The following is a 452,988-nucleotide window of genomic DNA, read 5'->3' as shown; positions in this document are numbered from 1 at the left end:
GAAAGTTCGATGGTGACGCCGGCGACCTATGCAGGTGCGGTGCTGCCGCGCGGGGTGACGACGGTCGTCTGGGACCCGCATGAATTCGGCAATGTACACGGGACCGAGGGTGTCGCGTGGGCGCTCGAAGCGGTGAAGCCGCTGCCGCTGCGTGCCGTCGTTCTGGCGCCGTCCTGCGTGCCGTCGGCGCCCGGCCTCGAAATGGCCGGGGCCGATTTCGATGCGGCGACGATCGAGGAAATGCTGTTCTGGCCGAAGATCGGCGGGCTTGCCGAGGTCATGAACATGCGCGGCGTCATCGACCGCGATCCGCGCATGAGCGGCATCGTGCAGGCGGCGCTGGTATCTGAAAAGCTGGTCTGCGGCCACGCCCGCGGCCTGGCTGGGCCGGACCTTGCGGCCTTCATGGCGTCGGGCATCACCTCCGACCACGAGCTTGTCTCCGCTGCCGACCTGATGGCCAAGCTGCGTGCCGGCCTGACCATCGAGATGCGCGGTTCGCACGATCACCTGCTGCCGGAATTCGTCGAGGCGCTCAACGCGCTTGGCCGTCTGCCGCAGACGGTGACGCTCTGCACCGACGACGTCTTTCCGGACGACCTCGTTCAGGGCGGCGGCCTCGACGACGTGGTGCGCCGGCTGGTGCGTTACGGCATGAAACCGGAATGGGCGCTGCAGGCGGCCACGCTCAATGCTTCCGTCCGCATCGGCCGTGCCGATCTCGGCCTGATCGCCGCCGGTCGGCGAGGCGATATCGTCCTATTTGAGGACCTCGCGGATTTCCGTGCCCGCCACGTCTTTGCCAGCGGCACGCTGATTGCGCGTGACGGCGTCATGACGGTCGAACTCCATGCGACCGACCCCTGCGTTCTGCAGGATTCGGTGAAGCTCAAGCCGCTTCAGACGCAAGATTTCAAATTGCCCGCAACGGGCCGCAAAGTCAGGCTCGCGACGATCGATCGTCCGCGCTTCACGAACTGGGGGCAGACGGATGCGGATGTCGTCGATGGTTACGTGGTACCCCCGGAGGGCACGACGTTGATCGCCGTGACCCACCGCCACGGCCGGGCCGACAGCCGCACCCGTCTTGGGTTCTTGACCGGCTGGGGCACTTGGAAGGGCGCATTCGCCACCACGCTTGCCCATGACAGCCATAACCTCACCGTCTTCGGGTCTGACCCGGCCGACATGGCTGCGGCCGCCAATGCGGTGATCGAAGCCGGTGGCGGCATGGCGGTGGCAACCGGCGGCAAGGTCGAAGTCCTGTTGCCGCTGCCGCTTTCGGGCCTCGTCTCGGAGGCGCCGATGGTGGAGGTGGCCGAAGGTTTCCGGAAAATCCGCGCTGCCATGGATCGCCTCGTCGACTGGCAGCCGCCCTATCTCGTGTTCAAGGCCTGTTTTGGCGCGACGCTTGCCTGCAATCCCGGCCCGCACCAGACGGATCGTGGCATTGCCGACGTTGCCACTGGCACGCTATTGGAATCGCCGATCCTCGAAATTCTCGAATAGGAAAAGCGAATGCAGCCGCATGATTTCTGGCAGGACGTCCATCCGGCAGGTTCGTTCGATCGGGCAGGGCCGTTTTCCAGCTTCTTCCCGGCAACACTTGATGACGGCAGCCAGATCAGGCTGCCGATCCGGCCGCTTGCAGACGGGGAGCACGCGCTCGCCTCCCTGATCATCAACCAGGCGAGTTTCGATGTGCAGGACGCGCTTGCCGCTGACCTTGCGCCGAAGATCGCCGCCTTTCGTCCGGAAGTCATCGTCGGCCTGCCGACTTTGGGCCTGACGCTTGCGGCTGCCGTCGCCCGCGCGCTCGGTCACCTGCGCTACGTGCCGCTCGGGACCTCGCGAAAGTTCTGGTACGACGAAAACCTGTCGGTGCCGCTTTCCTCGATCACCACACCGGAACAGCAGAAGCGCCTCTATGTCGATCCACGCATGCTGCCGCTGATAAAGGACAAGCGCGTGGCGCTTATCGACGACGTGATTTCCAGCGGCACCTCGATCGTCTCCGGCCTGACGCTGATGGCTTCGCTTAACATCGAGCCGGTGGTCGTCGGTGCGGCCATGCTGCAATCGGAGCGCTGGCACGACAAGCTCGATGCGTTCGGCGTAGAATGGCGGCCGCGTGTGACAAGCGGTTTCAGGACCCCGATGCTGAAGAAGGCGGGCGAGGGGAGCTGGATGGCCTGACGCGTTTTCCGGCTTGCGAAAGAGGAGCGGCTGGCTAGGATCGGCGCATTGCTCACCTTGGAACTTTCACAAGAAAATCGGGAATAGACTTCATGGAACTGGTGTTCGACGGCCATAACGACGTGCTCCTGCGGCTCTGGCGGAACATGAAGGCGGGTGGCGACCCGATTGCCGAGTTTGTAAACGGCACGCCGAACGGCCATATCGATGGACCGCGCGCCAAGGCCGGCGGTCTCGCCGGCGGCCTCTGTGCCATCTATATCCCGTCCGGCGAACTGGTTCTGAAGGAACCCGATCAGAACGGTCACTACGTCACGCCGCTGTCCGTCCCGCTCGATCATCTTCCGTCGCTGACGACCGCGCTCGAAATGGCGTCGATTGCGCTTCGCCTCGACCGCGCCGGCGCCTGGCAGCTCTGCCGTTCGACCTCCGACATCCGCAAGGCGATGGACGCCGGCCGTTTCGCCGCCGTCATGCATATGGAAGGTTGCGAGGCGATCGATGCGGATCTCGACAATCTCGAAGTCTTCTACGCGGCCGGCCTGCGTTCGCTTGGGCCCGTCTGGAGCCGCCACAACATCTTCGGCCACGGCGTGCCCTTCGCCTATCCGATGTCGCCCGACACCGGACCGGGCCTGACGGATCACGGCTTCGAACTGGTCAAGGCCTGCAACACGCTCGGCATCCTGATCGATCTCGCCCACATCACCGAGAAGGGCTTCTGGGATGTCGCAAAGACGTCCGACCAGCCGCTGATCGCCAGCCATTCGAACGCGCATGCGCTGACGCCGGTCGCCCGCAACCTCACCGACCGCCAGCTCGACGCGGTCAAGGAGAGCGGCGGTCTCGTCGGCCTCAACTATGCGGTGACCATGCTGCGCCCCGACGGACGCGACAATGTCGCCACGCCGCTTTCGGACATGGTGCGCCATATCGACCACTTGGTGCAGCGCATGGGCATCGATCACGTGGCGCTCGGATCGGACTTCGACGGCGCCTCGATTCCCGAAGAAATACATGATGCTGCAGGAAATCAAAATCTGGTTGCGGCGCTCAAGGGAGCGGGCTACGCTGACGCAGAGCTGAAAAAGCTATGCCGGGAAAACTGGCTCAGAGTTTTGGGGAAGGCCTGGCACGAATAAGGCTGGTTTTCCCCAGAGGTCAAATAACCAAAAGGGGAAAAACGACTATGATTCACGCACTTCAGGGACGAGTCCGTCTGCTGTCCGCGAGCGCGGCGCTGTCGCTCATGCTGCTTGCCGCGCCGCAGGCCTTCGCGGTGACGCCGAAGGACACGCTCGTCATCGGGCTTGCCTTCGACGACATCATCACGCTCGACCCGGGCCAGGCTTTCGAATTCTCGGCCGGCGAGATCAACGGCAACAGCTATGACCGCCTGGTGCGCCTGGACATCGCCGACACGTCCAAAGTCAAGCCGGACCTTGCCGAGAGCTGGACTGTCTCCGATGACGGCATGACCTACACGTTCAAGATCAAGCAGGGCCTGAAGTTCGCCTCCGGCAACCCGATCACCGCGGAAGACGTCGCCTATTCGTTCGAGCGCTCGGTCAAGATCGACGGCCCGCCGGCCTTCATCCTCAACCAGTTCGGCCTGAAGAAGGACAATATCGCGAGCAAGGCCGTCGCCAAGGACGCCAATACTTTCGTGCTGACCGTCGATCAGTCCTACGCCCCGTCCTTCGTGCTGAACTGCCTGACGGCTACGGTCGCTGCCGTCGTCGACAAGAAGGTCGTTTCGCAGCACGTCACCAATGACGACTACGGCAATGCCTGGCTGAAGACAAATTTCGCCGGTTCCGGCCCGTACAAGATCCGCGAATGGCGCGCCAACGAAGTGGTCGTGCTGGAGCGCAACGACAATTACTGGGGCGAGAAGCCGCCGCTCAACCGCGTTATTTACCGCCATATGAAGGAAAGCGCGGCACAGCGCCTGGCGCTGGATAACAACGATATCGACGTCGCGCGCAACCTCGAGCCGAACGATATCGACGCGGTTTCCAAGAAGGGCACGGCGGTCACCAGCACGCCGAAGGGTTCGGTCTTCTATTTCAGCCTGAACCAGAAGAACCCCAACCTGAAGAAGCCGGAAGTCGTCGAGGCGATGAAATACCTCGTCGACTATGACGCGATCGGCTCGACCCTGATCAAGGGCGTCGGCCAGATCCACCAGACCTTCCTGCCGAAAGGTATTCTCGGTTCGCTCGACGACAAACCCTACAAACTCGACGTCGCCAAAGCAAAGGACCTGCTTGCCAAGGCCGGCCTCAAGGACGGCTTCTCGGTGACCATGGACGTGCGCAACAACGAGCCGACCACCGGCATCGCGCAGTCGATCCAGCAGACCTTCGCCCAGGCCGGCATCAAGATGGAAATCATTCCTGGCGACGGCAAGCAGACGCTGACCAAATACCGCGCCCGCACCCACGACATCTATATCGGCTACTGGGGCGTCGACTACTGGGATCCGAACTCCAACGCGGAAACCTTCACGTCGAACCCGAACAATGCCGACGACGGCACCACGAAGACGCTCGCCTGGCGCAATGCCTGGGATGTCCCGGAGCTGACAAAGGAAACCAAGACCGGTTTCCTGGAACGGGATTCGGCCAAACGCGCAGCAATCTACGAGGATTTGCAGAAAAAGGTGCTGCAGAGCGGACCGTTCGTGCTGGTCTTCCAGCAGACGGAAGTCGCAGGCGTGGCCAAGGGCGTGAAGAGCTACAAGCTCGGCCCGACCTTCGATACGAACTACGTGTTCAACGTCTCCAAGGAATAGGGGTCCGGTTGCAGGCCCTGAGTCCGAAAGGCAAATTCCTTGACCTTACCTGAAACCTCCGTGGCGACACGGCGCAATCGGCGCCGTGCATCGTCCTTCGCGACCTCCGTCCTGCGTTTCGTGGTGACGGTGGTCACGACCATATTCGGCCTGCTGGTCGTCACTTTCTTCATCGGCCGGGTCATCCCCATCGACCCGGTGCTGGCGATCGTCGGTGACCGGGCGCCGGCGCACCTCTATGAGCGAACCCGGATCGAGCTCGGCCTGAACCTGCCGATCTACCAGCAGTTCTTTATCTATGCGAAACAGGCGCTTTCCGGCAATTTCGGCACGTCGGTGCTGACCAGCAATCCCGTTCTGGAGGATATCCGGCGCGTCTTTCCGGCAACCATGGAGCTCGCCACGATCGGCACGTTGATCGGCTCGATCGTCGGTGTCCCGCTCGGGGTGCTGGCGGCGGTCCGGCGCGGCAGCATTGCCGACCAGATCGTCCGCGTCATAGGCCTGATCGGCTATTCGGTGCCGATCTTCTGGCTCGGGCTGCTGGCGCTGGTGCTGTTTTACGCGCAGCTCCGATGGGTCGCCTTCCCGGGTCGCGTTGACATCGTCTACGAATACAGCTTCTCGCCGCAGACCGGCTTCTATCTTCTGGATGCCGCCATGCAGGGCCAGTGGGAGGTGATGTGGGACCTGTTCCGGCACATCGCGCTGCCGGGCGGATTGCTCGGTTATTTCTCGCTCGCCTATATCAGCCGCATGACCCGCTCTTTCATGCTGAACGAACTCAGCCAGGAATATGTGGTGGCGGCGCGGGCGAAGGGTCTGTCAGAAACCCGGATCATCTGGTTCCACGCGCTGCGCAACGCCGCGGTGCCGCTGGTGACGGTGATTGCGCTGTCCTACGCAAACCTGCTCGAAGGTTCGGTGCTGACCGAGACCATCTTCTCATGGCCGGGGCTCGGCCTCTACATCACCAACTCGCTGCAGAATGCCGACATGAATGCGGTGCTCGGCGGCACGCTGGTGATCGGGGCGGTCTTCGTCGGCATCAACATCTTCTCCGATCTTCTCTATCGGACTTTGGACCCGAGGACGCGTAGCCGATGAGTGCCGCCGAAACCTCTCTCAAACCCTATAGCCGCGAATGGCTGCTCTCCGACCGGCCGACATCGCGCAAGCAGGCGCGTTTCGGCCGGGCGTATATCGTCTGGCGCCGGTTTGCCGAAAACCGGCTGGCGCTGGTCGGGCTGGCCATCATCCTGGTGCTTATATTTGTTGCCGCACTGGCGGGCGTTCTGGCCCCGCACAATCCCGTTGTCGGCGACCTGCGCAATTCCCGCCTCTTGCCGCTCGGTTCGCCGGGTTATCTGCTTGGCACCGACGATCAGGGCCGCGATATCCTCTCGCGCCTCATCTACGGGTCGCGGCTGACGCTGCTGGTCGTCGTGCTGGTGGCGATCATCGCAGCCCCGATCGGGCTGATCGTCGGCACGGTCTCCGGTTATGCCGGCGGCTGGGTCGATGCAGTGCTGATGCGGATCACCGACATTTTCCTCGCCTTCCCGAAACTCGTGCTGGCGCTGGCGCTGGTCGCAGCCCTCGGTCCCGGCATCGAGAACGCCATCCTCGCCATCGCCGTCACCTCCTGGCCGCCCTATGCCCGTATCGCACGGGCCGAAACGATGACCTTCCGCAACTCGGAATTCATCTCGGCGGTGAAGCTGATGGGCGCTTCGCCCTTCCGCATCGTGCTGCGCCACGTCATGCCGCTCTGCGTCTCGTCGCTGATCGTGCGCGTCACGCTCGACATGGCCGGCATCATCCTTACCGCCGCGGGCCTCGGCTTCCTCGGTCTCGGCGCCCAGCCGCCGCTTCCCGAATGGGGCGCGATGATCGCCTCGGGCCGCCGCTTCATCCTCGATCAATGGTGGGTCGCCGCCATGCCGGGGTTTGCGATCCTGATCGTCAGCCTCGGCTTCAACCTGCTCGGCGACGGCCTGCGCGATGCGCTCGATCCGAAGGAGGCAGGCCAATGACGGTGCCAGTCAAGCCACTCCTGACGGTCGAGGATTTGCGTGTCACCTTCCCGACCCGCACCGGCGACGTGCAGGCGGTGCGCGGCGTGTCCTTTGCGCTCGGCCGCGAACGGCTCGGCATCGTCGGCGAATCCGGCTCCGGCAAGTCGCAGACCGGGCGCGCGATCATGGGTCTGACCCCCGGTCACGCCAGGATCAGCGCACGAAAGCTGGCTCTCGGCGACCGGGATCTCCTGACCATGCCGGCCCGCGAGCGGCGACATCTGCGCGGCAAGCAGGTGGCGATGATCCTGCAGGACCCCAAATATTCGCTGAACCCGGTGATGACGATCGGCCGGCAGATCGTCGAGACATTGAGGACGCACGAGAACATCTCGACCTCGAAGGCCAAGGCGCGGGCGCTCGCCATGCTGGAGGCGGTGCAGATCAGCGATCCTGAACGGGTCTTCTCGCTCTATCCGCACGAGGTTTCCGGCGGCATGGGCCAGCGGGCGATGATCGCCATGATGCTGGTCTGCGGCCCGGAACTGCTGATCGCCGACGAGCCGACTTCGGCGCTCGACGTCACCGTGCAGCTCGAAGTGCTGGATATCCTCGACAAGCTGGTGGCGGACCGGGGCATGGGGCTGATCTTCATCTCCCACGATCTCAGGCTCGTCTCTTCCTTCTGCGACCGCGTCATCGTCATGTATGCCGGCCGGATCGTCGAGGAACTGCCGGCCGCCAATCTTGCCGACGCGCAGCATCCCTATACGCGCGGGCTGCTCAACTGCCTGCCGACCATCGGTTCCGACCGGCATCCGCTGCCCGTCCTCGACCGCAAGCCGGAGTGGACGCTATGACATCGGCTCTCTCCATCCGCGACATGGTCGTCACATACGATGAGTTTGCGGCACTCGATCATGTCAACTTCGATATAGGCACGGGCGAATCCTTCGGCATCGTCGGGGAATCCGGTTCCGGCAAATCGACCCTTTTGCGTGCCGTCTCGGGTCTTGCGTCGTTCGACCAGGGCACGCTCAGCGTCAACGGCCGCCCCTATTCCGGCCGCAAGCGTGACAAGGAGTTCTACCGCACCGTCCAGATGGTGTTCCAAGACCCCTATGGTTCGCTGCACCCGCGCCAGACGGTCGACCGGCTGCTGCTGGAACCGCTCGTCATCCACGGTTTCACCGATATCGAGACGCGCATCAACCGGGCGCTGGACGAGGTGGGTCTCGGGTCTGGCTTCCGCTTCCGTTATTCGCATCAGCTTTCCGGCGGCCAGCGGCAGCGCATCGCGATCGCCCGGGCGCTGATCTTGGAGCCGAAAATCCTCCTGCTCGACGAGCCGACCTCGGCTCTCGATGCGTCGATCCAGGCGGAAATCCTCAATCTGCTCGAACAGGCGCGCCGCGACCGCAACCTCACGTTCGTGATGGTAAGCCACGATCTCGGGGTCATCAGCCATATGTGCGAGCGGCTGGCTGTGATGAAAAACGGCAAGGTGGTCGAGACGGTGCCGCGGAAAGCGCTGGAAAACCGCGAGTTTTCAGCTGATTATACCCGCCAACTGCTCGTCGCCAGCGAAGGCTTCCGCCGCGGCTGACGGGCGCCGTCTATTTTTGCGCATGTCGCGTCCCGGATCTGCTTCCATTTTCGGGCGACATGCTTTGCGCAGGATCGCTTTCGCATGCAGCTTCGGGCCCTCATGTATTTCGACGAACTGGTCCGCACCAATTCGATGCGGGCGGCGGCCGAGAACTTGAATGTGGCGGCCACCGCCGTCTCCCGCCAGATCGAGAACCTCGAACACTATTTCGGAACGCCGCTCGTCGAGCGCAGCAATCGTGGCATCAAGCTGACTGCCGCCGGCGAACTGTTGGCGGCGCGGGCAGGGCGGACGTTGCGCGAGCTCGAACATGTCCACCAGCTGATCGACGATCTCCAGGGCCTGCAGCGTGGCAAGGTGGTGATCTATGCCAACGGCGCGACGGTCGCCAACCTGATCGCGCCGGTGCTTGCGGAATTCAGCCTGCGTTATCCGAAGCTGCGGTTCGAGGTGGCGATCACCAGCGCGCGCGAGGCGGTCGAGGCGCTCGCCGGCGCCGAGGCCGATCTGGTGGTGACGCTGTTTGCACCAAAGATATCCGGGGTGAAGGTGCGGCTGCGCTCCGAGATCACCTATGACGTCATCATGGCCGCCGACCATCCGTCCGCCGGTGCCAGGGAACTGACATTGCGCGATCTCGTCCACATGCCGCTTGCTCTTCCCGACAAGAATTTCGGCGCGCGTCAGGCCTTCGAGGAACTGTTCGCCAAGGACGGGCTGGAGCTCGATCCGGTCTTCGTCACCGGTTCCCTGGAAATGCTGAAGGAACTGGTTCTGCGCCGCGCAGCGGTTACGCTGTTGCCGGCGCTCGCGGTGCAGCGCGAAATCGACGCCGGCCAGCTTGCGGCGGTGCCGATCGCCGCCGGCAAGGAGGTGCGCACGCCGATCGATCTCTGCGTCGCGCCGGACCGCCAGCTCTCGTTCGCGGCGGGTAAGCTCGTCGATTTCATCGAGCGCTTCATGCGCGGCGCCGATGCGCGCAAATCGGCCCCTAAAAGAGCAAGCGCCTAATTGCGTCCTGTGTAGCGTTTTTGGCTACACGGAGAACACAAAATTCTGCATTGTGTGTGCACCTGCGAAATGACACACTTTTGGCAATCGACGATCCCGCAGGTGCCGATCAGGCGGGTCTCGTTCCAAAAAAGGGGATGACGGATGGGCAGGATGACGTTTCTGGGCTCTGCTACTACATTGAAGAGTGCAGCTTTTGGCCTTGCGATCAGCGCGGGCCTGCTTTTGGGCCAGACAAGTGCCGAGGCGGCGGCGAAGACCGCGATCACAGTCGGCATGGCGATCGAGCCGGCCGGGCTCGACCCGACGGTCGCCGCACCTGTCGCGATCGGCCAGGTGACCTGGCAGAACATCTTCGAAGGGCTGACGACCATCGACAAGGACGGCAAGATCAAGCCGCAGCTTGCCGAAAGCTGGCAGATCTCGCCGGATGGCCTGACCTACACGTTCAAGCTCCGCCAGGGCGTCAAGTTCCATAACGGCGTCGCCTTCGACAGTTCGGTTGCCAAGTTCTCGATCGATCGCGCCCGCGGTGCGGACTCGATCAACCCGCAGAAGCGGTATTTCGCCTCGATCGACACGGTCGAGACGCCGGATGCTTCAACGCTGGTCCTGAAGCTCAAGCAGCCGGCCGGCAGCCTGCTTTATTGGCTCGGCTGGCCGTCTTCCAGCATCGTCGAGCCGAAGTCGGCCGCCGACAACAAGACCACCCCGATCGGCACCGGCCCGTTCAAGTTTGTCAGCTGGTCGAAGGGTTCCAAGGTCGATCTCGCCAGGAATGCCGACTACTGGAACAAGGCCGTCTCGCTGAAGCTCGATACCGCGGCCTTCCGTTTCATCAGCGATCCGCAGGCCCAGGCCGCGGCGCTGAAGGCCGGCGACGTCGATGCCTTCCCGGAATTCGGTGCGCCCGAACTGATCAAGTCCTTCGAGGGCGACAAGCGGCTGACGACCGTCATCGGCAATACCGAGCTCAAGGTCGTCGCGGGCATGAACAACACCCGCAAGCCGTTCAGCGACAAGAAGGTGCGTCAGGCGCTGATGATGGCGGTCGACCGCGCTACCGTCGTCGAAGGCGCCTGGTCCGGTTTCGGCACGCCGATCGGCAGCCACTACACGCCGAACGACCGCGGCTACAAGGACCTGACCGGCGTCTATCCCTATGATGCCGCCAAGGCGAAGGCGCTGCTGGCCGAGGCCGGCTTCCCGAACGGCTTCACCTTCACCATCAAGGCGCCGCAGATGGCCTATGCGCAGCGCACCTCGCAGGTGCTGCAGGCGATGTTTGCGGAAATCGGCGTGACGATGAACATCGAGACCACCGAATTCCCGGCGAAATGGGTGGCCGACGTGTTGAAGGCCGCCGATTACGACATGACCATCGTCGCCCATGCGGAGCCGATGGACATCGACATCTATTCCCGCGATCCCTACTACTTCAACTACAAGAACCCTGCCTTCAACGACGTGCTGAAAAAGGTCGAGATGACCTCCGATGCCGCCGGACAGGAAAAGCTCTACGGCGAGGCACAGACCATCCTCGCCAACGACGTGCCGGCGCTCTTCCTGTTCGTCATGCCGAAGCTCGGCGTCTGGGACGGCAAGGTGAAGGGTCTGTGGGAAAACGAACCGATCCCTTCGAACGTCCTGACGGATGTTCATTGGGTAGAGTGAAGTTTCACGCGATGAATTGGAGTGGCGCGCTTGCGGCAGACCGATCTCCCCCCTTGAGGGGGAGATGCCCGGCAGGGCAAAGGGGGGTAACCTCCTGGCATATTCTTGAGCCATTGGGTTTGCCGCACCGTCGCTACCCCCCTCCGTCACCTTTGGTGACATCTCGCCCTCAAGGGGGGAGATCAGCGGGAGCCTGCGGCACCGGCATGGAGCCTCACTCATGATCTCCATCCTCATTCGCCGAACCTTGAGCCTTGCCGTGACGCTGCTCATCGTCTCGCTGCTGATCTTCACCGTCATGGACCTGCTGCCCGGCGATCCGGCGGCGATCATGCTCGGCACCTCGGCGAGCCCGGAAACGCTTGCCGCACTCCAGAAACAATTGGGTCTCGACCAGCCGCTCCCCGTGCGTTACCTCGCCTGGCTCGCCGGGGTCTTCCGGGTCGATCTCGGGCAGTCCTATACCTATGGCGTGCCGGTCGCGGGGCTGATTGGCGAGCGGCTCATCGTCACCTTGCCGCTGGCGTTGATTGCGATCTTTCTGTCGGTGGCGATTGCCATTCCTCTCGGCGTTCAGGCGGCGCGCAAGCACAACGGGCTCTTCGATTTCGTCGCCGGCCTGTTCTCCTATATCAGCATTGCGGTGCCGGCCTTCTGGGTCGGGCTGCTGCTGATCATCCTGTTTTCCACCATGCTTGGCTGGATGCCGGCGGGCGGATTTCCCGGCTGGGACGCAGGGTTTCTTGCCGGCCTCAAGGCGCTCCTCCTGCCGGCCGTGGCGCTCGCCCTGCCGCAGGCCGGCGTGCTGACGCGGGTGGCGCGGGCTGCGGTGCTGGAGGTGATGAATGAGGACTTTGTGCGCACCGCCCGCGCCAAGGGCCTGAGCGAGGGCGTCGCCATCTGGCGGCATGCGGTGCCGAATGCGCTGGTGCCGGTGTTCACCATGCTCGGCCTGCAATTCACCTTCCTGATCGCCGGTGCGGTGCTGGTCGAGAACGTCTTCAACCTGCCGGGCCTCGGGCGGCTTGCCTATCAGGCACTCTCCCAGCGCGACATCATCGTCATGCAGGATGTCGTGCTGTTCTTCTCTGCCCTGGTGATCCTGATGAATTTCCTGGTGGATCTTGCCTATCTGGTGGTCGATCCGCGTCTGAGGGCCGGCGCCCAATGATCAAGGTCCTTCGCCGCCCCGTCTTTCTCATCGGGCTCGTCATCACGCTCGCGTTGTTTGCCGTGGCGCTGCTGTCGCTCGTCTGGACGCCGTTTCTGCCCACCAAGATGAACATCGTCCACAAACTCAAGGCCCCGCTCGATTTCGGCCTTCTCGGCACCGACCAGTTCGGCCGCGACGTTGCCTCGATGCTGATGGTTGGCGCCTGGAACTCGCTGTCGACCTCCATCCTTGCCGTACTTCTTGGCGCAAGCGTCGGCACCGCGGTCGGCGTCGTCGTCGCCATGCGGCGAGGCTGGCTGGAACTCGTCGTCATGCGCGGCTGCGACATCGTCTTCGCCGTTCCCCCAATCCTCTCGGCGATGATGCTCGGCGCCTTCATCGGATCGGGCCGGTTCACGGCGATCTTCGCCATCGGCGTGTTCATGGTGCCGGTTTTTGCGCGGCTCGCGCTCGGCGCTGCCCTGCAGGTATGGACGCGGGATTATGTTACCGCCGCCGTCAGCATGGGCCGGCCGAAAAGCAAAATCACACTCGTGCATGTGCTGCCGAACATCGCCAACCAGATCATCGTGCAGGTGACGATCCAGCTCGGCCTCGCGATCCTCACCGAGGCAGGCCTCTCGTTCCTCGGCCTCGGCATGCCGCCGCCAACGCCCACCTGGGGGCGGATGCTGGCCGATGCGCAGACTTTTCTCGGCCAGGCGCCCTGGCTGGCGCTGATGCCGGGGCTGGCGATCGCGCTCGCCGTGCTTGGCCTCAACATGCTCGGCGACGGCCTGCGAGACCTTCTCGATCCCCGCGACAATTCCTGATTTCGAAACGAAGATATTGCCATGAATGACCTCTTGAAATTGACGATCCGCAAGCTGCTCGACCTTTATTCGGCCAGGAAGCTCTCGCCCTCGGAATACTGGCTGGCGGTCGAGGATCGCGTCGCCGCCTTCGAGCCGCATGTGCAGGCGCTCTATCTCTACGATCCCGAGAGCGCCCGGGCGCAGGCCGCAGCCTCCACCGATCGCTGGATGAAGGGCGCGACGTTTGGGCCGCTCGACGGCATTCCGGTGACGCTGAAGGAGTTGATCGCCACCAAGGGGCAGCCGGTGCCGCTCGGCACGGCGGCCGTCGAACTGGTGCCTGCCGCCGAAGACGCACCGATCGCCGCGCGCTGCCGCGAAGATGGCGCAGTGATCTTTGCCAAGACCACGTGCCCGGATTACGGCATGCTCTCGTCTGGCCTGTCGAGCTTCCATCACCTCAGCCGCAATCCTTGGGATCTGACCCAGAACCCCGGCGGATCGAGCGCCGGCGCGGCGGCCGCCGGCGCCGCCGGTTTTGGCCCGTTGCATATCGGCACGGATATCGGCGGCTCTGTGCGCCTGCCGGCAGGCTGGACGGGGCTGTTCGGTTTTAAGCCGAGCCAGGGCCGTATCCCGGTCGATCCCTATTATGTCGGCCGTTGCGCGGGGCCGATGACCCGCACGGTCGAAGATGCGGCCTTTTCCATGGCGACGCTGTCGCGTCCGGACTGGCGTGACGGCACCTCGCTGCCGCCCAACGATTTCGACTGGCTTAATTTCGATATCGACGTGAAGGGGATGAAGATCGGCCTGATGCTCGATGCCGGCATCGGCCTTGCAGTCGAGGACGACGTCCGCGATGCGGTCGTGGCCGCCGCCAAGCGCTTTGAGGAGGCTGGGGCGATCATCATTCCCGTCGAACCGGTCATGAACCGCATCATGCTCGACGGGCTCGACAGTTTCTGGCGCTCGCGGTTCTGGGGCGATATCGAGAAAATGCCGGAAGAGCGCCGGGCGCTGATCCTGCCCTATATCTACCAATGGGCGGAAGGCGGCACTTACATTTCCGGTATCGAAGCGGTGCGCGGCTTTAACCAGACGATCGAGATGCGCAAGGCCTGTGGACGGCTGTTCACGACCGTCGACGCGGTGATCTCGCCGACCAATCCGATCGTCTCCTATCCGGCGGAGTGGGCCTCGCCCACCAATGATCCGGCTTTGCCCTTCGAACATATCGGTTTCACCGTGCCGTGGAACATGTCGGAACAACCGGCCTCGTCGATCAATTGCGGCTTTTCGAAAACCGGCATGCCGATAGGCCTGCAGATCGTCGGCCCGCGCTATGACGACCTGCTGGTGCTGAAACTCTCCAGGGCCTTCGAGCAATGGACCGGGGGCATTTCGGCCTGGCCGGAGCCGCCGGCCGCCTGACTCCTCCGAACCTTTCCGGCTATTTCCGCCTGGGTGCAACCGCGCTGGGGAACAATCGCGCTGTTGCTGCGTTCACCGGCGGCGACAGGAAGCGTGAAGCGGGTAACGTGCGTCGCTCGCTCGGGAGACCGATCCCGTTCCACGTTTCTGAAGCCGTTTGATTCCGCGCAAAGCCTTCCGCGGCTCGCGTCCTCTAAGGTTCGCAAAACAGGAGATCGATATGCCCGCAGCCAACCCAACGACCGACTTCACCCGCAATGGCACCGGCCAGAACTCGGCAGCCAGCAAGGATGTCGAAGCCCAGATCCAGCAGCTTCGGGACGATATCGCAGCGCTCGCCCGCAGCGTTGCCGCCGTCGGCAACGACAAAGCCAGCGAATACAAGGGCAAGGCCCGCCGGGTCGCCAACGACGCTGCAGATGCTTCGATGCAGATGGTGGAAGCCGCCCGCGACCAGGCCCTGTCGATGGAAAAGGATCTGGAACGCCAGATCCGCACCAACCCTATCCAGGCCGTCGCCATCGCCGCCGGGGTCGGATTCCTCTTCGCGCTGCTGACGCGTCGCTGATGATGACAGGCCTTGGCCCCCTTTTGGCTTCGCTCGCCGCGATGGACATCGCGGCGTTGACGCGCAAGCTCAAAAGAAACGCGATCTTCTATGCTTTCGTGTTGCTTTTCCTGCTGACGGCCTATGGGCTGGCGGTGGCGGCGCTTGCCGTCTATCTCGCCGGCATCTGGGGACCGCCGATCGCGCTGCTTGCAGTCGCCGGCGGTGCGCTCTTGCTGGCATTGATCCTGTATCTCTGCGTGGTCATCGCCAACGGCGCCGAACAGCGCCGCAAGCGGGAAGCCGCGGCCTCCAACAGTTCCAAGGCGTTGATGATGACGGCGGCTCTGACGGCATTGCCGCTGCTGGTCAAATCACGTCCGCTGCTGCTCGTCGCGGTGGTCGGCGGTCTTGGCTTCCTCGCGGCGAAGTCCATGAGCACTTCGAACCGCCGATATTCCGAGCCGGCCGAATAAGCGGATTTTTCGGCCGCCCGACCTATCAACGGCCGCCTGCCTCGCGCGGGCGGCCGTATTCCGCGTTGTGCTGGGGCCTGCTCTCGACGAAAGCGGGCTTCGCGAACAATAGCAGGCGGTTTGCGACCGCCCTGTGTCTTTTGTAAATGACCGGGCGTTCTTTCGATGGTCTAGCCGAATTTCGTTGTCGAATCTCGGGCGGACTTAATTGTTGCGAATCCTCGTTGTCGATCGGGAATTCTTGGTGGCCATGGAAGTGGAGACCGTGCTCACCGAGGCGCTTGCCTGCGAGGTCAAGGTCGCCACGCCACACACCTATATCGTGGAACTGGAAAGCGGTTGGTTTGACGTTATCGTCATCGATTCAGGGCTGATTGGTGGAGAGGCTGGGCTTCGGCTGAGAGCTTCAGGCCCGGGTCTGGTGTTCACCACGCTCAACGTCGAGGACATGGATGGTCTGAAGGGCTGGGACGGAATAACCGTCGTCGCCAAACCGTTCAACGACCACCACCTCGTTGAAGCCGTCAAGAACGCCGCCCAGTTGTGAGCGGCGTTTCCTCAGATTTTTCAGGATCAGCTGCCAAAAGCACGTGAGGTGATCGCGGCATCGCCTGCATCGGGGCCGTAGTCGCCCTCGCCGGAAACGCCCAGCAGCTCCTGCAGGCGGGCGCGGGCGCGGCTGACGCGGCTCTTGATGGTGCCAACGGCGCAGCCGCAGATCGCTGCCGCCTCCTCATAGGCGAAACCGGCAGCACCCACGAGGATGATCGCTTCGCGCTGATCGTCGGGCAGCTTGTCGAGCGCCTTGCGGAAATCCTGCAGGTCGAGCCTGCCGTACTGTTCCGGATGGACCGAGAAACGCTCGCTGAACAGGCCGTCGCTATCCTGCACCTCGCGTCCGCGCTTGCGCATCTGGCTGTAGAATTCGTTGCGCAGGATGGTGAACAGCCATGCCCGCATGTTGGTGCCGGCGGTGAAGCTGGTCTGGTTGGCCCAGGCTTTCATGATTGTATCCTGCACAAGGTCGTCCGCCTTGTCGTGCCGGCCTGTCAGGGATACCGCGAAGGCACGCAGATTGGGCAGCGACGCGAGAAGGTCGCGCTTGAAGCCGCGATCGTCGATCTCGTCTTCCTTACTCATTTTGCGTTCACCGGTTTGGCGTTCTTCTCAGCCTGTTCCAGGCGCTCGAGAAGATCGAGAAAACGATCCGGAATCCCTTCTTCCTGTACCGCGTCGTAGAAGTCCCGTAACTTGCGGGATATGGATGCATTCGGCGGCACCGCTCCGGGTCGGACTTCTTGGGATTGGATTGCTGTCATCTCTTCTTTTTTTCTGTTGTCGTCACTCATCACGCGGGCAGCCTGTTGCGATATCGTCGGGCAAAGGAATTCCTGGCGGCAAAAAAAGTTCCACTCTTGCGGAACTTTTTTTCAAGGCCCACGTTCATAACAGGTCAATTGCCCACCGGGCACCGAGGGAGATTTTGTATGTCACTCACCACACGCGTTGCGTCTCACCTTCCATATCTGCGTCGGTATGCTCGCGCCGTCACCGGATCACAGACCTCGGGAGACGCCTATGTTGCCGCGGTCCTGGAAGCTTTGATCGCAGACGTTTCGATATTCCCCGAAACGTCCAAGGACCGTGTTTCGCTCTATAAACTCTTTGTTACAATTTTTGGTTCCACGAACATCGAGATTCGCCCGATCGAATCGCCGTTTGCCTGGGAGCAGCGCGCGGCGGCCAATCTCTCGATGCTTCCCTCCCAGTCGCGGCATGCATTCCTGCTTGTCTCGGTGGAGGGTTTCAGCATCGATGAAGCCGCGGAAGTCCTGGATGTCAGCGCCGCTGAAGTGAACCGTCTGCTCGACGATGCGACGCGGGAAATCTCGCGGCAGGTCGCGACCGACATCATGATTATCGAGGATGAGCCGCTGATCGCGCTCGACATCGAACAGATGGTGCAGGATCTCGGCCACCGCGTCACCGGCATCGCCCGCACCCATAAGGAAGCGGTGTCGCTCTTCCAGTCCTCGCACCCGAAAATGGTGCTCGCCGATATCCAGCTCGCCGACGGCAGCTCCGGTATCGACGCGGTCAACGAAATTTTGAAGTCTTCGAGCGTGCCGGTGATCTTCATTACCGCCTTCCCGGAGCGGCTTCTGACCGGCGAACGCCCGGAACCGGCCTTCCTCGTTACCAAGCCGTTCAACCCGGACATGGTGAAGGCGTTGATCAGCCAGGCGCTGTTCTTCAACGAAGCCGTAAAGGCCGCCGCTTGATCCCATGGGCGGCGGGCGAGCGGAGCAGGCCGGAACAAAATGCAACGGGTAGCGTTCTGGCGCATCCGAAGAGGAAAGCCCATGTTGTATTATGCTCTTGTCTGCCTGCTCGTCGCGATCTTCACCGGTGCGCTCGGCTTCAGTGGCATTGCAGGAACGGCAACCGGCCTCGCGCAGCTCCTGTTTTTCCTGTTTCTCGCACTGTTGCTGATATCGCTGGTGGTCGGGTTGTTCCGGCGTGTTTGACGTCCTATAAAAGTCGGATAATCATACTCATAAATCCAGGTGTTTCTGCGCGCAGCAGGTGCCCGGTTTCCCCAGCAAGCCCGCAGACGGAGTGAGTAACTTGGTGAATCCCCTGACATGGCAGCAGGCTGGTCAGAGTGATGACAAGTTACGCGAATTTTTCATGCCGGCGCTGGTGGATCTCGGCGCCAGCATCATGATCCAGGACGCAGGCCGCAATTATCTCTTCGTCACTCATCTTCCGGAGGTCTGGGCGGTCGAGCATGTCAGGACACCCACCGATGTCAGCCTGTTCGGCGACGAGGTCGGGGCAAAGCTCGCGACCCTCAAAGACGGCATGACGGAAGCGGGTCGCAAAGGCCATATCGAGATTACCATCGGCACCGAGCAGATCTACGAGTTCCGCGTCCAGACGGTGGAATTTTCCAATGGCGGCCTGCATTTCGTCACCACCATCATCGACCGTTCCGAGGAACGTCATCGCGAGCGGCTGCTGCGTGCGCTGCTGCGCGAGGTCAGCCACCGTTCCAAGAACCTACTCGCCATCATCCAGAGTATTGCGCTGCAGACGGCCCGTTATTCAGGCTCGCTGGAACTGTTTTTGCACAAGTTCCGGGGGCGGCTTTATTCACTCTCGCAGAGCCAGGACCTGATCACCGATTCCAGCTGGCGCGGCGCCTATTTTTTCGAACTGGTGCAGCAGCAGACGGAAAAGTACCTGCCCGAGAACAAGCATCTCGTGCGCGTCCACGGGGACAACATCCTTCTGACGCCGAACGCCTCGCTGCATATCGGGCTGGCGCTGCACGAGCTGATCGTCAACGCGGTCAGCCACGGTTCGCTTTTGCGCAGCGGCCGGGTGATCAACGTCACCTGCACCCGCATGCACCTCAACGGCCATGACTCGCTCGAGATGATCTGGGACGAAGTGCTGGATGCCAGCCGGAGCTCCGAAGATACCGAGGACTCGCTGAAGGCGCATTTCGGCAGCACCGTGCTGGAACGCGTCGTGCCCGCCTCGGTCAACGGCAAGGCGCAATATGTCATCTCCAGCGACCGCATCAGCTATCGGCTGGTATTCCCGCTGGAGAGCGGCGGGGATTGAAGGATAGTCGTTGGTGAGTAGCTTTCCAGCTCATTGATGGCCCCCGCGACGTGAGCCTTTGCGAAAAGCTCGCTCGCAGCGCCATTACTCACCATACCCCACAAAACTGAGCTGGCCCGGTTCCGGTTGACGGAGCCGAGCCAGTTCGTCTCTTCGAGGGGGATTGAAGAGTATGTCCGAAGGCTTTGTAGGGCGGGGGACGGGGGGGTCGCCTTCGAACACTCACATAACGGGCGCCTCGGGAATAGGTTCCAGCAGTTCCAAACTTTTTTGAATTTTTTTCAGCGGTCTTTTTTTTGGGCTGGTGAGTGAAGAATGGCGGCTTTGCAGCCGCCATTCCGATCGGGCCCGTGTGGCGGGCTCAGTGTTTCAGCGCTCTCGGATCGAGCGCGTCGCGGATCGCATCGCCCATGTAGTTGACGCTGAGTACAGTCAGCGAGATCGCCAGGCCCGGCCAGAGCACGCGCGAGGGTGTCAACTGCAGGAAGTTGGCGCCGTCGAACAACAGCCGTCCCCAGGTCGGGAAATCCGAAGGAAAGCCGAGGCCCAGGAAGCTCAACGCCGATTCCGTGATGATCGCCGAAGCGATGCCCAATGTCGCCGAAACCATGATCGAGCTCAGCACGTTTGGCAGGATGTGCCTGAGGATGATGCGATACTCCCGCATGCCGCTCGCCTTCGCCGCCAGGATGAATTCCTGGCTTTTGACGGCCAGCACATCGCCGCGCACGATACGGGCGGTGTGCATCCAGCTGGTGATTCCGATCACGAAGACGATCAGGATGAAGATGCCGGTCTCCGGTCCGAATGCCGCCCGCAAGGTATCGCGAAACAGCATCAGGATGACGAGCAGCAGCGGCAGGAGCGGCAGGGCCAGGAACAGGTCGGTGACGCGCATCAGCGGACCGTCGAGCCTGCGGATATAGCCGGAGACTACCCCCACCAGGGTTCCGAGGAAAAGCGCCAGCAGCATCGCCGTAATACCGACCGCAAGCGAGATGCGGCCGCCGGCGAGCACCTGGGCAAGCATGTCCTTGCCGAGGTTATCGGTGCCGAACGGATGTGCCCAGGAGGGCCATTGGTTCTTGTCGCGGATATTGATGGCGTTCGGGGCCACCCGGTGGATATACGGGCCTACGAACACCGCCAGCACGATGAACGTGAACACGATCAATCCGACTACTCCGCCCTTGTGGGAACGGAACTGACGCCAGATATCCGCGAGCGCCGACCTGGTGGGAGTTGCCGCCTTGGCGGGCGGGGCGGTTGTAAGCGTCGCATCAGTCATAACGGATCCTCGGGTCAAGAATGCCGTAAAGCACGTCGGCGATGAGGTTGAAGAGCACGATCAGCACCGCGAAGATGAAGGTCAGGGTCTGGACGAGTGGGATATCGGCGCCCTGAACCGCGATGATCAGCAATTGGCCAAGCCCGTTCACGCGAAAGATCTGCTCGGTGATGATGGCGCCCGAAAAGATCGTCGGCACGCCGAGCGCGATCACGGTGACGACCGGGATCAGGCTGTTGCGCAGCACATGGATGAGCAGAACCGACTTTTCCTTGACGCCCTTGGCACGCGCGGTGCGTACATAGTCCTGGTGCAGGTTGTCGAGCATCGAGGCCCGCACGAAACGGGTGATCTGCGAGGCGTTGAAAAGCGACAGAACGGTGACCGGCAAGGCCATCTGCTTGATCTGCTGCAGGAAGCTCGAGAAGTCGTTGACGACCAGGTTGGTGTCATAGACCGACGGGAACCATTGCAGCCAGGAGGAGAAGATGACGACCAGCAGCACGCCGGTGAAGAAGGTCGGCACCGAGTATCCGACCATCGACAGGAACGTGCCGATCTGGTCGAAGATCGAGTACTGCTTGTAGGCGGAGATGACGCCGATCGGAACGGCGATCATCACCCCGAACACGTAGGCGAGACCAACGACCCATAGCGTCTGGGGCAGGCGCTGGACGATCAGGTCGACCACCGGGCTGCGGGTCGCCCAGGACAGCACCCGCATGCGGGTGCCATCGCCGAATTGCCAGCCGGTCAGGCGTTCGAGGATGTTGAGAGGTTCGTTGATGAAGAATTGCTGCAGCCAGTAGAGGTAGCGGAAGAAGAATGGCTGATCGAGGCCGAGCGATGCGCGGATCTGTTCGCGGACCTCCGGCGGGATCGTCAACGGCAGGTCGCCGGTCGGATCGTTGGGGGCAAGATCGAGTAGCGCGAAAATGACGAAGCTGATGATCAGCAGCGTCGGGATTGCGAAGAGCAATCGTCGCAAGGTGTAGGTGAACATCAATAAGTCTCCAGACTAGCGCGGAGAAGAAAATGCGGGCACCGGGCCTGCCGCAAGGGCAGGCCCGGTGATCGGCATCACTTCGTGCGCGACCAGTCGGCGACGTTCCACAGCTCGCTATCCCAGGCGTTCATCTTCACGCCGGCGAGCTTGAGAGAATGCGAGGAGACGCTACCGCGGTGGACGAGCGGGATATGCGCGCCTTCCTCGGTCAGCATGTCGTTGAGCTGCTTGGCAAGTGTTGCGCGCTTGTCGAGCTCGGCGGTCTTCGAAAGTTCGCCGAGCAGCTTGTCATAGGCCGGGTTGCAGTAACGCGGGATGTTCTGGCCCTGCCAGCCGTTCGCCGGGCCGGGAACCTTGTCGCACAGCCACTCTGCGAGATACTTTTCCGGATCGGTGCCGTCGAAGTTGTTGGTGTACATTTCGACGTCGGCATAGAACTTCTGGAAGGTGTCGGGGCTTGCCGGATCGCCGCCGAAGAAGACCGAGGCGCTGGCGTTGCGCAGTTCGGCACCGACGCCAATCTGCGACCACATGTCCTTCACCAGTTCCTGGGTCGCCTGGCGAACCGAGTTGGTGGAGGTCGAGTAGAGGTAGGAGAGCTTCACGCCGTTCTTGGCGCGGATGCCATCCGGGCCTTTCTTCCAGCCGGCGTCGTCAAGCAGCTTGTTGGCGGCCGCAAGATCCTGCTTCAGGCACCAGCTGTCGTTCTTGGTGGAAGCGACGGCGGCTGGCGCGGGCACGATGTTACAAGTCGCCTTGCCGGCTGCGCCGTATCCTGCCTCGACGATGATGTCGCGGTCGATGGCGAGCGAAAGCGCGCGGCGGACTGCCGGATCGGACAGCGAAGGATGCGGGCCGGCGTCCTTGGTGGAGCGTTTTGCGCCAAGCGACGGATCGGCATTGTAGTGGTTGAGGTTGATACGTTCGACCTGGGTGCCGAATGCCGTTTCCAGCTTGCCCTTGCCGGCGGCGACCATCTTGGCGAGGATTTCCGGCTCTACCTGCATGTTCCAGGCATAATCGTATTCGCCGGTTTCGAGCACGGCGCGGGCCGCCGACGCAGCGTCGCCGCCGCCCTTGAGGGTCACGGTTGCGAAGGCAGGCTTTGCCGCATCGCGATAATTGGTGTTGGCGGTCAGCGTGATGACGTCGTTCGGCTTGAATTCCTTGACGACGAACGGACCGGTGCCGATCGGGCCGAAGTTGGCCGAGGTGCAGCCCGGAGCCTTGGCGCCGACGCAGTTTTCGAACTGCTTCTTCTGGATGACCGGCGACTGGGCGCCGACGAAAGCGCTGTAGGGATAGGGCTTCGGTTCGGTAAAGGTGATCTTGATCGTCTGCGGATCCGGAGCCTCGACGCTTTTGACGCCCTCGTACTGGGCGGCCTGGGCGCAACCGCCGTCCGGCGCGATGCAGTATTTCCAGGTGAAGATGACGTCGTCAGCCGTAAAAGGCGTGCCGTCCGACCATTTGACGCCCGGCTTGATCTTCCAGGTCATGCTGAGCAGGTCCTTGGCGACGCCGCCGTTCTCGACGGTCGGAATCTCGGTGACCAGCATCGGCACGAGACCACCCTTCTCGTCGTAGCGGGCGAGCGGCTCGATGACCATCGAGGACGCGTAGACTTCCTTGGTGCCGCCGGAGAGGTAGGGGTTCATCGTCGAAACGGCCTGCCAGAACAGGATCTTCAGATCTCCGTCCGTGCCCCGTTCGGCATGCGCGGCGGCGCCGGCGAAGGTGAGGGCGGCGACTGTGCCGGCCAAAAGAAGTTTGAGGTTTTTCATGCTGCTATTCCCCTTGTCGTTCTCTTATGAGTTGTGGTTGGGCCTGCCGGTCGAGCCGGCTTTTTGTGCCTCGGGACTGCGAAGTCGCCTTCCTCAACTTATTGACTTCGCAGCGTATTTCCTGTCGGTTCCTCCTCCGAAACTACCTTAAGAACAAGTTACATCCTGCCGCTTTTGGCGAGCATGATCAAATTTTGAGCCATCTAAGCATAGGCCTATTTTCCGTTCAAGCCGGAAAATTGAAGCTTGCAAAATCGTGTCTTCGCGTCGCAATATCCGCCCGACATCCACCCTTGGCAGAGTGGAAATATGAAAAAAACAACGGGGTTATCACTATGCCGGTCATCAATCGCGTCGCCGAAATGCAGGATCAGGTCGCTGAATGGCGGCGCCATCTGCACGAGAATCCTGAGCTGCTCTACGACGTCCACGAGACCTCGAAATTCGTCGCCGAAAAACTGCGGGCCTTCGGCTGCGACGTCGTCGAGACCGGCATCGGCAGAACCGGCGTCGTCGCAATCATCAAGGGCAGCCAGGGCGATGGTCCGGTCATTGGTTTCCGCGCCGATATGGACGCGCTGCCGATCCTCGAGACCTCCGGCAAACCCTGGGCGTCCAAGACGCCCGGCAAGGCGCATTCCTGCGGTCATGACGGCCACACCGCCATGCTGCTGGGTGCTGCGCAATACCTTGCCGAGACTCGCAATTTCAAAGGTTCGGTCGCGCTGATCTTCCAGCCGGCGGAGGAGGGCGGCGCGGGCGCGCTGGCGATGATCAACGACGGCATGATGGAGAAGTTCGGCATCAAGGAAGTCTACGGCATGCATAACGAGCCGCGGCTTCCGGTCGGCAGTTTCTCCACCCGCAAGGGCGGCATCATGGCGGCGGCCGACACGTTCGAAATCACCATCCACGGCCGCGGCAGCCATGCCGCGCAGCCGCACAATTCGATCGATCCGATCCTGGTGTCCTCACATATCGTGCTGGCGCTGCAGTCCATCGTTTCGCGCGAGACCGACCCCCTGAAGTCGCTGGTCGTCACTGTCGCCTCGATCCACGGCGGCGAGGCGAGCAACGTTATTCCGGCCTATGTCAAGATGACCGGCACGGTGCGCACCCTGCTGCCGGAAACTCGCGATTTTGCGGAGAAGCGTCTGAGCGAAGTGGCTCAATCAACCGCGATCGCCCATGGCGCGACGGCTGATGTCATGTATCGCCGCGGTTATCCGGTCACCTTCAACCACGACAACGAGACGGATTTTGCCATCGAGATCGCGGCCAAGGTCGCCGGTCCCAAGTCGGTGCAGACCGGCATGGCGCCGCATATGGGCGCGGAGGATTTTTCCTACATGCTGGAGAAGCGCCCCGGCGCCTTCATCTTCATCGGCAACGGCGATACCGCCAACCTCCACAACGCTGCCTACGACTTCAACGACGAGGCAATTCCCTTTGGCGTCAGCTATTGGGTCACGCTCGCCGAAACCGCGCTCGCCGCCTGATCCGAAGGAGATTTCCATGCTGCTTTCCGGCACTTCCATGGAGCAGGGCGGTGGTTCGGTAACCCCGGTCCTGTCTGTCCGCAATCTTTCCACCTCGTTCCGGGTGAACGACGAATGGCGCACCGTGGTGCGCAACATCTCGTTCGACGTGGCGCCGCGCGAGACGGTGGCGATCGTCGGCGAATCGGGCTCGGGCAAGAGCGTCACTTCGCTGTCGATCATGCGGCTGCTGCCGAAGAATTCGAGCAGGATCGAAGGCCAGGTCTTCCTCAACGGCCGCGAATTGCTGTCGCTGCAGGAAGAGCAGATGCGCCGCGTGCGCGGCAAAGACATCTCGATGATCTTCCAGGAGCCGATGACCTCGCTCAACCCAATTTTTCCAATTGGCAAGCAGATCGCCGAGGCGCTGACGGTCCATACCGACATCAGCAATGCCGATGCGAAGAAGGAAGTCATCCGCCTGCTCGAAAAGGTGCGTATCCCCAACGCCTCGTCGCGTTTCGACGAATATCCGCACCAGTTTTCCGGCGGCATGCGCCAGCGCGTTATGATCGCCATGGCACTGGCGGCGAGACCTAAGTTGCTGATCGCCGACGAGCCGACCACCGCGCTCGACGTCACCATTCAGGGCCAGATCCTCGACCTCATCAAGGTGCTGCAGGAAGAGGAGGGCATGTCGGTCCTCTTCATCACCCACGACATGGGCGTGGTGGCCGAAGTCGCCGACCGCACCATCGTCATGTATCGCGGCGATGCGGTGGAGACGGGCGAGACCGGCGACATCTTTCACCGCGGCCAGCATCCCTATACCCGTGCACTTCTCTCCGCCGTGCCGCGTCTCGGCTCGATGGGCGAGCGCAAGCTTCCGCTCCGCTTCCCGATCGTCGATATCAAGACCGGCGAGCAGATGCCGCTTGCCGACGTCACCGACACGGTCGGCAAGGGCAAGACGCCGATCCTCGACGTCAAGGACCTGACCACCCGGTTCGACATCCATTCCGGCCTGTTTGGTCGCAAGTCCGGGGCGGTCCATGCGGTCGAAAAGGTCTCCTTCGATCTGTTCCCGGGCGAGACCCTGTCGCTCGTCGGCGAATCGGGCTGCGGCAAGTCGACCACCGGCCGATCGGTCACCCGCCTGATCACGCCGACCAGCGGCGAGGTCACTCTCGATGGTTATGAGGTCATGAAGCTCGACCAGCCGACGCTGCGCCAGATGCGCCGGTCGATCCAGATGGTCTTCCAGGATCCGTTCGCCTCATTGAACCCGCGCATGAGCGTCGGTTCGGCTGTCATGGAGCCCTATGTCGAGCACAGCCTCGGCACCAAGCAACAGGCCCGCGACAAGGCAGCGAGCCTGATGGAGAAGGTCGGCCTTTCCGCCGACATGATGAAGCGTTTCCCGCACGAGTTTTCCGGCGGCCAGCGCCAGCGCATCGCGATCGCCCGCGCCTTGATGCTCGACCCGAAGATCATCGTCGCGGACGAGGCGGTTTCAGCTCTCGACGTGTCGATCAAGGCGCAGGTCTGCAACCTGCTCCTCGACCTGCAGCAGAGCCTCAATCTCGCCTTCCTGTTCATCAGCCACGACATGGCCGTCGTCGAGCGTGTCAGCCATCGGGTCGCTGTGATGTATCTCGGCGAGATCGTCGAAATCGGCCCGCGGGCGGCAGTGTTCGAGAACCCGCAGCATCCTTATACGAAGAAGCTGATGTCGGCCGTGCCGGTCCCGGATCCGTCCCGCCGGCGGATCAAGCGCAACATGTCGACCGACGAGATCAAGAGCCCGATCCGCCCGGTCAACTACGTGCCGCCAAAGCGGGAGTATCGGGAGGTTTCCGCGGGGCATGTGGTGCAGGTGGCGTAGCACATCGAGGCGGTTGAGAGCTTGTGCTCGTGACATCAAACCCCGCACGATCCGGATCGTGCGGGTTACCGACCAGGGGTGCCGGCTGTTCCATCGCCGTCGTCATCCGTATCTTCAGCGGCCATCGTTTTTTCCAGCCGGACAACGGCATCCACGAATGATGGAAATGCTTCCCGAATTCGATCCAGGTTCTCGATCACCTTGTCGGCTTTCAGGTCGAACCCGTATCGGTGCCGACGAGATGGCGGAAGGCTTTCACTTCCGTCAGAGATTCGTATAGCTCCGTGTCGATAGCGGACGGCCGTATGCCGTCGATTTCGGCCGACATCTGGAACGTCCTGATGCATTGTCGGTCCGCTGGGAACGAGAGCGTCCACGTCCCGTGCCAGGCTCAGAAGACTGTCCTCAATGCCGTTATAGACGTTATGGATACCCAATGAGATGGCTGACAGTGCGCCCCATTCTCTATCGGAAACCTCCTGGGAATGTCGCGCGAAAAAGATTTCGAGCTGTTCCAGCTCCCGTTCCGCGCGCGCGATCTTTGGTGACAAGCGTGAAAAAGCCGGAAGGCTAAACGCAGCCATCTAGAAGCTCCTGTACCCTGCCGGCGGTCATATCGGCCTCGAAGATCAGATCGTAGGGAATATCTGTCCCTCGCATGTGACCAGCGACGAGTCGTTCGATAAAAAGTCTGCGCGCAGGGTCGACCGGGCCGCTCACCAGGAGGTCGACATCAGAATGTAAATGAAAACTGCGCTTCGCCAAGGAGCCGATGATGCGCATCTCGACACCGTGCTTGCGGGCATCTTCAAGTATGCGTTCAGCACGAGCCGACGCGGTTTTATGTCGCGTTTCCGCTCGACGTTCGATCAGCGCTTCCATCCGGTTCATGCACGAGTTCCCGGCTATTACCATTCTTCTTCAGCCTATATCATTTCTCAGCGGGCTCAAAGGCAGCGCAACGGTCACCCGTGGGTAGACGCGGCGACGATGCAGGCGCAATGCGGCCGCTATGGATTTTGATGATGCAACAATTCCTCTCCTAATACCTACCATGTGGTTCTTCCGGCCGTTTGACAGACCATCCGAAACCATGGCAGCAACAGGTGGAGGAGAATTTCTGCCATGGCAAAACGGTCTGATACGCAAGGGCGGCTCGACGATGCGGCGCGGGCCGGCTGGCTCTATTACGTCGCGGGGCGGACCCAGGACGAGATCGCCGCGGCCATGAGCATTTCGCGGCAATCGGCGCAGCGGCTAGTGTCGCTCGCGGTTGCCGAACGGCTGATCAAGGTGCGCCTCGACCATCCGATCGCCGCCTGCCTGGAACTCGCCGAGGCGTTGCGCAAGAAATACGATCTCAAACATGTCGAAGTGGTGCCGAGCGATCCGGCAGGGAGTTCCAGCACAGTCGGGATTGCCGAAGCCGGGGCGGCCGAAATCGAGCGCTGGCTGAAGCGGCCGGACCCGATCGTCATCGCGGTCGGCACGGGCCGCACGCTGAAAGCCGCCGTCGATCAGCTGCCGCCGATGGAATGTCCGCAGCACCGGATCGTGTCGCTGACCGGCAATATCGGGCCGGACGGATCGGCCGCCTTCTATAACGTCATCTTCTCGATGGCGGACGCAATCAAGGCGCGGCATTTTCCTATGCCGCTGCCGGTTCTCTGTTCCTCGGCCGAAGAGCGCGAAACCCTGCACGACCAGGCGCTAGTGCGCTCGACGCTCGAGCTCGGCGCGCAGGCGGATGTTACCTTCGTCGGCATCGGCGAACTCGGGCCGGATGGCCCGCTCTGCGTCGACGGCTTCCTGGCCAAGGAGGAAATGCAGAAACTCGTCCGGGAAGGCGCTGCCGGCGAGATCTGCGGCTGGGTGTATGACAACCAGGGCAAGCTTCTCGCCAATTCCATCAACGACCGCGTCGCCAGTGTACCGATCCCTTCGCGGGAGACCTCCTCCGTCATCGGACTGGCGCTGGGGCGCAAGAAATTCCAGGCGATTTCCGCCGCGCTCAAGGGCAATATCATCAACGGTGTGATCACCGATGAAGCGACTGCAGAGCAATTGCTCGGTCGCTGAGCAAAAATTATCCATAACCAGATCAACGACATGACCTTTGTCTGCTGCGCTGCAGCGACGAATGGCGATTGACTTTTTACGCCGTTTAACGAGTAATTGCCCATGAGCAAAGCGAATGCTCGTTACTCATCTTCTGGGAGGAAGATATGACATTGAAGACGATTTTGCTGGGCGCCTGCTCGGCGCTGGCGCTTGCCGGCCTTTTCTCCACCGCGGCTTCGGCTGAAACCCTCACCATCGCGACTGTCAACAACGGCGACATGGTCCGCATGCAGGGCCTGACCTCCGAGTTCACCAAGGCGAACCCGGATATCCAGATCAACTGGGTCACGCTTGAAGAAAACGTGCTGCGCGAGCGCGTCACCACCGACATCGCCACCAAGGGCGGTCAATACGACATCCTGACGATCGGCAATTACGAAGTTCCGATCTGGGCCAAGCAGGGCTGGCTGCTCGAGCTGAACAAGCTTGGCGACAAGTACGACACCAACGACATCCTGCCGGCGATCAAGGGCGGTCTGACGGTCAACGGCAAGCTTTATGCTGCGCCGTTCTACGGCGAGTCGGCGATGATCATGTATCGCAAGGACCTGTTCGAGAAGGCCGGCCTCAAGATGCCGGAAAACCCGACCTGGGAATTCATCGGCGATGCGGCTCGCAAGATCACCGACCGCAAGACCGACGTGAACGGCATCTGCCTGCGCGGCAAGGCCGGCTGGGGCGAGAACATGGCGTTCATCACGGCGCTTACCAATTCGTTTGGCGGCCGCTGGTTCGACGAAAAGTGGGCCCCGCAGTTCGACCAGCCGGAATGGAAGGCTGCGCTGCAGTTCTATGTGGACCTGATGAAGGATGCCGGCCCGTCGGGCGCTTCCTCGAACGGCTTCAACGAAAACCTGACGCTGTTCCAGCAGGGCAAATGCGGCATGTGGATGGATGCCACCGTGGCTGCCTCCTTCGTCTCCAACCCGAAGGATTCCAAGGTTGCCGACAAGGTGGGTTACGCCCTCTTCCCGGTGAAGGGAGAGATGAAGAACCACGGCAACTGGCTGTGGTCTTGGAACCTTGCTGTTCCGAACTCCTCGAAAAAGGCTGACTCGGCGCAGAAGTTCATCTCCTGGGCAACCAGCAAGGAATATACCCAGCTCGTCGCCTCCAAGGAGGGCTGGGCCAACGTTCCTCCGGGCACCCGCACCTCGCTCTATAACAACGAGGACTACAAGAAGGCTGCTGCCTTCGCGGTTCCGACGCTTGCCGCGATGAACGCCGCCGACATCACCAAGCCGACCGTCAAGCCGGTGCCCTATACCGGCGGCCAGTTCGTGGCGATCCCTGAATTCCAGGCGATCGGAACGAATATCGGCCAGCTGTTCTCGGCGGTCGTCGCCGGCCAGTCCACGGTCGCCGATGCGCTTGCCCAGGCCCAGACGGCTACGGCGCGCGAAATGAAGCGCGCCGGTTATCCGAAGTAACCTCCAGAGCCACGGCTGTCCGGCATCCTGCGCCGGGCAGCCGGATCTTGGCCGAGATCACCCGCCTTGAAGATGTGGGCGGGTCGGTGATCAGGCAAGGCAATCCGGTAACAACCAGATAACAACAAGAACCTGCATCCTGCGTCCGTCTCCTTCCCCAAAGAAAAAGGCGCGGGATAACTGGAACGACTACGTTCCACGGGAGGGCGTCTGATATGGCAACGCAAAATACCAAGACGTTGGCGCGCCTGATGATGGCGCCCTCCGTTCTGCTTCTTCTCATCTGGATGATCGTGCCACTGGCGATGACGCTGTGGTTCTCGTTCCAGAACTACAATCTGCTCGATCCGTCCAATGTCAGCTTCACGGGTCTCTTCAACTACCAGTTCTTCTATACTGACCCCGCCTTCTTCCAGTCGATCTGGAACACGCTGGTCATCGTCGGCGGCGTGCTCTTGATCACCGTCATCGGCGGGATCGCCATCGCGCTCCTCCTCGACCAGCCCATCTTCGGGCAAGGCATCGTCCGCATCCTGATCATCTCGCCTTTCTTCGTCATGCCGCCGGTTGCGGCGCTGGTGTGGAAGAACATGATCATGAACCCGAGCTACGGGGTATTTGCCGACATCTCGAAATTCTTCGGGCTACGGCCGATCGACTGGTTCGCGCAATATCCGCTGTTTTCGATCGTCATCATCGTTGCCTGGCAGTGGCTGCCGTTCGCAACACTCATCCTGCTGACCGCGCTGCAGTCGCTCGACGGGGAACAGAAGGAAGCGGCCGAGATGGACGGCGCCAACTTCCTCAACCGCTTCATCTACCTGGTGGTGCCGCATCTCGCGCGGTCGATCACGGTCGTCATCCTCATCCAGACGATCTTCCTGCTCGGCGTCTATGCGGAAATCCTGGTCACCACCAATGGCGGCCCCGGTTACGCCTCCACCAACCTCGCCTTCCTGATCTACCGCACGGCGCTCCTCGGCTATGACGTCGGCGGCGCCTCGGCAGGCGGCATTATCGCAGTCGTGCTCGCCAATATCGTCGCCTTCTTCCTGATGCGCGCCGTCGGCAAGAACCTGGACCGGTAGGAGAAGATCATGGCACGCAACGTTACGACAAGACACAAGATCACCGCCACGGTCGCCGCTTGGATCGTCGCGCTGATTATCTTCTTCCCGATCCTCTATACGATCATCACCAGCATCAAGACGGAGCCGGAAGCGATCGCGGGTTTCAGCCTGTGGCCGTCCGGCACGTTCGAGAACTACATTACCGTCCAGACCCAGCGCGATTACCTGAAGCCGTTCATGAATTCGGTGATCCTGTCGGTCGGCTCCACCATCCTGGCGCTGATCATCGCGATCCCGTCCGCCTGGGCGATGGCGTTCTCGCCGACCAAGCGGACCAAGGACATCCTGATGTGGATGCTTTCCACCAAGATGATGCCGGCGGTCGCGGTTCTGGTGCCGATCTATCTTCTGTTCCGCGATTTCGGCCTGCTCGACAGCCGCATCGGTCTGACGGTGATGCTGACGCTGATCAACCTGCCGATCGTGGTGTGGATGCTTTATACCTACTTCCGCGAAATCCCCGGCGAGATCCTGGAAGCGTCGCGGATGGACGGAGCGGGGCTCTGGCAGGAGATCGTCTACGTGCTGACGCCGATGGCGGTGCCGGGCATTGCCTCGACGCTGCTCCTCAACATCATCCTTGCCTGGAACGAGTCGTTCTGGACGATCCGGCTGTCGACCACCAATGCGGCGCCGCTGACGGCCTTCATCGCCTCGTTCTCCAGCCCGCAAGGCCTGTTCTGGGCAAAACTCTCGGCCGCCTCGACCATGGCAATCGCGCCGATCCTCATCCTCGGATGGTTCTCACAGAAACAACTCGTTCGCGGCCTCACGTTTGGCGCGGTTAAGTAAGGAAAACGGACATGGGCAGCATCACGCTCCAAAAAGTGTCGAAAGTGTTCGGCGAGGCCAAGGTCATTCCGTCGATCGACCTCGAAATCAATGACGGCGAATTCGTCGTTTTCGTCGGTCCCTCGGGTTGCGGCAAGTCCACCCTGCTGCGCCTGATCGCCGGCCTGGAAGACGTGTCCGGCGGCCAAATCCTGATCGACGGCAAGGACGTCACCCAGGCAGCCCCCGCCGAGCGCGGCCTTGCCATGGTGTTCCAGTCCTACGCGCTCTATCCGCATATGAGCGTGCGCAACAACATCGCCTTTCCGCTGAAGATGGCGAAGATGGAGAAATCCGCGATCGACAAGAAGGTGACGGATGCGGCCCGCGTCCTCAACCTCACCGACTATCTGGAACGGCGCCCCTCGCAGCTTTCCGGTGGCCAGCGCCAGCGCGTCGCGATCGGCCGGGCGATCGTGCGCGAACCCTCGGCCTTCCTGTTCGACGAGCCGCTTTCCAACCTCGACGCCGCACTGCGCGGCACGATGCGTCTGGAGATCAGCGACCTGCACCACCAGCTCAAGACGACGATGGTCTATGTCACCCACGACCAGGTCGAAGCAATGACCATGGCCGACAAGATCGTGGTGCTGAACCGCGGCAATATCGAGCAGGTCGGTTCGCCGCTCGAACTCTACAAGAGCCCGCGCAACCTGTTCGTTGCCGGCTTCATCGGTTCGCCGCACATGAATTTCGTCGACGGCGCCTATGCGCAGTCGAAGAATGCCAAGACCGCCGGCATCCGGCCGGAACACTTGAACCTTTCGAAGGACAACGGCATCTGGCGCGGCACCGTGAAGGTCGCCGAACATCTCGGCGCCGACACGTTCCTGCATCTCGATGTCGACGGCATCGGCCAGATCACTGCGCGCTGCGACGGGGAGTTCGGCGCCTATCACGGTGACACGGTCTACATGACGCCCGATGAGGCCAAGCTCCATCGGTTCGACGACAAGGGCCTCGCCCTGAAGGCCTGACGGGCCATATCGGAGTAAAGACAATGACTGTGAAGCTTTCGCTGGCGAGCTTGAGTGACGCTGCGGCCACCGCCGCCGTGCCGGCCTATGATCCGAAGAGCCTGACTGCCGGCATCTTGCATTTCGGCGTCGGCAATTTCCATCGCGCCCACCAGGCAATCTATCTCGACGACCTGTTCAATACTGGCAAGGCGCATGACTGGGCGATCGTCGGCGCCGGCGTGATGCCATCTGATGGCGCCATGCGTGACAAGCTGAAGGCCCAGGATTTTCTGACCACCGTCGTCGAGCAGGATAATAACAGGACCGCCGCCCGCGTGACCGCGCCGATGATCGACATCATCGCTCCTGGCGACGTCGCGACCGTAATCGAGACATTGGCAGACCCGAAGATCCGTATCGTTTCGATGACGATCACCGAAGGCGGCTATTTCATCGACGCTTCCGGCCGATTCAGCCCCGCCCACCCGGCGATTGCCGAGGACGGTCGGAACCCGCAGAACCCGAAGACCGTTTTCGGCCTGATCCTCGCCGGCCTCAAGGAGCGCAAGGCGCGGGGGATCGCCCCGTTCACCATCATGTCCTGCGACAACATTCCCGGAAACGGCGAGGTGACGGAGAACGCCGTCATCGGGCTCGCCAAGCTTTCCGACCCTGACTTCGCCCGCTGGATCCACGAGAACGTCGCGTTCCCGAGCTCGATGGTCGACCGCATCACGCCGGCGACGGGTAGCCGCGAGATCGATATCCTCAAAAACGATTTCGGCATTGACGACAACTGGCCGGTGTTCTGCGAAGAATTCAAGCAGTGGGTGATGGAGGACAAGTTCCCCGCCGGCCGGCCTCGGCTGGAAGAGGTCGGCGTCCAGTTTGTGCCCGACGTGGCGCCCTATGAGCTGATGAAGCTGCGCATCCTCAACGGCGGCCATGCGGCGATCGCCTATCCGGCCGCCCTTCTCGACATCCATTTCGTGCACGAGGCGATGGAGCATAAGCTGATCCGCGGCTTCCTCGAAAAATTGGAGAAGGACGAGATCATTCCGGTCATCCCGCCGGTGCCGAATACCAACCTCATCGACTACTACAAGCTGATCGAGCGACGCTTCTCAAACCCCAAGATCGGCGACACGATCCCTCGGTTGGCGCAGGACGGTTCCAACCGCCAGCCGAAATTCATCCTGCCCTCGACCGCCGACCGGCTCGCCAAGGGACAGGACATCATCGGCCTGTCGCTGGTCTCGGCGCTGTGGTGCCGCTATTTCGCCGGCACCTCCGACAGCGGCAAGGAGATCGTCTTCAACGACGCCAGCGCCGACCGCCTGAACGCCGCCGCGCTGAAAGCTAAGGATAACCCGGACGCCTTCCTTGCGCTCGGCGATATTTTTGGTGACGTTGCGAAATCCGAGCTGTTCCGCACCCGCTTTGCGCATTCGCTGAAGACGCTCTGGGAGCAGGGGACGGCAAAGACGCTCGAGCTTTATCTCGGCGGCAAACTGGTCAAATAGCGGGGAATGGATGTGCAACAGGCGGCGGGACCACTGGTGATCTTTGATTGCGACGGGGTTCTCGTCGATAGCGAACCCGTCTCCGTGCGCGTGCTTGTCGATGCGTTGCGCCGCAAGGGCGTCGAGATGGATGCGGCGGAGGCCTATCGTCGCTTCCTCGGCCGCAGCCTCGGCACCGTCACCAAGACGATGCGCGAGGAATTCGGCATCGAGGCCGACGATACGTTTCTCGAAGACATGCGCCGCGATCTCTATGCCCGGTTCCGCGCCGAATTGCAGCCGATGCCTGGCATAACCGAAGCGTTGGATGCCTTGAGTTTTCGCCGTTGCGTCGCCTCGTCCAGCCAACCGGAGCGCATCCGCCTGTCGTTGACGCTGACCGGCCTGATCGACAAGCTGGAGCCGAACATCTTTTCCGCCGCCATGGTCAAGCGTGGCAAGCCGGCGCCGGATCTCTTCCTGCATGCGGCAAGCGAAATGGGCGCCGATCCCAAAGACTGTATCGTCATCGAGGACAGCCCCGCCGGCATCGAGGCGGGCCACAGCGCCGGCATGTCGGTCTTCGCCTTCGTCGGCGGTTCGCATGCCTCGGTTCCCGGTTACCGGGAGCGGATCGATATGCTTTCGCCGGAAGTCGTGTTTGACGCGATGCCGGATTTGATCCACCTTGTCCAAAAACATATGGAGGGTCGCAACGGCTCCGTTTCTTCGACCACGCTTTAGCGCGATCCTTGAAACTGCCGGGCGACAGGGACAGGAAACAAATCCGGATGCGTGATCACCTCGTTGCGGTCGATATCGGCACCGGCAGCGCCCGCGCCGGCGTCTTTGATCGCGGCGGGCGGCTGCTTGCCAAGGCGAAACATCCGATCGCGATGTTCCGTCCCAAACAAAATCACGCCGAGCATGATTCCGAGGACATCTGGGCCGCCACCTGCCGCGCGGTAAGGGAGGCGATGGCGGAGACCGGGATCGCCGCGGACCGTATCGCCGCGATCGGTTTCGATGCCACCTGTTCGCTCGTCGCCCGCGACCGCGAGGGCAGGCCACTTACGGTTTCCACGACCGGCAAGGTCAACCAGGACACCATCGTCTGGCTCGACCATCGGGCGATCAAACAAGCCGAGCAGCTTTCCGCCACCGGCCATAAGGTGCTGGAATTTTCCGGTGGCTCGCTGTCGCCGGAGATGGAAATGCCGAAGCTGATGTGGCTGAAGCAGCATTTGCCGGAAAGCTGGGCGAAGGCGGGTTATTTCTTCGATCTTGCCGATTTCCTCACCTGGAAGGCTACCGGCTCGCTCGCCCGTTCCCGCTGCACGCTGACCGCCAAATGGAACTATCTCGCCCACGAAAATCCCGGCTGGAGCGCCGATTATCTGGCGCTCGCCGGCCTCGAAGACCTGCTCGAAAAGGGCGGACTGCCGGACGAGACGATCGGCGTTGGGACAAGTTTGGGAAGCCTCAGCCGCAGGGCAGCCGAAGAGCTTTGCCTCGATAGCCAGGTGCAGGTGGCTCCTGGCATGATCGACGCCTATGCGGGCGCCTTTGGCGTCCTCGGCGGGGTTTCCGGCGGCGTGTCCGAAGGCTCGAAGCTCGAAACCAGCGTGGCGTTGATCGGCGGCACGTCGAGCTGCATCGTCGCCTTCACCAGGGATTCCAAACCTGGCCGCAGCCTCTGGGGACCCTATTACGAGGCGATCCTGCCGGGCCATTGGCTGGTCGAAGGCGGCCAGTCGGCGGCGGGCGCGTTGCTCGACCATATCGTGCTGATGCACGCGGCCGGCGGCGAACCGACGGCGGAGCTGCATGGCCGCATCATCGCCCGCGTCGGCGAGCTGCGCACCGAGACCGAGGGCGATATCGCCCCGAACCTCCACGTCCTGCCGGATTTCCACGGCAACCGCTCGCCGCTTGCCGACCCGCACGCGACCGGCGTCATCAGCGGGCTGACGCTGGACACCTCCTTCGACGGCCTCTGCCGGCTCTACTGGCGCACCTGCGTCTCGATTGCCCTTGGCATCAGGCACATTCTTGATGCGCTTTCGGGCTACGGCTACCGCTTCGAAACCCTCCATGTCACCGGCGGCCACGTCAACAACCCGCTGCTGGTGGAACTCTACGCCGACGTCACCGGCCGCAAGGTGGTGATCCCGGAAAACCGCGACGCGGTGCTGCTCGGCACGGCGATGGCTGCCGCTGTTGCCGGCGGGATGTTTGGTTCGCTGTTCGAAGCGGGCCAGGCAATGGATGCCGGCGGGACGGAGTGGCTGCCGGACCCGACACGGGCCGAGCAATACGGTCTGGATTACCGGCGGTTCCTGGCGATGGTCCGGCATCGGGATGAGTTGCGGGGAATGGCGTAGGGGGCCAACGCGGCGTTGCACCACCCGGCGCTTCCACGGCCGTTCCAGCGTATTTGGGGTTATCGCAACCGCGGTGAAGCACCCTGCAGTCTAGTAGTTCTCCAGCAAATGCGGCGCGTCCGGGGATCCGAAACGGGGCTGTACGCCGAGCAATGGCGCTGATCGACCGATAATCTCCTTGATCATAGGCGCGGCGGTGGATGCTGCCGTCCGTCCGCCGTGTTCGCCTGTCAGCGGCGCATCGATTATCGAAAGCACGATGTATTTCGGCTTGTCCATCGGGAAGGCTGCGACGAAGGCATTGAAATTGATGTCCTTGGCATAACGTCCGTTGATCACCTTGTCGGCCGTGCCTGTCTTGCCGCCGACCTGGAAACCTTCGACCTGCGCGCCGCGCCCCGAGCCCTTCACGCCGTTCCAGGTGAACAGGTAACGCATGTCGATGCTCGTGCCCTGCTTTATCACCGGGCGGGAAACCAGCTTGGTCTCTTCCCGTGAACGGGGAAGAAAGGTCGGAGGAACGAGGCTTCCGCCGTTGATCAGAGCGGCGGCGGCAACCGCGGTCTGCAGCGGAGTGGTTGCCACGCCATGGCCAAACGAGATGGTGACCGAGTTGATCTTCTTCCATGTCTTCGGTTGGGTTGGCGTCGCCACGCCCGGCATCTCGGTTTCCATCCTGGAAAGAAGCCCGAGCTTCGTGAGGAATTGCCGATGACCCTCGATGCCGACCTTGTCCGCGACCGCCGCAGTGCCGATGTTCGATGAATACTGGAAGACTTCGGAGATCGTCAGTGGCCGGTTCTTTCCGCGGAAGTCCTTGATCGTGAAGCCGCCCATGCGGATCGGCCGGGATGCATCGACGACGGAGTTCAGGGTGATCTTGCCCTCGTCCAGCCCCATCGCCAGGGTGAAGCTCTTGAATGTCGAGCCCATCTCGAACGTGGCATTGCTTATCCGGTTGAACCAGCCCTTTTCATAGTCCTTATCGACACTACCGTCAGGCAGCATCCGGGACGGTTCGTTCGGATCGTAGTCGGGCACGGATGCCATCGCCAGAACCTCGCCGGTATTGACATCGAGGACCACGGCGCCTGCGGCTTCGGCCTTGTAGGCAGTCATCGCGTTCGCGACGACCTGGCGGACGATATTCTGGACGCGGAGATCGATGGACAGCCTGACGGGTTCGAGCGGGACCCCGCCGGTCAGCCCGGCCAGGCGAAGATCGCCAAGACCCTGCTGATCCAGGTGCCTCTCCATTCCGGCGAGGCCCTGGTTGTCGACATTCACATGGCCGACGATGTGAGAGGCGGTCGCACCGCCTGGATAGAACCTGCGTTTTTCCGGTCTGAAGCCGATGCCGGGAATTCCGAGCGCCAGGATATCCGCTTGCTGTTTCGGGGTGAGTTGCCGCTTCAGCCACTGGAATGCGGTCCGCGATCTCAGCCTTTTGTGGGTTTCGCTCCAGTCGAGGTTGGGGATGACGAAGGCAAGTTTCTCGACGACTTCGTCCGCATCGACGATCCTGCGCGGGTCGGCATAGAGCGAGATCATGTTGAGGTCGGTGGCCAGCAGTGCTCCGTTGCGGTCGACGATGTCCGGCCTGGACGCGATGGTGTTGCTGGAAATCGCTCCCGTCGCGGCCGGTTCGGCAAGACCGTATTGGACAAGGCGCGCGCCGACGATGAAATAGACCGCAAGAAAGCTGGCGATCAGGATCCCGAGCCTTTGCCTTGCCTCTTTTTTCCGGCGTGCGCTTGCGCCCATGAAGGTCGCGTTTCTCGCACCGACCTTGCTCCCAACGATGAAATGTGCGCGGCTTCTGAGCCGGACGATAAAAGAGATCATTCCGAACAAATCCAAAAAACATATCAGCCGAGGCAAAAATTGAGCGGTTCGTCAGCCGCCGGATTGCAGCCTGCACGCGGTTGAACCGGAAGCCAACAGGAGAGTTTCTGGCGGAGTGCACATGTTTAAAGTTGTATTAATATACAGTTAAAGTTGTATTCGACTGCGCGCGGAAGATTAACCGACGCCGGTCGCGGCACCGTCCTATCCCCAATGCCGGTGCCGGCCCCTGTCGAGCAAGACGGTCTGGATTACCGGCGGTGCCTGGCGATGGTCCGGCATCGGGATGAGTTGCGGGGGATGGCGTAGCTGGATGCCAGGCGGGCACGGTATTTCGGAGGCGGCTCTCTGCGCTGGAGCCACGCTCCGGAGCCTCCTCGCAAACGCTAATGCAGATGCCTCAACTTGTCGGGGTTGCGCACGATATAGATGGCCGTGATCTTCGCGTCCTCGATATCGAGCGCGGTCGTCTGCAGCTCACCGTCGGCCTCCATTGTGACAAAGCCCGGTAATCCGTTGACGAACCCGGCTCGAACGAGTGTGGAGCCGTTCTTCTGAAACTGATCCGCGAGACTGGCGTGCACTTTCATCACTGCCTCGAAGCCGAGAACTGGCTCCGTGGCCGCAGAGCGCTTGCCGCCACCGTCGGCATGAACGCTGACGTCTGCCGCCAACATGGCACCCAGCGCCGTCATGTCACCGCTGCGCGAGGCGGCGAAGAAGGCCTCGGCAAGCTCGACACCCCGTTTTTTGTCGACCTGGAAACGAGTTCTCGCCCCGCGAACATGGGTGCGCGCGCGGGCAGCAAGCTGGCGGCAGGCGGCCATGTCGCGCTCGATGGTGGTTGCGACCTCCTCGAATCCCAGCCCGAAGACGTCGTGCAGCAGGAAGGCCGCGCGTTCGAGCGGTGAAAGGCGTTCAAGTGCCAGCATCAGCGGCAAGGTAACATCCTCCTCCTTCTCCTCTTCCACGACGGGATCGGGAAGCCAGGGGCCGATATAGGTCTCGCGCTGTCGCCGCGCCGATTTCAGCTGATCGAGACAGAGCCGCGTCACGCTGCGGCGCAGGAACGCCTCCGGTTCGCGTATCTCTTGGCGATCGGCCTTCATCCAGCGGATGAAGGCCTCCTGCACCATGTCCTCGGCGTCGGACACCGATCCGAGCATGCGGTAGGCGACGCGCAGGAGCTTCGGACGCAGCGGGTCAAAACTGGCTGCCGCGTCCGAATGGTCGAGACCCTCCATCAGGCGGCTGCCTGGACGGTCTTGGCGCCTGCCGCATCGTTCCACAGGCCAAAGCCAACCGCCAGCCGGTTCCAGCCGTTGATGACATTGATCATCAAAGTCAGTTTCACCTGTTCCTCCTCGGTAAACTCGGCCTTCAAGGCCGCGTAGCCGCTTTCGGATGAATGACCTTCAGGCAGCCGGGTCAGGGCTTCGGTCCAACCTAGCGCAGCGCGCTCGCGATCGGAATAGCATGGAGCTTCACGCCAGGCGGACAGCAGGTAGATACGCTGCTCGCTCTCGCCCCGCGCCCGCGCTTCGGTCGTGTGCATATTGATGCAGTTGGCGCAGCCGTTGATCTGCGAGGAGCGGATTTTTACGAGTTCGATGAGGCTGGGCTCGAGGCTCGCATCAACATCGGTCGAGACGCCCATCCAGGCCTTCATCAGCAAGGGAGCGGCGGCGAAGGGGTTAAGTTTGGCACTCATGGTTCGTTTTCCTTATGTTGGTTACGACACCATGACGAGACAGAATCTGCCCATGTGACATGCCCGCAAGATTTTTTCTGTCGGGATACGTGAGCAACGAGCCGGCTGCGGTCGCCTCTCCTACATCCGTCATCTCACTCCGCCTTGCTCCGAGCCCCCCTCAAACCTACATGTCTCCCGCCAACTTGGAGACGCCGATGATTTTCGACGCCGCACGCCTTTCGCTCACCAACCTCTTCGCACCCGAGACCCGTTCCGTGTTCTGGAAGACATTGGGGTTCACCGCCCTCGTGCTGATCGGTCTCTGGTTCGCCCTGCGCGAAGTCTTCATTCTTTATGCCTGGCCATGGTTTGCAGCATTCTTCCCCGATCTGCCGGATTGGGCGGGTTGGCTCACCCTGTTTGCGGCGATCGCTGCCAGCATCGGGCTGGCGCTGGCGCTCGCTCTGCTGATCGCGCCGATCACGGCGCTGATCGCCGGGCTGTTCCTTGATGACGTCGCCGAAGTCGTCGAGAAGCGCGATTATCCGATCGACACGCCAGGCAAGGCGATGCCGCTTGCCCAGGCGATCATCGGCTCGATCCAGTTTTTGGGCGTCGTCATTGTCGGCAATATCGTGGCGCTTTTCCTGCTGTTCATCCCCGGCATCAACCTGATCGCCTTCTTCATGGTGAACGGCTACCTGCTCGGCCGGGAATTTTTCGAGTTCGCGGCGATGCGGTTCAGAACCCCTGCGGAAGCACGCGCCTTCCGCTCGAAACATTCCTCCACCGTGTTCCTGGCCGGCCTTCTGATCGCGTGTTTCCTGGCGGTCCCGATCGTCAACCTGCTGACGCCGCTGTTCGCTGCCGGCCTGATGGTGCATCTCCACAAGGCGGTCTCGAAGCGCGATCCCGGGTTCAAGCTTTAGGTGGGCAGGGCAGAAGCGTCGTATAGGACGGCGAATTCTGCGCTCGGAGCGATCGGGGTGATGATGTCGATCAGCACGCCGTTCGGGTCGGCGGTGATGAAATGCCGCTGGCCGAAGTCCTCGTCACGGATGTCGCGGCGGATCGGCAGACCGGTCGCCGTCAAGCGCGCGTAGACGGAATCGACGTCCTCCACCTCGAAGTTCAGCAGCAGCCCAGAAGCCTTTCCGCGCCCGCTTTCCGGGATCGTCTCGTGGCTGCCGTCGAGGATGGCGAGTGTCACGTGCTCGCTCTCCTTGGATTGCAGGTGCACGTACCAGTCGGCGGAAAACAGCGCCTCGAAGCCGAAATACTCCCTGTAGAAGGCCGCTGTGCCGGCCACGTCGTCGGTCATGATGACGGGGTAATAGCTGGTCGCTTTCATGGCTTTCGGGTCTCCGGTTTTCTTGATACATTCTGCCTGTATGTTTTTATAAATACATTCTGCCTGTATGTAAATCGGGGACGGAAAAATGGCACGCAGCAATCGCGAACGCACGGATGGGACGCGGACGGCCCTGCTGGACGCCGCGCGGGCGCTCTTCGTCGAGAAGGGCTATGCGGAAACCGCAACGCCCGAGATCGTCGCTGCGGCCAGGGTAACGCGCGGTGCGCTCTACCATCATTTCACCGACAAACGGGCTTTGTTCTGGGCGGTGATCGAGCGCGAGGCGAATGACGTCGCGGCGGATATCGAGGCGCGTTCAGCGGAGGCCTTCTCGGCACGGGAAGCCCTCCTGCAGGGTGCTTCCGCCTATTTCGACGCGATGGCGGTGGCGGGGAGAACGCGGCTTCTGTTGCGGGAGGCGCCGGCCCAGATGGCGATCGATTCCGGGGAGGGCGACGACCCGGCCGAGTCCAGCCTCAAGGCGGGGCTTTCCCATCTGCTTGCCGGCTCCAGAGCGCTGCCGCTTGTCGATCCACTGACGGTGCTGATCTCGGCGGCCTTCGAGCGGGCGGCGATCGCCATCGATTGTGGCGGCAATCGCGCGGACTTCGAGGCCGCGATCGCGGCCTTAATTGACGGCCTCGCCGATTAGCTGCTGCGGCAGTTCCACAAGCGGCGCCGGCACGTCGACGGTCTTTTCCGGCGAGCGACAGAGATCGGCGATCACGCAACGTTCGCATTCCGGTTTTCGCGCCTTGCAGCAATACCGGCCGTGCAGGATCAGCCAGTGGTGGGCGTGGAAGAGATACTGGTCGGGGATCACCTTCAAGAGGTTCTCCTCGACCTCGTCGGGCGTCTTGCCCGGCGCCATCAAGAGCCGGTTGGCAATGCGGAAGACATGCGTGTCGACCGCCAGCGTCGGCACCCCGAAGGCCATCGACATCACCACGTTGGCCGTCTTGCGGCCGACGCCCGGCAGGCGGATCAGCTCTTCGCGCGTCCTCGGCACTTCGGAATCGAACTCGTCGATCAGCATGCGACAGAGCGCGATGACGTTCTTCGCCTTGTTGCGATAGAGCCCGATGGTCTTGATATATTGGGTGACGCCTTCTTCGCCGAGGGCCAGCATCTTTTCGGGCGTATCTGCGACCTTGAACAGCGCCCGCGTCGCCTTGTTGACGCCCACATCGGTCGCCTGGGCGGACAGTGCCACCGCCACCACCAGCGTGAACGGGTTCACATGCTCCAGCTCACCCTTCGGCTCTGGCCGCTGCACCGAAAAGCGGCGAAAAATCTCCTCCATCTCCGCTTTCGAATAGGGGGATTTGAAGCGCTTGGGTTTGGTCGCCGCCTTGCGCTCGGGCGCGTGATTTGACTTTTGCGGGGTGCTGGTTTTGGATCTGATCTTTGGAGTCGCCATATGCCTGTATAGGCATCCCGCAGGAGGGAAATCAACGTGGACGTTTCCGAGGATCAGCCTGTTTTTGCAGCCGAACTGACGCCCTACCGTTCGCTCGGCAAAACGGGTTTTCGCGTCGTTCTGGTGTTGACGGGCGGCATCTGCGTTTTTTATGGCGGCTTTTTTCTGATTACCGGCGCTTATCCGATCGGCTTCTTCTTCGGGTTGGATTTCCTCGGCCTCTATATAGCGCTGAGGATGAGCTACCGCTCGGGCCGGGCGCGCGAGGAAGTGAGGGTCTCGCGCAGCAACCTGTCGATCCGAAAATTCTCGCCGGCGGGGCGTGTGGTGGAACATCGCTTCAATCCGTTCTGGGCGCGCTTCAACGTCCGCCGCCACGAGGAGTTCGGCATCACGTCCATGTCTGTGACGGGCGAGGGACGCGGCACCGATATCGGCTCCTTCCTCAATCCGGATGACCGGGAAAGTTTCGCCAAGGCCTTCAAGGGTGCTCTCGCCACGGTCAAACAACGGATCTGAGTGGCGAGAAAACCGGCGATAGGGCAAGAAACGGGTGGTTTCGGCGAGGCTGAAGGCGCATTTAGACAGCATATCAGTTGCACAGCGATTTTTTGCGCGCCCACAGCTTCGGCTTCATCGGCGTGCGGCGCTGTAAAGGAGACAAGCCATGAATGCTCTCGCCAAGATCGATTCGTCGCCCATCGACGTGACGCCCGATGGTTCCGATTACGAAACCGTCCGCCGCGTCATCGAGATGATCACGCTCGACTACCGCGATCAGCCGTCGCTCGAGGCGATCGCCTCCGAGCTTGGTCAATCGCCGACGCAGTTGCAGAAAGTGTTCACCCGCTGGGCCGGGCTGTCGCCGAAGGCCTTCCTTCAGGCCGTCACCCTCGACCATGCCAAGCGGCTGCTCGGCAAGGAAGAACTGCCGCTGCTCGAAGCCTCCTACGAGCTCGGGCTTTCAGGCCCGGGAAGACTGCACGATCTGTTCGTCACCCACGAGGCGATGTCGCCCGGCGAATGGAAAGCGCGCGGCGGCGGCCTGACAATCCGCTACGGCTTCCATTCGTCGCCCTTCGGCCAGGCGTTGGTGATGGCGACCGACCGCGGACTTTCGGGGCTCGCCTTCGCCGATCTCGGCTGCGAACAGGCGGCGCTCGACGACATGATGCGCCGCTGGCCGAATGCCGAATATGTTCCCGACCAGGAGATGACGGCGCCTTATGTCGGCCGCGTCTTCGACCGTGCGAACTGGTCCTGCGATCAGCCGCTGAAGGTCGTGCTGATCGGCACCGATTTCCAGGTCCGCGTCTGGCAGAGCCTGTTGAAGATCCCGTTCGGCAAGGCCGTCACCTATTCCGACGTCGCCAACGACATCGGCCAGCCGACCGCCAGCCGCGCGGTGGGTGCGGCCGTCGGGGCGAACCCGATTTCGTTCGTGGTTCCCTGCCACCGGGCGCTCGGTAAGAGCGGGGCGCTCACCGGCTATCACTGGGGGCTGACGCGCAAGCGGGCGATCCTGGGCTGGGAAGCGGGGAATGCGTGAGGGGCCGAACGTTTGAGCTCAGCGTTCAGGTTCCATTGCCGGGCCGCGAGCCGGCTGATACCAAGTCGCCTGCAAAAGTCATGGACGGCCTCTGAGGATTGCGGGATTGCCCATTGGGGCATATAAGTGATGCCTGAAATGTAATCGTCGAAGGACGCGGTCAGGTGCATGAGCGCAGATACCAGAGATCGAAAAGCTTTCTAGGCGCCAAGATCGTCTTTAATGGCGATCATTCGGCCTTCGACTGCATCGTCAAGGAAATCTCGGCCGGCGGTGCGTTGATCAAGATCGAGAACGCGTTGTCCGTGCCGGAAAGCTTCGGTCTCGCCTTGTCAGATGGTCGACGTTTTGAATGCGAAGTCCGCTGGCGGCGGATCAATTCCATCGGAGTGGAGTTCCTGACCGCTGCCTGATTGCCGGTTCGTTCAAGCACAGCCGGTGGTCAGGCCACCCCTTGTGCTCTCTAGCATTACAGTTGCATTTTGCTTTTCAGGTTGCTGCCAGCCTTGCCGGATCGCCAGTCCAGCTCTTGGGCAAGTACAGGGCTCGATCGATAAAGGCATGACCGCGAACGGACACATAGGCGGCGAACACACCGATCTGGCAGTTCGTTATCTTGCCCGCCGAACCTGTGTATTGACGTGCAACGCCGCACGATGTCTTGCCCTGCTTGAGGAAGCCTGTCTCATCGATGACCAGGACCGCATCATCGGTGGCGAGGTTTTCTACAACATATTCTCGCACGATGTCGCGAAGTGCGTCCGCGTCCCAACGCCCGCGACCCAGAATGGCCTGTTGCCGCCACGGGCCGGGATCACCGGCCGCCTCAGCGCGCATCCAACCTGTCTTACGCCGCTCGTCACCCAGCAAGCCATCCAGGAAAAGGTTCGCAGATGCTGCAACGCGCTCCTGGGTAAATAGCTTCCGAATACGTGACTTCACGTCGCGCAGCGATGATGCCCAAAGTTCAAGCGTCGTCTCGATTGATGCGCCTGTCATCCACGACCTCCGAATCATGGAGACCTACAGATTCAGACTACAGATAAATATGCAACTGTAATGCTAGGAAGGTTCGTTCAACCTCAACAACTCCTTCGCCGCCGTCTCATCCGTAATCAGCGTATTGCACCCGACCCTGCGGATCGTCGCGCGGATCGCCACCGCCCGATGTGCGCCGCCGGAGGAGAGCACGATGTGTTTGGCCTGTCTCAACGTATCCAGATCCACCGACATCACCCGCTCGTTCAGCTTGTGATCCACCGAGCGGCCTTCCTCATCGAGAAAATTGAACATCGTGTCGCAGACGCAGCCCGCCGCGATCAGTCGGTCGAGCTCGGCCTTGGAGATAAAGCCTTCCGAGAGCGAGGTCGAATGCGGCCCGATATCGCCGCAGCTCACCACCGCGAGGTCGAGGTTCTCGGCAAGATCGTAGATCGTGTTGAGCCCGCATTGCTCGATCAGCGCCCGCTTGGTCTTGACCGAGTCGACCAGAAGCGGCGCCAGGAACATATAGCATTCGGCGCCCAGCTGGCCGGCGAAACGCCAGGTGTAGTCGATCGGATTGGTCTGGTGGACCGCGACGATGCCGCCGAGCAGCGATACGACCTTACACTTCTCCCGCCGCGGCGGCCGAAAGCTGCCGAGCGAGGCAGTCATGGTGCGGCCCCAGCCGACGCCGATCGTCATGTCGTCCTGCACCACTTCGGAAAGGAATTGCCCGAGCGCCAGCCCGACCGAGCTTGCAAGGGCCGCGGCGCTGTTGTCGCGCGGCGCCGGCACGACCACGGCCTCGTCCAGCCCGTAGGCCTTTTCCAGCCGGATCGCCAGTTCGACGCAGGTGTCGACGCCTTCGCTAATCCAGATCTGGACCTCGGAGCGCTTCATCGCCTCGTCGAGCAGGCGGATCACCGTCGAGCGGCTCAAGCCCAGCCGTTCGGCGACATCTTTTTGCGTCAATCCCTGATTATAATAAAGCCATGCCGCCCGCAGCCTCATGGAGGCTGCTTCGGAATAGGCGGTATGCGTCTCGCGTCTGAGCCTAGCCAACGGGCCTCCCGGGACAATGATGGACAAGCCTTATGATATTTGTTCCAACTGACACATATGTCAATTCCGAAGAACAAATGTCTTGACTTTTTGATCGCCGGCAGGGGATAATTCTTGCCAACGCGCCGGAGGAGCCAAATCGCGCAACAGGCGTTTAGTTCTCCATATATCGAGGAATATTCGGATGACGTCTAAACTAGAGCAGCTTCGTTCCATGACCACGGTCGTTGCCGATACCGGCGACATCGAGGCGGTCGCCCGCCTGAAGCCCGTGGATTGCACCACCAACCCGACCATCGTCCTGAAGGCGCTCGGCACGCCTGTCTTCGCCGACAAGGTACAGGAGGCGATTGCCTGGGGCCGGAAGCAGTCCGGCAATCCGGATGCCGTGGTTTCTGCCGTGGCCGACCGCTTGGCGATCACCGTCGGCGCCTCGCTCTCCGAACTGGTGCCTGGCCGCGTCTCGACCGAAGTCGATGCCGACCTTTCCTTCGACACGGAAGCGTCGATCGCTAAGGCGCGCCAGATCATCGCCGCCTACAAGGAGCGCGGCATCGAGCGTGACCGCATCCTGATCAAGCTCGCCTCCACCTGGGAAGGCATCCGCGCCGCCGAAGTGCTGCAGACGGAAGGTATCGACTGCAACCTGACGCTTCTCTTCAGTCAGGCCCAGGCGATCGCCTGCGCCGAAGCGAAAGTGTTCCTGATCTCGCCCTTCGTCGGCCGCATTCTCGACTGGCACAAGAAGTCGACCGGCCAGGACTACACGGCCGAGACCGATCCGGGCGTCGTGTCCGTCCGCGCCATCTACAATTACTACAAGGCGAACGGCATCAAGACGATCGTCATGGGCGCCTCGTTCCGCAATGCCGGCGAAATCGAAGCGCTGGCAGGCTGCGACCGCCTGACGATCAGCCCGGCCTTGCTCGACGAACTCGACAAGGATACGGGCAAGCTGGAGCGCAAGCTCTCCCCGGAAACCTTCAAGGCCGAGCCTCTCCAGTCGCTCGACGAGAAGGCCTTCCGCTGGATGATGAACGAGGACGCCATGGCGACAGAAAAGCTGTCGGAAGGCATCCGCGCCTTCGCCAAGGACCTTGGCGCCCTGCGCCAGATGGTCAAGAAGGAACTGACCCTCGCCGCCGCCTGATACCAGTTTCCACCGCCGGCATGAAAAAAGGCCCGTCTCGCGACGGGCCTTTTTGATTTTCCGGATCTCGGGGTAGTGGTTTTTCAACCAGATATCCGTCGGCTCTTCAGTCTGTCGCGACTGGTTTGAAAGGTTTTCCCGTCAAACAGGCCGTAGGATTGCCAGCCGTTTTGCGTTCGCTTCCCGTACCAGATGCGCACGTCGACCATATCTCTCCCCAGTTCCCTGGTTACAGATATCGTGAAGACGCCACCCATTCCGGAATCAATATCGTAAACCTCTATGCCATCGCCGGGCATAGGTGTGGTGGTTCGCATGTCATGCTCCAATTGCTCGATAAGATCGGGCTTGGCGCACAAGCGAACGTTGAACTCCGCTTATGCGCTAGAGTTCGAACTGCCTCATGACTATTCCTCCTGAAACGGGAGCCATTGTCGTTCAATGACGGGGAAATTCATGCCCGGATTTTCTTCAGGCCGCAAGCGCGTGCCATCGCCGTCGACCGGTATCAGATCGGCTTTCTGCTAATGAACAGGCCGGTTTCCTTCTCCACTTCGAGCACGCCGTGGCCGCGCTCGAATGCGGCGGCGATTGCTTGCCGGAACGCGTCCAATTGAGCCTCGTCCGCGCTGTCGCCGGGCGGGTAGGAAGTCAGCGCCAGAAACACGTCCTCCGGCTCCGTGATCCGCATTCTTGCGGGGTGCTGCGCAAAGGCGACATCGCGGAACCTCGCACGCATCAACTCCTCGGCCTTGTCGTATCCGAAGACGGCCGCGCTCGGATCGAACGGCTCGCTGCCGAACACGGTGGTGAGTTCGTAGATCCCGCGCATGTTGCCCATGCCATTGGTGGTGACGGCGAGAAAACCTCCCGGCTTCAGCACCCGGAACATTTCCGCGATGCCGGCCGCCGGATCGGGCAGGTGGTAGAGCATGTGCATGGCTACCACCAAGTCAAAGCTATTGTCCTCGAAGGGCAGGGCGGAAGCTTCCGCCTGACGGCCCGTGACCGATCCGAAAGGTAGGGGTGTACAGCGCGCAAGGGCCTCTTCCACCATCCCGGAAGACTGATCGGCGAGCGTCAGGTCGAGATTTTCGGGCATATCCTTGATGACGGAGGCCCAGAACCAGGCTGGGCCGCAGCCGATATCGAGGACCCGGTCACCCGGTTTCAAGGGCAGTTGCCGCGCAACCCAGGGAAACCAGCCGGTTTCGGCAATCGTATATTCCCTGTTAAGGCGTCCGCGAGCCACAAGCTTGCTGCTATCGGCATATTGTACGGCGTTGCCCGAGGTGATCGACGACATGGTACCTCCTGCGGCGATGGCAGCTCGCTTGGCGTACGGAATATCATATCCGGCGAGTTTGCGGTTTTGCAACGGCAGGTAATCTCCGGCGGCCAGTGACGGCCGCCGGAGAGGTGTGGCGTCATCAGGCCGGCTGCGGCACCAGCTTGGCAGTGCCCGGCTTGCGCAGCAGCAGGACGGAAACCGCTGCGATCATGCACATCACGCCGGCGATCTGCAGGGCTGGCATATAGGTGTTGAAGTCGCTCTTCAGGAAGCCCGCACCGAAGGCGGCGGTGGCCGCACCGAGCTGATGGCCGGCAAACACCCAGCCGAAGATCAGACCGGCCCGTTCGCGGCCGAATTCGGCGGCGGCAAGCTTCACGGTCGGCGGCACGGTCGCCACCCAGTCGAGACCGTAGAAGATCGCGAAGACTGACAGTTCGTAGAACGAGAAGCCCGAGAACGATAGATATACCAGCGACAGGCCGCGCAGGCTGTAGAACCAGAACAGCAGCCAGCGATTGTCGTAACGGTCCGACAGCCAGCCGGCGAAGATGGTGCCGAAGAAGTCGAAGATGCCGATCACCGCAAGCGTGCTGGCGGCGGTGACCGCAGCCATGCCGAAATCGCCGCAGATCGAGATCCAGTGGGTCTGGATAAGCCCGTTTGTCGAGAGGCCGCAGACGAAGAACGTACCGAACAGAACCCAAAAGGTGCCGCTGGTCGAGGCATGGCGGAGCGCGCCGATCGGCGAATAGAGCGTCGCCAGGAATTTGTGGTCCTGCTTCGGCGCCGGCGTCACCGCGGTCTCGCCATAGGCCGGCAGGCCGACATCAGACGGATAGTCGCGCATCAAGAGCAAGACCAGCAGCATTGCGGCGGAGATGACGACGACCGTAAAGGTGAGTGCGGTGCGCCAGCCGTAGGCTTCCGTCATGGCGGCGAGCAGCGGCAGGAAGACGAGCTGGCCCGTGGCGTTGCTGGCGGTCATAAGGCCGACGACGAGGCCACGGCTCTTGGAAAACCAGCGGGTCGCGACGGTTGCGCCGAGGACCAGCGCCGTCATGCCGGTGCCGACGCCGATCACCACGCCCCAGAGCGCCACGAGCTGCCAGACCTGCGTCATGAACAACGACAGGACAATGCCGCTCATGATCAGAGCCAGGGCAAAAGTGACGACCTGGCGGATGCCGAAATGGTTCATGAAGGCGGCGGCGAACGGTCCAAGCAGGCCGAAAAGCACCAGCCGGACGGCCATTGCCGAGGAGATGTCGGCGATATCCCAGCCGAACTCCTGATGCAGCGGCTGGATCATCACGCCGGCCGAGCCCATGGCGCCGGCGGTCGCGAGCATCGTCAGGAATGTGGTGATGGCGACCACCCATCCATAGTGCAGGTTTCTGGCCGCCATCCATTGGGCGGCGCGATTGGAAATCATGGTTCTGTCCCTTTCGTGGTCAATGCCGCACCGGCAGCGTGTGATTTTCGGGTATATGCCCGCTTTTGAATAAAAATCAGAGAGCTGCCAGCAGCTCCTGCAATTGTCTGGTTTTCTCGGCCCCGAGCCGGGCTTCGATATCGTCCTGGACGCTGTCCCAGAGGGGGGCGCCCTTTTTCAGGATCGCTGCACCTTTGGGGGCAACCGTCAGCATCGCCTCACGCTGGTCTTCGCCGTGGCCGATCGCCACCAGGTCCATGCGCTCCAGCACCTTGGCATTGCGGCCGACCGTCGAGCGGTCCAGTTCCACCTGGACGGCGAGATCGGTCAGCGAGATCGGCGCCAGCCGGTTGATGTTGCGCAGCAGGCTGAACTGCCCGATGTTGACGCCAAGCGGCGCCAGGGCCTCGTCGTAATAGGACGAGACCTTTCGCGAGGCTTTGCGCAGCAGGATGCAGTGGCAGGTGTCGTTTGGCATGGAGCGGGTATATACCCGCGGTTCGATTTACGCAAGAGGGGTACATCAAAAGCCGGACCGTTCCGGAATGGAGCAGGCCGGCTGCAAGAAAGACCTCCGAGGCGTGAAAAAGAATCCCCCGCTTAAAGCTTCCTCAACAAGAATAGGCGACTATCCCGGCACTATTCCATCCTGTTGTTTTGCGTAGATATGGAGTTGACCATGCCGGAGTTCGGCAAGTGAAGGGTCTGAATTTCCGGTTTTCCAAGAAGCTCGTCTTCATCCTCATGGGCAGTATCGTCGTTCTCGGCGGTGGCAGCGGTGCGGCCGCCGTGCTCATCGGCACGGACAAGATCCTCGGCCCCTCCTATCTGGAGATCAACGGGCTCGAATGTACCGCGCTGGAAACGGTCAAGATCAAGCGGGACCAGCGTTACTGGATCCGAAAATACGTGGTGAGTGACGGGACCGGCGACGGTCTGGCGCGCATCCGCACGGCCTTGCGTGTCGCCAAGGCGGTGCAAGAAAAAGAAAAGGCCGATCTTGTCCAGGTAGCGATGATCGACAAGGCCGGCCCCCGTGATCGCGCTCAGATGCGCGGCCGCGCGATCGGCGCTCAGGTCGTCTATATCCCCGATCCCAACAAGGCGCCCGAAGGCGCCGACGTGCGGCCCTATTCAGCCTACTACCTCGACGGCGCGGCCAATTCGAACGGCGAATATTACGGCATGCGCATCGACCTGCCGCTCGAGGATGTCGAGACGCTCACCGCACGGCTGACCGATCACGCCGATTGCGTCGAACCTGTCGTCGCGGCGCCGGAAGGCGAACACGGCGCTTCCGCCAGCCATGGCGAAAAGCCGAAGAGCCACGGAGCAATGAGCGAAAAGCCCGCTTCCGGTCATGGCGAGCCTGCAGCCGATGCCCACGGTGCTCCGGCGGACGCCCATGGCGCTCCAGCCGAAGGCCATGGCGACGAAGTCGCCGCCAAGGAAAGCGGCGGTTTCTTCAGCTCCATCACCGGCATGATCTTCGGCTCGAAGGCGGAGGCGCCGGCAGCAGCCGTACACGCGCCCGAAGGTGACGCCCACGCCGCTGAAACCCATGCGGCTGCTCCGGCAGCCGCCACGCATCCGGCACCGGCAGCACAGAACAAGGCCGCCGCTGCGCAGGACCATCAGAAGCCTGCCGCCCCGACCCAGGTCGCATCCGCCGAACCGAAAAAGGAAGAGGGCGGTTTCCTCGCTTCCCTGACCGGCATGTTCTTCGGCAGCGGCGAGCACGAGACGCCGAAGGCATCCCCAGTTGCGGCCAAGGCATCGGAGCCTGCGCCCGAGCCTCGCACGTCTGCGGAAGGCGGCAAGCGCTGGTCCAAACAGACCGATGCCGATACCGTCTATTCCGACACCAAGTCGCCGGAAGCGGCGCATGCCGAAGCGGCTCCGGCCAAGACAAACGGCAGCACCGAAGCCGACGCCGCTGGTGCCGAATGGCTGGCCAAGTTGCGCGGCCAACCGGCTCCGGCCGCGTCCGCAAAACCCGCCCAGGCGGTTTCGGCTTCGGATGCGAAGGCTCCGGCTGCCAAGGTCGTGCATTGAGTGGCAGAAGCGCAGGCCGGCACAGCCGACCTTGCGCCGTCTGCAAATGGCGCTAGAATTCTCCCGTCGAAAAGGACCTGAAACGGCAGAGGTAAGCCCGTTTCCTTCCCAACAGGAAGCTCCGTACCGTCATCCGACGGACCCGCGGCAAGCAACCGGCGCAAAGTGCCGGCGGCTTGGCGCGTCTTTTCTTGAAGCGTTCCTGCCCGCCATGCACTTGCGTCTTCTCAAACGAAGGAGACTGCAATGCCCATTATTCGTGCCCATACCGGCATCATCACCCAGATCAACGTCTTTACCGTCCCCGAGGGCGGGCAGGACGCGTTGATTGCTTATCTTGGTGAAGCAGCAAGGGTCGCAAGCGAGGTGCCGGGATGGCTTTCCGCCAGCCTGCACAAGAGCCTCGACGGGACAAGGGTCGTCAATTACGCCCAGAGTGCAGACGGGGCGGCTGCAAGAAGGGTCTTCGACCGCCTGGCTGGCGCTGGCATGATCGATGGCAACAAGGCCTATGGCGAGGCAACCCCCGGACTTTATGAGGTCGTGTTCACACTGGAACGGTGAGCGGGGGCAAACTCTCCTTCGCCATCCCCGGGCTTGATCCGAGGATGACGACCGTGGTGGCCTTGGTGGCGAAGGTGGATTGCGATCAATCCGCCTTGGCGCGCCGTGCCGGGAACAGGATCACGTCGCGGATCGACGGTGAATCCGTCAGCAGCATGACCAGCCGGTCGACGCCGATGCCCAAGCCGCCAGCCGGGGGCATGCCCTGGTCAATGGCGTCGAGGAATTCGTCGTCGAGCTGCTTGTCCTTCTCGCCGCGGGCATGGGCCTGTTCGAGCTGTTCGACCATGCGCTTGCGCTGCTCTTCCGGGTCGTTGAGCTCGGAGAACGCGTTGCCCAGTTCCCAGGCGTTGCAATAGGTTTCAAAGCGCTCGACGAGGCGCGGTTCGCCCGGCACTTCCTTGGCGAAGGGAGAGATGTCCTTCGGGAAATGCGTCACGTGGCTCGGCTGGATCAGCGTGCCCTCGACCTTTTCCTCGAAGATGAAGGCGAGGCATTCGCCCCAGGTCCAGTCCTTTTCGACCGCAAAGCCGGCGGCCTTGGCGGCGGTGCGGGCTTCCTCGTCGGTCTTCATGGCGAGGAAGTCGATGCCGGTCGCTTCCTTGACCGCATCGGGCATCGGCACGCGCTTGAACGGGCCCTTGAAGGACAGTTCCTTGTCACCGAACTTCACTTCGGTCGTACCGTGGATGGTCATGGCTAATGTCGAGAACATGCGTTCGACGAGGTCCATGATGTCCTCGTAGTCTGCATAGGCCCAGTAGCACTCCATCATCGTGAATTCGGGATTGTGGCGGGTCGAGACGCCTTCGTTGCGGAAGTTTCGGTTGATCTCGAACACCTTGTCGGTGAGGCCCGAGACCAACGTGCGCTTCAGAAACAGTTCCGGCGCGATGCGCAGGTACATGTCGAGCTTTAGCGTGTTGTGATGCGTCTTGAACGGTTCGGCTGTCGCGCCGCCATAGACCGAATGCAGCATCGGCGTCTCGACTTCCATGAAGCCGTCGTTTTCCATGAAGCGACGGATGCCGGAGACTATGCGGCTGCGCTGCTGGAAGCGGAGCTTCGACTCTTCGTTGGTCATGATGTCGAGATGGCGCTTGCGGTAGCGCAGCTCGACATCCGAGAGGCCATGCCACTTCTCCGGCATGGGGAGCAGCGACTTGGTGAGCATGGTGATGTTCTGGGCGTTGATGGTCAGCTCGCCGCGCTTGGTGCGGCGCACGACGCCTGTGACGCCGACGATGTCGCCAATATCAACCATCGGCAACAGGTCGCGGGCTTCCTGCGGCGTGGTGTCCTTGTGGGAGAAGATCTGCACCTTACCCGATGCGTCATGGATATCCATGAACATGCCGGAATTGCGCGAGGAATAGACCCGGCCGGCGACGGTGACGATGTCCTGCGTCTCGACGTCCGCTTCCAGGTTCTTGTATTTCTCGGCCAGCTCCGCATTGGTCATCGTTCGGTGGAAATGCGCCGGGTAGACGTCGCCGATCTTTTCACGCAGCAATGCGAGTTTCTGGGCGCGCACCTGGGTGGCGTCGGAGGAGAGGGCGGTTTCGGTCGTGTTCTCGGGCATGGTTTTTCGCCTTCTTCGGGCTGTCTTCGTTGCGGTTACCCCCCTCTGCCCTGCCGGGCATCTCCCCCTCAAGGGGGGAGATCTGACGGAGCTTGCTCATCGCCCTCTCTCTGTCATCGCATGCTCAGCATTCGACGCTGGTTAGGGCGGAGGTGGCGCCTCTGGTTGATCTCCCCCCTTGAGGGGGAGATGCCCAGCAGGGCAGAGGGGGGTATGCTGTACATCCACCTTCAATATGAAGGCATGCGGTTTCTTACTTTCCGTCGCCCACCATCGAGGCCACCACGGTTGCTGCAATCTTCAGCCTCTGGCGCACCACGGACCGACCGAGCAGCGCCATCGAGTCAAATAGCGGCAGCGAGCGCGACGAACCCGACATGGCGACGAACAGCGGCGGAGTGACGACACGCAGCTTCTTGGCGAGTTTGTCGGCCACGGCGCGCAGTTCGGCGTCGATCGTCTCGACATTCCATTCCAGGATCTTTTCCAGATCCGTCTGAACGGTGGTGAGGATTTCAAGCGTCTCGGCCGGGCTGGTCTTCAGGCCCGCAAACGAGGCAGGCGTCAGGCCGACATCGGAGGACAGCAGGAAACCGGCAAGGTTCGGCAGTTCGCCGAGCTTGGAAATGCGGCTCTGCGAATGTTTCAGGCCTTCCGTCAGGCGGCTGTTTTCCATGGCCCATTCCAGAACGCGGGCGACGAATTCGTCCGGAGACAGTTTTTCGCGCAGCCAGCGGCCGTTCAGCCAGTCGAGCTTCTGGATGTCGAAGATCGCGCCAGCCTTGGACAGGTTGTCCGGATCGAACTTTTCGATCAGTTCGTCCATGGTCAGCATCTCTTCGCCTTCGGCGATCTGGATGAAGAACAGGCCCAGAAAGTTCATCAGCGCTTCCGGCAGGTAGCCGAGCGCGGAATAATAGGAGATCGAGGTCGGGTTCTTGCGCTTCGACAGCTTCGACTTGTCGGCGTTCCTCATCAGGGAAAGGTGCATGAATACCGGCTGTTCCCACTCGAAATAGCGGTAAAGCAGGATGTGCTTCGGCACCGAAGCCAGCCATTCCTCGCCCCGCGCCACATGGGTGATCTTCATCAGATGGTCGTCGATGACGTTCGCCATATGATAGGTCGGCATGCCGTCGCCCTTGATCAGCACCTGCATGTCGACCGAATCCCACGGGATCGAGACGTCGCCGTAGACGCCGTCATGGAAGTCGCAGGAGCCTTCGGTCGGGATCTTCATGCGGATGACCGAGCCTTCGCCGGCCGCCATCTTGGAGGTCACTTCCTCGGCCGTCAGGGTCAGGCAGAGGCCATCATATTTCGGCGGCTTGCCGGCGGCGCGCTGGCCTTCGCGCATCTGCTCGAGCCGCTCGGGCGTGCAGAAGCAGCGGAAGGCATGGCCCTTGTCGAGCAGCTGCTGGGCGTAGGGCTGGTACATGTCCTTGCGGTCGGACTGGCGATAAGGGCCATAGGGTCCGCCGACGTCCGGGCCTTCCGCCCAGGTCAGGCCCGTCCAGCGCAGCGCGTCCAGCACCTTCTGCTCGAATTCTTGCGTCGAGCGCGTCGCATCGGTATCCTCGATGCGCAGGATGAATTCGCCGCCATGTTTTTTGGCGAAGAGATAGTTGAACAGCGCGATATAGGCGGTGCCGACATGCGGCTCGCCGGTCGGCGACGGGGCAATGCGGACGCGGGGCTTCGTGGCGATCATGAAGAATGCTCTATCTGTGGCGGCCGGAAAGGCGCCAAGCCTGTTTTTGAAATGCGGATTGGCGCAGGCTTAGGCCATATTCAGCCGTAAGCGTCAAGGTTTTTGGCCTTGAACCCTACCTCACTGGCCAAACATAGAGCAGTGCCGGCACGCTGACGAGGATGATCAGGAAAGAAAGCGGCAGGCCGAGGTGGGGATAGTCGGAGAACTTGTAGCCGACCGGGGTGAGGAAATCGCAGCCGGCGCCGATCGCCACCGCCATCAGGAACGCTTCCGGCCGAAAACCGAGATTGGTGGCGAAGCTCGCCGCGATCGGACCCATCAATGCGGAGACGAATTCAAAGTTCCGGCGCGCCTGATCGTCATGACGCCCGTCCACTGGACAACCAGTGCCGCTTCGATAGGGTGTCGCGGCAAAACGACCAGATTGTTTTGAATGGAGATTTGTCGATGACTGATGTTTTGAACGTGCCGGTGAAGCTGGCCGACGGGCGGGAAACAACGCTTTCGGAATACAAGGGCAAGGTGATGCTGGTCGTCAACGTCGCGTCGAAATGCGGCTTGACCAAGCAGTATGAAGGCCTCGAAAAGCTTTATGAGGACAAGCGCGCCGATGGTTTCGTCATCGCCGCCTTTCCCGCCAACAACTTCAAGGGTCAGGAGCCCGGCACGGACGCCGAGATCGTCGAATTCTGCCAGCTCACCTATGACGTGAAATTTCCGATCTTCTCGAAGGTCTCCGTCAAGGGCGAGGACAAGCACCCGCTCTACCAGGGCCTCACCGGCTCCGGCGTTCCGACCACCGGCGACGGCCCGATGAAGGAAAAGTTGCGCGGCTTCGGCATGGAAGTCGAAGACGGCGAAATTGTCTGGAATTTCGAGAAATTCCTGATCGGCCGCGACGGCGAGATCAAGGCCCGCTTCGCGCCTGACGTCGATGCTCAGGACAGCCGGCTCGTCGATGCGGTCGAAAGGGAACTGGCGAAGAACTGAGGCCTGCGGTTCTTCCTCATGCAGACCTCACTTGATGGATCATCTCAGATGGGCTATATAGCATAAATGATATGGGCGGTTGAGACCCATCAAGCCGTCGATGAGGAAATTGAGGCGTTGCCTGCCGGTCTTCAGGCGCGTCTCCTCCGTCTTTTGGAAGCTATCGAGAATGTTGGCTTGGACAATTTGCGGGCGCCGCATGTCAAACATCTTGAAGGCAAGCTTTGGGAGCTTCGCGCCAAAGCGTCCGAAGGTGTCGCCCGAGGCATCTACGTTACGATGACCGGGCGCAAAGTCATGGTCCTGCATGTCTTCGTAAAGAAGTCGCAGAAAACCCCGCCAAGAGCGCTCGAAATAGCAAGGCAGCGAATGAAAGAGGTGAAGCCATGACCAAGATCGCAGACCTCAAGAAGAAGCTGATGAGCAATCCCGAATTCCGTGAGGAATACGAGAAGGCGGATGCCGAGTTCCAGCTTATCGAAGAGCTGGTGCGTGCCCGGACCAAGGCCAACCTATCTCAGGTCGAGCTGGCCAAAAGAATCGGCACGACACAGTCCGCCATTGCCAGGCTGGAAGGCGGCGGGGTTTCGCCCTCGCTGTCGACGCTTCGGCGTTATGCAGAGGCCACCGGATCAAAACTGGAGATCAATCTGGTTTCGCCTTAGTTATCTCGCTGGAACACCGATTAGAAACAGGGGCAAACCCACGCCGCTAAACCGTGTGACGATCTATGCGAAGGATGTCGAAGCGATGGTGCGTTTTTACGAGACGCATTTCGAGTTCGAAGTCTTGCGACTGCCCGGTGATCGCATCGTCGAACTGGTCAGCAAGGATGGCGGCGCCAACCTGATGTTTCACCCGGCCGCCAAATCGCAGAAGATCGGCCAGGTGATCGTCAAACTGGTGTTCGACGCGGAGGATGTCGAAGCGTTCTGCCGCCGCGCCGCGGAACGAGGGCTGCAATTCGGCCTGATCCACAAGGCCGATGGCTACGAGTTTGCGAATGCCAAAGACCCGGGCCAGAACTCGATCGCGGTTTCCAGTCGAGCCTTCCGCAGAACGGGCGGATAGCCGCCGGTCATTTCACCGGATGACGGACGCGACGCTCGGCGACCGTTCAGTGATGATCTGCCGAACTGTGCGGAATACTCTCATAAATCGGGTCGCTTGCGTTTGCAGCGATGCCAATCGGCCTATCGTATTCGGGATAACCCCTGGGATGGCCTTTTTTCGACAGGCCAACTTTGGCCCTTGCAAGCGTCATCCAAAACTCCGCGACCAACAAGGTGAGCCCGATCACCAGCCCGAAGATAATGGATAATCCCGCGCTCATTGCCGCCTCCATCGATTGCCGGCACTATTGAGCTGGCAATCCTGGATGTCAACGAGCGCCGCCGGCGCTTATGTGCCGATCAATGCAGCGTCGTTCCGCCGCCCGCCTTCTTCTTGCGGGCGTTCTTGGCGAACATGTTGAGCGCTTCCACCGCCGCCGAGAAGGCCATGGCGGCGTAGATGTAGCCCTTGGGCACATGCACGCCAAAACCTTCGACGATCAGGGTGCCGCCGATCATCAGCAGGAAGGCGAGCGCCAGCATGACAATGGTCGGGTTCTTCTCGATGAAATTGGCAAGCGGTGTGGCGGCGATCAGCATCACGGTGACGGCGGCGACGACGGCGACGACCATGATCGGCAGGTGAGGGGTCATGCCGACGGCGGTGATGATGCTGTCGATCGAGAAGACGAGATCGAGCAGCAGGATCTGGCCGATTGCAGACGCGAAGCTCATCTTGAGTACTTCCTTGCCGGCGCCGACCAGGTCTTCCTTGTGGTCGTCGACATCGACGGAATGGTGGATTTCCTTGGTCGCCTTCCAGACAAGGAAAAGGCCGCCGGCGATCAGGATCAGGTCCTTCCAAGAGAAACCGTGGCCGAAGGCCTCGAAGATCGGGTTGGTAAGCTGGACGATCCAGGCGACGGTGCCGAGCAGGGCGAGACGCATGACGAGCGCCAGGCCGATGCCGATCTTGCGCGCGTGTTCGCGGCTTTCGGGAGGGAGCTTGTTGGTGAGGATCGAGATGAAGATCAGGTTGTCGATGCCGAGCACGACTTCCATGACGACGAGAGTGACGAGCGCCACCCAGGCGGCCGGATCCTGAACCAGCGCGACGATATCCTGCATCAACATTCCCTTCTTTCAATCGCAAGGCGTAATTGCCGTCCCGATTTAAGGACTGGAGACGCAAAGACAAGAGGAGGTTGCGTTACAACCTCCTGAAATCAGGCATGTTCTTTGGTTTTTGTGGTCACGGAAGCGTTATGCAGGCCGTAGGCTGCCATGAACACCCGGATCGCGCCGGTAACGACGTGGTCGATCTCGCCGAACGGCGGTGCGTCGTCGAGATCGCCGAAAAGCCGGAGCTTGAAGAAGGTGCCGCTTACCATGTCGATGAATTGACGGGCTGCGAGATCCGTATCCTCTACCTTGAGATTGCCGAGCGCGACGTGACGTCTGATGAAATCGTCAAGGACGGTGCGGACGTTCTGGGACGGCGAATTGAAGAAATGCCGACAGACACTCGGCATCCGATCGACGACGCCGATCACGATGCGCATCGCCTCGATCACCTGCGATGCGGTGATATGTGTCGCAAAACCCATGCCGAAACGGTAGAGGCCATCCTCGACCTCCTCGCTGCCGGCGAGGATATCGCGCATGCGCAGCGTGATCCGTTCGCGCTCACGGGCGATAATCGCGCCGAACAGGTCTTCCTTGTTCTGGAAGTAGACGTAGATCGTCCCTTTGGAAACGCCTGCCTCGCGGGTGATGTCGTTCATGCTTGCCGCGTCGAAGCCGAGCTTCATAAAGACGCTCTTTGCCCCGTCGATAATCTGTTCCCGTTTCGCCGGGTCCTCGCCCGCTGCGAAACGTCCGGCGGGAACCGGATCGGATCTTTCCAGTTTCCTAGTCTGCCTGGCCATTTCGATGCCCTTTTTTAACCTTTTCGAACCGAGCGGTTCGATTGCTCTTGATATGTGTCATCGAAGGGTCTAAGTCAAGGTCGCTGAACCGATCGGTTCGATGAAATAAGACGCTCCCAAGACGGTATATGAACATGACGGCCTCTCACAATACCGGCGCATTGCGCGCCGTGACGACGGAAAATGCCGACCTTTCCGAGGCTGAAGCCCGCAAGACTTCGCCTGCGGCGGAACAGCCTGCTGCTGCCGAGGCGATTGCGGCCCCGGCTGCTGCCAAGGCGCCTGAGAAGAAGAAGCGCCGCGGCCTCCTGCTGCCGATCATCGCGCTTGCCCTCCTTGGTGGCGCCGGCTGGTACGGTTACAACTGGTGGATCGACGGCCGGTTCCTGGTTTCGACAGACGATGCGTATGTCGAAGGCGATATCGCAGTCATCTCGCCGAAGGTTTCCGGTTACGTCGCCAAGGTGAACGTCGTCGAGAACCAGGCCGTCAAAGCCGGCGATTCGCTCGTCACGCTGGACGACGGCGACTACCAGCTCGCACTTCGCAAGGCGCAGGCCGCCATCGAATCGGCCAATCTCGCAGTGTTGCGGATCGATGCGCAGATCGTCGGCGGCGAAGCGGCGCTGAAGCAGTCCCAGGCCCAGCAAGGCGCGCTCGAAGCCGCTGTTCGCGGCGCCGAGATCATCCAGAAGCGCGCGACGAGCCTGCAGGCAAGTGCCGTCGGCACTGCCGCCGCGCTCGACAGTGCCCAGATCGCGCTCGAACAGGCCCGCGCCAATCTCGTTGCCGGCCAGGCGGCGGTTTCCTCGGCCCAGGCCAATATCGGCCTTCTGCATGCGCAGCGCGACGAAGCGGTCAACACGATCCGCACCCAGGAGCTCGCACGCGACCAGGCTCAGCGTGATTTGAACTTCACGGTCCTGAAGGCGCCTTATGACGGCGTCATCGGCAACCTCTCCGTCCAGACGGGCGATCTCGTTTCGACAGGCAAGCGGCTGGCGTCGCTGGTGCCGCTGACCGAGCTCTATATCGAGGCGAATTTCAAGGAAACCCAGCTGGGCCACCTGCAGCCGGGCTCCAAGGTCCGCGTGCATGTAGACGCTTATGACGATCACAACATCACCGGTACGGTGGTGTCGATCGCGCCGGCTTCCGGTGCCGTCTTCTCGATGCTGCCGCCGGAAAATGCGACCGGCAACTTCACCAAGGTCGTGCAGCGTGTTCCGGTGCGTATCTCGATCCCCAAGGAAGACCTGGAGCGCCAGCATCTTCGCGCCGGCCTGAGTGTCGTCGTCGACGTCGACACCCGCACTGCGCCCGGCAACGGCGCCGTCGCCGCCAAGTAAAGAGAACCAAGGAGAGCGGCCATGGCAGGAGCAACGGCCACGGCGGGCGCATCCCCTATGGCGATGCCCGCCGACCAGCCGATGGACAGACGCAAGCTCATCGCCTTCTTCGCGATGGTCTTCGGCATGTTCATGTCGATCCTCGACATCCAGATCGTCTCGGCCTCGCTCGCGGAAATCCAGGCCGGCCTGTCCGCCGGCTCGGATGAAGTCGCCTGGGTGCAGACCTCCTACCTGATCGCCGAGGTGATCATGATCCCGCTGTCGGGGACGCTGGCGCGCATCATGTCGACGCGCATCCTGTTCTCGATGTGCGCAGCGGGTTTTACGCTGTCCAGTATCCTTTGCGCCACCGCGACGAATATCGACCAGATGATCGTCTACCGCGCCATCCAGGGCTTCATCGGCGGCGGCATGATCCCCTCCGTCTTCGCAGCGGCCTTTACCATCTTCCCGCCGTCGAAGCGCAGCATCGTGTCGCCGATCATCGGGCTTGTCGCGACGCTCGCACCAACCATCGGCCCGACGGTCGGCGGTTACCTTTCCAATTCCTTCTCCTGGCACTGGCTGTTCCTGGTCAACGTCATCCCCGGCATCATCGTGACCGCCGTCACCTTCACGCTGATCGACTTCGACAAGCCGCAGCCTCAACTGATGAAGAAGTTCGACTGGTGGGGGCTCGCTTCCATGGCTGTCTTCCTCGGCGCGCTGGAATACGTGCTGGAAGAGGGCAATAACAAGGACTGGTTCAGCGACGAGAAGATCGTCGTCGGTGCGGTCCTGGTCGCCGTCGGCGCGGTGGTGTTTTTCTGGCGAGCCTTCAAGGTCGAGTTCCCGATTGTCGATCTCCGAGCGTTCAGCAACGCCAATTTCGCATTCGGATCGCTGTTCTCCTTCATCATGGGCGTCGGGCTCTACGGGCTCACCTATCTCTATCCGCTCTATCTCGGCCGCATCCGTCATTACGATTCGCTGATGATCGGCGAGACTATGTTCGTCTCGGGGATCGCCATGTTCGTCTCCGCGCCGCTCGTCGGGCGGCTATCGAGCAGCGTGGACCTGCGCATCCTGATGGCGGTCGGTTTCGGCGCCTTCGCGATGGGCACGTACTTGATGACCGGCATCACCGCCGACTGGGATTTCTACGAGCTGCTTCTGCCGCAGATCCTGCGCGGGTTCGGGATGATGATGTGCATGGTGCCGATCAGCAATATCGCACTCGGAACGCTCGCGCCGCAGCGCATCCAGGGCGCGTCCGGCCTCTTCAACCTGACGCGTAACCTCGGCGGCGCGGTCGGCCTGGCGATTATCAATACGGCTCTGACCCAGCGCTCCGACGAGCATTATGCCCGGCTTTCGGAGCATGTGAACTACGGCAATCCGGCTGCGATGAGCTGGCTCGAGAGCGTTGGCGCCAATTACAATTCCTTGGGCCTCGACGGCAGCGCTGTCGCGCTTCAGAAGATTTCGGGCATCATTACCCAGCAGGCCTGGCTGCTTTCCTTCATGGATGTCTTCTACATCCTGACTGGACTGTTCGGCAGCCTGGTCTTCTTCGTTTTCCTGATCGCCAAGCCGGCCCGCCCCGCGGGTGCCGGTGGCGGCGGGCATTGATTCCAGCATTCCACCGCCGGGAAGGGGGCCGCCACGCAAGTGACGGCCTTTTTCTTTGCTGTTCGGCTTTGTTGAAACACGTACCTCAAATTTTGATTTACGTACCTCAGAATTTCCGCTAACACGGTTGGCGGAGGAATTCATGAAGCCCACAGTTCACGACATCGCAAATATTGCGGGCGTCAGCCTTGCGACAGTCGATCGGGTTCTCAACGGTCGGCCGGGTGTGCGCTTAGTCACCCGCGGCAAGGTGGAGGAGGCAATCGCCTCGCTCGGCTATGTGCGCGACCTCGCCGCCGCCAACCTTGCCAAAAGCCGGACCTATTCCTTCGTCTTCATCCTGCCGGCCAACGACAATTCCTTCATGATCGGCCTCACCGAGGAAGTGCGCGGCGCGGTTGCCCGTTCCAGTTTCGAGCGCACCGATATCCGCATCGTCGATGTGCCGCCCTTTGATCCGGACGCGCTGGTCGCAGCCCTCGAAGCCGCGCTTGCCGAAAAACCGGCGGGCGTCGCCTTCGTCGCGATCGACGCCCCGGAAGTCCGCGCGGCCGCCGAGCGCCTGCGGCAGGCCGGCATCCCGATGGTGACCTTGGTCTCCGACCTGCCGGATTCCTCCCGCGATCATTACGCGGGCATCGACAATATTGCCGCCGGCCGCACTGCGGGGAGCCTGATGGGGCGTTTCCTCAGTGGCCCTTTCCTCGGCGAACGGGGGGCGACTGTCGCGGTGCTCGCCGGCTCCATGCTGGTGCGCGACCATCGCGAGCGGCTGGAAGGTTTTTCGACCGTCATCGCCCAAGCCTATCCGAACGTTCATATCCTTCCCGTCCTCGAGGGCCGCGACGATCCGGTGCTCGCCGAGACGATGATCGCGGACGCGCTGCGTCGCAATGCGGACATCGCCGGCATCTATAGTCTCGGCGCCGGCAACCGCGGCCTCATCCGTGCGCTGCAGAAAGCGCGTGGCCCCCGCCGGCCGCTCGTCATTGCCCACGAACTGACCGCCTCGACCCGCGTGGCACTTGCCGACGGTATCATCGACGCGGTGCTGAACCAGGATGCGGGCCACGAAGTCCGCAGCGCCATCCGCGTGCTGAAGGCCAAGGCCGACGGACTGCCGGTGCTCGCCGCCCAGGAGCGCATCCGTATCGACATATTCTTGAAAGACAATCTGCCCTGAAGGGTGGAGCATTAGGAGAAACACCATGTATCTCGGTCTCGATCTCGGTACGTCCGGCGTGAAGGCGATGCTGATCGACGGCGATCAGAGGATCATCGGTTCGGCGAGCGGTTCGCTCGACGTCTCGCGTCCGCATTCCGGCTGGTCGGAGCAGGATCCGGCCCACTGGATCCGCGCCACCGAAGAGGCTGTCGCCGGCCTCAAGGCAAAATTCCCGAAGGAGCTCGCTGCGGTGAAGGGCATCGGGCTTTCCGGCCAGATGCACGGCGCGACGCTGTTGGACAGCAACGACAAGGTGCTGCGGCCTTGCATCCTCTGGAACGACACCCGCTCGCATCAGGAAGCCGCAGCCCTCGATGCCAACCCGATCTTCCGCAAGCTCACCGGCAATATCGTCTTCCCGGGCTTCACCGCCCCGAAGCTCGTCTGGGTCGCCAATAACGAGCCGGAGATCTTTGCGAAGGTCGCCAAGGTGCTGTTGCCGAAGGATTATCTGCGCCTCTGGCTGACCGGCGAGCACATTTCCGAAATGTCCGATTCCGCCGGCACGTCCTGGCTCGATACCGGCGCCCGCAAATGGTCGTCCGAACTGCTTGCCGCGACGGGCCTTGACGAAAAACAGATGCCGTCGCTGGTCGAGGGAACTGAGCAGGCCGGCAAGCTGCGCGGCGAGCTCTCCTACAAATGGGGCATGGCCGAAGGCGTCGTGATCGCCGGCGGGGCAGGGGACAATGCGGCGTCGGCCTGCGGCATGGGCACGGTGGCGGAAGGCCAAGCCTTCGTGTCGCTCGGCACGTCCGGCGTGTTGTTTGCCGCCAACGCCTCCTACCTGCCGAAGCCGGAAAGTGCCGTGCATGCCTTCTGCCACGCGCTGCCGAAAACCTGGCACCAGATGGGTGTCATCCTGTCGGCGACCGATGCGCTCAACTGGTATTCGCTCGTTACCGGCAAGACTGCCGCAGAACTCACCCAGGAACTCGGCGATACGTTGAAGGCTCCCTCCAGCGTCACCTTCCTGCCCTATCTCTCCGGCGAGCGCACACCGCATAACGATGCGGCCATCCGCGGCGCCTTCATCGGCCTCGAACACGAAAGCAGCCGGTCGGTGCTGACCCAGGCGGTGCTGGAAGGGGTGACCTTTGCGATCAGGGATAATCTCGAAGCCCTGAAATCCGCCGGCACCTCGATTTCCCGCGTTACCGCCATCGGCGGCGGTTCGCGCTCGCGCTACTGGCTACAGTCTATCGCCACGTCTCTTGGCGTGCCGGTGGATATTCCGGCGGACGGCGATTTCGGCGCGGCCTTCGGCGCCGCGCGCCTGGGCCTCATCGCCGCCACCGGTGCCGACCCGCTTTCCGTCTGCTCAGCACCGAAGACGGACGAGACCATCGAGCCGGTCGCGGCTCTCCTGGAGGCATACGACACCGCATATGCCCGCTACCGGGCGCTCTATCCGGCGATCAGGTCGCTGGCGCATTGAATATGAGGTTTGCCCCTCACCCTAACCCTCTCCCCGCTTGCGGGGAGAGGGGACATGCCTCGCTCGACGTTCGAGGGGACGGATAGCTCACCGCGAGTCCCCTTCACCCCGTTTACGGGGAGAAGGTGCCGGCAGGCGGATGAGGGGCGCTTAAGAAGATCGAACACATCACAATGAGGAAATGACTATGAGCACAGGCTTTTTCGGAGACATCCAGAAAATCAAATACGAAGGCCCGGACAGCACCAATCCGCTGGCCTTCCGCCACTACAATCCGGACGAGATCGTCGCAGGCAAGCGCATGGAGGATCACCTCCGGTTTGCCGTCGCCTACTGGCACTCGTTCACCTGGCCGGGCGGCGACCCCTTTGGCGGCCAGACTTTCCAGCGCCCGTGGTTCTCGGACACGATGGAAGCGGCGAAGATGAAGGCCGACGTGGCGTTCGAATTCTTCTCGCTGCTCGGTTCGCCCTTCTACTGCTTCCACGATGCCGACGTGCGTCCGGAAGGCAATAATTTCGCCGAGAACACCAAGAATCTCAACGAGATCGTCGACTATTTCGAGAAGAAGCAGGCCGAGACTGGCACCAAGCTCCTCTGGGGCACGGCGAACATGTTCTCGAACCGTCGCTACATGTCGGGCGCCGCCACCAACCCGGACCCGGATGTCTTTGCCTTTGCGGCGGCGACCGTGAAGACCTGCCTCGATGCTACCAAGAAGCTCGGCGGCGCCAACTACGTGCTGTGGGGTGGCCGTGAAGGCTACGAGACGCTGCTCAACACCGATCTGTCGCGCGAACTCGACCAGATGGGCCGTTTCCTCAACCTGGTGGTCGAATACAAGTACAAGATCGGTTTCGAAGGTACGATCCTGATCGAGCCGAAGCCGCAGGAGCCGACCAAGCACCAGTACGACTACGACGTCGCGACCGTCTACGCCTTCCTGCAGAAGCATGGGCTGGACAAGGAAGTGAAGGTCAATATCGAGCAGGGCCACGCGATCCTCGCCGGCCATTCCTTCGAGCACGAACTGGCGATGGCGAACGCGTTCGGCATTTTCGGCTCGATCGACATGAACCGCAACGACTACCAGTCCGGTTGGGATACTGACCAGTTTCCCAACAACGTGCCGGAAATGGCGCTCGCCTATTACCAGGTTCTGGCGGGCGGCGGTTTCGTCAACGGCGGCACCAATTTCGACTCCAAGCTGCGCCGCCAGTCGCTCGATCCGCAGGACCTGCTGATCGGCCATATCGGCGGCATGGATTGCTGCGCCCGCGGCCTCAAGGCGGCGGCAAAGATGATCGATGACGGCGCGCTCAAGAAGCCGCTCGACGAACGCTACGCCAAGTGGGACAGCCCCGAGTACCAGAAGATGCTACGCGGCGAATACAAGCTCGACGACATCGCCTCCTGGGTCGAGAAGCAGGACATCAACCCGGAACCGAAGTCCGGCCGCCAGGAATACCTGGAAAACGTCGTCAATCGTTACGTTTGATGAAGACAGAGGGTGAGGCCGGCGCCTCACCCTCACCAAGCTTGCGCCAAACGAGACGGCCGCAATCGTCAACCGGAAGATGATTTGTACAAAACCTTCCTACACGTTCCCGCTTGGCTTACGGGAAATCTGCTTTACGTACCTCAGAATCTGGGCTAGCGTTCTCATGGGAGGAGCTTGGGTGCAGATTATCATATACAGGCGTGCTGTCGGTAACGCAGCGGTTCGCTGTCGGGCCGTGCGTTGCCCTATGATCATGGGTGGCGCGCGATGAGTCTTGCGGAGGCGAGTCCCGCCGCGCCGCTCCTCGAAGCGACCGGCCTTTCCAAGACATTCGGCATCGTCGAGGTCCTCAAGGACATCAATATCAACGTCCGCGCCGGCGAGGTTCACGCCATCATCGGCGAAAACGGCGCCGGCAAGTCGACGCTGATGAAGATCATCGCCGGCAACCAGCCGCCGACCCGCGGCGAGATGAGAATAGACGGCGAGACCGTCACCTTTTCCGGCCCGGTCGATGCGGAACATCGCGGTATCGTACTGGTGCACCAGGAAATCCTGCTGGCGCCGGACCTGACCGTCGCCCAGAACATCTATCTCGGCCGAGAGCTGCACAAGGGCGTCTTCATCGACGACCGCGCCATGAACGAAGGTGCAGCCAAGGCAGTCCGCGGTCTCGGCAGCGACATCGACCCGAACACCATCGTTAGCCGCCTGTCGATTGCCCAGCGCCAGCTGGTGCAGATCGCCCGCGTGCTGCTTGTGCCGCACCGGATCGTCATCTTTGACGAGCCGACGGCGTCGCTGACGCCGCACGAGACCGATGCGCTGCTGAAGGTCATCCGGCAGATCCGCGCCAAGGGCGTAGGCGTCCTCTACATTTCCCACCGTCTGCCCGAGGTGAAGGAGATTGCCGACCGGGTGACGGTGTTGCGCGACGGAAAGCTCGTCGCCAGCCATGACGTCAGCGAACTGCAGCCCGCCGACATGGCGCGGCTGATGGTCGGTCGCGATGTCGCAAAACTCTATCCGGACCGCCACGCGGTCGAGGCGCACGAGACGGTGCTCGAAGTCGAGCATCTCAACGTTCCCGGTTATGCGCAGGATGCCTCGTTCCAGCTGAAAAAGGGGGAGATCCTCGGCTTTGCCGGCCTCGTCGGCGCCGGCCGCACCGAGCTGATGGAGGGCATGGTCGGCCTTCGCCCCAGCCGCGGTACCGTCCGCCATCTCGGCAAGCCGGTCAATTTCAGGGACGTGCATGCAAGCCTCAAGGCCGGCATCGTCTATCTTTCCGAAGACCGCAAAGGCAAGGGCCTGCTGCTCACCAAGGACCTGATCGTCAACCTGACGCTCGCCTCGCTCGGCAAGTTCATCGGCGCGCTGCAGATCGACCGAAAGCGGGAAAGCGATGCGCTCGACAAGGCGATCCGCGATTTCGACATTCGTACCGGCCGCAAGGACATCCTCGCCGGCCAGCTATCCGGCGGCAACCAGCAAAAGCTGCTGCTCGCCAAGATGATGCTGCTCGATCCGTCGATCGTCATCATCGACGAGCCGACGCGCGGCATCGATATCGGCAACAAGGAACAGATCTACAAGTTCATCGCCAAACTGGCAGAGGAGGGGCGTTCGATCATCGTCGTTTCCTCCGAAATGCCGGAACTGATCGGTATCTGCGACCGCATCCTCGTCATGCGGTCCGGCCGGATCGTCGGCGAGGTGACGGGGGACCATATGAACGAAAACGAAATCGTCGTGCTGGCCACAGGCGTCAATAAAGAGGAGGCCGCGTGATGGCGAATGTCGCGACCGAAACGGCCAAGGCGCCGAAGACCTCCAAGGACTGGGACATGGCGGCGATCGCGCCGTTCATCGCGCTCGCCCTTCTCCTGGTGCTCGGTTACTTCGCCAACCCGAATTTCATGACGTCCGCCAACCTGTTGAACGTCGTGACGCGCAGTTCCTTCATCGCCGTCATCGCGCTCGGCGCGACCTATGTGATCACTTCGGGCGGGCTCGACCTTTCGGTCGGCGCCATGCTCGCCTTCGTTGCCAGCCTGATGATCCTGTTCCTGAACTCGGGAACGATTGCCGATCCGGCGCTGGCGCTGGTTGCCGGCATGGCGCTGGCAATTGCGATCGGCGCCGTCTGCGGGCTCGCCAACGGCCTGATCACCACGATCGGCAGGATCGAACCCTTCATCGCCACTCTCGGCACGATGGGCATCTATCGCGGCCTTACCACCTGGCTCAGCCAGGGGGGCGCGATCACCGTGCGCGACCGCGATATTCTGGCGCTCTACCGGCCGGTCTATTCCGGCTCGTTCGTCGGCGTGCCGGTGCCGATCATTGTCATCTTCGTCACCGCCGCCATCGCCGCCTTCGTGCTCTACCGCACCCGCTACGGCCGGCATGTCACCGCGGTCGGCTCGAATGAGGACGTGGCCCGTTATTCCGGCATTTCGATCAACCGGGTGCGCACCGTCACCTATGTCATCCAGGGTCTCTGCGTCGCAGTCGCCGTGCTGCTCTACGTGCCGCGCCTCGGCTCGACGTCCGCCACGACCGGCAGCTTCTGGGAACTGCAGGCGATTACCGCCGTCGTTGTCGGCGGAACGGCGCTCCGGGGCGGAGTCGGCCGCATCTGGGGTACGATCTGCGGCGCCTTCATTCTGGAGATCGTCGGCAACATCATGCTGTTGTCCAACTTCGTCAGCGAATACCTGATCGGCGCCATCCAGGGAGCGATCATCATCATCGCCATGCTGGTTCAAAGGTCGCTGATGCGGAGGTAGGCCGCTGAAGCGGATTTGGGTCACGACGTAAATTGACCGGGCTGATGGGTCGCGCCCGGTCCTGGAATATTAAAGACCCTGATATTGTGGGAGAGAGAAACAATGCGCAGACAAATTTTGGGACTGGCCGTGGCGTCGCTGGCACTTCTTGCCGGCACCGCCTTCGCACAGGACAAAAAGGTGACGATCGGCGTTTCCATTCCGGCTGCGGACCACGGCTGGACCGCCGGCGTGGTGTTCCATGCCGAACGCGTCGCCAAGCTGCTGATGAAGGAGCATCCGGGCCTCAACGTCATCGTCAAGACCTCACCGGATGCGGCAAGCCAGGCAAACGCCGTGCAGGATCTCGCGGTCCAGGGGCTCGACGCGCTGGTCATCCTGCCGTCCGATCCGGATCCGCTCGTCAACGCCATCCAGCAGGTCAAGGACAAGGGCACGTTCGTGGCGCTGGTTGACCGCGCGCCTTCCGTCAACGACAGCACCATCCGTGACCTTTATGTCGCCGGCAACAATCCGGCACTCGGCCAGGTCGCCGGCGAATATATCAAGAAGACCACGCCGGACGCACAGGTCGTCATCATCCGCGGCCTGCCGATCCCGATCGACCAGCAGCGCCAGGACGGTTTCGACAAGGGCATTGCCGGCTCCAAGGTGAAGATCCTCGATCGCCAGTTCGGCAACTGGAGCCGCGACGACGCGTTCAAGGTGATGCAGGATTTCCTGACCAAGCACCAGAAGATCGATGTCGTATGGTGCCAGGACGACGACATGGCCGTCGGCGTTCTCGAAGCCATCGCCCAGGCCAAGCGCACCGACATCAAGTATGTGGTCGGCGGCGCGGGCTCCAAGGACATGGTGAAGAAGGTCATGGACGGCGACAAGATGATCCCCGTCGACGTTCTCTATCCGCCGGCAATGGTGGCGACCGCCATGGAACTCACAGCCGGCAATTTTTACGACAAGGTCCCGGTCAGCGGCACCTACATCCTCGACGCCACGCTGGTGACGAAGGACAATGCGAAGAACTTCTACTTCCCGGATTCGCCGTTCTGATAATCAACACGGCCGTGCCCGCCTCTATTTTTTTGCGGACACGGCCATAACCTCACCCTCATTCCTGTGCTTGTCACAGGAATCCAGCCACGGCGCGTCTGCGCCGTGAAAAGGCTCTCCCGCGCCCAAGGACTTGGGCGCACTGGATTCTTGTGACAAGCACAGGAATGAGGGAGGAGGAGAAATCCAGGCACGCCATGTTCGAAGAGGAAAAATCATGAAGACGATCAAGGGCCCGGCCATCTTTCTCGGCCAGTTCGCGGGCGATGCGGCACCGTTCAATACGTGGGACGGGATCACCAAATGGGCGGCCGACAAGGGTTATGTTGGCGTACAGGTACCGACCTGGGCCGGCCAGCTCATCGACCTCAAGAAGGCCTCGTCCTCCAAGGATTATTGCGACGAATTTGCCGGCGTGGCGCGGGCGAACGGCGTCGAGGTGACGGAGCTTTCCACTCATCTCCAGGGCCAGCTCGTCGCCGTGCATCCGGCCTATGACGAGGGATTCGACGGATTTGCAGCGCCCGAGGTGCGCGGCAATCCGAAAGCACGCCAGGCCTGGGCCGTCGAGCAGGTCAAGATGGCGCTCACCGCCTCGAAGCATCTCGGCATCAAGGCGCATGCGACCTTTTCCGGCGCGCTTGCCTGGCCCTATATGTATCCGTGGCCGCAGCGCCCGGCCGGCCTGGTCGAAACCGCCTTCGATGAACTCGCCAAGCGCTGGACGCCGATCCTCGACCATGCCGATTCCTGCGGCGTCGACGTCTGTTACGAAATCCATCCCGGCGAAGACCTGCATGACGGCGTCACCTTCGAGATGTTCCTGGAGCGGGTGAAGAACCACTCGCGGGCCAACATGCTCTACGACCCGTCGCATTACGTGCTGCAATGCCTGGACTATCTCGACAACATCGACATCTACAAGGACCGGATCAAGATGTTCCACGTCAAGGACGCGGAATTCAATCCGACCGGCCGTCAGGGCGTCTACGGCGGTTACCAGGGCTGGGTCGGCCGCGCCGGCCGCTTTCGCTCGCTCGGTGACGGCCAGGTCGATTTCGGCTCGGTCTTCTCCAAGATGACCGCCAACGATTTCGACGGCTGGGCCGTGGTCGAGTGGGAATGCGCGCTGAAGAATTCCGAGGACGGAGCCCGCGAAGGCGCAGAATTCGTGAAGGCCCACATTATCCGCGTCACCGAAAAGGCATTTGACGATTTTGCCAGCGGCGGGACGGATGAAGCGGCGAACAGGCGGATGCTGGGGCTTTAGGCCCGGGACGCTCGCGCGGATGCCAGCCCCTCACCCTAACCCTCTCCCCGTTAGCGGGGAGAGGGGACTTGCCATGTGTAACGCTGAAGAGTGGCGGAGAGGTCGCGGCACCTGTCCTTCTCCCCGTTAGCGGGGAGAAGGTGCCGGCAGGCGGATGAGGGGCATTTCCACCACAGGAGACGAACTTGAGATACCTAACAAGTTGGGTTATTGATATATGGTCACCGTCCTGCGGCAGCACGGCCTGCGGTTCGTCATCTACACGGCGGACCATGAGCCCCCTCATGTGCATGTCTATGGCGACGGCGAAGCGCGGATCGATATCGAGACACTGAAGGTCCTGACCCAGGGCGGGATGTCCGACCGAGACGTTCGCCGAGCTGCCGAGGTTGTCGAGGCCAACCGGCAGTTATTCCGGGAGACGTGGAGAAAGTACCATGGTTGAGATCACGGATGCCGAACTCACCCAGGCAAAACGACGGTGGGATACGGAGCGGGCGCAAAGGCCCGTGCCAGTCTCCGTCCGTTTCGACGCGCCTTCAGGCCGCATCGTCGTGGAGTTCGCCAATGGGGCCGCTTTCATGGTCCCTGCTCGTTCGCTCGAAGGCCTCACGGAGGCAGAGGATGAACAGCTGGCCGAAGTCGAGCTGCTCGGGGAAACCGGCCTGCATTGGGAAAGCCTCGATGTGGACTATTCGATTTCTGGTCTCATGAGCGGCGTCTTCGGCAGCCGGACCTTCATGGAAGCACAACGTCGCGGCGGACAGTCCAAGTCGCCGGCAAAGATCGCCGCGAGCCGCGCCAACGGCGCCAAGGGCGGCCGGCCGCGCAAAGTCATCAAGGGCTCCTGATTGCCCGACAGCCCCATCCATATTCAAATTTTCTAGGAGAAACATCATGGCAATCGAAGGCAAGGACGAACAGGCGCGGGAGCCGCGCATCCGGCTCGGCATGGTCGGCGGCGGGGCGGGGGCGTTCATCGGGGCGGTGCACCGGATGGCGGCGAGGCTGGACGACCAGTTCGATCTGGTCGCCGGCGCGTTGTCGTCGACGCCGGAAAAGGCGATTGCCTCGGGCCGCGATCTCGGTCTCGATCCGTCGCGCACCTACGGTTCCTACAAGGAGATGGCGATCCGCGAGGCGCGGTTGAAGGACGGCATCGAGGCGGTGTCGATCGTCACGCCGAACCACGTGCATTACGAGGCGGCCAAGGAATTTTTGAAGCGCGGCATCCACGTCATCTGCGATAAGCCCCTGACGTCCAATCTTGCTGACGCCAAGAAGATGAAGAAGGCGGCCGACGAGAGCGGGGCGCTGTTCATCCTTACACATAATTACACCGGCTATCCGATGGTGCGGCAGGCCCGCGAAATGGTCGCAAACGGCGAACTCGGAAAGATCCGCGTCGTGCAGGTCGAATACCCGCAGGACTGGCTGACCGAGGCGGTGGAACAGACCGGCGCCAAACAGGCCGTCTGGCGTACCGATCCTGCCCAGTCGGGTGCCGGCGGTTCGACCGGCGATATCGGCACGCATGCCTATAACCTCGCCGCCTTCGTCACCGGGCTGACGCTCGAAAGTCTCGCCGCCGATCTCGACAGTTTTGTCGAAGGCCGCCGTCTCGACGACAACGCCCACGTGATGCTGCGCTACGAGGGCGGCGCCAAGGGCATGCTCTGGTGCAGCCAGGTGGCGCCCGGCCATGAGAACGGCCTGAAGATCCGCGTCTACGGCACCAAGGGCGGCATCGAATGGGTGCAGGCGGATCCGAACTATCTGTGGTTCACGCCGTTCGGCGAACCGAAGCGCTTGATCACCCGCAACGGCGCCGGATCCGGTGCCGCGGCAGGACGCGTCAGCCGCATCCCGTCCGGTCATCCGGAAGGTTATCTGGAAGCGTTTGCGACCATCTACACGGAAGCCGCCCGCGCCATCAATGCCGTCAGACAAGGCGTCGCGGTAGACAAGGCGGTAATCTATCCGACCGTCGACGACGGCGTGAAGGGGGTGGCGTTCGTCGAGGCATGCGTGGCGTCGTCGAAGAAGAACGGGGCCTGGGTGAAGCTTTAGGATTTCATAAAAAAAGCTCGTGCCGACTTAGTCGGCACGAGCGCGTCTTTTACCAAGGATCTCGAATAGTGATCCTAGCGAAGCAACCCTATTAGATTTTGGTCTGTGTGCGAAGCATTGTATTCTCCTGATTATCCTGACCAAATCGCTGCTTATAATATAGTGATTGATCGTTAATTTTCCAATTAAAAAATCCGATCGGGCAGTAGTTGAAGTTCGATCGAGTCGCTGATGGCCAGGCCTAATTGGAGAACGACCCGGATGTCTGAGACAATGTCAAACATCACCTCTTCGCGCCCCTGTTGCGAGATGCGGGTAAAGGACTCCTTGTCAACAGCACTCACGTCTATCGCCAAATCAGCAAGTTTTCCATAAAATTCCACGATGTTCTTAATCATGACATCCGGAAGGTCTTGAAGAACTTCCGTCCGAGAATTGTAAATAACTGAAAAATAACTGAACGTAAGGAATGGCCTATTTCGTTTATTTAACGCCATGAATTGGTTTATTTCGAAGCTCGATGGTATTCCATTGGCCGCCCGTTCAAGGCTTCTAACATTAAGCTTTATTTCTTCCGCGAGCGCCTTAATAAAACTCTTTCTTGCTTGCCTCTTTTTCTTTCGTTCAATGTAGGAATTGATGAGCAGTCCTGCAAGAAACAACGCAAGCGTAACGAAAAGACCCAAATCAATTTTTGAAGAAATGCACATCCCGAGAAAAGGGTAACATTCCGGTGGCAAGGGCATCGGGCAATCTCCGTTAGATACTCTACCATAGGTTATCTATTTTGGTTGGTATATATATCTTATGGGATGTGGTCGCCGGTGCTTGGATTTTGGTAAATAACGTCTCAGAGGCATCCGATAGCCGATGAATCAATTCGCTGCCGGAAGTAAGTCGTTCTCGAAAAGAGCAGGACGCGGGCGGAGATCCTGCAACGTTTCAGAATTCTCATCTGTACAACTGCGCCCCGCTTGGATAAACCGCCGCGAAAGGTGGTCCGGCAGACCTCGCGCAACAGATATGGCGGCATCCTCATGACCGATCTCAAGATGAGCAATCCCCAGCCTCGCAATCTTAAAACGCCCGACGCCGAAAAATTCGCGGCCGGGTTTCCCGGCGATTTCCTCTGGGGCGTTGCGACGGCCTCCTACCAGATCGAAGGGTCCACCAAGGCGGATGGCCGAAAGCCCTCGATCTGGGATGCGTTCTCGAAGATGCCGGGCCGGGTCTATCAGGGGCACAACGGCGATGTCGCCTGCGATCATTACAATCGCTGGGAAGAGGATCTCGATCTCATCAAGGAAATGGGCGTCGAAGCCTACCGGTTCTCGATCGCCTGGCCGCGGATCATTCCGGACGGCACCGGGCGGATCAACGAGAAGGGGCTGGATTTCTACGATCGCCTCATCGACGGCTGCAAGGCGCGCGGCATCAAGACCTATGCGACGCTCTATCATTGGGACCTACCGCTTTCGCTGATGGGCGAGGGTGGCTGGGCGGCGCGCTCGACGGCCTATGCCTTCCAGCGTTACGCCAAGGTGGTGATGGCGCGGCTCGGCGACCGGCTGGATGCGGTGGCCACCTTCAACGAGCCTTGGTGCATCGTCTGGCTCAGCCACCTCTACGGCATCCATGCGCCAGGCGAGAAGAACATGCAGGCGGCGCTTGCCGCCATGCACCACGTCAATCTCGCGCACGGCCTCGGCGTCGAGGCGATCCGGCATGTGACGCCGGACGTGCCGGTCGGCACCGTCATCAACGCCGCATCGATCATCGCCGGCTCCGACAGCCCGGCCGATCTCGCAGCTGCCGAGCGCGCCCACCAGTTCCACAACGGCGCCTTCTTCGATCCGATCTTCAAGGGCGAATATCCGCAGCAATTCCTGGAGGCGCTCGGAGACCGCATGCCGGTCGTCGAAGACGGCGATCTGAAGGTCATCAACCAGAAGCTCGACTGGTGGGGTCTCAACTACTACAAGCCGGACCGCGTCCATGACGAGCCCGCGCGCAGCGGCGATTTCCCCTGGACGATAGAGGCCAAGCCCGCCAGCGACGTCAAGACGGATATCGGCTGGGAAGTTTATGCGCCCGGTCTCAAGCAGCTGGTCGAGGATCTCTATCGCCGCTACGACCTGCCGGACTGCTACATCACCGAGAACGGCGCCTGCTACAATATGGAGCCGGTGGACGGCGAGGTGGATGATCAGCCGCGTCTGGACTATTATGTCCAGCACCTCTCGGTGGTCGCCGACCTTATCAAGGACGGTTACCCGATGAAGGGTTATTTCGCCTGGAGCCTGATGGACAATTTCGAATGGGCGGAGGGCTACCGCATGCGGTTCGGTCTCGTGCATGTGAACTACGAAACCCAGGAACGGACGATCAAGAAAAGCGGCAAGTGGTATCGCGAACTCGCTTCGTTATTCCCGAAGGGCAACCATAAACAGGGCTGATTTCGCAAGTGCGAGAATATTTTTTCTGCCTTGCGAGATAATTGAAAAAACATCCCTGTCAAACGCGGGCGCGTCGGGGCATCTATGCGGCATTGAAAAGGCCGCTCCGGCCTTACAAATTGCCCTTTGAGAAAACCGACCAAGATGCTCCGAAAAGTCGCCTGTCATCGAATGTGCCGCTCCGTCCGATAGCTGGACAGCGATGAAATATCCGGTGTTCCGTCGCCGGGATGATCCGACTTAAATCTGAGAGCTGAAATGACATTCCTTCATACTGCGGTCGAAACCGCGCCGTCTCCCTTGGCTGCCGAAAGGCCGATGGTGGCGTTCGAGGCGGTAACCAAGCGGTTCGGCGGTGCTGACGACAAGAGCCAGTTCACCGCGCTCGACGGCATCGATCTTTCGGTCGCGCGTGGCGCGATCACCGGCATCATCGGCCGTTCAGGCGCCGGCAAGTCGACGTTGATCCGCCTCGTCAACGGGTTGGAAAAAGCGACCTCCGGCCGCGTCGTCGTCGACGGTGTCGAAGTGGGCGCCCTGTCGGAAAACGGGTTGCGGGATCTGCGCCGTCAGGTCGGCATGATCTTCCAGCACTTCAACCTTCTTTCCTCACGCACCGCCTTCGAAAACGTCGCCCTGCCGCTCGAGATCGCCGGCCTTTCCGCCAAGGCAATCCGGGACAAAGTGGTGCCGCTGATCGATCTGGTTGGCCTTGGCGACAAGTCGGATCGCTATCCGGCCGAGCTCTCCGGCGGCCAGAAGCAGCGTATCGGCATTGCCCGGGCGCTCGCCACTTCGCCGAAACTGCTGCTCTCCGACGAGGCGACCTCGGCGCTCGATCCGGAAACCACGCAGTCGATCCTGGCGCTCCTGAAGCGCATCAATGCCGAACTTGGCCTCACCGTGCTGCTGATCACCCACGAGATGGAGGTGGTGAAGACCATCGCCTCAGACGTGGCGGTGATCGACCGCGGCAGGATCGTCGAGGCCGGCCGCACCTTCGACGTCTTTACCGGCGCCAAGCATGAGACGACCCGCTCGCTTCTGTCGGCAGCACTCGGCACCAACCTGCCGGAGTGGATCCGCTCGAACCTGAAGCCGCAACCGTCTGTCGGCGACCGGGTGCTGGTGCGGCTGATCTTCTTCGGCTCGACGGCCTTCCAGCCGCTGACCGCCCGGCTGGTCACCGAACTCGGCGCCGACGTCAACATCCTTGCCGGCACGATCGAGGAGATCGCCGGCGAGCCCTATGGCTCGCTGGTCGTCGCCTATCCGGCCGATCCTGCCGTCACGGAGCGCGCCGCGCGCTTCTATGCCGCAACCGGCCTTTCCACGGAGGTGCTCGGTTATGTCGCCTGACATGCTCTTCAACCTGCTCCTGAAAGCGCTCGGCCAGACGCTGCAGATGGTTGCGGTCGCCGGCCTGATCGGCGCACTGATCGGCCTGCCGATCGGCGTGTTCCTGGCGACCAGCGGCAAGGGCGAGCTTTTTCCCGCACCGGTCACCAACCGCATCATCGGCGCGGTCGTCAATGCAGCGCGCTCGACGCCGTTCATCATCCTGGTCGTGGCGATCATCCCGTTCACGCGCTTCATTACCGGCACCTCGATCGGCACCTATGCGGCGATCGTGCCGCTGACTGTGGCGACCATTCCCTTCGTCGCCCGCCTTGCGGAAGCGGCGATCCGCGAGGTCGACAAGGGCCTGATCGAGGCCGCCCGCGCGATGGGCGCGACGCCGCTGCAGATCGTCTTCAAGGTGCTGCTCGCCGAGGCCAAGCCGGGCCTGACGCTGGCCCTGACGCTCACCCTCGTCAGCCTGGTCGGTTATTCGGCCATGGTCGGCGCGGTCGGCGGCGGGGGCTTGGGCGATCTCGGCATCCGCTACGGCTACCAGCGCTTCATGCCGGATGTGATGCTCGCCGTCGTCGTGGTGCTGATCGTGCTCGTCCAGGCGATCCAGAGCACCGGCGATGCGCTCGCCCGCCGCTTCGACAAGCGCAACCGAAAGACCTGATTTTTCCGCAATACCAGCCTCCCAAGACACACATTCAAGAAGACTGGCGTGTATAAAAACGAACCCAAGGAGACACTTATGAAGAAGCTCATCATCGCGGCGGCACTCGCCGCCTTCGCTGCCGGCCCGGCGCTTGCCGAAGACATCAAGATCGGCGTCACCCCCGGCCCGCATGCCCAGATCATGGAAAAGGTGAAGGAAGTCGCGGCCACCAAGGGCCTCAACATCCAGATCCTCGAATTCTCCGACTACGTCGTGCCGAACCAGGCGCTGGCCGATGGCGAACTCAACGCCAATTCCTTCCAGCACCAGCCTTATCTCGACAACCAGGTCAAGGATCGCAAGTTCGACATCGTCAGCGTCGCGCAGACCGTCAACTTCCCGATGGGCGTCTATTCCAAGAAGGTGAAGAGCCTTGCCGACCTGAAGCAGGGCGCCACCGTCGCCATTCCCAACGATCCGACCAATGGCGGCCGTGCGCTGCTCATCCTCGCCGACCAGGGCCTCATCAAGGTCAACGCCGCCAAGGGCCTGAAGATCGGCCCGGCCGACGTCACCGAAAACGTTAAGAAAATCGAGTTTGCCGAGCTTGACGCCGCCCAGCTGCCGCGCTCGCTCGACGATGTCGACGCCTCGGTCATCAACACCAACTACGCATTGGAAGCCGGCCTCAACCCGAAGACCGATCCGATTGCCAAGGAAGGCGAAAAGGCCCCTTACATCAACGTCATCGCCGTCAAGTCCAAGGACAAGGATGCGGCCTGGGTCAAGACGCTCGTGGAAGCCTATCACAGCGCTCCGGTGAAGGACTTCGTCAACACCCAGTTCAAGGGCGCCGTGATCGCGGCCTGGTAATATCGAGTTTTCGAAAATTCTTGAAGGCCGGCGCTCAAGTGCGAGCGCCGGCCTTCCTCTTTTAACCCTATCTGAAGGAATACCCGCGAAAGATGTAGGACTTCATGAGGTCTTCGATGCGGCTTCTTCCGTCTCGCTTCCGCCGCTCCGCAACACTTGGTCGTCGCTACGCCGTGACGTCGATGCTGCTTGTCTTCGCGGTGGTCGTGGTGCTGGTGACGATCTTCATCCTGACAGCTATCGACCGCATCGCCGATTACGCCAATCGTCTCGATGAAGCGCGCTCCCAGGAAACGACATCAGGCGCGATCCAGACGTTCCGGGAGCAGTTGCACGCGACGCTGAACGATTACGCTGCCTGGGACGACGCCGCCCAATCCGTCTATGCGGATGACAAGGCCTGGGTCGCCAGCAACTATGGCGACATGACCGCCAACAGCGATCTCTTCGACATTGCCATCGTCATGGGCATGAACCAGAACGTGCTGATGGCCTATCAGGACGGCGCGCCCGTCAACTGGTCGCCACGTGACTATTTCGACACTTCGCTCTGGACGCTGTTCGACAAGGCGAGTTCCGCCGGCGCCGAAAGCGTGCCGGAGGCAGTCAGTTTCGTCCAGACCAAAAAGGGTGTCGCGGCCGTCGGGGTGGCCCTGATCCGGCAGAAATCGGGACAGCTCGATCAGCCGGTCGCAAACCGCCGCTTCCTGGTCTTCGCCCGGCATCTCGACGAGGCCAAGGTTCGGAAGCTCTCCGAAACCTACGTCCTCGACGGGCTTCGTTTCGCGAGCGCCTCCGATGCCGTTTTGAACATGGTGGAGATCCGCAATATCCACGGCAGGGTGCTGCAGCGGCTCGTCTGGCATCCCCGCAGGCCTGGCGACATGGGTTACGCCCAGGTCCGGCCGCTGGTCTATTGCGCGCTTGCGATGGTCGGCCTGTTTTTCCTCCTCCTCTTCGTCAGCGGCAGCAATACGCTCAATCGGCTGACGGCGGACGAGGCGGCGGCGCGGCATCTGGCCATGAGCGACCGGTTGAGCGGGCTCCTGAACCGCGCCGGCTTCTTTGCCGCGCTCGATGCCTTGGTGGTGCAGAGCCGCCGCAGCAACCATGACGTGGCGCTGCTCTATCTCGATCTCGACGGCTTCAAGGAAGTCAACGACGCCTATGGCCACGGCACCGGCGACAAGCTGATCCGCGGCGTCGCGGCCGGCCTCAAGACGCTGGTCGGCGATACGGCGACCCTTGCCCGCGTCGGTGGCGACGAATTCGCCATCGCGCTGGCCAGCACGGACATCGGAAGGGTAGTGGATACGCTGAGCGACCGCATTCTCGGTTTCTTCGACGAACCCTTCGTGATCGGCGAACGGGTCGCGACGATCGGCACCTGTATCGGCGTCGCCGTTTCGCCACGCGGCAAGGTCTCCGGCGAGGAATTGGTGCGGCGTTCCGACATGGCGATGTATCACGCCAAGGAAACTGGCCGGGGCCGGACCGAATATTATCAGCCGGAAATGGATGCCGAGCGCGAAGAGCGCAACATGCTGGAAATCGATCTCAGGATCGCCATCGAGCGCCGCGAACTGACCATCGTCTATCAGCCTGTGGTGGATGCCAGGACCTGGCGGATCATCGGCATCGAGGCGCTGGCGCGCTGGAACCGCACCGGTTATGGCCCGGTATCGCCCGACATCTTCATCCCGATCGCCGAATCGACCGGGCTCATCGATCAGCTCGGCCTGTTCGTGCTCCACCGCGCCTGCGAGACGCTGACGCTGTGGCCGGAGCTGAAGCTCGCGGTCAACATCTCGCCCGGCCAGTTCCGCGATCCGGCATTTGCCCTGCATGTCGCCTCGGTGTTCCGCAAGACCGCCGCCGATCCCTCACGCATCACGCTCGAAATGACCGAGGGTTATTTCATTCAGAACCCGGAACGCGCCCGGGCCGCTCTTGCCAAGCTGAAGCAGCTCGGGGTGAAGATCGCGCTCGACGATTTCGGCGCCGGCTTTTCGAGCGTCGGTTACCTGCGCCAGTTCGGCTTCGACCGGATGAAGATAGACAAGTCGCTGGTGCACGCGCTGGAAGAGGGCGGCCGCGCCGTCGATCTTCTTCAGGCGACCGTGGCTCTCGCCCGCTCGCTGGAAATCCCGGTCACGGCCGAGGGCGTCGAAACTGAGGCACAGGCGTTGCAACTGCGCCTGACCGGCTGCGACGAGCTGCAGGGCTATCTGTTCGGCAAGCCGATGTCCTCGGAACAGATCGACATCATCTACCGCGGCAACCGCCTGCCGGGCGGGATGAGCGGGGCGGCATAGGCCGGCCCTTCAGTTACCGGGCAGTTCCGTTTGGAGACGCGAAACAGTGCGGCAAAATCTGCGGAACTATGTAGCAAATACTACCAGTCCTTCCGGGAATGAAATTGGCGGTCGCATCTCGATGTCCCCGACCTTGACCTAGTACTACCCGACAACGCCGCCGATCTCGACGATGGCGCGCATGACGTCGCCGCGCAAGCGTCAGCCGCATGGGAAGCCGCCGTCTGCTGGCAGGACGACTACGCGGTCAAGCGACTTGCCGAAGTGCGAGCGGTCTGAGAAGTTTCTGCGGGCCGACGGCCGTATCCATTCAGGACCTCCGGCGGCTGCGTTGCGCCAATGGTTCTCATCCAGTCCGATCAATAACGCTTGATCGGCAGTTGACGCGAGAACCTGAGAGTCAATTTATTTCGCTATCTTCCGAATTGGGAAACAGGGCGATGACCTATCTATTCGTTTTTGTCCTTTTGCTTGGCTGTGGCCTTGCAAGTGCGCTTGGCCCTAAAAGGGATACGCGCGGTGCAAATCTCGAAAGAGCAGTGAGTGACGCGCGCGAAAGCCTCAATCATGTCATCTCTAAACGCGACGCAATGCGAGCGGAACTCAAAGTCCTCGTCCTTCTCGTCTGGTGGGTCGCAATGGTTGCGCTGTTGATATCGCTCTTTGACGGCTTTTGGTGAAGTATTGGGCAGGCGGCGACATTGCCATGGGGGATTTGGTGCCGCTTAAAATGCCGCAGAATCTACGACGAAAGATGGCACATGCCAGCGCAATCTACAGCACGGCCGGGAGGTAATGATAATCAAGAAGCTACCTCATTTCCCGATAGGCAATTTTTGAAGGCGCTCGCTTTCGCTTTACTGTTTCTTCTCGGGCCAACGATTGCAGTTTCAGCGCGAGACGCCAGCCCGGTCTTTTCTCCAGCCGGTCCAGACGCCTCTGCATACGGGGAGACCTTTGGTTATCCGATCGGGCCTCCGCTCAAAAAGCAATCGAATATGGTCGGCAATTATAGCCACGCTGATCAACTCGATCCGACGCACCGCGTAGCCGCCGATAGGCCTTCGCTCCTGCGCCGCGCGCCGCAAGAACTGGCGCTGACTTACGCCTTCCAAGGGCAAGCACACACTCTGCAAGACTATCTCGACCGCAATCCCACGACCAGCCTGCTCATCATTCAGGACGACACAATCCTGTTCGAGCATTATCAATACGCTCGCACAGACCACGACCGCTTCTATTCGCAGTCCATGGCGAAGACGATCACGGGGATGTTGATTGGTATCGCGATCGACGAAGGTGCCATTCATTCCGTCGACGACCTCGCGCAAACCTATGTGCAGGCACTGACGGGCACCGTCTTGGGACAGACGCCGATCCGCGCGTTGCTGCAAATGAGTTCCGGCATCCGGTTCGGCCAGGATTACGGCGGTTCCGATGACGACGCAAAGCTCACCCGGATGCTGTTTACCCCATCCAGCCAGTCGACAATTCAAGCCGTGTCGCAGTTCAACGTCCGTGCCGCCCCACCTGGAACGCTCTGGCACTACGCGAATGTCAATCCGGAGGTGCTGGGCCTCGTCCTGGCCCAGGCCACGCACATGACGCTGGCAGATTATCTTCAGAGCCGCATCTGGCAACCGATGGGGGCGGAGGCTGACGCAAACTGGGTCGTCGATCACAACGGTCAGGAAATCGCCTATTGCTGCTTCAACGCAACGGCAAGGGACTACGCGCGCTTCGGACAGATGCTCGCGCAGGACGGCGCTTGGAATGGCAGGCAGATCGTACCGAGGCAGTGGGTTCTGGACGCCACGCAGCCGGTGATGGCTGGCTCTCCCCTTGCCATCGAGCAAGGCCCGCATCCTTGGGGTTATGGCTACCTAGTCTGGCTGATGCCTGCGCCGCGTCGGACTTTTGTTATGGAGGGTGTCGAAGGGCAGCGCATCTTCATCGATCCGGCTACCCATCTCGTTCTGGTGCATACCGCCGTGCGGCTGAAGCCCACGCACGACACTGGAGACTCCGAACTGGTTGCTCTCTGGCGTGATCTTCTCCGCCAAGCCGAGGCTAAATAAGCAGGAGGGCTCGGGAATGACCTCGACATCGGACGGCGCCATAGCGGAGCGAATAATTTCTCCGCTTATCGAAAACCTGGATCAAATTGCGAGCGCAGAGTCTTCGGACGCAACTCGCAAACCTTCCAACACAGACGCTTCCCGTGACTAGCGATGTCCACCACCGTTCCTACATCCGGCGTCTCACGCTAAGCGCCGTCCGGAGACCGTTCTCAATTTTGCATACGCTACGTATGTCAGTTGACATACGTAGCGTATGTTGAGATATGGGCGCATACGAGGCGTATGTCAGCGCGCCCGTATGACGAAGCCAAAGGCCGGACGTGAACAGCCGAAGCCGTGTGTGCCCATCCCGGTGGCATCACGACGCGGCGGAAACCGGCCTTCCAAAAAGGAATGAAGCAATGAGCACACGCGAGGCAATCTTTCCCGCCGGTCGGCACGCACTCTATGAGCAGCACCGTTATTCGGCGGCCATCCGCTCGGGAGACCTTCTGTTTGTTTCCGGCCAGGTCGGCAGCCGAACGGACGGATCACCGGAGCCTGACTTCGAACGTCAGGTGCAACTGGCGTTCGACAACCTAGAGGCCGTCCTGAAGGCTGCCGGCTGCACGTTTCGGGACGTCGTCGACGTCACGAGCTTCCATACGGATCCCGAGACTCAATTCGAAACCATGATGGCCGTGCGGGAAAAGGTGCTCGGCGAGCCGCCCTATCCGACCTGGACGGCCGTCGGCGTCAACTGGCTTGCCGGTTTCGATTTCGAAATCAAGGTGATCGCCCGAGTGCCGCAGGCGGCCTGAAACAGCGACGATCGGCTCGCGCCAGCCCGTCTGGCGCGAGCGGAACCTCAGCCGCCGATATGCCTCACGCCACGCTTCTTCGCGAGCGCGATCTGGAGCTGGCGCTGGCGGTAGCGATCGCGGTCGTCCTCGGTGCGGGTCGGATAGCAAGTTGAGCAGGAGACGCCTTCCTCGTAATGGGGCGAGCTCACTTCTTCAGCGGTGATCGGGCTGCGGCAGGCGTGGCAGAGCTTGTGGTTGCCCTCCTTGAGGCCGTGCTCCACGGAAACGCGCTCGTCGAAGACGAAGCAGGCGCCTTCCCAGAGACTTTCCTCCGCGGGCACTTCCTCGAGATATTTGAGGATGCCGCCCTTCAAGTGGAAAACCTCGTCGAACCCCTGTTCCTTCATGAAGGCGGTCGCCTTCTCGCAGCGGATGCCGCCGGTGCAGTACATGGCGATCTTCGGCTTGTTGTGGAGGCCGGGATTGTTCTTCACCCAGTCCGGAAACTCGCGAAACGTCTTGGTCTGCGGATCGACGGCGCCCTTGAAGATGCCGATTGCCGTTTCGTAATCGTTGCGGGTGTCGATGACGATCGTTTCCGGATCGGAGATCAGCGCGTTCCAGTCCTTCGGTTCGACATAGGTGCCGACGATGCGCTTGGGGTCGATATCCTCGACGCCCATGGTGACGATTTCCTTCTTCGGCCGTACCTTCATGCGCAGGAAGGGCATCTTCGACGCTCGGCTTTCCTTGTGCTCAAGGCCTGCGAATTCCGGCTGGGCGCGCAGATAGGCGAGAAGCCCTGATATCGCTGCGTCGGAACCGGCAACCGTGCCGTTGATCCCCTCGCGGGCGATCAGCAGCGTGCCCTTGATGCCGTTTTCGTCGCAGAAGGCCTGCAGCGGCTCGCGGAAGCTCTCATAGCGGTCGAAACGCGCAAAATGATAGAGCGCGGCGACGAGCCAGGCGCCCGTCGCTTCCGGTTGAGCCTCCGGGCGGGTTTGAATGGTGTTTTCGGTCATGGCGCTGAAATACAGTTTCCGGACTATCCGCGCAACGCAGTTTCTTTCTCGTGCGGTTCGTGGGCCCTGTGCAGCTTTGCCGCACGGCGCTCCTTGCGCGGCGCGATGGCTGCCTTTTCCCAGAGCAGCGCGATCAACCCGCTTTCCGTCTCGGCGCTGTCGGCGAACACCTCGTGGGCCGCTTCCAGCGCCTCATGCCGCAGCGCCTGCTGGCGGGTGATGATGGCGCCGAGCACCCGGGCCAGCGTGTCGCTGTCGCCGAACAGTTCCGGGCTTTCATTGACGAGCCCGGTCAGCACCGAAAGATCGTGTTCGTGGCCGAGCAGATCGACCAGCGCCTTGGCCTGCTGCTGCTTGGCCAGCATGGCGGAAGGCCAGATCGCCCCGAGCAGCGACAGGTGCATCCAGTAGGTCTGGCCGCATTTGCGCAGCTCGTGATAGGTCTCGGCATCGCCGTGTTCCTCGCAGCCGGCCAATGCGCCGAGCGCCTTCTCGTGCTGGTCCTTCCAGGCTCTGGCGAGCCGCTTGGCGGTCTTGTGCGGATCGTCGTCGAGATCGAGATCGTCGAGGGCTGCGATCGCCGCGCGGCAGGTGTCGACGGCGGCCGCCATCTTGGCCGGCAGGTCGTGTTCCTCCGAGGCGATCCGATCGCGCCGTTCGGTCAGCGCCTTGGAGGCGGTGCTGAGGGCGGAAAATTCTTCGGGAGAGCCGGCATGGCCGGCGAGATAGTCGACCGTCTCGATCAGCGCGGTGGCGTCGCGCACCGCCGACAGCGTTTGCGCCATGTCGCGGATGCGGGTGTTTTCCTGCCGGCGGAATGTTTTTGCGTCCGGCTGTACCAGCCGGTAGAGGGCACGCAACCGCTTGAAGCGTTTCCGCGCGTCGTGCACCGCTTCGTGCGGCCCGTCCGGCTGGTCTTCGAGCAGCCGGATCGCGTGGGAAAGCTGGCTTTCCGCAACCGACCGGAACTCGTCGGTGAAGGATTTAGCGGGCCGCAGACGGTACGCCATGACACAATTCTCCGCTCAAATCTTCGGTCGCCATCACCATGTTTGAATATCGCCGGTCGCCGGTGATCTCCTCGCCGATCCAGTCCGGGATGTCGGGCAGGGCGCCCTCGTCCTCGATCTCGACCTCGGCGACGACCAGACCCTTGTAGGCTCCGTCATAGACATCCACTTCCCAGGTATAGCCCCCGTGCCGGACCTCGTGGCGAGTCTTTTCGAGCACGATGCCGACGGCGGCGTTCGCCATCTCCTCGGCATCGGCTAGCGGGATTTCGTATTCGAATTCATCCCGAGCCAGCAGTTCGCGGCCGATCTTGATGGTCAGCTTGGCGCGCTTGTCGTCCATGATCCGCACCCGCACCGAGCGGTCGTCGCCGGATGCGACATAGGCCTGCAGGAAATCGGAGGATGACGACACCTCCGAGCGCCAGCCGTCGCTCTTCACCAGAAATTTCCGTTCGATTTCCTTGGCCATACTTTGCCCGCCACCCCGGGAACATTTACCAACCGCTACAACCCTAGTGCAAACTCTGCGTCCCGCAAACCTGTTAGACGATGGAGCCTGTTTTTTCTCGACAATGACGGGCTTGAGGGGTATCTCGGCCTTAAAGTTTTCAATCGTTTTCGCGGAGACCTGATCCATGACCGGAAAGACCGAAAAGCTGCTTTCCATCCTGAAACTGCAGCCGGTGGTGCCGGTGCTGATCGTTGATGACACGAAGTCGGCTGTGGGCTTGGCGCGCGCGCTCGTTGCCGGCGGGCTGAGGGCGATCGAGATCACCATGCGCACGCCGGCAGCCCTCGATGCTGTCAGGGCGGTGGCCGACGAAGTCGAAGGCGCCAATGTCGGCGCCGGCACCATCCTCAACGCCCGCGACTACGAAGCGGCCGTCAAGGCGGGCTCGACCTTCATCGTCTCGCCCGGCGTGACCCCCGGTGTACTGTCCGCCGCCAAGGACTCTCCCGTGCCGCTTCTGCCGGGTGCTGCGACCGCCAGCGAAGTGATGACGCTACGCGAGGCCGGCTACGAGGTGCTGAAATTTTTCCCCGCCGAACAGGCCGGTGGCGCCGCCTATCTGAAGGCGCTGTCTTCACCGCTCGCCGGCACGCTGTTCTGCCCGACCGGCGGCATTTCGCTGAAGAACGCCAACGACTATCTATCGCTGCCGAACGTCATCTGCGTCGGCGGCTCCTGGGTCGCGCCCAAAGAGCTGGTCTCGGCTGGCGATTGGGCCGGCATCACCAAGCTCGCTTCGGAAGCGGCCGCGCTGAAGGCGTAGCCGAAACTCGTTTCCGAGCTCTGACATGGGGCCGGGGAGGGCTTGCATGCACAAGGGATCATGTCTGTGCGGTGCGGTCACCTTCGAGATCGAGGGTGACCTGTCCGCGCCGGATGCCTGTCATTGTTCGAAATGCCGAAAGCATTCCGGCCATTTTTTCGCATCCACGGATGTCGCCAGGGAGCGGCTGGCGATCAAGGGTACCGAGAATATCACCTGGTTTCAGTCTTCCGAGAAGGTCCGGCGCGGGTTTTGTGCCACCTGCGGCTCTTCCCTCTTCTGGGATCCGCCGCACAAAGACTGGATCGCCATTGCCATGGGCGCGTTTGACGGCCCGACCGGGACCCGGTTGAACAAGCATATCTTCGTCGCCGACAAAGGCGATTATTACGACATTGCCGACGGGCTGCCTCAGAACCAGCAATGAATTTCTTCGAGACCCTGTTTCTCCCGCGACACCAGGCCGCCGCAACCGGCCTTTGTAATTCGGCGGTCGAATTCCTATCTCTCCCCGGAAACACAACAGGGAGATGTGCGATGTTCGACGCGAAGAAGCTTCTCGACCAATTTCTGGGATCACAGATTCCGGGCATGTCGGGGGGAAGTGTAAAAGACCGGGCAGGGCAGGCGACCCAGCTCGCCAAGAACAATCCGCTCGCCACCGGCGCGATCCTCGCTGCCGTCCTCGGCACCAAGACCGGCCGCAACATCGCCGGCAATGTGGCAGCGGTCGGTGGCATCGCGGCGATCGCCGGCCTCGGTTATCTCGCCTACAAGAACTATCAGTCCGGTAAATCGCCCGAAGCCGTGCCGCAGCCCGCACCGCAGGCCGACAAGCCGCTCCTGACGCCGCCGGCCGATTCTCCCTTCCATCCGCAGTCTCCCGCCCTTACCAATGATTTTGCGCTGACTTTGGTGCGCGCGATGATCGCCGCCGCCAAGGCCGACGGGCATATCGATGCCGGCGAGCGCGCCAACATCATGGACAAGGTGCATGCGGTCGATCTCGGCGCCGAGGCGGAAGCCTTCATCGAGAACGAACTCGCCAATCCGGTCGATATCGACGACCTCGTCGCTGCCGCCCGCACCGAGGAGCAGAAGGTCGAGATCTACGCGGCCTCGCGCCTGACCATCGATCCGGACACCCGCGCCGAACGCGGTTATCTCGACCTGCTGGCCGGCCGCCTCGGATTGAACGATGCGCTGATCGAGCATATCGACGCCACCGTTTCGGCCGCCAAGGTCAAGGCGTAAGGCTGGGCAGCGTCACCCTCTGTCAATTCGCTGTGTTTCCCATCCCGGTCCCGCTCCGGCGGGCTGGGAAAGGCGCAATCGTCAGCGAGATCATGGTCAGTCGGCGAGCTTGACGGCTGTACCGGTCGCCGCAACAAACAGGATGCCGCCGCCCCCTGCCATCGACAATTCGCTGAAATCGATCTTGATTGCGATGATCGCGTCGGCATTCAGGCGGATCGCTTCGCGGCGAAGCTCGATCATGCAGACGGTCCGGGCGTCGCGCACGGCGGATTGCACCGTCTTGCTGCGGCCACCGAAGAAATCGCGAAAATTGTTGGCGATATCCTTGAATATGCTCAGGCCCAGCGCCGTCTCGGCGCCAACGACATCGACGATGCTGTCGATCCGTCGGCCGGGAATGTCGCTTGCGGTGGTGATGATGATCTTGGCAAGAGCCGGATCATTCAGGTCTTCCGGGGAAACGATGCCGTTCTCGATCTTCTTGTATGCCGAAGCCATGCTTTCGGCCTCCGTCTTAGCGCGGCAGTCGCGGCAGATGCCGCCCCTGAGATCCGCGAAGCCGAATTCCCGATTGCATGAGCTGCAGACCGCCATTGGACAACTCCCATGATGATCCTCGAAGGGAAGCAGACAGCGAGGATTGTGTCCATCTCAAAGTGCGGCCGCCCGTCGGCAAGCGACCATATCGGACGTCAAGGATATTCGACGACAGCGTGCCCAGACGGACTATGCTGGCGGCAAATCGAGGCCGTTCGGTAGCGAGATCCAGATGACAGTTTGCGCCTCTGGGGAATGGCGTGACAGATGGCCCTTGCCGTGTGTGTCTTCCACCAACACGAAGCTACCCGCCTGAACGTGGCGTACTTCTCCGTCGCTCGTCTCGTATTCAACCGAACCGTCCAGCCTGACCGTAAGCACAGGCTCTGGGACCGTATGCCAAGCAACCTCTCGCATGCCAGTTGGGATGTGGGTGAAACGGACGCGGGACGCCAGATAACTGGCCGTAACGTCGAACGGTACAGCATCGGGATGCACCGGCCTCTTAGTCGTCGGCAATTCGATTTCGTCGAAATGCGACTCGCCATCCGAGGTGGCATAGATGCGCAGGCATTTCATTGCGGCTGACTCCTTGTGGCTCGCCATGCTGAAATGGAGCATGCCTACCATGAAGAATTGGGGTAATACCACGCATCTGGCGCGAGAGTGCGATATGGGCCGCCAGCCGCCACTGGTGGCATTTGCTACCGAACTCTGGAGATATGCCGCTCCGTTTTCGCTTCTCTATTGCATTGAAACCGACGCCCCAGCCCCACCGGTTGCCTTTCCCCCGTCGCTGGCCTAAGCCACTGGCACGATAGAAGAGGCTGATATGCGCGATCTGAGAAACTACAAAGTTGCCGCCCCCGCTCCGGTCACCCTCAAGGGGCGGTTCGTGACGCTCGAACCCTATGACAGGGACACCCACCTCCAGGCGCTGTGGGACGGGCTCGGCGGCGCAGACGGCATCAATCCGCTTCTCAAATATTTCCCCAACGACGATTTTGCCGATGTGAACGCCTTCGGCGACTGGCTGGAAAACGCACGCGTCCATTCCAGTTTCGTGACGCTCGTCTCGCGCGACAATGCGACGGGGAAAGTGGTCGGCATGGCGAGCTACATGCGACCGGACCCGAAGAACGGCGTCATCGAAGTCGGCTCCGTCGCGCATGGGGCATCCATGAAGCGTTCGCCGCTGTCGACCGACGTGCATTACCTGATGGCGAAGCATGTTTTCGAAGGGCTCGATTACCGTCGCTACGAATGGAAATGCCATAACGACAACGAGCCGAGCAAGACGACCGCCCGCCGGTACGGCTTCACCTTCGAAGGCGTCTTCCGCCAGCATGTCATCTCCAAGGGGGCCAATCGCGACACCGCCTGGTTTTCGATGATCGACGTGGAATGGCCGCTCCTGAAGGCCGCGTTCGAAGCATGGCTTTCGCCCGACAATTTCGGGGCGGACGGCACCCAGAAGCGCCGGCTCGAAGATATCCGCGCCGAGCTTGCCAAGGGAGCAAATGCCAAGGGAGCAAATGCATGACGCCAGAAGCAAAGTCGCAGGCGATCGCCGCGGCGGTGATCCTCGCAGGCATCGGGCTGGTGATCTATTTCCTGCCGACGATCGTCATGTGGATTGCGCAATTTTCTCCGGTGCTCGCCGTCGTCATCGGCTCCATGCTGTTGCTCGGTTTCTTCGCGATCTTCTGGCTGAGGGCGCGCTACCAGCGCAATCGCGGCCGCTAACAGTCTCCGCCGTCGAGCGGGCGCAGTCCTAAGGCGTAGCCGCCTAGCCTGATGGCCGGATTGTGCAGTGTTCCCAACCCTGTAAGCTGCCTTGGTAGCCTGGTTTCCAGGTCCTGGGGGTGCTGCGATGGCGGTGGGCGAAATCAGGTCGATGACGGGTATTCGGGGGGCTGCGGCCGTCTTCGTGATGGTCTACCATTTCGAACTCGACAGGGTTCCGTCGGACGGGGCGTTCTCGACCTTCCTCAATCATGGCTATCTGTCGGTCGATCTGTTTTTCATCCTCAGCGGCTTCGTCATGGCGCATGTCTACGGGCCGTCGTTCCTGTCGGGCGCGTTCCGGTTCGGCGACTTCCTGTGGCACCGCATCGCCCGCGTCTACCCCCTCTATCTCGTCGTGACGCTGGCGTTCATCGCGCTCGCCTTCCTCAAATCTTCCGAACTCGATATCGGGCCGGACGTGTTCATCTCCAATGTCCTGATGCTGCAGTCGCTCGGCAACTGGCCGAGCATCGATCCGCCGGCATGGTCGGTGAGCGCCGAAATGCTGGTCTACCTGCTGTTCCCGGTGATCGGCCTGTTGTGTCTGAAGTCGAGCCGTATGGCAGCGCTGTTGCTCGGCATCGGCGCGATCCTCGCGATCCTGATCCTGACGCTTGCCGCCTCTCTCCATTATATCGGGTCGACGATTTCCAAGGGCCTGCTCGATCTTATCGCCGCACCCTTCACCCTGATCCGCTGCCTTGCGGGCTTCACGCTCGGCCAGCTGGTCTGGCGGCTGCACAACGACCCGGCCGTTGCCGCCTTCGCGGCGCGCACGCCGGTGCAGATCGGTGTCGGGCTTCTGGCCGTGGTCGCGCTCACCCAGCCGGATTGGGATTTTGCGATTTATCTGCTGATCATCTCGCTGCTTTTCTGCCTCAGCACCGATCGCGGGCTGTTTGCGGATTTCTTCGCCTCCCCGCCGATGCATTTCCTCGGCGACATTTCCTTTGCCGTCTATCTCACCCACTACCGGGCGCTCGGCGTCTGGGCCATGGTGGAGGGGAGGCTCGGCAATGCGGGCTTCGTGCTCCGCAACGTGGTTGCGACGGTGGTGACGAGCATGGTGGTGATCGGCGTGTCATGGCTGTTGCATGTGGCAATCGAGCGGCCCTGCCGGCAATTGATGCGCAAGGGCAGCCCGGCCATGGTGCGTAAACGCGCCGCCTGAAAAGGAAAGCGGCGTTACGCCTGCAGCGCGGCGCCGAGCAGCGACAACCCGACCAGCAGCACGAACAGTGCACCGCCGATCTCGATTGCATGGGTGATCCGCCGTCCCGAGCGCGAGCCGGGACCGACGAAGCGGACCGCGAGATCCTTGGCGGTGACGGCAAGTGTCGCGAGAATGGTGACGGTGATCGCCGTGCCGATCGACATGGCGAGGACCGACAGCACGCCGCCGAGATAGAGGCTGTTCAAAAGCGCAAAGCTCATCACCAGGATTGCGCCCGAGCAGGGGCGCAGGCCGACGGCAATGATTGCCGACCACGCCTCGTGCAGGCTGAAATCCTTCGACTTCAGCAGGGCGGGATCGGGCATGTGGCTGACGCCGCAAGTCTCGCAATAATCGCCGGTTCCCTGATAGTCGTGATCGTCGATCTCGACCGCCTGGAAATTGAGCCCGGTCGGGCCGCGCCCGTTACCGGCGGGGACTGCGACCGGCATGCTGACGACGCGCATCCTGAGCGCCCGGATCTTCTTCACCAGCAGCCAGGCGCCGAACAATGCAACCATGGCGAAGCTGGCAATCTCCATTGCCTGAGTTGCCGCCGTCATGGTGATGCCCGAGCCGCGCAGCAGGAGATAGGCCGCGCCAACCAGCAGCACCGCCACCAGGCCCTGCAGCAGCGCGGAGATGAAGGAGATGACGACGCCGCGCCGGAGCTCGATCTCGTTGGCGATCATGTAGGAGGAGATCACCGCCTTGCCGTGGCCCGGGCCGGCGGCATGGAAGACGCCATAGGCGAACGACAGCCCGATCAGGCCGGACAGCGCCCAGGGATCGTCGCGCATCGCCTTCAGCGAACCGGTGAGCGCGCGGTAGAAGGACTGCTGGTAAAAATTGATCCAGGCGAAAAACGGACCGAGCGGCCCGCCGACAGAGAACGAGGGTTCAGCCGAACCGACGCCGAGCGGCGATTGCGCATGCGCCGACCCTGCCGTCAGGATGCCGACCGCCGCAACAGCGAGAAGGGCAGGAACGATGACGGAAGGGGAAAGGGCACCGCGGGTCTTCAGCATGTCAGTTCCAGTCGGGTGGCGAAAAGTTTCGACATGTCGGTGCCGGTCGGATCGTTGAAGAAGGCATCGGTCAGCGACGTGGTATTCTGCGAGATCACTTCGTCGGGGTTGGGGCGCACCACCTTGTGCTGGCAATGGCCAAAACCGTCGCCCTTGGCAATCAGGTCGCCGTCGGTCGGGAAGTCGATCGAGGTGTACATGGAAGGATCGTAAATGCCGAAGGTCAGCCGCCCCTTAAGCGGCACCGGCTTTTCGGGCTTCACCGCAAACAGGACCAGAAGCTGGTTGCCGTCGAGCGAGACGTGGATCACGTCCGGCTTCTGCACCCCGACATTGGCGCCGTTGACCGTGATCGTCGTGAAATAGTGATAGTCGGCCAGCGACTTGCGCATCACCTCGCCGAGCGCCGCGAGTTCCTTGGCGTCGAGCTTCAGGTCGGTATTCTTGTCGAAATCGAGCAGCACGCTCGAGGAGAAGACCTCATCGAAGCGCCAGACATTGTGCAGCTCCGCGACGTTGCCGTCGGTGCCGGCCACCACTTCCAGCCGCGCCTCGGCAAAGATGTGCGGATGAGCGAGTGCGGGGAGCGGAATGCAGGCAGCCGCCAACGCGGCAATGGTCAAGACTCGATATCGCATTCGCCCTGTGGCTCCCGGTTCGTCCGCCCCTTGCAGTGCAGCGCAAATGAGACGGAATTTCGACTCGAACCGGTCACATGTCCAGCCCCGGTCTAGTGCCGGGTGAGATTTTCCAGATGCTCCATGCGTTTGCGGAACTGGCTTTCGAAGTCCCACCCGCGCGCGAACCGAAGCGCGTTTTCGGCCCGCTCCAGAACGGATGCGCGGTCTTTGTCCAGGGCGGCCAACCGATCGGCCATAGCCCTGATGTCGCCGAGCGGGGCGATCCAGCCAGCTTTCGATTCGATCATCAGCGCCGACCACATCTCGTTGTCGTAACCGGCGATCGGAACGCCGCAGCCCATCGTTTCGATATAGGTGCAGGAAGGATCGGACTGTCTGTGGCAACTGAGGAAAATGTCCGCACCCGTTCGCGTCAGCGGTACGAGTTCCTGCTCGAAATCGACCGGATCCTTGAGGAAGACACAGTCCTGAAGCCAATGCTTGTGGATGTCGGCGTTGATCGCGCCGGAAAGGCTTCCCTCGCCGTAGATCGTCAGGGTGAAATCGACACCCCTTTCGTCAAGCAGCCTGGCGATCGGAACGAGGTCCTGCACGCCCTTCATCGGTTCGAGCCGTCCCGAATGAATGAGCCGCAACGGCTCGCCGTTCTGGAGATGCCGTTTTCGCGCGCTCATCTCCTGCGGTGTTGCGAACATTGCCGGCTTCATGCGGTTGTCTAGGTAGAGGAGCTGGCTGCCGCCCATGTCGTGATAGGCCGCGTGGGCCGGGTAACCGTTCGCCTGGATGCCGCGGGCGGCGCGGAAGGCGCGCTTGCGCTTGTATTCCTGCATCACCGTCCAGGCCATGCCGTAGATTTTCCGCGGCAGGCTGCGGGTATCGTCGAGCGAGATGATCTGCAGCCGGGTTTGATGGGTGTATTCGATCGAGTAGACCACTGCGCTCTTCGCTTGCCGGATTACCGCTGGCGGCAACAAGTCCAGATAGGAATCTCCCGATAACAGCGCGAGGTCGAAATCGGCGAGATGGTCTGCCGAGACCCGTTCCTCCGGCTCAAGGATACGCACCCGGAAATCGAGGTCGCCGATGTCGTAACGGCCGCCGAAAGGGATATCGGTCGCGCCGCGGCGGATGAAGCAGGTGACCGGTCCCGACCAGTGCTGCACATGCAGCGCCATGCCGGAAACGAATTTCTTGTCGAGCACCAGCTTGCCGTTCGCGGCCTCGATCACCGGCGCCGACACGAACATCGCCAGGCTTTTCTGCATGGATAACGACCCTTCCGCGATGCCGGGACTTTCGCACGCTGAGCCGCACTATGCGGATCGATGCCAAGCTCAAGCAAGCCGGCCAATAGGTCGACCGGCCGCGGAGATGTTACCTCATTCGCCGTAGGGACCGGCGAGGCGCCGGGCGTCCGGATCGGTCAATGCTGGCGGCGGAACCAGGTGGAGAGGAAGTCGACGAAGCTCCTGACCTTGGCCGGCAGGTAGCGGCGATGCGGATAGACCGCATAGATGCCGCGGTCCTTGGCAATATAATCGTCGAACAGCGTCACCAGTTCGCCCGACTGGATCGAGGCATTGGCGATGAAATCGGGGATGATCGCGACGCCGAGGCCCGCACGGGCGGCGCGCAGCGTCGCTTGCGGGCTGTTGATCTCGACCGGGCCGCTGACCGCGACCGAGATGGTCGAGCCATCCTTGTCGGTGAAGCGCACATTGTTGTGCCAGCGCGAATTGGTGTCGATGATGAAGGGGACGCGGTTCAGATCCTGGGGGTGTTCGAGCGGGCCGTATTTGGCGACGAAATCGGCGGTCGCCACCGTATAGACCCGGAAGTCGGAGAGTTTTCGGGCGATCAGGCCGGAATCCTCGAGCTTGGTAATGCGGATCGCGAGGTCGAAATTTTCCTCGATCAGATCGACGAAGCGGTCCTCGGCGACGATTTCCAGCGACACTTCCGTGTGGCTCTTGGCGAAATCGATCAGCGACTGGCCGACCTCCGCATCGACGAAGGTGCGGGGTACGGAAACGCGCAGGCGCCCCTTGAGGTCGGCATTGTTCTCGCGCACCAGGTCGGCGAGATTGTCGATCTCTTTCAGGATGTCGGCGGCGGTCCGGTAATAGGTGTGGCCGGCCTCGGTCATCGAGAACTGGCGGGTGGTGCGATTGAGCAGCAAGGCACCCAGATCGTCTTCCAGTTCGCGCACATATTTCGACAGCAGCGCCTTCGACCGCCCGGTCCGCCGGGCTGCGGCTGAAAAGCCTTCTGCTTCAACCACATCGATGAAGGCCCGCATGCGGGTGAGAGTGTCCAAATGTCGCCCCTTTTAGTCTGGTCGATCCTAGTTGGGATTTAGCACGGAATTGTGCAATGCGAAATTTTGGTGATGGGCAAAAAAACTCTTGATTATGACCGCGAATATTCTTATCTCCCGGTCAGCCCAAAGTCGCACGTGCCCGTGGGTGTCCGCCGGCCCTCTATTTGGTGAGGTCATCGGTAAGGTACCTGGAACTAACCCCTCCAGTCGCTATTCCGGCCATCCGGGAAATGCGAGGACATCTGAAGCAACGACGGTGCGGGCCTTTTTGTTCTCTCCCTGCTTTCCATCAGCGGGGGTTACTGAAGAGGCACACCATCATTGCCGGAAGTGCGGTAGGGACCTCCCTCCAATCCATGGCAGACAAAGCCGGATCATTGCTCGTGGCAGAGCGTTGATCCACTTATCGCGCGTTTGAGCGTGTTCACGGTACCGGTGTCTCCACCAACCGGGCTGAACGCATTCTCATCCGTCCTTTGTCCTCCGGTTCACAGCCGGAGCTTTGAGATTTGAAGGGACTGACCATGACCACTGCTCGCATCCTTGACTTCATCAAGACCCAGCGTCCCGAAGGACCGTTTCTTGTTGTCGATCTCGACGTCGTGCGCGACAATTTCAACGCCTTCCGTCATGCCCTGCCGGACAGCGCGATCTATTACGCGGTCAAGGCCAACCCGGAACCGGCAATCCTGAAGCTGCTCGCTTCGATGGGTTCGAACTTCGACTGCGCCTCGGTCGCCGAAATCCAGATGGCACTCGATGCCGGCGCGTCCGCCGACCGCATTTCCTTCGGCAACACGATCAAGAAGGAACGCGACATCGCTCGCGCCTTCGCGCTCGGCGTCGGCCTCTATGCCGTCGACAGTCATGAGGAAGTCGAGAAGATTTCCCGTGCCGCTCCCGGCTCGAAGGTGTTCTGCCGCGTGCTGACCGATGGCGAAGGCGCCGAATGGCCGCTTTCCCGCAAGTTCGGTTGCGTGCCGCAGATGGCCGTCGACGTACTCGTCTACGCGCACCAGATGGGCCTTGAGTCCTACGGCGTTTCGTTCCATGTCGGTTCGCAGATGACCAAGGTCGATGCCTGGGATGCGGCTCTTGCCGATGCCAAGCGTGTCTTCGGTTCGCTCGCAAAGCAGGGCATCGTGCTGCAGATGGTCAACATGGGCGGTGGTTTTCCGACCAAGTACCTGCGCGACGTGCCGTCTGCCGAAGCATACGGCAAGGCGATCTTCGCTTCGCTGCGCAAGTATTTCGGCAACAACCTGCCGAAGACGATCATCGAGCCGGGTCGCGGCATGGTCGGCAATGCGGGCGTTATCAAGGCTGAAGTCGTCCTCGTGTCGAAGAAGTCGGACAACGACAATCACCGATGGGTCTTCCTCGACATCGGCAAGTTCGGCGGTCTCGCCGAAACCATGGACGAGGCCATCCGCTACCCGATCCGCACCGAGCGGGACAGCGATGAGATGGAACCCTGCGTTCTCGCCGGCCCGACCTGCGACAGCGCCGACGTGATGTACGAGAAGAACATGTATCCGCTGCCGGTGACACTCACCATTGGCGACGAGGTTCTGATCGAAGGCACTGGCGCCTATACGACGACCTACTCGGCCGTCGCCTTCAACGGTTTCGACCCCCTGAAGGCGTACGTCATCTAAGGCGGTTTTGCCTGCCTAACTGGCGTCATCTAATACCGCCGGCCCCGTAACCAGCCGGGGCGGCAAATTCACAATTCCTCTTCATCGCCGCTGATAACGGTATTGGGTACGGGAGGCCAAGATGGCCGCTGTTCTTGATTCTGTGCGCGCATTCTTTGCGCCCAACTCCACTTTCGCCATCGACGCCGAAACTCCGGCCGACGTGGTCGCCCGCGAAACCCTGCTCGACCGCGCCATGGGCCCGGATCGGCGCAAAAAATCGTCGGAAAAGATCCGCCGCAACCGCGTGCCGGCCGAAGGCCTTGCGATCGTCGCCCGTGACGGCGCCGGTCACGTGATCGGTACCGTGCGGCTTTGGAACATCGAAGCCGGCATTTCGTCCGAAGGCCAGGCGATCGATGCACTGCTGCTCGGCCCGCTCGCGGTCGATTGCGCTTACGAAGGCAAGGGCATAGGTGCTGCACTGATGCGTGCGGCGATCACCGAGGCTCACAAGCGCGGCCACGGCGCGATCCTGCTGGTCGGCGATGCTGCCTATTATGAACGGTTCGGTTTCTTCGCCGACAAAACCCGGCATCTTGTCATGCCCGGCCCCTTCGAGCGTTCGCGTTTCCTGGCGCTCGAACTCAAGGCCGGCTGGCTGGAAGGCGCCGCTGGCATGATCGTCGCCAACGGGCGCAAGCTGGCCTGACAAAGGTCGAGTTTTCGACCAAGGCATTCAGCACTCAAGGCCTCGCGCTCCGACGATCTGCCCAAACCCCGTCTCCCCGGTGGAGCGTTCCCATTGGAGCGCCCGCGGGGAGGCGGGGTTTTTCGTGCGACAAATTCTCCCTTTCAGGCCGCCGCCGTGCATCCGCCGGCCGCGATTGATCCTGATCAATCCGACTCTCGATGCCCGCTCCTAAGCCTCTCGCTGCAAGATCAAAACGCAGCTAAGGAGAGCTTTCATGAACACGAATGGGGTACGGCATCAGAGATGGATCGCAGGCGCGGGTGCGGCTTTTTTCGCATTCGGGGCGGCAGCGGCGGATCTGACGCCGGCACCCGTCGCCCCGGTGGCGCAGGAGGCCGCTACCGGCCAGAGCCCCTGGCAGATCCGCGTGCGCGGCTTGGGCGTCATCACTGAGAACCGCGGCTCGGTCAACGGCGTGCCGGGTTCGGACCTGTCCTTTTCCGATTCGGTCATCCCCGAACTCGATATCAGCTACTTCTTCACCGACAATATCGCCGCCGAACTGGTCCTTGGCACCACCTATGCGAATATCAAGGAAGACGGTGCCGTCGGCGTGCCGGTCGGCCGCGCCTGGCTTCTACCGCCGACGCTGACGCTGCAATACCACTTCACCGATTTCGGCGCCTTCAAGCCCTATGTCGGTGCTGGCGTCAATTATTCGCTCTTCTACAACCAGTCGGAAAAGCCGGGCTTCCACAATCTCGACGTCGAGAACCACGTCGGCGCAGCCCTACAGGTCGGCTTCGACTACATGATCGACCAGCACTGGGGCGTGAACTTCGACGTGAAGAAGATCTTCATGGAGACCGACTGGAAGGCTGATCACGACGTGCTCGGGCCGCTGAGCGGCAAGGCGAAGATCAATCCCTGGCTGATCGGCACAGGCGTTACCTACCGGTTCTAGAAAAACCAACGAGGGCGGTAGGGACGGGGGCCGGCGCCAGAACAGGTGGCGCCGGCCTTTGTTTTATGGCCTCAGCGCATGCAGAGCGGAAGTGTCGCCGTCGACGACGAATACTTCGCCGCCGGTCACTCTCTCGCCCGATCGGAGAACCGGGCGGGAGAGCGAGCACGCGATTTCTCAAGCGTCGTCTTTGGCGCGATAGGAATCCGGGATCACGAAAATCTCGTCGGCGCGGCCGTATCCGCCGTCCTTGACCTCTTCGATCAGCACCATGGTGTGGGGTCGCGCGGCCTCGCTCATGTATTCGACCAGCATCTCGGTCATGCGGTGGACGATTTCCTGCTTCTGGGCCTTGCTGAGCGCGGCTTCGGGCGTCTTGATATTTACGAATGGCATTGGGTTGTCCTTCAGGTTTGGTGTTTCGGGATTTCAGATCATGCCGCCGTTGGCGCGGAGCACCTGGCCGTTGACCCAGCCGCCGTCGGGGCCGGCGAGGAAGGAGACGACGGAGGCGATGTCCTGCGGCTGGCCGAGGCGGCTGAGCGGGATGGTCCTGACGATGTTCTGGACCAGGTCCTCGGACTTGCCGGTCATGAACAGCTCGGTTTCGACGGGGCCCGGAGCGACCGCGTTGACGGCGATCTTCCGCCGGCCGAGTTCCTTGGAGGCGACATGGGTCAGCGCTTCGACGGCGGCCTTGGTGGCGGCGTAACCGCCATAGGCCGGACCGTAGGCGCCGACGACGCTCGACGAGAAGTTGATGATGCGGCCGCCGTCGCGCAGCCGCTTGCCCGCTTCGCGAATGCCGCGGAACGTGCCGGTCAGGTTGATGGCAAGCAGGGTTTCGAAGGCCTCGTCATCCATCTCGGCGAGCGGCGCAAGCCTCATCACGCCGGCATTGTTGACGAGGATGTCGGCACCGCCGAAGTTTTGTTCGGCGGCGTCGAACAAGGCGGCTGCGGCGATCGGGCTGCCGACGTCGGCCTGCACCGCGACCGCCTTGCCGCCGCCCGTTTCGATCTGCGCCACCACCTCGTCGGCGGCCTGCCGGCTGGTCGCATAGTTCACGACGACGGCGATGCCGTCCTCAGCGAGGCGGAGTGCGATGGCTCTGCCGATGCCCTTCGATGCGCCGGTGACGATCGCGACGCGTTGTCCGTTGTTGGTCATGGGATCTCTCCTTGGTTGATGGACAGGAGATATTGCTGACACCGATCAAGAACAATTGCCGATGAATTGACATCAGAATTCGCCTGTGGTGAACAAGGCCATGGATCGCCTCGACCGCATGCAGCTCTTTGTCCGGATTGTCGAGCGGCGCAGCTTTTCGGCTGCCGCCGCCGATCTCGGCCTTGCCCGCTCGACCGTCACCGAAGCCGTCAAGCAGCTCGAGGAGGGGATCGGCACACGGCTCCTGGAGCGGACGACACGCCACGTCACCCCGACCCTCGACGGCCGGGCCTTCTATGAGCGTTGCCTTGCGATCCTCGCAGAGGTGGACGAGGCGGAGAACATATTTCGGGACGCCCAGCCGCGCGGCCTGCTGCGGGTCGATGCACACGGGTTCCTGACCCGCACCTTCCTCTTGCCGCGCCTTCACGAATTTCTTGACCGCTATCCGCTGCTGGACCTGCAGATCGGCCAGGGCGACCGGCTGGTGGATCTCGTTCGCGAGGGCGTGGACTGCGTCATCCGTGCAGGCGAGATCGACGACAGCGGGCTGATCATGCGCAGACTGGGGACGATCACCGAGATCACCTGCGCCAGCCGCACCTATGTCGAGATACACGGCATGCCGAAATCACCGGATGCGCTGGAAGGGCATTTGGCCATCGGCTTCCTGTCGTCGCGCACCGGCCAGATCATGCCGCTCGAATTCATCGTCGGCGACGAGGTGCGCTACGTCACCCTTCCGAGCCGGCTGACGGTCAACAATTCCGACACAATGGCCGATCTCGCCCGCCGCGGTTTTGGCCTCATGCAGGCGCCGCGTTATCGCCTGCAGCGGGATATCGACGAGGGCGTGCTCGTCGAAGTGCTTGCCGATTTCCCACCGCCGCCGACACTACTTTCGGCGCTCTATCCGCAGAACCGCCAGCTCTCGCCGCGGGTGCGCGTCTTCCTCGACTGGATCGTCAAGGTGTTTGCCGAAGCGGGACTTTGAGATCCAGACGCCCCCGGGTCCCTGCGGGGCGTCTTATGGCCGATAGATCGCCTGCAGCCTGGCAAGGTCGGCGATCTTCAGTTCGACGGGATCCATGTCGTCGCGCGAAGGCTTGAACCACGCGGCGGCCTCCTGGATGTGCCGGCCATAGGGTTCCGGATACATGCTCAGCCCCATGACCCACTGGCGGACGATTTCGCGGTCCATGCGGCCCGAGGCGTAGCGGTCGTGCATGGTCTTGGCGGATGTGGTCAGGTCCTCGACATTCTTCATCAATGCACCGCAGGATTGGGTTCGGGTTCGCCGAAGAAGGAGCGGATGCCGTCGCGCTCGACGGTCGCCAGGAACTCGTCGAAGGCTTCGCGGTCGGTCGGAAACGGCTCTTCCCAGGTAGTGACGTCGTCCTCTTCGGTGATGACTTCGAGCGTCCAGTCGCCCTGGGTGCCGGCAGGGCGGTAGATATCGACCAGCACGGTAATGCCGTCGTCGGTGAATTCGCCGGCGAGTTCGGAATGTTCAGTCTTGGGTGCCTTGGCCATGTCGTATCCGATCGTATAAACGGCTGTCCCGGCGCTGCGGGTCCGGTCTCAGGAGGGAGAATCGGGCACGCGGCGGTGAGACCGTCGAGAATGGTCCCATACACTGCTTTCCCTTTCCGCTCCACCGATGGGAGCGTCAAATACTGCTTTCACGCCCCTTCATCTCTGCGTGAATCGAGCCTTTCCGCCATAGTCTCTGCCGGCTTGCCGTCCTAGCTTCGGTGCATGATCACACGCCGCACAACCCTTTTATCCCTGCCGTTCGCCTTGACGGCGGCCCGCGGTCTTGCCCAGGGCTCGCCCCAGGCGCCAGTTCCGCAGCCGCCGGGGACGCTCGATACCGTGCTCGGCGGGGCGGCGGAGCTGGAGCCACTGAAGGTCGTGCTCATCGCCCGCAATGGCGAGATGCTCGCCGAACGGGCATTCAACGGCCATTCGCTGAGCGCTTCGACCAACATCAAATCGGCCTCGAAATCGATCATCTCGGCGCTGACAGGCATCGCCATCGACCGCCGGCTGCTCGAGGGGCCGGACCAGAAGATCGCGCCGATCCTGAAGGCCGACCTGCCGACCAATCCGGATCCGCGCATCCACGCCATCACCATCGGTAATCTGCTTTCGATGCAGGCGGGGCTCGGGCGGCTGTCGGGGCCGAATTACGGCCGCTGGGTTGCGAGCCGCAACTGGGTGCAGTTCGCGCTCGCACAGCCGTTCGACGACGATCCCGGCGGTTCGATGCTCTATTCCACCGCCTCGACGCATCTGCTCTCGGCGATCCTCACCAAAGTCGCCAAGAAATCGACGCTGGCGCTGGCGCGCGAATGGCTGGAGCCGGTCGACGGTTTCCGGATCGGCTCCTGGGAACGAGACCGACAGGGCATCTATTCCGGTGGCAACCAGATGGCAATGACCGCCCGCTCGCTGCTGGCCTTCGGAGAACTCTACCGCAACGGCGGCGAGACGAAAGACGGCCGCCAGGTCGTCTCGAAGGGCTGGATCGACCAGTCCTGGACGCCGCGCACCAACTCGCGCTTTTCCGGCGATGGTTACGGATACGGCTGGTTCCTGCGCAATATCGGCGGAGAGGAGGTCAAGTTCGGCTGGGGTTATGGCGGGCAGATGCTCTATATCGCGCCGTCGCTCGGCCTCACCGTGGTGATGACGTCGGACGAAAGTGGTCCTTCGGCCCGCAGCGGTTATCGCGATGATCTGCACAACCTGCTTACCGAAATCATGGGAGCCATCCGCGTCGTTTGAAGCCAGTTCATATAAACTTGAATGACCAGACACACCGAATCGTAACCGCTCAACGCTAGTATGCCCCGCGTCGCCATTGGGGGTGTTTCATGCTGGATCTGCGGACGATCTATATCGTCTCGGCTATGACCTGCTCGGTCCTGGGCATCGTCCAGATGATCGCCTATTCCAGCGGCCGGTTCGAACGCTGGCTGTTCTGGTGGAGCGCCAGCGGCATCGTCATCGGAGCCGGCCTGTTCAGCGTCGGCTTGCGAAACGTGTTGCCGGATGTCGTCTCGGTTCTGATCGGCAACAACCTGATCCTGATCGGTTATCTGTTGCTGATCGTCTCCGTCCGGCTTTTCGGCGGCCGTCCGGCCCGCTGGGGCCTGAGTTGGCTGATCCTTGCTGTTCTTTCAACGCCGCTGATCCTCTTGTGGCGGGACGACGCCAGTACCGCGCCGCGCATCGCCATCTTCTCGCTCGTCTGTGCCCTCGGCGATCTCCTGGTGATGCTGGAGGGTATTCGCCTCGCACGGCAGGAGAGGCTGCGGTCGGCATGGCTCGTCGTGGCGATCTATATGCCGACTGCCGCCATCTTTGCGGCGCGCGCCGTCCTTGCGGTCACGGGTTGGATCGGTGAAGGCGGCCTGTTTGCCCCCGGCAACGGTGCCGATGCCTGGCTGGGGCTCTGGGCGGCACCCTTCCTGGCATTGCGAAGCATCGTCATCAATCTGATGGCGGCCGAACGGGCGGGAAACAAGCTCACCTACCTGGCGGATCGCGATGCCCTGACCGGCGTGCTCAACCGCGGCGGCCTGATGCGCTCCTATGCCGGTCTCGAGTCAGGGCCGGTCGCCCTGATGTTGATCGACGTCGACCGTTTCAAGCAGCTCAACGACACGCATGGGCACGCGGTCGGCGACGAGGTGTTGCGGCGGTTCGCCTCCTCGGCATCCCCGCACCTGCGCAGCCGCGATCTCTTCGCGCGGCAAGGCGGCGACGAGTTCGTGATCGTCCTGAAAGGATGCCCGGTCGAAAAGGCCGTCGAGACTGCCCAGGAGATTCGTGCCGCCTTTGCCGCTTCCCTCGCGGAAATGGAGGGCCTTGTCGTGCAACCGACACTCAGCATCGGCGTGGCGACCGAAATATGCGGCCCCGGCGATCTCGAGACCCTGCTGCAGCGGGCCGACCAGGCGCTTTATGCCCGCAAGCGCAACGGCCGCGACGGCATCGATACGTTCGAGGAAGACCGCCAGGCGGCGTGAACGCGGGGACGATTTCGCCGTGGCGAACAGAAATTCTCTTTTCGTTTGAAGCACATTCTCGTCGAAATGGTTCCGCGCATCCCCGCGCTGTGTGGGCGCGGTTATATTGGTCGCGTCACAGGGCAGGGGCCGGGTCGCGAACCGGGTCGCATTCCACGGAGAGCATCCGGTGTCCGGTGATGGTCGTAAAGGGAAGGAAGGCGCCGTCAGGGCGCCGACCGCCGCAAGGTTCAAGTTCCGGATCCAGACCATCCGTTACCTGCCTTTCGGAAAACACCGGAGCGATCGGGCAGGCAGCAAAGCCTGACACTCATACCACTTCATACACGCTGCCTGCCCATCCCCGCATGGACCAGGCCGCGGCGGAGGTTTCTCCGCCGCGGTTATTCGTGCTGCGAGATTTCAGGCTGCAATATCGATGACGCCGCAATCGCCGGCATCGGAAGCGAAGGCAACGAGCTTGCCACTGGCGCTCCAGCTCAATCCGGTAATCCCGCCCTTGCCAGGACGGCGTAGAAGCGCTTCCTTTGCGTCGGCAAGCCTGACGCCAAGGATCATGCCGTCGATAAAACCGATGGCGAGCACTTCCTCGGCCGGATGGAAGGCGACCGACGTGACCATGATATTGGCGCGTGTGCCGAGTTCCTGCGGCGCCTTGCCCATCGGGCCGTCCTTTGCCGAAAACGGCCAGACGATAGCAGCCGGGGCGCCCGACGAGGCAAGCCACTTGCCCTTCGGCGACCAGGAGAGCGATTTCACCTTGGCCGGGTAGCCGGTCATCCGCATATGACGGTTTTCGCCCGGCTTGCCGTCGAGCTTCCAGCCGTGCAGCGCGTTTTCCTGCATGGTCGTCACCAGGAAACGCCCGTCCGGCGAGAAGGTGACGGCGTTGTGGGCGCCCTTCCATTCCAGATCGACCGGCGGCGCATTGGTGCCGACCCAGTGCAGCGACACGCCGTTGTAACGGGCGGCGGCGATCCTGAGCCCCTTGCCTGCGAAGGCGAGGCCTTCGACGCTGCGCTCTTCGGTAAATTCCTTCAGCGTGCCGTCATTCAGCTTCACGAAGCTCGACTTGCCATGCGCATAGGCGACCGCATTCTGCGGGCCGCCGGCGATGACGCTGATCCACTTGCGCGGCGCTTCGGCAATCAGGGTCGCCTCGCCATTGCTGCCGATGCGCATCACCTTGCCGTCTTCGCCGCCGGTCAGCAGCGTAGCGCTGAAGGGATCGCGGATGCAGGTCAGCAAGCCCTGATGGGCCTCGGTGACTTTCTCGCCGCCATCCAGGCGGTGGATGGTACCGGCGGCGGTGGCGAAGAATGGGACGTCGCCGAGGAAATGCGCGGCGACGACATGGCCTTCGAGATCAAGCGGTGCAACAGTCGGCATCAGGCAGCAACGGCCTCACAAGCCCGGAAGCTTTTTTCGATCTTGTCGAAATCGAGATCGCGGCCGATGAAGACGAGGCGCGATTCGCGCTTTTCGCCATCCTTCCACGGCCGCTGGTGATCGCCCTCGACGATCATGTGGACACCCTGCACGACATAACGTTCCTCGTCGCCCTTGAAGGCGATGATGCCCTTGAGGCGAAGGATGCTCGGGCCGTCCGTCTGGGTGATCTTCTGGATCCACGGGAAGAACCGCTCCGGGTTCATCTCGCCGCCGCGCAACGAGATCGACTTCACGGTCACGTCATGGATCGGCGACATTTCTCCGTGGTGATGGTGGTGGTGATCATGGCCGTGATGATCGTGATCGTGGTCATGGGCATGATGGTCATGGTCATGATCATGATGATGGTGGTCATGCCCATGGTCATGATCGCAATCGGGGCCGCAGACATGGTCGTCATGGCCTTGATCCAGGAAGTGCGGATCGTTCTCGAGCGCGCGCTCCAGGTTGAAGGCGCCCTGGTCGAGCACGCGGGCGAGATCGACGCCGGAACGGGTGGTCTTGTAGACGCGGGCAGTCGGGTTGATGGCGCGGACGACATCCTCGATGATCGCCAGTTCTTCCGGGGAAACGAGATCGGTCTTGTTGATGACGACGACATCGGCAAAGGCGATCTGGTCTTCGGCTTCGCGACTGTCCTTCAGGCGCAGCGGCAGGTGTTTTGCATCGACGAGTGCCACGACCGCATCGAGCTCGGTCTTGGCACGCACGTCGTCATCCATGAAGAAGGTCTGGGCGACCGGCACCGGATCGGCAAGGCCGGTGGTTTCGACGATGATGCCGTCGAAGCGGCCCGGGCGGCGCATCAGGCCTTCGACGACGCGGATCAGGTCGCCGCGTACGGTGCAGCAGACGCAGCCATTGTTCATTTCGTAGATCTCTTCGTCCGACTCGACGATCAGGTCGTTGTCGATGCCGATCTCGCCGAACTCGTTGACGATGACCGCGTATTTCTTGCCATGGCTTTCGGAGAGAATGCGGTTCAGAAGCGTCGTCTTGCCGGCGCCGAGATAACCGGTGAGCACGGTGACAGGAACGGGCTTGACGGTGGCTGTTTCGGTCATGAAAACCTCGAGGACTTGAGAGCGCCCGATCGGCGCGGAAGCTTTGTTCGTCTCATATAAGGGCAAGCCGGGACGAGTTCAAAGGGTTTGTATGTTATAAGATCACATCGGAATTGCGACCGACGCCGGGTGATCTTGTTGTTCACGCTGACGGCGTCGCGATTGCGGAAACCACGTCCGTTCTGGCGAAGTGCTGTCCGACATAGAGAAGCGGACAGTTGAATTCCTTGGCCGTCGCATAAGCGAAGCAATCGCCGAAATTGAGCGAAGCCTTGTGAAAGCCCTTGCCGAACAGAGCGTAAGCGGCCGCAGCCCGTTCTGCTCTTACAGCATCCAGTCCGATGATGGTGATGGGAAGCCGGTCAATCAGGTTGGTAAGAGCAGCCAGACATTTCTTTCCACGAGCCACAATCAGTGCTTCGGTGAGAGTGGCGGCGTTGAGGAGGACCTTCGATTCCCCCGTGAGCACCTCTTGGCAGTCAAAGGCACCAATTTCATTCTTGACGATGGCGATCAACGCTGACGTGTCGACCACAATCATGCCGGCAGGCCATCGTCACCATAGAGAAAATCCTGGCTTCGCTCCGCGGGTACGTCGTTGCCATCAGGTGCAGGCGCCATTGCTCTGATCTCTTCGATCAGCGCTCTGCGTTGATCGCGGGTCAATTCCGGCTCAATGGGTACAAGCCTTGCAATCTTATGACCTCTTCGCGTGAGAACAACATCTTCTCCAGCCTCCGCGCGATGAAGGAGTTCAGTCAGACTTGCCTTGGCTTCGCTCACTGAAATTTCCATTGTGTACTCCGTTGGTCCAATTAGATGGTCCAAACGTACCCTTGTTATGCCGTCGATTCAACTAGGCTCTAATGTTCCGACATCAAACCGCGCCACATCCTCCAGCAGCTCGATAATCCCCTTCACAGCATGCGCAACCAGCAACTCACCCCGTTCCGCCGTCGCCGCGGCCGCGTTGCCGGCGACGCCCTTGGGGTTGAGGTCGGACATCTTCCAGCCGAAGGCGTGCGGGCCATAGGCGCGCAGATGTCTAAAGTCGCGGGAAAAGTCCGATTGGCGGGACGGGAAGTTCTCCGCCCTCGCCATGTCGACCCTGTCCGGATGGAGCGCCAGCATCACGGACGTCTCGATGTCTCCGCCGTGGATGTCGACTGCCTTGTCCTCCGGGGTTATCCAGCCGGCGGGCTGGCCGAAGCGGGTCCAGCTTGTGGCGACGACCAGCATGCCGAACCGCACCCGGGCCTCGGTCGCGACGACGGTCATGAGCGGCGAATTGCCGCCATGGGCGTTGAGCAGCACCAGCTTGCCGATGCCTTTGGCGTGAAGATCGCCGGCAATGCCGAGCCAGCGGTAAACGGCTTCGTCGAAGGCAAGCGTCTTCGTACCGGTGACATCCATATGCTCTATCGAATAACCAACGGGCTCCACAGGCAGGAACGTCACCGGCAGGCCGGCAGGCAGGGCAGGGATCAGGCGGGCGACGAGGCCTTCGGCGATCAGCGTGTCGGTCTCGAACGGTAGGTGCGGTCCGTGCTGTTCGTGGGCGCCGAGCGGCAGGACGGTGATCCAGTCTCGCCTTTCTGTGGACGCAAGTGTCGTATCATTGTCATGATAGCGTGGCGAAGGGTGCGACATCTGGCGGTGGTTTCCCGGTTTCGATATGGATAGCGCGCCACAGATATAACGGCTACTTCTTTAGGGCAAAACGGGCGGAGCGAATGAGCAAGAAGAAGGGCGATAAAAAAGCCAAGTCCGGCAAGAAGAAGGAACTGGAAGGCCTTTCGGCCACCGACCTTGCTCCGGCGATCACCCAGGCCGCCCGCTCGATGCGCACAGCACTCAGCCGCAGCCTCGGCGAAAGCGGACTTTATGCCGGCCAGGACGGCGTCATCCTGATCCTGGCGGAAGAAGACGGCATGACCCCCGGCCAGCTCGCCATACGGCTCGGCGTCAAGGCCCCGACCATGACCCGCACGATCGGCCGCATGGAGGCTCAAGGCTTCCTGGAACGCCGCGCTGACGGCACCGACGGGCGTCTTACCAAAGTACATCTGACCGAAGCCGGATTGCAGACCGTCGAACAGATCGGCCGTTCGATCTCCGAGTGCGGTTCGATCGCCGCAAAAGGCCTTTCCGACAAGGAGATCCGCACCCTCCTCAAACTCCTGAAAACCATTGAGCAGAATCTCCAGTCCGACCCGGACGACTGACACTGATTTCCTTTTGAAATTTTCGCTGTCATAGGATTGTCGCCCCGAATTAAAACGTTTATTTAAAGTTTAATTCGAGCATCGGATAGCGATGCCGGCCATTGCGGGTGGGGGAAATGGCACAAAAGATCAAGTTGTCGACGATCGGCGAGAGCCTCGGTCTCTCGACCGCCACGATATCGCTTGCTCTACGCGACAGCCCGCTCGTGGCGGCCGATACCCGGGAAAAAATCAAGGAACAGGCAAGAGCCCTCGGTTATATCTACAATCGCCGAGCCGCGAGCCTGCGCACCTCGCGCTCCGGCATTATCGGCGTCGTGGTGCATGACATCATGAACCCGTTCTACGGGGAAATCCTCAAAGCGATCGAAAGCGAGCTCGATCGCAGCCGTCATACCTTCATCCTTTCCAACCATTACGATTCGGTCGAAAAACAGCGCACCTTCATCGAAACGCTGCTGCAGCTCGGCGGTGACGGGGTGATCATGTCGCCGGCGATCGGCACGCCGATCGAGGATATGAGGCTTGCCGAAGAGAACGGCATGCCGGCCATCCTCGTTGCCCGTTCGATGGAAGGCGTCGAACTGCCGACCTATCGCGGCGACGATAGCTACGGCATCTCGCTTGCCACCAACCATCTGATCGGCCTCGGGCATCGGGTGATCGCCATGATCGGCGGCACGGACCAGACGTCGACGGGCCGAGACCGATACCAGGGGTATGTCAACGCGTTGCGCAAGGCGGGCATCGAGGTGGATCCGAACCTGCGCATTCCCGGGCCGCGTTCGAAGCAGGGCGGGTTCGAGGCGGCGGTGCATTTCCTTTCCCTGCCGCAGAAGCCGACCGCTGCGGTCTGCTGGAACGATCTGGTGGCGATCGGCCTGATGAACGGCGTCGCCCGCGCCGGGCTGTTGCCCGGCCACGATATCTCCGTCACCGGCTACGACGATCTGGAAGAGGCGTCGATCGCGACGCCTGCGCTGACGACGGTGTGGAATGGCCAGACGGAAGTCGGCCGGCTTGCGGCGCGCGCGCTGCTCGACCGCCTTGCCGGCAGCCACGAGCCGGACGGCATTCATCTGATCAAGCCGGAAATGCGCATCCGCCAGTCGACCGGAGTGCACCGGCCAAGGGCTTAGGCCGCGACGGGTGCCTCCGTCTCTGGCCACAGAAAGATCGCTACCCGATTGACGAACAGCACCAGGCATGCGGCGAAGATGGTCGCGTAGAGCCGGTCCCACAATGTGGCGGCGGTCAGAACTTGATCGGCTGTGCCCATGGCCATCATCATCAGCGGCGTCATGACGATCGAATAGGCGAGATAGTTCCTGGCCTGCAGGAACGGCCGGCAGCCGCCGAGAACGGCGATGCTCAGCACATCCGCCCAGGCGGGCAGAGCCAGGAATGAAAGCAGGCCTGCGCAGCAGACGCCGAAGATGACGCCAATCACCCTTTGCGTCGTCTTCCGCGGCATGCGCTCCGGCCGACGCTCGACCAGCAGCACAAGCGTCAGCGCCGCCCAGTGAACGTCGTGGGAGGGAAAAAGCGCGTGCGCGAGCAAAACAGCGCCGAGACTGAGGACCAGCCGGATCGGATATTGCCAGCCGGCCCATTCTCCCAGCGAGCGCTTCAGCCGATTGAACTTTTGCCTGGCGGTTGGGAGACGGTTGGCTTCGACCGGCTTTTCTTCAGGCTTGCGGATGCGATCGACGACAGCGGACATGCTTATGTGCAGGATCGCCGCGAAGAGCGCGCCGCTCATGACGACGGCAAAGATCAGCAGCGGATCGGCCCTCGTCGTTGCCACGATGCCGCCCACCATGATGAGATAGAAGACGAACCGCATCGACGCCGCCACCATCGCCCGGTCGAACCCGCCGACGATGCCGGCGATCGCCGCCAGCAAAAGCATCGCCGCCTGGCCTGCCATGCCCAGGCGGCCGGCGAGGCAGGCAAGCCCTGCGGCAATCGCCAGCGTGGCGAAGGCGGCGCCCGCACTGCCGGCTTGCACCCTCAACTTGCCATGCGCTACGGTTCCACTCATCGCCATGCCGCCGACGAGGCCGAGGCCCATGTGATGGCCCTTTGCGACCAGCAGCGCCGGCACGGCCATGGCAAGCGCCGAAACGACGATCTCGATCGCCGTCACTTCTTTTTCCGTCGACCAGCGAAAGGCTTCGGCAACGTGATTGAATGTCTTTTCCATCCGCTATCCCTCGGGCTCGCGATTGAACAGTGGCATAATAATACGCATTGCGTATCGTATGTCCAGTGACGACGCCTCAACGCTGATCGTTCGCAGTGTGCTGCTGCTCGGCCGCCGCCTGCGCGCCGCGCGAGCGGAAGGCGCGGTCAGTCTGTCGACGATCGCCATGCTCGCGACACTTCATCGGTTGGGGCCGATGCCGGCATGGCGCCTTGCGCTGGAGGAGCGGCTGCAACCGCAATCAGTCACCCGTATCGTCGCGGCGATGGAACGCGACGGCCTCATCAGCCGCAGTCGCAACGGGCAGGACCGTCGCGAAATCGAGTTGGCGCTGACGCCTCACGGCCGCAAGGTTCTCTCGGAGGATATCCGCGCCCGCCGCGCCTGGCTGGAAAAAGCAATCGAAGCCTGCCTCAGCCCGGATGAGCGCGAAACGCTGATCGAGGCTTCGCAGATTATGCTGAAGCTTGCTTATGTGAAGGCGGGGGAAGGGCCGGGCGAGGACGAGGAGTAGGTTTCCCGATATCCTGCTTCACGCTGATGCTTGGCCGGCGTCAAGCCGCCACGTTGGTAATCGCCTTGCGGGCCGCATAGGCGCGAACCGCTTCGCCGAACGCGTGAAAAAGCGCCCGCGACGGAGCGTCGGTTTCGGCCCAGTATTCGGGATGCCATTGCACGCCCACGGCAAAATTCTTGGCGTCGATGACCGAGACCGCCTCGACTGTGCCGTCCTCGGCGGTTGCTTCGACCTTAAGACGAGGTGCGGTTTCGGCGATCGCCTGGCGGTGCAGGGAGTTGACCTGGACCTCGCCTGCCAGGCCCAGATAATTGGCGATGCAGGAGCCTTCGGCAACGAACACAGGCTGGCGGATCGCGTACATGTCGTCGCGCTCCTTCACATCGGGTTTGCGGTGGTCCCAGATGCCCGGCTGGTCCTGGATCTCGCTCGCCAGCGTGCCGCCCAATGCCACGTTCAGTTCCTGGATGCCGCGGCAGATGGCGAGCAGCGGAATGCCGCGGTCGATCGCCCGGCGGATCAGCGGCAGGGACGTCGCGTCGCGGGCCGGATCGAAGGGGCCGTCGCCGTCGGTCGCTTGCTTGCCATAGAGCGACGGGTGGACGTTGGTCGCCGATCCGGAAACCAGCACGCCGTCGACGCGGTCGAGGATGGCATCGGTCTCGTTGCCCTCTTCGAAAGCCGGAATGATGAAGGTCATCACGTCCGCCACTTTCAGCGCCGCCTGAACATACTGGTTCGGCGACGCATGCCAGATCGCTCCATCCAGTTGGCGGATGTCGGCGGGCAGGGCGACGATCGGTTTCGGCATCAGGCTCTCCAACGAAGCATGCTGTAGCGTCTCGTCCCGTTGTGCCGCGAGAGGCCGGCTCAAGTCAAGTTCGAGGCGTGTTTCCGGGTCGGGCGTTGCCCAAAGAATAAGCATTGCCCCTTTGAAATAACTTAGGAATCCAGTTTCGGTGGGACGCTACCAAAGTCTAACGACAAAAGACCTTCCCGCATTAAGGAATATTAGCTCCGGCGCTTGCAACCGCTAGACCAAAATGTTTACCTCGCCCACAGGACCGGGGGAGTGGGAATAGATAAGCCCTACGGTTGTCTTACTGGGAGGTATTTCATGGATCGTCGTTCATTCTTCAAAAAGGCTGCCGTGACCGGCGCCGGTGCAGCTGCCGCCACGGTGCTCGCCGCTCCGGCCATCGCGCAGTCGAGCCCAAAAGTCACCTGGCGTCTGACGTCTTCATTCCCGAAGTCGCTGGACACCATCTATGGCGGCGCGGAAGACATCGCCAAGCATGTCGCAGCAGCAACCGATGGCAATTTCACCATTCAGCCGTTTGCCGCCGCCGAAATCGTGCCGGCCATGCAGGCGGCGGATGCCGTCAGCAATTCGACGGTCGAAATGTGCCATACCTGCTCCTATTATTTCGTCGGCAAGGATCCGACATTCGCGATCGGCACCGCCATCCCGTTCGGCCTCAATGCCCGGCTGAACAATGCCTGGTTCTACCAGGGCAACGGCAATACGCTGATGAACGAATTCTATGCAAAGCATAACATCTACGGCATGCCAGCCGGCAATACCGGCGCACAGATGGGCGGCTGGTTCCGCAAGGAAATCAACACGGTCGACGACTTCAAGGGCGTCAAGATGCGCATCGCCGGCATTGCCGGTAAGGTGCTGGAAAAGCTCGGCGCCGTGCCGCAGCAGATCGCCGGCGGCGACATCTATCCGGCGCTGGAAAAGGGCACGATCGACGCGGCCGAATGGGTCGGCCCCTATGACGACTACAAGCTCGGCTTCTACAAGGTTGCCAAGTACTACTACTATCCGGCCTTCTGGGAAGGCGGCCCGACCATCCATGCGTTCGTCAACCTGGAAAAGTGGAATGCGCTCCCGAAGGCCTATCAGGCTGCGCTGACCGATGCCTGCGCCTTCGCCAACACGAACATGATGAGCAAATACGACGTGAAGAACCCCACGGCGATCAAGCAGATCGTTTCGCAGGGCACGACGCTTCGCCCCTTCAGTCAGGAAATCCTCGAAGCCTGCTACAAGGCCACTCTCGAGGTCTACAAGGACATCTCGGCGACCAATGCCGATTTCAAGAAGGTCTACGAAGATCAGGTCGCCTTCAAGAAGGAAGCCTATCTCTGGATGCAGCTGTCGGAATATACCTACGACACCTTCATGATGATCCAGCAGCGAAACGGCAAGCTCTGATCACAGGTCAGGCAATTCTTGATATCGAAGCCCCGGATCGAGAGATCCGGGGCTTTTGTCTGGCGGGTACCCGGGGATCGGTTCAAATGGCAAGGGCGGCCGAAGGGCGGTTCGTGAAGCGGCTGAACGTATCCTGCGATGGGAATGCCAGTATGTTTTCGTAGGTGCGCGGCTCGGGACGGTCGAACCGGTTCAGAACGGGTGCGCCGCCATGGCGGAAGTTCCATTTCAGCTTTTCCAGCGTGGAAGCCGATTCAGGCGCATATTCCAGATCGTAGAACTGGTAATCCGGCAGGCAGGCGGTGAGCTTGCCGAAGTCTTCCGGTGCTGCGAGGTGGCCATGGAACTCGAAGGACACGATCGGCCGGTTGAAGGCAATCGTCGAACGCAGCCCCTTCAGAACCCGCAGCTCGAACCCCTCGACATCTATCTTGATGAAATCGACCCTGGTTATTCCAAGGCGCCGAATGAGCTTGTCCGCTTCGAAAACCGGCAAGCGCAGGATACGGCTATGTCCGGATGGCCGGTCATCCTCCACGAAGCCGCTGGCGCCGAGGTTACCTTCGAGATTTTCGCGGAACATGAGCGTGTCGTCGCAATCGCCGAGAGCCGCCTGGTGCAGTCGAATGTTATCGAGCCGGTTCGAGCGAATGTTCTCGGTCAACCGCCTGAAGGCATCGGGATTGGGTTCGAAGCAATGGATCTCGGCGAAGTCTCGATTGAGGTGAATGGCGTGGTTGCCGATATTCGCGCCGATGTCGAGTGCGACGGCACCGGGCTCGAAGCGGCCCTGCAGGAATTCCAGAAACCGTCCCTCAAACCAGCCTTCGACGAAGATAGCCTCGTCGATACTTTGTGCAGGATCGAGGTTGAAGATGTATCCCCGGTTGGTGCGATGGGTGAATACGTCGCTCTCTCTGGCAAACTGTCTGCGCCGCAACGGCTCGACTATGGTCCGACCGATCGACCTTCGCACAACGTACATCGCATTCGGCAATACGTGGTTCATCTGCATGTCGTGCCCCCGAGCGGGTCAGCCAAACCGGGTTCTGGTCTGGCGACGGCAAACCCGCGCGCGATGCCGCCCGCGCCAAGTTTTATACGCTCAGTAAGCCGGTTAGTACGGCTACCAAAGTGTTAGCGGCAACGGGATTTCGCGTCGAGCCTCCACCGGCATACCGCTTTTTCGGTAGAGGAAGGGCCGAAAGACGCTTTTGACGCGGGCCTCCAAGCTACGACTTCGCTCGCGTTTGCCGCTGTCCTCCAGGGAAACCGGAGGAGCGGCCTGGCCTGTTGGGCAATAATAGAAAAGGAGGACAGGGCGCCAACCCTGTCCTCCTTTTTCGGAAATATACCTAGCGACAACTGGGCGGAAAAAGCCGCCCTTACGGGTTGATCTTCGGGGGCTGGCCGAAGTTCGGCATGCCGGGCAGTCCCTGCTGGCTGGGCTGGGCCGGTGCGCCGTCCATCGGCGGCAAGCCGAAATTCGGCATCTGGTTGCCGCTGCCGTTGCCGAAGCCGGGGATTTCGATCTTGATCGTATTGAGGTCGACGTCCGGCGACTTGTCCAGCCAGTAGGTGACCGACTCGGGCCAGAAGATGATGATACCGACCAGGATGAGCTGCATGCCGAGCCACGGAATGGCGCCGAGGTAGATGTCCTTGGTCTTGACGCTCTTCGGGGCGATTGAGCGGAGATAGAACAGCGCAAAGCCGAAGGGCGGATGCATGAACGAGGTCTGCATGTTGACGCAGAGCAGCACGCCAAACCAGATCAGGTCGATGCCGAGCGCGTTCGCAACCGGCGCCAGCATCGGCAGGACGATGAAGGCGATTTCGAAGAAATCGAGGAAGAAGGCGAGGAAGAAAACGAAGATGTTGACGAAGATCAGGAAGCCGACCGCGCCGCCGGGGACGTGAGACAGCAGGAATTCGATCCACAGCCCGCCGTCCATGCCCTGGAAGACAAGGCTGAAGCAGGTGGCGCCGACCAGGATGAAGACCACCATGGAGGTGATCGTCATGGTCGAATGCATGCCCTGCTTGATCAGGTCCCAGGTGAGGCGGCGATGCATGGCGGCGAGCACCATGGCGCCGACGACGCCGAGAGCGCCGGCTTCGGTCGGGGTGGCCAGGCCCATGAAGATGGTGCCGAGCACGAGGAAGATCAGCACGATCGACGGGATCATGCCCCAGAGGACCTTGAAGACCAGCGCCGCATTGAGTTCGCCGCGAGCTTCCAGCGGCAAAGCGGGCACGTCCTTCGGGCGGAAGATCGACATGGCGAGGATGAACAGCAGGAAGATCACCACCTGCAGGATCGAGGGGCCGATCGCGCCGAGATACATGTCGCCGACCGAACGGCCGAGCTGGTCGGCAAGGACGATCAGCACGAGCGACGGCGGGATGACCTGGGTGATCGTGCCGGATGCGGCGATGACGCCTGTCGCAAGCCGCGGATTGTAGCCGTATTTCAGCATGATCGGCAGCGAGATCACGCCCATGGTGATGACCGAGGCGGCGACCGTGCCGGTGATCGCGCCGAGGATGGCGCCGACCAGGATAACCGCATAGGCGAGGCCGCCGGGAATGGCGCCGAACAGCTTGCCGGTGCCTTCGAGCAGGTCTTCGGCAAGGCCGCAGCGCTCGAGCACCGCTCCCATGAAGGTAAAGAAGGGGATGGCGAGCAGCAGATCGTTGGAGACGATCCCGAAGATGCGGAACGGCAGCGCCTGCATGAAGGCGAATTCGAAATGGCCGGTGGCGATGCCGAGAAGGCCGAAGAACAAGCCGACGGCGGACAGCGAGAAGGCGACAGGGAACCCGTAGAGCATGAAAATGATCATGCCAAGGAACATTGCCGGCGGCATTATACCGTATTCGAACATGAGCGGCTTATTCCCCCGAAATTCTTGTTATTGAAGCGGCTTTTCGTAGGTCGTATCGACCTGGAGGACGCCCTTGAGGCCGGCGATGCGCTTTACCAGTTCGGAAAATCCCTGCAGCGCCAGCAGGCTAAAGCCCGAGACGATGATCAGCTTGACCGGCCAGCGGATGAGGCCTCCGGCATTCGAAGACACCTCGCCCTGCGCCAAGGAAAGCGAGAAGAAGGGCCAGGAGAGCCAGGCGAGGTAAAGACAGGCCGGGATGAGGAAGACGATCAGGCCGATCGCATCGATCCACAGCCGGGCCCGGTCGGAGACGGAGCCGTAAATCAGGTCGACGCGGACGTGCTCGTTCAGCCGCAGCGTGTGGGAAGCGCCGAGCAGCACGATGAAGGCGAAGAGATACCACTGGATTTCAAGCCAGCCGTTGGAGCTGTAGTTGAAGAGGTAGCGGATGATGGCGTTGCCGGCGCTGATGAGCGTGCAGGCGAGGACCATATAGCCCGAAAACTTGCCGAGGATTTCGCTCACGCGATCGATGAGACCGCTGATCTTCAACAGTGCAGCCATGCTTTCCCCAATTCCAACAGGTCTCTCTTACCCCGCCCGTTCTTGGATGGCGATGTAAACGAAGGTCTAAGAAAAGGAAAGTCCCAACAAGTCAGGTTTTCGTCTATAAAAAGCCGGGATCGCAGGGTGTTTGTGCAGGCTCCGGAGGGGTTGTGCCTGTGCCGAAGGCTGCCTCCCGGAAATTTTAACCATCTCGTTGTCAATTTGTTCAGCAAACTCTCAAGAACCCCCCAATGAAAGGGGGTTACGTGGCTCGTGGACAAGCAATTTTTAAAGGGTTTCCCGCAGTGTCGACCGGAAGACAAGGGATGAACCCGATGAAAGAGACAGAAGCGAAGACGCTGTCGACGGATGTGTATCTGTCGTTCGTCACGTCGCTATTTGGAAATCGCGGCACATTGTGGACAGGCGTGGTCGTTCACGTCCTGTGGTGCCTGCTCGTTTTCCATTACAGCGGTGCGCAATTCTATCTCCTGTTCGCCTGCGGTTTCGCGGCCGTCTTTGCCTATCGCATGTACTGGTTCCAGCGGTTCGACAAAGTGGACAAGGCGTCGCTGACCTATGACGGCATCGCCGCTTGGGAGCAGCAATATGTGATCGGCGCGTTCCTGGCTGCCTTTCTGCTCGGCATCGCCAGCGGCTACGCGCTGCTCGTGCTGGAAAACCCGTTCGTCGGCTTCACCTGCATCGCCATGACGCTCGGTTCGATGATGTCGATCGTCGGCCGCAACTACGGCTCGCGCATCGCCGTCGACCTCCAGACGCTCGGCTGCTGCGGCCCGATCCTGATCGCCTGCCTGTTCACCGAGGACCTGCACCTCGCTCTGATGTCGCTGCTGCTCATCCCCTTTGGTCTCACCACGCGGTCGATGGCCAACGGCGTGCGCGAATTCCTTTATGAAAACGTCATCGCCTCACGGAAGATGGCGATCATCGCCGGCCGCTTCGATATCGCCTTGAAGACGATTTCCCACGGCCTGGTGATGCTCGACGGCGAAGGCAAGATCCAGGTGATCAACCGCCGCGCCCGCGATCTGCTCGGTCTCGACAAGAAGAGCGACCTCAAGGACCGCGATTTCGCCGCTGTGCTCTGCGAAGATGCGGAGAATGCGCCGGAAACCATCCTGCGGCAGCTTTCCAAGCTCGCAGACGGCTCGCTCGAACGCGCGCTCTTCAAGTTCAAGGACGACCGCCATCTCGAATTTTCGGTCAGCCCCCGTTCCGACGGTGGCGTTGTGCTGATCTTCGAGGATGTCACCGCCCGTCTCGCCGCCGAGGAGAAGGTGCTGCACATGGTGCGGTTCGACGCCCTGACCGGCCTGCCGAACCGCGGTCATTTCGCGGATCTTGCCACCAAGAAGCTGAAGCGCCGCGGCGAAGCCCTGGCAGCACTCGCCGTGTTCGACGTCGACGGTTTCAAGCATGTCAACGACTTGCGCGGCCATGTGATCGGCGACCGGCTGCTCGCGGCGATCTCGGCAAGGCTTTCGGCAATGAAGACCGACGGCCTGCTGGCAGGCCGCCTGGTCGGCGACGAATTCGTCGTGCTGCTGACCGGCGGCGACGACGATTGCGAGCTGGAGCGCCAGATCCGTCGCATTCACGCCGAGATCCAGGGCGACTACTACGTCGACGGACTTCGTCTTCCCGTTTCGATGAACAGCGGCTGCGTCGTGCTGCCGTCGCAGGACTTCGATATGGAAAACTGGCAGATCAAGGCGGATCTTGCCCTCAACCATGCGAAATCGACCGGCAACGGCACGCTGACGGCGTTCCGTTCGGAGATGGATGCCCAGTATATCGACGAGCAGAAGCTTCGTGTCGACCTCCGCCAGGCGATCGAGAACCGCGGCCTGCATGTCGTCTACCAGCCGATGTACCGTCCCGACGGCTCCGGCATCGAATGCAGCGAGGCGCTGGTGCGTTGGCGCCATCCGGAGCGCGGCATGGTCGGGCCGAATGTCTTCATCCCCATGGCCGAGGATATGGGGCTCGTTTCGCATATCACCCATCTGGTGCTCGACCAGGCCTGCCGCGACTGCGCGACCTGGCCGGAGCCGATGGCTGTCTCCGTCAACCTCTCGATCCAGGACCTGCGCAACGACGATATCGTCGGTTACGTGGCGGACGTGCTGAAGCGTTATTCGGTCGATCCGTCGCGGCTGCATCTCGAAGTGACGGAAAGCTGCTTCATGGACGAGCCGGTGGCGGTCAGCGCTATCCTCAACCAGTTCCGCGTGACCGGCGTGACGATCGCCATCGACGATTTCGGCACCGGCTTCTCGAGCCTCAGCTATCTGGATTCCCTGCCGCTCGACGTGGTCAAGATCGACCGCGCGTTCATCCGCAATATTGTCGAGGACCAGCGCAAGCTGAAGCTCCTGCGCGGCATCGTGCATCTGTCCCGGGAGCTCGGTCTCAAGATCGTCGTCGAAGGCGTGGAGACGAAGGAGCAGCTCGCGCTGGTCAATCGCCATCGGTTCTCCGACCTGGTCCAGGGGTACGTGTTTTCGATGCCGGTGGCTTCCGAAAAGATCATCGAATTGGCTGCCGAGGGTGCTTCCGCGGCCAAGCTCTCGGCCGTTCGGCGCGGTGCCAAAAGCGCACAGGCCTCGCCGCTTCGGGCCGCGGCGCGTTAAACTCCGCTTAAAATCAGGACAGTGTTAACGGTTTTGGGACGTTAGGAAACGTCCGTTAACTGTTTGTTAACCATATCATTTAGAATTTTACTCAATTCGCGCATCATTCATTGCGGGCTATGGGTCTTTTAGGGTTAATCCTTGGTTAAAGCCCATGGAACAAAACCCAATGCCAATAGATAAGTCCTTTTCCGACGGAAACTTTTCAGCCAAGCTTCTCTCCACCCTCGACCATGTCGAATACCGACGGATCGAGAGCAACGAGGATTTCGAGGAAATCGCCCGGCTTCGATACAAGGCCTACAAGACACACAACGTGCTGCCGGTCGCGGCCACCAAGCTCATCGACGAGATCGACTTCGACAAAAATGCGCATGTCTTCGGCGTCTATTACGACGAGGAACTGGTCAGCACGATCCGCCTCCACCACGTTACGCCGGAGCATCGGGTCTGCCAGTCGATCAGCATTTTCCCGGAAGCCGTGAACGGCCTTCTCGATGCCGGCATGACGCTGATCGACTCGGCGCGTTTTGCGATAGCCCCGGAATATGCCAGCGAACTTTCGGCCATGCCCTATCTGACGGTGCGGCTGACGCCGGTCGCGGCGATCTATTTCGATGCGGACCGCGTGCTGCAGCCGATCCGTCCGGCGCATGCGGCATTTTACCGCCGGTTCTTTTATGCCCAGCCGGTCGTGCCGCCGCGGCGGATCCCGCAATACGATTTCGATCTGATGCTGCTCGCTTCGCAGACTCGCGAACTGCGCTCCAAGATGATGAAGCGCTTTCCGGCATTCCAGTCGGAGGCCTATGAGCGCCGTCTGCTGTTTGCACGCTCCTCGAATTTCGACACCGCGCCGCTTACCATCCTGCCGACGGCTCGTATTGCCGGCCGCCCGAATTCCCCCGAAATGTCCTACCTCACCTGAAGGTCGCGCTTCGGCGTACCGGAAGCCATTGTGGCGGCATTGCGCTTTCCTGCCGGTTTGTGTAAGGCCTGAAGAGACGCCGATCCTGCCGAACGACGGCATGATTCCGGATGTCGACACGGGTTTTCCCGCACGCGCCGACGCTTTGATCAAGCGGACCGCGTGCGGCTGATGAAGGAGACGGGACTGATGGACAATCACCATAGCGGGCCGGTGGAAACGGGTGCTCCGATGGACTATTCGGAACACGACAAGACCTACAACGCCTTCCTCGCCGGTGCGAAATGGGGCACGATGCTGATTATCGTCCTGATGATCGCCATGGCTGCCGGTTTCTTCGGCGGTGCGGGCTTCATCGGCAGCCTTCTCGTCTTCATCATTCTCAATATAGCCGGCGTTTTCCTGCTGCGTTGATCCGGTTCGGCCAACCCGGCCACCGGCTTTGAGGCAGGGCGAAGCTTTTCGCCCGCCTTGCGATATCGACTGGGAGGAGACAGTCTTTGCCGAAGATCGTATTTGTATGCCGTGAAGGTTCCGACGAACCGCGCGTTGCCGCTTCGCCCGAGAGCGTCAAGCGGCTCACCGGCCTAGGGCTCACGGTCGTGGTCGAGAGCGGGGCAGGCCTTGCCTCCGGCGTTCCCGACGCAGCTTTCGAAGCCACCGGCGCCCGCATTGCCGGTTCCGGCGAGGTCGGCTCGGCCGATATCATCCTTCGGGTCAACCGGCCTACGGCGACCGAGATGGCAGCCTACAGACCGGGCGCCGTCGTGTTTGCGGTCATGGATCCCTATGGCAATGAGGCCGCTCTTGCGGACATGGCGAAAGCCGGGCTCACCACGTTTGCCATGGAGCTGATGCCGCGCATCACCCGCGCCCAGTCGATGGACGTGCTTTCTTCCCAGGCGAACCTTGCCGGGTATCGCGCTGTTATCGACGCATCCCATGAATACGGTCGCGCCATGCCGATGATGATGACCGCCGCCGGCACCGTTCCGGCCGCAAAAGTGTTCGTCATGGGCGCCGGTGTTGCCGGTCTGCAGGCGATCGCCACGGCCCGTCGTCTCGGCGCCGTGGTTTCGGCGACCGACGTGCGCCCCGCTGCCAAGGAACAGGTCGCCTCGCTGGGGGCCAAGTTCATCGCGGTCGAGGACGAGGAATTCAAGGCGGCCGAAACGGCTGCCGGTTACGCCAAGCCGATGTCGGAAGCCTACCAGGCCAAGCAGGCGGCCCTGGTTGCCGAGCATATCGCCAAGCAGGACATCGTCATCACAACGGCCCTCATTCCCGGCCGTCCGGCGCCAAAACTGGTCTCGCGGGCCATGCTGGCGTCGATGAAGCCGGGTTCGGTGGCGGTGGACCTCGCCGTCGAGCGCGGCGGCAATATCGAGGGTTCGGAAAAGGGCAAGGTCGCTGATGTCGAGGGTGTCGCCGTGATCGGTTACGCGAATGTCGCGGGCCGCATCGCCGCCTCCGCTTCGGCGCTTTATGCCCGCAACCTGTTCGCCTTCATCGAGACCATGGTCGACAAGGGCACCAAGGAGTTTGCGGTCAATCCCGAGGACGAACTCGTCAAGGCGACCATGCTGACCCATGGCGGACAGGTCGTGCATCCGAATTTTGCGACGGCTGCGGCCGCGTTTGTCGTTGACGCTCCTGTTGCTGCGCCAACCGCAACCGTTGCCCCAGTTGCGGCCGAACCGGCCCGCGTTCGCAAAAAGCCTGCCGCCGTTAACGCCGAAACGGGCGGGGACGCCGCAGCCGAGGAGAAGCTTTGATGGCCAGTGAAGCAATGGACAAGGCGCTGGAGCAGCTCGATCAGGCCGTGACCGCCGTGATCAGCGCCGCCGCCCAGGCACCGGAAGCCGCGAGTGCTGCAACCGGTGGGGCGATCGATCCCTTCGTGTTTCGGCTGGCGATCTTCGTGCTGTCGATCTTCGTCGGTTATTACGTCGTCTGGTCGGTGACGCCGGCGCTGCATACGCCGCTGATGGCGGTGACCAACGCGATCTCTTCGGTCATCGTCGTCGGCGCGCTGCTTGCGGTCGGCATATCGGCGAGCGGCTTTGCGACCGGCTTCGGTTTCGTGGCGCTGGTGCTCGTTTCGGTGAACATCTTCGGCGGCTTCCTGGTGACCAGCCGGATGCTTGCCATGTACAAGAAAAAAGATCGCTGAGGGTTCGGATACATGTCGCAGAGCCTCGCAGCCTTCCTCTATCTCGTCTCCGGCGTGCTGTTCATCATGGCGCTCCGGGGTCTTTCCCACCCGACGACCAGCCGCAAGGGCAATGTCTACGGCATGGTCGGCATGGGTATCGCCATTGTCACCACGCTGCTGCTCGCCACGCCCACCTTCGGCGGCTTCATCCTGATCGTGTTGGCGCTCAGCCTCGGCGGTGGGGCAGGGGCTTATATCGCCCGCACCATTCCGATGACGGCGATGCCGCAGCTCGTCGCGGGCTTCCATTCGCTGGTCGGCTTTGCCGCGGTGATGGTGGCGGCGGCAGCACTTTATGCGCCCGATTCCTTCGGCATCGGCGCGATCGGCCATATTCACGGCCAGGCGCTGATCGAACTGGCGCTCGGCGCGGCGATCGGCGCGATCACCTTTACCGGCTCGGTCATCGCCTTCCTGAAGCTCGATGGGCGGATGTCCGGCAAGCCGATCATGCTGCCCTACCGGCACGTCATCAATATCGGCCTGCTGGTGCTGGTCGTCGTCTTCGTCTTCGGCCTGGTGCAGACCGAAAGCCATTTCGACTTCTGGCTGGTCGTGGCGCTGGCATTGGCGCTCGGCGTGCTCCTGATCGTGCCGATCGGCGGCGCGGACATGCCGGTCGTCGTCTCGATGCTGAATTCCTATTCCGGCTGGGCCGCAGCCGGCATCGGGTTCACGCTCGGCAATCTGGCGCTGATCATCACCGGCGCGCTGGTCGGCTCCTCGGGCGCGATCCTTTCCTACATCATGTGCAAGGGGATGAACCGGTCCTTCATCTCGGTCATCCTGGGCGGCTTCGGCGGCGAGACGGCGTCTGCTGCCGGCGACGACGGCGTGCAGCGGACCGTCAAGCAGGGCTCTGCCGACGATGCGGCCTTCCTGATGCAGAACGCTGAAAAGGTGATCATCGTGCCGGGTTACGGCATGGCCGTCGCCCAGGCGCAGCATGCATTGCGCGAGCTCGCCGACACGCTGAAGAGCCACGGCGTCGAGGTCAAATACGCGATCCATCCGGTCGCCGGCCGCATGCCGGGCCATATGAACGTGCTGCTCGCCGAAGCCAATGTCCCCTATGACGAGGTCTTCGAACTGGAAGACATCAACGCGGAGTTCGCGCAAGCCGACGTCGCCTATGTCATCGGCGCCAACGACGTCACCAACCCTGCGGCCCGCGACGACAAGACCTCGCCGATCTACGGCATGCCGATCCTCGACGTCGACAAGGCGAAGACCTGCCTGTTCGTCAAGCGCTCGCTCGGCTCGGGCTATGCCGGCATCGACAACACACTGTTCTACAAGGACGGCACGATGATGCTGCTCGGCGACGCCAAGAAGATGACCGAGGACATCGTCAAGGCGATGAAGCACTAAGGCCAGTTGAACAGCGAACATGGAGCCCGGCATTGCCGGGCTTTTTTGTGAAGACGGATCGTGCGACATTGGAAGTGAGCAGGAGGCTAGGATGGCAAGTATAACGATATCACTTCCGGACGCTGCCAAGGATTGGATCGATGAACAAGTCCGCAGCGGTGGATATGCTAGTGCCGCCGAGTATGTGAACGAATTGGTTACGCAGGAGCGAGTTCGGCAAGGCGAAGAGCTTTCGCTTGAAGAGGTGCGCCACCTGATCAAAGCCTCTAAGGCGAGCGGCATTGGGACGAGGAGTATGGACGAGTTGTTTGCCGAGGCAGAGCGGCTCGTAGAGGCGAAGAAGGCTAGACGTGCCTGAGTATCGGCTTACGTCCAGAGCCGAATCAGAAATTGTCGATATCATTCGCTATGGGATTGAGACATTTGGAGTGTTGCAGGCGCAGCACTACGTTGATGAACTGACGCATTGCTTCGAACTCCTTGTAGAGAATCCGCGCATGGGGAGGGCCGTTCCCGATTTTGGCGAGTCCGTGCGCCGCCACATACATGCGCGTCATATCGTTCTCTATGAAATTAACGCTCCTGGCATCCTGATCCTTGCAGTGGTTCACGTTCGCAGCGTGGTTCGACTCATCAAGTCGTAACAATATTCGGATCTTGCAGACACCCTATGACCATCCCCACCAAGCACCCTTATGATTTCGATCCCACCTATGGCATGGGGCTGAAGGAGCTTCAGGCGGTGGTGCCGCCTCCGGCGCCAGAGGGTTTCGATGGGTTCTGGAAGGACCGCTATCGTCGGGCGATGACCGTTGATCCGGAGCCGGGTCTGCGCAAGAGCGGGCTCGATCATCCGAAATGGCATGTCTTCGACATCGCCTACATGTCGACGGGCCGGTTTCCGATCGGCGGCTGGCTTCTCTTACCGCGGCAGGGGGAGATCAGGCGTGGACTGGTCGTTGGTCATGGATATGGCGGGCGCGACGCGCCGGATCTCGATATTCCGGTCGAGGAGACAGCCGTCCTGTTTCCCTGCTTCCGAGGCATGTCGCGCAGCACCCGCCCGCCGATTTCGCCGGACTCCCACTGGCATGTGCTGCACGATATCGACAAGCCGGACCGGTACATCATCGGAGGCTGCGTCGACGACCTTTGGATCGCGGTGAGTATGCTGATCGCCCTTTACCCCTGGCTTTCCGGCCATGTCGGCTATAGCGGCATCAGCTTCGGCGGCGGCATCGGCGGGCTTGCCATTCCCTTCGACAACCGGATCGATCGAGGGCATCTGTCGCTGCCGACCTTCGGGCATCAGGAATTGCGGCTGAAGCTGAAAAGCATCGGCAGCGCTGCCTCGGTCCAGGCCTATCAGGCGAAATACGGCAATGCGCTGAAGACGCTGCGCCTGCATGATTCGGCGGTGGCGGCGAGCCGCATCACCGTGCCGATGCTGACGAGCGTCGCGCTATTCGATCCCGCGGTTGCGCCGCCCTGCCAGTTCGCCGTCGCCAACGCAGTTCCGAAATCGAAATTTAATGAAATCTTCATCCTGGATGCCGGACATTTCGACTATCCTGGTAGCATGTTGCAAGAGGCGGCGCTTCGCGAGAAGGCCGGACAGTTCTTCAAGGTGTCATGAACCGCGAATATCTGCGCTGGTACAGCCAGCGGCTCCATCGAGACATGGAACTCCTGGTGTTCGGCCATGCCGGCGCCAAGGTGCTGATGTTCCCGACCCGCGAGGGGCGTTTCTGGGAATATGAAGAGCTTGGCATCGTCGGAAGCCTTGCCGACAAGATCCGCGCCGGCCAGTTGCAGCTCTATTGCGTCGACGGATTGGCGACCGAGACCTTCTACGACGCAAGGCAGCATCCGTCGGTGCGCATCCGGAGGCACGCGGCGTTCGAGGATTATATCCTCAACGAGGTTCTGCCGCTGATGGCAGACCGGAACGGACATGACTGCACGATCGTTCAGGGCTGCAGCCTCGGTGCCTTCCAGGCCGCCAGCATCGTCTTTCGCCATCCGCACCTGTTCCGCAAGCTCGTCGCGTTTTCCGGGCGTTACGACCTGACGCTGAAGGTCGAGGCGTTCGACGACCTGATGGACGGTTATTACGACGAGACCGTCTATTTCCACACCCCGTCGCATTTCCTGCCCGGCATCACCAGCGAATGGCAGATCGAAAGGCTGCGGCAGGTGGAGATCGTGCTGACGATCGGCGATGCCGACCCTTTCCTCGACAACAACCAGCATCTCAGCCGGGTTCTGTCCGAGAAGGGCGTCGGGCATCGGATGCATGTCTGGGACGGGCGCGCCCACCGGGCCGGCGCCTGGCGCAAGATGGCAGCGCTCTATATCTGAGGGTAGGGGCGGAAATCAGCTCTGCCGACAGGCGGCGATATCAGGTGTTGGCGCGGGTGCGGGCCGCGCCGTCCTGGGCCGGCTTGTAATTGGGGTCGAGACGCATGGCGTGCGAATAGGACTTGTAGGCGCGTGCCTTGTCGCCGCGGCGCTCATAGACCAGCGCCTGGTTGGCCCAGGATTCAGCGAGCTTGTCGTTGAGCTCGATCGCGCGGTTGAAGTCGGCAAACGCGTTGTCGTCGTCGTTCAAGGCGACATAGGAAATGCCGCGGCCGTTGTAGGGCTCCGGCGAATTCGCCGACAGCGAGATGGCCTTCGAGAAATCGTCGATCGCCTGGGCGTGCTGGCCGCGCAGCTGGTAGATCAGGCCGCGATTGTGCCAGGCCCGGCCATCGGTGGTTTCCAGCTGGATCGCCTTGTTGAAGTCGTTGAAGGCTTCGTTGGTGCGGCCGGCCTGGCGATAGATATTGCCGCGGCCGATATAGGCGACGTCGTAATTCGGGTTGATCTGCAGCGAGCGGTTGTAGTCGTTGGCCGCTTCGACAGGCTTGCCCATGTTGCGGTAGACCAGTGCCCGGTTGGCATAGGCCTGGTAGAACTGCGGATTGAGCTGGATGGCGCGGTTGAAGTCCTCGAGGGCGCGCGAAAACTCGCCGGCGCGTCCGTAGGCCGTACCACGGACGTTATAGCCTTCCGGATCCTGCGGGCTGGAATTGATGACGGAAGAGAGCGAGGAGATGTTCTCTTGGGACCCCTGGGCGCGATCGACGGTGATCATGTCTGTCGAGGTCGTGGTCGAGCAGCCGGCAAGCGCCAGAAGGGCGATCAGCGCAGCAGGCAACGTTGTTTTGCGACGGAAAGGAGAAGCTTGGGTCAAGAGGCCGGAAATTTCGGTTCCACGATCGAGAACGGCATTTTTGGCGGCCATCAGGCGCATTTCCTCATGTCGGTGCAAAGGCATTGGAAGTCTCGGACCAAATCAAAAGAGCGGCGGCGCCCATGTCGCCACCGCCCTGAAAGCACATGAAAACGTCCAAAAAACGGCCGATCAACGAGCCGGGCGCGCAGGAACCGCACGAGCGGGAGCGGCAATCAGGCCTTCGCGCTGCATGCGCTTGCGAGCAAGCTTGCGAACGCGACGGACAGCCTCTGCCTTTTCACGGGCGCGCTTTTCAGACGGCTTCTCGTAATAATCGCGCATCTTCATTTCACGGAAAATGCCTTCGCGCTGCATCTTCTTCTTGAGAGCGCGGAGCGCCTGATCGACGTTGTTGTCGCGGACAAGTACCTGCACGTGAATCCCGTTCCTTTGGTTTGTTGCTCGCCTGGATCGGTACGATTCGAGGCGAAAGAATAACGTCCGCTCGGCCTGGAGCCGTGCGATTGATGACGGCAGATAGCAGAAGAGATGTGCGAAGTCCAGACGCATTAAGGCCGATTTGCGCCAATTCCGCCGCCTTTTAAGGAGTTGCCGTAAAATCTGAATAGCCGGTCGCAATTTACGGTCGGAGTGCCGGTCGATCCTCACGAATTCGCGGACGATCTTGCCGGTGTCGATGGGGAGGGCGAATGCGTCGCAATAGAGCCATTGCGACGCATATTGATTTGCAATGGGTATGGCACTACCCAAATGCCGGCCCTGCGATTAGGGCCGACGATCCGAGGAGTTCGAGGCGAGATGCGCAGATATTCGGTTTTCGCCGTGGCCCGCGAGGCAATGCGTGCCCACAAGGGCTGGGAAGCACAGTGGGCCTCGCCGGAGCCGCGCAGCGCTTATGACGTGATCATCGTCGGCGCCGGCGGGCATGGCCTGGGCGCTGCCTATTATCTGGCCAAGGAACACGGCATCACCAATGTCGCGGTGATCGAAAAGGGCTGGCTCGGCGGTGGCAATACCGGCCGCAACACGACGATCATCCGCTCCAACTATCTCTATGAAGAGAGTATGGACATCTACGAGCATTCGCTGAAGCTCTGGGAGGGGCTGAGCCAGGATCTCAACTACAATGTCATGTATTCGCCGCGCGGCGTAATGATGCTGTCGCACAACACCCACGACATGCAGAGCTTCAAGCGGCATATCAACGCCAACAGGCTCTACGGCATCGACAACGAATGGCTGACGCCGGAACAGGCCAAGGCCTTCGTGCCGGTGCTCGATATTGCCAAGATGGCGCGTTACCCGATCAACGGCGCCGCCCTGCAGCGGCGCGGCGGCACGGCCCGCCACGATGCGGTCGCCTGGGGTTATGCGCGTGCGGCGTCCGACCGCGGCGTGCATATCATCCAGAATTGCGAAGTGACCGGCATCCGTCGCGGCCCGAACGGCGAGGTCCTGGGCGTCGAGACAAGCAAGGGCTTCATCGGGGCGAAGAAGATCGGCGTTTCGGCCGCCGGCCATTCGTCCGTCGTGATGGAGATGGCGGGTGTGCGGGTGCCGCTCCATTCAACTCCGCTGCAGGCGCTGGTCTCCGAGCCGCTGAAGCCGATCTTCCCCTGCGTCGTCATGTCGAACACGGTGCATGCCTATATCTCGCAGTCGGACAAGGGCGAACTCGTCATCGGCGCCGGCACCGACCAGTACAATTCCTATTCCCAGACCGGCGGGCTGCAGATCATCACCCACACGCTCGATGCCATCTGCGAACTCTTCCCGATGTTCCGGCGGGTGAAGATGATGCGCCAATGGGGCGGTATCACCGACAACACGCCGGACCGTTCGCCGATCCAGGGCGTCACCCCGGTGCCGGGCCTGTTCGTCAATTGCGGCTGGGGAACCGGCGGCTTCAAGGCGACGCCGGGTTCGGCCAATCTCTTCGCGCATCTGATCGCCAAGGGCGAGCCGCACCGGCTGGCAGCGGGGCTGAACCTCGACCGGTTCCGCACCGGCCGGCTGATCGACGAGGCGGCCGCCGCCGCCGTGGCGCATTAATACAGGGACATCAAGATGCTGCTGATCCATTGCCCCTATTGCGAAGAAGACCGCTCGGAACTGGAATTCCGCTGGGCCGGCGAGGCGCATATTGCGCGGCCGGAAAATATCTCGGCGATTTCCGACGAGGAGTTCGCGGAATATTTCTTCCTGCGCAACAACGAAAAAGGCCTCACCTATGAACGCTGGCGGCATATCCACGGCTGTGGCCGGTTCTTCAACGCGGCGCGCGACACGGTGAGCGACAGGTTCCTGGTGACCTACAAGGCGGGAATGCCGAAGCAACCGCTCCCGGAAACCGGAGCCTCCGAAAAGACCGTCGAGACCTATGAAGCGACCGAAGGAGACGCCCGATGAGCGCTTCCTCCAATTCCGGCACCTTTCGCATCAAGGGTGCGGGGCGGTTGACGCCCGCCCGCACGGCGCGCTTCACCTTCGACGGCAAGAATTATACCGCGCTGGAAGGCGATACCGTCGCCTCGGCGCTGCTGGCGCATGGCATCCATCTGGTTGGCCGCTCATTCAAATATCATCGGCCGCGCGGAATCTTGTCTGCTGGTCCGGAAGAGCCGAATGCGCTGATCGACGTGTCGCGCGATGCGGCGCGGCGCCAGCCGAACGTGCGGGCGACCGTGCAGGAAGTCTTCGACGGCGCCAAGATAGCCTCGCAGAACCGCTGGCCGTCGCTGAAGTTCGATGTCGGAGCGGTCAACAATCTGTTCTCGCCGTTCTTTGCGGCCGGCTTCTACTACAAGACCTTCATGTGGCCGCGCGAGGCCTGGGTGAAGATCTACGAACCCTTCATCCGCCGTGCGGCCGGTCTCGGCGTTGCGCCGACCGAAGAAGATCCCGATCATTATGCCAACCGCTATGCCCATTGCGACGTGCTGGTTGCCGGTGCCGGTGTTGCCGGCCTGACGGCGGCGCTTTCGGCTGCTGCGACGGGGCAAAGCGTTTTCCTGGTCGACGAACAGCCGGAAGTCGGCGGCGCGCTGCATTACGACGCGGCGACCACGATCAACGGGCAAAACGGTTACGACTGGGCGCAGGCGACGGCGGCAAAGCTGAAGGCCATGCCGAACGTGACGGTGCTGACCCGCACGACGGTGTTCGGTTATTACAATCATGGTTTCCTCGGCCTCGTGGAGCGGGTGACCGACCATGTCGCAAAGCCCGGCAAGGACCTGCCCCGCGAACGGCTGTGGCAGGTGCGGGCGAAAAAGGTGGTGCTGGCGACCGGTTCGATCGAGCGGCACATGGTGTTTGCCAATAACGACCGGCCGGGCATCATGCTGGCGTCTGCGGCACGCACCTTCCTCAACCATCACGGTGTTGCGGTCGGAAGACAGGTCGGCGTCTACACGGCCCATGATTCGGCTTACGAGACGGCCTTCGACTTGAAGCGGGCAGGTGTCTCGATCGCCGCGATCGTCGATTGCCGTGCCGATCCCGGCGAGGCGCTGCTGGCGGAAGCCCGCGGGCTCGGCATCTCCGTGCTGAGCGGCCACTCGGTGACCGATACCGGGGGCCGGCTGAGGATTTCTTCGATGACGGTGGCGCGCAACGGCGGCGGCGAGGCCCGCAAGATTGCTGTCGACGCGCTGATCGTTTCGGCCGGCTGGACGCCTTCGGTGCATCTGTTTTCGCAGTCGCGCGGAAAACTCCGGTTCGACGACGTCAACCAACGTTTCCTGCCGAATATCTATGCGCAGGATTGCGTTTCCGTCGGCTCCTGCAACGGCACGGACGATCTGGCCGAAATGATCGACGAGGCGATTGTTGCGGGTGGCGGTTCGATCGCCGTTGCAGGCGAAAACCGGTTCGAATGGACCGGCGGCATGATCGGTGCGGCGGAAGGTGCGGGGCCGGATACGACGGTAAAAGCCTTCGTGGATTTCCAGCACGACGTGACCGCCAAGGACATCCGCCTTGCGGTGCGCGAGGGGATGCACTCGATCGAGCATATCAAGCGCTTCACCACCAACGGCATGGCGTCGGACCAGGGCAAGCTTTCCAACATGCACGGTCTGGCGATTGCCGCCGAAATGCTCGACCGGCCGATCCCGCAGGTGGGGCTGACGACGTTCCGCGCGCCCTACACGCCGGTGACCTACGGCACGCTGGTGGGGCATTCGCGCGGAGAACTTTTCGATCCGGCGCGCAAGACGCCGATGCATTCGCTCGAAACGGCCGAAGGCGCCGAATTCGAGGATGTCGGCAACTGGAAGCGCGCCTGGTATTACCCGAAGCGCGGCGAGGATATGCTGGCTGCCGTCAACCGCGAATGCCGGACGGTGCGCGAGGTAGCGGGCGTGTTCAACGGTTCGACGCTCGGCAAGATCGAGGTGGTGGGTCCCGATGCGGCGCAGTTCCTCAACCTCCTCTATACGAATGCCTGGGACAGCCTGAAGCCGGGCAAGAGCCGCTACGGGATCATGACCCGTGAGGACGGTTTCGTTTATGACGACGGCGTCGTCGGCCGACTTGCCGAGGACCGGTTCCATGTAACGACCACGACCGGCGGGGCGCCGCGCGTGCTGCACCACATGGAAGACTATCTGCAGACGGAGTTCCCGCATCTCAAGGTCTGGCTGACCTCGACCACCGAGCAATGGGCGGTCATCGCCGTGCAGGGGCCGAAGGCGCGCGAGATCATCCAGCCGTTCGTCGAGGGCGTCGATATTTCCAACGAGGCCTTTCCGCATATGAGCGTGGTGGAATGCAGCGTGATGGGCGTGCCGGCGCGGCTCTTCCGCGTCTCGTTCACCGGCGAACTCGGTTTTGAGCTCAACGTGCCGGCCGACTACGGTCCGGCCGTCTGGAAGGCGATATGGGAGCGGGCGGAGCCGATGGGGGCCTGCCTTTACGGCACCGAGACCATGCACGTACTGCGCGCCGAAAAGGGCTATATCATCGTCGGCCAGGATACCGACGGTACGGTAACCCCGGACGATGCCGGGCTCGGCTGGGCGGTGTCGTCCAAGAAGCCGGATTTCGTCGGCATTCGCGGGCTGAAGCGTCCCGACCTGGTGCGCGAGGGCCGCAAGCAGCTCGTCGGGCTGCTCACCAAGGACCCGGCACTTGTGCTGGAGGAGGGTGGCCAGATCGTCGCCGATCCGAACCAGGCCAAGCCGATGACCATGCTTGGCCATGTGACCTCCGCCTACTGGTCGGAGAATTGCGGCCGCTCGATCGCGCTGGCGCTGGTCGCCGGCGGACGGGCGCGGATCGGAGAGACGCTCTATGTGCCGCTCAAAGACAGGACGATCGAAGTGGAAGTGACCGACATGGTGTTCTTCGACAAGGATGGAGGCCGCATCCATGGCTGATTCTGGGGCTGATTTCCGTTCAGGCACGGCAAGCCGTACGCTGCCGCTTGCCGGTCATCACGGCTCGCACAATGCGACGCTCACGGTGGCGCCGTCCGCCGAGCGCATCTCGCTACGCGTTCGGGCCGAGGAGGTCGCCGCATTGTCCGGGGCGCTCGGCGTCGATCTGCCGGTGAGGCCGAAGACGTCGGCTTCCGCCAATGGTCGCACCGCGCTCTGGCTCGGGCCGGACGAGTGGCTGGTGATTGGAGACGGAGGCAGCGATGTCGGCAACAGCCTGATGCAGGCGGCCAAGAATTCCGGCGTGCTTCATTCGGCAACCGACGTCTCCCATCGCAACACGGCAATCCTCGTCTCCGGACCGGGTGCGGCGGCGGCAATCAATGCCGGTTGCCCGCAGGACCTGTCGCTGAAGGTTTTTCCGGTCGGCGCCTGCTCGCGCACCATTCTGGGCAAGGTGGAGATCGTGCTCCTTAGAACGGCGCAGGATGCCTTCCGGGTGGAGGTCTGGCGGTCGTTTTCGCGCTACGCGTTCGGCCTGCTCTCCGAGGGTGCTCAGGATGCCGCGCTATAAGACAATAGCCTAACTTGACTCGGGCGGCAGGAACCGCACTCTCCGATCAGCAAGGGGAGGATGTCATGGGACAATTTACACTGATGGCGATCGCCGTCATCGCGGCGGTGATCGGCGGGGCGATTGCCGCGAAACTTGCGGGGATCGAGATCTGGAAAGGCGCGCTGATCGGCGCCTGCGCGTCCGTCGCCGGGGTGATCGCCTCCTCCGCACCGGGTATCGACCGGAACCTGTCGATCCCGATGGCCGGCCTGATCGCGGCCGGCATTTCCGGCTCGGCCGTCGGCCTGACACCGACGCGCACCGCCCAGATCGCGATCGGTGCGGCATTGCCGCCGCTCATCGGTTTCGTGCTGATGGAAATGGGGGCTTAGGCGCGAGGCGTCATTCGCCGGGCTGGGCCCACCGTCGTCCGATCCTCTCACAGCGAAAGGTTTAAGCCTGCTTCCCGCTCGATATAGGCGCGCTGCTGATCGGTGATGTAGTCGCGCACGATCGGTGCCGCATCGCGCGAGCGCGACAGCTGCATATGAAAGACCAACTGGCTGCCGGTGCGGAACATCATCTCGGCGCTGATCAGGTAGAATTCCCACATGCGGGCGAAACGCTCGTCGTAAAGAGCAATGACCGCATCACGGTTCTTTTGGAACCGTTCCGACCATTGGGCAAGCGTGGCGGCATAATGCACGCGCAGGAATTCGAGATCGGTCACCCACAGGCTGTTGCGCTCGACCACCTCGAAGACCTCCGACAGGGCCGGCGAGTAGGCGCCCGGGAAAATGTACTTGCGCAGCCAGGGGCTCGCCATGCCGGGCGGGCTCATATGGCCGATCGAGTGCAGCACCACCAGCCCGTCGTCCGGCATCAGGCTATTCAGCTTGGCGAAGAACTCGTCATAATGATGCACGCCGACATGTTCGAACATGCCGACCGAAACGATGCGGTCGAATGTTTCCGTCACGTCGCGATAATCCTTGAGCTCGAAGCGGACACGGTTGTCGAGCCCGGCCGCCTGCGCCCGTGAGGAGGCGAGCGCCTGCTGTTCCTTCGACAAAGTGACACCGAGGACTTCGACATCTTCGAGCCTCGCGAGGTAGAGCGCTAGGTCGCCCCAGCCGCAGCCGATATCAAGTACCTTCATGCCCGGCTTGAGGCCGAGCTTGGCTGCCAGCAGCCGCAGCTTGTTACGCTGTGCCTGTTCCAGCGTCTCGGACGGCTCGCGGAAATAGGCGCAGGAATAGAGCATGTTGGCGTCGAGGAAGAGTTTGTAGAAGTCGTTGCCGAGATCGTAATGGTGCGCGACGTTCTGCTGCGCCTGGCCGCGGCGGTTGGACTGCTGCCGCTTGCGGAAGCGCATTTTGATGCTACGCAGCACTTTCTGGAGCGGATAGGAGCCGAGCGAGAGCCGGTTGACCGAAAACAGCGTCAGGAAATCGCGCAGCGTCGAGCCGTCCTCGAACCGCATCGTGCCGTCCATATAGGCTTCGCCCGCCGCCAGTTCCGGATTGAACACCAAGGTCCGGTAGAGCCGTTTGTCGGTGAGGCGCATGGTTACCGACGGGCCGGGCGTACCGGCGAACACATGGCGGCTGCCCTCCGCATCGATGACCGTCAGGCGGCCGCGGCGGATAAAGGATTTCATCATATGCGACAGCGGAAACATCAGAATCCCCCCGGAACCGAGCATGGCAGCCGGGGAGAGGCTAACATCAAGTGTCGAGATTTGCGATCAACACTTCGCGCGCAGGCTCAAGCCTGCCAGCCCTTCCACTTCACCCAGCGGCCGTGGGGATCGATGCGGCCGAGTTCCCGGGTCTCGCCGGTCGGCCAGATCTGCAGGCTGAGTGCAGCGCCGGCCGGATCGTCGTCCATTTCCATCTGCAGGCGGGCAAGTGGGGCGTCTTCCGTCGCACGGCTGCCGGCCTCGGCGATGATCGCCTCGCCCGCGGCGCGGGCTTGCGGCGGCAGGTATTGCCAGGCGATCGAATGGTAGACGACATGGATTGTGCCGGGCACCAAGGTGTTCAGGCGCTTGTCGCGTAGCCACGCGAGCGCGTCGCCCTTTTCGACCAGGACCTTGTTGGCGCGGGCGATTTCGAGTGCGGCGCGCGTGCGTTCCATGCGGTCCGTCTGGTCGGCCCAGATGTAGGACAGCAGCCGCAGGCTGTCTTCAGGCGAGTTGGGGTCGAGCGGGTTGAGGTCGCAGCCGGCGCGGTCCGCAACGGTGATCTTGACATCAGGCGGGGATGGACCTTGCCAATCGGGCTTGAGCCGGACCGGCGATGACGGATTGCCCCAGAGGAAACCGCCGAGATCGTGATGGTAGCGGTCCCAGTTGAGGTTGAGTCCCATGCTGGCGCCGAATTCCGACAGGATCAGCGGCTTGCCGAACAGTCGGGCAATGGTGAGGAAGCCTGCGAGCAGGCCGCTCGAGCGGCGCACCTCGTTGGTCTGAGGCGCGAAATTCAGCCGGTCGAGAATGAAGGCTTCCTGTGTTTCGAAGGCTGTGGCGATCGCCGTCCAGAGCACGTCGTCGCTCACGTCGTTCGGCGGATAGGCGGCCTTCAGGCGATCGTCCTTGCCGTCGATGACCAGCGCATGCAGCGCGCCGGCGAGGCGGGTGGGCACGAGGTCCCCCCGGGTGGCAGGATCTCCTTCCCAGCTGAGAATTCGCCGGCCCACTTCGGTCGAACGGTCAAGATGTTCCAGCATCAATGTGCCGAGGCGAGCGGTAAAGGGCGACCCCAGGATTCGACCCCCGACGATCTGTTCCCGGAACGCTTGCCTGATTTCGTCTTCGGATGCCATGGCGCTCACACTCCTTCCGGCCGGTCCTTCGGGTCGAACTGGATGATGGTGATCCAGATGGCCGTGAGCGCCGATTTCCTTTCGTTCTCGATCTCGACCGAGACGTCGTATGTGGTCATCAGCATGCCGGCGCCGCGGAAGCGGGTTTCGGCCAGCGTGAAATGGCCGCGGATGCGGCTGCCGCTTTTGACCGGCGACATGAAGCGGATGCGGTCGAACCCGTAATTGATGCCCATCGTCTGTTCGCGGATCCTCGGCACGCAATCGAAGTTCATGGCGGACAGCAGCGACAGCGTCAGGAAGCCGTGGGCGATGGTGCCGCCGAAGGGGCTTTCGGCCGTGGCGCGCTCCGGATCGACATGAATGAATTGATGATCTTGGGTGGCGTTCGCGAAGAGGTCGATCATCGGCTGATCCACCGTGATCCATTCAGATACGCCGACTTCCGTGCCAACCAAACCTTCGACTTCGGTTAGCGAAATTTCACGCATGCGACCTCACTGATTTCTTCTGGACGTTGACAATCCCGGACGAAACGACGCCTCGCACTTCCCCGAAAATGCTCAATAGCTGCCGGACTTTACAGGGTTTGCCCTGGTTGGCGAGCGGTTTTTGCGGCGCGTCATTCCTCGATGCAGAAACGCACGGAACGGGCGGGAAGCACCTGATTCCACAGCTCGCGGGAGGCGAAATGCCTCCATCCCCAGCCGGGAAGCGCGAAGCTGGCCTGCTCGTGGCCGCGGTTGAAGAGGATGGCGATGCGGGTGTCCCTGTCGGTCTGTCGGTCGAGCGTCTTCAGCACCATGCCGAGCACCGGGTTGCCGGGATTTTCCCAGTCGCCGACCTCCATGGGCTTGCCGGAGGTGGACAGCCATTCGACATCGCCGTTGCCGGCGAAGAAGGAGGTTTCCGAAAAGACCGCGAAGCGTTTTCGAAGCGCGGCGAGTATGGCGGTGTGTTCGACGAGCACCTTGTCAATCTTGCTCCAGTCGAACCAGGTGATCACATTGTCCTGGCAATAGGCATTGTTGTTGCCGCGCTGGCTGCGTCCGGCTTCGTCGCCCATGGTGAGCATCACCGTGCCGCGGCTGGCAAACAGGGTGGAGATGAGGGCCGCGGCATCGCGGCGGCGGTTCTCGTTGATCGCCGCATCCTCGGTCTCGCCTTCGACGCCGTTGTTCCAGGAGAAATTCTCGCCGTGGCCGTCGCGGTTCTGTTCGCCGTTCGCCTCGTTGTGTTTGTGCTCGTTGGAGACGAGATCCATCAGCGTGAAGCCGTCATGGGCGGCGAGGAAGTTGACGGTGCGGCTGCGGCCGGACCTTTCGAAAATATCCGATGACCCGGAAAGCCGCGTGGCGAGCGCGCCGGTCGTCCATTGGTCGCCGCGCCAGTAGCGGCGCATGTCGTCGCGGGCGCGGTCGTTCCATTCAAGGAAGGGTTCCGGGAAATTGCCGAGCTGGTAGCCGCCGGGCCCGATATCCCACGGTTCGGCGATCAGGATGCGGTCCTTCAGCGCCTCGTCGGAGATCATCGCCTTCAGGGTCTCGCCCTTGGCGTCGAAGCCGCCTTCCGTGCGGCCGAGGACGGGAGCGAGGTCGAAACGGAAACCGTCTATGCCGGCATGGACGACGAAATGGCGGAGCGTATCGACGATCAGCCGGCGGACATAAGGGTGGTCGCAGGCGACCGTGTTGCCGGTGCCGGTATCGTTGACCAGATGGCCGGGCTCGCCGTGGACATGGCGGTAATAGGAGCGGTTGTCGATGCCGCGCATGGAGAGTGTCGCGCCAAAGCGGTCGCTCTCGCCGGTATGGTTGAAGACGAGATCGAGGATGGTGCCGATGCCGGCCTGGTGCAGCGTCGCGACCGTCTCGCGCAGTTCCCTGATGCCGCCGGGGCAGAGGCGCGGGTCGAGCGCCATGAAGGCAACCGGATTGTAGCCCCAGCCGTTGGTGAGACCGAGCGGGGGAAGGTGGCGTTCATCGATCCAGGCGGTGATTGGCATCAGTTCGATGGCATCGACGCCGATCTTCTTCAGGTGCGCGACGATCGAGGGATGGGCAAGCGCTGCGACCGTGCCGCGCTGTTTTTCCGGGATCGCTGGATGGAGCATGGTGAAGGGTTTGACCGCGACCTCGTAGACGAAGCCGCCGGGCGGCAGGATCGGCCGGCCGATCTTGGCGAGCGGATCGCGGGTGACGATCGCCCTTGGAACCAGATCGGCGGTGTCGACGCCGAACATCGAGAGCCGGGCGTCGTGCCGGAAGGGGCGGTCCAGTTCGCGGGCATAAGGGTCGACGAGCAGTTTCGAGGAGTCGAACCAGGAGCCGTTATCGGGATCGTAGGCACCCCAGGCGCGGTAGCCGTAACGGGCGCCGGCACCGAGTGCCGGCACCGAGATGCGGTGGATGTCGTCCCGGCCGCGCACCAGCCGGTGGCGGGCGGTTTCCTTCTTTCCCTCGGCGTCGAAAAGGCAGAGCTCGATCCGCTCGGCATGGTGCGACCAGACGGCGAAATCCGCGCCGTCTGCCGTTAAAGTCACGCCGCCCTGGATCGCCGTTTTTGCCATAGGGTCAGGTAATCACGGTCGGCTTGTCGCGGCCTGTCCTCTTGCGCAGATCGGAGATCTGGTCGGCAACAGCGATGAGGTCGGCGAGCGCCTCCTGCGTGTCGATCGCGTGACGGGACGCGTCCGGCTCGTAGCGCTCGACATAGACGCGGATCGTGGCGCCCGACGTGCCGGTGCCGGAGAGGCGGAAGACGACGCGGGAGCCGCCTTCGAAGAGGATGCGGATGCCTTGGTTCTTGGAGACGGAACCATCGATCGGATCGTGATAGGCGAAGTCGTCGGCAGTTGCGACCTTCAGCGCGCCGAACGACTGGCCGGGGAGGGTCGCCAGCTTGTCGCGCAGGGCGATGATCAGCAGGTTGGCGGCGTCCGAATCGACCTCTTCGTAGTCGTGGCGGGAATAGTAGTTGCGGCCGTATTCGGCCCAGTGCGACTTGACGATCTCCTCGACGCTTTCGTTGCGGGCGGCCATGATGTTCAGCCAGAAGAGCACTGCCCAGAGGCCGTCCTTTTCGCGCACGTGGTCGGAGCCGGTGCCGAAGCTTTCCTCGCCGCAGACAGTCGCCTTGCCGGCGTCAAGCAGGTTGCCGAAGAATTTCCAGCCGGTCGGGGTTTCGTACATGCCGATCTTCAGCTTTTCGGCGACACGGTCGGCGGCGGCACTGGTCGGCATGGAGCGGGCGATGCCGGCGATGCCGCGGGCGTAACCGGGAGCGACGGTGGCGTTGGCGGCGATGATCGCAAGGCTGTCGGAGGGGGTAACGAACATGCCCTTGCCGACGATCATGTTGCGGTCGCCGTCGCCGTCTGACGCGGCGCCGAAATGCGGTCCGTCGGGGCTCATCACGTCGTCATAGAGTTCCTTGGCGTGGACGAGGTTCGGGTCCGGGTGGTGGCCGCCGAAATCCGGCAGCGGAACCGCGTTGCGCACCGAGCCTTCCGGGGCGCCGAGGCGGGTTTCGAGGATCTGCCGCGCATAGGGGCCGGTGACGGCGCCCATCGAATCGATGACGACATTGACGCCGCTGGCGATCAAGGCGCGGATCGACGGGAAGTCGAACAGCTGCTCCATCAGCTCGACATAGTCGGCGACCGGATCGATCACCTCGACCGTCATGCCGGCGACGTCGAAAGTACCGATCGCATCGAGATCGAGATCGGCGACCTCTGCGATCTTATAGGTATCGATGACCTTGGAGCGGGCGAAGATCGCGTCGGTGATCTTTTCCGGGGCCGGACCGCCATTGCCGATATTGTATTTGATGCCGAAATCCTCGGTCGGGCCGCCGGGATTGTGGCTGGCCGAGAGGATGATGCCGCCGAAGGCCTTGTACTTGCGGATGATGTTGGAGGCGGCAGGTGTCGAGAGAATGCCGCCCTGGCCGACCATGACCTTGCCGAAGCCGGCGGCCGCGGCCATCTTGATCGCCTTCTGGATGACTTCGCGGTTGTAGTAGCGGCCGTCGCCGCCGATCACCAGCGTCTGACCGGCGAAGTCTTCGAGGCTGTCGAAGATCGACTGGATGAAGTTCTCCGCGTAGTTCACTTGCGCGAAGACCGGAACCTTCTTGCGCAGGCCGGACGTGCCCGGCTTCTGATCCTGAAAGGGTGTCGTCGAAACGGTCTTGATCATGGTTATGATCCTTTTTTGGCAATGAGGCTGGTATAGAGGCCGGCATAAAGCCCGGCGCTTCTTTCCCAGGAGACGTCGGATTTCATGCCCTGCTTCTGCATCCCCGTCCAGACCTTCGGCTGGTGGTAGAGGCCAACGGTGCGGCGAAGCGCCCGGCGCAGGTTGTCGGTGGTGACCGGGCTGAAGGAGATGCCCGTCGCGGCCTTGGAGGCGACCGCCGCGTGGCTGGCGTCGATGACGGTGTCGTTCAAACCGCCGGTGCGGGCGACGACCGGAATGCAACCGTAGCGCAGGCCGTAGAGCTGGGTGAGACCGCAGGGCTCGAAGCGCGAGGGGATGACGATCGCGTCGCAACCAGCCTGCATCAGGTGGGAGAGCGGCTCGTCATAGATGGAGAGGACGGAGACCTTGCCGGGATGGCGCTTGGCGGCAGCATGGAAGGCATTTTCGAGCGCCCGGTCGCCGGAGCCGAGCACGGCGAGCCGTCCGCCCATCGCGATGAGGTCATCGAGCGTCTCGGCGAGCAGGTCCATGCCCTTCTGCCAGGTGAGACGTGAGATGACGCAGAAGAGCGGCCCGGCCTCCTGGTCGAGGCCGAAGCGCTCGGCGACCGCCCGCTTGTTCTCGGCGCGGATCTTCAGCGTCGTCGCATTGTAGTGGGCCTTCACGGCGGGATCGGTCGCCGGGTCCCAGATCTCGGCGTCGATGCCGTTGACGATGCCGTGCAGATCGCCCTGGCGGATCGTCAGCAGGCCTTCGAGACCCATGCCGAATTCGGGGGTGAGGATTTCCTCGGCATAGGAAGGGCTGACGGTCGAGATTGCCCAGCTCGTCTGCAGCCCGGCTTTCAGGAAACCGACGCCGCCGAAATATTCGACACCTTCGATGCTAAAGGCGTGCGCCGGCAGATCGAGATAGGGGAAGATGTCGGCGCCGTACTGGCCCTGGAAGGCGATGTTGTGGATGGTGGTGAGCGTCGGCACTTCCGGCTCGTCGGAATAACGCATGTAGGCCGGCACCATCGCCGCCTGCCAGTCGTGGACGTGGACGATATCAGGCCGCCAGCCGCCATCGCCGTCCGCCATGGCGCCTTGGGCGATCATCGCGCCGGCCTTGGAGAGGGCTGCGAAACGACGCCAGTTGTCGAAATGGTCCTTGCCGGTAGCATCGGCATAAGGGCCGCCTGGGCGGTCGAAGAAGACCGGCGAATCGAGGATGAGGAGATCGAGTCCCTGATGCTCGACTTCGAGAAGGTCGGCCCTGGCGCCGAGCAGGTTTTCGAAACCCAGGCGGAGCTTGGCGCCCTTGACGGCCCGCATCACCGCCGGATAACCGGGCATCAGCGTCTTGACCGAAACACCATGCCCTTTCAGGGCAAGCGGCAGCGCGCCGGCCACATCGGCCAGCCCGCCGGTCTTCACGAGCGGATAGACTTCGGACGCGACCGAAAGCACTTGCATAACGCGTTACAGATCCAGTTTGTCGATCATCGACTGGGTGATCAGGCAGATGCCGGTTTCGGTGCGGCGGAAACGTTTCGCATCGAGTTCGGGATCCTCTCCGACCACCAGGCCTTCGGGAATGGTTACACCGTGATCGATGACGACATTGCGAAGCTGCGCGCGCCGTCCGATCCTGACATTCGGCAGCACGACCGCGCCCTCGAGGCGGGAATAGGAATTGGCGCGCACCCCGGTAAACAGCAGGCTGCGATTGAGCGACGAACCGGAAATGATGCAGTCGCCTGACACGACCGATGAGGTTGCCGAGCCGCGGCGGTTTTCGTCGTCATGGACGAATTTCGCCGGCGGGGTGATTTCCGCGTAAGTCCAGATCGGCCAAGATTTGTCATAGATATCAAGCCCGGGAACGATTTCCGTCAGGTCGATATTGGCCTGCCAGTAGGCGTCGACCGTGCCTGCGTCGCGCCAGTAGGGTTCGCGCTCGAAATCGGACCGAACGCAGCTATCGGCGAACCGATGGGCGACCGCTTTGCCGTGCTCGACGATATAGGGAATGATGTCCTTGCCGAAATCGCGGCTGGAGCCGGGGGTTTCCGCGTCGCGTTTCAGCACGTCCATCAGGAATTTTGTGTGGAAGACGTAGATGCCCATCGAGGCGAGCGCGAAATCCGGATTGCCGGGAATGCCGGGCGGATCGGCCGGTTTTTCGACAAAGGCGATGATCTCGTCCTTCTCGTTTACGTGCATGACGCCGAAGCCGGTTGCCTCCATGCGCGGCACTTCGAGGCAGCCGACGGTGACCTGCGCCCCGGAATCCACATGCTGCTGGAGCATGTATTCGTAGTCCATCTTGTAGACGTGGTCGCCGGCGAGAATGACCATGTATTCGGGCGCATAGGCCTCGATGATGTCGATGTTCTGGAAGACGGCGTCGGCGGTGCCTTCGTACCATTGCGTCTCGGAGACGCGCTGGGAGGCGGGCAGGATGTCGAAGCTCTCGTTGCGCTCGGGGCGGAAGAAGTTCCAGCCGCGCTGCATGTGGCGGATCAGCGAATGCGCCTTGTACTGCGTCGCCACCCCGATGCGGCGGATGCCGGAATTCAGAGCGTTGGAGAGCGCGAAATCGATGATGCGCGCCTTGCCGCCGAAATAGACCGCCGGCTTGGCGCGGCGGTCGGTGAGTTCCTTCAATCGGCTGCCGCGACCGCCGGCAAGCACATAGGCCATGGCATCGCGCGACAGAGGCTGAATTCTTTTTTCGTTCATCGTTCCCTCCCAAGGTCCCTTATGCTTGTTCCAGTTCGAGCATGATCGTCGCGAGCGGCGGTAGCGTGACTTCGGCCTGGATGGTTCCTCCCGCGTTCACAGCGTGAACGCGACCGCCATTGCCTTTGCCGCTGCCGCCGTAGATCTCGGCGTCGGTATTCAATATTTCCCGCCATCTGCCTTCGATTGGCAAGGGGATACGGAAATTCTCACGATAGACAGGGGTGAAATTGCTGATTACCGCCACCGGTTTTTCTCCCGGCGACATGCGCAGCCAAGCATAGACGGAATTTTCCGCGTCGTCGGCGATCAGCCACTGAAAACCTTCGCCCTCGCAGTCGCGGGCATGCAGTGCGGGTTTCGAGCGGTAACAGAAATTGAGATCGCGCACCAAGCGGCGCATGCCCTCGTGCGGATGGTACTGAAGCAGGTTCCAGTCGAGCGAGCGGGCTTCGCTCCATTCGCTCCACTGGGCAAATTCCTGGCCCATGAACAGCAGCTTCTTGCCGGGATAACCCCACATGAAACCGTAATAGGCCCGCAGGTTTGCGAATTTCTGCCAGTCGTCGCCGGCCATCTTGGCGATCAGCGAACCTTTGCCATGCACCACTTCGTCGTGGGACAGCGGCAGGACGAAATTCTCCGAATAGGCGTAGAGGAGGCCGAAGGTGAGTTCGTGGTGATGGTGTTTACGGTGGATCGGTTCACGCTGCAGGTAGCTCAGCGTGTCGTGCATGAAACCCATGTTCCACTTGAAGCCGAACCCGAGGCCACCCTCGTGAACGGGCTGCGAGACCTTCGGCCAGGACGTGCTCTCCTCGGCGATCGTCATCACGCCTGGATGGGCGCCATAGGAAAGCGAGTTCATCTTCTGCAGGAAGCGCACCGCTTCGAGGTTCTCGCGCCCGCCATATTCGTTCGGCACCCATTCGCCCTCTTTGCGCGAATAGTCGAGATAGAGCATGGAGGCGACGGCATCGACGCGCAGGCCGTCGAGATGGAATTTTTCCGACCAGTAGAGCGCGTTGTTGACGAGGTAAGAGAGCACTTCGTTGCGGCCGAAATTGTAGATCGCGGTGTTCCAGTCAGGGTGGAAGCCCTGGCGCGGGTCGGCATGCTCGTAAAGTGCGGTACCGTCGAAGAAACGCAGGCCATGGGCATCGGTCGGGAAATGCGCCGGCACCCAATCGAGGATGACGCCGAGACCGACCTTGTGGCAGCCGTTGACGAAGCGGGCAAACCCTTCCGGCTCGCCGAAGCGGGCCGTCGGGGCGAAAAGCCCGGTCGTCTGGTAACCCCAGGACGGGTCGAAAGGATGTTCGGTGATCGGCAGGAATTCGATATGGGTGAAGCCCATGTCGGTGCAATAGGGGATCAGTTCCGAAGCGAGATCGTCCCAGGAGAGGAAGGAGCCGTCCGGCTTTTTGCGCCAGGAGCCGGCATGCACTTCGTAGATGGTGATCGGCTGGCGGCGGTGGTCCGCCTTTTCCCAGAATTCCCGGTGGGCGTCGTCGTCCCATTTCTGGGAGAGTTCCGGTGCGGTGACCGAGGCGGTGTCGGGCCGCAGTTCGGCACGCCGGGCATAGGGATCAGCCTTCAGCGGCAGGAGCTTGCCGTTCTTGCCGACGATCTCGAACTTGTAGGCGGAGCCAGCCCGCACGTCGGGGGCGAAGATTTCCCAGATGCCGGTATCGACGCGCAGCCGCATCACGTGCCGGCGGCCGTCCCAGCCGTTGAAGTCGCCGACGACGGAAACGCGCTTGGCGTTCGGCGCCCAGACGGCGAAATGGAAACCGTCGACGCCCTCGTGTTTCAGGGCATGGGCGCCCATCTTGTCGAACAGGCGCAGATGTGAGCCTTCGCGGACGAAATAGTCGTCCATGGGCCCCAGCACCGGGCCGAACGTGTAGGGGTCCGTCACCGCCCATTCGTCATCGCCACGGCGGGCGCGGTAACGGATCGGCTGGAGGTGGGTGGCGTTGACGACGCCTTCGAAATATCCGGCGTCGTGGCGGCGCTTCAGTTCCCCGAGTTCGGTGCCATTCAGCGAAAGAGCGGTGACCGCTTCCGCTCCGGGCACAAAACAGCGGACCCTAAAACCATCCCCGAGCTTGTGGAGCCCGAGGACGGCAAAGGGATTGGTATGCCTGCCTTCCAAAATCGCCTCGATCTCGGATAACGGAATCTCGCCTGGGGCTCTCCCGTCATCGACGCGCGGCGATTTTTTCATCAGGCTCTCCAGATTTCCGACGCATACTGACGAATAGTTCTGTCCGAGGAGAACCATCCCATCCGGGCGGTATTGCGAATTGTCTTCGAATACCAGGATTTAGGGTCGGACCAGATTTGGTCAACGTTACGCTGGGCTTCCGCGTAGGCGTCGAAATCTGCAGCGACCATGAACCAGTCATGATTGTAGATGCCGTCGATCAAGCCGGTGAAGCGTGAGCGGTCGTCCGGCGAGAAGACACCGGTCGCGATCGCGTTGAGCGCCTGGGCCAGTTCACGCGACTTCTCGATGATGGCGCGGGGCTGGTGGCCTTCTTCGCGGACCTTGGCGACTTCGTCGGCTGTCATGCCGAATATGACGATATTTTCCTCTCCGACATGGTCGCGCATCTCGACATTGGCGCCGTCGAGCGTGCCGATGGTCAGCGCGCCGTTCAACGCGAACTTCATGTTACCAGTGCCGGATGCTTCCATGCCCGCGGTCGAGATCTGTTCGGAAAGATCGGCGGCCGGAACGATGATTTCAGCGAGCGAGACGTTGTAGTTCGGCACGAAAACGACCTTCAGCAGGCCGCGGACGGCCGGGTCGTTGTTGATGGTGCGAGCCACGTCGTTGGCGAGCTTGATGATCAGCTTGGCGTTGTGATAGCTCGGCGCCGCCTTGCCGGCGAACAGTTTTACGCGCGGGACCCAGTCCAGTTCCGGATGCGAGCGGATTTGGTCGTAAAGGGCGACGGCTTCGATGATGTTCAAAAGCTGGCGCTTGTATTCGTGGATGCGCTTGATCTGGATATCGAACATTGCCGACGGATCGATGCGGATGCCCATGCGGCTGCCGACGAGATTGGCAAGCTGCACCTTGTTGGCCCGCTTCACGGCGGCGAACTTCTCCTGGAAGGTCTTGTCGTCGGCATGGGCATTGAGCCCCTGCAAGGCGTCCGTATTGTCGAGGAACTCGTCGCCGATCGCTTCCTGGATCAGCGAGGTGAGGCCCTGGTTGCACTGCATCAGCCAGCGGCGCGGGGTGATGCCGTTGGTCTTGTTGTTGATGCGGGTTGGATACATCGTGTGCAGGTCGGCGAACACCGTGACCTTCATCAGGTCGGTATGCAGGGCCGAGACGCCATTGACCGAATGCGAGCCGACAAAGGCAAGGTTGCCCATGCGGACGCGACGGTCGCCGCTTTCGTCGATCAGCGAGATCGAGCGGATCTGGGTGTCGGAGAAGCTCTTCTGCTTGCGCGCCTCGATCAGGATCAGGGCATTGATCGCATAGACGATCTGCATGTGGCGCGGCAGAAGGCGCTCGAACAGCGGCACCGGCCAGGTTTCCAGCGCTTCCGGCAAGAGCGTGTGGTTGGTGTAGGAGAAGGTCTGGCGGGTGACCGACCAGGCCTGCTCGAAATCCATGCCGTGGATGTCGGTCAGGAGACGCATCAGCTCGGCGATCGACACGGCCGGGTGGGTGTCGTTGAGCTGGATCGCGACCTTCTCATGCAGGTTGGTGAAGTCCGGATATTGCTGCAGGTGGCGGCGCAGGATGTCCTGAAGCGAGGCGGACGAGAAGAAGAATTCCTGGCGCAGGCGCAGTTCCTGGCCGGCCGGGTTGGCGTCGGCCGGGTAGAGGACACGGGTCAGGCTTTCGGCCTTGTTGCTTTCGCGCAGGGCGCCGATGTGGTCGCCGGCGTTGAAGGCGTCTAATAGAATCGGGTCGATCGGCTGGGCCGACCAGAGGCGCAGCGTGTTGACGCGCTTTCCGCGCCAGCCGACTGCCGGCGTGTCATAGGCCATGGCGATGACGCGTTCGGCCGGCTTCCAGACGTAACGCGGCGTCTCGTCGTAACCGCCGACCGTCTCGACGGTGCCGCCGTAACCGATCTCGTAGGAGCTTTCGCGGCGTTCGAATTCCCAGGGGTTGCCGTGGGCAAGCCAGCTTTCCGGAAGCTCGACCTGCCAGCCATCGGCCATCTGCTGGCGGAACAGCCCGTGGACGTAGCGGATGCCGTAGCCATAGGCCGGAATGTCGACGGTCGCCATGCTCTCCATGAAACAGGCAGCGAGCCGGCCGAGGCCGCCGTTGCCGAGTGCTGCATCCGGTTCCAGAACCGCAATCACGTCGATATCCACACCGAGCGAAGACAGTGCGTCGCGGATTTCCTGCATCAGGCCCATGTTGCTGACCGCGTCGCGCATCAGACGGCCGATCAGGAATTCGAGCGACAGATAATAGACGCGCTTGCCGCCGGTTCTATAAACCTTGCGGGTCGATTCCATCCAGGTGTCGATGATGCGGTCGCGCACCACCAGGATGGTGGCGGTCAGCCAGTCGTGGGGCTTCGCCACCTTCGCGTCCTTGCCGATACGGTAGGTCAGGCGCTCGATGATCTCTTCCGCCATGATTTCGGGGCGAGAGCTGCGGGGGGCCGGCTGAGGAATTTCGACCGGAGAAGACGTGTTGTTCATATGTCGCCAACTTTCTGGGGAGCGGGAGGAAGGGCGTCCGATTCAGTCCATCTGGCATGATGTATAGAGACAGTTTATGCACCGTTATGACACTGCGCAATGACCGATTTATCTTTGCGTGTATCGGCTGGACAAGACCAACGAAAAACGCCCCGCCGGTGAAGGCGGGGCGTTTTGCGGCCTTTCTGGAAGGCAGGTTTAGTTGGTCAGGCGGGTGCCCGTCTTGGCGGCCTTGCGGGCGATCTCGCCGAAGCTCTCGACCAGCGTCGTCATGTCGTCCGGTTCGTAATAATATTCGGCCTTGCCGCTCGAGCAGTATTCGAGCAGGCTCTTGCCATTGGCCGGGGCCATGAAGGCGATCGTGTAGATCTTGATGCCGTCGGTCTTGGCCTGATCGCAGATGCCACGCACCTTGGTATCCAGCGTCTTGTTCCAGCTCGAGCTGTTGCCGGTCATTTCTCCATCCGTCATCAAAACGATGAAACGCTCGAAAGAGGTGTTCTTCTTGCTGTCGTGCGCGGTCTTTTCGGCGGCGTTGGCGGCCTTCAGCGCGTTGAAGGCGTTGGTCATCGCGCCACTGGCGTCGGTACCGCCGTCCGGCACGGCCGGCAGCTTGTTGACATAGGTGGACACGGCGGTCGTGCCCCAATCGATTTTCTGTTCGGTCTTGGTCTTGTCGTCGTAGCTGTCGGCGCCGACGCGGATCAGTTCGCTGTTGGGGTCGGCCTTCTTGAGCTCCGCGAACATCACTGCGGCTGCGGTCTTCAGCGACAGCATCTTGGACAGGTAGTTCGGCACGGTCCTGGTGCAGGTCTTCGGTTGCCACCAGTTGACGGTGCAATCATAGGATTCCTGCTTGGTGGGGTTGGTCGGGTCGACCGTCGTCGTATCCCAGGCCATCGAGCCCGATTCGTCGAGCGCCAGATACATGGAGAGCGCATTGCCTTCGCGGCCGCTCGCGGACTTGCTGTCGACGCTGACGCGCATGGCGGTGAAGCCGAGGAACGACGTCAGCCCCGTCAGCGGCACGTCATAGGCCGACTTCATGCTGACTTCGTAACTGGCCGCCGTGTTCGAGGCCGTCGCGATGGTCGCAAGGGCTGTGGTGTCTTTCTCGATCTTAGCGATCTGGGCGTCCTGTTCGGCGGTGGGCAGGCCGGAGTTCCGGATGTCGGCCTTTTTGGGGCCAAGCAGGAAATTCTTGGCGAGGGTCTGAGCCTCCTCAACCGTCATGGTGCCCTTGTCGGCCATGGCCGCCGCCGCCGCGAGCGTGGCGCTGTCGGCGAGCGCCTGCAGCTTGTTCTTTTCTTCCATCACGTGGGTCAAATCGACCGCGACACCGCCTACAGCCAGCAGCACGGGAAGCATGGCTGCCGTTATGATACCGAAATTACCTGCGCGGTCCTTTACCAACCGCCCAAAAAGCGTGTGCCTCATCATAGCCCCCAGATCCGTTCAATTCATTTGAACATCTGTGGGTGTATTCCTGTCGGGTATAGGAAGGCCTAAACCATTCGCTGCAATTTTAGCGAACTACAACAATCAGCGCCAAAACGGGGCGGGATTTCACGATTTCAGTGGAATGACGTCGACGGCCTGTTCGGCTTTCTGATTTCCGTAACCTTTAAGCATGCCGATGACCGGGGCGACGTCGGAATAGTCGCGGCCGTAACCGACGACGATGTGGTCGCTGCCGGCCGGGATGTTGTTGGTCGGATCGAGTTCGATATAACCCATGGTCTCGCCGCACCAGATCCGCACCCAGGCATGCATGGCGTCGGCGCCTTCGAGGCGTTCCTTGCCCGGCGGCGGGATGGTGCGCAGAAAGCCGCTGACATAACCGGCCGGAATGCCGAGGCTGCGGAGCGCGACGATCATGATATGGGTGAAATCCTGGCAGACGCCGCGCTTAAGCCGGAAGGCTTCCTTCGGCGTGGTGTCGACATTGGTCGCCTTGGCGTCGTAGGTGAAGTCCTTGTAGATGCGGGCGCAAACGGCAAGGGCGATCTCGCGCACCGTCTGGCCGGGCCTGACGATCTCGCGGGCATAGGCGGCGATCAGCGGCTCCTCGGCAAGGCGCGGGCTTGCGCCCGTCAGGTGATGGGGCGAGGCGGCATCGACAGACCAGAAATCCGCCAGTTCGTCGGCGAGCGTCGTCAGTTCCGGCGACAGGTCCGCGGTCATCGAGGTGGCTTCCACCATGACGCGGGCCTGCATGCGGATGTCGAGCGTTTCGTGCGGCGCGCGCAGCAGCACGGAGGTCGCCGACTGGCCAAAGAAATCGACGAAGGTGGTGCGCTCCTCGGCATTCGGGCCGACAGTGATCGAGCCGGCGATCAGCCGCTGCCGGTCGGGCAGCGACAATGGCAGCAGGCGGATGACATGGCGGGCGCCGGAGGCCGGCACGTCGTAGGTATAGCCCATGTGGAGCGAGAGGTCGTAGAGCATCAGCTGAAATAAGTCTGGCCGAGAATATCGGACAGCTTCTCCATCTCCTGTTCGAGCTTGCGGTAGGTCTCCTCGCTCATCCCTTCCGGGGTCATCACCGCAAGGCCGGAATGCAGCCGCATCGCCTCGCGGTAAAAGGGCGACATCTGACCGTTGACGAAGGCGTTCGGCAGCTGTTCCACCTCGGTGCGGATCTCGTTCAACTGGAAGAGGATCGAGCGCGGATTGAGCGGGTCGAGCCCCAAGAGGTCGGCGACCGTCAGCCTTGCGGTGGCGACGTTGTAGCGGCGGCGATGGGTCATGACGCTGTCGCCGATCTCAAGCAGCATGTCGAGCGAGCCGTCCGGCGCATCCGGGCCAGACATGTGGCCGAGCAGGCGGGTCATGTGCATGCCACGTTCGAGATGACGGCCGATCGACAGGAAACGCCAGCCGGTGAAACGGTACATGTTTTCATGCACCAGACCGGCAAAGCCCGCGAGCTTGCGCAGCAGGATGGTCATGGCATGCGAGGCGTCGTCGCCCGCATGCACGGTGTCGTGGAAGCGGCGGGCGGTCTTGGCCAAGTCTGTTAGTGCCAGCCAGCCATCCGGCGAGAAGCGGTCGCGGATATTGCTTGCCGAATAGATGGCGCTGTCGATGTTGCGCAAAAGCGTTGCCGGCACCGCCTTCACCATCTCGATGTCGGTGCCCTTGAGGTAACGGGTGACGTCGGCGAGCAGCGGCGCGTTCGGATCGGCGGATTCGGCATAACGCTGGTGCCAGGCGCGCAGGATGCGCAGCGCCCCTTCGGCCCGCTCGATATACCGCCCCAACCAGTAGAGATTGTCGGCGGCGCGGCTCGGCAGGCTGCCGGGCATGTTGCGGGTGAAACTCTCCTCGGGCGGCAGAAGCGTCGCCCTCGCGACCGGCTTGTCGCTGACGATCCAGACGTCGGCCGCAGCCCCGCCGGACTGCATGGCGATCGCCGCCACGTCGTCGCCGGCGCCGATGCGGGCAAAACCGCCCGGCATGATCTGCCAGCCGTGTTCGGTGCGGGCGGCGAAGACGCGCAACGACATCGGCCGCGGGGTGAGCTTGCCGTTGACATAGACGGGCGTCGTCGAAAGCGTCACCACCTCCTGGCCGACCAATTTGGCGCCTTCGGTCGCCAGCCATTCGCCGACCGTTTCCTTGGCGGTCTTGCGCAACGACGAGCCGAGCACCGACTGGCCGTTGTCGTCGAAGAAGGGCAACCGCGAATAGGCGGGACCGATGACCATCCGCTCGATATTCTTGGCGACGTGCTCGCGTTCCTTTTTCTGGCCGCACCACCAGGTGGCGATCGAGGGCATGATCAGGTCCTCGCCGATCAGCCGCCGACAGACGGTCGGTGCGAAGGCCAGCAGCGCGCGGGTTTCGAGGATGCCGGAACCGAGCGCATTGACGAATGTGAGCGCGCCGGCCCGCAGCGCCTGGACCATGCCGGGGGTGCCGATGTGGGAGTGCTGGTTGAGCTCGAGCGGATCAGCGTAAGCCGCATCGAGACGGCGCCAGAGCACGCCGACCGGCTTGAGGCCGGCGACGGTGCGAACCATGACGCGGTCGTTGACGACCGTCAGGTCCTCGCCTTCGAGCAGCATGAAGCCGAGATAGCGGGCAATATAGGCGTGTTCGAAATAGGTCTCGTTGGCGGGACCGGGCGAAAGCACGGCAATGCGGTCGTCCGGGTGCTGCTTGTGAGACTGCAGCGCATCGCGGAAGGCACCGAAAAAGGAGGCCAGCCGATGGACATGGCTCTCGGCATAGATGTCGGAGAAGGCGCGGGTGGTGGCGACGCGGTTTTCCAGCGCGAAGCCGGCACCCGACGGCGCCTGGGTACGGTCGGCAAGCACCCACCAGTTTCCGTCCGGGCCGCGTCCGATCTCGAAGGAGCAGAAATGCAGGTAATGGCCGCCGACCGGCTTGACGCCGACCAGCGGGCGCAGGAATTCAGAATTTCCGGCAATCAGCGCCGGCGGCAGGAAACCTTCCTGCACCAGCTTGTTCTCACCGTAGATATCGGCAATCAGCGCTTCCAGAAGATTGGCGCGCTGCACGAGGCCCTTGCAGACGGTTTCCCATTCCCGGCCGTCGATCAGCACCGGCACATGGCTGATCGGCCAGTTGCGCTCACCGCTCCCCTGAGCGCCGTAGGTGCGGTAGAAAACGCCGGCATCGCGCAGGTAACGGTCGGCGCGGGCGAAACGCTCGCGCAGCTCGCCTTCGGTCATGCGGCCGAGATGGGAGATCAGGTTACGCCAGACCGGCCGGATCTGGCCGTTCGCGTCGAGCATCTCGTCGGCAACGCCCGGCAGCGCCGCATAACCAAGCAGGGGATCGCGAGCGATCCCCTCTTTTGCCTTGCGTTCGGTTGCCGGTGCCTTGGACATCGGGTGTTTCAGACTCCTTGCGGCCGGCGCAGATCGAGCGTCAGCGGAAATTCGGGCGAGGGCATTTCTGCCAGAAGCGTATAACTTCCAGCGGTATGACCCCATGGTTCGAACCGGGCGAGCCGGCGCGCTTCCGCCTCGTTGCCGTTGACCGGGAAGGTGTCATAACTACGCCCGCCCGGATGGGCAACGTGATAGATGCAGCCGCCGATCGAACGGCCGGACCATGTATCATATATGTCGAATGTGAGCGGCGTATTAACCGGCAGGACCGGGTGCAGGCCGGCGGACGGCTGCCAGGCCTTGAAGCGGACGCCGGCAACCGAGACGCCGGACGTCCCGGTGCCCTTGAGCGGTACGGCACGGCCGTTGCAGGCCACGGTATAGCGGGCCGGGTTGGTGGTTTCGAGCCGGACCTGGAGGCGCTCGACCGACGAATCGACATACCGCACGGTGCCGCCGATGGCACCCTGTTCGCCCATCACGTGCCAGGGTTCGAGCGCCTGGCGCAGTTCGAGCTTGGAATCCTCGTATTCGACCTCGCCGAAGAAGGGGAAGCGGAATTCGAGCTGTGCCTCGAACCATTCGGGACGCAGGTCGAAGCCGTTTTCGCGCAGGTCCTGGAGGACGTCCATGAAATCGGCCCAGACATATTGCGGTAGCATGAAACGGTCGGCGAGCGCCGTGCCCCAGCGCACGAACCGGCCCTGCAGCGGGTTCTTCCAGAAGCGAGCGATCAGCGCCCGGACCAGCAATTGCTGGGCAAGCGACATGCGGGCATTCGGCGGCATTTCGAAACCGCGGAACTCGACGAGGCCCAAGCGACCGGTCGGGCCGTCCGGCGAGAACAGTTTGTCGATGCAGATTTCCGAGCGGTGGGTATTGCCGGTGACGTCGGTCAGAAGGTTGCGGAACAGGCGATCGACCAGCCACGGCAGTGGCGGGGCGCCTTGGCCGGGCGCCGGCACCTGGGCAAGCGCGATTTCCAGCTCGTACATCGAATCGTGACGGGCCTCGTCGATGCGCGGCGCCTGGGAGGTCGGGCCGATGAACAGGCCGGAGAACAGGTAGGAGAGCGACGGATGGCGCTGCCAGTGCAGCACCAGGCTCTTCAGCAGGTCGGGGCGGCGCAGGAACGGGCTGTCGTTCGGGTTGGCGCCGCCGACCACGACATGGTTGCCGCCGCCGGTGCCGGTGTGGCGGCCGTCGATCATGAACTTGTCAGCGCCGAGGCGGCTCTGGCGGGCTTCCTCGTAGATCGCGGTGGTGATCGAAACCGTCTCTTCCCAGCTGGCGGCCGGATGGATGTTGACCTCGATGACGCCGGGATCCGGCGCGACGCGGATGACGTTGATGCGCTCGTCATGCGGCGGAGCATAACCTTCGATATGGACGGGAAGGCCGATTGCGGCCGCAGCGTTTTCGGCGGCGGCGATTAGTTCGAGATAGTCCTCGATCTTTTCGACCGGCGGCATGAAGACGCAGAGCCGGCCGTCGCGGGCTTCGACCGAAATCGCGGTACGCACCGCGCCGCCGATTTCGCCGAGGGTTTGTTCGACGCGGCCGGGATTGGCGGCGTCGCCTGCCTTGAACGAGGATTCAGGCATGGCACGGCCGGCCGGGACGATCTCCTCGGGCAGCGGCTGGCGGGGGATCGAGGGGTCGGCCTCGTGGATATAGGGAAACTGCGATGGCGGAACATAGGGCAGGGTGCCGAGCGGCAGGCGATAACCGACCGGGCTGTCGCCTGGCACGAGGAAGATCTTGCCGCGGCGGGTGCGCCACCTCTCGCTGATCCAGCGCTTAGCCGCCGAGCTTCCCGTGGCCTGCGCGTTCCACGCCTGGACGGGCAGGACATAACCGCTGGCACTGGTCAGGCCGCGTTCGAAGACACGGGCGATACGGTTGCGTTCCTCCGGATCCTTGAGCTTGGAATTGGACGGATCGACATTGTCCGGCAGGTTGCCTTCCTTGATGATCCATTCCGCCGGATCTTCATAGGCCGGTACGACCATGTCCGGGGCAATGCCGAGTTCGCTTGCGATGCCGGTCAGGAGCTTGGCGGAATCCTGTTCGCCGATGCCATAGTCGCGGCCTTCCTCGGCGACGAGGTCGGGATTGGTCCAGATCGGTCGGCCGTCCTTGCGCCAGTAGAGCGAAAAGGTCCAGCGTGGCAGGGTTTCGCCCGGATACCATTTGCCCTGGCCGTAATGCATGAAGCCGCCGGGCGCGAAACGCTCGCGCAGCTTGCGGATCAGGATATCGGCCTTTTCGCGTTTGGTGGGGCCGACTGCATCGGTGTTCCATTCGCCGGATTCGAAATCGTCGATCGATACGAAAGTCGGTTCGCCGCCCATCGTCAGGCGCACGTCCTGCGCCTTCAGCACGCGGTCGACCTGTTCGCCGAGGTCGTTCAGCGCATCCCACGACTCATCGGAGAAGGGTTTGGTGATGCGCGGATGTTCGGCGACCCGGTTGACCTTCATATCGAAGGCGAAGGAGGTGTCAGCCTCGCCGAAATAACCGCCGGATATCGGCGCGGCATTGCGGAAATGCGGCGTGGCGGCAAGCGGGATATGGCTTTCGCCGGTCAGAAGTCCCGAGGTCGGATCGAGGCCGACCCAGCCGGCGCCGGGAAGATAGACCTCGCACCAGGCGTGCAGGTCGGTGAAATCGACTTCGGTGCCGGAGGGACCGTCGAGCGCCTTCAGGTCCGGGGTGAGCTGGATGAGGTAGCCCGAGACGAAGCGGGTGGCGAGGCCGAGATGGCGCAGGATCTGGACAAGCAGCCAGCTGGTGTCGCGGCAGGAGCCCATGGCGGAAGTCAGCGTCTGCTCCGGCGTCTGCACGCCCGGCTCCATGCGGATGACATACCCGATCGCCTGCTGCAGGCGGGCGTTGATGCCGACGATCATGTCGACCGTCGGCTGGCCCGGGGACATGTCGAAGGTCTTGAGGTAGTCGACGAGCGCCGGTTCCGGCGGCTCCGGCACCATGTAGATCGACAGGTCCTCGACCAGTTCAGGCGGATAGCTGAACGGCCATTTCATCGCGTCCTCTTCGACGAAGAAGTCGAAGGGATTGTAGACCGTCATGTCGGCGACGAGGTCGACCTCGATCTTGAACTCGGTGACGGGGTCCGGAAAAACGAAGCGGGCGAGGTAATTGCCGTAAGGGTCCTGCTGCAGATTCACGAAGTGATTGGAGGGCGTCACCTTCAGCGAATGGCTGAGCACCTTGGTGCGCGAATGGGCGGCCGGTTTGAGGCGGATGATCTGCGGTCCGAGACGGACGGGCTTGTCGTACATGTAATGGGTAAGGTGGTAGATACTCGCCTTGATCGACATACTTCCCCTTGCCGGCCTTTACGCTGACCGATCGATGATCGTTGCCGGGATTTTGTGCAATGCACGAGAATAAAGCAAGGCGTATTCCAAGCTTATCGCGATGCGGCAATACTGGTGAAATACGTAGGGTTTGCAGTCTTCAATCCAGCGTGCGGCGGAAACGGCGGACCGCGATCAGCATGGCGACGGCCATCAGGCCGGCCAGCGCCAGCGTGTCATAGACCAAGGTCTCGATGCTAGCGCCCTTCAGCATCACCGCCCGGACGATGCGGATATAGTGGGTGAGCGGCAGCGCCTCGCCGATCCACTGTGCCCAATTGGGCATGCCGGCGAAGGGGAACATGAAGCCGGAGAGAAGAATGTTCGGCAGGAAGAACATCATCGCCATCTGCATGGCCTGCAGCTGGTTGGCGGCAATCGTCGAGAAGGTGTAGCCGATCGACAGGTTGGTGATGACGAAGAGGGCGGTCGCCGCGGTCAGCGACAAGGAATCGCCGAGGATCGGCACCTGGAAGACGAGGATGCCGACGCCGATGATCACCAGCGCCTGGATGAGGCCGATCAGCACGTAAGGGGCGATCTTGCCGAGCATGATCTCCAGCGGCTTGATCGGCATCGACAGCAGGTTCTCCATCGTGCCGCGCTCGACCTCGCGGGTAACGGAGAGGGCGGTGAAGATCAGCAGCGTCATGGTGAGGATCGTGCCGAGCAGGCCGGGGACGATGTTCAAGGTCGAGGAACCTGCCGGGTTGTAGCGGCGGTGCTGGACGATCTGGAAGGCGGGTTTCACAGGCTCCGCTAGAGTGATTTGGCGGTCGTTTTCGAGCGCGGTCGAGATGATACCGGAGAGTGCTCCGAGCGCCGAGCTTGCGGCCACCGGGTCGGTGGCGTCGGCGGCGACCAGCAGCGAGGGCGAATCGCCGCGGCGCAGCGAGCGTTCGAAACCTTCGGGGATTTCGACGACGAACAGCACCTTTCCCGATTGCAGCAGCGAATCCATGTCCTCGGCGCGGGTGACAACCGATTTGATCTCGAAGAAGTCGGTGTTCTTCAAGGCGGCGAGGATGGAGCGGCCGACATCGCTGTTTTCGCGCATCAGCACGGAGGTCGGCAGGTTGTGCGGCGTGGTGTTGATGGCAAAACCGAACAGGAAAAGCTGCATGATCGGCAGCATGACCATGGTCGCGAGCGTGATGCGGTCGCGGGTCATCTGGATGAATTCCTTGACCGTCATCGCCCAGAAGCGGCCGAAGGAGCTGCCGCCCGAAGAGCCATTGCCGTTGGTATTGCCGGGCGCCGGGGTCATTTGAAATTGTCCTCCGAGCGGCGCATCAGGTCGATGAAGGCGTCTTCAAGCGTCGGTTCGCCCTTTTCCCATTTGAGGCCGGGCCTGTCGCGATAGGGAGCGATTGCCTGTTCGAGGGTTGCGGCATCGCGGCCGGCGACATGCAGGCTGGTGCCGAAGGGGGCGATCATGTCGACACCGGTTGCCTGTTCGAGTTCCGCTTGCAGACGGTCGGCGCCCGGGCCGGAGACGGTGAAGGTGACGAGGCCGGTGCCGGCGATCACCTCGTCCACCGTGCCTTCGGCGAGCAGTTTTCCGTAGGCGATATAGGCGATCTCATGGCAGCGCTCGGCCTCGTCCATGTAATGGGTCGAGACCAGCACCGAGAGGCCGTTGGCGGCAAGCGCATGGATCTCGTTCCAGAAATCCCGGCGGGCCTTCGGGTCGACGCCGGCGGTCGGTTCGTCGAGGAGAAGAAGTGCCGGTTCAGGCAGTATGCAGGCGCCAAGCGCGAGGCGCTGTTTCCAGCCGCCGGAAAGCTCGCCGGCCAATTGTTTCTCGCGGCCCTTGAGGCCGAGGCGTTCGATTGCAGCGCTCGCCTTGGCGCGCGGATCGGCGAGGCCATAGACGCGAGCGACGAATTCGAGGTTTTCGCGGATCGACAGGTCCTGGTAGAGCGAGAATTTCTGGGTCATGTAACCGACCCGACGGCGGATGCGGTCGCTTTCGGTCAGGATGTCGAAGCCGAGGCAGGTGCCGTCGCCGCTGTCTGGCGTCAGCAGGCCGCAGAGCATGCGTATGGTAGTCGTCTTGCCGGAGCCGTTGGGGCCGAGAAAGCCGTGGATGCGGCCTTTCTTCACCGACATGGAGAGGTCGTCGACCACCTTGCGGCCGCCAAAGCTCTTGGTGAGGTGATGGACGTCGATCACCGTTTCCGGGGCGTCGACTTCGTAGGTTTCGGCGGCGGTCATAGGCGTGGTCCGGGCAGGACGTCGACCGGCTGGCCGGGGCGGAGCACCTTCGGATCGGTCGGGATGGCCTCGATGCGGTAGACGAGTTTTGCACGCTCTTCGAGGCTGTAGATTTCCGGCGGCGTGTATTCCGCGTTCCTGGCGATGAAGCTGACTTTTGCGTCGGACGGCCGGCAGGCGTCGCAGGTGACACGAACCGGCTGACCGAGCGACAGGCGGGCGATCTCGGTTTCCGGCACGAAAAAGCGGATGCGGACGTTTTCGGGCGGCAGGAGTGCGACGATCGGGCGGCCGGCGGGGACGACTTCGCCGTTCCTGTAATAGAGCGTCTCGATGCTGCCGGCAGCGGGTGCCGAAACCGAGCGGCGGGCCAGCGCTGCCTGCGCCGAGGCGAGATCGGCCTTGGCGGCGGCGACCGATTCCTCCGTCTGTCGCAGCGTCTCATCGCGGGCGGGGAGGGCGGCGAGGATGATCTGGCTGCGGACGTTGTCGAGGGCGGCGCGGTTGGCGGCCTCGGTAGCGGTCGCCGTATCGAGATTGGCGCGCGTCGCGGTGCCGCGCTCGACGAGAACCCGGGTGCGGTCGAGATCCTGTTCGGCGAGGTCCAGTCGGGCGGTGGCTTCCCGTTCGGAAGCGCGCAGCACGTCGATCTCTTCCGGGCGCTTCTGGGCGGCATGCGCCAGATCCAGTTCGGCCTGGGAGCGGGCAAGCGCTGCGCGGGCCGCGGCGACGGCGGCTTCTTCGCTTGAGGAGTCGAGCCTGAAGAGCGGCGCGCCGGCCGCGATCGTTGCGCCCTCGGCAATGTTTACCTGGGTGAGCCGGCCGGCACTTTCGGCACCGATGAACAGTGTATCTGCCTCGACCCAGCCCTGGTAGGGGCGCGGCGGCTTATCGGCGAAGAGGAAGGGCAGAGCAGCGAGGGCAGCGCCCGCGAGGATGATGATGGCGAGGACGCGCTTCATTTCGCACCTCCTTCCGGCACGAACAGGGTTTCCAGGAAGGCGTCGAAGAGTTTTTGGGTGTCGAGGTGTTCGTAACCTTCGAACAGCGTCGTCCATACGATCGACAGCAGAGCCGGTGCGATGACGATCTGCGGGAGTTCGGCGATGGCCGGGTTGCGCAACTCGCCGCGCTCGGCCGCCCGCTTCAGGAGGATGCGCAGCACGCCAAGACCCTTGGAAATGATCTCGCGGTGATAAAATTCGGTGACGGCCGGAAACATCGGGCCTTCGGCCAGGATCAGCCGCAAAAGATGGCGGCGCTCGGTCTCCAGCACCTCGCGCTTGAAGAGGGTGTAGAACATCGAGATGGCGAAACGCGGCGGGATGGCTTCGTTGGCCGCCAGCCCGTCGATCTGACCGAGAATCGGCGAGGCGATGCCGGAGACGAGTTCGGTGAACAGCGCCTCCTTGTCCGGGAAATGCAGGTAGACGGTGCCCTTGGCGATGCCGGCGCGGGCCGCGACATCCTCCATGCGGGTGGCGGCAAAACCACGCTCGGAAAAGCAGGCAAAGGCGGCGGCCAAGATATCGGCACGCCGCTGCTGCGGGTCGCGTTTCTCTCTTTTCCTCTCGGGCATCGTCTATATTCTCAATTATGACTGACTGGTCGGTCATTAGCACGGATGAGGATAATTTACAAGCGCTGTAGCGGGAAATGGGGATGTTGGGTAACTCTGGGAGACGTGGTCGGAAACCTTTGGAGGATGTCGTGTCGCTCGGCAGGCTGGTGATCTATGTGAAGGATGTCGAGGCGACGGCGCTCTTTTACGAGACGCATTTCGGCTTCCGGGCGATGCGGCTGCCAGGCGACAGGATCGTCGAACTGGTGGCGCAGGACGGCGGCGTCAATATCATGCTACATCCGGCCGGCCGCGGGCTAAGGAGCGGCCAGGCGATCGTCAAGCTTGTCTTCGACGTCGAAGATGTCGAGGCGTTCTGCCGGCGAAGCGCCGAAAACGGCCTGCATTTCGGCCCCATCCACAAAGCCGACGGCTATGTCTACGCCAACGCTAAGGACCCTTGCCTGAACTCCGTTTCAGTTTCCAGCCGAGCCTTCCGGAAGGCGGGTTAAAGCGGTGCCGCATCAGAGTCTGCGGGACCTGCTCTGCCGATCCCGGTGAAATATCTTTTTGATTAGGGTATTCTCTTCAAGGAAATCTGAGGATTTCTCGTTTAAAACCATCAGTGGGGCGATTGGAAACAGCGTCAGCGGTCGCGCGGGCGACCTTCGCTCCCCATATCTGTAGAGGCCGCCTTGCCGTGGTAAGGGTGCGGCGCCGTTGAGAGTTGATCAGTCGCAAGGAGTTCGGACACGATGACGCAGCCCCCGGAAACGGCACTGCAGAATTTCGAGCTTTCCCTGGGGGGCCAGCTCCGCATGATGGGCAAGGCATTCTGGAATGCGCCGGTGCGCAATCGCGTCCTGGTGCTGATCTCGGCATTGCTCATCATTATCTTTGCGACGACCTATGCGACATACCGGCTGAACGAGTGGAACGGGCCGTTCTATGACGCGCTGGAACGGCGCGACATGCCGGAATTTCTGAACCAGCTCGTCGTGTTTGGCATTATCGCCTTCTCGCTGACGCTCTTGAACGTCGTCCAGCAGTGGCTGAACCAGATCACCGCGATGCGGATGCGCGAGGGATTGGCGCGCGATCTCGCCGATGTCTGGCTGAAGCCCGGCCGGGCGCTCAAGCTCGGCGGGGCAGGCGCGATCGCCAGCAATCCCGACCAGCGGCTGCACGAGGACACGCGCATCCTGGCGGAAAACACCACGGCGCTGGCGATCGGGCTCGTCAACTCGACGATCCTGCTCGCAAGCTTCATCGGCGTGCTCTGGGCGATCTCGTCGGATTTCGCGTTCCATTTCGGCAGCCGCACCATTTCGATCCCCGGTTACATGGTGTGGACCACGATCCTTTATGCGCTCCTGGGCTCGGTGCTCAGCAACGTCGTTGGCAACCTTTTGCCGCGCCTCAACGCCGAGCGTTATGCGCGCGAAGCGGACCTGCGCGCGGCCCTGGTGCGGGCGAACGAGAATCTGAAACCGATCACGCTCGCGCGCGGCGAGGCAAGCGAGCGCGTCCGGGTGGATTTCGCGATCGAGGGCGTGCTGGGCATGCTGCGCAAGCTCGCCTGGGCGCTCGCCAACCTCACCTGGGTCTCGGCGGGGTTCGGCTGGCTGGCGCTGGTGGCGCCGATCATCATCGCGTCGCCGATGTATTTTTCCGGCGAACTTTCCTTCGGTGGGCTGATGATGGCCGTCGGGGCCTTCAACCAGGTCAATCAGGCGCTCCGCTGGTATGTCGTCAATTTCAGCGTCATCGCCGACTGGCGCGCGACGCTGAACCGCGTCTCCTCCTTTCGCCACGCACTGCTGACCATGGATACGCAGGCTGGGGAGGGCGGGGTGATCGCCTATCGCGAGGCGCATCAGGGGGAGGGCATCAGCGTTTGCGGCGTCACGGTCTACGGCGCGCCCGAGCAGGGCGAGGCCGGACATGGGGTGCGGGTGGTCGAGGGCGATTGTGCCATCAAGCCGGGCGAGCGGGTGATGATCAATGGCGATCCTGGCGCCGACCGACACTTGTTTTTCCAGGCGTTGGCCGGCATCTGGCCCTGGGGGCGTGGCGAGATCGCCCTGCCCCCGGCAGGCCGCATGATCCTGATGCCGCAGGACGGATACCTGCCGACGGCGACGCTGCGCGAGGTGATGACCTATCCGGACGGCCTGAGCGACATCGACGACAAGGCGCTGACCGAGGCCCTGGAGAAGGTCGGGCTCGACCGCCTCGTGCACCGGCTGGACGAGGTGGAACGCTGGGACCGGCTGCTCGACAAGGACGAGGAGGCGTCGCTGTCGATCGCCAACGCGGTGCTGCGCAAGCCGGACTGGCTGATCATGGACGACGTGCTGGAAGGCCTGGAGCCGGAAACCCAGGAGCGGCTGTTGGGCGTGCTCAGCCGTCTCGAAGGCCTGACGCTCATCTATATCGGCCGTTCGGAAGAGTTCCGGAAGAAATTCGCGCCGCGCCTCTTCCACCTGTCGCCGCTTCATGCGCATGCAGAGAAGAAGAAGGAAGAGGCATGACATGGGCAGGCATATGACGTCGACCAAAACCGGGCAATGCGTCGTCTGCGGTCGCACCTTTCCGTTGTCGAGACTGCACAAGGCCGGGTATCTGCGGCCGAACCTCGTCACGATGGTCGCCGAGGAGGTTCCAAGCTGCACCGCCGACAGCTATATCTGCGACGAGGATCTTGGCCGCTATCGCCGCCGTTATGTGGAAAAGCTGCTCGACGAGGAGCGCGGCGAGCTTTCCAATCTCGACAAACGTGTACTCGACAGTTTCGAAAAGGGCGCCTCGACGGTGCAGACGAGCGCCGTCAACCTTCTCGAGCGCAATCCCACCTTCGGCGAGCGGGTGGCCGACAAGGTCGCGTCCTTCGGCGGCTCCTGGACGTTCATCCTGAGCTTCCTCGGAGTGCTCTGCGTTTGGATGGCGGCGAATGTCGTCGGCCTGTTTGCTGTTCCGTTCGATCCCTATCCGTTCATCCTGCTCAACCTGGTGCTCTCCTGCCTTGCGGCGCTGCAGGCGCCGGTCATCATGATGAGCCAGCGGCGGCAGGAGGAAAAGGACCGGCTGCGCTCCGAGAACGACTACATGATCAACCTGCGCGCCGAACTGGAAATCCGCCAGCTGCACGAAAAGATCGACCACCAGATGGCGCATCAATGGGAGCGTCTGGCGGAAATGCAGCAGATCCAGATCGAGCTTCTGGAACGGCGCGGCGGCGGGCGGAGCCCGACCTAGGCCGCGAACTCTTAGATGCCGAATGAGATGGGGTGAATGGCGGCCTGTCCGCTTCTGACGATCGGAAGGACAGGCCGCCGTCCAGCGCTACTATTTCAACGGCAGGAACAGTTCCACGACGACATCATGGACCTGCGCGCCCGGGAAGAGGGAGAAGTGCCGCTGGCAATAGATGGGGAAGTCGCGTGCGTCCTCCCCACTGGCTGGAAGCCAATCCCGATAAAGAAAGAGCGCGGCGGGTTCTAAATTGTGGGTATCATGGAAGACGCGCAGGACCGCACAGCGCCCGCCCGGAATCACGCCTGGTTTCATCTGTGCGTCATCGGGCGCAATCGGCAGGTCAGTCCCGACACAAAGGTCCATGCTATAATCCGCCGGGATCGCAGGCGTCCTCTCAGAACGGAAGACGTTGAAGGTCGGGCTCGTCTCAGGCGATAAGCCGGCCGCCTTGCGCCAGGCAATGAAGCGCTCGATGGTATCGCCGAGTGTTGCCCGGTCGCCCCGATGCTCGATGATCGCCACCGGCGTCGGGGGGACATCGCGGATAGTCACGTCGTCGTGGGTATAGGTAATCTGCATGAGCTTGCTCCTCGCATTGTTCAAAGGCCCGAAGGCCGCAAGCCACGGTGCCCAGTCGGGCGACTTCCGGAATGATGAAGGCGATTGGCCAAGCCTTTGCCGAAAGGCGCGGGCAAAGGCGTCGGGTGCATCGTAACCGGCATCCATCGCTACGTCCGTGACACTTGGAGCGTCCTTCGAAGCCAGCCGGTGCGAAGCATGCTTCAAACGCGCAAGCTGGACATAGCGATGCACGGACACCCCGAAGGTGGACGCGAACTGCCGGTGGAAATGGTATTTCGAGAACGCCGCGACGCCGCTCAACACGTCCAGGCCCAGATCATCGTCCAGGTGCTGGTCGATATGGTCCAGCACCCGCTGCATTCGGGCATGGTAGTTTTCAAGTGGCGCCTTCATAGTCTTCCTCCGTGGCGACACCATCTACGCCCTTTCAAATATGACGCGCTCGACCGATCTTGCGGTTTGGCATGGATCAGCAGGTGCCTGCCAGCAACGGCGGAAGGAGAGGTGGCAAACCCTAACGCGAGTTTGGCGGGATCGCCGGTTTTTGAGCGTTTGCTCCACCCATTCTTAAAGGGCTGTGTGCTAAATGGTTTTTGCCGCTGGTTAAAGCATCTGCGGTTCCCATCTTTCTAGGATTCCCAGATGAAAAAAGCTCTTCTCATTGGCATGCTCGTCCTGGCCGCGCCCACGCTGGCCCAGGCGAAAACACTCAAATTCCCGAGCGACGCTCCGATCGCCAGCATCAAGATCCCCGATAGCTGGAACCCGAAGGAAACCGAGACCGGGGTCGATGCCACGTCCAAGGACAACGCCGTCTATCTCTCCGCCGATGTTGCGGAGCTGAAGTCGATGGACAAGACGGTTTCCGACGCCATCGATTTCCTGAAGGAGGTTGGCGTCACCGTCGATCCCAAGACGCTGAAGGAAACTCCGGTCGAGGAGTTCAACGGCATGCAGATGACCACACTCGATTGGGACGGCAAGGACGAGAACGGTCCGGTGAGCGTCGGGCTCGCACTGATCCAGACATCGCCGACCAAGGGCCTCGTCGTCACCTATTGGGGAACCAAGGGCGACGAGGAAAAGCACCAGAAGGAACTGGTCGACATCCTGTTGTCGATCAAGCCGATCGTAAAGTGATACCGAGCGCGGCGGCGGTTGTTTCCGCCGCCGCTTTCGTCTCGTCGGACTGACTGGGTGAAAAGTCAGCCGATGAAATCGTGGATGATGCGGGCGACCTGTTCCGGCATTTCGAGCTGCAGCATGTGGCCGCTTGGCACCTCCATGGATGCCCAGGACGGATCGGCGCCAACCTTGGCGTAGATGCCGGAAAAGATCTTGGACTGATCGATATTGGCCGAGACGTAGAGCCTTTTCGTGATCTTCCGATAGTCACCCGACAGCTTGATCTTCTGGATCATCGTCGCGAACGCCTGCGGCGAGCGGCTGGTCATGTAATGGCGCAGATGTTCCGGCACCCGGGTCGCGTGACGGGCAGGAGGCGGCACCGCGACGCCGCCGAGTTCGCCGGCCATGGCGAGGTTGGCCATCGCCACTTCCGGACCAAGCAGATCGAGCGCCGACTGCCCGTTTTCCGGCAGGAAAGCGTCGAGATAGGTCAGCGTGCGGATGCGGGCCGCGAAACGATCAGCGACGCCTGTTATCACCATGCCGCCATAGGAATGGCCAACGAGATCGAATTCCTCAAGGCCCTCCGCTTCGACAAGGCCGCAGACGTCGCCGATATGGGTGTCGAGATTGATGGCGCCCGAGAAGAGGTGGGCGCGTTCACCGAGCCCGGTGAGGCTCGGCACGAAGACCTGGTGGCCCATGCCCCGCAGAATATCGGCAACCGGTGTCCAGCTCGCGCTCGAACCCCATGCACCCTGCACCAGAACGATTTTGCGGCTGGCCATTCATCCCCTCCCGTCTGAACGATGCCGGTTGTTTCCCATCCGGCTCCGGTGGAGTCAATGCGACAGGCGAGGGGACAGGTTCGGCGGAATATGGTTGTTCAGCCGTTCTTCCAGGTGAGGCGGAAGACGCGGAGCCAGTTGTCGAAGGCGAATTTTCTCAAGGTTGGCTCGTCGAAACCGGCTTTACGCATGGCAGCGAAGAGATGCGGCAGGCCACTTGCATCCCTGATCTCGCGGGGCACGACTGTGCCGTCGAAGTCCGACCCAAGCGCCACGCGGTCCACGCCAACGCGATCGATCAGATATCCGATGTGGGAGACAACGGTGTCGAGAGGGGTGTTTTCGTCCAGATGTGCGTCGGCACGGATATCGTAGACGGCGAGGTTGAAGCCGATGACTCCGTCTGTATCGCGGATGGCGTCAAGCTGCCGGTCGGTGAGATTGCGGGTGGAGGGGCAGAGTGCATGGGCACAGGCATGCGTGGCGACGAGGGGAGCGGTGCTGAAGGCCGCCACATCCCAGAAGCCCCGTTCGTTCAGATGCGCAAGGTCGATCATGATGCCGAGGGCATTGCAGGCTCTCACCAGTTCCCTGCCAATATCCGTCAGGCCCGGGCCGGTGTCGGGAGACCTCGGATAAGCGAAGGGCACGCCGTAGCCGAATATGTTGGGGCGGCTCCAGACCAGGCCGAGGGAGCGGAGACCCGCCGTATGGAGGATATGGAGATAGTCGAGATCGGGACCCATCGCCTCGGCGCCTTCCATATGAAGAACGACCGCGAAGGCGGATTCCGCCCGGGCGGTCTCGATGCTGCCGACATCGGTCGTGAGGCGCATCCGGCCACTTGAGCGCCGGATCAATAGATCGATGGCGGCAAGCTGGGCGTCAATCAGGCGACGGGCATAACCCTCTTCCAGGGCGTCGGCATAACGAACCTCATAACCCTCATTGGTGACCGTCAGATCGTTTTCCGGCTTGCGCTCCGGATAGGCATGCAGCGCAAACAATCCGCCGACGAGGTGTCCTTCGATCGCGCGGGGAAGATCGAGATGGCCTGTCTCCGACCGGATGAGGAAGTCCCGGCCCCCAGGCTTATAGTCCAGCATGAACTGGACTGCATCGTTATGCCCGTCGAAGACTGCGATTTTTTCCATAAGAATTCGTCCGGTTCCGGGACAGATTGCTGGCGAGTCTTAGGACAGTTTTGTTACCGCCACATGCCGCGCATGCGGACGGTGACGTCGATGCGGACCTGGTGGCGGGCCTGGCGTTCGGCGTCGGTCATCTGGGCGACGACCGGCCAGGCGGCGGTTTCGAAGAATTGCAGAAGCGTCGCCGGGATGAAGCGGGTGCGGGCGGCATAGACGTGGCGATCGCCCTGCGACGCCTGGCCGTGCACGAAGAAACGCTGCGGCGTCATCAGATGCAGGTGGTCTTTCGCCCGCGTCATCGCGACATAAAGAAGACGGCGTTCCTCCTCGACCTCGGCGGTCGAGCCGACGCCGAGGTCGGAGGGGATGCAGCCGTCGACGCAGTTCAGAAGAAAGACCGAGCGCCATTCCTGGCCCTTCGACGAATGGATGGTCGAGAGGATCAGGTAGTCCTCATCGAGCAGGGGCGTGCCGGATTCGGCGCTGGTCGCATCAGGCGGATCGAGGGTCAGTTCGGTAAGGAACCGTTCGCGCGACGTATAACCGGAGGCGATCTGCTCGAGCTGCAAAAGGTCGGCCTTGCGGGTTTCGGCATCTTCGTGGATGCGGGCGAGATGCGGCTCGTACCAGAGGCGTGCGAGACCGATCTCGGACGGCCAACCCTGGCCCTTGCGGACGGCGGCGAGCATGTCGACGAAGGCCGGCCAGTCGGCGCCGGAGCGCGGCGGGGCGGGGATTTCCTGCAGCGCTGCGAGCGGCTCTGGATCGGCGGTGATCGCATCGAGGATCTTTCCGGCTGTCTGCGGGCCGATGCCGGGGATGAGCTGCATCAGCCGGAAACCGGCGACGCGGTCGCGCGGGTTCTGGGCGAAACGCAGCGCCGCCAGCATGTCCTTGACATGGGCGCTGTCGAGGAACTTCAGGCCGCCGAACTTCACGAAGGGGATGTTGCGGCGGGTGAGTTCGACTTCCAGCGGGCCGGAGTGATGCGAGGAGCGGAACAGCACGGCCTGCTGCTTCAGGGTCATGCCGGTTTCGCGGTTTTCGAGGATTTTTTCGACGATGTAATTGGCCTGTTCGGTCTCGTCCTTGACGGCGACGAGGCGGGGGCGCTCCTCCGACTGGCGCTCGGTCCAGAGGTTCTTGGTAAAACGCTCGCGGGCGAGATCGATGACGCCGTTGGCGGCGGCCAGAATCGTATTGGTCGAGCGGTAGTTGCGGTCGAGCGTGACGATATTGGCCGGCGGATCGAACGTGTTCGGGAAATCGAGGATGTTGCGGATCGTCGCCGCCCGGAAGGAATAGATCGACTGCGCATCGTCGCCGACGACGGTGAGGCCGATGCCGCCGGGCTTCATCGCCATCAGGATCGACGATTGCAGCCGGTTGGTGTCCTGGTATTCGTCGACGAGGACGTGGTCGAAACGGCCGCCGACATCCTGCGCGATCGCCGGCTCACTCATCATCTGCGCCCAGTAGAGCAGGAGGTCGTCGTAATCCAGCACGTTCTGGGCCTGCTTGGCCTCGACATAGGAGGCGAACAGTTCGCGGAGCTGCTTTTCCCAGGCCGAGCACCAGGGGAAATAGAGCTTCAGCACTTCGTCCAGAGGCGTTTCCGAATTCACCGCACGGGAATAGATCTGCAGACAGGTGCCTTTGGTCGGAAACCGGTTCTCGGTCTTCGAGAAGCCGAGTTCGTGGCGGACCAGGTTCATCAGGTCAGCGGAATCCTCCCGGTCGTGGATGGTGAAGTCGTGGTCGAGGCCGATCTGTTCGGCGTAGAGGCGGAGCAGCCGGGCGCCGATGCCGTGAAAGGTGCCGGCCCAGGCAAGCGCGTCGGTCATGATGCCGGCATTGGCACCCAGAACCTGCGCGCAGATGCGCTCGACGCGGCGGCTCATTTCGGAAGCCGCGCGGCGGGAAAAGGTCATCAGCAGGATGCGGCGCGGATCGGCGCCCGAGACGATCAGGTGCGCGACGCGGTGGGCGAGCGTGTTGGTCTTGCCGGAACCGGCACCGGCGATGACCAGCAAAGGCCCAGCGGGGCCGCCCTTTGGCACATCCGAGCCGTGCTCCACCGCGCGCCGCTGCGCGTCATTCAGCTTTTCCAGATAAGCAACAGCCATGCCCGTTCCCGATGTGTTCGAATTAGCCATAGCTGATTCGTGCGCCTACGCGGAAATCGGCATTACCGTGCATGCGGCAAGTCACCAACTTGCATGCGTGCCGCAACATTGCGATCATGCCGGCGGCGGTATTTCCGCCCAAGTACAATTGCGTTCCAAGGGCTGGTGCTGCGACCAATTCGCTTCCGGCCCTGTATCTGTTTGTATTTCAAACGTAAATCACGCTTTTGTTATGCGGGCTTTCGAAATAAACTTGACCGCAAATCTCTGCTTTGGTTATGACGGCCTCGTCAAATTCCTGACTCTCTTGCGGAGGCGATCTTGAAAACTTCGTTCACCTTGGCCGCGGGCGTTGCCCTGGCTGTTTCTGTTCTCGCCCTTTCCTCGCCGGCTTCGGCGCAGGTCAAGGATAGCCTGACCATCTACAATGCCCAGCACGAGGGGCTGACCAAGGAATGGGCGCAGGCCTTCACGGAAGAGACCGGCATCGTGGTCACCATCCGCCAGGGCAGCGACCTCGAAATCGCCAACCAGATCGTTCAGGAAGGCGCCAATTCGCCGGCCGACGTGTTCCTCACCGAAAACTCGCCGGCCATGGCGCTGGTGGACGGCAAGGGCCTCTTCGCGCCGATCGACAAGGCGACGCTCGACCAGGTTCTGCCGGGCTTCCATCCGGCCAACGGCAACTGGGTCGGCATCGCTGCCCGCTCGACGGTTTTTGCCTATGACAAGACCAAGCTGACCGAAGACAAGCTGCCGAAGTCGATGCTCGACCTTGCCAAGCCGGAATGGAAGGGCCGCTGGACGGCTTCTCCGTCGGGCGCCGACTTCCAGGCGATCGTCGGCGCGCTGCTGCAGCTCAAGGGCGAGGAAGCGACCGCCGCCTGGCTGAAGGGCATGAAGGAAAACGCGACCCCCATCCGCGGCAATTCGACGGCGATGAAGGCGGTCAATGCCGGCCAGTTCGAAGGCGCGCTGATCTATCACTACTACTATTTCGGCGACGTGGCGAAGACCGGCGAAAACACCAAGAACGTCGGCATGCATTATTTCAAGAACCAGGATCCGGGCGCCTTCGTGTCGATCTCGGGCGGCGGCATCCTCGCCTCCTCCAAGCACAAGGAACAGGCCCAGGCCTTCCTGAAGTGGGTTACCGGCAAGGGCGGCCAGAAGGTTCTGCGCGACGGCACCTCCTTTGAATACGCCGTCGGCAAGGGCGAGGCTTCCAACAAGATGCTGACCCCGATCGCCGACTTGGCAGCCCCGAAGGTCGAGCCCTCGACCCTCAACAACGCCAAGGTCACCGACATGATGACCGCCGCCGGCCTGCTCTAAAAGCGGTCGATAACAGTTGCATGGAGACATCGCAGGGCGTACCTGCGATGTCTCGTATTTTCGGACCGTCAATGACTTCCACCACAGATACCCGGATCTCCATCGCGCCGCGACACCGCCTGCCGGCGGCATCGTTCTGGACATTGACGATCGCGGTCGTGGTGGCTTTGCTGGCGCTCCTGCCGCTCGGCTTCGTGTTGTGGGCGGCGATGGTGACCGGCTGGGAGATGGCCTCGCAGCTGATCTTCCGCTCGCGGGTCGGCGAGCTGCTGGCCAATACCGTCCTGCTCGTCATCTTCACCATTCCGATCTGCGCCGTGCTCGGCGTTTCGCTCGCCTGGCTGACGGAACGCAGCGACCTGCCGGGCGCGCGTTTCTGGTCGTGGCTCTGCGTCACGCCGCTTGCCGTGCCCGCCTTCGTGCATTCCTATGCCTGGATCGGGCTGTGGCCCGGTTTCAACGGGCTTCCCGCCGGCGTGGCGATTTCGGTCGTCGCCTATTTTCCGTTTCTCTACCTTCCGCTTTCTGCCGCCTTCCGGCTGCTCGACCCGGCGCTTGAGGACCAGGCGGCATCGCTCGGGCTGGCGCCTTTCGCCGTTTTCCGGCGTGTTGTGCTGCCGCAGCTGCGGCTTGCCCTTTGCGGCGGGGCGCTGCTGGTCGGCCTGCATCTGCTGGCCGAATACGGGCTGTTTGCGATGATCCGATTCGACACGTTCACGACGGCGATCATCGACCAGTTCCAGTCAACCTATAACGGCGTCGCAGCCTACATGCTGGCGCTGGTGCTGGTGCTCTGCTGTTTCGTGCTGCTCGGTCTCGAAGCCTCGTTGCGCGGCCGCAGCCGGTATGCGCGGCTCGGGTCCGGCGTCGCTCGGCGGCCGAAGGTCGCAAGGCTCGGCAAGTGGAAATACGCTGCCTTGCTCGTGCCTGCGGTCACCGCCGCGTTTGCGCTCGGCATTCCGGTGCTGACGCTCGGTCGCTGGCTGATCGCCGGCGGTGCAGGTGTGTGGCGGATCGACGAGGTTGGGCTGGCGCTGTGGCAGACGCTCGCCATCTGCATGATAGGCGGGATCGCCACGACCGCCGCCGCCGTCCCGATCGCCTGGCTTTCCGTGCGCCGGCCGACCCGTGCCAGCCGGTTCCTCGAAGGCTGCTATTATCTCGCGAGTTCGATGCCAGGCGTCGTCGTGGCGCTGGCGCTCGTCACCATTACCGTGCGGACCATGCTGCCGCTCTACCAGAGCGTTGCCACCATCGTGCTTGCCTATGTGGTGATGTTTCTGCCGCGCGCGCTGGTGAGCTTGCGCGCCAGCATTGCGCAGGTGCCGGTCGAGATCGAACAGGCGGCGGCGAGCCTCGGGCGCTCTCCGGGTAACGCGCTGCTTGCGACGACGATCCGGCTTGCGGCACCGGGGGCAGCGGCGGGCGTCGCGCTCTCCTCGCTTGGCATCATGAACGAACTGACCGCCACCCAGATGCTGGCGCCGAACGGCACGCGCACGCTCGCCATGGCCTTCTGGGCGCTGACCGGCGAGATCGACTATGCCGGTGCGGCTCCCTATGCTGTGCTGATGGTCGCCTTCTCGCTGCCGCTCACCTTTCTTCTCCATCACCAATCGAAAAAGATCGCCGGGCGATGACGCTGCTTACCCTGACCTCCCTGCGCAAACAGTATGGTTCCGTCGCAGCCCTAGACGGCATCGATCTTTCGGTGACAGCCGGCAGCCGCACGGCAATCGTCGGGCCATCCGGCTGCGGCAAGACCACGCTTCTGCGCCTGGTTGCCGGTTTCGATGCGCCGGACGGAGGCCGCATCGTGTTCGATGGCCGGACGCTTGCCGACAGCTCGTCCCAGGTGCCGGCGCACAAGCGCGGCATCGGCATCGTGGCCCAGGACGGCTGCCTGTTCCCGCATCTGACGATCCGCCAGAATATAGGTTTCGGGCTCGAGGCGGAGGCCTCGGTCAAGAATGCCCGCATCGCGGAGCTGATGGACATGGTGGGGCTCGATCCGGCCATGCTTGCCCGCAAGCCGGACCAGCTCTCAGGCGGCCAGCAGCAGCGCGTAGCGCTTGCGAGGGCCTTGGCCCGCAAGCCGCGGCTGATGCTGCTCGACGAGCCCTTCTCGGCCCTGGATACGGGTTTGAGGGCCGCGACCCGTAAGGCGGTGACCGACGTACTGACCGCGGCCGGCATCACCACGCTTCTGGTGACCCACGACCAGGGCGAGGCGCTCGCCTTCGCCGACCAGGTGGCGGTGATGCGGGCCGGCCGGTTCGCGCAGGTGGGGAGTCCTCGCGAGGTTTATTCGCGGCCGGTCGACGCGGCGACGGCGGCGTTTCTCGGCGAGGCGATCGTGCTGCCGGCCGACATCGCCGACGGACAGGCAAAAAGCCCATTGGGCGTGCTGCCGGTCGACGACGTCGCCTATCGCGGCAAGGGTGAGATCATGCTGCGGCCCGAACAGGTTACCGTCATGCAGGATAATGGCTCGGACAGCAGCAAGGGCGCCTCGGGGACGATCACCGACATCAATTTCTGCGGTCCGACCTCGGACGTGCGAATCAGGCTTGGCAGCGACCCGCAAGGCTTCTCCTTCCGGCTCGACATTCCGAGCCGCGAGGCGCTTGCCGCCGGGGATCGGGTGACGATTGGTGTGGCGGGAGCCGCCCACCTCTTCCGGTAGTTTGGAACCCTGGAACATTTCTTCGCGTTATCGGACCATCAACGTGAAGGAACAATTCCATGCTGAAATGGGCTCTCATCTTCCTCGTCATCTCGCTGATCTCCGGCTTCCTCGGCTTTTCCGGTATTTCCGCCGCGACGGCAGGGATCGCGAAAATCCTGTTCTTCATCTTCCTTGTCGTTTTCCTGATTTTCGTCGTGCTCGCCTTTGCGGCCGGCAATGCGATTCTCTGATTCTCCTGACGTCCCGCGGGTGAAGCGCGAGGAACCGTGCCGTTGAAACAAAAAAGCCCCGCCGAAGGTCGGGCGGGGCAAATTGGGGAAAATCCGCATCAATGACGCGGTGGGTCGCATTTGGCATATTCCATGTCGTGCTGCGAGGCGGGTTGGGGCCGATTCGGTACGCTCGAGCGAAAAAAAGAGACCGGTCTCGATACGGCGAGGACTGCTCTGCGCAGATGCGAAGGTCAGGGGCGCGACGGATGTTTCTGGGCGAACACGAGCAGCTTCCAGACTACCGGGCCAAGGACGGTATGCTCGTGATGGATTTGCGGGATGGCGGCGGCCTTGTGGACGACGATCTCGTCGCCGCAGGTCCGGCACCGGTAGATTCCGGCATTCGGCACCTTCTGTCCCGGCATCCAGTCCTTGTCGAAGGCCGGTGCGCCGGCTTGGACGAGATGCTCCAAATTCTTGAACTGCGCCATGCTACACCCTCCTTGATCTCGTAACACCATAACAGGCGCAGGTGACCAAATCGCCAGCAAGGCTGGTGAAGAGTTTAGGGCGAAGATGTGCCGTTTCGGAACGAATTCGTTAAGAGAGGGGTCAGAAACGAAGAAATCCGCCGAAGCGGATTTCTCAACGTTTTGAACTGGATGGTGGGCGTGACAGGGATTGAACCTGTGACCCCTACGATGTCAACGTAGTGCTCTCCCGCTGAGCTACACGCCCATCCGTGGCGGCGCATAGACCATAGACTGGTCGGGCCGTCAACAGGTTTTTGCCATGAAATGCGAAGGTTTTTTGAAGGCCTTGCAGATCAGGGCTTTTGCGGCCGGATTTCCGGTTTCAGGCCGCCAGAAGCTTGTTCACTTCGTCCACCAGATCGCGCAGGTGGAAGGGCTTCGACAGCACCTTGGCATCCTTTGGGGCCTTGGAATCGGAGTTCAGCGCGACGGCCGCGAAACCGGTGATGAACATCACCTTCAGGTCAGGATCGAGTTCCGTCGCCCGGCGGGCGAGTTCGATCCCGTCCATTTCCGGCATGACGATGTCGGTCAGGAGCAGCGAGAAGGGTTCTTCGCGCAGGCGATCGTAAGCGCTCGCGCCGTTGTCGAAGGACGCGACCTTGTAGCCCGCCTTTTCAAGCGCCTTCACCAGGAAACGACGCATGTCGTTATCGTCTTCGGCGAGAAGGATTTTCTGAATCATCTCCAGGACCGTTATCCAATGCAAATTTTTAGAGTTGTCGGTATCTCTTACACTGCCTACGCGCGGTAAACATCCGTTTAATGAGGGTGTAAGAGGATTTGGTAGGGTATAGATAGTATGGACTTCGGCTCGGGCAACTGGCAACATGAGTTCCTGAACAAGTTCGTGACATGGTAAAGGCAGGATGGATTGCAACGCAGGTGATTTTGAACATTTCGAAGTGAGGGAGCCCGCCACGCAGACTGTCCCCTTCGTCTTCAATTCGCCTCACAGCGGCAGCTTCTATCCGCCTGAATTTCTCGCCGAGAGCGGCCTCGATTCGCTCGCCATCCGCCGCTCCGCGGACCATTATGTCGACGAGCTTTTCGCCGACGCGCCGGAACTCGGTGCGCCGCTGCTTCTCGCCCATTTCCCGCGCGCCTATCTCGACGTCAACCGGGAGCCCTACGAGCTCGATCCGCGGATGTTCGACGGGCCTTTGCCGCCTTTCGTCAATATCGGCTCGATGCGGGTCGCAGGCGGGCTGGGCACGATTCCGCGGATCGTCGCCGAAAACATGGAAATCTACCGCCGCCGGCTGCCGGTCGACGAGGCGATGTCCCGCATCGAAACGATCTACAAGCCTTACCACGCCTGCCTTCGCAAATTGATCGCCCGCACCCACGCCCGCTTCGGGCTTGCCATCCTGATCGACTGCCATTCGATGCCGGGCAATATCCGGCTCTCCGGTTCGGATGTGCGTCCCGACTTCATTATCGGCGACCGCTATGGCACCAGCGCCTCGGCCGAGCTCTCTCGGGCGGCGATGCAATTCCTCGACGGTATGGGTTTTTCGGCGGTGCGCAACAAGCCCTATGCCGGCGGCTTCATTACCGAACATTACGGACGGCCGGTGCGCGGCCTGCACGCGCTGCAGATCGAGATCAACCGCGCGCTCTACGTGGACGAGATGACGCTTGCCAGGCGGCCGGAATTCCCAGTGATCGCAGCCGCGCTTTCGACCTTCATGCGGCAGATGGCGGACTTCGTCGTCGACTTCGCAGGCGGCGACAGCGCGCTCGCAGCCGAATAGCTTCCCTCAAAGTTTTTCCACAGGTTTGGTCTACCGCCGGCGGGGTGACTGGCTCGCCAGCTGGATTGCGGGCAAAAAAAACCGCGCTTGTGGGCGCGGCTAAGTCTAGGGAGGAAACACCCAAGGAGGGTATTTACAGTCAAAGACTGTGCAATGAACCTACGAATGCACTGCACAAATGTCAAGCAACTTTTTTGACTGATTAAATTTGCGCCATTTTTGGGCGGTTTGGTGAGTTTTTCGGCGCCGGTCGATCGTTTTTTGATTTTCTGCCCAGGATTACGCGAATCCGGTTTTCAGTTTCAGGCGAGTATCCTAGAAGAGGTTACCTCTTCCTCAGCGGATCTCCCCATGCTTCCTGGTCGCGATTTCTTCGATGCGCTTGCTGCCGCCGCCAAGGCCGAGACCCTGCCACGCTTCCGCACCGGCCTTTCGGTGGTCAACAAATTGCTGGGCGGGTTCGACCCGGTGACCGAAGGCGACCGCGCCGCCGAGACGGCAATCCGGGCGCTGATCACTGAGAAGTTTCCCGAGCACGGCATTCTCGGTGAGGAGCATGGCAATGTCGGCCTCGACCGCGAACATGTCTGGGTGATCGACCCGATCGACGGCACGCGCGCCTTCATCTCCGGCTTGCCGGTCTGGGGCACACTGATCGGCTTTCAGTCGAAGGGCCGCGCCGTCATGGGCCTGATGGACCAGCCTTTTATCGGCGAGCGTTATTTCGCCGACGGCACCCGCGCCTGGTATTCAGGCCCGGATGGCGAGCGCCAGATTTCGGTGCGCGACTGCGGCAGCCTTGCCGATGCCACCCTGTTCACCACCTCGCCGCATATCTTTTCCGGCGACGATCTGGCGAAATACCGTTCGGTCGAGGAAAAGGTGCAGCTGTTCCGTTACGGCTGCGATTGCTACGCCTATGTGCTGCTCGCCTCCGGCCATGTGGATATCGTGGTCGAGAACAACCTGAAGCCTTATGACGTCGGTGCGCTGATCCCGATCATCGAGCAGGCCGGCGGCATCATCACCACCTGGGACGGCGGGCGCCCGGAAAACGGCGGCAATATCCTCGCGGCCGGCAGCAAGGCCGTGCATGCGGAAGCGATGAAGCTGCTTTCCGGCAAATAGGCAGGCAGACAGACCCGGGGATCACGCGGCGGTTTCGGAAAGGCCGAAGCTGCCATCCTGGCCGGGCATGAAGGCCTCGATTGCCGCGAGCGCCTGGGCTCGATAAATATCCTTGTCGTGAAAGACTTCGTGGCGCGCGCCATTGATGGTGATGAGCTGGCCGGCGCGGAAATTGCGCGACAGTTCCTCCTGCGCCGCATAGGGGACGATGGCGTCGAGAACGGGAGCGAGGATCAGGGTCGGAATGGTGATCCTGGTCAGATGCGATTGAGAAGATACGCGGCGAGCGGCCTTGAACGTCTCGTGCAGCCAGCGGGCCGTCGGCGGACCGATCGCCAGCTCCGGATGGGCGGCGCCGATCTCCATGTTGCGGGCGAAACGTTTGCGGTCGGAGGTCAGCGGGTTGCCTTCGAAGGCGCGGTTGCTGCGATCGGTACCCATCGAGACGCGGCCGAAACCGGTCCAGCTGGCAATCCCGGCGAGCGTGCGGATGAAGCCTTCCGGGACACCCTGACCCGAGAGCGCGATATAGGGGGCCGCAACCGCCATCCGGTTGATGCGGTTCGAAAGCCGCGGGGCGGCCGAGAGCGCGATCAGGGCGCCGGTCGAGTGTGCGATCAGGAAGAAGGGCAGGCGGGCATCCGGCAGCACGATATGTTCTAGGAAGATCTCAAGATCCCGCTCGTAATCGGAAAAGCGGCGGACATGGCCCTTGCTCGGATTCTTCGTCAGCCGCTGCGAGCCGCCCTGGCCGCGCAGGTCGAAGGTCGCGACCCAGAGGCCCATGGCGTTGAGGTCACGGATCGTTTCGAAGTATTTTTCGATGGACTCATTGCGGCCCTGCACGAGCACGATAGTGCCGATCGCCGGTGATATCTCGGAGCGAAACAGACCGTAGCGTAACCGGGTGCCGCGGTGGCCGGTGAAATAGCCGGCCGAATAATTGGCCGGCGCCGGGTTGCCCGGGGTCGGGTGGAGAATGTCGTCGATGGAATCTGCCGCTTCGCTCATGCCGGCCAGCGTCAGCCAGCGGCGGCGGGACGTCAAGGAAAAAGCGCGGCTGGCGACAGCCGATGGCGCGCCCGGCGAAATCGAGGAAATGGAGGGCTTGCACGCGTCCGGCCAAACATGTGTATTCAACCGCAATTACAGATTTCCGGATGTCCGTCGGTCCGCCCGAGCACGGGAGTGTGCGAGGAGGTAGTTGGCGTCAGTCGACGTATAAGAGGGAGACAAGCCATGTATTACGCAATTCTTGCCTATCACCAGGAGGGAGTGGTGCAATCCTGGACCGAGGAGGAGGATCAGGCGCTGATGACCGAGTTGCTCGAGGTCAATGACCGCCTGGTTGCGCAGAAATCCCTGGGACCTGCCGCCCGGCTCGGGCCGACCGAAGGCGCGGTGACGCTGCGCGGCCAGGGCGAGGGAATGGTTATCGACGGACCGTTTGCCGAGACCAAGGAACAATTGCTTGGCCTCTATGTGGTGGACTTTCCGACGATCGAGGGAGCTATTGCGGCTGCACGGGATCTGCGCCGGGCCAATCCGACGGCGGTCTACGAAATCAGGCCGATCCTGCTTTATCTGCCGGGCGCATCGCTGGAGTCTCGGGCCGAGGACTGAAGCAGTTTTTCAGCAGGAAAAAAGAAGCCGGAATCGCGGGTCTAGGGATACCCTAAGCGATTCCGGCAATTGATGACCGAAGCGAAGGGACGAATGGAGCTTCGGTCGAGAGAGACAGTCTGCCTTCCACTGTCTTTTCTATCAAAACGATCCTGAACCGGCTCGAAACGGGCTGTTCATGTCAGGTTCACGCGCAAAACTGCGCCGCGAACCGGGCTCTTGAAGCCGCGGAAATCAATCCCCATCTGAACTCTGCGGGCGCCAAACGGGTCCGCCGAACGGGACCGCATTGCCAATGAAGGGATGCGCAAACCCAGATGAAAACCGCAACGTCGCTTCCCAAGGAGGACTCCATGCGTCACGTCGATTTTACCCCCCTTTACCGCTCCACCGTCGGTTTCGACCGTCTTTTCAACCTGCTCGACAATCGCGGGCCGGCAGACCAGACCCCCAGCTATCCGCCCTATAATATCGAGCGCACCGGCGATAACACCTATCGCATCACCATGGCCGTTGCCGGTTTCGATGAAAAGGAACTGAGCCTCGAAGCCCATGCGAACGTGCTGACCGTGAAGGGTGAAAAGAGCGAAGACGAAACCGCTGCCGAACAGAGCGAATACCTCTATCGCGGCATCGCCAAGCGCGCCTTCGAGCGCCGCTTCCAGCTCGCCGATCATGTCGAAGTGCAGTCCGCTTCGCTGAAGAACGGCCTGCTCCATATCGACCTTCTCCGGAACATTCCGGAAGCCATGAAGCCCCGTCGCATCGCGATTGCCGCAGACGCAGTCGCTCCGAAGACGATCGAGGCTCAGGTCACCCCGCAGCAGGTCAACTAACCCGCTGCCGGGCACCCGGCCGATATAGTCGAGCAAGCCCAATGCGGCCCTTCCTCTTGGGGGAAGGGCCGTTTTTCGCTTTTTGGGGAGTTAACTTGCGGCGGTCTTTCGGGGGCGGCCGCCCTTACGGCCATTTTCTCGGGCCGTTGCCGCTTTTGCCGCTGAACGGACCTTACCTCCGGCTGCACCCAGTTGAGCGGCCATCCAGTGTTTCGATCCAAAAATGCCTTGGAGGAGGCCGGGGACATAGACGTCGACGTCAAGTTTCGGCCAATGAAGGCCAAGGCCGGTGGGGCTGATCTCAATCCCGGAGAGTTCGTCCGGGGAGGCTTCGGATAGGCCTTCGATCTTTCCGGTTGGAATAGCCACCTGGACATCGGTATTCAGAGCGATCACGACGCGGGACGAGCGTCGATCATAACGGGCCGACACGGCATAACCCGCCTCCCGCAGAGCCTGCATACGTTCTTCGGCTGCTCTCAGTTCCTGTTCAGAAATCGCCATGATGGGCACTCCATGCCGCACAAAGAGCGGCTATTTCTTCTGCGAGGGCTTCCTCGATGCGGCGGAGTTCCGCGAGCTTAAAACCGTAGCTCTCCCGCAACTCCAGTGGTCCGCCGGGACAATTCAGGATGAAGACCGCTTCTCCAGCGCCCTTTACATGAACATGCGCGGGACGGTGATCGTTGGGATAGATCACGACGCGCAGGCCAGCAAAGCGTAAAACGGTCGGCATGGCTCAATATAGTAAAACCCAAGCGCTTTGGAAAGCGCCTGGGTTCAATATCTCTCGTCGTAAAAGGTGAGTGACGCGGCACCTCAAGCCGCAGCCGGTGCCGCGACCGCATCCTTCTTCGCCTTCAGGCGGTTCGCATATTTCTGGGCGATGACGGCGCAGGCCATCAGCTGGAGCTGGTGGAAGAGCATCAGCGGCAGGACGATGGCGCCGATCGAGGAGGACTGGCCGGAGAAGATGGCGTTGGCCATCGGCACACCGCTTGCCAGCGACTTTTTCGATCCGCAGAAGGTGATGGTGATCTCGTCTTCCTTGTTGAAGCCGAGAGCCCGGCTGCCGAACATGGTGATGCAGATGACGACTGCCAGCAGCGCCATGTCGACCAGGATGACGACGCCGATATCAAGCGCCGAAAAGGTGTGCCACAGGCCTTCCATGACCGCTTCCGAGAAGGCGAGATAGACGACCATCAGGATAGAGCCGCGGTCGACGGGAGCGAGGATCTTCTTCTTCGAGCGGATCCAGTTGCCGATCCAGGGCTGCAGGATCTGCCCGACGATGAACGGGGCGAGCAGCTGCAGCAGGATACTTTCGAGCGCGTCCCAGGAGAAGCCGGCGTCCCCGGTGGTCGACAGCAGGATGCCGGCGAGAAGCGGCGTCAGGAACATGCCGAAGATGTTGGAGCCGGAAGCGGCGCAGATCGCCGCCGGCACGTTGCCGCCGGCGATCGATGTGAAGGCGATCGAGGACTGCACGGTCGAAGGGAGCACGCAGAGGAAGAGGATGCCGGCATAAAGCGGTGCCGCCAGGATATCTTCCGGAATGAAACCAATCATCAGCCCGAGGAGCGGGAAGATCGCGAATGTCGTCAGCAGAATCGTCAGGTGCAGGCGCCAGTGCAGGATGCCCGCCACCACCACGTCGCGCGACAGGCGCGCGCCATGCAGGAAGAACAGCAGGCCGATGGCGATGTCGGTCGCGACGTTGAACCAGTCGGCATAAACGCCGTGGATCGGCAAGACCGAAGCGAGGATGACGGTGCAGACGAGAAGGACCGTGAAGCGGTCCGGCAGAAAACGGCTCATAGGCAAGATTCCTCGGATTTGAGGATTTACCCATCTCTTATCATGAAGCAAAATTCAAACACTAACAGTTATCACGGTAACGGATAGCCATGCTGAACCTTCATCATTTGAACAGTTTCGTCATGCTGCAGCAGACCGGCAGTTTTACCGAAGCCGCGGCCCGGCTGGGCCTCGGCCAGTCGACCGTCACCCAGCATATACAGCGGCTGGAAAAATCGCTCGGCCGGCAGCTGGTGTTCCGCGATACCCATCAGGTGAAGCTGACCGCGGAAGGCGAGGCACTGGTCGGCTACGCGCGCGGCATGCTGGATCTGAACGGCAAGGTCGCCTCGCTGTTCGGCGAAAGCCGGTTGCGCGGACGGCTGCGGCTCGGGGTTTCGGAAGACGTGGTGGCGAGCCGGCTGACCTCGATCCTCGAGGATTTCATCCGGCTTTATCCACTGGTCGATCTGGAACTGACCGTGGCGCTCTCGGCCGTGCTCTACCAGATGCAGGACATTGGCGATCTCGACCTGGTTCTGGCAAAGCGGCATATCGGGGAGACGCATGGCCGGCTGCTTTATCGCGAGCCGCTGGTCTGGCTGGCGCGCGATCCGGACCATGTCCTGTCGCGCGGCGATGCGTTGCCGCTGATCGCGTTTCCGCCGCCGAGCATTACGAGGCGTGTCGCCCAGGAGGCGCTCGACCGGGAGAAGATGGCCTGGCGGATCGTCTGCACCTGCGGCAGCTTGAGTGGGCTCACCGCTGCGGCGCGGGCCGGCATGGGCGTGCTTGTCCAGCCGCGCAGCATGGCGCCGGCGGGGCTCAAGGAAATCCCCGCGGACCGGCTACCGGTGCTGGAAGACGTGGAATTCGTGCTGGTTCCACGACGGGGCGCCGATGCCGCGCTCACGGAAGCGCTGTCGGGCCTGATCATGGCGCAGATCGCGCCACAACATCAAGCGTGACGGTCGCCAGAGAGGTGCCTGGCTCGCTGGGCAGGGGGCAAGCGCATATGGATAGGACGCCCGTAAGGGCAGGGCAAGCGCATATGGAGATGCGAGGCGGCGCGGCAAACTCCCTCTGATCTCCCTCCTTGTGGGGGAGATGTCACGAAGTGACAGAGGGGGGTAGCGCCGGTGAGGCAAATACAATGACCGAAGAATCTGCCGCGGCACCCCCCTCTGCCCTGCCGGGCATCTCCCCCACAAGGGGGAGATCGAATCGCGGCGCCGTCTTGCGGGATAGGCGTCAGCTCGCCGAGCAGATCGACAGGAACTGGTCGATATCCTCTTCGGTGGTGGCAAACGAGGTGACGAGGCGGATCAGGGTTTCGTCGTCCCTGACCGGCTCCGGCATGTTGGTCGGCACCGGCCAGCCGTAGAATTTGGCGCCCCTGGCTTCGGCTGCCTCGGCCGACGCCTTGTTGAGGACGGCGAAAACCTCGTTGGAGGTCGTGTCCCAGGCAAGCCGCGTGCTGTTCAGCGAACCGATGCCGGCGCGCAGGCGGTCGGCCATGCTGTTGGCGTGGCTTGCCATGTTGAGCCAGAGGCCATCCTGCAGGTAAGCATCGAACTGGGCCGAGATGAAGCGGGTCTTGGAAAAGAGCTGGGCGGCGCGCTTGCGGATGAAGGCGAAGTCCCTGGCGAGTTCCGGATTGAAGAACACGATCGCTTCGGCACACCAGCAGCCGTTCTTGGTGCCGCCGAAGGAGAGGATGTCGATGCCGCGCCTCCAGGTCATTTCGGCGGGGGAGACGTCGAGCGAGACCAGTGCGTTGGCGAAGCGGGCGCCGTCCATATGCACCGGCAGGCCGTTCGCCTTGGCGATCGCGGTAATCGCGTCGATCTCGTCCAGCGTATAGATGGTGCCGGTCTCGGTGGCCTGGGTGAGGGTGACGGCGGCGGCGCGGCCGTGATGCAGCGAATCCTGCGGAAAACCGGCGATGCGGGCGCTGAGCTTCTCCGGATCCATCTTGCCGTCTTCGCCTTCGACCGGAACCATGCGCATGCCGGAAAAGAAGTCGGGCGCGCCGCATTCGTCCTCGATCACATGCGCTTCCGTGTGAGAGAAGGCGACGCCGCCGACCCGCGCGATGCTGGCAAGCGACAGCGAATTGGCCGCCGTGCCGGTAGAAACGAAATAGACGGAGACGTTCCGTTCGAAGATCTCGTTGAACCGGGCCTCGACCGCCTTGTCGAGGTCGCTGTTGCCATAGGCGGCGGCAAAACGGGTCGACTCCTTGGAGAGGCGTTCATTGATGGACGGATGGGCGCCGGCCCAGTTGTCGGAAGCGAAGAACATTTTGAAAAATCACCCTGGAAGCTTTGTCTTGGAAGGCGTGCGGAGATTAATCTTTTTGAACCGGTAATCAATCGGCGAGGTCGGCCGAAAGGCCAAAACGGTTAGGTCAGCAAGTAGCACGCTTTAAAACCCGCCCGAACGTAATTAAATTTCGACATCTACGGCATTTGGCGTAATCTTCTGTCGCCAAAAGCGGCAGATTTTTAGCAGTCGCTCTTGTCGCCGGTTAACTTCTGTGGCATAAATTTTGAAAATTAGGACAGAGGTGCTGTCCTAATTCCGGGAAATGAAGCGATAATTGGCGCGTCTTTTTCCGCTGACGCTCACGCCGATCCGGGTTATGTTGCGCTGCAAAGCTGCAACTGACGCTGGAGCGGCGCCATCGCATGAAGCACGGGATGGAGCTTATGCCTGTCATCCCCAAGAGACAATTGAGAGCCACTTTGCCCGCTGCCGAAGGCGGCCAACAGGAGGAATGACGATGACGAAGACCATCTCCGAGATATCCGGCGCTGAAGCCCCGATGTCGGCCGAGACGACAGTTCGCGTTCCATTTGTCGTCGGCGGTTTGCCGATGGCTCAGGGCCTCTATCACCCGCGCAACGAGCACGATGCCTGCGGCGTCGGCTTCATTGCCCATATGAAGGGCAAGAAGTCGCACCAGATCGTCAAGGACGGCCTGTTCATCCTCGAAAACCTGACGCATCGCGGCGCCGTCGGCGCCGATCCGCTGATGGGCGACGGTGCCGGCATCCTGGTGCAGATCCCCGACCGTTTTTTCCGCGAGGAGATGGCAAAGCAGGGCGTCACCCTGCCGAAGGCCGGCGAATATGCCGTCGGCCATATCTTCATGCCGCGCAAGGCGGATGAAATCGAGCACTATAAGAAGGTAATCCAGGACGTCGTCGCGGAGGAGGGGCAGCAGTTCCTCGGTTTCCGCGATGTGCCGGTCGACAACTCGTCGCTCTCCAAGGCGCCTGACATCGCCGCCACCGAGCCGCATCACGTCCAGGTCTTCATCGGTGCCGGCAAGGACGCCGCGACGAACCATGATTTCGAGCGCAAGCTGTTCCTGATCCGCAAGGTGATCTCCAACCGCATCTATGACGCGTTCGGCGGCGTCGACATGGGTTTCTATCCGGTGTCGCTGTCGTCCTCGACGATCGTCTACAAGGGCATGTTCCTCGCCTATCAGGTCGGGGCCTATTACAAGGACCTCGCCGATCCGCGGTTCGAGACGGCGGTGGCACTGGTGCACCAGCGGTTCTCGACCAACACCTTCCCGTCCTGGAAGCTCGCGCATCCCTACCGCATGGTCGCCCATAACGGCGAAATCAACACGCTGCGCGGCAACGTCAACTGGATGGCGGCCCGCCAGGCGTCGGTCTCTTCGCCACTGTTCGGCGACGATATTTCCAAGCTCTGGCCGATTTCCTACGAAGGCCAGTCGGACACGGCCTGTTTCGACAACGCGCTCGAGTTCCTCGTGCGCGGCGGGTATTCGCTTGCCCATGCAGTCATGATGCTGATCCCGGAAGCATGGGCCGGCAACCAGTCGATGTCGAAGGAGCGCAAGGCCTTCTACGAATACCATGCCGCCCTGATGGAGCCGTGGGACGGTCCTGCTGCCGTTGCCTTCACCGACGGTCGCCAAATCGGCGCGACGCTCGATCGCAACGGCCTGCGTCCGGCCCGCTACATGGTGACCGACGACGACCGGATCATCATGGCGTCGGAATCCGGGGTTCTGCCGGTGCCGGAAGAGAACATCGTCAAGAAGTGGCGCCTGCAGCCCGGCAAGATGCTGCTGATCGACATGGAAAAGGGCCAGATCATCTCCGACGAGGAGCTGAAGTCCGAACTTGCGACCAAGCATCCTTACGGCAAGTGGCTGGACAAGACCCAGCTCATCCTCGAAGACCTGAAGCCGGTGGAGCCGCGGGCGCTGCGTCGCGACGTGTCGCTGCTCGACCGTCAGCAGGCCTTTGGCTACACCTCGGAAGACACCAAGATCCTGATGTCGCCGATGGCGACGACGGGCCAGGAAGCCATCGGCTCGATGGGCACCGACACGCCGATTTCGGCCATGTCGGAAAAGTCGAAGCTGCTTTATACCTATTTCAAGCAGAACTTTGCGCAGGTCACCAACCCGCCGATCGACCCGATCCGCGAGGAGCTCGTGATGAGCCTCGTGTCGTTCATCGGTCCGCGTCCGAACATTCTCGATCACGAGGGGGCTGCGAACGCCAAGCGCCTGGAAGTGCGCCAGCCGATCCTGACCAACGGCGACCTCGAGAAGATCCGCTCGATCGGCCACACCGAAGACCGGTTCGACACCAAGACGCTCGATTTCACCTATGATATCGAGCGCGGCGCCGAAGGCATGCCGGAAATGCTCGACCGTCTCTGCGAACGCGCGGAAGCGGCGGTCAAGGGCGGCTACAACATTATCGTGCTCTCCGACCGCCAGATCGGCCCGGACCGCATCGCGATCCCGGCACTGCTGGCGACGGCTGCCGTGCACCATCACCTGATCCGCAAGGGTCTGCGCACCTCGGTTGGCCTCGTGGTTGAATCCGGTGAGCCGCGCGAAATCCATCACTTCTGCTGTCTCGCCGGTTATGGCGCAGAAGCCATCAACCCCTATTTGGCCTTCGACACGCTGACCGACATGCACATGCGCGGCGAGTTCCCCAAGGAAGTGGATTCCTCGGAAATCGTCTATCGCTATATCAAGGCGGTCGGTAAGGGCATCCTCAAGGTCATGTCCAAGATGGGCATTTCGACCTACCAGTCCTATTGCGGTGCGCAGATCTTCGATGCCATCGGCCTGTCTTCGGGTCTGGTCGAGAAGTATTTCTTCGGCACGGCTTCGAACATCGAAGGCGTCGGTCTGGAAGAGATCGCTGAGGAAACGGTTTCCCGCCACCATGCCGCCTTCGGCAAGGACCCGGTCCTCGCCTCGACGCTCGATATCGGTGGCGAATATGCCTACCGCATGCGCGGAGAAAGTCACGCCTGGACGCCGGATGTGGTCGCAACGCTGCAGCACGCGGTGCGCGGCAACAGCCAGGAGCGCTACCGCGAATTCGCTGAGATGGTGAACGAGACGGCAGTTCGCATGAATACCATTCGCGGCCTCTTCAAGATCAAAAAGGCCGGTGAGATCGGCCGCACGCCTGTCTCGATCGACGAGGTGGAGCCGGCCGTCGATATCGTCAAGCGGTTCTCGACCGGCGCCATGTCGTTCGGCTCGATTTCCCGCGAGGCGCATACGACGCTGGCCATCGCCATGAACCGGATCGGCGGCAAGTCGAACACCGGCGAGGGCGGCGAGGAAAGCGACCGTTACATGCCGCTGCCGGACGGTTCTCAGAATCCGGAACGCTCGGCGATCAAGCAGGTCGCGTCCGGCCGCTTCGGCGTCACGACCGAATACCTGGTCAATGCCGACATGCTGCAGATCAAGGTGGCGCAGGGCGCGAAGCCCGGCGAAGGTGGCCAGCTGCCCGGCCACAAGGTCGATGCGACGGTTGCCAAGACCCGGCATTCGACGCCAGGCGTCGGCCTGATCTCGCCGCCTCCGCACCACGACATCTATTCGATCGAAGATCTGGCGCAGCTGATCTACGACTTGAAGAACGTCAACTCGACCGCCGACATTTCCGTCAAGCTCGTCTCGGAAGTGGGTGTCGGCACGGTTGCCGCAGGTGTGGCCAAGGCGCGCGCCGACCATATCACGGTCGCCGGCTTCGACGGTGGCACGGGTGCATCGCCGCTGACCTCGCTGAAGCATGCGGGTTCGCCTTGGGAAATCGGCCTTGCCGAAACCCAGCAGACACTGGTGCTGAACGGCCTTCGCTCGCGCATCGCGCTGCAGGTGGATGGTGGCCTGAAGACCGGCCGCGACGTCATCATCGGCGCGCTGCTCGGTGCCGATGAATTCGGCTTTGCGACGGCTCCGGTGATCGCTGCCGGCTGCATCATGATGCGCAAGTGCCACCTGAACACCTGTCCGGTCGGCGTCGCCACCCAGGATCCGGTTCTGCGTAAGCGCTTCAAGGGTACGCCCGAGCATGTCATCAACTACTTCTTCTTCGTCGCCGAAGAAGTGCGCGAGATCCTGGCATCGCTCGGTTTCACCCGCTTCGACGAGATCATCGGCATGGTCGAGCTTCTGGAGAAGGACGAGATGATCGCCCACTGGAAGTCCAAGGGGCTCGATTTCTCGAAGATCTTCCACAAGGTGGAGGCTCCGAAGGAGGCGACCTACTGGACGCAGCGCCAGAAGCATCCGATCGACGACATTCTCGACCGCAAGCTGATCGAGAAGTCGCAGGCTGCTCTTGAGAACAAGGAGCCGGTGGTCTTCGAAGTGCCGATCAAGAACGTCGACCGCTCCGTCGGCGCGATGCTGTCGGGTGCGCTTGCCAAGCGCTGGCGCCACAAGGGCCTCAAGGACGACACGATCCATGTGACGCTGCGCGGCACGGCCGGGCAGTCGTTCGGCGCGTTCCTTGCGCATGGCATCACCTTCGATCTGGTCGGCGACGGCAACGACTATGTCGGCAAGGGCCTGTCTGGCGGCCGGATCATCGTCCGTCCGCCGGAAAACTCCAGGATCGTTGCCGAGAACTCGATCATCGTTGGCAATACCGTGCTTTACGGTGCGATCACCGGCGAGTGCTATTTCCGCGGCGTTGCCGGCGAGCGCTTTGCCGTTCGCAACTCCGGTGCCATCGCCGTCGTCGAGGGCGTGGGTGACCATGGCTGCGAATACATGACCGGCGGCATCGTCGTCGTGCTCGGTGAGACGGGCCGCAACTTCGCGGCCGGCATGTCCGGCGGCGTCGCCTATGTGCTCGACGAGAGCGGCGATTTTGCCAAGCGCTGCAACATGGCGATGGTCGAACTCGAACCGGTTCCGGAAGAGGACGACATGCTGGAGAAGCTGCACCATCACGGCGGCGACCTCATGCACAAGGGACGCGTCGACGTGTCCGAGGACATGACGCGTCACGACGAGGAGCGCCTCTACCAGCTGATCTCCAACCATCTGCACTACACGGGCTCCAACCGCGCCAAGGAAATCCTCGACCGCTGGAGTGAATACCGGCCGAAGTTCCGCAAGGTCATGCCGGTCGAATACCGCCGTGCGCTGGTCGAGATGGAACGGATGCGGATGGGCGTCGCTGCGGAATAAGTTTCGCGCGGGTTGTTAGGTTTTAACCGGCTGCGGTAGCGGCAGGACGGATTGAGGGTTTAAACATGGGCAAGGTAACGGGTTTCCTGGAGATCGACCGGCAGGTGGGCAAGTATCAGCCGGCCTCCGACCGCATCCGCCATTTCCGCGAATTCACCATCCCGATGTCGGATGCGGAAGTCACCAAGCAGGCGGCGCGCTGCATGGACTGTGGCATTCCCTATTGCCACGGCCCGACCGGCTGTCCGGTTCACAACCAGATCCCGGACTGGAACGACCTCGTCTACAACAACAAGTGGGAGGAGGCGATCCGCAACCTCCATTCCACAAACAACTTCCCGGAATTCACCGGTCGTGTCTGCCCCGCGCCTTGCGAGGAAGCCTGCACGCTGAACCTCGAGGATGCGCCGGTTGCGATCAAGACGGTCGAGCAGGCTATCGCCGATAAGGCCTATGAGCTAGGCTTCATCGCGCCGCAGCCCGCAACCGTTCATACCGGCAAGAAGGTGGCGATCATCGGTTCCGGTCCCGCCGGCATGGCGGCTGCCCAGCAGCTCGGCCGCGCCGGCCATGAAGTGCATGTCTATGAGCGCGAGTCCAAGGCCGGCGGCCTGCTGCGCTACGGCATTCCGGACTTCAAGATGGAGAAGAACTTCATCGACCGTCGGGTCGAGCAGATCACCGGCGAAGGCGTGACCTTCCATTACGGCGCCAATATCGGCGTCGACATTCCCGTCGAGAAGCTGATCGCCGAGCATGACGCCGTGCTTTATTGCGGCGGTTCGGAAACCCCGCGCCCGGCCGGCATTCCCGGCGTCGAGCTGCATGGTGTCTATGACGCGATGCCTTATCTCGTGCAGCAGAACCGCCGCCTCGGCCGCGAAAACATCGAAAGCGTCGCCTGGGCGGCCGATCCGATCCTGGCCGGTGCCAAGCATGTCGTCGTCGTTGGCGGCGGTGACACGGCGTCCGACTGCGTCGGCACCGCCTTCCGCCAGGGCGCCGTCAAGGTGACCCAGCTCGACATCCGCCCGCAGCCGCCGGAAAAGGAAGACAAGCTCGCCGTCTGGCCGTTCTGGGCAACCAAGATGCGCACCTCGTCTTCGCAGGCCGAAGGTGCGGTGCGCGAATTCCAGGTGGCGACGCTCGAATTCGTCGGCGAAGACGGCCAGCTCATCGGCGTGCGCTGCTGCGAAGTCGACGAGCGCCGCCAGCCGATCGCCGGCACGGATTTCATCATCAAGGCGGATCTCGCCTTCATCGCCATCGGTTTCTCCGGCCCTCTGACGGACGGTGTTCTGAACGAGCTCGAAGACAAGCTGACGCTGAATGTCGACCGCCGCGGTTCGACCAATGTCGTCGCCAACGACAAGGACTACAAGACTTCGGTCGACAAGTTCTGGACCGCCGGCGACGTGCGCCGCGGCCAGTCGCTGGTCGTCTGGGCGATCCGCGAAGGCCGCCAGGCGGCGCGCGCGATCGACGAGGCGCTGATGGGAAGCTCGGTTCTGCCGCGGTAAGTGACGACAAGCTCCCTTCGATCTCCCCCCTTGTGGGGGAGATGTCACCGCAGGTGACAGAGGGGGCACCGCGAATTCCACTGTCGAAGATCATGCCGCAGAATGCCACACCCGATCGCTAACGCGTCGCCGCGCTCACGGCTGGAACCCTATAGTCATCAACCCGCCCGACCGGCGCGGGGGCCAGTTCGCCGCGCCTGACCAGTTTGTCGCGCGGCGTTTCGACGAGGACCGGTGGGAGCGGAGCTGCGCCGAGAAGATCCTTGCCGCCGTCGAGTTCCGGGTCGGAGAGGCTGATCGGATGGGTCGGGACCGCTTGGCCGGGCGAGGCGGGAAGGGACGATAGTGCCGGCAGGTTGGAACCGTCGAGCTTGACGACATCGGGGCTTGCCATTTCGCCGAGATGCCGGCGGGCCAGTTTTTCCACGTAGAAGGCGAGCTTCTGCTTGCCGGCCTTGGTGAAGGTGATGCCGTCCGAACCGCGCAGGCGCACCTGCTGGCCGTTGACGTCTGAGCCGGTGATGACGAACTTGCCGTCCTCGTCGACGAAACCTTCCCAGATGTCGACGAATTCGCCGCCGGCCTTTTCAACCTGATTGCGGTAGATGGCGTTGAGCGTCACCGCGTCTGCGGTTGCCGTCGGCGACTGGAAGGAGGGCAGGCCGACCCAGAGAAGCGGCAGCTTGCGGGAAGTGACAATGCTAACGAGCCGGGTCACCCGCCGCTCGTATTCCTTGAACCAGGCGTCGCTGCGGAACTTTTCCTTAGTGTTGCCGATCGTCATCTGCTGGCGGTCGTTGGCGCCGAGCATGACGACGACGACGGCCGGCTTCACCTCGTCGAGCATGGCGGGGAGTTCGCCCGGCCAATCGAAGTGATCCTCGCGGACGAGACCGGAGGAGCCGTCGCTGCGCTCGGTGATCGCGACGCCGGGAGCGGTCGCAAACGCCGTTTCCAGCTCGCTGCCGATGCCGCCGGCCATGAAGTCGCCGACCACCAGAACCTGTTTGGCATTGTCGATTTTGGCAACCGGTTCCGGCGCCGCCGACACCATCGGCTGCACCGGGCGAGGAGCGGCTGCTCGTCCCGTGCTGCGGCGCGGACGTGGCCTCATATCGATGATCGAGCCATCCCGGTCGTAACGGCGGCGACTATAAGGAGGAGGCTGCTCATAGCGGTCGTCGCGCTCGTAACGCGGGCCGCCGAACAGGTAATCGAAGAGGTTGCGTCGCGGGAGAGGCTCCTGGGCGGCAGCCGGCGGCGACGCGACCGGCAGGGCGAGCAGCACCGCGAGGAGGAGGAGAGCCAAGCGTGCCCATCCTCTGCTCCGCAAGGGCTTGTTCAGCCCGGCCCCGTTGCAGCCGGCCTCTTTTCGCCCGGATTTATGCAAAGCCTTCATGTCTCCGCCGTCCCGCACGCTTGCGGGAGATTCCATGTAAACGATGTGGCGCGAAGCACCTTCTTGTCAACGCAAAGCTTCGAGAAGCGACTTCGACGGTTCGCCGCTCTGCTGCATGCCGAGGCGTTTCTGGATTGCCGAGATCGCAGCCTTCGAGCCGGAGCCGAAATTGCCGTCGACTTCTCCCTCGTAATAACCGAGTTGCTTCATGCGGTTCTGCAGTTCGAACTTCTGCTTGATGTCGAGCGTGCCTTCGGGACGCGGCCAGCTCTGCTGGACACCGCCGAAGCCGGCGATCTCGTCGGCGAGCAGGCCGACGGCCAGCGCGTAGCTGTCGGCGGCGTTGTATTTCTTCACGGTGAAGAAATTACCGAGCATCAGGAAGGCCGGTCCGCTTTCGCCGGCCATCATCTTCAGCGTCGCCCTGTCGGCGCCGCGCGGGAAACTTTTGCCGTTCGGGCGGGCGAAACCGAGCTTCGCCCATTCGCCGAGCGACTTGGTCTGGCCTTCGTAGCGGGTGCCATTGGCCGGAAGCACGGTTTCATAACCCCAGGTCTTGCCGCTCTGCCAGCCGTTCTTGGCAAGCAGGTTGGCGGACGTGGCGAGCGCATCCGGGACCGAATGCCAGATGTCGCGCTTGCCGTTGCCGTCCGCGTCGATCGCGTAGAGCAGGTAACTGGTCGGGATGAACTGGGTATGGCCCATGGCGCCGGCCCAGGAGCCGGTCAGCTGCTTCGGGGTGATATCGCCAGACTGCAGGATTTTGAGCGCTGCGATGAGCTGGGTGCGGGCGAACTTGGCACGCTTGGGATCGCCCCAGGCAAGTGTGGCGAGCGCCTGCGGCACGTGGTGCAGGCGCTCGGGTTTTTCGAGCGCAGCGCCGTAGTTGGATTCCATCGACCAGATGGCGAGCAGGATGTTCTTGTCGACGCCGAAATGGCGTTCCAGCGCGGCAAGCGTCGAGCCATGTTTGGCCGCCATCTCGCGGCCGATCTTGACGGTATAGGGGTTCACGCGGCTGTCGAGGTAATCCCAGATCCTGGACGTGAATTCGGGCTGATAGTTCGCCTTCTCAAGCACGTCCTGATCGGGTTCGCTGACGCCGGCGAACGCTCTCTCATAGGTGGAACGGGTAATTCCGCTCTTGGCGGCAGTGTCGTAGAATTTTGCGATCCACGTCTTGAAACCGGCGTCTGCCTGAGCATCTATCGGCATGGCCGCCGCGGCGAGCCCGGCGATCAGGGAGAAGGCAAACCCTCGAAAGAGGTTGGTGCGAAGGGTCTTCATCGGCAGTCGGGTCCAGTCTTCTTTTTACCAAGCCTTGCGGCAAGAGTGGCATGCGGCTTAACGATGTAATAACAGGATTGGGTCAACAAATTCTTTACCATAGAAACCGGACCCACGGCAGTCTTTGCGAAACGGTAGCAATTCGTCATTAGATGCCGAGATTTGAATATTCGCACAATGACGTGCTTTCAGGAGGCGTGAGTGGCACAACAACAAAAGATCCGTAAGGCAGTGTTTCCGGTAGCAGGTCTGGGCACGCGCTTCCTGCCCGCGACCAAGGCGGTGCCAAAGGAAATGCTGACCGTGGTCGACAAGCCGGTCATCCAGTACGTCGTGGATGAGGCGGCCGAAGCCGGGATCGAGCACTTCGTTTTCGTGACGGGCCGCGGCAAGGGGGTTATCGAAGACTATTTCGATATCCAGTACGAGCTGGAACAGATGCTGCGCGAGCGCAACAAGAATGCCGAGCTAACCCTGCTCGCCGGCCTTCTGCCGGTTGCCGGCACCGCCAGCTTCACGCGCCAGCAGGTGCCGCTCGGGCTTGGCCATGCGGTCTGGTGCGCCCGCGACATCGTCGGCAACGAGCCTTTCGCGGTCCTGCTTCCTGACATGATCATGGCCGGCGGCAAGGGCTGCCTGAAGGGCATGGTCGATCTTTATGCCGAAAGCGGCGGTAACGTCGTCGCGGTGCAGGAATGCGATCCGGACCAGGCCCATAAATACGGCATCGTCGGCATCGGCGCGCCGGTCGGCGAAGGCTTCAAGATCACCCAGATGGTCGAAAAGCCCGCCAAGGGCACGGCACCGTCCAACCTCTACATCAACGGCCGCTACATCCTGCAGCCGGAGATCTTCAAGATCCTGGAAACCCAGGAGCGCGGCGCCGGCAACGAGATCCAGCTCACCGACGGCATGCTGGCACTCTTGAAATCCCAGGAATTCGCTGCCTATCCCTTCAAGGGCGACACGTTCGACTGCGGCGCCAAGGACGGCTTCATCCTGGCAAACCTGGCCTTTGCCCTGCAGCGCGCCGACATCCGTCCGGCGATCGAAGGGCCGATGAAGGCGCTGCTCGCCTCGCTGAAGTAAATCTCTCCGATCGGCTATTTGCCGGTCCGGGCGTCACGCAAACCCCTCATGGTCCTGCTATGAGGGGTTTTTCTTTTTCACGGTGTCGGGTGACATGGCTGTTTCTGCGGGTCTCGATTTTCTGGAATTCCACGATCTTTCGGCGGACGCCATAGCAGCGATCCTCGATCGCGCCGGCGTGCTTGCCGAAGCGTGGCGGGAACGGCAGATGCCGAAAAGCCTGGAGGGTAGACGGATCGCCTTGATCGTCGATGAGGGCGGCTGGCGCAATACAACGGCTTTCGATCTCGGCATCCAGGCGATGGGCGGCATTTGCGCACATGTGCCGGCGAGCCTCGGGGGGCGGGAGACGATCGCCGACTTGGCGGGTTACCTCGACAACTGGTTCGACATGATCGTCGTCCGTACGCCGGAGCTCGCCTCGCTTCGCGAACTTGCGGCACATGCCCAGGTGCCGGTCATCAATGCCCGGACGCGATCGAACCACCCTTGCGAGACGCTCGGAGACCTTGCCTATATCAGAGCCAAAAGAGGCGGCATCGAGGGGCTGAAGATCGTCGGCGTGGCGCCGGATGCCAATATTCTGCGGTCCTGGGTGGAGGCGTCGATCTCGCTGCCGATCGAGGTGGTACAGGTTTATCCGGACGATTGGCATGTCGCCGATCCCGCGTTCCTCAATCGGAGTCCCGGCCTCAATTTCGGGCTGAGCACGGACATGGGCGAAGTCGAGGATGCGGATGTCATCTTCACGGATAGCTGGCCGGGCGGGGTCGCTGAAAGCACACCTGCGGATTACCGGATCTCGGCGGCAGTTCTCGATCGCTGCCGTCCCGATGCCATCTTCATCCCCTGTCCGCCGGTGGCGCGGGGACAGGAAGTCACAGTGGATGCGATGACGCACGCGGCCTGCCAGAGCGCGCCGGCGAAGGCGTTTCTGCTCCATGCGCAGAATGCGCTGATGGAATGGATTGCCGGTCGAACGAAAGCCTAACGCTTCAATGTGAGGCCGACGCCGGCGCGGACGATCTTGTCGTTGGTGCCGCCGCCGCCCGCCTGTTCGTATTCGACGTCGCCGGTCAGGTCGAGGTAACGGTTGATCGCCCAGGTGAGGCCGGCGCCGCCGATCCAGACCGTTTCGTCGCTCGGGCCGCCGTTCGGGAAATCGCGTAGCGTCGAGCTGCCGGTCAGCCGGGCGATGAGATTGTCGCGCATCTCATGGGTCAGCGCTGCCGTCGCCTGGTATTCCACCCAGCCGCTCTGGCCGGGCGTGGTCGAATCCTGCATCGTGGTGCGCAGGCCGAGATCGACATTGGTGCCGCGCTGCGGCGACCAGGTGGCGCTGCCGCTGAAGGTGACCGCGCCGACCGATTTCAGGCGTTCGTCCTCGTAATCGACGACCTCGTAACCGGTGCCGATTTCGCCGCGCAGCTTTTCGCCGAGATCGAATTCTATGCCGGTGCGTGCCGCGTAGCTCTGCGACGAACGGGCATAACCGGAATTGTCGCGCCTGAGGTCATAGAATGTGTGGCCGGTCGCCACTTCTACATAGGGGACGAGTGCCGGCGACAGTTCGTAGCCAAGCCGCAGTCGGCCGTCGATACCGGTCCGGTTGCGATCCTTCATGCTGACGATCGTGCCGTCGGAGAGCTTCGCATCCGTATAGGAGGCGCGGGAAAGGTCGATCGCGGCCGTGCCGCGGATCTTGCCGAAGTCGCGCTGGACAGAGGCGCCGCCGGTGAATTCATGGACACCCGACTGTGTGGATGCGCCGCCGAGCGCGTTCGGATCGTAGTCGTCCTCGCGGGAGAACCGATAGCCGCCGGTGACATGGGCGACCGTATCGTTGGAGAGATCGAGCCGCAGGTCCGCGTTGATGTTCGCTTCCGGTTGCTCGCCTTGGCTGCTGCTGCCGAGATTGCGCTCTAGCGTGCCTTCGCCCGTCACCGTCAACGAATGGCGCGACCAGTCGGAGGTCAATGTGCCGCGGATCGCCGTCGAGAGATAATCGCGGCGGACCTTGGTGCCGCTCGAGCGGCGGGTCTCGGTGTCGATGCTCTGGTTGATCGAAGGCCGAAGCAGGAAACTGCCCATCCGGATGCCGGTAGGATCACCCGGTTCGCGGGGCTGTTCCTGGGTCTCGACCGGCTCGGCGCCACGGTCGAGCGGCTCCTCGTGGGGCTGGTTCAGGTCGTCCTCATAGGGAGGTTCCTGGGTTGCCGTGCGGTTGCGGCCGGGCGTGGTGCCGGTCGCGACATTCGGGTCGGCGGCGGCACTGGTGGCCGGTTGTGCCGAGGTGTCGCCTCTCAAAGCCGTGCCGGAGGCGGGATTCGATGCGGGCGAGGTGGTGCTTGCGACCGATGGAAGGGAGCCGTTCTGCGGCGGAAACACGTTGCGGGTCTGGGCGGCTGCGGGCGATGAAACAAGCGCCGAACAGGCCAGCAGAAGGCCGAGTGCCGTCCGGCGCCTCTGGCGCGTCCCGCCTGTCGTTGTGGTGATCTTCATAGGCCTGCCCGGGCAATCGCAAATGCTTACCCAAACGTAAAGCCATGTGGTTAACGTTTGGTTGCGACGCTATGGCGGCGGCCAACTTAGTAGCCCCGCGCCAAAGCTGATAGACTTGAGGGGTGAAAAGCGTTAAGGCTTGCCCATGATCAAGAGAGCTTTGCAGCTGGTCGAGAACGACCTTGTCGATTCCGCCTTGAGGACGATTTCCTTCGGGAAACAAGGACTTAATGCGCTGGAGTTGGCGCTCCAGCACGGCCTTGGCGAAGCCTTCCGCAAGGCGGCGGAACTGATCGGCGACATCGATGGCAGGGTCGTCGTGACCGGCATCGGCAAGAGCGGACATATCGGCCGCAAGATCGCTGCCAGCCTCGCCTCGACGGGCACGCCTTCCTTCTTCGTGCATCCCGTCGAAGCCAATCACGGCGATCTCGGCATGATCGGCTCGGGTGACGTGGTGCTGGCCCTGTCCTGGAGCGGTGAGACCGCCGAACTGCAGGGCATCGTTTCCTTCACCCGCCGCTTCTCCATTCCGCTGATCGCCATGACGTCGGGCGAGGTTTCGACGCTGGCCCGCGAGGCCGATGTCGTTCTGCTGTTGCCCAAGGAACAGGAAGCCTGCCCGCACGGGCTGGCGCCGACCACATCGACGCTGATGCAGCTTGCCATGGGCGATGCGCTTGCCGTGGCGCTGCTCGAAGCGCGCGGTTTTTCGGCAACCGATTTCCGCGTCTATCATCCGGGCGGCAAGCTCGGGGCGATGCTCAGCCATGTCGGCGATCTGATGCATACCGGCGATCGCATGCCTCTGGTCAAAAAAGGCGTCTTGATGCTGGAGGCGATCGAGGAACTGTCGCGCAAGCGCTTCGGCTGCGTCGGCATAGTCGACGAGGATGGCAGCCTCTGCGGCTTCATCAGCGATGGTGATATTTCCCGGCACCTTCATCTCGACCTGCGTGATACGCGGGTCGATGATGTGATGACGCGTAATCCGAAGACCGTCAGCAAGGAAACGCTCGCCACCAAGGCCATGGCGATGCTCAACAAGCACAGCATCGGCGCGCTGCTCGTCGTCGATGAAGAGCGCAAGCCGATCGGTATCGTCCACTTTCATGATCTGCTGCGCGTCGGCGTGGCCTGATATCGAGCTAGGTTCCAAGCCGCTTTCGGACGGGAAAACTACGCCGCTTCGACCCTCAGGTCGCGGCCGCTTGCCGCTACCACCTTCACCTGCGTGCCGGCCGGCAGGTCCGGTCCCATCACCGACCACCATGTATCGTCGAGCCGGATGCGGCCGCGCCCCTCGGCGATCGGCTCGTGGAGAGTTGCGGTGCGGCCGACCAGGCTTTCGCCACGCCGGTTGAGATTGGGTTCGTCGGTCGCCTGGTTGCGGCTGGCATAGAAACGGCGGCCTGCCAGCGCGAAGGCGCCTGAGAGTACTGCAAACAGCAGAAGCTGGACGTGCCAGCTCCAGAAGGCCGCGTCCCAGAGCGCCAGAGACAGCGCGCCGATGACGATCGCGGCGGCGCCGATCCAGATCAGGAAGACGCCTGGTGCCGCGAGTTCGGCACACAACAGGACGACGCCTAAAATCCACCAGCTCCAGGGACCGAGATTGACCACAGCATCATGCAGCATGGCTCACGTCTCTGCGGAATTCGGGTTGAACGGATTGAGGACCGGCGTGGTGCGCGGACCGGGCTGGGGGCGCGGGCCGGCCGGTGGGCGCGGCGGTGCGGCGGGCCCGGAGCCATCGCCGAAAACTTCCTTGGCGATGGCGCCGATGCCGCCGAGCGAACCGATGATCGACGAAGCCTCCAGTGGCATCAGCACGATCTTCGAATTGGGCGCCTTGCCGATCGCCGCCAGCGCCTCGATGTATTTCTGCGCCACGAAATAGTTGATCGCCTGCACGTCGCCGGCGGCGATCGCCTGGGAGACGGACTGGGTGGCCTTGGCTTCGGCTTCCGCCAGACGCTCGCGGGCTTCCGCCTCGCGGTACGCGGCTTCGCGTTTGCCTTCGGCTTCGAGGACCGCTGCCTGCTTGGCGCCCTCGGCACGCAGGATCTGGGCACTGCGCGAGCCTTCTGCCTCCAGAATCTGGGCGCGCTTCTCACGTTCGGCCTTCATCTGCCGGCCCATCGATTCGACGAGGTCGGCCGGCGGCTGGATGTCCTTGATCTCGACGCGGGTGACCTTGATACCCCAGGGGCCGACGGCCTCGTCGACGACGCGCAGCAGCCGCTCGTTGATGACTTCACGGTTGGAGAGCAGCTCATCCAGGTCCATCGAACCCATGACCGAGCGGATATTGGTCATGGTGAGGTTCTGGATAGCGTTTTCGAGATTGGAGATCTGGTAGGCGGCCTGAGCCGGATTGAGGACCTGATAGAAGGACACCGCATCTGCGGAGACGCTGGCATTGTCCTTGGTGATGACCTCCTGCGTCGGGATGCTGAGGACCTGCTCCATCACGTTCATGCGCACGCCGATGCGCTCGATGAAAGGTGTCAGCAGGTTGAGGCCTGGCTCCAGCGTGCGGGTGTAGCGGCCGAAGCGTTCCACGGTGTAGCGATAACCCTGCGGCACGGTCTTGATCCCGGCAAACAGGACCAGAATGATCAGCACCACCACGCCGATCACGACGATATCGAAGCCACCCAGGCCGCCCAAGTTCATGACATTCCTCCATTGCAGGCGGTAAGCCCGCCAGGCCACACGTGATGAGTTAGCACGTTCTTTGCAGGGAAGAAATGACAGCTCGACGCTGTCGATGTCGCCCGGGTTATTCACAAGGACGCGTTGGCGGTCTAGAGAGCAGGTTCGCACACCCGGTCGCAGCCTACCCGGTCAAAACAAGGATAAACGCCCATGAAAACCATCGTCGTCTGCTCCGGCGGACTGGATTCTGTCTCGCTCGCTCATAGGATTGCCGCAGAGCAGGAGCTGCTGGGGCTGATTTCCTTCGACTACGGCCAGCGGCACCGCAAGGAACTCGATTTCGCCGCGGCCTGCGCCGCGCGGCTCGGCGTCTTCCACGAGATCATCGACATGCGCGGGATCGGCAGCCGGCTGACCGGTTCGGCCTTGACCGATGATCTCGATGTGCCGGACGGGCATTATGCGGAGGAGACGATGCGCGTCACCGTGGTGCCGAACCGCAATGCGATCATGCTCTCGGTCGCCTTCGGGGTGGCGGCGGCGCGCGGAGCCGATGCGGTGGCGATCGCCGTGCATGGCGGCGACCATTTCATCTATCCCGACTGCCGGCCCGGTTTCATCGATGCGTTCCAGGCGATGCAGGATCATGCCCTGGACGGTTACGCGTCGGTCCGGCTGCTTGCGCCTTACGTCCATGGATCGAAGGCGGATATCGTCACCGATGGCGCCCGGCATGGAACGCCGGTCGCCGAAACCTGGTCCTGCTACAAGGGCGGAGCCCTGCATTGCGGCCGCTGCGGCACCTGTGTCGAGCGGCGCGAAGCTTTCCACCTCGCAGGCATCGAAGACCCGACGGAATACGAGGATCCGGACTTCTGGAAGGCCGCCACGGAAGGGTTCACGGCCGAGGAGACGCGTTGATAGAGTGGCTGTCTCATCTAGAACGATCATTGGATCATCACGGCCAACCGGTCTAGGCTTCGCATTCTTCCCGCACGAGGTACCTCGATGAAGCTTCAGTTGATCCGCAATGCGACGCTCAAGCTTTCCTATGCGGGCCGCAGCATCCTGATTGATCCTTATTTCGCACCTCGTTACAGCCTGCCGTCCTATACCGGCAAGTCCGCCAATCCGTTGACGGACCTGCCGCTTTCGGTGGAGGAGGTCTTGCAAGGTGTCGAACTGGTGATCGTCTCCCACCTCCATACGGACCATTTCGATTCGGTGGCCAAACAACGTGTCCCGAAACACCTGCCGCTGATCTGTCAGCCGGGCGATGAGGCGACAATCGCTGCAGAAGGTTTTACCGATGTGGAGCCGCTCGAGGGGGAGCTCGTCTGGCAGGGCATCACGATCACGCGCTGTGAGGGCAGCCACGGTCTTGGTCCGGTCCGGGAAAAGATGGGGTCGGTGATGGGACTGACGCTTGCTGCGCCCGGTGAGCCGCTAATTTATTGGGCGGGCGATACGGTCCTTTATCCGCCGGTACTGGAGACGGTAGAGCGCGTCGTGCCCGATGTCATCATCAGCCATTCCTGCGGCGCCCTCTGGGATGGCGACCTCATCGTCATGGATGCGGTGGAAACGATCGAACTCTGCCGGTCCGCGCCTGAGGCCACGGTTGTCGCGGTGCATATGGAGGCGCTCGATCATGCCACCGTTTCGCGTGCATATCTGCGCGAGGCGGCTGACGCGGCCGGAATCGGTCCGTCGCGCCTGCTGATTCCGGCAGACGGCGACGTGATCGACCTGCCTGCCCGCTGAAAGCGCTGAACCCGGAGAGGCAAAAATCAGGGGCGGCTGGAATGAGCCGGCTTACACCCAGCCCTGAAGTTCCCGGCGGACGACCTTTTCCAGCACGGTCATGCCGCCGGGGCTGTCGTTCAGACAGGGGACATGCGCGAACTTTTCCCCGCCATTGTGCAGGAAGATCTCGCCCGCTTCCTCGGCGATTTCTTCGAGCGTTTCGAGACAGTCGGAGACGAAGCCGGGGTTCATGACAGCGATGCGCCTGATGCCGGCCTGGGCGAGCTTTTCGACCGTCTTGTCGGTATAGGGCTGCAGCCATTCCTCGGGGCCGAAACGGGACTGGAAGGTGATCATGAAATTTTTTTCGGTGAGACCGAGGGCCTCTTTCAGGAGCCGGGCCGTCTTTTGGCAATGGCAGTAATAGGGATCGCCCGCCTTGAAATAGGATTGCGGGATGCCGTGGAAGGAGGCGATCAGCATTTCCGGCTCCCAGTCGAGAGCGGCGTATTTCGCCCTCACGGAATCCGCCAGCGCCTCGATATAGGCCGGTTCGTCGTGATAGGGCGGCACGGTGCGTAACGCCGGCTGCCAGCGCAGCTTCATCAGGTGCTCGAAGGCCTTGTCGTTGACGGTTGCGGTGGTGGAGGCCGCATATTGCGGATAGAGCGGGAAGAGGACGATCTTTTCGCAGCCCTTTTCCTTCAGCGCATCGATGCGCTCGGCGATCGAGGGTTTTCCGTAGCGCATCGCCCAGTCGACCACGACGTTCGGGAGATCCTTCAAGCGTTCGGCCATCAATTCGCCCTGGCTGCGGGTATAGGTGCGCAGGTAACTCTCGTTCAAATCCTTGTTCCAGATCGCCTCATAGGCCTTGCCGACCTTCTGCGGCCGCTTATTGAGCACGATGCCGTAGAGGATCGGGTACCAGTAGAGCCGCGACCACTCGATCACCCGCTTGTCGGACAGAAACTCGGCGAGATAGCGCCGCATCGACCAGTAGTCCGTGCCGTCTGGGGTGCCGAGATTGACGAGCAATACGCCGACTTTGCCGAAACTCACCTTCGGATGATCGGAGGGCATGTGGGCGGAATGGGAGGTCATGCGGACACTTTCGATTGAATCTTGCGGGGCGACGACGCACTCGTTTGTTTCGCAAATTACTTAGAAACAAAAATCGGCCCGGGAAAGCCCGGGCCGATCATGGGATCGGGACAAATCGTCCCAATTTGTTGCGTGAAGTCGCCGGCCCGGACCTTGATCCGGGTCAAGCGATGTCACTTCGCCGGCAGTTCCAGCTCGGCACCGACCTGGATGACGTTCGGATGGCGCAGCGAGTTGAGCTTGGCGATCTCGGTCCACTTCTCGCCGTCGCCATAGGTGGCTTCGGCGATCTTCCAGAGCGAGTCACCCTTGGCGACCGTGTACTTGGTGGGGCCGGCCGGCTTCGGTGCGGCGGGAGCCGCTGCCGGAGCAGGTTTCGCCGGAGCTGCGGCCATCGTGTTCGGTGCAGGAGCTGCGGGTGCTGCCGGAGCAGGGCTCGCCGGTGCGGCCGGAGCCGCTGCCGTGGGGGCCGGAGCGGCAGGTGCAGCAGGAGCCGGGGTAGCGGGAGCGGCAGCCGTCGGAGCCGGAGCAGCTGCCGGCGGGGCGGCAGGCGCGGGCTTGGCTGGCGGGGTGTAGCTGGCCGGGGTCAGGTCGGTGACACGGCCGTCCGTATAGGGCTTGTAGGGATTGTGTGCGGCCACGAATTCCGCCGTTACGTCGGCGAGGTCCGGACCGTAGTCATAGGCATTCTTGCCGCCGGTCTTGAAGATGGCGTAGCCATCGCCGCCTGCGCGCATGAAATTGTTGGTGGCAACGCCGTAGCTCTTGGCTGGGTCGATCGGTACGAACTTGTCGCCTTCCTTGACCTGGACGTCGCTGACCTTGGCTCCGGCCTGCTTCGACTTGTCGAAGGAATATTTGAGACCCGCGACCTGCGGGAAGCGGCCTGCGCCGTCGTCGATCTGGCTGACGCCGTTTTCGAGCGCCTTGACGACATCGGCACCGGTGAGTTGGAAGGTCGCGAGCGTGTTCTGGAAGGGCAGGACGCTGACGACTTCACCCTGGGTGACTTCGCCGGCATCGATCGAAGCGCGCAAGCCGCCGCCGTTCTGGATGGCGATGGTGATGCCCTGGCCCTTGGTGCGGTCGAGCATGGCGTCGGCGACGAGGTTGCCCATCGAGCATTCCTTGGCGCGGCAAACGCGGCGGTCGCCATCAATGACCGCGTCGGAAGCGCCGACGACCTTCTTCTTCATGTCCTCGATCGGCTTCTTCAGCTCGGCAACGCGAGCCAGGAAGGCCGGATCGGGCGTGATCGACTTATCCATCAGGATCGGCTCGCCTTCGGCCGACTTCACGACGCCGCTGTCGTCGAAGACGATCTTGATGTCGCCGAGATATTTCGAATACTGGAAAGCCTGGACCACCGGGACCTTGTAGCCGCCCGGATTGTCCGACCAGGTCGGGTAGGGGCCTTCGGCGCCCTTGGCCACGTTCGAGAGCAGCGTGTGGGTGTGGCCGCCGACGACGACGTCGACATCCGGGATCTTGGCGATGATGGCGAGGTCGCGCGGGTAACCGACATGAGTCAGCGCGATGATCTTGTCGACGCCTTGAGCCTTCAGGCCCTGAACGGCTTCGGTGATCTTGGCAACGTCGTCGGCAATCGTGATGTTCGGGCCGGGATTGGCGATTTCGGCGGTGTCGTTGGTAACGGCGCCGACGATGCCGATCTTCTGGCCGCCAACGGTCAGCACCAGCGACGGCTTGATGCGGTTGCCGATCTTGGCGGCAGCGCTCGGAACGACGTTGGCGGTAACGACCGGGAACTGGATCTTATCGAGGAAGGTGGCAAGCACGTCGTCGCTGTCGTCGAATTCATGGTTGCCGACGGTCATCGCGTCGAACTTCATGGCGTTCAGCGCTTCGGCTTCGGCCGCGCCCTTGTAGGTCGTGTAGAAGAGAGAGCCTTGGAAATTGTCGCCGCCGTTGAGGAGAATGACGTTCTTGTTCTGGGCCTTCAGCGCGTCGCGGGTCTGGTTGATCGCGGTCAGCAGCCGGGCCGCGCCGCCGAAGCATACGCCCTTGCCTTCATCCTCGGCCGAGCACGTGGAATCGGTCGCATTGATGGATTCGAGACGCGAATGGAAGTCGTTGATGTGCAGGATATTGAGCTCGAAATCGGCAAATGCCGCGCCGCTCGAAAGAGCCATGACCGACGCAGTCAGCAGCCCGAACCTCAATGTCTTCTTCATCTGATCTCTCCTCTTTTTAATTCGGCCGGCTGTGCCGCCCTTTTTATCTGTTCTAGTTTTTCAATGTGACAACCGTTCCGGCGGGCATGTTTTCATCAACCGACGGTGGGTTCAAGGGAAATGTGACAAATATGACAGGGCGCGATCGGCGCTGATCACGAGGCTGCATATTGATTTTCCAACGGCCGCAAGTAAATTGACCACATATGGTCATTTCGAGAGGAGCCGTGGATGTCGACGATCAGTGTGGCTGAGGCAAAGGCAGGTTTCGCCGGTCTCGTGGACGAGGCGGCGAACGGCGAATTCGTGACGATTACCCGCCATGGAAAGCCGGCGGCCGTGCTTGTGTCGGTCGAAGCGGCGGAGGCGGCGAAAAAGGCCCTGGACCGGCCGCGGCCCAATTTCGGAGATTTCCTGCTGACGTTTCCGGGTGGTGTCGAACTTGAGCGGAAGCCGTCAAAACTGCGCGATGTCGACCTGTGAGCGGTTACCTGCTCGACACCAATATCATCAGCAAGATCGCGCCGGACCGAACCGTGGCGTCCCATCAGCTGCGGGCCTGGTTCCATGAACAGGGCGAGGCCGATGCGCTCTACCTGTCGGCCATCACCATTGCCGAAATCGAGAAGGGAATGCGATCGCTTCACAGGCGCGGCGGGATCGCAAGAGCGCAGCGTCTTTCGGCCTGGCTGGATTTTATCTCCGACAGTTTTGGCGACCGGATATTGCCGATGGACGCCGTGGTGGCGCGGATCGCGGGTGCGCTGGAAGACGAAGCCGAGAGCAAGGGCCGGAGCCCGGGCCTGAGCGATATCATTATTGCCGCGACGGCGCGGGCCTATGATCTGACCATCGTTACCGAGAACATCCGGCATTTCGAGCCCTTGGATGTGCCCGTCGATCTCCCGGCCGCCTTCCGGCCGGAGTAATCGAACCCGCAATGGCTCCCGGCCACGAAGCGCAGGAACGCGCGCAAAACGCGAAAACCCCGCCGAGGCGGGGTCGCAATGATCGGGACGAGGATGCGCCGCCTTAACCGCGGCGGGCAAGCGAGAACTGCGCGCCGCTATCCTGCGTGCAGTTGAGCTGGTTGATGCTGACCAGAGAGCAGTTGACGCGCGACTGGGTCTTGCGCACCAGAGAGGTCATATTGATCTCGACCAGCGTCGGCGACAGGCTGGTATAGGTGCCCGAGGCGAGCAGCGTGTTGCTGTCGCTGGAGCGGGTGTTGAACGTGCCGGCCTGGAAAGAGGAAACGATGCCGTTCGGATCGACCCAGCTGCCTTCGACGCCCTGCGGCTGCACGGCGGCCATCTGTTGCGGCGGAGGGGACGAAACGCAGGCGGTCAAGCTGGCTGCGGCGATGAGCGCAAAGCTCACTTTAAATTTCATGATCAGTCTCCCGCGATTCGGTCCGGCTTCGGTTGGCAAACCTTGCCGCCATCGCCCTATGTAACGCAAGATGTGGCCTTGAAAAGGCAAGAGCTTTCAACATGCAAAAAACCGCCTGCGGCAAGGCAGGCGGTTTCCATTGTGCTTTATCGGATTAGCGAACCTGTTCGCGAGATTAGCGAACCAGGATGTTCTTGAACTGCCACGGATCCCTGGTGTCGATGTCTTCCGGGAAGAGGCCCGGGCGCCCGTCGAGCGGGGTCCAGTCGGTATAGTGGCCTTCGACCGGGCCGAGATAGGGCAGTTGCACTTCGAGGCAGCGCTTGTAGTCGATCTCGTCTGCCTCGACGATACCGGCGGTCGGGTTTTCGAGCGCCCAGACCATGCCGGAGAGAACGGCGGAGGTCACCTGCAGGCCGGTGGCGTTCTGGTAAGGCGCGATGCGGCGGGTTTCTTCGAGCGACAGGCGCGAACCGAACCAGTAGGCGTTCTTCTCGTGACCGTAGAGCAGCACGCCGAGTTCGTCGATGCCGTCCTCAAGTTCGTCCTCGTCGAGAACGTGGTGGACCGGCTGCGGAGTGCCGCCATTGCCGAACATTTCATGCAGCGACAGGACCGCGTCATTGGCCGGATGGTAGGCGTAGTGGCAGGTCGGACGGAAGGTCACTTCGCCGTCCTTGTCGCGCACCGTGAAATAGTCGGCGATCGAGATCGACTCGTTATGGGTGACGAGGAAGCCATACTGCGGTCCGGGCGTCGGGCACCAGCTGCGAACCCGGGTGTTGGCGCCCGGCTGTTCGAGATAGATGGCGGCCTGGTTGCCCTTCTTGTGCTTCTTGCCGTTCTTCGGCATCCATTCCTCATGGGTGCCCCAGCCGAGTTCGGCCGGCTGCATGCCTTCGGAAATGAAGCCTTCGACCGACCAGGTGTTCCAGAACACATTGAGCGGCTTCGGGTGCTTGGTGCGCTGGGTGTCGCGCTCGGCAATGTGGACGCCCTTGACGCCGAGCTTCTTCATCAGCTTCGCCCAGCCTTCGCGGTCGTGCTGATCCGGCTCGTCGAACTTCAGGCCGGTGTCGTTGGCGAGGTTGACCAGCGCCTGCTTGACGAACCAGGAGACCATGCCCGGGTTGGCGCCGCAGGTGGAAACGGCGGTCGCACCGCCCGGGTTCTTGGCCTTTTCCTTGCGAACGGTTTCGCGCAGCGCATAGTTGGTGCGCTCGGAATTCTTCATGTTCTTGTCGAAATAGAAGCCGAGCCAGGGCTCGACGACCGTGTCGATGTAGAGAACGTCGAGCTTGCGGCAGAGCTTCATCAGGTCGAGCGAGCCGGTGTCGACCGACAGGTTGACGCAGAAGCCCTGGCCCTTGCCTTCGGTCAGGAGCGGTTTCAGGAGTTCCTTGTAGTTCTCCTTGGTCACGTATTCCTTGATGTGACGGACGCCGTGCTTCTTGAGGATCTCCATATCGGAGGGTTCTTCGCGCGGGTCGATGACGACCATCCGGCTCTTGTCGAACTTGAAATGGCGTTCGATCAGCGGCAGCGTGCCGCGGCCGATCGAGCCGAAGCCGATCATCACGATCGGACCGGTGATTTCGCCATAAACCGGATAGGTAGTCTCTGACATGTCTTTCTCCTTGATCGCGGCCTTCTCGGGCCGCTGCCCGCTTATTCGGCAGTGGAATGGAAATTTAAAGGCTGCACTCGGGCAATTCGCGGCGCTCTAGATCATAAAACTTCGTCACAATAAAGAGCCTGTCGATTTTCGGGGATGAATCGGCGGCGTTATTCGACGGCGGCGGGCGCGGAGGCGAGTTGCAGGAGGGTCGGGAAACCCGGCTAAGCCAAGCCATTTCCGCAAGATCACTCCGTCGCGGTGCCCTGGTGAAAGACCATGCGCCATTTGCCATCGGGGTCGAGGCGCCAGATGGAGCTTCGGTTGGCAAAAAGCCTGCTGCCGTCGTCGTTGACGCGGGTGCCCCGATAGGTCGCGAGTGCGATCGTGTCACTCAGCATCGTGGTGCTGAAATCCGAGATCGAAGTGTCGTCCTGTCCGGTCTCCGCGACGAGGTGGGTGACGATGTCATCGAACGTGTAGGCGAGGCCGGAGCGGCCGAACTCGCGGAATTCCGGCGCCAGCAGTTCGCGCAGCTTTTCCTCGGAACTGCGGACCTCTCGGGTCTGCAGCGCGGTTTCAAGCGCAAGCAGATGATCCGCAAGGGGTTTCGGCGCGGTCATCTATCGACCAGCTCTCGCCATTTTGACGGCGCGCGCGGTAGGGCGAGGCGCTTCTGCTGGCGTTTCCAATCGCGCAGCCTGGGCGACAAGTTCGGCGGGGATCAGGCCGCGCAGCGAATTGCCGACGAAGAAGCGGCGGTTATCGAGGTCGGCGAGGCGCAGGACCTGGCTTTTCGCCCTTCCTTCGCGGATCAGGTCGGCGCGCAGGATGCCGGGCAGGAGGCCGCTCGACAGAGCCGGGGTCAGCAGCGAACCGTCCGGCTGTTCGACGAAGACGTTGGTGATCGTGCCTTCGCAGACCTCGCCACGCTCGTTGAGAAGCAGAACCTCGTCCGCCTCTTCCGGTGTAAATTCGGCACGGGCAGCCTCGTAGAGCTCTCGCCGGGAGGTCTTGTGGCGATAGGTCGGGTCGTCGGAGGGAAGCGTCGTCCTAGCGACCCGGATCCGCCAGAGCGTGTCGGCGGGCAGGGGCGTGAACGGCGTGGCGGTGATTTCGATCTTGCCGCGATAGGTCATGACCAGCCGGACGCGGAGCGGCGTCTCGCTGGCGGCTGTGGCCGTTTGAAGCTGTTTCAGCGTATCCGCCGGCGGCTGGCGGAAACCCAAGGCATCCGCCGACCGGCTGAGCCGGCGCAGATGCTGGTCCACCCGGAGCAAGCCGTTGCCCGGTTCCCAGCGCATTGTTTCGATCAGCGAGAAATCCATTGGTCGCCCACCGCAAAGCGTGCCTTCAGAAGACACTCGTCATACTCGGCTTCCGCCTTCGAGTCGAAAACGATGCCGCCGCCGACATTGAAGACGGCTTTTTCGTCGTTGAAAAGCGTGATCGTGCGGATGGCCACCGAAAATCGCATCGGGCCTGCCGGATCGCACCAGCCGATGGCGCCGCAATAGACGTCGCGCGGCTCCCTTTCGAGATCGGCAAGGATGCGCATGGCCCACATTTTCGGCGCTCCGGTGATCGAGCCGCAGGGGAAGAGAGCCGCGAGGATGTCCGGAAAGCCGATCTCGGGCAGCAGCTTTGCCCGCACGTGGCTCACCATCTGGTGGACGGTCGGATAGGTCTCGATGTCGAACAACCTCGGAACCGACAGCGTGCCGACCTCGCTGATCACGGAGATATCGTTGCGCAGGAGATCGACGATCATCCGGTTTTCTGCCAGCGTCTTCTCGTCGGCGAGCATTTCCGCGATAATCGCTTCATCTTCTTCCACGGTCGCGCCGCGCGGGGCGGTGCCCTTCATCGGGTGCGTTTCGATGAAACGATCCGCATCGACCGAGAAGAACAGTTCAGGAGAACGCGACAGGATGACGGGGCCGCCGAGGTCGACGAAGGCGCCGTAGCGCACCGGCTGGCGAGCGACGAGGGACCAGAAAGCGGAAAGCGGATCGCCATGCCAGCGTGCCGCGACCGGCATGGTCAGGTTCGCCTGATAACAGTCGCCGTTGCGCAGGTGCTGGTGAAGCCGGTCGAACCGTTCCCGGTAGGTCGCAAAATCCCAGCCGGCACGCAGTTCGCTGAGGAAAGAGCCTTGCGAAGAACCGTCGTCGACGATCGTGGCGGGCGGTCCGGCGAGCGGATGTTCGTTGCCCGCGGGTTGATCGAATATGCCCATGGCGATCAGCGGCGCCTGTCGGTTGTCGACGATCAGCGGCCGGAGCTTTTCCTCGAAGACGTAGCCTGTCTCATACGAGACATAGCCAGCCAGCCATTGGTCGGCGAGGCGCGCGTCTTCCAGGCGCCGGAGTGCAGGCAGCACTTCGGCGGCAGTCCGGGCCGTGACGATTTCCTTCGGCCGGTCGAAGACGAGGCTCCGGCCGGCGGGGTCGTCACGAAAGAGCGCGAAGGGCGCTTTCTCATTCATGAGAGTGCATTAAGGGAATGCGTCAGGCCTTGTCCAGAGCCTCCAGCTCGTCGATCAGGCCTTCGATCATCGACAGGCCCCTGGACCAGAAGGACGGGTCGGTGGCGTCGAGGCCGAAGGGCTTAAGCAGCTCCGAGTGATGCTTGGTGCCACCGGCCTTCAGAAGCTCGAAATACTTCTGCTGGAAGCCCGGAGCAGCGTTCTGGTAGACCGCGTAGAGCGAGTTCACTAGGCAGTCTCCGAAGGCATAGGCATAGACATAGAAGGGCGAGTGGATGAAGTGGGGGATATAGGTCCACCAGCTTTCATAACCCTCCGAAATCTTGATCGCCGGTCCCAGGCTCTCGCCCTGGACGGAAAGCCACAATTCGCCGATCTGCTCGGCGGTCAACTCGCCTTCCTTGCGGGCGGTGTGGACCTTGCGCTCGAACTGGTAGAAGGCGATCTGGCGCACGACCGTGTTGATCATGTCCTCGACCTTCTGGGCGAGCATGGCCTTGCGCTCGCGTTTGTCAGTGGTCTTTTCCAGCAGCGCGCGGAAGGTCAGCATTTCGCCGAAGACGGAAGCGGTTTCGGCAAGCGTCAGCGGCGTCTGGCACATCAGGGCGCCCTGGTCGCCGGCCAGCACCTGATGCACGCCGTGGCCGAGCTCGTGGGCCAAGGTCATCACGTCACGCGGCTTGCCCATGTAGTTGACGAGCACGTAAGGGTGGGCAGACGGCACGGTCGGGTGCGCGAAGGCGCCCGGCGCCTTGCCGGGACGAACCGGTGCGTCGATCCACTCCTCCTCGAAGAAGCGGCCGGCGATATCGGCCATTTCGGGCGCGAAGCCGCGATAGGCGTCGAGCACGGTCTCCTTCGCTTCGGTCCAGGAGATCAGCGCATTCGGGGTTTCCGGCAGCGGCGCATTGCGGTCCCAGAAATTCAGCTGGTCGACGCCGAGCCACTTCGCCTTCATCGCGTAGTAGCGATGCGAGAGGCGCGGGTATGCCTGCTTCACGGCTTCGGCGAGCGCATCGACGACTTCGCGTTCGACGCGGTTGGCGAGATGGCGACTGTCGGCGATGTCCTCGAAACCGCGCCAGCGGTCGGAGATTTCCTTGTCCTTGGCGAGCGTATTGGTGATCAGCGTGAAGACCCGCAGGTTGTCGCCGAAAGTTTTCGACAGGGCTGCGGCTGCCTTGGCGCGGATCTCCGGCTGAGGCTCCTGCAGCATGTTGAGGGCGATCTCCAGCGGCAACTGTTCGCCGTCGACCTCGAAGCGAAGCTCGGCCATGGTCTCGTCGAAGAGGCGGTTGAAGGCGGCAGCGGAAGTCATCGACTTTTCGAGGAAGAGCTGTTCGAGCTTGTCTTCGAGCTGGAAGGGCTTGTCCTTGCGCAGGTCGACGAGCCAGGGACGGTAATGGCCGGCGGCAAGGTCGCGGTCCATGCAGGCGTCCATCACAGCGTCGTCGATGCGGTTGAGTTCCAGCGCGAAGAACAGCAGGTGCGCGGAGAGGTCGGTCAGCTTCGCCTGCACGTCGCCGTAGAACTTGCCGTTGGCAGGGCTCGACGTGTCGGAGAAATAGGTGAGGCCGGCGAACGAGCCGATCTTGCCGAGCAGATCGTCGAGCGCCTCGTATTCCTTGAGCGCCTCGCCGATGCCGCCGGCGCCGGTCTTGGTCGCCGCTTCGGTAAGTTTGCCCTTCCACTTTTCCTCGAAGGCGATCGACAGTTTCTGGGCTTTCTCCATGTCAGAGGTAAAAGCCGGGGCATCCTTGGCGGCATAGAGATCCGAAAGTTTCCAGATCGGCAGAAGACCGAGCGCCGGGTCGGAGGCGGCAGCGCCTGCGGCCAGAATTTCGGGGCGGGCGGGGGCGGACATTCTCATCGCTTTTTTCCTTCTCAACCTGTTGCGTCTGTTTTCCTTGCCGGCCGTTAAAATGCAAGCTTTTCTCAAAAGGGGATGTTCAAGGCTTTCTGACACAACCAGCGGCATAACAGCCTAAAAGGGCCATGATGACCATTGCTGGGAGCCGAGCATGATTGCGCAAATCCTCGTTGTCGATGACGATCCTATTCAGCGTCGCCTGTTGAAGAATGCGGTGGAACGTTACGGCCATGTCGCCCATCTCGCCGAGAACGGCCTGGCGGCGCTGGAGTTCCTGAAGCGCACAGCGACAGACATCAATGTCATCGTGCTCGACCTGATGATGCCGGAGATGGACGGCCTCACCTTCCTCGCGGCGATCCGGGAACTCGGCGTCGAGACGCCCGTCATCGTCCAGACGGGACAGGGCAGCATCGAATACGTGGTGCAGGCCATGCGCGCCGGTGCCTTCGATTTCGTCGTAAAGCCGGTGTCGCCGGAACGGATCGGCGCCTCGATCTCCAATGCGCTGAAGCTCGACCAGAAGGAATCGAAGGCCCGCGTCGGCCGCCGCCATCGCGCCGGCGCCGTCGGTTTCGGCGATATCATCTCGGCAAGCCCCGACATGCTGCGGGTCATCGACCTCGCCCAGCGCGCCGCCCATTCCAACATCCCGGTGGTGCTGGAAGGTGAATCCGGCGTCGGCAAGGAAATGATCGCCCGCGCCATCCAGTCGAACAGCGACCGGGCCGGCAAGCCGTTTATCACCGTCAATTGCGGTGCCATTCCGCACAATCTCGTGGAAAGCATTCTCTTCGGCCACGAGAAGGGCGCCTTCACAGGCGCTTCTGAAAAACATACCGGCAAGTTCGTGGAAGCCGATGGCGGCACGCTTTTCCTCGACGAGATCGGCGAATTGCCGCTCGACGTGCAGGTGAAGCTGTTGCGCGCCGTGCAGCAGGGCGAAGTCGAGACCGTCGGTGCCTCGAAGGTCCAGAAGGTCAACGTCCGGCTGATTTCGGCGACCAACAAAGACCTGATCGAGGAAGTCCGCGCCGGGCGCTTCCGCGAGGACCTCTATTATCGCCTCAACGTCTTCCCGATCACCATTCCGGCACTGCGCCGCCGCAAGGAAGACATTCCGCATCTCGCCCGCGTCTTTGCCGAACGGTTCTCGACCGAGCAGAAGCTCAACAGGACGTTGTCGGTCGGCGCCGGGGCGCTTGCGCTTTTGACGGCCTATGACTGGCCGGGCAATATCCGCCAGCTCGAAAACGCCGTATTCCGGGCGGTGGTGCTTGCCGAGGGCGACGAGCTTACCGAAGACGATTTTCCGCAGATCGCAGCGCAGATCCCGGAATTCCGGCAGGCGGAACTGGCGGCGACCGCCGTCATGCCCGCGCCGGGTGTTTTGTCCGATCACGCCATGCGCGAGGCGCTCGCCGATTCGCCGGTATTTGCCAATAACGACAAGGGGCGGGCCGGCAGGCCGGATGCGAAGGCGATGCTCGCCGCCGCTTATCCCCAGGAAAACGTCATCGTCAGTACCGACGACACGGGCGAAGTAAGGAAGCTTGCCGATGTCGAGGAGGAGCTGATCCGCTTCGCGCTGAAGTTCTATCGCGGCCAGATGAGCCAGGTTGCCCGCAAGCTCGGCATCGGCCGTTCGACGCTTTATCGTAAACTCAAGGATTACGGCATCGATCCTGATGATCCCCTGAAGGAAGCCGCGTAATTACTAATGTATTAGCGAGTGTTAACCTTCGCGCAAGGATGTCCTGTCAACGTCTGTCAATCTCTGATTAGTCAATTGTTGACTATACGGGAGAAGCTTGTACATGTGTGGCACATTTGCCATCGTGTCACCGCAATTGACAGTCATTTGAGGCAACGTGGGACGTTGTCGACAGGACGGGGATCGTTTTGCCGGATCAGTATGCAAAAGAAACGCCTTCGGGTGAGAAGAGGCGCGGCGGCAAAGTCGGGCTTTTTGCCGGCCTCACCAAATGCGTTGCGGCCGTCGCCCTGTTGGTGCTGATGGCTCTGCCCGTGCTTTCGGTCTCCGCAAGTGACGCCGCCGCACAGGAAAAGAGCCTCAAACTTTATTTCGTCCATACCGGCGAAAAAGCCGTCATCACCTTCAAGCGCAATGGCAAGTTTGATCCCAAGGGCCTCGCCCAGATCAACCAGTTCCTGCGTGACTGGCGACGCAACGAGCCGGCGCGGATGGACCCGCGGCTCTTCGATCTCGTCTGGGAAGTCTATCGCCGTTCCGGCGCTTCCGACTACATCCATGTGGTCTCGGCCTATCGTTCTCCCACCACCAACAACATGCTGCGCACCCGTTCGCGCTACACCGGTGTCGCCAAGAACAGCCAGCACATGCTCGGCAAGGCCATGGACTTCTACATTCCGGGCGTGAAGCTTTCGACGCTGCGCGGGCTCGCCATGCAGATGCAGGTCGGCGGCGTTGGCTATTATCCGACTTCGGGTTCGCCCTTCGTGCATCTCGATGTCGGCGGCGTGCGCGCCTGGCCGCGGATGACGCGCCAGGAACTGGTGCAGATATTCCCGAACGGCAACACGATCCATCTTCCCGCCGACGGCAAGCCGCTTCCCGGCTACGAAGCGGCGATGGTGGATTACAAGCGGCGCGTCGGTTCCGATTCGATCCAGATCGCCAGCACCGCCGGTGCCGGCATCCGCGGCGACGGCTCGGAACGGAAGCGGCAGCCGAACCTGCTGGCCTTTCTGTTCGGCGGCGGTGGTGCCGACGAGGAGGAGGACAACGCGGAAAACACGGCTCCGGCCGTGGCGAAGCGTGGGGCTCCGGCTGCCAAGCCCGCTGCAGACGACGACGAGGGCGAAGCGCCCGTCGCGGTTGCCTCGGCGTCGCCTTTGACAGGCCAGGCGCAGGCTCCGGCACAGGCGCAGACGATCGCAGCGCCCGTACCGCTTTCGCGCCCGGCTTTCCGTTCGGATGCGGGTGGGCTTGCGACGGCGCTCTATTCTCCGGCGCGTAACCCGGCCCAGGAAGCGCTTGCCCTGCAGGCGTCGGCCCCCGCCCAGCCCGGCGGCGAAACCTTCGCCGATCTTTCCGCCTATAATATTCCGGTCCCGACGCTGCTCGGACCGCGCGGCTTCAAAGGTGACGCGGAAAGCGGCGTGATGACCGCATCCGTTGGCCCGATGCGCGCTCAAGAGGATGTCGCGTCCGTACCGCTTCCCGGCCAGCGTCCGAATATTGCCGCTGCGGCGCCCGCCGCCAAGGCGGAGGAACAGCAGGAACTGACGCCGGCCCTCGTTGCGGCGCTTGCCCAGAGCGTCGAGCCGCGTCCGGCGGCAGTGCCGTCCGGGCCGGTTGCCTCGGCTCAGCCGGCTCCGACCCAGCCTGCTGCGGCAATGGCGGCGGCTCCGATGCCGGCCCAGAAGCCCGTCGAAACGGCGTCGGCTTCTCCGAAAGTGATCCATTCCAACAAGGGCGCGCAGTTCGGCGATGGTTTTGATACGCCGCGCAGTCCGGTCTCCGCTTCGACAAGCGCGCTTCCGATCCCCGCAAAGGGCGGCCGTGCGCCCGCCTCTGCTTCGCAGACAGCAAGCGGCGGCGCGCTGACGGGCGACGTGCTGGCGAAATGGGCTCTCAACAACAATCGCGCCGGCGCGGCCGCCTCGATGAAGGCACCGCGTGTCGTCAGCCGCACCCTCAACAACGAATATTCCGCGGGCTATTCCGGCGGCGGCTTCAGGCCGGTTGCCGCAACGGTAGCGATCGATCCGAACCGTTTCAGCGGCCCGAACAACTGATCGCCGGACTGATCGAAGACCATAAAAAACCCGCCGAAATGGCGGGTTTTTTATGCTTGGTGCCTGGCCTGCATGTCTTGCGAAAGATCAGGCGGCATCCTGGTCGGCTGGGGCTTCGATCATGCCGAGTGCCTGGAGGTAGGTATCGAGGATCAGATCCTCTTCCATGCGCTCCTGATCGTCCTTCTTGCGAAGGGCGATGACCTTCTTCATGATCTTGGTGTCGTAGCCCATGCCCTTGGCTTCGCCGTAGACATCCTTGATGTCGTCGGCGATGGTCTTCTTTTCTTCTTCCAGTCGTTCGATACGCTCGATAAATGCGCGAAGCTGGTCGCGGGCGACGCCATGAGCATCAGACATCGGGGCCTCCTGATCGTGTAGATTTCAATGAATGGTCGTCAACTGCCGAAAAGCCGCCGCAAGGTCAAGCGCAATCGGCAAATCGATCAGCCATGGACGGGCTTGTTCACGTCGAATGCGGCTTTTTGTGCATCCGAGGCCTCCGCCTGGTGCAGATTTTTCCAATCCTCGTAGGGCATGCCATAGACGATCTCGCGGGATGCGTCCTTGGAGAGGTCGATGCCGGCACCGTTGGCGGCATCGCGATACCAGTTCGACAGACAGTTGCGGCAGAAGCCCGCGAGGTTCATCAGGTCGATATTCTGCACGTCGGTGCGCTCGCGCAGGTGCTGGACGAGGCGGCGGAAGGCGGCGGCCTCGAATTCGGTCTGCTGTTCTCTGCTCAGTTCTGTAGGCGTGAGTTCGCTCATGGCGCACCTCCGGGTGTCGCGTCAGACCGGATAGGGGCCGGTGCGCGAGGGAAAGATCCTGTATTCATGCAATGTGGGGTCGGCGTTGAGCCTCTTGAAGACCGGCGCCAGCCTTTCCACCCAGGCGGTGATGCCGGTCTCGTCGCCGATCAGGTCCTGGCGGACCTCGAGAAGCGCGTGCGGAATTCCCGACATCATGCAGTGCCGGTACATGGTGTCACCTTTGAGCGCGCCGTCATAGGGCTCGTTGTCGCCGACGACGATGTCGCCAGGTTCGCCAAGCAGGTGCAGGAGGGGCGTCACGGCGCGATCGTCGCTGTCCCAGAGCACGGCCGCGTGCCAGGGGCGGGCGACGCCCTTCCAGAACGGCGTGAAGGAATGCAGCGACAGGACGAGCGGCGCGCGACCCGGGCTGGCTGCCTTGGCGATGGTGCGCTCGACGGCCCGGTGATAGGGCCGGTGATAGGTATCGAGGCGGAAATCCCATTCTTCCTGCGTGATAGGATGATTGCCGGGAATGATCGCCCCGTCGGAAATCTTCATGATCAGGGTCGGATCGTCCTCGCCGCGGTTCGGATCGATCAGCAGGCGGGAGAAACAGCCGAGCACGGCCGGCACGTTCAGCATCGCCGCGAGCTGCCGGGTCAGCCCCTCGACGCCGATGTCGAAGGCGATATGGCGGTGGAAGGCGCTCTCCGGAAGACCGAGGCTGCCATAGGAAGCGGGCAGGCGGTTCATCGCATGGTCGGCGAGCAGCACCATGCCGCTGTCATAATCGCCTTCTATGATCTCGAAAGGAATGAAGTCCTGCATCGCCGTCGAAAATGAAGTGGTTGCGAAAGGTGGGTCGAGAGACGGGTGTTGATGACATGGGGAAAGTCGCGACGCAAGCCGTGCCGGCGTCACGATCAGCATGGGTTGAGGCCGTGAGACGGACTAATCGATTAGAGTTACGTTGACTTTCCGACTCCGCCGCGCGAAGAAAGTGCTTCACGAATAACCATGGAGTCCTGACGGAAACCGTGTCGAAAAAATCCCCCAAAGCTTATCTTCGCTCCCTCGTTTCCGCTCCGGCGCTTGCCGCCATGGTCGCCTCCGGTATTCCGCTTTTCGCGGCGACTGCCGCGCATGCGGATTTCCGCGTCTGCAACGCCACGCAGAACCTCGTTGGCGTGGCGATTGGTTATCGCGCCACGGAAGGCTGGACCACGGAAGGCTGGTGGCAGGTTCCGGCCTCCACCTGCGCAACGCTGATCGAAGGCGAACTGCAGTCGCGCTACTATTATCTTTATGCCGAGGATGCAGCTCGGGGAGGCCGATGGACCGGCAACGTGAACATGTGCGTCGCGGAGAACGAGTTCAAGATCGTCGGCGTCAACGATTGTTTTGCCCGTGGCTTCCAGCGCATGGGCTTCAAGGAATATGACACGGGCCGTCAGGGAAGTTGGATGGTCCAGCTTTCGGATACGCCTGGCACACAAGAAGGCCAGAACTGATGAGGCGCAACCGCAAAGTAAAGATCCTCGCCACCCTCGGACCCGCTTCGTCCGAAGAGGAGATGATCCAGAAGCTGCACGAAGCGGGGGCTGATCTCTTCCGCATCAACATGAGCCATGCGAGCCACGATCTGATGCGCACGCTGATCAAGCGCATCCGATCCGTCGAAGAGCGCAGCGGCCGGCCGATCGGCATTCTCGCCGACCTTCAGGGGCCGAAGCTGCGCGTCGGCAAGTTCGCGGCCGGCAAGGTGACGCTGACCCCCGGCCAGACCTTCACGCTCGACAGCCGTGACGAACCCGGCGACGAGACCCGCGTGTTCCTGCCGCATCCGGAAATTTTTGAATCTGTGAAAGTGGGCCACCGCCTGCTGATCGACGACGGCAAGCTGGCGCTGAAGGCCGAGAAGTCCGACGGCAAGAGCATCGTCTGCAAGGTCGTCGCCGGCACCAGCATTTCCGACCGCAAGGGCGTCAGCCTGCCCGATACCCTGCTCGGCGTTGGCGCCCTGACCGAAAAGGACCGCATCGACCTCGACGCGGTTCTGGCGACAGACGATGTCGATTGGGTGGCGCTTTCCTTCGTCCAGCGTCCCGACGACCTTGCCGAAGTTCGCAAGATCGCCCGCGGCCGCGTCGGCATCATGTCGAAGATCGAAAAACCCCAGGCGCTGGAGCGCATCGACGAAATCATCGAGCTTTCCGATGCGGTCATGGTAGCGCGCGGCGATCTCGGCGTCGAAATGCCGATCGAAGCCGTTCCGGGCATCCAGAAGCAGCTGACCCGCTTGTGTCGGCGCGCCGGCAAGCCGGTCGTGGTAGCCACGCAGATGCTGGAATCGATGATCACCGCCCCGGTTCCGACCCGCGCCGAGGTATCTGACGTATCGATCGCCGTTTTCGAAGGCGCCGATGCGATCATGCTCTCGGCCGAATCAGCCTCCGGCCAGTATCCGGTCGAGGCGGTGTCGATGATGGCGTCGATCGCCAGCACGGTCGAGCAGGATCCGCTTTATCCGAGCATCATCTATGCCCAGCGTGCGACGCCTGAGGCAACAGGTGCGGACGCCATCTCGCTTGCCGCCCGCCAGATCGCCGAAACCTTGAAGCTGGCGGCTATCGTCACCTATACCTCGTCGGGCACGACGGGCCTGCGCGCATCCCGCGAACGTCCGGAGGTGCCGATCATCGCGCTGTCGCCGATCGTCCAGACGGCACGCCGGCTTTCGCTCGGCTGGGGCATGCATTGCGTCGTCACCCATGACGCGACCGACCTCGACGACATGGTCAACCGCGCCTGCCGCATCGTCGTGTCGGAAGGTTTCGGCAAGCCCGGCGACCGGATCATCATCTCGGCCGGCGTTCCGCTCGGCACGCCCGGCGCCACCAACATGCTGCGCATCGCCTATATCGGCTCGGACGGCCAGAGCGGCATCTGAGGCGTATCATCCAGGCAAACGAAAACCGCCGGAGCGATCCGGCGGTTTTTTATTGCGCACTTCCATTGGTCAGATGGTGATGCTGACCGTCGGCATGGCGGAGATCGTGCCGGTCAGCGTGTCGACCGAGGCGTCGAGGTTCTGGGTGCCGGGGACCGTGGCTGTGCTGTTCTGTTCGCGCAGCCTGCGGGCGGCTTCTTCCAGAAGTGCCTTGATCTGCCGAGCCACGGTGCTGAATTCCATCGCGGTCTTGATGTCGTCGAGCGACAGTTTTGGCGCCTCCCGCGGCGTCTCGTCCATCTCGTCGAGATAGGCCTGCTCGGCATACGAGACCGGCCGGTCGTCCTCCGCCGGCTCGTCATCCGTGGTATCTGCGGCCGCAGTCTGCTCGCTCGTATCCCGGACTGTATCGGCGATCTCTGCGCCGGACGGAGCATTGGCGGAAACGGGGGATGTGGCGCCGCTGCCGGCTCCGGTCAGGGCCTCGGTGAACTCGCGGGCAGCGCCGGCGACCATGACCCCGAGCTGGGCCGCCTGCTTGGCGACCACTTCCGGATCGAACCCCCAGCGGCGCATGAACTCGAGTTGCTGCTTGGCGTCGTCGAGCTTCTGTTTGGCGCGGGCCTTTGCTTGCTCTTCCGCTTCGTCCGTCGCCTTGTTCAGCGACGTCAGGCCATGGACGAGGCGATCGTAAGGCGCGTCCTTGGGGCTGGAGGGATCGGACGACGCCGGTGCGGCGTTCGTCGCGGTCGACGCGCTATCCGGCTTCGCGGACCGTGCGGAATAGTCCCTGCCAATGCTGCCGATTTCCATCTCGTCTCTCCGATTCCGTTTACTCGGACGTTGGGACGGGCAGCTTGCTTGGGGCTGGCTTATCGGAGCCGGGCTCAGGTTTTTTCGATCGAGAGATCCATTTCAGGAGCCGAGTCTTCCGCCGCCGGCGCAATCCGCGCTTCCGCGATGCGGGCCGCGGCCTTCAGGTCGCGGGGGAGACCGGCAAGCTTCTCGATCGCAGCGAGCACGACGTCGGTTGCCACGTAGTCGGGCTTATGACCGAGATTGCGGATCGAGACGAGTTCGGATCCGGCGATATCATCGGCTAGGCCGCGCGAGTGGATTTCCTCCGCAACGATCGCGTCGCTGTCGCCGGTAATGATCACCGTTGGCGCGGTGATCTCGCTGTATCTCGGCGCGACGCGCGTTACGTAGCCGTTGAGATTGGCGACATCGATAGCATTGCTGCGAAACACTTTCGGGCGGAGGACCAGATACGGCGCCCCGTCGCGAAGATAGGTCTCTGGGCAGGGGTTGGGATGAAAGACCGAGCGAGTGGCGGTTTTCATCACCACGAGGCCGGCCGGCAGGGTGAGAAGATGGCTGAACAACCGGCCGATGACCGGGCGGGCGGTCAGATTGTAGTACCAGTCGATCCGGCCGGGCCAGGGGTGGGTGGCGGGCGCCAGAAACAGCAGGCCGGCGGTCTTTTCCGGATGGTAGAGGGCGAAGCTCGCGGCGATCGCGCCGCCGAAAGAATGGCCAGATATGATCGCCTTGTCGATGCCGCGCTTTTCCATCAGCCTTGCGATCGCCGCCGCCTGGCCGTCCGGGAAACCGTTTTCAGGACCGTCGCGCTCCGAATAACCGTGGCCCGGCCGGTCGACGAAGAGCATTTCGGCGCGGCCTTCGAGCGCCTTACGGAAGGCCGCCTCCTGATCGCGGAAATTGCCGCTGGCGCCATGGATGAAGACGATCGCCGGCAGGTCGGCGCCGGTCGGCTTCGGCACGTGCAGCGAGTTCATGGAAAAGCCGCCGACGTCGATCAGTTCGCCGGTATTCGGGAACGCGATCTCGATCGCCTTCGCCTTCCAGGCGGTGAAGCAGAAAGCGGTGGCAACAATGCCGGCGATGGCAAGGGGCAAGATCATCATCGACGGGCTGCCGTAGGGCTCAGGTCCGGTTGCCGGCGAGCTTTTCGGAAAGCTTGGTGACCACTTCCTGGGCATCGCGGTCGGCGGGGTAGACGGCCAGATAGTCCTGCCATGCCTTCAGCGCAAGCTCGTCCTTGCCAGCTTCCGTCAGGATACCGGCCATGCCGGCAAGCGCTCCGAAATGGCGCGGCTCGCGCTTCAGCACTTCGGCGATGTCGGCCATGGATTTGCGGGCGTCGCCCATCGTGTAATGCAGCGTGGCGCGGCGGTTCCAGCCCTCGGCGAAGGCGGGATCGAGGACCGTCACCTGATCGAGGAAATCGAGTGCCGCGGCATTGCGCTTTTCCTTGATGGCGGTCGCAGACCACTGCATCAGCAGGTTAACGGTGGCGCTGCCCGAATCGTTCAAGTCGGCGATGATCTGGCTGGCGATACCGCGTGCCTTTTCCGGATTGCGTTCGCGCTTCAGGGCATCGAACAAAGCATCCACGGGCCGGCCCGGTTTCTGGGCGACGGCCGGAATGACTGGCGCCGCAGCAGGTGGGGCTGCGGGCGGCTTGGGTGTCGCGGTCTGGGCGAGAGCGGACGAAGCGGCAAGGCTCGCGGCGAGAATCAGGGTATTGAAACGAAAATAGCGCATGCGGATAAGGTAATCCGCCTGCGCCGAAGGTCAAACCCGATTTGTCGTGTTACCGACAATTTGATCGGCTGCGGTCAAAGACCGGAACCGAACGCCGATATCAGCCCTGACGAGCCTTGAAGCGCGGGTTCATCTTGTTGATGATGTAAACGCGGCCCTTGCGGCGAACCAGACGGTTATCGCGGTGACGAGCCTTCAGCGCCTTAAGCGAGTTCTTGATCTTCATTTTCCTGGTCCAGCAGTCTGTGGGCGCGAAGCCGCATGTCTATCAATCAAAAGCGCGCCGCCAAGATTCTTCGAGGGGCGCGCTCTCAGTTGGGCGTGCAGATAACCCGAGCCAATCTGCATGTCAACCTTGTGACGACGTTTTCAGGCCCCTCAATTCGGTCACATGGCCCATTTTCCGGCCCGGTCGGGATTCCGTCTTGCCATAGAGATGGACCAGAACCTCATCGCGGGAGAGCCAGGCGGGTACGTCCAGAATGTCGTCGCCGATGAGGTTGGTCATCACGCAGTCGGAATGGCGGACGGGGCTGCCGAGCGGCAGGCCTGCGACAGCGCGGATATGCTGCTCGAACTGCGACACCACGCAGGCGGCTTCCGTCCAATGGCCGGAATTATGGACGCGCGGGGCGATTTCGTTGGCGATCAGCGTGCCATCCGCCATCACGAAGAATTCCATGCCGATGACGCCGACATAATCCAGCGCGGCAAGCAGCTTCTCCGCCGAGTCGCGGGCGGTCTTCGCCGTCGCTTCGGTGATCCTGGCGGGCAGGGTGGAGGTGTGGAGAATGCCGTCGCGGTGTATGTTCTCAGCCGGATCATAGCAGGCAACCGTGCCGTCGTTGGCGCGGGCGGCGATGATCGACACTTCGCGCTCGAAGGGCACGAAACTTTCGAGAATCAGTGGCACGCCGCCGAGCGCGTCATAGGCGCCGGCCGGCTTGTCGTCGGCGGAGCGGAAGACGCGCTGGCCCTTGCCGTCATAACCCATCCGGCGGGTCTTCAGGACGCCTTGGCCGCCGAAATCGGCGAGCGCCTTTTCGAGGTCGGACTGGCTGTCGACGGCATGGAATCGGGCGGTCTCGATGCCGCAGGAATTCAGGAAGCGCTTTTCGGTCAGCCGGTCCTGGGAGACATCGAGCGCTTTGGCCGGCGGATAGACCGGCACCGAGCGCTGCAGCGCCTCGGCGGCGGTGACAGGCACGTTTTCGAATTCGTAGGTGACGACGTCGCAGCGGCTGGCGAGTTCGGCAAGCGCTGCCGGATCGTCATAGGCGGCAGTGATCTGGGCATTGGCGACCTGGGCTGCCGGGCAGTCGGCCTGCGGTTCGAGCACGATCGTGCGGAAGTTCAGCCGGGCCGCGGCCATGGCCAGCATGCGGCCGAGCTGGCCGCCGCCGATAATGCCGATCGTGTGGACAGTCATGGAGCCTCGTCGATTGGGTAGTCTGCAACGGCGGCGCTTTGGCGGGCGCGCCATTCGTCGAGCCGGTCGGCGATCTCATCATCGTTGAGGGCGAGAACCGCGGCTGCCAGCAGGGCAGCGTTGATGGCACCGGCCCGGCCGATGGCAAGAGTGCCCACCGGAATGCCGGCCGGCATCTGGACGATCGACAGCAGGCTGTCCTGGCCGGACAGCGCCTTCGACTGAACCGGCACGCCGAAAACCGGCAGCGGCGTCATGGCGGCGGTCATGCCGGGCAGGTGTGCCGCACCGCCGGCACCGGCGATGATGACCTGGAACCCTTCGGCGCGGGCGCCCTTGGCGAATTGCATCATCCGCTCCGGCGTGCGATGCGCCGATATGATACGGGCCTCATAGCCGATATCGAGCGCTTCCAACGTATCGGCGGCGTTCTTCATGGTCTCCCAGTCGGACTGGCTGCCCATGATGATGGCGACAGCGGGTCTTTCAGACATGGCGGCCCTCTTAAGCGATGATATCCGGAACGATCTGATCTTCGAACTGCGTGATCTTGTCTTTCAGCGACAGCTTCTTCTTCTTCATGCGCTGCACGCGCAGCGCGTCACAACCGACCTGGATCATGGCGTTGATGGCAGCGTCGTAATCCTCGTGTTCCTGCCGAAGTTTCGCGAGCACCAGCCGGATATCCGCCTGTTCCTGATCTGCCATATTCCAGTCCCCATTCTCACGCCCGCATTTTCAGCGGCAGTCGGCCATGTCCGCAAGCCTCTACCACCAAACCGCGTTAACGGGAAGTTAGACAAGGTCACGAATTTGCCTCCTTGAAACCACGATTTCACCTTCGACAAACCCGGCCGATCGTGTCACACTTCCTTCGTAAACCTGAAGCCTCGGCATTAGGGAATGCCGTGGTAGGTACCAAGGAAGGAACATGCCACATGACCGTCCAGGCTCATATCGCATCGCTTGAAAAGAAGCATGGTGCTTTGGAGGAGGAGCTCCAGGCAATTCTCGCGTCACCCTCCGCCGACGACCGTGAAATAGCCGATCTCAAGCGGCGCAAGCTGCGCATCAAGGACCAAATGCAGCGCATAAAGGCATCCACGCGTCATTAGTTCCTCAGTAGGAGAACCCGCCGCTCGCCCATTGTTTCATCAGTTAGAGGCGCATAATGAAGGCGGCAAAATAATCCAGAAATATCAATGACAAGGTTCTGGTCGTGGTGCAGGGGACCACAAAATCCAAAAAGATTTAAAAGCCCCGGTCGTCACGACCAGAACTGATCGAGCCACAGGTTCAGCCTGTCGAAGCCCTTGCTGTTGACGGAATAGATGCGCCGCGTGCCTTCCGCCGTCACATTCACCAGATTGCTATCCAGAAGCGCCTTCAAGTGCTGCGATACCGCGGGCCGGCTGATCGGCAGGCCTTGCGCAAGTTCGTTTACGGTTTTCGGCGCGCGCCGCAATTCCTCCAGCAGATACCGCCGGTTAGGATCAGCTATGGCTGCAAAGGGGTCAACGGTTGTCATGCGTTGAACTTACGGTAAACGCCCGGTGACGGCAAGATTTATTGTGCATCGCAACAATGTCGATTGCCTTATTTTGCGTTGCTTTTTTAGCGACGCCGCGCCTGCGTTACCGGGTCAGAACGGCAGGCCGTCCCACAGCAGTTTCAATCCCGCACAGAATGCCAGACCGTAAGTCATCGGATAGAAGGTTTCCGCCTTCAGATGCTTGACGACGGCCGCGCCGAGCATGGTCGCGATCAGGGCCACCGGCAGCAGCGTCGCGGATATGGTGAGGTTCTCCGCGTCGAGCGCGCCCAGCAGGAAATAAGGGATGACCTTGACCGCGTTGACGATCGCGAAAAAGCGGATGCTGGCGCCGGTATAGGATTTCGGATCGAGCCGCATCGGCAGGACGTAGATCTGGAAAGGCGGTCCGCCGGCATGGGCGACGAAGCTCGCGTAACCGGACAAGGCGCCCCAGAACGTGGCGGCGGCCGGGCGGTGCGGCAGCGGAGCCGCCGGCCGGTTGGAGCGAGGACCGTAGACCTGCCAGAAATAGCGCACGGTAAACAGCAGCGTCGCCGCGGCGATGACGAGGCGTAGCGCATTGTCGGAGACATAGGCCGAGGTCGCCCAGCCGAGCGCGATGCCGATGATGCCGCCGGGCAGGATCATTAGCAGCGTTTTGCGGTCGTTGAAGTTCCGCCAGGACCATAATGCGACGATGTCCATGACGATCAGGATTGGCAGGAAGATCGCCGCTGCCTTGACCGGGTCCACGGCGAGCGACATCAGCGGCACGCCGAGCAACCCGATAGCGCCGCCAATGCCTCCTTTCGAGAGGCCGACAAGCAGAACGGCGGGGATGGCGAAGGTGAAGAACGCGAAGCTGAGCGTATCGGGCATGAAGACTCGGGAGGTCGATGAGGGAATGGTTGATCCGGCAGGCGGTCCGGTCTATCGAATTTGCGGACAGAAAACGAGTGCGGATTTCATAAGTCGATCCGCCGAACGGGAAGAAACATGACCGGACAGGAAGACCGCTGCCGCCTGGTGCTGATCGTGCCGCAATATGACGATGCCGATCAGCAGGCCAAGGATCTCGAAGCAGCGCTTGCCGGCGGCGACGTCGCCTCGGTGATCGTGCCGCAATATGGCCTTGACGACCAGGCGTTCCAGAAGCGCGCGGAAGCACTGGTCGAACTGATCCAGGCGGCGGGTGCTGCCGCGCTGATCTCCGGCGACAGCCGGGTGGCCGGGCGCATCAAGGCGGATGGCCTGCATCTTGGCGGAGACCTCACCGAACTGGGGGAGGCGATCGAGAAATTCGTGCCGAAGATGATTGTTGGCACCGGCGGGGCGGGCGACCGGCATCAGGCGCTTGCGATCGGTGAACATCGTCCCGACTATATCTTCTTCGGCAAGCTCGACGGCGACATCAAGCCCGAAGCCCATCCGAAAAACCTCGCGCTCGGCGAATGGTGGGCATCGATGATCGAGATTCCCTGCATCGTCATGGGCGGCACCGATACCTCCTCGTCGCTCGCCGTCGCGGAGACAGGCGCGGAGTTCGTGGCGCTCAGGGAAGCGGTATTTTCCAACCCCCAGGGCCCCGGCGCCGCGGTCGCCGAAGTCAACGCAATTCTGGACGAAAAAGCGCCACGGTTTGAGGCTTGATGGAGCCCATGCCGTCGAACCGCCTTTCCCGCGTGATTCTGAAAGGGCTGCTGGCGACGCTCATCGCTTCGGCGGCGGTGCCTTGCCTTGCGCTGGCGCAGGCGAATTCCAGGGCAGTGACCCGGCCGGTGGAGCCCGATTTCCAGCCGATGAAAAAGGGTCGGGTCGAGATCCAGCCGGTTCCGGGCTCAGCAAAGGGAACCAAGGAGCCAGATGGCCAGCCGAGCGGGATAGTTCCCTCGGGCGGCGTTGAACTCTACCAGCGGATGGGGGCAGCCCTGCCGCCCGCGCCGCCTGAAAAAGCCTATACCGGCACTGTGGACGATGCCTACGGGGCCTACCAGCGCGGAATGTATGTGACGGCGCTCGACAAGGCGCTGACCCGCGCCGGGGCCGGCGATGCTGCGGCCCAAACGCTGGTCGCGGAAATGATGACCAAGGGGCTCGGTATCAAGCGTGATGCGAAGACAGCGGCATATTGGTATCAGAAGGCGGCGGAAGGCGGGGACCCAGCCGCGATGTTCCAGTATGCGCTGCTGCTGATGACCGGGCGCGACGTGCCCCGCGACAAGCGGCAAGCCGACGATTTCATGCGCAGGGCGGCCGAAGCCGGCAATGCCTCGGCGCAGTTCAACTGGGCGCAGATCCTGGTTTCCGAAAATCCCGGCGACAAGGGTCTGCGTCTGGCACTGCCCTTCTACGAAAAATCCGCAAGGCAGGGCGTCGCCGATAGCCAATATGCGGTGGCGCAGGTCTATGTGGCGCTGAAGGACCTGCCGGCGGAAAAGAAGGCGCGGGCCCGCGAATGGCTGGAGCGTGCCGCAGAGGCCGGTTTCGACACCGCACAGCTCGACATGGGCCTCTGGATGGTCAACGGCATCGCTGGAGAGCGCAACTACGAAAAGGGTTTCGAGTGGCTACGGATTGCTGCCCATCGCGGCAATGTCGTGGCCCAGAACAAGCTCGCCCATCTCTATATCAACGCGCTCGGCACCCGGCCCAATCCGGTCGAGGCGGCAAAATGGTACGTGCTGTCACGCCGCGCCGGCCTGCAGGACCCTGAGCTCGAGGATTTTTACCTCGGAATCAACGAGGAAACTCAGAGACAGGCGATCGACGCGGCGAACAAGTTCCGGCGTGGGTGACGAGGTGTGTGAAGGCGGCTTGGGTTCTGCAGTTCAACGAGACCGCTTTCGGGATCAAGCCGCGTGCCGACGCCAGATCAGAAAAATCCCGTCCGGATCAATTTCCTTCTTCATCGGTGAGCCGTCGCTTCGAAAAATCTGAAGCTCACTGAGTACGTTGTTCTGTTCGAACAGAATGAGCTCGACCATCGGCCCCATGACATCCTTTTGATTGTCGTCATCGAAATATCCTGAGGCAACCGGCCGCATGCGTCCGTTTTCCGGCGATGTTCGCTCGTTGTGAAGCATCAGTGCCAGCGATCCGTATTCGTCGATTTCCCGTGCGAAGTATCCGTTGATTTCCCATGAGGGTTGCGCGAGCTCGTCACCCAACAGGTTTTTGACGATGCGTTTCTCATTGTCCGTCAGGCTTCGCCAATCGGGAGCATCTCCCATGGCCTAGTTCGCCGACAATGCGTGGCCGACGATCATCGCATGACCTCCCGCCAGCGCAGCAATCGCGAAGATCCAAACGGCCATGTAGAGGACCGGCTTGTCGGCGGTTCTGTGGTTGAAGCGTCGCGTGAGTGCAAAGATCGCGGTCGAGACGAGCGCGACTACGGGGATGATCGACAGTGCGAAAGGCGCGGGCGCATAACGGTCGGGCGTGCCGTCGAGGCGGAAATGCACGGCAAGGTCTGCACCTGGCGTTATCATGAACCAGGCTGCCAGCGATGCCGCGGCCATGGTGGCAAGCAGCGCGAGGCTCAAGGTCAGCGGTAGCGTAGCCTTCATCCTGCTTCCTCCGTGATGCAGCCGGGACAAGATGGACCCAGTTTTGCAGACGTGGTCAGCGGCGGCAATGCCCGCATTCCCGCAGACGACTTGAATTTCGCGCTGTTTTATGGTCTTGAAGCCGCCAATCAAAAAATCGCTCATAAAACGCCGTCCCGTCCAGACGATAAGTCGGGACAACCCCCAAGGATTTCCCGCATGGCCCGCTCCGCCCTTCTCAACGTCATGGTTCAGGCTGCCCTCAAGGCAGGCAAATCGCTCTCCAGAGATTTCGGCGAGGTGCAGAACCTGCAGGTTTCGGTAAAGGGCCCCAGCGATTTCGTGTCCCAGGCGGATCTGAAGGCGGAAAAGATCGTTCGCGACGAGCTGCTGAAGGCGCGTCCGACCTACGGGTTCCTCGGCGAGGAAAGCGAGGAGCTGAAGGGCACCGACGGCGCGCATCGCTGGATCGTCGATCCGCTCGACGGTACCACCAACTTCCTGCACGGCATCCCGCAGTTCGCAGTCTCCGTTGCGCTCGAGCGTAATGGCGAAGTGGTTGCCGGAGTCGTGTTCAACCCGGCGACCGACGAGTTGTTCACCGCCGAAAAGGGCGGCGGCGCCTTCATGAACGATCGTCGTATCCGGGTCGCTGCCCGTCGGGTGCTGTCGGACTGCGTGATCGGTTGCGGTATGCCGCATCTCGGCCGCGGCAATCACGGCAAGTTCCTCGTCGAACTGCGCCACGTCATGGGCGAAGTCGCCGGCATGCGCCGCTTCGGCGCGGCCGCCCTCGACCTTGCCTACGTGGCTGCCGGTCGTCTCGACGGCTTCTGGGAAACCGAGCTTTCGCCCTGGGACATGGCGGCCGGCCTGATCCTCATCCGCGAGGCCGGCGGGTTTGTCTCCGACATGAAGGGCGCGACCGATATCTTCGGCAGTGGCAATGTCGTGGCCGGTAACGAGCTTATCCAGAAGGCACTGATCGACGTGGTCAACCGGCCCATTCCGACCCGCTGAGGCATTTTTGCGCCACCGCCCAGCTTAGCACTGCAGTACTGAATAGCTGACTGTTTTCCTAAGCTTCTGCACTTCAATTCGTCGCATTTTTCAACTAGCCTCCGGGCCGGCAGACTACCGGAGGCGAAGGCTTATTATGGCGAATGCGACAGTGGACGATTTGGACGCGTCTGAAACGAACCGCGGCGGTTATGCCTATAAACTGTCCAATCCAGCATCGTTCTTATGGACGATGCTGATCTTCCTGATCATCGTCGGTTTCGTCGCGTCGATCCTCTACCGCCAGGCTGCGCATGCCTTCCAGACCAATCCGGGACTGAACGGCCTCATTCTGGGCGTTCTCCTGATCGGCGTGATTCTGGTTTTCAACCAAGTGATTGCCCTGATGCCGGAGGTGCGCTGGTTTAATTCCTTCCGTGCAGCCGGTAACGCCGACAAGGTCGGCCGTGAACCGCGCCTTCTGGCGCCGATGCGCACCCTGATCGGCAGCCGCCGCAGAATGGCGCTTTCGACCAATGCCTTCCGCTCGATCCTCGACACCATTGGCACGCGTCTCGACGAATCACGCGACACGTCGCGCTATCTCATCGGCCTGCTCGTCTTTCTCGGCCTTCTCGGCACGTTCTGGGGCCTCATCCAGACCATCGGCTCGATCAGCAACGTGATCGGGGCGCTCGACCCGAATTCCGGCAGTTCCAACGACGTGCTCGCCGCCATAAAGAGCGGCCTTGCCCTGCCGTTGGCCGGCATGGGCACGGCGTTTTCGTCCTCACTGCTCGGCCTTTCCGGATCACTGATCCTGGGCTTCCTCGACCTGCAGGCCGGCCGCGCCCAGAATCGCTTCTACACGGAACTCGAAAACTGGCTGTCTTCGGTGACCGACCTCGGGTCGGACATGCCGCCTGTCATCGCCGAAACCCTGGCGAGTGGTTCTTCGGAGGATTTGAGGGCGCTGACGGAACAGCTGCGCGCGCTCGCCTCCGCCCAGACCAAGGGCTCGGTCGATGCCCAGCAGAACGAGCGGTCGCTGTCGGCCATGGCCAATCTTGCCGAAGGCATCCAGGGCCTCGTCAAGAACATGCGCAACGAACAGCAGATGCTGCGCGACTGGATCGAGGCGCAGCAGGAGGAATCAAAGGCCTTGCGCCGCACGCTCGATCGGCTTTCCGACAAGATCGGGGGGAAGTAAGCGATGGCGCTTGGCAAGAGCCGCCGCCGGGAGCGGGGCGTCGACTATTGGCCGGGTTTCGTGGATGCGTTGTCCACGCTGCTGCTCGCCATCATGTTCCTGCTCACCGTGTTCGTGCTTGCGCAGTTCCTGCTCAGCCGCGAAATTACCGGCCGCGACGAGGTGCTCAACCGGCTGAACAGCCAGATCGCCGAACTGACGGAGCTGCTGGCGCTCGAAAAAGGCAATAACCAGGATGTCGAGGACCAACTCGCCAACCTGCAGTCATCGCTCGCCACGGCCGAGGCCGACCGCTCGCGTCTGCAGCAGCTTCTGAGCCAGGGCACCGGCAATAGCAGCGCCGCCAATGCCCGCATCGGCGACCTCACCAACCAGCTCAACCAAGAACAACAGTTGAGTGCCCGCGCCGCAAGCCAGGTCGAGCTGCTCAACCAGCAGATCGCGGCGCTGCGGGCCCAGATCGCGGCCGTCGAACAGGCATTGCAGGCCTCCGAGGCCAGGGACTCGTCGTCGCAGGCGCAGATCTCCGATCTCGGCCGGCGCCTTAACGTCGCGCTGGCGCAGCGCGTCCAGGAACTGAACCGCTACCGCTCGGATTTCTTCGGCCGGCTACGGGAGATCCTGTCGGACCGCGAGAACATCCGCATCGTCGGCGACCGTTTCGTGTTCCAGTCGGAAGTGCTCTTCCCGGTCGGCGGCAACGAACTCGATCCGGCCGGCCGGATCGAGATGGACAAGCTTGCGGCGGCGCTGCTCGATCTTGCCAAGGAAATACCGGCGGAGATCAACTGGGTGCTGCGCGTCGACGGTCACACCGACAATTCGCCGCTTACCGGCACCGGCCGTTATCGCGACAACTGGGAGCTTTCCTCGGCCCGTGCCACGTCGGTGGTCAAATACCTGATCTCCAAGGGCGTGCCGGCCAACCGACTCGTCGCTGCCGGTTTCGGCGAGTTCCAGCCGCTCGCGCAAGGCGATACGCCCGACGCCCGCTCCCAGAACCGCCGCATCGAGCTGAAGCTCACCGAGCGGTAAGCCTGGCCATTTTCGTATTCATTGAAGGCCGCTAAATCCAGGCGGCGGGGAAGAACCCAAGGGATGGCCGAAGACAAGCCGGATATGAGCGTGCTTCTGAAGGAAGTCGCCGAAAGCCCGAAACGCGACAACAGCGTCTATCACAAGGCGATCGCCGAGGCGCGCCAGGCGTTCGAAGAGGCCGAGGCGGCTCTCGGCGGGCCGGTCGAGGTGCGGACCAAGACCAAGGTGAAGCGCAACGGCGATTATGTGGTGAAGTGGACGTTCAGGCGCCTGGACTAGGTATTTCCGCTGCGATGGAATGGGTGGTCGACGTGAAGCCCAGCCGCTTCAGGCCGCGACGCACCTCGGGCGCGTTCATGAACAGGCGCCACAGCAGGCCGGATCGATAATTTTCGATCATCGCGATGATCGGGCCTTGGTCGATGGCAAGGTATGTGCCGGCCACCCAGTCTGCCTTCGGGGCGAAGGCATCGACGAAGCCGAATGCACCGAGCAGCTTGCCGTCGCCATAATGAAGCATTGCGCGCATGGCGCTTTCCGCCTCGGCGGGCAGGAAGGGGAAACTGGACAGGGCGGCGGTCGGGGCGATGACGCCGCGATCGTAGGTCGGCGAATGGGCGCCATACCCTTGCGGTCCGTCGGATGCGCTGAGGCCCCAGACCCCGGCATTTGCGTAATCGGGCACGGACAAGCAATAGTCGTGGTTGATGCGCGTATGGGCCACGGCCTGGCTCTGGTAGTCGCTGCAATAGCGGTCGCTCAGGCCTCTCGGATCCAGCGCGCAGAACGAATAATGCGAAATGAAGAGCGGACCGCCATAGGGCTCGCCCAGCGGAAGCTGGGTTCCGAGATAGGTCTCACCGTTACGCATGGCGCCAGACCGTGCCCAGCCGGCATGGTAACTCTCCGGCTTGATCGGATGGGTATTGGAGCCGGCCGCCAGGACATAACAGGACAAGGCTTCGTTCCAGCCGCGGATCGGCAGGTTCATGGCCCATTCGTAGTTCGGGCTCCAGTGCCAGTAGAGGGCTTCATCCTTGCCGCGGGTGAACCAGTTCCATTCCACCTCGTCGAACAATCGCGTGATATCCGCCCGCATTTTCTCTTCCCGAGCGGTCCCACCGGCGAAATATTCCCGCGCGCAGATCAGGCCCTGCATCAGCAACGTCGTTTCGACGAGGTCGCCGCCGTCGTCGCGTCCGGAGAAGCGGATGACGTCGTTCGTCGAGCCGTCGATGAAATGCGCGAATGCCCCGCGGAAAGTTGGGGAATGCCTCAGATGATCGATGATGGTCGATATGCGTGCCAGCGCCTGCGAACGCGTGACCCACCCGCGTTCCGAAGCGACGATGATGGCGAGAACCCCAAAGCCGACGCCGCTGACCGATACGATACCGGGAGAAGGCGCCCCCGAAACGAAGCACTTGTCGAACGGCAGCCCCGATTCGGGATGAGCCCCATCCCAGAAGAAGCGAAAGGTTTGGGACTGTATCTTGTCGAGGCAATCGTGGAGGGATGGGCTGGGCGGCAATTGACTGAAATTCATGATCTCAAGCTTCTGGCGGCAATGGTATCTGCGATACTAGCGGTTCTGCAGTAGGTAGGCACTCGGCGCGCCCGGTTCACTTCCAGCTTAGACCCGAGCGAAACACGTTGGCGTGAATGATCAGAGCGCCGTGGCGCTCTGCCGTTCGATATCGTGGAACTGCAGCCGTGCGAGCTTGGCATAGAGGCCGCCCTCGGTGATCAGGCTCTGATGGGTGCCTTCCTCGACGATCCGCCCGTCTTCCAGGACGAGGATGCGGTCGGCTTTGAGAACTGTCGCTAGCCGATGAGCGATGACCAGCGTGGTGCGGTTCTTCATCAGCCCGTCGAGCGCCTTCTGGACCAGGGTTTCACTTTCCGCATCGAGTGCCGATGTCGCCTCATCGAGCAGCAGGACCGGAGCGTCCTTGAGGATGGCACGGGCGATGGCGATGCGCTGGCGCTGGCCGCCGGACAGGGTAATGCCGCGCTCGCCGGCCATGGTGTCGTAGCCGTTGTCGAGCCGCGAGATGAACTCATCTGCCTGGGCGGCTTTTGCCGCGGCGCGGACCGCCTCGCGGCTGGCATCCGGAGCGCTGAAGGCGATGTTGTCATGGATGGAGGCGGCGAAGATGGTCACGTCCTGGGGCACGATGGCGAGGCGGGAACGCAGTTCGGCGAGCCTTGCCTGGCGCAGGTCGATGCCGTCGAGCCACACCGACCCGGCGGAGGGATCATAAAAGCGCAGCAGCAGCGAGAAGATCGTGCTCTTGCCGGCACCGGACGGCCCGACGATCGCGACCGTCTCGCCGGACTTCACCTTGAAGGACAGGGAATTCAGCGTGATGGCGCTGACGCGGGCGGGATAGGCGAAGGAGACCGCTTCGAACTCCACTTCGCCGCGCGGCGGGGAGGGAAGTGCGATGGGGTTCTCTGTGTCGCGAATGGCCGGGACTTCCTGTAGCAGTTCGGTCAGGCGCTCGGCGGCGCCGCCGGCTGCGGAAAGCTCGCCCCAGACTTCGGAAAGCTGGCCGAGCGAACTCGCGGCGATCACCGAATAGAGCACGAACTGGCCAAGCGTGCCGGCGGTCATGGTGCCGGCCAGCACGCTCTGGGCGCCGTACCAGAGCACGCCGACGATGCTGCCGAAAACAAGCAGGATGCCGAAGCCGGTCAAAAGCGCGCGGGCCTTGATGGCGGCGCGGGCGGCGTCATAGGCGCTTTCCACAGTGCTGCCGTACCGGCCGTTGGCGGTCGCCTCGCCGCCGAAGGCCTGGACAGTGCGGGTGGCGCCGATCACTTCGGAGGCGAAGGCCGAGGTCTGGGCAAGCGTATCCTGGGCGGCGCGCGAACGCTTTCTGACCGAGCGTCCGAAACCGACCAGCGGAAAGACGATCAGCGGGATGGCGCCGAGCACCAGCGCGGAGAGGCGCGGGCTCGTATAGATCATCATTCCCATCGCGCCGAGACAGAGGATGGTGTTACGCAGCGCCTGGGAGGCGGACGAGCCGAAGGCGGACTTGATCTGGGTCGTATCGGCGGTCAGCCGCGAGACGATCTCGCCGGACTGGTTGACGTCGAAGAAGGACGGCGACAGCGACGTTACATGCGAGAAAACCTCGCGGCGCAGGTCGGCGACGACCCGTTCGCCTATCGTGATGACGTAATAGTAGCGCATCGCGCTGGCGACGGCGAGGAGAGCCGCCAAGGCCAGCAGCATGCCGAAATAGTTGTTGATGAAATGGCCGTCGGAAGAGGCAAAACCGTGGTCGACCATGCGGCGCACTGCAAGTGGCAGAGCGAGCGTGGTTGCTGCGGCGAGCGCCAGGAAAACGATTGCCGCGGCGACCATCGAACGATAACGGGCAAGATAGGGAATGAGCCTTGCAAGCGGTCTTAGGGCTTTGCCTCTCGGCTGGTTTTCTCGGGCGTCTGCCACGTCATCTCCATAGGCTCGAAAGGCTCATTTCTCGGCCTTACGGGTACTTGTACTTCCGGTGACCTTCCTGTATAGGCTCCGCATCCAATTGGGAAGCCGTGACCAGACCGGTCTGCGGCTTCATTTATTAAAGAGGCCTCTCGCTCGCAATTGCGACAAATGGACCTCGCAGAGCAGGAATATCGACATGAAGGCTGGCATCCATCCGCAGTATCACGTGATCAAAGTGGTCATGACCGACGGCACCGAGTACGAAACCCGCTCTACCTGGGGTTCGGAAGGCGCTACCATGAACCTGGAAATCGACCCCAACTCCCATCCGGCCTGGACGGGCGGCAACCAGCAGATGCTGGACCGCGGCGGTCGCGTTTCCAAGTTCAACAAGCGTTTCGGCGGCCTCGGCCTCTAATACGCTTCTTGACGGAAGAAGTTACGAAGAGCCTGGCGGAAGCCGGGCTTTTTTCGTTTTGCGGTGTTTGACGGGGAGGAGCCGTTGAAAGAGCAATCCGATATTCCGGCAGCATCGCGGCGGATCGTGATCATGGGGAACGGCGGGTCTGGCAAGACTTGGCTAGCACTAAGACTGGCAGAGCCGCTTGGCCTGCGGCTCGTTCACCTCGACGACGTGCATTGGGAGCCGGGTCGCTACGGGATTGCACGCGACCGGGCGGTCGTGCACGAGGATGTTCGGACGCTAGCGGCGGGTGAGGCCTGGCTTATCGAAGGCGTCTATGGCCGCTACGTCGATATCGCCCTGCCGAGGACAACGGCGTTGATCTGGCTTGATCTGAGCGAAGACGAGTGCGTGGCGAATATCATGCGCCGCGGCATCCAGGGCGGCGAGAGCCAGGAGTCATTCGACGGGCTGGTCAAATGGGTATCGGAATACAGAATCCGAAAGAACAACTGGAATTCGTTCGATGCTCACCTGAAGCTTTATGAAAGCTTCTCAGGCCAGAAGGCGCGGCTGACGAGCCGGGACGAGATCGATGCCTATGCGAAGAACTTTCTGCGATCGTGAAAAAGCCGGCGCACCATGTGCACCGGCTGTGATTTGGTCGGAGCTTCAGATCAGTTGCCGAAGGCAGTGCGCAGCAGGTTGAGCTGGGCGCGGACGCTGTTCTCGTTGTCCGGCAGAACGGTGGGGTCGGCCGGGCGGTAGATTTCGCGATCGAGAATGGCGACGCGGTTCTGGAGGCGCAGCGAACGCTCTACGAGGTCACGGAAACCTTCCGGCAGATCGAGCCAGCCCGGAGCATTGCGATCGACGTTGAAGCCGTCGAGGCGGACCTTGCTCTTTTCCGACATGACCTGTTCGCGGCTCATCTCGCCATTGTTGACGGCGCGCTGTAGCAACAGCCAGGAGGCCATCTGCATGAGGCGGGTGGTCAGTCGCATGGATTCGGCCGCGTAAAGGACCGATGCCATGCGCGGCAGAACCTTCGAAGCGGCGCGGCCCGTACCGTCGAGGTAGCTCGCGGTCTCTTCGACCAGCGACATGCCTTCCGAGTACAGGGCCTTGAACTGCGAAGACGCAGCGGCACGGCCTGCAAAACTTACGGTATTCAATCCCTGTTCGGACATCGAGATCATCCTGCTTAACGCAATCACATTCAGGCAATGACAACGGCGGATAAAAGTTCCCGTGCCGTTCTGACTGGCTTGAACATGATACTTATAATGGAAATCCGCAAGGCGTTTCTTAAGGAAAGGTTAATACCCACAAGAAGTGGTAAACAGCGGCCATGTTCCTGAAATGAGACGCATTTTGGCGCCCAATACAACAGTTTGTTTCTGTGGGAAAGCCGGTTGAAACCCTTGCCTCCGCGGTATCGAGGGCAAGGAGCCGGGGCCGGGCCGGCGCGGCCATAAAAAAAAGAGCCGCGGAAAGGCGGCTCTCAAGGTAAAACAGGGAGAAATCAGACCATTCGCCGAATGGTGAAACTGTCTGAGTCCAGGAAGCCTGAACGCCTTTATATTCTTCGATGATGATTAATATAGTCTTAATATTAAGAGGAAATACTTAAAATAATCGGCAGGCGGCGGCGTTCAGGAACGGAACAGACTGTCGGCCGCGCGCCGGCCTGCGGCCTTTTTCTCCTTCTCGGCCTCGATCCGGGCGATCTCCTGCCTCAGGAGGCCGATTCGCGACTCGAGCTCGTCCACGGACAACATGGAGAGGTCGCAGCCGAGTTCGTGGGTTGTCGGTTTCTTCGGCCGTTCATCGTCGATAATGCTCATGATGCCTCCTTTCCGGCATTTGTGTCTGGCCGGACACTCTCCGGCGTCGAACCGCCGGTCTTGGCACGCGGGTCGAGCGACAGGCTCTCGGGCGTGGCAAGCGGCGAGGTCGAGGCAGGGGCGGTCGTGTAGGCGTCGCGCTCGGCGATGGGAACCGGCGCCCGCTGCCGGCTGCGAATGATAGCATAGGCGGCGACCAGAAGATGCGCCCCGGTCGTCACCGCAAACAGTGCATGCGGGCCGGCCCAGGTCATTACCGGGCCACCGAGCGTCGGGCCGATGATGGTTCCGATACCATAAAGCAGAAGCAGGCCGCCCGAGACTTTTACGAAGTCCTCGGGAGCGGCAAAGTCGTTGGCATGCGCGACCGCGATCGGATAGAGCGCGTTGGCGGCAGCGCCGTAGATCGCCACCAGCACGACGATCTGGTAGGTGCCGGTCGGGTGGATGACCAGGATCGCCAGGCCCGCCAGGGCCGCTGCGGCTGACAGGCCGGCAAGGACATGGCGGCGGTCCATCCTGTCGGACAGCCGGCCTGCCGGAAACTGCATGATCGCGCCGGCGAAGAGGGTGATGCTTACCATCGCCGCCACCGCGCCCTGGTCGAGGCCGGCGCGGGTGCCGAAGACGGCGCCGAGCGTGCCGTAGGCGCCGTTGGCGGTGCCGATCAGGAGAATGCCGATGCAGGAGATCGGGGAGTTGCGGAAGAGGCCGCGCAGATCCAGGCGTGCGCGTTTCAACGGTTGCGGCGAGGCGGCCTTGGACAGAGTGGTGGGCAGCGCAGCGAGACTGTAGAAAATGCCGCAGATCATGAACAGCGTCGGTGTCGAAATATCCGCGAACGGCACCATCAACTGACCGCCGACGACGCCGAAAAGGGTGATCGAGATATAGAACGAAAAGATGGTTCCGCGGCTTTCGCTGGTGGCGCGCTCGTTCAGCCAGCTTTCGATGATCATCGAGGTACCGGCGGTGCAGAAACCGGTGATGGCGCGCAGGACCAGCCAGGTGTTCTGGTCGACCATCAGCCCGGTCAGCAGCACGTTCAGGCAGATCAGCGACAGGAAGCCGGAAAAGGCGCGGACATGGCCGATGCGGCGCACCACGTTCGGCGCCACGAAGCAGCCGATCACGAAGCCGGAGGCCCATGTGGTGCCGAGCAGGCCGAGCACTTCGTTCGAATAACCTTCCTGCGCGCCCCGCACCGGCAGAAGCAGGCTCTGCAGGCCATTGCCGAGGAAAAGGAGAAGCGTACCGCAAAGGAGGGCGAGGATTGGAAGGAGGTTTCGTCTCATCTTTGCTACTGTCAGCTCTTTGCGCGAATGCGATCAATCACGGAACCGCAGGCAAGCATTGTTGCATGCGAATGAACCGGGCGTTAACGAAAGCGAAGCGGACTATCTATTCCCCGAATCCCTCCGCATCTATCTGTGGTGGAGCGCAAAAATGTCCAGCCTATGGCGGATGAGATCGGCAAAGCCTAAATGACAAAGCCAATCGCGGTTCTTCTGATCCTCGCCATGCTGGTGCAGATCATCAAGCCGCTCAATCTTCCAGGCTTAAGGCGCCGGAGCGATTTCTGGAGGCTCGCCGTCGTCGCCTTCGCGGTCTGGAGCATTGCGCTCATCCTGCGCGAATTCACGACTCTCTAGAGCCTTTCAGGGTTAAATTGAAGCGTTCTGCCGGAGCAGGTTTTCGTCAGGGCAGAGGCGATTGGCGAAGGGCATACCCCGATGTACGTCCGAGCCGATCGCCTCTGATCCTGGCGGAAAGATGCCCGGCCCTTCGGGTTGGCTGAAACGGGCCGCCTGATCGACCGGCCGGCTTGGCCGTAGAGCATGGCTACGACGCGCGCCGGCCGGTCGGTCATCCGACTCCGTTTGAGCCAACAGAACGATTCAATTTAACCCTGAAAGGCTCTAGACATCGATCGAGCCGCGCATGACGGACACGCAGCGGCCGGTGATCGTGACGTCGGTGACGGTTCCGGCCGCCTTCGCCACATCGAGCTCGATGATGCTGCGGCGGCCCATCTCGACACCCTGCTCGATCGTCAGATGCACCCTGGTATCCGCCTCCGGCGCACGCGTCATCAGGAAGGCGGAGAGGGCGGCGGAGGCACTGCCGGTCGCCGGATCCTCCATGATGTTGTCGAGCGGCGCGAACATGCGGGCGCGGAAGTTCCAGGGCTTTTCCGGGTTGCGGACATAAAGGAAGATGGGGAAGTCGCCTTCGGGACCCTCGTGTCTTGCGGCTGCCTCGTGGAAGACCGTGATGTTCGGCCGGGCGGCGGCAAGGGCCTCAAGACCGTCAAGTTCGGCGATTGCAAAGGCAAGGCCAACGGAGGCGAAGACCGGCTTGTGGGCGGCGATGCGCACATGTTTCGCATCGATCGAAACGCAGCCGGCGATCAGGCCAGGCTCGATCTCCGAGCCGATTTCCAGCGGCCGCGGTGCGCGGATCGTGGCGCCGACCACGCCAGTCGTTTCACGCTGCAGCCGGACTTCCACCAGGCCGGCGATCTCCTCGAAACGGAGTGTATCGCCGATCGGCTTGCCGAACAGGTCGGCCCTCTGGCCAAGCACATAGGCGGTGCCGACATTGGGGTGGCCGGCAAAGGGGATTTCCATCGTCGGGGTGAAGATGCGTACCCGCGCGCTGTTTTCAGGTTTTTCGGGCGGCAGGACGAAGGTGCTTTCGGCATAACCGAATTCGATGGCGATGTTCTGCATCTGCCGGTCGGTGAGCCCGCGCGCATCCGGCACCACGGCGAGCGGGTTTCCGGCGAAACGTTCGCTCGTGAAAACATCGACGGTGACGAAATCGGCGGTCGGCATGGCGAAATTCTCCGGGAGCGATGGCGGATTTAAAGCCTCAACGGCCGCGGTTACCAGCCAATGTTTTTGATCGGCATCATCACGGAAATGAAACCTGCCCCTATCATCGGCTCAGGCAAGGCCGTGGTCCCGCATCGCCTTCTCCTCGTCGCCGGTGATATAGGCGAAAATTCTGGGGGCGCCATCGGCGACAGTCACCAAATAAAAATTGGTGAACCGCACATTGCCGGCTTCGCCCGCCTTGTTGACGTAGGAAAAATCCCAGCCGATTTCGGCAAGCGCATGAAGATCGTTGAGGCAGGTGATCTTCACGCCGGTTATGTCCATCCGTTTGCCGCCGACCTCGCGATATCGGGCAAAGCCCTGTGGGATCACGTCGCGGAACGCAGCATCATTGGCTCCGCCGAACACAGCCTGCGGTGTCGAACCGACGAAATAGGCGGCGAAGAACGCTGCGATGCCCGCGATATTCACCGACGCCGCATCCTTGAGGGCATCATTGCTGGTCCGGCCGTACTCGTCGAAAAGCCTGCGGACCCTGGTTTCCATTTCCATCATGGCAACCTCCATTCAAGCAATGAACGCCGCTTCGCCCGTTCGGTTCAATTGGATTTTGAGGTGGCGACACAACAGAAAGGCCGCTCCGTTGCCGGAGCGGCCTTCTTCCTCCTCCTTGAAAAGGCGCTCCTCAAGCAGCCTTTTCGAGATCTTCCGTATCAGGACTTGTTGACGCTTGCGGCGTAGATCTGGTCGATGGTTGCGGCCAGGCTCGCATTGAAGTCCGCGTCGCTCATCGTGACGCGCAGGTTTTCCGCCAGCGCGCGTGAGAAACTCGCGATCATGCCATGGTTATGGCTGAGCTTTTCGCAGGCGTCCACGGTGCTGTAGCCGCCGGAAAGGGCGACGACGCGGATGACCGATTTGTGGGCGACCAAGGGAGCGTAGAAATCGGCGACCGTCGGGATCGTCAATTTGAGCATGACGGTTTCGCCTGCGGGGAGCTTGTCGAGCTGCTGTGCGATCTCGTCGCGCAAGATCGCCTCAGCCTGTTCCTTTGTCGGGCTCTTGATCGAAACTTCAGGCTCGATGATCGGCATGAGGCCCTGGCCGATGATCTGACGGGCAACCTGGAACTGCTGCTCCACGACGGCAGCGATGCCGGCCTTGTCGGCATGGCCGATCACAGACCGCATCTTGGTCCCGAAAATCCCCTTTTCACGACCGCGGATCAGGAGAGTATCCAGATCGGGCATCGACTTCATCGTCTGAACGCCGTTTTCCTCGGCATTCAGGCCCTTGTCGACTTTGAGAAAGGGGACGACGCCGCGCTTTTCCCAGAGATAGGAGGGAACAGGCTCACCATCGACGTCGCCGTCCATGGTTCGCTCGAACAGGATAGCACCGAGAACCTTGTCGCCTGTAAAGGCGGGCGCGCTCATGATGCGGACGCGCATGGCATGCACCAGGCGGAACATCTCCTCGTCACCCTGATAGTCGGACTCGGACACACCATACAGACGCAACGCTCCGGGTGTTGAACCACCGCTCTGATCCAGCGCCGCAATAAATCCGGGCGCAGAGCTCATCTTGTTCAACATCTTGGCGTCCACCATACTAAACTCCTGTCCCTAAAGTTGGCGCGAAACGCGCGCATATCTCCCTAAACTGTCGGATAACAGAACTTTTTTTAAAGGGAAATGCACCCTTAAGTTATTGAAACGATTGAAATGCTTTCAATCGTTTAAAACATCTAAAATTTTTTAAACCAGTTAACTCGGGAGCGCGCCGCCCTATATGGAACGCGCTCCGTTTCGGAAAATGACAGATCAGGCGGTCTTGATCAGCACCGAGACGCCGGGTAGATCCTTGCCTTCCATCCATTCCAGGAATGCGCCGCCGGCGGTCGAGACGTAGGAGAAGTCGTCGGCCGCACCTGCATGGTTGAGGGCCGCGACCGTATCGCCGCCGCCGGCGACCGACGTAAGCTTGCCGGCTTTCGTCTGGGCTGCCGCGTGTTTGGCGGCAGCGACCGTCGCCTTGTCGAACGGCGCGATCTCGAAGGCGCCGAGCGGGCCGTTCCAGACCAGCGTCGAGGCCTTGGAGATCCATTCGTTGACGGCTGCCACCGACTTCGGTCCGACGTCGAGCATCATGGCGTCAGCCGGGATCTTGTCGATATCGACCACTTCGTTGGCGGCACCAGCCTTGAACTCGCGGGCGACGACGCCGTCGACCGGCAGCACGATGGCGCAATTGGACGCTTCGGCTTCTGCCATGATCTTGCGGGCCGTGTCGGCAAGGTCGTGCTCGCAGAGCGATTTGCCGACATCGATGCCCTGTGCCGCGATGAAGGTGTTGGCCATGCCGCCGCCGATCACCAGCGCGTCGACCCGTTTGACGAGGTTCTGCAGCAGGTCGATCTTGGTCGAAACCTTGGCGCCGCCGACGATCGCGACGACTGGGCGGGCGGGATTGCCGAGGCCTTTTTCGAGCGCTTCGAGTTCTTCCTGCATGGTGCGGCCGGCATAGGCGGGCAGGTGATGGGCGAGGCCCTCGGTCGAGGCATGGGCGCGGTGAGCGGCTGAGAAGGCGTCGTTGACGAAGATATCGCCGTTCCTGGCGAGCGCCTCGGTGAAGCCCGGGTCGTTCTTTTCCTCGCCCTTGTGGAAACGGGTGTTTTCAAGCAGCAGGATATCGCCGTTCTTCATGCCGGCGATCGCCTGTTCGGCTTCCGGGCCGATGCAATCGGAGGCGAAGAGGATCTTGTGGCCGAGGACCTGGTTGACGGCGGAGACGATCAGAGACAGCGACATGTCGGCGACCGGTTCACCCTTCGGACGGCCGAAATGGGCAAGCAGGATGACCTTGGCGCCCTTCTTCGACAATTCCAGAATGGTCGGTGCGACGCGCTCGATGCGGGTCGCGTCGGTGACCTTGCCGTCGGCAGCAACGGGAACATTGAGATCGACGCGCACGAGCACGCGCTTGGCTGCGATATCGGTGAGGTCGTCAAGGGTTTTGAAGGCCGGCATGATGCTAATCCATTTACTCGGAAAGTTCGTAGCGGACCTTACTATGCCTGACCGGCGACGCAAGACGATTGGTTGCAACCGTCCATATTCCGTCTGCCGCGGAGGTGCTGCATGCCGATTCTACTGCGATAATGCAGCGGGTGGAGGATTTTATTTGGGCTTTCGCCCCCTTTATGCCGGGCCCTCGGGCGGCACGGCGCCCGGTTTCGCGAGGTGCTTGCCTCGGTATTTGCGGATCAGATCACGGACGCGGTGGGCGATCTCGCGCATGTTGATGAAGATCGGCAGATTGGTCGCCGGCTCCACGGGTTCCAGCGAAATGCCGATGCTGCGGACATGTTCGTGCTCGTCCAGTTCGCGCACGATCAGGATGATCGAGCCGAAGCGGATGCGGTCGGCATAATCCGCGCGGCCGCCGAGCCGCGAGGTGATCAGGTCGCCGACGGTCATGTTCTGCTCGTTGGCGGAGAGCAGGCCGGGGCCGTAGGCGGCATCGAGCTCCTTGGCGGGCCTCGTCGGCGAGATCGCAAACGCGCCGAAAAATTCCGCATCGTCCTCGTCGACCGGCACCTGGCTTGCGAAGATGCGGTCGAGCAGTTTCGAGTAGGCGGGCGAGATGAACAGGTAGACCTGGTCGTTCTCCTTCAGCCGGCCGGCATATTGGTAACGCATGCTGCGGCCGTCGCGGATGACCAGCGAGGGCATGGCCCAGCGGGGGATGCGCTCGCCCTGCAGGATCGGGCTGTCTTTCATGACGCGGTAGGAGATCAGCTCGTGATGGGCGGTGCCCGGCAGGTCGAGCTCGATCTTGTCGACGGCGCCGATGCGCGGCGGAATGATGAGGCCGAGCTTGTGGGCGACCGGCTTGATCGTCCAGCCCTGAACGAGGAGGGAGACCAGCACGATGATGAAGGTGGTGTTGAAGAACAGCTGGCCGTTCTCGACGCCGCTCAAGACCGGCATGATCGCAAGCAGGATCGAGACCGCGCCGCGCAGGCCGACCCAGGCGAGGAAGCTGGTTTCCTGCTGGGTGAAATCATAGGGCAGCAGGCTCAGCCACACGGCGATCGGCCGGGCGACGAAGATCAGGAAGAGCGCCAGCCCGATCGCTGGCAGAAGGATGGCTGGGAACTGCGACGGCGTCGCGAGCAGGCCGAGCACCAGGAACATGATGATCTGCGCAAGCCAGGTCAGCCCCTCGTTGAAGCGGATGATCTGCGGCTTGGCGAACATCTTGCGATTGCCGGAATAGATGCCTGCCACATAGACCGCCAGAAAGCCGCTGCCGCCCATGGCGCCGGTGAAGGAAAACACCAGCAGCGCCAGCGTCAGCACGAAGATTGGTGCCAGGCCCCGGTCGGAGGTGAAGCGGTTCAGCACCCAGACGATCATCATGCCGCCGAACAGGCCGCAGATGACGCCGAGCCCCATTTCCTCAACGAACAGGAAAAGGAAATGCAGGTCGAGGCCGGAAAAGCCCTGGCCGGTCGCCAGAAGTTCGGCGAGCGCAATCGTCAGGAAGATCGCCATCGGGTCGTTGGTGCCGGACTCGACTTCGAGCGTCGAGCGCACCTTGTCGCGGATGTTGATGCCGCTGACGCGCAGCAGGAAGAAGACCGCGGCGGCATCCGTCGAGGCGACGATCGAGCCGAGCAGCAGGCCTTCGAGCCAGTTGAAATTGAGAAGGATCGTCGCGGCGAAGGCGAAGATGCCTGTCGTCAGCAGCACGCCGACCGACGCAAGCGTGATCGCCGGAGCCGCGGCAAGGCGGAACGAGTGGATTGGGGTCATGAAGCCGGAATCGAACAGCACGATCGCCAGCGCCAGCGATCCCAGCATGAAGGTGAAGGAATAGTTCTCGAATCGGATGCCGAGGCCGTCGACGCCGGCGAGCAGGCCGATCGACAGGAAGATCAGCAGGAGGGGAGCACCGAAGCGGAAGGCGAGGAGGCTCGAAAGGGCAGCCGCCAGCACCAGGACCGTGCCGACCAGCAGGACGATATAAAAAGCCTCCACCTATAAGTCCCTTCCTTCGCACCTCTCGCCGATACCATCCCCGTCCGCAGCCCCGGAACGGAACTGTGCCACGCCGCAACGCGGCCATGCAAGAATGGGGCAGATCCCGGCCGAGGGCCAGGCGAATCGACTGATCGATTAGGCGGGAACAATTCCGGCAAGAGAAGGGCAGGGGATAAAAAAGACGGACCAATGCCTTGGTGCCTGCGGCTTTTCACTTTTCTGCCCAGCGTCCTGCCCCAAACCGGTACCCACTTTTGGGGGCGCTGGATTATCGGAGAGCCCACACGAATGCGGAACCTCAATAGATTTTAAGTAGGTGGCTCCGCATTCGCGTGGCCTTCGGCGTCTTTTCGAGGCTTCCGGCCTCTACAGGTGATCATCTCGCCTCGCTGCGCGGCTTCGTTTTCGACTTCCTTTCGGGAAACCTTGCCACTTGCACGGCTCAACCGAACCTGGCCCGGCGGCCAGGGGGAGGCTTGATAGGAAGACTTGCCTTTCGACGAGCGCTCCATGGCTTTCACCTCTTCCACCATCCCCGCACGTTACGGTTCCGATGAAAGCGCCGGCCCCCGCCTGCCCGCGAACGTCTCGCGAAACACTCCAGCGACGGAAGCGAGGGGATTGTAGGCATGGTTTGGAGGGGTGGGGAAAAGCGGGGGTGAAAAAAATTCTGGCGGTGGGTTTCCAAGGCGGAACTTTGCTTTTGCGGTCTCAGGAAGCGAATGTCACAAATGACCCGTTTCGACCCTAAACGGTCATCAAAGTTGAGCGATTTCAGATTGAGTTGATCGATTATAGATTGGGAACCAACAGGCGTGTTGCTGGATGAGGTTGTCCGCTGATCTCAGCTCACTCTTCGACGGAGGCCATTTTAGAAATATCGTCAAACCAGGGAAGAAGTGCTGAAAAGTCTAAGGGAAATAGTTTCGACTCGCTCAGTGGCCCGCCTGCATCCCGACGCACTTCGAATATTGCCCATCCCCGATAGTTATCGCTGGCTGCGTCCGTGAATGCCTGCAGTAGTTCATTGTCGGTAGAAACACGAAGGATGCTATCAAGCTCGGATGCCGCGGCAAATGCTATGGGACGACGGTCCTCATCAGTTATTTCCGGGTCAAGTTCCGTAAGTGTTTTGGCTTCGGCAAGCGCACGATCACGGAGGCCTGACGACATCTGCATCCAAGAGTCCAAGGTCAGCAGCACTCCCATTGCCTCCGGTGAAACCGGATCGCCTTTAAAAATTCCTCGCCGCGCATGAGAGAAAAAGCGCCAAATCTGAAAAATTCCTTTGACCAATTGTTTGTATTTGTCGGCGGCCTCATCGAATGGATTTTCCGCGAACTGCGCCGCATAAGTTAGCTTCGTCGCCTTGCATTCGAAGACGGCAACGATTTTCCCGCCTTTTCGCAGTAAGATGTCTGGGGTATCAATCGGATTCTTCTTGTAGGTATACTTCTCTTCGCCTCCGGGTTCGAAGGAGGGCAAATAGCCTTTGATGAGGCTGCGCACATACACCTCGAAATTGTGGCCAGCTTCGGTGATGAGCGCTTGTCCACCTGTCTGGATGTCGTGGAACAGCCCCACCGTTGCCCGGTAGATAATGAGCTGCCAAAGAGGTGCGATCATCACGTTCTTGGTTGTGATTATAGGATGTTGCCGGAGAAGGTTCGGCTGGTAAGCGATCCGGAAACGGCCGTTTTGCCGCACCTGAGCGACCATCTGCCCGGCTTTCGTGCGAGCCTCGTCCAGATCTATGCTCAGGATGGCGAGCGCCTTATCCAATTGCTCCGGCGTAATTCCGACATCCCCCACCGTGGGCTTATTCTGCCATGGCCGTTCCCCGATCACGAGAGTGGCCGCAATAGAAACCTTCAGGAATGTACTGACTGAGATGCCGTAGCGTTCCTTGAAGTATTCCGCGCACTTTCCTTGACCATAGACAAATACGTACCGATACAAAACTTCAACGTTGAACAGGCCTCGCTGCCACCCAAATTGCCTTTGGGCGATGCGGTGCATTTCATCAAAAACGTCCTCGGAGCTGCCGGCTAATCCGTATTCTTCATTTTCAACTTGCCGGAGGATGTGGGCGATCTGGCGCAGCGTCCGGTATTGGTTACAGTTCAGGTAGCGGAAGCGACCCTTGCGTGGACGATCCTTGGAGATCGTCAGCAACGACATTATGATGGTTTCCAGTTCCCATTTGTGGATCGTATACTGGTCTGGAATTGATTGGGTGATCGCTTCCCTCGGATATTCGATAATACCCCGCGCGCGCCGCTCCATACCCGACTGAATAGCATTTACTGCCCAAATCAAACGGAGGAATGCTCCGTCATCGGCTAGAGACAGAGCGTGATTATAGCGGTTTAAATAAAGCTTGAAGCGGTGACGGGACATATCACGGCAAGCCGACTTGTGATTCAACTGCTGATCTAACAAGAATGTAAGGTGTTATCGAGCCTTTGGGTTCGTTATCCCATAAGAAATGAAACTGATTGCTTCACGATCAACCATGAATTCACAGATCATGGTGGTATTGGCCGAGATTGACTAAGCACCCAGTGCATCGCCGTCACCGACACCCCGCAAACAAAAACCCCCTCCCTTGCGGGGAGGGGGCGATATCTTGCCGGTGCCGCCCGAAGGCAGCGTCTGTGATCCTCAGATCAGCTTGGCAAGCGCGACCGAGGTGTCGGCCATGCGGTTCGAGAAGCCCCATTCGTTGTCGTACCAGGAGAGGATGCGCACGAAATTGCCTTCGAGCACCTTGGTCTGGTCGATCGCGAAGATCGACGAGTGGCTGTCGTGGTTGAAGTCGCGGCTGACCAGCGGTTCTTCGGTATAACCGAGGATGCCCTTCAGGGCGCCGTTGGATGCGGCCTTGATCGCTTCGTTGACTTCGGCAACCGTGGTCGTCTTCTTGGCGACGAACTTGAAGTCGACCACCGAGACGTTCGGGGTGGGCACGCGGATCGAGGTGCCGTCGAGCTTGCCCTTGAGGTGCGGAAGCACCAGGCCGACGGCCTTGGCGGCGCCGGTCGAGGTCGGGATCATCGACAGGGCTGCGGCGCGGGCGCGGTACAGGTCCTTGTGCATGGTGTCGAGGGTCGGCTGGTCCCCCGTGTAGGAGTGGATCGTGGTCATGAAACCATGATCGATGCCGATCGCGTCGTCCAGAACCTTGACTACCGGAACCAGGCAGTTGGTGGTGCAGGATGCGTTGGAGATGACCAGGTGTTCCCGGGTCAGCTGATCGTGGTTGACGCCGAAGACGACGGTCAGGTCGGCACCATCGGCCGGGGCCGAGACGATGACGCGCTTGGCGCCGGCGGTCAGGTGCGCCGCGGCCTTGTCGCGGGCGGTGAAGATGCCCGTGCATTCGAGCGCGATATCGACGCCGAGTTCGCGGTGCGGTAGGGTTGCCGGGTCCTTGATCGCCGTCACCTTGATCGGCTTGCCGCCGCCGACGATGATCGTGTCACCGCTGACTTCGACGCTTGCCGGGAATTTGCCGTGGATCGAGTCGTAACGCAGCAGGTGGGCGTTGGTCTCGACCGGGCCGAGGTCGTTGATGGCGACGACCTCGATATCGGTGCGACCGGATTCGACGATCGCGCGCAGCACGTTGCGGCCGATGCGGCCGAAACCGTTGATGGCAACCTTGACAGTCATTTCACATACTCCCGCTTTTAGCTTGTCTTGGAAATTTCAGTTGGATCAGGCGAGCTCTTTTTCGGCTGCGGCAACAACCGCTTCCACGGTGATGCCGAAGTGCTTGAAGAGATCCTTGGCAGGGCCCGAGGCACCGAAGGACTTCATGCCGATGAAGGCACCCTTCGGACCGATGAAGTGATCCCAGCCTTCGCGCACGCCGGCTTCGACGGCAATCTTGACCGGCGAATTGCCGACGACCGCGGTCTGGTAGGATTCCGGCTGGTCGAAGAAGAGTTCGACGCAGGGAACGGAAACGACGCGGGTCGCGATGCCCTTGCCGTCGAGGACAGCTTGCGCCTTCAGCGCCAGTTCGACTTCCGAACCCGACGCGAAGATCGTCACCTTGGCGTCGGCGGCGGAGACGAGTTCGTAGGCGCCCTGGGCGCAGAGGTTCTTCTCTTCATAGGTCTTGCGGGCCGGCGCCAGGTTCTGGCGGGTCAGCGCCAGGCCGGACGGGCGGTGCTTTTCCTTGAGCGCCAGCTGCCAGCATTCGGCCGTCTCGGTCTCGTCGGCCGGGCGGAAGATCAAGAGGTTCGGGATGGCGCGCAGTGCTGCGACCTGTTCGACCGGCTGGTGGGTCGGGCCGTCTTCGCCGACGCCGATCGAGTCATGCGTCCAGACGTGCACGACGCGGATGCCCATCAGGGCTGCGAGGCGGACCGACGGACGGCAATAGTCCGAGAAGATCAGGAAGCCGCCGGAATAGGGGATCAGCCCGCCATGCAGCGAGATGCCGTTCATGGCGGCGGCCATCGCGTGTTCGCGGATGCCCCAGTGCATGTAACGGCCGGAGAAATCGGTCGGGGTGATCGACTTCATCTGGCTGGTCTTGGTGTTGTTCGACGGCGTCAGGTCGGCCGAACCGCCGAGCGTTTCGATGACGATGCCGTTGATGACTTCGAGCGCGTCCTCGGATGCCTTGCGGGTGGCGACCGTCGGGTTGTTCTCGGCGATCTTCTTCTTGAAGGCGTCGATGGCGCTGTCGAAATTGCCCGGCAGGTCGCCGGCGAACCGGCGCACGAACTCGGCCTTCTTCTCGGCAGCGGTGGCGGCGAGGCGATCTTCCCAGTCCTTGCGCACCGTGGTCGAGCGCAGGCCGGCAAGGCGCCAGGCATCGAGAACGTCGGCCGGAACGGTGAAGGCTTCCGCTTCCCAGTTCAGCGCCTTTCGGGCTGCGGCGATTTCCTCGGCGCCGAGCGGCGAGCCGTGAACCTTGTGGGTGCCCTGCTTGTTGGGGGCGCCGAAGCCGATGATGGTTTTGCAGGCGATGAAGGTCGGGCGGTCGGACTTCTGGGCGGCTTCGATAGCAGCCGAAATCTGGTCGACGTCATGGCCGTCGATCTCGATCGTGTTCCAGTGGGCGGACTTGAAGCGCATCACCTGGTCGGTCGAGTCCGACAGCGAGACGGCGCCGTCGATGGTGATCGAGTTGTTGTCCCAGAAGAGCACGAGCTTGTTGAGCTTCAGGTGGCCGGCAAGCGCGATGGCTTCCTGGCTGATGCCTTCCATCAGGCAGCCGTCGCCGCACAGCGCGTAGGTGAAATGGTTCTGCAGGTCGGAGCCGAACTCCTCTTCCAGCTTGCGCTCGGCGATCGCCATGCCGACGGCATTGGCAATGCCCTGGCCGAGCGGACCGGTGGTCGTCTCGATGCCCGACGCGTGGCCGTATTCCGGATGGCCGGCGGTCTTGGAGCCGAGCTGGCGGAACTGCTTGATGTCCTCCATCGTCATGTCCTCGTAACCGGTGAGGAACAGCAGCGAATAAAGCAGCATGGAACCGTGGCCGGCGGACAGCACGAAACGGTCGCGGTCCGGCCAGAGCGAGTTCTTCGGATCGAATTTCAGGTAGCGGGTGAACAGAACCGTCGCGATGTCGGCAGCGCCCATCGGCAGGCCGGGATGGCCGGAATTGGCCTTCTCTACAGCATCCATGGCGAGGAATCGGATCGCGTTCGCCATCCGGTTATGTTTGTCGAGAGAGGTCATGGCTAATCCGCTTTTTACGGGTGTCGGTCACGGTCCTCGTGGGACCACTTGAAGAGTGGCCCAGGGACCACCTAAGAGCGGGTGATCCTTAGCAGGTGCAACGCGCAAGTCAACAAAAGCGCCGTCGCGCCGAGGCCATCATGACGAACTTTCCCGCAGCTGCCGGAATTCTGTGCAGCATGTGACGAGGGGCAGAAACATAGTTGACGATCCACAGTTAGGACATGTTTGAAGGGCCTCGATTGATTGACCGGCTTGCAGGCGGTGAATAGTCTTCCGGCCTTGTTGGAGAGGTCGATCGTATCGATTCGGCTCATTTCGTGTATCGACAGGAAGCTTCGCATGCCGTCGGAAAAGACGATCGACATGGTGATTTCGGAACTCAGGGCGGCGATCGGCGGTCTTGAGAGCGCCGTCGATGCGCGCATCGAGCGCCAGCGCGAGACCCAGGATGTGGAGGGCGAGGTCCGCCGGGTGCACGCGGACCGGGCACGGCTCGCGCAGGAGCTCGACCAGTCGCAATTCCGCGCCAATCGACTGGAAGAAGTAAACCGGGAAGTCTCGAGGCGTCTCGTGACGGCGATGGAAACCATCCGCGCCGTGCTCGATCGCTGATGCGCCAGGATCAAAAGGGAATGCCATGGCCCAGGTAACGGTGATGATCGACGGCAAGGCCTATCGCATGGCCTGCGAGGAAGGACAGGAAAGCCACCTGACCGACCTTGCCGATCGATTCGACCGCTATGTAGGGCACCTCAAAAGCCAGTTCGGCGAGATCGGCGATCTGCGCATCACCGTGATGGCCGGCATCATGATCATGGACGAGCTTTCGGAGATGACCCGCAAGCTCGGCCTGCTCGAGACCGAAGTCGCGGCACTCAAGTCCAACCGCGACGGCGCGCTCGAAAACCAGCAGCACAACGAGCACCGCGTGGTTTTGGCGCTCGGAGAGCTCGCCTCGAGGCTCGACGGGCTGACCGCCAAGCTCAACGGTCGCACACCCGCTCCGGTGAACTGATCAAAGTCGATAATAAAGGCTTTTCGCCACTGGTGCGGACCGGCAATCACACATATATTGCCAATGCGATCTGCGCCTCACGACAGGAACCACAATCCCTGGGGCCATACTCGATCCAAAGGGAGCTGTCCCTGGCCAGGCCCGTGGGCTTGGACACACGGCGCCCACCTACGTTTGTAGGCACCCAGGATCGTAAACATCCATCGGTTGCCGCGGATCGCACTTCTCCCTTTTTGATTTGATTGTTTCTGGCTTCCGGCGACAGTGAAGTCGCAGCCGCATGCAAGGCAAAGACCCGCCTGGCTTAAACACTCAGCTGCATTCCGGACTGCAGCCGAGAGGCGGGACTGCTGGTTGGGGGGTCTTTCCCGCGCGGTCATCCTTATTGAATATCCGCGATTCGCATATTGACCGGATGATCTATTCTCGCATCTGCTTGTAACGTGCAGGACGGGCGAAATCGGGTCCGGACTGATCGGCTTGGCTGGCGATTGTTCATCCGGCGGCGACAACTGCGAATGCCGGGCGAGATCTATATAAGAATTCTCCAATTTATCCACCATACGGTGGACTTGGCGCCGCGTGATCACGTTTGAGCGATACTCTTAATCCTCTTTTCAAACGAGGGGACTATCTTCCCGGCATGCGTATCAACGAGATCACCAACTGGGCCTATGGCGTCACGGTCGTCTTGACTGTGCTGTCAGGTGGCGCCTTCATGCTGTCTGCCGGAAGCGCCAACCAGGAGCGGGTCGCCGTCGAGGAGCACCTTTCCCTCGACGAGCTTTCCGAACAGCTGGCGCTCGGCGCGGAAGAGCGCACTGATGAAGCGCGGCTTTACGTGATGCGCGGCCAGGACCGGCATCTGAAGGCCTTCCACGACAAGGAGACAGAAGAGCAGGGGCTCGAACAGGCGATCAAGGGCATCAAGGGACTGGGTGCATCCGATGCGGAACTTTCTGCGCTGGTCGAAGTCGAACAGGATGCCGATGCTCTGGATCAACTCGAAGAGGCGGCCGTGGCCGCCTACCAGAACGGCGACTTGGCCGGGGCGCAGGAGACATTGTTCGGTCCCGAGCATGACCGCCTCCAGATCGGGCTCCTGGAAACCGTCACCCGGTTCCGGGAACTGGTAAAGGCGCGCACTGAGACTGCGGTAGCGCTTGCGCAGTCCCGCAGCGACTTGTGGGGTCTTGCGGCAAAGACGATGCTTGCCGTCACCGCAGCACTTTTCCTCGGCGTCCTCTATTTCGTGCTCAAGCGCCGCGTCGCCATGCCGCTCACCCGCATGACCGGCATCGTCACCCGGCTGGCCCGTCAGGACTATGCCGTGGAAGTGCCGCTCGACCGCCGGCAAGACGAGATCGGCGAGATGAACCAGGCTATCCACATCTTCCGCGAAAACGGGCTGGAGCGGGATCGTCTCGATGCCGAGCGCCGCGCCGACCAGCTGACCAAGGATCTCATCCTGCAGATGATGCACCGCCTGCAGGCCTGCCAGACCCAGGGCGAACTGGCAGATGTAGTCTCGCGCTTTGCGCCGCAGATATTCCCCAATCTCGCCGGCCGTCTCTATGTGCTGAACGACAGCCGCACGCTGTTGGCCGGAATGGGCAGCTGGCTGGATCCGAAGCATTCAGCCGCCTCCTTCCCGACTAGCGCCTGCTGGGGCCTGCGCCGTGGGCGACCGCATCTGAGCAACCACGGCCAGGGCGACATTTCCTGTCAGCACCTCGCGGAAAGCGATGTTGCCGGGCTCTGCATACCCCTGACGGCGCAGGGCGATACGATCGGCCTTCTCTATTTCGAAGAACGTCCCGGCCAGGACATGGCAGCGGAAAGTTCGCGTCTCTATCTCGAACTGATCGCCGAGAATATCGGCCTTGCGGTCGCCAACCTGCAGCTTCGCGACCGGCTGACGAACCTTTCGGTGCGCGACGCCCTGACCGGCCTTTTCAACCGTCGCTGCCTTGACGAGACGCTCGCCCGCCATGGGCGCGCCCATCCGGGCCAGCCGCTCGCCTGCCTGATGATGGATATCGACCGCTTCAAGCGCTTCAACGACGAGTTCGGGCACGATGCCGGCGACATGGTGATGCAATATGTCGCGCAGCTGATGCTCGATACCGTCGGAGAGGCGGGAACTTGTTATCGCTTCGGCGGCGAGGAGTTCACGATCCTTCTGCCGGATGCGGCTGAGACCGCCGCCTTCGAGCTTGCCGAGCGGCTGCGGCAGAAGATCGCCACCACGCCACTTTCGCATGGCGGCCGTATCCTCGGGCTCGTCTCCGTTTCGATCGGCGTCGCAGGCTCACCCGCCGAAGGACCGGTTTCGACGCTCGTCACGCGGGCGGACGCAGCCCTCCTGGAAGCCAAGGCCAGCGGACGGAACCAGACGGTTCTGGCTGGGGCCGTGAAGCTGGTGGACAAGGGCAACCTCAACTCGGCTTGAGATCAGCAGGCAGAGAAACCGCGGCGGCGCCTGGTATTGCTCCGCCGATCGGCTTGTTCTACAGCCTTTGCTTGACAACGGGGGCCGCACCCCCAAGTTCTTGCCGTCCTGTTCACTCGCCGGCCGTATCGATGCCCTTTTTGAAATCCACCTTCGCCCGATCTTCGCTGTTGATGCTTCTGGTCGGGGGCGCCATCCTGTTGGCGATCGTGCTGTCCTCCTTCATCCTGGCACGGACAACGCAGGTCTATTTCCAGGACGTGGTGAAGCTGCGCGAGCTTCGAAGTGCTGCCGCGGACATGCAGCTTTTCCTGCGGGCCGCCGAATCCGGCCAGCGTGGTTTCGTGCTGACGCAGGATGCTGAATTCCTGATACCCTATACGACCGCGAGCACGGTTATTCCGCGACTGCGCGAGCGGCTGAAAAGGGCTGCCGGCAATCTGGACGCCATGCACGTCCCATTTGCCCAACTCGATCCGCTGATCGACGACAAGCTCGCCGAGATGCAGTCGACGGTGGAGATGGTGCAGAAGGGCAATGCCATCGGGGCGATCGAAGTCATCCGCGGCGCCTATGGCCGGCAGCTGATGGAAGGCATCACGACAATCCTCGGCACGCTGCTCCGTGACACGGACGGGCGGATCGAGACCGGGGTCGACGACCTCAATGATTCGGCATTGGCGCTGCAGTGGATCACCATCGGCGGCGGACTGATGATCATCCTCGTCATCGGCGGTGCGATCCTGATCGTCGGCCAGCATGTCCGCGAGCTTCAGCGGGCGCGCTCCGAGGTCGAGGAGCTCAATGCCGGGCTCGAGGAGCGCGTCAACGAGCGCTCCGAGGACCTGATCCAGGCGAACCGCGAAATCCAGCGTTATGCCTATATCGTCTCGCACGACCTGCGTGCGCCGCTGGTCAACATCATGGGTTTCACCAGCGAACTCGACGCAAGCCTCAAGTCGATCAGCACCTATGTACTGGCCGACGGGACGCCGCTGTCGGAAACCGACGTGAACGATGCCCGTGTCGCCGTCGAGCAGGACCTGCCGGAGGCGATCGCCTTCATCCGCTCGTCCACCAAAAAGATGGACGGGCTGATCAACGCCATCCTGAAGATTTCCCGCGACGGGCGGCGCGAACTGAAGCCGGAGAGGATCGATCTCGGGGAGCTTCTCGAAGCGACCGCCGCCAGCATCTACCATCAGGTCAGCGAAGCGGGCGGCGAGGTGAATATTTCGGTCGCCCAGGCGCGGGGCCTTATTACCGACCGATTTTCGCTGGAACAGATTTTCGGCAATCTCTTCGACAATGCGGTGAAATACAAACATTCGGATCGGCCGTTGAACCTGTCGGTCAAGGCCATGCCGCTTGGCCGCGCTGCGATAAGAATAGAGGTTTCAGACAATGGCCGGGGCATCGCTCCGGAGGACCACGAGAGGGTTTTCGAGCTTTTCCGCCGCTCGGGGGTTCAGGACCAACAGGGCGAGGGTATCGGTCTTGCGCATGTGCGTTCATTAGTTAGAAATTTAGGCGGTGAGATTACGGTGACGTCCACTTTGGGCGGCGGGGCGACGTTCGTCATCCGGTTGCCCACGGATCTGTCCCAGTATGTCAGGAGTAACGGGTCATGAAGGCTGCCGGTAAAGAAGTCACCATCGTGATGATCGAGGACGATGAAGGCCATGCGCGCCTGATCGAAAAGAACGTCCGTCGCGCCGGCGTCAACAACGAGATCGTTCCCTTCACCAACGGCAACGCTGCCCTTGATTTTATCCTCGGCGCGGATCGTTCCGGAAACTCGAATCAGGATCGCCATCTGCTGATCCTCCTCGACCTCAACCTGCCGGACATGTCGGGTATTGACATCCTGGAGAAGGTGAAGTCCAACCCACACTCGAAGCGTTTGCCGGTGGTCATCCTTACGACCACGGACGATGAGCGGGAGATCCAGCGCTGCTACGATCTCGGCGCCAACGTCTACATCACCAAACCGGTGGACTACGACAGTTTTGCGCATGCCATTCGACAGCTCGGGCTGTTCTTTGCCGTGATGCAGATACCCGGACAATAACGAGACGCGATGCCGCAAACCATACTCTATGTCGATGATGATCTCGCGCTTGCCAGATTGGCAGAACGCCATTTCGCGCGGGCTGGTTATCAGGTGGTCCACGCCGTTGACGCGGCATCGGCAATGGCGGCGGTGGAAAAAGGCGGTATCGACGCGATCGTCCTCGACCATTACCTGAAGACCGGAACCGGGCTCGATATCCTTCACAAGCTGAAAGATCAGGACTCGGTCATTCCGGTGATCTACGTCACCGGTTCCAGCGACGCGACGATCGCCATCGATGCGCTGAAGAGCGGCGCATCCGACTATGTCATCAAGACGGTCGGCGAGGAATTCTGGCCGCTGATGGAGAGCGCGATCGCGCAGGGCATCGCCAATGCCGAATTGCGGCGGGCCAAGGAAAAGGCCGAGCAGGAAATTCGCCTGGGCAAGGAGCGCGCCGAGGTTCTGCTCGCCGAGGTTAATCACCGCGTGGCCAACAGCCTGGCGCTGGTCGCGGCACTCATCCGCCTGCAGGTATCCAGCAGCAAGAGCGACGACGTGAAGGCCGCTCTTTCGGAGACGCAGGCGCGCATCAGCGCGATCGCCGGCATGCATCGCAGCCTCTACACATCCGACGACGTCCGGCATGTGGAGATGGACAAATATCTGGGCACGCTGGTGCGTGAAGTCCAGGGCTCCGTCAACGGCGATGGGGGGCCGTCGATCCGCCTCGATGCCGAACCTTTGTCGCTGACCTCCGATCGCGCCGTCTCCGTCGGCATGATCGTCACGGAACTCCTCACCAACGCGCTGAAATATGCCTATCCGGCCGGCACCGAGGGCGAAGTGCGGGTGCTGCTCAAGCGCCAGGGTGAGGGCGATGCGCTTCTCGCCGTCGAAGATGACGGGATCGGTTGGCGTGAGGGCGATGCGCCGAAAGGAACCGGGCTCGGCAGCCGGATCGTCAAGTCCATGGCCGCGACGCTCGGTTCGACGATCCATTATGTGCCCTCTCTTGCCGGCACCCGCGCCGAACTGACGGTCAGCCTTCAATAGCTGCGGCGACAGCGACTGGGTCACGGCTTCCTCGGCGCAAACCCTTCATTTTGTTCCAACCATTGCAATGCCCGCATGACGACCCTATGATTTACGCATGCGAGTGAAGGTGCATAGCTCCGAGAACCGGTCCTGGTTTTCCGAACTGTGCGCGAAGCATCGCCGACGAAGCGCCCCTGGCGCGGTCGTATGGATGCGGGCCGCTCCTTGGGGCGGCACGTTCGTTTCGCGTGCAGGCATATTGTTCCAATTAAAGAGCTTCTCTTGTTAACCGAAATACTCATCGTGATCGCCCTCACCGTTTTGAATGGTGTCCTCGCGATGTCGGAACTTGCCGTCGTCTCCTCCCGTCCGGTGCGACTCCGGATCATGGCCGAACAGGGCAATCGCGGTGCCGCCACAGCCATGCGGCTTGCGGAAGATCCCGGCCGCTTCCTCTCCTCCGTTCAGATCGGCATCACCCTCGTCGGCGTGCTGTCCGGTGCATTCTCGGGCGCCACGCTCGGCGCGCGATTGACCACCTGGTTCGAGGCGCAGGGCATGGCGGACAATCTCGCCGACTGGCTGGGCGTCGGCACCGTCGTCGTCATCATCACTTATTTGTCGCTGATCGTCGGCGAACTGGTGCCGAAGCAGATAGCGCTGCGCGCGCCGGAGGCGGTTGCCGCCCGTGTCGCGCCCGCCATGAAAATGCTGGCGACCGTTGGCGCGCCGATCGTCTGGTTCCTCGATGTTTCCGGCCGAATCGTCCTCAGCCTGCTTGGCCAGAGGGGCGAGTCGGGCGACCGGGTCACCGACGAGGAAATCCGCACCGTGCTTGCCGAAGCCCAGAGCGCCGGCGTGATCGAGACGGAAGAATCCGCCATGATCTCCGGCGTCATGCGGCTTGCCGACCGCACCGCGCGCGGCCTGATGACGCCGCGGCGCGATGTCGAGGTCATCGATATCGAAGACAATTCGGACGAAATCCGCGAACAGCTGCGTGCCACGCAGCGTTCCCGCCTGCCGATCCGCAACGGCAGTTCCGACGAAATCCTCGGCACGCTGTTCGTCAAGGACGCTTACGATTTCATCGCCGGCGGCAAGACGCTGGATATCCGCGGCATCATGCGCGAAGCGCCCGTCGTCTCGGACCTCACCGGTGCGCTCGACGTCATCCAGGCGCTGCGCCGGGCGCCGGCCCATATGGTGCTCGTTTACGACGAATACGGCCATTTCGAAGGCATCATCACCTCGGGCGACATCCTCGAGGCCATCACCGGCGTGTTCCAGGAGGAAAACGACGAAGAACCTGCGATCGTTGCGCGGGACGACGGTTCTTTCCTGATCGCCGGCTGGATGCCGGTCGACGAATTCTCCGACCAGATGGGGTTTTCGCTCGGGGACGATCCCGGCTACGAGACGGTCGCGGGCTTCGTGCTCGACGAGATGAAACGCCTGCCGGAACTCGGCGAGAGTTTCACCAAGAACGGCTGGACTTTCGAGGTGATCGATCTCGACGGCCGCCGCATCGACAAGCTTCTGGTCAAGCGGTCGGACAAGGTATGACGGACGTCTTGAAGACCAAGGCGGAGCTTCGTGCCGCGCGGCTAGCCGCACGGGATGCCATTCCGCCGGTCGAGCGCATCGAGAAGAGCCTTCTTATTGCATCGCATGGGGCCGAAGCAATCAGTCTCGACGCCGGCGCAATCGTTTCGGGCTTCCTGCCGATCCGCTCGGAAGTCGATGTGCGGCCGCTGATGGCGCATCTCAGGAATCGTAGCGCGCGGCTCTGCGTGCCCGTCATCCTCGACAAGAAGACGATCGTATTCCGCGAACTGGTGCGCGGCGGCGAGCTGGTGCCGGGCGTGTTCGGCACGTTCGGCCCGGGGCCGGACGCGGCCGAGCTTGAGCCGCAAGTGATGCTGGTTCCGCTCTCCGCTTTCGATGCCGGTGGGCACCGGATCGGCTATGGCGGCGGCTATTACGACCGGGCGATCCACCGCCTGCAGCAAAAAGGCCTGAACCCGACGCTGATCGGGATTGCCTTCGACTGCCAGGAAGTGGCATCAGTTCCCGTCGAACCTCATGATATCAGACTAGACGCTGTCCTGACGGAAAGCGGTTACCGGCCCTTCGAAGACATGGGCCGCGCACAGATTGGATAAGAATGCGCCTTTTGTTCCTGGGTGACATGGTGGGCAAGACCGGCCGCGTGGCGGTCTGGGAAAAACTGCCTGGCCTCGTCGCCGACCTGAAGCTCGATTTCGTCATCGTCAACGGCGAGAATGCCGCCGGCGGTTTCGGCATTACCGAGGATATCTTCCTCGAGACGATCAATGCCGGCGCCGACGTGGTGACGACCGGCAACCATGTCTGGGACCAGAAGGAGGCGGTGAGCTTTGCCGGCCGCCACGAGCAATTCCTGCGGCCCGCCAACTATCCCGCCGGCACACCGGGCAAGGGTTCCGGGATCTTCTACGCTCGCAACGGCGCACGTATTCTGGTCGCCAACATCATGGGCCGGGTGTTCATGCATCCCGAGCTCGACGACCCCTTCAAGAGCGCCGAAACGATCCTTGCCGCGGCTCCATTGAAGGAGCAGGCGGACGCTATCATCTTCGATTTTCACGCGGAAGCGACCAGCGAAAAGCAGTGCTTCGGGCATTTCGTCGACGGCCGCGCCAGCCTGGTGGTCGGAACCCATACGCATGTGCCGACCGCCGATTGCCAGATCCTCAACGGCGGCACCGGCTACATGTCGGATGCCGGCATGTGCGGCGATTACGACTCATCGCTTGGCATGGACAAGGAAGAACCGCTCAACCGCTTCATCTCGAAAATGCCGAAGGGCCGTTTCGAGGCGGCGACCGGACCCGCGACCATCTGTGGCCTCGGCATCGAGATTTCCGATGTGACGGGTCTCGCGGAGAAGATCGAGCCGCTGCGGATCGGGCCGCGGCTTGCGGAGACGATCCCGTCGTTCTGGCGGTGATGCCGCCTACGGTCGGCGTGACAGCCAGTCCTCGAAGCCTGCAAGCGTATTGATACCACCATCGAGCACCGCCTCATAGACAAGTGCGCTCGGAGCCGGTTTGCCGCCTTTCGGCGCGGTTGCGGCGAGTTCGGTCTTGATGGCGAGGATCGTTTCCCGCACCTCGTCGGTCAAGCGGGGTAGCAGCGTCTTCAGATGTTTCAGGTCGGGCTGCCGGTCCGGCTCGTCGATGAACCAGATGTCGAGGTTCCAGTCCTCGCCCGTCTTCATCCGGTACGTGAGGCCAAGATAGAAGCCGTCCGGGTAGTTTTGAGGTTCGACGTTCCAGAGGCCGCTATCGTTGCGGTAGCGCACGGCGCCGACGCGGCTGTCGAGCATCAGTTCTCCGGCGATCTCGGCGACGGTCCGGCGGGCGGCTGGGTCGAGCCTTTCGCAGGCCACGGTGATGTCAATATCGCGACGGACCATCAGGCCGAGCGCCGAGCTTCCGACCCGCACCGGATTTCCGGCCAAGCGCAAGGCATTCTCGAGGCCGAGGGCGCTGACGATCGTATCGGCCTGAGCTTGCAGTGCTTTTTTAAAATGCCGGGCATGGCCTTCTCCGCTTGGTATTCCCCACTTACGGGAGATTTACGTCAGATATTAAGCTTGTGGCGTCAATAGCGGCCTTGATCGGGACCTCGCGCCGACATGCTCTTTGACATTTGCGCTGCAAATAAGTAGGAACGGCGCAAGTTCGGCTGCGAGTGTTGCAGCCACAGCGCTTCGCGCGCGAAAATCCGAAAGACAGATTTAGATGACCGATTACAACGGCGCCGTCCCGGCGATCGCCAAGGCGTTGGCGAAGCGGGGCTATGTAACGCTGACCCCCGTCCAGAAATCCATGCTCGACCCCGCGCTCACCTTCTCCGACGCGCTGGTTTCGGCGCAGACCGGCTCGGGCAAGACCGTTGCCTTCGGCCTTGCGATCGCACCGACATTGCTCGGCGACGCGGAAAAATTCGGCCCGGCGCGGCAGCCCTTGGCGCTCGTCATTGCCCCGACCCGCGAACTGGCGATGCAGGTCACCCGCGAGCTGGAATGGCTTTACGAGATGACCGGCGCGGTCATCACCAGCTGCGTTGGCGGCATGGACATCCGCAGCGAACGGCGCGCGCTTGAGCGCGGCGCCCATATCGTCGTCGGCACGCCCGGCCGCCTTTGCGACCATATCCGCCGCAATGCGCTCGACATGTCGGCCCTCAAGGTCGCCGTGCTCGACGAGGCGGACGAGATGCTCGATCTCGGTTTCCGCGAGGACCTGGAATTCATCCTGGACTCGGCCCCTGCCGAGCGCCGCACGCTGATGTTCTCGGCGACCGTGCCTGCCGCCATCGCCAAGCTCGCCAAGAGCTATCAGCGCGACGCGGTCCGTATCGCTACCTCTGCCGAGGAAAAGCAGCATGTCGATATCGAGTATCGCGCGCTTGCCGTCGCATCGGCCGACCGCGAAAATGCGATCATCAACGTGCTTCGTTATTACGAAGCGACCAACGCGATCGTGTTCTGCTCGACCCGTGCGGCCGTCAATCATCTGACGGCCCGGTTCAACAACCGCAATTTCGCTGTCGTGGCGCTCTCCGGCGAGCTGACGCAGAACGAGCGGACCCATGCGCTGCAGGCGATGCGCGATGGCCGCGCCCGCGTCTGCATCGCGACCGACGTCGCCGCCCGCGGCATCGACCTGCCGGGTCTCGACCTCGTCATCCATGCCGACCTGCCGAGCAATCCGGAAACGCTGCTTCACCGCAGCGGCCGAACCGGCCGCGCCGGACGCAAGGGCATCAGCGCGCTGATCGTGCCGGTCAACGCCCGCCGCAAGGCCGAGCGCCTGCTGGCGGGTGCCGGTATTTCCGCCACTTGGGACCGTCCGCCGTCTGCCGAAGATGTGATGCGCCGCGACGACGAGCGTCTGCTGGCCGATCCGATCTTTAGCGAAAAGCCGCGCGAGGAAGAACAGGACCTCATCGCAAAGCTGGTTGCGAGCCATGGCGCGGAAAAGCTGGCGTCCGCCTTCGTCAATCTCTACCGCACCAAATATTCGGCGCCCGAGGATCTGATCGAGATCTCGGTGCAGCAGGATACCCGCAAGCCGCGCGAGCGCGCCGGCGGCGAGGGCGATTTCCCGATGACCCCGCGCCCGTCGCGCGACGAGTTCGGCCCGGCCATATGGTTCTCGCTATCGGTTGGCCGCAAGCAGAATGCCGAGCCGCGCTGGCTGATCCCGATGCTCTGCCGCAACGGCAACGTCACCAAGCGTGAGATCGGCGCGATCAAGATGCAGCAGGACGAGACCTTCGTCGAGATCGCCGCCGATCATGCCGACGCCTTCATGCAGGCGGTTGGCAAGGACAAGGCGCTGGAACGCGGCATCCGCGTCACCCGGCTGACCAGCGCCCCGGACCTCAGCCGTCCGGCACCGGCCAAGCCCTATGTCAAGAAGTCCTACGACGATCGCCCGAAAGAGCCTCACGGCGATGACTGGGCGAAGGGCAAGCCGCGGAAGAATACGTCCAACGCGGCAGGCCCTGGCGGCCCCAAGGCAGCCGAGGCACGCGACGGAAAGCCCTTCAACAAGGATGCCAAGCCGTTTCGCAAGGACGCCCAGCCCTTCAAGAAGGACGACAAGCCTTTCAAGAAGAAGGACAAGCCGAAACTGGCCAACAGCAGCAATTTCGAGCGCCGGAAGTAGGCCAGGCACAGCGTGCCATCCGGAATTGCGAGATTTCAGTGAGACCAGGGGCGGCCCGGAGCCGCCCCTTTGTCGTTTCAGAGGGTCTCTTCGAACAGCGTCAGCAGGCGCTTGAAGTGGCGCTCGGAACCGTCCTTGTCGTAGACGCTGTGGTCCGGCACCGCCCAGCCGTGCGCCATGCCGACATAGTTCTCAACCGCATGATCGACGCCGGCGACGCGAAAAGCTTCGGCGAAGCGGGCTGACTGTTCCGGCGGAAAGCTGTTGTCGACGCCGGCGACGCCGACATAGATCCGTGCCTTGATCCGGTCCGCCAGCCTGTGCGGACTGTCTTCGGCGTCGCTTGCGAGATTGCCGCCGTGGAAGCTGGCGGCCGCCTTGATGCGCTCCGGATAATGGGCTGCGGCGGTGATCGCGCGGGCGCCGCCCATGCAGTAGCCGACCGTTCCGATCGCACCGGTGACGCCTTCGGTTTCCAGCGCTTCGATGAAGGCGGCGCTGTCCTGCGCCGTGAGTGCCTGGGTGGCTGTCTGCATCATGGCCCTGATCCGGGTCTTGGAGCCTTCCTCGCTGAAGGCGGTCCGCGCGTTGAACGGACCATAGTCGCCGGAGCGGTAATAAAGATCGGGAACGAGCACGGCGTAACCGGCATCGGCGATGCGCTGGCCCATCCAGTAGAGCGCCTCGCGCGGGCCGAAGGCATCCATGTAGAGGATGACGCCCTTGTCCGTTGCAGCGCCGTTCGCAGGCTGGATGACGGCGGCCTTGGCGGTGCCGTCCTTGGTCTTGATCTCAATATCACGCTTCATGAAAATATCCTCTCGCGCTTCCGACCGGACGCCGGCGAGCTTATGTCGGCGCGCTGCCGCGGCTTTTCAATAATCAACTCCGTGACCTCGGCCAATGACAGAATTGTGAGGCCGGCCCTGGCGATTGCGGCTGGACCGGCCTTTCGCATTGCCGCATGTTTTCGCCGGGAATGAGCATGAACGCAGTTCTTTGGGATCAGCATGATGCTACGGGCTCTCGCACTCGGTCTTTCCGGTCTCCTTCTCTCCGCCTTCGCCGCGTTCGCTCAGGATGGCCTGCCCGTCAGCCAGTGCCAGGCGATCGCCCAGAAGCTGCCCGGTGTCACCTTTGCGAGCTTCAACCCGTCCGGTTTGCAGTACGCCCAGGCAAAAAAGAATTTGGCGCTGGCCGACAGGGAAGAGGTGAAGATCACCTTTGTCGGCCATTCCACCTATTTCATCGAAACCCCTGAAGGGGTCGGCATCGCCACCGACTATAGCGGCGCCTATCGGCCCTCGCGCCTGCCGGACGTGGCAACGATGAACAAGGCGCATTCCACCCATTTTACGCTGAGCCCCGACCCCGGGATCAAGCATGTCCTGCACGGGTGGAGCGATGTGCCGGGCGAGAAGGTCCAGCATCGCCTGATGGTCGGGGATGTCTATATCCGCAATGTCATGTCGGATATCCGCAACTGGGGCGGCGGCATCGAGGAAAACGGCAATTCGATCTTCATCTTCGAGGTTGCCGGCCTCTGCATCGGCCATCTCGGCCACCTGCATTTCGAGCTGAATGAGGCCCAGTATACCGAGATCGGCCGCCTCGACATCCTCATGGTTCCGGTCGACGGCGGCTTGACGATGGGCGCGGACAGCATGAGCCGGGTCGTGCAGCGGCTGCGGTCTTCGCTCATCCTGCCGATGCACCGCTGGGGGCCGCCGCTCGACAATTTCATCGCCATGTTCGACGCCAAGTTCGACATCGCTTATGCCAAGGAACCGACGATCCGGGTGTCGATGCGCAGCCTGCCGAAAAAGCCGACGATATTGGTGCCGCAGGGACTCTGATCGCCCTCGCGGCCTTATTCGCGTTCAGTGGAACTGCGGGAAGGCGAGGTGCTGCTTGACGCCGACATCCGGCATCTTCTCGTCATGCAGGTTGGCCTTGGCGATCTCCCAACCGAATTTCAGCGTGCTGTCGGTGGAAGCCCAGATTTCCGCGTCGTCGACCCGGAAGGCGAGCAGGGTCAGCTGCGGATCTTCCTTGCCGTGCTCGTACCAGGCCGAGGTCACGGCGCTCCAGTATTCGTCGATCTTGGCGCGATCGTTACGGATCTCCAGCGTGCCGGAAAGGCAGGCGTGGTAATCGTGGTTCTTGCCGACGACGCAGAAATGTGCGCGGCTGCCGGCGCGGATGGCGCGTACAAGGTCCGTATCACTCTTGGTGAAGAACCAGATCGTGCTCGATTTCGGATCGGCATTCGGCGCCATCGGCTGGAAGTGCATATGCGAGCCCTCGATGCCGAGCATGCCGGCATGGATGTTGTTGATCTCGTCCCAGAGCTGGCGTTCGGGCGCTTCGCGGGCTTCGGTAAGGCTTGCCATCGATTGTCTCCTGGTTGTTCGTCTGCGTGAACAAACGGCAAGGCTTTGGCTTTGTTCCTGCTTGTTTCGGCGGGGCGGCATCAGGAAAAGCCTCGCCTTACCCAGGAAATGCCCTTGAATGGCTCCGGCTTCGAAATTATAAGGCGCCATTCCAGAACGAGTTCCAGAACAAGCTAAAGTGTCAGGGGTGCCATGGCTGGCCATTCACAGTTCAAAAACATCATGCACCGCAAGGGCAAGCAGGATTCGATCCGGTCGAAGATGTTTTCCAAGCTTGCGCGCGAAATCACCGTTGCCGCCAAGACGGGTCTGCCTGATCCGACCATGAACGCGGCGCTTCGCTTGGCGATCCAGAACGCCAAGGCGCAGTCGATGCCCAAGGACAATATCGACCGGGCGATCAAGAAGGCTGCCGGTTCCGACGGAGAGAACTACGATTCCGTCCGTTACGAAGGCTACGGCCCGGGCGGCACGGCCGTCATCGTCGAGGCGCTGACCGACAACCGCAACCGCACGGCCTCCAACGTCCGCTCGACCTTTACCAAGGCCGGTGGTGTACTCGGCGAAACCGGCTCGGTTTCCTTCTCCTTCGACCATGTCGGCGAAATCACCTACAAGGCGAGCGTCGGCGATGCGGACAAGGTGATGGAAGCAGCGATCGAGGCTGGTGCCGACGACGTGACCACCGACGAGGATGGCCACACGATCATCTGCGCGTTCGAAAGCCTCGGCGAAGTGTCCAAGGCGCTCGAAGCGACGCTCGGCGAGGCCCAGACCGTCAAGGTGATCTGGCGGCCGCAGAACACGATCGAGGTGGATGAGGAGAAAGCGCAGTCGCTGCTGAAGCTCATCGACAACCTGGAAGACGACGACGACGTGCAGAGCGTCTATTCGAACTTCGAAGTTTCCGAAGAGGTCATGGCCAAGCTTTCGGCCTGAAATTAGGGCCGATCTCGGACAAGAAAACGGCACCCGATTGGGTGCCGTTTGCATTTCAGGGACATCATGCTCAGAAGATCTGGACGCTCAGAAGATCTGGCGCAGGGCCACGTAGAGCACAAACGCGATGCCGATCGAGGCGGGCAGCGTCAGCACCCAGGCGAGCAGCATGTTGCGCACCGTCGACCATTGCAGCCCGGACCCGTTTGCCGCCATGGTGCCCGCCACGCCCGACGAGAGCACATGGGTGGTGGAGACCGGCAGGCCGAAATGGTCGGCCGCCCCGATCGTCACCATCGCGACGACTTCCGCCGAAGCACCCTGTCCATAGGTCAGGTGCGTCTTGCCGATCTTCTCGCCGACCGTCACCACGATGCGCTTCCAGCCGACCATGGTGCCGAGGCCGAGCGCCAGCGCGACGGCGACCTTGACCCAGAGCGGAATGAACTTCGTGGCGTTGTCGACGGCCTGGTGGTAGGCCTTGACGGCATCGAGATCGGCGCCTTGCATCGGCAGCAGCTTGTTCTTGTCGATCAGCTTCAGCGCCTCGCCGATCAGATAGACGTCGTTGCGGATGTTGCCGACCAGCGAGGTCGGCACCGCTTCGAGCGTCGGGAATTTCGAGATCTGCTCGCTCGAGGCGTGGATGAACCGCTGCAGCGCCAGTGTCGTCGTATCGTTCCAGGTCTTGTTCCTGACCGCGTCGGCGACTTCCGCCCGAGTGTCGGTTACCATGACGCCCGGCTTGACGTATTTCTGCAGCGCCGTCTCGACGTTCGTCGAGGCCTGTTCGTAGGCATGCAGGTATTGCGCATCGGGGGTGCGGTTGAGTGCAAAGGCGGTCGGTACAAGGCCGATCAGGATGAGCATGATCAGGCCCATGCCTTTCTGGCCGTCGTTGGAGCCGTGCGCGAAGCTGACCCCGGTGCAGGTGAAGATCAGCAGGCTACGGATCCACAAGGGTGGCGGCTTGTTGCCCTTCGGCTCTTCGTAAAGCGCCTTGTTGCGGACGAGCACCTTCATGATCAGAAGCAGGATCGCCGCAAGCCCGAAGCCGATCAGGGGAGAGATCAGCAGCGACAGGCCGATATTGCTCGCCTGCGACCAGTCGACGCCGCTGGTTGCCGTGCCCTGCGGCGCCAGGAACTGGTTCGCTAGGCCGACGCCGATGATCGAGCCGATCAGCGTATGCGAGCTGGAGGAGGGCAGGCCGAGATACCAGGTGCCGAGGTTCCAGATGATGGCGGCGATGAGGAGCGCGAAGACCATGGCGAGGCCTGAGCCGGAGCCGACCTGCAGGATCAGTTCCACCGGCAGCAGTGCCAGGATCCCGAAGGCGACCGCGCCACTTGAGAGCAGCACGCCGAGGAAGTTGAAGAAGCCCGACCAGACGACTGCCAGTTCCGCCGGCATGGAGCGGGTGTAGATGACCGTCGCCACCGCATTGGCGGTATCGTGGAAGCCGTTGACGAACTCGAAGCCGAGCGCGATCAGCAGCGCAAGGCCGAGCAGCGCCCAAGGAACCGAACTGGCGACCGAAAGGTCGTTCGCCAGGGCATAACCAACATAACCCAGGCCGCCGATCAGCACGACGCCGAACAGGGGGATGAACCATTTTCCGAGTGAACTGGGGTTTTCCAGAGGGTGGCAGGACGGAGAAACACTGGGTTTGGAAGCGATGGCGTCTGTCACGTTTCGGTACTCCGCGTTTGCCAGGATTAACAAAAGCTAACTCTGGTCGGTGAACCTCTTGTGACGCCTGCTTTCTAGGCGGGGATGGGCTGTTTCTCCATCATCGGCAAGGTGGCGAACAATTCGACCGAGCGCAGCCGCGCATCGACATTGTGGATCGGCATCGAGATGATCAGTTCGTCGGCGCCGGTTTCTCCCAGGAAATCCCTGAGCTTTGCCTCCACCGTCGCAACCGAGCCGACAGCTGCGTAACGCAGCGTGTGCTCGACGTTCATCTTTTCCATCGGCGTCCAGAAACCTTCCATGCTGTCGAGCGGCTTGGGAAAGCGGGTGCGGACGTTCTTGCGAAGATTGACGAACTGCTGCTGCGACGAGGTGAAGGCGCGCTCCGCTTCGGCATCCGTTTCCGCCGCGACGCCCATGACGCCGACCATCATATAGGGTTTGTCGAGTTGGAGAGACGGCTTAAAACGGTCGCGGTAGATCGAGATCGCTTCCATCAGCATGTCGGGCGCGAAATGCGAGGCAAACGCATAGGGCAGGCCGAGGGCGGCTGCGAGATGGGCACTGTAAATGCTCGATCCGAGCAGCCAGATCGGCACGTGCGCATCCATGCCCGGCACGGCAAGCAGGCCCTGGTCCTTTTCTGGCGTACCGAGCAGGCGCTGCAGTTCGAGAATGTCGTGGGGGAAACTTTCGGCGCCGGCATCGAGATTGCGGCGGAGCGCGCTTGCTGTGCGCATGTCGGTTCCCGGCGCCCGGCCGAGACCGAGATCGACCCGGCCCGGCAGCAAGGCTTCCAGCGTGCCGAACTGTTCGGCGATGACCAGCGGCGAATGGTTGGGCAGCATGATGCCGCCGGAGCCGACGCGGATGGTCTTGGTGGCCGCGCCCACATGGCCGATGACAATCGCGGTTGCGGCACTGGCAATGCCTGGCATGCCGTGATGTTCGGCGAGCCAGACGCGTTTGTAACCCTGCTCCTCGGCCTTGATCGCCAGGCGGCGGGACTGGTCGAGCGCATCGCTCACGGAATAACCTTCACCGACGGGTGAAAGATCGAGAATGGAAAAGGGGATCATCGGCACGTCCTGGAGGCGGTATAACTGACAGAGTGTTCCACTTATCTAGGCAGTCACGTCCAGAAATACGACCCCGAGGTTGACAGAAAAGCGCCGGTCGAAAGGGTCGTGACGGACGACCCCTCCAACATCAGGATTTGACCAGCCGCAGGTGCGAACCGGGTTTCACGGGCTTGAGGCTCTCCGGCACCGCCACTCCTCCCGCATTGAGAATCGTGACGGGCGTGAAACGTCCCGCATGGTGGTCGATCGCGCCGATCTCGCGGTTCATGCGGCCGAGCTTCGCCGTTAACGCATCGAGCGCCCCTATCTGGTCTCGGCTCGCCTTGGCAAGCGTCGTCATCGTGGTTCTGACGGCTGCGATCGCTTCGATCTCCTTGCCGGAGCCTGCCGCGAGCGCCGCCACGTGACCATGCACGGCATCCGCATAGATCGTCATCGCATCCAGTTCTCCACCGGCCTTCTCGACAGACCTGCCACCGAGTTCGGCCGCTTCCGCCGACCTGCGCGACAGGCCGGAGATCTCCTTGGCTGCTTCGGCGGCCCGCTCTGCAAGTCCGCGGATTTCCTCGGCCACGGTCTTGAAATCGGCCTCGGCCTCCCCCGAATGAGCCGCTTCGACGCCGGCATTGAGAGCGAGCATATTGGCCTGGAAGGCGATCTCCCGGATGTTAGCTGCGGCGGGCTCGATCTTGAGCGATGCCTTGCGGATTGCCTCCATCGCCACGGTTGCCGCTTGCATCATCTCCTTCGGGGGGCGCAGGTCGAGCCGGGCATTGTGGGCAATGTCGGCCGCGTGCTGCGCCTGCAGCTTTCTCGCCTTGAGCGCTTCCGCAAGTGTACCGACATCCGCGGCGGTCTTGGCTATGGCTGCCGTCAGGCGGCCACCGGCCTCGGCCGTTGCCGCCATGTCGGCGCAGGCCTCGGCACAGTCCGTATGAAGGTCGTGGGCGCCGCTACCGATCATTCCGAGCACATCTTCCAGGATCGTCAGGGCGTGGTTGAAATCTGCGCGCAGGCCCTCGTATCTTTCGGGGAACGGCATATCGATCCGGACGGTAAGGTCGCCGACCGCCAGGCGCCGCAGGCCTCCGTCGAGCGCTTCGACCACGGCCTTCAGATCGTGTGCTTCGTCTCCGGCGGCCTCAAGGTCGCGCATGCGAGCTTCCGCCGCAGCCGTCTCCTGCCGCTCGCGCTCCTCTTCGTCTTCGACGAGGCGGGTGAGATGATCGCGGCAAAGCCGCTCCAGCGCCCGGGAGATCGAGCCGATTTCATCGGTGCGGGCCAGATGTTCGCGTGGCACCGCCGTCTTGCCGGCGGCGATCTCCGAGACGGTTCCTGCGATTGTCCGCAACGGATTGATAAGTGCGCCGGCAAGCGAGATGGTGACGAGTGTCAGCGTTATCAGCGACGCGGCTATGCCCAGCATTTCGAAAGGCGTCGGTGCGTCGGCGACATAAAAGAGGAGCCCGGCGAGAATCCCATTCTGCGTCAGCACAAGCCCGATCACCTTGCCGGAAAGGGAATGATGTCTGCCTATCATGGCTGCCTCCTCACATTGCGTTCAAGCCGCGATTTGCAACGCGCGAGGCGCCTGGGCGTTGCCGATCGGCGACCCGAAAGGGAGCAAACCTTCCCGGCATGGTTACCGGAAGGTAAATGACGTTCTATTCGCGTTTTCGGTTTGTTCACATTCTCATGGCACTGGTTGGGGCATCAGGATAGGGTATGGGCATGACAGGCACGATTCGTATCATCGGCATTGATCCGGGGCTCCGACGCACCGGCTGGGGCATAATCGAGACGCTCGGCAACAGCCTGAAATTCGTCGCCTCGGGCACCGTGACCTCCGACGGCGACCTGGACCTCGCCTCCCGTCTCTGCCAATTGCACGACGGGTTGGCGGAAGTGGTGCATGCCTATCAGCCGGACGAGGCGGCCGTCGAGCAGACCTTCGTCAACAAGGATGCGGTCGCGACGCTGAAGCTCGGCCAGGCGAGGGGCGTCGTCATGCTGGTGCCGGCACGGGCCGGGCTGCCGGTTGCCGAATATGCGCCGAATGCTGTCAAGAAATCGGTGATCGGCGTCGGCCACGGTGAAAAGCAGCAGATCCACATGATGCTGAAGATCCTGATGCCGAAGGCGGAGTTCAAGGGCAATGACGCCGCCGACGCGCTGGCAATCGCCATCTGCCACGCCCACAACCGCGGCGGCCAGCGCATGCGCGCCGCGCTCGCCGGCTAGTTTGTTCTTGACTTGTTCTGGTTTGGCCGATAAGTAATACCTCAGAGGTATTACCATGCGCGTTACTGAAAAAGGCCAGGTTACGATCCCCAAGGAAATCCGCGACCGATTGAAGATCGGACCGGGATCGGAGGTGGATTTTGTCGTGTCTGATGATGGCGTGAGGCTTGTCAGGCTCGACGACAGCAAACAGGACTACAAGAGCTTCGAAGAATGGGCGGACAGCGTCAAGGGCACCTGGGATCTAGGCGGCATGACGACCGATGAGTATATCGATTGGCTTCGGGGACCGCGCGATGACCTCGACCGTCGTTGATACGAATGTGCTGATCGATATGCTGGGGTCCGCCACTCCGGCGCGAACGTGGTCGCTCCGTGCATTGAAACGGTGCGCGGAAGAGGGCGAACTTATCCTCAATCCGGTCATCTGGTCGGAACTGTCGGCATCGCCTCTGAGCGAGCTCGAGATCGTCCTGGCATTCGGCTGGCTCGGCATGAAGCGCGAGACCTTGTCTTATGATGCGGCATTTCAGGCAGGCAAGGCGCATTTTTCCTACCGCAGGTCCGGCGGACTTCGTGAACGGACTCTGCCGGATTTCCTGATCGGCGCGCATGCCGTGGTCCGTTCTCATCGTCTCCTGACCCGTGATGCAGCCCGTTACCGCGCCTATTTCCCTTCGCTCGACATCATCTCCCCCGAAACCCATCCCTGACGGACATCTTTCATGATCGGCAAGCTCAAAGGCACTATCGACGAGATCGGCGACGACTATGTGCTCGTCGACGTTCATGGCGTCTGTTACGAGGTCTTCTGCTCGTCGCGGGTGCTGTCGAAGATGGGTTCGGTCGGCGAAGCGGTGGTGCTGTTCATCGAGACCTATGTGCGTGAGGACCAGTTCAAGCTCTTCGGCTTCCTGACGGCGCTGGAGCGGGAATGGTTCAACCTGCTGCAGAGTGTGCAAGGCGTCGGCGCCAAGGTGGCGCTCGCGGTGCTCTCCACCCTGACCCCCTCCGAGCTTGCCAACGCCATTGCCCTGCAGGACAAGACGACAGTCTCGCGTGCGCCCGGCGTCGGGCCGAAGGTCGCGGTGCGGATCGTCACCGAACTCAAAAACAAGGCGCCTGCCTTTGCCGGCGAGGCTTCGGGCAATATCGGCCTCAAGCAGGAGCTTGGCGAGGGCGTTGCCGCAGCACCGGTTGCCGATGCCGTCTCGGCGCTCACCAATCTCGGTTATTCCCGAGACCAGGCCGCGAACGCGGTTGCGGCAGCTCTCAAGAACGGCGGCGAGGGGGGCGATAGCGCCAGGCTCATACGGCTGGGGCTGAAGGAACTGGCTCGGTGAGTGGAAAATTTGCGAGTTTATCGGAATAATCGTATTATTTCCTCCAATCGCAGTTTTATCGGAGGAACGTGCTATGGGTTGGACGCTTACGCTTTCCGGCAAGGGGCAGCTGACGATACCGAAAGATTTGCGGGAAGCGATCAATTTGCATCCGGGAGATGAGGTTGTTTATTCGGTGGTGAACGGAGATCTCGTGATTACACCGAAGAATATCGATTTCGGCGACCTTGTCGGTCTTCTCGGCAATCCGCCGAACGGCGCTGCAACATTGGAGGAAATCGACGCAGCCGTGCTGGCCGCTGGCGGAGCCAATGTCCTTGATATCGGCGACGATGAACAAGCGGATGCAGCGGAATGACGTTGCTGGGGCTGGATACCAACGTCATCGTGCGCACGCTGGTTGCGGATGACCCACAGCAAATGGCAGCAGCGAAAGAGTTCGCAAAAGGACTGGGCCGGGAATATACCGCATTTGTAACGCTTATCAGTCTGCTTGAACTCGATTGGGCCCTCCGATCGCGATATGGTTTCAAGAAAAAGGAAGTCGCACTTGCCATTGGGAAGTTGCTGCGGACGCGCGGGCTTGTGATAGAAAGCCATGCGCTTGTCGTTGCTGCGCTTCGGCAGGTTGAAAACACGAACGTGGATTTCGCTGATGCTCTCATCGCCGGCCGCTCGTTGGAAGAGGGATGCAAATCCATTAAAACCTTCGATAAGAAAGCCGCTTCGCGCGTCCCCGGAATGGAACTTCTCGCATGAGTGAACCCGCCCGCCTGATAACGCCGGAAAAGCGGGGTGAAGACCTGGATACGACGCTGCGCCCGCAGTCGCTGGACGAGTTCACCGGCCAGGCGGAGGCGCGCGCCAACCTGAAGGTGTTCATCGAGGCGGCGAAGAACCGCGGCGAGGCGCTGGACCACGTGCTGTTCGTCGGCCCGCCGGGGCTTGGCAAGACGACGCTGGCGCAGATCATGGCCAAGGAACTCGGCGTCAATTTCCGCTCGACATCCGGCCCGGTCATCGCCAAGGCAGGCGACCTTGCGGCCCTGCTCACCAATCTCGAGGAGCGGGACGTGCTCTTCATCGACGAAATCCACCGGCTCAACCCGGCGGTCGAGGAAATCCTCTATCCGGCGATGGAAGATTTCCAGCTCGACCTGATCATCGGCGAAGGCCCGTCGGCGCGATCGGTGAAGATCGACCTTTCGAAGTTCACGCTGGTTGCGGCCACCACCCGGGCCGGTCTGCTCACGACGCCGCTGCGCGACCGGTTCGGCATTCCCATCCGGTTGTCCTTCTATACGGTCGACGAGTTGGAACTGATCGTCCGGCGCGGTGCGCGGCTGATGAGCCTTTCGATGACCGATGCAGGCGCCCGCGAGATCGCACGCCGCGCCCGTGGCACGCCGCGCATCGCCGGGCGGCTCTTGCGCCGGGTGCGCGATTTCGCCGAAGTAGCGAAGGCCGAGGCGGTGACGAAGGAGATCGCCGACGAGGCGCTGACCCGGCTGCTGGTCGACAATATGGGTCTCGACCAGCTCGACAAACGCTATCTCAACATGATCGCCGTCAATTTTGGCGGCGGCCCGGTCGGCATCGAGACGATCGCCGCCGGCCTGTCGGAACCGCGCGATGCGATCGAGGACATCATCGAACCCTACATGATCCAGCAGGGTTTCATCCAGCGCACGCCACGGGGCCGCGTTTTGACCGCAAACGCGTGGAAACATCTGGGAATGCAGCCGCCGAAGGATCTTGAGGCAGCGCAATTCCGGATGAATCTCGAGGATGACTGAGTGTTCACAAGGCGGACTTTGCTCAAGGCCTTTGCCGGAGGAGTTGCGACCCTGTTCGCTCTGGCCGCCTATCCCTTCGTGGAGGTGATGGCACGGCCTCGGTTGACGCAATATGCCGTCACGCCCAAGCGATGGACGCCGGGATTGAAGCTGCGCGTTGTCGTCCTTGCGGATATCCACGCCTGCGAGCCGTGGATGAGCCTCGACCGGATCGGGTCGATCTGTTCGGCGGCCAATGCGCTGAACGGGGATGTCATCCTGCTGCTCGGTGATTACGTGTCGGGAATGAACCTGCTGACCGAGCATATCCCGTCGGCGGATTGGTCGCGGGTGTTCTCGGTGCTGAAGGCGCCGCTCGGCGTTCATGCGGTGCTCGGCAATCATGACCATTGGGAGGATCTTAGATTCCAGAGAGATCCCCTCGCCGAGAATATCGCGGCGGCTGCACTGAGGGCCGTTGGAATACCGACCTACATCAACGAGGCCGTCAGGCTGGAGAAAGACGGCCACTCGTTCTGGCTGGCGGGCCTCGGCGATCAAATGGCTCTGCGCCCCGGCAAAGACTTCAAGCGGACGATGATGAGGGGCATCGACGATCTTCCGGGAACGCTCGCGCAGATTGACGATGACTCGCCGGTGCTGCTCATGGCACATGAGCCGGACATATTTCCGCAGGTGAGCGAGAGGGTCAGTCTGACGCTTTCAGGTCATACCCATGGCGGCCAGATCAATATTCTGGGCTGGCAGCCCGCCGCTGCGTCGCAGGGCTCGCGCCGTTATCCGGCCGGACATTATCGTGAGGGGGAGCGTGATCTCGTCGTGTCCCGGGGCCTCGGCTGTTCCATCCTGCCGGTAAGAGTGGGTTCGAGGCCGGAAATCGTCGTGATCGAACTGGGGTAAACCGCATGGCGCGCACTCGCATCCGTATCAAGACCAAGAGCAAGCGCATTTTCCAGATGCGGATTGCCGGGCTTGGGTTCCGGGACGGTTACGTGCTGGTGCATCGCGCCGTGGACGAGGCCTTCTGGACTTTTCCGGGCGGGCGGGCGGAGATCGGCGAGACATCGGAAGAGACACTCAAACGCGAGATGGTCGAGGAGATCGGCGTCGAGGTAACTGTCGGGCGGCTGCTCTGGTCGGTCGAGAATTTCTTCCACTATGAAGACCGCGACTGGCATGAACTCGGGTATTATTACGTGATGGACATCCCGGAGACCTTTCCGTTTCATCCGACGGATATCGTCCATCGAATCAAGGACGAGCACGATCTGGAATTCAAATGGGTGCCGGCGACAAGCGAGGCTCTCCGGGCGCTCGACATCCCGCCGTATTTCATCGCCGAGGAGATCGAGAACCTGCCGGTCAGTCCGCGCCATCTCGTCTGGCGCGACGGCGATCTGGATCTGAAATCCTAGTTCGGCCTTTTGGGCATTCCAGCGGGTTTGAAAGGCCGAGGCCGTGGATCGCCGGCTGTCGTGCCGACTGACGCATGAACGGCCCTGGCGTGCCGGCTGGAACATCTGCGCATTGCTTTCCGTTTCTCCTGCGAAAGGAGAACGCCATGCGGAAGATCGAGATCGGAAACGAGGTCGGATGGACTTGGGGGCGAGCCGAGGCCAGGGGCAAGACGATCAAGCGCAAGGCGGATGCCGATGAGCCTGCGTTCCTAATCAGCGTTCTCCAGAGTCAGTCCGAACTGAGGAAGACCCATGGATAGCGAAATCCCTGATCACATCCCGCCCGCCGAAGTGGCGCAAGCTGCTGAAAAAGGCTTGAAGCTCCGCTCCCAGTACCGCCGCGGCGGCACGATGGTCGGGGTAGCGCGAGCCCGCGACCTCAAGAACCGCAAGTCGATCTCGGAAAAGACGGTGCGGCGGATGGTGAGCTATTTCTCCCGCCACAAGGCTGACAAGCGGGCCGAGAATTTCGGCGACGACGACAATCCATCGACAGGCTATATCGCCTGGCTGCTCTGGGGTGGCGATGCGGGCCAGAAATGGGCCGAGGAACACAAGAAGGCGATCGAAAAGGCAAAGAACGAGGCGAAGATGCGGCGCTTCACGCAGTCGCATTGAGAGTAGCGGCAAGATCTGTGATCGTCTGTCGTAAGAGCGGCGCGCCGCCCGGCTGCCAGCCGAGTGCCCTCAGTTTGTCCGTCGACATGACGCTGACGATGCCGCGATCTGCCGGCGGCGGCAGGTTGTGTTGGGGACCTGAGAGAGAGCCGAGGATTTCGTTGGTGTCGGTCAGAATGTCCGACGTGTTGAAGACCTGGCCGGCGATCTTGCCGGTTTCGGTTTCCAGCATGAGGCGAACGGCGGTGGCAATATCGCGGCCGTGGACCTCCGTTCCCGCCCGTGATGGAACCGGCCGGCCGGCGAGGTAATCCGCAAACAGCATGTCCCATTTGGTGGGGCGCAGATTGCCGTAGACGCCGGTGAGCCGGAGAGACGAGGTCGCAAAGCCGGGGGCCGAAAGCTCCGCCAATGCTCCCTCGGTCCAGAGTTTGATCTCGCCATAGAGGCTGTCGGGCTTCAAAGCGAGACCTTCGTCAAGCGCCGTTCCGGCCGGTTGCCCGTCATAGACGGCCCTGCTCGAGAGGAAGACCGCCCGGCGGGTGCCGGCCTTCCTGGCGGTCTCGAACAACTTGACCGTGCCATCGAGGTTCAGCCGCCGGAAGCGATCGGGATCATTGCCTTCGCCGCCGCGATATTTTCCGGGCAAATGGTCGAAGGCAGCATGGACGAAGAAATAGGCCTCGTCGAAAGCTTCGATCTGGTCGAGGGCGGGATCGAGCGAAAGGGGTGCGAATTCGACAGGTTTGGAAAAGAAGCCAGGCGCCGGCGGACTGCGCCCTCCGACAATCACCTGATATCCGGCATCGATGAGGCCTTCGACGATGTAGCGGCCGACCAGGCCCGTTCCGCCCGATATCAGCACCTTCATGGCGTTTCTCCCGGTTTCGGCAGGCTGGAGAGGGCGGGGATCTCGCGATCCTCGTAAAATGCATGCCAGAGGTCGATCAGCGGCCGCAGCCGGTCGGCCTTCGGGTGATCCTTCTCCCACGGCTTCTCATACTGGTAATGCAGCACGCCGATGCTTTCCCAGTCCCAGAGATCCGGCATTTTGAACCAGACATATTGCAGCATGTTCATGAAAACCGGCAGGCCGTGCCAATCCGGGAAGAAGGCCTCCAGAAACGTCTGGTCGGTGCGCCGCCAGAAGGCGTTCGGCTGGTCGAGTGCCGTCAGCATGTTTGCGAAAGTCTCGGCAGACGGTTTGGCGACGAAGACGCCGGAATTCAGCCGATGAAAATCCGAAAGGTTTTCGTAGACGTTCGGGGCGGCGGAAAATTCCGGATAGGCGAACAGCTGGTCGATCGGCTTTAGCATCAGCGCGTCGGCATCGATAAAGACGCAGGTTTCGTATTCGATGAGCTGCCAGAGTCGAAGCTTGCAGAAATTATCGAGCGGCGTGTGAAAATCCGGTTTGCGGCCCTTGGTGAAAGGCGCGGCGCCATGCAGGTTTTTTCGCGCATGCCGTTCGTTGAACGCGTCGGAGAGTGGCAGATGCTCCACCTCGACGAGCCGGCAGCCGAGGGTTTCGAGCGGGGCCAGCGCCGAGCCCTCGACGCCACCGGTCTGGAGGACGACGATATCGGCCTCAGTGCCGGTGCGGCGGATGGATCGGGCCAGCGCAGTGGCGCCCATGGCATAATCGGCATTGGTGACGAGGGTGACGAAGGCGTTGGTCATGAGGCTCGGTGCCTCACGACACAGACTTCAGCCGTACACCCTCCGGGTCATGCTCCACTTTCGCGGCGATGTCTCTCGTCCAGGCGGAGACGGCCGGAACGCGTGATCTATCAACGCGATAGGCGTATTTCTTCGCGACGTCGACGATCTCTCCGAGCAGTCCTTCGCCGAGGGTGGTCGGCTCGAGGCCAAGGCCGAGGAATTTTTCGTTCTTCACCACCAGCTCGTTTTCCGGCGCTTCCTTGCGCGGGTTCGGCAGCCAGGCGATCCTCGAACCGGTCATTTTCGCGATCATCTCGGCAAGATCGCGCACCCGGTGGGTTTCGGTCATCTGGTTGAAGATCTCGACGCGGCCGCCGCGCGCCGGTGGATTGTTCAGTGCAATCTCGATGCAGCGGACCGAATCCTGGATGTGGATGAAGGCGCGGGTCTGGCCGCCGGTGCCGTGGACGGTGAGCGGGTAACCGATCGCCGCCTGGATGAGAAAACGATTCAAGACCGTCCCGTAATCCCCGTCATAGTCGAATCTATTGATCAGTTGAGTATGGCGGCGGGTCTGCTCTGTGTGGGTGCCCCAGACGATGCCCTGGTGCAGGTCGGTGATCCGCAATCCGTCGTTCTTCGCGTAGAACTGGAAGAGCTGCTGATCGAGGCATTTGGTCATGTGGTAGATCGAGCCGGGATTGCTCGGATAAAGGATTTCCTGCGAAACGGTGCGGCCGTCGGCGGTTTCGATGCCGACCGGCAGATAACCTTCCGGGATCGCCGCGCCGACCGTCGAATAGCCGTAGACGCCCATCGTGCCGAGATGCACCAGATGCGCGTCGAGATCGAGTTCGACCAATGCATTCAAAAGGTTATGGGTGGCGTTTACGTTGTTGCTGACGGTGTAGTTCTTGTGCCGGTCGCTCTTCATCGAATAGGGCGCGGCGCGCTGCTCGGCGAAGTGGATGATGGCGTCGGGGCGATGTTTCGAAAGCCAGCCCTTCAGGAGTTCGTAATCCTTGGCGAGGTCGATCAGGTGGAAATGGATGCGGCGGCCGGTTTCGGCATGCCAGATGCGGGTGCGTTCCTGGATGCTGTCCATCGGCGTCAGCGACTGGACACCGAGCTCCGTATCGATCCAGCGGCGGGAGAGGTTGTCGAGGATGTGGATCTCGTGGCCGGCGTCCGACAGGTGAAGCGATGTCGGCCAGCCGACGAAACCGTCACCGCCCAGGACTGCAATCTTCATGGGTACTCTCCGCTGGTTTTCGACTTATTTCCTGATAGGGAGGATATGTGACAGGACGTCAAAACTGGGGCGGCATTGCGCGCTTATCCAGTGGAGTAGCGGAAATTTCCAAGGCAAGGCCATGAAGGAATACAATTTTTTGTTATCGGGCGAGTTGATGGAAGGCGGTCATCGGCTGGCTCAGCGCGTCTATTACGAAGACACGGATTTTTCCGGCCTCGTCTATCACGCCCGTTATCTGCACTTCCTGGAGCGCGGCCGCACCGACTATCTGCGCTGCCTCGGCTGCGAGCAGAGCGCGCTGCTTTCTGCCGACGAAGAAGGGTTGGTCTTCGTCGTCCACCGTATGGAGATCGACTTCAAGCAGCCGGCCCGCATGGACGATATCCTGGTCATCCAGACGGTGACGGAAAAGGCGGGCGGCGCCAAGATGGTGCTCAACCAGGAGATCCGCCGCGGCGAAACGCTGCTGATCGCCGCAAAGGTGGTGATCGCCGTCATCAACAGGCACGGGCGTCCGCGCCGGCTGCCGGAGAGCGTGGCGGAAAAGTTCCTAGGGCGCCCGGCCGGGCAGGTCAGTCCGGTTTAGACCGGACCTACGGGCCGCCGCAGGCATGCTGCGAATCGGCCATTGCCCAGCTCTGTCCGGTGCGTGCGTTGGTGACGAAATATTCCCGGCCCCGGTCGTCGCCTCCCGGGCAGCGTTTGGGAGTGGAAATCAGGCACATGGTCACCTTGTCGCCGGGCTTGGAGGCGATCAGCGCCTCCTCGCGGGCATAGGAAACCTGGTAGCCTTTGTTGGCATATTCGATGCCGGTTCCGGAGTTGTAATCCTCGTCCTTGACGGGATCCTGGCCGACCCTCGGATGGACGGCAGTCACGTTGGTGACAGCGCATTGGCCGATCTTCTGCGGCAGGGTCGGCGAGGGTTTGGCCCGCCCTGCCGCGATTATATTGGCGGTAACGTCCGCGGGAATGCTGTTGTCGCCGCCGAGTTTCCCAAGGATCGCTATATAGGTGCTGAGAACGCAGGATCGGTCGGAGCCGCAGGCTGAGCGGTCGCTGGTGAAGTCACGCAGCGTCTTGCGGGTCTCAGCCTTGTTGTCCTTTTCGGCCTTTTCCTGGACCCTGGGAAGCACTGTGTCCAATGCCGAAAGGAGCGGGTCGTTGCAGACTATCCGTTCATCGGGCGAGGGGACGCCCTTGCAATCGAACGAGCCGGCATGCGCCGACGTGGCGATCAACATCGTCAAGGCTATCGTCACCGCACGCCACATGGTCATTCCCCAAAAATCCGCTTCCACAGGTGTGCTACTCCCTGAATGAGAAAAAACTAAGTTGCAAGTCACCAACTTTCCTTGTTCCAACTTGAAGTGATCTGCGAACTGGCAATTGCAAGACCCCTCTAAACCATTCGTTAACGATAATGGTGTCTTACTGAGCATCGAGGAATTTGTGCAACGCACGCCTTCCTTTGACCAAAATTGAAAGCGAGAAGCCAAGCTTGGAGCTCAGGGTATCTTGGGGTTAGGGCTAAGCGCATCCAGCGATCAAAGACATACTCGCCTGAGCGCGCTTTTGAACCGCCCGGTCCCTAAAGCCGGGCGTTTGGATTCGGGGATAGTAGATGGAACACGTAGGTTTGGCGGCAGCGGCGAGCGAAGTGAGCCTCTGGTCGCTGTTCATGCAGGCCGGTCTGGTCGTCAAGATGGTGATGATCGGCCTTATCGGCGCATCGGTCTGGACCTGGGCGATCGTGATCGACAAATATATCAGCTTCGGTAAGGCCAAGCGCCAGTTCGACCAGTTCGAACAGGTTTTTTGGTCCGGCCAGTCGCTGGAAGAGCTTTACCGCACGCTGTCGGAGCGGACGAATACCGGTCTTGCGGCGATTTTCGTCGCCGCCATGCGCGAATGGAAGAAGAGCTTCGAGCGCGGTGCGCGGTCGCCGATCGGCCTGCAGATGCGTATCGACCGGGCGATGGACGTGACCATGTCGCGCGAGGCGGAAACCTATGAGGCGCGCCTCGGTTCGCTCGCGACGATCGGCTCGGCCGGCCCGTTCATCGGCCTCTTCGGCACGGTCATCGGCATCATGACGTCGTTCCAGGCGATCGCCGGTTCGAAGTCCACCAATCTCGCGGTCGTCGCGCCCGGTATCGCCGAAGCGCTGCTCGCCACCGCGATCGGCCTTGTCGCCGCTATCCCGGCGGTCATCGCCTACAACAAGTTCATCGCCGATGCCGGCAAGCTCTCGGGCCGCATGGAAGGTTTTGCGGACGAGTTCTCCGCCATCCTGTCGCGCCAGATCGACGAGAAGCTGCAGCCGCGCCAGGCGGCGCAGTAAAAGCCTTTCGGGCTCTCAAGGAGTAACGTCTCATGGGCATGTCGGCCGGAGGAGCAAGGGCATCAGGTGGCGGTCGTCGCAGGCGCGGCGGACGTCGCGGCGGTGCGATCAGCGAAATCAACGTGACGCCGCTCGTCGACGTCATGCTCGTTCTGCTCATCATCTTCATGGTGGCGGCACCGATGATGACCGTCGGCGTACCGATCGACCTGCCGGAAACGCAGGCGAAGGCGATGAATGCCGATACCCAGCCGATTACCGTCTCGGTCAATCCGAAAGGCGAAATCTTCCTCCAGGAAACTCCGATTGGCCTCGACGAGATCGTGCCGAAGCTGCAGGCGATCGCAACGACCGGCTATAACGAGCGCATTTACGTGCGCGGCGATACGACCGCGGCCTACGGCGTCGTCATGAAGGTCATGGCCCGCATCTCTTCTGCCGGGTACAAGAATATCGGCCTCGTGACCCTGCAGGAACAGGAGAAGTGATCGCGGCGCCATGAAGGTCAGTCTCGGCACATCGCTGGTCCTCCACTCGCTGGTCCTCGGCTTGGCGCTCGTTTCGCTGAGCGCGCCCGCGTCTTTCGACGTGGCCGACGTGGAAGCGCTTCCCGTCGACATCGTCCCGGTCGAATCGATCACCCAGACCCAGCAGGGTGACAAGAAGGCGCCCCCCAGCCAGAAGCCTTCGCCCAAGGAAACCAAAAACCAGAAGATTGTCGACAACGCCCAGAACGCCGGCGAGAACAATGTCGACCTGAAGACACCGCCGACGCCGACCACCAAGCCGCAGCCGACTGAAACGACGGCGGCTCCGAAGCCGGTGGAACGGCCGACGCCGACCCCGACGCCTGAACAGAACCAGGTCAAGGATATCGTCAAGGAAGAGACGGCGCCGAAGCCGACCGAGATGGCTGCCCTGCCGCAGCCCAAGCCGGAGATCATGCCGCCGAAGCCGGAACCTACCCCGCCGAAGCCTGAGCCGACGCCACCAAAGCCGGAGGCTGCCAAGCCGACGCCCGCGCCTTTGCAGAGCGAGAACACGTCCGAGACAGGCGAGTTGCCGCAATCGGTTCCGGCGCCGGCTTCGAGGCCGCAGCCGCCGAAGCCCGAACCGCCGAAGGAGCAGGCCAAGCCCGTCGAGAAGCCGGCTGAAAAGCCGGCCGAGACGAAGCCGGTTGCGGCTAAGGCAACTGAAACGGCGAAGACTGACAACAAGTCGACCGCATCCGTCAAACCTTCCGACAAGAAGGAAGGCAAGCAGCAGGAAACCGCCAAGTCGTCGTCTTCGATGGCGAGCGATTTCAACGCCGACCAGATCGCAGCCCTGCTCAACAAGCAGGAGGCATCCGGTGGCGGCGCCAAGCGTTCGAAGGAGGTCGCCAGCATCGGTGCTACGAAGACCATCGGCACCGCGTTGAGCTCCAGCGAGATCGACAACGTCAAGGGACAGATCCAGGGCAACTGGGCGCTGGTCGGCGGCCTGACCGGCGTCTCGGAAGTCCGTGTGAAGATTCGGGTGCAGCTCGATCAGTCCGGCAATATCGTCGGCGAGCCGGAAGTGACCGCCACCGGTGGTCCTGAGGGAACCCGGCGTGCGGTCGAGGGCAGCACGCGCCGCGCCCTGATGAAATCCGCTCCGCTCAAGAATTTGCCCGCCGCAAAGTATGAGGGCGAAAAAGGTTGGAATGTTTTGGTGCTGAACTTCGATCCGTCGGAGTTTGCATTGTGAGCCGGCAGGTATGGAACCGACAGAAGCAGATGAAACGGAACCTGCCCCGAAACTCTCGTATTAAGCTGAAAGGCTTGTTTCAATGATCAAGAGTTCTTTTTTCCGCGCCGTAATGGTGGCCGCGGGGATGTTGACGGCATTGATGGCCGCGACCCCGGCCAACGCTGTCGTCGAGATCAACATCAACAAGGGTAATATCCAGCCGCTGCCGATCGCGGTGACGGATTTCCTGTCGAACAACGAACTCGGCGCACAGATTTCCCAGGTGATCGCAGCGGACCTGCAGCGCTCCGGGCTTTTCGCGCCGATCAACAAAAGCGCCTTCATCGAAAAGATCGCCGATCCCAACAAGGCGCCGCGCTTCGAGGACTGGAAGGTCATCAATGCGCAGGCACTGGTGACGGGCCGTATCACCCGCGAAGGCGACGGCCGCCTGCGTGCCGAGTTCCGGCTCTGGGATACGTTTGCCGGCAGCCAGATGACCGGCCAGCAGTTCTTCACCCAGCCGGAGAACTGGCGCCGTGTCGCGCATATCATCGCCGATGCGATCTACAAGCAGATCACCGGTGAGAACGGCTATTTCGACACCCGCGTCGTGTTCGTCTCCGAAAGCGGGCCGAAGACCGCCCGCCAGCGTCAGCTGGCGATCATGGACCAGGACGGCTTCAACGTCCGCATGCTGACCAACACCAAGGATATCGTGCTGACGCCGCGCTTCTCGCCGAGCCGGCAGGAAGTCACCTACATGTCGTTCGAGGGCAACCAGCCGCGGGTCTATCTGCTGCAGCTGGAGACCGGGCAGCGCGAAGTGGTCGGCAATTTCCCGGGCATGACGTTCTCGCCGCGGTTCTCTCCGGACGGCCAGAAAGTGATCATGAGCCTTCAGCAGGAAGGAAATTCCAACATCTATACGATGGACCTGCGCTCGCGTACCACGACGCGGCTCACCTCCACGGCGGCGATCGACACCTCGCCCTCCTATGCACCGGATGGCGGCCGCATAGCCTTCGAAAGCGACCGCGGCGGACGTCCGCAGATCTACGTGATGAATGCCGATGGTTCCGGCCAGACCCGCATCTCCTTCGGCGACGGTTCCTATTCAACGCCGGTCTGGTCGCCGCGCGGCGATCTGATCGCCTTCACCAAGCAGTCGGGCGGCAAGTTCTCGATCGGTGTGATGAAGCCGGACGGATCCGGCGAGCGCATCCTGACGAGCGGCTTCCACAACGAAGGTCCGACCTGGGCGCCGAACGGCCGTGTGCTGATGTTCTTCCGCCAGAATGCCGGCGCCGGCGGCCCGCAGCTCTATTCCATCGACCTGACCGGCTATAACGAGCTGCAGGTCAAGACGCCTTCCTACGGTTCGGATCCGGCCTGGTCGCCGCTGCTCGAATAGGGCGCCTTGATGAAAGAGGCGGGATTCCGCCTCTTTCCCGCCCCAATCTGCTGAAAATGAACGAAAAGGGACACCGGGAATATTTTGTTAACCATAAGAATTTGAGCATGGTTAACCGAACCCGGTTAGAATCTGGAAACTCTGAAATACTGATCAAGGAGAGACCGGCCATGAGCCGCACCGATACTTCGGCGATGAGCCGCATGCAGATCCTCGCCCGCAATCCTGCCGTTATCGCCCTGACTGTGGCGCTTGCGCTTGCCGGCTGCGCCAACAAGAAGAACCTGCCGAACAATGCCGGTGAGCTCGGCCTCAACGGCGCCGGCGCTGCAACGCCCGGTTCGACCCAGGACTTCACCGTCAATGTCGGCGACCGCATCTTCTTCGACACGGATAGCACTTCGATCCGCGCCGACGCACAGCAGACGCTCGACCGTCAGGCCCAGTGGCTGGGCCGCTATCCGAAATACGCGATCACCGTCGAAGGCCATGCCGACGAACGCGGCACGCGCGAATACAACCTGGCGCTCGGCGCCCGCCGTGCTGCTGCCGCCAAGGAATATCTCGCATCGCGCGGTGTTCCGGCGAATCGCATGAAGACCATCTCCTACGGCAAGGAACGCCCGGTTGCCGTCTGCGACGACATCTCCTGCTGGTCGCAGAACCGTCGCGCCGTCACCGTTCTCGGCGGCGCCGGTATGTAATCCGAGCAACAGCTCGAAAATAAAAGGCGGTCTTCGGGCCGCCTTTTTGTTTTTTCCATAGTTTAGCCCTGTTTTCCGGGATTTTTGACCGGGCGCTCGGTTGCTTTTTGCCGGCAGTTGGAAAAAATCTCCTCTCGCGCCAATCCGGCGCAGACTAAAGAGCAGGACGGACAAAGATGAAGAAACTTGTCTTGGCAGCGATGCTGGGGCTGATGGCGACGAGCGCCCCGGCTGGGGCTTTCGCACTGCCGAAACTCTTCCAGGGCAGCAATCAGCCTGCCGCAGAGCAGCCGCGGGAAACCACTCCGCCCCCGGTCATTCTGGCGCAGAGCAATGATGCCGTCCGTATCCAGCAGCTCCAGGAAGAGGTCCGGCAGTTGAACGGCCGGATCGAGGAAATGAGTTTTCAGCTGCTGCAGATGCAGGAGCAATTGCGCAAGACGCAGGAAGACAACGAATTCCGCTTCCAGGACCTGGAAAAGAAGAAGCGCACTGAAGTGGACGACGCGGGCGGGAAACCGGCCGTGGCGTCCAACCGCGCTCCCGCCGCCCAGCCCCCGTTGCCGCAAGCGACTGCTCCCGCGCAGTCCTCCGACGATGTCGCACGGATCATCGAATCGCCGTCCGGTCAGGGCGTCGGCGGGGCAGCCGCGCCCGGCCGCGCACCGCCACCGACGACGCTCGGGTCGATGGATATCGACCAGAACGGCAATCCGCGCGGCGCCAGCCGTAACGACCGGGCCAACAATGCCGCCGGGCTTCCGGGCGTCGATACCGGCCCGCAGATTTCCGGCAAGACGCCGCCGGCATCGACGGGCAGACCCGATCCGCAGCAGACCGCCTCGCTTGGTAGCGAGAACGATGCCTATCAGACCGCCTATAATCATGTGCTTGCAGGCGACTATCCGCTCGCCGAGAAGGAGTTCAATGGCTACCTGACAGCCTTTCCGAAGGGCGCCAAGGTGGCGGATGCGAGCTTCTGGCTCGGCGAGTCGCAATATTCCCAAGGCAAGTACAACGACGCCGCCAAGACCTTCCTCAACGCGCATCAGACCTATAGCAAATCCGCCAAGGCGCCGGAAATGCTGTTGAAGCTCGGCATGTCGCTTGCCGCACTCGACAATACCGATACGGCCTGCGCAACCCTCAAGGAAGTCACCCGGCGTTATCCGAGCGCGCCCAAGGCCGTGCTCGCCAAGGTGGGCAGCGAACAGAAGCGCCTCGCCTGCTGATCCTCCCGTGACCGCGGGCCCGAAAATCCTGTCGCCCGAACAGGCGACCGCGCGGCTGATCGCCGATATCGCCAGACCCGCGCGCCTTCTCGTCGCCATTTCCGGCGGCAGCGATTCCAGCGGGCTGCTGGTTGCCCTCTCGAAGTCAAATTCTCCCGGCTCCGGCCTGTCGCTTTTCGCGGCGACGATCGATCATGCGCTGAGACCTGGCTCCGCAGACGAGGCGCGCACCGTCGCTGCCCTTTGCGGCCGGCTCGGCATTCCCCATTTCATCCGCCGCTGGGAGGGAGAAAAGCCTGTCACCGGCATTTCCGACGCGGCCCGTGAGGCTCGCTACCGGCTGCTGGTCGAGATTGCGGCCCAGATCGATGCAACCGCCATCCTCACCGGTCATACGCTCGACGATCAGGCGGAAACCATCGCGATGCGCGCCGCCCGCAATGGGGGCGAAGAAAATTCGGGCCTTGCGGGCATGGCGCAGGCCGTGCTGCTCGATCGCCGCCGCTGGCTGCTCCGGCCGTTCCTCAATAGCCGCCGAGCCGATATCCGCGACTTCCTGACCAGGGAAGGGCAGGGCTGGATCGACGATCCCAGCAATCTCGATCCGCACTACGAGCGGGTACGGGTCCGCGGGCGGCTGACGCAGGAAAGGCCGTTCGATGCTGCCGCCCAGGACGTGGCTGCGGTGCGGCGCACCGCGCTTTCCGACGAGGCGGCGCGGCTTGTCCGCGAGCACGTGACGATCCGCCAGGGTATTCTGGCGCATCTCGATACCGCAGGCCTTCAAGGCGAGCCGGCCGTGCGGCGTCATGCACTGTCATTGCTCGCCGCGGTGCTCGGGGGGAGGGCGCATGCACTCGGCAGCGACAGCATGGACCGGGTCATGGTCTTTCTCGACGGTGGCCAGCCTGGACGGATCACCGCCGGCCGGGTGATCTTCGACCGGCGCCGCGACGGGCTTTATATCGTCCGAGAAAACCGCGGCATACTGCCGCTGCACGTTGGCCCCGGCGATACGGCAATCTGGGACGGTCGCTACCGCATCACGAATGCCGGCCCGGACGAGATCGTCGTCGGCCCAACCGCGCCGGATCGCGACGAGGCATTGGCGCTGTTTCCCGGCGTGCCGCCCGCCATCGCCACGCGCGCCGTGGCGGCGATGCCTTTCATCGAAACAAATGCCCTTCTTTCGGCGGATGACCGGCAAAACAAAGAAGTGGCCGAACGAAGTATCGTCCAACCTCTGCTTGCGCCTTTCGACCGCTTTTTGCCGCAGTTCGAGCTTAATCTCGGTATCGAGTTCGCGGTTTTGCTCGGATGCGACGGTTTTCCCCGGCTGCCAGTTAAGGATTCCTCGCGGAAAAGGTAGACGGCGGCTCCTGTTCGCCTTGGCAAGGACTTGCCGCAACCCTATGTTATGCGGCAAGCAAGGCGGCCGCCTCAAGAAGCAGGCCGTCGCAGTCCGGGGAGTTCAATGAACCCAAACTTTCGTAATATCGCCCTCTGGGTCATCATAGCCCTCCTGCTGGTCGCATTGTTCAGCATGTTCCAGACGGCGCCGTCGCAGACCAGCTCGCGTGAGGTCCCGTATTCGCAGTTCCTGCGGGATGTGGATTCGGGGCGAGTGCGGGATGTCGTCGTCACGGGCAACCGGGTGCTCGGCACCTACACCGAGAACGGATCAGGATTTCAGACCTATTCGCCCGTCATCGACGATTCGCTGATGGATCGACTGCAGGCGAAAAACGTCACCATCGTCGCGCGCCCGGAAACGGACGGGTCCTCGGGTTTCCTCAGCTATCTCGGCACGTTGCTGCCGATGCTGCTCATCCTCGGCGTCTGGCTGTTCTTCATGCGGCAGATGCAGGGCGGTTCGCGCGGCGCGATGGGCTTCGGCAAATCCAAGGCCAAGCTCTTGACCGAGGCGCATGGTCGCGTGACTTTTGAGGACGTCGCCGGCGTCGACGAAGCCAAGCAGGACCTCGAAGAAATCGTCGAATTCCTCCGCGATCCACAGAAATTCCAGCGTCTCGGCGGTCGTATTCCGCGCGGCGTGCTGCTTGTCGGTCCTCCGGGCACCGGTAAGACGCTGCTCGCCCGTGCGATTGCCGGCGAAGCGAACGTTCCGTTCTTCACCATTTCCGGTTCCGACTTCGTCGAAATGTTCGTCGGCGTCGGCGCAAGCCGCGTGCGCGACATGTTCGAACAGGCGAAGAAGAATGCGCCCTGCATCATCTTCATCGACGAAATCGACGCTGTCGGCCGTCATCGTGGCGCCGGTCTTGGCGGCGGTAACGACGAACGCGAACAGACCCTAAACCAGCTCCTTGTCGAGATGGACGGGTTTGAGGCCAATGAAGGCATCATCCTGATCGCCGCGACCAACCGTCCGGACGTTCTCGACCCGGCGCTCCTGCGTCCCGGCCGGTTCGACCGCCAGGTCGTCGTGCCGAACCCGGATATCGTCGGCCGCGAGCGCATCCTCAAGGTTCACGCCCGCAACGTGCCGCTGGCACCGAATGTCGACCTCAAGGTTCTTGCCCGTGGAACGCCCGGCTTCTCCGGTGCGGACCTCATGAACCTCGTCAACGAAGCAGCCCTGATGGCCGCGCGCCGCAACAAGCGCATGGTCACCATGAGCGAGTTCGAAGACGCCAAGGACAAGATCATGATGGGCGCCGAGCGCCGCTCGTCGGCCATGACCGAGGCCGAAAAGAAGCTGACCGCCTATCACGAAGCCGGCCACGCCATCACTGCGCTGCATGTCGCCGTCGCCGATCCGCTGCACAAGGCAACGATCATTCCGCGCGGCCGTGCACTCGGCATGGTCATGCAGTTGCCGGAAGGCGACCGCTACTCCATGAGCTACAAGTGGATGGTGTCGCGCCTCTGCATCATGATGGGCGGCCGTATCGCGGAAGAACTCACCTTCGGCAAGGAGAACATCACCTCCGGTGCTTCCTCGGATATCGAGCAGGCCACCAAGCTTGCCCGCGCCATGGTCACCCAGTGGGGCTTCTCCGACGAACTCGGCCAGGTCGCCTATGGCGAGAACCAGCAGGAAGTCTTCCTCGGTCACTCGGTCTCGCAGTCGAAGAACGTTTCGGAAGCAACCGCCCAGAAGATCGACAACGAAGTGCGTCGTCTGATCGATGAGGCCTATACCCAGGCGCGTGAGATTCTCACGACCAAGCACGACGAGTTCGTGGCGATCGCCGAAGGGCTGCTCGAATACGAAACGCTGTCGGGCGAGGAGATCAAGGGGCTGATCAAGGGCAAGAAGCCGTCACGCGATCTTGGCGACGATGCTACTCCGACTCGTGGTTCGGCCGTGCCGAGCGCGGGCCCAAAGAAGGACGAGCCGAAGAGCGGCGAGCCGGAAAGCGGTCTGGAACCGCAGCCGCACTGACCCTTGCTATAAGCATCAAAAGCCGCCGTGGAGTGATCCACGGCGGCTTTTGCTTGGAAGGGTTTATTTATTAGTAACGGGATATAATCGATTTTGACGCTAATTTATGTGCTTGTGCCGTTAAACTATGGCATGAGCCAAGCTTCAGGCCGGTTTTGCCGTCTAACATATTGCAGGGTTCGATTCCCTGCTTAAGACCGCGACGCTCAGGCGCGATGACGAAGGAGCTTACATGACACGCCGCTATTTTGGCACCGATGGCATTCGCGGACAGTCCAATATCCACCCGATGACGCCGGATCTTGCGATGCGCGTCGGCATCGCCGTCGGTACGATCTTCCGCAACGGCAATCATCGCCACCGGGTGGTGATCGGCAAGGATACGCGTCTCTCGGGCTATATGCTGGAAAACGCCATGGTGGCGGGTTTTACCGCCGCCGGCCTCGACGTCTTCCTGCTCGGGCCGATCCCGACGCCGGCCGTCGCCATGCTCACCCGCTCGCTGCGCGCCGATGTCGGCGTGATGATCTCCGCCTCGCACAATCCTTATGAGGACAACGGCATCAAGCTGTTCGGTCCGGACGGCTACAAGCTCTCCGACGAGCTCGAAATGCGCATTGAGGACCTGCTCGACAGCGACCTGCATTCGCAGCTCGCCAAGTCCGGCGACATCGGCCGGGCAAAGCGCGTCGAGGGCGACATCTACCGCTATATCGAACATGTGAAGCGCACGCTGCCGCGCGACGTTACCCTGCATGGCTTGCGGGTCGCGATCGACTGCGCCAATGGCGCAGCCTACAAGGTTGCTCCGCTGGCGCTGTGGGAACTCGGCGCAGAGGTTGTCACCATCGGCAACGAGCCCAACGGCACGAATATCAATCTCGACTGCGGCTCGACCAGCCCGGAAGCGCTGCAGAAGAAGGTGCATGAAGTGCGCGCCGATATCGGCATCGCACTCGACGGCGACGCCGACCGCGTGATTATCGTCGACGAGCGCGGCGAGATCGTCGACGGCGACCAGTTGATGGCAGTTATCGCCGAGAGCTGGGCCGAGGACCAGAAGCTGAAAGGCGGCGGCATCGTCGCGACGGTGATGTCCAATCTCGGCCTGGAACGGTTTCTCAACGGCAAGGGCCTCGATCTGGCACGCACCAAGGTCGGCGACCGTTATGTCGTCGAGCATATGCGCACACATGATTTCAACGTCGGCGGCGAACAGTCCGGCCATATCGTGCTTTCCGATTTCGGCACGACCGGTGACGGCCTCGTCGCCGGCCTGCAGGTCCTGGCGCGGGCCAAGCGCCTTGGCCGGCCGGTCAGCGAGATCTGCCGCCGTTTCGAGCCCGTGCCGCAGCTTCTGAAGAATGTTCGTTTCCAGGGCGGCAAGCCGCTGGAGGACGTAATCGTGCGTCAGGCGATCGCCGATGCGGAAGCCGAACTCGCCGCCAAGGGCCGCCTGGTCATCCGCCCGTCCGGCACAGAGCCGCTGATCCGGGTGATGGCGGAAGGCGACGACCGGGGACAGATCGAGCGCATCGTCGATGGACTGGTCGGCGTCATCGCCAACGTCCGCAACGCGGCCTGACTGCGCAGCAATCCCAATGAAAAAGGCCACCCGCGGTTTTCGCGGGTGGCCTTTATTTTTGCGGCAAGTTCCGGATAGCCGGATCGCCGTTCTTGCTGTCTCAGAACTCTTCCCAGTCCTGCTTTGCGGCAGCGGCATTGCTCTGGAATGACTGCGCGACTTTGGCAACCATTTTGCGGGCCGGCGAGGTGGCCGGGCGGCTGCTGCCGGATGCGAGTGCGGGCGAGCCGCGATGCGAAGACGTTCCCGTTACGGCACCGCCGCCGATATGGAATTGCGACAGAAGCTGGAACAGGCCCTCCGCATCCCGGGCAAGACTGTGCGCCGCTGCGGTGGTTTCCTCGACCATGGCCGCGTTCTGCTGCGTTCCCTGATCCATTGTATTGACCGAGGTGTTGATTTCCTTGAGGCCGATCGACTGTTCCTTCGAGGCTTCGACAATAGCCTCGACATTGCCGTTGACCTGCTGGACCTGGATGACGATCTCCTGCAGGGCCTTGCCGGTTTCCCCGACCAGCGCCACGCCGCTCTTCACGTGGTCGTTGGAGGTGTGGATCAGTTCCTTGATCTCTTTTGCCGCCTTGGCGGAACGCTGGGCGAGTTCCCGCACTTCCTGCGCCACCACCGCGAAGCCCTTGCCGGCCTCGCCGGCACGGGCAGCCTCGACGCCGGCGTTGAGAGCGAGCAGATTGGTCTGGAACGCGATTTCGTCGATGACGCCGATGATGTTGCCGATCTCGACGGCAGACGAATCGATCTTGCCCATCGCGTCGACCGCATCACGGACGACCCGGCCGGAACGCTCGGCATTTTCCTTGGTCATGCGCACCAGGTTGCCAGCATCCTGAGCGCGGTGGCTGGAGTCGGAAACCGTCGTGGTGATCTCTTCCAGGGCCGCTGCGGTTTCTTCGACGGAGGCCGCCTGCTGTTCGGTGCGTTTGGCGAGGTCGTCGGAGGCCGAGCGGATTTCCTGGGCACCGGCGGCTATCGCACTCGCATTCGCGGCAACCTTCTGCATCGCTTCGCGAAGTTTCGCCACTGCGGCGTTGTAGTCGGCCCTCAACTGGTCGAGCGAGGGAGTGAAGGGTGTGTTGATCTCTCGGGTCAGGTCGCCGTTTGCCAGGGCCTGCAGAGCGTCGGCGAGCTGGCGGACCGCCTGGCTCGTCTGTTCTGCGAGCGCACTACGCTCGGTCGCGTCCTGTTCCAGCCTGTGGCGTTCTCCAACGGTCCGCTTAGCCTCGGCATCCGCCTCGCGCTCCGCCTTGATGGAGATGGCCTCCCGAAGGGCGGCCACGGCGCGGGCCAGCATGCCGATCTCGTCGCCGCGCGCCTCGATCGTCCGGTCGCCTTCGAGGTTGCCCGCAGCCATGGCTTTCAGCGATTGCTGCAGCTTGGAGAGCGGTCCAATGATCGAGCGGGCGGTGAAGAAGGCGACAATGATCGAAAGCAGCGCTGCTATGCCGAGGGCGGCCAGCGCAAGGTTTCTAAAGCCGCTCGCAGCGTTGCGGACATCGCCGCCGATCGATTTGTTGAGCGCCTCCTGATAGTCGATGAACTTGTTGATCGCTCCGAGCCAGGAGACGAAGAGGGGACGGGCCTGCTCCAGCAGGATCTTGCGCGCCGCCTCGCCATCACCTTTCTGCTGCAGCGAAATGATCTGGGCAACCAGCGGGTTGGTCTTCGACTGGATGTCGGCGATTTCAGCCAATATTGCCTTTTCCCGATCCGTTGCGCCGGAGGGCGCGCCGACCATATCCGCCATGCGTTTTTCGTTTTCCGCATAGGAGGCCGCGAGCTTGCCGATGAGCGCTTCCGCTTCCTTGCGCTCGGCATCGGACGTGACGAGCGTCACATCGCGTATCGCGATCGCGCGGTCGTGCACGCTGCCGCGATAGTTGATGGCAAAGCGCTGCTTGACGCTGTTGACGTCATTCACGGTTTCGAGGTTGTTGTCGATCGTCGCAACCTGGCTGGTGGAGTAGAAAGTCAGGCCGATCATCAGGAGAAGCAAAAAGCCGAACCCGACAGCCAGTCGGAATGCTATGCCGAATGTTTTGACATTGCTCATGGACAGTTCTTTCTTTTGCGGCGCCTCGCGTCGCAGCTATACGCGGTCGATCTTCTCCGGAAGAGCATCAGGATATTTCATGGCGGCAATTTCGATTGAAGTTGCTTGTTCGGTGAACAAGATGTCCCCGATTGAAACGCATCGGCAAACTCCCTCCACTCATTCGGCCCCTGCAGATCTCCCGGTATTTCCCAGCTCCGAATATGCTAAAAGTATGCATCTATGGTTTATAAAGAATTAATTGTTTATCTAAGCTTAAATTACCTTTTGCTAACGCCGCTTCTACTGAAGTAAATGAAGCCAATAGTTTGGCGGCTGGCGTGGATATGGCCTGCCTTGCTCGGTCAGCCTACAAAAGAGGGATCCGTTCGACGCGAACGCCTTGTCCAACTCTCTCAACATAAGTTTAATTGTAGAATTTCCGGCTGTTTTAGGAAAACGCGCGGTAAACAAGCATGGTTAAGCGAGACTTAACCTTTGTCGATCATCATCCACAGCGGATCAACCCGTTGGCTGCCCGCTTTGCATGCCATACGCGATACGAGCTTTGGAGATGAACCCATGAAAAAGTTGCTGGCCAGCGCTTTTGCGCTGACATTGACGGTGAGTGCCGCCAATTCCGCCGATCTTTACCAGCCGCAGCCGGAGCCTTATCAGGATGCGCCCGAAGTGACCGTTCAGGAGGCTACCGGCTGGTACCTTCGCGGCGACGTCGGCTATTCCTTCAAGAAGTCGCGCGGCACCGATTTCTACCAGGGTACCGGCGGACCCGGCGTGGCGCTTGCAGAATTCGGCCGCTCCGACCTGCGTGATGCCTTCACGCTCGGGGGCGGTGTCGGCTACCAGATCAACAGCTACCTGCGCACCGACGTCACCCTCGACTACATGTTCAACAGCAAGTTCCGCGGCTCCACGTCCGGCAGTTGCGGTGTCGCCGCCGCGTGTACCTCGACCGACCTGGCCTCGATGCACGCCTATTCGCTTATGGCCAACGCCTATGTCGATCTCGGCACCTATGGCTACTTCACACCTTATGTCGGTGGCGGTATCGGTGGCACCTATGTCAAGTGGTCGAACCTGCGCAACACGTCCTGCGCCGACAGCGGCGCCGGTTGCGACCCGGAAGTCACGCATGGCGGCGAAAAGAGCTGGCGCTTCACCTATGCGCTCATGGCCGGCGCATCGATCGACGTCACCTGCAACGTCAAGGCCGATGTCGGCTACCGCTTCCGCCATGTCACGGGCGGCGACATGTTCGGTTACTCAACGGGCGGCGGCCCGGGCAAGGACAAGGGCTTCTATTCGCATGAAGCCCGCGTCGGCGCCCGCTACATCTTCGGTGGCTGCGACACGCCGCCGGCTTACGAGCCCCCGCCGCAGCCGATCGTCTACAAGTAAGGTTTATCCATCTCCAAGCGAAAGCCGCCTTCGGGCGGCTTTTTGCGTTTGCGGCGGCAAAGCTGCGGCAGAAATTTGTCCGTGGGCGACATTACCCGCTTGACTGTGAAGGCGCTCAGGCATAACCACGGCGGCGGGACACCCTTCCCCAACGAAGGGCCATCTATCTGGAAGGATAGCCATATGGCAAACGCCGCAAAACCGGACCTGTGTCCGAACAATACCCATTTTTCTTCTGGCCCTTGCTCGAAGCGCCCCGGTTGGTCGCTCGAAGCGCTTTCCGACGCCCCTCTCGGTCGCTCGCACCGTGCCAAGGTCGGCAAGGCAAAGCTCAAGCAGGCCATCGACCTCACCCGTGAAATTTTGGGCGTGCCGGCGGATTACCGCATCGGCATCGTGCCGGCTTCCGATACCGGTGCCGTCGAAATGGCGCTCTGGTCGCTGCTCGGCGAGCGCGGCGTCGATATGCTGTCCTGGGAAAGCTTTGGCGCCGGCTGGGTCACCGACGTCGTCAAGCAGCTGAAGCTCAAGGACGCGCGCAAGATCGAAGCCGGCTACGGCCTGCTTCCGGACCTTTCCACGGTCGATTTCGACCGCGACGTGGTCTTCACCTGGAACGGCACCACCTCGGGCGTCCGCGTTCCGAACGCCGACTTCATTCCGGCAGACCGCAAGGGCCTGACCATCTGCGACGCCACCTCGGCGGCTTTCGCGCAGGACATGGACTTTGCCAAGCTCGACGTCGTCACCTTCTCCTGGCAGAAGGTTCTGGGCGGAGAGGGCGGTCATGGCATGCTGATCCTCAGCCCCCGCGCTGTCGAGCGCCTGCAGACCTACGTTCCGGCCTGGCCGCTGCCGAAGATCTTCCGCCTCACCTCGGGCGGCAAGCTGATCGAAGGCATCTTCGTCGGCGAGACGATCAACACGCCGTCAATGCTCTGCGTCGAGGACTATATCGACGCGCTCAACTGGGCAAAGTCGGTCGGCAGCCTTGAAGGCCTGATCGCCCGCGCCGACGCCAATGCCCAGGTCATCCATGACTTCGTGGCGGCCAATGCCTGGATCGACAACCTCGCCGTCGACCCGTCGACGCGCTCCAATACCTCGGTCTGCCTCAAGATCGCCGACGCCGATGTCGCCGCTCTCGATACCGACGCGCAGGAAGCCTTTGCCAAGGGCATGGTGTCCATCCTCGAAAAGGAAGGCGTCGCGCTCGACATCGGTGCCTATCGCGATGCGCCGTCCGGTCTTCGCATCTGGGCCGGCGCCACGATCGAAGAAGCCGACATGAAGGCTCTGATGCCTTGGCTCACCTACGCTTTCGAAACGCAGAAGGCTGCGCTTTCCAAGGCCGCCGCTTAAAGCAAGTCGCGTATCCGGCTCCGCTGATGAAGCGGAGCCCATTTCCTCATTCACGACAGAAACTTTTTCAGGAGGCCCACTGATGGCACCTCGCGTTCTCGTATCCGACGAACTGTCGGAAACCGCCGTCCAGATCTTTCGCGATCGCGGCGTCGAAGTCGATTTCCAGCCGAAGCTCGGCAAGGACAAGGAAAAGCTTGCCGAGATCATCGGCAACTATGACGGTCTTGCGATCCGGTCCGCCACCAAGGCGACCGAAAAGCTGATCGCGGCCGCGACCAATCTCAAGGTCATCGGCCGCGCCGGCATCGGCGTCGACAATGTCGATATCCCGGCCGCCTCGCGCCGCGGCATCATCGTCATGAACACGCCGTTCGGCAACTCGATCACCACGGCCGAGCACGCCATCGCCCTGATGTTCGCCGTCGCCCGCCAGCTTCCGGCAGCCGATGCCTCGACCCAGGCCGGCAAGTGGGAAAAGTCGCGCTTCATGGGCGTCGAGATCACCGGCAAGACGCTCGGCGTCATCGGCGCCGGCAATATCGGCGGCATTGTCTGCAAGAAGGCGATCGGCATCGGCATGCATGTTCTTGCCTATGATCCCTTCCTGTCGACCGAGCGCGCCGAGGAAATGGGCGTCACCAAGGTCGAACTCGACGAGCTCCTCGCCCACGCCGACTTCATCACCCTGCATGTGCCGATGACCGACAAGACCCGCGGCATTCTCGGCAAGGAAGCGCTCGCCAAGACCAAGCCCGGCGTTCGCATCATCAACTGCGCCCGCGGCGGCCTCGTCGATGAGGCAGCGCTTGCCGAAGCCATCAAATCCGGCCATGTCGCCGGTGCCGGTTTCGACGTGTTCGAAGTCGAGCCCGCTACCGAAAGCCCGCTGTTCGGCCTCGAAAACGTCGTCTGCACGCCGCATCTCGGCGCCTCGACCACCGAAGCGCAGGAAAACGTCGCTCTGCAGGTCGCCGAGCAGATGTCGGATTACCTGATCAAGGGCGCCGTTTCGAACGCCATCAACATGCCGTCGATCACGGCGGAAGAAGCGCCGCGGCTGAAGCCGTTCATCCGGCTTGCCGACGTGCTCGGCGCATTCGTCGGCCAGGTCACCGAGGATGCGATCAAGGAAATCGAGATCCTCTATGACGGCTCGACCGCCGGCATGAACACCAAGGCGCTGACCAGCGCGCTGCTCGCCGGTCTCATCCGTTCGCAGGTTTCCGACGTCAACATGGTTTCGGCGCCGATCATGATCAAGGAAAAGGGCATCATCCTTTCCGAAGCCAAGCGCGACAAGTCGGGCGTCTTCGACGGCTATATCAAGCTGACGGTGACCACCGACACGATGACCCGTTCGGTTGCCGGCACGGTCTTCTCCGACGGCAAGCCGCGCTTCATCCAGATCAAGGGCATCAACCTCGATGCGGATGTCGGCGCCAACATGGTCTACATCGCCAATACGGACGTTCCCGGCATGATCGGCTTCATCGGCACGACGCTCGGCAATGCCGGCGTCAACATCGCCAACTTCCATCTCGGCCGCGACAAGGAAGGCGGCGATGCGATCGCTCTCCTTTATGTCGATGGTCCGGTTCCGGCCGACGTACTGGCGAAACTGACCGCCAATCCGGCAGTCCGCCAGGCCAAGCCGCTGGCGTTCAACGTCGACTGAGGTCGCGAAAGCTGTCCACGACTGTCATGGTCGTGAGGGTTTTCCGAGCAACACGAAGGCCTCCGGCGAACACCGCCGGAGGCCTTCGTCGTTTATCCGTCCGGCATATCCTGCATGTCGGAGAGCTCGATGCCATGGGTGTCGAACCACCACTCTGGGCTCATGCCGGGATGCCTTTCCCGCAGGTGGAGATATCTGGCCCGAAGGCGGTCCTGGCGTTCGCCCTCCTCGATGAAGAAGGGATGGTCGAGCGTGCCGCCCATCCGATGCAGGCGTCGGAGCAGTTTGCGCAGGACGTAACCCTGCTCCTTGTTTCCCGGATGGTAGCCGCTTTCGATGACCTTCATGATTGCGCCACTCAGCGTTTCGAGTACATCCTGCGGCGGCGTGCCGTTGATGAGCATGTCGAGACGATCGGCGCCGAAGCCGACATCGATGCAGGTTCCGAGCGGATTGACGATGTTGCCGATCTCCACCCCGTCCTTGTAGAACTCGGTGCTGTATCCCGTAATGCTGCCATCGCTCCAGGTACATTCCGGATCTGGGACGATCGGAAGGCGTCCGCGGTAATGCGGCGTCCAGTCGGCGAGGCGGTCCGGATGAATGGTGACATGATCCGGCACAAGACCGAGCGTTCGCAGGAACTCAAGCCAGAAATCGATGGCATCGCCAACGCTCATCTCCCGGAAGGAGAAGAGGCCGAGCATGGTGAAGTGAAGGAAGTGGGTTCCGTCTCCGATTTCATCCAGATCGCCGAGACGCAGGCATGCCTGGCTGTTTGCGACGGTTCCCTCATGGGAAGGATCGGAGAAGAGGGGTTTGTACTGCTGCATGCCAGCGCTGCAGAAGAGCGTGGTGGCGTCATGCGGCCTTACGGATTCAAAGGTTTCGAAATCGATTCCCTTTGAACGGCAGAAGTCTTGATAGTGCCGGATCAGGCGTCCCGCGGTGTCATAGGCAACCTCCTTTACGTTTGTGTGCCTGGCCAAAAGGTAATGCCATTCCGCATGCCGTGCAATGCGGGATGCAAGGACAATCTCTCGGGGTAAGACGGCCCGCGCCGGGATGTCGCAGGCCAATACCGCGATTTTCTCCTTTTGGTTGTATTTTTGGAGCTTGGCTCCCGTTTCAAACTTGGTTATCTACTTCAACGGGAAAAATGGACGGCGGATCTAAAATTCGAAACCGTCCATCGCTATATAGACCGGGAACACCGCGATAGAGCGGTTTATGAGGAGAAAACGATGTTATCGAAGCTTCGGCGTTTCAAGAACCTGTTCGCGATCCTGGCGATCGGGATGGCGGTTTCCTTGACCGCCGTGGATTTGGCTGAGGCGCGCCGCGCCAGCGGCGGCGGTTTTGGCAGCCGCGGCACGCGCACATTCTCGGCTCCGGCGACCACCAATACCGCGCCCACGGCGCCGACCGGCATCAACCGGTCGATGACGCCCAACACGCAGCAGAACGCCACGACGCCGCAGAACGGCTTTGGCCAGCAGGCAGCGCAGCAGCCTCGTCGCGGCCTCTTCGGTGGCATGTTCGGCGGCCTGCTCGGCGGTCTCGCCCTTGGCGGCCTGATCGGCATGTTCATGGGTACCGGTTTCGGCGGCATGGCCGGCATGCTTGGCATGTTGCTGCAGATCGCGCTGATCGGCGGTCTCGCCATGCTGGCTTTCCGTTGGTTCGCCCGCCGTCAGCAGACGGCCGGCGGCCCGGCAGGGGGCATGAACACCGGGTTTGGCCAGCCGCGCAACGCCTATGATGCGCCGAGCCAGAACACCTCGTCCTTCCAGATCCCGAAGATCGGGTCGCTGGGTGGCAGCGGACAGGGCGGTTTCGGCGGCGGCCAAAATGCCGCTCCGCGTCAGGCCGGGCCTGAAACCGACGAGGTCGGCATCACCAACCGCGACCTCGACCAGTTCGAGAAGCTGTTGACCAATGTCCAGTCTGCCTATGGCGAAGAGGACTATGCGAAGCTGCGCAGCCTCACCACGCCGGAGGCGATGTCCTATCTGGCGGAAGAACTCGGCGAGAACGCTACCAAAGGCGTCAAGAACGAGGTGAAGGACGTGAAGCTGCTGCAGGGCGACCTCGCCGAAGCCTGGCGCGAAAACGGCCAGGACTATGCGACCGTCGCGATGCGCTATTCGAGCGTCGACTACATGAAGGATCGCAAGACCGGCGCAGTCGCCGAAGGCGATCCGAACGCGGTGACCGAAACCGTCGAAGTCTGGACCTTCGTGCGCAAGCCCGCCAACGACTGGCAGCTTTCGGCGATCCAGGCAGCCGCTTAACTTCGAAGCCGCGCGACGGTCTTTTCGTCGCGCTCGCCATCAAAGAATTGCTCAAGGGCTCGCTCGAAAGGCGAGCCCTTTTTGCCGACCGCCTCGAACAGCGTCATCGAGCTCTTGAATTTCATGTCGTCGGGCGAGCCGAGGATCGCGTGCGCTGAAAGATCCGGATGGGAGAGCATCGCGTCGGTGCATTCGATGAGCCGGGGCCCAAGCAGGGGATGTTCCAGATAGGCTGTTGCCTCCGCCCTCGAGCCGATTGCGAAGCGCTGGGACATGATCGAGAAGCCAAGCCCCTCCACCTGCGGGAAGATGTACCACATCCAGTGGGAGCGCTTTTTGCCATCGCGCAGCTCGCCGATGACGCGCTCATAGACCGGCGCTTGCGCGTCGACAAAGCGCATAAGGTCGAATTGCATTGTCTCTCCGTCCTGATCGCCCTGTTGCCACAAATCACCCCAGGCCAAGAAGACTCTCAAATCATGAAATTTTTGCGGCCGCTCTTTCCGATGCTGCATCGCACCCTAGCTGAGGAGGTATGGAACGCTTCATTCAGGAATTCCGGAATGATACGGCCTGGTTGCCGGACTGGCTTGTCAGCTGCGGTGTCATGGCCGTAGCATTTCTGATCGGGCTTGCGATCCAGCGGTTCGGATTTCGCTTTCTGACGCGGCTGGTCGAGAACAAGGACCTGTTCTGGCGGTCGCTGGTGTCGCGCACGCGGCGGCCGATGCGGCTGGCGATCCTCACCTGGACGCTGTCGCTCGGCGCGACCATTGCCCCGCTGAGTGCCGGGCAGGCGGAGGTGATACGTCACCTGCTGCTGCTCGGCTTCATCATCGTCGTCGGCTGGATGGTGAAGATCGCCCTGCATGTATGGATGATCGTCTATCTGCGCCGCTTCAAGCTCGATGCGGAAGACAATCTGCTCGCCCGCACCCATGTCACCCAGTCGCGGATCGCCGAGCGGATTGCGAGCTTCATGATCGTGGCGATCACCATCGCCGCGATGCTGATGACCTTCCCGGCCGTGCAGCAATACGGCGTCAGCCTGCTCGCCTCCGCCGGCGTGGCGGGCGTCGTGCTGGGCCTTGCGCTCCAACCGGTGCTGAAGAACATCTTTGCCGGCATCCAGCTCGCCATCACCCAGCCGATCCGCATCGACGACGCACTGATCGTCGAGGGCGAATGGGGCAATGTCGAGGAGATCACCTCCACCTATGTCGTGGTGAAACTGTGGGACTGGCGGCGGATGATCCTGCCGCTCAGCTATTTCATGGAAAAGCCGTTCCAGAACTGGACGCGCGACAGTACGGCGCTGATCGGCACGGTGATGATCTATCTCGACTATTCGGTTCCGGTAAATGCGGTGCGCCGCAAGGTCGAGGAAATTGCCGCGGCATCAAAACTCTGGGACAAGCGGGTTGTTGCCGCGCAGGTGACGGATTTCCGGGAAAATGTCATGGAGATCCGCATTCTCGTCTCGGCCTCCAATGCGCCGAGAACCTTCGATCTCAGATGCGAGGTCCGCGAGAAGATTATCGACTTCATCCAGCGCGAATATCCGGCTAGCCTGCCGCGGGTGCGGGCGGAAGGTGCCGCCAGCAGCGTCAGGGCGGCTGCCGGCAAGACGGTACGGCATGGCGTGCTGCAGCCGTGATTGCGGCCTTGACCGTTTGTTCATGCCGGCGGCCTAGAATAGCCGATCTCGGCGCGGAGATGGGGCGATGGTACTGAACTGGGCGATCTTCCTTGGCGGCATCGGATACCTGACCTATGCGGTTGCCTCGGCAATGGCCGGGCAGGAAATTTTCCTGTTCGGCGACGGCGGCCTGTTCCTGCGCTATGCGGAGCACGGCACCCTTGTCAGGCTCTATTTCGGTCTTATCGCCCTCTGCACGCTGTTTGCCGGCATCTTCGTCGTCGGCAGCCTTGTGCCCGAGACGGAGTTCGGGCGGATGACCAGGAGCCTGTGGGCCTGGCTTGAAAAACTGCCCGGCCGATGAGCCGATTCGCGCACCTCCTTGCGCAGGCCACAAATCCTTTCTATATCCGGCAACAATTGCCTTCGACGGCCGATCCCGCCGCAGGTCTTCAACACGCCGCTTCTATCATCTGGACGGGTGGCTTCGAGATACCGAGAGAGTTCCGTGAACACGCTGGATTTTGACAAGAGGCCGGAAGACACACGTGTTGTCGTTGCCATGTCGGGGGGAGTGGATTCCTCCGTCGTTGCCGGTCTGCTCAAACGCCAGGGTTATGACGTGCTCGGCATCACGCTGCAACTCTATGATCATGGGGCGGCCGTGCACCGCGCCGGTTCGTGCTGCGCCGGCCAGGACATCGACGATGCGCGGCGTGTTTCCGAAACGCTCGGCATTCCCCACTACGTGCTCGACTACGAAAAGCGGTTTCGCGAAACGGTGATCAACCCGTTCGCCGAAGCCTATGCGATGGGCGAAACGCCGATACCCTGCGTTGCCTGCAACCAGACGGTCAAGTTCGCGGATCTGCTGGCGACGGCCAAGGAGTTGGGTGCCGATGCGCTGGCGACCGGCCATTATATCCGCTCCTCCGCCAATCCGTCGCCGGGCAATCTGAACCGCCGCGCGCTGTTTCGTCCGATCGACAGCGATCGCGACCAGAGCTGGTTCCTGTTCGCAACGACCCAGGAGCAGATCGACTACCTGCGCTTCCCGCTCGGCGGCATGTCGAAGGCGCAGGTGCGCGAGCTGGCCGAGGAGATGGGCCTTGTCGTCGCCAAGAAGGCCGACAGCCAGGACATCTGTTTCGTGCCGCAGGGCAAATATGCCGACATCATAGCCAAGGTGAAGCCGAACGCGGCACTCGCCGGCGATATCGTGCATATGGACGGGCGCGTGCTCGGCCGCCACGAAGGCATCGTGCATTATACGATCGGCCAGCGCCGCGGCATCGGCATCGCCACCGGCGAGCCGCTCTACGTCGTTTATCTCGATGCCCGCTCGCGTCGGGTGATCGTCGGGCCGAAGGAAGCGCTGGATACCCATCGCGTCTATCTGCGCGACGTCAACTGGATCGGCGACGGTGCGCTTGCTGAGGACACGAGGGGCGGCTTCGCCTGTTTCGCCAAGGTGCGGTCGACCCGTCCGCCGACGCCGGCGGTCCTTCATTCCGACGAACACGGCGTATATGTCGATCTGGCGATCGGCGAGGCCGGCGTCGCTCCAGGCCAGGCCTGCGTGCTCTATTCAGCCGAAGGCGCGGATGCGCGCGTTTACGGCGGTGGTTTCATCGAGCGTTCGGAACGGGCGACCGAAGCCGAAATCGCCCTGAAGGCTCTGCTTTCGACACCCGTCGCTGCCTGAAACGTGCACTAACCGGGGCTCACGAAATTGCCGTCGGTTTTTGCCCAGACCCTGCTTGACACTTTAGTGACGGGGGACTTATAAGCCGCACGACCAAAGCGGAACCGGCCACGCCGGAACTTCCGCAGTCCCTGTGGCGGGGTAGCTCAGTTGGTGAGAGCGCAGGATTCATAACCCTGAGGTCGGCAGTTCAATTCTGCCTCCCGCTACCATTCAGTTCAGCGAAATCGGTTTCAGCGGCGCATTCTCGGAATGGCGTCGACATTTCCGTCGGTTCGCGGATATTTATCTCAGCCGTCTCAGCTTTTCCCCGAGGCTCACGTCTCAGGGAGTCACCGGAATGCCACCCATGCATGTACCAGTCCAGCGGGTGAAAAGGCTAAGGTCTTCATTCTGGTTCGAGCTTGCGGCTATGGATTTCCGCCAGAGCAAGCCCAGCTTCGCCGGCGACCGAATAGATCAGGTAACGCCTTCCATCTTCTTCGTAGACCGCTGGATCACGAAGTTGCCTAACAGGTTCATCTGCAGGACCAATCACTGATGGTTCGATGGGAAGTCGTCCGCCTTCCCAATCCCGCTCTGGCGCAAGTAAGATCTTTGAGGGTCCTTCCCGCCATGTCAACCATTCACCGTCGAGCCGCACTTGAGCGTACAGCAGGCACTCAGGCGCATCGCCTCGATTGCTATAGACAACGTGAAGGACATTGTCTTCTACCCATACTGCGGAATGGCGCATATGACGCGTGAACAGCATAGGCCCAGCGCTAAATCCAGAGATGCCGTCAGATGACCGGTAAATCTGCCCTGGCATCGTAATTGCGTACACCCAAGGACCGTGAGTGAATAACCGGGCGTACGGGTTCATCAGATTGCCAGGTTGGGCTGTGAAGTGAATGCCATCAGGCGATACCGCCAAGCGTGTAAACTGGTTCTTGATCTCGTCGCCGCCGTGAAAAAACATGCGGAATTGCTTCTTTTCATGATCGATGACGATCTCCGGGGACGCCAAATGGTGGGTGAAACCGGATTTCGAAAGCGGAAGTGTTCCGTCCTCGTAGATGATCCACGGGCCTGTCAGACGATCTGCATATGCAAGGCGGATATGATCTCCTCGATGATGGGCAAAATAGAGATAGTAACGTCCCAGGGCGCGCTCCACCCAAGAAGGGACCCTGATCAGGCTCGGTCCATTGATGTTAGTCCCGATCCGCGGCGACATGGCGGGCACGATGATGGGCCGGTCCAGAAGCCGCACCGCAACGAGTTCATTGTTCTCCATGTCTTACCTCCCAGTCGCGCGGTCAGGTTACCGGCTCCCGGTTCGGAGTAAACAGCCTTAGTGAGCGAAACATCTTTCTCAAATCGGCAACGCTGAGAGCTACCTCATCGGCGACATAGCGGGCCTCGAATCCGGATCTTTCGGTCTTTGCGAAAACACTCTTGGCATATTGCTGCCTTCTCGAAGGTACCTGGCGTTCGTAAGATTGTGGTGCCGTAGACGACGGCAGACTCGGGAGGATGCCAAGAACGAACGGAACCTGTCGGTGAAGGAGATACCCAGAACTTAAAGAGCTGCGAGCAACACTTCGTTCGCAAAACGTATTTCTGCAGAAGACCGATGGTTATGCCAACAATCCAGAATCCGCGCTGGAAGAAATCAGCTGAAAAGTACCCATCCAGATAAACAACCTGGCTGTCCTGTTGTTCAATCGTGCAGGCGCATCATCTTGAGGAGGACGTGATGATTTCGAAAGTGTTGAAAAGCTTTGCCCTGGCCAGCCTGGCCATAGGTCTGGCGACTGTTGCCCATGCTCAACAACCCTGGGAGGACGTTGTCAAGGCGGCGAAGAAGGAAGGAACTGTCACGCTCTACACGTCGCAGGTCGGCGTCCCTCAGCTTGACGAGATCTTGTCTGCATTCACGGACGAGTACGGGATCAAGGCGCTGAAGCTCGAACTTCGAGGGAGCGAGTTATTTGAGAAACTGCGTCTTGAACTGGCGACCAACCGTGGTGTCGCGGACATGTCCTTCAGCGGAGGTTCCGTGTCGCTTGAGGCAATGGGCGTGCTCGACAAACACGGTTCCATACCCAATGCAACTCGGCTAGCACCCGACTTTGCAGGGAGCGAACTGAGGCTGCCGATCTTTTCGCAAAGCATGGGTATCGTGGTCAATGCTTCAGTGCCAAAGGAGAAACGCCCGAAAAGCTGGGCGGATCTCGCGGATCCTGCTTGGAAGGGCAAGATCCTGTCCGACGATTTTCGCTCCGTTGGAGGCGGCGGCCTGTTTTTTGCTGTAACCTACGACAAACTCGGCGAGGATTATCAAAAGCGCCTTGCTGAAAACAAGCCCGCCTTCACTCGTGAAATTCGAGACAGCCCTCGTCGTGTCGCGCGCGGTGAGTACCCGATCTACATTCCCTTCATTCTGCCCGATACGCTGCTGAACAAGGGTTTGCCACTTGAGGTCATTCTTCCGTCTGAGGGTCTTGTTTATGGCAACTTCGATGGAGCCGTGGTCAAGAACGCGCCACATCCCAATGCTGCCCGGGTGCTCTTGAATTTCTTCCTCTCTGACAAAGCCCAGCTCATTTATGCAGGTTCCGCACGGCGCCCGACAGTTACCGGTCTTGAGGATCGGTATCCTCCTAACGTCAAAGATTTTTTGCAGGCTCCGTTGCTCGGCACGCAGGAGGACGCAACGGCTCGAGCCGAAATGCTCAAGCGCGCGACAGAAATGTACAAATGAGGCAATGCGAGTGATGTTGGATGGCAATCGCTTGTGGGATGATCTTCTCATCCACGCCGGCTTTGGGGATAAGGCGGCCGGCGGTGCTGGGGATCACGCAACAGCAAGCTGGATCGCTGGCGAGCTTTCCAAGGTTGGATATCAGCTGGAGACAATACCCGTTCCTGTGCCGACATTTCGGTCGCGTCGATGTGAGCTGGTAGGGCAGGGTTCCTCGGTTGAGGTCTACCCTCAGTCCGTTGTTTTCCCAACACCGGATCATGGCGTGGAGGGGCGATTGGCGATAGTTCATAGCCTTTCTGACGCACAAAGAGCGGCAGGCTGCATTGCCGTCATTCTGCTGCCCTATGGTCGTCATGCGGCGATCTGGACGTCAGTCGTTGGACCACTCTTGGAAGCGGTTACAAAAGCCGACGCTCTGGCTGCAATCATTCTGCCGTTCGGCCCGACCGGCGAGATTGTCGGCTTGAACTCTTATGCGGACCGGCCGTTCGTTCCGTTGCCCCTGGCCATTGGTCGTCCGCTTGATTTGCCTTGCTACGCGGCGATGGCTTCTGCCGGACAGCCTGTAAGGCTGTACCTAAGTGGAGACGTGGAAACAGGCGACAGTCCAACGTTGGTCGCGCGGATGGCTCGTGGCGATCGGTGGATTGTGCTGTCCACTCCTCGATCTGGTTTCTTCACATGCTCGGTCGAACGTGGCACTGGTACGGCAGGTTTTCTTGAGATCGCCCGGTGGCTGCCAAGAGCGTTTCCTGCGCACTCCCTGTTCTTGATGAACAGCGGAGCCCATGAGCTGAGGTTTGCAGGGACTCACGCGGCTTTGGACCTGGCGCCCGCACCCGATAAGACAGATGTTTGGGCACATTTTGGCGCGGGATTAGCGTCTCGCGCTCGAACGGAAATTCGTGGTGGTCGAATGCTTGACGTTGCGGATTTCAACCGCATTTGCATGGTGACGCCCGCTTTGCGCGAAGCGGCAGGGGCAGCTTTTGCCGGTTTGCCAGGATTGGACGATCCGCAGCACGTGTTATCGGAAGCGGGCGAATTATCCACGATCGTACAGAAAGGTTACAAGAAGGCTTTCGCCTGCTTAGGGGTCAACTGGAGCTGCCATACCAGGCTCGATCTTCCGACGGAGGTTTCACGGAGCCTACTCGAGCCGGTGATCGAAGCGCATCGTCGCTTGATAGAGGTCTCTGTTCACGGCAAGTGATCGAGTACAGCATCTTCTCGCTCGATGTTCTATCCGGCTATCCTGTTCGGTCTCGTCGGCTACATCCTGCGGAGCCAAAGATGGAAGAGTATCTGCGACGCGCTCGGCGCAGACCAAACTATTCAACGGTGACCAAAACTAAAAGTTGACTCCTTGGGGATTTCCTTCTATTGATGGTTTATCGATCTTTTGCTTGCTGAACTTTGGTTTCCGCGCGATTGGCACCGCGCCTGACGAACTTCCCTTTCAAAATCAATCGCTATCACCATCCGCGAGGCTCTGGCCTTGCGGTCGCTTAATCTTGCTTTGAAAGGGTTCATCATGACCACAGGCACAGTAAAATGGTTTAACTCCACCAAGGGCTTCGGCTTCATCCAGCCCGACAATGGCGGCGCAGACGCGTTCGTTCACATCTCGGCCGTCGAACGCGCCGGAATGCGCGAAATCGTCGAAGGCCAGAAGGTGGGTTACGACCTCGAGCGCGACGTGAAGTCGGGCAAGATGTCGGCCTGCAATCTTCAGGCTGCTTGATTTTAGGTTCCTGCTTTCCTTTGACCACGGATGTACTGGCACTGTCGAAAGCAAGATATCTGCGAGGCCAGGCAAACAGCCTGGCCTTTTCTGTTTCTCGCGACTTAATTTTTGGATCACTCATGACGCAGACACATTCGAAATCCCGACAGCAGGCCGAGATCGCATTTGGCCACACGCAGGCACAGTTCTTTGCGCGCGACCATGCCGTGGAGGAGCTCGACGCGCTCGTTCAAGCCCGCGAAGCAAAGACATTGCGGCTCCGTGAAGCCCGCCTTGCAAAAGAAGCTCAGGAAATTGCGGCCGCTACCGAGGCTCTCATCAGCAGACGCCTCAGAAAATCTTGATCCCCCGCGAGGGTGATCTTTCTCCCTGCAAACGGGACAGACGCCCGGGGTATACATGACGACGCACGACAACGAAGACCGACTCGACTGGGGACCCGAGCAGCTCCGCCATGCGCTGGATGCAGCCGGAGTAGCCCTGTGGTCCTGGAACGTCGACACCGACGCCTTCGTGATGGACGCGCACGGCTACAGCCTATGGGACGTCTCGCGGAAAGCATTGCTGATGTTCGAGGACCTGTCTGCGAAGGTCCACCCCGCCGACCGCGATCGCGTCAGGGCGGCATTCGCTGCTACGAGGGCCGTCGTCGGTCCTTATGAGATCGACTTCAGGATATTGGTCGGGCCAGACGTCAGATGGATTTCCGCCCGCGGGCAAGGCAGTGACGCGGGTATCAGAGACCGGATCATGACCGGGATTTTCCTCGACGTCACGGGTCGTAAGCAGGCCGAGGAAGGCCATGAACTTCTGGCCGGCGAAATGAGCCACCGCGTCAAGAACCTGCTGGCTTTGGCATCGGGCCTGACGAAGATCACCTCGCGGTCGTCCAGTTCAATCGACGATATGACCAAGCAGCTCACGCAGCGACTGACCGCGCTCGGGCGTGCGCACGACCTTGTGCGACCTTTGCCCGGCGGTCAGGGCAGCGCGGCCTTGCTCGGAGATTTGTTCACGGTTTTGCTCGCGCCCTACGACGATGACGGAGCCTTCGCCGGGAGGATCAGGGTTGCCGTGCCGCGCATGGGTGTCGGGGAAGCTGCGGCAACAAGCTTGGCTCTCGTTATACATGAACTGGCGACGAATTCCCTGAAATATGGTGCCCTGTCGGCTACCGAAGGAACACTCGATGTTTCCGCTACGCTTGCGGGCGATGAAATCGAGGTCGTATGGACGGAGCAGGGCGGGCCTGCTGTCACTGCTCCGGAGGGTGCAGGCGGTTACGGCAGTCAGCTCCTCAGGCGCACCGTGACCGGAAGTCTCGGCGGCTCGATAGAATACGACTGGTCCAGCACCGGCGCGCTGGTCACGATGAAGATCGATGCGCGCAGGCTGTCGATATAGCCTCACATAGCACAGACCTTTTGGTCGGACAGTTTCCCGTGTCTGACACAGATATCACCAACCAGCCGGACCGGGGATATGAGCACCGCGGCGGGCGATCCAGGCGGCCGCCGTTGTGGAATGTCGACACAGGTGTCTTCGTGATGGACCCGCACGGGGTGCCGTCTCTGGGACCTTCCCCCCTGTCGGCGCCTCGCATTCGAAGACCTTTCGGAAAAGATACATCCTGCGGATCGCGACCAGGTCAGGGCGACCTTCGTCGCCGCGCGGGCGATCGTCGGAGACTTCGAGATGGATTTTCGGATGAGCGTCGGTCCGAACTGAGCCGTCTCCGATTTGCGCTAAATCCACCTATTGGGAACGTCGAAAGAAATATTGTCGCTTGAAATCTTCAGGGATAGGCACATATTCGGATACCGGTGGTAAATTTACTTTGCCTAGAAACGCGATATATCAATTTATGATTTCAATGATCGCAGATTATCGTCTATCCCACCGGAATGCGGCCCTGAAATATTTATAAATACTTCGGCTTTGAGGCGCCTTCGCTTCGAAGGAAGGCTACTCCGATCTCAGGTCACCCAGATCTTAGCGGTAAGATCCAGGAGGCCTCCATGACATTCGAGCATGCGAACGTACGGACATCTTGCAAGCCGTGGGGCAGCCACGATCTCAGACCTTGGAACCGGAGCGGCAGCCCTGACGCGGCCATCGGTGAACTGAGGTTTGATCGTGCCGAGACGCAGGCGCCTGATCCTGCCTTGCTTCTCAAACTGCTCTTCACGAAGCAGAAACTGTCGATCCAGGTCCACCCTGATGACGCCTTCGCGCAGACAATGGGGCTGGCCAACGGCAAGACCGAGGCATGGTATGTGCTGTCTGCGGAAGACGGTGCCCAGGTGGCGATCGGCCTTGATCGACCATTGACACAGTCTCAATTGCGGGACGCGATCACCGATGGATCGATTGCCGATCTCGTCAAATGGCAGCCAGCAGAACCTGGCGATGTGTTTTTCGTTCCTGCAGGAACCATCCATGCCATCGGTGCCGGTCTCGTCATTGCCGAGATCCAGCAGAGAAGTGACACGACATTCCGCCTCTTCGACCACGGGCGGTCGCGCGAACTCCACGTAGAACAGGCGGTGGCCGTGGCCGACCTGGAGCCGGCGAGAATGGATAAGATGCCCGTGCACCTTACCGTCGAGCGAATGAAACTCGTATCCTGCGCTTTTTTCGTCCTGGAACGTATCGATCTTCCGCCGGACGCGAACTGGGAATTGCAGGCGCAACGCGAGACCTGGGGCCTGGTCACCGCCGGGGACGCAACGATAGGATCGATGCATGCCGGTATCGGAGATGCATTCTTTGCCGAAACGGACCAGGCGGTCATCAAAGTCGGGCGCAATGGACTGACGATCCTGCTGGCCTATGCCGACAGCGCACCTCAACCCGGACTGCTGCGCGATCTCGACGATCGTAAATCCGACCATGCGATCCGCGATCTAACGTTGGCGGGTATTTCATCCAGAAAACCCGCCAGCGTGCCGCTCCGCTCCATGGAGGGTCACCCATGACCAGCTTCAAGAATACTTATCTCAAGAACATCGCTCTTATCGGCAACTCACTGCCTCGCCGCTGCGGCATCGCAACCTTCACGACCGACCTGCAGCAGGCCATTTCGACATCACCTGCCGGTGTGAAGACCGCAATCGTCGCAATGACGGATCACGGTCACGCCTATGATTATCCGGCCAGCGTCTGGCTTCAGATCCCCGACGAAAGTCTCGAAGACTATATCCGTGCGGCGGAAGCTCTGAATGCCGGTCGGTTCGATGTCGTCTGCCTTCAGCATGAGTTCGGCATTTTCGGGGGCGAGGCAGGAGGCCATATCCTCGCGCTGCTTTCGCGGCTGGAGATGCCGATCGTGACCACGCTGCACACTGTGCTCGCGCAACCCAGTCCGGCTCAACGCCGCGTTCTCGCGCAGATCGTCGACACATCTGCGAAAGTCGTGGTGATGGCCGAAAAGGGCAGGGCGCTGTTGCGTGAGGTGTATGGCATCCCGGCGGAAAAGATCGAGGTGATCCCTCATGGGATTCCGGACATCGCCTTTTGCGAACCCGACCTGGCAAAGACCAAGCTCGAGTTCGAGGGCCGCTCCGTCATCCTGACCTTCGGGCTACTGTCGCCCAACAAGGGCATCGAGGTCATGATCGACGCAATGCCGCTGATCCTGAAGAGCCAGCCCGATGCCGTTTATGTGGTGCTCGGCGCGACCCATCCCAACCTCGTCCGCAACGAGGGGGAGGCATATCGTGAACGCCTGATTGCCCGGGCGCTGGATCTCGGCATTGAGAAACACGTGGTCTTCCTCGATCAGTTCGTCGATCAGGCAACGCTTCTGGACTTCATTTCCATGTGCGACGTCTACGCCACCCCCTATCTGAATGAAGCGCAGATGACGTCGGGCACTCTGGCTTATAGTTTTGGCCTGGGGAAGGCGGTCGTGTCGACGCCCTATTGGCACGCGCGCGAACTTCTGGCGGACGGACGCGGGATCCTCGTTCCTTTCAGCGATGCAGAGACAATCGGCACAGAAATCGCGACGTTGCTCACCGACAATGCCCGGCGGAAAGCCATGCGCGTGCGGGCTTATGCAAGTAGCCGGTCGATGACATGGCAAAGAACCGCAGAGCGGTATATCTCGCTATTCGATGATGCTGCCCCGCGAAGATCTCGACCCAACGCAGTTCTGTCGGGCGGAAATGCCTCGGTGCATAAGCTTCCCGCCGCGCCTGAGCCGGAACTCGCCTATCTTCTTTCGATGTGCGACGATACCGGCCTGTTCCAGCATGCCGTGCATTCCGTACCGGATCGCTCACATGGTTATTGTGTCGATGACAATGCGCGCGCTCTCGTTCTGGCAGTCACTCTCAACTCATCGGGGGAGAAGCTCCTGCCGGAGCCGTTAACGACGCGTTTCGCCTCATTCGTGCAGCATGCTTGGAATCCCGACAAAAAGCACTTTCGCAATTTCATGAGCTTCGACCGGAGATGGCTCGAGGACAAGGGCTCAGAGGACAGTCATGGCCGCACGCTCTGGGCTTTGGGAGAGTGCGCTCGTAGCGATGCCAACGCATCCCGTCGGAGTTGGGCGGCTGCCCTGTTCGCCGAAGCTCTGCCGACGGTCGAGATGTTTAGCTCACCGCGCGCCTGGGCCTTCACGCTCATAGGGCTGGATGGCTATTGTGCCGCAAAGGGAGAGGATCTCGTCGCCAAGCGGATGCGGCGTCTTCTCGCAGACCGCCTTGTGGATATCCTTGCTCGTGTGGAAACGGAGGACTGGGTCTGGTTCGAGGAAGGCCTTTCCTACGACAATGCTCGCCTGCCCCAGGCACTGATCCTCACGGGCCTTGCCAGTGAAACATCTGCCTATGTGGTTGCCGGGATGCGGACCTTGCGTTGGCTGATAACGAAGCAGACTGCGCCCGCGGGCCATTTCCGACCGATTGGAACCGATGGTTTCAGCGATATACGCAAGCCGCCTCAGGAATTCGATCAGCAGCCGCTGGAGGCCACGGCGACGATTTCCGCCTGCCTTGCTGCTTGGCGCGCGGATCAAAGCATGGAGTGGAAAAATGAAGCCACTGCTGCATTTGCCTGGTTTCTCGGCAGCAACGATCTAGCACTGACCCTCGTCGACACTGACACTGGCAGTTGCCGTGATGGACTGCATCGTCTGCGCGTCAACGAGAACCGAGGCGGAGAATCCGTAGTCTCCTATCTTCTGGGCCTCATCGAGACCCGCAGATTCGCCCGCATCAGCGACCAGCCGGCAAAACTAGCTCCTCTTCGCGCGCTGCGCGCATGAGCGCCCCAAGCCAATCAGATCAATTGAGGTTCCTTTGTCACAAGCCACTTTTCTGAACCGTCAGGCTCTCTTCCTGCGCCCCGACTCCTCGCGCGTCGTGGTGCGACCGTTCAAGCCTGCAACCGAACCGCGGGACCTCAATCCCACCGACAAGACGCGAGCAAATCATATCGTCGACCGCGTTCTGGCGCTTGATCTGGAGACGGCGGAGATCCTCCTCGCGGACGTTCTGGAAAATTTCGACGGCCGCCACCGCAACCTGCTTGCGACGTTCGAAAGCCGCGCCGCAGAAATGGAAGATGCATTCGCGCCTCATGCCAACTTCACCAAAACTCAGCGCCAGCTCGTCGGAGCGTATTTTCTCAACGAATATTCCTTCGAAGCGTCTGCGTTGTTCAATCCCAGTATTGTCTCCCATCCGGATCAGTCCGGTCTGGACAAGGGGAGCCGACGCTTCGTTCTGAGCTTGCGCGCCGTCGGAGAAGGGCACGTGTCGTCCCTGACATTCCGTACCGGCGTGATTGCGGCCGATGGCAGCGTGGATATCGATCCGACGGTGCGGCTCGCTTCGACGCCACTGGTCACGGCACGCACGTCCGTGCCTGCAGGCGAACAGGTCGACGTCAGCTTCGATCCGCAGCAATCCATCAGCGAGCGGGTCATCTTCCCGATCACGCCTGCTCAGTCCAACGGGATCGAGGATGCGCGGTTTGTCGAGTTCGAGGATAATGGAAAGAAGACATTCTACGCGACCTACACTGCCTATAACGGCACGGGGATCCGCTCGGAACTGCTGGAGACCAAGGATTTCCTGACTTTTCGCATGGGCCCCCTTGCCGGCACCGTGGCTAGGAACAAAGGGATGGGCCTGTTTCCGCGCAAGATCGATGGCCGGTACGCGATGATTGGCCGGCAGGATAGCGAGAACCTCTATCTGATCTATTCCGACGATCTCTACACCTGGAATGGCGGGCAGTTGATCCTAGGTCCGAAGTTTCCTTGGGAATTCGTTCAGATGGGAAATTGCGGGTCCCCCATTGAGCTCGACGAAGGATGGCTGTTGCTGACACATGGCGTCGGCGCTGTTCGCAAATATGCCATCGGCGCAGCGCTTCTCGATAAAAACGATCCGTCCAAAGTCCTGGCGCGATCGCGAGAGCCGCTGGTGCGGCCGGAACCGTCGGAGCGAGAAGGCTATGTGCCGAACGTTGTCTATACCTGCGGCGCGATGCGCCACAACGGCCACATCATCCTGCCTTATGCAATCTGCGACACGTTCTCGAATTTCTCCTCGATCAAGATTTCAGATCTCCTGAAAACACTCGATGGCTGAGGCAATTTCGCCCCACATTGCCTGTGGAGCGATATTTGTACTTCATCCCGCGTCTCAGAACGGGGGATAGATGGACTCAGATAAGGCGATCATCTTCCTTTGCCGGCGGTACACGGCGACGTGCAGCGTCGGTGGCGGATTTTTTGTGTCCTTCCGCCGCGGCGTCCCGGATATCATCAAAGCGGTTTCCATCGACATCCTGTGGCAAGGGGTCTGCAGCTGCTTTTTTTTCGAAACGGATCATGGTGTATTCTCCTGTTTTCCAGATAGGGGAGGAGCGTCCCAATGCGGGACGAGCCAAAGCGATCTCTCCGAGACGGTTAGACGGACAGGGCGGTGCTGCAGCTTTCGGCAACGCGGCTGTCAGCAGAGATCTGTCCCGGCATCGCGGCCCAGCCACCAGCTTCGACGAACTGGCGCTTCCTGTAGCTGTCGGGGATGGCCTTGAGTTCGGCCCGTTTTGCCGCAGCATCCGGTGCCGCATTGAACCGTTGGACGCAGATGGCGGAGGCAAGTTCGCCCCGAGCCATATCGCCCGCCGTGACAGCGGACGCGCGCGATGAGCCGCCCGTCACCCAGCCGCCCCAGTTGAACCCGACGACGATCGTGGCGATCACCGTGATGAAGCATGCCCACACAAGAACAGTCTTGCTGGGTTGGTAGCCGTCGAAACGCTGGGCAATAGAAATCTTGCTGCTGTTTTGCATGGCGATTGGTATTTCCCTTTGGATGTTGCGGGTCCGCTTCCCGGTCGCACCGACCGCGAAATTCAGGCACTACTCTCCGTATCCCATTCCGGTCATACCGGCAGTAAGGCAGCGCCATCGCCCGGGAAACGATCCCTTTTTCCACTGGCGCACGGGTGGCGTTCAGGTCGTCCTCGACGCGGTCCGTCTTTTCTTGACCCTAGCCCCGCGGCCAGCTTGCCGCTTTCGCCGCGCAAGCCGGGTTCAACGGCGATCACTTCGCCTTCCGGCTTTCCCTGACGATATCGTGAATGATGATCCCGCCCTCATACTCGAGAACGCCTTCGGCCGGCCGGATGACGGCCGGGTCGTGGAGTGGGCGGTATTTCATGAAAATCCTTCTGCTGCCGGCGCATGGGGCAGCCACAACCCATTGAATACCACTTCGGTGGCCGCTAAACCAATGCTAAATGTTCGCTTTTACAATGGTCGACCCCGGCGCATTCATTCCGGCTCGTCTCGAATTGAGTTGGCAGCCTGTTGATCATGGGGAGAGCACCCTTCGGGTGCATTTCTCGACATTTGCGGCCCGCACTAACCCTGCAATGAAGTCGGTGGTGAACTCAATGCAGTGTATCCTTGTCGGGCACCATTCCGACCGAGTTCATGAAGTCGGACAAGGTATCTGCGCTGTCGAGTGGCAGGTTCGCCGCCAGCCTAGGGTAATCCATTGGCTAAGTTGTTCCCAAGCGGTTTGTTTTGCGCCACTCTTCGTACTCTCCGCGGGCATCGTCATGCAGCGGATAGTAGCGCTGCAACGACCCACCCTCCATGAGCTTCACCCGCGAGAACTCCTCCCAATCGTGATGCTTTTGCGACTCTTCGATTACCTTGGAGGCCATTGCGACTGGAAGCACCACCACCCCGTCGTCGTCGGCGATGATGATGTCGCCGGGAATGACCGTGACGCCGCCGCAGGCAATCGGAACGTTGACGGCATTGGGGTAGATGCTGGTCTGGACATGGTAGTTGGGCGTCCAGCCGCGCAGCCAAAGGGGGAGATCTAGCTTCTCGACATTGGGCCGATCGCGCATGCACCCGTCGATGACGATGCCAGCGCCGCCTCTGCCTTTGAAATAGGTCGACATCATATCGCCGAAGACGCCCGAACTCATATCGCCACGCGCATCGACCACAACCACATCGCCCTCCTGCGCGTGATAGAGCACGTGGCGGTGCAACTGCGTCTCCGGATCGGCATACTCTCCCTCGGTGAAGAGATCCGGCCGCTGCGGCATGAATTGAAGCGTCAGGGCCGGCCCGACGATCGACTTCCCGCGATTCTGCGGCACGGGGCCGACCATGTGCGGATTGCGGAAGCCCATGTGGCCAAGCGTGCCGGAAACCGTCGCGGCGCCGATTTCCTTCAGTGCGTCGATCAGCTCTTTGGGCGGTCGCGTAATGTTGGGTGTATGCGTCATTTTAGGCTCCGGTGGATGAAACTACCAGTTTGTGACAGAACCGTCGCGGCGCGTCAGGTGAGGCGCTTCCCAGAAACGAAAGCTTTCCGCCTTGACCGCCTCTTCGTTGACCTCGACGCCGAGCCCCGGCAGATCGCTGACCGGATATTCAGGGCCGACGAGCCGTGGTTGCTCGGGGAAGAAATCGGAATTATCGAAGCCCAGCTTTGCTTCGGGCGCCCTGGTCTCGAGCCAAGCGAAATTCGGCACCGCGGCGGCGAGATGGATGGTCGCGGCCGTGCAGACTGGGCCGAGGGGATTGTGCGGCATCAGGTCCACATAGTGCGCCTCGCTCCAACCAGCGACCTTCATCGCTTCGGTGAGCCCGCCCACATTGCAAACATCGAGCCGGTTGAACTGATGGATGCCGCGCTCGATGTAGGGCAGGAACTGCCATTTGCTGGCAAATTCCTCGCCGATGGCGAACGGGATGTCGGTCATCGTGCGGAGGGATTCGTAGGCCTCCGGTGTCTCGTCTCGTATTGGCTCCTCGAGGAAATCAAGCACGCCACGGCCGAGTTTGTTGCAGAAGCTCGCCGCCTCTGCCACCGACAGCCGATGGTGATAGTCGACGCCGAGGACGACGTCATCGCCAAGCGCTTCTCGCGCCTTGTTTAGCATACTCGCGGTAGCGCCGATCGACTCGCGGGGCTCAAAAATGTCCTTGTTATTTTGCCCGATAGGGAAGAAACGGATCGCCTGCCACCCCTGCGCGCGTAGTTCGCGGGCTCGTTCGATGGCAATATCGCCCTCGGCCTCGTCACCGGTCGAAGCGAAGGTAGGAATGCGGTCGCGCTGCTTGCCGCCCAGCAGTTCGTAAACCGGCACCCCCAGCGCCTTGCCTTTGATGTCGTGAAGGGCAATGTCGATGGCGGAAATCGCCGCCTGCAGAACGCGCCCGCCTTCGAAATATTGGCTGCGATAAACTTCTTGCCAGATCCGACCAATCTGCATGGGGTCGCGGCCGATGAGAAACTCGCGATAGTGCTCGATCGCACCGGCCACGGCCTTCTCGCGACCGCTCAAGCCGCTCTCGCCCCATCCGAAGATGCCGCTGTCGGTCTCGACCTTAACGAGCATCTGGTTGCGTATTCCGATCCATACCGGATAGGGCTTGATAGCGGTGATTTTAAGATTCGTGGTCATTTACACCCTGTTTCACACGTATCTGGCCTGTCTCAGTTGGCGGTGAGGGCCATTTCTGTTTCGCCGTCGAACAGATGCATCCGCTCCTGGTCGAACTCGAGCCAGATCGGTTCGTCGGGCGCGACGGCAATGGTCGGCGGCACGCTGACGTTGACGATGGCGCCAGACAGGAACGCCTGTACGAAGGTGACGTCTCCGGTCGGCTCCACCGTGTAGGCCTTGGCAGGAACGGTTCCTGGCACCGCACTCTTGTGCAGCTTGATCGTCGAGTGACGTGCGCCGAGCACGACTTTCTTGGTGGTTGCCGTCGCGACCTTCCGGGCGTTGTGTGGTGAGAGTTCGAGGCGCCAGCCCTCTGCGCTGGTCAACACAGTGTCGCCGCTCGCCGTTGATGCTTCCAGCGGAACAAGGCTCATCGCCGGGCTGCCGACGAAGCTGGCGACGAACATGTTCACCGGATGTGCAAAGACCTGCGCCGGTGAAGCGTATTGCTGCAGGTAGCCGCCGTTCATCACCGCCATTCTGTCCGCCATGGTCACGGCTTCGAGCTGGTCGTGCGTCACATAGATGATCGTTGCCTTGAGGTCCTGGTGGAAACGCTTGATCTCCGATCGCATCTGCACGCGCAGCTTTGCGTCAAGGTTGGAGAGCGGTTCATCCATCAGGAATACCGCCGGATCGCGGACGAGGGCACGGCCGAGCGCCACGCGCTGCTGTTGCCCGCCCGAAAGTTCGCGTGGCTTGCGCTCGAGCAGCTGCGTCATGTCGAGCACTCGCGCTGCTTCCCTGACCTTCTTGTCGATCTCGTCCCTTGGCAGTTTGCGCATCTGCAGCGGGAACGCCAGGTTTTTGTAGACCGATTTCTGCGGATAGAGCGCGTAGTTCTGGAACACCATTGCGATGTCCCGGTCCTTGGGGTCGAGGTCATTGACCACCCGGTCGCCGATGACGATGTCGCCAGATGTAATGGGGATGAGCCCCGCCACAAGATTGAGCGTGGTTGTCTTGCCGCAGCCCGAAGGGCCGACGAGCGCAACGAATTCGCCGTCGTTGACCGTCAGCGAAACATTGTTGACAGCTTTGAAGCTGCCATAGGTCTTGACGAGATCATTGAGGACCACGTGGGCCACCGGCAACTCCCTAGTGCTTGACTGCGCCTTCCGTGAGGGCGCGTACGAAGTATCGTTGGAGGAGGAGGAACAGGACCACGACGGGCACGCTCATCATGAAGCTCGCCGCCATCAGGCCCGGAAAGTCCGTGGTATTTTCTGAGAAGAAGCGCTGGATGCCGACCGGCAGTGTCAACTGCTCGTTTTTGGAGAGGAATGTGTAGGCGTAGATGTACTCGTTCCACGAACCGATGAAGGAGTAGATCGCCGTGGCGATGATGCCCGGCGTCGAGAGCGGCATCACGATCAGGACAAAGGCCTGGAACCGCGTTGCCCCGTCGATGCGTGCGGCCTGCTCGAGCTGCACAGGGATATTGTCGTAGAAGCCCTTGAGGAGCCAGATTGCCAGCGGCAGGCCGAATGTGAGGTAGGTAAGAATGAGCGACCCATGCGTGTTCACCAGCCCGATTGCGCGCATCAGGATGAAGAGCGGCACGAGAAAGATCACCGCCGGGAACATGTTGCGAAGCAGGACGGCGAAGAACAGAAAGTTCCGGCCCGGGAAGGTGAAGCGCGAAAACGCATAGGCCGCAGGAACTGCCACGATCACCGAGAGGATAGTCGTGGTCGTGGAGACGAAAAGGCTGTTCCAGAAGAAACGAAGGAAGTCCTGGCCTACGCTGTTTTGCGGGTCGAGGAGCTTTTCGTAGCTGGCAAGGGTCGGTTGGTCAGGCCACCATTGCGGCGGGAATTGCATAGCTGCGAAGCCGGACTTGATCGAGGTGATCAGCATCCAGATCATCGGCAACGCGGTGTAAAGCAGCATGAACGCGAGGAAGATGCGTCCGCCCCACCGCCATCCGTCGATGCGCACACGGCGACGGGCCTGGCTTCGAGGAGCAGTCTCGGCAATCGTGCTCATGCGCTCCCATCCTTCCGCTCGTTGCCGCTTAACGCACGGACGTAGAAGTAGCCGAGCGACATCAGGATCAGGAACAGCAGCACTGAATAGGCCGATGCCACTCCCCAGCGCTGGCGGCCGAAGGCGAGCTCATAAATGTGGGTGATCCAGATATGCGATGCGTTCGACGGCCCGCCGCCGGTCATGATCCAGGGGATGATGAAAGAATTGAAGTTGGCCACTGCCAGCAGAAGGATCGTCACTGTCGAGACGTTTCTCAAGTGCGGGAAGGTGACGTGCCAGAACCGCTGCCACGCACTGGCTCCGTCAACTCTTGCCGCGCGCAGCAACTGATCGGGGACTGTTTGCAGGCCAGCCATCATCATGATCATGGCAAATGGAAACTCCCGCCAGATATTGACGACGATCAGGGAGGGCAGCACCGTGTTGACGCTGTCGATGAAATTCGGCGGTCGGTCGGCCAATCCTAGGCCGACCAGCACCGCGCCGATAATCCCAAAGTCCGAATGGTAGATCCATTTCCAGATATAGGACGCGGCGACCGCGCTGATGACCCAGGGAATGATCAGGATGGCTCGCAGGATGCCGCGGCCGACAAAGTCACGATGGAGCGCCAGTGCGCTGGCAAACCCGAGGACAAATGAGATGAAAGTGGATCCTGCTGTCCAGATAAGCGTGTTCCGGGTGACCGTCCAGAACACCGGACTTGTGAGGATGGCGGTGTAGTTGTTAAGGCCGACGAAAATCTTGTCCCGGAGCTGTAGGCCAGGCGGTGTGTTAAAGAACGAAAGCTCGATCGTGTAGTAGATCGGATAGGCTATGACGATGAGCATCACGGCGATTGCAGGGAGCACATAGGCGTAGTCGGCGCGATGCTCCCAAACCTTTCGCAGCAGACCGGACCCTTCGGGTCGAAGTCTACGGCGAGTCTCGGCCTTGCCAGTCAAGATCGTCACGGTGCCATGCCCCCATTTTTCGGAACAAACCGGCCGCAGCCTCAGCGCGGCCGGTCAGATCGTCAGGCATGGACTAAAGTCCGCCGGCGGTCAGGTTTTTCACCTTCTTGGCTGCGTCTTCCGCTGCTTGGTCAACGGTCATGGTGCCGGTCAGCGCATTCTGCAGCATGTCCGGGACGATGATGTTCATGATTTCCGGCGACTGCGGCAGCGCCGGGAACGGGATGCCGTAAGGCAGCATGGAAGTCGTGACATCAAGGAACTTGATACTGTCCAAGCGTTCCTTCATCCATTTGGTCTTGAAGCCGTTGAGATTTCCCGGGTTTGAGCCGGCATAAGCCATCTTCAGCGACCATTCGGGGCTCGCCCACATGCAGCCGATAGCCTTTGCAGCCGGCTCGTCTACCTTGCCGCCCTCGACATATTCGGGCTTGAGGATGTGAATGTTCGAGCCGCCAAACACGACGGCACGCTTGCCGTTCGGGCCAGTCGGGATCAGACCGTAGCGCATGTTGTCGATGACGGTCTGCGCCTTGTCCTTGTCGGTACCCGTCGTCTTCTTCTGCAAGTCGAGCATGACGTTATAGTCGGACGGGTGCGAGACCATCATGGCGAGTTGGCCAGCGAGGAAGAGTGGCTGATTGTCCGCCTGCTGATTGGTGAGCGCCGAAACCGGAACCGACTTGTCGCGAACATACATATCATAGGAGGCTTGCAGCGCCGCTTTGCTCTGTGCGCTGTTCAGCTCGACCTGCTTATAAGTCGGGTTCGCGGTGGCCTCGTCAAAAACGCCGCCGCCATAAGCCCACAGCTGCGGCATGAAACGGTACGGTGTATTGCCGGCATTCTTGCGTGCCACCAGGCCGTAACCGGCAATGCCGAGCTTGTCGTGGATCTGCTTGGAATATTTGACAACATCGTCCCATGTTGCCGGAGCCTTGTCCGGATCGAGGCCTGCGCGCTTGAAGATGTCGGCGTTCCAGATGAACGCCATCGTCTCATTATTGGTCGGGATACCGTAGGTCACGCCCTCCCAGGTCACGGCCTTCATTGCACCGGGCCAGAAATCATCGGTCGCATACCCGATATCCTCGGGCTTGAGCGGCCGCAGATAGCCCTTCGAGGCGAATTCGGTGCCGCCCAGGATTTGCAGGCGAACCGCCATGGGCGCTGCATTGCCAAGAAGCGCTGTCCGGAACTTGTCCAGCAGGTCGTTGTAGGTGAGGGCTTGTTCCTCAAGCTGGATGTTCGGATAGGTTTTGCGGAAGGTCGCGAAGAAGTCCTTGTAATACCGGCGCAGGAGGTCGGGGTCGCCCTCGAACACACCCTGATACCAGAATGTCAGTCGCCCCTTGTAGTCGAGCGGGGTGACTTTGGCGCAATCGGCCGCCGTGTCGAAATCCTGTGTGCCGGCAATGGAGCGCACATATTGCGGCGACCACTTGCTCAAGTCGACCGACGCACCCAGCGCAGACGCAGACATCAACGATACCAGTAAAGCAGTGGACACAGTGCCGCGCACGACAGCACCGCCGAGTGAAGTACTCGTCATAGGTATCCTCCCAGATTTCTCCCATGCCGCTCTGTGTGAAGCGAGCGGTCTTTGCTCCCCGGCCGTAGGACTTTCCACCTAATGTATCCCTTCGACCATATCATACGTTTTCAGATCACAGATTACCTGTCAACTAAAGAAATCGTACATTGTTTATGGAAGGCTTGCGTGATATCCGAGCAATCTGTGTATTAATTGGGGATAGCTTTGGCCGTTACGAGTGATTTTAAAGCGCAGCCACCTGAAGGGATCGACGCCATCGGGGCCTCCAGCGAAGGCGCCTCGCTTTATCAACTGATCAGGGACGACATTATCGAAGGGCGGCTCGTTGCCAACGAGCGGCTTGTGGTCACCGATCTTGCCCGGCGCCACGGCACCTCGACCAATCCCGTGCGCGAGGCTCTGCAACTGCTGCGCGGGGAGGGCTTTGTAACCTTCGTTCCCAACCGTGGAGCGCGCGTCCGGCCGATAGATCAGGACTTTGTTCGGGACATCTACGAGATAGGTGTCCTGATCGAGCCGGCACTGACGCGATGGTTCGTGAATATGGCCACCGTCGAGGACATTGCTGAACTCGAACGCATCCAGGGCCTGATTGAAGAGAACGACTTCGCCGACACGTTCAGGCACAGCGAGCTGGACACCGCCTTTCACACCGTAATGTACCAAAAGCACTACAACCACCATGCCGCCGAGCTTTGGTGGAAACATCGCGAAGTGCTGCGAGCCGTGAGCAGGCGTTTCAACTTCACGCTCGCCCGGCGTGCCGCGATCCTTAGCGAGCATCGTGAGCTCATCGCGCATGTAAAAGCGGGAAATGCGAACGAGGCAGCCGAACTCATTGCGCGCCATGTCGAGGGCTCCGGGCGGCACATCCTCGAGCACATGCGTGCGCGTAACGCCGCTTGGGCAGGATAGAATTCATAGCCTTGAACATCGTCATGACGACCACTTCAGATAAAGGCAGTTGAGATGAAAATCACCAGCGTTCGGCCGTGGCTAATCAGATCCGATGCTTCCTATTGGGGAGAGTATCTGTTCGTCGAAGTGACGACCGACGAGGGGGTGAGCGGCTGGGGAGAGATCACCACCACGACAAGGCTCGCCAATCGCGCCCTCTGCACGATCCTGCGGCAGATCGGTGTCGCTTTGACAGGCGAGGACCCGGCGCGTATCGAGTATCTGTGGCACAAGATATTCCGCAGCTTTACCTACATGGGTAGTCGCGGTGCCGCAGTCGAATGCGTAAGCGCCATCGACATAGCCCTTTGGGACATCCGAGGCAAAGTTCTTGGTAAGCCGATTTACGAGCTGTTGGGCGGACCGGTACGCGATGAAATCGCGCTCTACACCCATCCCAACCAGGCCAAGTTTACCAGCAAGGAGGCTGTGGTCCGGGAAATTCGAGACATCGTCGACTCCGGCCACACTGCGCTCAAGTTCGATCCTTTCCCCCACCAAGGCCGCACCGCCGATGGACAGTCTCGCGAACAGCGGGACGGCTACCTCGATGGCAGCATGACCCGCAAGGATGAGCGCGAGGCCGCCGAGCTCACCGCCTTGATCCGCGAAACGGCCGGCTCTGATGTCGACATCCTCATCGATGCGCATGGCCGGTTCGACGTTCCTACCGCCATTCGCCTTTGTCGGAGCCTCGAGGAAGCTGGTCAGATCGACTGGTTCGAGGAGCCCTGTCCACCGGAGAGCCTCAGCGCTCTCAAACAGGTCCGTGAGAAGGTCAGCGCCGCTATCTCGTGGGGCGAGCGCGGCCACACGAAGTGGGATTTCGTGCCGGTGCTCGAAAACAGGCTCGCCGACTACATCATGCCGGACGTCACCTGGACCGGCGGCATTACCGAACTCAAGAAGATTTCCGCCCTGTGCGAAGCCTACTACATCCCGGTCTCGCCGCATGACGCCGCAGGGCCGATCAACGTGGTTGCGGGAGCGCAGGTGATGATGACCGTTCCTAATTTCTACAAACTTGAAACGTCAGAGTGGAACCTCGGCAAATACGATCACCTCATCGACAGACCACTCGATGTTTCGAACGGCAGCCTCAAGCTTACGCCCAAGCCTGGTCTCGGCGTTGAAATGAACCGCGACTACCTTCAAAATCACGAGATAGAGCTGCACTAGCTAGCAACGCTCTACGCCGCCTCAGCGTGCGCGACGACGAGCCCCGACCAGAACGAGGATAAATCATGCCAGAAGCAGATGGAGCCGACGAGGCGCTCAATCGGGTGAACACGCGTTCCAAGCCGTCCGACCTTCGCATCACCGACATGCGGGTAGCCGAAATTGTCGGCGCGCCGTTCACCTCGGTGCTGCTGAAGATTTACACCAATCAGGGCATCGTCGGGCTTGGCGAGGTGCGCGACGGCGCCAGCGCCACCTATGCGCTGATGCTGAAGAGCCGGTTGCTTGGCGAGAACCCTTGCGACATCGATCGACTGTTTCGCCGGATCAAGCAGTTCGGCGGGCACGGCCGTCAAGGCGGTGGCGTATCGGCGGTTGAAATCGCGTTGTGGGATCTTGCCGGCAAGGCCTATGGCGTCCCTGTCTACCAGATGCTCGGCGGCCGGTTTCGGGAGAAAGTGCGTGTCTATTGCGATACCGACGCTACCGTGCCGAGCGGTACCGAGACCGGTAAACGCCTCAAGCAGCGCATGGAGCTCGGATTCACCTTCCTCAAGATGGATTTGGGATTGATGCAGATCGCGGATGTGCCCGGTGCGGTCGTGTCTCCTGCCGGCTCACTTGAAGGGTACCGCCACCACCCCGGCCGCGGCCCGCTAAAGACCATGGAAGAGCGGCGGCTCCGCAACGCTGCGTACGATTTGCATAACGTCCCGCACCCGTTCACCGGCCTCCACTTTTCCGACAAGGGCCTCGACTTCCTTGAGCAATACATTGCCGAGGTTCGTGAGGTCATCGGCATGGATGTGCCGCTTGCGATCGACCATATCGGCCATATCTCCATGCAGAACGGCATTCGCCTTGCCAGGCGAATTGAAAAATACGTGCCCGCCTGGCTCGAGGATGTGATCCCATGGCAGTATACCGAGCAATATCGACAACTGCAGGACGCCACCACGGTGCCAATCTGCACTGGCGAGGACATATATCTCAAGGAAGGCTTCGAGCCTCTGCTTAACAGCGGCGGTGTCTCCGTTATCCACCCGGACCTGCTCACCAGTGGGGGCATCCTCGAGACCAAGAAGATCGGCGACATGGCGCAGGACCGTGGTGTCGCCATGGCCATCCACATGGCAGAAAGTCCAATCGCCGCAATGGCCGCCGCACATGTTGCGACCGCGACCGAAAATTTCATGGCGCTCGAATACCATTCCGCCGATGTCGAGTGGTGGGACGATATCGTCACGGGCCTTCCCAAGCCGCTGGTGAAGGACGGCTTCATCACCGTTTCGGACAAGCCGGGCCTGGGGATTGACGACGTTGTCGACGAGGTGATCTCGCAGCATCTACAGCCGGGTGTCGCCGGCATTTGGCAACCTACGGATCACTGGGACGATGAGTATTCCTGGGATCGCACCTGGAGCTGAGGCGAAAAGGAACGAAGATGAAGATCACCGATCTCCGCTGCGCCGTTATCGGCAGACATCCGATCGTCCGTATCGTTACGGACGAGGGCCTCTATGGCTTGGGTGAGGTCGAATTTACAAAATCCTATCTCAAGCCCTGGGTGCTGCATTTCCGCGAGGCGCTGATCGGCGAGGACCCGACCGACGTCGAGAGAGTCATGCTGAAGATCCGCCAACGCGGCTCTTTCAAGCCGTACGGCGCGGCGGTGAGCGCTATTGAGCATGCGCTTTGGGATATTGCCGGCAAGGCCGCGGGCGTGCCCGTCTATAAACTGCTCGGCGGCAAGGTGCGGGACAAGGTGCGCGTCTACAATGGCTCGGTCCGTCGGACACGCACGGGCGACCGGCCGGAGGATTACGCCGCTGACGTCAAATGGATGATGGAGCAGCCGCAGAACTTCTTCATGGTCAAGCAAGGAATCTCGTTCCACTCCAACATGAAGGACACCATCGAGGACTTCCACTATGGCGTGACACAGAAGAAGGCTGGCTATCACGGTGCCATGGATCAGGGCGTGATTAGCGAGCGCGGTTTCAATCACATGCTCGACTGCGTGATCGCGATGAAGGAAGTGCTGGGCGACAAAGTCAGCCTGGCGCTCGACTGCGGCCCGGGCTGGATGCTGCCCGATGCGATCAAGTTCGCTCGCGCGGTCGAGAAGTACAATTTGATGTGGCTCGAGGACATGCTGACGGGCGACTACGTGCCGTGGGTCAATCCGCAGGCCTATCGGGAGCTGACAACCTCAACCTCGACGCCAATTCACACTGGTGAGCAGATCTACCTGCGGCACAATTTCAAGGAACTGATCGAGACGCAGGCGGTACGCGTCATCGGCCCCGATCCAGCCGATATCGGCGGCATTGCCGAGCTTAAATGGGTCGCCGAGCACGCCTACATGCACTCGATCCTAATGGCACCGCACGGCACCGCCAACGGCCTGCTGGGGCTCGGCGCGTTGATCAATGTCTGCGCCACATTGCCGGCAAATTACATCGCGTTCGAATATCCGACCGCCTCCGACCCCTGGTGGGAGGATCTGGTAATCGGCTTGCCGCCGCAGATCGTGAAGGACAGCATGGTGGACTTACTGGAAGCGCCGGGTCTGGGTCTCGATATCGACCCGGAAGGGGCCAAGAAATATCTCAGGGAAGAGGATGCGGGCTTTTTCGACTGACCCTCCCTCCACTTGCCGGCATGGCACAGGTCGTCGGTGAACTGACCGAGCAGGGATCGCCGGCATTCGAGGCTGCCACTCCGATCCTGTCGCGGATTCGCATTTGTCGAATGCTAAGCAGTTGATCTTGAGACAAGTTTCCCCTTAAAAGCTCTGTTTTCTCGTGGCTCTCTCCCCAGTATCATGGATAGGATTGCCGCTACCATTTCGATAGCGGGCTGCTCGTATGTCGTCAGGTCATAGGCAGGGGAGGCGGCGAGGGGAGTATTGTCGAAACCGGCAATCGCAATATCATCCGGAATACGGAGTTTTAGGGTGCTGCGGACGTAATCGATCGCGCCGAAGGCCAGAGCATCGTTTTCACACATGAGAAGATCCGGCCATTGCTCGCGTGGGGTCTCCTGGAACAAGATCCTTGCGGCCTCAAATCCGTGTCCTGAACTGTAGGACGCCGCCGAAACACCAAGCACAGGCTTAGAGCTATGGGCCTCCCAGAAAGCGTTGAATGCGCGGCGCCGGCCCAACGCGGTGGAAAGGGTTTTGGCGCCGGACAGAAAAGCAGGACGTCGATATCCTTTAGAACTAAAATATTCGCATAGTTCTCGCATCGCCAGCGGCGTATCGCATGTGATCGCGGGGACATTCGGTATCTGGCTATCGCGGGCCAAAACGTAAAGCGGAGCCCCGCCCTGTATCCGGTCGTCCTCCAGCATCTCCGGTCGGAACGCCGTGCCGAACAAGATGATGGCATCGACTTGACGCTGACCGGCATCCAATAGCGCCTGCACGTGGTCGAAATGTTCGTTGATGTTGATAAGGACCGTCAACAAGCCTTCTGACTGAAGTTGCCAAGTCAAAATCTCGAGAACTGGCAGTTTGTGTGGGTTCTTAAAGTCATCGATCAGGATCGCGACCTGGTGCGTCAGGTTGGTCGCCAAGCTGCGTGCCAGCAAGTTCGGCCGGTAGTTCAGGTTCTCCGCGGCCTCCAGAACCCTTAATCGACTTTTCTCGGCGATCGAAGCCCCCGGCGTAAACGCGCGAATGACGGTCCACTTCGAGACACCTGCGGATCGCGCCACATCTTCCGCTGTTACTCGCTTCGCCATACTGACCTTATCCTGACTTATCGTGTGGAATGGATATTCCGTTGTGTCGAAAATTGGAATTATTGAGTTGACATATTGAGGCCAAATGATATGAATTTTACGGTTGCTACCGGTAGCAAAATTTATTGCCGCCTAGCAATGGAAACGGCGGGGGGAGGTCCACGTCGGATAGAGGAGTGACGCAGGCCTAGCCGCGTCAATGGGAGGAAAGAGCATGAAATCGCTTATCAAGAAACTCGCGCTCGGCGTTTCGATCGTTGCAGCCGTTGCGGGTACTGACAGTCTCGCATACGCAAAAGATATCAAGATCATCGCCGTCACGCATGGCCAGGCAAACGATCCATTTTGGTCGGTGGTCAAGAATGGCGTGACAGCCGGCGCCAAGGATGCCGGCGTTCAGGTCGATTATCGTGCGCCCGAAACATTCGATATGGTGGCTATGAGCCAGCTGATCGACGCCGCGGTGAACCAGAAGCCGGACGGGCTGATCGTGTCGATCCCGGATGCTTCGGCTCTCGGACGCTCGATCGAAAAGGCGGTCGCTTCCGGTATTCCGGTGATTTCCATCAATTCCGGGTCCGATGTTTCCAAGAAACTCGGCGCTTTGCTGCATGTCGGTCAAGACGAGTACGGCGCAGGTAAGGCTGCCGGTGAAAAACTGAAACAGATGGGTGGCAAGACTGGCATCTGCGTCAATCAGGAAGTCGGCAATGTCTCGCTCGACCTGCGTTGCAAGGGCTTCTCGGATGGCTTCGGCGGTACTGTTACCGTGTTGCCGGTGTCCAATGATCCGGCCGAAGTTCGCGCCAAGGTCAAAGCGTCACTGAGCGCCGACAATGCTATCGATACCATCATGGCTCTCGGTGCAAGCACCGCCGGTGAACCTGCGCTCGCAGCCGTCAAGGACGCTGGCAAGACCGGCAAGGTCAATGTGGCGACCTTCGATCTTTCGGCCAATTTCCTGAAAGCGGTTGCCGCCGGCGAAGCTGCCTTCGCGATCGACCAGCAACAGTTCCTGCAGGGCTATTTGTCGACCGTCTTCCTGGCCAATAACGCGAAATATGGCCTCATCCCCGGCGGCAACGTTCCATCGGGTCCGAACCTGATCACCAAGGATAAAGCGGCTCAGGTCGTCGATCTGTCGGCGAAGGGCATCCGCTAATCCACCCCCTGTCGCGTTAGCAAGTGTCGGCCGTTCCTTCAGCAGGAGGGGCTGCCGACCAACCCTACGCGTTGTCTGCATGGCTATGGCGTGCGACGCCCACGGGAGGAACCATGACTGAAACTAGCAAAATTCCAGCCACATCGATAAAATCTGACGAACGCCTCAAGAAGGTCAGTGTCCTGACAAGCCTGATGCGGCGCCCCGAACTTGGCGCAGTCGCGGGCCTCGTCATGGTGGTGATCTTTTTCTTCTTTACCGCCGATGCGTCGATGTTTTCGTTGTCGGGAATGATGACCATCCTGGCGCCGGCATCCCAGCTGGGGATTCTTGCCATTGCAGCATCCATGCTGATGATCGGCGGAGAGTTCGATCTCTCCATCGGCTCGATGGTAGCCTTCGCCGGCCTGATTTTCGGTGGCCTGCTGGTCAATTTTGGCCAGCCACTTTGGATCGCGATCCTATTTACCTTGCTCTTCGCAGCCCTGCTTGGCGCCGTGAACGGTCAGATCGTCATCCGCACCCGGCTTCCCTCGTTCATTGTCACCTTGGCTTTCCTGTTCATCCTGCGCGGACTGACACTTGTCGGCCTCAAATGGGCGACCGGCGGATCGACGCAGCTTCGCGGTATCAGCGAAGCTGTTGGAGACACCTCTATTGCTGGCCTGTTTTCAGGCCTCGCCTTCCAGGATTTCTTCGCGTGGCTTGCCGAAAACAACCTGATCGAGAAATTCGACAACGGCATGCCGAAGGTCGCGGGCGTGCCTGTCTCCGTGGTCTGGTTCGTCGGTCTTGCCGGCGTTGCGACGTGGGTCCTGCTGCGCACCCGGGTCGGAAACTGGATCTTTGCCGTCGGAGGTGATGCCAATGCCGCTCGAAACTCCGGTGTACCGGTCGATCGCGTCAAGACCGGGCTTTTTGCCTTGACCGCATGCGCGGCTGCTCTCGTCGCCATCATCACGGTATTGGATGCCGGATCGACGGACGCACGACGCGGTTTCCAGAAGGAGTTCGAAGCCATCATCGCAGCCGTCATCGGAGGAAGCCTTCTGACAGGCGGTTACGGCTCGGCCATAGGTGCCTTTTTCGGAGCAATCATCTTCGGCCTCGTTTCCATCGGCCTCACCTATACGAAGTTCGACTCCGACTGGTTTCAGGTCTTTCTCGGCACCATGCTGCTGCTTGCCGTCCTCTTCAACAACTTCATTCGCCGCAAGGTTACAGGGGAGCGCTGAGCATGGTCGACATCCAATCCAATTCGCCGGCCCCGATCATCGAAGCCAAGGACATCGTGAAGCACTATGGCTCCGTCATTGCGCTGTCGGGAATCTCGATGAAGGTGCTGAAAAGCGAAGTTCTCTGCCTGCTCGGTGACAATGGCGCCGGCAAGTCGACGCTGATCAAGACGCTGTCCGGCGTGGTCAAGCCTTCCGGTGGCGAGCTGCTCGTCGATGGAAAGCCAGTCACGTTCTCCAGCCCGCGCGATGCGCTCGATGCTGGCATCGCCACCGTCTACCAGGATCTGGCCATGATTCCGCTCATGTCCGTAACGCGTAACTTCTTCATGGGGCGTGAGCCACGCAAGGGTATCCCGCCCTTCCGCTACATCGACTTCAAACATTGTGATGCGGTGACGCGGGAGGAGATGCACAAGATCGGCATCGACGTGCGTGACCCGAACCAGGCGGTCGGAACCCTATCCGGCGGCGAACGGCAATGCGTGGCGATCGCGCGTGCGGTCTATTTCGGGGCGAAGGTTCTCATTCTCGACGAGCCGACATCTGCGCTGGGCGTGGCACAAACGTCCATGGTTCTCAAATACATCAACCATGTGCAGCAGAAGGGCCTTGGGGTCATCTTCATCACGCACAATGTGCGCCACGCTTTCGCGGTCGGCAACCGCTTCACCATCCTCAATCGCGGCAAGACGCTGGGCACCTATGCCAAGAGCGAGATTTCCATCGATGAGCTTCAAAACATGATGGCCGGCGGCAAAGAGTTGCAGGCGCTCTCCAACGAGCTCGGCGGCACCATCTAATTCACGAAACAGGATTGCAATGATGACAGAAGAGCACGCACATCCAGGGGGCTTCACGCTGGCTGTCTGCGCGGAAATGATTTTTCGCTCTTTGCCGTTCACGGAGCGGCTGAAGCGGATCACCGAGCTTGGCTTCGTCGCCGAGATCTGGGACTGGACCAAGCATGATATTCCTGCTCTTGCCCGGTCCGGCGCGACGTTCTCGTCGATGACGGGGTACATCACCGGCACGCTTGCGGACGATGAGGGCGCCGATGAACTTATCAGGACGGCGCGCCTGTCTATCACTGTTGCCAAGGAACTCGGTTGCCCCCGGCTCAATTTGCACGGGACGGGTCTCGACGGGCAGGGGCTGCCGGTGCTCAAGTCGGAGGGCGTCACCGGCGCGATGTGGCTGAAGGCACGCGACACCCTTAATCGCATTGCGGATCTCGGTGAGGAAGAAGGCGTGACGTTCGTTCTTGAGAACCTCAACGAAGCAGTCGATCACCCGAAAACGCCGTTCGCCAAGGCCGCCGACACGATCGCCCTGGTCTCTGCGATCAATCGCCCGTCGCTGAAGCTCAATCTCGATCTTTACCACGCCCAGATCGGCGAAGGGAATCTCATCGAGCTCTGCCGCCAGGCGCTGCCGTTCATCGGCGAAATCCAGGTGGCGGATGTGCCCGGCCGCATGGAGCCCGGCACCGGAGAGATCAATTTCCCGGCCATCGCCCGCGCGTTGAACGCCATGGGCTACACCGGCGTCATCGGGCTTGAGGCCTGGCCGGCCGAGGACGACGAGCTGGCGCTGAGCCGCTTCCGCCAAGCCTTTACCCTTTAACACTCTCCTCGCTGCGCGGCCGTTTGTCAGGCCCGTGCGATCACATGTCAGAAGGAACGAAAATGCTGAAAGTTGGTCTTCTCGGCGCGGGGCGGATTGGAAACGTCCACGCCAAAGCGATCACGTCCAATCCCGGAAGTGCGCTGGTCGCGGTTTCGGATGTCAACACGGACGCCGCCACAAAGCTCGCGTCTCGGTATGGAGCCGAGGCTGCTTCCAGCCTCGACATCATCAACGATCCCGCCATCGACGCTGTGCTCATCGCCACATCGACGGACACCCATTCGGACTTGATAGAGGCGGCGACGAGGGCCGGCAAGGCGGTGCTGTGCGAGAAGCCCGTCGATCTCAGCCTCGAACGGGCCCGCGCCTGCCAGATCGCAGCAGCTGCCACGGGCAAGCCCGTGATGATCGGCTTCAACCGCCGCTTCGATCCGAACTTCGCGGCGCTCAAGGCTGCCGCGGACCGGGGCGATATCGGCAAGACGGAGCTTCTGTCGATCACCTCCTTCGATCCGGCGCCGCCTCCGGTGTCCTACATCAAGGTTTCCGGCGGCCTGTTCCGGGATATGATGATCCACGACTTCGATATGGCCTGCTGGATCTTCGGTGGAGCGCCCGAGACGGTGACGGCCATCGGAAGCTCGATCGTCGATCCCGAGATCGGTGCGGCGGGCGATGTCGACACCGCCGCCGTCACGCTCAAGTTCGCCGATGGCCGCATCGCCGTCATCAAGAACAGCCGTCGCGCGGTCTACGGATACGATCAACGCATCGAGCTGCTGGGCTCCGACGGGCTGCTGTCCGCCGGCAACATCCTGGAGAACACCATCACCAAGTCCACCCGGGACGGAGTGACGGGCGCCAAGCCGGAATTCTTCTTCCTCGAGCGCTATATGCGCGCCTATTCCATTGAGTGGAATGCGTTTGTCGATGCCATCACGTCCGGATCGGCACTGCCGGTTTCGCTGGATGACGGCGTCAATGCGCTTGCGTTGGCGGAAGCGGCGACACGGTCACTCGCGTCGGGGCAATCCGTCAGCCTCGCCGAAATACTCTAGGCGAGGATTTGATGTGAACACACTTGGCATTGGACTGATTGGTACCGGGTATATGGGGAAGTGCCATGCGTTGGCATGGAACTCGGTCGCGGCCACTTTCGGCACGGACATCCGACCGCGCCTCGTTCATCTCGGCGAGGTCAATGAGACCCTTGCGAAACAGCGCGCAACCGAATTCGGTTTTGAGAAATCCTCGGGTGACTGGCGTGCCGTGATCGATGATCCCGACGTTCAGATCGTTTCAATCACCTCGCCGAACCAGTTCCACAAAGATATGGTGATTGCGGCGCTCGATGCGGGCAAGCATGTCTGGTGCGAAAAGCCCATGTCCACTGGGCTGCAAGACGCCGAGGCCATGCTGATGGCTGCAGAGCGCACCGATCGTCTTTGCGTCCTTGGTTACAACTACATTCAGAGCCCTGCATTCAGGCAGATCGAAACGCTGGTGAAGAACGGGCGGATCGGGCGTGTCACCAATATCCGCGTCGAGATGGACGAAGACTTCATGGCAGCGCCGGACATGCTGCATTCGCTCAAGCATCGGGCCGAGTCCGGCCATGGAGCACTCGACGATTTTGCCGTGCATCCCTTGTCTCTGCTGCAGCGCCTGTGCGGTCTTCCTGTGGAGGTTATGGCCGATGCGGCGCGTCCCTACGAGACGCTGAAGGATGCTCATGGTGTTGATAAGAAGGTGGAGACCTTTGATATCGCCTCTGCGCTGATGCGTTTTCGGGACGGGCTAACAGGAACGTTGATCGTCAATCGGTCTGCCTGGGGGCGCAAGGGACGGATTGCACTTCAGATCCTCGGGACAGAGGGGTCCATTCTTTTCGATCAGGAGCGGGCCAACGAATTCCAACTGTACCAACGCTCGGACGAGTTAGAAATACAGGGTTTCCGGACCGTCCTGATCGCACCCATCCACACACCGTACAATCATTTCGTACCCGCACCCGGCCATGGCCTTGGCTTTAACGAACTCAAGGTTATCGAGGCCAACGAGATCCTGAAGGCGCTGAGCGGCAAACCCGCGAGGCTCGTGGATTTTTCGGACGGCATCCAGATCGAGAGAGTGGTCCACGCCATGGCCCAATCACATGCCAGCGGCAAATGGACCAGCACACTCGGCTAATGCAGATCGCCCGAAAGCGTGCAGCGATTTCGGCGACAGAGGGGCGTGTTGCGCAAAATAGATATGCCACGTAGTATACTACTGGCGTGGCATGTATCGAAACATGCTGATCGGGATTGGCGCAATCGAATTCCATGTTAGAAATCATCGCCCGTCTTTTCGGCACTGGAGATAAATCCATGGCCAAGCAGAGGCGTTGGGCCCCGCGGGGGTATGGAGAAAGATGTGAACAGGACTGGCAGGTCGGCGGTTTCGTCTGAAAAGCGTGGGAAATCGCTGACGGAGCAGGCCTACGCGATATTGCGCGAGCGCGTAATAACGGGTGAACTTCCGCCTGGTGTGGACGTTTCCGAGCCGGAGCTGGCTGATCAGCTGCAGATGAGCAAGACGCCGGTGCGAGAAGCGCTCGCGCGGCTTTGCGTCGAAGGGTTGATGGAGGCTTTTCCCCGTCGCGGCTATCGTGTTACTCCGGTGACTCTGAAGGATATGGACGACCTTTTTGCCGTTCGGGGCGTTCTCGAAGGGACCGCTGCGGCTCTGGCCGCGCAAAGCCTGACTGAAGACGAACTCGATGCGCTCGATCGGCTGGCGGATGCCAGTTACGTCGTCGGTGAAGATGTCAGCACCAAAACGTTCGTGACGTCGAACGAGACGTTTCATTCCGCGATTGCTCAGGGGTCTCGCAATCCGCGTCTGCATTCGCTGGTGATGAGTCACCTGGAGGAATGCGCCCGGCTTTTCTACATGGGAACACGAATCCGCGACATTAATCCGGAGACGCTTAACGACCACCATTGTATCGTGGCGGTTCTCAGGCAGCGTGACGGCGAGAAGGCCCGGCTTGCGATGATCGAGCACAACGAGAATACCCGCAAGGGTCTGTTCGCGGCGATGGTCGCCAATCCGCAGCCAGGCATCTCGCTTTAGCGGGCTGTTTCTGGCGTTTGAGGTGTCAGTTCTGCTTCACGACTGCGGGCTGCTGAAGATCTGCACGCGCGAGCCTACTTCGAAGATCTCTCCCAGATACATGACCGCGACGCGATGGCTGGCGCGTTCCACTACGGCCATATCTGTCAAGTGATCGTAAGATATTACGTAAGATATTTCATCTTGCCAAGAAGGTTCGAATGAAGGAGGATAATTTCAAGGAGTGACCGTTTCCGGGAGATGGTGTCATGGCCGATGACATTCGCAAATCAGTTCTTCTCACGCCGCTCAACCTGGACGGGTTGCGCAAATCCGGCGCGGATGTGACGGTTCTGGCAGTCCATTCGATCAACCCTTATACCGGCCAGCCGTCCTTCAAGGGGCAGCGGATCGAAGGCGCGGTCGATACGGAAGCCTATTCTGATTTTCAATCGCCACCCTCCGCGGAGGGTGGGCAGCGCCCGCTTCCCGAGATCAATATCCTGCAGGAAAAGGCGCGCCGATGGGGGCTGCGGCCGGAAAGCACGATCATCATCTATGACGGGGACCGCAGCATGACGGCTGCCCGCGCCTGGTGGGTGCTGAAATGGGCGGGTCTGCCGGATGTCCGCGTATTGGACGGTGGGTTTCCTGCCTGGGTATCGGCCGGCCTTCCGACGACGGACGCCGTTACCGCTGTCCAGCCAAGCACGATTGTATTGTCGCCGGGGCATATGCCTGAGTTTGACGCCAGCGATGCTCTTCGCTTCGGGATAGAGGGAATACTTCTCGATGCGCGCATTCGGCCTAATTACATCGGTGGTCCCGTTGCGGAGGGCCAGCCTGCGCGGGGGCATATTCCGCATGCGATCAGCGCGCCTGCCCCAGATAACGTTACCGACTATGGCAACTTCACCGACAGCGCTACGCTGAGGGAGATGTACCGTGCGCTCGGCGTCGATGGCTCTTGCGACGTCGGCGTTTATTGCGGTGCCGGCATGTCGGCCGCACACACCGTGCTTGCGCTTGCCGCCATCGGATTACCGGCGGCTATGTATCCCGGATCGTGGTCCGCATGGGTTTCAGATACGACGCGTCCCGTGATTACGGGTGCCGATCCTTTCTGATTGAAGGATGCTCAAACGGCGAGCGTTTTTGGCGTGAAATTCTCCTATTGCGGGCGGCTGTAGACAGGGACTGCTCATTTAGCACAAAAAATATGCGTAAATATTCTTTGTCTAAAGCAGCGCCACTTCGACTTTACAGGCTTAAATTCGATTGATATATCTCGTAGTATATCAGTTGGGCGCAGGCTCTGATTGATGCGATGTACGGGAACGGGTTCCAAAGAGCCCATGGCCAGAGAAGGGTCGTAGCATGAATATCTGGAAGGGTTTTGCGGCAGCAGTGGTCGCCGTGCCGCTGATATCGGCAGGCACATACGCGCGGGCTCAAGATCAATCGAAGACGCTTGTCGTCGCGGTTCCTTCCGATCCGGTCGGCCTTGAGCCCGGCGGCAACAAGGCGGAGCCTGTCGGCAGCGAAATCATCCTCAACGTCTTCGATACGCTGGTCGCCTGGACGTCGCCGGAATTCAAGCAGCTCGAAGGCCGTCTGGCGACGAACTGGACCATTTCGGCCGACGGCAAGGAATTTACCTTCAAGCTGCGGGATGGCGTCAAGTTCCAGGACGGCACACCTTTCGATGCGGCGGCGGTGAAGTTCTCGCTGGAGCGCACCAAGGCCACCAATTCCTACGTCAAGGCGACGTTCGACCTGATCAAGGATATCGCCGTCGTATCCCCGACCGAGGTGAAGATCACGCTTTCCGCCGCTTACCCGGCCTTCCTGTCCATTCTCGCGCAGCCGCAATCGGCCATCGTCAGCCCCGCGGCCGTGCAGAAATTCGGCGACAAGTTCGCCGCCAATCCGGTCGGTACCGGTCCGTTCGTCTTCAAAGGTGCGCAGGCCGATACGAATGTCGTTCTGGAAGCCAATCCGGACTATTTCCGGGGTGTCCCGAAGCTTTCGAAGATCATCTATCGCGTCATTCCGGACGCCTCCACCCGCCGTCTGGAGCTTGAGAGCGGCGGTGTCGATATCGTTCAGCAGCAGGGCCAGCTGTCTGCAATCGCGGCCGAGGACATCGAGGCGCTGAAGAAGAACAAGAACATCAAGATCCTGGAGACGTCGAGCCAGATCATTCGTCAGCTCGAATTCAACAACAGCAAGAAGGACGGCCCGTTCGCGAACGTCAAGGTTCGCCAGGCGATTACGCATGCGATCGACTACGACGGACTCCTGAACGGCGTTTTCGGCGGCACGGCCGAACGCGTCTATGGTCCGCTGACCACCAATAGCTGGGCCTTTAACCCCAAGATGAAGGAACTGGCTCCGAAATACGATCCGGCGCTCGCCAAGAAGCTGCTGGCGGAGGCCAAGGTCGATCCGTCGAGCCTTGATTTGAAGCTCTACAGCTTCCAGGGGCCGCTCTGGGGTGCCGTTGCCACCTTCGTGCAGGCGAACCTAGCCGATATCGGCATTAACGCCACAATCCAGCAGACCGAGTTCCCGGCGCTGCGTGCGCTGCAGACTTCCGGGCAGTTCGACGTTGCGCTCGACGGACGCCAGCCGTGGTACAACGACCCAGACGCCCACATCACCATCGGTTATCTGTCGTCGCTCGCCAACACGGCCATGACCTTCCGCATGCCGGAAGATAAGGTGCTCGACGATCTTATCCTGAAGGCTCAGCAGACCTCCGACCTGGAAGCCCGCAAGCAGCTTTACTTCCAGGTGCAGGAAGAGATCGCCAAGAAGGTTCCGGGCGCCTATCTGTTCAGCCCCAAGCTGATCGTTTTCGAGCGAGCCAACGTCGAGGGCCTTGTGGTCAATAGCGCGCCGCCGCTTAACGAATATTGGTCCGTCTCCAAGAAGTGATAGTCTTCTCCCAAGACTAAGGCGGGCAGTCTTCGGACTGCCCGTCTCCTTGCTTTCCCTGTTCTGGCGCGACGGGAAGGCGTCTATCCGCCGGTGCGGGCGGCTTTGCAAATGAGTTGGAGAGCATGGCGAGTTTCATCATACGCCGCCTGATCGCGCTGATACCCGTCATGTGCATCGTGCTGGTGATTGTCTTTTCACTGGTCCGGTTGATACCCGGCGATCCGGCCGTGACGCTGCTCGGTCCGGGTGCGACGAAGGAGCAGATCGACGCACTGCGTGCCCAGCTCGATCTCGATCAGCCTGTGGTCCTGCAATTTGCCAACTACGTATTTGGTCTGTTGAAGGGTGATCTCGGTTTCTCCCTGAAGTCAGGCCTACCCGTGACAGGCGAAATCCTGACGCGCCTGCCGGCGACGATCGAGCTTTCGGTTCTGGCCGTCATCGTCGCCATCATCCTTGGCATCCCGATCGGGGTGCTGTCGGCCGTCCGGCCCAACTCCATCTTCGACCACGTTACCCGGGTCGTCTCGCTAGTCGGGGTGTCGATGCCTGCCTTCCTGCTGGCGCTCATCCTGCAGCTGATCTTTGCGACCTATCTTGGCTGGCTGCCAGTATCGGGACGGATGAGTTCCTTTTTGACGGCGGAAACCGTGACCGGTTTCGCCATTCTCGACGGCATCATTACCGGTAATTTCGCGGCGGCATGGAGTGCGGTTCAACATCTCATTCTGCCGACTGCTGTGCTCGCCTCGTTTCTCGCCGCCACGCTCGGCCGCTTCGTGCGCAATACCATGCTCGACGTGATGGGTGAGGATTTCATCCGCACCGCCAGGGCCAAGGGGTTGCGGCGTTCGAATGTCGTGCTGAACCACGGCCTGCGCAATTCACTGCTGCCGGCGATCACCGTCATTGGCCTGAAATTTGCGGAAATGCTCGGCGGTGCGATCCTGACCGAGACGATCTTCGCCTGGCCGGGCATTGGCCGCTACATGTTCGAAGCGATCAAGAACCGGGACTATCCGGTCATCCAGGGCACGACGCTGGTCTTCGCCCTGATGTTCGTCCTCACATCCATCATCGTGGATCTGCTCTATGGAGTCCTCGATCCGCGCATCCGCAGGAAGATGGAGTGATCATGCGTGAACTGCTGATCTTCTTGCGGCGCAATAAGCTGGCCGTGGTCGGCCTTGCCATCCTCGTCGCCCTCGTTGGCCTGATCACCGTCGGTCCACTGGTTTCGCCCTATACGCCGACCAAGCTCGATATCCTCCACAAGCTGGACGCCCCGACCTTTGCCCACTGGCTTGGTACCGACGCCTTCGGCCGCGATGTACTGACCCGCATCATGTATGGTGGCCGAGCGACGCTGACCATCGGCGTCGGCGTGGTCGCCATCGCCTTCGTGATCGGCGTCTTCTTCGGGATGCTGGCAGGCTTCGTGGGAGGTTGGCCCGACAGCATCATCATGCGTATCGTCGATGCTATTCTGGCTTTCCCGGCGCTGGTACTGGCGATCGCGCTTGCCGCGGCTTTCGGGCCGAGCCTCCAGAATGCCATGCTAGCTGTTGCCATCACGCTGGCGCCGCAGTTCGCACGGGTCGCGCGCAGCCAGGCGTTGAGCATTTCCGTCAAACCTTATGTGGAGGCCGCAGTTTCACTTGGTCTGCCGACCCATCGAATCCTGCTGCGCTACATCTTCGTCAACGGGCTAGGGCCTTTGCTGGTGCAGTCGACGCTGGCGCTCGGCAGCGCCATCCTGCAAACCGCCAGCCTTGGATTCCTGGGTCTCGGTGCCCAGCCCCCGCTGGCCGAATGGGGTGCTGACGTTTCAGCCAACCTGCAATTTGTCCGCAGCGCCGCCTGGGTGGCTCTCGCTCCCGGCATGGCGATCCTGTTGGCCGTTCTGTCGTTCAACCTGATCGGCGATAGCCTGGCGGATTGGTTCAATCCGCGTCGCCGCAACGAACTCGATTGAGGTTGCCCGTGAGCACGCTTACCATCAGTCTGGAAAAAGTGGATTTCCTGCCGCCGACGCGGGTCACCGACGATACCAGCGTGCTGACGCTGAAGAACCTCGTTTTCGAACCGCTGCTGAAATGGGACGACGGTTTCGTGCGGCCGGCGCTGTTCGACCGCTGGACCCACTCGGTTGACGGCCGCGAATGGCGTTTCCATATCCGCGAAGGCGCGATCTTCCATGACGGTAAGCCATGCGTGGCGGAAGACATCATCGGCTTCCTCGATGGCATCCTGGAAGCCGTCGATACGTTCGGCATGAAGTGGTCCTATGCGCGCTACCTCAAGGATGCGCGCCTCACGGCGGAGGGGCCGGACGTCGTGCGTGTCGAAAATCCCGATCCTATCGCCGATATCCTCGACATCTTTTCCGAATTCTACATCTGCCGTTTCGATGCTGACGGTCGGCCTATCCTCGGTACGGGGCGTTATCGGGTGGTGGAATTCGAACCGCTGAAGCGCGCAATACTGGAGCGGGTGAACGGCAAAGTCGGACCGCAGCGCATCGTGGCGCTGGCGGAAAAACATGCGGAAGCGCGCTATGCGCAGCTCAGGGACGGCAATATCGATGCCGCGCTCAATCTGGAACGGGTGGAAGGCCGCCTCGTGTTCGACACTGCCTTTGATTGGGGCAGGGCGATCAATACGCTGTCGGTCATGTATTATCTGAATTGCAGCCAGGGCGTCTTCCGCTCGGCGCAGGCGCGACTTGCTGTCAACCATGCTGTGAATACTGCAGCGATTGCCGAAGAGATTTTCCATGGTCTTGCCGTGCCATCCTCGACCATCGTCAGCCCCTTCCATCTCGGTGCCGGCAAGGCGAACCTCTCTCCCATCGGCTACGATCCGGAAAAGGCGAAACGGCTGCTCGATGATGTCGATGCGAGCGGACCGATCCGGCTGCGCACGCCAACCTTCATGCCCGAACGTTCACCGGCAGTGAGCCGTTTCGTGGCGGCTTCGCTGGAGGCGGTAGGGCTCGAGGTCAAGGTCGAGACGGAGCTCGACCGGCCGGAATATGCGCGCCAGATTGGCCGCAAGGAAATGGGCGACATGGCGATCTTCGATTCCTCGCCGCACAGCACCTACCGTATCCTGAACGACAAGATTTCAGCCAAGACAAAAGCCGTATGGTGGCAGGGTTACGACGACCCGGAGACCGAGGCGCTGATCGCAGCCGCCAACCGCGCCGTCGATGATGCCGACCGGGAACTGGGCTATGCGCGCTGTCTGACCCGACTTCATCAGAACCCGCCCTGGCTTTATCTCGTTCATCCCATCGATGTCTTTGCGGCGCGTAAAGACATCGGCGGGCTATCGATCGATCACAAGGGCACGCTCAACATTCGCTGAGCCCCAACATTCGCCGAGCCAAGGATAAGACAATGGACAAAGACTACTCGATCACCTTCTTCTACTACGAAGACATCCACGCCGTCGCTCCCTTCTACGAGAACGTGCTCGGCTTCGAACTGGTGCTGGATCAGGGCCTGGCGCGCATCTATCGCATCGCCGGCAAGTGCTATTTGGGCATCGTCGACGGCAAGCGCGGCCACCTGAAACATCAGGAGAAGAGCGCGGTCCTGCTGACCATCGTCGCGCAGGATGTCGAAGGCTGGCACAAGCGCATGAAGGAAGCCGGGGTGAAAGGCTTGTCGGAGATGCTGCGCGGCACCTATTGCGAACACTTCTTCTTCGAGGATCCGGCCGGCTACGCGATCGAAATCCAGCGTTTCCATAACCCGGATGTCGCAAAACTGTTCTGATGGGGGCCGATCAATGACCGTACCGACCGTGCTGCGTGATGCGCTGTTCTCGAAGGCTCGTGAATTCGGACAGGCACCGTTGCTGTCGCTGCCGGACGGTTCGGTGGTCGATCTGCAGGCCGGTTCTATCCCGCTGCTCGTCAATTTCAGCTTCGAGGACAAGGCCGCCAAGGGCCTGCGCAAGCTGAAGGACCAGGCGGAGCCGGAACCGGTCGTTTATTTTTCGGCATTGGAAATGGTCCGCGACCATCCCGTGTTGCTGCTGGCGGGCGAAACGGGCAGCGGCAAGACGAGCTTTGCGCGCCATCTCGCCTTCAGGCTCGCGGGCGAGGGGCCTGTGATGGCACCTCTGTCGCGTAACGATCTCGGGGCCGTGCATGATGAAAGCTGGGGGCTGGAAGACGTCCTGCCGCTTTATGTATCGGTGACGGCCGGCAAAACGTTCGCCGAATTGTTGGAAGTGGCGTTGCCGAAGAACGAGGCCCTACTGTCTGCCGAGGCATGGACGAAGTCGGATGCGACCTTGCTGGTTATGCTCGACGGTATCGACGCCGCGGGTGCCGACGGCCTTGCACTTCTGAGCGAAGCTCTGCTCTTCCAGGCTCGCTATCTGCGCATTCGCCTGCTGGCGCTCGGCGAGATTTCCGTCGTCAAGGGGTGGGCGCTTCCGTCGGGCTTCGTGCGTTACGATCTCCTGCCGCTGCTGAAGGTCCAGCGCCGTGATGCGGCCAGGCGGCTCGCCGGGCTCGATCTCGATGCGACAGGCATAGCGCTGGGAGATGCCGCCGCCAATCCGGCACTGTTCGCCATGGCGATCAATGGGGAAAATGCCGGCGAGACTGCCGAGGCGATTACTGATGATTGGCTTATAAAAGTATGCGGCGATGCCGGGACGGCGGCGTTCCTCTCCGGGCTGGCGTTCGACGCGCTGACTGGGAAGCTCGACGATCCCGCGGTTCTGCCGGTCACGCGTGTACGCCAGCTGCTTGCCGCATGCCATCTCGCCTCGCGGTCTGCAGAAGAAGCCGTCCAGCCTTTCCGTCAACGCCCCGATCTCTGGACACCGGTGCTCAGGAGTCTTGCCCTGCGGCTATCCGGCTCGGAAAAGGCAAACACATTGATCGAAGCTCTCATTGAGGGTAACGGCGACGCGGTACGGCGCGGTGCGCTCCTTGCGGCCGATCTGCTGACGGAACCTGGTTCGCTGCGGGATCTCGTCGCGCATCACCTTCTGGCAATTGTCCGGGATGGAGCATTGTCCCCGCCCGAGCGCGAAAGGGCAGGCCGCAAACTGTCGGTCTGGGGTGATCCGCGCGATCTCGATGCGCTGGCGGATGTGCCGGGCGGTACCTTCACCTTCGGTTCCAACACTCATCCCAACTCTGCGCCGCCGCATCAGGTGTCTGTCGAGGCCTTCCGTATAGGTCTCTATCCTGTGACGAACGCCGCCTACAGTGCTTTTGTCGGGGAAACCGGACGATTGTGGCGCAGCCCGGACGGCTTTGCCGAGGATCGCCGCAATGCGCCGGCCACTGACCTGACCTGGCGGGATGCGCGAGCCTACTGCGACTGGCTGACGGCGCGCTGGCGTGCCGGAGGCCGGATCGGGGCAGACGAGACCGTTCGTCTGCCGACGGAACCGGAATGGGAGCGCGCTGCGCGGGGTGATCAGCCGGATGTGGGCGACGAAATCATCGTCTATCCCTGGGGCAATACATGGGTCGACGATGCCGCAAATTCCGAGGAAGCGGGTTTCAACAATACCTGCACGGTCGGCCTCTTTCCCAAGGGTCGTTCCCCTTACGGGTGCTACGACATGGCTGGTCAAGTCTGGGAATGGGGCACAACGCTCTGGGGCGAGGACATGGGAACGCCGAGTTTCAAATATCCCTATGCGGACGACGGTCGCGAGAGACCAGACGCCGCACCGTCCGTCCGCAGAGTGTTGCGCGGCGGCTGTTTCTCCAGCGGCAAGCCAAAGGCCTGCTGCACCTATCGCGGTAGCCTTGAGCCCGACGGTTTCTGGCGCGGAAACGGTTTCCGCATCGTGGTCGCCAAGGTGACGCGTCAGGATGCAACCGTTGACCCTAGCTCTTCCGAACGCCTCTTGGGTTAGCAGTTGCGCATTGGAGATAGGCCGGCATGAGCCGGCCTCCAAAGCATCACGCCGGCCGCTCTTCCGCCGCGTTTGGCCGCCATTTGATGAGCTTGCTTTCGATCACGTCGAGGATACTGTCGATGATCAGGACGAAGATCGCCAGGATGATGATGCCGGCGAACACGCCGACCGCGTCGAAATTGCCTTCCGCCTGGGCAATGAGGTAGCCAAGTCCCGCGGATGCGCCAAGATACTCCCCGATGATCGCACCGACCACCGCAAAGCCCACCGATGTGCGCAGCGACGATAGGATCCAGCTGGCAGCTGCAGGGAAGTAGACATGGCGCAGGAGATCCGAGCGTTTGGCACCCAGGATTTTCGCATTGGCAAGAACGACAGGATTGACTTCACGTACGCCCTGCATCGCATTGAAGAAGGTGATGAAGAAGACCAGTGTGACGGCGAGTCGCCGCGCTTGGCGCAGGCTGCATGATGCCTCGCCTGCGCGTGTGCGGGTCGGCAAGGTCTGACGGGACCCAGCGTGATCTCGATGCATCTGGTAAATTGGTGTTACGAATACTAGATTTACCTGCAAAGCGTTTGTAGATATCTGCCATATTCGCTTTTGCCCAGCTTCTTGCCGACAGCCTCCAGCTGGTTGTCATCTATAAAGCCCCTGCGCCAGGCTACCTCTTCAGGGCTGTTGATCTTGATGCCCTGCCGCTTCTGCAGAGTGCCGACAAAATTCCCTGCTTCCAACAAACTTTCGGGCGTGCCGGTGTCGAGCCACGCAAAACCGCGGCCCATCTGTTCGACGTTCAACTTGCCACGTTCGAGATAGACTCGGTTGACATCGGTGATCTCCAGTTCACCGCGCAGCGACGGCTTGAGGTTTGCGGCAATGTCGACCACGTCCTTGTCATAAAAATAGAGCCCGGTAACCGCCCAGTTGGATTTCGGTACCGTCGGCTTTTCGACGATCGAGATCGCCTTCATTGCCTTGTCGAACTCCACGACGCCATAACGTTCCGGATCGTGGACATGATAGGCGAACACGGTCGCACCGTCGCCGCGCGCCGCAGCGCTTTCAAAAAGCTCGGTGATGCCATGGCCGTAGAAAATGTTATCGCCGAGGATGAGGCAGGACTGATCCGATCCGACAAAATCGGCACCGATGATGTAGGCTTGAGCAAGACCTGCAGGTGAAGGCTGTTCCGCATAGGAGAGCGAGATTCCCCAAGCCGAACCATCACCCAACAGGCTGCGAAAATCTGGCAGATCATGCGGTGTGCAGATGATCAGGATATCGCGTATTCCGGCCAGCATCAACGTGGAGAGCGGATAATAGATCATCGGCTTGTCGTAGACGGGCATTAACTGTTTCGACGTGACAAGCGTCATCGGATGCAGACGCGTCCCGTTGCCGCCAGCCAGAATGATACCCTTCATCGACAGTTCTCCTCGGATGCCTTTTCCATGCCGGCCTGTTTTTCCGGCGCATCGCCGGCCAAGAGCCTTTGCAATGTAGTCGCAGTCGCGATTTTCCAGTTTGGCAGACGGACACCGTGAACCCTTTCGAGTTTGCTGCAATCCAGCCTCGAATTGTTTGGCCTGCGAGCCGGTGTTGGATATTGCGCAGTCGGGATCGGACGGACCATCGCTGACGGGCCACCCATCTCGACAGATATGCGGAAGATCTCGGAAGCAAAGTCTGCCCAACTGGCCTCACCGCTTCCCGCTATGTGAAATATACCGCGCAGGCGTCCGTCCCGTGACGACAGCAAATTGTCGGCAACCGTTAATATGGCATCGGCGATATCGAGTGCAGATGTTGGATTGCCGTATTGATCGGCGACGACATTGAGTTCGTCACGACTTTCAGCAAGATGTAACATCGTGCGCAAAAAGTTCTTGTTAAAGGGGCTGTAGACCCACGCGGTCCTGAGGATGACGTAATCTGCCCCCGATGAGATCAGACGACGTTCGCCCTCAAGCTTCGATTGACCATAAACACTGAGGGGCGCTACGGGGTCGCTCTCATGATAAGGCGAAGTCTTGCTGCCGTCGAAGACATAGTCCGTCGACAAGTGAATAATCGGCACGTTGAGCTTGGTCGCGACGCGACCGATCTCATCTATGGCCGCGCTGTTGACGAGAAAAGCTTTGGCGACGTCGCTTTCCGCTTGGTCGACGGCGGTATAGGCGGCAGCGGAAATGATCAGTTCAGGTCTCGCTTCCACAAGAGCTTTTTCGATCGTTCCTAGATCGGCAAGGTCGAGATTGGGTCTTGCGAGCGGAATAATTTCTATCTCGCCGTGGCGGTCGGCTCGCTCGATCAGAGACTGCGCGACCTGCCCGCCACGCCCGGTGACCACATACCGCCGGGGCATCATTTGCCTCCGGATCCGTTAAGGAGGCCGAGCCGGCCTCCGCCGTATCCCTGACGAAGCGGCGCCCACCACCATTCGTTTTCCAGGTACCAGTTGACCGTCTTTTCGATCCCGGTATCGAAGTTTTCTTCTGCCTTCCAACCCAATTCCGCCTCAAGCTTCGTGGCGTCGATCGCGTAGCGTGCGTCATGCCCGGGCCGGTCCCTGACATATGTGATCAGTCGCTCGTGTGGGGCTTTCTGCGGCCGCAGAGTATCCATGATCGAGCAGATGCGCTTGACCACCTCTATGTTGCTCCGCTCATTGCGGCCGCCGATATTGTATGTTTCGCCGATCCTGCCGCGTTCGACGATGAGGTCCAGCGCCCTTGCGTGGTCCTCGACAAATAGCCAGTCGCGGATATTGGCGCCGTTGCCGTAAACTGGCAGTGATTTGCTCTCAAGAGCATTCAGCACAATCAGCGGGATCAGTTTTTCAGGGAAGTGATACGGGCCGTAATTGTTCGAGCAGTTGGAGACAATAACCGGCATGCCATAGGTGCGGCCCCACGCTTTGGCCAGGTGATCAGAGGCTGCTTTGGAAGCTGAATAGGGAGAAGAGGGATCGTAGGGGGTTTCTTCGGTAAACAATCCGTCTTTGCCGAGAGAGCCATACACCTCGTCGGTAGAGACGTGGACAAAGCGGAAGTCTGTTTTCGCTTTGCCGAAGAGATCCTGCCAGTAGTGCCGGGCGGTCTCCAGCAAGGTAAATGAGCCGACGACGTTGGTTTCGATGAAGTCGCGGGCGCCAGTTATAGAGCGGTCCACATGGCTCTCTGCCGCCAGATGCATGACTCGGTCGGGTTTGAAACTGTCGAACGCCTCCTGCATCGCCGCTCGATTGCAAATGTCTGCCTGAAGGAAACGATGCAGCGGGTTGTTTTCGACGGTGGCGAGCGACGCTACGTTGCCGGCATAAGTCAGCTTGTCTACGGTCAAGACGTCGTAGTTTCTGACCAGAACCAGATGACGCACGACAGCCGACCCGATGAATCCGGCTCCGCCGGTAACGAGGACGCGCATTGCATGCTCCCTAGCTGCCACCAGCTATTGTGAATGAAGTCGTCTCAAGCTCGGCGAGACGTGGTTGCATCCGATCTTTCTGCGAAAGCACGGCGCTTTCCGCCGTCACGGGCCAGATGATATTGAGCTCCGGGTCGTTCCATAATATTCCACGGTCATGGTCGCTGCTGTAGTAGTCCGTGACCTTGTAGGAGATGACACTGTTGGGCTGGAGAGTGCAGAACCCATGCGCAAACCCGGCCGGAAGCCAGACTTGGCAACCGTTCTCGGCGGTCAGTTCCGCCTGGACATATTGTCCAAAAGTTGGTGAGCCTCTCCGGATGTCGACTGCGACGTCGAGGATGGCACCGGCGATGCAACGGACCAGCTTTCCTTGAGCGCGAGGTTCAATCTGAAAGTGCAATCCTCTCACCGTTCCAGCTTCTACTGAAAGCGACTGGTTATCCTGGACGAAATTGAAGGCGCCGATGTTTTGACCAAAGACGTCAGACCGAAAAGTCTCTGAAAAATATCCGCGATGGTCTCCATTTCTTTGGGGCGTCACCAGCACGACGTCGGGGATTTTCGTTCGTTCAAATTGCATGTCTTCCTCGCACTCAGACCGCTAGGTCATCTCAACCACGTGATGGACATATCCGGCCGCGTTCACTGGATCATTCGTGACATCTCCAAAGGGCTTTTTCGTTTTGTGCCGTTGCAACGAAACCGGTCTCATTGTCTCCAGGGTAACGAATGCAGGCGAGAAACATCTTGTGCGAACGTTGGGGCGTGATTTGGTTTCTCCAAGCCCCAATAAAGCCCTATAGCCAGAAATAGGGAGCTTAATGAATATATATTCCAGTCATTCGTGTAAATCTGTTATTGATGTTAAACAACATTTTGCGCATGATTACGTTATGGAACAACTATAGTTCAAAATTTGAATTAATTTTATTCCGAGCTCGCTTAATGGTGGCCGTATGATCATATTTTCAGACGAAAACTTGGAGGTGATACATCGTTCCGGGTCGTCTCCCTATCTTCTCGTCACATTTAACGAAATGGAAATGAGGGCGAACGGCAGTCGTTTCTGGGGGCAGCGATTGTGCGAGAAGGCCGACATTTCGGCGCTTGGCTTCATCAGCCGGCGGCCGAACTGGTTTCCGGCGGCGAGCGTCGTCAAGGCTGTCGAGGCGGCCGCGCCTATCCTTCACGCGGCATCGGAGCGGATCCTCTACGGGCACTCGCAGGGCGGCTATGCAGCGTTGCGGTATCGGAGGCGCTTCAACGCCACAGTTGCCGTCGCTTTTTGCCCGCAAGTCTCAATCGATCCGAAAGCCGTTCCTTTCGATGGCAGGTTTACCCGCCATTTCTCGCCCGATCTCCACGCCAATATGGGGATCGCGCCTGATCACGCGGCCGGCCGGGCCTATCTGTTCTTCGATCCGTTTCACGCCGTCGATCACCAACACGCGGTTCGGATCGCGGCGCTACAGGAGCGGACCCAGCTGGTGCCTGTCCATATGACCGGCCATGGCACCGTTCGCGCCTTTACCGGGACGGCGCGCGCGCTGTCGGTGATCGAGGCCTGCCGCGGAGACGATCTTCCGGGTCTGCGCGGTCTCGCCCGCGCAGCGCGCGTGACCGCGCCAATGCGGCCCTATCAGATCGCCATGACGGCGATTGCTCGGCATCGGGCCTGGGCCGACCGGTTTCACGCGCGCTTCGGCCCGGATTTCTCTCCTGTCGAGCAGGCAAACTTCCTCTACCATCGGGCCAACCGCCATATTCGCGACGGTGAGCTTGTGACGGCGCGAGCCATGCTTGCGGACGCCATGGCGTATCAGCCGGACAATCTTGGCTTCGGCCGTCGGCTGGAGGAACTGGATGGTCGTATCGCGGGGCTCAGAGCGGCAGGTGCCTTGCATTCGTGATCCGAATGTTGCCGAGTCTGTCCGGACAAGGCCATCGTCGCGAAGAAGGACGGTCCTCTTGGCGTTTCCTAAGATGGGTGTCCTTAAAGCGCGGTCGAGAGAAGCTTGGGGCTCTCGGCGATCGCAGCATCGAGTTTCCGCCGCAGCAATGTGCGATAGAGTTTGACGTGTTCCCGCGCGCAGGCGGCGCGGTCGGCGGGTTGGCGCAGGGAAACGCGCAGCCGCTCCCAGATTTTGTCATCGCCCAGAACCTCAACGATGCGATCTGCGAGATCCTGGCTGCTGCCTGCGCGAAAGTGCAGGCCATCCTTTCCGTCACGCACCTTCTCGGCCATTCCGCCGATATCCGAGCAGATCATCGGCCTGCGGTGGAGCAGCGCTTCCTGGATGACGACGGGTGAGTTTTCCCACCAGACTGACGGCAGAACCACCCAGTCGACGGAACGCATGAGACGCGGCACGTCCGCGTTCTGGTAGGCGCCGTAGAAGCGAACGCGGTTGCCGGCGTCGGCGATGAGCTTCTTGATCCGTTCCTGGAATTCGACCGGCTGTCGCTCAAGATTGCCGCCGAAGATCATCAGGCACGAGTCTTCGCCCCATATCTCCTTCGGGATACGCGAGACGGCGTCGATCAGGATATCGGCGCCCTTGAATGGAGTCATTTGTCCAAAATAGGCAAAGCGATTGCGGCGCGGCTTGAGACCTTGAACCTCGCGCGCGGGCGCCGCTGTTTCCATGGCGATGCCGTTTTCGATCACGCTGATCTTGTCTCTTTCGATGCCCCATGCGGCGTAGCGATCCGCCAGGAACCGGCTGGGGGAGATGAAAGCGTCAGCAAGGCCGAGCATGCCGCGGGCGAACAGTTCCCGCTTCAGGAAGCGCGAGACGGGGATCTCGGGAAAGCAGCCGTGGCAGGCGACGGGGGACGCTGTTTCGCAGAGCTGGCCGGAAGGCCGTTTCACCATCTGCCCGTGATTGTGGCAGATCGACAGATATTCATGGAACGTGACGATAATGGCGGCGTGCGGAAACGCTTCTCGCAAAGCATAGAGCGCTTCGAGGCCGATACCGAGAACATGATGGAAGTGGATGACATGGGGCCTCAGATCGCGCGCAAAGCGCAAGAGGTCCTGGCTGATCGCCCGGGTATCGCCGGTGGACAGGAAGAAGTGGTCGTAATCGTCCGTGTGGAACAGCAATTCGTCCTCGACAAGGCGCAGGCTCATCAGCGCGGATGCGGCGTGCCGCGGCACCGGGTGTCCGATCCGAGCCAGATAAACCGATTCCACGTTCGGTAATGCTTTCAGACCGAGATGCAGGTTGTGGGACGCGATTTCCGCTCCGCCGAGCGAGACAGACGGATGTGCATGCGAGACGACAAGGACGCGAAGCTGCTCGTTCATGCGGGCCTCTTTTCCAGGTGCTTTTCAAGGGTGAGGATAGGCAGCCATTGGCTCTTGAAGATCTTCCGGTCGATCTCTTCCACCAAAGCCGCCATCGCAGGACTATCGCCGGCGCGTGCGTCGTCGCAGCCCCACATCTGCACGGACGGCAGCAAATAGGAGTCGAACCCGGACCGGCTGAGGCGGAGGCCTAGATCCACACCCTTTTCCTGCGCACCCAGATAGCCACCGCAGAAGCTGCCCGCACCCGACAGGGCGTCGCGGGGCATGATGCAGCATTCGAGCGAGGCCGCTGCGATGTGGGTCACGTTCATGTCGGTAACCGCTTTGAGCGGATATCCGGCGTAGCGGCCGACGACCGGCTGGTCGTCGTTGCCGTCGTCGATCCAGCTTCCCGCCCAGCGAACCGAATGGTCTTCGTAAGCCAGGACGGGCGAGATGATGCTTCCTTTCATCGTGGAAGCCGCGGCCACGAGCTTGCCATACCAGCCTGTCCCGTGCGGGATCAGCGAGGCGGAGAGCGATACGACCGTTTCACAGGAAAGCGCCTGCGTGCCCGCTTCCAGCATGTCGTAGACGTCGCCCGTTCCCTTCGTCGATACCAACCTGACCGAAAGGCGATAGAAGCGCGCGAGCTCCTTGATGCGGGCGGCCTGCCTGCGAAACCGCTCGGCAGGCATGGCGATCACGATTGGCGCGCCCCGGGTTTCCGGATCGAGTGCGAGCAGGGCAAGCAGCGGGGAGATGTCCTCCTCGCTCTCGCCTACGCCGATGATGATCGGCAGGCCGTTTTCCTCATCGAAGAATCCGGCGTCTACGATCGTTTCGATGATCGGCGCTGATCTTCCTGATGATCGTGCGAGGAACGGGACAACCTGTGTATCGACGATCGCCGGCAGTGCGCTGTTGGCGGGATCGATCGAGCCGATCTGGCGCAATGCCGCTGTACGTGCCGAAAGGTGTGTCGGTTTGACCGGCAGAAAAGCACGGCGCGAATCCTGCAGCGTCAGCTCGAAATAAAGGGACGCGCCTGGATCTTCGCCCGGTAACTGGGCATGGGCAACGAAGCCGTGGGCGCGCTGATCTCCCCGGAGACCCGGCACAAGGTGCGTCTGGTCGTTGAAACTGTCCGCGACGTCGGGGCGATCGAAGCGCGTCCAGTGTTCGTCGAGGCGGATTGCAGCATTGCGTCGGCGCAGCTTAACTGTCGCGACGTGGCCATCGGGGTCATACAGCCAGCCGGAGATGAGGAGATTTCCCGCATCGGCCTCGAATATGCTGTCTATCCCCATCCGGACGAGATAGGGCAGGCCGGAGACGGTTTCCTTGCCCTCGAAGCTATTGGCGGCGGCGCGCAGCGACAGGAGCACGTCCGGCGTGCCGTGGGTGCGCATCAGGACCGACCGGATATGCTCGGGGGTTTCCTGCGGATCGGCGATGCGTTTTCGAGGGTGGACCGCAACATGCCTCCAACCGGCGCGCCCTCGAAAGATCAGACCTTCAATGTCGGCAGCGCGGGCAGCCTCGTTCGTCTCGAGAAGGCCGACAAAACCAGCGGCACCATCAGGAGCGTCGGGACGTGTAAAGGTGGCAATACCGCATTCCGCGACCATCGGTGTCGCCTTGCTGATCAGGGATATCCGGCAAGGCCCGGGTGCCATGCCGCGGCTCCAGCCCTGCAGGAATGTCACGCCATCATGGCTCTCGCCGATCACCTCGACGAAGCCATCAGTGGCGTGGGTCGCCTGTAAAAGCGTGGTTATGGTGAGAAGCCTGCGGCGGCTGAGATTGCCGGTCATCAGAGCGTCTACGAGCCGGTTTATGACGGCGGCCGACTGAGATCCGGCGGACTCGAGCATGAGCGCGGCCGCTTCCTCCGTTGAGGCAAGACGGGGCGCAAAGATGTAGGGCGTGCCCGTCTCCTTCTCTCCGAAGCGTATCGTGGTCATGGCAAGGTCCGTGTCCCCTGCCGGAAGGAGCGCCGCAAAGCCGTGCTTGGCCCGCGGTGAGGATGCGGCCAATCGCCATTCCGAGACAAATGCATTTCGCGTATCGGTCTGATTTTCGCCGACGCCAACCGTCACGTCGCCGGCAGGAACTTGGCCGAGGCCGATAATGAGCAGGGTTGTCTCGTCGACGCGGCAGCCGATAACCCTTCCGGAGCGCATCGCCCTGCCCGCCCCCTGCTTGGCCGGCGTTGGTTTGGTGACCAGGGGGCTGGTGACCGGAGGGTTGGTAACCGTGGGGGACTGTTCCGTAACCAGCATGCCTTGCCCTCCCTCGGTCAAATCCTGAAAATCAGCGCAAGGCCGGCGCCCGCGGCAAATCCGACGAGAACGAACAGCAGCAACAGCATGGGTTTGAATTCGGCGTTCGCCCGCTTCTTCAATGCATTCAGGTTCTTCTCCATCCCAGCCACGACCCCGTCCAGCCGCATCAGGTGGACATCGAGGTCATTCAGCCGTTGGCTGACCTCCGCCTTGAGGTTTTCGACGGCGTTGCCGATTTCGGTCAGGTCGGTGGTTTCGGTCTTGTCCGCATCGATTTCCGGTGCGCGCTGCAGGGAGCGCTGCGAGACCTGCAACTGCCGCTGCGACGCCATCAGCACATCAAGCTTGTCGAGCACTTTTGCCAGCGGCGCGGCGATCAGCGCTTCGGCCGCCTGTTCGTTCGGCTGTGGAACGCGAAGCGCCTGTTCGGAGCCGCTTCCATTGCGCGCCATGACGACGATATCGTTGGCCCGCGAATGGAGGGGATCGGGCAGCGCTATTTCGAATGCGTGCTTGCCGTCGCCGATACCATTGCGTCGCAGGTCTGGACGGTTGCGATCGGCAACAGTCTCTGCGATCACCTTGCCATCGAGTAGGACACGGATGGTCAGACGCTGGTCCGGCGCCATCGGGTCGAATGCCCAGCCGAAGATCGTACCCATGTCGACGGCGTCCACGCGGCCGTTCATCGGCTTGACGTTGTCCTGTTCGGATGCGGCATCCGGTCGTTCGGCGGGACTGGTCATGCGCTCTCCAATGCCTGAACCTGTGCCGTCTCCATCCACTTGAGATAGCGGCGGGCAGTCGTGTCGATGTCGTCGGGCTTGCGGGCGTTTTGCGCAAACAGGTGCAGCAGTTTCGGATCTTCCAGGATGTCGCGCATCGCCGCGGCGAGCGCCCGGGCATCATTGGGTGGGACGGTCAGGCCGTTGACGCCATGCTCGACCATTTCAGCCATTCCGCCGATATTGCTGGCGATGACCGGACGGCCTTGCGCCTGGGCTTCCTGAATGACCAGCGGTGCGTTCTCCCACCAGACGGAAGGAACGATGGTGCAATCGACCGCGGCCACCAGATCGCCGATATCTTCGCGTCGATAGGGTCCGCGGGCCTGCACGGATCCTGATGTTTCGGCAAAGCGCCGGTTGATCTCCTCGACGAACGTCTCGCTCTGGAAAGGCGCGCCGCCATGGACGCGAAGTTCGAAATCCATGCCGTCGGCCAGAAGCTGACGCGCCGCCTCGAGCAATACGGTCACCCCTTTCCAGGGGTTGAGATTGCCGAAATATCCGAAGACCGGCTTCCCGCCCTGGAGCAGATCTCTTCGCACGCCGGCTTTGCGGGCGGGAATGCCATTGGGAATGACGCTGATCGTATCTTCGTCCAGTCCCCATTGCACATAGCGATCCCGCAAAAAGGCGCTTGGCGAGACGAAGTGGTCGACCGTGCTCAACAGGGCCTTCAGGTGGCGTTCGCGCAAGGCAAAGCGATCGAGCGGAATGTCCTTGAAGCAGGCATGGCAGCGGTCCGGGCTGGACTGGTGACAAAGTTCCTTGCTGCCGGTGCGCACCATCAGGCCGTCATGGTGGCAGATGGGATAGTAGTCGTGGAGTGTCATGACGATCTGGCAGTCGGGCAGGGTGCGGCGGACGATGTGGGGGAACTCGGCGCCAAGCAGCAGCATGTGATGGAGATGAACCACATCCGGCCGGAAATCGCGCAGCAGCTCCGCGATGTCAGGCACGACACCATATAGGTCGATCTGGCTCATGAAGAAGCGGTCGAAATGTCCGGACCACAGCAGGATTTCGTCTCCCGCCGAACCGATGCTCTGGAAGCTCGTGCCCGGTCTCGCTTCGCGATGAATATGGTTTGTGGCACCGAGAAACAGAGCTTCATGGCCCTCGCGCTGATAGGCGCGAAACAGGTCATGAGCGAATATTTCGGTTCCGCCCGGGTGAAGGGACGGATGGTTGTGGGCAGCGACCAGGATGCGCTTGCTCATCGGCCATTTCCCCGGCGCTTCGCCACAATGAAATCCTGATGGTGAGCCGCATTGGTGCCGCGCCAATGGCCAAGCGATTTCAAGGCGACGGAGAGGCCGGCCCGTTCGAGCGCCTTGTCCAGAAAGCCGTCTTCGAAGCCGACCGCCGCAAGCGGTGCCTGGTTGGGAACGAACCAGCACGGGCTTTCGCCATAACGGCGGAACGCAAGGCGCGGATCGCGCCGCCCGTGCTCGTTTGCCGCCGCGATCCGGTCGACCACGAAGGCTGTCATGAACATTCGCCCGCCGACTGACAGGACCCTGCGAACCTCAGCGAGGTAAACGAGGACTTCCGCAGGGGGCAGATGAGTGACCACCGACGTCATGATGACGAAGTCGAAATGTTGATCCGGAAAGGGAAGCCTCAGTGCCCTGCCGCTGACCTTGCCGTTCGGATTGTAGAGTTCGTGCGCGATATCCAGTCGCTGGAAGGCGAAATTGGAGTAGGCGGGCGTGATCGTCCGCTGGCACCAGTCGATGCCGCCCTCGACCGGATCGATGCCATCGTAGCGGCTCGTTTGCGGATCGAGATACTGGGTGAGCGGCACGGCCATCCGGCCGATACCGCAGCCGATATCGAGCACGCGGGCCTCTTCGCGCAGGCCGCCGATACGGATGAAGTGCCCGAGAAATTCCGCGCCTATCGCGCGAAAATCACCGTCGCCCACGAAGACATTGGTGGGTTCCGGCTGTGGCAGAAAACGATTGCCCCGAACGGCTTCAAGCAGCCAGCGAACACGGTCCTCGTCGACCAGCCGAGCCGGCTTGGGAGGGCGCACGAGTGCTATCTGTGTCACGCTGCGTTCCTTTCCCGGGCTCTCCCATTTGTGGCGGCGGGGCGATCTTGATCTTTGTCGAATGGGTTGGCCATCAAGTCGGTGATGTCGTCTTCCCAGCGTTGCGTGTGCAGCCATGAATTGTATTGGCTGGCAACGCCGCGCATATAGTCCTCGCTACGGCGGATCGAGCGGCGCTCGAAATGATACAGGCACGCGGCTGGCTCATAGGCGATCTGGAGCCCGAGACGGCGGATCTTGAGGCAGAGGTCACTGTCCTCGTAGTCGCCGATCACGTAGTCCTCGGTGAAGCCGCCGACACGCTCGTAGGTGACCCTGCGGGTCACGAGGCAGGCGCCGGTGACGCCGGGAACCTCGCGGGCTTGTTGGGCGGGAGCATAGTCGCCGGGCATGCCCTTGTTGAAATGGTGGTTCAACCAGATCCCGCGCTGGTCGCGGCCAAAATACAGGCCGGCATGCTGCAGCGATCCGTCTTCGAAGAGCAGTTTCGGGCCGATGGCGCCCAGCCTGCTGTTTTCCAGCAGCGGCCGCGACAGCACCTGAAGCCAACCTGGCCCCTTTGGCACGACATCCGAATTGAGCATGACCAGAACGGCGCCGCGGGCAAAACGTGCGCCGGCATTGCAGGCCCGTGCGTAGCCGCTGTTGCGGTTCATGACGACCAGCTTCATCGGCAACCCGTGCAGGAGGTGCAGGCCACCCAGCATGTGCTCCGTCTCATCCTGGATTTCCGGTGAATCGAGGACGAAGATGATCTCGGCATTGGCGACGAGCCACGGATCGGTAGCCATTCCCGACAGTTGGAAGCGCAGGAAATCGAGGACCTTGTAGAGAGGTATGACAATCGAAACGAGAGGTGTGGTTTCGGACAGGCTGTAGTCCTTCGTGGAATCGACCTCTATGGTCTTGCCCAATCGCCGTTCTATGTCCTGCAGGGCGGGCGCGAGGATCGTGCGGAAGGCACTGTCGACCGCATGCTGCGGCGGCACGGCGCGCAGGACATGGTTTCGCTGCGTTGCGGGCTCGAAAGGCTGCGGCTTCGGTATCAGCGGCCTGACCGCTCCCGAAGCAAGGCGCAACTGAAACCGCGGCTGCAAGAGCGGACCGGTGGATTCCGGCAGCGGGATCCAGGCAACGAAGCCGGTCACATCGGTCTTGCTCTTCTCGTCCTTGCCTTCCGCCCATGCCGGGAATTTGTAGCTGTTTGCGTCAAGCGGTACGGCCGTGCCGTCCTCCCTGACGTAGTCGATGCCGGCGAAAGCGGATGACGGCGCATGGAACCAGCCGCCTGCCAGAAGGCCGTCGTCGAGCGCCAGGGCGAGATCGACCTCCCCGGACGGATGCATCGACGACTTGGCAATCCGGGTTGCAGGCAGCGGGGCGTTGACCTGAAGGTCGATTGCCGTCGCGGCGCTGCCTTCCGGCAAGGCGGCGAGGCAACGGACGATCATTTCGCGCAGTTCCACCGCCTCACGGTTTTTGCTCCACCAGTTCTGAAGGCTAGGATGGCGAGGCTTGTCGTCAGCAAGCTGGCGAATTGCGGCACCATTCTTGCTCAGGAGGACGATGAGAAACGGAGGAGAGGGAAAAGGCGCCTCTGCGATGAAATGGCACGGTTGAAGACCGCTTTTCGCTCGGCGTCCGAGGACAGGTCTTACCGCCATGCGTGTGATCGAAGCCGCGCCGATCGCATAGATCGCTATGATGTCGCCGAGGTCCGGATTGATCGCCGTCTCGATCAGATGGCGTCCTTGGGCAACCTGGCAGACGATGCTGGCGGCCTGCGGTTCGGGCACGAGCGCATGAAGGGCGTCTTCAACGATCATATGGAAAAGATGGTCGCCAGCGATGCGGAAGGCGCTTCGCCAGACGGTTAGCAGGTTGTTGACGAACTTGATGCGGGAACCCGGCGCAAGATCCGTAAACAGCGCTTCCACGTCGAGGGGCGTGAGCATGTGTGCCGGCTGCATCACGACGGTTTCGACGATGCCGCCGTGTTCCGTGCAGATGTCCACGTTCACCGGCTGCTGTTCCGGTCGCATCGCCCAGAACATGCGTTGTCTTCCGTGGCCGAGTGGAAGCATCATGCTGACCAGCGGTACCGGTGACCGATCCATCGACAACAGGCACTTAGTGGCTGCGGGAAGGGGCGGGGGGAGATCCCAGACAAGGATTGCCAAATCCGCGCCGAGCCGAAAGATTTTTGCGTTTCTAAAAACGCCCGTGGCGTCTATCGCTTCGTCGAACGTCACACGCGGCCCCTCTGAATCGGAGTTGCGCGCCCCGCGGGAGGAGGCAGGGCGCGCAGAAATCATGCTCAGTGAACGGTGAAGTAGTTCTCGGGATTGGCATGAATGTCGTCAGCGTCGACATTGACCAATGTCAGCGTATCGCCATGGCCGAGATCGACGACGACATTGCCGCCGACCTGGGTGACGCGCGAGGCCAGATCGTCCGGCGAGGTCACGTCGAGGCCATTGATGCCCTTCGAGATCTGCAGGATATCCTCGCCAGCGGTGAAGTCGAGAATGACGTCATTGCCGCCGCCGCCGCCGAAGACGAAGACGTCATGGCCAGCACCGCCGACCAGGATATCGTTGCCAGCGCCGCCATCGATGATGTCGTTGCCGTCGCCGCCGTAGAGGATGTCAGCACCCTTGCCGCCGGACAGAAGATCATTGCCATGTCCGCCGAGCAGGGTGTCATTGCCCTTGTCGCCGTAAAGAAGATCATCACCCCAGCCGCCGACAAGATTGTCGTTGCCATCTTCGCCGTTCAGCAAGTCGTCGCCCTCGTCGCCGAACAGGGTGTCATGTCCCTTTCCGCCGAACAGGATGTCGTCACCTTCACCGCCGAACACGATGTCGTGCCCGTTACCGCCGCTTACGAAATCATCGCCCCCATGGGCGCGGATGAAGTCGTTGAAGCGGGAACCGAACAGGGCATCGTCGTATGCTCCGCCTTCCAATGTGGCCATCTGCCTCTCCTCTTCAGGTTTGTACGAGTGCGTTGTCGGCGCGGGTGCGACGATTTCGCGCTTGAAATGTGCACTGCAAAAAACGGAAGCGCAAGCATCTCTTGAGACAAAAATGCCAGATGTTGGGAATATATTTCCTGAATTGAATATTACTGGCACATTACCCCGATAATCTCCAATTTTATAAATTATAATTTCGGTATTTTACTTTAAAACAACTTCAATATTTGAAACAATTTCTGCTGTGCAGCATTTTTTTTCCGATTCAGATACTAATCTTCCCTGAAAGCGCGATTGAAACTTTCGAGGACGGGGGAGGTGATGTAGTCGATCGCGCGGCGTGGCTGGTGGATGATCAGCACTTCTGCCGGCATGCCGGGATAGAGGCGCACATCAGGGTTTGCCTTGAGCGATGCCGGGTCGAGTTTGGCGCGCGCGACGAAAAACGCACTGTTTGATTTCTCGTCGACCGACTGGTCCGCGGCGACATAAATGACCGTACCTTCCATCGGCAGGCGGGACCGTTGATTATAGGCCGTCAGCCGGACCTGGGTATGCGAGCCGACGGCGATGCTGTCGATGTCGCGAGGATTGACGCGCATCTCGACCAGCAGCGGCTCATTCTCCGGAACGATCTCAAGCAACGGTTGGCCGGGCGTGACCGCGCTGCCGGGGGTGCGCACCAAGATATTGCTGATGATGCCATCCTGCGGAGAGCGGATCTCAAGGCGCCGCAGCACGTCCTTCGAAGCGGTGATCTGTTGTTCGACGTCGGCGAGATCGACCCGTGCGGTGGCGATTTCGCCGGCAATCGTCGACTGAAAGTCGCTTTCGATCCCGGTCAGCGCAAGCTGCGCGCCTGCTGCGGCCTTTTCGGACTGGGCCTTGTTGCCGACGAGTTCGCCCCGTTGCCTCGCAAGCTCGCTGAGCCTGGAGTCGATCTCGATGATCTGGGTACGCGGTGCGGCGCCTATCTTTACCAATGAGTCCATCGCCGCGCGGTGCTCCCTGATGAAGCCGATTTGCCGGTCGGTCGCCTCGATCTGGATGTCGTATGATGCTGCCAGTTCGAGGTGTTCCTCGATCGTCTTTCTCTGGACCTCGACGCGTCCGAGCTTGGTCTCGCGCCGCTTTTCAAAAAATATCGTCTCCGCCCTGACGGAGTCATCGATCGTAACACCCCAGGCGTCGCCGAAATCGCTTGGAAAACTGATTTGCGGCGCGTCATTCTGTTCAGCTTTCAGTCGAGCCAGTTTAGCGATCAGGCCAATGCGCCGGGCCTGGAGCGACCGGAGGCTGGAACGGGCGCGTGTATCCTCCAGTTCGATCAGGGGCTGACCGGCGGTAACCTTGTCACCCTCTTGGACGAGCAATCGGCTCATCACGCCGCCTTCGAAATGGCTGATGGTTTTTCGTTTCGAATCGACGATGACCGTGCCGTTGGCGACCGTCGCGCTGCTGAGCTCGACCGAAAACCCCCAGGCAAAAAATCCGCCGAAGGACACTAGGATCGTGGCGAGGCCCGCAATGACGAGACCGCGCAACGGTGAACGGCTGTCAAACTGGTCGAACTCCAGGTTCGACGGGCCGGCATCCGGCAAGGCCGGCTGATATCGCTGGATTTGGCGCTCGGAAAGATCGGCGCGGATCGCGAGCGGCTTTTTCTCAATCATGAGGGGTTTGTGCCCGGTCATATTGCGGCTACCTCCCGGGTTGTTTCGCCCGGCATCGTGGCCGGAACCACGGACGTGCGCGGTCCGAACTGGGTGATGCGGCCGTTTTCAAGCACGAGCAGCTTGTCGGCGACCTGCATGATGGCCGGCCGGTGAGCGATAATGATGACGATGGCGCCACTTTCGCGGGCGCGCTGGATCGCGCGGATAAGGGCCCGCTCGCCGATCGCGTCCAGATTTGCGTTCGGCTCGTCGAGCACGATGAGCCGAGGTTGGTTGTAGAGGCAGCGCGCCAACGCGATACGCTGCCGCTGCCCGCCGGAAAGGGTCAGGTGTCCGTCGCCGACCGGCGTGTCGTAGCCGAGCGGCAGGCGCCCGACCATTTCGTGAATGTCGGCCAGCCGCGCCGCCTCCAGTACCTTGTATGGATCGCTGTCCGCCATTCGCCCGATGTTTTCCCGAATGGTGCCTTCCAGAAGCGAAACGGATTGCGGCAGGTATCCGACCACCTGGCCGAACGAGCTGCGCTCCCAGAGATAGGTATTGTTGCCGTCGAGGAAGACGCCGCCGGATGTGGGGCGCAGAACGCCGACCAGCAGGCGCGCAAGCGTCGATTTGCCCGCGGCGGAAGGGCCGATCACGCCCAGAACCTCGCCCGGAGAGAGGGAGAAAGAAATTCCCTTGATGATCGGCACATCCAGCCCGGGGGCTGCGTAAATGAGCTTGTCGACCACGATGTCGCCCGACGAATGCGGCGTCGGCATCGTCTGGCGGATCGCAACGTCCGCCGTGAGGATGGCCTCAAGACGATGCCAGGCCCCTGCCGCCAGCACCCACTGCCGCCAATTGTCGATGAGGGAATCGAAGGGAATCAGGAGGCGCCCAACCAGGATGCTCGATGCCATCATTGCGCCGGGCGTGATTTCCTGCTGCAGCACCAGAAATGCACCGGCCGACAGGGTAATGATCTGGATGGAATAGCGCAGGCTGCGGGTAATGGACGACATCGCCTTGCTCCTGCGCCCGCTCGTTTCAAAGGCGCTGAGGGCTTCCAGTTGCAGGGCGCGCCAACGGGCCGCCAGGGCCGGCAGCATGCCCATTGCCTCGATTGCCTCGGCATGTCGCAGCGAAGCGCCGATCTTGGACACCGCCTCGATATTCGTTTGATTCGCCTCCTTGGTGAGTTGGCGGGTCAAAATGTCCGTAATCAGTCCGCCGCAGAGGAGCAGAGCGGCGGAAACGGCTCCGATAAGACCAAAAAGCGGATGCAAAAGGAAAAGCGCGCCGAGGAAAATCGGCGACCACGCCGCATCGAGGGGCGCAGTGACTGCTGACGAGGTCAGGAAGCTTCGCAATTCCGAGATGTCCCGAAGCGACTGGGTGGCGCGCGACAGGCCCTGGTCGACCGAGGCCTGAACGGCGGCCGCCAGGACGGGCATGTTCAGTCTGCGCACAAGCGCACCTCCCATGGCCTGGAACGAGAGGGCGCGGATGAATTCCAGAACACCGAGCACGACAAGGGCGCCGATGGCCAGGATGATGAGCATTCCAAGCGTGTCCATGCTCTGACTGTTGAGCACCCGGTCATGGACCTGCAGCATGAACAGAGGCATCGTCAGTTGTAATAAATTCAGGCACACGCTGAGTGCCGCGGCATAAAACAATCCTGACAAAAATACACGCTTTGCTTGCGATACTAGCAACCCTGGGCTGCTTTGTTTTCGACCTCCCCGGATTTGCCCCTTGATTGTTGTCCCATTTTGAACAGTATCGCGCATGGCAATTTGCCTCGAGTTAACGTTAGATCAATCAGTCGGAGGACGTATTTCGTTATAGCTAAACCGAAGGATAGTATTGCTTCCTCCAATCTGGCACATAACGGAGGGCTTATGCAAGCTCATGGCAATTGGGGGGAATGGGCGTAGTTGAATATTACTTCAATTTTTGAAGTATTTTCCTGAAATGGAGAGTGGGATGAAAGAAGAAGTTGTGCTTAATTTGCCTGTAGAGCTGAACGGCGAACTGACAGTTCAAATGGGCCAGACGGCACAGACAGACCCCAAGCATCCTCAGGATGCAGAGTTGGGGGACCTCCAACAGGTTACATATTTCGAGCTCGCTCGCCTCATGGAGCGGGCAAGCCGGCGGTTCTCGGGCCTGATCCGTGCGGAGCTGACCAAGCTTCGGGTCGACGATATCGGGCCGGCACAGGCGATGATTCTGCTGGCAATCGGCGATTCGGAACTCTCGGTCGCCGAGCTCCTGGATCGGGGGCATTATGTCGGCTCCAACGTTTCCTATTATCTCAAACAGCTTGGCGATGGTGACTACATCGATCGGGTTGCCTCCCAGCGCGACAAGCGGTCCGCACGCATCAAGCTGACGGAGAAGGGGCGGCAGCTCAGGGCGAATCTCCGTGACGCAGCGATGGCTTATGAGCGTGCGGTGAATCGTGGCGACCAGGAGCAAAGGATGCTTGAAACGGCCTTCCAGACACTGCATCAGCTCGAATTGGCCTGGGGCAGCACTCCACGATACGGCGTTTGAATGGTGGGTGAGGGCGTGCCCCTGGCCGTGGGGGAATAGACGCGATGCACGTGGCGTTTGTTCATCGACGGGGTTTCGGTCAGTTCGCTGCCCTGGCCGCCCAGCTCGCACAGGCGGGCAACGAGGTCAGCCTCATCACCGAGACCATAGATCAGAAGATCCCTTCCGTTCGAGTCGTTCGACATCGAGCGGAAGCGGGGCCGCGCGCGGATCCCCATATGGCCCGACACATGGGTACTCCCGATCACCATGCGCGAATCGGTCATCGCGTCGCCGAGACGCTCGATGCCATGGTGCGGCAGGGGATGGTGCCCGATGTCGTCGTCGGCCATATCGGCTGGGGAAGCATGATGTTTCTGAAGGATGTCCTCCCGCAGGTGCCTGCATTGGGGTATTGCGAGTTCTTCTACCGGTCGGAAGGGGCGGATATCGGCTTCTCCCCTAACGATCGGCCTGATCTCGAGACGCGCAAGAGGCTGCGGCTGCGCAATGTCGCGCAACTCCTGTCCCTCGAGGCCATCGAGGCCGGCATCAGCCCCACCCATTGGCAGAGAAGTCTCTATCCTGCCGACGCCCGGGGGCGCATTTCGGTGTGTCACGAGGGGATCGATACGGCGCGGTTTCGACCGGACCCGACAGCTTCGGCCATACTTCCGGATGGACGGGTGCTGAGCGCCGATGGTCCTCCCATCGTCACCTTTGTGGCGCGCGATCTCGAGCCGTATCGCGGATTCCCGCAGGTTCTGGAGGCTGCCGCAAAGGTCGTGCGCCAGCGCGCGGATGCTCTGTTCGTGTTCGTCGGAGGAGACGGTGTCAGCTATGGCGTGCCGCCGCCGGGCGGCGGGGCGTGGAAGGATCATCTCCTCAAGTCGCTGGACATACCGCGGGAGAATATCCTCTTTCCCGGCCCGGTGCCGCATTCGGTCTTACGGCAGATCTACCAGATCTCGTCCGCGCATCTGTACCTGACTTATCCCTTCGTCCTGTCCTGGTCAGTGCTGGAGGCGATGGCCTGTGGCGCGCTGGTCATCGGATCGGATACCGCGCCCGTTCAGGAGGTCATACGTTCCGGCAAGAATGGCCTTTTGGTGCCGTTCTTCGATACGGATGCACTCGCCGAGGCCATTCTCGGCGCCCTGGCGAATCCGGAACGTCATTTCGCGATGCGCGCTGCGGCGCGCCGGACAGTCGAGAGGCGTTTCCGGCTGGCGGAATGCCTTGATCGTCAACAGAATCTCATTGAGAAGCTGACCGGAAAGTCGTTTCGAGGCACTCAAGGTGCGGATGCATGATTATTACTTCAATTTTTAAAGTATATTCGGAATTTATTTCTTTATATCGATTGGATTTTGTTATTGTGCGCTGCAATGTTAGTTGTTAGGCTTCCCATCGAAGGCGCCGGATGACTTTGATAAAGTTTGGTTATCCGGAATATTTGTTCTTCGTTGCAGGGTAATTCTTCAGGGGCGGTGCGTGCTAAATTTGACGTCTTCCGGCATTGGGAAACAACTGGTGACGAGAAAGCTGATCGCGGCATCTGCCCGGGATCGGTCCTGCTTCGAAGGAAGCGATATCGAACATCAGGTCGTTTTCCTCGACGCCGATGGCCTTCCTCCGGTGACATTGCAGAATGCTTTTCCATTGGTCGCCGTCGCCTATTCGGACGAGGGCGAGGCGGATCTGCAGGCGGGTTTGGCGCTGCTTGGGCCATTGGGTACGATCCCCGCCGTTCCCATCCGCAGGCTTGATCCCGCAAACAGTTCGGAGAGCCTCCCGCTTCTGCAGGCTCTGACCGAAGGCAGCGTTGGCCGGCTTGCGCGATACAGCGCCTCGATCACCTCGGAGCTTGCGATCCTGCGAAGGGAACGAGAAACGCTGCTGGAAAACTACCGGGCGCTCGAAGATGCGTTCCAGGCGCGAAACTGGGAGCCGGTTTCGGAGATTTTCTCCCACGATCCGTATGCCGATCCGAAGGACGAGGGGATCGGGCCGCTGCTTGCCGCTGCCTTTATCGAGCAGCTTCTGCCGGTATCCAGCCTTGGCGTGGCGGGGTTTGCCCTTCACCTTCACTCGGTGCCCAGGGTCAGCGGAGAGCTTGTCGTCGCGTTGAGCTATCTCGAGAGCGGCGAAGGGGTTGCCGAGTGGACTGTCCCGTATGCGCAGCTTGTGCCGAACTGGAATTTCTTCTCGCTGCCCCGCGCCTGTGGAGGAGCTGCGCGTACGTTGCGGCTGCGGATCTCTGCGACCGGGCCGGAGACCATCGGCCTTTCGCTCGGCTACCCGATCGCCGGCGAGCGTTATTCGGCGCGCTCGGAACTTCCGCACCCGGATCTCGACCTGCGTCCGCTGGCGTTCAAGGTGTTCACGGGGTTGCCCGGGGTCAAGCCCACCAGAACCCCCAACATGATAGCGCCGAGCAACCTGCTCGAAGGCCAGTACACTGTCGACTATCGCTTGGCAGTCGCAACGTTGAGTCAGATCGCCGACGTTTCGGTCACGCCCATCGTCCCGGAATTCCAGACAGTGCGCTTCCTCGAGCATGAGCATGCCATCGTCTGCCATCCATTGCCGAGCGGCATATCGGCCGGCGCGGTCAGCCGCGCCGTCGAGCCCGGAACGATATCCTTTTCTGTGACGGCCTTTATCGATCATCCGGAAGGCAAGCCCGCCGCGGTCAGCTTCTTGCTTGCGCCGGCAAATTCGAATGCGCGTTCCGAAGTGGCCGAGATCGCGCGAAAGGGCACGGCCAGACCGTCGGCATTCTTCAGCGGATGGCGCGAAGTCACTTCCAGCGAGGTCGTCAACATCAACATTCAGCTGGACGAGCCGGCACGCGGCCCGATGGATCTGATGATCCTCAGCCGCGCCGTGACGGATTCCGTCGACTTCTCCTGGCTTAAAGTATCCGGCTTCAGGATGGTCAAGCAATTTACGGAGGCCGCCGATGTCCGGTAACAGGGAGCCGGCGGACCTGATCGCCGTGGCCATGCCTCTCTACGGTCACGCGGCACTTGCTCTTGAGGCGATCGAGTCGGTGCTTGCCTCGAAACCCGGCAACTGCCGGATTGTCATCGTCGTCTCTGTAGATGGCGATCCGCGGCATGAGACGTTCGATCAGCTGCTGCTCTACGCCGCAGCCCATCCTTGCGTCCATGTCATATTCGGCCGGAACGCCGGCCCGGGCGGCGCACGCAATCGCGCCATCGATTTCGTCATCGAGCACTTTCCCGAGGCGAAGGCCGTCTATTTCCTCGATGCCGACAACCGCATCCTTCCCGGCACGATCGAGACGCTTTACCGGCAGCTCGTTTCCAGCGGCTGCGGGTGGGTTTACACGAATATCGACACATTTTCGGTCAGCTGGCGCGCTCATTACGGCAATCGCTATTCGCGGCTGGTGCACTGCATCACCGACAATATCTGCGATACGGGATCGATGATCTCGATCGAGGTTTTTAAGGACGGCGTCCGCTTCAATGACGACCGGCAGAACGGTTTCGAGGATTGGGAATTCTGGCTGTCGTGTATCGAGCACGGTTTCGTCGGCATCCCCTGCCACGACACCGTCTTCGAATACAGGCTGAGGGCGGAAAGCCGCTTCAAGGAGGCGAACCGCGACCGCGCCACGTCGGTCAGCTTCCTGCGCAAGCGCCACATGCCGTTGTTCCAGCGTCCGATGCTGGTGGATTTCGAGCACGAGGATTGCCCGCGCTATCTGTTTGCGCGGACGGAAGATACGGCGATCTCCTTCTTCACCGATCCCACCAAGCCACCGACGATGCTTCGCCTCGACGACATCATCCCGGCCTTCTGGGGCAATATCGGCGAGCCGGACAACGAACATTTTCCGCCATTCCTGGTCGCCGGAAGCGGCGCGGCGCTCGACCTTCTGCGGCGCTCGCGCATGTTGCCGAACGTGCTTGCCCATCTCGAGCGTCTGAGCGAGGTGAGCAACGTCGTCTTCGTCCAGCTCGCCAACGATGCCTCCCAGCGCAAGATCGAGCCGGTCATTCATGGGCCGGGCGCACAAAAAATCGGCCCCGCCGATCTCGTTTTCTTGTCGACCCGGATCGTCCAGGACGTGGTCCAGAACAATGCCGTCGACTGGTTCGCCTCGATCGCAAGCCAGCAGGTATGGCCGACATCGGCCGTCCTGAAAGTGCGCTTCCCTTTCCCAAGAAGCCTCCCGCGCCGCTCTCTCATCACGCCTCAGCAGGTGATGATCAATTGTCTCAACGCAATTGCCTCCAGCCCCCTCCGCGAGACGGCGGGCAGGCGGTGGACCTGGCGTCCGGCGCGGCTGGTGCCCTATACCGATCTCCACAAGGCGTTGCGCAAGGAGATTGGAGGATCGCCGGTCCTGCCGCTCGGACACAACGGGGGCAAGCGCACCGTGGCGCTGCTCGTGCCGAATGCCTCGTTCGGCGGGGCTGAAAAGGTCGTCTATGCCGCCGCCCGGGAGTTGAAGGCGGCCGGTTATGAAACCCACCTCTTCGTGCTCGGCACGTCCCGGATGGACGTAATCGACGAATTCGATTCTAGCTTCGACTACATCCATTTCTGGGAGGCAGGAATTCCGGCCTGGGGCGGGTCGGGTTCATTCCTCGGACAGGACTTCATCGCCGAGGAGCACTCGGTCGACTGGCAGGCGCTCAAAGGGCAGCTTTCCGGCTTCGACCTGGTCATCAACAACCACGTGATGGCCGTCCATCCCCTTATCGCGCGACTGCGCTCCGAAGGTACGCGCACGGCCTGCTATCTGCACGTCGTGGACAACACAGCCTTCAAGAGGCCCGCCGGTCAGCCCTTCGCAGCGATTGCCCACGAGCATTGCTACGATGCCTTCCTGACCTGCTCCGAACAGCTCAAGATCTATCTGCACAGCTACGGTGTCCCACACGAGAAGGTCTTCGCCGTTGCGAACGGCGCAAGCTTCTCGGTGCCGCCCAAAGCCTTGGCGGAGGTTCTGGCGGTCAGGCGGATTGAGCGCAAGGATGACCGCTTGCGGATTCTCTACATGGGCCGGTTTGATCAGCAGAAGGGTATCGACAGGCTGGCGGCAGTGCTCGCGGAACTGCGGGCCTCCAACGTCGTCTTCGACGCCCGGGCCATCGGGGGAGAAATTCTTGCCGATTCCAGGGTCTCCTGGAGTGAGCGGCTGAAGGACCTCGGCGTCGACGTGCGCCCGCCGGTGTTTGCGAGCAAGGATCTCATCAAGGCGCTCGGCTGGGCCGATGTTCTCCTCATGCCGTCACGGTGGGAGGGCGCGCCGCTGATGATCGCCGAGGCACAGCAACTCGGTTGCGTGCCCATCGCGACCGCGGTTGGCGCGGTGGACGAGCTCATTTGCGACGGCGAGGACGGCATACTGATCAACGCGGCTTCCGATCCTCAGATGGTGAGGGAGATGGCACGCATCATTGAAGAGGTTGCGCGCAATCGCGGAAAACTCGCGCCGCTCATGGAGGGCTGCATCAGAACCGCCGCACACCGGTCATGGACTTCCTCCTTCTCGGAGTTCATCGCGTGGAGCGATCGGTCCGTGAAAAATTCGTCACTGTCCCGCGCCGCGGTCTTTCGCGAGCAGGCGGCGGCAAATCCCGTGGTCGCGGCAGCTGGCTGATTGCCGGGCCGCTTCTTTGAAACAGAAAGGTCTTGTCGAATGCGTCCGCGAATTCTCGTGACGGGTATTCCTGGTCACTACACGCGCCTTGCCAATGGCGCCCATGGTTCGTCCGTCTCCTATTCGGAGCGGCAGAAGCAGCCGGAAACGAAAGAGGAGTTCCTGCAGGAGCTGCGCAACATCAGCAATACCGGGAACTACCTGATCGGCGAAGGCGCCCTGCGGGCGCTCGCTCCGCATGCGAAACAGGTTCCCTTCTGGCATCTCTACAATCTGAGCAAGAGCGGCAGCGGATTCGATGAGTTCAACGCCAATTTCGATATCTGCGTCTTCACCTGCGCCAACCTGTTGCGCAAGGGGCTTTCCGCGGATGCCGAGGCGGATGTCCTCAGCCGGCTCAACATGCCGATCGTCATGTTGGGCATCGGGTTGCAGAACCGCAAGGACCTGGAGAACAATCTTCCGGAAGGAACGAAGCGGCTTCTGGCCGTCCTGAAGGAACGAGAGCACTATTTCCTGACACGCGGCTACGAGTCCGCCGGCTTCCTGAAGGATCAGGGCTTCTCCTTCGTGCGCCCGACCGGCTGCCCTTCCGTCTATTTCATGCCGGACAACATGCGCCGGTCGATGAAGAAGCTGCCGAGCGTCAAGATCGGCAAGGCGAAGACCATTTTTTCGGGCTATCTCGGCGGCAATCAGGACGCGATCCTCGATGCGAACGCGCTCGCTCCTGAGGATACCGTGCCGCCATATGTCGTGCAGGACGAGTTCCTTCACTTCGATATGAAGGTGGAGCCCAATGACGAGGGCCGTGTCTATGATTCCGCGTCGGGCCGGATGATCGGCGATCTGACTTATCCCGGCACTGAACGGGAGAAGCAGCGGTTCGAGGTTCGTACCTTCTTCGACAACAACCAGTGGCGCGGCTGGGCGTCCTCGATGGATTTCAATTTCGGCCGGCGTTTTCACGGTTCGATCATCGCCATGCAGGCGGCCGTACCCAGTCTGATGGTGGCGGTGGATGACCGCATGCGCGAGATGCTGGGCTTCACCGGCCTGCCGGCTGTCGACATCATGGAGGTCGACAAGGCGGAGAACCGCGCCGAGTTCGTGGCCGACCATCTGACGCAACTCAACACCAGCGAACTCGTCGACCGGTATTCCGATCGCGAGAGCGCCTTCCGCACCACGCTTCGCGAAATCGGCATCGGTCTCTAGCGAGGCCCTATCCAGGGGCCCGCGGGCCATCACCCTTCGGTTCAGAGGACAGTCATGCGTATTTTGCTTACGGGCATTCCCTCCTATCTGCAGCGGACGATTGCGGACGTCTCCGGCACGACCGTTATCCATCGGCCCTATTTCGACGAGACGAGGACAAAAAAGGATCTGATCGCGCAGGTCAGGAAGATCGCCAATACCGGTAACTACCTGATCGGTGAGGGAGCGGCCGAGAGCCTGCGCGGTCATAACGTCACCTATCTGCCGTTCTGGCATCTGGCCAACAATCGGGACTCGAACGAGATTTTCGAGCAGGTGAACCGCGAGTTCGATCTGTGCGTCTTCGCCTCCGCCAATCTGCTGCGGCCCGGCTATTCCGCCGATCTGGAGGCGGAAATCTTCGCGAAGCTGACGATGCCGGTCGTGGTGATGGGCATCGGCATCCAGCGCAAGGAGGGTCTCAAGGATCAACTGCCGGCCGGTACGCTCAAGTTCCTGGACGTGTTGCGGAACAAGGAAAGTTTCTTCCTCACGCGAGGTTACTTCACCGCCGAATTCCTGCGGGAGCAGGGGATGAAGTTCGTCAAGCCGACGGGCTGCCCGTCACTCTATTTCTCGCCGAACGATATGAAACGTTCGCTGACCGCGCTCGCCAACCCGGCGCTGGCGGAGGCCCAGAAGATTGCCTTCGGCGGCTATCTTGGCAGCGTTGCCGATACCATTGTCGACGCCCATGCATTGCTCAAGCCCGACAGCGTCGCAAGCTATGTTGTCCAGGACGAACTCGTTGCCTACAACCTTTCGCTGACCGGCAGCGACACTGACATCGCCTATGACCGGTCGAGTGCGCGCATCACCGGGGGCACGGAATACAAGCATTCGGAGAAATGGCAGCGGAAATACGAGTTGCTGGTCTATTTCGATACGAACCAGTGGCGCGGGGCGATGTCGGAGCGAGATCTCTGCTTCGGCCGCCGCTTCCATGGCTGCATCATCGGCATGCAGGCCGGCACGCCCGCCCTGATGATCGCCGTCGACGACCGGATGCGGGAGATGCTGGAATTCATCGGCTTCCCTTATATCGAGGCCTCCACCTGGAACAGGGAGACGGACAAGCGCGCCTATCTCGCCAACTTCCTCGGCAAGATCGACACGCAAGCCGTGATCGACCGCTATTCCGCTTGCGAGGCGAATTTCCGCAGTGCTCTGGGGCAGATCGGACTTTGAGCGGATGAAGGCGGCGGTGCGGATGCGCGCGATCCTTGCCTGCGCGTTGGCGGTGTTTTGGGCGTTTGCCCAGGTGCCGCCGGCGGGCTCGCGCGATCTGCCTACCGATCGCATCGGCGTCAACCGCGTAAACCTCGCCTGGCTTTCTCGTGCCGACCAGGAGCGCATCCTGAAGGAAATCGCGGCGAGCGGCATCACCCATGTCCGGCTTTCGCTGTCGATGCCGGTGGACAGGAGCATCGATGCGCTCGAAATCGCGGACCGGCTGGGGCTGAAAGTCCTTCTCGAGATCCAGCTCGGCAACAAGGATTATTATCCCCCGGGGGCGCGTCCCCGCACCGGTTTCGGCCGCATCTGGGATGTTCAGCGGCTTTCGGATCTCGACCTCGACCTATACCGGTCGCGGTTGCGCTCGGCTCTTCGCCGCATCGACGGCATGGGCATTCGCATCGACGCCGTCGAGCCCGGAAACGAGATAAACTACAGCGCCTACAACGGCGACCTTGTCGTCTACGAAAAGCCCGGGCGACGGACGCCGCGCAACGTTTCAGAAGTCGCAGACCGCACGGCCTTCGGGCGCGGGCTTGACGCCTATGTCGGTGCCGTTGGCATTACGCGGGAGGAGTTGCGAGCGACGGTCCACAGCCGCGATGCGCTGCTGATTTCGGCCGGACTTTCCGATGTGGGCACCGGCGAGGCCGATAGCCGGGGCATGGAACGGCTCGACCCCGGTGAATTCATTTCACTCCTGCGAGAGCGGGGTATCGACGCGCTGGTCGATGGCTATGGAATTCATCTCTATCCGGGACGCAAGGACGATGCGGCGCTGACACGCTATGTCAGAAAGCTTCTCAACTTCTGCCGGCCTGAAGGGGAGGGCAAGCCGTGCTGGGTGACCGAATGGGGCATTGCCAACACCGCACTTTCCTGCCCGGTCGACGATCGCCAACGGGAAGTGGCGGTTCGTGCGGTGCGCCGCAGCTTTGAAGAGCTGATGGACGAAGGAAGGCTGAGAGCGGCCTTATATTATGACTGGGACACCCAACCGGTCTATAGCGTCTGGCGTTGCGGCGCCTTAAGCCCGGCCGGCGTCGCGGCCACGAAAACGGGAAACGGTGACGCGAGATAGGAAAATTCGACCTTATGATCGGAAGACCGGATATGCGCGGCAGCCGCTAGAGTTTCCCGTTCAAGAGAACCGCTCCCGGAATAGGGGTGAGCCGGCTTCTTCCTCCGCGATGGCGGCCTGGTTGGCAGCCTCACGCAGCGCCTGAAAGTCGGTTTGGTGCTCGACCCTGGTGCCGCCAAGCCGCACCGTCACCGATATCTGGCGCTCCTGTCCGGCTGTGAACGTGGTTTCCTTTACCTGCCTGCGGATACGCTCGCAGATGTTGCCGGCATTTTCCAGTGTCGTGCCGGGCAGATAGATGCCGAGTTCGTCTGAGGCAAGGCGGGCGACAAGATCGCCATGGCGCACGGAAGAATATATGATCCGGACCATCGATTGAAGCAGCGTATCAGCCCATTGTGGACCGTAACGGCGATCGATCGCATCGAAATCATCAATCCTGAGAACGAGCAAGACGCCATCGGAGCTTTCCGTGCTGCTTATGCGCCTGCGTTCTATCGCATGCTCGACCGAATTCGCAAATTCGCCGGCGCGCATCGTGCCTGTGACGGGGGCACGACCGAGCGCATGCCGAAGTTCTTCTTGGGTATTACGAAGCGCTTCGTTACGCAGATAAAGCGCCAGTTGAAGCGGAAATGTAACAGCCGCCGCTATCAACGCCACGGCTGTCAGTTCCACCCAGAACGGACGTTGGGGAACAAGCAGGCTCAATACCCAAACAATCGCGATCGCTCCAATCGCAGCCGCGAGGGTGCGGAGCATTGCCGTCTTGATATGCGGTATGACTAAAGCTTGGCGAAAACGGGAATACGGGGTCATCGGTTGGCGGAGCTTTTGCGGTGGTCTCTATCTTTGAGATATTCCGTGAAATACCTGGTGAATAAATCCTATGGTATTTTAACAGGGTACGAAGAATTTGATCGCCACGGTCAACCGGATCACTGGCTTGGGAGGCCTATCGCCGATGCCGTTGGCGCAGAGCATGCATTGGTTCAGATTTCCTTGATGCCGCCGGTTTCCTGGATGGAGGGCATCCGCTGCTGTTCGTCAGCCTTTGCACGGTAGAGCGCTTCCAGGGCGCTTTGCGCCCGCAAAAGTTCGTCAGTCTGGGTCTGCGTGATGCTGGAGACAAGGGCGGCGACGAGCTCGCGCCTGCGCTTCACGAGGTTTTCGATTGCCGCTTCTACCGCATCCAGATGTTCCTGGGCCATGATATTCTCCTGTGATGGGGGATGCTGCCACCCCGGTCGAGACAGGACCTATCACACTACCACTTCACGCTGAACCCGACTTTGGCGCCGATGGCGTTGCTACCGCCGAAGTCCTTGAGGCTGGTACGAGCGAAGGCTTCCGCGTAGACAGCATATCGGTCGTCGGACCAGCTGCGCGAGCCGCCCAGGCTGAGGCCGCCCCAGAGTGATCGGTTTTCGCTGGCGACGCTGACCCCGGAGACATCGGCGTTCGAGCCGTCGAGAAAGTCGTAATAGAGATTGGCGATGCCGTAGAACTTCGCGCGGCTGATCTGTCCGGTGGCGTCCTTCCAGTCGCTATCGTAATCGGCCGAGATGCCGAGGCGGCCGGTCAGGCTGTCGGCATCGTCCAGCGAGACGACGGCGCCATAGGCGTCGGTGAAACGGTCGAAGCGCACGGAGGAATAGGCCAGTTGCGCCTGCGGTGTCAGCGACCACTGGCGCGTCAGGGCGATCTTCTGTCCGGCTTCCACGCTCAGGCCATAACCGAAGCCATCGTTGCCGTTGGCGAGCGTGGCGTTAAGGGTCGAGGATCTGAGGTCGCTGTCATACCAGGTCAAGGCAGCCTGACTGTCGACATAGAAGCCGCTATTGCCATACCAGGTCAAGGTGCCGTCGAAACCATAGCCCGTCGTATCGATGTTGCCCTTGCCGAAGCGCGAGGAGACGTCCGCAGAGGCCGTATCGAAGTGAAAACTGACGCCACCGATCAGCGAGCCGGCGGCGCTTTCACGCAGCATTCCGTCGAGGCCCGCCTGCATCGTCCAGGTGTCCACATCGTATTCGGTGCCGGTCGTCGACGTCCTCGGATTGAAATGCGCATGCGTGCCGTCGATGCGGGTCCAGATCGCCTTGGCGGGATCGTTCTCGGCCTGCGGCTCGTCAATCGTCCGCCCGCCGGTGCGCTGGCGCAGCGTGCCGAATTCGTTGAGGCTCTGCAGCACGCCGGCATAGCTCTCGTAGAGCGGCACGCCCGGCGCATAGACCACGCCGATCGCGGCGCCTGCGGGATTGAGCAGGGCCGAACGCAGATACCAGTCGCCGTCGGCAGGCGTGCTGACCGCGCCCTGGTAGAGCCGATAGGCATAGGCTCCGCCGACCACGGCCTGATCCCCCTCGAACACATAGTCGCCGAGCAGCGAAAATGAGCCGGCGGACGTGCCCCCGACATCGACGATCTTGATGCCCTCGGCGGTTTGCGCGCCACCGCCGCCGAGGTTGATAACCTTGACGTTCGTGGTGCCTGCGGTATTGCCAGTCACCACGAGGAGGTCGGTCGGCGAGGCATCCCCGCCGAGCACGGCCTCGACTTCCAGCGTGCCGCCCGTGCCGGTGTAGTTGCCGGCGATGGTCAGCGTGCCGATCGAATTGCCGGGCGCCACCACGCCGGCATTGGTCACATCGCCGAAGATCGTGCCGGTGCCGCCGAGAATGCCGGCCCCAGAGGTTGCGACCGGGCTGGTGATCGAGCCGTTGACGGCCAGCCGGCCACCGCTCACCGTCGTCACGCCGGTATAGGTGTTGACGCCCGAAAGCGTCTGGCTGCCGCCGGTGACCGTCAGACCGCCCGTGCCGCCGATGACGCCGGCGAACGTGTCGTTGCCATTGGTGATCGTCAGGGTTTGCGCCCCAAGCACCACGGTGCCGCTACCGGCCAGGCTCTGGATGGCCGGAGCCGTGGCTGCCGAAACGTTAAAGGCGCCGTCTGCCACAACCCGGCTGGAATTTGCGACGGCGCCGGCGCCGGTCAGGGCGAGGCTGCTGCCGAAGTCGATCTGCGTCTCGCCCGAGTAGATGCTGTTTGCCTGCAGGTTGAAAATGCCGCCCCCGGTGACGGTCAGGCCGCCGATGCCACTGAAGCCCGACGCCGCGTCGGTTCCCACGGCAAAGCCGGCGGTATCGATCGTCAGCCCGCCGGCGAGAAGGTTGAGTTCGGTGCCGGAAAATAGGCTTATGAAGGTCGCGTTGGCGGCCGTCGCGCGCAGAATGCCGTCGTCGAAATTGGCCTGTCTGGTGCCGGCACCGCCCCGAAAGGATTGGGTCTGCAGTATCCCGCCGCTGCTGATATTGAGTGTGCCGGAAGAGCCGGCGATGTTACCTAGGACTGTGGTGACCGCGTTGAATTGCCCGCCATTCCCAATGTTGAGGATGCCCCTACTAAGAAATCCGATATAAAAAGTGCCTGTTGCAGTCCATTGTGATCCTGGTCCGGTGATGGTGGCGATACCGGTGGTTCCCCCTGCTCCGCCCAGCCGGGAAGTACCAGTGCTAGTCAGGGTGCTGCCATTCTGGATCGTCAGGATGCCGGGCACTGGTCCCCCCTGTCCAACGGTTACCGTCCCGACCGTAACGTTGGCCGGCCCTGTGACGCCGAGGACGACGGGTGTAACCCCGGGTGCACCCCCGGTGCTGATGTTGGCGACCTGGCCAACGCCGGGCGCACTGCCGCCTGCCCAGTTGCTCCCGTCCGTCCAGTCACTGCTCGTCAACCCGTGCCAGTCAACAGCGTGGGCCGCAACCGGCATTGCGAGGCAGAAGCCCAGAAGGAGCGCCGTCCCGCAGACACCCGAAAGCAGGGTCTGTTTCCTGGTTCCGTGAAACCCACAGCCAGTCCGCATAATGTAGCCCCCGTAAAATACACTCAAAAATTGATTGCGGATAATTTGATCAAGATTCGCATCTGCTTGATAAGAAAAGACAAATGTTAAGAAATTATGATTTACCCCTCAAAAAAGGGGGGTCCTGAAGGAAGGGCGTTAATTATCCACTAGGAGGACCGCTTATGGTTTTGCGGCAGTCATCGGCCACTTGCCGCAGGTTGCGGTGGTCTTCGGGGGGCTATGATTGTGCCGGTCGGCAGCTATCGGCACAGCAAAGCTGTGACCGGCGTTGGCTTGCCGTATGGTCGCGGAGGTTGTCATCAGCCAGGGCGATGGCCGATCGGTCTTGGCAGCCATGCCGCCGCAGATTCGAATGATTTCGGTCAGTTCAGGGGGATAGTGACGGGCTCGCGGCTGACCTGTCCGGGCCTTTCACGCAGCATCTGTTTTCGCCATGCATTCGGGGCAATTCCGTACAGGCGGCGGAAACTGTTGGTGAGATGCGCCTGGTCGGTCATGCCGCATTCCAGGGCGATCTGGCAGAGCGGTTCGTTGGTGTCGGTCATCATCCGGCAGGCCGTTTCCATGCGCATGCGGGTGACGTATTTGTGCGGTGTCTCGCCAAGGCTTGCTTTGAAGGCCCGCTGGAAGTGGCCGCTGCTCACGTTGCAGAGAGTTGCCAGGGCCTCGATGCGGACCGTCGAGCGGAGATACATGTCGACATAGGTCTGCACATTGCGCATCTGCCAGGGAGTGAGGCCGCCGGCGGCGATCTGGCGGAGCGCCGGATCGGATCCGAAGTGGTCCGGATCGCCCATTGCCGGCCTGCTGACAAGTCCTTCAAGGTCGATCTCGGACGCCCAAAACCTTGAAACGTCGTCGCGCCTTGTCGAGGGGGTGGCGGACTGTGCCTTCGCGGGCTGTTGGGAGTGCATCCTAAGTCTCCTTCACTGCAAGTGTGCTTGATCTCGGTCGGCGCGACATCGAAGGGGGCGACTGGAGGATGCCCCTCTGCTCGTATCAATGATCAGAATTTTAACGCCGAGGCAGGCGGTGAGACTATTGGACAAGGGGACTGTTCCCCCTATCCAAAGGTATGACCGGGACGCACGGAAATTGTCTTGCCACCTTCAGAAGCGTGCGTGCCTGCCCCGCGCACATCAAAAAAGCTCGGGGATGATGGCTCCGGAGTTGTTGCTTTCTTTGGCCGTCGGTGAAGTGACGACGGCGGTTCAGTCGAAGAATGCCCGTCGTCTTCGGTGAGATAACGCTGGTCTGGAGGCCTGACGGCGGAGGAGAGACCGACCGGTTCCGCAATAAACCGGCGTTTCGCGTCAGCGGTGCAAAAGCGGAAGCAGCTGGTCGCCCTGCCGCTTGATCTCCTGGAGATAAGGCGTGTCGGAGAGCACGAAATGGGTGATGCCGAGATCCTCGTATTTGCGCAGCGAACGGGCGACGTCCTCGGCCGAGCCGACGAGCCAGGTGGTGCCGGCGCCGCCGCCGCCGAATTTGCCGGGCGCCGTGTAGAGGTTGTCGTCGAGGACATCGCCGCGCTCGTGCAGTTCGAGCAGCCGCCGCTGGCCAACGGCGACCGGCTTTCCGTGGTCGTTCCAGTTGCCGGCCTTGCCCTTGGCCATCTCGGCGACCTTCGCCTCGGCATCGGCCCAGGCCTGTTCGGTCGTGTCGCGGACGAGGGTGGTGATCCGAAGCCCGAATTGAAGCGGAGGAAGGTCGCGGTCGAGCTGCCTGCTCAGCGCCTTCAGCCGTTCGATCCTTTCCCGCACGCCATCGAGCGGTTCGCCCCAGAAGAGCTGGATATCGGCTTCCGTCGCGGCTACCCGCTCGGCGGCGTCGGAAGCGCCGCCGAAATAGAGTTTCGGGTGCTTGCGATCGTCGCGGGGTTGGAGGCGAGGCTCGATCGTGGAACCGGTGACCTGGAAATGTTCGCCCTTGAACGTGACGTTCTCCTCGGTCCACAGCCGGCGGACCAGCCGCATGAATTCCTTTGTACGGGCATAACGATGCGCCTGATCGCCCTCGCTGTCGCCATAGGCGGCGAGGTTATCCTGGCCCGAGACGATGTTGACCCGCACCCGGCCGCCGCTCAGGTGGTCGAGCGTGGCCGCGGCCGAGGCGAAGTTCGCCGGCCGCCAATAACCCGGGCGGATGGCGATCAGCGGCTCGAAGGTGGTGGTGCGGGCGACAAGGGCGGTCGCGATGGTGAACGTATCCGGCCGGCCCCAGCCGGTACCGACGAGCGCGCCCTTCCAGCCGTGCTCCTCCAGCGCCTTGGCGTGGCTGGTCAGCGTCTCCAGGCTGTTGTGGTTCTCGGTTGAGGAATCGCCGCGATGGCCGGCTTTGACATCGTTCGGGATATACCAGAGGAACTCGGAATTGCTCATGTTATCGACCTGCATCTCTAATGGCTGAAATAGGGAAGTGAGTGGAAGGCATCGCGGTCGCAGCCCATCGACGTGACCCTCAGCCCACCGGTGTACGCCGGCCGGAGTCGGAGAGGTTCCGTCAGACGACGATCGGGTTGAGGGCGCCATCCATGCCGATCACGACACCGGTGACGTAGCTTGCCTTCGACGAACTCAGGAAGGTGACGACGTTGGCGATCTCCTCGGGCGTCGCCATGCGGCCGAGGGGGATGCGCTGGACCAGCTTTTCGAGCGCCGCCTGTTCGCTAATGCCGTGGAGTGCCGCCTCTGCCCGAAGGCCCTCGGTTACCCGTTCCGTTTCGGTATTGCCGGGATTGATGCCGACGATCCGCAACCCGCTGGCGGCATAGGCGTTTGCAAGGCCGACGGTCGCCAGCATCAGCGCCGCGTTGGCGGCCCCGCCCGGAAGGTGGATCGGTGATGCGACCTTGCCGCCGCCGCCGATGACATTGACGATCACACCCGCCCGGCGGGCCGCCATTCGTTTGACCACGGGGTCTATGACGTTGATGTAGGAGAAATATTTGGCGTCCATCGCGGCACGCCAGTGGGCCGGGCTGAGGTCCTGGGGTGGCGTGCGGCGCGCAGCTCCCGCGCAGTTGACGAGAATATCCAGCGCTCCCACGTCAGCTTCGATCTTGTCGACAAGCGACAGCGCTTCGTTTTCGGATATCAGATCCGCCGCAAAGCCGATTGCGCCGGGCAGTTTTGCCAGAGCCGTATCGATATTTTCCTGGGAACGCGAACAGATGACGACGCGTGCGCCTTCGGACAGGAGAGATTGGGCGCAGGCAAGGCCGATGCCTTTGGAGCCGCCCGTGATCAATGCCGTCTTGCCGTTCAAATCGAGTTGCATGGTATGCCGCTTTCCTGAAAATCCAGGGGAGAGGCTAGGCTCTCGAGGATATTGGAACAAGCAAAAGGCAACTGCCGCGATCCCGGTTACGGGGAAACGGTTCCTTAGTTCGCTGCGCAGGGAGACAACTCTTCTATGCGATGAGCCTGCGCGCACTTTCGCGGCTTTGCCGGCAGGCCGATGTCTGCCGGAAGATGATCCGGCGCCATTGCTCGCCCTGCCATTCCTACCCGCGAATGGTCTCCTCATAAGCCATGGCGGCCTGCAGCAGTGTTTCATCGCAATTGGCATTGGCCGACAGGAGGAAGCCGACCGGCATGCCGGCATCGCCGCTGCCGCAGGGGATCGATACGCCGCACCAGTCCAGGAAGTTGCCAAAGCCGGTATTGCGCAGTGTCTTGCCGTTGGTGGCAAAGAACAGCTCGTCGTCCTTTAAGAGTGGCGCGATCTGCGGAGCCACATGGGCGACCGACGGCATGGCGACGAAGCGGTCGCCGATCAGTGCTTCGGTCTCGGCGATCATCCGGGCGCGGTTTTCGACGATGGCGATATAATCGGACAGGCTGGTCTTTTCGCCGAGGCGGGTGCGGGCGACGACACGGTGGTCCATCTCCTCCGCATCCGGACCCGACAGCTTCTCCCGATGCAGGGCGAAGGCTTCGGCGGTGACCATCGGACCGTATTTCACCATCAGCTTCGGAAGTTCGTCAAAGGTCGGGAAGGCGAGGCGGGTGATCCTGGCTCCGGCCTTTGCAAGGCGCTCGATCGCCGCTTCGAAGGCGGCCACCACGCCCGGCTCGGCACCGTCAAAAACGATATTGGTGGGGATGACGATATCGAGCGGTCGAGCCGGTTGGCGGGCCGTCTGCGGAACTGTGAGCCCGCGCATTGCGGCATCCACCCAGACCGCATCCTGCACCGTGCGGCATAGCGGGCCGAGCGAATCGAGGCTGGTTGCCAGCGGATAGACGCCGTTCATCGCATAGCGGCCTCGGGTCGCCTTGTAACCGACGATGCCGTTGAAGCCCGCCGGGATGCGGATCGAGCCGCCGGTATCGGTGCCCATCGCGACAGGCACGAGGCCAGCTGCGACCGCGACGCCGGAACCGGAAGAGGAACCGCCGGGAATGCGTGGCGCATCCTTGCCATGCGGATTGTGCGGCGTGCCGTAATTCGGATTGATGCCGATGCCGGAAAAGGCGAATTCGCTCATGTTGGTGCGGCCGACCGCGACCATGCCGGCCTGTTTCAGGAGGTCGACGATGGCGGCGTCCTTTGTCGCAGGAGCGGCCTTCTTCAGCACTTTCGAGCCGGCGGTGGTCGGCAGGCCCTCGATGTCGAAGAGGTCCTTCCAGGCAATCGGAATTCCATCGAGCAGGCCGAGCGAGCGGCCTTCCTTGAGGCGCTTGGAGGAGCCTTGCGCTTCCGCGAGGGCGCGGTCCTCGAGCAGCGAGATGAACACGGCCTTGTCGGGATAGGCCTTGATACCTGAGAGGACCGATTCCGTGACCTCGATCGGATCGACCTTGCCCATCTGGATGAGCGCGGAAAGCTCGGCGATCGACATCGCTCCAAAGGTTCTCGTCACGGCTGTCATTCTCCTCATTGCGTTACTGGCGGCCCACAGATGTATCGGATATTTTGGCGATGGGTAGAGGATTTATCGGCTCGCCGGGTGGTATGGAACCTCCCGCATATCCGCGAAGTTCAGTGAGTCCACCGCGTCAGCGGGACATCGGGAAGGATCAGCCCATGAGAAACATCATTGCCATAACCGGTCTCGTGATCGCGCTCGCCGGCTGCAGCACGGACGGCGGCGGAACCACCGGAGCAATCGACATCGGTCCGGGCATCCGGCCGATCCCCGGCAGCATCACCTATCGTGGCCAGCCACGCACCAAGCTCACCAAGTCGCCGATCGGCAGCGTCGTACCGCACGAGTTCCGCAACGAGCTCGGCCAGCGGGTCGAGGAAAATTACATCATCCAGCCGGACCGCAGCCTGAAGCTGGTAAGCCGGCGGGTGTTTCGCGATCCGTTCGGCTTGGACGATTGATGAACTTCAACCGGAGACGGCCGCCCAGGCACGTTCCGTGGCGACCGGTTCGTCGGTGGTGATCTGGTCGGCCTTCAGCGCCATCAGGGTGGAGAAGCTGCGGGCTTCGGCCTCGTCGAAACCGGCGTCCGGGTTCTTGAGGTTGAAGGTCCAGGCATCGACGAGCCTGCCGGCATCGTGGCAAAGGCCGATCAGGTCGAGCCCGTCTTTGGCGGCCTGCAGCACCAGCGGCCAGTGCAGATAGATAGTGTCCGGCTCGGTCGGGCCGGCGATATCGGCGCGGAGATCCGTTTCGACGGCCTTCAGGCCCTGATGGCGATAGATCTCCACGAGCTTGCCGGTCGGGTCGATGCCGCGCTTGATGCCTGGCAACCTCTGCTTGATGGCGACGATCAGATCGAGATCGGCGCCGCTGACGATGATCGATGAGCCGGCATTGCCGAAATGATCGGCGAGATGATCCATGCCGCGTGCGCCGATCACCTCAAGTCCGTCTTTCATGTCGAACTGCAGCAGGGCGTCCGGATGAGCCGTTTGAAGCATTGTCGCGAGATCCTCACTGAGGATCGGCGGATGGCCGCCCTGTAAAAGTGTCAAGCCACGGATAGTTTCAGGCAAAGCCTCACGGATGAGGCCGTGACCGGTGGTTTCACCTTCGAGTTCCTCGTCGTGCAGCACGACGAAACCGCCGTCGGCGCGGACGCGCAGATCGAGTTCGCTCGATGCTCCAAGGCGAAAACCCTCAGCCATGACGCCGGCGGAAAACAGCGGATCGTTGAAGCTGCGGCGCAGGCGATGCCACTTCAGTCGGGTGAAACGACCCTGATGGGCGATGCCGAGGCCTGAAAATTCTGAAGCCATGAAACTCCGTCTAAGGTGAAGGGCAGCGATTCGATCGACGCCAGACTATTGTTTTGGAGCTGCCTGCCATAGATCGATAACAGAAGTTTCGTGCCGAGCCTCAAAAGCCGAGATTGCGCCCGGCAGGGAACGGCTTGTTATAGAGGTCTGCCGGATAAGTATCCGGAAAACACATTTGACTCCTGTCACGAAAGGCAGATTTCCATGTCCCATGACGCGAACTGGGCGCCTCTTCCTCCCTATAGCACCGGCCCGCGCGGCCGTTGCCCGCGTTGCGGCCAGGGACATCTGTTCAACGGGTTCCTGTCGATGCGGCCGGCTTGCGAGGTCTGCGGCCTCGATTATTCCTTCGCCGACCCCGGAGACGGTCCCGCCTTTTTCGTGATGTGCTTCGGCTGCATTCCGAGCATAGCGCTTGCGGTCTGGATCGAGACCAGTTTTCAGCCGCCATTCTGGGTGCATCTGCTGATCTCGCTTCCTTTCTTGCTCCTCACCTGCCTTGCGCCGATGCGGCCGCTGAAGGGCTGGCTGGTGGCGAGCCAGTATTTTTACAAGGCTGGCCCTGGCAAGGTCGACCGGGGGCCATCATCGCCTGTTGACGGCGAGAACGGCGGCTGACCGACGGAAGGACTTCTGGGCTCGCGTTAAAACCGAGCCGGAAGATGAGGAACATTCTTCTTCCCAAACCATTCGGCAGGTGACAGTTCAAGGAGCCTGCAATGTCCGATGCCGATGAAATCGAAATGGAAACGCGCCGAAGGTCGCTCGCGGTCGAGGGGGCGATGCTCATGCTGATCGACGGTCTGGCTGCCCGGGGCACCATCTCTGCAGACGAGGCGGAGGACATGTTGCGGATCCTGTCGAAGAGCTCGGATTCCTCGGCGGCACGGGCCGCAAGCTCCCTCCGGATCGTCAATCAGCTGAAACGCCTGCGGCGGGGCGACGGAGCAATCACCCCTGGGGCGTGAGCCGGAAGGCGCGTTGTATCGCGATTTATCCTTTTTTTGAATGTGCATTTTGATCGGGAACATCTCCAGTCGAGGTCAGTTGGGGCGATCAGTTCGCTACCCTCGACAACAAGGAAGATCTTGATGGCCCAGTATCCCACTCCGCCGTTTCCCGAACAGCAGCAGCCGATGCCGGGCTTTACCGGGCGCATGGATCCGGTGCCGGATCACGGCGAGCTCTCCTACCGCGGTTCCGGCCGGCTGGCCGGCAAGAAGGCGGTGATCACAGGCGGCGACAGCGGCATCGGCCGGGCCGTGGCGATCGCTTATGCGCGCGAGGGCGCCGATCTTTTGATTTCCTATCTGGACGAAGACGAGGATGCCGAGGATACCAAGCGCCTCGTCGAGGAGGCCGGCCGCAAGGCGGTGCTGGTACCGGGCGATATCAAGACCGCGGCGCATTGCCGGGCGATCATCGACAAGGCGGTCCAGGAGTTCGGCGGGATCGATATCCTCGTCAACAACGCTGCTCATCAGGCCACGTTTTCCGACATCGGCGACATCAGCGACGAGGAATGGGAACTGACCTTCCAGGTCAACATCCATGCGATGTTCTATCTCACCAAGGCGGCGGTTCCCCACATGAAGCCGGGTAGCGCCATCATCAACACGGCCTCGATCAATTCTGACACTCCGAACCCGACGCTGCTTGCCTATGCGACCACCAAGGGCGCCATCCAGAATTTCACGGCAGGTCTCGCACAGCTGCTGGCCGAAAAGGGCATACGCGCCAATGCGGTCGCGCCCGGGCCGATCTGGACGCCGCTCATCCCCTCCACGATGACTGAGGACCGGGTGAAGGAATTCGGCAAACAGGTACCGATGAAACGTCCCGGCCAGCCGGCCGAGCTTGCGACGGCCTATGTGATGCTCGCCGATCCGCTCTCCAGCTACGTTTCAGGTACGACGATCGCCGTCACCGGCGGCAAGCCCATCCTGTAGTTAAGCTCTCCTCCCACGACAACAGCGGCGGCGTGGCTCACGCCGCCGTTCATGTTTGGCGGGTTCATTTTCTTAAGTGCGGCGGCCCACTTCCCGGGCCAGATCCTCGAAACAGAACTTGGTGCCTTGCTCATTCGCTTCGTTTGCCAGAAGCAGCAGCCGGATCGGAAATGCGATCGCCTTCTGATGGGACGTCGAGACTGCGAGGGGCTTGTCGTCGGCAAGCACGGTGCGTTCGGCCGCCTGTAGGGCGCTCTGAATGTCGGCGTGGGAGACGACACCCTTTTCGACCAGAAGCCGGTTGATCGCGGCAACGGCGAGATAGAGGCCTTCGAGCTGCGGATTGGCGGTGTTCATGTCTCTGTCCTTTGCGTGGAAGACGGAACCGATGTGGCGGCGTTTTCATCGATCAGCCGCGCTCCGCGCTGCTGGGTCAGGTAACGCCAGATCCATTGTACGCTAACCAGCAGGCGTTTTTCAAAATTGACGAGCAGGTAGACATGGACGAGCGCCCAGAGGAACCAGGCGAGGCGGCCCTTCAGCGTCCACTTGCCGAAGTCGAAGATCGCCGCATCACGGCCGATGACGGCGGTGTTGCCCCGATTGTGGAAGCGGAACGGCTCGGCCGGCTTGCCGTCGAGAAGTTTTGCTCGCAGCGCCTTGCCGAGATACTGGCCCTGCTGCTTGGCGACCTGGGCAAGGGCAGGCAGCGGCTTGCCGTCTTCGGCGAGGCCCAGCGCCGTATCGCCGATCGCAAAAATATCCGGAAAGCCGGTGATGGAGAGGTCCGGTTCGACCGGAATGCGCCCGCCCGCCTTGCCTTCGATGCCGAGCCATCTGGCCGAGGGCGAGGCTTTGACGCCCGCACCCCAGATGACGCAGCTGGTGCGGAAACGCTGCGAGCCGGCGATGACCTCGTCCTTGGTGACGGATTCCACGGCCAGATTGGTCATCACCTCGACGCCGGCCTTTTCCAGGGCCTTCAGGGCGTATTGGGTGAGGTTGTCGGGAAAGGTGGCGAGGATCTTCGGGCCGGCTTCGATGAGGATGACCCGCATGTGATCCGGCTCGAGCTTGCGGAAATCGCGGGTGATCATGAAATGGCCAAGCTCGGCAATCGCGCCGGCCATTTCGACACCGGTCGGACCACCGCCGATGATGACGCTGGTGAGCAGCGCCTTCTTTTCTTCCGGATCGTGGGAAAGCTCGGCCTTCTCGAAGGCGAGCAGCAGCCGCTGGCGGATCAGCCGTGCCTCGTGAATGGTCTTCAGTCCCGGCGCCCAGGCTCGCCAGTCGTCATGGCCGAAATAATTGTAGTCCGAGCCGGTGGCGATGACGAGGCGGTCGTAAGGAACCGACGTGCCGTTATCAAGCGTCACGGTTTTGCCAACTGCCTCGACGCCGGTGACTTCTGCCAGCATGACGTTGATGTTCTTGAAACGCCCCAGCGTGCGGCGGATCGGCTCCGATATGTCGGCGGGAGACAGGGCTGCGGTCGCGACCTGATACAGGAGCGGCTGGAAAAGATTGTGGTTGCGCCGGTCGATGACGGTCACGTCGATAGGGCTGTTGCCGAGCGCTCCAGCAGTCGCCAGCCCGCCGAAACCGGCGCCGACGATGACGACGCGTGGTGGTTTTGTTTCTCCGCCCGTCATGCCGTTCTGCAAAGTTTCATCGGCCATATTGCCCCACCCTTTTGGCGGGGCAGGACCCCGCTAGACGTTCGTTCAACCCACGTCAGGCCCGTTTGTTCCAGGCATGTTTCGCCGGAACCTTTTACGCCTGTCGCCGTTCAATTTCACGACATCAAAAGGAGAAAGTCATGAACAGCATCGTTTGGTTGGTCGGCGCGGTCGTCATCGTCATCGCTGTGCTTAATCTCGTGGGGTTTGCTTGATTTTTCAATGAATCCAATCGGAGGCCTTGCTTCCACCGGTATCGACTTGAAAAGGAGACAGTCATGAACAGCATCGTATGGCTCGTTGGAGCCGTCGTCATCGTTCTCGCCGTCCTGTCCTTCATCGGCATAGGCTGATCGGTGAGAAGCAAGGCTGAAGGATACCGACAAGGCGCCGTCCGCTTAAGGATCGGCGCCTTGTCTTTGTGAGGCTCTTTTGACGTAGCGGCACTATTCCGCCAGCAGAAGCACGAAGGGGTGGTCGCCAAACGCCCAGTTGACGGCGATGCGATCCTTGGGGTCGACCAGCTTGCCGGTGCAGACATCGCGATAGCGGCGGTGTCCCAGCCTTTCGGGGAGAATTATTTCCGTTTCCGCCCAACGTTCGGACCGAGACGGAGCAAGGCTCGCATGCAGCGCGCTGAACACCAGCCGCGGGGCGATGACGATGAAGGCGTCGTCCATGTCGGCGCGGGCGAAGGCTATGACGTTGTCGGCGCGCTTGCCCGACGCTCCGAGAGGCAGATATTCCCCCCGCCGAAATAAGGTCGGTGCCTCCTGGCGAACGCGCAGCAGGGTGGCGATGACATGCTGTTTCAGCCGGCCGCTCTGCCATTCCTCCTCATCGGTGGAGGCAAGCTTTTCCCTCTCCGTCAGGCGCTGCTGCAGCGTGTCGAAATCCGGCTCGCGGCGGTTGTCAGGATCGACGAGACTGAGGTCGAGGCCTTCGCTTCCTTGGTAGATGTCGGGTACGCCCGGCGCCATCAGCTTTATGATCGTCTGGGTGATGCCATTCACCAGGCCGGCGCGGATAAAGGGGCGCAGCGTGTCCGCGAAGTCCGTGAGAAAAGCCTGGTTGCTGGGTGACAGAAGCGTGCGGGCGTACTCCAGGACCGCCTTCTCGTATGTCTCATTTGGATCGCCCCAATTGGTGCGCAGCTTCGCCTCGCGCAGTGCCTTTTCGACATAGCCGAGGAAACGCGTCTCCAACGCCTTGAGGCCTGCCGCGTCTTCCGCGTGGAGATCGTTCGGCCAGGCGCCGGCGAGCGCTTGGTAGAGCATCCATTCGACCGCAGGTTCCGGCGCGGGGCCGTCGTCCAGCGTTCGGACGGCGTGGCTGTTGATCCTGCGCCAGCGATCCACGCCATCGGCCCAGAGTTCGGGTGCTTCGGTGATCGCGTAGAGCCGGGCGCGTGCATCCTCGCCGCGCTTGGTATCGTGGGTCGAGGTGCCGGACAGCGCGTCGGGCTGCCTTTCCAGCCGCGTCTGCATTTCCGCGTGGAAGCGATCGAGCGAGAAGCTGCGGGGCAGGGGCTCAGCACCGACCTCGTTCAGCGCCAGCGCCATATGCTGCCGGAAGAACAGCGTATCTTCCACGGATTTCGCCATCAGCGGACCGGTGAGTTGCTGGAACCGGGTGCGGAAGATCGAGGCGCTGCCGGCTGCCGCCTGCTCGACATCGCCGACCATGATGCGTTCGAGGAAGGCGAGCGCCGCATCCTCCGGCGGGTTCGGGCCGTTGCGCACGTTGTCGAGAACTTTTGCCAGCATCTCCCGGCCCTCGGGCGGAATGCCCTGCCTGGTGCCATAGGTGCGGTAGACCGGGAAGGCGACGAGCAGTTCCCGCAGCGCTGACTTCACGGCTGCTTCCGACAGAGCGGATTCGCGGTCCTCCGTAGGCTGGATCTGCATGGCGATATTGAGCAGCGTCGAGACCTCGCCGGCGAAATTGTTGTCGGCCATCAATAGCTTTGCTGCCCGCAGTTCGGCTGCCATGTCGACCGGCTGACCGGTGGCCTTTTCATATGCGCTACGCAGTTCGTCCAGCTTGGGGCCGTCGACCAGCGCATCGCTGACGGCTGCGATGAACTCGTAACCGGTCGTGCCGGAGATCGGCCAGTCGGTCGGGACCTGCTCGCCCTCGCCAAGAATCTTTTCGACGGTGATGTAGCAGTCCGGCCCGGCCTCGTGCCGCAGGCGTTCGAGATAGGCTTTCGGGTCGGCAAGACCGTCGACATGATCGACCCGCAGACCATCGACCTTGCCGCTATGGACGAGTTCGAGGATCAGCCGGTGCGTATCGTCGAACACGGTACCATCCTCCACCCGCATGCCGGCAAGCCCGGTGATCTCGAAGAAACGGCGATAGGAGAGTTCGCGAGGCGCATCCCGCCATGAGATCAGCCGATAGGGCTGCTGGTCGTGCAGTTTGGCAATCGCCGCGCGATCGGCGAACTTGAGCATCTCCTCTTGGCGGCCGGCATAACTCGCCGGCGCCAGCGGATAGAGCGTGTCGTAATAGGCGAGCGCCGGCTTGCCGGTCTTCGGATCAGCCTTGACGGCAAGCTCGCCCGCCGCCAGCGCCTTGTCGAACGTGTCGCCCAGGAAGGGCATCGTCAGACGACGGGTCCAGTCGATATCGAAATGGCGCGCATATCTGCTCTTCTCGCCATTCTCGACGACATCGCGCCACCAGGGATTTTCGAGCGATGCGGCCATGTGGTTGGGGACGATGTCGAGGAGCAGGCCAAGACCCTCGGCCTTCAACGCCTTCACCATGTGCTCGAAACCGTCGCGGCCGCCGATCGCTGGGTCGATCTCGTTGGCGTCGGTCACGTCGTAGCCGTGGGTGGAACCGGTCGTGGCCGTAAAGATCGGCGAGGCGTAGAGGTGGCTGATGCCGAGCCGCTTCAGATAAGGCACCAGGCTGCTCGCCCGATCGAAGGTCATGCCGTTGCGGAACTGGATGCGGTAGGTGGCAGTCGGGATCATCATGCGGCGTCTCCGACTGCTTCGAAACGGGCGAGCACGGAATTGGGGGGCAGGTCCTTCGTCTGTTCCGGCCACGCGAAAATCATCTTGCCTGGCATGTCCGGCAGCGCCTGCGCTTTTTCGCCGAGGTTGAGCGCCATTGAAAGCGTGCCTTTCGGGAAAATCCAGGAGACGGCGAGGAAGCCCTTGTCGGTCTTCAGCACCTTGCCCGAGTGACCGCGCGCGGAGCCGAGCACGGGAACGACGATATCCTGCCGCAGCTTCAGAAGCGCCTTAGTAAACTCCAGCCAGTCCTTGCTGTCCGCCGATTTCAGCTTCTTCCAGTCGAGCTTACAGACGTCGAAAGTCTTCCTGGCATTCGGATCGGGGACGGTCTCTCCCCCGTGGCCGGCATGGCCTTCGAATTCCTTGCGGCGGCCGTCGCGTACGGCTTTCGCGAGATCGCCATGGAAATCGGTGAAGAACAGGAAGGGGTTGGTCTCTCCATATTCCTCGCCCATGAAGAGGAGTGGGATATGCGGCGAGAGGAGAAGCATGGCGAGCAGCGGCTTCACTTTGTCAGCGCCGGCGAGTTCGATCAGCCTTTCGCCCTCGGCGCGGTTGCCGATCTGGTCGTGGTTCTGGATGAAATCCACGAAGGCGACCGGGGGCTGATCCAGGCTCGAAACACCGCGTTTTCTGCGGGTCTGCGGCGAGACCTCGCCCTGATAGGCAAAACCTTCGGCGAGCGCCCTCGCCACCAGCTTTTCCGGCTCCCTGGCGAAGTCCTTGTAGTAGGCATGCGTCTCGCCGGTCGCGAAGACATGGACGGCGTTGTGGAGGTCGTCGTTCCATTCGGCGGTGAAGAGCGGTGCCTTGCCGTCCTCGTCGCGTGGATGCAGGAAAGTGACGTTGCGGGCGTCCTCCGTCGTTAGATGGATGGCGCGCTCGGGGATTTCGGCGCGGATGCGCTCGGCGACCTCGATCAGCACGTGTTTTTCGGACGGGTCGTTGATCTGGTCGATGGCGTCGAAACGCAATCCGTCGAGGTGGAATTCCTCCAGCCAGTAGAGCGCACATTCGGTGATGTAGCGCCGCACCGGCTCGACGTCATAGGCGATCGCCGCGCCCCAGGGCGTCATCTTTTGCCTGTGGAAGAAGGCGGGTGCCAGAAGCGGCAGGTAATTACCGTCCGGGCCGAAATGGTTGAGCACGATATCGAGCACCACCGTCAGCCCATGACCGTGGGCGGCATCGATGAAGGCCTTGAAATCCTCCGGCGGGCCATAGGCGGCGTGAGGCGCATAGAGGAGCACGCCGTCATAACCCCAGCCTCGGTTTCCGCCGAAATGGGCGACCGGCATGACCTCGATCATGGTGATCCCGAGGTCTGCGAGATGGGGCAACTTGTCGATCGCGGCGCGGAAGGTGCCTTCTTCCGTAAATGTGCCGATATGGATTTCGTATACGACCGTTTCTTCCCAGGGCCGGCCCTGCCATTCCGGATGCTGCCAGGTGTAGCTGGTCGGGTCGATCACCAGCGACGGCCCGCTGACGCTGTCCTTCTGGCCGCGCGAGGCGGGATCGGGCACCACCATGCCATCGGCAAGGACATAGGCATATTCGGCGCCGGGGGTGATGCCGGTGGCGAGCAACTCGAACCAGCCGTCGTCGCTGCGGCTCATCTCGGTATCTTCGCCGTTCAGCCTCAGCGTCACGGTCTCCTGGCCGGGTGCCCAGAGCCGGAACCGCACCTCGCCGGCGGCGACATATTCGGCTCCCCATGTCTTTGGAAACGCGCGAAACTCGGTAACGGCATTCAATTCCGGCATGCTGTCGAGCCCCTGGTTGAGAGAGACCGGCAAACGGCCGAAGAGGCTTCGAGTTCCATTGTGGGGCATGGGCGCAATAAAATTGCGCGCCAGGGTAACAAATAACAAGTTCAAAGGAGTAGTCGCCGGGCCGGTTCGGTCCTAATTTAGCACTCATGCAGGCGGTTTCGGGGAGGAGATCAGTGCATGCTAACTGAGGAAGAAGAGCTTATCCGCTCGACTGCCGCGGAGTTTTCCCGGGAGGTGCTGAAGCCCGGAGCTGCCGCGCGCGACAAGTCGCACGCGATCGAGCCGGACGTTCTGAAACAACTCGGCGAACTCGGGTTTCTCGGCATGCGCACGGCGGAGGAATGGGGCGGCGTCGGCTGTTCCTATGTCGCCTATGCCTGGGCGCTGATGGAGATCGCGGCGGGCGACGGCGCGGTCTCGACGCTGGTCAGCGTCCACAATTCCCCGGTCTGCTCCCTCCTCGACATGCACGCGTCCGATGACCAGAAGGAACGGTTTCTCCGCCCGCTCGCGGAAGGCCGCCATATCGGCGCCTTTGCGCTGACCGAGGCCGATACCGGCTCGGATGCCGCGGCGATCCGCACCCGCGCCGTAAGGGACGGCAGCGACTATGTCATCAACGGTTCGAAGATGTTCATTACGTCCGGCAAGATCGCCGGCACGGTGATCATCTTCGCGGTCACCGATCCCAGCGCCGGCAAGCGCGGCATCTCCGCCTTCGTCACATCGACCGATGTGCCCGGATTTTCAGTCTCCAAGATAGAGGACAAGCTTGGCCAGAAGGCCTCGGATACCGCCGCGCTGATGTTCGACAACCTGCGCATCCCGGAAAGCCAGCGGATCGGGGCGGAAGGCGCCGGTTTGAAGATCGCGCTGTCCGGGCTGGAGGCGGGCCGGATCGGCATCGCTGCGCAATGCGTCGGCATGGCGCAGGCGGCGTTCGACGTGGCGCTCACCTATGCCAAGGAGCGCAAGACCTTTGGAAAGCTGCTGCTCGATCACCAGGCCGTCGCCTTCCGGCTGGCGGATGCTAAGACGCAGATCGAGGCGGCGCGGCAGCTCGTACTGCATGCGGCGCGGCTGAAGGATCGCGGCGCGCCGTGTCTCGACGAAGCCTGCATGGCTAAGCTGTTTGCCTCCGAGATGGCGGAAAAGGTCTGTTCGGCGGCGATCCAGACGCTCGGCGGCTACGGCTACATTTCCGATTTCCCGGTCGAGCGCATCTATCGCGATGTCCGCGTCTGCCAGATCTACGAGGGCACGTCCGACATCCAGAAGATCATCATCGCCCGCGGCCTGGCGAACTGAGGAGGATCGGGATGCGCATAGACGGCGGAAACTTTCTGGTGACCGGTGCCGCTTCCGGCCTTGGGCTCGCGACAGCTAAAATGCTTGTCGAAGCTGGCGGTTGCGTGGCTTTGCTCGACCTCGACGAGACCGGCGGTGAGGCGAGGGCGAGCGAACTCGGCAAGGGTGCGATCTTCATCAAGACCGATGTCCGCAGCGGCGAGGCGGTCGAGAACGCGGTCGCCAAGGCCGAGGCCGCCAATGGCCCGATCCGCGGGGCCGTCTGCTGCGCCGGCATCGCGCCGTCGGAAAAGGTGCTCGGCAAGCAGGGTATCCATGCGCTGGAAAGCTTTGCCCGCGCGCTGGAGATCAACACCGTCGGTACGTTCAACGTGATCCGGCTGGTGGCGCAGGCGATCGCGAGGAGCGAGCCGAACGAGGAGGGCGAGCGCGGCGTGCTGGTCGCCACCGCCTCGGTCGCCGCCTATGACGGGCAGATCGGGCAGGCGGCCTATTCGGCCTCCAAGGCGGCGGTGGCCGGCATGACGTTGCCGATCGCTCGCGAGCTTGCCCGCGACGGCATAAGGATGATGACGATCGCGCCCGGCATATTCGAGACGCCGATGATGGCCGGATTTTCCGAGGAGGTGCGTGCCTCGCTGGGCAAATCGGTGCCGTTTCCGCCGCGGCTCGGCCGGCCGGCGGAATTCGCGCGGCTGGTGCGCGACATCATCGAAAACCCGATGCTGAACGGCGAAGTGATCCGCCTCGACGGAGCGCTGCGGATGGCGCCGCGTTGAACGACTGATTTTGACCGGTTCTTTGGGAGGAGAAACGAATGACGGATGGACAGAGACTGAGCCTGCATGTGCCCGAGCCGGAAGTGCGGCCGGGCGGCAAGCCGGATTTCTCTAATGTGCCGATCCCGAAGGCCGGTTCGGTGCGGCGGCCGGAGGTGGATGTCGATCCGAAGGAGATCCGCGACCTCGCCTATTCGATCATCCGTGTGCTCGACCGCGAGGGCGAGGCGGTCGGCCCCTGGGCCGGGTCGCTGACGCCCGAGGAACTGATGGAGGGCCTCAAGCACATGATGCTGCTGCGTGTCTTCGACAGTCGCATGCTGATGGCGCAGCGGCAGGGCAAGACGTCCTTCTACATGCAGCATCTCGGCGAGGAGGCGGTCTCCTGCGCCTTCCGCAAGGCGCTTCTCCCCGGCGACATGAACTTTCCGACCTATCGCCAGGCCGGCCTGCTGATCGCCGGCGGCTATCCGATGGTCGAGATGATGAACCAGATCTATTCCAACGATGCCGATCCCCTGAAGGGGCGGCAACTGCCGATCATGTATTCGGCAAAGGACTACGGCTTCTTCACGATCTCGGGCAATCTCGCCACGCAATATGTGCAGGCCGTCGGCTGGGCCATGGCATCGGCAATCAAGAACGACACGAAGATCGCGGCCGCCTGGATCGGCGACGGATCGACGGCGGAGTCGGACTTTCATTCGGCGCTGGTTTTTGCGTCCACCTACCGGGCGCCTGTTGTCCTCAATGTCGTCAACAACCAGTGGGCCATCTCCACCTTCCAGGGCGTCGCCCGCGGCGGGTCGGGTACTTTTGCCGCCCGTGGCCTCGGTTACGGTCTGCCGTCGCTGCGCGTCGACGGCAACGACTATCTCGCTGTGCATGCGGTCGCCAAATGGGCGGCGGAGCGGGCCCGGCGCAACATTGGGCCGACGCTGGTCGAATACGTCACCTACCGGGTCGGCGCGCATTCCACCTCCGACGATCCGTCGGCCTATCGCCCGAAGGAAGAGTCCGAAGCCTGGCCGCTCGGCGATCCTGTCATCCGGCTGAAGAACCACCTGATCCGCATCGGCACCTGGAGCGAGGAGCGCCACAAGCAGATGGAAGCGGAAATCCGCGACACCGTCGTCGCCGCCCAGAAGGAGGCGGAGCGCCACGGCACGCTGCATTCCGGCGGCCGGCCGTCGATGCGGGACATGTTCGAAGGCGTCTATGCGGAAATGCCGCCGCATCTGAAGCGGCAGCGGCAGCAGGCGGGGGTGTGAGGATGGTGATGAGCGGGCTGTGTGTCTTCGCGTCTTTTGTCTCCGGTGGATGGGGAGATGGGCGGCGCTTCTTGCCGATCTCCCCCCTTGAGGGGGAGATGCCCGGCAGGGCAGAGGGGGGTGTCTCCGCACCACAGCAACCTTCCGCTTGGCCGCACCGTCGCCACCCCCCTCTGTCACCTTCGGTGACATCTCCCCCTCAAGGGGGGAGATCATCGGGAGTTTGCCGCGGCGTCGTCGTGTCCCCTTCAACCCGTTTACGGGGTGAAGGTGGCGAGGGCCATATCGGCAGCACCAAACTCTCCCCGGAGGTCCTCCCATGCCGCGCATGACGATGATCGAGGCGATCCGGAGTGCCATGGATGTCTCCATGGAGCGCGACGACGATGTGGTCGTGTTCGGCGAGGATGTCGGTTATTTCGGCGGCGTCTTCCGCGGCACCCAGGGGCTGCAGCAGAAATACGGCAAGACGCGCTGCTTCGACGCGCCGATCAACGAATCCGGCATTGTCGGGGCCGCGATCGGCATGGCGGCCTATGGGCTGAAACCCTGCGTCGAGATCCAGTTCGCCGATTACATGTATCCGGCCTACGACCAGCTCACCCAGGAAGCGGCGCGGCTGCGCTATCGCTCCAACGGCGATTTCACCTGCGGCATCACCGTGCGGATGCCGACCGGCGGCGGCATTTTTGGCGGCCAGACACACAGTCAGAGCCCCGAGGCGCTGTTCACCCATGTCTGCGGCCTGCAGGTCGTGGTGCCCTCCAACCCCTATGACGCGAAGGGCCTGCTGATCGCGTCGATCGAGAACCCGGATCCGGTGATCTTTCTCGAGCCGAAGCGGCTCTATAACGGCCCGTTCGACGGCCATCATGATCGGCCGGTGACGTCCTGGGCGGGCCATCCGCTCGGCGAGGTGCCGGCAGAGCACTATGTCGTGCCGCTCGGCAAGGCGGTGGTGCGGCGGCCGGGCTCGGCGGTCACCGTGCTCGCCTATGGCACGATGGTGCATGTGGCCGAGGCGACGGCTGAGGAAACCGGCATCGACGCGGAGGTGATCGACCTGCGCACCCTGATGCCGCTCGACCTCGAAACCATCGTCACTTCGGTGAAGAAGACTGGCCGATGCCTGGTGGTGCACGAGGCGACGCTCACTTCCGGCTTCGGGGCGGAACTGGCGGCGCTGGTGCAGGAGCACTGCTTCTACCAACTCGAAGCGCCGGTCATCCGGGTGGCGGGCTGGGACACGCCTTATCCGCATGCGCAGGAATGGGATTATTTTCCGGGGCCGGCCCGTGTCGGCCGGGCGCTGCGCGACATGATGGAGGCCTGAGATATGGCGGAAAAACTCATCAAGCTGCCTGATGTCGGCGAAGGGGTCGCGGAAGCCGAACTGGTGGAATGGCACGTCAACGTCGGTGATCTGGTGCGCGAGGACATGGTGCTCGCCGCCGTGATGACCGGCAAGGCGACGGTGGAGATCCCGTCGCCTGTGGACGGGGAGGTAACCTTCCGGCACGGCGAGATCGGCGATATAATCGCCACCGGCACTGTCATCCTCAAGATCAGGATCGCGGGCGAGGGGGCCGACGGCGGCGATAGCGGGGAAGAGCCGCAGCTCAAACCGGTTGTTCTGACCGTTGCAGCCGCCGAGCCGGCATCTGAGAAAAAGGTTGAGCCTCTTAAACCAAAAGCTGAGATTGCCGCATCACCGCCCGTCGCCAGACCGCTGTCCCATCCCGTTGGAGCACCCCGCGCGGAAGGTGAAAAACCGCTGGCACCGCCGGCCGTGCGTCTCCGGGCGAAGGAGGCGGGCATCGACCTTCGGCAGGTCCCGGGCACAGGTCCGGCCGGCCGTATTACCCATGATGATCTGGATGCGTTCCTGAACAGCCAGGGTGGCGGCGGGGCTGTCGCCGCCGGGCTGCAGCCGAACAAGGCGGTGCAGGAGGTCAAGGTCGTCGGGCTGCGCCGCCGGATCGCCGAGAAGATGGCGCTGTCGAAATCCCGCATCCCCCACATCACCTATGTGGAGGAGATCGACATGACCGCCTTAGAAGAGCTGCGGACCCGCATGAACGGCACCCAGAAGCCCGGCCGGCCGAAACTCACCATCCTGCCTTTCCTGATGCGGGCGATGGTCAAGGCGATCGCCGAACAGCCGGGCATCAACGCGCTTTACGACGACGAAGCCGGCATCATCCGCCAATATGGCGGCGTGCATATCGGCATCGCGGCGCAGACGCCGTCGGGGCTCGTCGTGCCGGTGGTCAAACATGCCGAAGCGCGCGACATCTTCGACTGCGCCCGGGAAGTGGCACGGTTAAGCGATGCGGCCAAGAACGGCACGGCCTTGCGCGAGGAATTGTCGGGCTCGACGATCACCATCAGTTCGCTCGGCGCGATGGGCGGCATCGTCTCGACTCCGGTCATCAACCATCCGGAAGTGGCGATCATCGGCGTCAACAAGCTCGCTGTCCGGCCGCATTGGGACGGGACGCAGTTCGTGCCGCGCAAGATGATGAACCTGTCCTCCAGCTTCGATCACCGGGTGATCGACGGCTGGGATGCCGCGACATTCGTGCAGCGCCTGAAGGCGCTGATGGAAACGCCGGCGCTAATCTTCGTCGAGGAGTGAGGTGAGAAAAGAACAATGAAAGAGATCACCTGCAAGCTCCTCGTCATCGGGGCCGGTCCGGGAGGCTATGTCTGCGCCATCCGGGCCGGCCAGCTGGGGGTCGACACGGTCATCGTCGAGATGGCGAAGCCGGGCGGCACCTGCCTCAATATCGGCTGTATTCCCTCCAAGGCGATCATCCATGCCGCCGACGATTTCGCGAAGACCGTCGCAATGGCAGCTGGCAAAAATGCCATGGGCATCAAGGCCGATAATCCGACCATCGACCTCGCAAAAACCATGGCCTGGAAGGACGGCATTACCGGCCGGCTGACGCTCGGTGTTGCCGGTCTGTTGAAGAAGGCAGGCGTCAAGATCGTCGTCGGGCGAGCAAAATTCCGGGACGGCAAGACGGTCGCAGTCGAAACAGAAACCGGCGAACAGGTCATCCGCGCCGAAAACATCGTCATTGCCACCGGTTCGGCACCGGTCGAATTGCCGATGCTGCTGTTCGGGGGGGCGGCATCGCCTTCCGGGGCTAAGGTGATCTCCTCCACCGGCGCGCTGTCCCTGACCGAGGTGCCTGCGAGGCTGGCGGTGGTCGGCGCCGGTTATATCGGCCTCGAACTTGGGCTCGCCTTTGCCAAGCTCGGAGCGAAGGTGACGATCGTCGAGGCGCTCGACCGCATCCTGCCGCTCTACGATACGCAGCTTACCCAGCCGGTCGCCAGGCGGCTGGCGGCCTTGGGTGTCGAGGTTCTGCTCGGCACCAAGGTCAAGGGCATGTCTTCGAATGGCGAGGCTCTGCTGGCGGAGACCGCTTCCGGCGAGGAAAGGCGCATCGCCGCCGACAAGATCCTCGTCACCGTCGGGCGCAAGCCGGTCACCGAAGGCTGGGGCCGGGAGGAGCTGGAACTCGACATGGACGGTCGGTTCTTGCGGGTCGACGAACAGTGCCGCACCTCGATGCGCGGCATCTATGCGGTCGGCGACGTGACCGGCGAGCCGATGCTGGCGCATCGGGCGATGGCGCAGGGCGAGATGGTGGCGGAGATCGTTTCCGGCAAGCGGCGCTCCTGGGACAAGCGCGCCATTCCCGCCGTCTGCTTCACGGACCCGGAGATCGTCTCGGTGGGCATGTCACCGGACGAGGCGAGGGCGGCGGGCCGCGAGATAAAGATCGGCCAGTTCCCGTTTTCCGCCAATGGCCGGGCGATGACGCTGTCGACGGAGGAGGGCTTCGTGCGGGTCGTGGCGCGGGCCGACAATCACCTGGTCCTCGGCATCCAAGGTGTCGGGGTGGGGATTTCCGAACTCTCGGCCGCGTTCTCGCTGGCGATCGAGATGGGGGCGCGGCTGGAGGATCTTGCGGGGACGATCCATGCCCACCCGACGCAGTCGGAGGCGTTTGCCGAGGCGGCGCTGAAGGCGCTGGGACATGCGCTGCATGTGTGAGGCTGACAAGGATCAGCCGCCGTTCGAGTCTTGGGAGGAGCAGGCTCTCAACGAGGATTGGCCGTTAACACTATTTCGCTAGGTGTGTCGGCGACATTTCTCGGAGAGTGTTCCCATGATTGATGGCCAAAAGGTAGCGCTGGCGATTTTCGTTGCTCTCCTGATCATCGGCCACATGGCTCTCCGCCGGCTTCTGTATGGAAGCCTGTATTTTGGTAGTCGTCACGCGAATGTTGGTTTCGCGGTCCTATGCTTTCTATTCCTATTCGGTTCGCTGATGTGGGACGTACTCTTCGAGTAGGGGCAGGGATTTCCTCGTTTTGCGCCGTTTCGGTTCTCCTACGGAGACGGTGGCACGACTGAGGATGTCGCCGGGACGATCCATGCGCATCCGACGCAGTCGGAGGCGTCTGCCGAGGCGGCGCTGAAGGCGCTGGGGCATGCGCTGCATGTGAGCATATCGGTACCAAGTCCCTGTGGACAGCCGGATCACCGCAGGCTACTCGTGGGTTGAACGGGAGGCGATGATGAAGAAACTGCTTGCGATATGCTTCTCGTGCATGCTTGTGCCGGCAGCGGCGCTTGCCGAAACGCGTTGCGGCTGGCTGGTCAATCCGACGCCGCGCAACTGGACGCTGATCGATGCCCAGAATGAATGGCTAATCATGCTTCAGGGCGGCTACGAAGCCAAAGGCATGGACAAGATCAAGGACATGGCTGAGGGCGAGCATGTGACCATAAACTACAGCCATGGCTACGCCTGCTTTTGCATGAACGTTTCGACCGACAAGGACGGAAGCGTCCGGCAGATTTACTCCACCCGCCAGCTGCCCCTTTCAAAATGCCGACACGATCCGGCACTCAGCGAGCCTAGATGAACAATTAGGCCTCCCGCCCGGTGTCCTGTCCAGAGGAGTTTGGTCGCGATGACGGACTAAAGCTCGAGCAGCGCATAGGGCTTCCCGGTTGGCTTCTCAATATGCGAGGCGACATTGTAGACCGGAGCGCCGCCGGGTGTCTTTCCATGATAAGTGCCTCGATGGGCATGGCCGTGGACCACGGCAGAGACTGGAAAACGGTCGATGGTTTCCGCAAGGCGAGACGAGCCGAGAAACGGATAAATCTCCTCCGGCTCGCCGACCACGGTTTCGCGGATCGGCGCGTAATGCAGAATGACCATGGCCCGCTCCGAGCGAACCTGGCGTAACGCGTTTTCCAGCCGCATGGTTTCCTCGACGCTTTCGGTGACCATGGCCTTGATGGCCGGCTCGCCGAACGAGCCGAGCATGTGGCGGCCGAAGCCGCCGGCGAAACCCTTTGCGCCGGCGAAACCGACGCCGTTGATCTCGACGGCCTGGCCTTCCAGCAGGTGGACGCCGGCATCCTTCAGGATATGGGTGACCTCCTCGACGCAGCCGCATTCGTAGTCGTGATTGCCGAGGACGCCGACGATCGGGATGGAGCAGGAACGCAGATCGGCGGCCAGTATTTCCGCCTCCTTCGGTTTGCCGAGATCGGTCAGATCCCCAGTCAGGACCAGAATATCGGCTGTTTGCGAGATCTCGCTGAACAGCTCCCTGTAGGACGCCGAACCGTGCTCCTTGATGTGCAGGTCGCCCATCGCAGCGATCCGCTGCTTGCCGTTCGCCTTCTTCGTTGATGCCCTGTCGGTATCAGCCTTTTTTGTTTCCGTCTGGGCGGTGTCGTTCTTCGCGTCTGTCGCTTTGCTCACGCTAAGCCTCCTTGGGCCATTTCCTCTTCGACGCCGTCGCGAAGGTCGCCTTCGCCGCCGACGTCTGCAAAACCCCATTCCTTGACGTCGATCTCGAAATCCACGCGGCTGAACATGCGGCCGCGGCAGATCTTCATCTGCGGCAGCGGCAGTTCGCGCTGCGCCTTCAGGCGGTCGAGAAGCTCGTCCAGCAGCCAGTCCGGCACCTTGTCGCGCTCAGTCGGGTAGATCCAGCGGAAGTTCAGGAGGTGGATCAGCAGTACTTCCCAGTGCACTTCCATATGGTTCAGCAGCCGCTCCCAATCGATCTGGTCGTGGGCGCGCAGGATCATGTGGACGATATCGCCGCCGTCGTAGCGGTGGCGGAGCTGCACGAAACATTTCGACCAGATCAGTTCGGTCGGCGCGATGATGCGCACTTTGTGGCCGTTCATCTCGATCTGGCGGGCATTTTCGAACCAGGCGTCGCTGATCGGCATCGTGCCGTTCGAGGCGGCGAAAATGACGTCGAAGAAGTGCCGGCCCTTCTTCACCTTGCCGAGCCAGCGGTCATCCTCGACCTCGATATGATAACCCTTGTCCTTGAAATGGGCGAGGATGCGGGCGTAGTCGCCGGCCTTGCAGAAGATGTCGAGATCCTTCGTTTGGCGGGTGATGCCCGTATAGGCGCTGATGGCGAACGTGCCGGCCAGCAGGAACGGGATATGGCACTTGGCCAGATCCTCGACCGCCTCGGCGACAAAGGCTTCGGAATCCGCGTCGGCAAGCGTCGGTGCGGCCTTCACTTCCATCCCTGGCATGGTGTCGACCGGGTGGGTGGCCTTCTCTCTCGGCAGGCTCTGCGCGGCATTCGCTTCGGCATTCATTCCGGATCTCCGAATTTGGCTTCGCGCAGAGGAACACCCGGGCATGCCCGGAGGTTCCGTTTTCGGTCATTTTGCGACTGTCGTGACGCTTCACCGTTCGGGATTGTCTGCATTCGCCATAGGGCTGGGGTGGCCATCCGGCTGGTCGCCGTCTTCGCGTGCGTCCCGGTCCTCAAGATCGCTCTCGACGAGATAGGCATCGCTGCCGCCGAGCCTTGCTGCTTCCTTCAGCGCTTCCGGATTGGTGGTGTTCAGCTGTTCGTCATCCAGTTGCTCCTGGAGCGCGTCATTGGTCTTGTTGCCGTTCGCTGGGTTCTTGCCGCTGTCGGCGGGCGGATGTTTGGTGTCCATGGCGATGGTTCCTTTCTGCAATGCCGAGCCATTCCGGACATTCATCCGGGCTCATCTCTCAACCGTTGGCACGGCCACAGGTTCCGCCGGTCGCCCAGCCGGGAACCAAAGCCGCGGCTGACTGTTGATTCAGTGTGCAAACTTCAGGAGGCAGACATGCCAGCGAAATCCAAAGCACAGCAGAAAGCAGCCGGCGCAGCGCTTGCGGCCAAACGCGGCGATATGAAGAAGAGCGAACTCAAGGGCGCTTCGAAGGACATGGAGAAATCCATGAGCGAAAAGCAGCTTGAAGATTTCGCCTCGACCAAGCGCAAGGGCAAGCCCGACCACGCCGCCCATCACTGACGAGATACCCAGATCGGGCTGCCGGTCCGAGACCGGAACTTCGCGGAAAGACGGACGTTCTTTGGGACGTTCGTCTTTCCGAGGAGGAGGAAAAGTCATGCAGCCTGAAACCATGCCGCCTGAAGAACTCGATACGACGCTGACCGCCCTGCCGCTGAGGATCGGCGTCTATATTCCGGACGACCTGATGGAAGACTGGTTTGCGCCCGGAACGGGCATGAACCCCGTGAGCGAGGCAGCCTTGAAGGCGGCAGAGGCATATGGCCGCCGCTTCGAATGCGAGTTCAAATACTATCCGGAGCGGATGGAAGGCGTTTTCTGGAAATGGGTGCCGGCTCTCTAGCGCGTCTTTCAAGCCTCCATGAGGCTGCAAAAGTTGATGAGGCGCGCCGCGCCGGTAAGGATCGCTCTCCTCTGCCTCATGGACAAGCGATCGGTCCGCCTATGGCGCGGCGGCGCCTCATTCAATGACAATCACCTCAAGGGGCGGTACGGGCTGAAACGATCGTAACGCAGCCACCAGCCTGCTTCGCAAGGCCTGCCATGACGCTGCAAATGCACGAGAAAAGGAAAGGTTCCGCTGAAAAGTGATTCGGACGGTTATTTTTCGTCCGAATCACCAAAACTCACGGTTCAGCCACTGCTCAGGCGTAGCTGTCGCGCAGTGCTTCGAACTTCTGAAGCTGCTCGGCGATCAGTTCGCGTGCGGCATCCCGCTTCACGAAGACCTTGAACATCGCCGAACCCTTGGCATTCATGAACCAGACCGAGCAGGAGCGACGGCCGTGGAAGGCACGATCGACGAAGGTCACGGCGGCGCAGTTATCCTTCTTGATGTGACCGCCGATCGGGCTGTCGCCGTGGATGTTGAACCATCCATGGCCTTCCGAACCCATCGGCAGGCTGCCTTCGGCCTCCAGCACGATGTCTTCGGTATGGACGATGAAAAGGACCTCCCCCCAGGTGCTCATCTCGGCCCAGATGTCCGCGAACCTCTCCTTGTCGGCGATGATCGCCGCGCCTTTCGGCAGGATTTCGAGGATCTCGGCGGGCGTCACGTCGGCATTGGCGGCGATCGCCTCGACGACGCCGTCGGACTTCTCCGCAAGAGCGGCGAGAGCCCGTTCGCGACGGTCCGGGCTGATTTCGGAAACGGCGTTCATCGGGACCTCAGGCGGCAGCGTCGGCGCGCACGCCGTTCTTGTCTTCGTGGATGATCACTTCGAAACCTTCGAAATGCGGACCCGAGAGATATTCCACCTTGCCGCGGTTGTTGCCGGCATTCGCGTGGGCGGCACGGAACTGTTCCGACTTCGTCCAAGCCTGGAAGTCCTCGAAGGTTTCCCACACGGTATGGGATGCGTAGAGGGTGTGATCCTCCGCCTTCGGGCCCTTGAGCATGTGGAACTCCAGATAACCGGGCAGCTCCGCGAGGCGGCCCTGGCGGCCGCGCCAGATGGCTTCGAACGCCTCTTCATAACCCGGCACGACGCGGAATCGGTTCATGGCGATGTACATGGATAGTCCCTCACTTAAAGTTTCACTTTCGGCTCAAGATATCTACGGCCGGTCCCCTTGAAAAGCCTAAAAAACTTGCGTAGTCAACTCAAGTTATCTCCGCCGGTCAGGCGGACCCGAGGCATATTGCGCCTCGATTTGGGCAGACAAGGAGCAGGGTATCATGGGGTCTTCCTTCACCTTGAGGGGGCTTTTCGCAGCCGTCCTCCTGGGCACCGGTCTCGTCGCGGGCGTTGCCGTTGCATCCGACAAGGGCAATCCGGAGGCCAAGCGGATCGTTTCCATCGGCGGCACGATCACAGAGATCCTTTATGCGCTTGGCGCTGAGGACCGGATCGTAGCACGGGACTCGACGAGCTTCTATCCGGATGCGGCCAACTCCAAGCCGGATGTCGGCTATATGCGCGCCTTGTCTGCGGAAGGCATTCTCGGCCAAAAGCCCGATCTGATCCTGATGGAGCAGGATTCCGGCCCGCCGCCGGTCATCGAAATCCTCAAAGCCAGCGAAGTGCCGATGGTGGTCATCCCGACGCCGCCCAAGGCGGATGCGATCGGCAGGAAGATCCGCGACGTGGGTGCGGCAGTCGGGCTTTCCGACAAGGCCGAGGCGCTTGCCGTGAAGACGGAAGAGGGGCTGAAGAAGCTCGCAGCCGACGTCGCCCAGATTCCCGGTCCGAAAAAGAAGGTCCTGTTCGTGCTGTCGCTCACCAATAACCGCGTCATGGCCGGCGGTGCCGATACCGAAGCGGGGGCGGTGATCGAAATGGCGGGCGGCATCAACGCCGCGCCGACGATCAACGGCTACAAGCCGCTCGCCGACGAAGCCGTCATCGCGGCCAAGCCGGATGTGGTGCTCGCCATGTCGCGCGGCGACCACGTCATGACGCCGGAACAGGTTTTTGCGATGCCGTCGATGCAGACGACTCCGGCTGCCGCCAACAAGGCACTGGTCACCATGGACGGCCTGCTGCTGCTCGGTTTCGGTCCGCGCACGCCGGAGGCGGCCCGCTCGCTCGCCGCCAGGATCTATCCCGGAGCGATCAACTGATGATGAAGGCGCTGGCGATGCCGTTCCGGCCGGCGGAGGATGGAGACCGGACCCGCCAGGGCGTCGTCATGCTTCTTCTCCTTACGGTGATGCTGTTTGCCGCGTGCCTGCTTTCGCTGGGCATCGGCCCGACGGGTGTCGGCCTGCGCGATCTCTGGACCTACGCGACCGGCAACAGCGCCAGCCTGTCCACCCAGGAAAGGGTGATCCTCGAAGCGGTCCGCTTGCCGCGCACCGCACTCGGCCTTCTGGTCGGCGCCGGGCTCGCTGTCTCGGGCGCGATGATGCAGGGCCTGTTCCGCAATCCGCTCGCCGATCCCGGCATTGTCGGCGTCACCTCCGGCGCCGGGCTTGCCGCGGTTGCGGCGATCGTACTGGGTAACGGCATTCTGGCCCCGGTTGCGCTGCTGCTCGGCAACCAGTTCCTGCCCCTGATGGCCTTCTTCGGCGGTCTCTTCAATACCTGGGCGCTCTATCTCATCGCCACCCGCGACGGGCGGACGTCGACGACGGCTCTGATCCTGTCTGGCATTGCGATCGGTGCGCTTTCGGCAGCGCTGATGGGCCTGATGATCGTCATGGCCGACGACCGGCAGCTGCGCGACATTACCTTCTGGAGCCTCGGCTCGCTCGGCGGCGCCACGTTCGGCCGGGTGTTGTCCATTTTGCCTTTCATCGGCGCGGTGATGCTCATCATGCCCTTCGTGGCGCGCGGGCTCGACGCACTGGTGCTCGGCGATGCTGCTGCCTTCCACATGGGAATACCGGTGCAGCGGCTGAAGAAGATCGTCATCGTCGCCGTCGCTGCCGCCTGCGGTTCGACCGTCGCGGTTGCCGGTTCGATCGGCTTCGTCGGCATTGTCGTGCCGCATCTGCTGCGCCTCGTCATGGGGCCGTCGCATCGCTTCCTGCTGCCTGGCTCGGCGCTCGGCGGAGGGGCACTGCTGCTTCTGGCCGACGCCGTTGCCCGCACTGTGGCCGCCCCGGCGGAACTGCCGATCGGCGTTATCACCGCATTGTTCGGCGCTCCGGTCTTCCTCTTCCTGCTGCTCGGCAAGAACGGCGTTAACATGAGGGATATGCCATGATTTCCGCCGACCACGTCACCGTCATCCGCTCGGGCCGCAAACTGCTCGACAATGTCGGCATCGATCTCGAACCCGGGCGATTCACCGTCGTCATCGGCCCGAACGGCGCCGGCAAATCGACACTGATGAAAGTGATCTCCGGGGAGATGAAACCGGATGTCGGTTTCGTCAGCTATCATGGCACCAGCGTCGACCTCTGCCAGCCGGTCGAACTCGCCAAACGCCGGGCAGTGCTGCCGCAGGCGACGCAGCTTGCCTTTCCGTTCACGGCGCTTGAAATCGTCCGCATGGGCGCAGTGGCGCAAGGGGCGTTCAATCCGACCGAGCAGGCGCGGCAGGCCTTGTCTCGCGTGGGCCTGCGCGGTTTCGAAAGCCGACCCTATCCGTCACTGTCGGGCGGCGAGCAGCAGCGGGTGCAGTTCGCGCGCGCACTTGCGCAGGTGCCGCAGCCGGTCACTGAGGGCGTGCCGCGGGCGCTGTTCCTCGACGAGCCGACCGCCAGCCTCGACCTTGGCCACCAGATCTCGGTGCTGGAAATCGCCCGCGATTTCGCGAATGCCGGCGGCATCGTGCTCGCCATCCTGCACGACCTCAACCTGGCTGCTGAATTCGCAGACCACCTCGTGGTGCTCAACCACGGCCGGGTGGTCGCGGAGGGCGCTTGCCTCGAAACGGTCAATGACGAGATCATTGCCAGCGTCTATGGAATCGCCGGCGCCGTCGGTCGCCTTCCGGCAACTCACATCCCTTATGTCCTGCCACAATCGCGGCATCGCTGAGCCGTCTGGATCTAGGCGTCGGGGCGGGTGACGATGAAGGTCGCCGAGCCAAGCATGACCGCGGCCACCAGTGCCGCCCGCCACAACGGCGGCGAGGTGCCGAACCAGAAGACCGCGTAGCTCACTGCCATCAGCGAGATCGCTGCGACCTTTGCCTTCCGCGCGATCGCACCCTTTTCCCGCCAGTTCCTGAGCGACGGTCCGAATTTCGGGTGGTCGAGCAACCATGCCTCCAGCCGCGGCGAAGACCGGGCGAAACAGGCAACTGCCAGCAGCAAAAACGGAGTGGTGGGCAGGACAGGCAGGAAAGCCCCGACAATGCCGATTGCGACGAACAGCCATCCGAGGGCGAGAAAAAGGAGACGCATGAAAACTCTTAAATGAAAACTTCAGGCCAACATCTGAAGACCATGTTTGCGCACGATGTCCAGAAGTTTCAGCGCGGGTCCACTGGGGCGTTTGGCGCCGGTCTCCCACTTCTGCACTGTCGATTCGCTGGTGTTGAGGTATCGGGCAAAGACCGGCTGGCTGACGTGATTGCCCTCCCGCAAGGCCTTGATGTCGTCAGGTCCAAGTTCCACCGGAACCGAAAGGCAGGTCTGGTCAAAGGTCCGCATCGTTTCCTTGTCGATCGTGCCGGCTTCGTACATGCCTTCCACAGCGCTTTGGATCGCCTCGAAGGCAGCGCTCTTGAATTTCCGCTTAGTCGCCATTGCAAATCTCCACCAGTGCGCCGCTCTTCAGTTCCGCATCGAAAGCACCGGGCGTCTTCTTTCGGTAAAGTTCGGCCAGTTTGCGGAACGCCGCCAGTTCGTCATCGTCGATATTGGCCTGATCCTGTTTGGCGAATAGATAGGTATAGACCCAGAACTCACCCACTTTAGCCAGAATGATCGACCGATGCCGGTTGTCGTTGAGGCGCTTCTTGAAACGCCGCCGCCGAGGTCATCCGCCTGACCCAAGGCAGCCTGAGCAATGGCCTTGCAAAGCTCGCGGTCCGATATCCGGGCTTTCTTTGCCGCCTTGGCAAACCATGCCGTTTTGAATGCCCGACCAGTCATAGCTGAATATAGCACCAGGTGCTATATTTTTCAATGTGGCTTGTTGTGGTCAAGTGCTGGCTTTTCGATCGCCGCCGGTTATAGTGCCGCCGGCTTCAATAACCGCAGGGGAAATGATGTCAGGGAAGAAAGTACTCGTGGTCGGCGGGGCCGGCTATATCGGCTCCCATACGTGTCTGGTGCTCGCCGAGCGAGGTTATCAGCCGATCGTCTTCGACAATCTCTCCAACGGGCATGCGGAATTCGTGCGCTGGGGTGAGCTGGAACAGGGCGATATCCGTGACCGCGCCCGGCTCGACGAAGTGTTTGCCAAGCACAAGCCGGATGCCGTGCTGCATTTCGCGGCGCTGATCGAGGTGGGGGAATCGGTCAAGAACCCGGTTGCCTTCTACGACAACAACGTGGTCGGGGCGCTGACGCTGCTGTCGGCGGCGATCGATGCCGGCATCAAGGCCTTCGTGTTTTCCTCAACCTGCGCCACCTACGGCCTGCCGGATCGCGTGCCGATGGACGAGACCCACAAACAGGCGCCGATCAACCCGTACGGCCGCACCAAATTCATCGTCGAGCAGGCGCTGAAGGATTACGGCACCTACAAGGATCTGAAGTCGGTCATGCTGCGCTATTTCAATGCGGCCGGCGCCGATTTCGAGGGCCGGGTCGGCGAGTGGCACACGCCGGAGACCCACGCCATTCCGCTCGCGATCGAGGCGGCGCTCGGCCGTCGCCAGGGTTTCAAGGTGTTTGGCGACGATTACGACACCCGCGACGGCACCTGCGTGCGCGACTATATCCACGTGCTCGATCTGGCCGACGCGCATGTGCGGGCGGTCGATTACCTTCTCGCAGGCGGTGAGACGGTAGAGCTCAATCTCGGCACCGGCACCGGCACGACGGTGAAGGAACTGCTGGCGGCGATTTCGGCGGTTTCCGGAAAACCTTTCCCGGTGGAATATACCGGCCGGCGCGAAGGTGATTCCACCTCGCTGGTCGCCAATAACGACAAGGCGAGGGCGGTGCTCGGCTGGGAGCCAAAATACAGCCTGAACGATATCATCCGTTCGGCCTGGGACTGGCATTCCCGCTCCAACCATCATGTGATTTGAAGGACCACGGCATGGCGGAAGGCGAGGTCAAGCTCGAGGAAAGCTGGAAACACGCGCTCGGGCCTGAGTTTTCCAATCCCTATATGAGCGAATTGCGCCGCTTCCTCGTCGCCGAAAAGGAAGCGGGCAAACGCATCTTCCCGAAAGGCTCGGAATATTTCCGGGCTCTCGATCTGACCCCGCTCGACGAGGTGAAGGTCGTCATCCTCGGCCAGGATCCCTATCACGGCTTCGGCCAGGCGCATGGGCTTTGCTTTAGCGTTCGTCCGGGCGTGCGCGCCCCGCCGTCGCTCGTCAACATCTACAAGGAGATGGAGACGGATCTCGGCATTCCGCCGGCGAGGCACGGATGCCTCGAACATTGGGCGGAGCAGGGTGTCCTGCTTCTGAACAGCGTGCTGACGGTCGAGGAGGCGAGGGCGGCCTCGCATCAGGGCAAGGGCTGGGAACGGTTCACCGATGCGGTGATCCGGGCGGTCAACGACGAGTGCGATGGCGTCGTCTTTATCCTGTGGGGCTCCTATGCCCAGAAGAAGGCGGCTTTCGTCGATCAGCAGCGCCATCTGGTGATCAAGTCGGCCCATCCGTCGCCGCTTTCTGCGCATAACGGCTTTCTGGGCTCGCGGCCGTTTTCCAAGGCGAATGCCTATCTGCAGTCGATCGGCAAGGATCCGGTCGACTGGCGCCTGCCGGAACAAGTCTAATTCTGTGAACGATTGACCGATGGTCGTCTACACAGAGTGAACAATGCGTTCGGATCGTCGCGTCTATCCAATTCCCGGTCCTTCCACCATCTTTACCCCAGAACAGCAGGCCGCACAGGCGGTCCGCAGAAAAGGGGTTTAAAATGCTCGACCAGATCAAAGGCCTCCACCACGTCACGTCGATGGCTGCCAGCGCCAGCACCAACAACAAGTTCTTCACCGACACGCTCGGCCTTCGCCGGGTCAAGAAGACCGTCAACTTTGACGCTCCGGACGTTTACCATCTCTATTACGGCGATGAAGTTGGTTCTCCCGGCTCGGTGATGACCTATTTCCCATTCCCGCATATCGCCCGCGGCCGTCAGGGCACCGGCGAAGTCGGAACGACACTCTTCTCGATTCCTGAAGGTTCGTTCGGTTTCTGGACCGACCGCCTGACGAAAGCCGGCGCGGAAGGCATCAAGGCCGATAGCGCCTTCGGTGAAAACCGCCTGCATTTCGCCGGCCCTGACGGCGACGGGTTCGCGCTCGTTGAAGTCAAGGACGATGCCCGCAAGCAGTTCGTCGGCAACGGCATTACCGAAGATCACGCGATCCGCGGCTTCCATTCCGCTTCGCTTCGTCTTCGCGATGAGGGTGCCACGGCTGAACTCCTGAAATTCATGGGCTACCAACAGGCCGACGCACAGGATGGCGTGACCCGTCTGATCATGCCGGGCGGCAACGGCGCCGATGTCATCGACATCGAAACCATGCCGAACATTGCCCGCGCCAATCTCGGTGCCGGCTCGGTCCATCACATCGCCTTTGCGGTCGAGAACCGCGCAAAGCAGCTCGAAGTCCGCAAGGCGCTGATGGATACCGGTTACCAGGTCACTCCGGTCATCGACCGCGATTACTTCTGGGCGATCTATTTCCGCACGCCGGGCGGCGTACTGTTCGAAATCGCCACCAACGAACCCGGTTTCGATCGCGACGAGGATACCGCTCATCTCGGTGAAGCCCTGAAGCTGCCCGCACAGCATGCACATCTGCGGTCAACGCTCGAACAACATCTCGAACCGCTGGACGCCTAACCAAGCGACGCGTCCAAGGAGACCATCATGAGTTACGACAGTTATGTGCACCGGGCGCGCCCCGGTGCTCCCGGAGCGCCGATCCTGTTCGTCTTCCACGGCACCGGCGGCGATGAAAACCAGTTTTTCGATTTCGGCGGCCGGCTGTTGCCGGGCGCCACGGTTATCTCGCCGCGCGGCGACATTTCCGAACACGGCGCGGCGCGTTTCTTCCGGCGCAAGGCAGAAGGCGTCTACGATTGCGAGGATCTGGCCCGGGCGACCGAGCGGATGAGCGAATTCGTCGCCGCCAACCGCGAACGTTACGGTTCCTCGACCGTGCTCGGCCTCGGTTTTTCGAACGGCGCGAACATTCTCGCCAATATCATGATCGAGAAGCCTGGCCTGTTCGGCGCGGGCGTGCTGATGCATTCGCTGATCCCGTTCGCGCCAAAGGACCGCAAGGACAAGCTTCAGAGCCGTGTGCTGATCACCGCCGGCCAGCATGATCCGATCGCCTCCGTGGCCCAGACCACCGACCTTGCGGAATACTTCAAGAAGCAGGGCGACGCAGTGACTTTGGAATGGCATGGAGGCGGACATGAGATCCGTCCCAACGAGATCGAGGCCGCCAAAAAGTTCTTCGCGCCCTACGGCGCTTGATGTCAAAATGAAAATGCCCGGCTCCTCGATCGAGAGCCGGGCATTTCGATCTCAAGTTTTGCCGGCTTTCCTATTTGCGGGCGGTCGCCGTGCCGAACACCTTTGTCGATGCCGGCTTTGCCTCGGAGGTCTTCTCCTCCGCTTCGTCGTCGCCGTTGTTGTCCTCGCCGTTGCGGAAATAGTTGGCGACCGTTTGCGTGTGCAATTGCGTCAACTCGTAGCAGTAGGTCACTTCGCGTTCGTTCGGCGACCAGTAAGCATTCGACTCGCCGCATTCCGCGGCGGTCAGCTTGATGCCGTCGTCGAGCTTGTAGAGCCCGGAAAGAAGCTCGGCCAGGATATCCAGAACCTTCGCCGTCTTCGTCAGGTCCGCATAATCCCGGAGTTCCTTGTTGTTCGGCTTCTTATAGGTGATCGTGAACTTGTTGTTCTGTCCGTCGGTCCTCTGATGCGGCTTCAGGACACCGAACCAGCTGTCACGCGCTTTCTGATATTCGCCGACGCACTGCTTGCGGCGCTCCTCCGGAAATTCCAGGTTGTCGGCCGATTCCTTGAACTTCTCCGCATCCTTGCCAACCATCATGCAGACCATGCTGAAGGCGCGCTGGCGGTCGAGCGCGTGGACATCCCACAGGGCCTGCTCCTCTTCAGCCGCCTCGCTTGCCTCGGCGGAAAACGTCCAGCCGTCGACGGAGTCGGTCAGCGCCGTATCGAAAACCTCGCCATCCGCTTCCAGCAGGAGCAGCGTGGAGAGGGTATCCACGGCATCTTCTTCGCGGCCAAGAACCGGCAGGTTGAATTCCGAAACCAGCATATGTCCGGCTTCATGGAACAGGAAAAACAGCGCATTGCCGAATGCGAACTCGACACTGTCCTCGACCTGCTGCTTGGAAAGCCCTTGAAGGTCGTCGGTGAGGGCTGCCGCCTGGGCGCCGGGCATCGGCAGCGCAAGTAGCCCGATAAGGGCGAGAGGGAGAAGGCTGCGTCGCATCGGGCCTGTCTGCTTTCTGAAATCGATGTTGATCTGTCGCGTCCGCGATCCGAGCGATGCGGGGATTTGTCGGTCGTCGCGAGGCTGATTTATTCTATAACGCCGAGCTTTTAAGGTTGGATGAAGCAGTATTGTTGCCGATGTATTTCGACAGCCTTCGCGAACATTTAAGGTTTGTTAGAATTTCCTCACTTTCATTGGTGAGCGAACTCCCAATGTAGCATCGGGATCGTCCCGCAATTGATTTGCCGGCCAATAGCCAGATCGCCGAAAGCTTCCACATGTCCGGAAAATCAAGTTTGCCGCACCGCAGGTAGCGAGGCGATCCACGCACGAAACTGTGATGCCGATGGCGACAGAACGTCGCGGGGTTCTTGGTTGTCAATCGATCCAAAGACATATACATGCTTACCATCAGCGCACTAGTATTTGCCATGCCAAACAACAACCCGACTCTCGGCTTCCTTTTTAATGACGTCGCACGCCTGTTTCGAAAGCGCTTCGAGCAGCGCGCGAAGCATATCGGCCTGACGCGTGCCCAGTGGCAGACGATTGTCTATCTCTCCCGCTGCGAAGGCATTCACCAGAAGGCGCTTGCCGAGCTTCTGGAAATCTCGCCGATTTCGGTGATGCGGGTGCTCGACAATCTTGCGGAACGCGGCCTCATTGAGCGCCGCCCGCATGAGACCGACCGGCGGATCACGTTGCTCTACACGACCGAGAAATCGAGGGCTCTGCTCGACGAAGGCCGCGAGCTCGGGGATGCGACGCGCCAGGATGCGCTCGAAAACATTTCGGACGCCGACCGCGCCCGTCTCTTTGAAATACTCGAACACATGAAATCCAACCTCGTTACGGCCTGCCGCGCGCCGGCCGACAAAGCTCAAAAGAAGTCCTCCCATGACTGAGACCACCGCCCGTTCGTCCGAAGACAGCAACGTCACCGTTCTCGAAACACCCGCTCCGGCAGCGGCCGAACATAGCAAGGCGCGGAAGCGACGGAACCTCAAGCGCCCGGTGCTCTTCGCGCTCCTGCCGATCGCGCTGGTCATCGGCGGTTATTATTACGTCGAAGGCGGCCAGATCCTGTCGACCGACAACGCCTATCTCCAGGCGGACATGATCGGCGTAACGACCGATGTCGCCGGCACCGTGGCGTCCGTCGACGTGCATGAGAACCAGGAGGTCCGCCAGGGCCAGGTTCTCTTCTCGCTGAAGCCAGACAGTTTCCGCATTGCGCTCGACGGCACCAAGGCAAAGCTCGGGGCCGCACGCAACCAGCTCCTCAACCTGCAAGCCTCCTATCGGGAATCGCTCGCACAGATCGCCCAGGCGGAAGCCGACATTCCTTATTTCCAGACTGTTGTCGAACGCCAGGAACGGCTGATCTCCGGTTCGGCCGCCTCGCAGACGGCATTGGATGACGCCAAGCACAATCTCGATGCTGCCCACCAGAAGGTGGCGGTCGCCAAGGCGCAGGCCGATGCGACGCTTGCCCAGCTCGGCGGCAATGCCGACCAGCCGATCGAACAGAACCCGCTCTATCTCGAAGCCCAGGCGGCGGTCGACGATGCGCAACGCCAGTTGAACAACACGGTCGTGCGGGCGCCGTTCGACGGCATCGTCACCAATGTCAGTGCGCTGCAGGTCGGCAGCTATCTCGAAGCCGCCCAGCAGGGCTTCTCGCTGGTTTCGACCAGGAACATGTGGATCGCCGCCAATCCGAAGGAAACCGAGCTGACCTATATCAAGCCCGGCCAGCCGGTGACGATCAGCGTCGATACCTATCCGGGCGTCCAGTGGACGGGCAAGGTCGCGAGCGTCAGCCCGGCTTCCGGCTCCAGTTTCGCGCTGCTGCCGGCCCAGAACACGTCCGGCAACTGGGTCAAGGTCGTGCAGCGCATTCCGATGCGTGTGACGATTGACGACACGGCCGGCAAGCCGCCGCTTCGCGCCGGCATGAGTACGGTGGTCGATGTCGATACCGGCCACAAGCGCGGCCTGCCGGAATTCGCCCAGAAGCTCCTCAACCTGTCGACCGCCTACGCGCACGAGTAACGACCATGAGCAACGTCGTTTCATCGGCAGCGTCTGTGGTCGCCAATCGTGGTGCGATTACAGCCTGTGTCATTCTGGCCGTCATCATGCAGGCGCTTGATACGACGATCGCCAACGTCGCGCTGCCCTATATCCAGGGCAGCGTTTCGGCTTCCGCCGACCAGATCAACTGGGTGCTGACCTCCTATATCGTCGCTGCGGCGATCATGACGCCGCCGTCCGGCTTCCTGGCCGCCAAGTTCGGCCGCAAGCGGGTGCTGCTCGTCGCCATCTTCGGCTTCGTCGCCGCCTCGGTCCTCTGCGGGCTCGCCCAGTCGCTGCCGCAGATCGTCGGTTTCCGCCTGCTGCAGGGCTTTTTCGGCGCGGCCCTCGTGCCACTGTCGCAGGGCATCCTGCTCGATATCTATTCCGTCGAGGAGCGCGGATCGGCGATGGCGCTGTTCGGCGTTTCGGTCATGGTAGGCCCCGTGCTCGGCCCGGTCATCGGCGGCTGGCTGACCGACAATATCAGCTGGCGCTGGGTCTTCTATATCAACGTGCCGATCGGCATCCTGGCCTTCATGGGCATCAGCGTCTTCGTCAAGGAGACCAAGATCGACGCGCAGGCGAAGCTCGACTGGTTCGGCTTCGGCATGCTCAGTCTCGCTATCGCGTCGCTGCAGCTCTTCCTCGACCGCGGCCAGCAGCTCGACTGGTTCTCCTCGAGCGAGATCGTCGTCGAAGCCATGGTTTGCGCGGCAGCCTTCTACCTGCTGCTCGTCCACACGTTCACGGCAGAAAAGTCGTTCATCAATCCGCGCCTTTTCCTCGACCAGAATTTTACCGTCAGCATGATCTTCATCTTCGTGATCGGGGTGACCTATCTCGCTTCGCTCGCCCTGATGACGCCGTACCTGCAATCGCTGATGGGGTATCCGGTGATCACCGCCGGCATCGTCATGGGGCCGCGCGGTCTCGGCACGATGGTGTGCATGTTCTTAGTCGGGCGGCTGATCGGCAAGGTGGATACGCGCATCCTGATCTTCCTTGGCCTCGCGATCACCGCCTGGGCGATGTATGCGATGACCGGCTGGACGCCTGACGTCTCGCAGTGGACGATCGTCTATGTCGGCTTCATCCAGGGTGCGGGCCTCGGCTTCCTGTTCGTGCCGCTGACGACGATCGCGTTCGCGACGCTGCCGGCGCATATGCGCGGCGACGGGACCGGTCTCTACAATCTGTCGCGCAATATCGGTTCCAGCGTCGGCATCGCCGTCGTCTCGGCGCTGCTGGTGGAAAATGTCCAGCGCAATCATGCGGACATCGTCAGCTATGTGACGCCGTTCAACCACGCCTTCCAGGCAAAGGCTGCGGCGGGCCTGGACCCGACGACGGTTGCCGGCGCCAGTGCGCTCGACAGCATCATCACGCTGCAGTCGACGATCATCGCCTATGTGGACGATTTCAAGCTGCTGATGATCATGTCGCTTGCGGTGATGCCGCTGCTGTTCGTGTTGCGCAAGCCGGCCAAGGCACCGGCTGTGGATCACAGCGTGGCGATGGAATAGATCGCCGCACTTCGTCCTTGCGACGCCTTGTGCGGGCTTGCGAGGGAGACGGTGATCGCCGATAGTGGCTCACCATTCCCTCGACCGCGCGGAGGTTCCCCATGAGCAACCACCTGAAATTCTTCATTGACGGTGTCTGGGTCGAGCCGGCCATTCCGGTCGCTCTGGATGTCATCGACCCGTCCACCGAAGAAGCCTATACGCGGATCGCACTCGGCTCCAAGGCGGATGTGGACAAGGCCGTCGCAGCGGCCAAGGCTGCTTTCCCGGCCTTCTCGCAATGGTCGAAGGAGGAGCGGCTGGTGTTGCTCCGCCGGATCCTTGTCGAATACGAAAAGCGTTACGAGGATATCGCCCAAGCCGTTTCCCAGGAAATGGGGGCGCCGATCGGCTTTGCCCGGGACGCGCAGGCCGCGGCCGGGCAGGGGCATCTCAAGGCGACGATCGAGGCGTTCGAAGCCTACGAATTCACCGAGACGCGCGGCACGACGACCATCGTGAAAGAGCCGATCGGCGTTTGCGCTCTCATCACGCCGTGGAACTGGCCGCTCAACCAGATCGCCTGCAAGGTGGCGCCGGCGATCGCCGCCGGCTGCACCATGGTGCTCAAACCCTCCGAGATCGCGCCGATCAGCGGCATCATCTTTGCGGAAGTGATGGAGGCAGCGGGCACGCCGAAAGGCGTCTTCAACCTCGTCAACGGCACCGGACCGGACGTGGGCCAAGTGATGGCCGGCCATCCGGATGTCGACATGGTCTCCTTCACCGGCTCCACCCGCGCCGGTGTGATCGTCGCCAAGACCGCCGCCGATACGGTGAAGCGGGTGGCGCAGGAGCTCGGCGGCAAGTCCCCCAATATCATCCTGGCCGATGCGGAATTCGAAAAGGTGGTGGCGGACGGCGTGACCACCTGCTTTGGAAATTCCGGCCAATCCTGCGATGCGCCGACCCGCATGCTGGTGCCGGCCAAACGCCATGGCGAGGCGCTTCAAATTGCCAAGGCTGCGGCCGAAAAACTCAAGACCGGCGATCCGCGCACGGATGGCATCGATCTCGGCCCGGTGGTCAGCCAGACCCAGTTCGACAAGATCCAGCGGTTGATCGAGGCCGGTATCACCGAAGGAGCGACTCTGGTTACCGGCGGTCCCGGCCGGCCGGAAAACCTCAATCGCGGCTATTATATCCGCCCGACCGTGTTCGGAGACGTCACCAACGACATGACCATCGCCCGCGAGGAGATCTTCGGGCCGGTGCTGTCGATCCTCCCTTACGAGACGGAGGAGCAGGCGATCGAGATCGCCAACGACACGCCCTATGGATTGGCGGCCTATGTCCAGTCCGGCGATCTCGGCCATGCCCGCAAGGTGGCGGCGCGGCTTCGCGCCGGCTCGGTCTTCATCAATTATCCCGAATGGGATCTCTTCGCGCCCTTCGGCGGCTTCAAGCAATCCGGCAACGGCCGCGAATATGCCGATTGGGCCATTCACGACTTCCTCGAAATCAAGGGTATCGTTGGTTATGGCGTTTAAGACCTTCAATCCGCCCTCCGTCCGCAAGCCGTTCGGCGGCTACAATCACGGCCTGCTGGTACCGCCCGGCGCAAGCCTGCTGGTCACCTCCGGCCAGCTCGGCATTTCGCCGGAAGACAGGATCCCACCGGATGTGGTAGGCCAAGCCGAACTTTGCTTCAAGGCGATCGGCGCGATCCTCGAAGAGGCGGGCATGACCTATGCGGACGTCATCCGCATTTCCGGCTTCGTCACCAGCCGGGAAGATTTCCCGGCCTATATGGCGGTGCGCGACCGCTATACGCTTGATCCGAAACCAGTCTCGACGCTGATCGTCGTCGGCGGCTTTACCCGGGCCGAATTCCTGGTGGAAGTGGAAGTGACGGCGGCGAAGGTGTTTTGACGTCGCCTTCAAATAAATAAAGGCTTTATATCTTTCATGCCGAGCACGGCCGGATGAGACAGATTTATTTTTTATTGATCACGTGATTGTTTCTATTGTGAAGCCAAGTGCTGGATTTTTTCATTTGCAGAAAAATCGCGGCCACTCTTTAAATATTCCTTGAGCTGATTGGGCTATCAGTGAGCCGTGGGGTTCTGATCAAGGTTATTCGGGGGTTTTTCCATGCGTCCTGTTGTAATGGGTGCCTTAGCACTTCTGTCTGCGCAATTTCTCGCGCCCGCTGCCTTTTCCGCAGGTCTGATTGCCAGCGTCAGCCTGTCGTCGCAGACTATGACCGTCGAGCGTGACGGTGTCGTGGTTTACGAATGGAAGGTTTCGACCGCTCGGCCAGGCTATTCGACACCGACAGGAAACTGGGGCGCCAAGTCGCTGTCCAGGAACCATCGTTCGCGCAAATACGACAACGCGCCGATGCCGTTTGCGGTGTTCTACAATGGCGGTTATGCCGTGCACGCCACCTTCGAGACAAGGCGGCTCGGCCGTCCGGCCTCGCATGGCTGCATCCGCCTGCATCCAGAAAACGCCGCGACATTCTTCACGCTCACCAGCCAATACGGCCTGTCGAACACGCGCATCGTCGTCAGCCGCTGAGTTCCGCCGCTGAGTTATGGCTCAGTAGCCGCAGCTCCTCAGCTGGGCTTCGTATTTGGCGGCCATGCCGGCGGATTTCTGGGCGGTCTGCTTGACCCCGTTGCCGAATTCGCCGCGCGCATATCCTGCCTGGCCCGTGTAGTAGGCGAGGTAGAGATTGTAGCTGTCGGTTAGCGGAATGCCGTTCTTGAGATGGCTCCGGTTGTGATACCAGCCGACGAAATGGACAGCATCGCCGAAATCGGTGCGGCTGGCGCTCCAGCGGCCGGTATCCTGCTTGTAGGTCAGCCAGGTGCCGTCGAGCGCCTGGGCGTAACCATAGGCCGTCGAGGCGCGCGTCCACGGGATGAAGCCTAGCAGTTTGGTGCGCGGCGGCCGGGCATAGGGCTGGAAGCCCGATTCCACATAGATCGTCGCCATCAGGATCGGTACAGGCACGCCGAATTCTCGCTCGGCCTTCTTGGCGTCTCGCGCCCAGTTGTTGAACAGCCCGTCGCGCTGCTCGAAGATCGCGCAGGCATTGGTGACCCTGCTCGGCGCAGATGCGCAGGCAGACAGTGACACGGTCAGGAGGGCGATGAAAAACGCAATACGCATCGCTTAATCTCTCGGTTTCCAGAGATTAATAACCGGTAAAATTTAAGGAAAAGTTTAATGGCCGGGATGAGATGTCGGTGACGCTAAATAGGCGCGTCCGGCAAACAGGTTTCGTACGATGACGCCGAGTGCAGTCGTGGCCGCAATGCCTTCGAGCCCAAGCCCGATTGCCGGCGCAAGCAGCGTCAGGACGGCAAACACGGCGAGCGTAAAGCGAGCCGGGCCGATGCAGACATACCGGTCGCGCACGAACCACAGGCTCGCCAGATAGATCGCGACCGGGATCGCCACCGCATAATCGCCGACGAGGATGGAGACTTCGGAATGGTGGGTGATGATGTCGACGAGCGCTGCAAAACCGGCGCCGACCGCCGCGCCTGAGGTGAAGATGAAGAAATGGCCGTAACCCCAGAGAAGCGAGCGCCTCAAGTGATGGCTGCCCAGTTGTTCCTCGCGGGCGAAATAGACCCACCAGAGCGAAAAGACGATGACCAGCGCCGAAAGCGCCGTATGTACCAGCATGATGTTGACCTCGCCGGCGAACTGGCGAAGTGCGGTCGAACCGGCAAGCAGCGTCTCGCCGAGCACAATGATGTTGAGCAGGCCGTATCGTTCGACGATGTGGTGGCGATGCCAAGGCGTGTTGGCGGTCAGCCGTTCGGCGACGGCGGGCACTGCCAGTTCAAGAACCACGGCAAGCGCCCAGAGGATATAGGATACGCCGAAGGTGAGGGGCTGCAGGAAGAGGAAGCTCAGCCAGAGAAGCTGGACGAGGAAGATCCCGATCGCATAACCGAGCGCGGTGGGCCGGCAGCCCGGGTCGTGATAGGCCGCTCGCAGCCATAGGATGATCATGGCGATGCGCATGACGGCGTACCCATAGATCACCAGCGTGAAATCCGGTGCCTCGGTAAATAGCGCCGGAATGCCGGCGGCAATCGTCAGCGAGCCGCCCATCAGCACCATGGTCAGCAACCGATAGACGACGTCGTCATTATCATAGGCAGACGAGAACCAGGTGAAGTTCATCCAAGCCCACCAGATGGCGAAAAAGGCCATGATGAAGGTCATCACTCCCTGTGCCGCATGATTTTCGGCAATCGCATGATGCAGGCCGGCCGCGGCCGATGCGATCGCGATCACTGACACGAGGTCGAACAGCAGTTCGAGCGGGGTTGCGACCCGGTGATGCTCGTTAGGATCGCGAGGATGCAAGGGACGCAGGATAGTGGCGAGTGGTGAAGCCTTAGTCATTGTCTGCCAGTCCCTCAGCTTGAAGATTCGCGATCGAGGAAAATAGCGCAAAAAAGCGTGTTCAAGTAAAGAGTGGCGAGCGATATCGCGATGATCGAGGACTTGGGATGCGTGACGTTCTTGAGACGGAAAGGCTGATATTACGGGAAATCACGAAAGCCGACCTGCCGATCTTGTTTCGCATCTTCGGCGATGCCGAGAGCATGCGCTTCTATCCGCGCGCCAAGAGCTTCCAAGAGACCGAAGTATGGTTCGAAAAGCTTGCCTTCCGGAGTTACGAGGCACACGGTTTCGGTCTCTGGGGTATCGTCGAGAAGGCAACCGGCGAGCTGATCGGTGATTGCGGCGTTACCCTTCAGCCGACGCCCCAGGGCTTGGAGCCGGAGATCGGCTATCATCTCCGGCGCGAATGGCTCGGCCGCGGTTATGCCTTCGAGGCGGCCGCTGCCTGCCGTGATTTTGGTCTCGGCGGCCTCGGTTTCGAGCGGATCGTCTCGATCGTCAGCCCGGAAAATATACCGTCGCTCCGCGTTGCGGCGAGGGTCCATCAACGATGGGAAACCTGCCGGACGGTAACGGCGGCTGGGGCGGAGGTGGATCGGTTCCTGTTCATCTCCGAGCGGGATGCATCGGACACTGACGGCCCGGACGCCGCCACGCGGGTGGCGATGGTGGAGGCGGCGGCTCTTCTGGTGATGCGCCGCCGCGAAACGGAGGGCTAAAACCGCTCCATCTCCCGCTTCACCTTGTCCAGAAACGCTGCACGTGTCTCCGGCGTGCAGTTGTTCATGTCGTAGTGGGCCAGAAACGTTACCGGCCGGGCCGGGTTGGTCTGCACCCGCAGCACGCGTTTCGACAGCTTTCGCGGCGGGTCGCCGGCGAGGAAGGCGCGCCAGCGGGTGGCGCCGTAAGTGGTCACCACCGCCACCTTGTCGATATGCAGTTTTCGCGTCAGCTTGCCGTCCTTCAGCTCGAAGGTGATGCCCGGCAGCCAGACGCGATCGAAATACCCCTTCAGCATGGCCGGCCAGCCGAAATTCCAGACCGGCGTGACGATCACCAGCCCTTCCGCCGCCTGCAGACGGTCGACGTAGGGTTTCACCAGCGACAGATTGTTCGGGTAATCGTGGTAGGTCATCCGGTCATGGCGTGACATGACCGGATCGAAACCTTCGGCATAGAGGTTGCAGTCATCCACCTCGTGCCCGGCCTTGGTCAGGCTTTCGCGGGCTTGCCTGTGCAGCGCTGCGCCATAACTTTCTTCGACCGGATGCGAATGGACGAGCAGGACCCGCATCAGCCACCTGCTGCGGCAAGGCCCGGGAAGAGGTAGTTCTTGCCGGCGGAAAAATCGAAATCGGGATTGTCCCAGGCGATCATCTTGCCGGGGTTGAGGAGGCCCTTCGGATCGGTCTCCTTCTTGAAGGCGAGCTGGACGGTGTCCGTCTGCTTCATGCCGCCTTCTTCCAGCGTATAGCGGTGCGGGTTGAAGATCGGGCAGCCGTTGTCGCGGTGGATCTGCATGATCTCCTCCAGCCGCTCCCTGGTCGTGTAACGGACGAGAGGCAAGCCGGAGCACTGCATGCGGCCGTCGAACTTGATGAATTCCAGATGGCCCGGCACTTCGTCGCCGAACAGTTTCGTCATCTTCTCGACCTTGGCGACATGGTCCGGCCCCGGATACTGGACCTGCAGATAGGTAAAGCCGGGATCGACCTTCAGGGCGCGCAGCGTCGTGTGGTTCCAGGCGAGTTCATAGGCATGCGGGATGCCTTTCATGCTTTCTACCTTGTCGGAGCGGAACAGGATTTCGCCCTTCTGGCGCTCGGCAAAGGCGGTGAAGGCATCCATCGAATGCGGCGCGATCATCAGCACGACGATCGACTGGTTGCGGTCGCGCAGGAACGGCTTGTGGCGGGGGAAATAGTCGTAGGGGATCGGGGCTGCGATCGGGGCGATCTCCTTCACCAGCAAGCCGTTCTTGTGGGCCAACGCATCGCCGAAGCGCACCGCATCCATGAAGTCGTCGTAACCGACCAGCACGTCCACCCAGTCATAGGCGGGTGCGAGCGGCATCTCGACCTCGACGATGATGCCGTTGGTGCCGTAGGCGTGGGTGACCTTCTGCAGGTCCCAGGCGGTCAGGTCGAGTACGCGCGGCTCGGCCTCCATGGTGACGACGCGCAGGCGCAGGATGTTGCCGAGGTCGCGCAGTCCGCCCCAGTGGATCGAGCCGACGCCGCCGGAACCGCCGGCAACGAAGCCGCCGATGGTCGCCGTCTGGGCGGTCGAGGGATGGAAGCGCAGTTCCTGGCCGGAATGGGCCTTGGTCTGTCGGTCGAGTTCGGCAATCACGATGCCGGGCTCGGCGATGACGCGGCCCGGATGGATTTCCTTGACCTTGTTCATGTTGATGAGGTTCAGCACGATGCCGCCGGAGAGCGGCATGGCCTGGCCGTAATTGCCGGTGCCGGCGCCGCGCGGGGTCACCGGCACGCCATGCGCATAGGCCACCTTCAGTACCCGGATCACCTCCTCCTCGCTCTTCGGCGAGACGACGAGATCGGCGGTGACGCTCTCGAGTTCCTCCTTGAGGATCGGCGAATACCAGTAGAAATCGCGGCTCTTCTGACGCACCAGCGCCGGATTGTCCTCGACCGCGAGGCCTTCGAGTTCTTTCTTGATCTGTGCGTAATCCGGCATGTTCACTTGTCCAAAATCGGGTCCAGGTCACGGTAATCCGGCAGGCGACGGTCGATGCCCATGCCATTCCGCATCACGATGCGGTCGGCCTGCGGACGGGAAAGGAATTCGCTCCAGCGCCTTGCGCTGAACAGCACGAGATCGGCGGGGCCGTCTTCGGCAATCACGCCGATATCCGGACGGCCGAGGATTTCGGCAGGCGTCGAGGTGACGACGCGGGCAGAGGTGTCGAGCGGATGGTCGAGATGCAGGATGCGGACTGCCTCGCGAAACACTTCGACCGGGTCCATGTCGCCATAGGCGTAGAACGGATCGCGGGTGTTGTCGGAGGAGACGGCGGTCTTGACGCCGGCAACCGCCAGTTCGTGGAACAGCGTGACGCCGCGCCAGCGCGGCGTGCGACCTGCGTGGCGGTCCTGCAGGTACATGTTGCACATCGGTAGCGAGACGACCGAGATGTCGGCTTTGGCGACTTTGTCGATGACCCGCTTTGCGGTCTCGTCGTCCTGCCGTGCCAGCGAGCAGCAATGGCCGACGGTCACCGAACCCTCGAAACGGTTGCGGAGTTTCGCCTCTGCGATCTGTTCCAAAGTCAGGACCTGCTTGTCTTCCGTCTCGTCGACATGCAGGTCGATATCGAGGCCATTGTCGGCGGCCGCCTTGAAGAGCGTGTCGAGGATCTGTTCGAAATCCGGCAGGATGCGGGTGGCACCGCCGAGCAATCCGCCATAACGCTTCGCCGTCGCGACGATGCCGCCGAAGACGTTTTCGTCGAGCACGCTTTCCAGCGGCAGCAGGGCGACTGCCTGCAGCGCGATCCGATCTTTCCATTCGGCGCGAAGCTCGTCGAACAGCGGGAAGGAGATATCCGGCTGCGGCGGGATGCTATCGAGATGGGTGCGGATGAGCTTGGTGCCGTGGGCATAGGCACTTTTCAACGAGAATTCGAAGCGGGAGCGAATGTCTTCGGCCGTCCAGTTGGCGATCCGGTCCTCGCGCACATTCATTAATGCGCCTTCGAACGTGCCGTCCGGGTTGGGGCGGCGGTCCCAGAAATGTCCCTTGTCGAGATGGGTATGCATGTCGACGAAACAGGGCCAGACCATGCCGCCGCGCATATCGGCGGAGACCAGATCGGCGGGTGCCGAGCCCTTTGGCAGGATCGCTTCGATCTTCCCGTCAGCGATGACGAGATCGGCCTCTACGAGCCCATCCTTTGCGATAGCCGGCAAGCCTTTGACGAGAACCGCCGGCAGCGTCGCATCGGTGAGTGCGAAACGGCGGGCGTCGGGAAGCGTCATGAAGGCAGTCATCAGTTTTCTCTTTTCAGGCTGCTTTCATGCCAGCGATGCAGGAAAAACCAGGAGATGAAGGAGGTAATCGCAAAAATCACCACGCCGAGCAGCGACAACAGAATCAATGCTGCGAACAGGCGCGGAATGTTGAGGCGATACTGGGATTCGAGCAGCCGGAAGGCAAGGCCCGAACCGGCGCCTGCCGAGCCCGCCGCGAACTCCGCAACGACCGCCGCGATCAGTGCCAGGCCGCCGCCGATCCTCAATCCCGTCATAAAATAAGGCAGCGAGGAGGGGAGTTTCAGGTAGAGCAGCGTCTGCCAGCGCGAGGCGCCGTAGAGATCGAAGAGGTTGAGCAGGTTGTGATCGACGCTCTTTAGGCCCTGGACCATGTTCGACAGGATCGGGAAGAAGGCGACGAGGAAGGCGCAAATCAAAAGCGCCACCTGAGTCGTCGGGGCATAGATCAGGATCAGCGGGGCGATCGCCACGATCGGAGTTACCTGCAGGATGACGGTGATCGGGTAGAAGGCCGTCTCGATCCATTTTGACTGGATGAGAAAGACGGCGATGCCGACGCCGCCGATCAATGCCAGCGCCAGCGCCTGCATGGTGATCTGCGTCGTCACCCAGAGCGCTGGGGAGAGCGTGCCCCAGTCGTTGTAGAGCGAGTTCGCGACCGCCAACGGCCCCGGCAGGATGTATTGCGGGATGCTGTTGACGGTGATGATGAACTGCCAGAGGAGGACGAGGCAGACCACCACGCAGATCGGGATCAGGGTGCGCAGCAGCGTATCGCGATTGCGATCGAAGAAGCCGGGCTTTGGCGGCATCAGGGCGGTATCGGTGTCGGCCATCAATGTTCCTCCCCGCCGATTGCTTCGATGAGCATGGTCGAGACCTTTTCGCAGGCCTGACGGTACTCTTCCGAGGTGCGGTAACGTGCATCGCGCTCGAGGCTCGTGACCAGCGGAAAATCCGCATGCACCCGGCCGGGTCGCGCCTTCATCACCACGATGCGGTTGGACAGATAGGCGGATTCGAACACGGAATGGGTGACGAAGATCACCGTGATACCCGTCTCGCGCCACAGCCGCAGCACGTCGTCGTTGAGCTTCTGGCGGGTGATTTCGTCGAGCGCCGCGAAGGGCTCGTCCATCAAGAGCAGCTTCGGTTTGGTGACCAGCGCACGGGCGATCGAGACGCGCATCTTCATGCCGCCCGATAGTTCGCGCGGATAGGCGTCGGCGAAATCCTGGAGGCCGACGGTCGCCAGCGTCTTCATGATTTCGTCACGAGCGGCGGATTTGGAGAGGCCGCGCAGTTTCAGCGGCAGGTAGACGTTTCCGAACACCGTTTGCCAGGGCATCAGCGTCGGCTCCTGGAAGACGAAGGAAATGTCGCCTTCCGGCAGACCTTTGGAATTGATGCGGGAACTTGGCCAGTCGATCGTGCCGGTCGAGACGTCGCCGAGGCCGGCAATGATGCGCAGTGCTGTCGACTTGCCGCAGCCGGAGGGACCGAGCAGACTGACGAACTCGCCGCCCTCGACCGTCAGCGACATGTCGGAGAGCGCCAGCGTGCCGCTGGAGAACATTTTCGAGACGGAGCGCATGACGACCAGCGGGCGTCTGCGTGTCTCCCCGGGCGCGGGTATCAGCGGGGCTTGGGACATGCTCATTGTGGGCCTTGAACTTAGTCGGGACAGGGCGGCAATTCCCTCTTTCCCGTGACAGGCACAGCAAAGAGGGAGTGAACCATTGCGCTCTTCCGAGACTATTTTTTCAGCGCCATGCCGACGCCCTTGCAGACGAACTTGGTCGAATAGGCCTTCTTGTAATCAAGGTCGGCCGGTTCGACGCCGATCGAGACCATGGACTCGAAGAACTTCTTGTAGCGCTCGTCGGTAATGCAGCCGATGCCCTTGGTTTCGGCGTCGCCGGAAACCACGATGCCGTATTCCTTCATCTTGGCGATGGAATAGGCGATCTGGCCATCCGTCATTTCCGGATTGTCCTTCTTGATCAAGTCGTTGGCGGCTTTGTTGTCACCATAGAGATAAGTGTACCAGCCTTCGAGCGAGGCGTCGACGAAACGCTGCACGACATCCGACTTCTTGTCGATCATCGTCTGCGTGGTGGTGATCATCGTCGAATAGGGGCCGTAACCGGCATCGGCGATCAGGAACACTTTCGGCGTCCAGCCGGCCTGTTTGCCGATCTCATAGGGTTCTGAGGTCAGGTAACCCTGCTGTGCGGAAGCCTTATCGGCGATGAAGGGGGCCGGGTTGAACGTGTAGGGCTTGAACTGCTCGTCCTTGAAGCCTTTGAAGTTCTTCTTCATCCACTCGAAATAGGTGGTGTAGCCTTCCTTGCCCATGAAGATGGTCTTCATCTTGGCGAGATCCGCAAATGTCTCGACACCGGCATCGGGATGGGCGAGCAGAACCTGCGGGTCCTTCTGGAAGATCGAGGCGACGCTGACCAGCGGGATGCCCTGCTTGACGGCATCCATGTCGCCGAGCGGGCCGCCCATGTAGAAATCGACCTTGCCGGCGATCAGAAGTGCGCGGTTGGCGGCATTCGGCCCGCCCTGCACGATCTTCACCTTGAGGCCATGCTTTTCATAGGTGCCATCGGCAGCGGCCTGGTAGAAGCCGCCATGTTCGGCCTGAGCGAGCCAGTTGGTGCCGTATGAGACTTCGTCGAGAGCTGCAGCCGGCTGAGCGGCGAGCGCCATCGCCGAAAGGCCGAGCGCGGCCAGAAAACTCTTCATCATCAATGATTTGGACATGTCGCTTTGTTCCCCTGTTAAACCGTGCGGCATCGTGAGAGCAGCTTATGATCAGCATTTGTACGGTTGCGTTGCTCTTTGAAAAGCATCAAAATTCGTTCACATTGATGCCTTTAGGGCAGCGCTCGAATTTTAACCTGCCAAATTGTGGTGCATGATCAAAAAACATGCAATGAGGGGCTTCGGAGAAAATGCTGCACTCGCGAAAACTTCAATATATCGACGAGATCGCCCGTTGCGGATCGATCCGCAAGGCGGCGGCCCGGCTGAACGTCGCGTCGTCGGCGATCAATCGGCAGATTCTGGCCTTGGAGGAAGAGTTCGGGGCGCCGCTCTTCGAGCGGATGCCGCGCGGGCTGAAGCTGACGGCGGCTGGCGAGCTCTGTATCGAACACATCCGGGACGTATTGAAGACTTATGAACGGATGGAAGCGCGCATTCGCGGTCTCAAGATGCCGCAGGCCGGCAAGGTGACACTCGTTTCGACGGTCGGGCTCGCCGCAGGGCCGCTCCCCGAGATCATAGCCCGCTTCGTCGCGCAGCATCCGCGCGTGCGGGTTCATCTGCGCAATGACGGGCCGTCGAACACGATGCAGCCTGTCATCACCGGGGAGGTGGATTTCGGGCTTGGCTTCAACATCCCGGCGACGCCCGGCATTCGCACGCTCGCCAACTTCGACATACCGATCGGCGTGGTGATGCCGCCGGGCCATCGGCTGGCGGTGGAAGAGGGGCCGGTCGATCTTGCGGATGTCGTGCAGGAGCCGCTTGTGCTTGCACAGTCGGGCACCAGTTTGCGCAACATCATCAACCTCGCGCTATCGCCGCTGTCGGTCGCGGTGGAGCCTCTCGTGGAAAGCAATGCCTCGGAAATGCTGAAGAAGCTGGTCAAGGCGGGCACCGGCCTGACGCTGCTCAATCCCCTCGACGTGTTGTCGGAATGCCGTCGCGGCGAGCTGATCTTCCGGCCGATTGCCAACCCGCACGCGCGCCACCAGCCGATGAAGCTTTTCGCCCGCGCGCGCACCACGCTCGATACGGCGACCAGCCTGTTCGTGGAATTCCTGCTGTCGGAGCTTGCCGCAATGGTCGCCGAATTGCAGGCCAAGGGCCATCTGCCGCCCCAGCCGCATGGCCGGGACGCGCAGCGCGACGAAAGTTAGCGGGAATAGAGTTCGTCTAGCGGGAATGTTTCGAATTCCCGCAGCATCTCGATGAAGCCCGCGACCTGATGGCGGCAGATAGCCGCGCCCTTTTCGGCGGTGCCCTTCGAGGCGTCGCCGACGACGCCGTTGGGGTTCAGGTCGTGCGCCACCCAGGACAGCACGTGCGGCGGGGCCGGCTGCATGTATTTCGAGCGGCTTTCCGCTTTGGAGACGAAGTTCTGCGCGTTCTCCATCCGGACCAGTTCGGGGCGGAAATGCAGCATCAGCGAGGTTTCGACTTCGCCGCCATGGATGCCGTATTTCTGCTCGTGCTCGCTGATCAGGCCCGGCGGGTGCCCGAAGCGTCCCCATTGCGTGCCGATCACGGCCATCTTGTAACGGACGCGCAACTCGCGACCGACGATGCTCATGATATCGACATTGCCGCCATGCGAATTGACGAAAACGAGCTTCTTCACGCCTGCTTCCGCCACCTTGGCGCCGATCGCGGTCCAGGCGGGGATCAGGATTTCCGGCCCGAAGGACAGCGAGCCAGGCCCGTAGACGTGTTCGTTCGCCTTGCCGATTTCCTGGGTCGGCAGAACGAGGAAATCGAGGTCTTCGGGGCGCTGCTTCTTCAATTCGGCCAGCATGCCGTTGGCGATCGCCACGTCTGTTGCGATCGGCAGGTGCGGACCGTGCTGCTCGGTGGAAGCGATCGGCAGGATGGCGATGGTCTTGTCGGGCGAAAGGCCGGCGAAATCGAGTGTGTTGAGTTCGTTCCAGTAAAATGGTTTGGCCATGCTGTCCTGCCTTTCTGCATCTCGTTTTTGAGGGGTAGGAGATCGGGCACACCTCGAAAAGCATCAATTTCCGCCTAGTCTGCTGCCTTTTTGAGTGCGCTGTTTCGAGCCTTCTGTGCCAAGTCGGGAAAAAAGCTGATTTCACTAAAATTGCATCTTTCGGTTTAAGCGGCCCGAAATAGCGTCTGGATAGGATGAAGCCACTCAAGAAACGGCATCCAAGCCATCCGAAGAAACAGGGTGCAGAGCCATGATCAAGAAGCTCATAATCTCCGCAATCGTCCTGACAGTGCTTATTGTCGGCAAGGAATCGCGGGCAGCGGGTGTCGGCGGTTTCGCTCGCGTGCTGTCCGAAAATGTGGCAACCGAACGCCATGAAGGCGCGATGAAAGATAGGTTGCTATCCGGCAATCAGGCGCAGAGCCCGATCCACAAACGTCCTGCGATCATTCCGACCTATCACCACATCTGATCCGGAGCGACTCTCCTCGCTCCCGTCCGTTGCAGCACGACGGACCGGCCCGCCTTCCTTCCATGGGGAGGCGGGTTTTCGCCATTCGGCAATTGCGATGCTTCAGGTTTGCAAAATGATTCCGCAGGCTTCCGGAACGCTTTGTATTTAATTGAATATTTAACGTTCTACGCGAGGTTAGGCGATCTTTCCCGTCCAAAGTCCGGAAAGCCGCCGAACCAGCCAACCCTCGGCGGTTGTTTGAAATAAGGAGTGATGCAGGTGCGGATTTCAATCAAGCATACTTTGATATTGGCTTTTGTTGTCTTGAGCCTCGGCATTTTGGGTCTCGTGGGCAAAATGCTATCCCAAGAGATAGACCGCTACCGAAACTCCACCCGGCTCTCGGAACTGGCACAGCTCGACGAAGCGCTTTTCAATGCGCTGATCGGACTGCGCGGCGAGCGCGGCGGCATATCTTCGGCCATCAAGATGGACCCTGCCGAGGTCGCGTCCAGCCGCAAGAACATGGATACCGGCCGCGAGTCGATGGACAAGGCCTTCTCGGCGGTAAGGACCCTGACCGCCAACATCGAACAGGTGAACCTGCGCAACGCGATCTCTCCCGTCCTCAACGCCTACACGCAGTGGGCGGGTTATCGTGCGACTGTCGACACCGCGCTGATGCAGGCGGTCAAGGATCGCGATCCGGCACTCGGCAAGGCCGTGCTCGGACTTGCCGATACGATGCTGGCCGATCTCGAAAAGGCCGCCAATCAGGTCGAGGCCACCATCAATGCGCGCGGGCCGGGGATGATCATGTTCACCCAGATCCGCTCCCTTGCCTGGACGGCGCGCACGCAGCTCGGCACCGCCAACTCCACCTTCGTCAGTGCCCTAATTGCCAAGCAGCCGCTTGCCGCTGACAAGCTGACGGAAATCGCGGTTCAGGATGCACGCGTGGCAACGGCGTGGGATGTCATTACCCAGCTTTCCAACGCGGAGACGACGCCGGAAAAGATCAAGACGCTCTATCGGACGGCACAAACGACCTATTTCGCCGGACCTTATGCCGAACAGCGCAATGGCGCCCTGAAGGCGTTTCAAGCTGGCAAGCCCTTCGATATGGCGGTCGACGACTGGCGCAAGCCTGCCGCGCCCGCACAGGCTTCGATTGCCGATATGGCCTCCGCCGCGCTCGACGAGATGACGAGGCTGACGGCGGAGGAGGTTGCTTCCGCAAAGCAGTCCATCACCATCTATAGCGTTGCGACCCTCATCGCTTTTGCGCTTTCGCTTCTCGGCATCTACACGGTCATCGTGCGGATCGCCAATCCGATCAGCCGGTTGACGGGTGTAATGCGTACGCTCGCCGGCGGCGACCTTTCCGTCGAAATCCCGGGTGCTGCTCGCACCGACGAGATCGGCGACATGGCACGCGCGGTGGAAATCTTCCGCGAGGCAGGGCAGCAGAACCGCCAGCTCGAGGCGGATGCGGAAAGCTCACGCAAGGCGGCGGAAGCCGAACGCGTCGAATTCCAGCGCAGGGCAGAGTCCGAAGCCGAGGAGCGGCTGACCCAGGCCACCTCGGAACTCGCCTCCGGCCTGCAGCGCCTTGCCGCCGGCGATCTGCTGTGTGAGATCGACAGGCAATTTTCCGCGCAGTTCGAATCCTTGCGTCATGACTTCAACAGCTCGGTCCGCCAGTTGCGCACCGCGCTCGAAGGCGTGAACTTGACCGCCCAGGGTGTTCGCAGCGGCAGCGACGAAATCTCGACTGCTTCCGACCAGCTTTCGAAGCGCACGGAACAGCAGGCCGCATCACTGGAGCAGACAGCGGCGGCATTGGAAGAGGTGACGACCAATGTGAAGCAAACCTCCGAAAGGGCGAGCGAAGCACGGGAAATCGTCCGCGATGCGAGCTCCCGCGCCCAAAACTCCAGCACAGTCGTTTCCAATGCGGTCAATGCGATGCAGAAGATCGAGATGGCGTCGAACCAGATCAGCCAGATCATCGGCGTCATCGACGAGATCGCGTTCCAGACCAACCTGCTTGCCCTTAACGCAGGCGTGGAAGCTGCCCGCGCAGGCGAGGCGGGCAAGGGATTCGCGGTCGTTGCCCAGGAAGTCCGCGAACTGGCGCAGCGCTCGGCCAAGGCCGCCAAGGAGATCAAGACGCTGATCGGCAATTCCGAAGCAGCCGTCAATCAGGGCGTGGTTCTCGTCAATGATACCGGCGACGGTCTCAAGGAGATTGCCAAGCTTGTCGCGGCGGTCAACCAGCATATGGAGGCGATCGCCATCGCGGCAAACGAGCAGGCGTTAGGTCTCTCGGAAATCAACACGTCCGTGAACCACATGGACCAGATGACCCAGCAGAACGCCGCCATGGTCGAAGAAATGAATGCGGCCGGCGCTACTCTGGCGCAGGAAAGCAGCCGCCTTTCCGAACTGCTGGCGCGCTTCGAAGTGAGCCGAAACAACGTGCGCGATCAGCGCTCGTTCGCCCCCGGACGACTGGCGATGGCCAGCTAAGGAGCACCGCGACCAACCGGATCCTGCCTAATGCCTTTGCAGGTGGCGGGATTTCCTCGGTCGAGGATTTGAAAACCGCCGGCTCCTTTGCAAGGGCCGGCGGTTTTCATTTTCAGCAAGACTACCGGTTTATATGAGGTTTTCCCCATTCCGCAATGGCGATGCCGCCGAGCGCCAGCGCCAGCGCGACAACATGGAAGAGCTGCAGGCTCTCGCCGATGATGGCGACCGAGAGCAGAGTGCCGAACACCGGCACGAGATTGATGAACAACCCGGCCCGGTTGGCGCCGATCTCCTCGACGCCCTTGATGTAGAGCACCTGCGCGATCAGCGAGGCGAAGATCCCCGTATAGAGCACCACGACCCATCCTTCCGCATCTGGCCAGATCACGCGATCGGCCGAATATTCCCAGAACACCAGCGGCAGCGAGAAGACCATTGCGAAGAAGGCCGGGACCGCCATCAGCGTTCGCCAGTCGATCTTCGGGCGCCATCTGAGCGCCACCGTGTAGATTGCATAGGCGACGACGGCGATCATCATGATCGCATCGCCGAAGTTGACGGTCAGCGTCACCAGCGCGCTCAAGTCGCCGTGGATGGCGGTGATGATGCCGCCGAGAAGCGTCAGGGTGAAGCCGAGGATTTGCGCCCAGGAGACTTTCATCCGGAACAGGGCGAAGTTGATGACGAAGATCAGCATCGGGATGACCGCCTGCTCGACCGTCACGTTGATCGCCGTCGTGTAGTTGACGGCGGTATAGAGCGCACCGTTGAAGACGACATAGCCGACGACGCCGAGGAACAGGAGAATCGGCAGGTTCTTCCTGACGACCGGCCAGTCCTTGATGAGCTGCGGTACGGAGATGGCGAAGATGATGGCGACGGCGAAAAACCAGCGCCAGAAGGTCAGCATCATCGGGCTCACATGGCCGACGGCGAGCTTGCCCGCTACCGCATTGCCGCCCCAGGCCAGGGTTGCAATGACGAGCGAGAGATAGGCCTTTTTATGCAAGATGGTCTCCGGCGCCGGAAAATGACGGTGGTTTCAGGGGTAACGGCCGGGGAAATAGCGTGCGGTCCACGCTTTTGTCACGTAAAAACCACGGCCGAGTGACAAACAGGTCGCTTTCCGTCTGACGAGGCTTTATAGATGCGGCCGTTTGCAATGCCTCTGAGCAGGTTCCATCCGCCAAAGGCAGTGCATGCAAAATCAAATTGGCGCATCGACCGTATATCAATATTGATCTACGGAAGGTGCGCGTGTGGTCGCGTGGGGCTTTGCCCGCAATACAGGAAACGCAGATGACGAACGTAGTCGTGGTTGGTTCGCAATGGGGTGACGAAGGCAAGGGCAAGATCGTCGATTGGCTTTCTGAACGTGCCGATATCGTGGTGCGTTTCCAGGGCGGTCACAATGCCGGCCATACGCTCGTCATCGATGGCATCAGCTATAAGCTTTCGCTGCTGCCCTCGGGCATCGTTCGTCCCGGCAAGATCGCCGTGATCGGCAACGGCGTCGTCCTTGACCCGCATGCGCTGTTGGCCGAAATCGAAAAGCTGGGCGCGCAGGGCGTCAAGGTCACGCCCGAGAACCTGCGAGTCGCCGATAACGCTACGCTGATTCTGTCGCTGCACCGCGAGCTCGACGGCATGCGCGAAGATGCGGCCTCCAACAGCGGCACCAAGATCGGCACGACCCGCCGCGGCATCGGCCCGGCATATGAAGACAAGGTCGGCCGCCGCGCGATCCGCGTCATGGACCTTGCCGACATGGAGACGCTGCCGGGCAAGGTCGATCGTATCCTCACCCACCATAACGCGTTGCGCCGTGGTCTCGGAGAGAAGGAAGTTTCGCACGAGGCGATCATGCAGGAATTGACCTCGGTCGCCGACCGTGTGCTGCCCTTCCGCGAAACCGTCTGGGAACTGCTCGACAAGCAGCGCCGCAAGGGCGCGCGCATTCTTTTCGAAGGCGCTCAAGGGTCGCTGCTCGATATCGACCACGGTACCTATCCGTTCGTCACCTCGTCGAACACGGTTGCCGGCCAGGCGTCTGCCGGCTCCGGCATGGGGCCGGGCGCGCTCGGTTATATCCTCGGCATCACCAAGGCCTACACGACCCGCGTCGGTGAAGGCCCGTTCCCGACCGAGCTGAAGGACGAGATCGGCCAGTTCCTTGGCGAGAAGGGCCATGAATTCGGCACTGTGACCGGCCGCAAGCGCCGTTGCGGCTGGTTCGACGCAGCGCTCGTGCGCCAGTCAGTTGCCACCAACGGCATCACCGGCATCGCGCTCACCAAGCTCGACGTGCTCGATGGTCTCGACGAGCTGAAGATCTGCGTCGGCTACATGCTCGACGGCGAGCAGATCGACCATCTTCCGGCAAGCCAGGGCGCCCAGGCTCGCGTCGAGCCGATCTATGTCACCCTCGAAGGCTGGAAGGAATCGACGGTCGGGGCACGTTCCTGGGCGGATCTGCCAGCCCAGGCGATCAAATATGTCCGCCAGGTCGAGGAATTGATCGGTGCGCCGGTTGCTCTACTTTCCACCAGCCCGGAGCGGGACGACACCATACTTGTGACCGACCCGTTTGAAGATTAAAGTCAAGAATTGATTACCATTCGGCCGGCCTTCGGGCCGGCTTACATGAGAAAGTGCTGATGGCTGATTTTGTAGCGGTGATCCGCCGCGCCGTTGACGGTCTGGCGAACAATACGCCGGAGATGCGTGCGAAGGTTTATGAAAAGGCTCGTGGCGCCGTGCAGCGGCAACTCGAGAACATGAAGCCGCGTCCGCCTGAAGACATGCTGCGGCGGCAGCTCGACAAGCTCGAAGCCGCCATTGTCGACGTCGAGAGCGAACATGCCGAAGCGCTGGGACCGATAGCAGACGACGCAACTGCCGTGGATGCCCCGCCGGCCGAGGAGGCTCCTCCCGCCGAGCGCGATGCCGCAGGGCTGCCGACGGAGCGGGTTTCCGAGTACCAGGACGACCAGCAGTCCGCTGCCGAACCGGCTGAGGTGCCGGAAAGCTATGAGCCGGCAGAGACGCCGGCCGCATCCGAATCGGCCCCCGTCGTTCGCGCGGAACGGCCCGTCTTTTACGAAGACGGTTATGAAGAACCGGGATCTGCTGTCGTCGATGCCGAGCCCGCCGAGCCGGAGCCGGTCGCGCAGGAGCCGGCCTACGTTGAGCCTCCGGTCTCCGAGCCAGCCGTCCTCCACGAGGAGGAAGAGGCAGCGCCAGTTGCCGATCAGCAGGAGCCTGCCGCCCAGCAATATGGCGATTGGCGGGACGACGTACCGTCGGAAGCGCCGTCATCCGAAACTCACCCTTACGATCATTCCGAACAGGTGCCCGAGCCCTCGCAGGCTTTCGACGAGAGCACGATCGAATTTCCGACGGCGGCACCGCTGCCGGCTTCCGAGCCGGTTGTGCCGGAACCGGTCAATGCCGAATCGGTGGCCGCCGAACCGGTCGATACCGTTGAGAACGATGCCGTCGGGAACGAGACGACCGAGGACGATTTCCCCTATCCGACGCGTGGGGACCAGGCTGTTCAGCAGGGCGCTCCGGAATTCGTGGAGTCATGGCACAGCGAACCGCATCCATTCGAAGATCAGCATCCGGTCGAGGACCGGATGGAGGTCGAGCAGCCAGCCGAGGCTCATCAGCCGCCGGAACCGGCCAAGCCGGTAGACGAGGATTGGGGTTGGGAGGTGCCGGCTCCGGCCGAGCCGCCGGCGCCGAGCCCGCAAACGGTCGCTGCCGCGGCATGGAACGATGTGCCCGAACTGGTCACGGCCGGTCCTGTCGAACCGATCGGCCATGGTCACGGAACCGCAGCCCCGGCCGAGGCCCATTTCGATCCGGAGACCCACGTGGCGGCGGCTTACGTCCGCATGCCGTCGGTCGCCGATCTGCCCGAACTCGCGCAGCAAAAGGGTGCGGCAGCGTCAGCAGGTGGGGACGAGGCTGCCGGGATCGATCCCTTCGCCGAATATCTTGACCAGCAGCAGCCACAGAAGACCACTGCCGCGCCCGCGAAGCCGGTCGAAAACGATCCGTGGGGTGATCTCGAGGAACTGATCGGCTTCAACAAGGACACGTCTTCCTCTTCAGGCGGCGGCGCGCGCAGTACGCTTCACACCGATGCGGATGCGGACGACCTGATGCATGCGCCGGCAAGGCCTTATCGGGTCACGCCGGTGCGCAAGCGCAACTATGCCGGGATCGTGCTGGCGATCGTCGGCCTGGCGCTTGTCGGCGGCGGTGGTTATGCGATCTGGCTGAACCGCGACTCGCTGAACGACATGGTCGATGGCCTGATCCAGTCGAGCCTGCCGGGAAGCCAGACAGCGCAGCAGACGCCGGCGCCTGCGCCCGCCACGCCGCAGCCCAACCGCAGCACTCCTTCGACGCCTTCAACCCCGGTAACGCCATCCCCGAACGGTGCGGCCAATACGCCGGCACCCGCGACGCCCCGCGCTGCGGACGGATCGGCAGCCGGGACCAAATTCACACAGCGGCTGATGGCCGACGGCAGCGAGGCCGATGCTGGACCGGGTGTCACCGCCGGCCTGGCGCAGAATGCCGAAGGGCAGTCGGTAGCCCAGCTCAACGCGCCGCCCGCCAATCCTCCGGCGCAGCCAGCGCCCACTCCGAGTGCGCCGGCCGCGGCTCCGCGGGCTCCGAATGGCAGCGCCAACGCGGCGCCAGCTCAAACGCCGCCGGCAGTGCCCGCGCCGAATAACGTCGCCCCGCCCGCCAGCACCCCGCCGGCAAACCCGGCGGAGGCTCCGGCGCTCGCAGGCCAGAAAATGTTCCTCTACGAGGAGCGGATCGGGCAGACGGCACCGACGGCCATCGACGGCACAGTATCCTGGTCGCTTCAACGCGAAGCCGGTGCGAACGGCCGGCAGGAGCCTGTCGTTCAGGGGCGGATCAACGTGCCGGGCAGGGGCCTGACGGCGCTGATGACCTTCAAGCGCAATAGCGACCCATCGCTGCCGGCAAGCCACCTGATCGAGATCGTCTTCGCCGTGCCGCCGGATTTCGAAGGCGGTGCGATCGAAAGCGTGCAGCGTATCGCCATGAAGTCGAGCGAGCAGGATCGCGGCAATGCGCTGATCGCGGTGCCCGCCAAGATCACCGACGACTTCCACATGATCGCACTCAACGATTTCCCGGACGCACGCTCGACCAATCTGGAACTCCTGCGCAACCGCAACTGGATCGACATTCCGATAGCCTATCGCAATGGGCGCCGTGCGCTGCTGACGCTCCAGAAGGGGCCGGACGGCGAACGCGCTTTCAACGATGCGATTCGCGAATGGGGCACGCTCGGAGCGACCGCCAGCGGACAGTGACCGAGGCACGGCACTTTGAAGCCTAGCGGTGATGATTGACGTACTACGCCGAGCGTAGTACGATTCTTCATGATCAAATCGTGGGTCAATAGTTCAACCCGTCGCTTTGCCGAGGAAGGCAAATCCAAGTTTTCGGGGATGAACGAAGAGGCCTCGATCGAGTTGTTGGCGGCGCTCCACGCAGCCTCGTCCTTGAACGATCTCAGTCCACTGAAATCGGTCGGCCTTCACAAGCTTTCCGGAAATCGCTTAGGGCAGTGGGCAATGACGATCAACGGGCCGTGGCGGATCTGTTTCACGTTCAGGGATGGAGATGACTGGGACGTGGAAATCGTCGACTATCATTAGGAAGGGTATGTAGATGATAGCAGTTCATCCGGGTCGCATTTTGAAGCGCGAACTCACCGCACGCAGCCTGTCGGCCAATCAGCTCGCCCTTTCACTTCGCCTGCCATCTGGCCGCATCACCGACATTCTCAACGCAAAGCGCGGCATCTCGCCCGATACAGCCCTGAGATTGGCACGATATTTTGGAAACAGCGCCCGCTTTTGGCTCGATCTGCAGACCGCATATGAACTCGCTCTTGCGGAACGAGAAAATGGCGAACGGATCGCGGAAGAGGTCAAACCGGCCGAAGCCGCCTGACGTTCCAGCCGGTGTAGCCACCCGCTTTTTGCCAATAGATGCCAAATGGTGATTTTCCTAAACAAGCGTGTGACCGGCCGCCTGCAGCAGCTCTCGGACCTTCGGCTTGTCGGTCGTCTTGATCAGCAGATGGTCGCCGTCGAAGGTGGAGACCACGAAAATGCCGATGCCGTTTTCCGAAAGCGGTTGGATCACCGAGAGCACGATGCCGGTTTCTCCGAACGCGAAGGGCCCCTGCAATTTATAGCAGGTCCAGCTGCCATCCTGTTTGATGTCGGAAGGCACGCGCTCCTCGCGGCAGGCGATCGAAAGTTCGTCGTCGGTGCGGTTGATGCTGACGAAACCGTCGCCGTCGGCCTATGCGGGAATACGGTCGGCAGCTTCAAGCCTGGCAATGGCGTAGCTGCCGGCAAGTTCCCTGAGTGTGATGAGCGGTGCCATCCCTGCTCCTCCCTTTCCAGTTGATGGATGCCAGATAAGGAAAAGGGGCCGCCGAAGCAGCCCCTTTTGTATCGTCAGCGTCGCGTCGGACTACGCGTCCACGACGCGCAGGGCGTTCGCCTGGGCGAGCGCTTCCTTCTGAACCGCTTCCTGCACCTTTTCAAAGGCGCGGACTTCGATCTGGCGGACGCGTTCGCGGCTGATGTCGAATTCGGACGACAGTTCTTCCAGCGTCACCGGGTCGTCGGACAGGCGACGGGCCTCAAAGATGCGGCGTTCGCGCTCGTTCAGCACACTCAGCGCCTTGGCCAGCATGCGGCGACGCGTATCGAGCTCGTCCTGCTCGATCAGCACGGCTTCCTGGCTTTCGTGGTCGTCCACCAGCCAATCCTGCCACTGGCCGGATTCACCTTCGGTGGCGCGGATCGGCGCATTCAGCGAGGCGTCGCCGGATAGGCGGCGGTTCATGGAAACCACCTCCTCCTCGGAGACATTCAGCTTGGTGGCGATTTCGGCCACCTGGTCGGGCTTCAGATCACCTTCGTCGATCGCCTGGATCTTGCCCTTCAACCGGCGCAGGTTGAAGAACAGCCGCTTTTGGTTGGCGGTGGTGCCCATTTTCACGAGCGACCAGGACCGCAGGATATATTCCTGGATCGAGGCCTTGATCCACCACATTGCGTATGTTGCCAGGCGGAAGCCGCGTTCCGGGTCGAACTTCTTGACGGCCTGCATCAGGCCGACATTGCCCTCGGAAACGACTTCGCCGATTGGCAGGCCATAGCCGCGGTAACCCATGGCGATCTTTGCCACGAGACGCAGATGGCTGGTGACCAGCTTGTGGGCCGCATCCCGGTCGGCATGTTCGGCATACCGTTTTGCCAGCATGTATTCCTGCTGCGGTTCCAGCATGGGAAACTTGCGGATTTCGTCGAGATAACGGTTGAGGCCGGCTTCACCGGCAGTAATGGAAGGCAGAGTATTGCGGGCCATAAAGCACCCCTTTCCGATCTATGTATCGGCTCCCTTTTTGATCTAGCTGTGCATGCTGAAGGCGAGCCAAGCGGCGCAGGTCATTTTCGACCCCACACCGACCCAAGTGACAGATAAGTACGGCAGAACAGTGATTCAAGTCATCACAGAAGCGTTATATCATTACAATGTCGTAATATACGGGCGCTCCGATGGACCCGCTAGGAAGCGGGATTCTGGCGTTTCTTTGCTTCACCTATCTCTGCCGGATCAGAGGCATTTGCGTTCCAGATTGTGCGCGTTGCTGCGGCGGTAGCGGCTAATCTCGCCATAAGCCTGGCTGCGTGAGACGCCGATATCTTTCAGCTGGTCATCGGTCAGCTCGAGCAGCGCCAGCCGGTTCCGGTGCCGGCGGAATGTTCTGACGATGCCGGCGACCAAGCGGCGCAGGAGCGATGGTTTGGTCGGCGCAACGTCCGCTGCGGGCGGTTGGTGCTCCGCTGCGGGCGACAGTTCCAAGACAAGGTGATAGCGTTCCGATGCGCGGTCGAAGACCGCCCGGTTCTCGTTTTTCATGATCTTTCTCCAGAAGGGGGTGGCCGATGCGCGGCCGGTGTTTGAGAGGCGGGCGGCTGGCGCCCGCCTCGATGTCGGTCGTTTACGTGTTGGCTGCCGTTTACTTGTTAGCTGCCTGGGCCGTGCGGGTCGCAGCTTCCGCTTCCTGCAGTGCTTCGGCGCATTCCTCGCAGCAGACCTCGACCGTCTTGCCGCCGATCTTCACCGCAATCCGCGTCGAATCGAGTTCGCAGTCGCAGGCGGCGCAGGTATTCTCTTTCATGATGGCATCTCCCGATGTTGACCTTACGGGAAGAAGAAAAGCACTTTAGGCCGCTCTTGCGCTGTCAGAATCTTTAGCGACTTTGCGCCGTGTTATCTCAGGCCCGCAAAACGCTGGAATTCTGCCGGCGTCCGACTGTAGGCCTGCCGGAAAGCCGAGGAGAAATGGCTGTGGCTCGAAAAGCCAAGGTCCAGCCCGAGCTCCGTCAGGTCGTCATAGGTGCCGAGCAGGTCGAGTGCGCGGGCGAGCCGAAGACGCAGCTGATAACGGTAGAGCGGCGTGCCCTCCACCTGCTGGAAAACCTGGGTCAGGTAAACTGGCGAGACGCCGGCCTCCCGGGCGATCTCGGCAAGCGTCCAGCGGCGGGCGAGATCGGAGGAGAGAGCGAGCTTGGCGCGATCCACCAACTTCTGGCGGCCGGCGCTGGCGGTCGCGGCGCGGGCGGTGCGCACGCCGACGGAGCGACGCACCAGCGTCATGGCCAGCGTTTCGGCCTCCAGCGTCTCGGCGGCGCCACGCATCAGGCTGTGGCGCAGCAGCGCCACCAGCGCCTGGGCTCGCTCGTCGATCCTGAGCCGCTGCATGTTGAAAACGATGCGCGATCCCTTCGGATTGCGGTGCTCAGCCGGGACCAGTTCCTCCAGCATCGCCTCGGGCACGTCCATGCTGAGGCAGGAATCGCCGCCTTCGACCGGATGGCTGATCTGGTAGGCCTCGTCGCAGTTGAAGAACAGCACCTGGTTGGCCTCGGCGACGGTGTCGTCGCGGCCAACATGGCGCATGAACACGCCGCGATAGGGGAAGACGAGGCTGGTTGCATGCGAGCATTCCTCGCCGCTCCGGTGCCTGCATTCACCGCTGCACACGACGTCGCGGACCTTGATCAGGTCAGTATCGAGGAGCTTTGTGACGGCGAGCTGGCTCATGGAGGACCTTGGGATACCTCGTGGATGTCGTCAGGTATATACTCTCCGGCAGCCCGTCAGACCACCCGTTTCATGCCTTCAGCGCCTCGATAAGTTCAGCCATGTCGTCCGGCATCGGTGCTTCGAATTCCATCACCTCGCCGGTGCGGGGGTGTTCGAAGGCGAGCAGAAAGGCGTGCAGCGCCTGACGTGGAAAGCGGTTGACGACACTCTTGGCGAAATCCGGCAGCAGGTTGGCCTTGGTCTTGAAGCCGGCGGAATAATCCTGGTCGCCGATCAACGGGTGGCCGATATGGGCCATGTGCACGCGTATCTGATGGGTGCGGCCGGTTTCCAGCCGGCATTCGATCAACGCGGCGAGTGCGGTTGCATCCGGCTTCTCGTGGAACCGTTCGATCACCTGGTAATGGGTGATGGCCTCGCGGGCGTCGCTTGCGTCTTCCTTCTGCACGGCGCGCTTGGTGCGGTCTCCGGCGCGTCCGAGCGGTGCGTCGATCGTGCCTTTCAGCCCACGGGGACGGCCCCAGACGACGGCTTGGTAGGCGCGCTCCAGCGGTCCGGAACGGCCGTGGTCGGCGAACTGGTCGGCAAGGTGGCGATGGGCGATATCGTTCTTGGCGGCGACCATCACGCCGCTCGTGTCCTTGTCGAGCCGGTGGACGATGCCAGGGCGCTTGACGCCGCCGATGCCCGAGAGGCTTGCACCGCAATGATGGATCAGCGCATTGACGAGCGTGCCGGTCCAGTTGCCAGCGCCCGGATGGACGACGAGGCCGGCGGGCTTGGCGATGACGATCAGGTCGGCATCCTCGTAGAGCACTTCGAGCGGGATATCCTCGCCCTTGGGCTCCGGGTCTTCCGGTTCGGGAAGATCAATCTCGACGGTGTCGCCGGCATTGATCTTCTTCTTCGGCTCGAGAATGGGCTTGCCGTTCAGGCTGACGGCGCCCTGTTCGATCAGCGCCTTGATGCGGTTTCGCGAAAACTCGCCTTCCAGCACGGATGCCAGCCAGGCGTCGAGCCGTCCGTTGGCCTCATCGGAGGCGGTGAGGACTTTCCTTGGGCGCCCGGCTTCTTTAAAGGGATCGTTCATTCAATCATTCCGATAGCAATCGACAGCATTCGACAAGAAACAAGGACGCCCTCATGCCCCAACCCGAGATCGAGGAAAAGGAAGAGCCGCTTGATCCGGCGATGGAGAGAATCCGCCGGAAAATGGTGCTTCTGATACTCGTTTCGGGCGGGATCTTATTCGTCTGCTTTATGGCGGTCCTTGGCGCCATTGTCTACAAGGTCGCGCAGCGGCCTGCCAAGCCAGAGACGATCGCCTCGACGGGCGGGTTCTCGGTGCCGTCCGGCCAGCCGCTTGCTGCCACCGCGGAACTGCCTGCCGGCTTCGTCGTGCAGGGCGTGTCGCTCTCCGGCAGCCAGATCCTGTTCTACGGCCTGCTGACCGGCGACCAGAAGGTCTTCATCTACGATATCGCCGCCGGCCGCATCGTCGCCGATGTGACGGTGGCCGTTCCGCAATAATGGCGCCGGTTAGCATCGAGGACGCGGACGACCCGCGGATCGCCGAATTCCGGTCGATCCGTGAACGGGACCTGACCGGACGGGAAGGGCGGTTCATCGCCGAGGGCACGGTGGTACTCAGGATGCTCGCCGCCGCGCATGGTTCGGGCGGCGATTTTCTGACCGAGAAGATCCTGCTGCTCGAAAACCGGGTTGCGGGGCTTTCCGAGATCCTTGAAGGTTTTCCGGCAGATATTCCGGTCTATGTGGCGTCCGCCGCGGTGCTTGATCAGATCGCCGGTTTCCACCTGCATCGCGGTGTGCTGGCGCTTGGCCGCCGCCGGCAGGAGAGGGGCGCTTCCGAACTGATTGCCAGGCTGCCGGAGAAGGCGTTGGTAGTCGCTGCCTTCGGCATCTCCAATCACGATAATATCGGCTCCATCTTCCGCAATGCTGCAGCTTTCGGCGCCGATGCGGTGCTGCTCGATGAGAGTTGCTGCGATCCGCTCTACCGCAAGGCGCTGCGGGTCTCGGTGGGATCTGTGCTTTCGGTGCCCTATACGCGGCACGGCACGATGTCCGATATCCTGGCTGTGCTGATGGCGAACGGTTTTGCCGTTTGGGGACTTTCTCCGACGGGCTTCGTGGAAATTCGCGAGGTGCCTGCGTCGGACCGGATGGTGCTGATCACTGGCACGGAGGGCGAGGGGCTGCCGGCAGAGGTGCTTACCCGCATCCGATCGGCGCGCATCGCCCAGGCGCCAGGCCTCGACAGTCTCAATGCGGCGACGGCGACCGGGATCGCGCTCTACGAGATCGCCATGGCCCAAGGTAGATTATAGAAGTCTCAGGTGTTTGCGTCCTGGGCGGTGGCCAGCGTCTTCTTCGACTTCGCCGCCAGACTTTCCCGGTTGCCGTTTCCGGATTTGCCGGAGAGGATCTTGTGGATCGGTGAGGACGAACCTTCGGACGCCGCCGTCATCGCCACCATGCTGGCGGCGATCGCGGCGAGCTCCTGGCGAATCGCTTCGTCGCTGCCGCTGTCGTTCTGCAGGGGTTCGGAGAGCGCCATTGCCCTGCTGCGGGCATCCTCAGCCATCCTGGCCACGACGGGATCGACATCGGGTTGTCCGGAAATCCGGGCTTGTCTCGGAGGCGGGGCGTGCGGAATTTCGCGCAGGTTGATGTCCTCCGGAGTAATCTTCTTCTTCGGCCCTGCCTTTATCACCGGGCGAACGACGGCCGAATCGCGAAGGGCGCGACTGGAATCCCGCGCTTCGGCATTGGCGCCTTTCAGCTTGTCCCGCAACCGGCCGATCTCTGCAAGCCGACGCTCCAGCGTCGTCTCCCTGTCGGCACGGTCGGCAATTTCCTTGGCAAGCTTGTCCTCTAGTCGCTGGACGCGATGCTCTTCCTGGGTGAGCCGGGCCTCGGCGTCCTTGGCGCGGGAGGTTTGCAGCCGGACGTCGTTGCGCAACGTGTCTCGTTCGTCGCGCAAGGCGGTGATCCGGAATTTCAGGTTCTCCACCTCGGTGTCGCGGGTGGAAAGGTCGATCCGGAAATTGTCGGCTTCGGCTATCATCAAAAGCTGGCGCTGCTGCAGCTTCTCGATCTCCTGGTCCTTGGCGGTGACGGTTTGCTCGGCGGTTTCGAGCGCCGCCTTCAACTGCTGGATATAGCTGTCTTCCTGGCGCAGGCGCGAACGGGCGTCGGCGGCCTCGACATCCATGGTGTCGATCTGGGTGCGCAGGTCGGTGATTTCGGACAGCAGCTGCCTGGTTTCCTCGGCAAGGCTTTCGCTCCTGATCTGCAGCGCGACCGCCTTGTCTCTTTCCTGGACGAGTTCCTGCTTGGTGCGCGCATTCTCGGCCGCATAGACGGCGCGGGCCATGTCCCGCTGAGCGCGGACTTCCTGTGGACTGATCGGCAGCGTCGCCTTGATGCGGTTTTCGGTGTAGCGCACGATGCGATTGTGGACCGCCGGGGCAATCAGCATCACTGCAAGTGCGGCGCTCAGGAAACCCAAGCCGAACAGAAGAGCAAACTGGATCACGATGCGGCCGTTTCGCGGTCTGGATGGAAATGCGCAGGCTGTTTAAGCATGGCCGCATTCAACCGGCAAGCGCCCTTCAGGCAGAAGGCGGGATTACGGGTCGCCGCGGCGAAAAACATCAAATCCCCTCCGGTGTCCGGGGAGGACAATGGCAGATTTCAGAAAGGGTTCCAGGTCGGCGACTGCGTCAGCTTCAGATAACCGACGTTGATGCCGAGGCGAGCGCCGAGGCCGGTGCGAATCGGTACCAAGATCACATTGTTGTTGCGCAGCACCGTCATGCCGACGCCGGCGACCACGAAGGCAGAGCCGGACACGCCGCCGAAGCGCGCATAAAGGCTGTTGACCGAGGGAAGGTCATAGACGAGCATCATCGCTCGTGTGCCTTGGCCGCCGTAATCGATGCCGAGCGAGGGCCCTTGCCAGAACACCGGGTGCTGGCCGGCATTCTTGGTGTAGAGTTCGCCTTCGCCATAGGTCAGGCCGGCGATGAAGGCGCCCGACCCTTCCTGGCCTAGGATATAGCCGTTCGGCAGGCCGTATTGCGAAAAGGCCTTCTCGACGACCTTGGCAAGCCCGCCGCTGGTGGAGCCGAAGAAGCCGTGGCCGGCATCGACGATTTCCTGGGCAGAATATTGGTTGGCGCCTTGCTGGGCGGATGCCGGGCCTGCGAAGACCGCGATCACGGCAAACACCGTCGCTGCGAAACGTGCGAGGGCCGAAGGGGTGTGGATGCGCATTGTCAGATCCATGATTGTATCATCCAGGGGCATGCCTTTTGCATCATGCTTAAGGCCCAGCCATTTTGAGGCCATGATCTTAACAATCGGTTTACCAAATATGGTGTCATTATGACCAGGAACATTGCTTCATCCTCGCGCAACCTTCAGATGGCAAGGCGAACGCGGGAGGAGCATTTCCCAAACAGGAGACCTACATGCCGAAGAATCCGAATCTTACCCTTGCCGGGCCAGATCTCGCGGCACTTCTGTGCAGCCGTGTCTGCCATGACGTGATCTCCCCGGTCGGCGCGATCAACAACGGCCTTGAGCTTCTCGACGAAGGTGCCGCCGACGGCGACGCGCTCGACCTCATCCGCACCTCGGCCCTCAACGCCTCTGTGCGCCTCAAGTTTGCCCGCCTCGCATTCGGCGCTTCCGGCTCGGTCGGCGCCTCGATCGACACCGGCGAGGCCGAAAAGGCCGCCAAGGATTTCGCGATCGCCGAAAAGAAGACCGAGGTCACCTGGAACGGCCCGCGGGCTATCATCGCAAAGAACCGGGTCAAGCTGCTCCTCAACCTCTTCCTCGTCGCCTATGCGGGCATTCCTCGCGGCGGTTCGATGGACGTGACGCTGGAAAATCCGGAATACGACGCGAAATTCATCCTCACCATCAAGGGACGGATGATGCGCGTGCCGGCCAAGTTCGTCGAAATTGCCAGCGGCACGCTTGAAGAGCCGATCGATGCCCATTCGATCCAGCCCTATTACACGGTACTGCTCGCGGAAGAGTCCGGCATGGAGCTGAGGCACGTGGTTTCGGAGGACAAGATTGTCTTCATCGCCGAAACTGTGGCTGCCTGAGACGATCTCCGGTTGATTGGTGCCCAAGGGTAACCATTCATTAGTGCCATCCTCCTAATGATAGACGCCTGGAACCAGAGCGGGTTCAGCGTCAGGGGGACACGATGCAGCGTTTAATGATCGCCGACGGATCGGACATCGTACGGACGGTCGGCAAGCGGATCCTGTCGGAACTGGGCTTTCTCGTCGTCGAGGCCGACACCGCGCGCGAGGCGGTGACGCGCTGCAATGCCGAGCTTCCCAATTTCCTGATCGTCGACGCTGGCCTGGAAGGCGCGCTCGAACTCATCGGCACCATCCGGGCGATGCCGAACGGCAAGAGCATCCGCATCTTCTATTGCGTCATAGAGGCGGACCTGAAGAAGATGATGGCCGGCAAGCGCGCCGGTGCAGACGATTTCCTGCTGAAGCCTTTCGATCGCAAGATCCTAACGTCGGTCTTCTCGGCCCTGGCACAGGCGGCCTGATCCACAAGCCGATACATCCGTTCGACCCAGGGCAGCCCGGCATGACCGCTTCTCGTTGCTGCCCGCATTCGTTTCAAAATTCCGCAAGCAGGCTCAAAATAAAACGCCCGCCGGGCAAGCCAGGCGGGCGTTTCAAAAGGGGATTTCAAGGCAGCTCAGGCGGTTTCGGCGTATTCCGCCTCTGGTTCACGCAGCACGTAGCCGCGGCCCCAGACGGTTTCGATGTAATTTGCGCCGCCGGCGGCATTGGCAAGCTTCTTGCGCAGCTTGCAGATGAAAACGTCGATGATCTTCAGTTCCGGCTCGTCCATACCGCCGTAAAGGTGGTTCAGGAACATTTCCTTGGTGAGCGTGGTACCCTTGCGGAGCGAAAGGAGCTCCAGCATCTGGTATTCCTTGCCCGTCAGGTGAACGCGCTGGCCGCCGACTTCGACGGTCTTGGCGTCGAGATTGACGATCAGTTCGCCGGTGATGATGATCGACTGTGCATGACCCTTGGAACGGCGGACGATCGCGTGGATGCGAGCGACCAGTTCATCCTTATGGAAGGGCTTGGTCATATAGTCATCGGCGCCGAAACCGAGACCACGGACCTTGTCTTCGATACCGGCCATGCCGGACAGGATGAGGATCGGTGTTTTGACCTTCGAAAGCCTCAGAGTGCGAAGCACTTCGTAGCCCGACATGTCGGGCAGGTTGAGGTCGAGGAGAATGATATCATAGTCGTAAAGCTTGCCGAGATCGACACCTTCCTCACCGAGGTCGGTCGTATAGACGTTAAAGCTTTCCGATTTCAGCATCAGCTCGATGCTCTGGGCAGTCGCGCTGTCATCTTCGATGAGTAGAACCCGCATATTTTTCCCCTTTACCGCCGCGTAAGGTATCTTTGCCCCCTTACTCGATACGGATCCAGACTGAGCCTGATTTGGAAGCTGCCACTAAATGGTTAACAAATTATGATTCAACCTGGCAAGGTTCATGATTTCGTTAAGCAAAATTAGTAGCAACCTGATTTCCCTTTAAGATTGGTCATCACCAAGACTGAATCAGCGGATGAGGAAATTCCGCTAAGTGATTCATTCGACTCATACATTGTCGCGGCCAATTTAGGCCCTGGCATTTACCGACCCTTAAACGATCCGGTTTATCATTAATGATGCCCGTAAACGAAAGGTTAACGCGAAGCTTAATTTATTAACGTCGCGGGAATTTTTTGATCCGGAGTGTACCAATCCGGATACACGGGCCTGGGTCTCGCTATCCACGGAGTATTGCGTATGAAGTCGCGTGACAGCCTGGTTCGCCTGAAAAGTTTTCAGGTCACCGAAAAGCGTCGTCAACTGCAGCAATTGCAGATGATGATGGCCGAATTCGAGAGAATGTCTAAAGAGCTCGAGCATCAGATCACTCTGGAAGAGAAGAAATCCGGGATTACCGACCGGAATCACTTCGCTTATCCGACCTTCGCAAAGGCAGCCCGCCAGCGCGCAGACAATCTTCATGTCTCGATTCGCGAGCTGAAGGTCCAGGAAGAAAGTGCCGAACTGGCGCTTGAGGAAGCAGAAGCAGAATTTGCCAAAGCTTCGGCGCTCGAAGAGCGCGATGGCGGAATGCGCGCCCGGGCTTAACAAAGTCGGGCGGCATCAACGACGGAAATGTCATAATCTGGGGCGGTGCCGCGGTGCCGGGCCCCATTTCCGTTTTTAATTTTCGTTAACGCCCATGATTCGGGCTCGGCCTCTTCCGTTAGCGAAGAATATCCTGCCACTCGGGGTGGCGTTCCACCTGGGCCTTGAAGAACGGGCAAAGCGGAATGATCTTCCAGCCGCCCTTGCGGGCTTCTTCGACCGCATGCAATGCCAGCACCTGGCCGACTCCTTTGCCGCGAAGCTCGTCGGGAACGCCGGTATGATCGACGATGATGAGCTCCGGCGATGCGCGCGAATAGGTCATTTCCGCATAGTGGCCTTCGACCTCGGCCACGTAACGGCCGCCCGATCGCGTCTCTTCGAGGGTGATATTCATGATTATCCCGCTTTTGTCCGTTCGTCGATGGTGTAATACGGGGAGGGCCGGAGGGAAATAGCTTAAACGGCCTCCCAAGGGTGACACATCGTCAACGGAGAAAGCGATGAACTGGCTGCGGCCGCTTCTTCTCGCGCTGGCCACGATCTTCCTGGCTCTTGGGCTTTTCCTGCCGATCATCCGATTCGAGCGGCTCTATTTCTTCACCGAGACTCCGTCTCTGGTGGAACTCGTCGCGGCGCTGTTCCGGGAGGGAGATGTGGCACTGTCGATGGTGGTCGGGCTGTTTTCGATCGTTTTTCCGATCGTCAAGCTGGTCGGGCTGACGGTGCAACTGTCCGGACGGGCGGCGGATGCGGGATTTTTCCGCCGCGCGATGCCGCATCTTTCGAAATGGTCGATGATGGACGTGATGCTGGTGGCGATCGTCGTCTTCGCCGCGAAGAGCAGCGGCCTGGCTGTTGCGGTCTCGCAGCCAGGCCTCTGGTTCTACGCCGCCTCGGCCATCATCGCCGGGCTGTTGCCGTCACTGTCCCGGATCGGATCGGGGCAGAACTGACCGATTTTTAGAAACCGAAAGGTGCCGTTGCATCCGTTGCAGCGGCACCTTTTGTTTTCCGGTGCGGGCTTGGCGCCCGCGAATTCGGCGTCAGTGACGATATTGCTGAATGCGCGTGGTGCGCAGGCCGGCCAGGCCGTGATCGTTGATGGAGGACTGCCAGGACAGGAATTCCTCGACGGTGAGCGTGTAACGCTCGCAGGCTTCTTCCAAGCTCAACAGGCCGCCGCGAACCGCGGCTACCACCTCTGCCTTTCGCCGGATGACCCAGCGGCGCGTATTGGCCGGCGGAAGATCGGCGATCGTCAAGGGGCTGCCATCGGGGCCGATGACATATTTTACTCGGGGACGTATCATTTCGGTCATTGGACTCTCTACACAACGCAAGACCACGTCGGTGAGCCTAGCCGCCCAGTTTTAATATTTGACTAAACAGGCCGCAGCATTTGTTCCCACTGTGGCAACAATCGCATTGCGTGTCCCAAGGCAGGACGAAAAAGGCTTCCCAGCCGCTGAAAAGGCGGTGTTTCAATGGTTGGGCAGCCCCGGCGAAGGCGGTGATCAGAAGCCTTCGCCGCCACGAAATTCGGCGAGCAGCGTGCCAAACATGATCCGCAGGTCGAGCCAAATAGAGAAATTGTCGATGTAATAGAGGTCGCATGCGATACGGGCGCGCGCCTTGCCGGGGCGATCCGTCGGCCCGCGAAGACCGCGCATCTGTGCCAGGCCGGTCATGCCGGGTCGCATCGAATGGCGGCGATGATAATCCACAACCAGGTTCTCGTAAGGAATGCCGGCTGCGAGCATGTCGATCGCGTGGCAACGCGGTCCGACCAGCGACATGTCGCCTTTCAGGACATTCAGAAGTTGGGGCAGTTCGTCGATATTGGCCTTGCGGATGAGGGCGCCGACGCGGGTGATGCGCGGGTCGCCGCGCACCGTCTGGGCGATCCCCTTCGCGTCGCCGAGGTCGGTGCGCATGGAGCGGAACTTGTAGACCCGGAACCTGTGGCCGTCCTTGGCCCAGCGCGTCTGTGTGAAGAGCACCGGCCCGTCGCTGTCGATGCGGATCGCCAGCGCGACGACCAGCATCAGCGGCAGGAGCAGGACCAGTGCCGAAAGGGAGACGCCGATGTCGATCGCCCGCTTTGCCGCGAGCTGCACGCGACGGCTGCCGCTGGATGCAAGGCGGGTGGATCCTGGGCCGGATTTAGGGGGCGAGACAGGTTGCCAAATGCGAGTTGGAGGCGGCTTTTTATGCCGCCTGGCGCCCACCCTGTCGGCGGCGTCGTCATGCAGATCAGGAACACTCAAACCAGCCACCCGTACTCTACCCACCGAAGCCTCGAAGGCAGCGGTGGCCTTTAATAGAACACCTCCCGAGATGAGTCATCAGCCAAGTTAACCTGGCATTAAGAATGAAAAGAACTTTAGAGGTTGCTGTTATGACAGCATTGCCAAGGATAGCTCTGTTTTTCCGGCGCCCAATTCCAGTTGTGCGGTTCCTGCATGCCCGAGTGTCAGGTAATCTCCGCCGGAAAAGGAAAAAATTCCCGTCGCGGACTGTATTTGTGCTCCC

The 452,988-nt window shown here is 61.5% G+C and carries 436 protein-coding genes, 2 tRNA genes, 1 other RNA gene and 8 pseudogenes (2 of these 447 running past the window's edge); 246 read left to right on the top strand and 201 right to left on the bottom strand.

All coding sequences use genetic code 11. From position 1 onward, the window contains the following. The 16 genes from RG540_RS16140 to RG540_RS16065 all read left to right on the top strand — a co-directional run. Positions 1–1,509: the 3' portion of an adenine deaminase gene (locus tag RG540_RS16140; RefSeq protein ID WP_051909460.1), read on the top strand. It extends 279 nt beyond the left edge of the window; only the last 1,509 of its 1,788 coding nucleotides appear in the window; its start codon lies beyond the left edge, outside the window; it ends in the stop codon at positions 1,507–1,509. 9 nt (positions 1,510–1,518) lie between these two features. Then, the gene (locus RG540_RS16135) at positions 1,519–2,196 is read left to right on the top strand and encodes a phosphoribosyltransferase (protein WP_038589950.1); all 678 of its coding nucleotides are present in this window, start codon (positions 1,519–1,521) and stop codon (positions 2,194–2,196) included. Positions 2,197–2,288: 92 nt separating this feature from the next. Further along, entirely contained in the window at positions 2,289–3,338 is a 1,050-nt protein-coding gene (locus tag RG540_RS16130; protein WP_038589947.1) for a dipeptidase, read from the top strand. 47 nt (positions 3,339–3,385) lie between these two features. Then, positions 3,386–4,993, top strand: a complete 1,608-nt coding sequence (locus RG540_RS16125) for an ABC transporter substrate-binding protein (protein WP_038589943.1) — start codon at positions 3,386–3,388, stop codon at positions 4,991–4,993. 60 nt (positions 4,994–5,053) lie between these two features. Then, complete coding sequence (locus RG540_RS16120; protein WP_407668911.1) at positions 5,054–6,100, top strand: ABC transporter permease; 1,047 nt, start codon at positions 5,054–5,056, stop codon at positions 6,098–6,100. Continuing rightward, positions 6,097–7,029, top strand: coding sequence for an ABC transporter permease (locus tag RG540_RS16115; RefSeq protein WP_038589937.1), 933 nt, complete (start codon positions 6,097–6,099; stop codon positions 7,027–7,029). Before RG540_RS16120 ends, RG540_RS16115 begins: the two co-directional genes overlap by 4 nt. After that, positions 7,026–7,871, top strand: a complete 846-nt coding sequence (locus RG540_RS16110) for an ABC transporter ATP-binding protein (RefSeq protein WP_038589934.1) — start codon at positions 7,026–7,028, stop codon at positions 7,869–7,871. Before RG540_RS16115 ends, RG540_RS16110 begins: the two co-directional genes overlap by 4 nt. Beyond that, complete coding sequence (locus tag RG540_RS16105) at positions 7,868–8,617, top strand: ABC transporter ATP-binding protein (protein WP_038589931.1); 750 nt, start codon at positions 7,868–7,870, stop codon at positions 8,615–8,617. Before RG540_RS16110 ends, RG540_RS16105 begins: the two co-directional genes overlap by 4 nt. An 84-nt stretch (positions 8,618–8,701) precedes the next feature. Beyond that, on the top strand, positions 8,702–9,631 hold the full coding sequence (locus tag RG540_RS16100) for a LysR family transcriptional regulator (RefSeq protein WP_038589928.1): 930 nt from the start codon (positions 8,702–8,704) through the stop codon (positions 9,629–9,631). A gap of 153 nt (positions 9,632–9,784) precedes the next feature. After that, positions 9,785–11,305, top strand: coding sequence for an ABC transporter substrate-binding protein (locus RG540_RS16095; RefSeq protein WP_407668831.1), 1,521 nt, complete (start codon positions 9,785–9,787; stop codon positions 11,303–11,305). Between the two features lie 220 nt (positions 11,306–11,525). Beyond that, the gene (locus RG540_RS16090; protein WP_038589921.1) at positions 11,526–12,476 is read left to right on the top strand and encodes an ABC transporter permease; all 951 of its coding nucleotides are present in this window, start codon (positions 11,526–11,528) and stop codon (positions 12,474–12,476) included. Further along, positions 12,473–13,291, top strand: coding sequence for an ABC transporter permease (locus RG540_RS16085; RefSeq protein WP_038589917.1), 819 nt, complete (start codon positions 12,473–12,475; stop codon positions 13,289–13,291). The genes RG540_RS16090 and RG540_RS16085 overlap by 4 nt, the downstream gene beginning before the upstream one ends. A gap of 21 nt (positions 13,292–13,312) precedes the next feature. Next, complete coding sequence (locus RG540_RS16080; protein WP_038589914.1) at positions 13,313–14,707, top strand: amidase; 1,395 nt, start codon at positions 13,313–13,315, stop codon at positions 14,705–14,707. A gap of 220 nt (positions 14,708–14,927) precedes the next feature. Next, the gene (locus RG540_RS16075; protein ID WP_038593985.1) at positions 14,928–15,275 is read left to right on the top strand and encodes a DUF883 family protein; all 348 of its coding nucleotides are present in this window, start codon (positions 14,928–14,930) and stop codon (positions 15,273–15,275) included. Then, a complete protein-coding gene (locus RG540_RS16070; protein WP_051909458.1) occupies positions 15,275–15,730 on the top strand; it encodes a hypothetical protein in 456 nt (151 codons plus the stop codon). The genes RG540_RS16075 and RG540_RS16070 overlap by 1 nt, the downstream gene beginning before the upstream one ends. A gap of 244 nt (positions 15,731–15,974) precedes the next feature. Then, the gene (locus RG540_RS16065) at positions 15,975–16,277 is read left to right on the top strand and encodes a hypothetical protein (protein WP_157884626.1); all 303 of its coding nucleotides are present in this window, start codon (positions 15,975–15,977) and stop codon (positions 16,275–16,277) included. Between the two features lie 26 nt (positions 16,278–16,303). Here RG540_RS16065 and RG540_RS16060 read toward each other — a convergent pair whose 3' ends face one another. Continuing rightward, positions 16,304–16,870: an RNA polymerase sigma factor gene (locus RG540_RS16060; protein WP_038589909.1), complete on the bottom strand. Its 567-nt coding sequence runs from the start codon at positions 16,868–16,870 to the stop codon at positions 16,304–16,306. Next, positions 16,867–17,049, bottom strand: coding sequence for a NepR family anti-sigma factor (locus tag RG540_RS16055; RefSeq protein ID WP_037078171.1), 183 nt, complete (start codon positions 17,047–17,049; stop codon positions 16,867–16,869). The genes RG540_RS16060 and RG540_RS16055 overlap by 4 nt, the downstream gene beginning before the upstream one ends. Positions 17,050–17,217: 168 nt before the next feature. On the opposite strand from RG540_RS16055, the gene RG540_RS16050 reads away from it, so the two are divergent. The 3 genes from RG540_RS16050 to RG540_RS16040 all read left to right on the top strand — a co-directional run bounded on the left by RG540_RS16050 (position 17,218) and on the right by RG540_RS16040 (position 19,363). After that, positions 17,218–18,012, top strand: coding sequence for a response regulator (locus RG540_RS16050; RefSeq protein ID WP_038589906.1), 795 nt, complete (start codon positions 17,218–17,220; stop codon positions 18,010–18,012). An 81-nt stretch (positions 18,013–18,093) separates the two neighbouring features. Continuing rightward, complete coding sequence (locus tag RG540_RS31420; protein WP_007758228.1) at positions 18,094–18,258, top strand: DUF1328 domain-containing protein; 165 nt, start codon at positions 18,094–18,096, stop codon at positions 18,256–18,258. 103 nt (positions 18,259–18,361) lie between these two features. Continuing rightward, positions 18,362–19,363: a sensor histidine kinase gene (locus RG540_RS16040; protein ID WP_038593979.1), complete on the top strand. Its 1,002-nt coding sequence runs from the start codon at positions 18,362–18,364 to the stop codon at positions 19,361–19,363. A 361-nt stretch (positions 19,364–19,724) separates the two neighbouring features. Here the strand turns inward: RG540_RS16040 and RG540_RS16035 are convergent, their stop codons facing one another. The 3 genes from RG540_RS16035 to RG540_RS16025 form a co-directional block, all read right to left on the bottom strand. Then, positions 19,725–20,651, bottom strand: a complete 927-nt coding sequence (locus RG540_RS16035) for an ABC transporter permease (protein WP_038589903.1) — start codon at positions 20,649–20,651, stop codon at positions 19,725–19,727. After that, positions 20,644–21,654: an ABC transporter permease gene (locus RG540_RS16030; protein ID WP_038545492.1), complete on the bottom strand. Its 1,011-nt coding sequence runs from the start codon at positions 21,652–21,654 to the stop codon at positions 20,644–20,646. Before RG540_RS16030 ends, RG540_RS16035 begins: the two co-directional genes overlap by 8 nt. Before the next feature lie 77 nt (positions 21,655–21,731). Next, positions 21,732–23,441 carry a peptide ABC transporter substrate-binding protein gene (locus RG540_RS16025; protein WP_038589900.1) on the bottom strand — a complete coding sequence of 570 codons (1,710 nt, stop codon included), beginning with the start codon at positions 23,439–23,441 and terminating at the stop codon, positions 21,732–21,734. A gap of 335 nt (positions 23,442–23,776) precedes the next feature. Between RG540_RS16025 and RG540_RS16020 the strand changes: the two genes are divergently transcribed. After that, on the top strand, positions 23,777–24,940 hold the full coding sequence (locus tag RG540_RS16020) for a M20 aminoacylase family protein (protein ID WP_038589896.1): 1,164 nt from the start codon (positions 23,777–23,779) through the stop codon (positions 24,938–24,940). A gap of 16 nt (positions 24,941–24,956) precedes the next feature. Continuing rightward, complete coding sequence (locus tag RG540_RS16015; RefSeq protein WP_038589894.1) at positions 24,957–26,804, top strand: ABC transporter ATP-binding protein; 1,848 nt, start codon at positions 24,957–24,959, stop codon at positions 26,802–26,804. Between the two features lie 65 nt (positions 26,805–26,869). Here the strand turns inward: RG540_RS16015 and RG540_RS31720 are convergent, their stop codons facing one another. Then, positions 26,870–27,388, bottom strand: coding sequence for a hypothetical protein (locus RG540_RS31720; RefSeq protein WP_244446573.1), 519 nt, complete (start codon positions 27,386–27,388; stop codon positions 26,870–26,872). After that, positions 27,375–27,695 carry a nucleotidyltransferase domain-containing protein gene (locus RG540_RS16010; protein WP_038593977.1) on the bottom strand — a complete coding sequence of 107 codons (321 nt, stop codon included), beginning with the start codon at positions 27,693–27,695 and terminating at the stop codon, positions 27,375–27,377. The genes RG540_RS31720 and RG540_RS16010 overlap by 14 nt, the downstream gene beginning before the upstream one ends. 234 nt (positions 27,696–27,929) lie before the next feature. Between RG540_RS16010 and RG540_RS16005 the strand changes: the two genes are divergently transcribed. The 8 genes from RG540_RS16005 to RG540_RS15970 all read left to right on the top strand — a co-directional run bounded on the left by RG540_RS16005 (position 27,930) and on the right by RG540_RS15970 (position 37,161). Beyond that, positions 27,930–28,883: a sugar-binding transcriptional regulator gene (locus tag RG540_RS16005; protein WP_038589890.1), complete on the top strand. Its 954-nt coding sequence runs from the start codon at positions 27,930–27,932 to the stop codon at positions 28,881–28,883. A 146-nt stretch (positions 28,884–29,029) separates the two neighbouring features. Next, positions 29,030–30,355 carry an ABC transporter substrate-binding protein gene (locus RG540_RS16000; RefSeq protein WP_038589887.1) on the top strand — a complete coding sequence of 442 codons (1,326 nt, stop codon included), beginning with the start codon at positions 29,030–29,032 and terminating at the stop codon, positions 30,353–30,355. A gap of 215 nt (positions 30,356–30,570) precedes the next feature. Then, positions 30,571–31,443 carry a carbohydrate ABC transporter permease gene (locus tag RG540_RS15995; protein ID WP_007760469.1) on the top strand — a complete coding sequence of 291 codons (873 nt, stop codon included), beginning with the start codon at positions 30,571–30,573 and terminating at the stop codon, positions 31,441–31,443. 9 nt (positions 31,444–31,452) lie between these two features. Then, positions 31,453–32,277 (top strand): carbohydrate ABC transporter permease, encoded by an 825-nt coding sequence (locus RG540_RS15990; RefSeq protein WP_007760466.1) that lies wholly within the window; start codon positions 31,453–31,455, stop codon positions 32,275–32,277. 11 nt (positions 32,278–32,288) lie between these two features. Beyond that, on the top strand, positions 32,289–33,293 hold the full coding sequence (locus RG540_RS15985; protein WP_038589884.1) for an ABC transporter ATP-binding protein: 1,005 nt from the start codon (positions 32,289–32,291) through the stop codon (positions 33,291–33,293). 23 nt (positions 33,294–33,316) lie between these two features. Then, entirely contained in the window at positions 33,317–34,798 is a 1,482-nt protein-coding gene (locus RG540_RS15980) for a mannitol dehydrogenase family protein (RefSeq protein WP_038589881.1), read from the top strand. A gap of 12 nt (positions 34,799–34,810) precedes the next feature. Beyond that, a complete protein-coding gene (locus tag RG540_RS15975; RefSeq protein ID WP_407668910.1) occupies positions 34,811–35,521 on the top strand; it encodes an HAD family hydrolase in 711 nt (236 codons plus the stop codon). A 47-nt stretch (positions 35,522–35,568) separates the two neighbouring features. Further along, positions 35,569–37,161, top strand: coding sequence for an FGGY-family carbohydrate kinase (locus tag RG540_RS15970; protein WP_038589875.1), 1,593 nt, complete (start codon positions 35,569–35,571; stop codon positions 37,159–37,161). 90 nt (positions 37,162–37,251) lie between these two features. Here RG540_RS15970 and RG540_RS15965 read toward each other — a convergent pair whose 3' ends face one another. The 3 genes from RG540_RS15965 to RG540_RS15955 all read right to left on the bottom strand — a co-directional run bounded on the left by RG540_RS15965 (position 37,252) and on the right by RG540_RS15955 (position 40,717). Continuing rightward, positions 37,252–39,006 (bottom strand): peptidoglycan D,D-transpeptidase FtsI family protein, encoded by a 1,755-nt coding sequence (locus RG540_RS15965; RefSeq protein WP_038589872.1) that lies wholly within the window; start codon positions 39,004–39,006, stop codon positions 37,252–37,254. A 386-nt stretch (positions 39,007–39,392) separates the two neighbouring features. Further along, positions 39,393–40,250: a sigma-70 family RNA polymerase sigma factor gene (locus RG540_RS15960; RefSeq protein WP_038589869.1), complete on the bottom strand. Its 858-nt coding sequence runs from the start codon at positions 40,248–40,250 to the stop codon at positions 39,393–39,395. Continuing rightward, entirely contained in the window at positions 40,250–40,717 is a 468-nt protein-coding gene (locus RG540_RS15955) for a carboxymuconolactone decarboxylase family protein (protein ID WP_038589866.1), read from the bottom strand. The genes RG540_RS15960 and RG540_RS15955 overlap by 1 nt, the downstream gene beginning before the upstream one ends. A gap of 197 nt (positions 40,718–40,914) precedes the next feature. Between RG540_RS15955 and RG540_RS15950 the strand changes: the two genes are divergently transcribed. Continuing rightward, complete coding sequence (locus RG540_RS15950) at positions 40,915–41,628, top strand: sulfate transporter family protein (RefSeq protein WP_038589863.1); 714 nt, start codon at positions 40,915–40,917, stop codon at positions 41,626–41,628. On the opposite strand, the gene RG540_RS15945 is transcribed toward RG540_RS15950, so the two are convergent. Further along, positions 41,625–42,050, bottom strand: coding sequence for a VOC family protein (locus RG540_RS15945; protein WP_038589860.1), 426 nt, complete (start codon positions 42,048–42,050; stop codon positions 41,625–41,627). The two genes, RG540_RS15950 and RG540_RS15945, sit on opposite strands and share 4 nt — an antisense overlap. A gap of 88 nt (positions 42,051–42,138) precedes the next feature. Here RG540_RS15945 and RG540_RS15940 point away from each other — a divergent pair, with 88 nt between their 5' ends. Continuing rightward, positions 42,139–42,705, top strand: a complete 567-nt coding sequence (locus tag RG540_RS15940) for a TetR/AcrR family transcriptional regulator (protein WP_038589857.1) — start codon at positions 42,139–42,141, stop codon at positions 42,703–42,705. On the opposite strand, the gene nth is transcribed toward RG540_RS15940, so the two are convergent. After that, positions 42,682–43,473 (bottom strand): endonuclease III, encoded by a 792-nt coding sequence (gene nth, locus RG540_RS15935; RefSeq protein ID WP_038589855.1) that lies wholly within the window; start codon positions 43,471–43,473, stop codon positions 42,682–42,684. The two genes, RG540_RS15940 and nth, sit on opposite strands and share 24 nt — an antisense overlap. Before the next feature lie 36 nt (positions 43,474–43,509). Here nth and RG540_RS15930 point away from each other — a divergent pair, with 36 nt between their 5' ends. From RG540_RS15930 to RG540_RS15920, 3 genes are all read left to right on the top strand, one after another. Next, positions 43,510–43,992, top strand: a complete 483-nt coding sequence (locus tag RG540_RS15930; protein WP_038589852.1) for a DUF2244 domain-containing protein — start codon at positions 43,510–43,512, stop codon at positions 43,990–43,992. 148 nt (positions 43,993–44,140) lie between these two features. Then, positions 44,141–45,022, top strand: a complete 882-nt coding sequence (locus RG540_RS15925; RefSeq protein WP_038589849.1) for a methylated-DNA--[protein]-cysteine S-methyltransferase — start codon at positions 44,141–44,143, stop codon at positions 45,020–45,022. 164 nt (positions 45,023–45,186) lie between these two features. After that, positions 45,187–45,435, top strand: a complete 249-nt coding sequence (locus RG540_RS15920) for a PilZ domain-containing protein (protein ID WP_038589846.1) — start codon at positions 45,187–45,189, stop codon at positions 45,433–45,435. Between the two features lie 82 nt (positions 45,436–45,517). Here RG540_RS15920 and RG540_RS15915 read toward each other — a convergent pair. Next, positions 45,518–46,039, bottom strand: a pseudogene (locus RG540_RS15915) (IS701 family transposase); the annotation flags it as partial. Positions 46,040–46,084: 45 nt separating this feature from the next. Continuing rightward, entirely contained in the window at positions 46,085–47,017 is a 933-nt protein-coding gene (locus RG540_RS15910; protein WP_407668909.1) for a sugar-binding transcriptional regulator, read from the bottom strand. 235 nt (positions 47,018–47,252) lie between these two features. Here RG540_RS15910 and tal point away from each other — a divergent pair, with 235 nt between their 5' ends. After that, positions 47,253–48,218 carry a transaldolase gene (gene tal / locus RG540_RS15905; RefSeq protein ID WP_038589840.1) on the top strand — a complete coding sequence of 322 codons (966 nt, stop codon included), beginning with the start codon at positions 47,253–47,255 and terminating at the stop codon, positions 48,216–48,218. 83 nt (positions 48,219–48,301) lie between these two features. Here tal and RG540_RS15900 read toward each other — a convergent pair whose 3' ends face one another. The 4 genes from RG540_RS15900 to RG540_RS15885 all read right to left on the bottom strand — a co-directional run bounded on the left by RG540_RS15900 (position 48,302) and on the right by RG540_RS15885 (position 51,422). Beyond that, positions 48,302–48,535, bottom strand: coding sequence for a hypothetical protein (locus tag RG540_RS15900; protein WP_151044286.1), 234 nt, complete (start codon positions 48,533–48,535; stop codon positions 48,302–48,304). Positions 48,536–48,726: 191 nt separating this feature from the next. Next, positions 48,727–49,524, bottom strand: coding sequence for a class I SAM-dependent methyltransferase (locus tag RG540_RS15895; protein ID WP_038589832.1), 798 nt, complete (start codon positions 49,522–49,524; stop codon positions 48,727–48,729). Positions 49,525–49,648: 124 nt separating this feature from the next. Continuing rightward, on the bottom strand, positions 49,649–50,944 hold the full coding sequence (locus RG540_RS15890; RefSeq protein ID WP_038589829.1) for an MFS transporter: 1,296 nt from the start codon (positions 50,942–50,944) through the stop codon (positions 49,649–49,651). 76 nt (positions 50,945–51,020) lie between these two features. After that, a complete protein-coding gene (locus tag RG540_RS15885) occupies positions 51,021–51,422 on the bottom strand; it encodes a MarR family winged helix-turn-helix transcriptional regulator (protein WP_038589826.1) in 402 nt (133 codons plus the stop codon). Between the two features lie 218 nt (positions 51,423–51,640). Between RG540_RS15885 and RG540_RS31155 the strand changes: the two genes are divergently transcribed. Beyond that, a complete protein-coding gene (locus RG540_RS31155) occupies positions 51,641–52,999 on the top strand; it encodes a hypothetical protein (protein WP_051909455.1) in 1,359 nt (452 codons plus the stop codon). A 246-nt stretch (positions 53,000–53,245) separates the two neighbouring features. Then, positions 53,246–53,563, top strand: a complete 318-nt coding sequence (locus RG540_RS15875) for an antibiotic biosynthesis monooxygenase family protein (protein WP_038589823.1) — start codon at positions 53,246–53,248, stop codon at positions 53,561–53,563. Positions 53,564–53,648: 85 nt separating this feature from the next. Here the strand turns inward: RG540_RS15875 and lysS are convergent, their stop codons facing one another. The 3 genes and pseudogenes from lysS to RG540_RS15860 all read right to left on the bottom strand — a co-directional run. Next, a complete protein-coding gene (lysS, locus tag RG540_RS15870; protein WP_038589820.1) occupies positions 53,649–55,145 on the bottom strand; it encodes a lysine--tRNA ligase in 1,497 nt (498 codons plus the stop codon). Positions 55,146–55,398: 253 nt separating this feature from the next. Continuing rightward, on the bottom strand, positions 55,399–56,856 hold the full coding sequence (gltX, locus tag RG540_RS15865) for a glutamate--tRNA ligase (protein ID WP_038589817.1): 1,458 nt from the start codon (positions 56,854–56,856) through the stop codon (positions 55,399–55,401). 115 nt (positions 56,857–56,971) lie between these two features. Continuing rightward, a pseudogene (locus tag RG540_RS15860) lies at positions 56,972–57,181 on the bottom strand (SLC13 family permease); the annotation flags it as partial. A 125-nt stretch (positions 57,182–57,306) separates the two neighbouring features. Here RG540_RS15860 and RG540_RS15855 point away from each other — a divergent pair. The 4 genes from RG540_RS15855 (at position 57,307) to RG540_RS15840 (ending at position 58,920) form a co-directional block, all read left to right on the top strand. Then, on the top strand, positions 57,307–57,849 hold the full coding sequence (locus RG540_RS15855; protein WP_038589811.1) for a glutathione peroxidase: 543 nt from the start codon (positions 57,307–57,309) through the stop codon (positions 57,847–57,849). A 66-nt stretch (positions 57,850–57,915) separates the two neighbouring features. Further along, positions 57,916–58,239, top strand: a complete 324-nt coding sequence (locus RG540_RS15850) for a type II toxin-antitoxin system RelE/ParE family toxin (protein WP_038589808.1) — start codon at positions 57,916–57,918, stop codon at positions 58,237–58,239. Next, the gene (locus RG540_RS15845; RefSeq protein ID WP_038589805.1) at positions 58,236–58,514 is read left to right on the top strand and encodes a helix-turn-helix domain-containing protein; all 279 of its coding nucleotides are present in this window, start codon (positions 58,236–58,238) and stop codon (positions 58,512–58,514) included. The genes RG540_RS15850 and RG540_RS15845 overlap by 4 nt, the downstream gene beginning before the upstream one ends. A gap of 85 nt (positions 58,515–58,599) precedes the next feature. Then, the gene (locus RG540_RS15840; RefSeq protein WP_046600108.1) at positions 58,600–58,920 is read left to right on the top strand and encodes a VOC family protein; all 321 of its coding nucleotides are present in this window, start codon (positions 58,600–58,602) and stop codon (positions 58,918–58,920) included. A gap of 46 nt (positions 58,921–58,966) precedes the next feature. Here RG540_RS15840 and RG540_RS15835 read toward each other — a convergent pair whose 3' ends face one another. From RG540_RS15835 to RG540_RS15825, 3 genes are all read right to left on the bottom strand, one after another. Beyond that, a complete protein-coding gene (locus tag RG540_RS15835; RefSeq protein WP_038589802.1) occupies positions 58,967–59,182 on the bottom strand; it encodes a hypothetical protein in 216 nt (71 codons plus the stop codon). Between the two features lie 79 nt (positions 59,183–59,261). Then, positions 59,262–60,029 carry a TerC family protein gene (locus RG540_RS15830; protein ID WP_038593966.1) on the bottom strand — a complete coding sequence of 256 codons (768 nt, stop codon included), beginning with the start codon at positions 60,027–60,029 and terminating at the stop codon, positions 59,262–59,264. A gap of 98 nt (positions 60,030–60,127) precedes the next feature. Further along, complete coding sequence (locus RG540_RS15825; protein ID WP_046600039.1) at positions 60,128–60,829, bottom strand: TetR/AcrR family transcriptional regulator; 702 nt, start codon at positions 60,827–60,829, stop codon at positions 60,128–60,130. Positions 60,830–60,963: 134 nt separating this feature from the next. On the opposite strand from RG540_RS15825, the gene RG540_RS15820 reads away from it, so the two are divergent. The 12 genes from RG540_RS15820 to RG540_RS15765 all read left to right on the top strand — a co-directional run bounded on the left by RG540_RS15820 (position 60,964) and on the right by RG540_RS15765 (position 75,141). Then, positions 60,964–62,178, top strand: a complete 1,215-nt coding sequence (locus RG540_RS15820) for an HlyD family secretion protein (protein WP_038593961.1) — start codon at positions 60,964–60,966, stop codon at positions 62,176–62,178. A 21-nt stretch (positions 62,179–62,199) separates the two neighbouring features. Then, positions 62,200–63,792, top strand: coding sequence for a DHA2 family efflux MFS transporter permease subunit (locus tag RG540_RS15815; protein ID WP_038589798.1), 1,593 nt, complete (start codon positions 62,200–62,202; stop codon positions 63,790–63,792). Positions 63,793–63,934: 142 nt separating this feature from the next. Then, the gene (locus RG540_RS15810; protein ID WP_038589795.1) at positions 63,935–64,975 is read left to right on the top strand and encodes a LacI family DNA-binding transcriptional regulator; all 1,041 of its coding nucleotides are present in this window, start codon (positions 63,935–63,937) and stop codon (positions 64,973–64,975) included. Between the two features lie 25 nt (positions 64,976–65,000). Further along, complete coding sequence (gene xylB, locus RG540_RS15805; RefSeq protein ID WP_038589790.1) at positions 65,001–66,455, top strand: xylulokinase; 1,455 nt, start codon at positions 65,001–65,003, stop codon at positions 66,453–66,455. Positions 66,456–66,642: 187 nt separating this feature from the next. Then, positions 66,643–67,953, top strand: a complete 1,311-nt coding sequence (gene xylA / locus RG540_RS15800) for a xylose isomerase (RefSeq protein WP_038589787.1) — start codon at positions 66,643–66,645, stop codon at positions 67,951–67,953. A 270-nt stretch (positions 67,954–68,223) separates the two neighbouring features. Next, positions 68,224–69,747 carry a sugar ABC transporter ATP-binding protein gene (locus RG540_RS15795; RefSeq protein ID WP_038589783.1) on the top strand — a complete coding sequence of 508 codons (1,524 nt, stop codon included), beginning with the start codon at positions 68,224–68,226 and terminating at the stop codon, positions 69,745–69,747. Then, positions 69,747–70,748, top strand: coding sequence for an ABC transporter permease (locus tag RG540_RS15790; RefSeq protein WP_038589780.1), 1,002 nt, complete (start codon positions 69,747–69,749; stop codon positions 70,746–70,748). Before RG540_RS15795 ends, RG540_RS15790 begins: the two co-directional genes overlap by 1 nt. A gap of 102 nt (positions 70,749–70,850) precedes the next feature. Next, positions 70,851–71,801: a substrate-binding domain-containing protein gene (locus RG540_RS15785; protein WP_038589777.1), complete on the top strand. Its 951-nt coding sequence runs from the start codon at positions 70,851–70,853 to the stop codon at positions 71,799–71,801. 217 nt (positions 71,802–72,018) lie between these two features. Then, positions 72,019–73,071, top strand: a complete 1,053-nt coding sequence (locus tag RG540_RS15780; protein WP_038589775.1) for a sugar phosphate isomerase/epimerase family protein — start codon at positions 72,019–72,021, stop codon at positions 73,069–73,071. Between the two features lie 217 nt (positions 73,072–73,288). Further along, positions 73,289–73,516, top strand: a complete 228-nt coding sequence (locus RG540_RS15775) for a DUF4160 domain-containing protein (RefSeq protein WP_038589772.1) — start codon at positions 73,289–73,291, stop codon at positions 73,514–73,516. Then, entirely contained in the window at positions 73,509–73,922 is a 414-nt protein-coding gene (locus tag RG540_RS15770) for a DUF2442 domain-containing protein (protein ID WP_038589769.1), read from the top strand. Before RG540_RS15775 ends, RG540_RS15770 begins: the two co-directional genes overlap by 8 nt. Positions 73,923–73,968: 46 nt before the next feature. Continuing rightward, positions 73,969–75,141, top strand: a complete 1,173-nt coding sequence (locus RG540_RS15765) for a Gfo/Idh/MocA family protein (protein WP_038589766.1) — start codon at positions 73,969–73,971, stop codon at positions 75,139–75,141. Between the two features lie 185 nt (positions 75,142–75,326). Here RG540_RS15765 and RG540_RS15760 read toward each other — a convergent pair whose 3' ends face one another. Next, on the bottom strand, positions 75,327–75,887 hold the full coding sequence (locus RG540_RS15760) for a hypothetical protein (RefSeq protein ID WP_038589763.1): 561 nt from the start codon (positions 75,885–75,887) through the stop codon (positions 75,327–75,329). 306 nt (positions 75,888–76,193) lie between these two features. On the opposite strand from RG540_RS15760, the gene RG540_RS15755 reads away from it, so the two are divergent. From RG540_RS15755 to RG540_RS15720, 9 genes and pseudogenes are all read left to right on the top strand, one after another. Further along, complete coding sequence (locus tag RG540_RS15755) at positions 76,194–77,597, top strand: GH1 family beta-glucosidase (RefSeq protein ID WP_051909649.1); 1,404 nt, start codon at positions 76,194–76,196, stop codon at positions 77,595–77,597. Between the two features lie 318 nt (positions 77,598–77,915). Then, positions 77,916–78,956, top strand: coding sequence for a methionine ABC transporter ATP-binding protein (locus RG540_RS15750; RefSeq protein ID WP_051909647.1), 1,041 nt, complete (start codon positions 77,916–77,918; stop codon positions 78,954–78,956). Next, positions 78,946–79,614, top strand: a complete 669-nt coding sequence (locus RG540_RS15745) for a methionine ABC transporter permease (protein WP_038589757.1) — start codon at positions 78,946–78,948, stop codon at positions 79,612–79,614. The genes RG540_RS15750 and RG540_RS15745 overlap by 11 nt, the downstream gene beginning before the upstream one ends. A gap of 78 nt (positions 79,615–79,692) precedes the next feature. Continuing rightward, positions 79,693–80,469, top strand: a complete 777-nt coding sequence (locus tag RG540_RS15740) for a MetQ/NlpA family ABC transporter substrate-binding protein (RefSeq protein WP_038589754.1) — start codon at positions 79,693–79,695, stop codon at positions 80,467–80,469. Between the two features lie 116 nt (positions 80,470–80,585). Further along, complete coding sequence (locus RG540_RS15735; RefSeq protein WP_038589751.1) at positions 80,586–82,784, top strand: bifunctional diguanylate cyclase/phosphodiesterase; 2,199 nt, start codon at positions 80,586–80,588, stop codon at positions 82,782–82,784. A gap of 111 nt (positions 82,785–82,895) precedes the next feature. Next, positions 82,896–83,063: pseudogene (locus tag RG540_RS31715) on the top strand (aminoglycoside phosphotransferase); the annotation flags it as partial. A 161-nt stretch (positions 83,064–83,224) separates the two neighbouring features. Next, complete coding sequence (locus RG540_RS15730) at positions 83,225–83,464, top strand: hypothetical protein (protein ID WP_038589748.1); 240 nt, start codon at positions 83,225–83,227, stop codon at positions 83,462–83,464. Positions 83,465–83,545: 81 nt separating this feature from the next. Beyond that, complete coding sequence (locus RG540_RS15725; RefSeq protein WP_080724960.1) at positions 83,546–84,862, top strand: serine hydrolase domain-containing protein; 1,317 nt, start codon at positions 83,546–83,548, stop codon at positions 84,860–84,862. Positions 84,863–85,266: 404 nt separating this feature from the next. Beyond that, the gene (locus RG540_RS15720) at positions 85,267–85,665 is read left to right on the top strand and encodes a RidA family protein (protein ID WP_038589743.1); all 399 of its coding nucleotides are present in this window, start codon (positions 85,267–85,269) and stop codon (positions 85,663–85,665) included. Positions 85,666–85,712: 47 nt separating this feature from the next. Here RG540_RS15720 and trhO read toward each other — a convergent pair whose 3' ends face one another. Genes trhO through RG540_RS15705 form a run of 3 tightly spaced genes read right to left on the bottom strand, consistent with a single transcriptional unit; the run spans position 85,713 to position 88,151 of the window. Further along, positions 85,713–86,669 carry an oxygen-dependent tRNA uridine(34) hydroxylase TrhO gene (gene trhO / locus RG540_RS15715; protein WP_038589732.1) on the bottom strand — a complete coding sequence of 319 codons (957 nt, stop codon included), beginning with the start codon at positions 86,667–86,669 and terminating at the stop codon, positions 85,713–85,715. Between the two features lie 23 nt (positions 86,670–86,692). Further along, a complete protein-coding gene (locus RG540_RS15710) occupies positions 86,693–87,679 on the bottom strand; it encodes a CHAD domain-containing protein (protein ID WP_038589721.1) in 987 nt (328 codons plus the stop codon). Then, positions 87,654–88,151 carry a CYTH domain-containing protein gene (locus RG540_RS15705; RefSeq protein ID WP_038589711.1) on the bottom strand — a complete coding sequence of 166 codons (498 nt, stop codon included), beginning with the start codon at positions 88,149–88,151 and terminating at the stop codon, positions 87,654–87,656. The genes RG540_RS15710 and RG540_RS15705 overlap by 26 nt, the downstream gene beginning before the upstream one ends. Positions 88,152–88,317: 166 nt before the next feature. Here RG540_RS15705 and RG540_RS15700 point away from each other — a divergent pair, with 166 nt between their 5' ends. The 3 genes from RG540_RS15700 (at position 88,318) to RG540_RS15690 (ending at position 90,210) form a co-directional block, all read left to right on the top strand. Next, the gene (locus tag RG540_RS15700) at positions 88,318–88,956 is read left to right on the top strand and encodes a 2-dehydro-3-deoxy-phosphogluconate aldolase (protein WP_038589697.1); all 639 of its coding nucleotides are present in this window, start codon (positions 88,318–88,320) and stop codon (positions 88,954–88,956) included. Positions 88,957–89,002: 46 nt separating this feature from the next. Continuing rightward, complete coding sequence (locus tag RG540_RS15695) at positions 89,003–89,383, top strand: GFA family protein (protein WP_038589694.1); 381 nt, start codon at positions 89,003–89,005, stop codon at positions 89,381–89,383. Between the two features lie 110 nt (positions 89,384–89,493). Next, entirely contained in the window at positions 89,494–90,210 is a 717-nt protein-coding gene (locus tag RG540_RS15690) for a tellurite resistance TerB family protein (protein ID WP_038589690.1), read from the top strand. Positions 90,211–90,306: 96 nt separating this feature from the next. Here the strand turns inward: RG540_RS15690 and RG540_RS15685 are convergent, their stop codons facing one another. Continuing rightward, entirely contained in the window at positions 90,307–90,711 is a 405-nt protein-coding gene (locus tag RG540_RS15685; protein WP_151044211.1) for a YbjQ family protein, read from the bottom strand. A 228-nt stretch (positions 90,712–90,939) separates the two neighbouring features. Next, complete coding sequence (locus RG540_RS15680; protein WP_038593951.1) at positions 90,940–91,329, bottom strand: cupin domain-containing protein; 390 nt, start codon at positions 91,327–91,329, stop codon at positions 90,940–90,942. A 253-nt stretch (positions 91,330–91,582) separates the two neighbouring features. On the opposite strand from RG540_RS15680, the gene RG540_RS15675 reads away from it, so the two are divergent. From RG540_RS15675 to RG540_RS31150, 3 genes are all read left to right on the top strand, one after another. Next, positions 91,583–92,293 (top strand): GNAT family N-acetyltransferase, encoded by a 711-nt coding sequence (locus RG540_RS15675; protein ID WP_038589687.1) that lies wholly within the window; start codon positions 91,583–91,585, stop codon positions 92,291–92,293. Next, positions 92,290–92,496, top strand: a complete 207-nt coding sequence (locus tag RG540_RS15670; RefSeq protein WP_038589684.1) for a hypothetical protein — start codon at positions 92,290–92,292, stop codon at positions 92,494–92,496. Before RG540_RS15675 ends, RG540_RS15670 begins: the two co-directional genes overlap by 4 nt. Before the next feature lie 127 nt (positions 92,497–92,623). Continuing rightward, positions 92,624–93,709: an acyltransferase family protein gene (locus RG540_RS31150; RefSeq protein WP_080724959.1), complete on the top strand. Its 1,086-nt coding sequence runs from the start codon at positions 92,624–92,626 to the stop codon at positions 93,707–93,709. Positions 93,710–93,723: 14 nt separating this feature from the next. Here the strand turns inward: RG540_RS31150 and RG540_RS15660 are convergent, their stop codons facing one another. From RG540_RS15660 to RG540_RS15645, 4 genes are all read right to left on the bottom strand, one after another. Further along, positions 93,724–94,779, bottom strand: coding sequence for a nickel/cobalt transporter (locus RG540_RS15660; RefSeq protein ID WP_046600048.1), 1,056 nt, complete (start codon positions 94,777–94,779; stop codon positions 93,724–93,726). Next, on the bottom strand, positions 94,773–95,417 hold the full coding sequence (locus RG540_RS15655) for a DUF1007 family protein (RefSeq protein WP_038589682.1): 645 nt from the start codon (positions 95,415–95,417) through the stop codon (positions 94,773–94,775). Before RG540_RS15655 ends, RG540_RS15660 begins: the two co-directional genes overlap by 7 nt. Positions 95,418–95,509: 92 nt before the next feature. Then, entirely contained in the window at positions 95,510–96,685 is a 1,176-nt protein-coding gene (locus RG540_RS15650) for a glycosyltransferase (protein ID WP_038589679.1), read from the bottom strand. Between the two features lie 158 nt (positions 96,686–96,843). Continuing rightward, a complete protein-coding gene (locus RG540_RS15645; protein WP_037077328.1) occupies positions 96,844–97,737 on the bottom strand; it encodes a LysR family transcriptional regulator in 894 nt (297 codons plus the stop codon). Between the two features lie 527 nt (positions 97,738–98,264). On the opposite strand from RG540_RS15645, the gene odc2 reads away from it, so the two are divergent. The 3 genes from odc2 to RG540_RS15630 all read left to right on the top strand — a co-directional run bounded on the left by odc2 (position 98,265) and on the right by RG540_RS15630 (position 101,035). After that, entirely contained in the window at positions 98,265–99,398 is a 1,134-nt protein-coding gene (odc2, locus tag RG540_RS15640) for an ornithine/lysine decarboxylase (RefSeq protein WP_038593942.1), read from the top strand. Between the two features lie 121 nt (positions 99,399–99,519). Beyond that, the gene (locus tag RG540_RS15635) at positions 99,520–100,089 is read left to right on the top strand and encodes a GNAT family N-acetyltransferase (RefSeq protein WP_038545317.1); all 570 of its coding nucleotides are present in this window, start codon (positions 99,520–99,522) and stop codon (positions 100,087–100,089) included. A gap of 256 nt (positions 100,090–100,345) precedes the next feature. Then, on the top strand, positions 100,346–101,035 hold the full coding sequence (locus RG540_RS15630; RefSeq protein ID WP_038589676.1) for an OmpW/AlkL family protein: 690 nt from the start codon (positions 100,346–100,348) through the stop codon (positions 101,033–101,035). Positions 101,036–101,212: 177 nt separating this feature from the next. On the opposite strand, the gene RG540_RS15625 is transcribed toward RG540_RS15630, so the two are convergent. Together RG540_RS15625 and RG540_RS15620 are read right to left on the bottom strand one after the other, a co-directional pair. Next, positions 101,213–101,431 (bottom strand): tautomerase family protein, encoded by a 219-nt coding sequence (locus RG540_RS15625; protein WP_038589673.1) that lies wholly within the window; start codon positions 101,429–101,431, stop codon positions 101,213–101,215. Between the two features lie 33 nt (positions 101,432–101,464). Further along, entirely contained in the window at positions 101,465–102,205 is a 741-nt protein-coding gene (locus RG540_RS15620; RefSeq protein ID WP_038589670.1) for an SDR family oxidoreductase, read from the bottom strand. Between the two features lie 100 nt (positions 102,206–102,305). Here RG540_RS15620 and RG540_RS15615 point away from each other — a divergent pair, with 100 nt between their 5' ends. After that, entirely contained in the window at positions 102,306–103,199 is an 894-nt protein-coding gene (locus RG540_RS15615; protein WP_038589667.1) for a LysR family transcriptional regulator, read from the top strand. A 33-nt stretch (positions 103,200–103,232) separates the two neighbouring features. Here RG540_RS15615 and RG540_RS15610 read toward each other — a convergent pair whose 3' ends face one another. Together RG540_RS15610 and RG540_RS15605 are read right to left on the bottom strand one after the other, a co-directional pair. Next, positions 103,233–103,472, bottom strand: coding sequence for a hypothetical protein (locus RG540_RS15610; RefSeq protein ID WP_038589664.1), 240 nt, complete (start codon positions 103,470–103,472; stop codon positions 103,233–103,235). Continuing rightward, on the bottom strand, positions 103,472–103,738 hold the full coding sequence (locus RG540_RS15605; protein WP_037077316.1) for a hypothetical protein: 267 nt from the start codon (positions 103,736–103,738) through the stop codon (positions 103,472–103,474). Before RG540_RS15605 ends, RG540_RS15610 begins: the two co-directional genes overlap by 1 nt. A 225-nt stretch (positions 103,739–103,963) precedes the next feature. On the opposite strand from RG540_RS15605, the gene RG540_RS15600 reads away from it, so the two are divergent. Continuing rightward, entirely contained in the window at positions 103,964–104,995 is a 1,032-nt protein-coding gene (locus RG540_RS15600; protein WP_038589661.1) for a serine hydrolase domain-containing protein, read from the top strand. Between the two features lie 89 nt (positions 104,996–105,084). After that, entirely contained in the window at positions 105,085–106,242 is a 1,158-nt protein-coding gene (locus RG540_RS15595; RefSeq protein ID WP_038589658.1) for a GGDEF domain-containing protein, read from the top strand. 402 nt (positions 106,243–106,644) lie between these two features. Here RG540_RS15595 and RG540_RS15590 read toward each other — a convergent pair whose 3' ends face one another. From RG540_RS15590 to RG540_RS15570, 5 genes are all read right to left on the bottom strand, one after another. Further along, positions 106,645–107,631: a WD40 repeat domain-containing protein gene (locus RG540_RS15590; RefSeq protein WP_038589655.1), complete on the bottom strand. Its 987-nt coding sequence runs from the start codon at positions 107,629–107,631 to the stop codon at positions 106,645–106,647. Beyond that, positions 107,631–108,758: a CobW family GTP-binding protein gene (locus RG540_RS15585; RefSeq protein ID WP_038589652.1), complete on the bottom strand. Its 1,128-nt coding sequence runs from the start codon at positions 108,756–108,758 to the stop codon at positions 107,631–107,633. The genes RG540_RS15590 and RG540_RS15585 overlap by 1 nt, the downstream gene beginning before the upstream one ends. 142 nt (positions 108,759–108,900) lie before the next feature. Next, a complete protein-coding gene (locus RG540_RS15580; protein WP_038589649.1) occupies positions 108,901–109,299 on the bottom strand; it encodes a type II toxin-antitoxin system VapC family toxin in 399 nt (132 codons plus the stop codon). Beyond that, entirely contained in the window at positions 109,296–109,553 is a 258-nt protein-coding gene (locus RG540_RS15575) for a type II toxin-antitoxin system Phd/YefM family antitoxin (RefSeq protein WP_038589646.1), read from the bottom strand. Before RG540_RS15575 ends, RG540_RS15580 begins: the two co-directional genes overlap by 4 nt. Positions 109,554–109,610: 57 nt before the next feature. Further along, complete coding sequence (locus RG540_RS15570) at positions 109,611–110,408, bottom strand: creatininase family protein (protein WP_038589643.1); 798 nt, start codon at positions 110,406–110,408, stop codon at positions 109,611–109,613. Positions 110,409–110,491: 83 nt separating this feature from the next. On the opposite strand from RG540_RS15570, the gene RG540_RS15565 reads away from it, so the two are divergent. Together RG540_RS15565 and RG540_RS15560 are read left to right on the top strand one after the other, a co-directional pair. Beyond that, positions 110,492–110,983 (top strand): MarR family winged helix-turn-helix transcriptional regulator, encoded by a 492-nt coding sequence (locus RG540_RS15565; RefSeq protein ID WP_038589641.1) that lies wholly within the window; start codon positions 110,492–110,494, stop codon positions 110,981–110,983. A gap of 116 nt (positions 110,984–111,099) precedes the next feature. After that, positions 111,100–112,122 carry a LacI family DNA-binding transcriptional regulator gene (locus tag RG540_RS15560; protein ID WP_038589638.1) on the top strand — a complete coding sequence of 341 codons (1,023 nt, stop codon included), beginning with the start codon at positions 111,100–111,102 and terminating at the stop codon, positions 112,120–112,122. Here the strand turns inward: RG540_RS15560 and RG540_RS15555 are convergent. After that, the gene (locus RG540_RS15555; protein ID WP_038589636.1) at positions 112,119–113,189 is read right to left on the bottom strand and encodes an FUSC family protein; all 1,071 of its coding nucleotides are present in this window, start codon (positions 113,187–113,189) and stop codon (positions 112,119–112,121) included. The two genes, RG540_RS15560 and RG540_RS15555, sit on opposite strands and share 4 nt — an antisense overlap. Before the next feature lie 58 nt (positions 113,190–113,247). Between RG540_RS15555 and RG540_RS15550 the strand changes: the two genes are divergently transcribed. Beyond that, entirely contained in the window at positions 113,248–113,703 is a 456-nt protein-coding gene (locus RG540_RS15550) for a MarR family winged helix-turn-helix transcriptional regulator (RefSeq protein WP_038589634.1), read from the top strand. 40 nt (positions 113,704–113,743) lie between these two features. Here RG540_RS15550 and RG540_RS15545 read toward each other — a convergent pair whose 3' ends face one another. Beyond that, entirely contained in the window at positions 113,744–114,517 is a 774-nt protein-coding gene (locus tag RG540_RS15545; protein WP_038589631.1) for a gamma-glutamyl-gamma-aminobutyrate hydrolase family protein, read from the bottom strand. A 306-nt stretch (positions 114,518–114,823) separates the two neighbouring features. Between RG540_RS15545 and RG540_RS15540 the strand changes: the two genes are divergently transcribed. After that, positions 114,824–115,930 (top strand): TRAP transporter substrate-binding protein, encoded by a 1,107-nt coding sequence (locus RG540_RS15540; protein ID WP_038589628.1) that lies wholly within the window; start codon positions 114,824–114,826, stop codon positions 115,928–115,930. A gap of 82 nt (positions 115,931–116,012) precedes the next feature. On the opposite strand, the gene RG540_RS15535 is transcribed toward RG540_RS15540, so the two are convergent. The 3 genes from RG540_RS15535 to RG540_RS15525 all read right to left on the bottom strand — a co-directional run bounded on the left by RG540_RS15535 (position 116,013) and on the right by RG540_RS15525 (position 119,385). Then, complete coding sequence (locus RG540_RS15535; RefSeq protein WP_157884625.1) at positions 116,013–116,939, bottom strand: FkbM family methyltransferase; 927 nt, start codon at positions 116,937–116,939, stop codon at positions 116,013–116,015. A 376-nt stretch (positions 116,940–117,315) separates the two neighbouring features. Further along, the gene (locus RG540_RS15530; protein ID WP_038589622.1) at positions 117,316–118,818 is read right to left on the bottom strand and encodes a TRAP transporter large permease; all 1,503 of its coding nucleotides are present in this window, start codon (positions 118,816–118,818) and stop codon (positions 117,316–117,318) included. Positions 118,819–118,845: 27 nt separating this feature from the next. Beyond that, positions 118,846–119,385, bottom strand: a complete 540-nt coding sequence (locus RG540_RS15525) for a TRAP transporter small permease subunit (RefSeq protein ID WP_038589619.1) — start codon at positions 119,383–119,385, stop codon at positions 118,846–118,848. 317 nt (positions 119,386–119,702) lie between these two features. Here RG540_RS15525 and RG540_RS15520 point away from each other — a divergent pair, with 317 nt between their 5' ends. From RG540_RS15520 to RG540_RS15475, 10 genes are all read left to right on the top strand, one after another. Beyond that, positions 119,703–122,024: a putative bifunctional diguanylate cyclase/phosphodiesterase gene (locus RG540_RS15520; protein WP_038593939.1), complete on the top strand. Its 2,322-nt coding sequence runs from the start codon at positions 119,703–119,705 to the stop codon at positions 122,022–122,024. A 169-nt stretch (positions 122,025–122,193) separates the two neighbouring features. After that, positions 122,194–122,952 carry an N-acyl amino acid synthase FeeM domain-containing protein gene (locus tag RG540_RS15515; RefSeq protein WP_038589616.1) on the top strand — a complete coding sequence of 253 codons (759 nt, stop codon included), beginning with the start codon at positions 122,194–122,196 and terminating at the stop codon, positions 122,950–122,952. A gap of 189 nt (positions 122,953–123,141) precedes the next feature. Further along, the gene (locus tag RG540_RS15510) at positions 123,142–123,366 is read left to right on the top strand and encodes an aa3-type cytochrome c oxidase subunit IV (protein WP_038589613.1); all 225 of its coding nucleotides are present in this window, start codon (positions 123,142–123,144) and stop codon (positions 123,364–123,366) included. 86 nt (positions 123,367–123,452) lie between these two features. After that, positions 123,453–124,727 (top strand): Re/Si-specific NAD(P)(+) transhydrogenase subunit alpha, encoded by a 1,275-nt coding sequence (locus RG540_RS15505; RefSeq protein WP_080724958.1) that lies wholly within the window; start codon positions 123,453–123,455, stop codon positions 124,725–124,727. Then, the gene (locus tag RG540_RS15500) at positions 124,727–125,125 is read left to right on the top strand and encodes a proton-translocating transhydrogenase family protein (RefSeq protein ID WP_038589610.1); all 399 of its coding nucleotides are present in this window, start codon (positions 124,727–124,729) and stop codon (positions 125,123–125,125) included. The genes RG540_RS15505 and RG540_RS15500 overlap by 1 nt, the downstream gene beginning before the upstream one ends. Positions 125,126–125,137: 12 nt before the next feature. Beyond that, positions 125,138–126,538 (top strand): NAD(P)(+) transhydrogenase (Re/Si-specific) subunit beta, encoded by a 1,401-nt coding sequence (locus tag RG540_RS15495; protein ID WP_038589607.1) that lies wholly within the window; start codon positions 125,138–125,140, stop codon positions 126,536–126,538. Between the two features lie 91 nt (positions 126,539–126,629). Then, positions 126,630–126,896 (top strand): ribbon-helix-helix domain-containing protein, encoded by a 267-nt coding sequence (locus RG540_RS15490; protein WP_038593933.1) that lies wholly within the window; start codon positions 126,630–126,632, stop codon positions 126,894–126,896. Next, a complete protein-coding gene (locus tag RG540_RS31710) occupies positions 126,889–127,182 on the top strand; it encodes a type II toxin-antitoxin system RelE/ParE family toxin (protein ID WP_080724957.1) in 294 nt (97 codons plus the stop codon). The genes RG540_RS15490 and RG540_RS31710 overlap by 8 nt, the downstream gene beginning before the upstream one ends. Before the next feature lie 26 nt (positions 127,183–127,208). Continuing rightward, positions 127,209–128,174 (top strand): acetylxylan esterase, encoded by a 966-nt coding sequence (locus RG540_RS15480; RefSeq protein WP_038589601.1) that lies wholly within the window; start codon positions 127,209–127,211, stop codon positions 128,172–128,174. Continuing rightward, positions 128,171–128,899 carry an esterase family protein gene (locus RG540_RS15475; protein WP_038545241.1) on the top strand — a complete coding sequence of 243 codons (729 nt, stop codon included), beginning with the start codon at positions 128,171–128,173 and terminating at the stop codon, positions 128,897–128,899. The genes RG540_RS15480 and RG540_RS15475 overlap by 4 nt, the downstream gene beginning before the upstream one ends. A 40-nt stretch (positions 128,900–128,939) precedes the next feature. Here the strand turns inward: RG540_RS15475 and RG540_RS15470 are convergent, their stop codons facing one another. Both RG540_RS15470 and rpsU read right to left on the bottom strand, forming a co-directional pair. After that, positions 128,940–129,827 carry a tetratricopeptide repeat protein gene (locus tag RG540_RS15470; protein ID WP_038589598.1) on the bottom strand — a complete coding sequence of 296 codons (888 nt, stop codon included), beginning with the start codon at positions 129,825–129,827 and terminating at the stop codon, positions 128,940–128,942. A gap of 120 nt (positions 129,828–129,947) precedes the next feature. Then, a complete protein-coding gene (gene rpsU / locus RG540_RS15465; RefSeq protein ID WP_038545235.1) occupies positions 129,948–130,193 on the bottom strand; it encodes a 30S ribosomal protein S21 in 246 nt (81 codons plus the stop codon). 384 nt (positions 130,194–130,577) lie between these two features. Between rpsU and RG540_RS15460 the strand changes: the two genes are divergently transcribed. From RG540_RS15460 to RG540_RS15440, 5 genes are all read left to right on the top strand, one after another. Further along, positions 130,578–131,831 (top strand): sarcosine oxidase subunit beta family protein, encoded by a 1,254-nt coding sequence (locus tag RG540_RS15460; RefSeq protein ID WP_038589595.1) that lies wholly within the window; start codon positions 130,578–130,580, stop codon positions 131,829–131,831. A 15-nt stretch (positions 131,832–131,846) separates the two neighbouring features. Then, positions 131,847–132,188 carry a sarcosine oxidase subunit delta gene (locus tag RG540_RS15455; protein WP_038589592.1) on the top strand — a complete coding sequence of 114 codons (342 nt, stop codon included), beginning with the start codon at positions 131,847–131,849 and terminating at the stop codon, positions 132,186–132,188. Then, entirely contained in the window at positions 132,185–135,160 is a 2,976-nt protein-coding gene (locus RG540_RS15450) for a sarcosine oxidase subunit alpha (protein ID WP_038589589.1), read from the top strand. The genes RG540_RS15455 and RG540_RS15450 overlap by 4 nt, the downstream gene beginning before the upstream one ends. After that, positions 135,153–135,734, top strand: a complete 582-nt coding sequence (locus RG540_RS15445) for a sarcosine oxidase subunit gamma (RefSeq protein WP_051909645.1) — start codon at positions 135,153–135,155, stop codon at positions 135,732–135,734. Before RG540_RS15450 ends, RG540_RS15445 begins: the two co-directional genes overlap by 8 nt. 65 nt (positions 135,735–135,799) lie before the next feature. After that, positions 135,800–136,108 (top strand): hypothetical protein, encoded by a 309-nt coding sequence (locus tag RG540_RS15440; RefSeq protein ID WP_151044134.1) that lies wholly within the window; start codon positions 135,800–135,802, stop codon positions 136,106–136,108. 47 nt (positions 136,109–136,155) lie between these two features. On the opposite strand, the gene RG540_RS15435 is transcribed toward RG540_RS15440, so the two are convergent. The 17 genes from RG540_RS15435 to RG540_RS15355 form a co-directional block, all read right to left on the bottom strand. After that, positions 136,156–137,397: an SAM-dependent methyltransferase gene (locus RG540_RS15435; RefSeq protein ID WP_038593929.1), complete on the bottom strand. Its 1,242-nt coding sequence runs from the start codon at positions 137,395–137,397 to the stop codon at positions 136,156–136,158. An 86-nt stretch (positions 137,398–137,483) separates the two neighbouring features. Continuing rightward, positions 137,484–138,542, bottom strand: coding sequence for a DUF2332 domain-containing protein (locus tag RG540_RS15430; RefSeq protein WP_038589583.1), 1,059 nt, complete (start codon positions 138,540–138,542; stop codon positions 137,484–137,486). Between the two features lie 5 nt (positions 138,543–138,547). Next, on the bottom strand, positions 138,548–139,033 hold the full coding sequence (locus tag RG540_RS15425) for a MaoC family dehydratase (RefSeq protein WP_038589580.1): 486 nt from the start codon (positions 139,031–139,033) through the stop codon (positions 138,548–138,550). 131 nt (positions 139,034–139,164) lie between these two features. Then, positions 139,165–141,111, bottom strand: coding sequence for a glycogen debranching protein GlgX (gene glgX / locus RG540_RS15420; RefSeq protein ID WP_038589577.1), 1,947 nt, complete (start codon positions 141,109–141,111; stop codon positions 139,165–139,167). A gap of 4 nt (positions 141,112–141,115) precedes the next feature. Beyond that, positions 141,116–142,744, bottom strand: coding sequence for an alpha-D-glucose phosphate-specific phosphoglucomutase (locus RG540_RS15415; RefSeq protein WP_038589574.1), 1,629 nt, complete (start codon positions 142,742–142,744; stop codon positions 141,116–141,118). A 2-nt stretch (positions 142,745–142,746) separates the two neighbouring features. Beyond that, complete coding sequence (glgA, locus tag RG540_RS15410; RefSeq protein ID WP_038589571.1) at positions 142,747–144,204, bottom strand: glycogen synthase GlgA; 1,458 nt, start codon at positions 144,202–144,204, stop codon at positions 142,747–142,749. A gap of 6 nt (positions 144,205–144,210) precedes the next feature. Then, positions 144,211–145,473, bottom strand: coding sequence for a glucose-1-phosphate adenylyltransferase (glgC, locus tag RG540_RS15405; RefSeq protein ID WP_038589568.1), 1,263 nt, complete (start codon positions 145,471–145,473; stop codon positions 144,211–144,213). 19 nt (positions 145,474–145,492) lie between these two features. Continuing rightward, complete coding sequence (gene glgB / locus RG540_RS15400; RefSeq protein WP_038589566.1) at positions 145,493–147,703, bottom strand: 1,4-alpha-glucan branching protein GlgB; 2,211 nt, start codon at positions 147,701–147,703, stop codon at positions 145,493–145,495. Continuing rightward, positions 147,703–150,165 carry a glycogen/starch/alpha-glucan phosphorylase gene (locus RG540_RS15395; RefSeq protein WP_038589564.1) on the bottom strand — a complete coding sequence of 821 codons (2,463 nt, stop codon included), beginning with the start codon at positions 150,163–150,165 and terminating at the stop codon, positions 147,703–147,705. The genes glgB and RG540_RS15395 overlap by 1 nt, the downstream gene beginning before the upstream one ends. 198 nt (positions 150,166–150,363) lie before the next feature. After that, positions 150,364–151,524 (bottom strand): vWA domain-containing protein, encoded by a 1,161-nt coding sequence (locus RG540_RS15390; protein WP_162182806.1) that lies wholly within the window; start codon positions 151,522–151,524, stop codon positions 150,364–150,366. A gap of 207 nt (positions 151,525–151,731) precedes the next feature. Further along, positions 151,732–152,613, bottom strand: coding sequence for a transglutaminase family protein (locus RG540_RS15385; RefSeq protein WP_038589559.1), 882 nt, complete (start codon positions 152,611–152,613; stop codon positions 151,732–151,734). Next, the gene (locus RG540_RS15380; protein WP_038589556.1) at positions 152,613–155,024 is read right to left on the bottom strand and encodes a circularly permuted type 2 ATP-grasp protein; all 2,412 of its coding nucleotides are present in this window, start codon (positions 155,022–155,024) and stop codon (positions 152,613–152,615) included. Before RG540_RS15380 ends, RG540_RS15385 begins: the two co-directional genes overlap by 1 nt. A gap of 8 nt (positions 155,025–155,032) precedes the next feature. After that, the gene (locus tag RG540_RS15375) at positions 155,033–158,371 is read right to left on the bottom strand and encodes a transglutaminase family protein (protein WP_038589554.1); all 3,339 of its coding nucleotides are present in this window, start codon (positions 158,369–158,371) and stop codon (positions 155,033–155,035) included. Positions 158,372–158,510: 139 nt separating this feature from the next. Next, the gene (locus RG540_RS15370) at positions 158,511–159,677 is read right to left on the bottom strand and encodes an ABC transporter permease (protein ID WP_038589553.1); all 1,167 of its coding nucleotides are present in this window, start codon (positions 159,675–159,677) and stop codon (positions 158,511–158,513) included. Continuing rightward, positions 159,674–160,627: an ABC transporter ATP-binding protein gene (locus RG540_RS15365; protein WP_038589551.1), complete on the bottom strand. Its 954-nt coding sequence runs from the start codon at positions 160,625–160,627 to the stop codon at positions 159,674–159,676. The genes RG540_RS15370 and RG540_RS15365 overlap by 4 nt, the downstream gene beginning before the upstream one ends. After that, entirely contained in the window at positions 160,624–161,589 is a 966-nt protein-coding gene (locus tag RG540_RS15360; protein WP_038589549.1) for an HlyD family secretion protein, read from the bottom strand. Before RG540_RS15360 ends, RG540_RS15365 begins: the two co-directional genes overlap by 4 nt. Further along, complete coding sequence (locus tag RG540_RS15355) at positions 161,586–162,206, bottom strand: TetR/AcrR family transcriptional regulator (protein ID WP_038589546.1); 621 nt, start codon at positions 162,204–162,206, stop codon at positions 161,586–161,588. Before RG540_RS15355 ends, RG540_RS15360 begins: the two co-directional genes overlap by 4 nt. Positions 162,207–162,337: 131 nt before the next feature. On the opposite strand from RG540_RS15355, the gene RG540_RS15350 reads away from it, so the two are divergent. The 3 genes from RG540_RS15350 (at position 162,338) to RG540_RS15340 (ending at position 165,446) form a co-directional block, all read left to right on the top strand. Then, positions 162,338–162,700: a VOC family protein gene (locus tag RG540_RS15350; RefSeq protein WP_038593927.1), complete on the top strand. Its 363-nt coding sequence runs from the start codon at positions 162,338–162,340 to the stop codon at positions 162,698–162,700. Positions 162,701–162,943: 243 nt separating this feature from the next. Beyond that, on the top strand, positions 162,944–164,722 hold the full coding sequence (locus RG540_RS15345) for an ABC transporter ATP-binding protein/permease (protein WP_038589544.1): 1,779 nt from the start codon (positions 162,944–162,946) through the stop codon (positions 164,720–164,722). A 13-nt stretch (positions 164,723–164,735) separates the two neighbouring features. Beyond that, positions 164,736–165,446, top strand: a complete 711-nt coding sequence (locus RG540_RS15340) for a DUF1003 domain-containing protein (RefSeq protein WP_038593925.1) — start codon at positions 164,736–164,738, stop codon at positions 165,444–165,446. Positions 165,447–165,536: 90 nt separating this feature from the next. On the opposite strand, the gene RG540_RS15335 is transcribed toward RG540_RS15340, so the two are convergent. Further along, a complete protein-coding gene (locus tag RG540_RS15335; RefSeq protein ID WP_038589542.1) occupies positions 165,537–166,421 on the bottom strand; it encodes an AraC family transcriptional regulator in 885 nt (294 codons plus the stop codon). A gap of 249 nt (positions 166,422–166,670) precedes the next feature. On the opposite strand from RG540_RS15335, the gene RG540_RS15330 reads away from it, so the two are divergent. Beyond that, complete coding sequence (locus RG540_RS15330; protein ID WP_038589540.1) at positions 166,671–167,168, top strand: hypothetical protein; 498 nt, start codon at positions 166,671–166,673, stop codon at positions 167,166–167,168. A 65-nt stretch (positions 167,169–167,233) separates the two neighbouring features. Here the strand turns inward: RG540_RS15330 and RG540_RS15325 are convergent, their stop codons facing one another. From RG540_RS15325 to RG540_RS15315, 3 genes are all read right to left on the bottom strand, one after another. Beyond that, positions 167,234–167,944, bottom strand: coding sequence for an alpha/beta fold hydrolase (locus tag RG540_RS15325; RefSeq protein WP_038589538.1), 711 nt, complete (start codon positions 167,942–167,944; stop codon positions 167,234–167,236). 98 nt (positions 167,945–168,042) lie between these two features. Then, on the bottom strand, positions 168,043–169,098 hold the full coding sequence (locus RG540_RS15320) for a dipeptidase (RefSeq protein WP_038589535.1): 1,056 nt from the start codon (positions 169,096–169,098) through the stop codon (positions 168,043–168,045). Between the two features lie 53 nt (positions 169,099–169,151). After that, positions 169,152–171,221 carry an ATP-dependent helicase gene (locus RG540_RS15315; RefSeq protein WP_038589534.1) on the bottom strand — a complete coding sequence of 690 codons (2,070 nt, stop codon included), beginning with the start codon at positions 171,219–171,221 and terminating at the stop codon, positions 169,152–169,154. A 321-nt stretch (positions 171,222–171,542) separates the two neighbouring features. Here RG540_RS15315 and RG540_RS15310 point away from each other — a divergent pair, with 321 nt between their 5' ends. From RG540_RS15310 to RG540_RS31415, 4 genes are all read left to right on the top strand, one after another. Next, the gene (locus RG540_RS15310) at positions 171,543–172,556 is read left to right on the top strand and encodes an iron ABC transporter substrate-binding protein (protein WP_038589532.1); all 1,014 of its coding nucleotides are present in this window, start codon (positions 171,543–171,545) and stop codon (positions 172,554–172,556) included. A gap of 71 nt (positions 172,557–172,627) precedes the next feature. Then, complete coding sequence (locus tag RG540_RS15305; RefSeq protein ID WP_038589529.1) at positions 172,628–174,196, top strand: ABC transporter permease; 1,569 nt, start codon at positions 172,628–172,630, stop codon at positions 174,194–174,196. Then, positions 174,193–175,242, top strand: a complete 1,050-nt coding sequence (locus RG540_RS15300) for an ABC transporter ATP-binding protein (protein WP_038589527.1) — start codon at positions 174,193–174,195, stop codon at positions 175,240–175,242. Before RG540_RS15305 ends, RG540_RS15300 begins: the two co-directional genes overlap by 4 nt. A gap of 59 nt (positions 175,243–175,301) precedes the next feature. Continuing rightward, positions 175,302–175,475, top strand: a complete 174-nt coding sequence (locus RG540_RS31415) for a DUF1328 domain-containing protein (RefSeq protein ID WP_038545141.1) — start codon at positions 175,302–175,304, stop codon at positions 175,473–175,475. Between the two features lie 233 nt (positions 175,476–175,708). On the opposite strand, the gene RG540_RS15290 is transcribed toward RG540_RS31415, so the two are convergent. From RG540_RS15290 to cpdR1, 3 genes are all read right to left on the bottom strand, one after another. Further along, a complete protein-coding gene (locus RG540_RS15290; protein WP_038589525.1) occupies positions 175,709–175,948 on the bottom strand; it encodes a hypothetical protein in 240 nt (79 codons plus the stop codon). Between the two features lie 172 nt (positions 175,949–176,120). Then, positions 176,121–176,195 (bottom strand) — tRNA-Val (locus RG540_RS15285). Between the two features lie 117 nt (positions 176,196–176,312). Continuing rightward, entirely contained in the window at positions 176,313–176,675 is a 363-nt protein-coding gene (gene cpdR1 / locus RG540_RS15280) for a response regulator CpdR1 (RefSeq protein WP_037077221.1), read from the bottom strand. Between the two features lie 184 nt (positions 176,676–176,859). Here cpdR1 and RG540_RS15275 point away from each other — a divergent pair, with 184 nt between their 5' ends. Next, on the top strand, positions 176,860–177,747 hold the full coding sequence (locus RG540_RS15275; RefSeq protein ID WP_038589522.1) for an N-formylglutamate amidohydrolase: 888 nt from the start codon (positions 176,860–176,862) through the stop codon (positions 177,745–177,747). A 351-nt stretch (positions 177,748–178,098) separates the two neighbouring features. Continuing rightward, complete coding sequence (hisN, locus tag RG540_RS15270) at positions 178,099–178,875, top strand: histidinol-phosphatase (protein WP_038589520.1); 777 nt, start codon at positions 178,099–178,101, stop codon at positions 178,873–178,875. Positions 178,876–178,896: 21 nt separating this feature from the next. Here hisN and RG540_RS15265 read toward each other — a convergent pair whose 3' ends face one another. Continuing rightward, positions 178,897–179,865 (bottom strand): alpha/beta fold hydrolase, encoded by a 969-nt coding sequence (locus tag RG540_RS15265; RefSeq protein WP_038593923.1) that lies wholly within the window; start codon positions 179,863–179,865, stop codon positions 178,897–178,899. 249 nt (positions 179,866–180,114) lie between these two features. On the opposite strand from RG540_RS15265, the gene RG540_RS15260 reads away from it, so the two are divergent. Beyond that, entirely contained in the window at positions 180,115–180,498 is a 384-nt protein-coding gene (locus tag RG540_RS15260; protein ID WP_038589518.1) for a YciI family protein, read from the top strand. Positions 180,499–180,851: 353 nt separating this feature from the next. Further along, on the top strand, positions 180,852–181,334 hold the full coding sequence (locus RG540_RS15255; protein ID WP_038589515.1) for an Hsp20 family protein: 483 nt from the start codon (positions 180,852–180,854) through the stop codon (positions 181,332–181,334). 90 nt (positions 181,335–181,424) lie between these two features. On the opposite strand, the gene RG540_RS15250 is transcribed toward RG540_RS15255, so the two are convergent. The 3 genes from RG540_RS15250 to RG540_RS15240 form a co-directional block, all read right to left on the bottom strand. After that, positions 181,425–181,838, bottom strand: coding sequence for a DUF2442 domain-containing protein (locus RG540_RS15250; RefSeq protein WP_038589513.1), 414 nt, complete (start codon positions 181,836–181,838; stop codon positions 181,425–181,427). Further along, entirely contained in the window at positions 181,825–182,070 is a 246-nt protein-coding gene (locus RG540_RS31705) for a DUF4160 domain-containing protein (protein WP_080724954.1), read from the bottom strand. Before RG540_RS31705 ends, RG540_RS15250 begins: the two co-directional genes overlap by 14 nt. Before the next feature lie 83 nt (positions 182,071–182,153). Next, on the bottom strand, positions 182,154–183,155 hold the full coding sequence (locus tag RG540_RS15240) for a bile acid:sodium symporter family protein (RefSeq protein WP_051909445.1): 1,002 nt from the start codon (positions 183,153–183,155) through the stop codon (positions 182,154–182,156). A gap of 89 nt (positions 183,156–183,244) precedes the next feature. Here RG540_RS15240 and RG540_RS15235 point away from each other — a divergent pair, with 89 nt between their 5' ends. Beyond that, the gene (locus RG540_RS15235; RefSeq protein WP_038589508.1) at positions 183,245–184,102 is read left to right on the top strand and encodes a LysR family transcriptional regulator; all 858 of its coding nucleotides are present in this window, start codon (positions 183,245–183,247) and stop codon (positions 184,100–184,102) included. 283 nt (positions 184,103–184,385) lie between these two features. Here RG540_RS15235 and RG540_RS15230 read toward each other — a convergent pair whose 3' ends face one another. Continuing rightward, positions 184,386–185,438, bottom strand: a complete 1,053-nt coding sequence (locus RG540_RS15230) for a threonine aldolase family protein (RefSeq protein ID WP_038589505.1) — start codon at positions 185,436–185,438, stop codon at positions 184,386–184,388. Positions 185,439–185,919: 481 nt separating this feature from the next. Between RG540_RS15230 and gltB the strand changes: the two genes are divergently transcribed. After that, the gene (gene gltB, locus RG540_RS15225; RefSeq protein ID WP_155414797.1) at positions 185,920–190,641 is read left to right on the top strand and encodes a glutamate synthase large subunit; all 4,722 of its coding nucleotides are present in this window, start codon (positions 185,920–185,922) and stop codon (positions 190,639–190,641) included. Between the two features lie 65 nt (positions 190,642–190,706). Further along, on the top strand, positions 190,707–192,161 hold the full coding sequence (locus tag RG540_RS15220) for a glutamate synthase subunit beta (protein WP_038589499.1): 1,455 nt from the start codon (positions 190,707–190,709) through the stop codon (positions 192,159–192,161). A gap of 118 nt (positions 192,162–192,279) precedes the next feature. Here RG540_RS15220 and RG540_RS15215 read toward each other — a convergent pair whose 3' ends face one another. Both RG540_RS15215 and RG540_RS15210 read right to left on the bottom strand, forming a co-directional pair. Continuing rightward, entirely contained in the window at positions 192,280–193,560 is a 1,281-nt protein-coding gene (locus tag RG540_RS15215) for an SGNH/GDSL hydrolase family protein (RefSeq protein ID WP_080724953.1), read from the bottom strand. Positions 193,561–193,626: 66 nt separating this feature from the next. After that, positions 193,627–194,847 (bottom strand): lytic murein transglycosylase, encoded by a 1,221-nt coding sequence (locus tag RG540_RS15210; RefSeq protein ID WP_038589496.1) that lies wholly within the window; start codon positions 194,845–194,847, stop codon positions 193,627–193,629. 201 nt (positions 194,848–195,048) lie between these two features. Here RG540_RS15210 and galU point away from each other — a divergent pair, with 201 nt between their 5' ends. Both galU and RG540_RS15200 read left to right on the top strand, forming a co-directional pair. After that, on the top strand, positions 195,049–195,936 hold the full coding sequence (gene galU, locus RG540_RS15205) for a UTP--glucose-1-phosphate uridylyltransferase GalU (protein WP_038589494.1): 888 nt from the start codon (positions 195,049–195,051) through the stop codon (positions 195,934–195,936). Positions 195,937–196,030: 94 nt separating this feature from the next. After that, positions 196,031–196,927 (top strand): Rossmann-fold NAD(P)-binding domain-containing protein, encoded by an 897-nt coding sequence (locus RG540_RS15200; RefSeq protein ID WP_038589491.1) that lies wholly within the window; start codon positions 196,031–196,033, stop codon positions 196,925–196,927. On the opposite strand, the gene RG540_RS15195 is transcribed toward RG540_RS15200, so the two are convergent. Beyond that, the gene (locus tag RG540_RS15195) at positions 196,924–198,438 is read right to left on the bottom strand and encodes an outer membrane beta-barrel protein (RefSeq protein WP_051909444.1); all 1,515 of its coding nucleotides are present in this window, start codon (positions 198,436–198,438) and stop codon (positions 196,924–196,926) included. The genes RG540_RS15200 and RG540_RS15195 overlap by 4 nt on opposite strands. Positions 198,439–198,583: 145 nt before the next feature. Between RG540_RS15195 and RG540_RS15190 the strand changes: the two genes are divergently transcribed. After that, positions 198,584–199,579: a KpsF/GutQ family sugar-phosphate isomerase gene (locus RG540_RS15190; RefSeq protein WP_038589489.1), complete on the top strand. Its 996-nt coding sequence runs from the start codon at positions 198,584–198,586 to the stop codon at positions 199,577–199,579. Positions 199,580–199,617: 38 nt separating this feature from the next. On the opposite strand, the gene RG540_RS15185 is transcribed toward RG540_RS15190, so the two are convergent. Further along, entirely contained in the window at positions 199,618–200,076 is a 459-nt protein-coding gene (locus RG540_RS15185) for an NfeD family protein (RefSeq protein ID WP_038589485.1), read from the bottom strand. A 3-nt stretch (positions 200,077–200,079) separates the two neighbouring features. Then, on the bottom strand, positions 200,080–201,117 hold the full coding sequence (locus tag RG540_RS15180) for an SPFH domain-containing protein (RefSeq protein ID WP_038589482.1): 1,038 nt from the start codon (positions 201,115–201,117) through the stop codon (positions 200,080–200,082). Positions 201,118–201,309: 192 nt separating this feature from the next. On the opposite strand from RG540_RS15180, the gene queC reads away from it, so the two are divergent. Next, a complete protein-coding gene (gene queC, locus RG540_RS15175; RefSeq protein WP_038589479.1) occupies positions 201,310–202,020 on the top strand; it encodes a 7-cyano-7-deazaguanine synthase QueC in 711 nt (236 codons plus the stop codon). Between the two features lie 87 nt (positions 202,021–202,107). Continuing rightward, positions 202,108–202,863 (top strand): MBL fold metallo-hydrolase, encoded by a 756-nt coding sequence (locus RG540_RS15170; protein WP_038589476.1) that lies wholly within the window; start codon positions 202,108–202,110, stop codon positions 202,861–202,863. A gap of 51 nt (positions 202,864–202,914) precedes the next feature. Here the strand turns inward: RG540_RS15170 and hemH are convergent, their stop codons facing one another. Both hemH and RG540_RS15160 read right to left on the bottom strand, forming a co-directional pair. Beyond that, the gene (gene hemH, locus RG540_RS15165; RefSeq protein ID WP_038589473.1) at positions 202,915–203,949 is read right to left on the bottom strand and encodes a ferrochelatase; all 1,035 of its coding nucleotides are present in this window, start codon (positions 203,947–203,949) and stop codon (positions 202,915–202,917) included. Between the two features lie 173 nt (positions 203,950–204,122). Continuing rightward, positions 204,123–206,144 carry a 5'-nucleotidase C-terminal domain-containing protein gene (locus tag RG540_RS15160; RefSeq protein WP_038589470.1) on the bottom strand — a complete coding sequence of 674 codons (2,022 nt, stop codon included), beginning with the start codon at positions 206,142–206,144 and terminating at the stop codon, positions 204,123–204,125. Between the two features lie 231 nt (positions 206,145–206,375). Here RG540_RS15160 and RG540_RS15155 point away from each other — a divergent pair, with 231 nt between their 5' ends. Next, entirely contained in the window at positions 206,376–206,627 is a 252-nt protein-coding gene (locus RG540_RS15155; protein WP_038589467.1) for a type II toxin-antitoxin system Phd/YefM family antitoxin, read from the top strand. Further along, positions 206,624–207,073, top strand: coding sequence for a type II toxin-antitoxin system VapC family toxin (locus RG540_RS15150; RefSeq protein WP_038589464.1), 450 nt, complete (start codon positions 206,624–206,626; stop codon positions 207,071–207,073). The genes RG540_RS15155 and RG540_RS15150 overlap by 4 nt, the downstream gene beginning before the upstream one ends. Positions 207,074–207,176: 103 nt before the next feature. On the opposite strand, the gene omp10 is transcribed toward RG540_RS15150, so the two are convergent. The 6 genes from omp10 to RG540_RS15120 all read right to left on the bottom strand — a co-directional run bounded on the left by omp10 (position 207,177) and on the right by RG540_RS15120 (position 213,509). After that, positions 207,177–207,536, bottom strand: coding sequence for an outer membrane lipoprotein Omp10 (gene omp10, locus RG540_RS15145; protein ID WP_038589461.1), 360 nt, complete (start codon positions 207,534–207,536; stop codon positions 207,177–207,179). A gap of 175 nt (positions 207,537–207,711) precedes the next feature. Then, the gene (locus RG540_RS15140; RefSeq protein WP_038589459.1) at positions 207,712–209,163 is read right to left on the bottom strand and encodes a homospermidine synthase; all 1,452 of its coding nucleotides are present in this window, start codon (positions 209,161–209,163) and stop codon (positions 207,712–207,714) included. Between the two features lie 236 nt (positions 209,164–209,399). Then, positions 209,400–209,774 (bottom strand): nuclear transport factor 2 family protein, encoded by a 375-nt coding sequence (locus tag RG540_RS15135; RefSeq protein WP_038589456.1) that lies wholly within the window; start codon positions 209,772–209,774, stop codon positions 209,400–209,402. Next, a complete protein-coding gene (locus RG540_RS15130) occupies positions 209,775–210,479 on the bottom strand; it encodes an aminotransferase class IV family protein (RefSeq protein WP_038589453.1) in 705 nt (234 codons plus the stop codon). It lies immediately after the preceding gene. After that, positions 210,464–211,639: an aminodeoxychorismate synthase component I gene (locus RG540_RS15125; protein ID WP_038589450.1), complete on the bottom strand. Its 1,176-nt coding sequence runs from the start codon at positions 211,637–211,639 to the stop codon at positions 210,464–210,466. Before RG540_RS15125 ends, RG540_RS15130 begins: the two co-directional genes overlap by 16 nt. 22 nt (positions 211,640–211,661) lie before the next feature. Then, positions 211,662–213,509, bottom strand: a complete 1,848-nt coding sequence (locus RG540_RS15120; RefSeq protein ID WP_051909442.1) for a M3 family oligoendopeptidase — start codon at positions 213,507–213,509, stop codon at positions 211,662–211,664. Positions 213,510–213,660: 151 nt separating this feature from the next. Between RG540_RS15120 and RG540_RS15115 the strand changes: the two are divergent. From RG540_RS15115 to RG540_RS15110, 3 genes and pseudogenes are all read left to right on the top strand, one after another. After that, a pseudogene (locus tag RG540_RS15115) lies at positions 213,661–214,849 on the top strand (sigma-54-dependent transcriptional regulator); the annotation flags it as partial. 197 nt (positions 214,850–215,046) lie between these two features. Then, positions 215,047–215,223 (top strand): annotated as a pseudogene (locus tag RG540_RS33605) (helix-turn-helix domain-containing protein); the annotation flags it as partial. Between the two features lie 188 nt (positions 215,224–215,411). Continuing rightward, positions 215,412–217,292 carry a DUF882 domain-containing protein gene (locus RG540_RS15110; RefSeq protein WP_244446571.1) on the top strand — a complete coding sequence of 627 codons (1,881 nt, stop codon included), beginning with the start codon at positions 215,412–215,414 and terminating at the stop codon, positions 217,290–217,292. Between the two features lie 87 nt (positions 217,293–217,379). Here RG540_RS15110 and RG540_RS15105 read toward each other — a convergent pair whose 3' ends face one another. From RG540_RS15105 to RG540_RS15095, 3 genes are all read right to left on the bottom strand, one after another. Next, the gene (locus RG540_RS15105) at positions 217,380–217,652 is read right to left on the bottom strand and encodes a DUF2312 domain-containing protein (protein ID WP_007752220.1); all 273 of its coding nucleotides are present in this window, start codon (positions 217,650–217,652) and stop codon (positions 217,380–217,382) included. A gap of 86 nt (positions 217,653–217,738) precedes the next feature. Beyond that, the gene (locus RG540_RS15100) at positions 217,739–218,062 is read right to left on the bottom strand and encodes a DUF1244 domain-containing protein (RefSeq protein ID WP_038589444.1); all 324 of its coding nucleotides are present in this window, start codon (positions 218,060–218,062) and stop codon (positions 217,739–217,741) included. A 21-nt stretch (positions 218,063–218,083) separates the two neighbouring features. Continuing rightward, complete coding sequence (locus RG540_RS15095; protein WP_038589442.1) at positions 218,084–218,875, bottom strand: N-formylglutamate amidohydrolase; 792 nt, start codon at positions 218,873–218,875, stop codon at positions 218,084–218,086. Positions 218,876–219,147: 272 nt separating this feature from the next. Here RG540_RS15095 and RG540_RS15090 point away from each other — a divergent pair, with 272 nt between their 5' ends. Beyond that, entirely contained in the window at positions 219,148–219,558 is a 411-nt protein-coding gene (locus RG540_RS15090; RefSeq protein ID WP_038593910.1) for a DUF1036 domain-containing protein, read from the top strand. Further along, positions 219,558–220,997 carry a pyruvate kinase gene (pyk, locus tag RG540_RS15085; protein WP_038589439.1) on the top strand — a complete coding sequence of 480 codons (1,440 nt, stop codon included), beginning with the start codon at positions 219,558–219,560 and terminating at the stop codon, positions 220,995–220,997. Before RG540_RS15090 ends, pyk begins: the two co-directional genes overlap by 1 nt. 69 nt (positions 220,998–221,066) lie before the next feature. Here pyk and RG540_RS31145 read toward each other — a convergent pair whose 3' ends face one another. The 7 genes from RG540_RS31145 to RG540_RS15050 all read right to left on the bottom strand — a co-directional run bounded on the left by RG540_RS31145 (position 221,067) and on the right by RG540_RS15050 (position 225,702). Next, complete coding sequence (locus tag RG540_RS31145) at positions 221,067–221,810, bottom strand: hypothetical protein (protein ID WP_051909440.1); 744 nt, start codon at positions 221,808–221,810, stop codon at positions 221,067–221,069. A gap of 74 nt (positions 221,811–221,884) precedes the next feature. Next, a complete protein-coding gene (locus RG540_RS15075) occupies positions 221,885–222,925 on the bottom strand; it encodes an alpha/beta fold hydrolase (RefSeq protein WP_038589436.1) in 1,041 nt (346 codons plus the stop codon). Between the two features lie 19 nt (positions 222,926–222,944). Then, positions 222,945–223,565, bottom strand: coding sequence for a tetratricopeptide repeat protein (locus tag RG540_RS15070; RefSeq protein ID WP_038589433.1), 621 nt, complete (start codon positions 223,563–223,565; stop codon positions 222,945–222,947). A gap of 100 nt (positions 223,566–223,665) precedes the next feature. Next, a complete protein-coding gene (ykgO, locus tag RG540_RS15065; RefSeq protein WP_007607121.1) occupies positions 223,666–223,791 on the bottom strand; it encodes a type B 50S ribosomal protein L36 in 126 nt (41 codons plus the stop codon). Positions 223,792–223,914: 123 nt separating this feature from the next. After that, a complete protein-coding gene (locus tag RG540_RS15060) occupies positions 223,915–224,994 on the bottom strand; it encodes a 5-(carboxyamino)imidazole ribonucleotide synthase (RefSeq protein WP_038589430.1) in 1,080 nt (359 codons plus the stop codon). Continuing rightward, positions 224,991–225,488 (bottom strand): 5-(carboxyamino)imidazole ribonucleotide mutase, encoded by a 498-nt coding sequence (purE, locus tag RG540_RS15055; RefSeq protein ID WP_007757842.1) that lies wholly within the window; start codon positions 225,486–225,488, stop codon positions 224,991–224,993. The genes RG540_RS15060 and purE overlap by 4 nt, the downstream gene beginning before the upstream one ends. A gap of 10 nt (positions 225,489–225,498) precedes the next feature. After that, entirely contained in the window at positions 225,499–225,702 is a 204-nt protein-coding gene (locus RG540_RS15050; RefSeq protein ID WP_007757840.1) for a YdcH family protein, read from the bottom strand. A 230-nt stretch (positions 225,703–225,932) separates the two neighbouring features. Here RG540_RS15050 and RG540_RS31410 point away from each other — a divergent pair, with 230 nt between their 5' ends. Next, complete coding sequence (locus tag RG540_RS31410) at positions 225,933–226,109, top strand: YdcH family protein (protein ID WP_038544999.1); 177 nt, start codon at positions 225,933–225,935, stop codon at positions 226,107–226,109. A gap of 152 nt (positions 226,110–226,261) precedes the next feature. On the opposite strand, the gene RG540_RS15040 is transcribed toward RG540_RS31410, so the two are convergent. Both RG540_RS15040 and RG540_RS15035 read right to left on the bottom strand, forming a co-directional pair. Then, the gene (locus RG540_RS15040) at positions 226,262–226,522 is read right to left on the bottom strand and encodes an ArsR/SmtB family transcription factor (protein ID WP_038544997.1); all 261 of its coding nucleotides are present in this window, start codon (positions 226,520–226,522) and stop codon (positions 226,262–226,264) included. A gap of 114 nt (positions 226,523–226,636) precedes the next feature. Further along, on the bottom strand, positions 226,637–227,407 hold the full coding sequence (locus tag RG540_RS15035) for a sulfite exporter TauE/SafE family protein (RefSeq protein ID WP_038589428.1): 771 nt from the start codon (positions 227,405–227,407) through the stop codon (positions 226,637–226,639). A gap of 117 nt (positions 227,408–227,524) precedes the next feature. On the opposite strand from RG540_RS15035, the gene RG540_RS15030 reads away from it, so the two are divergent. Further along, positions 227,525–228,178, top strand: coding sequence for a thiamine phosphate synthase (locus RG540_RS15030; RefSeq protein ID WP_038589425.1), 654 nt, complete (start codon positions 227,525–227,527; stop codon positions 228,176–228,178). After that, a complete protein-coding gene (locus RG540_RS15025; protein ID WP_155414798.1) occupies positions 228,178–229,323 on the top strand; it encodes a tetratricopeptide repeat protein in 1,146 nt (381 codons plus the stop codon). The genes RG540_RS15030 and RG540_RS15025 overlap by 1 nt, the downstream gene beginning before the upstream one ends. A 54-nt stretch (positions 229,324–229,377) precedes the next feature. On the opposite strand, the gene RG540_RS15020 is transcribed toward RG540_RS15025, so the two are convergent. Together RG540_RS15020 and RG540_RS15015 are read right to left on the bottom strand one after the other, a co-directional pair. Next, positions 229,378–229,758, bottom strand: coding sequence for a DUF6984 family protein (locus RG540_RS15020; RefSeq protein WP_038589422.1), 381 nt, complete (start codon positions 229,756–229,758; stop codon positions 229,378–229,380). 3 nt (positions 229,759–229,761) lie between these two features. Continuing rightward, complete coding sequence (locus tag RG540_RS15015) at positions 229,762–230,097, bottom strand: SdpI family protein (protein WP_038589419.1); 336 nt, start codon at positions 230,095–230,097, stop codon at positions 229,762–229,764. Between the two features lie 198 nt (positions 230,098–230,295). Here RG540_RS15015 and RG540_RS15010 point away from each other — a divergent pair, with 198 nt between their 5' ends. The 4 genes from RG540_RS15010 (at position 230,296) to RG540_RS14995 (ending at position 233,602) form a co-directional block, all read left to right on the top strand. After that, entirely contained in the window at positions 230,296–231,096 is an 801-nt protein-coding gene (locus tag RG540_RS15010; protein WP_038589417.1) for an inositol monophosphatase family protein, read from the top strand. 136 nt (positions 231,097–231,232) lie between these two features. Continuing rightward, entirely contained in the window at positions 231,233–232,285 is a 1,053-nt protein-coding gene (locus RG540_RS15005; protein ID WP_038589415.1) for a flagellar motor protein MotA, read from the top strand. A gap of 3 nt (positions 232,286–232,288) precedes the next feature. Continuing rightward, complete coding sequence (locus RG540_RS15000) at positions 232,289–233,320, top strand: peptidoglycan -binding protein (protein ID WP_038589413.1); 1,032 nt, start codon at positions 232,289–232,291, stop codon at positions 233,318–233,320. A gap of 63 nt (positions 233,321–233,383) precedes the next feature. Continuing rightward, positions 233,384–233,602 carry a hypothetical protein gene (locus RG540_RS14995; protein WP_038544976.1) on the top strand — a complete coding sequence of 73 codons (219 nt, stop codon included), beginning with the start codon at positions 233,384–233,386 and terminating at the stop codon, positions 233,600–233,602. Here RG540_RS14995 and RG540_RS14990 read toward each other — a convergent pair. Then, positions 233,586–234,869: a glucoamylase family protein gene (locus RG540_RS14990; protein WP_080724952.1), complete on the bottom strand. Its 1,284-nt coding sequence runs from the start codon at positions 234,867–234,869 to the stop codon at positions 233,586–233,588. The genes RG540_RS14995 and RG540_RS14990 overlap by 17 nt on opposite strands. Before the next feature lie 120 nt (positions 234,870–234,989). Continuing rightward, the gene (locus RG540_RS14985; RefSeq protein ID WP_038589411.1) at positions 234,990–236,786 is read right to left on the bottom strand and encodes an ABC transporter transmembrane domain-containing protein; all 1,797 of its coding nucleotides are present in this window, start codon (positions 236,784–236,786) and stop codon (positions 234,990–234,992) included. A 187-nt stretch (positions 236,787–236,973) separates the two neighbouring features. Here RG540_RS14985 and rpmE point away from each other — a divergent pair, with 187 nt between their 5' ends. Together rpmE and RG540_RS14975 are read left to right on the top strand one after the other, a co-directional pair. Then, entirely contained in the window at positions 236,974–237,195 is a 222-nt protein-coding gene (rpmE, locus tag RG540_RS14980) for a 50S ribosomal protein L31 (RefSeq protein WP_038589408.1), read from the top strand. 132 nt (positions 237,196–237,327) lie between these two features. Further along, positions 237,328–237,807, top strand: coding sequence for a P-loop NTPase family protein (locus RG540_RS14975; protein ID WP_051909641.1), 480 nt, complete (start codon positions 237,328–237,330; stop codon positions 237,805–237,807). Positions 237,808–237,857: 50 nt separating this feature from the next. On the opposite strand, the gene rcdA is transcribed toward RG540_RS14975, so the two are convergent. The 3 genes from rcdA to RG540_RS14960 form a co-directional block, all read right to left on the bottom strand. Then, positions 237,858–238,370: a protease adaptor protein RcdA gene (rcdA, locus tag RG540_RS14970; RefSeq protein WP_038589405.1), complete on the bottom strand. Its 513-nt coding sequence runs from the start codon at positions 238,368–238,370 to the stop codon at positions 237,858–237,860. A 465-nt stretch (positions 238,371–238,835) separates the two neighbouring features. Next, complete coding sequence (locus RG540_RS14965) at positions 238,836–239,027, bottom strand: DUF1192 domain-containing protein (RefSeq protein WP_038589402.1); 192 nt, start codon at positions 239,025–239,027, stop codon at positions 238,836–238,838. Continuing rightward, entirely contained in the window at positions 239,024–240,322 is a 1,299-nt protein-coding gene (locus RG540_RS14960; protein WP_051909439.1) for an MFS transporter, read from the bottom strand. Before RG540_RS14960 ends, RG540_RS14965 begins: the two co-directional genes overlap by 4 nt. Positions 240,323–240,511: 189 nt before the next feature. Here RG540_RS14960 and RG540_RS32875 point away from each other — a divergent pair, with 189 nt between their 5' ends. Further along, positions 240,512–240,679, top strand: a complete 168-nt coding sequence (locus RG540_RS32875) for a hypothetical protein (protein WP_167551677.1) — start codon at positions 240,512–240,514, stop codon at positions 240,677–240,679. A gap of 267 nt (positions 240,680–240,946) precedes the next feature. Here the strand turns inward: RG540_RS32875 and RG540_RS14955 are convergent, their stop codons facing one another. The 8 genes from RG540_RS14955 to tkt form a co-directional block, all read right to left on the bottom strand. Next, on the bottom strand, positions 240,947–241,864 hold the full coding sequence (locus RG540_RS14955) for a PhzF family phenazine biosynthesis protein (protein WP_038589399.1): 918 nt from the start codon (positions 241,862–241,864) through the stop codon (positions 240,947–240,949). Between the two features lie 111 nt (positions 241,865–241,975). Continuing rightward, on the bottom strand, positions 241,976–242,422 hold the full coding sequence (locus RG540_RS14950) for a hypothetical protein (protein ID WP_038589396.1): 447 nt from the start codon (positions 242,420–242,422) through the stop codon (positions 241,976–241,978). Positions 242,423–242,580: 158 nt separating this feature from the next. Then, complete coding sequence (locus RG540_RS14945) at positions 242,581–243,477, bottom strand: fructose bisphosphate aldolase (RefSeq protein ID WP_038589393.1); 897 nt, start codon at positions 243,475–243,477, stop codon at positions 242,581–242,583. Positions 243,478–243,690: 213 nt separating this feature from the next. Next, positions 243,691–244,896, bottom strand: coding sequence for a phosphoglycerate kinase (locus tag RG540_RS14940; RefSeq protein ID WP_038589390.1), 1,206 nt, complete (start codon positions 244,894–244,896; stop codon positions 243,691–243,693). Positions 244,897–245,067: 171 nt separating this feature from the next. Next, positions 245,068–246,912 (bottom strand): potassium/proton antiporter, encoded by a 1,845-nt coding sequence (locus RG540_RS14935; RefSeq protein ID WP_038589387.1) that lies wholly within the window; start codon positions 246,910–246,912, stop codon positions 245,068–245,070. Between the two features lie 852 nt (positions 246,913–247,764). After that, positions 247,765–249,315, bottom strand: a complete 1,551-nt coding sequence (locus RG540_RS14930) for a hypothetical protein (protein WP_157884623.1) — start codon at positions 249,313–249,315, stop codon at positions 247,765–247,767. Between the two features lie 264 nt (positions 249,316–249,579). After that, the gene (gene gap, locus RG540_RS14925; RefSeq protein WP_038589381.1) at positions 249,580–250,590 is read right to left on the bottom strand and encodes a type I glyceraldehyde-3-phosphate dehydrogenase; all 1,011 of its coding nucleotides are present in this window, start codon (positions 250,588–250,590) and stop codon (positions 249,580–249,582) included. A gap of 45 nt (positions 250,591–250,635) precedes the next feature. After that, complete coding sequence (gene tkt / locus RG540_RS14920; RefSeq protein WP_038589378.1) at positions 250,636–252,618, bottom strand: transketolase; 1,983 nt, start codon at positions 252,616–252,618, stop codon at positions 250,636–250,638. Positions 252,619–252,960: 342 nt separating this feature from the next. Between tkt and RG540_RS14915 the strand changes: the two genes are divergently transcribed. The 10 genes from RG540_RS14915 to RG540_RS14875 all read left to right on the top strand — a co-directional run bounded on the left by RG540_RS14915 (position 252,961) and on the right by RG540_RS14875 (position 262,171). Further along, entirely contained in the window at positions 252,961–253,233 is a 273-nt protein-coding gene (locus RG540_RS14915) for a DUF4164 domain-containing protein (RefSeq protein ID WP_038589375.1), read from the top strand. 25 nt (positions 253,234–253,258) lie between these two features. After that, complete coding sequence (locus RG540_RS14910; protein ID WP_038589371.1) at positions 253,259–253,636, top strand: cell division protein ZapA; 378 nt, start codon at positions 253,259–253,261, stop codon at positions 253,634–253,636. 64 nt (positions 253,637–253,700) lie between these two features. After that, a non-coding RNA gene (gene ssrS / locus RG540_RS31405) (6S RNA) lies at positions 253,701–253,859 on the top strand. 420 nt (positions 253,860–254,279) lie between these two features. Further along, positions 254,280–256,088: a diguanylate cyclase gene (locus RG540_RS14905; RefSeq protein WP_038589368.1), complete on the top strand. Its 1,809-nt coding sequence runs from the start codon at positions 254,280–254,282 to the stop codon at positions 256,086–256,088. Between the two features lie 131 nt (positions 256,089–256,219). Beyond that, positions 256,220–257,719 (top strand): sensor histidine kinase, encoded by a 1,500-nt coding sequence (locus tag RG540_RS14900; RefSeq protein ID WP_080724951.1) that lies wholly within the window; start codon positions 256,220–256,222, stop codon positions 257,717–257,719. Further along, positions 257,716–258,159 (top strand): response regulator, encoded by a 444-nt coding sequence (locus tag RG540_RS14895; RefSeq protein WP_007751932.1) that lies wholly within the window; start codon positions 257,716–257,718, stop codon positions 258,157–258,159. The genes RG540_RS14900 and RG540_RS14895 overlap by 4 nt, the downstream gene beginning before the upstream one ends. Positions 258,160–258,168: 9 nt before the next feature. Then, positions 258,169–259,197: a sensor histidine kinase gene (locus RG540_RS14890; RefSeq protein WP_038589360.1), complete on the top strand. Its 1,029-nt coding sequence runs from the start codon at positions 258,169–258,171 to the stop codon at positions 259,195–259,197. Positions 259,198–259,518: 321 nt separating this feature from the next. Then, positions 259,519–260,745: a hemolysin family protein gene (locus RG540_RS14885; RefSeq protein WP_051909639.1), complete on the top strand. Its 1,227-nt coding sequence runs from the start codon at positions 259,519–259,521 to the stop codon at positions 260,743–260,745. Then, positions 260,742–261,344, top strand: coding sequence for a 5-formyltetrahydrofolate cyclo-ligase (locus RG540_RS14880; RefSeq protein WP_038589353.1), 603 nt, complete (start codon positions 260,742–260,744; stop codon positions 261,342–261,344). The genes RG540_RS14885 and RG540_RS14880 overlap by 4 nt, the downstream gene beginning before the upstream one ends. 2 nt (positions 261,345–261,346) lie before the next feature. Then, positions 261,347–262,171: a TIGR00282 family metallophosphoesterase gene (locus RG540_RS14875; protein ID WP_038589350.1), complete on the top strand. Its 825-nt coding sequence runs from the start codon at positions 261,347–261,349 to the stop codon at positions 262,169–262,171. A gap of 6 nt (positions 262,172–262,177) precedes the next feature. Here RG540_RS14875 and RG540_RS14870 read toward each other — a convergent pair whose 3' ends face one another. After that, positions 262,178–262,669 (bottom strand): hypothetical protein, encoded by a 492-nt coding sequence (locus RG540_RS14870; protein ID WP_244446570.1) that lies wholly within the window; start codon positions 262,667–262,669, stop codon positions 262,178–262,180. Between the two features lie 298 nt (positions 262,670–262,967). Between RG540_RS14870 and RG540_RS14865 the strand changes: the two genes are divergently transcribed. After that, complete coding sequence (locus RG540_RS14865) at positions 262,968–264,902, top strand: DEAD/DEAH box helicase (protein ID WP_038589345.1); 1,935 nt, start codon at positions 262,968–262,970, stop codon at positions 264,900–264,902. 77 nt (positions 264,903–264,979) lie between these two features. Here the strand turns inward: RG540_RS14865 and RG540_RS14860 are convergent, their stop codons facing one another. Beyond that, positions 264,980–265,711 (bottom strand): dienelactone hydrolase family protein, encoded by a 732-nt coding sequence (locus RG540_RS14860; RefSeq protein WP_038589342.1) that lies wholly within the window; start codon positions 265,709–265,711, stop codon positions 264,980–264,982. A 201-nt stretch (positions 265,712–265,912) separates the two neighbouring features. On the opposite strand from RG540_RS14860, the gene RG540_RS14855 reads away from it, so the two are divergent. Further along, positions 265,913–266,758 (top strand): MBL fold metallo-hydrolase, encoded by an 846-nt coding sequence (locus RG540_RS14855; RefSeq protein ID WP_038589339.1) that lies wholly within the window; start codon positions 265,913–265,915, stop codon positions 266,756–266,758. Positions 266,759–266,782: 24 nt separating this feature from the next. Here the strand turns inward: RG540_RS14855 and RG540_RS14850 are convergent, their stop codons facing one another. Continuing rightward, positions 266,783–267,295, bottom strand: a complete 513-nt coding sequence (locus RG540_RS14850) for a pyridoxamine 5'-phosphate oxidase family protein (protein WP_038589336.1) — start codon at positions 267,293–267,295, stop codon at positions 266,783–266,785. A gap of 192 nt (positions 267,296–267,487) precedes the next feature. Between RG540_RS14850 and RG540_RS14845 the strand changes: the two genes are divergently transcribed. Then, positions 267,488–268,234: a YebC/PmpR family DNA-binding transcriptional regulator gene (locus tag RG540_RS14845; protein ID WP_038544911.1), complete on the top strand. Its 747-nt coding sequence runs from the start codon at positions 267,488–267,490 to the stop codon at positions 268,232–268,234. Positions 268,235–268,321: 87 nt separating this feature from the next. Here the strand turns inward: RG540_RS14845 and RG540_RS14840 are convergent, their stop codons facing one another. The 3 genes from RG540_RS14840 to RG540_RS14830 form a co-directional block, all read right to left on the bottom strand. Then, entirely contained in the window at positions 268,322–269,914 is a 1,593-nt protein-coding gene (locus RG540_RS14840) for an inorganic phosphate transporter (protein ID WP_038593893.1), read from the bottom strand. An 86-nt stretch (positions 269,915–270,000) separates the two neighbouring features. Beyond that, positions 270,001–271,008 (bottom strand): LLM class flavin-dependent oxidoreductase, encoded by a 1,008-nt coding sequence (locus RG540_RS14835; RefSeq protein WP_038589333.1) that lies wholly within the window; start codon positions 271,006–271,008, stop codon positions 270,001–270,003. Between the two features lie 130 nt (positions 271,009–271,138). After that, a complete protein-coding gene (locus tag RG540_RS14830; protein WP_038589330.1) occupies positions 271,139–272,551 on the bottom strand; it encodes a methyl-accepting chemotaxis protein in 1,413 nt (470 codons plus the stop codon). A gap of 191 nt (positions 272,552–272,742) precedes the next feature. Here RG540_RS14830 and ruvC point away from each other — a divergent pair, with 191 nt between their 5' ends. The 11 genes from ruvC (at position 272,743) to RG540_RS14780 (ending at position 278,466) form a co-directional block, all read left to right on the top strand. Continuing rightward, a complete protein-coding gene (gene ruvC, locus RG540_RS14825; protein WP_038593890.1) occupies positions 272,743–273,252 on the top strand; it encodes a crossover junction endodeoxyribonuclease RuvC in 510 nt (169 codons plus the stop codon). Positions 273,253–273,307: 55 nt separating this feature from the next. Next, positions 273,308–273,568: an AbrB/MazE/SpoVT family DNA-binding domain-containing protein gene (locus RG540_RS14820; RefSeq protein ID WP_038589327.1), complete on the top strand. Its 261-nt coding sequence runs from the start codon at positions 273,308–273,310 to the stop codon at positions 273,566–273,568. Further along, on the top strand, positions 273,549–273,965 hold the full coding sequence (locus RG540_RS14815) for a type II toxin-antitoxin system VapC family toxin (RefSeq protein ID WP_038589324.1): 417 nt from the start codon (positions 273,549–273,551) through the stop codon (positions 273,963–273,965). Before RG540_RS14820 ends, RG540_RS14815 begins: the two co-directional genes overlap by 20 nt. Positions 273,966–273,977: 12 nt before the next feature. Continuing rightward, the gene (gene ruvA / locus RG540_RS14810; RefSeq protein ID WP_038589322.1) at positions 273,978–274,595 is read left to right on the top strand and encodes a Holliday junction branch migration protein RuvA; all 618 of its coding nucleotides are present in this window, start codon (positions 273,978–273,980) and stop codon (positions 274,593–274,595) included. A gap of 127 nt (positions 274,596–274,722) precedes the next feature. Next, on the top strand, positions 274,723–274,953 hold the full coding sequence (locus tag RG540_RS14805) for an AbrB/MazE/SpoVT family DNA-binding domain-containing protein (RefSeq protein WP_244446569.1): 231 nt from the start codon (positions 274,723–274,725) through the stop codon (positions 274,951–274,953). Next, positions 274,950–275,354, top strand: coding sequence for a PIN domain-containing protein (locus RG540_RS14800; protein ID WP_051909436.1), 405 nt, complete (start codon positions 274,950–274,952; stop codon positions 275,352–275,354). Before RG540_RS14805 ends, RG540_RS14800 begins: the two co-directional genes overlap by 4 nt. Further along, positions 275,351–276,391, top strand: coding sequence for a Holliday junction branch migration DNA helicase RuvB (gene ruvB, locus RG540_RS14795; protein WP_038589315.1), 1,041 nt, complete (start codon positions 275,351–275,353; stop codon positions 276,389–276,391). Before RG540_RS14800 ends, ruvB begins: the two co-directional genes overlap by 4 nt. After that, entirely contained in the window at positions 276,392–277,291 is a 900-nt protein-coding gene (locus RG540_RS14790) for a metallophosphoesterase (RefSeq protein WP_038589312.1), read from the top strand. Between the two features lie 5 nt (positions 277,292–277,296). Continuing rightward, positions 277,297–277,806 carry an NUDIX hydrolase gene (locus RG540_RS14785; RefSeq protein ID WP_038589309.1) on the top strand — a complete coding sequence of 170 codons (510 nt, stop codon included), beginning with the start codon at positions 277,297–277,299 and terminating at the stop codon, positions 277,804–277,806. A gap of 146 nt (positions 277,807–277,952) precedes the next feature. Continuing rightward, a complete protein-coding gene (locus tag RG540_RS32865) occupies positions 277,953–278,108 on the top strand; it encodes a hypothetical protein (protein WP_167551676.1) in 156 nt (51 codons plus the stop codon). Beyond that, on the top strand, positions 278,101–278,466 hold the full coding sequence (locus RG540_RS14780) for a hypothetical protein (protein WP_037076999.1): 366 nt from the start codon (positions 278,101–278,103) through the stop codon (positions 278,464–278,466). Before RG540_RS32865 ends, RG540_RS14780 begins: the two co-directional genes overlap by 8 nt. On the opposite strand, the gene RG540_RS14775 is transcribed toward RG540_RS14780, so the two are convergent. From RG540_RS14775 to RG540_RS14765, 3 genes are read right to left on the bottom strand one after another with little or no spacing between them, the layout of a single operon-like run. Then, complete coding sequence (locus RG540_RS14775) at positions 278,450–279,337, bottom strand: NAD-dependent epimerase/dehydratase family protein (protein ID WP_038589306.1); 888 nt, start codon at positions 279,335–279,337, stop codon at positions 278,450–278,452. The genes RG540_RS14780 and RG540_RS14775 overlap by 17 nt on opposite strands. Further along, complete coding sequence (locus RG540_RS14770) at positions 279,334–280,146, bottom strand: glycosyltransferase (protein ID WP_038589304.1); 813 nt, start codon at positions 280,144–280,146, stop codon at positions 279,334–279,336. Before RG540_RS14770 ends, RG540_RS14775 begins: the two co-directional genes overlap by 4 nt. 13 nt (positions 280,147–280,159) lie before the next feature. Then, positions 280,160–281,380, bottom strand: coding sequence for an NAD-dependent epimerase/dehydratase family protein (locus RG540_RS14765; RefSeq protein WP_038589302.1), 1,221 nt, complete (start codon positions 281,378–281,380; stop codon positions 280,160–280,162). Positions 281,381–281,501: 121 nt separating this feature from the next. Between RG540_RS14765 and ybgC the strand changes: the two genes are divergently transcribed. Further along, on the top strand, positions 281,502–281,969 hold the full coding sequence (gene ybgC, locus RG540_RS14760) for a tol-pal system-associated acyl-CoA thioesterase (RefSeq protein ID WP_038589299.1): 468 nt from the start codon (positions 281,502–281,504) through the stop codon (positions 281,967–281,969). A gap of 7 nt (positions 281,970–281,976) precedes the next feature. On the opposite strand, the gene RG540_RS14755 is transcribed toward ybgC, so the two are convergent. Continuing rightward, the gene (locus RG540_RS14755; protein ID WP_051909433.1) at positions 281,977–282,663 is read right to left on the bottom strand and encodes a lysozyme inhibitor LprI family protein; all 687 of its coding nucleotides are present in this window, start codon (positions 282,661–282,663) and stop codon (positions 281,977–281,979) included. 344 nt (positions 282,664–283,007) lie between these two features. Here RG540_RS14755 and tolQ point away from each other — a divergent pair, with 344 nt between their 5' ends. From tolQ to glmM, 9 genes are all read left to right on the top strand, one after another. Continuing rightward, positions 283,008–283,727, top strand: a complete 720-nt coding sequence (gene tolQ, locus RG540_RS14750; protein WP_038589297.1) for a protein TolQ — start codon at positions 283,008–283,010, stop codon at positions 283,725–283,727. Positions 283,728–283,759: 32 nt separating this feature from the next. Further along, a complete protein-coding gene (gene tolR / locus RG540_RS14745) occupies positions 283,760–284,215 on the top strand; it encodes a protein TolR (RefSeq protein ID WP_038544868.1) in 456 nt (151 codons plus the stop codon). A 10-nt stretch (positions 284,216–284,225) separates the two neighbouring features. Continuing rightward, positions 284,226–285,458 carry a hypothetical protein gene (locus tag RG540_RS14740; RefSeq protein WP_038589294.1) on the top strand — a complete coding sequence of 411 codons (1,233 nt, stop codon included), beginning with the start codon at positions 284,226–284,228 and terminating at the stop codon, positions 285,456–285,458. Positions 285,459–285,540: 82 nt separating this feature from the next. Then, positions 285,541–286,854 (top strand): Tol-Pal system beta propeller repeat protein TolB, encoded by a 1,314-nt coding sequence (tolB, locus tag RG540_RS14735; protein WP_038589291.1) that lies wholly within the window; start codon positions 285,541–285,543, stop codon positions 286,852–286,854. A gap of 170 nt (positions 286,855–287,024) precedes the next feature. Next, positions 287,025–287,558, top strand: coding sequence for a peptidoglycan-associated lipoprotein Pal (gene pal / locus RG540_RS14730; RefSeq protein ID WP_038589288.1), 534 nt, complete (start codon positions 287,025–287,027; stop codon positions 287,556–287,558). A 176-nt stretch (positions 287,559–287,734) separates the two neighbouring features. Continuing rightward, a complete protein-coding gene (gene ybgF / locus RG540_RS14725; protein ID WP_038589285.1) occupies positions 287,735–288,790 on the top strand; it encodes a tol-pal system protein YbgF in 1,056 nt (351 codons plus the stop codon). 7 nt (positions 288,791–288,797) lie between these two features. Further along, a complete protein-coding gene (tilS, locus tag RG540_RS14720; protein ID WP_038589282.1) occupies positions 288,798–290,159 on the top strand; it encodes a tRNA lysidine(34) synthetase TilS in 1,362 nt (453 codons plus the stop codon). Positions 290,160–290,264: 105 nt separating this feature from the next. Next, on the top strand, positions 290,265–292,199 hold the full coding sequence (gene ftsH, locus RG540_RS14715) for an ATP-dependent zinc metalloprotease FtsH (RefSeq protein WP_038589279.1): 1,935 nt from the start codon (positions 290,265–290,267) through the stop codon (positions 292,197–292,199). Between the two features lie 232 nt (positions 292,200–292,431). Next, the gene (gene glmM, locus RG540_RS14710) at positions 292,432–293,784 is read left to right on the top strand and encodes a phosphoglucosamine mutase (protein ID WP_038589277.1); all 1,353 of its coding nucleotides are present in this window, start codon (positions 292,432–292,434) and stop codon (positions 293,782–293,784) included. 100 nt (positions 293,785–293,884) lie between these two features. Here glmM and RG540_RS14705 read toward each other — a convergent pair whose 3' ends face one another. Next, complete coding sequence (locus RG540_RS14705; protein WP_038589274.1) at positions 293,885–295,852, bottom strand: HAMP domain-containing methyl-accepting chemotaxis protein; 1,968 nt, start codon at positions 295,850–295,852, stop codon at positions 293,885–293,887. Between the two features lie 561 nt (positions 295,853–296,413). Here RG540_RS14705 and RG540_RS14700 point away from each other — a divergent pair. The 3 genes from RG540_RS14700 (at position 296,414) to serA (ending at position 300,290) form a co-directional block, all read left to right on the top strand. Beyond that, positions 296,414–297,250 carry an outer membrane protein gene (locus tag RG540_RS14700; RefSeq protein ID WP_038589271.1) on the top strand — a complete coding sequence of 279 codons (837 nt, stop codon included), beginning with the start codon at positions 296,414–296,416 and terminating at the stop codon, positions 297,248–297,250. Between the two features lie 183 nt (positions 297,251–297,433). Then, entirely contained in the window at positions 297,434–298,612 is a 1,179-nt protein-coding gene (locus RG540_RS14695) for a phosphoserine transaminase (RefSeq protein WP_038589268.1), read from the top strand. An 82-nt stretch (positions 298,613–298,694) separates the two neighbouring features. Further along, positions 298,695–300,290, top strand: coding sequence for a phosphoglycerate dehydrogenase (gene serA, locus RG540_RS14690; RefSeq protein WP_038589265.1), 1,596 nt, complete (start codon positions 298,695–298,697; stop codon positions 300,288–300,290). 92 nt (positions 300,291–300,382) lie between these two features. Here the strand turns inward: serA and RG540_RS14685 are convergent, their stop codons facing one another. Further along, positions 300,383–301,279 carry an alanine--tRNA ligase-related protein gene (locus RG540_RS14685; protein WP_038593882.1) on the bottom strand — a complete coding sequence of 299 codons (897 nt, stop codon included), beginning with the start codon at positions 301,277–301,279 and terminating at the stop codon, positions 300,383–300,385. Positions 301,280–301,534: 255 nt separating this feature from the next. Between RG540_RS14685 and RG540_RS14680 the strand changes: the two genes are divergently transcribed. After that, positions 301,535–302,584 carry a Tim44 domain-containing protein gene (locus tag RG540_RS14680; protein ID WP_038589262.1) on the top strand — a complete coding sequence of 350 codons (1,050 nt, stop codon included), beginning with the start codon at positions 301,535–301,537 and terminating at the stop codon, positions 302,582–302,584. Here the strand turns inward: RG540_RS14680 and RG540_RS14675 are convergent. Continuing rightward, positions 302,581–303,000 carry a DUF1810 domain-containing protein gene (locus RG540_RS14675; RefSeq protein WP_038589259.1) on the bottom strand — a complete coding sequence of 140 codons (420 nt, stop codon included), beginning with the start codon at positions 302,998–303,000 and terminating at the stop codon, positions 302,581–302,583. The genes RG540_RS14680 and RG540_RS14675 overlap by 4 nt on opposite strands. A 191-nt stretch (positions 303,001–303,191) precedes the next feature. On the opposite strand from RG540_RS14675, the gene RG540_RS14670 reads away from it, so the two are divergent. The 4 genes from RG540_RS14670 (at position 303,192) to RG540_RS14655 (ending at position 306,140) form a co-directional block, all read left to right on the top strand. Then, a complete protein-coding gene (locus RG540_RS14670; protein WP_244446568.1) occupies positions 303,192–304,241 on the top strand; it encodes a mechanosensitive ion channel family protein in 1,050 nt (349 codons plus the stop codon). Positions 304,242–304,308: 67 nt separating this feature from the next. Further along, complete coding sequence (locus tag RG540_RS14665) at positions 304,309–304,587, top strand: hypothetical protein (protein ID WP_038589256.1); 279 nt, start codon at positions 304,309–304,311, stop codon at positions 304,585–304,587. Positions 304,588–304,731: 144 nt separating this feature from the next. Next, positions 304,732–305,928 (top strand): tRNA 2-thiouridine(34) synthase MnmA, encoded by a 1,197-nt coding sequence (gene mnmA, locus RG540_RS14660; RefSeq protein ID WP_038589252.1) that lies wholly within the window; start codon positions 304,732–304,734, stop codon positions 305,926–305,928. 135 nt (positions 305,929–306,063) lie between these two features. Beyond that, positions 306,064–306,140, top strand: a tRNA-Met gene (locus RG540_RS14655). Positions 306,141–306,316: 176 nt separating this feature from the next. Here the strand turns inward: RG540_RS14655 and RG540_RS14650 are convergent. After that, the gene (locus RG540_RS14650; protein WP_038589249.1) at positions 306,317–307,207 is read right to left on the bottom strand and encodes a glycoside hydrolase family protein; all 891 of its coding nucleotides are present in this window, start codon (positions 307,205–307,207) and stop codon (positions 306,317–306,319) included. A gap of 462 nt (positions 307,208–307,669) precedes the next feature. On the opposite strand from RG540_RS14650, the gene RG540_RS14645 reads away from it, so the two are divergent. The 8 genes from RG540_RS14645 to RG540_RS14610 all read left to right on the top strand — a co-directional run bounded on the left by RG540_RS14645 (position 307,670) and on the right by RG540_RS14610 (position 317,035). Then, entirely contained in the window at positions 307,670–308,677 is a 1,008-nt protein-coding gene (locus RG540_RS14645) for an ABC transporter substrate-binding protein (protein WP_038589246.1), read from the top strand. A gap of 13 nt (positions 308,678–308,690) precedes the next feature. Then, the gene (locus tag RG540_RS14640; RefSeq protein WP_038589243.1) at positions 308,691–309,893 is read left to right on the top strand and encodes a hypothetical protein; all 1,203 of its coding nucleotides are present in this window, start codon (positions 308,691–308,693) and stop codon (positions 309,891–309,893) included. A gap of 321 nt (positions 309,894–310,214) precedes the next feature. Further along, positions 310,215–310,424: a cold-shock protein gene (locus RG540_RS14635; RefSeq protein ID WP_038589240.1), complete on the top strand. Its 210-nt coding sequence runs from the start codon at positions 310,215–310,217 to the stop codon at positions 310,422–310,424. A gap of 122 nt (positions 310,425–310,546) precedes the next feature. Continuing rightward, on the top strand, positions 310,547–310,771 hold the full coding sequence (locus tag RG540_RS14630) for a hypothetical protein (protein ID WP_038589237.1): 225 nt from the start codon (positions 310,547–310,549) through the stop codon (positions 310,769–310,771). A gap of 55 nt (positions 310,772–310,826) precedes the next feature. Then, entirely contained in the window at positions 310,827–311,831 is a 1,005-nt protein-coding gene (locus RG540_RS14625) for a sensor histidine kinase (RefSeq protein ID WP_038589235.1), read from the top strand. A 614-nt stretch (positions 311,832–312,445) separates the two neighbouring features. Further along, entirely contained in the window at positions 312,446–313,405 is a 960-nt protein-coding gene (locus RG540_RS14620) for a class I mannose-6-phosphate isomerase (protein ID WP_038589232.1), read from the top strand. Continuing rightward, positions 313,402–315,702, top strand: a complete 2,301-nt coding sequence (locus RG540_RS14615; RefSeq protein WP_038589228.1) for a glycosyltransferase family 4 protein — start codon at positions 313,402–313,404, stop codon at positions 315,700–315,702. The genes RG540_RS14620 and RG540_RS14615 overlap by 4 nt, the downstream gene beginning before the upstream one ends. A 34-nt stretch (positions 315,703–315,736) precedes the next feature. Next, on the top strand, positions 315,737–317,035 hold the full coding sequence (locus tag RG540_RS14610; RefSeq protein ID WP_038589223.1) for a glycoside hydrolase family 130 protein: 1,299 nt from the start codon (positions 315,737–315,739) through the stop codon (positions 317,033–317,035). Positions 317,036–317,111: 76 nt separating this feature from the next. On the opposite strand, the gene RG540_RS32860 is transcribed toward RG540_RS14610, so the two are convergent. The 8 genes from RG540_RS32860 to RG540_RS14575 form a co-directional block, all read right to left on the bottom strand. Beyond that, positions 317,112–317,279: a hypothetical protein gene (locus RG540_RS32860; protein ID WP_167551675.1), complete on the bottom strand. Its 168-nt coding sequence runs from the start codon at positions 317,277–317,279 to the stop codon at positions 317,112–317,114. A gap of 76 nt (positions 317,280–317,355) precedes the next feature. Beyond that, positions 317,356–317,742, bottom strand: a complete 387-nt coding sequence (locus tag RG540_RS14605) for a hypothetical protein (protein ID WP_304655045.1) — start codon at positions 317,740–317,742, stop codon at positions 317,356–317,358. 713 nt (positions 317,743–318,455) lie between these two features. Continuing rightward, positions 318,456–319,202 (bottom strand): ribonuclease activity regulator RraA, encoded by a 747-nt coding sequence (locus RG540_RS14600; RefSeq protein ID WP_038589216.1) that lies wholly within the window; start codon positions 319,200–319,202, stop codon positions 318,456–318,458. Positions 319,203–319,223: 21 nt separating this feature from the next. Beyond that, positions 319,224–320,387 carry a mandelate racemase/muconate lactonizing enzyme family protein gene (locus tag RG540_RS14595; protein ID WP_038589213.1) on the bottom strand — a complete coding sequence of 388 codons (1,164 nt, stop codon included), beginning with the start codon at positions 320,385–320,387 and terminating at the stop codon, positions 319,224–319,226. Positions 320,388–320,419: 32 nt separating this feature from the next. Continuing rightward, a complete protein-coding gene (locus RG540_RS14590; protein ID WP_038593876.1) occupies positions 320,420–321,517 on the bottom strand; it encodes an ABC transporter ATP-binding protein in 1,098 nt (365 codons plus the stop codon). Between the two features lie 10 nt (positions 321,518–321,527). After that, a complete protein-coding gene (locus RG540_RS14585) occupies positions 321,528–322,418 on the bottom strand; it encodes a carbohydrate ABC transporter permease (protein WP_038589210.1) in 891 nt (296 codons plus the stop codon). Then, the gene (locus RG540_RS14580; protein ID WP_038589207.1) at positions 322,415–323,374 is read right to left on the bottom strand and encodes a carbohydrate ABC transporter permease; all 960 of its coding nucleotides are present in this window, start codon (positions 323,372–323,374) and stop codon (positions 322,415–322,417) included. The genes RG540_RS14585 and RG540_RS14580 overlap by 4 nt, the downstream gene beginning before the upstream one ends. A gap of 73 nt (positions 323,375–323,447) precedes the next feature. Beyond that, positions 323,448–324,926: an ABC transporter substrate-binding protein gene (locus RG540_RS14575; protein WP_038589205.1), complete on the bottom strand. Its 1,479-nt coding sequence runs from the start codon at positions 324,924–324,926 to the stop codon at positions 323,448–323,450. A 207-nt stretch (positions 324,927–325,133) separates the two neighbouring features. Between RG540_RS14575 and RG540_RS14570 the strand changes: the two genes are divergently transcribed. From RG540_RS14570 to RG540_RS14555, 4 genes are all read left to right on the top strand, one after another. Then, complete coding sequence (locus RG540_RS14570) at positions 325,134–325,844, top strand: GntR family transcriptional regulator (protein ID WP_038593873.1); 711 nt, start codon at positions 325,134–325,136, stop codon at positions 325,842–325,844. A 54-nt stretch (positions 325,845–325,898) separates the two neighbouring features. After that, positions 325,899–327,065, top strand: coding sequence for a mandelate racemase/muconate lactonizing enzyme family protein (locus RG540_RS14565; RefSeq protein WP_038589202.1), 1,167 nt, complete (start codon positions 325,899–325,901; stop codon positions 327,063–327,065). 65 nt (positions 327,066–327,130) lie between these two features. Further along, complete coding sequence (locus RG540_RS14560; protein ID WP_038589199.1) at positions 327,131–328,492, top strand: mandelate racemase/muconate lactonizing enzyme family protein; 1,362 nt, start codon at positions 327,131–327,133, stop codon at positions 328,490–328,492. 17 nt (positions 328,493–328,509) lie between these two features. Then, entirely contained in the window at positions 328,510–329,709 is a 1,200-nt protein-coding gene (locus RG540_RS14555; protein ID WP_038589197.1) for a mandelate racemase/muconate lactonizing enzyme family protein, read from the top strand. Positions 329,710–329,822: 113 nt separating this feature from the next. Here the strand turns inward: RG540_RS14555 and RG540_RS14550 are convergent, their stop codons facing one another. Then, positions 329,823–330,815, bottom strand: a complete 993-nt coding sequence (locus tag RG540_RS14550; RefSeq protein ID WP_038589195.1) for a LacI family DNA-binding transcriptional regulator — start codon at positions 330,813–330,815, stop codon at positions 329,823–329,825. A 214-nt stretch (positions 330,816–331,029) separates the two neighbouring features. Here RG540_RS14550 and RG540_RS14545 point away from each other — a divergent pair, with 214 nt between their 5' ends. From RG540_RS14545 to RG540_RS31140, 14 genes are all read left to right on the top strand, one after another. Continuing rightward, positions 331,030–331,977 (top strand): sugar ABC transporter substrate-binding protein, encoded by a 948-nt coding sequence (locus RG540_RS14545; RefSeq protein WP_038589192.1) that lies wholly within the window; start codon positions 331,030–331,032, stop codon positions 331,975–331,977. Positions 331,978–332,090: 113 nt separating this feature from the next. After that, positions 332,091–333,212 (top strand): ABC transporter permease, encoded by a 1,122-nt coding sequence (locus tag RG540_RS14540; protein ID WP_038589189.1) that lies wholly within the window; start codon positions 332,091–332,093, stop codon positions 333,210–333,212. Between the two features lie 2 nt (positions 333,213–333,214). Next, the gene (locus RG540_RS14535) at positions 333,215–334,015 is read left to right on the top strand and encodes an ATP-binding cassette domain-containing protein (protein WP_038589186.1); all 801 of its coding nucleotides are present in this window, start codon (positions 333,215–333,217) and stop codon (positions 334,013–334,015) included. Positions 334,016–334,034: 19 nt separating this feature from the next. Beyond that, positions 334,035–334,838 carry a TIM barrel protein gene (locus tag RG540_RS14530; RefSeq protein WP_038589183.1) on the top strand — a complete coding sequence of 268 codons (804 nt, stop codon included), beginning with the start codon at positions 334,035–334,037 and terminating at the stop codon, positions 334,836–334,838. 62 nt (positions 334,839–334,900) lie between these two features. Continuing rightward, positions 334,901–335,899: an inositol 2-dehydrogenase gene (gene iolG / locus RG540_RS14525; RefSeq protein WP_038589180.1), complete on the top strand. Its 999-nt coding sequence runs from the start codon at positions 334,901–334,903 to the stop codon at positions 335,897–335,899. Positions 335,900–335,912: 13 nt separating this feature from the next. Continuing rightward, positions 335,913–337,031, top strand: a complete 1,119-nt coding sequence (locus tag RG540_RS14520; protein WP_038589177.1) for a Gfo/Idh/MocA family protein — start codon at positions 335,913–335,915, stop codon at positions 337,029–337,031. A 225-nt stretch (positions 337,032–337,256) separates the two neighbouring features. Beyond that, on the top strand, positions 337,257–337,958 hold the full coding sequence (locus tag RG540_RS14515; RefSeq protein ID WP_244446567.1) for a GntR family transcriptional regulator: 702 nt from the start codon (positions 337,257–337,259) through the stop codon (positions 337,956–337,958). Positions 337,959–338,206: 248 nt separating this feature from the next. Then, on the top strand, positions 338,207–339,064 hold the full coding sequence (locus RG540_RS14510) for a sulfurtransferase (RefSeq protein WP_038589174.1): 858 nt from the start codon (positions 338,207–338,209) through the stop codon (positions 339,062–339,064). A gap of 250 nt (positions 339,065–339,314) precedes the next feature. Further along, positions 339,315–340,877, top strand: a complete 1,563-nt coding sequence (locus RG540_RS14505; protein ID WP_038589171.1) for an ABC transporter substrate-binding protein — start codon at positions 339,315–339,317, stop codon at positions 340,875–340,877. Positions 340,878–341,002: 125 nt separating this feature from the next. Further along, a complete protein-coding gene (locus tag RG540_RS14500; protein ID WP_038589168.1) occupies positions 341,003–342,013 on the top strand; it encodes an ABC transporter permease in 1,011 nt (336 codons plus the stop codon). 2 nt (positions 342,014–342,015) lie between these two features. Continuing rightward, positions 342,016–342,855, top strand: a complete 840-nt coding sequence (locus RG540_RS14495) for an ABC transporter permease (RefSeq protein WP_038589165.1) — start codon at positions 342,016–342,018, stop codon at positions 342,853–342,855. An 8-nt stretch (positions 342,856–342,863) separates the two neighbouring features. Further along, on the top strand, positions 342,864–344,249 hold the full coding sequence (locus RG540_RS14490; protein WP_052755227.1) for an ABC transporter substrate-binding protein: 1,386 nt from the start codon (positions 342,864–342,866) through the stop codon (positions 344,247–344,249). A gap of 32 nt (positions 344,250–344,281) precedes the next feature. Continuing rightward, complete coding sequence (locus RG540_RS14485) at positions 344,282–344,662, top strand: VOC family protein (protein WP_038589162.1); 381 nt, start codon at positions 344,282–344,284, stop codon at positions 344,660–344,662. A gap of 13 nt (positions 344,663–344,675) precedes the next feature. Continuing rightward, positions 344,676–346,778: an SUMF1/EgtB/PvdO family nonheme iron enzyme gene (locus RG540_RS31140; RefSeq protein ID WP_051909428.1), complete on the top strand. Its 2,103-nt coding sequence runs from the start codon at positions 344,676–344,678 to the stop codon at positions 346,776–346,778. A gap of 46 nt (positions 346,779–346,824) precedes the next feature. Here RG540_RS31140 and RG540_RS14475 read toward each other — a convergent pair. From RG540_RS14475 to rfbC, 5 genes and pseudogenes are all read right to left on the bottom strand, one after another. Continuing rightward, positions 346,825–347,226: pseudogene (locus tag RG540_RS14475) on the bottom strand (ABC transporter permease); the annotation flags it as partial. 119 nt (positions 347,227–347,345) lie between these two features. Further along, a complete protein-coding gene (rfbA, locus tag RG540_RS14470; protein ID WP_038589160.1) occupies positions 347,346–348,209 on the bottom strand; it encodes a glucose-1-phosphate thymidylyltransferase RfbA in 864 nt (287 codons plus the stop codon). Continuing rightward, complete coding sequence (rfbD, locus tag RG540_RS14465; RefSeq protein WP_038589157.1) at positions 348,206–349,153, bottom strand: dTDP-4-dehydrorhamnose reductase; 948 nt, start codon at positions 349,151–349,153, stop codon at positions 348,206–348,208. The genes rfbA and rfbD overlap by 4 nt, the downstream gene beginning before the upstream one ends. Next, the gene (rfbB, locus tag RG540_RS14460; RefSeq protein ID WP_038589154.1) at positions 349,150–350,211 is read right to left on the bottom strand and encodes a dTDP-glucose 4,6-dehydratase; all 1,062 of its coding nucleotides are present in this window, start codon (positions 350,209–350,211) and stop codon (positions 349,150–349,152) included. Before rfbB ends, rfbD begins: the two co-directional genes overlap by 4 nt. Before the next feature lie 10 nt (positions 350,212–350,221). After that, positions 350,222–350,794, bottom strand: a complete 573-nt coding sequence (gene rfbC, locus RG540_RS14455; RefSeq protein WP_038589152.1) for a dTDP-4-dehydrorhamnose 3,5-epimerase — start codon at positions 350,792–350,794, stop codon at positions 350,222–350,224. Positions 350,795–351,170: 376 nt separating this feature from the next. On the opposite strand from rfbC, the gene RG540_RS14450 reads away from it, so the two are divergent. Then, a complete protein-coding gene (locus RG540_RS14450; protein WP_038589149.1) occupies positions 351,171–352,124 on the top strand; it encodes an alpha/beta hydrolase in 954 nt (317 codons plus the stop codon). Between the two features lie 83 nt (positions 352,125–352,207). Here RG540_RS14450 and RG540_RS14445 read toward each other — a convergent pair whose 3' ends face one another. The 9 genes from RG540_RS14445 to RG540_RS14405 all read right to left on the bottom strand — a co-directional run bounded on the left by RG540_RS14445 (position 352,208) and on the right by RG540_RS14405 (position 365,066). Continuing rightward, positions 352,208–353,527 carry a glycosyltransferase family 4 protein gene (locus RG540_RS14445; RefSeq protein ID WP_038589146.1) on the bottom strand — a complete coding sequence of 440 codons (1,320 nt, stop codon included), beginning with the start codon at positions 353,525–353,527 and terminating at the stop codon, positions 352,208–352,210. Then, the gene (locus RG540_RS14440; RefSeq protein ID WP_080724946.1) at positions 353,524–355,794 is read right to left on the bottom strand and encodes a hypothetical protein; all 2,271 of its coding nucleotides are present in this window, start codon (positions 355,792–355,794) and stop codon (positions 353,524–353,526) included. Before RG540_RS14440 ends, RG540_RS14445 begins: the two co-directional genes overlap by 4 nt. Positions 355,795–355,811: 17 nt before the next feature. Next, positions 355,812–356,543 carry a hypothetical protein gene (locus tag RG540_RS14435; protein WP_038589143.1) on the bottom strand — a complete coding sequence of 244 codons (732 nt, stop codon included), beginning with the start codon at positions 356,541–356,543 and terminating at the stop codon, positions 355,812–355,814. Next, positions 356,540–357,802, bottom strand: coding sequence for a glycosyltransferase family 4 protein (locus RG540_RS14430; protein ID WP_038589139.1), 1,263 nt, complete (start codon positions 357,800–357,802; stop codon positions 356,540–356,542). Before RG540_RS14430 ends, RG540_RS14435 begins: the two co-directional genes overlap by 4 nt. After that, positions 357,799–358,638, bottom strand: coding sequence for a class I SAM-dependent methyltransferase (locus tag RG540_RS14425; protein ID WP_038589136.1), 840 nt, complete (start codon positions 358,636–358,638; stop codon positions 357,799–357,801). Before RG540_RS14425 ends, RG540_RS14430 begins: the two co-directional genes overlap by 4 nt. Further along, positions 358,635–360,890 carry a glycosyltransferase family 2 protein gene (locus RG540_RS14420; RefSeq protein ID WP_051909635.1) on the bottom strand — a complete coding sequence of 752 codons (2,256 nt, stop codon included), beginning with the start codon at positions 360,888–360,890 and terminating at the stop codon, positions 358,635–358,637. Before RG540_RS14420 ends, RG540_RS14425 begins: the two co-directional genes overlap by 4 nt. 65 nt (positions 360,891–360,955) lie before the next feature. After that, positions 360,956–361,615 (bottom strand): calcium-binding protein, encoded by a 660-nt coding sequence (locus RG540_RS14415; protein WP_038589134.1) that lies wholly within the window; start codon positions 361,613–361,615, stop codon positions 360,956–360,958. A gap of 272 nt (positions 361,616–361,887) precedes the next feature. Then, a complete protein-coding gene (locus RG540_RS14410; RefSeq protein WP_038593852.1) occupies positions 361,888–363,288 on the bottom strand; it encodes an HlyD family type I secretion periplasmic adaptor subunit in 1,401 nt (466 codons plus the stop codon). A gap of 17 nt (positions 363,289–363,305) precedes the next feature. Beyond that, positions 363,306–365,066 carry a type I secretion system permease/ATPase gene (locus tag RG540_RS14405; RefSeq protein WP_038589131.1) on the bottom strand — a complete coding sequence of 587 codons (1,761 nt, stop codon included), beginning with the start codon at positions 365,064–365,066 and terminating at the stop codon, positions 363,306–363,308. 256 nt (positions 365,067–365,322) lie between these two features. Between RG540_RS14405 and RG540_RS14400 the strand changes: the two genes are divergently transcribed. The 7 genes from RG540_RS14400 (at position 365,323) to RG540_RS14370 (ending at position 375,032) form a co-directional block, all read left to right on the top strand. Further along, entirely contained in the window at positions 365,323–365,835 is a 513-nt protein-coding gene (locus RG540_RS14400) for a MarR family winged helix-turn-helix transcriptional regulator (RefSeq protein ID WP_046600977.1), read from the top strand. A gap of 44 nt (positions 365,836–365,879) precedes the next feature. Continuing rightward, complete coding sequence (locus tag RG540_RS14395) at positions 365,880–367,127, top strand: glycosyltransferase family 4 protein (RefSeq protein WP_038589126.1); 1,248 nt, start codon at positions 365,880–365,882, stop codon at positions 367,125–367,127. A 181-nt stretch (positions 367,128–367,308) separates the two neighbouring features. Beyond that, positions 367,309–368,790, top strand: a complete 1,482-nt coding sequence (locus RG540_RS14390; RefSeq protein ID WP_038589124.1) for a DUF6212 domain-containing protein — start codon at positions 367,309–367,311, stop codon at positions 368,788–368,790. Next, a complete protein-coding gene (locus tag RG540_RS14385; RefSeq protein ID WP_038589121.1) occupies positions 368,780–371,458 on the top strand; it encodes a glycosyltransferase in 2,679 nt (892 codons plus the stop codon). Before RG540_RS14390 ends, RG540_RS14385 begins: the two co-directional genes overlap by 11 nt. Positions 371,459–371,497: 39 nt before the next feature. Then, entirely contained in the window at positions 371,498–372,676 is a 1,179-nt protein-coding gene (locus RG540_RS14380; protein WP_038589119.1) for a polysaccharide pyruvyl transferase family protein, read from the top strand. Positions 372,677–372,730: 54 nt separating this feature from the next. Continuing rightward, entirely contained in the window at positions 372,731–373,903 is a 1,173-nt protein-coding gene (locus RG540_RS14375; RefSeq protein ID WP_038589117.1) for a polysaccharide pyruvyl transferase family protein, read from the top strand. A gap of 22 nt (positions 373,904–373,925) precedes the next feature. Then, positions 373,926–375,032, top strand: a complete 1,107-nt coding sequence (locus RG540_RS14370; RefSeq protein WP_051909633.1) for a hypothetical protein — start codon at positions 373,926–373,928, stop codon at positions 375,030–375,032. A 60-nt stretch (positions 375,033–375,092) separates the two neighbouring features. On the opposite strand, the gene RG540_RS14365 is transcribed toward RG540_RS14370, so the two are convergent. The 7 genes from RG540_RS14365 to RG540_RS14335 all read right to left on the bottom strand — a co-directional run bounded on the left by RG540_RS14365 (position 375,093) and on the right by RG540_RS14335 (position 383,779). Further along, complete coding sequence (locus RG540_RS14365) at positions 375,093–375,851, bottom strand: GGDEF domain-containing protein (protein WP_038589115.1); 759 nt, start codon at positions 375,849–375,851, stop codon at positions 375,093–375,095. Positions 375,852–376,024: 173 nt separating this feature from the next. Then, on the bottom strand, positions 376,025–376,243 hold the full coding sequence (locus RG540_RS14360; RefSeq protein WP_038589113.1) for a hypothetical protein: 219 nt from the start codon (positions 376,241–376,243) through the stop codon (positions 376,025–376,027). Positions 376,244–376,299: 56 nt separating this feature from the next. Further along, complete coding sequence (locus RG540_RS14355; protein WP_244446566.1) at positions 376,300–378,900, bottom strand: autotransporter family protein; 2,601 nt, start codon at positions 378,898–378,900, stop codon at positions 376,300–376,302. Between the two features lie 365 nt (positions 378,901–379,265). Beyond that, positions 379,266–379,817 (bottom strand): helix-turn-helix domain-containing protein, encoded by a 552-nt coding sequence (locus RG540_RS14350; RefSeq protein ID WP_080724945.1) that lies wholly within the window; start codon positions 379,815–379,817, stop codon positions 379,266–379,268. 399 nt (positions 379,818–380,216) lie between these two features. After that, positions 380,217–381,284, bottom strand: coding sequence for an LLM class flavin-dependent oxidoreductase (locus RG540_RS14345; RefSeq protein ID WP_038593840.1), 1,068 nt, complete (start codon positions 381,282–381,284; stop codon positions 380,217–380,219). A 121-nt stretch (positions 381,285–381,405) separates the two neighbouring features. Beyond that, positions 381,406–382,182 carry an SDR family NAD(P)-dependent oxidoreductase gene (locus tag RG540_RS14340; RefSeq protein WP_038589111.1) on the bottom strand — a complete coding sequence of 259 codons (777 nt, stop codon included), beginning with the start codon at positions 382,180–382,182 and terminating at the stop codon, positions 381,406–381,408. A 226-nt stretch (positions 382,183–382,408) separates the two neighbouring features. Next, positions 382,409–383,779, bottom strand: a complete 1,371-nt coding sequence (locus RG540_RS14335; protein ID WP_407668827.1) for an amidase — start codon at positions 383,777–383,779, stop codon at positions 382,409–382,411. Between the two features lie 155 nt (positions 383,780–383,934). On the opposite strand from RG540_RS14335, the gene RG540_RS14330 reads away from it, so the two are divergent. Beyond that, entirely contained in the window at positions 383,935–384,237 is a 303-nt protein-coding gene (locus RG540_RS14330) for a hypothetical protein (protein WP_038589106.1), read from the top strand. Positions 384,238–384,243: 6 nt separating this feature from the next. On the opposite strand, the gene RG540_RS14325 is transcribed toward RG540_RS14330, so the two are convergent. Beyond that, a complete protein-coding gene (locus RG540_RS14325) occupies positions 384,244–385,098 on the bottom strand; it encodes a glycerophosphodiester phosphodiesterase (RefSeq protein ID WP_038589103.1) in 855 nt (284 codons plus the stop codon). A 204-nt stretch (positions 385,099–385,302) separates the two neighbouring features. Here RG540_RS14325 and RG540_RS14320 point away from each other — a divergent pair, with 204 nt between their 5' ends. The 3 genes from RG540_RS14320 to RG540_RS14310 all read left to right on the top strand — a co-directional run bounded on the left by RG540_RS14320 (position 385,303) and on the right by RG540_RS14310 (position 387,047). Further along, entirely contained in the window at positions 385,303–385,716 is a 414-nt protein-coding gene (locus tag RG540_RS14320) for a DUF983 domain-containing protein (protein WP_038544730.1), read from the top strand. A gap of 101 nt (positions 385,717–385,817) precedes the next feature. Next, positions 385,818–386,066, top strand: a complete 249-nt coding sequence (locus tag RG540_RS14315; RefSeq protein WP_038589101.1) for a hypothetical protein — start codon at positions 385,818–385,820, stop codon at positions 386,064–386,066. Positions 386,067–386,189: 123 nt separating this feature from the next. Next, positions 386,190–387,047: an SDR family oxidoreductase gene (locus RG540_RS14310; RefSeq protein ID WP_038589099.1), complete on the top strand. Its 858-nt coding sequence runs from the start codon at positions 386,190–386,192 to the stop codon at positions 387,045–387,047. Between the two features lie 72 nt (positions 387,048–387,119). On the opposite strand, the gene RG540_RS14305 is transcribed toward RG540_RS14310, so the two are convergent. From RG540_RS14305 to treZ, 5 genes are all read right to left on the bottom strand, one after another. After that, positions 387,120–387,404 carry a hypothetical protein gene (locus tag RG540_RS14305; RefSeq protein WP_038544725.1) on the bottom strand — a complete coding sequence of 95 codons (285 nt, stop codon included), beginning with the start codon at positions 387,402–387,404 and terminating at the stop codon, positions 387,120–387,122. Further along, positions 387,401–388,729 (bottom strand): NAD(P)/FAD-dependent oxidoreductase, encoded by a 1,329-nt coding sequence (locus RG540_RS14300; protein WP_080724944.1) that lies wholly within the window; start codon positions 388,727–388,729, stop codon positions 387,401–387,403. The genes RG540_RS14305 and RG540_RS14300 overlap by 4 nt, the downstream gene beginning before the upstream one ends. A gap of 116 nt (positions 388,730–388,845) precedes the next feature. Continuing rightward, positions 388,846–389,115, bottom strand: a complete 270-nt coding sequence (locus RG540_RS14295) for a hypothetical protein (RefSeq protein ID WP_157884621.1) — start codon at positions 389,113–389,115, stop codon at positions 388,846–388,848. A 60-nt stretch (positions 389,116–389,175) separates the two neighbouring features. After that, on the bottom strand, positions 389,176–391,719 hold the full coding sequence (gene treY / locus RG540_RS14290) for a malto-oligosyltrehalose synthase (RefSeq protein WP_038589094.1): 2,544 nt from the start codon (positions 391,717–391,719) through the stop codon (positions 389,176–389,178). Next, positions 391,716–393,527: a malto-oligosyltrehalose trehalohydrolase gene (treZ, locus tag RG540_RS14285; RefSeq protein ID WP_038593834.1), complete on the bottom strand. Its 1,812-nt coding sequence runs from the start codon at positions 393,525–393,527 to the stop codon at positions 391,716–391,718. Before treZ ends, treY begins: the two co-directional genes overlap by 4 nt. Before the next feature lie 186 nt (positions 393,528–393,713). On the opposite strand from treZ, the gene RG540_RS14280 reads away from it, so the two are divergent. From RG540_RS14280 to RG540_RS14245, 7 genes are all read left to right on the top strand, one after another. Then, entirely contained in the window at positions 393,714–394,844 is a 1,131-nt protein-coding gene (locus RG540_RS14280; RefSeq protein ID WP_038589092.1) for an acyl-CoA dehydrogenase family protein, read from the top strand. An 11-nt stretch (positions 394,845–394,855) separates the two neighbouring features. Then, the gene (locus tag RG540_RS14275; protein ID WP_038589090.1) at positions 394,856–395,623 is read left to right on the top strand and encodes an SDR family NAD(P)-dependent oxidoreductase; all 768 of its coding nucleotides are present in this window, start codon (positions 394,856–394,858) and stop codon (positions 395,621–395,623) included. Positions 395,624–395,661: 38 nt separating this feature from the next. Then, entirely contained in the window at positions 395,662–396,894 is a 1,233-nt protein-coding gene (locus tag RG540_RS14270) for a 3-methyl-2-oxobutanoate dehydrogenase (2-methylpropanoyl-transferring) subunit alpha (protein ID WP_037076923.1), read from the top strand. A gap of 319 nt (positions 396,895–397,213) precedes the next feature. Next, positions 397,214–398,227: an alpha-ketoacid dehydrogenase subunit beta gene (locus tag RG540_RS14265; protein ID WP_038589087.1), complete on the top strand. Its 1,014-nt coding sequence runs from the start codon at positions 397,214–397,216 to the stop codon at positions 398,225–398,227. 3 nt (positions 398,228–398,230) lie between these two features. Next, positions 398,231–399,532 (top strand): dihydrolipoamide acetyltransferase family protein, encoded by a 1,302-nt coding sequence (locus RG540_RS14260; RefSeq protein ID WP_038589085.1) that lies wholly within the window; start codon positions 398,231–398,233, stop codon positions 399,530–399,532. Between the two features lie 15 nt (positions 399,533–399,547). After that, entirely contained in the window at positions 399,548–400,966 is a 1,419-nt protein-coding gene (gene lpdA / locus RG540_RS14255; RefSeq protein WP_038589084.1) for a dihydrolipoyl dehydrogenase, read from the top strand. Positions 400,967–401,442: 476 nt separating this feature from the next. Further along, the gene (locus tag RG540_RS14245; RefSeq protein ID WP_407668826.1) at positions 401,443–401,844 is read left to right on the top strand and encodes a DUF4087 domain-containing protein; all 402 of its coding nucleotides are present in this window, start codon (positions 401,443–401,445) and stop codon (positions 401,842–401,844) included. A gap of 56 nt (positions 401,845–401,900) precedes the next feature. Here RG540_RS14245 and RG540_RS14240 read toward each other — a convergent pair whose 3' ends face one another. The 3 genes from RG540_RS14240 to RG540_RS14230 all read right to left on the bottom strand — a co-directional run bounded on the left by RG540_RS14240 (position 401,901) and on the right by RG540_RS14230 (position 403,915). Next, positions 401,901–402,587, bottom strand: coding sequence for a metallophosphoesterase family protein (locus RG540_RS14240; RefSeq protein ID WP_038593831.1), 687 nt, complete (start codon positions 402,585–402,587; stop codon positions 401,901–401,903). 107 nt (positions 402,588–402,694) lie between these two features. Beyond that, positions 402,695–403,489 carry a nucleotidyltransferase family protein gene (locus tag RG540_RS14235; protein ID WP_038593828.1) on the bottom strand — a complete coding sequence of 265 codons (795 nt, stop codon included), beginning with the start codon at positions 403,487–403,489 and terminating at the stop codon, positions 402,695–402,697. A gap of 165 nt (positions 403,490–403,654) precedes the next feature. Continuing rightward, on the bottom strand, positions 403,655–403,915 hold the full coding sequence (locus RG540_RS14230) for a hypothetical protein (protein WP_155414727.1): 261 nt from the start codon (positions 403,913–403,915) through the stop codon (positions 403,655–403,657). A 156-nt stretch (positions 403,916–404,071) separates the two neighbouring features. On the opposite strand from RG540_RS14230, the gene RG540_RS14225 reads away from it, so the two are divergent. Together RG540_RS14225 and RG540_RS14220 are read left to right on the top strand one after the other, a co-directional pair. Beyond that, positions 404,072–404,260 (top strand): DUF3008 family protein, encoded by a 189-nt coding sequence (locus RG540_RS14225; RefSeq protein WP_038589075.1) that lies wholly within the window; start codon positions 404,072–404,074, stop codon positions 404,258–404,260. A gap of 112 nt (positions 404,261–404,372) precedes the next feature. After that, positions 404,373–404,603 carry a hypothetical protein gene (locus RG540_RS14220; protein WP_038593825.1) on the top strand — a complete coding sequence of 77 codons (231 nt, stop codon included), beginning with the start codon at positions 404,373–404,375 and terminating at the stop codon, positions 404,601–404,603. 301 nt (positions 404,604–404,904) lie between these two features. Here RG540_RS14220 and hutX read toward each other — a convergent pair whose 3' ends face one another. Together hutX and RG540_RS14210 are read right to left on the bottom strand one after the other, a co-directional pair. Continuing rightward, positions 404,905–405,423: a heme utilization cystosolic carrier protein HutX gene (gene hutX, locus RG540_RS14215; RefSeq protein WP_038589072.1), complete on the bottom strand. Its 519-nt coding sequence runs from the start codon at positions 405,421–405,423 to the stop codon at positions 404,905–404,907. A gap of 7 nt (positions 405,424–405,430) precedes the next feature. Continuing rightward, the gene (locus tag RG540_RS14210) at positions 405,431–405,778 is read right to left on the bottom strand and encodes an antibiotic biosynthesis monooxygenase family protein (protein WP_038589070.1); all 348 of its coding nucleotides are present in this window, start codon (positions 405,776–405,778) and stop codon (positions 405,431–405,433) included. Positions 405,779–405,941: 163 nt separating this feature from the next. Here RG540_RS14210 and RG540_RS14205 point away from each other — a divergent pair, with 163 nt between their 5' ends. From RG540_RS14205 to RG540_RS14195, 3 genes are read left to right on the top strand one after another with little or no spacing between them, the layout of a single operon-like run. Then, positions 405,942–406,826: a heme/hemin ABC transporter substrate-binding protein gene (locus RG540_RS14205; protein WP_038589068.1), complete on the top strand. Its 885-nt coding sequence runs from the start codon at positions 405,942–405,944 to the stop codon at positions 406,824–406,826. Further along, on the top strand, positions 406,826–407,914 hold the full coding sequence (locus RG540_RS14200) for a FecCD family ABC transporter permease (protein WP_051909424.1): 1,089 nt from the start codon (positions 406,826–406,828) through the stop codon (positions 407,912–407,914). Before RG540_RS14205 ends, RG540_RS14200 begins: the two co-directional genes overlap by 1 nt. Next, complete coding sequence (locus RG540_RS14195) at positions 407,911–408,693, top strand: heme ABC transporter ATP-binding protein (RefSeq protein WP_038589065.1); 783 nt, start codon at positions 407,911–407,913, stop codon at positions 408,691–408,693. Before RG540_RS14200 ends, RG540_RS14195 begins: the two co-directional genes overlap by 4 nt. 11 nt (positions 408,694–408,704) lie before the next feature. On the opposite strand, the gene RG540_RS14190 is transcribed toward RG540_RS14195, so the two are convergent. The 3 genes and pseudogenes from RG540_RS14190 to RG540_RS14180 form a co-directional block, all read right to left on the bottom strand. Then, positions 408,705–409,061 carry a YbaN family protein gene (locus RG540_RS14190; RefSeq protein WP_038589061.1) on the bottom strand — a complete coding sequence of 119 codons (357 nt, stop codon included), beginning with the start codon at positions 409,059–409,061 and terminating at the stop codon, positions 408,705–408,707. 21 nt (positions 409,062–409,082) lie between these two features. Further along, on the bottom strand, positions 409,083–409,406 hold the full coding sequence (locus RG540_RS14185; RefSeq protein WP_038589059.1) for a helix-turn-helix domain-containing protein: 324 nt from the start codon (positions 409,404–409,406) through the stop codon (positions 409,083–409,085). Further along, positions 409,396–409,754 (bottom strand): annotated as a pseudogene (locus tag RG540_RS14180) (type II toxin-antitoxin system RelE/ParE family toxin). Before RG540_RS14180 ends, RG540_RS14185 begins: the two are co-directional and overlap by 11 nt. 116 nt (positions 409,755–409,870) lie before the next feature. On the opposite strand from RG540_RS14180, the gene galE reads away from it, so the two are divergent. The 4 genes from galE to RG540_RS14160 all read left to right on the top strand — a co-directional run bounded on the left by galE (position 409,871) and on the right by RG540_RS14160 (position 413,282). Continuing rightward, positions 409,871–410,860, top strand: coding sequence for a UDP-glucose 4-epimerase GalE (gene galE / locus RG540_RS14175; protein WP_038589057.1), 990 nt, complete (start codon positions 409,871–409,873; stop codon positions 410,858–410,860). Positions 410,861–410,871: 11 nt separating this feature from the next. Then, the gene (ung, locus tag RG540_RS14170) at positions 410,872–411,564 is read left to right on the top strand and encodes a uracil-DNA glycosylase (protein ID WP_038589055.1); all 693 of its coding nucleotides are present in this window, start codon (positions 410,872–410,874) and stop codon (positions 411,562–411,564) included. Positions 411,565–411,707: 143 nt separating this feature from the next. Then, entirely contained in the window at positions 411,708–412,640 is a 933-nt protein-coding gene (locus RG540_RS14165) for a VOC family protein (protein ID WP_038589052.1), read from the top strand. A gap of 27 nt (positions 412,641–412,667) precedes the next feature. Continuing rightward, the gene (locus tag RG540_RS14160; protein ID WP_038589049.1) at positions 412,668–413,282 is read left to right on the top strand and encodes an alpha/beta hydrolase; all 615 of its coding nucleotides are present in this window, start codon (positions 412,668–412,670) and stop codon (positions 413,280–413,282) included. A 70-nt stretch (positions 413,283–413,352) separates the two neighbouring features. Here the strand turns inward: RG540_RS14160 and RG540_RS14155 are convergent, their stop codons facing one another. Beyond that, positions 413,353–414,273, bottom strand: a complete 921-nt coding sequence (locus RG540_RS14155) for a DUF4344 domain-containing metallopeptidase (RefSeq protein ID WP_051909422.1) — start codon at positions 414,271–414,273, stop codon at positions 413,353–413,355. Between the two features lie 404 nt (positions 414,274–414,677). Between RG540_RS14155 and RG540_RS14150 the strand changes: the two genes are divergently transcribed. The 6 genes from RG540_RS14150 to RG540_RS14125 all read left to right on the top strand — a co-directional run bounded on the left by RG540_RS14150 (position 414,678) and on the right by RG540_RS14125 (position 420,440). Continuing rightward, positions 414,678–415,181 (top strand): MarR family winged helix-turn-helix transcriptional regulator, encoded by a 504-nt coding sequence (locus RG540_RS14150; protein WP_244446565.1) that lies wholly within the window; start codon positions 414,678–414,680, stop codon positions 415,179–415,181. Further along, positions 415,174–416,331: an HlyD family secretion protein gene (locus tag RG540_RS14145; RefSeq protein WP_038589046.1), complete on the top strand. Its 1,158-nt coding sequence runs from the start codon at positions 415,174–415,176 to the stop codon at positions 416,329–416,331. Before RG540_RS14150 ends, RG540_RS14145 begins: the two co-directional genes overlap by 8 nt. A 5-nt stretch (positions 416,332–416,336) precedes the next feature. Continuing rightward, on the top strand, positions 416,337–417,878 hold the full coding sequence (locus RG540_RS14140; protein ID WP_038589043.1) for a DHA2 family efflux MFS transporter permease subunit: 1,542 nt from the start codon (positions 416,337–416,339) through the stop codon (positions 417,876–417,878). 101 nt (positions 417,879–417,979) lie between these two features. Then, positions 417,980–419,407: an aldehyde dehydrogenase family protein gene (locus RG540_RS14135; protein WP_038589040.1), complete on the top strand. Its 1,428-nt coding sequence runs from the start codon at positions 417,980–417,982 to the stop codon at positions 419,405–419,407. After that, positions 419,397–419,789 (top strand): RidA family protein, encoded by a 393-nt coding sequence (locus RG540_RS14130; RefSeq protein ID WP_038589037.1) that lies wholly within the window; start codon positions 419,397–419,399, stop codon positions 419,787–419,789. Before RG540_RS14135 ends, RG540_RS14130 begins: the two co-directional genes overlap by 11 nt. A gap of 222 nt (positions 419,790–420,011) precedes the next feature. Further along, the gene (locus RG540_RS14125) at positions 420,012–420,440 is read left to right on the top strand and encodes a L,D-transpeptidase (RefSeq protein ID WP_038589034.1); all 429 of its coding nucleotides are present in this window, start codon (positions 420,012–420,014) and stop codon (positions 420,438–420,440) included. A gap of 21 nt (positions 420,441–420,461) precedes the next feature. Here RG540_RS14125 and RG540_RS14120 read toward each other — a convergent pair whose 3' ends face one another. Together RG540_RS14120 and RG540_RS14115 are read right to left on the bottom strand one after the other, a co-directional pair. Further along, a complete protein-coding gene (locus RG540_RS14120) occupies positions 420,462–421,037 on the bottom strand; it encodes a transglycosylase SLT domain-containing protein (protein WP_038544669.1) in 576 nt (191 codons plus the stop codon). Between the two features lie 54 nt (positions 421,038–421,091). Beyond that, positions 421,092–422,291 (bottom strand): low temperature requirement protein A, encoded by a 1,200-nt coding sequence (locus tag RG540_RS14115; RefSeq protein WP_038589031.1) that lies wholly within the window; start codon positions 422,289–422,291, stop codon positions 421,092–421,094. A 107-nt stretch (positions 422,292–422,398) separates the two neighbouring features. On the opposite strand from RG540_RS14115, the gene RG540_RS14110 reads away from it, so the two are divergent. Continuing rightward, complete coding sequence (locus RG540_RS14110) at positions 422,399–423,013, top strand: GNAT family N-acetyltransferase (protein WP_065814421.1); 615 nt, start codon at positions 422,399–422,401, stop codon at positions 423,011–423,013. Here RG540_RS14110 and RG540_RS14105 read toward each other — a convergent pair. The 6 genes from RG540_RS14105 to RG540_RS14080 form a co-directional block, all read right to left on the bottom strand. Then, entirely contained in the window at positions 423,010–423,588 is a 579-nt protein-coding gene (locus RG540_RS14105; protein WP_038589028.1) for an NAD(P)H-dependent oxidoreductase, read from the bottom strand. The genes RG540_RS14110 and RG540_RS14105 overlap by 4 nt on opposite strands. Beyond that, positions 423,588–424,994, bottom strand: a complete 1,407-nt coding sequence (locus tag RG540_RS14100; RefSeq protein ID WP_038589025.1) for an FAD-binding oxidoreductase — start codon at positions 424,992–424,994, stop codon at positions 423,588–423,590. Before RG540_RS14100 ends, RG540_RS14105 begins: the two co-directional genes overlap by 1 nt. A 2-nt stretch (positions 424,995–424,996) precedes the next feature. After that, a complete protein-coding gene (locus RG540_RS14095; protein WP_038589024.1) occupies positions 424,997–426,307 on the bottom strand; it encodes a cytosine deaminase in 1,311 nt (436 codons plus the stop codon). Then, positions 426,307–427,146, bottom strand: coding sequence for an ABC transporter permease (locus RG540_RS14090; RefSeq protein ID WP_038589021.1), 840 nt, complete (start codon positions 427,144–427,146; stop codon positions 426,307–426,309). Before RG540_RS14090 ends, RG540_RS14095 begins: the two co-directional genes overlap by 1 nt. Continuing rightward, complete coding sequence (locus RG540_RS14085) at positions 427,146–427,970, bottom strand: ABC transporter ATP-binding protein (protein WP_038589019.1); 825 nt, start codon at positions 427,968–427,970, stop codon at positions 427,146–427,148. Before RG540_RS14085 ends, RG540_RS14090 begins: the two co-directional genes overlap by 1 nt. 95 nt (positions 427,971–428,065) lie before the next feature. Beyond that, positions 428,066–429,082 (bottom strand): ABC transporter substrate-binding protein, encoded by a 1,017-nt coding sequence (locus tag RG540_RS14080; protein ID WP_038589017.1) that lies wholly within the window; start codon positions 429,080–429,082, stop codon positions 428,066–428,068. Between the two features lie 191 nt (positions 429,083–429,273). Here RG540_RS14080 and RG540_RS14075 point away from each other — a divergent pair, with 191 nt between their 5' ends. After that, entirely contained in the window at positions 429,274–430,245 is a 972-nt protein-coding gene (locus RG540_RS14075) for a LysR family transcriptional regulator (protein ID WP_038589014.1), read from the top strand. Here the strand turns inward: RG540_RS14075 and RG540_RS14070 are convergent. Continuing rightward, positions 430,242–431,030, bottom strand: a complete 789-nt coding sequence (locus tag RG540_RS14070; protein ID WP_038589012.1) for a creatininase family protein — start codon at positions 431,028–431,030, stop codon at positions 430,242–430,244. The two genes, RG540_RS14075 and RG540_RS14070, sit on opposite strands and share 4 nt — an antisense overlap. A gap of 250 nt (positions 431,031–431,280) precedes the next feature. On the opposite strand from RG540_RS14070, the gene RG540_RS14065 reads away from it, so the two are divergent. Both RG540_RS14065 and RG540_RS14060 read left to right on the top strand, forming a co-directional pair. Then, positions 431,281–431,502, top strand: coding sequence for a hypothetical protein (locus RG540_RS14065; protein ID WP_038589009.1), 222 nt, complete (start codon positions 431,281–431,283; stop codon positions 431,500–431,502). Positions 431,503–431,841: 339 nt separating this feature from the next. Further along, the gene (locus RG540_RS14060; protein ID WP_080725029.1) at positions 431,842–434,016 is read left to right on the top strand and encodes a methyl-accepting chemotaxis protein; all 2,175 of its coding nucleotides are present in this window, start codon (positions 431,842–431,844) and stop codon (positions 434,014–434,016) included. Between the two features lie 121 nt (positions 434,017–434,137). Here the strand turns inward: RG540_RS14060 and RG540_RS14055 are convergent, their stop codons facing one another. After that, positions 434,138–435,028, bottom strand: a complete 891-nt coding sequence (locus tag RG540_RS14055; protein ID WP_038589007.1) for a DMT family transporter — start codon at positions 435,026–435,028, stop codon at positions 434,138–434,140. A 290-nt stretch (positions 435,029–435,318) separates the two neighbouring features. Here RG540_RS14055 and RG540_RS14050 point away from each other — a divergent pair, with 290 nt between their 5' ends. From RG540_RS14050 to RG540_RS14035, 4 genes are all read left to right on the top strand, one after another. Further along, on the top strand, positions 435,319–436,617 hold the full coding sequence (locus tag RG540_RS14050; protein WP_038589004.1) for an adenylosuccinate synthase: 1,299 nt from the start codon (positions 435,319–435,321) through the stop codon (positions 436,615–436,617). Positions 436,618–436,676: 59 nt separating this feature from the next. Next, positions 436,677–439,385, top strand: a complete 2,709-nt coding sequence (locus tag RG540_RS33475) for a hypothetical protein (RefSeq protein WP_038589002.1) — start codon at positions 436,677–436,679, stop codon at positions 439,383–439,385. A 69-nt stretch (positions 439,386–439,454) separates the two neighbouring features. Further along, positions 439,455–439,733: a type II toxin-antitoxin system RelE/ParE family toxin gene (locus RG540_RS14040; RefSeq protein ID WP_038588998.1), complete on the top strand. Its 279-nt coding sequence runs from the start codon at positions 439,455–439,457 to the stop codon at positions 439,731–439,733. 13 nt (positions 439,734–439,746) lie between these two features. Continuing rightward, the gene (locus RG540_RS14035) at positions 439,747–440,031 is read left to right on the top strand and encodes a HigA family addiction module antitoxin (protein WP_038588996.1); all 285 of its coding nucleotides are present in this window, start codon (positions 439,747–439,749) and stop codon (positions 440,029–440,031) included. Positions 440,032–440,088: 57 nt separating this feature from the next. On the opposite strand, the pseudogene RG540_RS14030 reads toward RG540_RS14035, so the two are convergent. From RG540_RS14030 to RG540_RS14010, 6 genes and pseudogenes are all read right to left on the bottom strand, one after another. Then, positions 440,089–440,472 (bottom strand): annotated as a pseudogene (locus RG540_RS14030) (ACT domain-containing protein). 90 nt (positions 440,473–440,562) lie between these two features. Beyond that, positions 440,563–441,465, bottom strand: a complete 903-nt coding sequence (rpoH, locus tag RG540_RS14025; protein WP_038588993.1) for an RNA polymerase sigma factor RpoH — start codon at positions 441,463–441,465, stop codon at positions 440,563–440,565. A gap of 249 nt (positions 441,466–441,714) precedes the next feature. Beyond that, on the bottom strand, positions 441,715–442,020 hold the full coding sequence (locus RG540_RS33525; RefSeq protein ID WP_038588991.1) for a DUF1127 domain-containing protein: 306 nt from the start codon (positions 442,018–442,020) through the stop codon (positions 441,715–441,717). Positions 442,021–442,120: 100 nt separating this feature from the next. Further along, entirely contained in the window at positions 442,121–442,282 is a 162-nt protein-coding gene (locus tag RG540_RS32855; RefSeq protein WP_167551674.1) for a hypothetical protein, read from the bottom strand. A gap of 92 nt (positions 442,283–442,374) precedes the next feature. Further along, positions 442,375–443,208 carry a helix-turn-helix domain-containing protein gene (locus tag RG540_RS14015; protein ID WP_038588988.1) on the bottom strand — a complete coding sequence of 278 codons (834 nt, stop codon included), beginning with the start codon at positions 443,206–443,208 and terminating at the stop codon, positions 442,375–442,377. A gap of 70 nt (positions 443,209–443,278) precedes the next feature. After that, positions 443,279–444,301, bottom strand: a complete 1,023-nt coding sequence (locus tag RG540_RS14010) for an RluA family pseudouridine synthase (RefSeq protein WP_038588985.1) — start codon at positions 444,299–444,301, stop codon at positions 443,279–443,281. 53 nt (positions 444,302–444,354) lie between these two features. Here RG540_RS14010 and RG540_RS14005 point away from each other — a divergent pair, with 53 nt between their 5' ends. Together RG540_RS14005 and RG540_RS14000 are read left to right on the top strand one after the other, a co-directional pair. Further along, positions 444,355–444,741 (top strand): hypothetical protein, encoded by a 387-nt coding sequence (locus tag RG540_RS14005; RefSeq protein WP_038588983.1) that lies wholly within the window; start codon positions 444,355–444,357, stop codon positions 444,739–444,741. Beyond that, positions 444,741–445,562 (top strand): TrmH family RNA methyltransferase, encoded by an 822-nt coding sequence (locus RG540_RS14000; RefSeq protein WP_038588979.1) that lies wholly within the window; start codon positions 444,741–444,743, stop codon positions 445,560–445,562. The genes RG540_RS14005 and RG540_RS14000 overlap by 1 nt, the downstream gene beginning before the upstream one ends. 5 nt (positions 445,563–445,567) lie before the next feature. Here RG540_RS14000 and RG540_RS13995 read toward each other — a convergent pair whose 3' ends face one another. Continuing rightward, entirely contained in the window at positions 445,568–446,773 is a 1,206-nt protein-coding gene (locus RG540_RS13995) for a coiled-coil domain-containing protein (protein WP_038588976.1), read from the bottom strand. Between the two features lie 158 nt (positions 446,774–446,931). Next, the gene (locus RG540_RS13990; RefSeq protein ID WP_151043662.1) at positions 446,932–447,525 is read right to left on the bottom strand and encodes a DUF1134 domain-containing protein; all 594 of its coding nucleotides are present in this window, start codon (positions 447,523–447,525) and stop codon (positions 446,932–446,934) included. 185 nt (positions 447,526–447,710) lie between these two features. On the opposite strand from RG540_RS13990, the gene chpT reads away from it, so the two are divergent. Together chpT and RG540_RS13980 are read left to right on the top strand one after the other, a co-directional pair. Next, positions 447,711–448,358 (top strand): histidine phosphotransferase ChpT, encoded by a 648-nt coding sequence (gene chpT, locus RG540_RS13985; protein WP_038544625.1) that lies wholly within the window; start codon positions 447,711–447,713, stop codon positions 448,356–448,358. A 104-nt stretch (positions 448,359–448,462) separates the two neighbouring features. After that, a complete protein-coding gene (locus RG540_RS13980) occupies positions 448,463–448,825 on the top strand; it encodes a response regulator (RefSeq protein ID WP_038588974.1) in 363 nt (120 codons plus the stop codon). Positions 448,826–448,980: 155 nt separating this feature from the next. Here RG540_RS13980 and ctrA read toward each other — a convergent pair whose 3' ends face one another. Further along, positions 448,981–449,679: a response regulator transcription factor CtrA gene (gene ctrA / locus RG540_RS13975; protein ID WP_038544621.1), complete on the bottom strand. Its 699-nt coding sequence runs from the start codon at positions 449,677–449,679 to the stop codon at positions 448,981–448,983. A gap of 423 nt (positions 449,680–450,102) precedes the next feature. On the opposite strand from ctrA, the gene RG540_RS13970 reads away from it, so the two are divergent. After that, positions 450,103–450,453 (top strand): hypothetical protein, encoded by a 351-nt coding sequence (locus RG540_RS13970; protein ID WP_038588971.1) that lies wholly within the window; start codon positions 450,103–450,105, stop codon positions 450,451–450,453. A gap of 118 nt (positions 450,454–450,571) precedes the next feature. Here the strand turns inward: RG540_RS13970 and RG540_RS13965 are convergent, their stop codons facing one another. Next, the gene (locus RG540_RS13965; protein ID WP_038588968.1) at positions 450,572–450,850 is read right to left on the bottom strand and encodes a GNAT family N-acetyltransferase; all 279 of its coding nucleotides are present in this window, start codon (positions 450,848–450,850) and stop codon (positions 450,572–450,574) included. Between the two features lie 106 nt (positions 450,851–450,956). Between RG540_RS13965 and RG540_RS13960 the strand changes: the two genes are divergently transcribed. Continuing rightward, positions 450,957–451,409, top strand: a complete 453-nt coding sequence (locus tag RG540_RS13960; protein WP_038588966.1) for a paraquat-inducible protein A — start codon at positions 450,957–450,959, stop codon at positions 451,407–451,409. Between the two features lie 90 nt (positions 451,410–451,499). Here the strand turns inward: RG540_RS13960 and sciP are convergent, their stop codons facing one another. The 3 genes from sciP to RG540_RS13945 all read right to left on the bottom strand — a co-directional run. Next, positions 451,500–451,775: a CtrA inhibitor SciP gene (gene sciP, locus RG540_RS13955; protein ID WP_018327815.1), complete on the bottom strand. Its 276-nt coding sequence runs from the start codon at positions 451,773–451,775 to the stop codon at positions 451,500–451,502. 195 nt (positions 451,776–451,970) lie between these two features. Further along, a complete protein-coding gene (locus RG540_RS13950; RefSeq protein WP_407668825.1) occupies positions 451,971–452,723 on the bottom strand; it encodes a sugar transferase in 753 nt (250 codons plus the stop codon). A gap of 129 nt (positions 452,724–452,852) precedes the next feature. Next, on the bottom strand, positions 452,853–452,988 hold the 3' portion of the coding sequence (locus tag RG540_RS13945) for a DUF2793 domain-containing protein (RefSeq protein WP_038588961.1). Its footprint extends 896 nt past the window's final position; the window shows 136 of its 1,032 coding nt (coding positions 897–1,032); the start codon falls outside the window, past its right edge — the gene reads right to left on this strand; the stop codon is at positions 452,853–452,855.

Source organism: Neorhizobium galegae bv. orientalis str. HAMBI 540, assembly GCF_000731315.1.
Classification (GTDB): Bacteria; Pseudomonadota; Alphaproteobacteria; order Rhizobiales; family Rhizobiaceae; genus Neorhizobium; species Neorhizobium galegae.
The sequence above is the reverse complement of the archived record's forward strand: the minus strand, read 5'-3'. Positions and strand labels throughout refer to the sequence as shown.

Excerpts from the sequence above, each read along its gene's own strand:
- RG540_RS15395 (WP_038589564.1), bottom strand. The coding sequence starts at position 150,165 with ATGAACAACACGTCTTCTCCGGTCGAAATTCCTCAGCCGGCCCCCCGC.
- glgX (WP_038589577.1), bottom strand. The coding sequence starts at position 141,111 with ATGGCAAAAACGGCGATCCAGGGCGGCGTGACTTTAACGGCAGACGGC.
- sciP (WP_018327815.1), bottom strand. The coding sequence starts at position 451,775 with ATGACCGAAATGATACGTCCCCGAGTAAAATATGTCATCGGCCCCGAT.
- RG540_RS15060 (WP_038589430.1), bottom strand. The coding sequence starts at position 224,994 with ATGACTGTCCACACGATCGGCATTATCGGCGGCGGCCAGCTCGGCCGC.
- RG540_RS14075 (WP_038589014.1), top strand. The coding sequence starts at position 429,274 with ATGCTGCACTCGCGAAAACTTCAATATATCGACGAGATCGCCCGTTGC.
- RG540_RS14265 (WP_038589087.1), top strand. The coding sequence starts at position 397,214 with ATGCCGCGCATGACGATGATCGAGGCGATCCGGAGTGCCATGGATGTC.
- iolG (WP_038589180.1), top strand. The coding sequence starts at position 334,901 with ATGCTGAAAGTTGGTCTTCTCGGCGCGGGGCGGATTGGAAACGTCCAC.
- RG540_RS14400 (WP_046600977.1), top strand. The coding sequence starts at position 365,323 with ATGGGCCAGACGGCACAGACAGACCCCAAGCATCCTCAGGATGCAGAG.
- RG540_RS14120 (WP_038544669.1), bottom strand. The coding sequence starts at position 421,037 with ATGCGTATTGCGTTTTTCATCGCCCTCCTGACCGTGTCACTGTCTGCC.
- RG540_RS15680 (WP_038593951.1), bottom strand. The coding sequence starts at position 91,329 with ATGAAATGCCTGCGCATCTATGCCACCTCGGATGGCGAGTCGCATTTC.
- RG540_RS15705 (WP_038589711.1), bottom strand. The coding sequence starts at position 88,151 with ATGGCCAAGGAAATCGAACGGAAATTTCTGGTGAAGAGCGACGGCTGG.
- RG540_RS14210 (WP_038589070.1), bottom strand. The coding sequence starts at position 405,778 with ATGTACATCGCCATGAACCGATTCCGCGTCGTGCCGGGTTATGAAGAG.
- RG540_RS14780 (WP_037076999.1), top strand. The coding sequence starts at position 278,101 with ATGGATAGCGAAATCCCTGATCACATCCCGCCCGCCGAAGTGGCGCAA.
- RG540_RS14405 (WP_038589131.1), bottom strand. The coding sequence starts at position 365,066 with ATGCGCGATACTGTTCAAAATGGGACAACAATCAAGGGGCAAATCCGG.
- RG540_RS14190 (WP_038589061.1), bottom strand. The coding sequence starts at position 409,061 with ATGCGTCTCCTTTTTCTCGCCCTCGGATGGCTGTTCGTCGCAATCGGC.
- RG540_RS15185 (WP_038589485.1), bottom strand. The coding sequence starts at position 200,076 with ATGCTGCATGATGCTGTGGTCAATCTCGGTCCCTGGAGCTGGTGGATT.
- RG540_RS15470 (WP_038589598.1), bottom strand. The coding sequence starts at position 129,827 with ATGGCCGCCAAAAATGCCGTTCTCGATCGTGGAACCGAAATTTCCGGC.
- lpdA (WP_038589084.1), top strand. The coding sequence starts at position 399,548 with ATGAAAGAGATCACCTGCAAGCTCCTCGTCATCGGGGCCGGTCCGGGA.
- RG540_RS14060 (WP_080725029.1), top strand. The coding sequence starts at position 431,842 with ATGCTATCCCAAGAGATAGACCGCTACCGAAACTCCACCCGGCTCTCG.
- rcdA (WP_038589405.1), bottom strand. The coding sequence starts at position 238,370 with ATGTCCGAACAGGGATTGAATACCGTAAGTTTTGCAGGCCGTGCCGCT.
- RG540_RS16095 (WP_407668831.1), top strand. The coding sequence starts at position 9,785 with ATGACGTTTCTGGGCTCTGCTACTACATTGAAGAGTGCAGCTTTTGGC.
- RG540_RS14665 (WP_038589256.1), top strand. The coding sequence starts at position 304,309 with ATGGTACTGAACTGGGCGATCTTCCTTGGCGGCATCGGATACCTGACC.
- RG540_RS14090 (WP_038589021.1), bottom strand. The coding sequence starts at position 427,146 with ATGGCCGACACCGATACCGCCCTGATGCCGCCAAAGCCCGGCTTCTTC.
- RG540_RS15985 (WP_038589884.1), top strand. The coding sequence starts at position 32,289 with ATGGGCAGCATCACGCTCCAAAAAGTGTCGAAAGTGTTCGGCGAGGCC.
- RG540_RS14340 (WP_038589111.1), bottom strand. The coding sequence starts at position 382,182 with ATGCAACTCGATTTGAACGGCAAGACGGCATTGATCACGGGCGGCTCC.
- RG540_RS15910 (WP_407668909.1), bottom strand. The coding sequence starts at position 47,017 with ATGAGGCTGCGGGCGGCATGGCTTTATTATAATCAGGGATTGACGCAA.
- RG540_RS15760 (WP_038589763.1), bottom strand. The coding sequence starts at position 75,887 with ATGCCCTTGCCACCGGAATGTTACCCTTTTCTCGGGATGTGCATTTCT.
- RG540_RS16075 (WP_038593985.1), top strand. The coding sequence starts at position 14,928 with ATGCCCGCAGCCAACCCAACGACCGACTTCACCCGCAATGGCACCGGC.
- RG540_RS16050 (WP_038589906.1), top strand. The coding sequence starts at position 17,218 with ATGTCACTCACCACACGCGTTGCGTCTCACCTTCCATATCTGCGTCGG.
- RG540_RS15355 (WP_038589546.1), bottom strand. The coding sequence starts at position 162,206 with ATGCCCGAGAGGAAAAGAGAGAAACGCGACCCGCAGCAGCGGCGTGCC.
- ybgC (WP_038589299.1), top strand. The coding sequence starts at position 281,502 with ATGAAGGAATACAATTTTTTGTTATCGGGCGAGTTGATGGAAGGCGGT.
- RG540_RS15790 (WP_038589780.1), top strand. The coding sequence starts at position 69,747 with ATGGCGAATGTCGCGACCGAAACGGCCAAGGCGCCGAAGACCTCCAAG.
- RG540_RS15125 (WP_038589450.1), bottom strand. The coding sequence starts at position 211,639 with ATGAATGAGAAAGCGCCCTTCGCGCTCTTTCGTGACGACCCCGCCGGC.
- RG540_RS15835 (WP_038589802.1), bottom strand. The coding sequence starts at position 59,182 with ATGAGCGCGGGATTATCCATTATCTTCGGGCTGGTGATCGGGCTCACC.
- RG540_RS33525 (WP_038588991.1), bottom strand. The coding sequence starts at position 442,020 with ATGAAAAACGAGAACCGGGCGGTCTTCGACCGCGCATCGGAACGCTAT.
- RG540_RS14890 (WP_038589360.1), top strand. The coding sequence starts at position 258,169 with ATGCCGCAAACCATACTCTATGTCGATGATGATCTCGCGCTTGCCAGA.
- RG540_RS14815 (WP_038589324.1), top strand. The coding sequence starts at position 273,549 with ATGACCTCGACCGTCGTTGATACGAATGTGCTGATCGATATGCTGGGG.
- glgC (WP_038589568.1), bottom strand. The coding sequence starts at position 145,473 with ATGAACGAAAAAAGAATTCAGCCTCTGTCGCGCGATGCCATGGCCTAT.
- RG540_RS14550 (WP_038589195.1), bottom strand. The coding sequence starts at position 330,815 with ATGGCGAAGCGAGTAACAGCGGAAGATGTGGCGCGATCCGCAGGTGTC.
- RG540_RS15320 (WP_038589535.1), bottom strand. The coding sequence starts at position 169,098 with ATGGAAAAAATCGCAGTCTTCGACGGGCATAACGATGCAGTCCAGTTC.
- hutX (WP_038589072.1), bottom strand. The coding sequence starts at position 405,423 with ATGAACGCCGTTTCCGAAATCAGCCCGGACCGTCGCGAACGGGCTCTC.
- RG540_RS14085 (WP_038589019.1), bottom strand. The coding sequence starts at position 427,970 with ATGAGCATGTCCCAAGCCCCGCTGATACCCGCGCCCGGGGAGACACGC.
- RG540_RS15525 (WP_038589619.1), bottom strand. The coding sequence starts at position 119,385 with ATGGCTGCACTGTTGAAGATCAGCGGTCTCATCGATCGCGTGAGCGAA.
- RG540_RS14230 (WP_155414727.1), bottom strand. The coding sequence starts at position 403,915 with ATGGACACCAAACATCCGCCCGCCGACAGCGGCAAGAACCCAGCGAAC.
- RG540_RS14560 (WP_038589199.1), top strand. The coding sequence starts at position 327,131 with ATGCCAGAAGCAGATGGAGCCGACGAGGCGCTCAATCGGGTGAACACG.
- RG540_RS15330 (WP_038589540.1), top strand. The coding sequence starts at position 166,671 with ATGAAAAAAGCTCTTCTCATTGGCATGCTCGTCCTGGCCGCGCCCACG.
- RG540_RS15430 (WP_038589583.1), bottom strand. The coding sequence starts at position 138,542 with ATGGCATCCGAAGACGAAATCAGGCAAGCGTTCCGGGAACAGATCGTC.
- RG540_RS14630 (WP_038589237.1), top strand. The coding sequence starts at position 310,547 with ATGACGCAGACACATTCGAAATCCCGACAGCAGGCCGAGATCGCATTT.
- RG540_RS15810 (WP_038589795.1), top strand. The coding sequence starts at position 63,935 with ATGAAGCCCACAGTTCACGACATCGCAAATATTGCGGGCGTCAGCCTT.
- RG540_RS15960 (WP_038589869.1), bottom strand. The coding sequence starts at position 40,250 with ATGGAGGGTCTCGACCATTCGGACGCGGCAGCCAGTTTTGACCCGCTG.
- RG540_RS14450 (WP_038589149.1), top strand. The coding sequence starts at position 351,171 with ATGATCATATTTTCAGACGAAAACTTGGAGGTGATACATCGTTCCGGG.
- RG540_RS15725 (WP_080724960.1), top strand. The coding sequence starts at position 83,546 with ATGCCAGCGCAATCTACAGCACGGCCGGGAGGTAATGATAATCAAGAA.
- RG540_RS15650 (WP_038589679.1), bottom strand. The coding sequence starts at position 96,685 with ATGCAGAAAAGCCTGGCGATGTTCGTGTCGGCGCCGGTGATCGAGGCC.
- RG540_RS15770 (WP_038589769.1), top strand. The coding sequence starts at position 73,509 with ATGGTTGAGATCACGGATGCCGAACTCACCCAGGCAAAACGACGGTGG.
- RG540_RS14595 (WP_038589213.1), bottom strand. The coding sequence starts at position 320,387 with ATGACCACGAATCTTAAAATCACCGCTATCAAGCCCTATCCGGTATGG.
- RG540_RS14965 (WP_038589402.1), bottom strand. The coding sequence starts at position 239,027 with ATGAGCATTATCGACGATGAACGGCCGAAGAAACCGACAACCCACGAA.
- RG540_RS14355 (WP_244446566.1), bottom strand. The coding sequence starts at position 378,900 with ATGCGGACTGGCTGTGGGTTTCACGGAACCAGGAAACAGACCCTGCTT.
- RG540_RS14195 (WP_038589065.1), top strand. The coding sequence starts at position 407,911 with ATGATTTCCGCCGACCACGTCACCGTCATCCGCTCGGGCCGCAAACTG.
- purE (WP_007757842.1), bottom strand. The coding sequence starts at position 225,488 with ATGTCTGAAAGACCCGCTGTCGCCATCATCATGGGCAGCCAGTCCGAC.
- RG540_RS15550 (WP_038589634.1), top strand. The coding sequence starts at position 113,248 with ATGTCCAGTGACGACGCCTCAACGCTGATCGTTCGCAGTGTGCTGCTG.
- RG540_RS15785 (WP_038589777.1), top strand. The coding sequence starts at position 70,851 with ATGCGCAGACAAATTTTGGGACTGGCCGTGGCGTCGCTGGCACTTCTT.
- RG540_RS15445 (WP_051909645.1), top strand. The coding sequence starts at position 135,153 with ATGGCTGATTCTGGGGCTGATTTCCGTTCAGGCACGGCAAGCCGTACG.
- RG540_RS14800 (WP_051909436.1), top strand. The coding sequence starts at position 274,950 with ATGACGTTGCTGGGGCTGGATACCAACGTCATCGTGCGCACGCTGGTT.
- RG540_RS14240 (WP_038593831.1), bottom strand. The coding sequence starts at position 402,587 with ATGGGCGACCTGCACATCAAGGAGCACGGTTCGGCGTCCTACAGGGAG.
- RG540_RS31720 (WP_244446573.1), bottom strand. The coding sequence starts at position 27,388 with ATGGCTGCGTTTAGCCTTCCGGCTTTTTCACGCTTGTCACCAAAGATC.
- RG540_RS15895 (WP_038589832.1), bottom strand. The coding sequence starts at position 49,524 with ATGTCGTCGATCACCTCGGGCAACGCCGTACAATATGCCGATAGCAGC.
- RG540_RS15755 (WP_051909649.1), top strand. The coding sequence starts at position 76,194 with ATGAGCAATCCCCAGCCTCGCAATCTTAAAACGCCCGACGCCGAAAAA.
- RG540_RS31150 (WP_080724959.1), top strand. The coding sequence starts at position 92,624 with ATGGCGGTGGGCGAAATCAGGTCGATGACGGGTATTCGGGGGGCTGCG.
- RG540_RS14830 (WP_038589330.1), bottom strand. The coding sequence starts at position 272,551 with ATGATAGGCAGACATCATTCCCTTTCCGGCAAGGTGATCGGGCTTGTG.
- RG540_RS14575 (WP_038589205.1), bottom strand. The coding sequence starts at position 324,926 with ATGACGAGTACTTCACTCGGCGGTGCTGTCGTGCGCGGCACTGTGTCC.
- RG540_RS32855 (WP_167551674.1), bottom strand. The coding sequence starts at position 442,282 with ATGAAAGAGAATACCTGCGCCGCCTGCGACTGCGAACTCGATTCGACG.
- RG540_RS31705 (WP_080724954.1), bottom strand. The coding sequence starts at position 182,070 with ATGCCGACCGTTTTACGCTTTGCTGGCCTGCGCGTCGTGATCTATCCC.
- RG540_RS15120 (WP_051909442.1), bottom strand. The coding sequence starts at position 213,509 with ATGAGAATGTCCGCCCCCGCCCGCCCCGAAATTCTGGCCGCAGGCGCT.
- RG540_RS14910 (WP_038589371.1), top strand. The coding sequence starts at position 253,259 with ATGGCCCAGGTAACGGTGATGATCGACGGCAAGGCCTATCGCATGGCC.
- RG540_RS14915 (WP_038589375.1), top strand. The coding sequence starts at position 252,961 with ATGCCGTCGGAAAAGACGATCGACATGGTGATTTCGGAACTCAGGGCG.
- RG540_RS14785 (WP_038589309.1), top strand. The coding sequence starts at position 277,297 with ATGGCGCGCACTCGCATCCGTATCAAGACCAAGAGCAAGCGCATTTTC.
- RG540_RS14990 (WP_080724952.1), bottom strand. The coding sequence starts at position 234,869 with ATGAATTTCAGTCAATTGCCGCCCAGCCCATCCCTCCACGATTGCCTC.
- RG540_RS15495 (WP_038589607.1), top strand. The coding sequence starts at position 125,138 with ATGTCGCAGAGCCTCGCAGCCTTCCTCTATCTCGTCTCCGGCGTGCTG.
- RG540_RS15545 (WP_038589631.1), bottom strand. The coding sequence starts at position 114,517 with ATGCCGAAACCGATCGTCGCCCTGCCCGCCGACATCCGCCAACTGGAT.
- RG540_RS16110 (WP_038589934.1), top strand. The coding sequence starts at position 7,026 with ATGACGGTGCCAGTCAAGCCACTCCTGACGGTCGAGGATTTGCGTGTC.
- RG540_RS14675 (WP_038589259.1), bottom strand. The coding sequence starts at position 303,000 with ATGCAATTCGACCTTATGCGCTTTGTCGACGCGCAAGCGCCGGTCTAT.
- RG540_RS15135 (WP_038589456.1), bottom strand. The coding sequence starts at position 209,774 with ATGACCGCGCCGAAACCCCTTGCGGATCATCTGCTTGCGCTTGAAACC.
- RG540_RS15595 (WP_038589658.1), top strand. The coding sequence starts at position 105,085 with ATGCTGGATCTGCGGACGATCTATATCGTCTCGGCTATGACCTGCTCG.
- RG540_RS14360 (WP_038589113.1), bottom strand. The coding sequence starts at position 376,243 with ATGGCCCAGGAACATCTGGATGCGGTAGAAGCGGCAATCGAAAACCTC.
- RG540_RS15980 (WP_038589881.1), top strand. The coding sequence starts at position 33,317 with ATGACTGTGAAGCTTTCGCTGGCGAGCTTGAGTGACGCTGCGGCCACC.
- RG540_RS15965 (WP_038589872.1), bottom strand. The coding sequence starts at position 39,006 with ATGATCTCTTTTATCGTCCGGCTCAGAAGCCGCGCACATTTCATCGTT.
- RG540_RS14205 (WP_038589068.1), top strand. The coding sequence starts at position 405,942 with ATGGGGTCTTCCTTCACCTTGAGGGGGCTTTTCGCAGCCGTCCTCCTG.
- RG540_RS15070 (WP_038589433.1), bottom strand. The coding sequence starts at position 223,565 with ATGCGCTATTTTCGTTTCAATACCCTGATTCTCGCCGCGAGCCTTGCC.
- tolR (WP_038544868.1), top strand. The coding sequence starts at position 283,760 with ATGGGCATGTCGGCCGGAGGAGCAAGGGCATCAGGTGGCGGTCGTCGC.
- RG540_RS15600 (WP_038589661.1), top strand. The coding sequence starts at position 103,964 with ATGATCACACGCCGCACAACCCTTTTATCCCTGCCGTTCGCCTTGACG.
- RG540_RS14880 (WP_038589353.1), top strand. The coding sequence starts at position 260,742 with ATGACGGACGTCTTGAAGACCAAGGCGGAGCTTCGTGCCGCGCGGCTA.
- RG540_RS15140 (WP_038589459.1), bottom strand. The coding sequence starts at position 209,163 with ATGTCAGAGACTACCTATCCGGTTTATGGCGAAATCACCGGTCCGATC.
- RG540_RS14875 (WP_038589350.1), top strand. The coding sequence starts at position 261,347 with ATGCGCCTTTTGTTCCTGGGTGACATGGTGGGCAAGACCGGCCGCGTG.
- RG540_RS14335 (WP_407668827.1), bottom strand. The coding sequence starts at position 383,779 with ATGACAGCCGTGACGAGAACCTTTGGAGCGATGTCGATCGCCGAGCTT.
- nth (WP_038589855.1), bottom strand. The coding sequence starts at position 43,473 with ATGGCGACTCCAAAGATCAGATCCAAAACCAGCACCCCGCAAAAGTCA.
- gap (WP_038589381.1), bottom strand. The coding sequence starts at position 250,590 with ATGACTGTCAAGGTTGCCATCAACGGTTTCGGCCGCATCGGCCGCAAC.
- RG540_RS14100 (WP_038589025.1), bottom strand. The coding sequence starts at position 424,994 with ATGCCGGATTACGCACAGATCAAGAAAGAACTCGAAGGCCTCGCGGTC.
- RG540_RS15945 (WP_038589860.1), bottom strand. The coding sequence starts at position 42,050 with ATGAAAGCGACCAGCTATTACCCCGTCATCATGACCGACGACGTGGCC.
- RG540_RS14130 (WP_038589037.1), top strand. The coding sequence starts at position 419,397 with ATGGCGTTTAAGACCTTCAATCCGCCCTCCGTCCGCAAGCCGTTCGGC.
- RG540_RS14775 (WP_038589306.1), bottom strand. The coding sequence starts at position 279,337 with ATGAAGGTGCTGATATCGGGCGGAACGGGCCTGGTCGGCCGCTACATC.
- RG540_RS16010 (WP_038593977.1), bottom strand. The coding sequence starts at position 27,695 with ATGAACCGGATGGAAGCGCTGATCGAACGTCGAGCGGAAACGCGACAT.
- RG540_RS15660 (WP_046600048.1), bottom strand. The coding sequence starts at position 94,779 with ATGCTGAAGACCCGCGGTGCCCTTTCCCCTTCCGTCATCGTTCCTGCC.
- RG540_RS15635 (WP_038545317.1), top strand. The coding sequence starts at position 99,520 with ATGGCCGCTGTTCTTGATTCTGTGCGCGCATTCTTTGCGCCCAACTCC.
- RG540_RS15215 (WP_080724953.1), bottom strand. The coding sequence starts at position 193,560 with ATGAAGGCTTTGCATAAATCCGGGCGAAAAGAGGCCGGCTGCAACGGG.
- rfbB (WP_038589154.1), bottom strand. The coding sequence starts at position 350,211 with ATGCGCGTCCTCGTTACCGGCGGAGCCGGATTCATCGGGTCGGCTGTC.
- RG540_RS14445 (WP_038589146.1), bottom strand. The coding sequence starts at position 353,527 with ATGAACGAGCAGCTTCGCGTCCTTGTCGTCTCGCATGCACATCCGTCT.
- RG540_RS14300 (WP_080724944.1), bottom strand. The coding sequence starts at position 388,729 with ATGGCCGATGAAACTTTGCAGAACGGCATGACGGGCGGAGAAACAAAA.
- gltX (WP_038589817.1), bottom strand. The coding sequence starts at position 56,856 with ATGATCGCCACGAAGCCCCGCGTCCGCATTGCCCCGTCGCCGACCGGC.
- RG540_RS15160 (WP_038589470.1), bottom strand. The coding sequence starts at position 206,144 with ATGAAGAAGACATTGAGGTTCGGGCTGCTGACTGCGTCGGTCATGGCT.
- cpdR1 (WP_037077221.1), bottom strand. The coding sequence starts at position 176,675 with ATGATTCAGAAAATCCTTCTCGCCGAAGACGATAACGACATGCGTCGT.
- RG540_RS15765 (WP_038589766.1), top strand. The coding sequence starts at position 73,969 with ATGGCAATCGAAGGCAAGGACGAACAGGCGCGGGAGCCGCGCATCCGG.
- RG540_RS14625 (WP_038589235.1), top strand. The coding sequence starts at position 310,827 with ATGACGACGCACGACAACGAAGACCGACTCGACTGGGGACCCGAGCAG.
- RG540_RS15570 (WP_038589643.1), bottom strand. The coding sequence starts at position 110,408 with ATGTCGCACCCTTCGCCACGCTATCATGACAATGATACGACACTTGCG.
- RG540_RS15520 (WP_038593939.1), top strand. The coding sequence starts at position 119,703 with ATGAAAGAGACAGAAGCGAAGACGCTGTCGACGGATGTGTATCTGTCG.
- RG540_RS15940 (WP_038589857.1), top strand. The coding sequence starts at position 42,139 with ATGGCACGCAGCAATCGCGAACGCACGGATGGGACGCGGACGGCCCTG.
- RG540_RS15620 (WP_038589670.1), bottom strand. The coding sequence starts at position 102,205 with ATGACCAACAACGGACAACGCGTCGCGATCGTCACCGGCGCATCGAAG.
- RG540_RS14865 (WP_038589345.1), top strand. The coding sequence starts at position 262,968 with ATGACCGATTACAACGGCGCCGTCCCGGCGATCGCCAAGGCGTTGGCG.
- RG540_RS15630 (WP_038589676.1), top strand. The coding sequence starts at position 100,346 with ATGAACACGAATGGGGTACGGCATCAGAGATGGATCGCAGGCGCGGGT.
- RG540_RS14415 (WP_038589134.1), bottom strand. The coding sequence starts at position 361,615 with ATGGCCACATTGGAAGGCGGAGCATACGACGATGCCCTGTTCGGTTCC.
- RG540_RS14235 (WP_038593828.1), bottom strand. The coding sequence starts at position 403,489 with ATGGAAGTGAAGGCCGCACCGACGCTTGCCGACGCGGATTCCGAAGCC.
- RG540_RS15540 (WP_038589628.1), top strand. The coding sequence starts at position 114,824 with ATGGATCGTCGTTCATTCTTCAAAAAGGCTGCCGTGACCGGCGCCGGT.
- RG540_RS16060 (WP_038589909.1), bottom strand. The coding sequence starts at position 16,870 with ATGAGTAAGGAAGACGAGATCGACGATCGCGGCTTCAAGCGCGACCTT.
- RG540_RS14605 (WP_304655045.1), bottom strand. The coding sequence starts at position 317,742 with ATGCAAAACAGCAGCAAGATTTCTATTGCCCAGCGTTTCGACGGCTAC.
- RG540_RS15365 (WP_038589551.1), bottom strand. The coding sequence starts at position 160,627 with ATGACCGCCGCCGAAACCTACGAAGTCGACGCCCCGGAAACGGTGATC.
- tolB (WP_038589291.1), top strand. The coding sequence starts at position 285,541 with ATGATCAAGAGTTCTTTTTTCCGCGCCGTAATGGTGGCCGCGGGGATG.
- RG540_RS14220 (WP_038593825.1), top strand. The coding sequence starts at position 404,373 with ATGCCGCCTGAAGAACTCGATACGACGCTGACCGCCCTGCCGCTGAGG.
- RG540_RS15740 (WP_038589754.1), top strand. The coding sequence starts at position 79,693 with ATGAAGAAGCTCATCATCGCGGCGGCACTCGCCGCCTTCGCTGCCGGC.
- RG540_RS15585 (WP_038589652.1), bottom strand. The coding sequence starts at position 108,758 with ATGACCGAAACAGCCACCGTCAAGCCCGTTCCTGTCACCGTGCTCACC.
- RG540_RS15615 (WP_038589667.1), top strand. The coding sequence starts at position 102,306 with ATGGATCGCCTCGACCGCATGCAGCTCTTTGTCCGGATTGTCGAGCGG.
- RG540_RS14955 (WP_038589399.1), bottom strand. The coding sequence starts at position 241,864 with ATGCCGACCGCCGATTTCGTCACCGTCGATGTTTTCACGAGCGAACGT.
- RG540_RS15040 (WP_038544997.1), bottom strand. The coding sequence starts at position 226,522 with ATGACAACCGTTGACCCCTTTGCAGCCATAGCTGATCCTAACCGGCGG.
- RG540_RS14010 (WP_038588985.1), bottom strand. The coding sequence starts at position 444,301 with ATGAACGATCCCTTTAAAGAAGCCGGGCGCCCAAGGAAAGTCCTCACC.
- RG540_RS31420 (WP_007758228.1), top strand. The coding sequence starts at position 18,094 with ATGTTGTATTATGCTCTTGTCTGCCTGCTCGTCGCGATCTTCACCGGT.
- RG540_RS14040 (WP_038588998.1), top strand. The coding sequence starts at position 439,455 with ATGATCAAATCGTGGGTCAATAGTTCAACCCGTCGCTTTGCCGAGGAA.
- RG540_RS14835 (WP_038589333.1), bottom strand. The coding sequence starts at position 271,008 with ATGATCCCCTTTTCCATTCTCGATCTTTCACCCGTCGGTGAAGGTTAT.
- RG540_RS14370 (WP_051909633.1), top strand. The coding sequence starts at position 373,926 with ATGCGCGCGATCCTTGCCTGCGCGTTGGCGGTGTTTTGGGCGTTTGCC.
- RG540_RS14310 (WP_038589099.1), top strand. The coding sequence starts at position 386,190 with ATGGCCCAGTATCCCACTCCGCCGTTTCCCGAACAGCAGCAGCCGATG.
- RG540_RS16080 (WP_038589914.1), top strand. The coding sequence starts at position 13,313 with ATGAATGACCTCTTGAAATTGACGATCCGCAAGCTGCTCGACCTTTAT.
- RG540_RS15750 (WP_051909647.1), top strand. The coding sequence starts at position 77,916 with ATGGTGGCGTTCGAGGCGGTAACCAAGCGGTTCGGCGGTGCTGACGAC.
- gltB (WP_155414797.1), top strand. The coding sequence starts at position 185,920 with ATGACGAAGACCATCTCCGAGATATCCGGCGCTGAAGCCCCGATGTCG.
- RG540_RS14945 (WP_038589393.1), bottom strand. The coding sequence starts at position 243,477 with ATGGTGGACGCCAAGATGTTGAACAAGATGAGCTCTGCGCCCGGATTT.
- RG540_RS14885 (WP_051909639.1), top strand. The coding sequence starts at position 259,519 with ATGTCGGAACTTGCCGTCGTCTCCTCCCGTCCGGTGCGACTCCGGATC.
- RG540_RS14015 (WP_038588988.1), bottom strand. The coding sequence starts at position 443,208 with ATGAGCCAGCTCGCCGTCACAAAGCTCCTCGATACTGACCTGATCAAG.
- RG540_RS15885 (WP_038589826.1), bottom strand. The coding sequence starts at position 51,422 with ATGCCAAACGACACCTGCCACTGCATCCTGCTGCGCAAAGCCTCGCGA.
- RG540_RS15025 (WP_155414798.1), top strand. The coding sequence starts at position 228,178 with ATGGAGCCCATGCCGTCGAACCGCCTTTCCCGCGTGATTCTGAAAGGG.
- RG540_RS14510 (WP_038589174.1), top strand. The coding sequence starts at position 338,207 with ATGGCCGATGACATTCGCAAATCAGTTCTTCTCACGCCGCTCAACCTG.
- RG540_RS15455 (WP_038589592.1), top strand. The coding sequence starts at position 131,847 with ATGCTGCTGATCCATTGCCCCTATTGCGAAGAAGACCGCTCGGAACTG.
- RG540_RS14375 (WP_038589117.1), top strand. The coding sequence starts at position 372,731 with ATGCGTATTTTGCTTACGGGCATTCCCTCCTATCTGCAGCGGACGATT.
- RG540_RS15970 (WP_038589875.1), top strand. The coding sequence starts at position 35,569 with ATGCGTGATCACCTCGTTGCGGTCGATATCGGCACCGGCAGCGCCCGC.
- xylB (WP_038589790.1), top strand. The coding sequence starts at position 65,001 with ATGTATCTCGGTCTCGATCTCGGTACGTCCGGCGTGAAGGCGATGCTG.
- RG540_RS14320 (WP_038544730.1), top strand. The coding sequence starts at position 385,303 with ATGTCCCATGACGCGAACTGGGCGCCTCTTCCTCCCTATAGCACCGGC.
- RG540_RS15305 (WP_038589529.1), top strand. The coding sequence starts at position 172,628 with ATGACTTCCACCACAGATACCCGGATCTCCATCGCGCCGCGACACCGC.
- RG540_RS15325 (WP_038589538.1), bottom strand. The coding sequence starts at position 167,944 with ATGGCCAGCCGCAAAATCGTTCTGGTGCAGGGTGCATGGGGTTCGAGC.
- RG540_RS15100 (WP_038589444.1), bottom strand. The coding sequence starts at position 218,062 with ATGAGCGAACTCACGCCTACAGAACTGAGCAGAGAACAGCAGACCGAA.
- queC (WP_038589479.1), top strand. The coding sequence starts at position 201,310 with ATGAAAACCATCGTCGTCTGCTCCGGCGGACTGGATTCTGTCTCGCTC.
- RG540_RS14305 (WP_038544725.1), bottom strand. The coding sequence starts at position 387,404 with ATGAACACCGCCAATCCGCAGCTCGAAGGCCTCTATCTCGCCGTTGCC.
- RG540_RS15950 (WP_038589863.1), top strand. The coding sequence starts at position 40,915 with ATGATTTTCGACGCCGCACGCCTTTCGCTCACCAACCTCTTCGCACCC.
- RG540_RS14530 (WP_038589183.1), top strand. The coding sequence starts at position 334,035 with ATGATGACAGAAGAGCACGCACATCCAGGGGGCTTCACGCTGGCTGTC.
- RG540_RS14200 (WP_051909424.1), top strand. The coding sequence starts at position 406,826 with ATGATGAAGGCGCTGGCGATGCCGTTCCGGCCGGCGGAGGATGGAGAC.
- RG540_RS31415 (WP_038545141.1), top strand. The coding sequence starts at position 175,302 with ATGCTGAAATGGGCTCTCATCTTCCTCGTCATCTCGCTGATCTCCGGC.
- RG540_RS32875 (WP_167551677.1), top strand. The coding sequence starts at position 240,512 with ATGACAAAGCCAATCGCGGTTCTTCTGATCCTCGCCATGCTGGTGCAG.
- RG540_RS16055 (WP_037078171.1), bottom strand. The coding sequence starts at position 17,049 with ATGACAGCAATCCAATCCCAAGAAGTCCGACCCGGAGCGGTGCCGCCG.
- RG540_RS15230 (WP_038589505.1), bottom strand. The coding sequence starts at position 185,438 with ATGTTCTTCGCTTCCGACAACTGGGCCGGCGCCCATCCGTCCATCAAT.
- RG540_RS16100 (WP_038589928.1), top strand. The coding sequence starts at position 8,702 with ATGCAGCTTCGGGCCCTCATGTATTTCGACGAACTGGTCCGCACCAAT.
- RG540_RS14930 (WP_157884623.1), bottom strand. The coding sequence starts at position 249,315 with ATGTCCCGTCACCGCTTCAAGCTTTATTTAAACCGCTATAATCACGCT.
- RG540_RS15820 (WP_038593961.1), top strand. The coding sequence starts at position 60,964 with ATGACGGCCTCTCACAATACCGGCGCATTGCGCGCCGTGACGACGGAA.
- odc2 (WP_038593942.1), top strand. The coding sequence starts at position 98,265 with ATGACCACTGCTCGCATCCTTGACTTCATCAAGACCCAGCGTCCCGAA.
- RG540_RS14155 (WP_051909422.1), bottom strand. The coding sequence starts at position 414,273 with ATGCGACGCAGCCTTCTCCCTCTCGCCCTTATCGGGCTACTTGCGCTG.
- RG540_RS14115 (WP_038589031.1), bottom strand. The coding sequence starts at position 422,291 with ATGACTAAGGCTTCACCACTCGCCACTATCCTGCGTCCCTTGCATCCT.
- RG540_RS14545 (WP_038589192.1), top strand. The coding sequence starts at position 331,030 with ATGAAATCGCTTATCAAGAAACTCGCGCTCGGCGTTTCGATCGTTGCA.
- RG540_RS15440 (WP_151044134.1), top strand. The coding sequence starts at position 135,800 with ATGGGACAATTTACACTGATGGCGATCGCCGTCATCGCGGCGGTGATC.
- RG540_RS15555 (WP_038589636.1), bottom strand. The coding sequence starts at position 113,189 with ATGGAAAAGACATTCAATCACGTTGCCGAAGCCTTTCGCTGGTCGACG.
- RG540_RS14905 (WP_038589368.1), top strand. The coding sequence starts at position 254,280 with ATGCGTATCAACGAGATCACCAACTGGGCCTATGGCGTCACGGTCGTC.
- RG540_RS15260 (WP_038589518.1), top strand. The coding sequence starts at position 180,115 with ATGTATTACGCAATTCTTGCCTATCACCAGGAGGGAGTGGTGCAATCC.
- RG540_RS14070 (WP_038589012.1), bottom strand. The coding sequence starts at position 431,030 with ATGGCCAAACCATTTTACTGGAACGAACTCAACACACTCGATTTCGCC.
- RG540_RS15490 (WP_038593933.1), top strand. The coding sequence starts at position 126,630 with ATGGCAAGTATAACGATATCACTTCCGGACGCTGCCAAGGATTGGATC.
- RG540_RS15020 (WP_038589422.1), bottom strand. The coding sequence starts at position 229,758 with ATGGGAGATGCTCCCGATTGGCGAAGCCTGACGGACAATGAGAAACGC.
- RG540_RS15380 (WP_038589556.1), bottom strand. The coding sequence starts at position 155,024 with ATGTCCAAGGCACCGGCAACCGAACGCAAGGCAAAAGAGGGGATCGCT.
- RG540_RS15560 (WP_038589638.1), top strand. The coding sequence starts at position 111,100 with ATGGCACAAAAGATCAAGTTGTCGACGATCGGCGAGAGCCTCGGTCTC.
- RG540_RS15315 (WP_038589534.1), bottom strand. The coding sequence starts at position 171,221 with ATGGCTGTTGCTTATCTGGAAAAGCTGAATGACGCGCAGCGGCGCGCG.
- RG540_RS15255 (WP_038589515.1), top strand. The coding sequence starts at position 180,852 with ATGCGTCACGTCGATTTTACCCCCCTTTACCGCTCCACCGTCGGTTTC.
- RG540_RS14850 (WP_038589336.1), bottom strand. The coding sequence starts at position 267,295 with ATGGCAAGCCTTACCGAAGCCCGCGAAGCGCCCGAACGCCAGCTCTGG.
- RG540_RS15830 (WP_038593966.1), bottom strand. The coding sequence starts at position 60,029 with ATGCAGGATATCGTCGCGCTGGTTCAGGATCCGGCCGCCTGGGTGGCG.
- RG540_RS15015 (WP_038589419.1), bottom strand. The coding sequence starts at position 230,097 with ATGAAGGCTACGCTACCGCTGACCTTGAGCCTCGCGCTGCTTGCCACC.
- RG540_RS15460 (WP_038589595.1), top strand. The coding sequence starts at position 130,578 with ATGCGCAGATATTCGGTTTTCGCCGTGGCCCGCGAGGCAATGCGTGCC.
- RG540_RS14430 (WP_038589139.1), bottom strand. The coding sequence starts at position 357,802 with ATGAGCAAGCGCATCCTGGTCGCTGCCCACAACCATCCGTCCCTTCAC.
- RG540_RS14860 (WP_038589342.1), bottom strand. The coding sequence starts at position 265,711 with ATGAAGCGTGATATTGAGATCAAGACCAAGGACGGCACCGCCAAGGCC.
- RG540_RS13980 (WP_038588974.1), top strand. The coding sequence starts at position 448,463 with ATGCAGCGTTTAATGATCGCCGACGGATCGGACATCGTACGGACGGTC.
- serA (WP_038589265.1), top strand. The coding sequence starts at position 298,695 with ATGGCACCTCGCGTTCTCGTATCCGACGAACTGTCGGAAACCGCCGTC.
- RG540_RS14670 (WP_244446568.1), top strand. The coding sequence starts at position 303,192 with ATGGCCGTAGCATTTCTGATCGGGCTTGCGATCCAGCGGTTCGGATTT.
- RG540_RS15500 (WP_038589610.1), top strand. The coding sequence starts at position 124,727 with ATGGCCAGTGAAGCAATGGACAAGGCGCTGGAGCAGCTCGATCAGGCC.
- RG540_RS15155 (WP_038589467.1), top strand. The coding sequence starts at position 206,376 with ATGTCGACGATCAGTGTGGCTGAGGCAAAGGCAGGTTTCGCCGGTCTC.
- RG540_RS16135 (WP_038589950.1), top strand. The coding sequence starts at position 1,519 with ATGCAGCCGCATGATTTCTGGCAGGACGTCCATCCGGCAGGTTCGTTC.
- treY (WP_038589094.1), bottom strand. The coding sequence starts at position 391,719 with ATGATGATCCCGACTGCCACCTACCGCATCCAGTTCCGCAACGGCATG.
- RG540_RS14855 (WP_038589339.1), top strand. The coding sequence starts at position 265,913 with ATGATGCTACGGGCTCTCGCACTCGGTCTTTCCGGTCTCCTTCTCTCC.
- RG540_RS14485 (WP_038589162.1), top strand. The coding sequence starts at position 344,282 with ATGGACAAAGACTACTCGATCACCTTCTTCTACTACGAAGACATCCAC.
- RG540_RS14275 (WP_038589090.1), top strand. The coding sequence starts at position 394,856 with ATGCGCATAGACGGCGGAAACTTTCTGGTGACCGGTGCCGCTTCCGGC.
- RG540_RS15535 (WP_157884625.1), bottom strand. The coding sequence starts at position 116,939 with ATGAACCACGTATTGCCGAATGCGATGTACGTTGTGCGAAGGTCGATC.
- RG540_RS15840 (WP_046600108.1), top strand. The coding sequence starts at position 58,600 with ATGGTGCGTTTTTACGAGACGCATTTCGAGTTCGAAGTCTTGCGACTG.
- RG540_RS14270 (WP_037076923.1), top strand. The coding sequence starts at position 395,662 with ATGACGGATGGACAGAGACTGAGCCTGCATGTGCCCGAGCCGGAAGTG.
- RG540_RS15180 (WP_038589482.1), bottom strand. The coding sequence starts at position 201,117 with ATGAACTTGGGCGGCCTGGGTGGCTTCGATATCGTCGTGATCGGCGTG.
- RG540_RS14755 (WP_051909433.1), bottom strand. The coding sequence starts at position 282,663 with ATGACCATGTGGCGTGCGGTGACGATAGCCTTGACGATGTTGATCGCC.
- RG540_RS15530 (WP_038589622.1), bottom strand. The coding sequence starts at position 118,818 with ATGTTCGAATACGGTATAATGCCGCCGGCAATGTTCCTTGGCATGATC.
- RG540_RS15345 (WP_038589544.1), top strand. The coding sequence starts at position 162,944 with ATGACGCAGCCCCCGGAAACGGCACTGCAGAATTTCGAGCTTTCCCTG.
- RG540_RS15195 (WP_051909444.1), bottom strand. The coding sequence starts at position 198,438 with ATGAAGATCACCACAACGACAGGCGGGACGCGCCAGAGGCGCCGGACG.
- RG540_RS14680 (WP_038589262.1), top strand. The coding sequence starts at position 301,535 with ATGTTATCGAAGCTTCGGCGTTTCAAGAACCTGTTCGCGATCCTGGCG.
- tolQ (WP_038589297.1), top strand. The coding sequence starts at position 283,008 with ATGGAACACGTAGGTTTGGCGGCAGCGGCGAGCGAAGTGAGCCTCTGG.
- treZ (WP_038593834.1), bottom strand. The coding sequence starts at position 393,527 with ATGCCGGAATTGAATGCCGTTACCGAGTTTCGCGCGTTTCCAAAGACA.
- RG540_RS16030 (WP_038545492.1), bottom strand. The coding sequence starts at position 21,654 with ATGTTCACCTACACCTTGCGACGATTGCTCTTCGCAATCCCGACGCTG.
- RG540_RS14765 (WP_038589302.1), bottom strand. The coding sequence starts at position 281,380 with ATGAAGATTGCAGTCCTGGGCGGTGACGGTTTCGTCGGCTGGCCGACA.
- RG540_RS15955 (WP_038589866.1), bottom strand. The coding sequence starts at position 40,717 with ATGAGTGCCAAACTTAACCCCTTCGCCGCCGCTCCCTTGCTGATGAAG.
- RG540_RS15655 (WP_038589682.1), bottom strand. The coding sequence starts at position 95,417 with ATGCGATATCGAGTCTTGACCATTGCCGCGTTGGCGGCTGCCTGCATT.
- hemH (WP_038589473.1), bottom strand. The coding sequence starts at position 203,949 with ATGACCTCCCATTCCGCCCACATGCCCTCCGATCATCCGAAGGTGAGT.
- RG540_RS15900 (WP_151044286.1), bottom strand. The coding sequence starts at position 48,535 with ATGCGAACCACCACACCTATGCCCGGCGATGGCATAGAGGTTTACGAT.
- RG540_RS14995 (WP_038544976.1), top strand. The coding sequence starts at position 233,384 with ATGGCCGAAGACAAGCCGGATATGAGCGTGCTTCTGAAGGAAGTCGCC.
- RG540_RS15710 (WP_038589721.1), bottom strand. The coding sequence starts at position 87,679 with ATGGCGTACCGTCTGCGGCCCGCTAAATCCTTCACCGACGAGTTCCGG.
- ruvB (WP_038589315.1), top strand. The coding sequence starts at position 275,351 with ATGAGTGAACCCGCCCGCCTGATAACGCCGGAAAAGCGGGGTGAAGAC.
- RG540_RS15675 (WP_038589687.1), top strand. The coding sequence starts at position 91,583 with ATGCGCGATCTGAGAAACTACAAAGTTGCCGCCCCCGCTCCGGTCACC.
- RG540_RS15035 (WP_038589428.1), bottom strand. The coding sequence starts at position 227,407 with ATGCCCGATACGCTCAGCTTCGCGTTCTTCACCTTCGCCATCCCCGCC.
- RG540_RS15990 (WP_007760466.1), top strand. The coding sequence starts at position 31,453 with ATGGCACGCAACGTTACGACAAGACACAAGATCACCGCCACGGTCGCC.
- pal (WP_038589288.1), top strand. The coding sequence starts at position 287,025 with ATGAGCCGCACCGATACTTCGGCGATGAGCCGCATGCAGATCCTCGCC.
- RG540_RS14385 (WP_038589121.1), top strand. The coding sequence starts at position 368,780 with ATGTCCGGTAACAGGGAGCCGGCGGACCTGATCGCCGTGGCCATGCCT.
- RG540_RS16035 (WP_038589903.1), bottom strand. The coding sequence starts at position 20,651 with ATGACTGATGCGACGCTTACAACCGCCCCGCCCGCCAAGGCGGCAACT.
- lysS (WP_038589820.1), bottom strand. The coding sequence starts at position 55,145 with ATGCCCGAGAACACGACCGAAACCGCCCTCTCCTCCGACGCCACCCAG.
- RG540_RS15340 (WP_038593925.1), top strand. The coding sequence starts at position 164,736 with ATGACGTCGACCAAAACCGGGCAATGCGTCGTCTGCGGTCGCACCTTT.
- RG540_RS15370 (WP_038589553.1), bottom strand. The coding sequence starts at position 159,677 with ATGACCCCGGCGCCCGGCAATACCAACGGCAATGGCTCTTCGGGCGGC.
- RG540_RS15300 (WP_038589527.1), top strand. The coding sequence starts at position 174,193 with ATGACGCTGCTTACCCTGACCTCCCTGCGCAAACAGTATGGTTCCGTC.
- chpT (WP_038544625.1), top strand. The coding sequence starts at position 447,711 with ATGCCGAAGAATCCGAATCTTACCCTTGCCGGGCCAGATCTCGCGGCA.
- glgB (WP_038589566.1), bottom strand. The coding sequence starts at position 147,703 with ATGAAAAAATCGCCGCGCGTCGATGACGGGAGAGCCCCAGGCGAGATT.
- RG540_RS14005 (WP_038588983.1), top strand. The coding sequence starts at position 444,355 with ATGCCCCAACCCGAGATCGAGGAAAAGGAAGAGCCGCTTGATCCGGCG.
- RG540_RS14035 (WP_038588996.1), top strand. The coding sequence starts at position 439,747 with ATGATAGCAGTTCATCCGGGTCGCATTTTGAAGCGCGAACTCACCGCA.
- RG540_RS31410 (WP_038544999.1), top strand. The coding sequence starts at position 225,933 with ATGACCGTCCAGGCTCATATCGCATCGCTTGAAAAGAAGCATGGTGCT.
- RG540_RS15240 (WP_051909445.1), bottom strand. The coding sequence starts at position 183,155 with ATGAGCCGTTTTCTGCCGGACCGCTTCACGGTCCTTCTCGTCTGCACC.
- RG540_RS14365 (WP_038589115.1), bottom strand. The coding sequence starts at position 375,851 with ATGACCCCGTATTCCCGTTTTCGCCAAGCTTTAGTCATACCGCATATC.
- RG540_RS14325 (WP_038589103.1), bottom strand. The coding sequence starts at position 385,098 with ATGGCTTCAGAATTTTCAGGCCTCGGCATCGCCCATCAGGGTCGTTTC.
- RG540_RS15890 (WP_038589829.1), bottom strand. The coding sequence starts at position 50,944 with ATGATTTCCAATCGCGCCGCCCAATGGATGGCGGCCAGAAACCTGCAC.
- RG540_RS14960 (WP_051909439.1), bottom strand. The coding sequence starts at position 240,322 with ATGAGACGAAACCTCCTTCCAATCCTCGCCCTCCTTTGCGGTACGCTT.
- RG540_RS15210 (WP_038589496.1), bottom strand. The coding sequence starts at position 194,847 with ATGAAGACCCTTCGCACCAACCTCTTTCGAGGGTTTGCCTTCTCCCTG.
- RG540_RS15050 (WP_007757840.1), bottom strand. The coding sequence starts at position 225,702 with ATGGCAGATCAGGAACAGGCGGATATCCGGCTGGTGCTCGCGAAACTT.
- ftsH (WP_038589279.1), top strand. The coding sequence starts at position 290,265 with ATGAACCCAAACTTTCGTAATATCGCCCTCTGGGTCATCATAGCCCTC.
- ykgO (WP_007607121.1), bottom strand. The coding sequence starts at position 223,791 with ATGAAGATCAAGAACTCGCTTAAGGCGCTGAAGGCTCGTCACCGCGAT.
- tkt (WP_038589378.1), bottom strand. The coding sequence starts at position 252,618 with ATGACCTCTCTCGACAAACATAACCGGATGGCGAACGCGATCCGATTC.
- RG540_RS14150 (WP_244446565.1), top strand. The coding sequence starts at position 414,678 with ATGCTTACCATCAGCGCACTAGTATTTGCCATGCCAAACAACAACCCG.
- hisN (WP_038589520.1), top strand. The coding sequence starts at position 178,099 with ATGCTTCCTGGTCGCGATTTCTTCGATGCGCTTGCTGCCGCCGCCAAG.
- RG540_RS15795 (WP_038589783.1), top strand. The coding sequence starts at position 68,224 with ATGAGTCTTGCGGAGGCGAGTCCCGCCGCGCCGCTCCTCGAAGCGACC.
- RG540_RS15090 (WP_038593910.1), top strand. The coding sequence starts at position 219,148 with ATGGTCGCCTCCGGTATTCCGCTTTTCGCGGCGACTGCCGCGCATGCG.
- ctrA (WP_038544621.1), bottom strand. The coding sequence starts at position 449,679 with ATGCGGGTTCTACTCATCGAAGATGACAGCGCGACTGCCCAGAGCATC.
- RG540_RS15190 (WP_038589489.1), top strand. The coding sequence starts at position 198,584 with ATGATCAAGAGAGCTTTGCAGCTGGTCGAGAACGACCTTGTCGATTCC.
- RG540_RS15815 (WP_038589798.1), top strand. The coding sequence starts at position 62,200 with ATGGCAGGAGCAACGGCCACGGCGGGCGCATCCCCTATGGCGATGCCC.
- RG540_RS15480 (WP_038589601.1), top strand. The coding sequence starts at position 127,209 with ATGACCATCCCCACCAAGCACCCTTATGATTTCGATCCCACCTATGGC.
- RG540_RS14395 (WP_038589126.1), top strand. The coding sequence starts at position 365,880 with ATGCACGTGGCGTTTGTTCATCGACGGGGTTTCGGTCAGTTCGCTGCC.
- RG540_RS14635 (WP_038589240.1), top strand. The coding sequence starts at position 310,215 with ATGACCACAGGCACAGTAAAATGGTTTAACTCCACCAAGGGCTTCGGC.
- RG540_RS14845 (WP_038544911.1), top strand. The coding sequence starts at position 267,488 with ATGGCTGGCCATTCACAGTTCAAAAACATCATGCACCGCAAGGGCAAG.
- RG540_RS33475 (WP_038589002.1), top strand. The coding sequence starts at position 436,677 with ATGGCTGATTTTGTAGCGGTGATCCGCCGCGCCGTTGACGGTCTGGCG.
- RG540_RS15610 (WP_038589664.1), bottom strand. The coding sequence starts at position 103,472 with ATGAAGAATGTCGAGGACCTGACCACATCCGCCAAGACCATGCACGAC.
- RG540_RS14900 (WP_080724951.1), top strand. The coding sequence starts at position 256,220 with ATGCCCTTTTTGAAATCCACCTTCGCCCGATCTTCGCTGTTGATGCTT.
- RG540_RS14820 (WP_038589327.1), top strand. The coding sequence starts at position 273,308 with ATGCGCGTTACTGAAAAAGGCCAGGTTACGATCCCCAAGGAAATCCGC.
- RG540_RS15875 (WP_038589823.1), top strand. The coding sequence starts at position 53,246 with ATGCCCATTATTCGTGCCCATACCGGCATCATCACCCAGATCAACGTC.
- RG540_RS15685 (WP_151044211.1), bottom strand. The coding sequence starts at position 90,711 with ATGGCTTCGGCATACAAGAAGATCGAGAACGGCATCGTTTCCCCGGAA.
- RG540_RS15000 (WP_038589413.1), top strand. The coding sequence starts at position 232,289 with ATGGCGCTTGGCAAGAGCCGCCGCCGGGAGCGGGGCGTCGACTATTGG.
- RG540_RS14640 (WP_038589243.1), top strand. The coding sequence starts at position 308,691 with ATGTTGGATGGCAATCGCTTGTGGGATGATCTTCTCATCCACGCCGGC.
- RG540_RS14160 (WP_038589049.1), top strand. The coding sequence starts at position 412,668 with ATGAGTTACGACAGTTATGTGCACCGGGCGCGCCCCGGTGCTCCCGGA.
- RG540_RS15995 (WP_007760469.1), top strand. The coding sequence starts at position 30,571 with ATGGCAACGCAAAATACCAAGACGTTGGCGCGCCTGATGATGGCGCCC.
- RG540_RS15275 (WP_038589522.1), top strand. The coding sequence starts at position 176,860 with ATGGATTGCAACGCAGGTGATTTTGAACATTTCGAAGTGAGGGAGCCC.
- RG540_RS14315 (WP_038589101.1), top strand. The coding sequence starts at position 385,818 with ATGTCCGATGCCGATGAAATCGAAATGGAAACGCGCCGAAGGTCGCTC.
- RG540_RS15745 (WP_038589757.1), top strand. The coding sequence starts at position 78,946 with ATGTCGCCTGACATGCTCTTCAACCTGCTCCTGAAAGCGCTCGGCCAG.
- galE (WP_038589057.1), top strand. The coding sequence starts at position 409,871 with ATGTCAGGGAAGAAAGTACTCGTGGTCGGCGGGGCCGGCTATATCGGC.
- RG540_RS14080 (WP_038589017.1), bottom strand. The coding sequence starts at position 429,082 with ATGTCCAAATCATTGATGATGAAGAGTTTTCTGGCCGCGCTCGGCCTT.
- RG540_RS15250 (WP_038589513.1), bottom strand. The coding sequence starts at position 181,838 with ATGGCGATTTCTGAACAGGAACTGAGAGCAGCCGAAGAACGTATGCAG.
- RG540_RS31140 (WP_051909428.1), top strand. The coding sequence starts at position 344,676 with ATGACCGTACCGACCGTGCTGCGTGATGCGCTGTTCTCGAAGGCTCGT.
- RG540_RS14535 (WP_038589186.1), top strand. The coding sequence starts at position 333,215 with ATGGTCGACATCCAATCCAATTCGCCGGCCCCGATCATCGAAGCCAAG.
- RG540_RS14165 (WP_038589052.1), top strand. The coding sequence starts at position 411,708 with ATGCTCGACCAGATCAAAGGCCTCCACCACGTCACGTCGATGGCTGCC.
- RG540_RS13960 (WP_038588966.1), top strand. The coding sequence starts at position 450,957 with ATGAACTGGCTGCGGCCGCTTCTTCTCGCGCTGGCCACGATCTTCCTG.
- RG540_RS16115 (WP_038589937.1), top strand. The coding sequence starts at position 6,097 with ATGAGTGCCGCCGAAACCTCTCTCAAACCCTATAGCCGCGAATGGCTG.
- RG540_RS14345 (WP_038593840.1), bottom strand. The coding sequence starts at position 381,284 with ATGAGCAATTCCGAGTTCCTCTGGTATATCCCGAACGATGTCAAAGCC.
- RG540_RS14740 (WP_038589294.1), top strand. The coding sequence starts at position 284,226 with ATGAAGGTCAGTCTCGGCACATCGCTGGTCCTCCACTCGCTGGTCCTC.
- rfbA (WP_038589160.1), bottom strand. The coding sequence starts at position 348,209 with ATGAAGGGTATCATTCTGGCTGGCGGCAACGGGACGCGTCTGCATCCG.
- RG540_RS14125 (WP_038589034.1), top strand. The coding sequence starts at position 420,012 with ATGCGTCCTGTTGTAATGGGTGCCTTAGCACTTCTGTCTGCGCAATTT.
- RG540_RS15775 (WP_038589772.1), top strand. The coding sequence starts at position 73,289 with ATGGTCACCGTCCTGCGGCAGCACGGCCTGCGGTTCGTCATCTACACG.
- RG540_RS15335 (WP_038589542.1), bottom strand. The coding sequence starts at position 166,421 with ATGAAGGCGCCACTTGAAAACTACCATGCCCGAATGCAGCGGGTGCTG.
- RG540_RS16085 (WP_038589917.1), top strand. The coding sequence starts at position 12,473 with ATGATCAAGGTCCTTCGCCGCCCCGTCTTTCTCATCGGGCTCGTCATC.
- RG540_RS14505 (WP_038589171.1), top strand. The coding sequence starts at position 339,315 with ATGAATATCTGGAAGGGTTTTGCGGCAGCAGTGGTCGCCGTGCCGCTG.
- RG540_RS15845 (WP_038589805.1), top strand. The coding sequence starts at position 58,236 with ATGACCAAGATCGCAGACCTCAAGAAGAAGCTGATGAGCAATCCCGAA.
- RG540_RS14650 (WP_038589249.1), bottom strand. The coding sequence starts at position 307,207 with ATGGAGAACAATGAACTCGTTGCGGTGCGGCTTCTGGACCGGCCCATC.
- RG540_RS14050 (WP_038589004.1), top strand. The coding sequence starts at position 435,319 with ATGACGAACGTAGTCGTGGTTGGTTCGCAATGGGGTGACGAAGGCAAG.
- RG540_RS14435 (WP_038589143.1), bottom strand. The coding sequence starts at position 356,543 with ATGACCAGTCCCGCCGAACGACCGGATGCCGCATCCGAACAGGACAAC.
- RG540_RS14000 (WP_038588979.1), top strand. The coding sequence starts at position 444,741 with ATGGCGCCGGTTAGCATCGAGGACGCGGACGACCCGCGGATCGCCGAA.
- RG540_RS14975 (WP_051909641.1), top strand. The coding sequence starts at position 237,328 with ATGGGGAACGGCGGGTCTGGCAAGACTTGGCTAGCACTAAGACTGGCA.
- RG540_RS15695 (WP_038589694.1), top strand. The coding sequence starts at position 89,003 with ATGCACAAGGGATCATGTCTGTGCGGTGCGGTCACCTTCGAGATCGAG.
- RG540_RS14095 (WP_038589024.1), bottom strand. The coding sequence starts at position 426,307 with ATGACTGCCTTCATGACGCTTCCCGACGCCCGCCGTTTCGCACTCACC.
- pyk (WP_038589439.1), top strand. The coding sequence starts at position 219,558 with ATGAGGCGCAACCGCAAAGTAAAGATCCTCGCCACCCTCGGACCCGCT.
- ruvA (WP_038589322.1), top strand. The coding sequence starts at position 273,978 with ATGATCGGCAAGCTCAAAGGCACTATCGACGAGATCGGCGACGACTAT.
- RG540_RS15735 (WP_038589751.1), top strand. The coding sequence starts at position 80,586 with ATGCGGCTTCTTCCGTCTCGCTTCCGCCGCTCCGCAACACTTGGTCGT.
- RG540_RS14225 (WP_038589075.1), top strand. The coding sequence starts at position 404,072 with ATGCCAGCGAAATCCAAAGCACAGCAGAAAGCAGCCGGCGCAGCGCTT.
- ung (WP_038589055.1), top strand. The coding sequence starts at position 410,872 with ATGGCGGAAGGCGAGGTCAAGCTCGAGGAAAGCTGGAAACACGCGCTC.
- RG540_RS15855 (WP_038589811.1), top strand. The coding sequence starts at position 57,307 with ATGACTGATGTTTTGAACGTGCCGGTGAAGCTGGCCGACGGGCGGGAA.
- RG540_RS15565 (WP_038589641.1), top strand. The coding sequence starts at position 110,492 with ATGAGCAAGAAGAAGGGCGATAAAAAAGCCAAGTCCGGCAAGAAGAAG.
- RG540_RS15095 (WP_038589442.1), bottom strand. The coding sequence starts at position 218,875 with ATGCAGGACTTCATTCCTTTCGAGATCATAGAAGGCGATTATGACAGC.
- RG540_RS16005 (WP_038589890.1), top strand. The coding sequence starts at position 27,930 with ATGGCAAAACGGTCTGATACGCAAGGGCGGCTCGACGATGCGGCGCGG.
- RG540_RS14280 (WP_038589092.1), top strand. The coding sequence starts at position 393,714 with ATGCTAACTGAGGAAGAAGAGCTTATCCGCTCGACTGCCGCGGAGTTT.
- RG540_RS14330 (WP_038589106.1), top strand. The coding sequence starts at position 383,935 with ATGAGAAACATCATTGCCATAACCGGTCTCGTGATCGCGCTCGCCGGC.
- RG540_RS15415 (WP_038589574.1), bottom strand. The coding sequence starts at position 142,744 with ATGATCAAGACCGTTTCGACGACACCCTTTCAGGATCAGAAGCCGGGC.
- RG540_RS14140 (WP_038589043.1), top strand. The coding sequence starts at position 416,337 with ATGAGCAACGTCGTTTCATCGGCAGCGTCTGTGGTCGCCAATCGTGGT.
- RG540_RS14600 (WP_038589216.1), bottom strand. The coding sequence starts at position 319,202 with ATGACGCATACACCCAACATTACGCGACCGCCCAAAGAGCTGATCGAC.
- RG540_RS14565 (WP_038589202.1), top strand. The coding sequence starts at position 325,899 with ATGAAAATCACCAGCGTTCGGCCGTGGCTAATCAGATCCGATGCTTCC.
- RG540_RS15200 (WP_038589491.1), top strand. The coding sequence starts at position 196,031 with ATGGCTGTTTCTGCGGGTCTCGATTTTCTGGAATTCCACGATCTTTCG.
- RG540_RS15005 (WP_038589415.1), top strand. The coding sequence starts at position 231,233 with ATGGCGAATGCGACAGTGGACGATTTGGACGCGTCTGAAACGAACCGC.
- RG540_RS14350 (WP_080724945.1), bottom strand. The coding sequence starts at position 379,817 with ATGCACTCCCAACAGCCCGCGAAGGCACAGTCCGCCACCCCCTCGACA.
- RG540_RS14950 (WP_038589396.1), bottom strand. The coding sequence starts at position 242,422 with ATGATGGAAATGGAAACCAGGGTCCGCAGGCTTTTCGACGAGTACGGC.
- RG540_RS15575 (WP_038589646.1), bottom strand. The coding sequence starts at position 109,553 with ATGGAAATTTCAGTGAGCGAAGCCAAGGCAAGTCTGACTGAACTCCTT.
- rpmE (WP_038589408.1), top strand. The coding sequence starts at position 236,974 with ATGAAGGCTGGCATCCATCCGCAGTATCACGTGATCAAAGTGGTCATG.
- RG540_RS14940 (WP_038589390.1), bottom strand. The coding sequence starts at position 244,896 with ATGCCGGCCTTCAAAACCCTTGACGACCTCACCGATATCGCAGCCAAG.
- RG540_RS14495 (WP_038589165.1), top strand. The coding sequence starts at position 342,016 with ATGCGTGAACTGCTGATCTTCTTGCGGCGCAATAAGCTGGCCGTGGTC.
- RG540_RS15475 (WP_038545241.1), top strand. The coding sequence starts at position 128,171 with ATGAACCGCGAATATCTGCGCTGGTACAGCCAGCGGCTCCATCGAGAC.
- RG540_RS15700 (WP_038589697.1), top strand. The coding sequence starts at position 88,318 with ATGACCGGAAAGACCGAAAAGCTGCTTTCCATCCTGAAACTGCAGCCG.
- RG540_RS15510 (WP_038589613.1), top strand. The coding sequence starts at position 123,142 with ATGGACAATCACCATAGCGGGCCGGTGGAAACGGGTGCTCCGATGGAC.
- RG540_RS16020 (WP_038589896.1), top strand. The coding sequence starts at position 23,777 with ATGCCGGTCATCAATCGCGTCGCCGAAATGCAGGATCAGGTCGCTGAA.
- rpoH (WP_038588993.1), bottom strand. The coding sequence starts at position 441,465 with ATGGCCCGCAATACTCTGCCTTCCATTACTGCCGGTGAAGCCGGCCTC.
- RG540_RS16000 (WP_038589887.1), top strand. The coding sequence starts at position 29,030 with ATGACATTGAAGACGATTTTGCTGGGCGCCTGCTCGGCGCTGGCGCTT.
- RG540_RS15170 (WP_038589476.1), top strand. The coding sequence starts at position 202,108 with ATGAAGCTTCAGTTGATCCGCAATGCGACGCTCAAGCTTTCCTATGCG.
- RG540_RS13965 (WP_038588968.1), bottom strand. The coding sequence starts at position 450,850 with ATGAATATCACCCTCGAAGAGACGCGATCGGGCGGCCGTTACGTGGCC.
- RG540_RS16070 (WP_051909458.1), top strand. The coding sequence starts at position 15,275 with ATGATGACAGGCCTTGGCCCCCTTTTGGCTTCGCTCGCCGCGATGGAC.
- rfbD (WP_038589157.1), bottom strand. The coding sequence starts at position 349,153 with ATGATGCCCCGGCGGTATGTGGTCACCGGGCGTGGCGGGCAGGTCGCG.
- RG540_RS15360 (WP_038589549.1), bottom strand. The coding sequence starts at position 161,589 with ATGAAGCGCGTCCTCGCCATCATCATCCTCGCGGGCGCTGCCCTCGCT.
- RG540_RS15625 (WP_038589673.1), bottom strand. The coding sequence starts at position 101,431 with ATGCCATTCGTAAATATCAAGACGCCCGAAGCCGCGCTCAGCAAGGCC.
- RG540_RS14065 (WP_038589009.1), top strand. The coding sequence starts at position 431,281 with ATGATCAAGAAGCTCATAATCTCCGCAATCGTCCTGACAGTGCTTATT.
- RG540_RS16025 (WP_038589900.1), bottom strand. The coding sequence starts at position 23,441 with ATGAAAAACCTCAAACTTCTTTTGGCCGGCACAGTCGCCGCCCTCACC.
- RG540_RS15075 (WP_038589436.1), bottom strand. The coding sequence starts at position 222,925 with ATGATGATCTTGCCCCTTGCCATCGCCGGCATTGTTGCCACCGCTTTC.
- RG540_RS14645 (WP_038589246.1), top strand. The coding sequence starts at position 307,670 with ATGATTTCGAAAGTGTTGAAAAGCTTTGCCCTGGCCAGCCTGGCCATA.
- glmM (WP_038589277.1), top strand. The coding sequence starts at position 292,432 with ATGACACGCCGCTATTTTGGCACCGATGGCATTCGCGGACAGTCCAAT.
- glgA (WP_038589571.1), bottom strand. The coding sequence starts at position 144,204 with ATGCAAGTGCTTTCGGTCGCGTCCGAAGTCTATCCGCTCGTGAAGACC.
- trhO (WP_038589732.1), bottom strand. The coding sequence starts at position 86,669 with ATGACCGAAAACACCATTCAAACCCGCCCGGAGGCTCAACCGGAAGCG.
- RG540_RS14895 (WP_007751932.1), top strand. The coding sequence starts at position 257,716 with ATGAAGGCTGCCGGTAAAGAAGTCACCATCGTGATGATCGAGGACGAT.
- RG540_RS16105 (WP_038589931.1), top strand. The coding sequence starts at position 7,868 with ATGACATCGGCTCTCTCCATCCGCGACATGGTCGTCACATACGATGAG.
- omp10 (WP_038589461.1), bottom strand. The coding sequence starts at position 207,536 with ATGAAATTTAAAGTGAGCTTTGCGCTCATCGCCGCAGCCAGCTTGACC.
- RG540_RS15730 (WP_038589748.1), top strand. The coding sequence starts at position 83,225 with ATGACCTATCTATTCGTTTTTGTCCTTTTGCTTGGCTGTGGCCTTGCA.
- RG540_RS15515 (WP_038589616.1), top strand. The coding sequence starts at position 122,194 with ATGCCAATAGATAAGTCCTTTTCCGACGGAAACTTTTCAGCCAAGCTT.
- RG540_RS14260 (WP_038589085.1), top strand. The coding sequence starts at position 398,231 with ATGGCGGAAAAACTCATCAAGCTGCCTGATGTCGGCGAAGGGGTCGCG.
- RG540_RS14620 (WP_038589232.1), top strand. The coding sequence starts at position 312,446 with ATGACATTCGAGCATGCGAACGTACGGACATCTTGCAAGCCGTGGGGC.
- RG540_RS15290 (WP_038589525.1), bottom strand. The coding sequence starts at position 175,948 with ATGGCGCAGTTCAAGAATTTGGAGCATCTCGTCCAAGCCGGCGCACCG.
- RG540_RS15590 (WP_038589655.1), bottom strand. The coding sequence starts at position 107,631 with ATGCCGACTGTTGCACCGCTTGATCTCGAAGGCCATGTCGTCGCCGCG.
- RG540_RS14110 (WP_065814421.1), top strand. The coding sequence starts at position 422,399 with ATGCGTGACGTTCTTGAGACGGAAAGGCTGATATTACGGGAAATCACG.
- RG540_RS31145 (WP_051909440.1), bottom strand. The coding sequence starts at position 221,810 with ATGGAAATCGGCAGCATTGGCAGGGACTATTCCGCACGGTCCGCGAAG.
- rfbC (WP_038589152.1), bottom strand. The coding sequence starts at position 350,794 with ATGCAATTTGAACGAACGAAAATCCCCGACGTCGTGCTGGTGACGCCC.
- RG540_RS16090 (WP_038589921.1), top strand. The coding sequence starts at position 11,526 with ATGATCTCCATCCTCATTCGCCGAACCTTGAGCCTTGCCGTGACGCTG.
- RG540_RS15605 (WP_037077316.1), bottom strand. The coding sequence starts at position 103,738 with ATGGCCAAGGCACCCAAGACTGAACATTCCGAACTCGCCGGCGAATTC.
- RG540_RS15720 (WP_038589743.1), top strand. The coding sequence starts at position 85,267 with ATGAGCACACGCGAGGCAATCTTTCCCGCCGGTCGGCACGCACTCTAT.
- RG540_RS14105 (WP_038589028.1), bottom strand. The coding sequence starts at position 423,588 with ATGCGGGTCCTGCTCGTCCATTCGCATCCGGTCGAAGAAAGTTATGGC.
- RG540_RS16015 (WP_038589894.1), top strand. The coding sequence starts at position 24,957 with ATGCTGCTTTCCGGCACTTCCATGGAGCAGGGCGGTGGTTCGGTAACC.
- RG540_RS15030 (WP_038589425.1), top strand. The coding sequence starts at position 227,525 with ATGACCGGACAGGAAGACCGCTGCCGCCTGGTGCTGATCGTGCCGCAA.
- RG540_RS15235 (WP_038589508.1), top strand. The coding sequence starts at position 183,245 with ATGCTGAACCTTCATCATTTGAACAGTTTCGTCATGCTGCAGCAGACC.
- RG540_RS32860 (WP_167551675.1), bottom strand. The coding sequence starts at position 317,279 with ATGATCCGTTTCGAAAAAAAAGCAGCTGCAGACCCCTTGCCACAGGAT.
- tal (WP_038589840.1), top strand. The coding sequence starts at position 47,253 with ATGACGTCTAAACTAGAGCAGCTTCGTTCCATGACCACGGTCGTTGCC.
- RG540_RS15425 (WP_038589580.1), bottom strand. The coding sequence starts at position 139,033 with ATGCGTGAAATTTCGCTAACCGAAGTCGAAGGTTTGGTTGGCACGGAA.
- RG540_RS15220 (WP_038589499.1), top strand. The coding sequence starts at position 190,707 with ATGGGCAAGGTAACGGGTTTCCTGGAGATCGACCGGCAGGTGGGCAAG.
- RG540_RS14770 (WP_038589304.1), bottom strand. The coding sequence starts at position 280,146 with ATGACCAACGCCTTCGTCACCCTCGTCACCAATGCCGATTATGCCATG.
- RG540_RS15925 (WP_038589849.1), top strand. The coding sequence starts at position 44,141 with ATGAATGCTCTCGCCAAGATCGATTCGTCGCCCATCGACGTGACGCCC.
- RG540_RS15780 (WP_038589775.1), top strand. The coding sequence starts at position 72,019 with ATGAAGACGATCAAGGGCCCGGCCATCTTTCTCGGCCAGTTCGCGGGC.
- RG540_RS16125 (WP_038589943.1), top strand. The coding sequence starts at position 3,386 with ATGATTCACGCACTTCAGGGACGAGTCCGTCTGCTGTCCGCGAGCGCG.
- RG540_RS15010 (WP_038589417.1), top strand. The coding sequence starts at position 230,296 with ATGGCCCGCTCCGCCCTTCTCAACGTCATGGTTCAGGCTGCCCTCAAG.
- RG540_RS14185 (WP_038589059.1), bottom strand. The coding sequence starts at position 409,406 with ATGGCGACTAAGCGGAAATTCAAGAGCGCTGCCTTCGAGGCGATCCAA.
- RG540_RS13970 (WP_038588971.1), top strand. The coding sequence starts at position 450,103 with ATGAAGTCGCGTGACAGCCTGGTTCGCCTGAAAAGTTTTCAGGTCACC.
- RG540_RS14500 (WP_038589168.1), top strand. The coding sequence starts at position 341,003 with ATGGCGAGTTTCATCATACGCCGCCTGATCGCGCTGATACCCGTCATG.
- RG540_RS13990 (WP_151043662.1), bottom strand. The coding sequence starts at position 447,525 with ATGGATCTGACAATGCGCATCCACACCCCTTCGGCCCTCGCACGTTTC.
- RG540_RS15450 (WP_038589589.1), top strand. The coding sequence starts at position 132,185 with ATGAGCGCTTCCTCCAATTCCGGCACCTTTCGCATCAAGGGTGCGGGG.
- RG540_RS14705 (WP_038589274.1), bottom strand. The coding sequence starts at position 295,852 with ATGAGCAATGTCAAAACATTCGGCATAGCATTCCGACTGGCTGTCGGG.
- RG540_RS15375 (WP_038589554.1), bottom strand. The coding sequence starts at position 158,371 with ATGTCGATCAAGGCGAGTATCTACCACCTTACCCATTACATGTACGAC.
- RG540_RS32865 (WP_167551676.1), top strand. The coding sequence starts at position 277,953 with ATGCGGAAGATCGAGATCGGAAACGAGGTCGGATGGACTTGGGGGCGA.
- RG540_RS15105 (WP_007752220.1), bottom strand. The coding sequence starts at position 217,652 with ATGTCTGATGCTCATGGCGTCGCCCGCGACCAGCTTCGCGCATTTATC.
- RG540_RS15690 (WP_038589690.1), top strand. The coding sequence starts at position 89,494 with ATGTTCGACGCGAAGAAGCTTCTCGACCAATTTCTGGGATCACAGATT.
- RG540_RS14700 (WP_038589271.1), top strand. The coding sequence starts at position 296,414 with ATGAAAAAGTTGCTGGCCAGCGCTTTTGCGCTGACATTGACGGTGAGT.
- RG540_RS14410 (WP_038593852.1), bottom strand. The coding sequence starts at position 363,288 with ATGATTGAGAAAAAGCCGCTCGCGATCCGCGCCGATCTTTCCGAGCGC.
- ruvC (WP_038593890.1), top strand. The coding sequence starts at position 272,743 with ATGACAGGCACGATTCGTATCATCGGCATTGATCCGGGGCTCCGACGC.
- RG540_RS14695 (WP_038589268.1), top strand. The coding sequence starts at position 297,434 with ATGGCAAACGCCGCAAAACCGGACCTGTGTCCGAACAATACCCATTTT.
- RG540_RS15850 (WP_038589808.1), top strand. The coding sequence starts at position 57,916 with ATGATATGGGCGGTTGAGACCCATCAAGCCGTCGATGAGGAAATTGAG.
- RG540_RS14135 (WP_038589040.1), top strand. The coding sequence starts at position 417,980 with ATGAGCAACCACCTGAAATTCTTCATTGACGGTGTCTGGGTCGAGCCG.
- RG540_RS14440 (WP_080724946.1), bottom strand. The coding sequence starts at position 355,794 with ATGCTGGTTACGGAACAGTCCCCCACGGTTACCAACCCTCCGGTCACC.
- xylA (WP_038589787.1), top strand. The coding sequence starts at position 66,643 with ATGAGCACAGGCTTTTTCGGAGACATCCAGAAAATCAAATACGAAGGC.
- RG540_RS15580 (WP_038589649.1), bottom strand. The coding sequence starts at position 109,299 with ATGATTGTGGTCGACACGTCAGCGTTGATCGCCATCGTCAAGAATGAA.
- RG540_RS14585 (WP_038589210.1), bottom strand. The coding sequence starts at position 322,418 with ATGAGCACGATTGCCGAGACTGCTCCTCGAAGCCAGGCCCGTCGCCGT.
- RG540_RS14555 (WP_038589197.1), top strand. The coding sequence starts at position 328,510 with ATGAAGATCACCGATCTCCGCTGCGCCGTTATCGGCAGACATCCGATC.
- RG540_RS15435 (WP_038593929.1), bottom strand. The coding sequence starts at position 137,397 with ATGTTTCCGCTGTCGCATATGATGAAATCCTTTATCCGCCGCGGCCGC.
- RG540_RS15130 (WP_038589453.1), bottom strand. The coding sequence starts at position 210,479 with ATGGATTTCTCGCTGATCGAAACAATGCGCTGGGAACCGGGCAACGGC.
- RG540_RS14380 (WP_038589119.1), top strand. The coding sequence starts at position 371,498 with ATGCGTCCGCGAATTCTCGTGACGGGTATTCCTGGTCACTACACGCGC.
- RG540_RS14615 (WP_038589228.1), top strand. The coding sequence starts at position 313,402 with ATGACCAGCTTCAAGAATACTTATCTCAAGAACATCGCTCTTATCGGC.
- RG540_RS14540 (WP_038589189.1), top strand. The coding sequence starts at position 332,091 with ATGACTGAAACTAGCAAAATTCCAGCCACATCGATAAAATCTGACGAA.
- RG540_RS14145 (WP_038589046.1), top strand. The coding sequence starts at position 415,174 with ATGACTGAGACCACCGCCCGTTCGTCCGAAGACAGCAACGTCACCGTT.
- ybgF (WP_038589285.1), top strand. The coding sequence starts at position 287,735 with ATGAAGAAACTTGTCTTGGCAGCGATGCTGGGGCTGATGGCGACGAGC.
- RG540_RS15670 (WP_038589684.1), top strand. The coding sequence starts at position 92,290 with ATGACGCCAGAAGCAAAGTCGCAGGCGATCGCCGCGGCGGTGATCCTC.
- RG540_RS15385 (WP_038589559.1), bottom strand. The coding sequence starts at position 152,613 with ATGCTCTACGACCTCTCGCTCCACATGGGCTATACCTACGACGTGCCG.
- RG540_RS16130 (WP_038589947.1), top strand. The coding sequence starts at position 2,289 with ATGGAACTGGTGTTCGACGGCCATAACGACGTGCTCCTGCGGCTCTGG.
- RG540_RS15825 (WP_046600039.1), bottom strand. The coding sequence starts at position 60,829 with ATGGCCAGGCAGACTAGGAAACTGGAAAGATCCGATCCGGTTCCCGCC.